Here is a 442,280-nt window from a genome sequence, read left to right as displayed (position 1 = left end):
AACCCGGCCCGGCCGGGGGGGGGGGGTCGACTCGGCTGGTGCTCAGGCCGGTTGAGCCGGTTTAGGCCCAGACTACAGGGCCGCGATCTTGTCGCGCTGTTCGACCAGCACCCGGCGGGCGGCCTGGTACTCCTCGAGCTTGCCACGCTCCTTGTCGATGACGGCGGCCGGGGCCTTGGCCACGAAGCCTTCGTTGGCGAGCTTCTTCTCGACGCCGCCGATCAACTTGTCCTGCTTGTCGATCTCCTTGCCCAGGCGGGCGAGCTCGGCGTCCTTGTCGATCAGGTCCGCCATCGGCACCAGTACTTCCATGTCGCCGACCAGCTGGGTGGCGGACAGCGGCGCCGTGCTGGCGTCATCGAGCCACTCGATGGACGACAGCTTGGCCAGCTTGGACAGGAACAGGCGGTTGGCGCTCAGGCGCGCCTGGTCGGCCTCGCTGCCCTTGGTCAGCAGGGCGTCGAGCGGCTTGCCCGGGGCGATGTTCATCTCGGCGCGGATGTTGCGCACCGCCACGATCACCCCCTTGAGCCATTCGATGTCACGGATCGCGTCCTGGTCGATCAACGCCTCGTCCGCCAGCGGCCAGGCCTTGGCCATCAGCGAATCGTTGTCCCCTTCCAGGGTGCCGGCGAGCGGCGCCACGCGCTGCCAGATCTCCTCGGAGATGTACGGCATCATCGGATGGGCCAGGCGCAGGATGGCTTCCAGCACCCGCACCAGGGTGCGCCGGGTGCCGCGCTTGGCGGCCTCGCTGGCGCCTTCGTCCCACAGTACCGGCTTGGACAGCTCCAGATACCAGTCGCAGTACTCGTTCCAGACGAAGTCGTAAAGCGCCTGGGAGGCGTGGTCGAAGCGGAACTCCTCCATCGCACGAGTGACCAGATCCACCGTCTGCTGCAGGCGGGCCTCGATCCAGCGGTCGGCCAGCGACAGCTCGACCTCGCCGCCTTCGCGGCCGCAGTCCTCGTTCTCGGCGTTCATCAAGACGTAGCGAGAGGCGTTCCACAGCTTGTTGCAGAAGTTGCGGTAGCCGTCCAGCCGGCCCATGTCGAACTTGATGTCGCGACCGGTGGTGGCCTGGGACAGGAAGGTGTAGCGCAGGGCGTCGGTGCCGTGGGCCTCGATGCCGTCGGGGAACTCCGAACGGGTCGCCTTGGCGATGGCCTTGGCCTTCTGCGGCTGCATCATGTTGCCGGTGCGCTTGTCGACCAGCGCCTCCAGATCGATGCCGTCGATCAGGTCGATGGGGTCGAGCACGTTGCCCTTGGACTTGGACATCTTCTGGCCCTGGCCGTCACGCACCAGGCCGTGGACGTAGACCGTCTTGAACGGCACCTCGTCGGTGAACTTGAGGGTCAGCATGATCATCCGCGCGACCCAGAAGAAGATGATGTCAAAGCCGGTCACCAGCACGCTGCTGGGATGGAAGGTCTTGAGCTCTTCGGTCTGCTCGGGCCAGCCGAGGGTGCCGAAGGTCCACAGCCCGGAGCTGAACCAGGTGTCGAGTACGTCCTCGTCCTGGGTCAGGGCGACGTCGCCTGCGATGCCGTGCTTTTCGCGGGCCTCGGCTTCGGTGCGCGCCACATAGACGTTGCCCTCCTGGTCATACCAGGCAGGGATACGGTGGCCCCACCACAGCTGGCGCGAGATGCACCAGTCCTGCAGGTCGCGCATCCACGAGAAGTACATGTTCTCGTAATTCTTGGGCACGAACTGGATGTCGCCGTTTTCCACCGCCTCGATGGCCGGCTTGGCCAGTGTTTCCACCGCCACGAACCATTGATCGGTCAGCAGCGGCTCGATCACGTCACCGGAACGATCGCCGTAGGGCAGGGTGTTGTTGACCGTCTCGGTCTTCTCGAGCAGGCCTTTGGCCTCCATGTCGGCGACGATGGCCTTGCGGGCGGCAAAGCGGTCGAGGCCGGCGTAGGCCGCAGGCAGGCTATTGTCGATGTCGGTCAGCGGACGGCCCTGGATGTCGAAGGCTTCGGCGGCTTCGAGGATATGGGCGGTCTTCGAGAAGACATTGATCAGCGGAAGATCAGCGCGCTTGCCGACTTCATAGTCGTTGAAGTCGTGGGCCGGGGTGATCTTCACGCAGCCCGAGCCCTTGTCCATGTCGGCGTGCTCATCGGCGACGATGGGGATGCGACGGCCGACCAGCGGCAGCTCGACGAACTTGCCGACCAGCGAGGCGTAGCGCTCGTCGTCGGGATTGACCGCCACGGCGCTGTCGCCGAGCAGGGTCTCGGGGCGGGTGGTGGCGACCACCAGATGGTCGAGGCCGGCGTCGGTGGTGACACCGTCGGCCAACGGATAGCGGAAGTGCCAGAACTGACCCTGCTGGTCGCGATTCTCGACCTCGAGATCGGAGATGGCGGTGTTCAGCGTCGGGTCCCAGTTGACCAGGCGCTTGCCGCGATACACCAGATCCTCTTCGTACAGGCGGACGAAGACCTCCTGCACCGCCTTGTAGAAGCCCTCATCCATGGTGAAGCGCTCGCGGCTCCAGTCGAGGCTTGCGCCCATGCGACGGAGCTGGCGGGTGATATGGCCGCCGGACTCACGCTTCCATTCCCACACCTTGTCGATGAAGGCCTCGCGCCCCAGGTCGTGGCGCGTCTTGCCTTCCTCGGCGGCGACCTTGCGCTCCACCAGCATCTGGGTGGCGATGCCGGCGTGGTCGGTGCCCACCTGCCACAGGGTGTTGCGACCCTGCATCCGCCGCCAGCGGATCAGGGTGTCCATGATGGTGTCCTGGAAGGCGTGACCCATGTGCAGGCTGCCGGTGACGTTGGGCGGCGGAATCATGATGGCGAAGGGGTCGCCCTTGCCCGAGGGCGCGAACCGTCCGTCGTTTTCCCAGCGCTCGTACCAGCGGGCTTCGATGCTTTCAGGTTGGTAGGTCTTGTCCATGGGGTACTCTTGCTAGCGGAGCCCGGGGCATGCCAGGCACGAGACAGGGGCTCGCGCATGGCGCTGGGCTTGGAGTTCGACAGCCGGCGCTCGGGCTCGCAAGCATCCCGCCGAAGAGCGGTTGCGCGAGTGAGGCCTGCGAAAAATGGGCTCGATTATACCCTGATCCGACGCGGGGCGTCAGGGGGCGCCAGGGACGATTCTGAAGGTTGGTGGCTGGCTCAGAGCTAACGCCCGGATAGCTCGTTTTCGATGGTCACGAGGTGTGTCAGCAAGGCGGGAATATCGTCTGTCACGATACTCCAGATGGTATCGGGATCGATGCCAAGGTAGGCGTGAATCAAACGGTTCCGAGTTGCGATAATCATGCGCCAGGGAATGTCGGAATAGTGAGCACGTACCTCTGCGGGTATGTGCGTGGCAGCTTCACCGATCAGTTCAAGGTTTCTCAGTGTGGCATCGAAGACGAGCTCTTGAGCGGTGAAGGTGGCCCTATCAAGTCCTTGGGTGTACTTCAGGACCTTCTCCGTGAACCCGCGCATATCGCTCAGATAGAAGCGCCATTCTCGATGTGGGGTGCGGTCAGACACTGAGGGCCTCGCGTTCGACAACAGGGCGCAATTCCGAGCGCAGGGCCTTGTCAGTCACAAGGTCGACGGGCTTGCCGGTCAGGTCCTCCAGATAGAACTGCAGACCGAAATAACGCGCTGAGGTGGCCGGGCCGTCGAACCGAACCAGAAGGTCGATATCACTGTGCTCGTCTTCCTGGCCACGCGCGACTGAGCCAAAGATGGCCAGTTCCTCGACGCCGAAAGTCTTGGCAAGGGTTGGCATATGGGCTCTGAGGAGCCTCAGCAGCGCTTGCTTGTCCACTGCGCGCCTCCTGGGACAGGGCAGCATGTCAGCCTATTTGTCCTGTGCAGAGTTTCGAACGACACCTGATCGATACCGAGCCGGTCGGTCCTGTCTGTAGGGTATCAGATTGTACGAAAATCCACCGGTGTGGCGAGCGTGGGGCTTGTCTGAAAATTGCCTGCGCTCGTCGAGTTTTCGGACTAGGCCCAGGCCCGGCTCTGCGTGCCTACCCCTGACCCTTGAGGTGGTGCGGTGTGACCGGGTAGCCGCGCTGCTTGTAGGTCTTCCAGCACTCGCGCTTGACCGTCAGCACGTCCTGGTGCTGGTTGATGATCTCGGCCACCCGCTCGAAGCGAGAAAACCACTCGGGGATTTCCGGCGACAGGTTGAGCATCGCCTGGGGCGGCGGGTCGAGGCTTTGCGGCGGGCCCTGCCAGCCGATGGTGACGGCAACTGGCCTCGCTTCTTGCTGGGTTGATTCTGTAGCGCCGGCCGCTCTTGCATCGGCCCCGCCCCCAGCCTCGAGCGCATGGGGGACGAAGGCGTCGGGACGAAAGTCCCACAGACGCTGGTCGAGCTCACGGGCCATGGCTTCGTCTTCGGCGTACAGGTAGAGCCGGTAGCCCTTGCGGGCGATGGTCTCGGTCAGCCGACAGGCGAAGGCGAGGCGGGCCTCGAGGGTGGTGTCCGGCAGGATGTAGAAGTCGATCTTGGTCATGCGCTCTGACTTGATGGCTGAACGAAGGCCGCCCGGGGGCGGCCTTTTAGTAGGGAAGGAGCCGGATCAGGCAAGACGGGTCAGCCAGCCATGGGTGTCTTCGACACGGCCGTACTGGATGTCGAGCAGACGCTTGCGCAGTCGACTGGCCAGCTCGTTGCCCTCGGGGTGCTCGATCACGCCGTCCTCGCTGACCAGTCGCCCGATGGGGGTGATGACCGCGGCGGTACCGCAGGCAAAGACCTCGGTGATCTCGCCGGAGGCCACGCCATCGCGCCACTCGTCGATGCTAATGGGGCGCTCTTCCGGGGTCAGGCCTTCATCCTTGGCCAATTCGAGCATGGAATCCCGGGTCACCCCCTCGAGGATGGTGCCGGTCAGGCGCGGGGTGACCAGACGGCCGTCACGGGTGACGAAGAACAGGTTCATGCCGCCGAGTTCCTCGATCCAGGTGTTTTCCACGGCGTCGAGGAAGGCCACCTGGTCGCAGCCGTGGTCGGCGGCTTCCTTCTGGGCCAGCAGCGAGGCGGCGTAGTTGCCGCCGCACTTGGCGTAGCCGGTGCCGCCGGGGGCGGCGCGGTTGTAGTTCGACGACAGCCAGATCGATACCGGCTTGACCCCACCCTTGAAGTAGGCCGCCACCGGCGAGGCGATGACGTAGAAGTCCACCTCCTTGGACGGGCGCACGCCAAGGAAGGCCTCGGAGGCGATCATGAAGGGGCGCAGGTAGAGACTGGATTCCTCGGCTGCGCTTGCCGGCGTCGGCACCCAGTCGATGTCCTGGGCGACCAGCGCCTTGACCGCGCCGATGAAGTCCTCGTCGGACAGTTCCGGCAGGGCCAGGCGACGGGCGCTGGCGCGAAAGCGCGCGGCGTTCTTTTCCGGGCGGAAGGTCCAGACGCTGCCGTCGGCGTGGCGGTAGGCCTTCATGCCCTCGAAGATTTCCTGGGCGTAGTGCAGCACCGAGGCGGCCGGGTCCAGTGACAGCGGGCCGTAGGGACGTACCTGATGGCCGTGGAAGCCGGCGTCCTCGGTCCAGCGGATGTGGGCCATGTGGTCGGTGAAGTGACGACCGAAGCCCGGGTTCTCGAGAATGGTGTTACGGATGCTCGCGTCGGTGGCGTTGGCGTTGGGCTCGAGCGAGAAGCCTTGGATGGACACGGGTCGTTCTCCAGAATCGTATCGCGCCGCAAGGGCTCTGCGGCGACAGCGGATCGAGGTCGAGTCAGGGGGCTCGACCGGGATGGGGTGGGCAGGCATCGCGCCTGCCGATGGAATCAGAATGACACAGGCTCGCCCTTTCGGGAAAGCCTGTGGGTCGGGAAAGCCTGTAGGACGGGGATGCCCGCCGGGGCGGGTGCCGACGTCTGTCGGCACCCGCGCGGACTGCGGACTTGCCGGGTCAGTCCTGGTCGGTGTTGACCACCTCTGCCTCGCGGTCGAGCAGGTAGCGGGTCAGCAGGCCCACTGGGCGGCCTGTGGCACCCTTGGCGCTGCCGCTGTTCCATGCAGTGCCGGCCACGTCCAGGTGCGCCCAGGGGAAGTCGGTGGCGAAGCGCGACAGGAAGCAGCCGGCGGTGATGGTGCCCGCCGGGCGCCCGCCGATGTTGGCCAGGTCGGCGAAGTTGGAGTCCAGCTGTTCCTGGTACTCGTCCCACAGCGGCAGATGCCAGGCGCGATCCCAGGCGGTTTCGCCGGCGTCGAGAAGGTCCAGCGCCAGGTCGTCGTCGTTGGACATCAGGCCGGTGGCGTGGTGGCCAAGCGCAATGATGGCGGCACCGGTGAGGGTGGCGATGTCGACGACGCTGGCCGGCTCGAAGCGCTCGGCGTAGGTCAGGGCGTCACACAGCACCAGGCGGCCCTCGGCGTCGGTGTTGAGCACTTCCACCGACAGCCCCTTCAGCGTCTTGATGATGTCGCCAGGCTTGGTCGCGCGACCGCTGGGCATGTTCTCGGCGGCGGCGACGATGGCGACCAGGTTGATCTTCGGCTTGATCGCCAGGATCGAGGCTACCGCGCCGAACACGCTGGCGGCGCCGCACATGTCGAACTTCATCTCGTCCATGCCGGCACCGGGCTTGAGCGAGATGCCGCCGGTGTCGAAGGTGATGCCCTTGCCGACGAGCACGTGGGGCGACTCGTTTTCGTCTTCCGCGCCTTGATAGCGCATCACGATCAGCCGCGACGGCTCGTCGCTGCCATGACCGACCGACAACAGTGAGTGCGCGCCGAGCTCCTCGAGGGCTGCCTCGTCGAGGATCTCGGTGGTCAGGGCGCCATCGGATTCGCTGGCCAGGCGCTCGGCCTCGCTGGCGAGGTAGCGCGGCGTGCAGACGTTGCCCGGCAGGTTGCCGAGCTGGCGGGCCAGGTTGATGCCCTGGCCCACGGCGGCACCCTGGCGGGCGCCTTCGCTGGCCGCGTTCTGGTCTTCGCCCTCACTGAGCAGGATCGACACCGTCTTGAGGCTGGGAGCCGGGCCACTCTCCTTCTTGAAGTCGGTGAAGCGGTAGCTGGCGCGAAGCGCGCTCTCGGCGATCTTGTGGGCCTTCCAGCCGGCGTCGCGATCCTCGACGGGCACGTCGGTGAGGGCTACCGAGACTTCGTCCACGGTCAGCTGACCGAGGCTCGCGAAGGCGGCGTCCACGGCCTTGCAGAAGGCACCTTCGTTGCACTTGTCGCGCTCGCCGAAGCCGACCAGCAGCAGGCGGTCGGCGCACAGCCCAGGCGCAAAGGGCACCAGCTGGACGTTGCCGAGCTTGGCGTTGAAATCGCCACGCTCGATCAACTGTCCGATCAGACGCTCGCTGGCGTCGTCGAGCTTGGCGGCGGCAGGAGTAAGTTCACCGTCCTTGAACACCGGGATGACCAGGCAAGCGGTCTCGATCTTGACCGGGTTGGCCGTCTTTACAGGGAATTCCATGCTGACTCCACAAGACAAGTGTGGGGGGATTCTGGATAATGCCGGCACGATGCCGAGTCCATCCAGTGTACCCAAGGCCCCCGGGGTTTGCATGATCACCGTGGCCGCAGCGATCGATCGGGTAGAGACATCGATCAGGGACCTATACTGGATCAGGGACGACCGGTGAGGACGACCGAGAGCAGGAGCGCGCATTGATCATATTCCGTTACCTCACCCGCGAGATTCTGCTGACCATGTCGGCGGTGGCCGGGGTGCTGCTGCTGGTGATCATGGGCAGTCGGTTTATCCGCTATTTTGCCAACGCCGCCGAAGGCGAGATCCCGGCGAACATCCTCGGCTCGCTGATGCTCTATCACATGCCGGGCTTTCTCGAGCTGATCCTGCCGCTGGCGTTCTTTCTCGGAATTCTGCTGGCCTATGGCCAGCTCTACCTCAACAGCGAGATCACCGTGCTGGTGGCATGCGGCACCAGCCCCAACCGCTTGCTGACGGTCAGCCTGGTGCCCGCCGCCCTGGTGGCGCTGCTGGTCGGGATATTCAGCCTGTGGCTGACCCCCGCCGGTGCCCTGCACAACGAACTGGTGCTGGAAGAACAGCGCAGCAAGCTCGACTTCTCGGCGCTGGCGCCAGGGCGTTTTCAGGAGTTCGGCAGCGGGCGTATCGCCTATGCCAGTGACGTGTCCGAGGACGGCGAGCGCATGCAGGAGGTGTTCATCAGCGAACGCCAGAAGCGCAGTGATGGCTCCCCCGAGAGCGTGGTGACCCGGGCGACCCAGGGCTACCAGTCGGTGGATCCGGACACCGGCAGTCGCTATCTGGTGCTGGAAGACGGTGAACGCTATAGCGCAGAGGCCGGTCGCGCCGACGCCGAGCGGCTCGAGTTCGGTACCTACGCCGTGCGTCTGGCGCGGGCGGTGGAGGCGGTCGAGACCGACTCGGCGGAGTTTGCCACCACCACGACCCTGCTGAATGACGCTTCGCCCGAGGCCAGGGCCCAGTTGCAGTGGCGGCTCGGCGCTCCCCTGATGGTGTTCGTGCTGACCCTGCTGGCCCAGCCGCTGTCCCGGGTCAATCCACGCCAGGGCCGCTTTGCCAAGCTGTTGCCGGCGATCTTTCTGTACGTGGCCTACCTGAGTCTGCTGCTGGCGGCCATGGACGCCATCGGCAGCGGCAGCCTGCCAGCCGTCATCGGCATGTGGCCGATCCACGCAGGCTTCCTGATCCTCGGCCTGGGACTGGCCTTCAATGCCCAACGCAAGGGAATGAGCGGATGATTCTCGATCGCCTGGACGGCTACATCGCCCGCAACGTCCTCGCTGCCATTCTGGTAGTGCAGGTGGTGCTGCTGGGCCTGGACCTGATCATCACCTATATCGATGACCTCGGAGACATCGAAGGCGGCTATGGTGCCTTCGAGGTCTTCCTGTTTCTGTGCATGCGCCTGCCCTGGCGCTTTTATCAATATGCCCCGGTAGGCGTGTTGATCGGCGCCCTGATCGGACTCGGCAGCATGGCTTCCAACAACGAGCTGACGGTGATGCGGGCGGCGGGACGGTCGCTGGCGCGCATCGTCTGGGGGGTGATGAAGCCGATCATCCTGGTGGTGGTGATCGTGCTGACGGTGGCTGAGTTCGTCAGCCCCAGAACCGAGCAGTTCGCCCACGCCTGGAAGGTGCAGCAGATGCAGGGCGAGGGCGCGGTAGTCACCGAGCGCGGTGGCTGGCAGCGTGAGGGCGACGACTTCTATCGCTTCGGTGCGATTCGCGCCGACGACACCGTGCTGGATCTGACCCGCTACGAATTCGACGGCCACCGGCTGGAGTCGGTCACCACTGCCAGGCGTGCGGTGTGGCAGGGCGACTTCTGGGAGTTGCAGCAGGTCGAGACGACCCGCTTTACCGGTGACCGCACCGAGGTCGACAAGGTGGCTAGCCTGCGCTGGGACACCAGCCTGTCGCCGACTCAGCTGTCGCGTCTGCTGCGCGACGTGGAGACCCAGGCACCGAGCGAGCTGTGGGCCTACGCCAGCTATCTGGACGAGCAGGGCCTGGAGGCCACCCAGCCGCTTCTGTACTTCTGGCAGAAGATGCTGATGCCCCTGACCATGGCCTCGCTGGTATTGGTAGCGGCGTCCTTCGTGTTCGGCCCGCTGCGCACCGTGGCCGCCGGGACGAGGGTGTTCTACGGCGTTATCACCGGGCTGGTGTTCAAGTACCTCCAGGATCTGCTGGCACCGGCCTCCACGGTATTCGGCTTTTCGCCGGCTTGGGCGGTGCTGGCCCCCACACTCGTGTGCGCCCTGCTGGGACTTCACCTATTGAGGCGGTCGGGGTGAAGGGCGGCATGCCTGGCGCCGGCTTGGGCACTCTCGATCGCCCCGGCCCCAACGTTAGTGTGCGCCTTGCTGGGACTTCACCTATTGAGGCGGTCGGGGTGAAGGGCGGCATGCCTGGCGCCGGCTTGGGCACTCTCGATCGCCCCGGCGCCAACGTTAGTATGCGCCTTGCCGAGACTTCACCTGCTGAGCAAACCCAATGACACGACGCTTTCCCCATCTCGATGATGTCTGGCCCGCGGGGTTGGGCCGGCGCCTGGGCGCCATGTTCTACGACAGCTTTCTGTTGCTGGCCATCTGGATCGCGATTACCACCTTGCACGTGCTGGTGGTGCGCAAGCTGCTGGGCCTGGCCCCGGAAGAGGTGGGGGCAGGCGTTTGGCAGGTGCTCAGCCTGCGACTGCTGCTGGTGGTCGCGGCCTTTGCCTTTTTTGCATTCTTCTGGCGCCGCGGGGGCATGACCCTGGGGATGCAGGCCTGGCGCCTGCGCGTCCAGACCCTCGACGGCGGGCCCATCAGCCTGCGTCAGACCATGCTGCGCTTCGCCGTTGGAGCGTTTTCCTTCGTGCCGCTGGGGCTGGGCCACTGGTGGGTGCTGTTCGACGCGGAACGGCGCAGCTGGGCGGATCTGGCATCCGGCACTCAGGTGGTAGTGCTGCCGAAGGCGGCGAAGCGCTAGCCCTGCAACGAGCGCTTACGCGAGACTCCTGAACAGGGCAGCTTACCCCTCAGCCCGACTCGGGCGTCTGCCATCGAACCTTCACCCTCTGCAGCGCCCGGCCGACGTTCTCCCTGAGATGCTGCTCGGCCCCTCCCCATCCAGCCTGCACGAGTCGCTCCCCGCTGTTTCGTTCCTGGTTTTGTGGATGCTGTCGATTGCCTGTCGGCAGGGGCAGCGCTTGAGCTGAGTCATGTAAATTCAAATCTTTAGCTAAAGTAAATACGAATTACTCTTGAAAAGGTTGCGTGTCGCTATGGGAATCATTTACATTGGCTATAGTGATTCAGGAGAGATGGCGATGTACGTATGCCTGTGCAAAGGGGTCAGTGACCGACAGATTCGTCAGAGCGTCGATGACGGCGCGCGTAGCTGGCGTCAGGTTCAGCGTGAGACCGGTTGTGGCACCCAGTGCGGCAAATGTGCCTGTGTGGGCAAGCAGATCACCCGTGACGCCATCCAGGAAGCGTCGAGTCTGGAAGTCGAAGCGCTGGCCTATGCGGTATAGCCCTGGTCGTCGATACGCTCTTGCGCTACTTCCTTTGCGGTAGTCTTTTGAATTAGCAATCGATATCGTTGTAGTTGCGGTTTTCAAGATTCTGATTTTATTGAGTTTTTTCATGGATGCCCTATACTGCTTCTTGACGGGAGCTGGTAGGGCATTGCTTGTCGTGCCAGTGTGTCTGTAGCCCCGCGTCTGTTGCCCTGTGAAGGCGGGCGAGGCCAAGGAGAGACGTCGCCTCTGCGGCGTCCGATGCAAGACGGTTCGATCAACGACGACTGGCCACGGCCGGTCGGCAATCACCGGCAAGCACATGTCCGGCAAGCACATGTCCGGCAAGCACATGTCCGGCAAGCATTGAGGAGTTTTCCATGAAAGGCGATCCCAAGGTCATCGAGCATCTCAACAAGGTGCTGGGCAACGAGTTGGTGGCCATCAATCAGTACTTCCTGCACGCCAAGATGTACAAGGACTGGGGCCTGGCCCGGCTGGCCAAGTGGGAGTACGACGAGTCCATCGAAGAGATGAAGCACGCCGACATTCTGATCGAGCGCATCCTCTTTCTCGAAGGCATCCCCAACCTGCAGGACCTCGGCAAGCTGCATATCGGCGAGGACACCCGCGAGATGCTCGAGGCCGACCTGGCCGCGGAGCATACCGGGCGTGACGACCTGATCGAAGCCATCACCTACTGCGAGCAGGTGCGGGACTACGTCAGCCGTGACCTGTTCCAGAAGATCCTCGACGACGAGGAAGAGCACATCGACATCATCGAGACCGAGCTGGGTCTGATGGACAAGGTCGGCTTGCAGGCGTATCTGCAGACGCAAATGCAAAAGGCCGGCGGCGAAGAGTGATTCAGCGCTGGCGCATTGCATCGACAGCGCCCAGGCAAGCAAAAGGGGAAGCCAGCGGCTTCCCCTTTTTGCGTCTGCGTGTTCCGTTGCCTGCGTGCTGGCCAGGGCGTGTGGACTTGTGTCGCCGGGCTGGCGCTGTTGGACCAGCGTTATCGAACTGGCAGCGTCGGACCGACGACATGGATCCGGGCGCCGTCAGGGCCTGCTAGGCGCTGTCGGAAAAGTCGACGAGCGATGGTTTGACAAGGCAAAAATCGGTGAGAAAGCGCAGTTTACGGGGTATAAATGAGCATTTTGACCGGGCTGGCGCACCAGCCGATTTTTAACGCCGTATTACCGAGCGCAAGCAGTTTTCAGACAAGCCCTAGAACGCCTTCTCGAGGGCAAAGCGCGGAGTGGTGACACCTTCGACGTCGACGCTCTCGCAGAACATCTCAAGCGGGCGCACCCACAGGCCGTAGTCCCCGTAGAGCGCGCGGTACACCACCAGGGCCTCTTCGCTTTCGCTGTGGTGGGCGACGCCGGTCACCTCGTAGAGCGGGCCCTTGTAGTGGCGATAGATGCCGGGCACCGGGAGGGGGGATTGCGGGGTTGTCATGGTCGTTTCCTTGTCTGGCTCATTTTACCCGGGTCAGTCTGGCCAGCGCCCGCGAGGCGGCGACAAAGCCGAAGCTGCCGGTGACAAAGGTGGCGGCGCCGAAGCCGCTCTCGCAGTCCAGGCGCGTGGACTCGCCGGCACCAGGCTTGGTGTGGCAGACCTCACCGTCCTGGCCGGGGTAGACCAGCTGCTCGTCGGAGTAGACGCACTCGACGCTGAAGCGGCGCTTGGGGTTGCGCGAAAAGCCATGGTCGCGGCGCAGGCGCGAGCGCACCTTGGCAAGCAGGGGGTCATGCTCCGTGCGGGTCAGGTCGGCCACCTTGATCCGGGTGGGGTCGGTCTGGCCGCCGGCGGCACCGGTGACCGTCAGCGGCAGCTTGCGGCGCTTGCACCAGGCGATCAGTGCGGCCTTGGCCACCACGCTGTCGATGGCGTCGATCAGATGATCGGCGTCCTCAGGAATGCGTTCGGCGAGATTGGTCGGGGTGGCGAAGGCGACATCGGCGACGACCTCGATGCCGGGGTGGATGGCCCGGCAGCGCTCGGCCAGCACTTCCACCTTGGGCCGCCCGATGGTGCCGTCGAGGGCGTGAAGCTGACGATTGACGTTGGATACGCAGACGTCGTCGAGGTCGATCAGGGTCAGCTTGCCGACGCCGCTTCTGGCCAGCGCCTCCACCGCCCAGCTGCCGACACCGCCGACCCCGACCACCACCACGTGGGCTTGCGCCAGACGGGCGCTGGCGGTGGTGCCGTAGAGACGGCGAATACCACCAAAGCGCAGGTCATAGTCGTTGTCGCTGGGGTCAGTGCTCATCAGGAATCTCGCTGGGTCGTTGCGGTCACGTTGGCGTTGGTGGTGCTGACTGGCCGGGGCAGGTGGGCGCGCCAGCCGAAACGGTCGAACAGCCGCGTCATGCAGGCGTCCAGTGGGCAGCACAGCGCCATCGGGGTGTGATGGCGAGGGTGCTCGAACTCGAGCGAGGTCGCCGCCAGCAGCAGCCGATCGCAGTCCAGGCTGTCGCGAAAGAAGCGGTTGTGATTGCCCTTGCCGTGCTTGGCGTCACCGATAATCGGGTAGCCGATGCCGGACAGATGACGGCGTATCTGGTGGCGCCGGCCGGTCAGCGGGCGGGCTTCCATCAGCGAGTAGCGAACCTGAGGGTAGCGGTCGATACGTACCGGCAGCTCCACGCTGTCGAGTCGGCGCACCTCGGTGATCGCGGGCATCGCCGGCATCTCGGCCTTGGGCCGGCTACCGTCTTCCTCGCGCAGTGCCCGGTCGATGCGCTCGGTCTCGGGGCCGATGCCGCGCACCACCGCCAGGTAACGCTTGGTCACCTGGCGCTCGGTGAAGGCCTCGGCCAGCCGCCGGGCCATGTCCGAGGACAGCGCGAACACCATGACCCCCGAGGTAGGCCGGTCGAGCCGGTGCACCGGGTAGACCCGCTGGCCCAACTGGTCGCGCAGGCGCTGCAGCAGGAATTCGCGCTCGCCACGGGCCAGCGCGCTGCGATGCACCAGCAGCCCTGACGGCTTGTGCACCGCCACCAGATCGTCGTCCTGGTAGAGAATGGGCAAGGGCAGGGACATCGCGGCGATACCTATGGCGTGAATGCGGGCTCGAGGCGCGCTATTGTCGCCATGTTGCGGCGATCTGTCATCCGGATTGCGACGACTCCGTGAGTCGAGGGGCATCTCTGGCTACGGCTTTGGTCTATGATGAGCGCCGACAATCGGTGAGAGAGCAGGCTATGACCCGAGGGATAGGGATGCTGCGCTGGTGCAGGGACTGGGCACCGGTCCTCAAGGTACTGTCGGTACTTTGGCTGGTGCTGGCGCTGTTCATGCTGCTGCCCTGGGGGGTACTGGTATGGGAAGGCGACGCCGACGCGCCGGCCTTCGCTCGTTCCCTGCTGGTGGTGCTGGCCACGGTGCTGATGTGCTGGTGGCTGACCTGGCGGATACCGGTGGCGCTCAAGACCCAGCAGATGTTCGTGCTGACCACCCTGAGCTGGGTCAGTATCAGCGGTTTTGCCAGCCTGCCGCTGGTGCTTGGCGCGCCCCATCTGTCGCTGACCAATGCGGTGTTCGAGTCGGTCTCGGCGATCACCACCACCGGCTCCACCATCCTCACCGATATCGACCAGCTGTCCGATGGTCTCAAGCTGTGGCGGGGTTTGATGCAGTGGCTCGGCGGCATCGGCATCATCGTCATGGGCATCGCCATCCTGCCGTTTCTCAAGGTCGGCGGCATGCGCCTTTTTCAGACCGAATCCTCGGACTGGTCGGACAAGGTGATGCCGCGCACCGGCGGCATCGCCAAGGCTACGCTCGGCATCTACGCCCTGGGCACCCTGGTGGCGATCCTGGCCTACGGTATCGGCGGCATGGCACCGGTGGACGCGGTGGTGCACGCCATGAGCTCGGTATCCACCGGCGGCTTCGCCAACTCGGATGCCTCCTTCGGGGCCTACGCCGACCAGCCGCATCTGTTGTGGATGGGCACCTTCTTCATGCTGCTTGGCGCCTTGCCCTTCGTGCTCTACATCCGCTTTCTGCGCGGCTCGCCGCTGGCCTTGTGGCGCGACGAGCAGGTCCGTGGGCTGGTGTGGCTACTGGTGGTGGTGACGCTGATCCTCAGCCTCTATCGGGTATGGCGAGGCGAGGCGATGTTCGATGCCCTGACTCACACCGCCTTCAACGTGGTCTCGGTGGTGACCACCACCGGCTACGCCAGCGACGACTACAGCCAGTGGGGCCCGTTCGCCGCCATGGCGTTCTTCTATCTGACCTTTGTCGGTGGCTGCAGTGGTTCGACCAGCGGAGGCATGAAGATCTTTCGCTTCCAGGTGGCGATCAAGATGCTGCTGAGCCAGCTGCGCTTCTTGATCCACACCCATGGGGTCTTCGTCTCTCGCTACAACGGTGCGCCGCTGTCCGATGAGATCAGCCGGGGCGTGGTGGCCTTCTCCTTCTTCTTCTTTCTGACCATCGCCGGCCTCGCCCTGGCCCTCTCCATGCTGGGCCTCGATCTGGTCACGGCACTGACCGGGGCGGCCACGGCGGTGGCCAACGTCGGGCCAGGACTTGGCGATATCATCGGCCCAGCCGGCAACTTTTCCACCCTGCCCGACGCCGCCAAGTGGCTGTTGTGTGTGGGCATGCTGATGGGCCGCCTGGAAATCCTGACCGTGCTGGTACTGTTGACCCCGATGTTCTGGCGCAAATAGGTCTTTGGCGGCGGTGGGGGAGGTGATCGATGGCGTAGTGTGCCGGGTTGGACAGACGGCTTGGCGGCTGCCATGTTGCACGGCAACATGACAGTCGACATTGGTCGTCTCGCCGAAGGTGGCGGCGGCGGTCATTCTGAGCTGACGCCCGTCGGGAGCCCCGTGATGAAACTGTCCCCTGCCTATCGCATCGCCGCCACCATCCTGCATGGATTCGACGAGTACCGCTCGCGCTTCAAGCAGATCACCCTGGACGCCAATCGACGCTTTCGCGACGCCGCCTGGCGCGAGGCCCAGCAGGCCTCGGCGGAGCGGATCAACCTCTATCAGGAGAAGGTCGACGAGACCCTGGGGCGCCTGCAGCGCACCTTTGACGAGGACATCCTGACCCACTGCGAGTGCTGGCGTGAGGCCAAGGGGCACTATGTCGAGCTGATCGGTCAGCGACTCGACTACGAGCTGGCCGAGACCTACTTCAATTCGCTGTTCTGCTCGATCTTTCATCACCGCCACATCCGCGATGACTGGATGTTCGTCAACTCCTCCAGGGACGCCGCGTCACACCACTCGGGCATCGAGCTGTGCCGACACATCGCGGTGGAGGGGGACTGGTCAAGGGCCATCGCCGAGGCGCTGGAGGGGGCCGAACTGGGCATGGAGTTCATCGACCTGGGCCACTGCGGACATCTGGCGCGTGACTTTCTGGTCGAGCACCTGCCGCAAGGGCTGGCGGACGGCACGGACACCGAAATCGAACTGCTGAAGAGCGTCTTCTACCGCAACAAGGGCGCCTACCTGGTCGGCCGCATCCACCGCGATGGCGAGCAGGTGCCGCTGGTGCTGCCGGTGCTCCACGAGGAGGGCAAGGGGCTGCACCTGGATACGGTGCTGATCGAGCCCGACGAGGTGTCGATCATCTTCTCCTTCACCCGGGTCTACTTCCAGGTCGATGCCACCGTGCCCCGTGAGTTCGTGGCCTACCTGCACATGCTGATGCCGGACAAGCCGATCAGCGAACTCTACGCTGCCATCGGCTTCTTCAAGCACGGCAAGACCGAGTTCTTCCGCGCCCTGAACCAGCAGATCGCGCGGCGCGAGGACAAGTTCATCATCGCCCCCGGGGTGCGCGGCATGGTGATGGCGGTGTTCGTGCTGCCGTCACACCGCACCGTGTTCAAGATCATCAAGGACCGCTTCGACCCGTCCAAGGCGATGAGTCGCGACAACGTGCGCGAGAAGTACGGCCTGGTCAAGCGCCATGACCGGGTCGGCCGGATGGCCGATACCCAGGAGTTTTCCTACCTGGTGTCGCGCAAGGACCACTTCGATCCCGAATGCCTGGAACATCTGCTGGAAGTGGCGCCGAGCAACGTCTACCTGAAGGACGACAAGGTCATCATCAAGCACTGCTACACCGAGCGCATGATGACCCCGCTGAATCTGTATCTGGAACAGTGCGACGAGACCGAGACCCGTGCGGTGCTCAAGGACTACGGCAACGCCATCAAGCAGATGGCGGCGGCCAACATCTTCCCCGGCGACATGCTGCTGAAGAACTTCGGGGTGACCCGCCACGGGCGGGTGATCTTCTACGACTACGACGAGGTGAGCTATCTCACCGAGTGCAACTTCCGGCATATCCCGGAGCCCCTCTACCCCGAGCAGGAGCTGGCCGACGAACCCTGGTACTCGGTGGGACCCAATGATATTTTCCCCGAGGAATTCGGGCCCTTCCTGTTCGCCAATGTGCAGTTGCGCAAGCTGTTCTTCGAACTGCATCCGGAGCTTTTCGATGCCGACTACTGGAAGAGCCTGCAGGCGGCGATCACCGACGGTCAGGTGATCGATGTCTACCCTTATCGCAACAAGCAGCGCTTCGCCTCGGACCCCGGGGGCCTGACCTACTGAGTCCGTGGCGGCGCTGATTCAGACTCTCAAAGCTGTGGAGCGAGTTCATGTCCAAGGCCCCCCACCTGGTGGTGCTGACCGGCGCCGGCATCAGCGCCGAGAGCGGAATCCAGACCTTCCGTGCCGCCGATGGCCTGTGGGCGGATCATCCCATCGAGGACGTCGCCACCCCCGAGGGCTGGGCACGAGACCCGCAGCGCGTGCTGAGCTTCTATGACGCCCGTCGGGACCAGGTGCGTGGTGCACGTCCCAACGCCGCCCACCGGGCATTGGCCAACCTCGAGGCGCGTGGCTTCGAGGTCAGCATCGTCACCCAGAACATCGACGATCTGCACGAGCGAGCGGGCTCCCGTCGGGTGCTGCACCTGCATGGCGAGATCATGATGGCGCGCTCCTCGGTGGACGAACGCATGCGCTATCCGCTGGGGCGTCGCAATATCGCCATGGGCGACGTCTGTGACCGTGGCAGCCAGCTGCGCCCGGACGTGGTCTGGTTTGGCGAGGCGGTGCCGGCCTATCAGGACGCCTGCGAGATCGTCGCCGAGGCGGACCTGTTGCTGGTGGTCGGCACTTCGCTGGCGGTGATGCCGGCGGCGGCCCTGATCAACGAACTGCCCTTCGATGCCGACTGCGTGCTGGTGGACCCCGACGAATCGCTCAGGGTGCCTGCTGGCGTTGCCCGGCTGGTGATGCCGGCAGGTGAGGGCGTGCCCGCCCTGACCCGTCACTGGCAGCGTGAAGGTCGACTGTTCATGCCGCAATTGGCCTAGGCCCGGGCGATGGTGGCGCCGTCGAGCGGGTTTTCTAGAGAGCCGTCGGTACGGCGACCTGAGCCGCTGCCAGGAGCGCCAACCTTTCGCGTGGCTTGCCTGACGCAGGCAATGGGGCGTGGTAGATTGGGCGCCCTTTGCCGCAGCCTGCATCCCGCCCATGTGTGACTCTCGTTTCGCCGATTCCGCCCCCTCCCAGCAAGACGCCCGCTCCGAAGATTCCGGCTCGGCTCAGGAAGCTTCAACCACCGAGGAGGCGTCCGCCGATCGTCATCCGGGTGAGCCGAGCGCTGTCGGGGATCCGCACCTCGGCGAGAGCCCGAGCCTCGACAGGGACCCTGCCACCGGTCATCCGCGTCCCCCGCGACGAGAGTTCAAGGCGCGCGGCAGTTTCGTCACCCGTTGCGCCGGCTGCAATCTGCCCGAACTCAACTGCCTGTGCCCCTATCAGGCCAAGGCCGACTCTCGGGTACAGGTGTGGCTGATCACCCATCCGCTGGAGCACCACAAGCCGACCAACACCGGCCGTCTGATCGCCGACGTGCTGGCGCCCACCCGAGTCTTCACCTGGTATCGCACCACGCCCGATGAACAGCTGCTGGCGCTCCTGGCCGACGAGCGTTACGCCCCCTTCGTGGTATTCCCCGACGACCAGCCCGACTACGCTGACCGCGTGGTCGAGGTGGAGGCGGTCCGGCGAGTCCCCCGGGAGCGTATCCCGGTGCTGATCCTACTCGACGGCACATGGCGTCAGGCGCGGCGGATCTTTCGCAAGAGCCCCTACCTGGAACGCCTGCCGGTACTGCCGTTGAGAACCGATCGACTGACGCGTTATCGGTTGCGCAAGCCCGCTTCCCAGGCGCATCTGTGCACCGCCGAGGTGGCCGCCGAGCTATTGCGTCAGAGCGGCGAGGAAGACGCCGCTTCGGTGCTCGACGATTACTTCGACGTCTTCAACGACAGCTACGCCGCCAGTCGGCGCTACCACAAGATCGAGACGCCAAGCCCGGCCATGCGCAGGTTGGCCGCCCGGCGAGGGTGAGAGGGCGTGGTCAGGCATCGAGGCGAGGCGACGACAACGCCAGGATCGGTGTCGGTATACGCATAACTATGCCGTATTGAGCGGGTTTTTTCGGACCTGTCGGTATAGAACTACATTCCCTATCCACGACTGCTGGCTTGTGGTGTCGCGAATATCCTAGTTCGCCCGGGCTTTTTCTGGGAGACGCTCTTCTTTTGACACAGTTTCGTCAATCTGTGCGGCTTGGCGCACGAGGAGCGTTATGGATTTTCGTAGGCGTTTTCACCCCTGCCGACCTCTCCCGGGAGATCGCTGTCCATCGCTGGCGGTGGATGGTGATGCCGCATTTTCCGTGGCGACGCTGGAGCGTCGCTTGGAAAAGGACCGTACCCGGGTCGTCCACAGTGCCAGCCTGCGTCGATTGCAGCTGCTGCCCCAGCAGGGCGCGGTGCTGGCTCACGCAAGCCAGAGGCGCCTGCTGTCGGCCTCGCTGGAGCGGCAGCAGATGGGGCGCCGGATCGTGCAGATGGTCTATCGCAAGCTGGGCAAGCGGGCGGGTGACTGTGGCCTCGATGGTCTGGAAGACGCCTTCATCTGTCTGGTCGAGGTGGGCAGCCTGCTGCGTGATATCGGTCGACCTCCCTTTGGTCAGGCCGGAGAACTTGCGCTTTGCGGTTGGTTCGACAGCCATATGTCGGCCCTGGGAGGCCGCCAGCTGCCGCTGGCCAAGGACGATATCCAGGGCGCGGCCCTGCTCAACGAGCTGTGTCGTTTCGACGCCCAGGCCCAGGCGCTCCGCACCATCGGCAAGCAGGAGGGGATCTCGCTGACCCATGTCCAGGGCGCGGTGCTGCTGGGTGAGCAGGCGGTGTGGCGCGAAGTGGGCGACGATGGCCGTGGCCGCCAGGGCTACTGCTATCGTGCCGAGAGCGACCAGGAGACGGCCATGCGTGGTGTCCTGGGGCTGGGCCAGGATCATCGCCATCCGGCCAGCTATGTAGTGGATGCCGCCGAGGTCATTGCACGGACCCTGTCTCGTCTGGAGGCGGTGGTGGAGCGGGGGTTGATCGACCCGACGTCCCTGGTGGCATCGCTCAAACAGGCCTACATAGAGGGGCTGGCCCGCCAGGGAGAGCCCTGGGCGAGTCTGGAGGAGCGGCGCTTCTCGCGCCACGGAGTAGTACGCCGCTGGAGCCTCGGTGGCATGCTGGACTGGGCGCTGCGCCGCTATGAGCGGGACAACGTCGAGGAACTGGGGCGCTTCTTTCACTACCTGCGACTGGCGCTGGGGCGCACCCTGGTCAATCACGCCGCCGATGCCTTCGTGGCCCACCTGGAGAACATCCGGGAGGGACAGCCTCAGTTGAGGCTGCTGAGCGCGGAGGTCGGCTGTCGCGCTCTGCTCGAGGCCTTCGACAGCCTGGCCACCCGGGTCGAATATCGGGATCCGGAGCTGGAACGGCTGGAGCTCGAGGGCTACCGCACCTTATGTGGACTGCTCGATGCCGCCCTGCCGGCGTTGCGCCTGCCGGAAGCGGCCTTCGTGCGACTGCTGGACGAGGGCCATGGCGCCTCGCCGCGGCTGACGCTGTGGGTGAAGCGGTTGCCGCCCGGCGTGCTCAGGGTGTACCGCCAGGCCATGGCGCAGCCCTGGGAAGGGGCGAGCCGCGAGGTCTGGGAGGCCTACCATCGTGGACGCCTCGTGCATGACTGGATCTGCAGCATGACCGAATCATCGGCGCTGGAAGAGTACAGTCGCCTGCGTGTAGCCGGTCGTTCGCTGGCCTGACGGTCTGGAACTGTTGCACCACTACCGGCCCGCCCAGCGTTGAAACGATGGGCCAGGGATGGCGTAGAGTTTCTGTCGACGATTCTGCACAGGCGAAGTCCCATGAGGCTGGCGACGGGTGGTCGGCGAAGCATCTCGTTGATGGCGGTGCTGGCACTGTTGCTGGTACTGATGTCGCTGGTTTCTGGCTGCGTGCCGGTGATCAGTGAGCGCTGGGCGCGCCAGCCATTGCTGGGGCAGGTCATCGACGCCCGTACCGGGGCCCCACTGGCGGGGGCCAGGGTCTCGGCCGAGGCCTTTGCCGAGGCCGCCGATGTGACCGACAGCAACGGGCGGTTCGGCATTCCGGGACATTCGTATATCGGTGGGCAGTTGTTGATGGCAGCAAGCGGGCTCCGTCCTCAGTGCTGGAAGATCGAGCGCGACGGCTACCGGACGCTGTGGATCGAGGTGATGGAGATGGTCCCGGATACGCTGCGCCAGCCGATCACGGTGAACCTGCCCATGTTGGCGTTCGATGCCGAGGCGCCCGCTGGACGCTCTGCCGAGACGATGGTCAAGGAAAAGAGCCCCGGGGATCAGGTCGGCAATCACGTCGCCAAAGAGGCGATTTCCCGCGCGATACAACGCGACAATTACCGGTGGCGCCTGGCGGAAGGCAACGACTGTGGCGCAGCGCCGCCGCCCGGCTAACGATCGATGAGATCGCCGTTCGCTGCCAGCGCGCGTGCATCCACTTCCCTGATACTCGAACAGCCGCACATGGCGAGGCCCTGATCCAGCTCCCGGCGCAGGATCGACAGGCAGCGCTCGACGCCGGCTTCGCCCGCGTCGGCCAGTCCGTACAGATAGGGACGGCCGATATGCACGGCGTCGGCGCCCAGGGCCAGCGCCCGAAGGATGTCCAGGCCGCTGCGAATCCCTCCATCCAGATGCACCTCGAGACGCTCGCCCACCGCCGCCGCCACCTCGGGAAGCGCCGCGATGGTGGCCCTGGCGGCGTCCAGTTGGCGCCCCCCGTGATTCGACACCACCACGGCGTCGGCCCCCTGCTCGGCGGCCTGGCGCGCCGAGTCTGCGTCCAGTACACCCTTGACGACCAGCGCGCCTGGCCAGCGGGCGCGGACCCAGCCCAGATCACTCCACCCCAGTGAGGGATCGAGCTGGTCGTCGAGCCAACTGGCGAGTGAGGCGATGCCGTCCGGGGCCGAGAGCGCTCCGTCCAGATTGCCCAGGGCGAAACGACGGCTGCGCAGGTGGCGCCACCACCAGCCGGGGTGACGGCCCAGCCCCCAGGCGAGCTTGAGGGCGGTGGCCGGATCGGGCCTGACGCCGTGGCCGAGTCCCCGGTGGTGATCGGCCAGCAGCGGCATATCGATGGTCAGCACCAGCACACGGCAGCCGAGACTCAGGGCGTCGTCCATCAGTCGCTCGCTGAGGGCGCGATCCTTGAACACGAACAGCTGAAACCAGGGTGGGCGCGGGCAGTCCCTGGCGATATGCGCAAGGGGGGCGTTGGACAGGGTGGCGGCGGTGTAGGGGACCCCGGCTCGCGCAGCGGCGCGTGCGGCCAGGCGTTCCCCGTCGGCCCAGGCCAGGCCGCCCAGGGCCACCGGCGAGAGCACCAGCGGCAGCGCGATATCTTCGCCCAGAATGCGAGTACCGAGGGTGCGCCGGCTGACGTCGGCCAGGCGCGGTGCCAGCGCCACTCGTGACATGGCCTGGAGGTTGGCGGCCAGCGCCTGCTCGGCGCCCGAGCCTCCTTCGATATAGTCGAAGACCAGCCGTGGGAGTCGCCGTCTCGCGCCTTGGCGAAGCGCCTCGATGGTGCTGCGGGTCATGGGGCCGACTCCGTTCAGCAGGCTGTTCCTTTGAGCATAGTCTAAGCGGGCTTCGGAGCCGGTTTCGATGGCGGGCTGGCGTGGACCCGGAGCGGGTTCGCGTTGATGGTAGGGGGCGGCAAAACGACACCGCCGCCCGAGGGGGCGGCGGCGCGAGGGTGCCGAACGAGGCGGCCGGGCTAGCCGAACAGACTGTCGGCGATACGAAAACCGGCGATCCAGGTGCCGGCGGCGGAGCCCAGGGTCGCCGTCAGAAACACCAGCAGGGTGCGCGAGACACGGTTCTTCCACCAGCCCTTCACCTGGGTAACGTCGTGACGCAGGGTGGAGAAGTCGCGCACCTTGGGCTTGCGCATGGCCAGTTCCACCCCGGCGGCGACGAAGCCCGCACCGATGGTCGGATTGAGCGAGGTCAACGGGGCGGCGAACACCGTGGCGATCACCGTGACCGGGTGGGCCAGGGCCAACAGGGTGGCGCCTCCTGACAGCACGCCGTTGATCACGAACCATTCCGCCACCAGCTGCCAGCCGAGCTCGGTGTTGCGCGAAAAGCCGATGGCGAAGCCGGTCAGTACCAGGGCAGTGATCAGCCAGGGCAGCATCTTCCACACCTTCGACGGCGGCCGGGTGGCCTCCAGCGCGGCGATTTCCTCGGCCGGGTCCTCGGCAGGCGGGCCTTCCAGATGCTCGGCCATGCCCTTGAGGTGGCCGGCGCCGATCACCACCAGCACCCGCTTGAACTTGCCAGGTGGGCACTGCTGGGCCAGGCGCATCACCATGTAGCGATCGCGCTCGCTGATCAAGGGGGTGAACAGCGACTGCGACTCGGCAGCGAATTCGCTGAAGGTGGATTCCAGCACGTCGCCCTGTTTTAGCCGCTCGACCTCCTCGGCGGAGACTTCCTGGCGCGACAGCACGCTGCCGAGCAGGCCCGACAGCAGGCTAAAGCGCTGCCACCAGGGCACGTTCTGGTAGATCCGCTTGAGCGTCAGGCCCACGTCCCGGTCGATCAGCAGCAGCGGAAGCTCGTGGCGCTGACTGGCCTCCAGGGCGGCGCGCATCTCGGCACCGGGCTCGATGCCGGACTGCTCGGCGATGCGCTGCTGGAAGGCGCCGAGGGCCAGGTTGGCGGCGACCATGCCGGCCTTGCCCTGACGAAAGATCTGGAACAGGTCCTGGTCACCCAGGGCGTCGGGATTGGCCAGGTTGCTGTGGCGGGCGTCGCACAGCTCGATGGCGACGGCGTCGAAGTCGCCGGAATCGATCAGGTCGCGCACCTCGTCGGCGCTCTCGGCGCTGACGTGGGCGGTGCCCAGCAGGGTAAAGGTGGTGTCGCCGACGCGGAGGTCACGTCGGGGGCCGCCTCGGGTCTCGGGCCGCTCGGCCAGCGCAATGTCGTCGATCTCGCTCATGGGGCTCGGGGCCTTGAGAATGTGAAGGATCGATTATCCATGAACGAGGAGGGCAGGCCAAACCCTGGCCTGCCCTCGAGCTGACATTGTCCGGCGTTCAGTCCTGATAGGCGCCAGCGGAATAGGTCAGTTCGTAGCTGTGGGAGTAGATCTCGAGGATGTTGCCGAACGGATCTTCCATGTAGATCATCCGGTAGGGCTTCTCGCCGGGATAGTACTCGCGCACCTTGGGCATGCGCTTCTTGCCGCCGGCGGCGACGATGCGCTCGGCCAGGCCCTCGACGTCGGGATCCTGGACGCAGAAGTGGAACACGCCGGTCTTCCAGTACTCGAAGTTGTTCTCCGGGTCCTCGTGGTTGGCGAACTCGAACAGCTCCACGCCTACCCGGTCACCGGTGGACAGGTGGGCGATACGGAAACTGCCCCAGCCAGGGCCGAAGACGTCGGTGCACATCTCGCCGATGGCGGAGTCGTCTTCCTCGATGGTGGTCGGCGCCATGATCTGGTACCAGCCCAGCACCTGGGTGTAGAACGCCACCGCGGCCTCCACGTCCGGCACCGAGATGCCGATATGGGAGAAGCTGCGGGGATAACTGTTTGGAGAGTTGCTTGAAGAGTTGGCGGGAGCGTCGTGGTTGGCGTTTGCCAAGTCGTCTTGCTGGCTCATGGAGTGTCACCTCTGGATGCAGGAATGATGAGCACAGTCTGGGCCGGGATCGCTATAATGAAAATCGACGCTACGTTATGGTGATGATAATAGATGCTTATGGCAAATCCGCTCTGGCTACGCTCGTTTCAGGCGTTGGTGGAGCAGGGCAACTTTACCCGCGCCGCCGAGCGCCTCGATTTGACCCAGGCGGCGGTCAGCCAGCATATCCAGCGCCTGGAGGCCGAGCTGGGACTGTTGTTCATTCGCCGGCCTCGGCGGCTCGAGCTGACCCCGGCCGGCCACGCCCTGCTGGACTATCTGAACGAACGTGAACGGGTCGATCAGCGCCTCACCCAGCGCCTGGCCGGTGATCTGGACGATCATGGCGAGATCAGCCTGATGACGCCAGGGAGCATCGGGCTTGCGATCTACCCGCGTCTGCTGGCGTTGCAGAAGCGCGCGCCGGGGCTGGCGATTCGCCATCGCTTCGGTCCGACGCGAGAGATCGTCGAGGCCGTCATCGACGGCAAGGTGGAGATGGGGCTGGTGGGCGAGCGTCCCGACGACGCCAGTCTGACGGTCAGCGAGTTTGCCACCGAGGCGCTGGAACTGGTGGTACCGGCCAACACCCGTGTCGAGACATTCGATGAGCTGATGGCGCTGGGCTTTATCGACCATCCGGACGGCAAGGCCCTGGCGACCCGTCTGCTCAGTCGGCGCTTTCCGGGCTCGCCGGGCTACGCTCGCTGGCCGCGCAGCGGCTTCACCAATCAGATTGGCCTGATCCTGGCGCCGGTGGCCCAGGGGCTGGGCTTCAGCGTGTTGCCACGCTTTGCCCGGGAGGCCTTCGAGGACCAGCACGCCATCCGTGTGGTCGAGGGCGCTCCCGAGGTCAGCGATACCCTCTACCTGATCCAGCGCGCCGAGTGGCCACTGTCGGCCCGGGCACAGCGGGCGCTTTCGGTGATGCGAGAGGCGGTGGCGGGTGCCGACACCGCCCTCTAGCGAAGGGCTACGGCAAAGGAAAGGGCGCCAGGATCGGTCCTATTTGCGCCAGAAGGCCGGGGTAAACAACACCAGAACGGTAAAGATCTCCAGGCGCCCCATCAGCATCGCCATCACCAGGATCCACTTGGCCATGGTCGGCATGTCACCGTAGTGCAGACTGGCCTCGCCCAGCGCCGGCCCCAGATTGTTGAGCGCCGAACCCACCGTGGACCAGGCGGTGACCTGGTCGACCCCGGTGGCCATCACCCCCACCAGCATCAGGAAGAACAGCAGCACATAGGCCGAGAAGAAGCCCCACACCGCCTGGGCGATGCCATCGGGTACGCTGACCTTGCCGATCTTGACCGCGATCACCGCGTTGGGGTGGATCAGACGCATGATCTCGCGCATGCCCTGCTTGATGATCAGGATGATGCGGATGACCTTCATGCCGCCGCCGGTGGAGCCGGAGCTGGCGCCGACGAAGGCGGCGATGAACAGCAAAAGCGGCAGCGCGCCGGGCCAGGCGGAGAAGTCGGCCACCGAAAAGCCGGCGGTGGTGGCCACCGAGACCACCTCGAAGACGCCGTGGCGAAGTCCCACGGTGGTCTCTTCGGTACCGGTCAGCCACAGCACCACCACGGTGATGCTGGCCAGCCCCGTCAGGTACAGCAACAGAAAGCGCGCCTCGGAGTCTTCCCAGTAGTGGCCGATGCGGCGTTCGCGCCAGGCCAGGAAGTGCAGGCTGAAACTGAGTGCGGAGATCAGCATGAAGACGATGCAGATGGCCTCGATCACCGCGCTGTCGAAGTAGCCGATACTGGCGTCGTGGGTCGAGAAGCCGCCGATGGCCACGGTGGAGAAACTGTGGCCCAGGGCGTCGAACCAGTCCATCCCGGCGGCCATGTAGGCCAGCATGCACACCACCGTCAGGGTGGCGTAGATGTACCACAGCGCCTTGGCGGTCTCGGTGATCCGCGGCGTCAGCTTGGAATCCTTGAGCGGCCCGGGGATCTCGGTGCGGTACAGCGCCATGCCGCCGACCCCCAGGGTCGGCAGGATCGCCACCGCCAGCACCACGATGCCCATGCCACCGAGCCACTGCAGCTGCTGACGGTAGTAGAGGATCGCCTCGGGCAGGAAGTCGATGCCGGTGATTACCGTGGCGCCGGTGGTGGTCAGCCCCGAAAACGACTCGAACACCGCGTCGGTGAACGACAGTGCGGTGCTGCCGGTGAGCATCAGCGGCAGCGAACCGAACAGCCCCAGCACCGTCCAGAACATGGCGGCGATCAAAAAGCCGTCGCGGGTGCGCAATTCCCGCCGGGCACGACGATTGGGCAGGAACATCAGCGCGCCGGTCAGCACGGTGATGGCGATGGCGATCAGAAAGGCGTCCCAGGTGCCGTCGCCGAACAACAGCGAGATGGCGATGGGCGGCACCATGGTCAGGCTGAACATCATCAGCAGCAGCCCGAGAATGCGCAGGATCATCCTCAGGCTCATGGCGTCCTGCCTCCTGGCTGACAGCAACAGGCGGGGGACATGTCGGGACGGGTCGTCGTCTCAAGCCCGGTCGGCATCGGACTCATGCGGCGGCTCTCCTTGGTATGGCGGCAGGGGCGAGGGGCGCGCCCATCAGAAAAAGGTCAATCCGACCTGGAACAGGCGTTCGACGTCACGGATCTTGCGCTTGTCGACGACGAACAGGATGACGTGGTCACCGCTCTCCACCACCACGTCGTCGTGGGCGATCAGCACTTCCTTGCCGCGCACCACCGCGCCAATGGTGGAGCCACCGGGCAGGTCGATGTCGCCGATGGCACGACCGACCACCCGGGAGGACTGGCTGTCGCCGTGGGCGATGGCCTCGATGGCCTCGGCGGCGCCGCGGCGCAGCGAGTGGACGTTGACGATGTCACCGCGGCGCACATGGGTCAGCAGGCTGCCGATGGTGGCCTGCTGGGGCGAGATGGCGATGTCGATCTCGCCGCCCTGGACCAGATCCACGTAGGCGGCGTTGTTGATCAGGGTGAGCACCTTCTTGGCACCCATGCGCTTGGCCAGCATCGACGACATGATGTTGACCTCGTCGTCGTTGGTCAGCGCGCAGAAGATGTCGCAGTCCTCGATGTTCTCCTCTTCCAGCAGGCGTTTGCTGGTCGCGCTGCCGTGCAGTACCACGGTGCGGTCGAGGCGTTCGGAGAGCTGGGTGCAGCGCTCGAGGCTGTGCTCGATCATCTTGACCTGGTGGCTGTGCTCGAGGTGTTCGGCCAGGCGCTCGCCGATGTTGCCGCCGCCGGCGATCACCACCCGGCGGAAGTCGCGATCCAGTCGCCTCAGCTCGCTCATCACCGCGCGGATATCGCGCCGGGCGGCGATGAAGAAGACCTCGTCGTCGGCCTCGATCACGGTGTCGCCACGCGGAATGATCGGACGGTTGCGCCGGTAGATGGCGGCCACCCGGGTGTCGACGCTGGGCATGTGACGGCGCAGGAAGCCGAGCTCCTGGCCGACCAGCGGACCGCCGTAGAAGGCCTTGACCGCCACCAGCTGGACCAGTCCACCGGCAAATTCCAGCACCTGCAGGGCGCCGGGGTGCTCGATCAACCGGCGAATATGGTCGGTGACCACCTGCTCGGGGCTGATCAGCACGTCGATGGGCACCGCCTCGTGGGCGAACAGTCCCTTGCGCGCCAGGTAGGCGGTGGCGCGCACTCGGGCAATCTTGGTCGGGGTACGAAACAGGGTATGGGCGACCTGACAGGCGATCATGTTGACCTCGTCGGAGTTGGTCACCGCGATCAGCATGTCGGCGTCTTCGCAGCCGGCCTGGCGTAGCACCATGGGGTAGGAGGCCGCCCCGGAGACGGTGCGGATGTCGAGCCGAGTATGCAACTCGCGCAGGCGCTCACCGTCGGTGTCCACCACCGTGATGTCGTTCTCCTCGCGGGCCAGGTGCTCCGCCAGGGTGCCGCCAACCTGGCCGGCGCCGAGAATGATGATCTTCATCGTCGTCGTGTCCGAAGAGGGGTTCAGAGCCTATGGTGCGTCGCAGCATTGAGCCAGCATACCCGAGCTCTGAACAGTACAACAGGGCGGGAGAGTCCCGCCCTGTGCTGAAAGGAAACACCGCAGGACTCGTGCAATGCAAGTCCCGTGGGTCTCCGGGTCGAATCAGCCTCGGAGGTCAGTCGAGGGTGAAGCCGACCTTGACCGTGACCTGCCAGTGGGCCACCCGGCCATTCTCGATATGGCCGCGGGTATCGGTCACCTCGAACCAGCGAAGGTCATGCACGGTTTCCGAGGCCTTGGTGATGGCCCGCTGCACCGCATCTTCGATGCTGGTTTCCGAGGAACCGGTCAACTCGATCTGCTTGTAGACGTGTTGGCTCATACAGACTCCCTGTTGGAGAAGCATAGGTCACGGGCGGCCAGGCCGACGTCCTGGTCGGACTAGCGGCCCGCCTTCACCAGTCTGGCATAGAAGAAGCCGTCATGGCTGTCGACCTTCGGTAACAGTTGGCGTCCGGCCCCGGAAACCTGGCCCCAGGCGATGCCGTCGGGCATCTGCTCGCTGGCGTCCGGGGTGCGCGCGAGAAAGTCGCGGATCTGGTCGCGATTCTCTTCCGGCAGCACCGAGCAGGTGGCGTAGAGCAAGGTGCCGCCGGGCTTGAGCAGCGGCCACAGATTGTCGAGCAACGCGCGCTGCAGCTGGGCAAGCTGGGCAATGTCGCTGGGCCGACGCAGGCGCTTGATGTCGGGATGACGGCGGATGACGCCACTGCCGGAGCAGGGGGCGTCGAGCAGGATGGCGTCGAACGGGGTGCCGTCCCACCAGTCACGCTCGGTGGCGTCGCCCTGGGCCAGGGTCGCCGACAGGCCCAGACGAGTCAGGGTGTCTTCCACCCGTGCCAGGCGCGCGGCATCGGAGTCGATGGCGTGCAGGTCGACGTCGAACAGCTCGAGCAGGTGAGCGGTCTTGCCACCGGGGGCGCAGCAGGCGTCGAGCACCCGTGCACCTGGCCGCGGTGCCACCACCGGGCCAAGCAGTACCGCGGCCAGTTGGGCGGCCTCGTCCTGGACGCTGACGTGGCCCTGGGCGAAGCCGGGCAGGGCCTCCACGTCGCGGGCGGTTTCCAGCACCAGCCCGTCCGGGGCGTGGGCGCATAGCCTTGCGGAGATGCCGGCACCGTCGAGGATATCCAGGTACTGCTCGCGGTCGTTGTGGCGACGATTGACCCTCAGGGTCATCGGTCCGGGCTGGTTGTTGGCCTCGCAGATCGCTTGCCAGTCATCGGGCCAGGCCTGACGCAGCGACTTGAGCCACCAGCGTGGGTGCAACAGCGCCACCGCCGGGTCACGGTCGACTTCGGCTTCCAGCGTCGACGACTCGCGCTGCAGCCGGCGCAGACAGCCGTTGAGTACCCGGGTGGCCCAGGCCTTGCCGAGCAGTCGCGCGGCACCGGCGGTCTCGCCTACCGCCGCGTGGGCCGGGATGCGCAGGTACAGGAGTTGATAGGCGCCCAGCAGCAGCAGCGCCTGGATGTCGGCATCGCGACTCTTGAACGGTTTCTCGAGCAGCTGGGCGGCCAGTGCCTCGAGCCGTGGCAGGGTGCGGCAGACGCCGAAGCACATGGCCTTGAACAGGGCTCGGTCGCGGGCCACCACCTGATGGTCGTCCAGGGTGGCCAGTGAGCCCTTGCCGGTGATCACCGGCACCAGCGCCTTGGCCGCGGCGGCGCGGACACAGTCACCCATGTCGCGTCGGGCGTTGGCGTGACGACGGCCATGATGGGGTGGCTTGCGATCGCGTGGGGGTTGAGAATCGCTCATGCGGAGGTCTCCGGGAAAGGACGTCCCAGCAGCGCGCCCTGGGGAAAGCGTTCGGCCCTGGCGCGCAACAGCTCGGATACCGCGAGCGCCTTGCCGCCGGGCAGCTGGGCCCGGGTGATGCGAAGGCGCTCGCGGCCCTCGGCGCCACAGGCCACCAGCAGCTCGGTGTCGGCGCGGGTGATGGTGCCGGGCGACTCTGGTGCGCCGTCATCGGCCGGCTCGGCCAGGTGGATACGCAGGCGCTCATCGCCCAGCGCGCACCAGGTCACCGGCCAGGGATTGAAGGCGCGCACCCGGGCGGCCAGGGTCGCGGCGGGCTGGGCGAAGTCCAGCTCGGCCTCGGCCTTGCTGAGCTTGGAGGCGTAGGTGACGCCCTGTTCGGGCTGCGGCGTGGCGGCAAGCTCACCGTCGGCGAGTCGGTCGAGGGCCTCGACCATGGCCTTGCCACCGATCTCGGCCAGGCGATCGTGCAACTCGCCGCCGGTGGTGGTGGGCAGGATCTCGGTGCGCCGGATGATCAGCATGTCGCCGGTATCGAGTCCCTCGTCCATCTGCATGATGGTGACGCCGCTTTCGTCATCGCCGGCCTCGATCGCCCGCTGAATCGGCGCTGCACCGCGCCAGCGTGGCAGCAGCGAGGCGTGGACGTTGAGGCAGCCCAGGCGCGGTGCCTCGAGTACCGGCAGCGGCAGGATCAGGCCGTAGGCCACCACCACCATGACGTCGGCGTCCAGCGCCGCCAAGGCGCGCTGTTCGGCTTCGTCCCTGAGCCGCTCGGGCTGGTACACCGGCAGGCCGTGCTCCAGCGCCAGCGACTTGACCGGGCTTGGCGTCAGCTTGCGGCCGCGTCCGGCGGGGCGATCGGGTTGGGTATAGACGGCAATCACCTGGTGGTGACTGGCCAGCAGCGCCGAGAGACTCTCGGCGGCGAAGTCGGGCGTGCCAGCGAAGATCACGCGCAGCGATCGGGTCATGTTCAGGGCCTTGGCCGAAGAATGCGGGGACAATAGTAACGGAGACGGGCGAAACGACGAAGACCGACAACGTGATTCACGTTGTCGGTCTTCGTCGTAGGCGGTTGCGGGGCCGAGGCAATGGCTATTTCTGGGCCGAGATGGCGGCGGCCTGAGGGCTGCGCAGCGGCTCAGGCGCCCTGCATCTGGCGATGGCGCTTTTGCATCTTCTTCATCACCCGGTCACGCTTGAGCGGTGACAGGTAGTCGACGAACAGCACGCCCTCTAGGTGGTCGAGCTCATGCTGGATGCAGTGGGCCAGCAGTCCGTCGGCTTCGAGCTCGTAGGGCTCGCCGTCGCGTCCCTGAGCCTTCAGCTTTACCCGCAGCGCGCGCGGCACCTCGGCGTAGTACTCGGGGATCGACAGGCAGCCTTCCTGCATCGGTTCCCGTTCGTCCCCCAGCGGGGTGACCTCGGGGTTGATCAGCACCAGCGGGGTGGACTGATCTTCGCTGACGTCGATCACGATGACTCGGTGATGCACGTCCACCTGGGTGGCGGCGAGGCCGATACCCGGTGCGGCGTACATGGTCTCCAGCATGTCATCGACCAGCTGGCGGACCTCGTCATCGACGTTTTCGACGGGCACTGCCTTGTTGCGCAGCCGCTCGTCGGGAAACTCGAGAATGGGGAGTCTGGCCATGCTGTGGTACCACCGTTATTCGTTCGGTTCGTGTTGCCCATTCTAGGACGACGCCGGGGGTGACCATAGTCGTTGGCGCCAATGAGCGTGATAGGTCGCTACTATAACATGCCAGAATCGCCGTCGCGCACCGCCTGGAGCCGAGACGGCGAAGACCGCCAAGGCGTATCGCGCCTGCCTGCCTATACTGCCGGCACTCGGCCAGGGAGGGCTCTGTCATGGAACTTGGCTTCGCACGCTGGATGGCGTTGAACGCACTGCCTCAGGTGGGCCCACGACGGTTGGCTCGCCTGCGCCAGTTAAACCCTGACTGGCCCGGTGGCTGGCTGGCCCGGCTGCCACCCGGGGCCGCGGCGGAACTGCGCTTGTGGCTGGATCATCCCAGGCGCAGCCCGCTGACGGCGTTGATCGAGCAGGCCGAGGCGTGGCTGGCCGGCGACGGCAGCAAAGAGCGCAGCGCTGCCAATGGAGGCCGCCTCCATGAGCGGGCCGAGGCACGCCATCTGCTGCATCCCGATCATCCGCGCTGGCCGGCCCTGCTCGACCAGATCCCGGACCCGCCGGTGCTGCTGTGGGCGCTTGGCGATCTCGATGCCCTGGTACCGCCGAGGCTTGCTCTGGTGGGGTCGCGGCGGCCCACCCGCGAAGGCTTGGTCAATGCGCGCAGTTTTGCGGTGGCGCTGGCGGAGGCCGGCTGGTGTCTGGTCAGCGGCATGGCGCTCGGCATCGACGGTGCCGCCCAGGCGGCGGCGCTGGATCTTGGGGGGCGCAGTATCGCGGTGCTGGCCGGCGGCGTCGATGTGGTCTATCCCGGCCAGCACGGCGCCCTGTATCGGCGCCTGCGCGACGACGGTGGCCTGCTGCTGGCGGAGTCTCCCCCTGGCGTGCGGCCTCGCTCGGGGGATTTTCCTCGACGCAACCGCATCGTCACCGGGCTGTCCTGCGGTGTGCTGGTGGTGGAGGCCGCCGAACACAGTGGCTCGCTGGTCAGTGCCCGCCTGGCCGGTGAGCAGGGCCGCGAGGTATTGGCGCTACCTGGCTCCATCCACTCGCCCCAGGCCAGGGGCTGCCTGCGGCTGATCCGCGAGGGCGCTGCCCTGGTCAGACACCCCGACGACCTGTTCGAGGAACTGGCGTGCTGGGGGCCGCGACGCGCGATCCCACAGAACATTGCGGCTGGTGCCGCCGATGATCCTGTAGATAGCCATATAGATCGCCATGTAGATGGTCCTGTAGATAGCTCTGTCGATAATCCTGTCGATAGTCCTCTAGACAGCGCCTCCGAGCGCACCGGGGCAAGGCCCGCGCCTTCCCCCGGTCGCAAGCTGCTCGATCTGCTGAGCGCCACCCCGTTGGCGGTGGACGATCTGGTGGGGCTGGCGGGATGCGATGTGGCCGCCTGCCAGCGTGAACTGACGCTGCTCGAGATCGCAGGACAGGCCGGGCTGGTGGCCGGCGGGTGGGTGCGTCTGGATGGTGGCGGGAGCTAGCGGATCGATGACGAGGCCCGGCCGAACAGGGTGCCAATGGCCGTGGGGAAACGGGCGGATCGCCTACATTGGCGGCGACAGCGGCGTGCGACGCAAGTCACGACGCCGTGCTAGCATGGCGCAACGATACTCCCTACCCTGATCTTTCGATTCGGTACCGATTCAGATAACGACCCCATGAGTGATTCCGATTCCTCCCTCGTGCCCGTCGTCGACGCCCTGCGTCGTGGCGGTGTCATTGCCTATCCTACCGAGGCCGTCTGGGGCCTGGGCTGCGATCCCGACAACGAAGAGGCGCTGACCCGGCTGTTACGCCTGAAGCGCCGTGACCCGGCCAAGGGGGTGATCCTGATCGCCGCCACCATCGAGCAGTTTGCTCCCTGGCTCGAAGGATTGCCGGCCGACCTTCATGCGCCTCTTGTCGCCAGCTGGCCGGGCCCCAACACCTGGCTGGTGCCGGACAATGGCCGCACCCCGTCGCTGGTGCGAGGCTGCCACGACAAGGTGGCGCTGAGGGTCAGTGATCATCCCGGTGTACAGGCGCTGTGTCGTGCCTTCGGCGGTCCGCTGGTGTCCACCTCGGCCAACCGGGCAGGCGAAGCGCCGGCCATGAGCGAAGCGGACATTCGGCGAATCTTCGGCAACGAGCTGGACGCGGTCGTGCCGGGAGCGCTGGGCGGCAATCCTCGCCCCAGCACCATCCGTGACCTGCTAAGCCGCGAGACCCTGCGCCACTGACATGGCTCTCGGCACGGCCCTGGGCGCACCTTTTTACGCATCGCTTTTACTCATCGCTTTTTAGTCAACAACAGGAGCAGACGTGTCCGAGCCCAATCTCGAAGAGGTCAAACGCTACCTGCTGGAATTGCAGGATCGCCTGTGCGAGGCCCTGGCCGAGGCCGACGGCGAAGGGCGCTTCCATGAAGACGACTGGGTACGTGAGGAAGGCGGTGGCGGCCGTTCCCGGGTCATCGAGGAAGGCGCGCTGTTCGAAAAGGGCGGGGTCAATTTCTCCCACGTTCACGGCGCGACCCTGCCTCCGGCGGCCACCGCAGCACGCCCGGAACTCGCCGGGCGCGGCTTTCAGGCGGTGGGGGTGTCCTGGGTGCTGCATCCGCGTAATCCCCACGTACCCACCAGCCACGGCAATGTGCGCTTCTTTATCGCCAGTGCCGAGGGCGAGGCACCGGTATGGTGGTTTGGCGGTGGCTTTGACCTGACGCCCTACTACCCCCAGTTTGAAGACGCCTGTCACTGGCACCGGGTGGCCCATGACCTGTGCCAGCCGTTCGGTGACGACGTCTACGACCGCTACAAGCGCTGGTGCGACGACTACTTTTTCCTCAAGCACCGAGGCGAGACCCGTGGTGTCGGTGGGCTGTTCTTCGATGACCTCAACGAGGGGGGGTTCGACCGCTGCTTCGCGTTTCAGCGCGCGGTAGGGGATGGCTTCCTGAACGCCTATCTGCCCATCGTGGAACGACGTCGCGATACCTCCTGGGGCGAGCGCGAACGTGAATTCCAGCTGTATCGGCGAGGTCGCTACGTAGAATTCAACCTGGTCTGGGACCGTGGCACCCTGTTTGGCCTGCAGAGCGGCGGTCGCACCGAGTCCATCCTGATGTCGATGCCGCCGCTGGCCCGCTGGCAGTACGACTACCGGCCGCAACCCGGCTCTCCCGAGGCGGCGCTGGATGCCTATCTGGTGCCCCGGGACTGGCTTGGTGAAGAGGCCTCGAGCCAAGCGCGATGACCGTCAGCGGTCACAATGCGGCATACGACAACGTCAAGAGCGAGGTTAACCGTCCGATGAACGATCGCTACTGTGTGTTCGGCAATCCGGTGGGGCATTCGAAATCGCCGGCGATCCACAACACCTTTGCCGAGCAGACCGGTGAATCGCTGGAATACACCGCCATCGAGGCGCCACTGGAGGACTTCGTCGGTGCCTGGCGCGCCTTCGTTGCCGAGGGCGGGCGAGGCGCCAGCGTCACGGTGCCATTCAAGGAAGACGCCTATCGACTGTGCGACAGCCTGAGCGAGCAGGCGCAGCGGGCCGGGGCGGTCAATACCCTGACGCTCAAGGCCGATGGCAGCGTCGAGGGCCACAATACCGATGGTACTGGTCTGGTCGCCGACCTGGAGCGTCAGGGAGTGAGGCTCGAAGGTGCGCGTATTCTGGTATTGGGTGCCGGAGGCGCGGTGCGCGGCGCGCTGGAGACGCTGCTGTCGCGACGTCCCGCCTCGCTGCGGCTGGCCAACCGTACCGCCGCCAAGGCCGAGGCGCTGGCGCGGGATTTCGCCGACCTGGGCCCCATCCAGGGCGGTGGCTATGACGCCGCTGACGAGCGCTATGACCTGGTCATCAACGGCACCAGCGCAAGCCTTGCCGGTGACCTGCCGCCGCTGCCTGAGGATCTCTTCAACGAGGGGGCTGTCGCCTACGACATGATGTACGGCGCCGAGCCGACGGTGTTTCTGGCCTGGTCGGCCGAGCGAGGGGCGAGCACCAGCGATGGTCTCGGCATGCTGGTGGAACAGGCGGCGGCGGCCTTTGAACGCTGGCGTGGCGTCACGCCGGATACCGGCCCGCTGCACCGCAGGCTGCGAGCAGAGCTCGACGCCGGCTGAAGCCGCTTTCGCGGACACATCGGCAGCAACGACAACGGCGCCCCTGGCTCATCGCCATGGGGCGCCGTTGTCGTTGGGCGTCGATGTCGTTGGGCGTCGATGTCGTCGGTCAGGAGCCGTCAGCCCCTGGTCGTCAGCCAGCAGCCACGCGCCGCGATTCAGCCGCGTCGACGGTAGAGTCCCAGCATGCACAGCCCCAGCCCGACCACCGACACCAGCAGGCCGCCGTTGACCAGCCAGGGGCTGCGAACGATCCAGGGGACGAAGGGCGACGGCGTGTCGCCACAGTGGCCGGCCAGGTAGTTCCAGTGGCCCTGGTCGACCAGTTCGCACTGGCGGATATCGCCGAGTTCCACAAAGAACAGGGTCAACAACACCACAATGGGCACGACGAGCAGGATCAGGCCGAGCCTGGTGGAGGTGAGTTTCATGGCACCAACGAAGCGTGGAAGTGACGGGAGCCGAGGCCTCCAGGAATAGAGGCCGCGGCGATAGATGCCCCCTTGTCAGTAGCCTGGGGACAGGCTGCAGGGCAGGGGCTGTTCTGGTTCAGGGCGCCTTGCAGCTGGGCGTCAGGCCACGGGCCTGGGCTTGCTCGTAGCGTGCCATGGCGTCGTTCATGCCCGCCTCGAGCCCGGCGATACGGTTGCCGTGTGCCGGGTGGGTGGACATCCACTCCGGCGGCTGGCCGCCGCCGGCGGCGCTCATGTTCTGCCACAGCTGGACGCTGGCGCGGGGATCGAAGCCGGCGTCGGCCATCAGCTGCAGGCCGATGGTGTCGGCCTCGCTCTCGTGACTGCGCGAGAACGGCAGCAGGATGCCGTACTGGGCGCCCATGCCCATGGCCGCCATCAGCTGGTCGCTGCCGGTGACACCCTGGGAGCCGAGGGCGGTACCGACCACCGACATGCCAAGCTGGGTCGCGCTTTCGGTGGAGGCGCGCTCGTTGGCGTGATGGGCCAGCACGTGGCCGATCTCGTGGCCGATGACGGTGGCCAGCTGGTCCTGGTTGGTGGCGACGTCGAGCAGGCCGGTGTTGACCCCCACGTAGCCGCCCGGCAGGGCAAAGGCGTTGGCGTCCTCGGACTCGAACACCTTGACCTGCCAGTTCTGGTTGCGCTGGTCTTGCGGCAGCGCCTGGACCACGTTGCGGGTCACGCACTGCACGTACTCGAGCTGGCGCCCGCTCACGGTGGGCAGCTCCTGCTGGTACTGGTCGAAGGCCTGGGCGCCCATCTGGCTGAGCTGCTGTTCGTCCAGCAACAGCATCTGGGAGCGACCAGTGGGTGAGGTGGAACAGGCAGCAACGGTAACCATCAGGGCGCAGGCGCCCACGGCCTTCATCCAGCGCATGGGGGGTCTCCTTGTCATGATCCGCCGGGGTCGAGCCCGAGCGTGTAGAATCGGTGGCAACTGGCCTCAAGATACCCGGACTGCTGGAAGGGTCAACCGCAAAGGTAGTGCACGGCCGGTCGCTAACCAGCGACAGACCCTGACCGGCGGCCATCATTTGTTACAAGGACACCTGCCCCGATGGACACTCAACTCGCCCAGCGTCTGCTGGCCCTTCTCGATCGCGTCGAACCCTGGCTGCCCGAGCCCCGCCCTGCGGTGGACTGGCGTCGTGACGTCGCTGCGCTGTGGCAGCGCCACGCCCTCGGCGGGCAACTGGTGCCGGTGCCGCCTCGGGATGCCCTGAGCCTGGACGACCTGGTCGGGGTGGAGCGCCAGAAGCGCGAGCTGCTGGCCAATACGCGGGCCTTTCTGCGTGGCCTGCCGGCGAATCACGCGCTGCTGTGGGGCTCTCGTGGCAGCGGCAAGTCGTCGATGGTGCGCGCGCTGCTCAATACCCTGGCCGATGAAGGCCTGCGGCTGATCCAGGTGGACCGCCACGACCTGGCCGGACTGCCGCTGCTGGTGGAGCAGTTGCGTCACGAACCGGCGCGCTTCGTGGTGTACTGCGATGATCTGTCCTTCGAAGGCTCCGACGACGCCTACAAGGCGCTCAAGAGTGTCCTCGACGGCACCCTGACCGGCCCCCCGGAAAACGTGTTGATCTACGCCACCTCCAACCGGCGCCACCTGATGCCGGAGCATATGAGCGACAACCAGCAGAGCCACCTGACGCCGGACGGCGAGGAGCTGCACCACGGCGACGCGGTGGAGGAGAAGATCTCGCTGTCCGACCGCTTCGGATTGTGGCTGGCGTTTCATCCGTTCAACCGGGAGACCTATCTCGATACCTGTCGCCACTGGGTCGAGCGCCTGGGCCAGCCGCAGGACTGGGATGACGAAGCGCCGGTGGCGGCCACCCGCTTTGCCACCATGAGAGGTGGACGCAGCGGCCGCTGTGCCTACCAGTTTGCGCTGGACTGGGTAGGGGCTCGTCGCCTGGCAGAGCAAGCCTGAGGCGCTGCCGCAGGCTTGCAGGCCAGGCTCAGCAGCGAGCGAGGCATGGTCTCGACATCCGGCAGCATGCGTGCACGAAAACGCCCGGTTCCTCTGGCGAGGGACCGGGCGTTTCGTTGTCGTTCAACACCAGGGGCGAAAGAGCGGCGAGTGACGCCGGTGACGCTTAGCGGCGGCTCTTGCGCGCCTCCTTGGTGCGCCCCAGTTCGCGCTTCTTGGCCTTTTCCTTGTCGGAGGCTTCGGCCAGTCGGTCGTAGGGGTTCTTGCCGGAGCGGAACTCGAAGCGCATCGGCGTGCCTCGGACCTTGAGCACCTTGCGGAAGGTGTTGGTCAGGTAGCGCTTGTAGGCTTCGGGCAGCTTGTCGGTCTGGTTGCCGTGGACCACGATGATCGGCGGGTTGCTGCCGCCCTGGTGGGCCATGCGCAGCTTGATCCGGCGGCCGTGGACCATCGGCGGCTGGTGCTGCTCGACGGCGTCCTGCAGCAGCGTGGTCAGACGGTTGGTCGACCAGTGGCTGTTGGCGGAGGCGAAGGCGCGCTCCAGCGACGGGTACAGGTCGCCCACGGCGGTGCCGTGCAAGGCCGAGATGAAGTGCAGCTCGGCGTAGTCGGCGAAGCCCAGACGGCGCTTGATCTCGGCGCGCATCTTGTCCTTGGCCTCGCTTTCCAGGCCGTCCCACTTGTTGACCGCCAGTACCAGCGCGCGGCCCGAGGTCAGCACATAGTCGAGCAGGTGCAGATCCTGCTCCACCAGGCCGGTGCGGGCATCGAGCACCATGATCGCGACGTGGCACTCCTTGATCGCGTCCAGGGTCTTGATGATCGAGAACTTCTCGGCCACCTCGGTGACGTTCTTGCGCCGCCGGACGCCGGCGGTATCGACCAGTACGTAGGGCTTGCCACGACGCTCGAAGGGGATCTCGATGGCGTCGCGGGTGGTGCCGGCTTCATCGAATACCACCACCCGGTCCTCGCCCAGCAGGCGGTTGACCAGGGTCGACTTGCCCACGTTGGGACGACCGATGACACCGATGCGGATACCCTTGCTGCCGGTGTCCGCGGGGATGTCCATGTCGCGCTCGGGGAACGGCGAGAGCACCTCGTCGATCAGCGCGGTGACATTGCGGCCGTGGGCCGCTGCGATGGGCCGGGGATCGCCGAGACCGAGCTGCCAGAAGTCGGCCATGGCCGAGTGTTCCTCGAGGCCGTCGGTCTTGTTGACCACCAGCCAGGTCTTCTTCTGGTTGACCCGCAGGTGGTTGGCGATGGCCTCGTCGGCGACATTGAGGCCGGCACGCGCGTCCACCAGGAACAGCACGATGTCGGCTTCGTCGATGGCCTGCAGCGACTGTTCGGCCATGGCCGCGTCGATGCCTTCCTCGTCACCGCTGATGCCGCCGGTGTCGATGACGGTGTAGGCCTTGTTGCCGAGCATACCGTTGCCGTACTTGCGATCCCGGGTGAGGCCGGGGAAATCGGCCACCAAGGCGTCGCGAGAGCGGGTCAGGCGGTTGAACAGGGTCGACTTGCCCACATTGGGCCTGCCGACCAGTGCGATCACGGGGGTCATGGGCGGATGTCCAGAGCCTCCAGGCTTCCGTCATTGGCCAGGGCGTACACGCGCTTGCCGTCGGTGAGAGGGCGCACGCTGATGCCTGAGCCGTCAATATGGGTGCGGCCGACCAGGCGTCCGCTGCTGGCGTCGATAAAGTGCACATAGCCTTCGGCGTCGCCGAGCACGATGCGGCCGTCGGCGAAGGCCGGGGCGGTCACCGAGCGACCGTAGAGGTCCTCCAGGCGCCACAGCTCGTTGCCGCTGTTGGCGTCGAAGGCGATCAGGCGGCTGGCCTCGTCGACCACGTAAAGCGTCTCGCCCACCAGCACCGGGGTGTGGTAGCTGGACAACGGCGTCGACCACAGGGTCTCGCCGCTCTGGGCGTTGAGCGCCACCAGGCGACCATTGAAGCTGGTCACGAACAGGCGGCCGTCCGGAGTCAGCACCGGCTGGCCGGCCAGGTCGACCAGACGGTCGATGTCATTCATGCCGGTGGCCACGGCGATGGTGCGCTCGGAGATCTGCTGGCCCGAGCGGTTGTCGATGATCGACAGACGGCCGTTGGCAAAGCCGGCGAAGGTCACCTGATCGATGGCGGTGGGGGTGCCGGTGCTGCGCAGGGTCAGCGACGGCATATTGGCGCTGAACACCCACTGGCGATCACCGGACAGGCGATCCAAGGCGGTCACGGTGCCGTCCACCGCCTGCACGATCAACAGCTGGGTGGTCGGCTGGGGCGCGGCCAGCACTTCGCTGGGCACACGGGTACGCCACTTGACCCGGCCATTGCGCTGGTCGAGGGCGACCACCTCGCCGTTGCGGGTGGCGAGGAACAGATCGCCGTCCACTGCGGTGATACCGCTGGAGATCGGTGAATCCAGTTCGGCTTCCCATTGGGTGTCGCCGTTGGCGGTGTTGAACGCCTCGACCATGCCTTCCTCGTCGGCGGCGAACAGGGTGGAACCGGCCAGGGCAGGTTCGATGGGGTAGGTGGCCTCACCCAGGCCTGCGCCCACGCCTTCGCTCCAGCGGGTTTCGACCCGGGTGGACTCGGCGAAGTCCTTGAGCTCCTTGGGCGGATACTGGGGCTCGGACTTGCTGGCGCAGCCGGTCAGCAGGGCGGTCAGGGTGACGGCGGTCGCCAGGGCGATCCGGGTTCGGTTAAACGGGGTCTTCATAGGGTGGCCTCCTGATCACCGAGGTCGTCGAGCTTGAGCGAGATACCGTAGAGCGGCTGACCGCTTTCTTCGGCCAGTGACTGGGCGCTCTGCCAGGCCTCGGCGGCCTGGTCGTGCTGGCCGGTGGCGTGGTAGATGTCGCCGCGCACGTTGTCGCGCTGGGCGGCCAGGGCCTCGGGGATGTCACCGTCGAGGGTGGCAAGGGCGGTCTCGTGGTTGCCCTCGGCGCTCTGCAGGCGCGCCAGGCGCAGGCGGGCGAGGCCGGTCAGGTAACCATCGTCGCTGCCCTCGATGAGGGTCTCCAGCGACTCGCGGGCGCCCTCGACATCGCCTGCGTCGACCTCCAGGCGGGCCTCGAGCAGCAGCGCAAGCTCGCTGTACAGGGTGCCGTCGTGGTCTTCCTGCAGGGTGTCGACCAGCCCCTGGGCCTGGGCCAGGGCCCCGTCGTCGAGGCTGTCGCGGCTGGCCAGGTCAAGAAGCTGCTGGTAGCTGCTGGAGGCGGCCACGGCCTGCCCCTGCTGGTAGTCCTGCCAGGCGTTCCAGCCGAACACGCCAGCGGCGGCCAGTACCGCACCGGCGAGCAGCGAGGTGCCGTTTTCCTTCCACCAGCGCTTGATCGCCTCAAGCTGTTCTTCTTCGGTTCTCAGCTCCGCCACGGGCGGTCTCCTTCTAATGGTCGTGCCGTCACTCGGACAGCAGGCTCGTCAGGGTGGTGGCCAAGGACGCTTGCTCGACCACGCGTTGTTCGCGGTCGTCACGCAGGAACTTGATCGCCACCTGGCCGTTTTCACGTTCGTTTTCGCCGATCAGCAGGGCGAGGCGGGCACCGCTGCGATCGGCCTTCTTGATGCGGCTCTTGAAGCTGCCGCCGCCACAGTGCAATTGCACGCCAAGGGCCGGCAGTTCATCGCGCAGGCGCTCGGCCAGGGCCATGGCGTCGCCGTCGGTGGTGGCATCCATGCCCAGCACGTAGGCGTCGAGCGGGGCGCGGGCCTCCTGCGGCACGATGTCCAGGGTCTCGAGCAGCAGGATCAGACGCTCGATGCCCATGGCGAAGCCCACCGCCGGGGTCGGTTTGCCGCCGAGCTGCTCGACCAGGCCGTCGTAGCGTCCGCCGGCGCACACGGTGCCTTGGCTGCCGAGAGCGTCGGTGGTCCACTCGAACACGGTGCGGCAGTAGTAGTCGAGACCGCGCACCAGGCGCGGGTTGATCACGTAGTCGATGCCGGCGGCGTCGAGGCGCGCGGTCAGCGCCTCGAAGTGCTCGCGGGACTCCTGATCCAGGTGATCCATCAGCTGGGGCGCCTGGCTCAGCATCTCGGCCATGGCCGGATTCTTCGAGTCGAGGATACGCAGCGGGTTGCTGGTCAGGCGGCGCAGCGAGTCCTCGTCGAGGACCTCGCGGTGCTGCTCGAAGTAGGCCACCAGGGTGTCGCGGTAGGCCGCGCGCGCCTCATTGGAGCCCAGCGAATTGAGCTCCAGGGTGACGTGATCAAACAGGCCGAGCTGCTTCCACAGACGCGCCGACAGCAGGATGACTTCGGCGTCGATGTCCGGGCCTTCCAGGCCGTAGGTCTCGACCCCGACCTGATGGAACTGACGGTAGCGGCCCTTCTGCGGGCGCTCGTGGCGGAACATCGGGCCGGTGTACCACAGCCGCTGGGTCTGGTTGTACAGAAGGCCATGTTCCATCGCCGCGCGAACCGCGCTGGCGGTGCCCTCGGGGCGCAGGGTCAGGCTGTCGCCGTTGCGGTCCTCGAAGGTGTACATCTCCTTCTCGACGATGTCGGTGACCTCGCCGATCGAGCGGGCGAACAGGGCCGTCTGCTCGACGATAGGGGTACGGATCTCGTTGTAGCCGTAGCGCTTCATCAGCGCCTGAACCTGGGACTCGAAGTACTGCCACACCGGCGAGGCGTCGGGCAACAGGTCATTCATGCCACGGATGGCCTGGATCTTCTTGCTCAAAACTTGCTCCTTGGTCTCGCCGTAGTCACGGCCCTCGCCCGGCCTGCCGCCGGGCGAGAGCGTTACAGGCGAGCGATGACGTCGCGTTCTGTCGCTTCCTTCTCGGCGACCTTCTGGCGAATCAGCGCCTCGAGATCGTCGACCAGGTGGTCATTGCGCAGTTTGCTGGCGGGCTTGCCGTCGATGTAGACGAGGTTGGCCGGGGTGCCGCCGGTCAGACCCAGGTCGGCTTCCTTGGCCTCGCCGGGGCCGTTGACCACGCAGCCGATGACGGCCACGTCCAGCGGCGTCATCACATCCTCGAGGCGCTCTTCGAGGGCGTTCATGGTGCTGATGACGTCGAAGTTCTGACGCGAACAGCTTGGGCAGGCGATGAAGTTGATACCCTTGGCCCGCAGGCGCAGGCTCTTGAGCATGTCAAAGCCGACCTTGACCTCTTCGACCGGATCCGCTGCCAGCGATACCCGGATGGTGTCGCCGATACCGTCCATCAGCAGCATGCCAAGGCCGATGGAGGACTTGACGGTGCCCGAACGCAGACCGCCTGCCTCGGTGATACCCAGGTGCAGCGGCTGCTCGATGCGTGAGGCCAGGTCACGGTAGGCGGCCACCGCCATGAACACGTCGGAGGCCTTGACGCTGACCTTGAAGTCGGGAAAGTCGAGGCGATCCAGGTGATCGATATGGCGCATCGCCGATTCGACCAGGGCCGCCGGCGTCGGTTCCCCGTACTTCTTCTGCAGGTCCTTCTCCAGCGAGCCGGCGTTGACGCCGATACGGATCGGGATACCGTTGTCACGGGCGGCGGAGACCACCGCCTGGACGCGGTCTTCACGGCCGATATTGCCGGGGTTGATGCGCAGGCAGTCGACGCCGAGCTCAGCCACGCGCAGGGCGATGCGGTAGTCGAAGTGGATGTCGGCCACCAGCGGCACCTGGGTGCCCTGCTTGATGCGACCGAAGGCCTCGGCGGCGTCCATGGTCGGCACCGAGACGCGCACGATATCGGCGCCGGCCTGTTCGAGGGCACGAATCTGGCCAAGGGTGGCCTCGACGTCCAGGGTGTCGGTGTTGGTCATGCTCTGCACCGAGATGGGAGCGTCGCCCCCGACCGGTACCGAACCGACATGAATTTGGCGTGACTGGCGTCTTTTGATCGGTGAGTGCGAATGCATGGCGATCAATCACTCTCCCAGGGTAAAGCGGGCGACATTGTTTCTGCCGGCACGCTGTTGCAGGTCGACGGTTTCTCCGCCCCACAACAACTCCACGCCGGTGGCGTTGCCGACAGTCATGCGGAAGGGCGGCTCGCCCTCCACGGTGGCTTCGGTGCCCGGTGACTGCAGGCCGACGAAGACACGGGTATTGGTGCTGTCGAAGATCTCGGTCCAGGACTGCTCGTTGAAGGTCAGCTTGAGGATACGACGGCTGTCGGCAGCCGGCGCGGCCTCGGCGGCGCCCTCATCCTCGGTGCCCTGTGCATCGTCGGCGCTAGCTGTCTGCTCGGCGCTGGCGTCGTCGGCACTCACGCTTGCAGCCTGGTCGGTGCTGTCGTTGGCGCTGTCGTCAGCGGGCTCGCTGGCTTCGGCGGCAGCCGCTTCGGTGGCCGCCACGGTGCTCGGCGTCGAGGCGCCAGGCTCGGCGCCGGCGCTTTCTGCAGCGCTGTCGGCGGAGGCCTGCTCGCCATCGACCAGTCCCATCTCGCTGTCCTCGGCGGGCAGCGGGGGCAGGTTGTCGTCGCCCTCGGTGCCCTCGTCGCTGACCGCGGCGTTGCCGTCGATGGTGTCCACCGAGACCGGGCCGTTGTCGCTGACCTCGGGCGGCTCGCTGCCACCACGGCTCTGCCACCACATCAGGGTCAGCCCGATCAGGCCGGCGATGACCACCAGGGTCATCAGCCGAAACAGCCAGGCGCCCAGGCGCGAGGGGGGCTTGTTGATGTACACCGGGGTGACCTTGCGCTCGACTTCCTCGTTGCCCATGCGCGCTTCATACAGCGCCATCACCCGGCCGACATCGACGCCGAGCAACTGGGCGTAGCTGCGCAGGTAGCCGCGTCGGTAGGTCACCACCGGCACTTCATCGTAGTTGTCGATCTCCAGCCCCTCGATCACGGCGGGACGGAGGTTGAGGGCTGCCCCGACTTCCTCGCGGGTCAGCCCCTGGCTCTCTCGTTCATGGCACAGCAAGGCGCCGGGAGAGGCGTCCCCGGAGGGCGTTTTGGACAAGGAGACCTCGGAGTCGGTGTACTGACTGTCGCTCATGGCTGAGCTTCCTTCATCGTGTAAACAGTGATCAAAGCGCGCGTGAAGGCTGGTCGGGTTCGGCCGATGTCCGGGCGCCGGTGTCGGCGTCTCCCAGGCTAGCGGCAAGCTGCCTGGCGGCGGTGGTCCATCCCGCCTGGCTCACGAAGCGATCCAGCTGTGATCGGGCGCGCATAAGGTTGCCCTGTGCGTATTCCAGTTCGGCGAGGGTCAAGTGGCTCGCGGGCAGGCTCGAGTCGATGCGTTGGGATCGCTCCAGCGCCGCCCTGGCCGTCTCGACCTCGCCGAGTTCCCACCGGCAGCGTCCCAGGTTGGCAAACAGCTGGGCCCGGTGGGCATAGTGTATATCGTGACTGGCCTGTTCAAGCTGCTCGCAGGCCTCACCGGTTTGCCCCCGATCATACAGGAAGGCGGCGTAATTGTTGCGTGCCCGGGTGAAGTTCGGGTCTTCATCGAGGGCGCGTCGAAAGAACTCGTCCGCCAGCGCCGCTTCCCCCTGGCGTTGGTGAATCAGTGCCAGGGCCTGCAGCGCGGCGGCGTCATCGGGATCGAGCGAGACGGCGCGATCGAGTGCCGCCGTGGCGCGGGGAAGGTTGCCCTGGCGCAGGTAGGCTTCGCCGAGGTTGCGATAGGCGACGGCGGGGGACTCGTCGGACTGGGGCACGGCGACGGCGCAGCCGGCAAGCGTCAGCGTCAGGGGGAGCGCGATGGCCAGTCCGATGACCCGGCCGCGCAGGCCGGCGCTTGAGCTGTCTGCCTGGCACGTCATGGCGTTGTCGAACTCCCGCTGCTTGGCCGTGGCGGGAAGGCGTCTGGCGACACCCGCCCGTGGGCAGGAAAAGGCCCGAATATCAAAGCGCCGTGCCGGAATGAAGTCAAGACGGCAGGGTCAGTCGGCGTCAATCTGGATCGACTGAATGTAGCGTTCGTGACGACGCGTACGATCCTTGACCCGTCCTACCAGCTGGCCGCAGGCGGCGTCGATGTCATCGCCCCGGGTCGACCGGATCGGCGCGGTATGACCCAGTTCGTAGAGCCAGCGCTGGAAGCGCATCACCTGATTGCGGGAGGGCTTCTCGTAGCCGGAATGGGGGAAGGGGTTGAAGGGGATCAGGTTGATCTTGCAGGGCAGTTCCTTCAACAGCTCCGCCAGTTCACGGGCATGCTCCTGCTGGTCGTTGACGTCCTTGATCACCGTGTATTCGATGGTGACCTGGCGGGTGTCGTCGCACTTGGCCAGATAACGGTGGCAGGCGTCCAGCAGTGAGCGGATGTTGTACTTGCGGTTGAGCGGTACCAGTTCGCTGCGCAGCGCATCATTGGCGGCGTGCAGCGAGATCGCCAGGCTGACGTCGAGTTCGTCGCCCAGGCGGTCGAGCATCGGTACCACCCCGGAGGTGGACAGGGTGACACGGCGTTTCGACAGGCCGTAACCCTGATCGTCGAGCATCAGCTTCATCGCCGGCACGACGTTGTCGTAGTTCATCAAGGGTTCGCCCATGCCCATCATCACCACGTTGGTGACCGGACGATTGGCGCTGTCCTTGCGTGAGCCGCCACTGTTGGAGGCGACCCATACCTGGCCGATGATCTCGGCGCTGGTGAGGTTACGCTGAAAGCCTTGCTTGCCGGTGGAGCAGAAACTGCAGTCCAGCGAGCAGCCGACCTGGGATGACACACACAGGGTGCGGCGCTTGCCGTTGTCGGCGGGGATAAGCACGGTTTCGACGTAGCTGCCGTCCTCGACCTCCACTACCCACTTGCGCGTCCCGTCCTTGGAGGCGCCTTCATAGACGACCTTGGGACCGCGTACCTCGGCGGTTTCCTCGAGGCGTGCGCGCAGCGCCTTGGACAGGTTGGTCATGGCGGCGAAATCGTCGACGCCTTCGTGGTGAATCCATTTCATCACCTGGGCGGCACGGAACTTCTTCTCACCGATGGAGAGGAAGAAGGCTTCCATCTCTTCTCGGGTCATGCCGAGCAGGTTGACGCGTTGGGGAGCAGCGGTGGTGGTCATGGCAGGTTCAGCGGGTCGGTGGGCAGAAAGGAGCGAACGGATGCCAGGGGCATCCGTTCACCGATGGGGCCGCAATCACGAGGGTCGGACCCCGACGCCCTTAGCGCGGGCAGATCTCGTCTGCGCCGAAGAAGTAGCTCACTTCGCGCTCGGCGGACTCGGGGGAGTCGGAGCCGTGGACGGCATTGGCGTCGATGGAGGAGGCGAAGTCGGCGCGGATGGTGCCGGCGTCGGCTTCCTTCGGGTTGGTGGCGCCCATCAGCTCGCGGTTCTTGGCGATGGCGTTGTCACCTTCCAGCACCTGCACCACGACCGGACCAGAGGTCATGAAGGACACCAGGTCGCCGAAGAAGGGGCGTTCCTTGTGCTCGGCGTAGAAGCCTTCGGCCTGCTCCTGGGACAGGTGAACCATCTTGGCGGCGACGACCTTCAGTTCGGCCTTCTCGAAGCGCGTGATGATCTCGCCGATGACATTCTTGGCGACGGCGTCGGGCTTGATGATGGACAGAGTGCGCTCTGTAGCCATGAAACTCTCCAGTAGTTGGGCCCAGGAAGTGGGCATGGATGCCAGGTAGATGGCGTCGCGCCGCCCCGGGGACCGGGGCGGCGCGACGCGGGAAAACGAAGCGATGCGGCGTGTTGCGCCGAAGAGCGCAGATTATAGCGTCCTCGTGGCGCCTTGAACACAATTGTTCGTCGCTGCGCCGGCGAGTTCTGCCGCGATCACGGCGAATTCAGACGGTAAAGCTCTCGCCGCAGCCGCACTCGTCCTTGACGTTGGGATTGTTGAAACGGAAGAACCGGTTCAGCCCCTCGTTGACGTAGTCGACCTCGCTGCCGTCTAGCATCTCGAGCGCTTCCGGGGCGACATAGACCCGAGCGTCGTGTTCCTCGAACAGGGCATCGTCGGCCTGGACGTCGTCGGCGAAGTCGAGGACGTAGCTGTAGCCGGAGCAGCCGCTGGGCTTGACCGAGACCCGCAGTCCAAGCCCCTGGCCTCGCTCGTCGAGCACGCGGCGGATCTGGTCGGCCGCGGCGGGGGTGATCTTCAGGTGTGCCATATCATTCTCCTGGGTCGGGTGCTGCCGCCTGGGCGGCAGTCACCGAAACTGTCTCTGTCGTGCGCTGCCCGTCGAAGGGTGATGTTCTCAAGGCATGGCGCGGGGCTCAGGCCTCACGGCATGGCGCGCTGGCGCAGGCCAATCAGCGCGGTGCGCAGGGCCTGGCCTGCGCGGTCGATGTCGTCTTCGCTGGTGAAGCGTCCGATGCTCAGGCGCAGCGAGGCCAGCGCCAGGCGGCGCGGCACCCCGATGCCCTGGAGCACGTAGGACGGTTCGACGCTGGCCGAGTTGCACGCCGACCCGGTCGACAGGGCGATGTCGCGCAGCGCCATCAGCAGCGACTCGCCGTCGACGCCCTCGAAGCCGAGGTTGATGATGTTGGGCACCGAGGCCTCGAGGCGGGTGTTGCAGTGCACGCCGTCGAGATCGGCGATGGCCTCGAGCAGGCGATCCCGCAGGCTCTGGATACGTGCCTGATCGGCCTCGCCTTCGTTCGCCGCCAGCGCGAAGGCCTCGCCCATGCCGGCGATCTGGTGGGTCGCCAGGGTGCCGGAACGCATGCTGCGTTCGTGGCCGCCGCCGTGGATCAGCGCCTCGAGACGAAGATCGGGGCTACGCCGCACATAGAGCGCGCCGATGCCCTTGGGGCCATAGGCCTTGTGGCCGGACAGCGACATCATGTCGACCTTGCTTCGCCCCACGTCGAGGTCGATGCGGCCCACCGCCTGGGCCGCGTCGACGTGGATCATGGCGCCGTGGTCATGGGCCACCTCGGCCAGGGCGGCGATGTCATTGATGGTGCCGAGTTCGTTGTTCACCGCCATCAGCGATACCAGCACGGTGTCGGGGCGCATGGCCTCGGCCAGCTGGCCAGGGCTGACGCTTCCGTCGGCCTGGGGCGTCAGCCAGGTGACGTCAAAGCCCTCTCGCTCTGCCGCCTTGGCGGTATCGATGACCGCCTTGTGCTCGATGATGGAGGTGACCAGGTGGCGGCCCTTGTCGCGGTTGGCCCTGAGGAAGCCGGTAATGGCCAGATTGTCCGCCTCGGTGGCGCCGCTGGTCCAGACGATCTCTCGCGGGTCGGCATTGATCAGGTCGGCGACCTGGCGCCGGCCGTTTTCCACCGCCTGCTCGGCCAGCCAGCCGGGCATATGGCTGCGCGACGCCGGGTTGGCGAAGGTGCCCTCGAGGGTCAGATGCCGACTCATGACCTCGGCGACACGGGGGTCGACCGGGGTGGTAGCGGCGTAGTCGAGATAGACGGGTGAAGTCATGGCGATGTCATCGTTGGCGGGCAGAGGGGCGAAAGTCTAGCTCAGGGCGCCGAGGTCACAATGTCGTCGTTGTGCTGGCGACGGCGCTGACGCCCGGCGATCTCGGCGATCTCCTGGCGCTCGGCCAGCTCGCCCAGGGTGACGCCGTCGAGGAAGTCCTGGATGCGCTCGGACAGCTCGAACCACAGGTGATGGGTCAGGCAGGTGTCGCCCTTCTGGCAGTCGGACAGACCGCCACAGCGGGTGGTGTCCACCGACTCCTTGACCGCATCGATGACCCGGGCCACCGAGATGGACGCTGCCGGCTCCGCCAGCAGGTAGCCACCGCCTGGCCCGCGCACGCTGTCGACCAGGCCGGCGCGCCGCAGGCGGGCGAACAGCTGCTCGAGGTAGGACAGCGAGATCTGCTGACGCCGGGCGATGTCGGCCAGGCAGATCGGGCCCTGGTCGGCGTTGACCGCCATGTCGAGCATGGCGGTGACAGCGTAGCGTCCCTTGGTGGTCAGGCGCATGGGGCGAACCCTCGACGCCGACATGGGTCGGCGGTCCGGAAAGTGTGGGCGTGGTCGGTAGCCGACGACGCTTGGATCAAAGCGATATTATGGGAAAGACCGAGTGTCGTGGTCAACTATTGGCGCCGTGCCGTCGTCGCCTCGTCTTCCCGCTCGGCCCCGTGCTCGGCGTCATTGGCCGTCTCGCTGCCGCCGGCACTGTCCTTGTCGGTGGTGCCTGGGTCGGAGGTGCCTTGGTCGGAGGTGCCTTGGTCGGAGGTGCCTGGCCCGACGTCTTCATTGCCGCTGGCGCTTTCGTTGCCTGTGGCGGTGTCGGAGCCCAGGATATCGGCGTTGGCGTCACGCCCGATCACCGGCGCACAGGCGCGGTCGACGTCTTCCAGTATCTCGGCGAAGTCCTCGTCGCGAATTTCCGGCATCTGACCGTCGCGGTAGCTGTGGTCCAGTTGCCTCAGGGTCTTGCACATGCCGCTGATGCGTTCATCCACCGCGTGCATATGGTCGAGCATGGCCTGCATCGACTTGGCCACCGGGTCGGGCATGTCCTGGCTCATGCCGTAGGCGTCGAAGCCGAATTTCTGGCACATCGCCTCGCGACGGGCCGGGTCGACCTCGAGGCCCGGGTCGCTGTCCGGGTCGCGGCGCTGGACGATCTTGCCGGGGATGCCGACCACGGTGGCGCCGGCCGGGACTTCCTTGGTGACCACCGCGTTGGAGCCGACCTTGGCGCCAGCACCGACGGTGAAGGGGCCGAGAATCTTGGCGCCGGCGCCGACGATCACGCCGTCCTCCAGGGTCGGGTGACGCTTGCCCTTGTTCCAGCTGGTGCCGCCCAGGGTCACGCCCTGGTAGAGGGTGACATCGTCGCCGACGATGGTGGTCTCGCCGATCACCACTCCCATGCCGTGGTCGATGAAGAAGCGCCGGCCGATGGTGGCGCCGGGGTGAATCTCGATGCCGGTGAACCAGCGGCCCAGCGTCGACAGGGTGCGCGCGATCCATTTGAGATTGCGCTTCCACAGCTGGTGGGAGATCCGGTGCAGCAGCAATGCGTGAAGGCCAGGATAGTTGGTCAGGACTTCAAGAAAGTTGCGCGCCGCCGGATCCCTGGCAAATACGCTGTTGATGTCTTCGCGTAGGCGTTGAAACATGCGGCGGTCCCTGAGTCGGTCAAGAGAATCATAGTGGGGGCTGGTGGTGGGCCATTCAAGCCTGCCACCTGTCGAGTCAGTGATCTGGTTAAGCTCAGCGGCTCGAAGGTGGACGCCGTGTCGCTCCAGAGCCGCCGGCCTGGCGCTGATCCTGCTGTTGGTTCTGCTGTTGGTTCTGTTGTCGGTTCGGGCTAGTCCTGGGCCGGCTTCTGGCCCGGATGCGTGTCATGTTCTCGCTGTAATTCCGGCTCGCTACCCCGGGCGCCCAGCGCCTGGCCGCCTGCGGCCTTCTCGGTGGCGCTGAGGATGCCACGCAGGATGTTGAGCTCCATGCGTTCGGGGCGCGAGCGCAGGGTCACTCGGCGCAGCCTGGCCATCAATTGGCGAGGCTTCGCCGGGTCGTGGAAGCCGATGGTGATCAGCGCGCGTTCCAGATGAGCGAAATAGTGCTCCAGCTCCTCGTGGCTGGCCAGTGGCTGCGCTTCTTCCTCTTCGTCCTGTGCCGGGCCTGGCTGGGTCTGGGCATGGGTCTGGGTCTGGGTCTGGGTCTGGGCCTGGGCCAGCCAGGCAAGGCGGCATTCGTAGGCCAGCACCTGCACCGCCGCGGCCAGGTTCAGCGAGCTGAAGTCGGGATTGGTGGGGATGTGGACGTGGGCGTGGCAGCGTTGCAGTTCGGCGTTGGACAGGCCGCTGTCCTCGCGGCCGAAGACCAGCGCGATGCGGGCCTCGGGCGTGGCCAGCTCGGCGGGCAGACGCTCGCCCAGCTCACGCGGGGTGATCATCGGCCAGGGCAAGGTGCGCGAGCGCGCGCTGGCTCCCACCACCAGGGTGCAGTCGGTGACCGCCTGCTCGAGGCTGTCGACCACCCGAGCGTCGTGGACCAGGGCATCTGCCCCGGAGGCGCGGGACACACTGTCGGCGGTGATGACCTCGCAGCGTGGTGCGACCAGGGCCAGATCGGCGAGTCCCATATTGTGCATGGCGCGGGCGGTGGCGCCGATATTGCCGGGGTGGCTGGTGCCGATGAGAACGATGCGAATGCGCTCGAGCATGGAAGATCCTGTAACGACGCGGCGGGTTGATGCGGTGGTTGGTGCAGTGGTCTATTCAATGACCGATGCGGTGACGTCTTCGGTCACCGATGCAATGGCGCTGATGGCGGACCGGTCGGCAGCGCCAGGGGCGCCAGTCTAGCATGGGTAGATGCGCGCTGGGGCGAAGTGCGTGGCATTCATGCCCGTGGTCTGCTAGGATTCGCGCCGAGTCAGTTACCCACGTCGACTCCGTTCTTTAACACCACCGACTCCCAAGGCCCGATCATGCATCCGATGGTCCAGTACGCCCTGCGCGCTGCCCGCAGCGCCGGCGAACAGTTTCTGCGCATTCGCGAACGAATCGAGAATGCCCACGACGAGCACAACCTCGACCGTCTACTCGAGGACACCGCTCGCAACGCCGAATCCCTGATTACCCGCCAGCTGACCCGCGGTTATCCCCAGCACGGGGTCGTCGGTCGCTACACGCCCCACCGTGCCGGTGAAGGCGAAGGCGCGGATATCCTGTGGCGCATCGAACCCTTCCACGGTTACTCGAACCTGAGTGTGGCGTCCCCTGAGTTCGCCCTGTCCGTGGTATGTCTGATCAAGGGCCGTCCGGAGCACGCGGTGGTGATCTGCCCCTTCAGCGATGACGAATACCTTGCCAGCCGTGGCCGTGGCGCCCAGCTCAATGGCAAGCGTCTGCGTGTGTCCAAGATCAAGAGCGCCGCTGGCGCCCGCCTGTCGCTGGGGCTTCCCGATACCTACCTGCGCTCGCGTTTTCTGCCGACCTACCTGACCCTGGTGCAGCAGCTCGGCCCCCAGGCCGAACAGCTTCAAGCCAGCGCCTGTGGCCTGCTCGACATGGCCCGTCTGGCCGCCGGTCGTGCCGACGCCGCCTTCGTGCTGGGAGTCGAGGAGCAGGACCTAGACATCGGTTCGCTGCTGCTCAAGGAGTCCGGTGCCCTGATCGGCACACCGGATGGCCAGCCCTCGGTGCGTATCGAAGGCGCCCTGATGGCCGCCAACCCGCGCCTGTTCAAGGCGCTGATCAAGCAGCTTGCGCCCCACGTGCACACGGCGCCCAGTCAGCCCGAAGAGGACTGATTCGGCACCGCTCGCGCGAGCGAGCGGTGATCGTGACGCCGTCACAGCAACGCCCCCGCGTCCTGGCCGCGGGGGCGTTGTCGTCTGTGGTGCCGGCCGTTGGTCGCCGCCATGGCGCGGGCTAGGCCAGCGCCTTGGTCAGCGAGAACACGAAGCCGGAAAACTCCGCTCGCTGCATGTCCAGGTGGTGAAACATCACATCCGCCGCCGCTCCCTCACGCTTGTCGGCGATGGCCGAGACGATTTCGAGATGCTCCTCGGCCGACATGCTGCGCATGCCGGCGATGCGGTGGATGTGCCCGCGATAGGGCTCGATCTTGCGTCGGATGTCGGTGATCTGGCCGGCCAGGGTCTCGTTGGCGGCCAGGCGATAGATCGCTTCGTGGAACGCCCTGTTGGCGCTGGTGTAACGTTCGGCGGTGATTGCCGCGGTGTCGATGGTTTCCTGGGCCGCCTGCAGCAATGGGGGAATGTCATCGGCGGTGCTCTGGCGCGCGGCGAGCCTGGCGGCGGAGGACTCCAGCAGCGCCAGCATCTCGAACATGTCGAGAATATCCTTGAGCGAATTGCGCCGGACGAAGGCGCCCTGGTTGGCCCGGTGTTCGACCAGGCCCTCGGAGGTGAGCATCCGAATGACCTCGCGGACGGGAGTACGAGAGACCGCGAACTCGGCGGCCAGGTCGCGCTCGTTCAGCCGGTGTCCCGGCGGATAGCTGCCCCGCAGGATGCGATCCTCAAGCTGCTGGCGAATGTGTTCGGTAGTCCTGGTGGGCGATGCCATCGAGCGGTCCCTGCAGTAGACACGTGGACGGAGGGCGGCACCCGGACGTCGTCTTGCCGGATGCCGCGGTCGAGATTACTGGAGATAGCTGCGGTAGACCTCCACCAGCGCACCGGCGGACTCGCCGAACTCCTCGATATACGCCGACAGGTACTTGTCGCGAAGGCTGTCGGCAAGCGCCAGATCCTCCTCGCTGAAGGTGTACACCGTCTCGGCCTGTTCATCGACCGCCTGGCGAAGACGTTCGGACTCCTCGGTGAAGTTGGCGCTCGACCACTCGATGGTGGCCTCGACCGCCCGATGGAGTTCGTCGCGAGCGTCCTGGCTCAGTCCATTGTACTTGCGCAGGTTCATGATGAGCGGATAGGGCGTGCGCACCATCGAGCTCGCAAGCACTACTGGGGCGACCTCGGAGAGCCCGAGATTGACGTAGGAGGAATCGGTGGTGATCACACCATCGACGCCGCCGGTCTGAAGCTGCAGAAACTGCTCGGCGGCACTCATGAACACCACGGTGGCGCCAAGGTCTTCGAGCGCCGGGTCGGTGTAGCCGCCCACGCCACGGATCTTGCGACCTTCGAGTTGGTCCAGACCGTCGATTGACTCGGCCAGGAACAGCGTGGTCTGCCCGGAGGAGTTGATGAACCCCAGCAGCTTGACCTGGGAGGCGGCAAAGGCTTCGCCCAGCGGTTCGAGCACGCGCGGGTCGTTGGCGAAGGCCAGCACGTCGGCGTCGTCCAGGGAGTCGGGCGGAAACGGCACGGTGAAGATCTTCATCATGCCCACGGTACCCACCACGTAGCCGCCGAACAGGCTGTACAGATCTACGGTGCCGCGTGCCGTGCCCATCAGACCGTCGCGTCCCTTGACCAGGGATTCCGAGGGGAAGACATCGATTTCGAGCAGTGTCGGGTCGAGCTGGTCGGCCAGGTATTGGGTGGTACGCCCGCGGAAGTCCTCGGCGGGAAAGTAGTGGCCCAGACGCAGGGTTTCCGCGGCCTGGGTCGTCGTCGTGGTGAGCAGTCCGGCGACCAGGGCCGTCGTCAGGGCGATGGCCAGGGTAGGGGACGGGGTGGCGGACGCGGATGCAATGAAGCGACGGCGGGAGAGGGAGTATTTCATCTTGTTGTCCTCTTGAGGAAGGTCCGGCGGAGCTCGGACGTAAGCTCGGTCGCAAGGGGCGGGACATCACTGGGTCAGCGACCGGTGACCAGTTCGGGAAATGCGCACAGGATGACGATGGATACGACGTAGAGGGCGATGAACGGCAGGGCGCCGCGCACCACCTGACTGATCCGGATGCCCTCGACACAGTCCCTGACCACGTAGAGGCACAGGCCGATGGGGGGGGTGATCACCGCGAAGCACATGTTGACCATCACCACCACGCCAAACCAGACGGGGTCGAAGCCGTAGGCGAGGATCGCAGGAAAGACGATGGGCACGGCGATGATGACCAACGAGATGGCATCGAGCAGGGTGCCGAGAACGAACAGCATCAGCATGACCAGCAGGAAGAAGGTCCAGGCGCCGAGTTCGGCCTCCACCACCACTCTGGCAAGCTGCTGGGGTAGCTGGGCGTTGCTCAGCGCATAGCTGAACAGCATCGCCGAGGCCAGGATGGCGAGCAGCATGCAACTGGTGCGGGTGGCCTTGATCAGCGCCGTGGTCAGGCTCTTTCGCGTCAGGCCCCTGCGCCCGAGGGCAATGATCAGTGCGCCGCCGACGCCAATGGCGGCCGCTTCGGTAGGGGTGGCGATACCGTGATAGATGCTGCCGATGACCACCACGATCAGGGCGATGACCGGGCCGGCCTGGAGCAGTGACCTGATCCAGCCCAGATCGGCGGCAAAACCGATCGTCGGCGCCCGTTTGCCTGACAGGCCCTGGACGACGCAGACGTAAGAGGCGAACAGCGCGGTGATCACCAGCCCCGGCACAATGGCGTGGGAAAACAGCTCGGCGATCGAGGTTTCGGTGACCACGCCATACATGATCAGCGGCAGGCTCGGAGGAATGATCATGCCGAGCCCCGAACTGGCGGCGACGGTGCCGGTGGCCATTTCGGGACTGTAGTGGCGCTTGAGCATCTCCGGGATGGCGACGCTGCCGATGACTGCCGCGACGCCGACGGCGGTGCCGCTGACCGCACCGAAGATCGCGCCGGCGACGATGGCACTGATGGCGATGCCGCCGGGCAGGCGTCCCAGCCACTTGTCGACGCTTTCGAACAGGTCGCGGCCCACCCCGGAAACGTTGACGATCTCGCTCATCAGCACGAACAGCGGTATGGCCACCAGCACGAACTCCGAGGTAGTGCCCCAGATGATGTCGGACATGGCCAGGCTGGCGGCCAGGCCACCCTGGTAGATGATGCCCACCAGGGCCGCGAGCCCCAGGGCGAAGGCCACGGGGACGCCAAGGATCAACAGAATGGCCAGACTCAGGGCGACGCTGAAAATCATCATGGCGTGGGTCCGTCCTCGTCGGTGGCGGGCGCCTTGAAGTGCGCCAGCTTCTGGTGGATCTGAGCGATCAGTTCCAGCACAAAGATCGCGGAGCCCGCCGGCATCAGCGCCTGGGGCAGATACAGCGGTACCGCCAGGGTGGTCGAGGACCGCCAGTTGAGCTGATAGGACAGGAGAGCGAGTTCCAGGGTGGCCCAGAAGGCGAAGGCCGCGAACACCAGGGTGCAGCCGTCGACGACCAGCCCCAGACGGTTCTGGGCGGCGATCGACAGCCGTCCCTCCAGCAGCGACATGCGGGCATGACCGCCTTCCCGATAGACCCGGGCGATGGCCATGAACAGGATGCCGGAGACCAGATAGCCCGAGACCTCGGTGACCCAGACGGTGGGAGCCCCCAGCAGGTATCGACTGATGACCTCCCAGATGATCGAAGCGACCAGGAACACCATGATCAGCAGGGCGGCGAAAAAGCCGGCATCGCCCAGGGTGCGGCACAGCCGGAGGAAGGGATTCATGAGGCACCTTCGGCCGAGCGGCCAAGGTAGAGGGTTCGATGGGTGTCCCTGAGCTCGGCCTTGATCACCTTGCCCATGGTGTTGCGTGGCAGGTCGTCGGCCACCAGTACCCGCTTGGGAACCTTGTAGGCGGCCAGTACATCGCGCAGACGGCGGCGAATGGCATCTTCGTCCGGGGTGACGTCATTGGCGGCAACCACCACGGCGGTCACCGCTTCGCCGAAGTCGGCGTGGGGCAGCCCGATCACCGCGGATTCGCTGACCTCCTCCATGGCGTCCAGCAGCGCTTCGACCTCGCCCGGGTAGACGTTGTAGCCCCCGCTGATGATCACATCCTTGCTGCGACCAACGATGGTCAGGTAGCCATCCTCATCGATACGGCCGTTGTCGCCGGTGCGAAACCAGCCGTCAGGGGTGAACTCCTGGCGGGTCTTCTGTGGCTGCCGCCAGTAGCCCTTCATCACGGCAGGGCCTTTGATCTGGAGGTGTCCGACGTTGCCGCTGGCGAGCGGGGTGTCGTGGTCATCGGTGATCCTGAGTCTGACGCCCTCGATGGGGAGGCCCACCGAGCCGAGGCGCCGTTCGCCCACTACCGGGTTGGAGCTGATGATGGTGGCCTCGGTCATGCCGTAGCGCTCCAGGATGGTGTGCCCGGTCAAGGCGTGAAAGCGCCGGGCGGTGGCCTCGCTCAGGGGCGCGGAGCCCGAGACGAAAAGACGCATCCCCGAGGTGGCCGCGGCGCTGAGATCAGGGTGCTCCAGCAGCCGGCTGTAGTAGGTAGGGACGCCCATCATCACCGTGGCTTCGGGCAGCAGGTGAACCACGGTATCGGCATCGAAGCGCGGCAGCAGGTGCATGCGACTGCCGGACAGCAGCACGCAGTGGGTGGCGATGACCAGGCCGTGGGCATGAAACAGCGGCAGGGCGTGGATCAGCACGTCGCTTGAGCCGAACTCCCAGAGTCGGGTCAGCGCCCTGGCATTGCTGGCCAGGTTGGCGTGGGTGAGCATCGCCCCCTTGGGGCTGCCGGTGGTGCCGGAGGTGTAGAGAATCAGGGCGACGTCGTCGCCTCGACGAGGCTCGATACGGTGGCGCTCGGCCTGCTCCGACACGAGTGTCATCAAACTGCCCGAGCCGTCCGCCTCCAGGGTGAGCCGCTGGATACCGGGGTGGCGGTTCAAGGCTTCTTCGTTGGCGGCCATGCACGCGCAGGAGGCGATATAGAGCACCGGCGCGGCGTCACTCAGAAAATAGGCGATCTCGGTGGCGGTATAGGCGGTATTGAGTGGCAGATGGATGGCGCCCTGACGCAACACCGCCAGGTACAGCAGCAAGGCTTGCGGGGACTTGTCGACCTGGGCGGCGACGCGATCCCCCGGCCTGACACCGAGCGCTGTCAGGGCACGGGCCAGGCGGGCACTCTGGGTCATGGCGTCGGCGTAGGACAGGGTGGTGGAAGGCTCGCTGGAGGCTCTGTTGGAAGCCCCGCTGGTGGCTCTGTTGGAAGCCCCGCTGGTGGCCCTGTTGAATGGCGCTGTGGTCAGCAGGGGTCCATGCCCCACCCGCTCGGCGACATCCTGAAACATCCGAAAGACGTTGCGGCAGCTGGCCTCAGTGTTCATCCCAGGCCTCCAGGGTGTCGATGATGCCAAGCGCGTGGAGGTGTTCGGCGCTGGCTTGTGGATGATCGCCTCTAGGCGTGATCAGCGCGGCCACCCGTGAGGGCAGGCTGCGAACGCGTCCTCTGGCGGTGAGTCTCACCTGGCTTGCGCAGGCGGCGAGGGCGAGATAGATGCCACCCGAGAGTTCACCATCGATCACCAGCTCAACGGCGGCACCCGAGCGCACTCGGTACTCGATGGTGCTGGCCAGACGCACCAGCGCCAGGCTCTGTAGCCTGGCTTCATCGATGGCCCTCAGGCTGTGGCAGCTCCACTGGCAGCGCAGTATCAGCGAAAGCCCAGCGGGGAGGCGCTGGATTGCCTGAGCAAGGTCTGCAAGATCCCGATGATCCGGCGGGGCGCTTCCGTGGCAGGTGATCCAAGCGTGCTGCTCCTGCTGCGACCGGCTTACCCGAGCTGACGGCAAGGTGGCGACGGATTCAGTAGCGGAACCGCCATTGAGCTCGATTCGACGTGACGAGGCGAGCCACCTGGCGATGTCGTTGCGCAGCGCTGTCGGTATCCCGCTGGTGGCATGGCCGGCGGGATCGCGCCTGAGTCGGGACACCGCCGAGATGACGGCGTCCACTCGGTGCTGGTGGAGATTGCGGGCATACAGCAGGCGAGGTCCGCTCATCGCCAGACGGTTGGCTGGCGTGTAGAGACGCTGGTCGGCGCACATGGCCACCAGGCTGGCACCGCCGAAGGTATTGTGCCCCAGCACCGCCAGGACCCCGGGGATGCGCTGGCGTCCGACCAGCAGGTCTCCTATCAGGGCACGCAAGTCGCCCTGTACCGCCACGCCTTCGTCGACCTTGGCACCGGCGGAGTCGATCAGCATCATCAGCGGCAGGCGATGTTCGCTGGCCGTGGCGATGGCCTGGCGAAAGATCGCGGTTTCCCGCTTGCCGATGGCGCCTCTCGCACGCTCCGGTAGGGTGGTAACGGCGACCAGGCGAGTCCCTTCAAGCTCGATCACGGCGCTCTGTGCTGCGGCCGGGGAGAGCGGATCCGACAGCGGAGTCTGGGGGGCGATGTCCTGAAGCAGATGAGAGGTCATGGTGTACGTCGCCTTCGGCATGCCTGGTGGGTTGTCTGGTATGCCATTTAAGGCTAGATGGCATGCCCTGGTGCGCCATACCTCCCAGGAGGTAGCGGTTATTCGGCCGCTGGAGGGGGCGATTCATGGCGGTTGGACGGGGGCGTCGGATGGCCGCTGTGGAGAGCCGGTGCGGCTTTGGCCCCGCCAACGACGACGCCCCCGCGGCCTGGCCGCGGGGGCGTCATTCGTTGTTGGTGCAGTGAGTTCGGTGTGACCCTGGTCAGGGCGCCAGCGCGGCCACCACCTCTTCGACCTGGAGGCGGGTGCTGTCCAGGCCCTGGCCGGCCAGATACCAGAGTCGCGGCGAGCCGACGGCGATCGCCAGATCGTCACCGACGGCCTGCGTCAGCGCCTCGACATCGAGAGGCGTCTGGCCGATGGCGGCGCTGCGGTCCACCACCCACACCAGGTCGGGCTGGGTGGCGGCGATCTGCGCCGGCGTCAGCGGCGTGAAGGTACGCTCACCACGCGTCACGCTCTCGACGTTCTCGGGAAGTTCAGGCGAGGCCAGTCCCATCAGGTCATGCACGACGGCGTTGTGCTGGACGATAAGCTTTCCGTCGTTGTGGACGACCACCAGTACCTTCGGCGTCCCGTTGATCTCGGCCAACTGCTGATCGAGCGCCTGGCGCAGGTCCGCAAGCGCCTGCTCACCCGCTTGCTGTGCATCGAACAGCGCAGCCAGATCGTCGACCCGATGTTCGAGCTGGTCCCAGGCGTCCTCGCCCTCGGTCGCCACGGCGTAGACAGGGGCAAGAGCTTCCAGATTTTCGCGTTCGGCTTCCAGGCGCCCGCTGATCAGGATGGCGTCGGGTGACAGCGACTCAAGGACTTCCATGTCGGCGACCTTGAGGGTGCCCACGTCGGTGAAAGCGTCGTCGGCATAGTCGGACAGATAGTCGGGAAGCGTTGCCTGGGCGACACCGGCGATACGCTCGCGCTGCGCCAGGTTGTCGAGGATGTCCAGGGCCGCGTAGTCGAGGGCGGCGACCCTTTCCGGCACCGGTTGCGCCCAGGCCTGGGCAGTGACGCTGAGCAGGGTGGCGATGGCGAGAGGCTTGTACATGCTTTCTCCATTGATAATCATTTTCAATGGAGATGTTATCGCAAATGCTCGGGCAAAGGGGGAGCGTCGCCGTGCTACGTTGCGTTGCGTACTGGCGAACGCTCCCTGGCGCTGGGTTCAGGAACCCTGGCTGGCCGGGTCGCCGGAGTCTGTCTTGGCTGACCTGCCTTGTCGACGCTGGGTCCAGCGCTGCTTGGCGTACTTGCGCATATTGGTGACGTTGTCGGTCTCGTCGACGATATCCTGGCCGAGTACCGTCTCGATCACATCCTCCATGGTGATCAGGCCCACCCAGGTGCCATGGTCGTCATACACCACCGCCAGATGCTGACGATCCCTGAGCATCATGGTGAAGACGTGCTCGACGCTGTCGTCGGCCTGTACCGAGGGGGCGTCCTGCATGATCTCCTTCATGTCCACGGATTCATCCGCCTGGTAGGCGTCGGCCTTGTGCACATAGCCGATGGCCTGTTCGCCACCGTCCATCACCGGAAAGCGGGTGAACGGCGAGCGCACCAGTTCCTGTTCGAACTGGGCCACGGTCATCGATGGGCGCACCGTGACGCACACGGTTCTTGGCGTCATCACCTTGCTGATCTTGATCTCGTGAAGGTTGAGGATGTTGGTGATGGTTCTGGCTTCGTCCTGGTCCAGTGCCTTCTCGTCCAGGCCGATACGTGCCAGCGCCTTGATCTCGCCACGCATGTCGGTGTCGGCGGCATTGCCGCCGATGCGCTGGGTGATCTGTTCGGACATCCAGATGAATGGCTTGAGGAGCAGGATCAGGGTGTTGAGGATGGGCGGCAGCCAGGGCGACAGCTGGCGCCAGAAGGTGGCGCCGATGGTCTTGGGAATGATCTCCGAGAGGATCAGGATGGCCAGCGTCATCACCGCCGAGGCGACGCCCAGCCAGGCCTCGCCGAAGACCACCGCGACCTGGGCGCCGACGCCGGTGGCGCCAACGGTGTGGGCGATGGTGTTGAGCGTCAGGATAGCCGCCAGCGGGCGATCGATATCTCGCTTGAGGGCGTTCAGCTTCTTGTGCAGCGGCTCGTTGGTCTCCTGGACCTGGGCGATATAGCTCGGTGTCAGCGACAGGATGGCCGCTTCCAGTACCGAACACAGGAAGGAGGCGCCGATGGACAGTACGGCAAAGGCGATCAGCAGGAACATGCGGCCTCGTCACGTTTTAATGGGGTGGATGACAAGCATGAAAGGGGGCGCTGGCCAGGGCAAGTGACGGCGGGCATTTTCTGGAAGGAAACGACCTATCTCGCGTTGCTGCATGGTTTTCGAAGTGAACTGAGAGGCCGCCGACAGCGGTGCCGGCTCGCCGTGATCGTGCACCGACCTCGGAAAGCAAGAGGCCCCGCCGCGGATGATCCACGACGGGGCCTCGAGGGGCAGTTGCGGTGATATCAGGGCAGCTGCTCTTCCTCGGCGTCTTCCTTCTTCTCCGGGATCAGGTCGCGGCGCTGAAGCTTGAGCTGGATCAGCAGGGCCGCCGCCACGTAGATCGACGAGAAGGTACCCACGCCGATACCGATCAGCAGGGCCACCGAGAAGTTGTGGATCATGTCGCCACCGAGCCAGGCCAGCGCCAGCAGTACCAGCAGGGTGGTGCCGGAGGTCGCCAGGGTGCGGGACAGGGTCTGGTTGATCGCCTCGTTGAAGATCGCCGGCATGTCGTCGATACGCGACTTGCGGATATTCTCGCGGATACGGTCATAGACCACGATGGTGTCGTTGAGCGAGTAGCCGATCACCGCCAGCACGGCGGCCAGCACCGTCAGGTCGAACTCCATCTGGAACAGCGAGAAGGCGCCGACCACGATGATCACGTCATGGACCAGTGCCAGCAGTGCGCCGATGGCGAACTTGTACTGGAAGCGGAAGGCCACGTAGAGCATGACCACGCCGAGGGCGACGAGCATGCCGAGACCGCTCTGGTCACGCAGTTGACCGCCGACCTGGGCACCGACGAATTCGGCACGCACCAGGTCCACCTGGGCGCCGCCCTGGGCCAGCAGGCCCACGACCTGGTCGCCGACGTTGGCCTCGAAGGTCTGCTGCAGACGAATCAGCACCTCATTGGCGGCGCCGAAGGTCTGTACCGAGATGTCATTGAAGCCGGCTCCCTCGAGGGCGCCGCGCACGCTGTCCAGCGCCGGGGCGGTGGCGTAGCGGACTTCGACCAGGGTGCCGCCGGTGAAGTCGAGGCCCAGGGCCAGGCCCTGCACCACCAGCGACACCAGTGAGACCAGGATCAGGATCGCCGATATGGCAAAGGCGATCTTGCGCTGGCCCATGAAGTCGAGATTCAGGTTGGTGAGGCGTTTCATACCCTCTCCCCGTTGTGTGCAAGTGGACATGGGCTTAGATCCATAGCTTCTTCACCGGCTTGCCGCCGTAGATCAGATTGACCATGGCACGGGTCACCAGCAGGGCGGTGAACATCGAGGTCAGGATGCCCAGCGACAGGGTGACGGCGAAGCCCTTGACCGGGCCGGTACCGATGGAGAACAGGATCAATGCCACCAGCAGGGTGGTGATGTTGGCGTCGACGATGGAGCTGAAGGCGCGCTCGTAGCCGGCGTGGATCGCCTGCTGCACCGACAGTCCTGTGCGCAGCTCCTCACGAATACGCTCGAAGATCAGCACGTTGGCATCGACCGCCATGCCCAGCGTCAATACGATACCGGCGATACCAGGCAGCGTCAGGGTGGCGCCGAGCATCGACATGGCGGCGACCAGCAGGGTCAGGTTCAACGCCAGGGCGATGTTGGCGATGACGCCGAACACCTTGTAGCGGATCAACATGAACAGCACGACCAGCAGCAGGCCGATCTGTACCGAGAGCATGCCGCGCTCGATATTGTCGGCGCCGAGGCTCGGGCCGATGGTGCGTTCCTGGGCGAAGTAGATCGGTGCCGCCAGAGAACCGGAGCGCAGCAGCAGTGCCAGCTCGCCGGCTTCGGTGGGCGATTCCAGCCCGGTGATGCGGAAGCTGTTGCCCAGCGCGCTCTGGATGGTGGCCAGGCTGATGATGCCGCGTTCGGTGTAGGGATCACGCACGGTTACCTGCTCACCGTCCTCCATCACCGTACGGTCACGGGTCTTGTGCTCGATGAACACCACCGCCATGTTGCGACCGATGTTGGTGCGAGTGGCGCGGTTCATCAGGGTGCCGCCGGTGCCGTCCAGGTTGATGTTGACCTGGGGGCGACCGTTCTCGTCGAAGCCGCGGCTGGCGCTGGACACGCTGTCGCCGGTGATGATGACGTCGCGCATCAGGTCGGCGGTGCGTCCGGGCTCGTTGCGGAAGGACAGCGCCTCGGTCTCGTTGGACGGGGTGTCGGTGCGCGCCTCCAGGCGGAACTCCAGGTTGGCGGTGGCGCCGACGATACGCTTGGCGGCGGCGGTGTCCTGCACGCCGGGCAGCTCGACCACGATGCGATCCGGGCCCTGGCGCTGTACCAGCGGTTCGGCCACGCCGAGCTCGTTGACGCGGTTGCGCAGGGTGGTCAGGTTCTGGTTGATCGCGTAGTCCTGGATCTCGTCCACGGACGCGTCGGTCAGGGTCATCGCCAGGCTGGCGCCGCGTTCACGCTCGACGTCCTGGTACTGGAAGTCGGGGAACTCGCGGCGAATCAGCGTCTCGGCAGCGTCGCGGTCCTCGGCGTTCATGAAGTCCAGCGAGATGGTGCGGCCGTCGATCTCGGTGTTGCGGTAGCGGATGCGTTCTTCACGCAGGGTCTCGCGCATGGCGCTGGCGTTGACCTCGAGACGCTGATTGACCGCCGCTTCCATGTCCACTTCCAAAAGGAAGTGCACACCGCCACGCAGGTCCAGACCAAGGGTCATGGGCGAGGCCGCCAGCGAAGACAGCCACTCGGGGGTGGACTCTGCCAGGTTCAGCGCGACCACATAGTCATCGCCGAGCTGCTGGGCGATCAGGTCACGGGCGGGAATCTGGTCCTCGGCGTCGTTCAGCCGGATCAGCAGGCTGTTGGGCTCCTGTTCCACCGTCTTGACGTCGATGTCCGCCTCGGCCAGGGCCTGTTCGAGGCTCTGCTGCTGGGACTGGCTGAAACTCAGCTCGCCACGATCACTGCTGATCTGGACCGCTGGGTCTTCGGGAAACAGATTGGGAAGGGAGTAGACCAGGCCGACAAGAAGTACCACCAGGATCAGCAGGTACTTCCATAAAGGGTAACGATTGAGCATCGGGGCTCTGCCCTCAGGTTGCTGACAAATAAGGGAAAGCCGGGGGCGCTCGAGAGGTGCTCCGGGGACTTTCCAAAGCGAAGGGTGCGGCTGCCTCGCCAACGCGCGACAGCCGACCGATCGGCTCCCCCCGCGTCAGCATGGGGCCCCCTTCGGCGCACAGGGCCGAAGGGGAATGACACCAATCAGATGGACTTGATAGTGCCCTTGGGCAGCACGGCGGCCACGGCGTTCTTCTGCACGCTGACTTCGGTGCCTTCGCTGATTTCCATGGCGAGGAACTCGCTGTCGTCGCTGACCCGGGTGATGCGGCCCATCAGACCACCGCCGATGACGATCTCGTCACCCTTGGACAGGCCAGCGATCAGCTGCTTGTGCTGCTTGGCGCGCTTGGCCTGGGGACGCCACAGCAGGAAGTAGAAGATCAGCACGAAGCCGACCAGCATCACGATTTGGGCGATACCACCACCGGCGGCAGCGCCAGCATCCTGGGCCAGGGCCGGGGAGATGAAGAAGTCCAACATGTACGACGGTCTCCTGAAGTCGTGGGGAAAAGGGAGTCAGACGGCCGGCGGCTGCCGACCGGGTCATCAATTCGGGGCGGGGGGAACCGGCAGGCCACGCCTGGCATAGAACCCTTCCACGAAGTCAGCCAATGTACCCGCTTCGATAGCACCGCGCAAACCGGCCATGACACGCTGATAGTGACGCAGATTATGGATCGTGTTGAGCATCGATCCGAGCATCTCGCCGCAGCGGTCCAGGTGGTGCAGATAGCCCCGCGAGAAGTTCTGACAGGTGTAGCAGTCACAGTCATCTTCCAGCGGGCGGGTGTCGTGACGATGCTTGGCGTTGCGGATCTTGACCGTGCCCTCGGCGGTGAACAGGTGGCCGTTGCGGGCGTTGCGGGTGGGCATCACACAGTCGAACATGTCGACCCCGCGGCGTACCCCTTCGACCAGATCCTCGGGCTTGCCGACGCCCATCAGATAGCGCGGCTTGTCCGCCGGCATCCACTCGGGCAGATAGTCGAGCACCTTGATCATCTCTTCCTTGGGCTCGCCCACCGACAGCCCGCCGATGGCGTAGCCATCGAAGCCGATGTCGCCGAGGCCCTTGAGCGAAGCCTCACGCAGATCCGGGTACATGCCGCCCTGGATAATGCCGAACAGCGCCGACGGTGAGTCGCCGTGGGCATCGCGGGAGCGCTGGGCCCAGCGCAGCGACATCTCCATCGAACGGCGCGCCTCGTCGTGGGTCGCGGGGTAAGGGGTGCACTCGTCGAAGATCATGACGATGTCGGAGCCCAGCGAGCGCTGCACCGCCATCGACTCTTCCGGTCCCATGAACACCTTGGAGCCGTCCACCGGCGAGCGGAAGTGCACGCCCTGCTCGGTGATCTTGCGCGTCTCGCCCAGCGAGAACACCTGGAAGCCGCCGGAGTCGGTGAGGATCGGCTTGTGCCACTGGGCGAAGTCGTGCAGGTCGCCGTGGGCCTCGATGACCTCGGTGCCGGGGCGCAGCCACAGGTGAAAGGTGTTGCCGAGGATGATCTCGGCGCCGATCTCTTCCACCGAGGCCGGGGTCATGCCCTTGACCGTGCCGTAGGTGCCCACCGGCATGAAGGTCGGGGTCTCGATAGTGCCGCGGGGAAAGGTGATGCGACCTCGGCGGGCCCGGCCGTCCTCGGCCAGCTTGTCGAAGCGCATGAAGCATTGCTCGCGCATGGGTCTCTCCGTGCCCCTTGGGGGCGTTGATTCGAGCCTGACGACGGTGGACCGCTCGGCCGAGCAGCCACCGCCTGGCAAATAGGGTCAGCGTGCCGGCGTCAGCAGCATGGCGTCGCCGTAGCTGAAGAAGGCGTAGCGTTCCTTTACCGCCTCGCGGTAAGCCTTCATCACGGTGTCGTAGCCGGAGAAGGAAGACACCAGCATCAGCAGGGTCGATTCCGGCAGATGGAAGTTGGTGATCAGGGCGTCCACGCAGCGCCACTCGTAGCCCGGGTAGATAAAGATGTCGGTGTCGCCGGAGAAGGGCGCGATCTCGCCCGACTGGCTGGCGGTCTCCAGGCAGCGCACGCTGGTGGTGCCGACGGCGATGACCTTGTTGCCGCGAGCCTTGGCCGCGCGCACCTGGGCGCAGGCCTGGTCACCCACCTCGATCCATTCGCTGTGCATGTGGTGCTCCTGGATATTGTCGACGCGCACCGGCTGGAAGGTACCGGCGCCCACGTGCAGGGTCACGTAGGCGGACTCGACGCCTCGCTCGGCCAGCCGCTCGAGCAGCGGCTCGTCGAAGTGCAGACCGGCGGTCGGCGCGGCCACCGCCCCGTCGCGGCGGGCGTAGACGGTCTGGTAGCGCTCGCGGTCGGACAGCTCGTCGTCCCGGGTGATATACGGCGGCAGCGGCATATGGCCGTGGCGCTCCAGCAGCGCGATCATCGGAGTATCGCCGAGAAAGCGCAGCTCGAACAGGGCGTCGCGGCGGCCTTCGACCACTGCCTGGATGCCGCCCTCGAAGTGAAGCTCGGTGCCGGGCTTGGGTGACTTGCTCGAACGCAGATGGACCAGCCCCCGATGGGCGTCCAGCGGCCGTTCGAGCAGCATTTCCACCTTGCCGCCGCTGGCCTTGTGGCCGTGCAGGCGGGCGGGGATCACGCGGGTGTCGTTGAACACCAGCAGGTCGCCGGGCTCGAGCAACTGCTCAAGGTCCGGAAAGCGGCGGTGGTCGAGGTGTCCGCTGGCGCCGTCGACGCACAGCAGGCGGCAGTCGCTGCGAACGTCGGACGGGTAACGGGCGATCAGCTCTTCAGGGAGCTCGAAATGAAAGTCGGCGCGCTGCATGGGAATTCGCAAGTCGTCAGGCGGGATGAAGGATGCCAAAGGCGCACAAGGATACCGTTTCCTGACCGCCACGTCAGGAAACGGCGTCGATCTTCTGTCACGACCACGCCATGGGCGTCAGCCCGTGTCGGCCATCCGCGAAGTGAGCAGCGCAGTCGGGTCGACGACCAGGGGCCATCGGGGTGGCTACCACAGCAGCAGGATCAGACCGTAGGCCATCAGCGTCACCACCACTGTACTGATCAGGTTGAGGGCAAAGCCGGCACGAATCATCGACTGGATCTTCATGTGACCGGTGCCGAAGACGATGGCGTTGGGCGGTGTGGCCACCGGCATCATGAAGGCGCAGCTGGCGGCGATGGCGGCCGGCACGGTGATCAGCATCACCGGCAGATCCAGCGACAGCGCCAGGGCGCCGAGCAGCGGCAGGAAGGCCGCCGCGGTGGCGGTGTTGGATGTCACCTCGGTGAGGAAGATGATGACCAGCACCACGCCGCCGATGATCGCCAGCACCGGCAGGGCACCGAGGATCGACAGCTGGTTGGCGATCCACTCGGCCAGCCCCGACTTGCTGATTGCGCCGGCCAGCGCCAGGCCGCCGCCGAACAGCAGAAGGATGCCCCAGGGCAGCTTCACCGCGTCTTCCCACACCATCAGCGCCTCGCCGGAACGACGGCCGGAAGGAATCAGGAACAGCGCCATGCCGGCGACGATGGCGATGGTGGTGTCGGACAACCAGGAGGCGCCCATGTCATTGAGCAGCGGGCGCAGGATCCACAGCGCCGCCGCGGCCAGAAACAGCAGGCCGACACGGCGTTCGGCGGCACTCATCGGGCCCATCTCGGCGAGCTGGTCCTTGATCAGGTTGTCGCTTTCACCCTTGCCGACCTTCAGCGAGAAGCCGCCGCGGGACAGCCACCACCAGGTCAGCGACATCATCACCACACTGATCGGTACCCCGACCAGCATCCACTGGGCGAAGCCCAGGTCGATGCCGCGGTCATCGGCCAGATAGCCGGCCAGCAGGGCGTTGGGCGGCGTGCCGATCAGGGTCGCCACACCACCGATGCTGGCCGAATAGGCGATGCCCAGCAGCAGCGCGGTGGCAAAGCGGCGCAGCTCATCAGGGTCGGAATCCTCGAGCAGGCTCAGCACAGAGATGCCGATGGGCAGCATCATGATCGAGGTGGCGGTGTTGGACACCCACATGCTGAGAAAGCCGGTGGCGATCATGAACCCGGCGATCTGGCGCTTGGGCTCGCTGCCGACGACCTTCAGCACGTGCAGGGCGATACGCTTGTGCAGGTTCCAGGTCTGCATCGCGATACCGAGCAGGAAGCCGCCGAGGAACAGATAGATGATCGGGTTGGCGTAGCTGGCCGCGACTTCCTTGATGCTGCCGATGCCCACCGCCGGAGCCAGCACCAGGGGGATCAGCGAGGTCACCGGGATCGGGATCGCCTCGGTGGACCACCAGCTGGCCATCAGCAGTGCCATGCCGACGCAGCCCCAGGCGGCCTGGGACATGTCGCCGGGCGGGGGCAGCACCAGGGTGGCGATCAACAACAGCGGACCCAGCACCAGCCCGATGCGGCTGGCGATGGACGGATGGGGAACGGCTTCATTGCGAGTGTCAGCCATGGGCGACTCCATTCTGGGCTGGACGCGGGTCTCGTTGACCAGGGGCTTGGTTGACCTGGGGCAGGCGGAGCGCAGTCTACCAAGGTCTAACCCGAGCGGGCGAGCGTCAAGACATGGAGGAATGACCCACCTGCCGCCAGGGTGCCGAAACCGACGGCCGGTGGGGCTTTGGCTGACAACGGCCGAGGCCGATCCCAGGTCGGTGCTCGGCCGGATGCGGTGGGTGCCGCGCCCGACAGGGGCGGGAGTCGCCCCGACAACGGCGCCATCGGCCCCGACAGGCGCCACCGAGCGGCTCAGGGGAATTGACCTCTGGCGCCACCCACGTATAATCCTCGCCCGTTGCCGGTGTGGCGGAATTGGTAGACGCAGCGGATTCAAAATCCGCCGGGTGCAAGCCCTTGTCGGTTCGAGTCCGACCGCCGGTACCACTTGAAAAACAGTCGCTTACGAGCGGCTGTTTGTGTTTCTACCCTCCCTCTTTCTAGTGCGTGGTCGCAGTTTGGTCGCAGAAGGCCCCGCTCAAGCTCGGCAGGCGGGAGCCGATATCGTCCAGACCCGCATCGAAAATGTGCGAGTAGCGGCTGGTGACGATCAGGCTGGAATGCCCAAGCAGATCGCGCACCGTGGTCATGCTCTCGCCGGCCTGGGCCAGCATGCTGGCATAGCTGTGGCGCAAGTCGTGAAAGCGCAGATCGGGCCGTCCCACGGATTGGCGAGCATGTTCCCACACCGTTCGCAGCCGATGATAGGTCGTAGCGAACGGTAGCTCCTCCAGCCATGCTCGGGCATCCTTCGGCACCGGCACCACCCTGGCCTTGCCGCTCTTCGTCTGGTCTGGTCGCAGCAGAATGCGACCACCTTGGACGTTCTGAGGGTCCAGAGCCAGCAGTTCGCCCTGGCGGAGCCCGGTGAGCGCCGCCAGGGCGATCACCCGCTTCTCGACAATCGAGTGATCGGGAATGGCTTGCAGAAGCTGACTCACCTGCTCGATGGTCAGGTACACATGCCGTTCGTTCTTCGGCATCTTCTTTCTGATCTTGTCGCCCAAGGGACGATCCAGCCATCCCCATTCCCGATAGGCAAGGTTCAGCACCCGCTTGACCACCTGCAGATGATTGTTGATGGTGCTCTGAGCACGTCCTTGCTTGCGGAGGTCGCGGGCCATCTCGCGGGCCTTGTCGACGCTGTCCATGCCGAGCAGTACCCGGTCGCCCATGTAGCGAGCCACAGGGCGGATAGCCTTCGCCTGACTGGCCACGTCGTACTCGTCGATCCATCGCTCGAGCCCCTCGATAAAGGTGCGCCGCGGTTGGCGCCCCATAGCCTCACCCTGGAAAGCCGCTTCGTTCAGCTCTGCCTGGCGCTTCGCTGCGTACTCGCGCGCCTGGCGCTCCCCCTCTCGATTCCCCGCAAACGTTCGTTGATATCGGTGACCGTGGTACGTTTCTGTGACCACCCACCGGTTCCTTTTTTCCCTGTATCTGACTGTGATTCCCATGTGTCGCGTACCTCAGGCTGAGGGCCGCGCTTGCAGCTCTCAGCGTACCTCTCCACTGCGCTCCGCTCAAAGCGAACAGCTGTGCCGATCTGGACGAAGCCGATGCGGTGCTTGTTGCCGTACACCCAGCTCGGGCTCATGCCCAGCCATTCAGCGACCTGATCCGGGCGCAGTAACCCTTTAGTCATACGTGCCCCCTCACTAGGTTGCTCAATGGGCTGTTGCTGTCGACGGCAAAGCCATGGGATTGGCTATCTTGGCCGCATCACGCGGGCAATTGTGGACGGCGAATTTCCCAGAATTTGACGTCACACTCTCCCCACCATGACTCCCCACCGTGACCACCGGGGATGACGGGGCTTGGAAAGCCCTGCGTGTGCTGCCAGCGGTGGAGCGTGCTTATTGAGCTGCCGTACCTCCGGTAGAGCTGGCGTGTATTGACGTATGCTTCGGCTCTCATGGTGAGTCTCCTGACTCCAGGTGTTGCCACAAAAGGTATCTATCGGATACTATTGAGACATCATAGAGGGCTTTGCGGAGGAGTCAAGCGGCATGTACGAGACGACGAGATTGGCCATCGGGCTTCGTATGGCGAGGGCAGCGGTGCAACTGACGCAGAATGCGTTGGCGGCCGAGCTAGGGGTTACAAAAATTGTTGTCGCGCGCAATGAAAAGCCCGACATGGCTATGCGTGCAGACACCCTCGTCAGGTTGATCTACGTCTTGCGGCAAAGGGGAGTAGAGCTGGATGTATTTAGCACGCTTGATAGCGTAAGGCTCTATATGACAGGGGGAGAGCTTGATGCAGCGGCCATGCGAATTTCTCGCGCAGCACTTAGCATGAACCAGCAAGGCTTTGCTGACTGCATCGGGTTGACTAAAGCCATCGTCACCCGCGGTGAAAGGCCGGGAGTCACCATGCGTTCAGATACATGGCATACCTTCAAGGTGAAAGTGAAGGAGCTAGGCATAGTGGTTGATTGGGTGCCAATGGTTGCTGACCTTACTGTTGTAGTGAATAGGCCAGCAATTGAAAGGATCGAAGCTATACAGCAAGGTAGCCTGCTTCCAGGTGAGCCAGGAAAGGAACTTATACCTACAAGCTTGGAAGATAAGATCAAAAGTAAAAACTGGCAGGAAAAGCATCGAATAAAATAATTATGGGCTTGTAGGTTTGTTTGGTGCGTGATTTTAGTTGGTCGATATGGTCCATCTTCCGGGACTGAAAGATCTGATGATTGCACAAGGAGCTCTTTGCTCGAGCTTAAGTATCGCAGGCTAGCATGGTTAGCCTATGTTGTTATGAGGGGGGGCTGTGGATAGAAATAATGGTGTTTATTCTTACACCTCTGAGATAGGTGGGTGCAGGGCTACCTCGTCTACTAGGCAAAGGCTAACTGAGGGTCAAGTACATGAAGTAACAGGAGCTACAGGTCAGGTTAGCTGTGCCCAGCTTCAGCCACAAGGTAGCCAACTTCCTCGACGCAATCGCAAGGATCGCAAGGTAGAAGCGATCTATGGGTTGCTGCGGGAATATTTTTATAAAGGTATCACGCCACGAGGCACCTCATTATTAGTCAACCGTGAAACATTGCAATCTACTCCTTTAGAGGCGAAACAGCTGGTGAGTACCGTTCAGAGCATTGCATATCACGCTTCTGGACTTGCAGTTAATAAAGGTGATATAGAGCAAGCGCTTGGGGTTATCGAGGGTGATGCACCAGAAGTTCAAAACCTGCGTGCAACTATAGGGCTGACGGTATGTGGTGACCAGGGCCAGGTATTCTTGTTAACACCTGTTGGCGTTATTGAAATCCAGCCAAGCGGTGGATACTTTCGCCCCGACAATATCGCCGGGGCGATAGGGTATGTTCGTTTGAAAAACGGTAAGCCTCCGTGCTATCAGGCAGTTTTTGGGGAAGTGCAACTCCAGCCATTGCTGTGGATTTTGGGCCAGCTAAATGTGCCTAATGATAGCCGATTATTGGTGGCCGCTTGGCTTGTAACTAGCCTTCATCCGGAGGCCGATAATGTACTGCTGGAGATCGTTGGGGAGCGGCGTAGTGGTAAAAGCTCTTTGCAAACTATTTTGAAGCATTTGATTGATCCAAGCTTTGAGTATTTGGTGGTGGACACACCCACTACCTCTAGGCAAGTCGATGTGCTTGGAAGGCGAGATAACGTTATTAGCTTAGATAAGGTCGATGGTCTGAGCCAAAAAGTTCAGAGTGCGCTCCTGACACTGCTCGAGGGTAAATTAACTGATATTAGTACGTCAAAGAAGGAGAGGGATACAAATGTCATGCTTTCTCATCCGGTTTTGTTGAACAGTGCTGAAAGTGTTGTCACTTGGTCCGATTTGGCAGATCGCAGTGTCCTTGTTCAGCTACCTCGAATCGAAAATATTAAAGAGAATTACTTTAATCAAGTGAGTCACCACGTGAATTTCGCTTTTGCAAGCTTGGTGAAGTTGTTGGGGTACGTTCATAGCCGCTGGAAATCTATCAACCCGACATCATGCCCAGCTGGTATGATTGATTTTTACCGCATTGGCATTAGTGTGGCTGAAGCCCTTGGTTCCAGTGCCGAAGATTTTGATTATCAGGTTCAGGCGAGCATGAAACGCCGGTTTGCATTAGAGCTCTCTGAGCATCCTGTCGCCGTTGCTGTGAGGGACTTGCTAGGCGCTTCCGGCGAGGACTGCCTAGATATACCCGTAGGGCAGTTTCTTGTTAGGCTGAATGACTACCGTCCTGATCACACTGAGGATAAGGATTGGCCGCGTAGCCCTCGTCATTTGGGAGCTAAACTGGATAGCTGTGGTGCCCTGATGGAAGCGCATGGTGTGCGCGTAGGCCCGCCCGTGCGAAAGGGTAAGCATGGAGTTTTTCATCGCAGGATCGAGAAATGCCCCTCGCAGCTATACCACCAGTGGAACGCTACTCCCGTGAGTAGTATCTAGCAGGATACAGGCGTGATGCGCGCCTGTAGGCAGGATGTCTGGATGTCTTGAATTATTTTTCGCCATAATAACCATGTTTTTGCGCTATTCAGTGGCGTTTCCTCGGCATGTCATCCAGTTGTCTTGTTCCGGTGCATGTCCACCCACCGGCGGATTAGCGTCGTGCCCGGTGCTTTCGGCATTCGCCGGAACTGAAGCCATTCTTCCAATGTTCGATGCGGCACACCAACCTCCTTAGCCATTTGGGCTTGAGTGATCCCTCGCAGCTTTCGCAAGGCAGCAGCATCACGGATTAGTCGGCGCTTTGGTTCATTCTGCTCCATGGCGGCTAGCCGTGCATGATCAGGGTCTAATGATTCCGGCTGGTAGACCTGTGATTGGGTATGAGGTGGCGTGTTTGAACCACCAGTATTGCTTATCGACGCGGTAGGGTGTTGCCAAGGGTATCGTGTCATGAGGGCTCTCCTGCATATCAAAAGGAAAGGCCCGTCAAAGCGGGCCTATACAAGGGATATGTGTCTTATTTCTGGCTCGTCATCAGGCCGTGGTGCCTTTCACCAAAATGCTTGGTATGAGCTTTACAGAGATAGCTGCTACGTCGGAAGGCGTCGGGTAGTAGGTGATAGTCTAGGCTGGGTTCAAGATAATATTGCCTTACACCTTTGCGATTAAAGCCGAACTGAACCCCATCCACAGCTTCCTCGTCGGTCGTCTTCAAAGCACTGGCCCATGCGCCTACTATCAACCAGAACGGGTTGTCTTCTTCTGACTCCATGGCGCCAATGTGGCGAAAGGCATGACCATTGAGTAGAAGCATGACGTGATAGTGAAGCCCTTGGTTCTTATCTCCAATTTCACGGGCGATGATGTAGCGAACTGGGCACTTGTGTGGGCTACGTTTACGGTGAAGGTTAGCTTTAATCTTGGCTTCTAACGAATCTAGGAAAAGGCGAATCACGCCGTTTCCACCTGCATTTTGAGGAAGAGGGACTTGCGCTGGTACCTTTAGATCAAAGCGTACTACTAGAACCTTGCTATGTGCATGCAATGCATTATCAAATACCTTATAAGCTCGGTCGAGATAACTTGTGATCAAAGGCCCGTCCTTGGTGAGCACGGGTAGCGTGACATTTTCTTTTGGAGAGTATTCCTGGCTGTAATGCAGAATGTGATTGCGGTTTTGTTTTAGGCGCTTCGGTTGTTTCAGAAGCTTGGGCTGTTTCATGAAGTTGGCTCCGTTAACTGTAAGAAGCGAGTCTCGTTGACTCGCCAGTATTGCCACGTGCAGGGGAGCAGCTAAGGAACGACGGTAAGTGCTATCAATAACCAATATGTGCGCTTGCTTCACGCTCTACTCGGTCAGCTATTTGAGCATTGATGCGGATAACGGTTGGCGTTACGACAGGGTTGGTGTTTTAGCACCACCCAGTCTCACTAGTGTGCTCAATGATGGTGTTATAAATACACCATTGAATAATCTCATCCAGTAGCTCTAAAGCAGTAGGTATATATTAACGTTTACCTAATTATCGATATCCGGTTATGCTTCGGTACCGCTGACACTTTTATCGATTATGTTAAGCGCTGCCTAGCGTTTTTTGTCCCATTAGTGCTCCCGCAAAAAATGAACTCGTGGCATCAGATAACTAGGCCGTGTAAAGAATTACATCACCCCATTCTAGCTACTCCGGCGTTTGCCGTCGCAGGCCTTATTTCCCCACTTTTTTACGTTGCTGCCGTATACATACTATGTACACACCGCGCGTCACGTTCTCATTAGATTGAAAAAAATCTCAACCACACACTACCTCCATGAAACCCCAGACGATTGGGTTATCAATCATCATCATGGAGGTACTCCCATGCCCACATGCTGTCCAAGCTGTGGCTCTCATCACGTCATCACTCGACATCATGGCCGCAAGGTATGCGGCATTACCGGAGCTGCTGCCGGTACGGCGTCAGGATCGGCAGGAGCGCTCAGTGGTGCCAAGACCGGTGCCCTCGTAGGGGCGATGGCCGGCCCTGTTGGTATCACCATTGGCAGCCTCACCGGCGCCGTCCTGGGCGGCCTGATTGGCTGTGCCGCTGGCGGCGTCACCGGGGCACGCCTCGGTGCGCAGCTTGACGACAAGATGCTCGACAACCATCAGTGCCGCGATTGCGGCCACACCTTCCGCCCCGAGGCGGACTGACCTCGTTCTCAACCCTTTCTCTCAATCCTCACGAGCATGGCCCGCTGCCCTTGGGTGGCGGGCTGCTATGCCGTGATCTCGACAATCAAGGAGCAATACTCATGGCACATCAGATCGAACAGATGGCTTACGTCGGCGACACCCCCTGGCACGGACTGGGGCAGCAGCTGTCACGCCATCAGCCGCTGGAGGTGTGGCGGCAACAGGCCGGCATGGACTGGCACATTGACGAATCCCCGGTACGCTTCATCGCCGATGGCGCGGGGCACCTGGGCAGCATCCACTCTTTCCCGGAGCAGAAGGTGCTCTACCGCTCGGATACCCGGGCACCGCTGTCGGTGGTCTCCCAGCGCTACAAGGTGGTGCAGCCCGAGGAGGTGCTGGAGTTCTACCGGGATCTCACGGAATACGCTGGCTACGAATTGGAGACGGCCGGCGTGCTCAAGGGTGGTCGCAAGTTCTGGGCGTTGGCGAAAAGTGGTCTGGGCGGGGCCTTGAAGGGCCAGGACCAGGTCAACGACTACCTGCTGCTGGCCACGTCCTGCGATGGCTCCCTGGCCACCGTCGCCACCCCGACGTCAGTGCGCGTGGTCTGCAACAACACCCTGACCATTGCGGTGGACGGCACCTCTCAGGGTGTGAAGGTGCCGCACAGCACCGAATTCCGTCCTCAGCTGGTCAAACAGCAGCTGGGGATCTCCGTGTCGCAGTGGGACGACTTCATGTATCGCCTGAAGACCCTGGCCGAGCGCAAGGTCAGCCAGGAAGAAGCGAGGACCTACTTTCAGTCGGTGATCTGCAACGCCGAGGCCCCGCTGGAGGATCCGTCCAAGCTGCCCAACGTCCGCGCCCTCAATCGCGTCCAGAAGCTCTACCAGGGCGATGGACGCGGCTCTCAGCTGTGCACCGCGCAAGGCACCGCCTGGGGCCTGCTCAACGCGGTCACCGAGTACGTGGACCACGAGAAGCGCGCTCGCAGCAACGACTACCGCATGGACTCCGCGTGGTTCGGCCAGGGCGCCGGTCTCAAGGACAAGGCGCTGGAATCCGCTCTTGAGCTGGTGGCCTGAACGGCGTCCTGCGTCCTCCCACCCCCGTCTTTCCCTCACCACGGCATAGCGCCCGGCCCATCAAAGGCCGGGCGTTTTTGTTTATGGAGGTACCGATGCAACCACCCATGACATTCGAGATCTGCCATGCCCTGACCCAGCTGACGCGTCAGCTGCTGGAGGCCGGCGAGCAATCGATCGAAACCCACGTGCTGGCCAAGGGCCAGGTCTATCGCGTGGCCCTGTCCCTGGAGCCGGTCCCGACCGAGGAGCTCCCTGACGTCATCCAACGCTATCGATAACGGAGGCCATCATGGCAACCCCCATTCATCCCAAGACCGCCGATCAGGCACCGGTCGCCCACGCCACCCAGGACAGCACCGCGATCATCCAGGTGATCGAGCGGGCGGCCCTCAATCCCGAGGTCGACATCGACAAGATGGAACGCCTGCTGCAGATGCAGGAGCGGGTGCTCGACCGCCAGGCGCTGATGGCCTACAGCGCCGCCATGGCGGCCATGCAGACCGAACTGCCGAGCATCGCCGAGCGTGGCAAGACCAACAACGGGCACTACGCCACCCTGGAGGACATCGTCGATACCGTGCGGCCGATCATGAAGAAGCACGGCTTCGCGGTGAGTTTTCGGATCCAGACCCAGGAGCGCGGCATCCAGGTCACCGGCGTGCTGATGCACCAGGACGGCCACCGCGAGGAGACCAGCATGCTACTGCCGGCCGACACCAGCGGCAGCAAGAACGCAGTGCAGGCCTTCGGTTCCTCGACCAGCTACGGCAAGCGCTACGTGCTCTGCGCCCTGCTCAACATCACCACCCGCGGACAGGACGACAACGGCCATGCCGCCGCCCCGGTGAAACTCGTCACACCTTTCCAGGCGGGACAGATCCGGCAGCTGATAGTCGCCTGTCCACAGGCCACTCAGGAGTGGTTCGTCGGCAAGTACGGCGAGCCCGAGCAGGTGCCACGCAGCGACTTCGACAGGCTACGCGCCTCTCTGCAAAAGCGAGCACTGACCAACCGCCAACGTCACTGACCGGTCAGCGAGGGGGCAACCCCTCGCCGCCTATGCCGCCTCATCGAGAAGGAGATCGTCATGCAGATCCTGACACTGGAACAGGGCACGCCCGAGTGGCATGCCGCCCGCCTCGGCATCATCACCATGTCCGAGCTGAAGACACTGCTGGTCAAGGGCAAGGGGCCGGACGGCTTCGGTGCCGGCGCTTTGAGCTATATGCACCAGCTGATCGGCGAGCGCATCACCGGTGAGCCGTCCGATGCCTTCCCGGGTAATGCTCACACTCATCGTGGCCACGAACTGGAGCCGGTAGCCCGCGAGCTCTACCACGAGGCCACCGGCCTGCCCCGACTGGAGCAGGTCGGCATCATCCTCAACCACGGAGTGGGCTACTCACCGGATTGCCTGGTGGACAGCAACGGCCTGGTGGAGATCAAGACCAAGCTACCCAAGTACCAGATCGAGCTGCTGCTCGAGGGAGAGCTGCCCCAGGAGCATGTCGCCCAGTGCCAGGGCGGCCTGTGGGTCAGTGAGCGAGAGTGGATCGACTTCGTCAGCTACTGGCCGGGGATGCCGCTGTTCGTGAAGCGTGCCTACCGGGACGAAGCGATGATCCGCACCATCGCCGAGCGCGTCGCGGCGTTCTACGAAGAACTGGAGCGCCGCATGGCGCTGGTAATGGCCGCCTGAGGAGAACGATCATGAACCACCGCAAGCTCAAGGCCGGTGAAGTCGCCGGTACCTATGACATCACCACGCCGATCACCGAGGCCGAGTTGGTCAGCAGCGCCCAGGCCTTCGCCAGACGGCTTCTGGCCCGAGGCCGTAAACTCACCCGGCCGGACCTGGTGTTCGACTACCTGCAGGTGCTCTTCCAGGGCTACGAGCACGAGGTGTTCAGTGCCCTGTTCCTCGACACCCAGCATCGCCTCATCCACTTCGAGACGCTGTTCCGAGGCACCATCGACTCGGCCAGCGTCTACCCGAGGGAAGTGGTCAAGCGTGCCCTGACGCATAACGCCGCGGCGGTGATCTTCGTTCACAACCACCCCTCGGGTGACCCCGAGCCCAGGGACGCCGACCGGCGCATCCCCCAGCGCCTGAAGGAAGCGCTGGGCCTGGTGGAGATCCGCGTCGTCGACCACATCGTGGTCGGGAGCGAGGGATGCCAGTCCTTTGCGGAGCTCGGGTACATCTAGGCGTTATCCAGCTTTACGGCCTACAACCCGGTGCTGCCCTCAAGGGCAGCACCGGTATCTCAAGCCATCTTTTTTGTTTCGAGAGCTGCTTCCAGGAAACCGGCGACCGGCTGTTCCGCGGTGGTAACGAGTTCTATGGTGGAGTCAGCAAGTACTGGTTAAGTCAGCCAGAACTATCTGCCAAGGGCAACCAGAAGATGACAACGGAGATACCTCTACAACATTGTCAATCCTCTACTGATTGAACTACGTGATAGTTGCCCCCATAATCGACGCCAACGTAACCAGAGGAGTCAGCCCATGTCATTTCTCAATACCTATCTTCAGAAAGAACAGCAGCTCAAGCAGCTTCAGGAAGAGCTGAAGAAGATGGAGAACGATGAGCGCCTCAAGACCGAGCTGGACTTCAAGAACCATCTCGAGAATCTGATGCGCGAATTCGACAAGTCCGCCGCCGAGGTCATCAAGCTGCTGGATCCAACCCAGAGCACCAGCAAAAGCTCTAGCGGCAACACTGGCTCAGGTCGCGCCAAGCGCAAGCTGAAGATCTATAAGAACCCCAACACCGGTGAAGTCGTCGAAACCCGTGGCGGAAACCAGAAAACGCTGAAGGCATGGAAGGATGAGCACGGTGCGGAAACAGTCGAGGGCTGGTTGGTGAGGACAGAAGACTAACCAGCTTATGTCCTGCCTTCCAAAAAAGTGGCAGGCAGGGCAGCTTTCGGCCCGAAGCAGATGTTCATAACATACTGATATAACGCCTAATATCACCGGTCATGAAACCGGAGCGACCCGGCGCTATACCTCAGGCGAGATCTGGAGCAGACGCTCAAACGCTACGCTTGGCTGTACAATCACCACATCCCTCAGAAGGCGCTGCATCATCAATCACCGATTGCAGCGATGAAGGAATGGCAGGCCAAGCGGCCGGAGTTATTCACCAAGTGGGTAGTCAATCACACGGGACCCGACAGTCGAGCGTAGCGAAAACGTCGTTCTGCTCGGCCCACCGGGCGTGGGAAAGACCCACCTCGCCGTGGCATTAGCCGTGAAAGCCGCCGAAGCCGGTCACCGCGTGCTGTTCATGACCCTGGACCGGCTGCTCAGCACCCTGGTGCGAGCACGGCAGGAGAACCGTCTCGACCGGCAACTTCAGCAGCTGACCTACCCGAAGGTGCAGGTCCTGGACGAGATCGGCTACCTGCCGATGACGCGAGAGGAAGCCAGCCTGTTCTTCCGGCTGATCAATCGGCGCTACGAGCGAGCCAGTACCATCGTGACCTCGAACAAGTCGTTCATGGACTGGGGCGAGATCTTCGGTGACCAAGTCATCGCCACCGCGATCCTAGACCGGCTGCTCCACCATTCCACCACGCTGAACATCAAAGGCGAGAGTTACCGACTGAAGGACAAGCGACGAGCCAGCCTGGTGGCCACACCCACCAAAAAAGTACGCGCTATCACACGGCCTTGAAACTGTACCGATGAAAGAACACTGATAAAAATAGAACAATCTGAATTGATGAACTGGAGGTGCGCAGGCGACTGCATGGCCGCCGCCCTATAAAATGGCCTTGTTGAGCGTTTCTTGCGCTCCTTGAAGTAGAAGTGGGATTTGCTTTGTGGCTTCGAGTATCTGGAAAATCTTGGGTCGTTATTGACTTCTTGAAATGGTTCTATAATCCAGGATGTCGATATCTGGCTCTCGGTTATATAGCTATTTAAGCTCCTCCGGCACTAGCCGGGAAAGGTGTGAAAAGTCAGAGGGGGTTACACTGCCAAAATCATTATTAAAAAATGGATGGTGGGGTATTATTATATTGCTTTCTGATTGTGGTGAGGAGGTGATTGGCCATTTCCTCACCACAAAGTTTCTCACTATTGAGCTATGCCGTAAATGGTGCTTAAGCATATCCCAACAAAGCTGCTAAAAGTTCCAAAAACTATCCAAAGGTTAAAAAATTCATCTTTTCGAATGAGTAAGTATGAGATTAAAAGGGAGAATAATGGTGTTGTGGCTGCTAGGGGGGCTACGATCACTAAGTTTCCACTTTTTAAAGCTAGAATGAGGAGGATTGGCCCAAAGCTGGAAAGAATCCCAGCAATTGTCAATATGTTTAAATCTTTTCGGTCGCAAGCCCTAAATATGTTTTTGTTTTTTGGGAGTATGAATAGTGAGGCAATGAGCCAGGAAGTAATAGTTGTTATCGCTGCTGCGATGATTGGATCAGTGTCCGAAGTAACGCCTGCTTTCCTAAGTGCAATAGAGGATCCATACGAGACTGATGCGGCTAACGGGTAAATAAGAGATATGTTTACTATCCTCGTGCTTGCCACGCTGCTAGAAACAGAGGAGCTTTGCAAACCAATTATAATGCTACCAGTAAGTACAAGGAAGGCTCCTGCCAGACCTAGGAGGGTTGTTTCTTCACCCATAAATAATAGTGCTAGCATTATTGAAATAAGTGGGTGCGTTAGGGTTAGCGGGGTTGTGATGTTTGCACCTAATTTTGCCATTCCTAAGAATTGGAAAAATCGTCCTAGAAGAGGAGCGAATATTCCCGCGAGGATGAAGTGCCACCAGTCCAAAATTTGAAATCCATGGAAGTCGATCCTCAATAATCCCCAAAACCCTAATACAAGAGTGTTTATGCTTAAGGTCAACCATAAAGCTGCAGTGGAAGATGTGTTCTTAGTTCCTGCTTTAACCAATACAAAAGTTAAGGCAAACATAAGGGAGGATAGAAGTGAATATGTTACAGATAGCGTGGTCCCGCTGAACATGGAAAAGCTTTCCTTTAGTTGTACGATTTGATTGCTGTATCAATGCGGACATTATGCTGATGCTGCTTAGGGTGTGAAGGTTTAAATGGATGTAGACATCGCTTTGCAGTCGCTAATTCGCAAAAGGTTGCAAGTGGTAAATAGCTTCTGGGGATGTTTGTAAGCATCTTCGAGTTAAGTCCACTCCCCATCACTGCTAACGTTTTTCGCCAGAGCTCTTTGACGACTATGCTCTACAAGAAAGGACCCAGTAATGCAAGGTGCAGCAATATCAACCGAGCTGACAGCTATCTGGACCCCTAAAGAGTTCAGGCTGTGACGCTGCGCCAGGATCCATGTGGCAGCTGGCCTGCAGTGTTCCACCCAGTTTGACGATAGTGGGCTAGCTAGCGCATGCCCCTTTCACGCTATCCCGCCTGCTCAAGTGCTTGAGTCGATACAGATACCATGCGGGTAAATATCTCCGACTGAAAGATGACACGAGTAGCTGCTTGAGGTCGTCAGCGGAGACGGAACTTACCACCTTTGGGAGTAGCGCGCTACTGACCAGGCCGCTCAAAGAAGTGGTGTATTCTGCGATTGATGCAGAAGGCGTCGGCGCCATCCTTGATTGATTCCGCTTCGCTGAAAAGTGGTGGCCCCGATCTTGCCAATAATCGTCTGCACCAACCAGGAGATCAGTTGGGCCCGACGGACTCGGGGGTTGATCATCCCAATTGCACTGTGGGGCGGTGCCGGTTGGGCTCCATCTCTGTGAACTTGTACACCTACCGTAGCATGCCATGTCTGACTGTCGCCAAGGTGGTTACGAAGTCGGCCGCAATCAGGCCAGAGCCTGCTGCAAGTACACGAAGCCTGCATAGCGGTACGGCATCAGTGGTATTGATGACATGTATGAGCGATCAGTACAGGTAGCTATCCCCTTCACGCGTTGCTTTATCCGTCCCTCTGTCGCGCTGGCAACAATGGTTAGGCAAGCCTGCGGTGCCTTTATATTGCTTTTTTAGAATTAATTTTCTCTTTTAAATTAGACGATAGTCTAATTTTTGGCCGACATGCGTGCCATGTTCTGCCCTCGGTAACCACTTATCCGACATGATGAAGGCCACTGGGTGTTCTTTCTATCTATCTGAATTAAAGGCATAAATTCTCATTGCCAGGCAGGTTCTTATGCGACATCGTCGCCCACTAGGGGCCGCGAGAGGAAATCCTTTGTGCGACTTTAGTAGGTTTGACTCCTTCACGGGAGGCGTTATCTTAGGTCTGTAAGTTAGGTATCTAAGTAAATGCGTCGCCACCCAATGGTGACCTGGGACCCTCCCAACAAGAAGGAGACCGTGAGCTATGTTGACCCCGGAAGATAATGAACTGCTGTGCCGTGTCGAAGGCGAGGCCCCGATGGGGGAGATCATGCGTCGTCACTGGCTTCCTGCCTGCCTCTCTGAAGAAATCTTGGAACCGGACGGGGATCCGGTGCGGGTGAGGCTGCTGGGCGAAGACCTGGTTGCCTTCCGCGATACCGACGGCCGAGTGGGTGTGCTGGACGAGATGTGTCCCCACCGCCGGGCGTCGCTGGTGTTGGGCCGTAATGAGGAATGTGGGCTGCGCTGCCTCTATCACGGCTGGAAGATGGACGTCGACGGTAACGTGCTCGAGATGTCATCCGAGCCGCCGGAGTCGAAGATGACCGAGAAGGTCAAGCACAAGGCCTATCCTACCCATGAGGCGGCGGGTTTTGTCTGGGTCTATATGGGCCCTCCCGACGAGCAGCCGGAGTTCACGGCCCCGGTGTTCCAGCCGACACCCGATACCAAGGTGTCCATCTCCAAGGTCATCATCGACTGCAATTGGGCCCAGATCCTCGAAGGGGCCATCGACTCGGCGCACTCGTCCAGCCTGCACTCCACCGACATGGTGCCAGCGCGGACCACTGGCGCCGAAGCCACGGATACGCTGTGGCTGCGTCCCTCCACGGACAAGGCGCCACGCCTACAGGTCCAGAAGACGCGCTTCGGCTTCCGCTACGCGGCGATTCGTCGGCCGATCAAGGATGCCAAGACGCACGACTACGTGCGTACCACGTTGTTCATCGCCCCTTATACCGTGCAGATTCCACCGAACAACCAATACGACATCGCCATTCTGCACGTGCCGATCGACGACACCCACACCGCCTTTCATTTCATCGCCTGGGGCGACCCCGCCACCACGCCGGATACGGAGTCCTGGCGCAAGTTCCTGGGTACGCAGATCGGTCTCGATGTCGATAAGAGCTTCCGTAAGTTCCGCACCCGCGAGAACAACTACTGGCAGGATCGGCGGATAATGCAGCTGGGCACGAGCTTTACCGGCATTAAGGGGATCCCCAACCAGGACATCGCCATGTGGGAAACCATGGGGCCGATCGCCGATCGCACCCATGACCGACTGGGCGCGAGCGACCTGGCGATCGTCGAGTTCCGTCGCCAGATGCTCCAGGCGGCCAAGACCATGCAACAGGGTGGGACAGCCATCGGTGCCGAAGAGCCACGCATTCCGCATTACAAGCTTAAATCCTTCCAGGGCGTTGTGACTAAGGAAACCGACTGGCGTGAGCTGGGCACGGCCCCGGAAGAGGCAGAGTATTACGTAGAAGAATGAGTTCATGACACCCGCTCAGCGGTACGGCCATAACTCGCGTGGGAGGCGTGCTCGCCTCCCAGCATGGCGACTCTCTGATCACAACACAGGAACCCTGATGAACAAGCTCGAACTTTCCATTGCGGTGGGTAATTATGACCGCATGCGCCCCCTGATCGACGGCGAGGTACAGATCGATGGCGTGAACCCGGTGTTCATGCTGCATGATCCGGAGGAAATCTTCTTTCGAGCCTTCCGGCATGCCGACTTCGACATCACCGAGCTGTCACTGAGCAGCTATACGGTGAAGACGGCGGCGGAGAATTGCCCCTATATCGGAGTGCCAGTGTTCCCCTCGCGCGCCTTCCGACATACCTCGATCTATGTGCGTACCGATCGCGGTATCGAAACGCCCGCCGATCTGCGCGGCAAGCGCATCGGCGTGCCCGAGTATCAATTGACCGCCAACGTGTGGGCACGGTTGTTTCTCGAAGAGGACCACGGCCTCAAGCCAAGTGATGTGACCTGGATGCGCGGCGGCTACGAGGAGCCTGGCCGGGTCGAGAAGATCAACCTTGATCTGCCCGATGGGGTGCGCGTGGAGAACATACCCGAAGGGGAAACCCTCTCCGGCATGCTGGCCGCAGGCGAACTGGATGCGGTGATGGGGCCACGCGCACCTTCCTGTTTCGAGCAGGGGCATCCTCACGTGGGTTATCTCTACGCTGACCCGCAGCAAGCGGCATCGGATTGGTACCGCCGCACCGGACTCTTTCCAATCATGCACCTGTTGGGTATCCGCAAGACACTCGTCGAACGACACCCCTGGTTGCCGTTCTCGGTCTACAAGGCCTTCGAGCAGTCAAAGGCACGTGCTTTAGCAAAACTCAGCGACACCTCGGCCACCAAAGTGACCCTGCCATTCGTCGAGGATCAGCTGCGGGCCGCGCGCCAGCTCATGGGGGATGACTTCTGGTCCTATGGTTTCGCCCCCAACCGCAAGACCCTGGAGCGCTTTCTCCGGCAACATCACACAGAGGGATTGTCTCGGCGGCTGCTGGAGCCCGAGGAACTCTTCCATCCCGCCACTCTGGAGAGCTTCAAGATCTGATCGACCTCGGCACGGGAAGACCGATGCCTGATAACGACAATAGAACGTCTGATAACAATCAATGACGACTTCAGACTACAAGGTGAAATAATGAAATTATCCATCAAGAAAACCCTGATGACTGCGGCCCTTGTCCTCCCCGGCCTGATGATGAACGTCGCCGCTGCTCAGAGCTATAACCTGACGGTCGCCGGCGCCTCGCCGGGTGGACTCTGGTCGCTGCTCGGTGCCGGCCTGGATAGCGCCATGAAGGCCGAGTTCCCCGGTTCGACCGTCACCTATCAAACCTCCGGTGGTGGACTCGCCAACGTGGCCGTCCTCCAACGCAATGACGCCAGTCTCGCCATCATCGAGGATGCTGTTCTGCAGCGGGCTCGAGAGGGTGAGGCACCATTCCGTGAACCGACCGACGATATCCGCGTGCTCGCCAACCTCTATACCTGGGCGCCAATGCAGCCGGTCATGCGAGAAGCGTTTGCCGAAGAGTACGACATCGATAGCTTCGCTGACATTGGCGAGGTCAAGCCACCTATCACCATTGCCATCAACAAGCGGGGGAATATCGCCTCCAGCGTGGCCGAGACCATGCTCGAAACCATTGGGGCGAGTCCCGAGGAGGTCAAGCGTTGGGGCGGCGACATCATCTACGCAGCCTCCGGCGAGCAGGCGAACCTGATCCAGGACCGTCGTGCCGACATGATCCTCAACAGCCTGTTCGTCGGTCATAGCTCGCTCATGCAGGCCGGGACAAGCGTCGATCTTACCCTGTTGCCGCTGCCCGAGGAGATCGTACAGGCGGTCACCGCGAGTACGGGCACCACGCCCTTCGTCATCCCTGGTGGCGCCTATGAGTGGGCCCCCAATGACGTCCCCACGGTCTCGATCAGCGCCACCCTGGCAGTGCGCAGCGATATGGACGAACAGCAGGCCTATGATCTGACCAAGGCCATCTACGAAAACTACGAGAAGATCGCCGGCGTGCATCCTGCCATGAAGACCCTGTCGCCCGAGATCATGGCCTCCGTGGAAGTCACCCCCTATCACGACGGCGCCGCACGCTACCTGAAAGAAGCGGGCCTTCGTTAATCGAGTGAGTCGGCATCAATGCCGAGGAGGTATCGATGAATCAGTTCCTTTCGATCCTGACGGGGACCGGCTCCAAGCGACAGTTGACAGGCATGCTGGGCATGGCAGTGCATGGATGCGCTGCCCTGGTGGCACTGGCGGTCATCTACACCACGACGATCGTGTACGTCGATCTCTACGTCATGATGGTGGTGTTCCTGTCTGCCATGCTGGCCCTGCTGTTCATAAACGTCAGCCCCGGCCCTCGGGGACGCGAGGACCGTCCAGGTCTGATCGACTGGTGCCTGGTGCTGGCCAGCATCGCCGTAGGTGTGTATTTCTTGCTGGAAAGTCAGCGAATCGCCGAACGCATCACGCTGCTGTTCCCGCTGGAAACGCCGGACCTGGTCGCGGCCAGCGTGCTGCTGGCGCTGACCATCGAGGCGACGCGGCGAACCGTGGGCTTCGGCCTGACCAGCGTGGTCCTGGTGTTCGTGGTCTACAACCTGTGGGGGCATGGCCTGCCGGGGGCGCTCGGATTTCGGGAAGTCAGCTATAACCACTTCCTGGATATCATGATGTTCACCTCGGATGGCTTGTTCGGCGTGCCGCTGCGTGTCGCCGCGACCTATGCCTTCCTGTTCGTGATGTTCGGGACCTTCCTGTCCAAGGCGGGCGGTGCCGAGTTCTTCTACAACTTGTCGTCGTCGCTCGCCGGGCGTCGCACCGGTGGACCGGCGAAGATCGCCGTGATCTCATCCGGCCTGTACGGCACCATGTCGGGTAGCCCGACTTCCGATGTGGTCACGACGGGGTCCGTCACCATCCCCATCATGCAGCGTCTGGGCTACAGCAAGCCGCTGTCCGGCAGCGTCGAGGTGGCGGCTTCCGCCGGGGGCAGCCTCTTGCCGCCGGTGATGGGCTCGGCAGCGTTCATCATGGCGGAATACACCGGCATCGAATACCGGGATATCGCCATCGCCGGCATCGTTCCTGCCCTGCTGTATTACCTATGCGTCTACGCCCAGGTGCACCTGCGCTCCCAGAAGCTGGGCCTGCGTGGCCTGTCCAAGGAGGAAACTCCCCCGCTGAAGAAGACCCTCAAGAACGGCGGCCTGTTCATTGTGCCCCTGGTGGCACTGTCAGGCGCACTGCTGATGGGTTATTCACCGACCTTCGTGGCGGCCATCGCTACAGCGGTGGTACTGATGGTGGCGATGGTGCATCCTTCGACCCGCATGGGTCCCCGAGCGATCTGGGATGCCTTGGCTGTAACAACGCTACGCATGGTATCGGTGGTAGCGGCCTGCGCCGCGGCCGGGTTGGTGATCGGCGGCATCTCCATGACCGGTCTGGGCGGCAAGTTCGCCGACCTGGTCTACTTGATGGCCGGGGACAGCGCCTTCCTGGCGCTGGTCATCTCCGCCGTATTGGCAATCATCCTAGGAATGGGCATGCCTACACCGTCGGCCTTCATCCTCGCCGCCGTACTCGTGGGGCCTACGCTGCTCTCGATGGACTTCAGCGTACTGCAGACCAATATGTTTATCCTCTACTTCGCCGTGCTCTCGGCAATGACCCCGCCGGTGGCGGTCGCGGCATTCGCGGCTTCGGCCATCGCCGATGCTAGCCCGCTGAAGATCGCCGTTGGCGCTGTCAGGCTGGCTATCACCGCCTTCATCGTGCCGTTCGCGTTCGTTTACGGCGAGGGCCTGCTGATGGTCGGCAGCTGGGAGGCGATCACCGTCTCCTGTGTCACGGCGGTAGTGGGGGTGCTGCTGTTGAGTATCGCCGTGGAGGGCTTCTGGCGTCAGCGCCTGGCTAGACTCCCGAGGCTTGGCTTCGGTCTGGCAGGGCTGCTCTTTATCACTCCCAGTTGGTGGGCCGTGGTCGCGGCCATGCTGGTGGGCACCCTGGCGATCATCGCCACCCCGCACCTGCGGCTGCATGGGCACAAGGAACCGGCATGACGGTGTCGCCAACCGGCCGCTAACTGTCAGGTCCCGGATGATTAATTACACGCTTGGTGAATAGCTCAGGACGCCTGTTCTGCCAGTCTTTCATCGCTGAAATGGGGGCTTGGTGCTTCAATGCCTTCTGCGGGATGTGATGATTGTACAGCCAGCAGTATCGTTTTAGCGTTTGCTCCAGGTCTTCTCCGGAGACATAGCGACGCGTCGCCAAGACGTCACTGATACGGCCATTGAAGCGTTCGACCATTCCGTTGGTTTGAGGGTGGCCCGGTCGAATCAGGCGGTGCTCCACGTGGTGCTCTGCACATGCCTGGTCAAACGGATGCTGTCCGGTGGGCTTGCGCTCTCCACCAGAGGTGAAGCGATCCGTGAAGCTCTTGCCATTGTCCGTCAGCACCTTTTGGACCTTGAACGGGGCCTTCTCAACGACCCGATGGAAAAACGCTTCAGCATCGCTTGCCGCCTGGCTGGAGCGCAGCTCCAGATAGACCCAGCGCGTAGCTCGGTCGATGGCAACGTACAGATAGCGGCGCTGCGTCTCATCAGGCATCTGCGGCAGATATTTGATATCGATATGGAGGTAGCCCGGTTCGTAGTCTCGAAAGGGCTTGGGCGTTTCCTTCTTGCCCTCCTGATCCCTCTTAGCCAATTGGGCCAAGGTGGGCACCTGGCGGCGTTTCAACATCCGGTGGAGCGCCGCTCTGGATAGCGTGGGATGCAAGAACTCCCGGGCGACGACGAGCAGGTCGTCGAGCCCGAGACGAAGGAATTCGCGTGCCGCAATCAGCACCTCTTCCTGCTCGTGGTTGAGCGTTGCCTTGAGGTTGTGACGGGTGTGGGGGCGATCATAGACGTCATCGCGGTGCCGCCACCGACGTATCGTCATGTCACTGACACCAAAACGCTCCGCCAGCGCCGTATCGGTAATGTGAGCAGGAGCCGCCTGGATCTCAGCGCGAATCTTCGGGGTTGTAGTGGCTTGCTTATGAAGCTTGATCTCCATGGCAATGCTCCTGGATGAACTGACGGAGAAGCCCTCGGGCGGCTATCAAAGGATAGCTCCTTTTGGTCAATTGAACATCCGAGACACCACAGCTAACCCACAAACCGCGTCACCCCTGCCGAAGAGCAGGGCAGGTTGGCCCCGGTATCGCGTCTTGCGGTGCCGGGGTCGCTGCCGCTGGTGACGCCACTCGAACCATGAAGACCAAAGGCACGAACATGTATCGAATCGACAGCCAAGCACTCAGCGAGGCGATTACCCGTAATGTCACAATGGCACTGGAGGAAGATGTCGGCAACGGCGATATCACTGCGCAACTGGTCGCACCGAACTGTCAGGGAGAAGCCCGCATCACGGCCAAGGAAGGCGCTACCCTGTGCGGCGTCGCCTGGGTCGATGAGGTCTTCCGTCAGCTTGATCCGGCCGTACGGATCAAGTGGCACGTGGCCGATGGTGACCGAGTCGAGCCCGGCCAGATGCTCTGCCGTCTGACGGGCAACGCCCGCTCGCTGCTCAGCGGAGAACGCAGCGCGCTCAACTTCCTCCAGTTGCTCTCGGGCACCGCTACTCGCAGCCGGCACTATGCCGACCTGGTCGAAGGCACCGCGGTGAGGTTGCTGGACACGCGCAAGACCCTACCGGGGCTGCGCCTGGCACAGAAGTATGCGGTCGCCTGTGGAGGCTGCCACAGCCACCGGATGGGACTGTATGACGCCTACCTGATCAAGGAGAACCACATCGCCGCCTGCGGCGGCATCGCCCCGGCGATCGAGGCGGCGCGACGCCTAGCTCCCGGCAAGCCCATCGAAGTGGAAGTGGAAACCCTCGACGAACTCCGGCAGACGCTCGAGGGGCTCCCCGACATGATCATGCTGGATAATTTCAGCCTCGAGGACATGCGTGAGGCCGTGTCGCGGACCGCTGGTCGGTCCAAGCTCGAGGCCTCGGGAGGCGTCACGGAAGCCACCCTGAGCGATATCGCTGCCGCCGGGGTCGATTTCATTTCATTGGGGACCCTGACCAAGGACGTGGCGGCGATCGATCTCTCGATGCGCCTTTCGCTGAGGCAATAGTGCCAGGCCGACCCTGGGAGACGGTTGAAGCATGGGGGAGGTAAGAGGGCGGCCGGCGTCAGCGTCGGCGCGATCAGCTCGAGGAGCGTGAAATCGAGTAGGAAGGAGGGCTTTCCCTCGTCCTCTTACACGCCGTCTGTTCCATTCGATATATAGCAGTTCATAACCAACGAGTAAGCTATCTTGCCGTTTACAATGCCGCGATCAGGCCTCGTTAATTGAATCATTTCCTCGGCGGGGATTGATTCATGGGCGAGGTCCCAGCATTCCACCACGCTCCTCGCCTACTTCTCACTGATTCCCACGCCCGAAATGCATCCAGGCTTAGCCCCAAGGGTTTCCGGCTCTGGGTCGCTGGCCATAGTGCGGCCGCTCGGTTGGACGTTGACGGTCCTCTTGCAGTAGGGGGCCAGGGAGATATCGTTTCATCCATGATGAGTGGTCTTCTTGAATCGTGACCTAGCCGGGAAAAATACATTCTAAAAGCGAAAGCCACTCGCCAGTCATTTGTTATGGTCTGCTGTAAAAGAGAGAAGCACAGTTATTCCTAGGCTGGTGATAGTGGGTATTTGAAGTCACTGTCTTTTTCTATTGTCCACAAGTTTAGGAGCAGTCCGGTTGCTCAATAAACTACCATGGGATATTTCCCTCGTTATTAGCGAAGAACCCTGTTGGACCTTGCTCATCAATTAAAGCAAGTTTTATTGCATATCTTGCACTTTTATCAGCATTCCTTTCCTGGTGAGAAGTGGTTGAAGTGGCGGTAAATTCAGGGCAATAAGAATTAACTTTTATGCCGTGATTTGACAAAGATTTCGACTGGCTCAAAGTAAGGGAATTTAAGGCTGCTTTCGAAGCTTGATAAAATGGAAAGTTGAGGTTGTAGAACTCCCACGAGGGATCGCTTCTTAAAGTGAAAGAGGCCAATATAGATGAAATGTTTACAATTCTCGCGCAGCTAGACTTGATAAGCAAGGGAGTCATTTTCTCTACTAGAAGCGCTGCGCCCAAAACGTTTACATCAAAAGTGTATTGATATTTTTCCCATATGCCCATCTCGCTATCGTTGTCCATGGAAAACTCGGCATTGTTTATAAGAGCATCCAATCGCCCAAATTTTTTTTCAATAAGCTCTCTAAGTTCTATAACACTCCTCTCATTCTTGACATCCAGCTGAACCGGCTCTATCAATTCACTTTTACAATCATAAAATGCTTCTTTTCCATTTCCTAAATCACAACAACCAGCCAAAACATGAACTCCTTCTTTGGCTAGCCCTTTTGTTATAGACAACCCTAAACCACGGTTTGCTCCGCTTACCAAGGCTATTCTATGCATTTCCATAATTTCCTCCATTGCTAATATTAACTCAAGGATCGGTTCTTTTCAGTATGGCTCACAAAAGGATGAGTTGTTGTATACAGTAATACCTCAACCTAGCTTGAGGTCAAGGCTTGGAAATGAATCGCTTCAAGGTGTGAATATGCTTTATTCATCGGGGTTTGTAACCGACGGAAAGGTTTTGATGTTTAGTCCCGGTGTCCGTCAAGGTAGCTGGTGCCCTTAATATGAATATGGTGATTCTTATTCGAATTAGCTATAAGAACCTGCTCTACTGCCGCACCGTCCTTGCAGCCTGACGGTGGGCAAGCCGCTGAATGGTCATGCATCGACAGATTTTCGCCAGGGCGTTCAGTGTGAGCGGCTCTTGATTAAGCAAGGCACCACACGCCATGCTTGGCACATCCAACAAGACGAGGCCCCGCCGGAGAGGCCTCGTTGTTCCGATTATCGGGGCAGTGGTGCGCTGTCGGGTAATCAGCCGAAGTTCTGGGCCACGAAATCCCAGTTGAGGATGTTCCAGACGTTTTCAAGGTACGTGGGACGGGCGTTGCGATAGTCGATGTAGTAGGCGTGCTCCCAAACATCGATGGTCAACAGCGGTATCTGGCCGTGGGCGATGGGGGTGTCGGCATTACTGGTGTTGACGATGTCAACGCCGCCGTCATCGGTTTTGATCAACCAGGTCCATCCGGAACCGAAGTTACCGGCGGCCTGAGCATTGAAGGTCTCCTTGAACTTGTCGAAGGAGCCAAACTTGGCGTTGATGGCTGCGGCCAGGGCACCTTTCGGCTCGCCGCCACCGTTGGGCGACAGGCAGTGCCAGTAGAAGGTGTGGTTCCAGACCTGAGCCGCTTGGTTGAACAGGCCCCCGGAGGAGGACTTGACAATTTCTTCCAGCGACTTGTTGGCGTCGTCGGTCCCGTCGGTCAGCTCGTTGAGCTTGTTGATATACGCCTGGTGGTGCTTGCCGTAGTGATACTCCAAGGTTTCGGTGGAGATGTGCGGCTCCAGCGCGTTTTTCTCGTACGGCAGAGCGGGAAGCTCGAATGCCATAGTTAACTCCTTTCGCTAATATAAACTTAAAGATCGGTTTTTACTGTATAGCTCCCAAAAGCATGAGCTGTCGAATACTGTAAAACCTCAACCTAGCTTGAGGTCAAGGCTTGGAAATGAGCACGCCTCAAGATGGGAAAATGCCGTATTCATCAGGGCCTGGTCAGGGCAAGAGGTTCGAATGCCATGGTTTACTTATTCTCTCCGATGGGTGCAGCATCAGGGGCCGGTCGGACCTGTCCTTCCAACCTCTTCGGTCCAACTAGCCTGACAGTGGGGGAGTGTGAAGGTCAGTGGCAAGCCATGGCGATCGCAGACAAGATGGATTTTGGTGGTCAAGTCGTCCTGGCTACGGCCCAGCGCATAATCTACTGGTTCGTTCGTGCCCCTTTTCGCCACCGCCGGAGGCGGCGCTGGTGGCGCGAACGGCCGTTGAGTCAATCATCCAGGTGTTTAGGTCTATCAGGCCATCCTTACGTAACTTGAGATGGAGGCGCATCAGCGGCGCCAATGCCCACTCGTACCAGCGTTCGCCCTTGCTGCCGGTACCGGCCGACAGGAGGTGCCAGTCCTGCTCCGGTAGAGCGCACGCGATGTCATCGACTCGGGTCGTGCGGAAACTTTTCCACCATGGGGGGCCTTGCACGCCACCTCCAGAACAAAGGGTTGCTTCCACTGCTCGAGCAAGAAACTTAGGTTCCGGTTGCTGCCATACCCACTGCCAGCGGTTACCCAGGCGGCCTAAACGCCATGACCCAAGGCGCGCTCCAGCATGCGGCGGGCCAGTTCCAGTTTGCTGGCAAACGTAACCTCATCGGGAATGCCGGCACGCTGACAGCGCTCACGGCCTTCGATCCAGGATTGGGGCACGTACAGGCGCGATTCAGCTGATATTGGACCCCATCAGGGGAGACATCGCTCAACCATTCCGCCAGTTGCTAGCTATTCTTGCGCTTACAGGAGCCGCGCAACCCGTTGATGTACCCCATGGCACATGCTCGGGTTTTCGAACGGGGAAACAGCGGTTCAAGTCGCTCGACGAGGTCATCGACGTAATCGACGATGACGGTGTCTGGCGTCTGCATCGCGCATCCCCCAAAAAGCGCTAGGGAAAAGTGAGGTACAGTACAGTCATTCCTGGATTCACAGGTACGGCTGTAGTACTAATAGGGAGATCAAATATCCTTTCTGGGGCGATGAGGCGACTCCGGCGGGGTGTAGTGTTTACTTGATTATCGGTTGTGAGTGGATTTGTTAAGCTTCCCTTTCAAGTATCCTGGCTCCAGGGCCTTCAGTGCTGAGGTTATCGCCCGGATTTCTTAGCGGGCACTCTTTTAGAGACAAGCAGCCACAGCCAATGCAGCTATCTAGCTCATCGCGCAAGCGCTGCAGGTTCTTGATTCTTTCATCAAGGTCATTCCGCCATTGAGCGGCAATCGCTCTCCAATCTTTTGCAGTCAGCCTTTTTCCAGGCTTATAGGGACCAAGTGCTTCGTATACCTCCACGAGAGATATGCCAGTACGCTGTGCAACTTTTATGACGGCTAGGTAGCGTAAAACATCAGAGGAGTAACGCCGATGATTGCTAGCAGAACGGCTGCAGTTAATCAGGCCCTTAGACTCATAATAATGAATTGTGGATACCGGCAAACCACTGCGTCGAGAAATTTCTCCAATGCTCAAGTTTGGGATGTGAGTGCTTTTTTTATTCATAGAGCCTGACTCCAGAAAAAACATGCACTGCCATGTAAGCACCTGTTTCTTTTGGTTTGTTGTGCAGAAATAAAATGGGAGATCTTCAGCTTCTTTTAGATTCTAACTAGTTTGGCAGTGAGAGCCTTACTATTTAACTAACGGATCCCGATACCAAGTCCGTAAGGGGCTCCCACCACACAGTAACTCCGAGACACCACCCTCGGCAATAGCGTTAGTCTGGCGCACAAGGAAACGACCGGTGTCACGGGCACCGGTCGCCATCTCAGCTTGTGCTTGTGGCGCGCGCCTGACGCGCACGCTGTTTCCATAACTGCCAGGGCCTCTCCACCTGGCCCTCGGTGGTCTCCATCGCTGACCTGGCCTCGCCGGCGGTGAGGTATTCGACGGGGCCGAGGCGCAGGGCATCGGCCTGCAGGCGCGCATTCACTTCGACATAGATGGCCCGATAGACTGCTTGCTTGAGCGTGGCCGCCGTCACGGTGGCGCCGTGACCGCGCATGAGCACGACGTTGTTCTCCCCTAGGGAGTCGGCCAGGGAGGCACCGAGGGCGCGATCACGGATCAGCAGGTCTGTGGCCGTACCGGCCACATCGCGGATCTCGAAGATTGGTGCGCCGTCTCCCAGGAAGCCGCTCATGTGGCACATCGGGCGCAAGGGGGTCGACTTGACGGCACTGAAGGGCACCACCGAAGGGGAATGGCTGTGTACCACTGCCATTACATCGGGACGGAGTCGATAGATCTCGCCATGAATGAAGCGCTCGAGGTACACCTTCCGCCCCTCGGCATCGACGGGCGTACCATCGAGCTCGAAGGTCAGGATGTCGTCGCGGGTAACCAGGCCCGGCGCCATGTTGCGGGCCAGAAGAAAGCGTTCGGGATCGTCCGGGTGGCGGATGCTGACATGGCCGAAGGCATCGAGCACACCCTCGTCGAAAAGGATGTGGTTGGCATCCACCAAGTCGTCAAGGAGTGCCTGCTTGTCTTGAACCGCCGGTGTTGAATCGTGGTAAGTCATCGCCTGTCCTGTCTTGGGATCGTTGTCAGGCAACCAGCCCGTCCGGTCATTCGTTGGCGTCGGCCAGGTTGCGGATGATCGTGAGCAAGGTGCGCCGAGTCGCCCGTAGGTCGTCGTCATCGACGCCTTGTACGGCGATGTCGTTGACCTCTTCGGCCCGGGGCACCAAGGTCTCCTTCAGGTCGCGCCCCTTCTGCGTCAAGTAGATGTGGATGTTCTTGCGGTTGCCGTTCAAATGCCGCCGTTCGATCAGGCCGTTGGCCTCCATGGCTTTCAGGGCGGTGAAGGTAGTCGGCTCCATCAGCCCGGCCTGTTCGCTGAGTTCCCGCTGCGTCAGTCCTTCGCTGACCCACAGGATGCGCAGGAACGACCAATGGCCGAAGCTGACCGAGTGCTCGGCCAGTCGTAACTGGAGGCTCTTGGTCAGGACGCGCCCGGCGTCCCGCACCAGGTGGGCCAGGCGGTCGTCCGGCACATCTTCCCGCCAGTGACGCAGGATCGAGTGAGTTTCCGGAGTGTTGCTGCGTGTCATGGTGATATCCTTTCATTCGCCCTGAACGAAGATCCAATTATAACCGACCGATCTAGGGCAGACTTACCTGATGGGACAGCGCAACATCCTTCTCCGTGGTGGCGGAGTCGAGCATGGCCAGACACACTTCCATGGTGGCCATGCCCCAGGCACCGGAGTGAATAGGTGGGCGGTCGTGACGGACGGCAACGATCAGTTCGTCGAGGACCTCTCGTCGCGGTATCGTCGGCGCGGGGAGGGGCTCAAGGTAATGTCGATCGTTGGCATAGACCTCCACGCCCTGAGGCGTGGGACGCAGGTCGGCACCGTCACAGGACACCACCACGAAGCCGAAGTGATTATGGGAGATGCCTGCCAGGCTGCTGGTGGACAACGACAGGCCGGCACCGTAGGTGCGGGCGTTTTTGAGCCGAGCTTCCTCTTCGGCACCGCGAAGCCCTGCCAGGGCGGCGCGGGCCTGGCCGTAGCGTCGCGGATCGCGGGGCTGTCCCAGCTCTCCCGTCCAACCACAGAGTTCGTCGCTATCGAAATGGGCGTATCCGCTATAGGTCATGTTGGCGAAGACGCCATCGTCGAAGGTCAGCAAGGCACTATAGGCCCCTTCGGTGGGGCGGGCCGCGTCCCAACGACCGGTGGCGGCGCGCACGCTCGCGACGCGACCACCGCCGAGTAGGCGCACGATATCGACCTGGTGGGCGGCCTGGCTGAACACCACGCCGCCGCCTTGCGCCGTGTCCAGCTCCTCGGGGCGACGCGGGCGATAGAGGAAGTCGGTGAAGTTCAGGGCACTGATCATGCGCACCCCGCCGAACGCCTGGCTGTCGATCAGTTTCCGGGTGTGCAGATAGGGCACATCGAAGCTATGGCTGTGGCCGACGATCAGCCAGCGTCCGGCATGGGACATGGCATCGATCATCGCCTGGCAGTCCGCGAGGGAAAGTGCCATGGGCTTTTCGACCAGCACATGTTTGCCGTGTCGTGCGGCCAGTTCAACGTGCTCACGGTGATACTGGTGGGGTGTGGCGATATACACCGCCTCCACCTCGGGATCGGCACATAGCTCGGCCACCTCGGCATAGGCATTAGCGGAGAAATCGGCGGTGAATTGCTGACGCGCTTCTTCGCGCGGGTCGGCTGCCGCCACTAAACGTATGCCGGGATGGGCCGCGAGGGTGGGCAGCAACAGCATGAAGCCGCGGCCCAGCCCCGCGATGCCGAGTCTCAAGGGGGATTCTGACATGGTGCGTCCTCCGGGAGCAGGGCCGGCTCACTCCGGCAGGTCGATCACCAGTTCCTTCGAACAGGCACGCGAGACGCAGACCATGATGTGGTCGACTCGCTCGGCCTCGGACAGCACGAGATCGCGATGGTCCGCTTTGCCCTCGATCAGCGTCGAACGACAGGAGCCGCAGGTGCCGCTTTCGCAGGAGTAGGGCACATGGTGGCCGTTGACCCGTAATGCCTCGAGGATCGACACGCCAGCCGGTACCGGGATCGCTTCGCCGGTCTTGTGTAGACGCACGGTGAACGGCGTGTCGTTTTCTGCCGAGGCATGCTTCTGGGCGCCGAAGTCTTCGAAGTGGACGCTGGAGGATGACCAGTGGCCGGTCATGTCACGCACCGCCTCCATCAGGCCTCGCGGGCCACAGCAGTAGATGTGAGCGCCCTTGGATTGTTCCAGCACCGGCCAGAGATCGAAGGAGTCGTCCGGGTCGCCGTGGTCATGGTGGATCACAACCTTGCCGCGGAATTCGGGACCGCTGAGCTCCTCGAGGAAGGCGGTCTGCTCCGGCTCTCGGGTCAGATAGTAGAGCTTGAACGGCTTGCCGCCGGTGGTGCGCAGGTGGTGGATCATCGACAGGATCGGGGTGATGCCGATACCGCCGGCGATGAACACGTAGCGTGCCGGGTTGCCTTTCAGCTCGAAGTCGTTGACGGGGGCCGACACCTGCAGGCGATCCCCCACGCGGGTGTCATCCACCAGGCTCTTCGAGCCCCCGGTGCCCGCCTCCTCACGTTTGACCGCGATCACGTAGCGATCGCGTTCTTCGGGGTCGTTGCACAGGGAGTAGCGCCGTACCTGGCCATTCGGCACCTCCACGTGGAGGTGGGCGCCGGGCGTGAACTCAGGGAGTTCGTCGCCCTCCGGGTGAGTGAATTCGAGACGGTAGATTCCGTCGGCGATGGCATCCAGCGCGGAGACCTCGAGGTCGGTCATGGGCATTGCTTCGTCAGTGGTCGTCACGGGGATCTCCCTGTTGTTGTGGTGGTGGTGCGAATATGCTTTTATATCTAAGTATTTTCTCAAAGGGAATGCAAGGCACGAGACTGCGACTTTAGTCGCGTGACGGTGAATCGGCTCCAGAAGGGCGGTCATGCATCGATAAGCTTTGTATAAGGTTTTCTTGATATCTCAATGTAGCATCCGGCGCAGCGTGGGAATCGAATCATTCACATGTCGCTGGGCGCGTTGCCCCCAAGCGGTCGTGTGCTTGGGGTAGTGCAAATTCCTGAAATGGGGTCTTTTTTGGCTTTTGGCAGGTCGTCGTGAAAGTGGTAGTTCTGTGGGACAGCCATGATAGAGAAACAACGGTAGTTCCAGATAAGCTGATATTTGCCAAAATGTCAGCTTCCGGACGCCGCGTGGCATGGAAGCTACCGCCAGGTCTCCTGTTTTGGAAAGGCTTCATAACCTTCCTGGAACCGGATCCCAGTGCCTTTAGCTTGCAGTGGCTGTGGATTGCCCCAGGGCTCGTAGTCTATTCCTGGTCTTCAGGCGCAGCATGGCCGCGACACCCTCTGGGCTCTGCATCGCTTCCACACGCAACTGAGTGTGGAGAACCTTGTATCCAAGTTGCTGCATGAGTGCACACTCCTGGTGAGATCACGGAGGTGGACAATTCTCCGTGTCGCCTGGGGGGCTGTTTTCGATGTCGCCTGACAGCGGAGGGAAGAGCTACGCTCCAAGACCGGTTAGCGACGACATCCTTGGCCGCTATGGCTGGCAATCCAGGGTGGTGTCCTCAAATCAAAGGTAGTGTTGTGGTAGGAAACAAGGGTAAGTAGGTTCTCCAGTTCTAGAGAAGGAATCGTTATATGTGCCAGCATACTTCGTCGCAGGACTCGCCTCCATCCAAAACCCGGCGGGGATTGCCACCACGTTATGCCCCCCTGGTTTTTGCCTTCTATATGTCCGCCTTGATGGCACTGATAATGTGTCTGGTGATCACGGCGGTGACGGAGGGCATGGGGCCTGAGTACCTGACGACAGTGGCCAGGGCCTATGTCCGCGCCATGCCGGTGGCGTTTGTCGGGGTGCTGGCAGTCAGGCCACTAGTGAACCGGCTGGTGAGATGGACGATCACCGATTATAAGTCTAGCTGAGTCGTCCTAACCCGCCCGCAGCCCTTTCTTTAGGCTCTTCGTCGCTGGGTGTGGAATTCGATCCCCTGAGCTGTGCCAGGATATGACCTCCACATGTAAAGGAGGTTCTACATAGACGGTCCCCAGATTCTGACTCTCGGCCTGGGGCTTGATGCGCCCTGGGTTCTCAAGGCCCGGCATCTGGATACCTCCGTGTCAGCCCTCCGCCTGGACCTCTATGTCGAGGCCGAGCGGGGCAGCCTCTGCCCCTGCCCGGAGTGCGGCAAGGCCTGCCCGGCCCATGACTTCGACGACAAGACCTGGCGGCATCTGAACTTCTTCCAGCATCACTGCTACCTGCATGCGCGCGTCCCGCGCATGGCGTCAAGGGTATCGAGGTGCCTTGGGCACGGCCCAGCAGCGACTTCACCATGTTGTTCGAGCAGGCTGCCATGTCGCTGATCCAGGTGAACCGTACCGGGATTCCCGGAGGCTCCAAACCTTGAGAGGATGGAGCCATGAACACTTCCAAGCGATATGCCCCTGAGGTCCGTCAACGGGCCGTCCGCATGGTCTTCGACCATGAAGCCGATTACCCCTCTCAGTGGGCCGCCATCGGTGCCATTGTTCCCAAGATCGGCTGTACACCGGAGACGCTGCGTAGCTGGGTCCGTCAGGCTGAACGTGATACAGGACGTCGGGAAGGCGCGACCACTACTGAACGCGAGTGGATCAAGGTGTTGGAGCGTGAGAACCGCGAGTTGAAGCAGGCCAACGAGATCCTGCGCAAGGCCTCTGCGTATTTTGCCCAGGCGGAGCTCGACCGCCGCGGCAAGTAATGATCGAGTTCATCGATGATCACCGGGAGTCGTACGGGGTCGAGCCGATCTGCCGTGTCCTGCCGATCGCCCCGTCGACCTACTACGAGCACAAAGCCCGTGACGCCCAGCCTGATCGCGCGCCACCCCGCATCCAGCGTGATCGCTGGTTGAGCGCCGAGATCCAGCGCGTCTGGGACGAGAACTTCTGTGTCTATGGCATCCGCAAGGTCTGGCGCCAATTGCATTGAGAAGCGATCCCCACGGCTCGTTGCACCGTCGAGCGTATCCGGCCGGTGAACACACCTTCCGTTGAGCTCCGACTTCGATGACGGTAGGTGTCCACCTATTGCTTAGTGGACACCTACGATGAGTGAGTTAAGCGTACTGGAGGCGCCTCGAAAGCGCCGCCGCTTTACAGCCGAGTTCAAGGCCAGGATCGTCGAAGCGTGCCAACAACCCGGTGCCTCAGTGGCCGGCATCGCGTTGGAGCATGCCCTGAACGCCAATCTGGTCCATAAGTGGATCCGTGAGGCTCGGCGGTCGGCGCCGGTGAAGGATACCCCGGCATTTGTCCCGGTTCCGATGGCCAGAACCGCCACACCAGCGGCGGGCCAGCATCGGGAAGCCGAGCGTATTCGCCTTTCACTGCCGAGTCCCCAAGGCACGGTGACCATCGAATGGCCAGTGTCCGATGCTCAGGGCTGTCGGGCGCTGCTTCGGGACCTGCTGTCGTGATCCGTATCGACGAGATCTGGCTGGCCACCGAGCCGTTGGACATGCGCGCCGGCCCCGACACGGCGCTGGCCCGGGTGGTGAAGGTGTTCGGCACCGCCCGCCCACACTGTGCCTATCTGTTCGCCAACCGGCGCGGCAACCGCATGAAGGTGCTGATCCACGATGGCCTGGGGGTCTGGCTGTGCGCGCGCCGTCTCAATCAAGGCAAGTTCCACTGGGCCGGTAACTGGCACGGCGACCGGGTGGAACTGTCGTCGGAGCAAGTGGCGGCACTGGTCCAGGGCCTGCCCTGGCAGCGCATCGGCCCGGCGGGGGCCATTTCGGTGGTGTAAGCCTCGTCGGCACAGAAGGCGAACCCTGGCCATTCGATGATCCGCGCATCCCCTTGCTGCCGGTGGACTGGCATAATCGCCGGATGAACATGCCACCCGACCTGTCCCAGCTCTCACCCGATCAGCTCCGCCACCTGGCGGCAACGCTGATGTCGCAGGTGGAGGAAAAGGATCGGGCGCTGGCACAAAGCCAGGAAACGCTACGCCACACCGAGCAGGTCAACCAGAAGCTGACCTTTGAGCTGGCGCTGCTCAAGCGCCACGCCTTCGGCAAGCGCAGCGAACAGCTCAACGTCCTGCAGATCAGCCTCCTGGACGAGGTGGTGGATGCCGACATCGCCGCCATCGAGGCCGAGCTGGAAGCACTCGCTACCCCGGCGACGGTGCCCGCCACCAAGCAAAAGCCCAAACGCCAGCCCCTGCCCGACGACCTGCCGCGTGTCGAGATCCGACACGAGCCCGACAGCGAGCACTGCACGTGCGGCTGCCAGCGGCGCCGCATTGGCGAGGAAATCAGCGAGAAGCTCGACTACACGCCGGGCGTGTTTACCGTCGAGCGGCATATCCGCGGCAAGTGGGTCTGCGATGCGTGCGAGACACTGATTCAGGCACCGATGCCGGTCCATGTGATCGACAAGGGCATCCCCACCTCGGGGTTACTGGCTCAGGTGATGATCGCCAAGTACGCCGACCATCAGCCGCTCTACCGCCAATCACAGATATTTGCCCGCGCCGGCGTGGAGATACCCCGCTCCACTCTGGCGGAATGGATCGGCATCTGCGGGGTGCGGCTGCAGCCACTCGTTGATGCCCTGCGCGAGACCCTGCTCACCGAACCGATACTGCATGCCGATGAAACGCCGGTACCGATGCTGGCTCCGGGCAAGAAAAAGACCCATAAGGCCTACCTTTGGGCCTATGCCACTACGCCCTACGCCGCGCTGAAGGCGGTGATCTACGACTTCGCGCCCGGGCGCGGCGGCCAGCATGCCCGGGACTTCCTCGATGAGTGGAAAGGCAAGCTGATCTGCGACGACTACGGCGGCTACAAACAGAGCTTTGCCAACGGCGTGACCGAAATCGGCTGCATGGCTCATGCGCGACGCAAGTTCGTCGACCTGCATGTGGCCGGCAAGAGCCAGATTGCCGAGCAGGCCATCGAGCTCATCGGCCAGCTCTACCAGGTGGAGCGCGAGGCCCAGTCGCTGAGTGGTGAAGAACGCCAGCGGCGACGCGACACCCGAGCGAGGCCCATTGCCGACGCCTTACATCGCTGGATGCTGGCTCATCGCGAGAAGGTGCCGAACGGCTCGGCGACGGCCAAGGCACTGGATTACAGCCTAAAACGCTGGACGGCGCTGACGCGCTATCTCGATGACGGCAGACTGCCGATCGACAACAACCGGGTGGAGAACCTGATCCGCCCCTGGGCGCTGGGCCGTTCGAACTGGCTATTTGCCGGCTCACTGCGCAGCGGCCAGCGCGCCGCCACCATCATGAGCCTGATCCAGACTGCCAAGCTGAATGGCCATGAACCGCATGCCTACCTGAAAGACGTGCTGGCTCGGCTGCCGACCCAGAAGGCCAGCCAGATCCACGAACTCTTGCCGCAGCACTGGAAGCCGGCAGACTGATCACTGAAAGAGGGTGATGCCCGGGCGCTTACCGTCGAGCGCCTGATGCGTCGGATGGGGCTGCGAGGCGTGGTGAGAGGCAAACCGGTCCGTACGACCGTGCCAGATCCCAACAAGGCCTCTGGCGGATCTGGTGCGCCGGCAGTTTCAGCCGGCTCAGCCGAATGCGCTGTGGGTGTCGGACTTTACCTATGTCGCCACCTGGCAGGGGGTCGTCTATGTCGCCTTCGTCATCGATGCCTTTGCCCGCCGGATCATCTGCTGGCGAGTGTCCCGCTCACCCCGCACCGACATGGTGCTCGATGCGCTGGAGCAGGCACTTCATGAGCGGCCTCAGCGACCTGGCAGCGACTTGATCCACCATAGCGATAGGGCCGTTCAACTTAGGTTCAAGGGGTCGTCGCAACACTGGCTTATGATGCCAAGGATAATAGTTCTTTGAGAGCTTCAGCAGGTGTTTTCCAGTCCAGTGTTTTTCGGGGTCTGCTGTTGAGGGTATTCGCAACAGCGTCAAGCTCATGCTCGGAATACCTGCTGATGTCGGTCCCCTTAGGGAAGTATTGGCGCAGCAGACCATTAGTGTTCTCGTTGGTCCCACGCTGCCAGGGACTGTGGGGGTCACAGAAGTAGATCGCCAGGCCAGTATCAATCCGTAGCTGCGCATGTTGAGCCAGTTCCGCGCCTTGGTCCCAGGTCAGCGATCTGCGCAGTTGTTCGGGCAGCATCGCGATCTTGGTGGCAATGGCATCGGGAACAGCCTCGGCCCCGTGACCGGCCAATGCTGGCCCGTTCTTGGTTCTGGCACCGGATCCATGATCAGGCATGGGCGGCAAGTGCAGCAGCAACGTGAACCGGGTCGAGCGTTCAACGAGGGTGCCGATCGCCGAGCTGTTCAGTCCGATGATCAGGTCGCCCTCCCAGTGGCCGGGGACGGCACGGTCGGCAACCTCCGCCGGGCGCTGGCTGATCATGACCTCGGGTGAGATAAAGTGTTTGCCTCGTTGCCGACTCCTCGCACGAGGCACTCGCAACGCCCGGCCAGTTCGCAGGCACGCGGACAGCTCACGACGCAGTGCGCCTCTGCCTTGAATGTAGAGGGCTTGATAGATCGCCTCGTGAGAGATCCTCATCGTCTCATCATCCGGAAAGTCGACGTGCAATCGCCGGCTGATCTGCTCGGGGCTCCAACTGGTTCCCCATCGTCGATCGGCTCGGCGACCATGTCGCCGCCCCCTCCAGGGGACATTGGGGCCGGGAATGTGCCTACCCTCAGCATCGGTCACCACTCCGGCGAGGCGTGATTGCATGTACGCCTGAAGCCGGTCGCTCTTGACGAGCTTGGCAACCTTGGGCCGTTTGGCGGCCCGCTCCGCTTTCCACTGCGCGACCGTGGCCCGATAGTCCAGCATCCACCCCCGGTGGCAGCATTACGGCGCAACTCGCGCGAGACAGTCGAGGGCGACCGCCCCAGACAGCGAGCGATCTCGCGAACCCCATGCCCCTGGGCCCGCAACAGCGCCAGTTCCTCGCGCTCTGCGAACGACAAATAACGCCCTGAGTGCGGCGCCAAGTTGGCCGGTGCCATTCCTCCCGCTTCGAGGAACCACCGCGGTCCCACCGGCTGCGATACACCACACGCCAACGCTGCGTCCTCACTCGATAGTTCCTCTGCAATGCGCTTCCAGAACGCGCGCTTCGCATCCCGCTGGTTGACGCCCGGTCGGCCAGGCGAACGCATCGGTGCTCGCCCCGTCTGTTCAGCGCCCCAGCCGCGTGATCGTCCCATCCAACACCTCCAAAATCGAGATGTTGCGACGACCGGTTGAATCCGCCCAATATGTCTCGATTCGATACACAGAGCGCTTGGAGGACGCCGTTATCGCACCGTCTGTTGGGAGTGTCGGCGACTCATATGACAACGCGCTGGCCGAGACAGTAATCGGTTTATTCAAGACGGAGGTGATCCGCCGAAGCGGGCCATGGCGGCACTTGGAGGCCGTTGAGTTCGCCACCCTGGAGTGGGTCGACTGGTTCAACCATCGACGGCTCCTGGAGCCGATCGGCAACATGCCGCCGGCCGAGCGAGAAGCGCTGTATTATGAGCAACAGGGTCAGGCCAAGAAGGTGGCCTGACTCAAACCAACGGGTCTTCGAGAAAACCGGTACGGTTCACCGTTGTATGCGCGCAGTTTTTCCGACAGGACCTAAATACGCATGTGAATAAGGCGGATACTTAAGCTTTTAAGCCTAAAAGATAGCCAATAGGGTATTTTTAGGTATCAATTTATCTATTTGATCATATCTTAAAGCTCGTCCATTACTAGGTGAATCAGGTAAGCGAGGAGAATGGTATGCAGCGTGTCTGTGAATCCGAACGCATGCTGATCGATGGAGAACTGGTCGAGAGTGTCAGCGGCCAATGGCTTATGTCCGTCGATCCGGCGACTGAGGAGCCCATCGGTCGGGTGCCCGCGGCGACGTCGGAAGACGTCGATCTCGCTGTCCGGGCCGCCGAGCGCGCCTGGCCAGCATGGGCAGGCTTGACGCCGATGGCACGTGCCGACGCCATGCATCGGTTTGCTGATGCCATCGCCGAGCGAGCCGACGAGATCCTACGTATCGAAGTCAGTGACACCGGCAATACAATCCGCCCCATGCGGCAAATCGATGTTCCAACCGCTGTGGAAAGTTTGCGCTATTATGCCGGCCTGGCACCGGATTTGCGCGGCGACAGCATTCCGGCAACCTCTGGGAATCTCCACTTCACAGTCCACGAACCGTATGGGGTGGTCGTCCGGATCGCTCCGTTCAATCATCCGGTGATGTTTGCAGTAGCCCGCACTGCCGCGGCGCTCGCTGCCGGCAATGCAGTGATCGTCAAGCCGCCCGAGACATCTCCGCTGTCCGCCACTGTTCTGGCCGAGATCGCCCGCGATACCCTACCGCCCGGTGTCTTCAACATCGTGACTGGCGAGGGGCCTGAAGTGGGCAACGCACTCGTTCGTCACCCGACCGTCAAGCGTATCGCCTTCATCGGCTCCCCCGAGACGGGGCGTGCCATACAGCGATCAGCGGCCGAATCCGGGGTCAAGCACGTGAGCCTGGAACTGGGCGGTAAGAACCCCATGATCGTATTCCCCGACTGTGATCCCGAGCGGATCGCCGATGCCGCCGTCTTCGGTATGAATTTCTCCTGGCAGGGGCAATCCTGCGGCTCGTTGAGCCGGTTGCTGTTGCACGAGGACATTCATGACCGTGTGCTCGATGCGGTCGTCGAACGCGTCGCCGCGTTGCGTCTGGGTGACCCATTGAGTGAGTCGACGGATGTCGGGCCAGTCAATTCGGCGGGGCATCGACAGCGCATCCTGTCGCATTGTGCCAACGCCGACAACGATGGCGCCCGACGGCTGACGGGGGGCGGGCTGCCCGACGAGGAGTTGTTCCGAAAGGGGTACTGGGTGGCGCCTACGGTCTACGCAGGAGTCACGCCTGACATGCGGCTCTGGCAGCAGGAAGTGTTTGGTCCAGTAATGGCGATAGCGAGCTGGCGCGACTTCGACGAGGCCGTCGCCATGGCCAATGCCACCGAGTACGGCCTGACCGCCGCCGTCTGGACGCACGACATCGATGCGGCTCTCAAGATGGCGCAGCGCGTTCGCTCGGGACACATCTGGATCAATGGATCGAGCATGCACTTCCTGGGCGTGCCGTTCGGTGGCATGAAGTCCAGCGGGGTGGGCCGCGAGGAAGGTCGCGAAGAACTGTTCAGCTACACCGAAACCAAGACAATCAACATTATGCTTTCATGAAGAAGTCAGAGGAAATCATGCATCACGCAATTAGCGACAACGCTACCTGCTGGGGGTCGGATGCTATCGCCGAAACCCTCCAAGCACTTGATCTTAACTACATTGCCATCAATCCCGGTGCCAGTTACCGTGGACTGCACGATAGCCTGGTCAACATGACACACGACGATCCACGGCTTTTGCTGTGCGTGCACGAGGAATCGGCTGTCGCCATTGCGCACGGCTACGCCAAGATCACCGGTCGGGCCATGGGGGTCGCGCTGCATGCCAATGTTGGCCTCATGCACGGCACGATGGCTATCTATAACGCTTGGTGCGATCGCGTGCCGATGGTGGTGCTGGGGGCTACCGGGCCGGTTGACGCCAGTCGCAGGCGTTCCTGGATCGACTGGATTCATACTTCCCAGGATCAGGGCGCCTTGATTCGTGATTTCGTGAAATGGGACGACCAGCCCGGCGGCCTGTCAGCGACCCTGCACTCACTGATCGAGGCCACGGCCAGGGCGAACACCGCGCCGTGCGGCCCCACTTACGTGAATATCGATACCTCGATCCAGGAAGCGCCGCTGGAGACAGCCACACCCGACCTCGACATTGCCCGTCGCGGTGCGCCGATGTCGGGGGCGCCGGCGCCGTCCCTTATGAGTGAAGCGCTCCAGTTGCTGACCGAGGCCCGCCGCGTCGTCTTCTTGATGGGGCGTCTGTCACGCAGCGACGTGGACTGGCAGCGACGCATCGCCCTGGTCGAGCGACTGGGCGCTGTCGTGGTCACCGATTTCAAGACCGGCGCCACCTTCCCCAGTTCTCATCGCGCCAATGTCGGGCGGGCAGGTTACTTCCCCGATACCGAGGCAAAAGCTGCGATCGCCGATGCCGACGTGATCGTGAACCTCGATTGGATCGATTTCGGTGGCACGCTACGTGCCGTGTTCGGCGATGGGCCAGTGCCGGCGAAGATCATCTCTGCCACGCTAGATCAGCACAGTAGCCGAGGGTGGGTGAAGGACGGTGGTGCCCCCGCCCCGGCCGATATTAGCTTTCTCAACGCACCGGATCAGGTCGTCGCGGCCGTGCACGAGGCCCTCGGCAACCCGCCATCGGATCCCCTGCCCGCGTGTCCGGAACCCGCTCGGGTGACGGAAGAGCCGATGACACCGCAGGACATCGCGGCATTGCTGCGCGATGGGATCGGCAATCGACCCAGTTGCTTGATCCGTGCGCCGCTCAGCTGGACCGGCGAGGACTGGCCGGTCGATCACCCACTGGGCACGCTGGGCTATGACGGTGGTGGCGGGGTTGGCTCGGGGCCGGGTATGGCCGTAGGTGCCGCACTTGCATTACGCGATGCCGAGTCCCCGTTGCTCCCCTTGGCGGTACTAGGCGATGGCGACTTTCTGATGAGTGCCTCGGCCTTGTGGACGGCAGTCAACCAGAAAGTGCCTCTGCTGGTCGTGATCATCAACAATCGCTCCTTCTATAACGACGAGGTACATCAAGAGGCGATCGCTAAGGCCAGAGGGCGCCCGGTGGAGAACAAGCGGGTCGGAATCGTCATGGATGAGCCCGATATTGACATCAGTGCCATTGCTCAAGGATTCGGTGTAACCAGTTACGGTTTGTTGCGTTCGCCCGAGACGGTTCGGTCGGCGTTGACCGATGCTATCGGCGTGGTCAGAGATGGCGGCGTGGCGCTACTGGAAATCGAAGCGGCCAAGGGATATGCACCCTCCATGGTCCAATCAATGCGCTAGCTGTTCTGCTCGCGAAGCGAGCGGGTAATCTCCTCGATCATCGTGCTCTGAAACCGGTTAAGGTTCTTGTTCTTGCGACGTATTAGATAAAGCGGAACCCGTAGGTCCATGCCTGGTGTATCGATACGCCGCAGGCTGCCTGATACCAGTTCGTCATGAATCGAGGAGTGGAAGAGGAAGGCAACGCCTACGCCAGTGCGGACCGCTCGCTTGATAGCCTCGGGATGGCCGAATTCCATCAGAATACGACGACGGGACACTCCATACTCCATCAGCAAGTATTCTTCGATATCACGTCGAGGTGTCCCCAATTGAGCTGTGATGTATGCGAGATCGTTCAACGAGGTGCTTGCCGCCTGGACCGCAAAGTGGTCTGCGGCGGCCAAGATTAAGCGTTCGTCGCGGACGTGCTCAATCTCAAGGTCATTGATCTCATGTCGAGGATCGAGAATCGTAAAAGCGAAATCGCACTCTCCTTGGCGAACGGCGTCGGTGACTGATAACGAGGTCATGACTCGTACAGAAATTTCGCCACGAGGATATCTCTGGTGGATCGATGCGATGATGCCGGGCAGGACATAAGAACCTAGGGTCATTGATGCGCCGACGCTGACCTTGCCGGACACGCCTCGTTGCGTATCGGCGATCTCTCGTTCCAGTTCGCGAGTACGCACCACGACGTCAAGGGCCCACCCATAAACGCGCTGCCCCTCCTCGGTCAACTCGATGCGACGACCGCTACGCGCGGTCAAAGTCACGCCAAGCTTGTCGGAGAGGGACTTGAGGTGGGTCGATACCACAGGTTGGGCGATATTGAGATGCACGGCTGCCAGGGAGACGCTCTTGAGCTCAGCCACGGCACAGAAAACCTCGAGCTTGTGAATGGAGAGCTGTGAAATAACAGATCGCATGGCGTAATCTATACCTTTTAGAGTATGAGGATGCCCGTAAATATATATTAGTTTTCACATAGGAGCACAATTAGCCTTAAGGAGGGAGGCTCGGAATATACAGGCAAAGTGGCTGGATTGTCCTGCTGAGGCTTTTCTTACAATGAACTCAGCATCATCAGATTTGATATTTCAAAAATCCAAAGTTAGCAATAAAGGAGTGGTCTAGGAAAAGAAGATTTAACTGATGCTTGGGCAGTCATAGTCCATGGATGGGGCGATCGGTATGCCGCTGCCGAGAAATTGGACGTCATTCGAGTGCCGAGTCTGAAGTTTGAAAGGCGTTGCTGTGGTGTGCTGCCTCATGAGCGTCTATCAAAAAACAGCCATATGACAGGCCAGCACGACAAGACATGTCTGTGGCTAATGACATTAAACAACAAGATAGGCGAGGAGTTTCGTCATGAAGTTTTCTAAAATGAGCTTTCTTGTATGCTGTGTAGGTCTACTGATTTCTAACGTCGCAGTGGCGCAGACACTAGGTATCGGGGCCGGTCGACAAGGATCGCAGAATTATGCCGTCAATGCTGGACTAGCGAAGTTTCTAAGCGAGGTAACTGAATTGGACGTGCGTGTCCAGGCCTACGGTGGATCAGGACAATCGATGCCGTTGATCGATACCGGACGGTTAGATATCCAGTTGATCCCTAGTCCTGACGTTATGGCTGCATTTCAGGGAGTCTCGCCCTTCGACGGTCGCGCTCTGAAGAACTTGCGTGTAATAACCTCACTAAATTCCTCGGCTTATGGCTTCATGGTCCGGAAGGACTCGGAGTATGAATCCGTATCTGACCTTAAGGGGCATAGCCTCACCTATGGTTATACAGCGCAGCCAACCCTCCGGCTGCAAGTCGATGGGATTCTTGCTGCTGGTGGACTTTCCATCGATGACCTTCAAGCACATATGGTGCCTTCAGTCCCTAACGGGGTCGATGATTTCATTTCAGGCAATGTCGACGCGGCATTCTTTTCTTTGGGAGGCGGTAAATCTCGCGAAGCCGATGCTACCGTAGGTATCCGCTGGCTAGCACTCGATGATACGCCTGAAGCCGAGGCGGCAATGCAAGAATTCGTACCGACATCCTACATCAAAATGGTCGAGCCGGCGGAAGACAATGTCGGAGTTGATAAACCGACACCCATGATGAGCTATGACTATGCTCTAGTCGCAGGAAAAAGTGTGCCTGAAGATGTTGTTCAAACCATTGTCGAGGCCATGCATAAAAATCCGGACAAGGTGCGCAATATCTACAAAACGTTTTCACAGTTTTCCCCTGAGGAAATGGTGCCTTCTTTTTCGGGGCTGACCCTACAACAAGGGGCCGAAACCTACTACATCGAGTCCGGACTCATGGAGTAACCCATGCAGGAAAACAACGGGGAAGAGAAACGTTACTGGGGGCAGGCAGCCGTCGTGTTAATGAGATGGTGTCTCGGTGTGTTGATCGTGGTATTGCCGGTGGGTTACGCCGGCAATGTATACCAAGCTCTGGGAGTTTCCCTTTATGATGTGCAAATCCTGGCAATGGTGCTTACCTGTGCATTAGCGTCGGGGTTCGTTCTAATGGCAGAGCAGGCCAGAAATCGCTTAATCGTCTTTTTGATGGTCGTCTGTGCCATCGTCACCTTGGGGGTTGGTGGGTATATTGCTCTCTACTACCCTGCCGTCTCGATGGAAGCTCCCTTTATGCCTGGCTGGCTCATCGTGTTGAGTGGTGTTGTGTTCGCAGCGATGATGCTTAACCTCCCCAAATCTGCAGGGGTGGGGATTATGGCAGTAGTATTGCTATTTATGGGCTATGGATTGTTCGGTCATCTCGTCCCTGGAGAATTGCAAAGCCGTCCGACATCACTGTCAGAGCTTTTAGTGTATCTTGCTATTGATGCCAACGGCATGCTCGGTACCGCCCTCAAAGTGGCAGTAGTTGTGGTCGTTCCCTATATGTTGTTTGGAAAACTCTTGGCTCGCTGCGGGGCTGCCGATTTCTTCAATGATGTTGCTCTTGCCGGTATGGGCCGCTTTCGTGGTGGTCCCGCAAAGGTGGCTATCACCGCATCTGGACTTTTTGGTTCCATATCAGGGAGTGCGGTCGGTAACGTTGTGGGAACCGGAGTCGTGACCATCCCTATGATGAAGCGAGCCGGTTTTCCGTCTACCTATGCCGGTGCCGTCGAGGCGGTTGCCTCGACGGGTGGGCAATTGGTTCCACCCGTAATGGGCGCCGCAGCCTTTATAATGGCGGATCTCATCGGAATCGACTACTCCGATGTCATGCTTGCGGCATTGCCTTCAGCTTTTCTCTACTATCTTGCCATCTTCATCAACGTCGACTTGCAGGCTGCCAAGCACGGCATTCGTTCCATTGAACGAGCGGAGATTCCATCTGGATGGCAATCTCTACGTCAAGGTTGGCACTTTCTTCTCCCTTTTGTAGTGCTATTCTATACGTTATTTACGCTCAACATGCGTCCCGAGAGGGCTGCCGTCCTTTCCATCCTGACATTGCTGGTCGTGAGCCTGGTTTTTGGCTATCGAGGCAAACGCATCAGCTTACGTGACATCATTTTTGTAGTTTCGTCAGCCGGAAGTGCAGCGGCTAACCTTGTTATTGTCTGTGCGGCCGCGGGTATGATCATTGGCGTGCTGAATCTCTCAGGACTGGCCTTCAACCTTACACTACACATCATTAATGCCAGCGGTGGAAATGTCGTAATCTTGGCTTTTATCACGGCCTTGATAAGTGTAATTCTCGGTATGGGGATGCCTACAGTCGGGGTTTACATCTTGCTCGCCACACTAGTCGCTCCTGCGCTTGTTGAATTCGGCATTCCGATTATAGCAGCCCATCTCTTCGTCTTCTATTTCGGCTTGCTATCAATGGTAACGCCGCCAGTGGCGCTGGCCGCATTCGCGGCAGCCAATATCGCAAATACAAAGGCGTGGTCAACTAGCGCGTCTGCCATGCGCCTCGCTTGGCCAGCATATGTGGTGCCATTTCTCTTTCTGTTTGCGCCTTCACTGATTCTTGAAGGAAGTCCAATAGGTGTACTTTGGGCATTGGCTTCGGCAACCCTCGGTATTTATATGGTGACTTCGGGTATCGTTGGTTACATGAGAGGTAGCCGAGGTACTGCATTCCGAGGTGCATTGATCTTGGGTGGTATCTTGGCACTGATTCCTGCCGGCCTCTTCTCGTTTGGGTTTTACTCCGATATCGCCGGGCTAATGATATTTCTCGCTTGCTGGTTCTCGGCAAGAATGTCAAAGTTACATGAGGGCGTGCTGCCATAAGATGCTATTTAGTCGGGGCCGGGCAGAGCAACTGCCCGGTCTATCCGACTGATAACTTTTGGGGGATTTCGATTGGCCCAATCATTCCTATGTGTAAATAGGCCAGGTAATGCCTGGGGGCTACGGTGTGAAAGGATGACACCTAGGTACATGACGCGATGGAACGAGTTGGTCAGTGTGAAATCGTGAAATTCAATGTTCCGTCTGTATACCGTATGGGCGGTCTCAATGACCAAGTGCAAAACGTGAGCCATCAGGTACGATGTTGCACTTGGGAACGTAAACTGGCATATATGGTATTATAAACTGGTCTTACCCTTGATTTGAAAAGCTTCTGCACTGGGGCAGAAAGTTCGCGCTTCTGGGGCCGAGGCTCCTGCTCGCATAGACTTCCAACAGGTACCTACTACCGAACAGTTATTGCATATTTCTTCCAAGGTTTCAAACTCAGGAGAATCTCCGGTTGAAAAGTCACTCTTCGAAACCCCAAACCGGCTCATCATTGCTGGCATCAGAGTATTGGCCGGTATCAACCCCCCGTAGTTTCCATTATTCATACGCCTAGCTACTTCACTCTCGAATTTATCTTCAAGTGAGAAATTTACATCCTGGATTATCTTCTGGTAAGCTTCGGGAGATTCATCCTGTATGTCGAGAAGCAGTTTCGAAAGGTGGTTCTTGTAGAAAAATTCCGAAACCTTGTGCATGCTTCTCACCAAATTCTTTTCAATACGGATATTCATTATCTCATCCTCGAAGTAGGTCAATCCACGTTAAGGTTAGGTGCATACTGAAATATGATTCTATATCTAAGTATCTTAGGGGGGTATGGGATATTTTCATTGACCCAGATCATTTTTATCCTACAAAATTCGTCTGCTAGATGCTGAGTGTGTTACCAGATCAGTGCCCTCAAGCTTGAGAACTGGCCGCGTAATCTGCTGATTCTATTGTTTTTTCTTTCAGTGCTTGTGCTCCCCTTATGGCATCTTTGTAGTTACACCTGCCAGAGCTGTAATGACCCCCTGGTTTCTGCACACCCTACGCCGCTAATGCTGGGTTGATCTTGCCCAGCAACTGATCTTACCCAGCATTGGTGGACACCAGTCTAAGCGATCTTTCGGGCCTCAAAGGCCTCTGGGCTGATCATCCCGATTGCACTGTGCCGCCGCTGCCGGTTGTAGTCCAATTCAATGTACTCGAACACCTGTCGTCGCATCGCCTCACGGGTCTCGAATCGCTCGCCGTGGATGGCTTCGACCTTGAGACTGTGGAAGAAGCTCTCAGCGCAGGCATTGTCGTAACAGTTGCCTTTGGCGCTCATGCTGCACTGGAGGTCGTGACGCGTCAGCAGCGACTGGTACAGCGTCGAGCAATACTGGCTCCCACGATCCGAGTTGACGATCACGCCCTTGGGCATCTTCCGGCTCCACAGGGCCATTTTCAGTGCATCGCCGACCAGGTCAGCGGTCATGCGCTCGCTCATCGCCCAGCCGATCACCTTGCGTGAGTACAGGTCGACCAGCACGGCCAGGTAGAGCCAGCCTTCACCGGTCGCCAGGTAGGTGATGTCGCCGACCCATTTCTGATTCGGTGCCGTAGCGGTGAAGTCCTGCTCCAGCAGGTTTGGTGCGACTGGCAGGCCATGCCGTGAATTCGTGGTGGCTTTGAACTTGCGAGCGGCTTTTGCGCGCAGGTTCTGCCGACGGAGGCTGGCGGCCACGGTATTGCGGCAGATTGCTACGCCAGCATTGTTCAGGTCATGGGTCAGCCTGGGGGCGCCTGAGCGCCCCTTCCCCTTCTCGAAGGCCTGAGCCACACGCTGATCGGTGATCGCTTGTCGGCAGCGGCGGGGAGACGGCCCACCACCACGTTGTCGCCAAGCGTAGTAGCCGCTGCGGGCAACGCCGAGAAACGCGCACATCCGTTGAACGCTGAATGCCTGACGATGCTGCTGGATGAAGGCGTACTTCACTTCAGGCTCTTCGCGAAGTACACCGCGGCTTTTTTTGCGATTTCAAGCTCTTCCGACTGCTCAGCCAGCTGACGCTTGAGGCGCGCGTTCTCTTCAGCCAAGGCCTGCTCGCGGGCCGAAGCACTTTGCTGCTGCTGGGCCTTGGCTCGCCACTGGTAGAACTGGCTGGGCTGAAGCCCCAGCTCACGAGCGGCGGCACTGGTACCAACACGATCAGCAAGTGCCAGGGCCTCATCCTTGTAGGCCTGGGTGTAACGGGTACGGGTCTTCTTCATCGATGCTGCTTGCCTTGCCATAGGGTCACCTCGTTCAGTGTACTGCCTTAACGGGGTGTCCACTGTTCGTGGGCAAGATCATGATCTGACCACCCTGGCAGTAGCCGCACTGCGCCACGTCCAGGTCCAGCCAGGCCTGCTGGACCCGCCGGCCGGTGGCGTCCTCGGCCAGCGCCTCGATGGTGGTGATCTCGCGCCCCTGGGCGGCGGAGATCGGGGTGATGCAGGAACGCGTGGCCTGGCCGTCCAGGTGCACCGTGCAGGCGCCGCACAGGCCCTGGCCGCAGCCGAACTTGGTGCCGGGCAGGTTGACCACGTCGCGCAGCGCCCAGAGCAGCGGCATCCGCTCCGGTACGTCCACGTCATGCTGTTAGCCGTTGATCGTCAGGGTGGGCATCACTCTCTCCTGGAGCTTTTTTTCGGTTCGGGGGGCACGACCGGCGGATCGGGCGTCACTCGGCGCGTGACTCGAAGATCTCCTTGGCGACCGGCAGGGTCGAGAATACGTTGGGCCAGCCGGCATAGAACGCCAGCTGGGTCAGCAGCTCCGAGGCCTCGCCGCGGGTCAGGCCATTGTCCATGGCGCGATTGAGATGGAAGCCGACCTGCTCGATCTTGCCGGCGGCGATCAGGGCGCTGACCGTGACCAGGCTGCGGTCGCGCGGGCTCAAGGCCGGGCGCAGCCAGAGGTCGCGGAAGAGCACGTCGGTGGTGTACTGGAGCACGCCGTCGGAGGAGCCGCCGTAGGTGGCCTCGACGCTCGCCTCGCGGGCCTGCTCGGCCTCCTCGTCGAGCGGCAGCAGCTCGGGGTCGGCGTCGGGTAGCTGATCTTCGCCGATCCCGCGCTCGGCGAAGACGTCCTGGACGATGGCGACCGCCGACATGGCATTGCCCCAGCCGGTGTAGAAGGCCAAATGGGTGATGGTCTCGGAGATCACCGCCGGGTCGACGCCGTTGTCGAGGGCCCGCTCGACCTGGGCCCGCATCTCGACGCGGTGGTTGCGCGCGATCACGGCCGCCAGGGTGGCGACGCTGCGGTCCCGGGGCGAGAGTCCCTCGCGAGCCCAGACCTCACCCAGCACCAGGTCCTCCTGGTAGGCGGCAAGCGCCGGAGAGACGGCGGCAATCTCCTCGGTGCCGGGCACGTCCGAGGAGGGGGCGGGGTCGTCAGCCAGGGCAGGCAGGGCCGCTGCCGTCGACATGGCGAGTGTCAGCAATGAAGCGGATGCGAGTTTCATCGTCGTCTCCTGGTCATGAGGGGGCTCGGTCCTCGAGGCAATACGTGCCGAACCGCCGTTCACGGTGGCAACGGGTGAGCTAGGGAACAAGCCTGCCGAACAGGATGCTGTTATGAAGGAGGTTCATGAATGACGGCGTCAGGAGCGATGTTTCAAGGCGTCCACGATGACCCCGAAGGCCAGGGACGACTGCCGGCGATGGGGGTAGTAGAGGAAGTAGCCGGGAAACGGCGGGCTCCAGTCCTCCAGTACCGCCACCAGCTCGCCGCTATCGAGGTGGGGGCGCACCAGGTCCTCCGGCACGTAACCGAGACCGTACCCGGCGAGGGCGGCCCGCACCACCGGATAGATGGTGTTGAAGGTGAACTGGCCGTCCACCCGCACCTTCAGCTCGCGCTCCGCCTTCTCGAACTCCCAGGCGTAGAGGCCGCCATGGGTGGAGAGGCGCAGGTTGATGCAGTCGTGGTCGGTCAGGTCCTGGGGGACCCGCGGCCTCTCCCGCCCCTCGAAGTAGGCGGGCGAGCCGACCACCAGCATGCGAAAGTCCGGGCCGACCCGCACGGCGATCATGCCCTCGGAGACCTGCTCGCCCAGCCGCACGCCGGCATCGAACTTCTCGGCCACGATATCGGTGAGGCTGTAGTCGGTGACGACCTCCACCTTGAGCTCGGGGTAAGCCTTCAATACCGGCGCCAGCTTCGGCCAGATCACGGCGTCGGCGGCATGATCGGTGGCGGTGATGCGGATCGTCCCGGCCGGCCGGTCGCGCATCTCGACCAGCGCCTCTAGCTCCTCCTCGATCTGCGAGAAGTGGGGCGCGATCCGCTCGAGGACGCGCTCCCCTTCCGCCGTCGGCGTTACCTTGCGCGTGGTGCGCGTCAGCAGGCGAACGCCGAGTCGGCTCTCGAGCCCGCGCACGGCGTGACTCAACGCCGACTGCGAGACGCCGATCTGCGCCGCGGCGCGGGTAAAGCTGCCGACCCGGGCGACGACGACGAAGGACATCAGGTCGGTGACGTTCTCCCTCAGCATTGATGAGCCTCTCTCATAATTGTTTTTCGATTGTAGCAACTTATCAGCCGCGAGCAGGGTGCTACCGTCTGATGAAGCATCTTGATGGGAGACCTTCATGAAGATCGGGATACTCGGCGCCGGCCTGATGGGCGCCAAGCTCGGCACCCTCTGGGCCTGGGCCGGCCACGACGTGACGTTCAGCTACTCGCGCCGCCCGGAGAGGCTGGAACGCCTCGCTCGGGACGCGGGGGCACGAGCGGGCACGCCCGCCGAGGCCATCGACGGGGCCGACGCCGTGCTGCTGGCCGTGCACTGGTCGAGGATCGACGATGTGCTGGGGCAGGCCGGCGACCTGGCCGACCGGGTGGTCGTCAACTGCTGCGTGCCCCTCGATCTCGACAACCGGGACCTGGTGCTGGGCACCACCACCTCGGGAGCGGAGGCGCTGGCGCGGCGGCTGCCCCGGGCGCGATTCGTCTCGGCCTTCAATACCTGTCCCAGCGAAGCCCTGTTTGAGGTCTTCGCCGCGCGGGAAGCCGTCTCGCTGCGCCCCCAGCTGCTCTATTACGGCGACGATGCCGGGGCCAAGTCGGTGGCCCGCCGGCTGATCCGTGACGTCGGCTATGAGCCCCTTGACGCCGGTCCGTTGCACACGGCTCGTTTCGTCGAGCCCTTCGCCATGGTGACCGCCGAACTCGCCTACGCGCAGCCCGGTGGACCGGCCCTCGTCTATCGCTTCGAACGGCTCGGAGGAGAGGCAGACTCATGAACCAATTTCATAACTTCTAGTCGCCCACCCCCGTTTATCGATAAGCGGGTGCCCACTATCTTGATAGGCACACCATCTTTTCTGGTATCCGCTCTGTTCCGCTGCTCTTTCCACCACCCCGGCCTCCCCGGTCCCCTGGCAGGTTGCGCGTCGCGAGAGCAGGTATCACGGAGCCGGTATCGCATTGCGAGAGGAGTTCACCATGAAGATCACCCGCGCAGGCAGCCAAGCGTCCCAACCAGGGCCGGAGGCGTACTTCACCGGCACCGTGCGAATCGATCCGCTGTTTTCGGCCGAGGCGCCCGGGACCGCCTCCGGCGCCGCCGTGACCTTCGAGCCGGGGGCGCGCACCGCCTGGCACACGCATCCCGCCGGTCAGACCCTGATCGTGACCCAGGGGGTGGGGCGCGTGCAGCGCGAAGGCGGCCTGGTCGAGGAGATTCGCCCCGGGGACGTTATTTGGTTCGCGGCCAACGAGAGGCACTGGCACGGGGCGGCACCGGAGGTCGCCATGACGCACATCGCCATCCAGGAAGCCGTCGACGGCTCGGTGGTGACCTGGCAGGAGAAGGTCAGCGACCGGGACTATGCCGGCTGACCCGGGAGAGACGCCATGCGCCCCAGCATCACCTGCCACATGATCACCTCCCTCGACGGCCGTCTGCATCCACAGCGCTGGGGCGACCCGGCGGACGGCCGGATCGATGAGCTCGTGGCGCGCCACTACGAGGCGGCGGCGAGCCGGCTGAAGGCCGAAGGCTGGATCGTCGGGCGCCGGACCATGGCGGAATTCGTCACCGAGCACGCCGAGGCGGAACGGCTCGAGGCGCCGCGCTCGCGCCCCCCGCACCTGGCGGCGCGCGCCGGCCGTGATCTCTGCGTGGCGATCGATCCCGCTGGCCGACTGCGCTTTGAGGCCGATCACGTCGAGGGCGACCACGTGGTGGTGATCCTCTCGGAGCGGGTCGCGGAGCGACGGCTCACCCGGCTGCGCGAGGCCGGCGTGACCTATCTCTTCGCCGGGCCGGACGGCGACGACCTCGCCCCGGCGCTGGCCACGCTCGGCGAGGCCTTCGGCGTCGAGCACCTGCTGCTCGAAGGCGGCGGGGTCACAAACGGCGCCTTCCTGGCGGCGGGGCTCATCGATGCGCTGAGCATCCTGGTCTGCCCGGCCCTGGATGGCCTCGCCGGCGAGCCCTCCATCTTCGACCACACGGGTCCGCCGGGCAGCCGCCCCGCGGCGGGACAGCGCCTTCACCTGCGCGCCTGCGAGACCCTGCCCGGCGGCGTGGCCTGGCTGCGCCATGACATCGAACGAGAGGCCCCCTCGGCGTAGCCCCTACCGGGCTTTTGCCGCGCCTCGGCTATCCCCCCACCGATTCCGGCAGCCCCGAGGCTTGCCGCTTACCCCACTCGAGGAGAGTTCGCATGATCCGATTCAGCGCTATCGCCTTGACCGCTGCCTTGGTGTCGACCGGCGCCGTCGCCCAGAGCATGGAGGTCATCAAGAATGGCACCCGTGAGGGCTTCATGGGCCCCGACGACAAGTTCACCGGCACCGCCTATATCGAGCCAGTCTTTTCCAACGAGGCGCCGTTCGTCGTCAACGGCGGCAAGGTGACCTTCCTGCCGGGGGCGCGCTCCAACTGGCACACCCATCCCGCCGGGCAGGTGCTGGTGGTGACCGACGGCGCCGGTTGGGTGCAAGAAGAGGGCGAGGAGAAGCGGCTCATGGAGCCGGGCGACGTGGTGTGGTGCCCGCCGGAGGTCAAGCACTGGCACGGCGCCACCGCGACCACCGCGGTCACCCACATGGCGATCCAGCAGTTCAAGGACGGCGAAAACGTCGTCTGGATGGAACCGGTCACCGACGAGCAGTACGCCGGCGACGCGCCGTGATCGCGCTGGCCGTGGCCATCGCTCGTGATTGATGAGCCGTAATCATGAGTGCTTGCAAATTGTCCGGGCTAATCGTGCTGGCGAGCCCGGCGTACCATCCTCTCCATCACTTACTTCGGGAGAGCACGCATGAGTCATGATTTCACGAGCAAGGTCGCACTGGTCACCGGCGCCGCGTCCGGCATGGGGCTGGCCACGGCCAGGGCCTTCGCCGAGGCCGGCGCGATGGTGGCGCTCGCCGACGTGAATGGCGATGCCGTTCGGGCCGCCGCCGACGAGCTGGCCACCAACGGCGCCCAGACCCTGGCCATCACCTGCGACGTGACCGATGAGGCCTCGGTGAAGGCCATGGTCGAGCAGACGGTCGAGGCCTTCGGCGCGCTGGATGCCGCCTTCAACAACGCCGGCGTGCAGTCGATCGCCACCGAGACCGCGGACCTCGAGAGCGAGGAGTTCGATCGCGTCAACGGCATCAACCTGCGCGGCGTGTGGCTGTGCATGAAGTACGAGCTGCGCCAGATGCGCGAGCAGTGCAGCGGCGCCATCGTCAACTGCTCCTCGCTCGGCGGCTTCGTCGGCGTGCCGGGCCGCGGCGCCTACCATGCCGCCAAGCATGGCGTGCACGGCCTGACCAAGACCGCGGCGCTCGAGTATGCCGCCCAGGGCATCCGCATCAACGCCGTCTGCCCCGGCATCATCGATACGCCGATGGTCGCCGGCATGAAGGAGCAGGAGACCGAGGCCATGGATATCCTGATGGAGCAGGTCCCGGCCCGTCGCCTGGGGACCGCCGAGGAGATCGCCGACCCGGTGCTGTGGCTGTGCGGCCCCGGCTCGACCTTTGTGATGGGCCACGCCCTGGCCGTCGACGGCGGCTACACGGTGCGCTGATCCCATGCGGCGCCAGGCCCTCAAGGCCGCCATGGCCGTCGTCACCCTCGCCTGCGTGGCGAAAGCCTTAGCCGACGGCGCCCCGTCAACGGAGATTCTCATGAAGATACAGATCGTCCTGGAAGGCCAGACGCTCGCGGCGACCCTCGAGGACACCCCGGCCGCCCGGGCCTTTGCGGACATGCTGCCGCTGGAACTGAGCCTCGAGGACTTTCACGCCATTGAGAAGGTTGCGGACCTTCCCGGCCCGCTACCGACGGAGAGTGAGCCCGAGGGCATCGACCCCGAGGTCGGCGATATCACCCTCTACGCCCCTTGGGGAAACCTGGCGATCTTCTATCGCGACTTCGGCTACGCGCGGGGCCTGGTTCGCCTGGGGAGGATCGACGGCAGCACGGCGGCGCTGGAAGCCAAGGGCCCGCTGCCGGCCCGGATCGAACGCATGGACGCCGCGCAGTGACCCCGACGAGCGTCGGGTGACCCTTCAACACTGAACAAGCAACATTCAACAGAACACACAGAGGCAAATGACATGATCGACAACGTCAAAGGCAAGGTAATCGTCATCACGGGCGCCAGCAGCGGCAACGGCGAGGCGGCGGCGCGCCACCTCGCCGAGCGGGGCGCCGTCGTCGTCCTAGGCGCGCGCCGCCAGGAGCGCATCGATGCGCTGGCTAAGGAACTCACCGAGGCAGGCCACCAGGCCCTGGCGGTGGCCACCGACGTCACCGACAAGGCGCAGGTCACCCGGCTGATCGATGCCGCAGTCGAGAACTTCGGCAAGGTGGATGTGCTGCTGAACAATGCCGGCCTGATGCCGCTCGCTCCCCTCGAACAGCTCAAGATCGACGAGTGGGAGCAGATGATCGATGTCAACTTGAAGGGCACGCTGTATGGCATCGCGGCGGCGCTTCCCCACATGAAGCAGCAGCAGTCCGGGCACATCATCAACGTGTCGTCTGTCTACGGTCACAAGATGGGGCCCGACGCGACCGTCTACTGCGCGACCAAGTTCGGTGTTCGCGCCCTCTCCGAAGGGCTTCGCCAGGAAGTGAAGCCCTACAACATCCGCACCACCGTCATCTCGCCCGGCGCGGTGGCAACGGAGCTTCTGGATCATATCAGCGATCAGGAGATCCAGACGCAGACCAAGGACTTCGTCAGCCAAATCGCGATTCCGGCGGACAGCTTCGCGCGCATGGTCGCCTTCGCGATCAACGAGCCCGAGGATGTCGACGTCAACGAGATCCTGTTTCGCCCCACCGCTCAGCCGATCTGATCCCGCCTCGAGCCGTTCGAACGGTGAACGCCTGTTAACCGACCGTCAGGGCTGCGGGACATCCCCGCAGCCCTGATTGCATCCGCTGTTTCGTCGGAGCGTTGCCCATCAGGAAATGTCGAAATGAAAAAGAAGTTTAGGAAGATGGTAACGGTGATCGGCACTCTCGCCGGTGTACTGCTGCTGGGAGGGTGGGCTTATCTTCAGCACCCCAAGTTCGGCGAGCTGCCCGAGGGTAACGCTCTCGCCACGATCAAGCGCTCTCCCAACTACGTGGACGGTGCCTTCCGCAACCTGGTGGATACCCCGATGTTCACCCAGAACCGCAGCTTCCTGTCAGTACTCGTCGAGAACCTCCGTGCGAGCAATGAGGGGCTGACGCCGGAGGACGCCATTCCTTCAGTAAAGACGGACTTGCAGGCGCTGAATGTTGACCAGGATCTGGTGATCTGGCTGGGGCATTCCTCCTATTACGTGCAGCTGGGTGGCAAGCGGATCCTGATCGACCCGGTTTTCAGCGAGGATGCCGCGCCCGTCCCCTTCGCCAATCGTGCCTTTGCCGGCACCAACCCCTACAGCGCCGAGGATATACCGTCCATCGACTACCTGTTGATCACCCATGATCACTGGGATCACCTGGACTATCCCAGCATCACGGCGTTGAAATCCAAGGTCGGTAACGTGGTGACGGGTCTGGGAGTAGGCGCCTATTTCGAGCAGTGGGGGTATGACCCCGAGAACGTCCACCAGCACGACTGGAACGACACCCTGGAACTGGACGACGAGCTGACGTTGCATGTCTTGGCCGCGCGGCATTACTCAGGGCGCATGCTGCAGCGCAATCAGACCCTGTGGGTCGGTTTCGCTCTGGAAACCCCCGAGCGACGGCTCCTATTTAGTGGTGATAGCGGCTATGGGCCCCACTTTGCCGAGATCGGGCAACGCTTCGACGGCTTCGATCTGGTGGCATTGGACCATGGCCAGTACGATTCGCGCTGGGCCTATATCCACATGACGCCCGAGGAGGCCGCGCAAGCGGCGGAAGAGCTCAGGGCCGCGGCACTGCTGCCCGCCCATGTTGGCAAGTTCGCGCTCGCCCGGCACACCTGGCAGGAACCCTTCGAGCGCATTGCGGCGGCCAGCCAAGGACGTGAGTATCGACTGGTCACTCCGCTCATCGGCGAGCCGCTGCAGCTGGCGGGCGATGCCTTGCCGGTTGTTTCCCATTGGTGGGAATAGCCACTGAGGCGGCTGTGTGTAACCGCGCGCCGAACTTGGCACAGCCTAGCGCTCGCTTTAGCATCAGCCGGCAATGGCTATCAATCACACACCACCGCCTAGCGGAAACTTTGGCATAAGCTCGCGCTGGATAAATGCACCACGGAGAGCTAGGTGTGTAAACCCACCAGGTTGTTCACGGAAAGGCCCAGCCGGCTAACCGGAGGGTGGTAATCCAGACTGGCATGCGGCCGATGCCAGTTGTACTGATGGAGCCAGGCGGGCAGGTGCCTGCCACGCTCTGCCGAACTGGCGTATGACCGGGCGTAGGCCCACTCACGTAGCGCCGTCTGGATGAATCGTTCCGCCTTGCCGTTGGTGCGCGGGCTATATGGCTTGGTCCGGCGGTGTTTCAGCCTCAGCCGCCGGCACAGGCGCTGGAAGCGCCGGGACCGGTAGCAGGCGCCATTGTCGGTGAGCACCCGGATGAAGCGGATGCCCAGGCTGGCGTAGTAGCGCATGGCCTGAAGCAGGGCCAGGCAGGCGCTCCAACTCGTCTCGTCCGGGTGAACGCTGCTGAAGGCCAATCGCGTGTGGTCGTCGATGGCGACATGAACGTACTCCCACCCCGCGCCACGCGTGTTCTGCTGGCGATCGCCGGTCACGCGATGTCCCGGTCGCTCGAAGCGTCCCAGCTTTTTGATGTCCAGATGCAGGAGATCCCCGGGGGCGTCGTGTTCGTAGCGGTTGTCGGGCCTGGCCGGTGACAGGACAGCCAACCGGTTCAGCCCCTTGCGCTTGAGAATGCGCGCCACCGTGCTGTGGCCGATGCCCAGTGTCTCGGCGATCTGACGATAGGTCTGGCGCTGCTGACGACGTTCGATGATCTGCTCCACAGTAGCCGCGCCTGTCGCGAAGGGGCTTCGGGCAGGGCGTGACGTACGGTCCTTGAGACCGGCGCGACCCTCCTCGCGGAAACGACGCACCCACTTGTAAACCGTTCTCACACTGACGCCCTGGGCTTGCGCTACTTCTCTGGGCCGAAGCCCTTCATCGATCACGCGAGCGGCCAGCAGGGCTCGACCATGCGGAGTGAGACGGGCATTCTTATGGGTGTTCATCCGGGCCTCCTGGAGCGATTGGTTGGTTCGCATCTCCAGTCTTCCGGGTAGGCTCCGGATGAACAACCTACCGAGAGATCACAGCTAGGTCTGAGACTTTGCAGAATCCGTTTCACGGGCCTTCCTCTCCAGAGATACCCGTACAACCTTGGGGCGATCGCTGAAGACGTGGTAAACCCCCACATACAAATGGTCAGCGTGCTCGAGCGATTCTCGAAGGTGTTCTTCCTTCACCATCCCGGTCCAGAGCTCGCCTGGCGCTAGCTTGCTAGGCAAGCGACCTGGGTCGGGATGAGGGAAGAGCGTGGTGGTGACGGACTTTCTTCTAAGCAGTCTATCTAACCGCCCTTGATAGCTGTGGCTAAACAGGTGGGTGATCGTGGTGGGCAGAGAGCCAGCATTCGCAATGCTGACCAGCGCCCAAGGTTCCTCCTCCAATTCAGCATCTGGACCAACTACTTGCATGCCCGGAGAGACCTTGATGCGTAGGATCGGCCCTTCCTTGAGGTACTTGAAAACCTGCCAGCCGAACGACGCCACGCCCGTAATGGCGCCAACTATCGCTATTGCGCTTGTCCCTGCTGCCATATCGCTCTCCTGAATGCTCCGCAGTGCCTGCCCATCCTACCGAACGGACCACCCGTTAACGGCTGATAACGCCCCCATGCGGCGTCGCTGCTGGTCGGCTGCATGGTCAGCGATCAGCCGGTCGGCGAGGTCCAGGGCGCGCTTCAGGAAGGCGAGGTCCTGTTGGAAGGTCTCCTTTCCGCCTTCACCGGTATAGAGGATCCCGCCGGGGATCACATCTTGGATGACACTTTCAACGAGCTGGTAGAGCTGGACAATGCGAGATGCCTCCTCGGGCTCCAGCAGGCCGAGCTTGTCGACGTTGGCGTTGAAGACCTTGAAGTAGTCGCTGGGCACTTTCACTGACAGGTCCGGAAGCCCTCCTTCCGCGCCCGCTTGAAGGTCCTCCAGGTATCCGCGTGATCGCATGAGTTCGCTCATGGCGGATATCTCGGCGATCAGAGAGGCACGAAGGGTCCTGTATTGGCGGATCTCCCTGCGGCGCTCCAGCAGCGCGGCGGGGATGAACGCTGCGAGAAAGCCTACAGTGCCGGTGATGATCGCAGGCAGTGCCACTACCCACAGCGAGCCGCTGTCCTCCACGGTGGCCTTCAGCTCGGTCATCTTGGTGAGTAGTTGAGTCGCAAGATCCTGTTCCACCTGGTGCCCCCCTTGCTCATTGCATGACGGCCCCATCCTAACGAAAACGGCCGGGGGTTAACCGGCCGGAATGGGCAGGTTGAGAGACGCCACCCCCTCCGACCACTCCACAGCTTCGAGCTCCGTTCGGTCCTCGGCGGCCAGAGCAGTCTGGGCGTTGAGCTCGCCTTCGCAGGCGATCAGCTCGCTGCGGCGGTTGGCGATGTCGAGCAGCGCCTGGCGGACGTCGGCGACGGGGAGGTCGGCGTGGAACTGGCTATCGCTGTCCTTCCAGCGTGCGAATGCGGTCTGGCCGGTGGTGGCGGCGAGGTTCAGGGCTCCATCAGCGCTTGCCGGTTGCTGGGATCGCCGGCGTAGGTGATGCCCGCCTACCCCGACGCCTTGCGCCCGGACTCGAGGGCATCGCGCTTGCGGGCGGCGAGTTGCTCCAGAAGCTCCAGCGGTTTGCTGAAGGCCTGGCCGTTCTGATGATCCCTTGGTTGTAGATCCACTGTGAAAATGGCCGGCGACACCGCCGTCACTTTTGCAGCGGACGCTCGTCCGCTGCAGTGGTATTGCGCAATGTGGTCGCAGTTTGGTCGCAGATTGAGGCGAATCAACGTGTTGTGTGTAACTAATGTAAGAGTGCAAGTGGTTGATTTATCGACAAGTGCCTGTTGCAAGCGCGGCCTGGAGTTGTCGAAAAACGGATTCAAAATCCGCCGCTGGAAACAGTGTGTCGGTTCGAGTCCGACCACCGGCACCATTCCCAATGCAGTTCGTGTATTCCCTCCTTACGCTCGTTTTCCCCTATCTGCAGTTCCCTAGGCGCTAGCGACTCGAGATAGGCCAGAGCAGTACCTTCGATGGGCAACCAGAGAGACCGTTCAAGCTCGGGTCAGCAGATCATGAGGGTCGGTGTTGTCACGATCCGACCATCGTCCACGCAAAAGGTAGCGAGCCTGGAAACAGGCCCAGTACCCATTCTGGCGCTTGTCTCGCCTGATCCATGTTTTGTCAGCCGGTTCGATAAATCGACCGCCTAATCCGCTCAAGACCTTCAGGACGCTCAAGCCTGACTCTAAGGCATGCACCGAACGCATCTCGGTAGGCAGCGGTGACAATGCGTGCCGATGTTGTATGCCAGACTGGTGGTCTTTTCTTCGCCTATTTGCCTCCTTTTTCCTCGGTGTTTGTAGGTGATAGTCCTTCCTTGTATCCCCCATGCTCCTAGGGTGCCGCCGAACAATACGGCTAGGCTGAAAGTTGATTCAGGCCTTATGACAACAAGATGAAAGGGTGGGCCCATGCTCAATAAAACGTTGCTTGCGTTGTCGGTTGCCGGCGCCAGTCTTGGTGTTTGTGCCGATACCACCGTGATTCATGATGCCAACGGCTACGGTTTCGATGCCAATCGCCAGTTGGTGAGCTTTACCACCCTTGTCGTCGAGGATGGCAAGGTGGTGGCACGAGGCGATGAGCAACTGCTATCGGAGTATCCTGAACCACAGGCAACGATCGATGCGGGTGGCCGCACGCTGTTGCCTGGCCTGATCGACGCCCACGGACATCTGATGGGGCTCGGCTATAGCCTGCTCGAGGTCGAGCTGCGTGGCCTGGCGTCGGCCGAGCAGAGCGCGAATGCAGTCGCCGACTTCGCCGCGGCAAATCCTGATCTGGAATGGATACGCGGCAGGGGATGGAATCAGGTGCTGTGGGACGGCAAGGCATTTCCCACCGCGCTAGTGCTCGATGAAGTGATTGCCGATCGCCCCGTGGTGCTGAGTCGAGTGGATGGGCATGCGATCTGGGTCAACAGCAAGGCCATGGAAATGGCAGGCGTGGATGGCGAGACCCAGGCACCGGAAGGGGGCGAGATCATTCGTGATGATGCCGGCACACCGACCGGCGTTTTCATCGACAATGCAGAGCTGCTTATCACCGACAAGATTCCCCCGCGCAGTGCACAGGAAATGGCCAAGGCCTTCGATACCGCCGTGGCACATCTGCAGGAACTTGGCATCACCGGAATGCACGATGCCGGCGCCAGCGCCGCTGAGCTTGAGATGTACCACTCCAGGGCCGATGCAGGTGAGTTGGGGGTGCGCATCTATCCGATGGTGTCATCAAGCGACCCGAAGCTTGACGAGATTCTCGCGCAGGGCATCCACGACGACCCCGAAGACTGGCTGGATATTCGCAGCGTCAAGATCTATGCAGATGGCGCCCTCGGCAGTAGAGGCGCGGCGCTGCTGGCGCCCTACAGTGATCGACCCGATTCCAGCGGACTGATGATCCAGAATCAGGATGCCCTGCAGGCGCTGGTCGATCAGGTCAGCAGCCAGGGATTCCAGGCCAATATGCACGCGATAGGCGACCGCGCCAATCGTGTCGCTCTGGACGTCTATGCGCGTAGTCTGGAGCAGGATCCCCAGCGGCGTGAGCTTCGCCATCGCATCGAGCATGCGCAGGTGGTGAGCGTTGATGATATACCGCGATTTACGGAACTTGGCGTCATTCCCTCGATGCAGCCCACCCATGCGACCAGTGACAAGAACATGGCCGGTGACCGGCTAGGCCAGGAGCGTCTTGCCGGTGCCTACGCCTGGCGCTTTTTCATGGACAGTGGTAGCCGTATCGCCGCGGGTTCCGACTTTCCGGTCGAGCCAGCCAACCCCTTTTACGGCCTGCACGCCGCCGTGACTCGGGAAGACCGCGACGACCAGCCCGAAGGAGGCTGGCTACCCGGGCAGAAGCTCACCGTGGCCGAAGCCCTGCGCGGCTTTACCGTCGATGCGGCCTACGCGGCGCACCAGGAGGGTAGCCTGGGTGGCTTGATGCCGGGGCAGTGGGCGGATTTCGTACTGGTGGATACCGATATCCTGCGTGCCGATCCGGCTGAGCTCTGGCAAACCCGGGTGAGTGAAACCTGGATTGCCGGAGAGCGAGTATTTGTGCGGGACCAATAGGCCGAAAGGCGCCCCGCAAGGCATGGAGCAAGGCCGATATGCTTTGTTTGCGGCGAAGGGGGGGCGCCGGTTTACTCGTTCACGATGGCTCGATTTCAGCCTGACTCAGGGCGGTGATGGCGGTCTCGGCCAGGCCTGCCAGCGATGAAATGTCCAGCAGCGAAGAGTGGTGATACTCGGCTAGGCCAGGCTGGGTCCGCCAGTAGCGGGAGTCCTGTCCATCGATCTCCCACCCTGGCGGAATGTCGTGAATATCCCGCGGTTCGATGCTGAACGCGGCCACCAGCCCTTCGCCCTGATGCCAGCTCAGCAAGGTGGTCAGTGGCTGGCCGTTGTCGCGGTTGATGAAGCACCGAAACAACCCTTGGGTCCAGACGTTCTGGGGGCTCGGTTGCTGTTCTGGGGGGAGTTCTCCGATGGAGAGCTCGCGCCAGATGGTGCCCTTGATCAATGGCTTCCAGATGCGCTTCGACGCCTTCAGCAGGACTTCTAGATAATCGTTGCGGATCTGATGCGCCAGAATCAGCGTATTGCAGTGGTTGATGAGTTCGTCCCACTGCATGCCGACCGCCAGGTGCTCCAGCTCATGGGCGAGCAGGGCGTCCACGGCGTGTCGTGTGGAAGGGTGCTGCAGGTAGTCGTGAAGCGGGTCGGACAGTTTCAGGTCATGGCGAGAGGTTTTCATATCGGTCCCTGCTGGGAAGAGGGACGGAATGCCGCCTCTTGCCCCCGAAAGGCGATGCGACGGCGTCCATGCCGTCGGTGACTTGTCACTCGACCAATCCTTGGTCGGCAGGATCAGAATAGCCCCCTTGGACGGCTGTGCCTTTGATCAGGATCAGGTGGCCATGAGCATGGTTGTGCGATAGCGCTACTTTGCTGTTTTTTGGGCACAACTGGTCCAGTGTTGCGGAAAAAACTGTGGCCAGCTCTTCGCTTCAGCGCACCCTGGTCGTGCGTGAAGCGCGGGGCGATGCTCGTGCGCCGGCTTTACAAGGGTTCGAGGCTCATCCATGTTGCCATTCTGAATCCACCGTCGGGCAGGAGGCTCATCATGAAGAAGCTGATCAACGATCCCAGAGGCAGCGTTCGCGAGATGCTGGAAGGCATGGTGGCCCTTCATCCTGGGCTTGCGCTGATGGATGAAGAAAACGTGGTCATCGACGCTAGCTTGCCTGAAGACCCTGAGCGTCGGCCGGTGGCGGTGATATCCGGCGGCGGCAGCGGACACGAGCCTGCCCACGCTGGCTACGTCGGGCGCGGCATGTTGACGGCCGCCGTGGCGGGAGACGTTTTTACCTCACCGAGCGTCGATGCCGTGCTGGCGGCGATCCTTGCCTGCGCCGGTCCACGTGGGGCCCTGCTGGTGGTAAAGAACTATACCGGGGATCGTCTCAACTTCCGCCTTGCCGCTGAACTGGCAAGGGTCCGGGGGATTCCAGTGGAGGTGGTGATGGTCGCCGATGACGTGGCGCTGCGCGATTCACTACCCCGGGAGCAGAGTCGTGGTGTGGCCGGTACGGTACTGGTGCACAAGATCGCCGGTGCCGCTGTGGCCCGTGGTCTACCCCTCGAGGAGGTCGCCGCGCTGGCTCGGGGAGCGGCCGAATCGGTGGCGACCATGGGCATTTCCTTGGGGGCCTGCACGGTGCCGGCGGTCGGCCGGCCGGGGTTCGAACTCGGTGATGACGAGATCGAGTTCGGCTTGGGCATCCATGGCGAGAAAGGGGTTCGCAAGTCGGCCATGCTGCCGGCGGATACCATCGTCGATAGCATGCTGGAATCTCTGAGCCAGGCGTTGTCGGTGAAGGGGTGTCGCCTGGGTGTGCTGGTCAATGGTCTCGGCGGCACACCGCCGATGGAGCTTGCCATCGTGGCGCGACGGGCCTTGACCAGGCTGCGTGAGCTGGGGGCCGAGCCGGTGCTGGGGTGGTGCGGCAACTTCATGACGGCGTTGGAAATGCCGGGGTGCTCGCTGTCGTTGATGGTGCTCGACGAAGCCCGCGAGGACTTGCTCACGTCGCCGACCGAGGTACGCATCTGGCCAGGCAGTGCCGAAGTGGCAGCAGAGGTGAAGAGTGTGACTGCCAGCGTGCTTGATGAGCCGCAGCCAGGCGCCGACGAGGCTGGACCACCCTGCGAGCGACTTCAGCGAGCGGTGGCGGCGGTGGCGAGCGCCATGGTGGCCAGCGAGGAACGCTTGACCGAGCTCGACAGTGCCGCTGGCGACGGCGACCTGGGGGCCAGCATGGTGCGCGCGGCCCAGGCGCTGCGCAAGCTGCCGGACAGCGCTTTTGGTTCGCCTGCCGACTGCCTGGCCAGAGCCGGGGAGGCCCTGAGGCGAGCGATTGGAGGAAGCTCAGGTCCCTTCTACGCCTTTGCCCTGCTGCGTGCGTCGCAGGCATTGCCGAGCGAAGGGGAGGTCGCGGCACAGGATTGGGCAAGAGCGCTCAAGGCCGCCGGCGACGCTATCGCCGAGATCGGAGGTGCTGCTCCTGGGGATCGCACCATGCTGGATGCTCTGATGCCGGCCAGCCAGGCCTTCGAGGCCGCGCTGGCAGAGGGACTGGACGGATCTCAGGCCTTTGCTCGGGCGGTCGAGGCGGCCTGGCGCGGCGTCGAGGCTTCGGCCCACATGCATCCACGCTTTGGTCGCGCGGCCTACCTCGGCGATCGGGTGATGGGCGTGCCCGACGGTGGCGCCGAGGCGGTGGCAAAATGGCTCGAGGCCATCGACCGCTCCTGCGGCCAGCGTTAGAGCACGATCGGTTCGACTCAGGCTGAGAAAGGCAGAACCGTTGGCCAAGCTTAGAGCGCCACCAGCACCACCCAGGCGGTCGATAGGGTGAAGAGATAGCCCAGCAGCGCCATCAGGCCGTCTCGCGCCAGCAGGGCCAGGCCGAACATGGTCTGAGCCGCGCCGGCGAGCGTGGCACTGAATGGAATCAGCTCCATCGGTGGGGTGGCGAGCGCAATGGCCAGACAGGCCAGGCCGATGGGGTAACGGGCGATCTGACCGGTGAATACAGTCAGCCTCGGTTTCAACAACCGATCGATCCAGGCGGCCGGCTTGCGCAGCCAGCCGATGGTTCGCTCGACCTTGTCGGTCTCCACCTCACGCCGCGCCAGCCAGGCCGGAAGCCAGACGCTCTTTTTTCCGGCCAGCAGTTGTGCTGCAGCAAGCACGACTAGCAGCGCCATCATGGTGGGCACACCGGGGATATCACCGATCAGCGGAGTGAGCGTGACCAGGCCTGCGACCAGCAGGATGGGGGCAAAGCTGCGCCTGCCGACGGCGTTGATGACCTCAGCCAGACTCAGGCAGCGCTTGTCCTGGCTGGCGGCCTGTAGTTGGTCGAGCAGTTCGGTCAAGGATTCTGGAGAGGACTCTGAAGCGGTGGAACTCGTCGGCATGGGGCCTCGGGCGTGGGTAAAGCGACGTAGTATGGGGTCTGGAAAAGCCGCCTGTCCATGCCGTGAACCCAGCGCGCTCGTCGACTCCGGAGGCAGGCGGCGGTGTAGAGGCAGACTTGCCAGGCCTGTCACATCGGTCGTCAACTGCGTCCGCGCTTGTCGATGCGACGGCGACAGAACGGTGTCCAGGCAAGGGGCGAGGCGGGTGCGAGTTTAATATAAGTAGTTTCTTATTTTTAGAAGTTGTCGTATGCTGAAACTGATACGAGTCCTTCCCTATATCGGGGAGGGCTTTTTTTGTTGCCAGGCCTGATTCTCGATCGTTGTCTTCGACGCAGGCCGACGTTTAGCAGTGAGGTGCCAAGGATGTCGTTGAGACTTGCCAACCGTCTTGATGCGGAGCGTTTACAGCGCCTGATCGATGAAGCCTGCGGAACCGAACGGGCTGCCGCCGACCTGCTGGAAGAGCGACTGGAGCGTGCCGAGATTCGCGACCCGGACGAGATGCCCGATGACGTGGTCAGCATGAACAGCAAGGTTGTGCTCAGGGACGTCGACACGGACCGACTTCTGACGCGCACGCTGGTCTATCCTCATTCGCTGGCGACGACCGAAGATGGTCTATCGGTGATGGCGCCGCTGGGCGCCGAGCTGTTGACCCGTCGGGTCGGGGAAGAGTGGACGACCCAGGTGGCATTGGGCAAGCCAGGGCGCTGGCGGGTGGAAGAGATACTGTGGCAGCCGGAGCGAGAGCGTCAGTTTCATCGCTAGGGCTTGTCTGAAAAGTGCCTGCGCTCGGTAATACGGCGTTAAAAATCGGCTGGTGCGCCAGCCCGGTCAAAATGCTCATTTACACCCCGTAAACTGCGCTTTCTCACCGATTTTTGCCTTGTCTAACCTTCGCTCGTCGACTTTTCGGACAGCGCCTAGGCTTGTCTGAATCGCTGGGCTTGTCTAATGGGCTTGTTTAATAAGCGCCTTCGTTCGTCGACTTTTCGCTCATCGACTTCTCGCTCAAGGCCTGGCGAGCAGCGCAGCCGCAGCCTTTGGCATCGCCTGGATGAGCAAAGGAGGAGGGAGATGGGCCGATTCACTCACCGGTTCTCAGGGTGTGTCCTCGGGCTGGGGCTTTTCCTCGCGGCCACAGGCATTGCCGTGGCCGATATTGTCGTACGTTTCTCCGGGACCCAGGGCATTCCCTTCACCGCTCAGTGGGAGTGGACGGGCCCAGGGCAGGAGCACAGGAGCGGGACCTGGGCGGGACGGGCGCCTCGGGTAGAGCGCCTGCCTGACGGAAGGTTCAGCATGACCGTCATCCAGCAGGCGTCCGGGGGCCGGCTGGAGGTGCTGGTCACCGGGCGTGGCAATCGTTCTTCCTCGTCCAGCAGTGGTGCCGGGGCGACGATGTTGTTCTCGTTGCAGTGAGCCTGGCCGCAAGGCCATGTCGTGCTCGGTTCAGCGAGGCTCGAGCTCCCGGGGCAGACGGCTGCGATGTGAATTCTTGGTCATGGGGGGCGGGATGCCCAGGTGCTTGCGCGCCCAGTGTGCGGCCTCGGCGCGGTGATGCACCTTGATCTTCTTGAAGATGTTGTACAGGTGAGACTTGACCGTATGCTCACTCAGGAACAGTTGGGTGGCGATATCCTGGTTGGACGCGCCGTTGCCGATGAAGCCGAGAATTTCCAGCTCCCGCTGGGTCAGGCCGGCGACGGGACGGTAGGTGTTGAACTGCTGTCGTCGGAAATATTCGAACATCTGCTGAAGCAGCGGACGCGACATCCACAGGGCGCCATCGAGGAGTTGGATGATTCCCTTGCAGATATTGTCCAGTTCGTCGCGGCGATAGAAGATGCCCTGAAGGTGCAATGACGCCAACAATTCAGCGGCTTGTTCCTGGTTGGCCAGGTTGAACGCCGCCAGCAGAATGTCGGGAAACTGTGCCTTGAGCTCGTGGCAGCGATGCATGTCGCTGTGTGATAGCTGATCGGCGTCCAGTAGCCACAGTTGCACACCAGGAGGTGAGTTCGACAGTTCCGCTTCCAGGCCGGACACCGCCTCCGGGGCAAGAGGACTGACCTGGCAGTCGAGTACCTGACTCAGGTGATGGGTGAACAACTGCGACTGCACGTTGGGGTGCGTGATCAGCCGGACGATCGGACCTTCCTGAAGGGCAGACATCGTCCCCTCCCTGTTCCCATGCGATGATTGATCGTTATCGTTTTTTGGTGATGCCGATTTAGTATCGTTATCGATACTAATATGCTTGTAAATGACCATTGGGCGTGAACTTTGTCATTTCCGAAGAATGGTTTTTTTGATTCAGGCCGCAAAGGATGGCCGCTGAGCGCCGTGGGTCGTAGGTGTCAGCACGCTGAACTGTGCGCCATTCGTCGTCTAGTCCATCGGAATTCTCACGAGGGAGTGTGATGCCGCTGTCATTGTGGATGTCTCTGGCCGCCATCTGTGCCATGGGGGCCATGTCTCCTGGTCCAAGTCTGGCCCTGGTGCTTCGTCATACCCTGGGAGGGGGGCGCAGCTCCGGGGTGGTGGCGGCTATCGCCCATGCGCTGGGCGTCGGCCTCTACGCCTTGCTGACCGTGTGGGGACTGGGGGAGGTGATCGAACGCCATCCCTCCGCCTTTCGCGTGATCACGATCGGTGGGGCACTGTATCTGGCCTGGCTTGGCATAAAGGCGCTGAGGGCCGGGCGTGGCGGAGCGCTGGGCGCCCGACCCACCGCCGCCAGTCACCGCGTCGCTGCGAGAGAAGGGCTGTTGGTTGCCCTGGGTAATCCCAAGCTGATCCTGTTCTTCGTCGCGCTGCTCAGTCAGTTTGTCAGTCCCGAAATGTCCTCGATCGAGCGTGCCATCATTGTGCTGACGGCGATGCTGATCGACGGTGGCTGGTACGTCATCGTGGCGTTGGGGCTGTCGCACTCCCGCGTGCTGCCCTGGCTCCAGGCTCGCGCCCACTGGATCAATCGCATCAGCGGGGTGCTGCTGCTGGGGCTGGCGCTGAGGGTGCTGGCGGGATAAGGCCGCCGTCGGCTGCGAGCATTTCGTGGCCGAGGCTGCTGGCGATGTCGGTTCATGCTGGCGCCGAGCGATGGAGGATGGCGTCCAGCGGACTTGCCGTCGGCAACACGCCATAGGCCGGGCTCGGGTGCTGGCCCAGGCGGGTGCGGCAGAAGGTATCCGCCACCTCGTGGGGCGCGTGCTGGACCAGCAGCGCTGCCTGGGTGCACTGGGCCAGCCACTGGGTCAGCCAGCGGGCCCTGGGCACCAGGTCTTCGCGGGTCTTCGGCTGAGGCAGCAGGGCCAAGGCGCGATCCAGATCCGGATGTCCACCTCGGGCATGCTCGAACAGCTGATACAGGGCCGCCATGGCCTCGGGGTGTCGCGCCATGACCCGCAGCACGTCGAGGCAGATCACGTTGCCGGACCCTTCCCAGATGGAATTGACCGGCGCTTCGCGGTAGAGCCGCGCCAGCGGTGCTTCCTCGACGTAGCCGATGCCACCGAGGCACTCCATGGCCTCTGCCATGAAGCCGGGGGCGCGCTTGTTGTGCCAGTACTTGGCCAGGCTCGGCAGCAGTCGGGCCAGGGCGCGCTCCTGCTCATCCCCGCGGCTGGCGCCGTCGAAGGCCTGAGCGGTGCGCAGCATCAGCGCCACGCCGGCCTCCACCTCCAGCGCCAGATCCGCCAGTACCGCTCGCATCACCGGCTGCTCGGCCAAGGGCGCCCCGAAGGCATGACGCTGACAGGTATGCTGCCAGGCCTCGCGCCAGGCCTGGCGCATCATGCCCACCGGGGCGCTGGCGGCGTCGAGACGGGTCTGCTGAACCATTTCCAGGATGGTGGCGATGCCGCGTCCAGGGGCGCCGAGCGGGTGGGCCCAGGCCCCCCGATATTCGATCTCGGCGGAGCCATTGGCGCGATTGCCGCACTTGTCCTTCAGTCGCTGAATCTCGATGGCGTTGCGCTCGTCATCAGGGGCGAAGCGAGGCACCAGGAAGCAGCTGAGGCCTTCGTCTCGCTGAGCCAGGGTCAGGAAGGCGTCGGACATGGGGGCGCTCATGAACCACTTGTGTCCGTACAGGCGCCAGCCGTCCTCGCCATGTTCGGCTCGGGTGGTGTTGGTGCGCACATCGCTGCCACCCTGCTTCTCGGTCATCGCCATGCCGAAGGTCAGGGCGTGCTTGTCGCTCGCCGGTAGGGCCCTGGAATCGTAGTCCTCGACGAGCAGTCGAGAGGTCCACCAATCCGGCAGCGAGCGTTCTCGACGCAGCACCGGGTAGGCGGCATGGGTCATGGTCACCGGGCAGCAGATGCCAGTTTCGGCCTGGGTCAGCAGATAGAGTCCCGCCACGTGCGCCTGATGACCGCCGCGCCCCTCCTCCGTCCAGGCCATGGTATGGACGCCACGGGTGGTAGCCAGGCGCATCAGGGCGTGGTAGGCCGGGTGGTAATCGACGGCGTCGAGCCGGCGACCGTGACGATCGAAAAGTCGCAATGAGGGTGGGTGACGGTTGGCCTCGTCACCCAGTCGCTGGGTCTCCGCACGACCGACATCCTGGCCCAGCAGGGACAGTCGGCAACTCACCCAGGCCGGCGCCAGATGGGCCAGCCAGAACTGAAGCACGGCGTCGTCGGCGAAGGCGTCGAAGGGAAGAGAGTACGGCTGATTGTCGACCCGGTGGCTCGCCAGGCACTCTCGCGGAGCTTGGTCATGCATGGCCCTGTCCTGATGACGAAAGACCTGATATTCAGCATGGTGTGCTGTGCCCCTCGGGTCAAACGAGAGGGATGACGCAACGGGACGGGATGGGTAGTCTTGGGGCTTTCTCGGTGGAGCCCTTCGATGTGCCCTGTTTCCTCTTTCGACTCGGCTCCCACGGCCTCTGGCGTGACGAATGCTGGCGAGGCGTCCCCTGACAACCAGCGTGAGGCGCCCGCAGCGGTGATCGCCCGGGAGCGTGTGCAGGTGGTGGATGCCCGCAATCGTCCCTGTGGCAGCGCCTGGCGCGCAGAAATGCGCCGCTATCGGTTCTGGCACCGCGCCACCTACATCGTGGTACGCAATCGCCGTGGTGAACTGTGTGTGCAGCATCGAACGCTGACCAAGGAAGCCTTTCCCGGTGGACTGGATCTGGCGGCGGGAGGCGTGGTCGGCGCCGGGGAGGCGGTCCACGTCTCGGCACGTCGTGAGCTGGCCGAGGAGCTCGGTATCCGCGCAGTAGCGCTGCGCCATTGCCTGGAGTTTCGCTACGATGAGGACGGGTATCGCATCTTCGGCAGCGTCTACTGCGTAGAGTGGGACGGCCCCTTGTCGCTGCAGGCCGAGGAGGTCGCCAGTGTGGCCTGGATGTCACCGCGTCGAGCCCTCGAGCTCGCCGGCGTGACGCCGGATACGCGGCTGGCCCTCGAGTTGCTGCTCGAGCGCGAGGGGGACAACTGAATGCCGCTTTGCCGTCAGGGCGTTGCGACTGGCGCAATGACGTCTGGCATGTCATCGTGAAGACAGTAAGCGCGAGTTCATCCCATGACCCTGCATGATGTCGAGTGCCGCACCCATAGCGGCGAGCCCTTCAACCTCCGCGCCCTGCGTGGCCAGGTGCTGCTCGTGGTGAACGTGGCGAGCAAGTGTGGCTTCACCCCTCAGCTGGCGGAGCTGGAGGCGCTCTATCGTGAACACCGCGAGCGCGGCTTCACCGTGCTCGGGTTCCCCTGCAATCAGTTCGCACGGCAGTCGCCGGAGTCCGCCGAGCAGTTCTGCGCTTTCGGTGAGCGTGAGTTCGGTGTCACCTTTCCCTTGATGGAAAAGGTCGAGGTCAATGGCGCCAAGGCCCATCCGCTGTTCAAACGCCTGAAGGCCGAAGCCCCAGGATGGATGGGAACACGCGCCATCAAGTGGAACTTCACCAAGTTTCTGGTCGCCCGAGATGGCCGTGTGCTCAAGCGCTATGGGCCTCGCGATGGGGGCGACGCCATGATGCTGGACCTCGAGCGGGCACTGGACGAATCCTGACCTCTTTGGCGCTCAGCGTATGTCTCCTCCGCGCGCCACCACCAGCCGTTCCACCAGTTCGTTGTAGCGATGGCGCACCATCATGGTGGTCAGGCCCGAGAACAGCGCCCAGAACTTGCGTCGCCAGCCCTTGAGGCGAAGGTTGTGGGCGACCAGACGGCGCATCAATTGGTGGTCATCGAACTTGCGCCACTCACCGGCGACCGACATCTGCTGACGCGACAATACCGGCGCCAGCTCGATCCGAAAGACCCATTCCAGGTCCTTGAGGGCGATGCCGTCGCGCTCGATCACCTCGACCATCCGCGCATAGTCGGACTCTCTGGGCTCGCGTTCGAGCCACATGGGCGCCAGGGCAAGCCACAGCTCGCCGCGTTCATCGACCAGGGTCTGTGCATCCATCGGGCGGTCTCCTCAAGCGGTGGGCAGCATCCTGCCCGACCCCGTGCCGGTGGGCAAGAGAGCGACGCGATCGCCAGCAGAGCCGGACAGGGCCCTGGTGTGTTCAGGCGCAATGCGCGGCAAGGAAAAGCGCGGGAAGTCAGGGGCATGTGCACAAAGGCGGACAGGGCGGCGCTGTGCCGCTAGAATATCGCGACCACGCTCTACACATTGGATGGCTCTCCCTCGGGAGCCGCGAGTAACGAAGAGGTCTGTCGTGATCATCAAGCCCAAGGTACGCGGATTCATCTGCACCACCACCCATCCCGTCGGTTGCGAGAAGAACGTCCTCGAGCAGATCGAGGCGACCCGTGTGCGCGGCCTCGATGCATCCAAAGGGCCCAAGAAGGTGCTGGTCATCGGCGCCTCCAGTGGCTACGGTCTGGCCGCGCGCGTCACCGCGGCCTTCGGCTACGGCGCCGATACCCTGGGGGTGTTCTTCGAGAAGCCGGGCAGCGAGAAGAAGCCGGGCACGGCGGGCTGGTACAACTCTGCCGCCTTCGACAAGTTCGCCAAGCAAGAAGGGCTCTACAGCAAGTCCATCAATGGCGATGCCTTCTCCCACGAGGCGCGTGACAAGGCGATCGAGCTGATCAAGGCCGACATGGGCCAGATCGATCTGGTGGTCTACTCGCTGGCTTCCCCGGTGCGCAAGCTGCCCGATTCCGGCGAGCTCAAGCGCTCTTGCCTGAAGCCCATCGGCGAGACCTATCGTGCTACCGCCATCGATACCAACAAGGACACCATCATCGAAGCCCAGGTGGAGCCGGCGACCGAGCAGGAGATCGCCGACACCATCGACGTCATGGGTGGCCAGGATTGGGAACTGTGGATGGAGGCGCTGTCCGAGGCCGGCGTGCTGGCACCCGGCGCTCGCAGTGTGGCGTTCAGCTACATCGGTACCGAGATCACCTGGCCGATCTACTGGCACGGCGCCCTTGGCAAGGCCAAGGAAGACCTGGACCGGGCAGCCTCCGCCATCGATGACTCGCTCAAGCAGAGCGGTGGCGGCGCCAACGTGGCGGTGCTGAAGTCCGTGGTGACCCAGGCCAGTGCGGCGATTCCGGTCATGCCGCTGTACATCGCCATGGTGTACCGCGTGATGAAGGAGCAGGGTCTGCACGAAGGCACCATCGATCAGCTCAATCGTCTGTTCGGCGAGCGCCTCTACGGCGGCGAGGCGACCACCGATGACGTCGGGCGCCTGCGGCTGGATGACTGGGAGTTGCGTGACGATGTCCAGCAGGCGTGCAAGGACCTGTGGCCCCAGGTGACCAGCGACAACCTGTTCGACATCACCGACTACGCCGGCTACAAGCACGAATTCCTGAAGCTGTTTGGCTTTGAGCGCGATGACGTCGACTACGACGCCGACGTTGATCCTGTCGCCGAGTTCGACGTGGTGCAGCTGTAAACCAGAGGACTGCCGTTCGGCGATGAAGGAGGCCGCGACCGAGAGGTCGCGGCCTCCTTCGATGTGAAGCCCGCAGACCGTGGGTGTCGACCTGGTGTAGTCCATGCGCAACGGACATGGGCGCTGAATCTCGCAGATCAGTGGCGTAATATATGCCTCGCGCACACTCCTCGAGACCCCCCATGCCACACACCGTCAGCACAACACGTTCGCCGGATTTGCTTCGACAGGTCGGGGTCGTGGTCATGCCGGGGTTTTCGCTGCTGGCGCACGCCTGTGCCACCGAACCGCTGCACGTGGCCAACTTGCTGCACGGGCGGACCCTGTATCGATTGACCAGCTACGCCAGCGGCGGCGACGCGGTGACCAGCGCCTCCCAGCAGACGGTGTTGCCACGCGCCGCGCTGGGGGAGGCGGAGTCGCAACCCGACATGGTGCTGGTGTGTGGTCCGGCCAAGCTGCCGGGGGGCATTCCTGATGACCTGGCCGCCTGGCTCAGGCGACTGGCGGCGTCCGGGGTGGTGCTTGGCGGTATCGGCGGTGGCACCGAAGCCCTGGCCCGGCTGGGCCTGCTGGATGGCTACCAGGCAACGCTACCCTGGCAGCGTTTCGAGGCCTTCGCGGCGGCCCATCCCAGGGTGCGCCTGTCACAGCAGCTGTTCGAGATCGACCGTGACCGGATCACCTGCGGTGGGGGGACCGCCGCCATGGACATGATGATCACCCTGGTGGAAAGCCACCACGGCTCAGGCCTTGCCACTCGTATCTCCGAGTACTTCGTGATGGAGCGCATCCGCATGGGGGACGAGCCCCAGCAGATCCCCCTGCGTTCACGCCTGGCCCATGCGCCAGACAGCCTGGTCGAGGCGGTCCAGCTGATGGAGGCCAACATCGAGGAGCCGCTGTCTACCCATGAACTTGCCGAGCACCTGGGGATCTCTCGCCGTCAGTTGGAGCGGCTGTTCAAGAAGTACCTGAAGTCGGTGCCGAGCCGCTACTATCTGGACCTGCGCCTGCAGAAGGCCCGTCGAATGTTGCGCGATACCGACCAGCCCGCGGGCGAGATCGCCCTGCAGACCGGCTTTTCTTCTGCCGCCCACTTTTCCACGGCCTATCGCAACCACTTCGGCATGACCCCGAGAGAAGAGCGACTGGGCTGACGTTCGACGCCTTCTTTATCCGCTATGTCTTCAGGCCTTGATGAGCGACGCTTGTCGGAATGGTCTGGTCCTGAGGGTAACGGCTGCTGTCTTCACCGTGCTTCTCCCCTCCGTCGCGTTTCAGCTTCTCGCTCCGACCCTCTCGCTTCGCCCCTGCTCACCCCCGCATTTCTAGCCCCGTCTGTACTCGTCCCGTCTGCACGCGCTCCACTCGCCTCGTCTGCACTCGTCCCGTCTGCACTCGCTCCTCTCTCGCTCCTCTCTCGCTCCTTTCTCCCTGGCTTGCGTCGTCCTATCGTTTCGCCTCTTGTTATCTCTACCGTTCACTGCCCGATGTGCCTACCCGCTAGCAATTGGCGTATTTCCTTCTTTTGCGTCGCCGAGTGCATAGACCGGCACAGCATTGGCACGTAAGGAATCTCCAATAAATGCTACATAGATACCGTAACTCCTGGAGCCGTTATGGCTTGTCCGCTGGCTGAGGTCAGGCAACGGCCAAGCAAATGGCTCTGCTTTCGTCCCGGGAATGTCGATGGGCGTGTCGATAGCGGCCCGGGACGAAAAAAAATGAAGAAGGCGTGTAAGAAAGTCGCAGGTAACACCTACCAACCACCATGAACAACAGACGAGTTGCTCGGAAGCCTGCCGCTAGTGAGGTCGGAATTCTGTGCATATTCGAATGAAACGTGAATGAAACGGTAGCAGCAAAGTGGAGGTGTCAGGATGCCATCCACGCAAACTAAAAAAGTGAAGACGGAGAGTTAGACATGAACCACACCACCATTTCTCGACTGGGTTTCTATGTGGCCCTGTACGGCGTCGTCGCCATTCTTTTCTGGATCGGCTTTTTCAAGTATCACCCCGATGAAGCTGCAGCGATCCAGGGCATTGTGGCCAGTTCGCCACTGATGGCCTGGCTCTATGATGTCGCCAGTGTCAATCAGGTATCGGCTGCGATCGGAACCGCCGAGATTATCGTCGGCCTGCTGGTAGCCGCCTATCCCATCTCGAAAAAAGCCGGCCTGGTGGGTGGTGCCTTGGCAAGCGTGATCTTTCTGACAACGACCAGCTTCCTGTTGACCACGCCGGGTGTACTGCACGTCAGCAGCCTGTCCGGTGACACCCTGGCGTTCCCGTCCCTGTTCGGAGGCTTCCTGGCCAAGGATCTGGTACTGCTTGGCGCATCGCTGGTGATCACCGGCTCAGCCTGGCAGGCAGTGAGTGCAGAGCGCAGTGCACAGCATGCCAAGGACGACGCTCTGGTTGCTGATGCTGCATAGAAATGAAAGGGCTTTTCGGTCTCGGGAGTGTGGCTTTCCCGGGCTGGAAAGCCCGCTCCGCGCCTGGTCCCTTTGTGAAGGGGCGCTGGTGGAGGACATGGCTACCAAGGTGTGTGGGCGCAAGAGTCCGTGTCGGCGCTCTTTTCTAATCAAGAAGTTTGGGTGAATTAAATCAGCAGCTTAAACGAATATTGTGCCTGAATGATTAGATGGACATATTTGCAATTGCCAATATGAGGGATGCCGATTAGATTTGATGTTGCCGGGTAACAAAACGTTACGACGAGAGTCGGAAAGACGGAAAGTGGTTAGACCGAAGATAGAAGTAGAGGGCAGAGTGTCGGCGCGTCCAGGAAGATGATCCCAAGGGATGCTCGATAACGCACAAAATATCAGAACGATTCAACGTCGAAACACTATCGACGACTCCAAGGAGAGTGACATGAAAACCAAAATGATCTTTGCCGCAGTGATGGCCTCCATGTTTGCCGCTGGCAGTGTCTATGCCATGGACTCCGACACCCTGCAAAAGCGCATGCAGGAAATCGAAGAGCGCAGCACCGAAGCCTCTGAAGAGCAGAAGGTCGAGGCCCTGGAGCAGGAAGTGGCTGAGCTCAAGGACCTGCTGCAAATGACCGTAGAGAGCCTGGAAGAGTCCCAGTAACACAAGCTGGAGAAAGACACGCTGGAACGCTGACGTAAAGGGCGCTCGCTCTGCAACCCGAGAGGATCGCCCTGGCAGCGCATGAACTAGCCAAAAGGACATGCAAGCGTGAAGGGAAATGTCGGTAAGGTGATAGAAAAGGCGTGCTCATCTTGATGACTCCCTTATCTACAGCGGCAGGGACGCCGTCTTGCCTTGCGGGTTTGAAGCGCTCTTTGGGTTGGTTGTGACAAGACGTTGGGCATCAATACGCTGGCGGTTTCCGCTGGGTAGATGCCGCCAGCCAAAAGCGCTAGTGGTCAAACCAATGTTCGGACTGTGCAAGTCTGGTCATGCAGAGCAAGCGTCGGTTGCGTGCTGAAATGGTGCCCTTTAGATTGATCTTGTCGATTTGTGAACAGTGTTTTTCGAACGGATATCGATGCCTGTTCGCCGACACGTGGACGTTCATGGACCGAGCGCCTCAAGGACTTGAGTCGAAGGTTTGGCTCACTGGCCGCAGGGACGCGGTCTTGCAGAGCGATTGAAGCGTGACATTGGATGTCCGGCGGAAGAGCTCGGGAGTGGTCGTCGAAGCGCCTACCTGTCGGTGGCCGTGACGCACCTTGGCTTTCACTAACGTTGGTTGATTACCGCTTCCTGCCACCACCCGGCAGCGCCATCCAGGGGCGGCGGTCAGGACAAGTGGTCGAAGGATGTTCGACGAAAACGAGGAGAGAGACATGAAAACCAAGATGTTGGCAACTGCAGCGCTGGTCTCGATGATGGCCGTCGGCTCAGCCTTCGCCATGGATTCCGATACCTTGCAGAAAAACATGCAGCGGATCCAGGAGAATGCCGAAAGCGCAGAGCGCCAGGCCAAGATTGCAGCCCTCGAGCAGGAGGTTGCAGAGCTGAAGGAACTGCTGCGCGAGACCATCGCGGCGTTCCAGGAAGCGAATATGTAAGTCGTCAGCAAAGACGGCAGCAGTGTTGTCGCGTTTCGCGACCGCTACGTGAAAGGCTCACTCAGGTGGGCCTTTTTAGCGTTTGAAGGATGCTGCGTTCGAATGCCCCTGCGTTCATGACATGCTCAACCGTGGCTACGCTGCTGCGGTCTGCTGGTATCCAGCACTCGTCCATTGATGGGAGAAAGGTCAGGGCAGCCGATACCGATTCCTATGCTGGTGCCGATGGACGGAACCCTCGACAGTAACGTCATGTCCGAATCTGCCCCCTTCAGGGCCGGCCCTGTACTGCGCATCGCTGCTGCGGGGCACTAGGCGCTGTCCGAAAAGTCGACGAGCGAAGGTTAGACAAGGCAAAAATCGGTGAGAAAGCGCAGTTTACGGGGTGTAAATGAGCATGTTGATCCGATTTTTAACGCCGTATTACCGAGCGCAGGCACTTTTCAGACAAGCCCTAGTCTGCAATCTCCCCCCTTTGCTGGAGATTGGACATGACCACAGCACTTCTCGTCATCGATGTTCAGGCCTCGTTTCTCGCGCGCCCCTCCTGGGATGCCACTCGACTCGGTGATTGGCCGGAAGCTCAGCGCTCCTTGATCGATCTGGCACGCGAGGCAGGCATGTTGATGGTGCGAATCATCCATACGGAGCCGGGAAGCCAGGGCGCATTTGATCCCGACAATGGGTTGACCCGAGCCATGGAGGGCTTCGAAGACCCCGCTGATGTGACCTTTTACAAGACCGCCCACAACGCCTTCACCGATACAGGGCTGGACCGCTGGCTACGCGGTCGAGGGGTGTCTCGGCTATGGATCAGCGGTATTCGCACCGAGCAGTGCTGCGAGACCACCACCAGGGTGGCCTCCGATCTGGGATACGCAGTGGACTTCGTCAGTGAAGCGACCCTGACCTTTGCCATGCAGCGGGGAGAGCGAACCTTCAGCGCCAGCGACATCCGCGAGACATCGCCGAGCGGGTGGGGGTGAGCGACGAACGTCAGCTGCGCCGGCTGTGGAAGCGCTTTGAAGCCGACACGCCTGCCCGGTGGCGCCGCCAGCATCGCCAGTGGACGCAGGCTCAGCCGGACTGATGTTCAGTAGGCCCAGGTTCTGCTGGTCGAGGCTCGGCGTGGTCGGCCTTGGCGGCGATCAACGCACGAAACAATGAGCCCATCATCACCGGAGTGTCCTGTTCGATGACAAACACAGCCTGGTCCAGCAATGGCCGGGCCTGGCGAGTGATATCGGTGGCGATGGCGGATGTCAGCAGATTGAGTCCCCTGCGCACCAGTCCCGAGGGACGCTCGTCGCTCTGGAACTTGTCCATCACGCATAGCTGGCCGTCGCCTTTGAGGACGCGATGGGCCTCGGCGAGCCCCTTTGCCGGATCCGGCATCACCGCCAGGATCAGGTGCATCACCACCACATCGAAGCTGTTGTCGGCGTAGTCCAGCCGCTCGGCGTCCATGGTTCTGGCCTCGACGTCGATGCCAAGCCGACAGGCGCGATCCTTGAGACGCTTGACCATCGCCGGGCACAGGTCGCTGGCGTGGATTTCCATGTCTCGCGGTAGCCACGGCAGGTCAAGGCCGGTGCCGGCCCCCACCAGCAGTACCTTCATCCCCGACTGCCAGCACACCTGATTCAGAGCGCGCCGCCGCGCCCTGGCAAAGGTGCGTTGGGCCACCGCGTCGTAGATGGGGGCATAAAGCGAATAGCGCCAGCGGTTCCAGACGGTGGTGTTGAGCATGGCGGAGCCCCTGGAGGTGGTAGTGATCGGGTCAGGTCCTGCGGGAGTCTTCAGCCTAGACGAAGCCTGGGTAGGCGTCATGACGATGGTGCAAGGGCAGGGCGCAAGGACAGAGCTTTGTGAAAAAGCGGGTCCCATTGCTGAAAGCCGTGGAGCGAGGGCGTCCCTATACTCGAAGCATCGATCCATTTCATGCTTTGCAGTAGCGCGCAAGCTGCGCGCTCCCGTCCGACGACGGGCAACGCCAACCACAGCGGAGATCCCCGATGAGCCATACCCCGAGCCGTGCCGACTTCGACCAGTACATGGTGCCCAACTACGCTCCTCAGAAGGTCATCCCGGTGCGCGGCGAAGGCAGCCGTCTGTGGGATCAGGAAGGCCGCGAGTACATAGACTTCGCCGGCGGCATCGCGGTGAACTCGCTGGGTCACTGCCACCCGGTCCTGGTCGAGGCCCTCAAGGCCCAGGCCGACAAGCTGTGGCACCTGTCCAACGTCTACACCAACGAGCCGGCACTGGAGCTGGCCCGGGAGCTGACCGAGCGTACCTTCGCCGACAAGGTCTATCTGTGCTCTTCCGGTGGCGAGGCCAACGAGGCCGCGCTGAAGCTGGCGCGTCGTTGGGCCCATGATAAGCACGGGGCCCACAAGGACAAGATCATTTCCTTCCGTCAGTCCTTCCATGGTCGCACCCTGTTCACCGTCAGCGTGGGTGGCCAGCCCAAGTACTCCCAGGGCTTCGGGCCGGTGCCCGGAGGCGTGCTCCACGCCGAGTTCAACAACCTGGACAGCGTGCGCGAACTGGTCGGCGACGACACCTGCGCCATCATGGTCGAGCCGATGCAGGGCGAGGGCGGCATCGTGCCGGCCACGCCCGAGTTCCTCCAGGGCCTGCGTGACCTGTGCGACGAGCACGACGCCCTGCTGGTGTTCGACGAGGTGCAGACCGGCGTGGGCCGCTCCGGCTCGCTGTACGCCTACATGGACTACGGCATCACCCCGGACATCCTGACCAGCGCCAAGAGCCTGGGCGGTGGTTTCCCGGTGGGCGCCATGTTGACCACCGATCGCGTCGCCCCGGTGCTGGTGCTGGGCACCCACGGTTCTACCTACGGCGGCAACGCCCTGGCCTCGGCGGTTGCATTGGCGGCGATTCGTCATATCGACACGCCGGAAGTGCTCGGTGGCGTCGCCAAGCGTCACGACCTGTTCCGCGAGCACCTGGAAGCGATCAACCGCAAGCACGGTGTGTTCAAGGAAATTCGTGGCATGGGACTGCTGATCGGTGCCGAGATGGCCCCCGAGTATGAAGGTCGCGCCAAGGACATCCTGCCGCTGGCCATCGAGGAAGGTCTGATGGCGCTGATCGCCGGCCCCAACGTGCTGCGCATGGCGCCGTCGCTGGTGATTCCCGAGGCCGACATCGTCGAGGGACTCGAGCGTCTCGAACGCGCCATCGCACGGATGGTTAGCGCGTCGTGAAAGGTGCCGATCAACATGAGCTGACGGGAGGGCATCCGATGCTGGCCGTTCGCCCTGTGCGGCTAGGTGACCTGCCGGCGCTGGAGCGCCTGGCGGGTTCCGCCCAGCCACGTTTGACCAACCTGCCGGCCCACCGTGATCGCCTGGAAGAGCGCATCGCGCGCTCCCAGCGGGCGTTTGCCAGTGAGGCCGAGGTGCCCGGCGACGAGCACTACACCTTCGTGCTCGAGGATCGCGAGCGGGGTGAGGTGGTCGGTACGGCGACCATCCGCGCCCTGGCCGGGGCCAACGAGGCGTACTACACCTATCGCCAGGAAACCCTGATCCACGCCTCGCAGCAGCTCAATGTTCGCCGTGAGGTGCCGACCCTGGCGCTGTCCCATGAGGTCTCGGACGCCAGCCTGCTGTGCGCGCTGTCGCTGGATCCGCGGTACAAGGGCACCAGCGCCGAGAGCCTGCTGCGCCGCGCCCGGCTGATGTTCATCGCCCAGTACCCCGAGCGCTTCGCCGAGGTGCTGGCGATGGCCTTCCCGGGGTATCTGGACGACGACGGCGAGTCGCCGTTCTGGAACAGTGTCGGTCGCCACTTCTTTGTGCGCGATTACCACGAGATCAACTACATCGCAGGCGTGCGCTCGAAGAGCTTCATCGCCGAGGTGATGCCGCAGTTCCCGCTGTACCTGGCGCTGCTGACGCCCAAGGCGCGGGCGGCCATCGGGCGCGAGCACCCGGCCCACGAGGCGGCGCTGGAGGAGATGCTGGCCGAGGGCTTCCTGCGCTCGCGCCACGTCGACCTGTTCGACGCAGGCCCGGTGATCAAGGGTGACCGCATGCGGCTCGAGTCCTTCCGTCGCGCCGCCTGGCACCCGGTACGCATCCGCCCCGAGCACGCTCTACCCGACGCCGAGCCTGCGATGGTCGCCAACCAGCGCCTGGACGGCTTCTGCTGCACGGTGGCGCGCTACGCGCTGTCGCCCACCGGCCAGCTGATGCTGTCGCCGGCCCACGCCGAACTGCTGGGCGTGGAAGAAGGACGTGCGGTGCTGGCGGCACCGCTGGGGCTGAGCGATGACGGGCTCGACCCGGGCTACGATGAGGGAGAGCTGTAATGCGCATGCGACCGATCATGGAAGGGGACCTGGACGAACTCCAGGCGCTGGCCCGGGAGACCGGGGTCGGCTTCACCTCCCTTCCCGACAACCGCGAGTTTCTGGCGGACAAGATCGCCTCCGCGACGAGCGCGTTCAACGAGCAGACCCCGGTGGACCAGCGTCTCTACTTCTTCGTGCTGGAAGACGAGGAGAGCGGGCATCTGGCCGGCTGCTGCGCCATCGAAGGGCAGGTCGGGCGTGAAGTGCCGTTCTATCACTACCGCGTGGGCACCCTGGCGCACTCGTCCAAGCAGCTCGACCTGCATCGCACCGTCGATACGCTGTTTCTGAGCTCGGATCACACCGGCGACGCCGAGGTCGCCTCGCTGTTCCTGCGCCCGGAGTTCCGGGGTGCCGATCGCCGCCATCAGCGCAACGGCGCGCTGTTGTCGATGATGCGTTGGCTGTTCATGGCCGAATTTCGCGATCGTTTTCCCGAGAAGGTGCTGGCCGAGATGCGCGGACGCTTCGACGAGAACGGGCGCAGCGCCTTCTGGGACTGCCTGGGGGCCAACTTCTTCCCCATGGACTTCAACGAGGCGGATCGGCTGACCGGCCTTGGCCAGAAGAGCTTTATCGGCGAGCTGATGCCCAAGTTCCCGATCTATACGCCGTTTCTCTCGGAGCAGGCGCGTGCCTGCATCGGTCAGGTCCACGAGCACACCCGCCCGGCCCTGGCCATGCTCAAGAAGCAGGGGCTGCGCTGGGAAGGCTATATCGACATCTTCGACGGCGGTCCCACGGTCGAGGCCTACATCGACGACGTCAAGGGCGTGCGCTTGTCGCGACACGTGCGTGTCGAGGTCGACCCCAACGCCGACAGCGCCGAGCGGCCCCAGTGGCTGGCGGCGACCACCCGCATGGCCGACTTCCGTGCCGCCTGGGTCGGGCGCGGTCCCGACGCCGACGGCGTGCTGGTGCTCAATGACAACGAGGCGCGCAGGCTGGAGGTCGCCTCCGGCGACACCCTGCGCGTGCTGAATTCCGACGAGGAGGCGTGATGCAACCCACACAACAATTGCTTATCGATGGACAGTGGATGTCCGGCGACGCCGAGGCCTTCACCAAGCTCGACCCGATCACCGGCGCCGAGCTGTGGCAGGGCAAGGCCGCCAGCGACGAGCAGGTCGCCCAGGCCGTTGCCAGCGCACGCAAGGCTTTTCCCGACTGGGCATTGACCTCGCTTGACGAGCGTGAAGCCCTGGTCGAGCGCTTCCGAGGCGTGCTTGAAAGCCACCGCGAGGACCTGGCGGCGAGCATCGCCCACGAGACCGGCAAGCCGCTGTGGGAAGCACGCACCGAGGTCGGCGCCATGATCGGCAAGGTGGCGCTGTCCATCCGTGCCCGTGAGGAGCGCACCGGCGAGCGCGAGCGTGACCTGGGCGACGCCCGGGCGGTACTGCGCCATCGCCCCCATGGCGTGATGGCGGTATTCGGTCCCTACAACTTCCCCGGCCATCTGCCCAACGGGCATATCGTGCCGGCGCTGCTGGCCGGCAATACCGTGGTGTTCAAGCCCAGCGAGCAGACCCCGCTGACCGCCGATCTGACCCTGCAGTGCTGGCTCGAGGCCGGCTTGCCGGCGGGCGTCATCAACCTGGTACAGGGCGCGGCACAGGTCGGCCAGGCGCTGTCCGCCGATGCCGGTATCGATGGCCTCCTGTTCACCGGCAGCGCCAAGGTCGGTGGCCTTCTGCACAAGCAGTTCGCCGGCCAGATGGGCAAGGTGCTGGCGCTGGAACTCGGCGGCAACAACCCGCTGGTGGTCAAGGACGTGCCGGATGAGGACGCCGCGGTGCTGACCATCCTGCAGTCGGCTTTTCTGTCCGGGGGCCAGCGTTGCACCTGCGCCCGCCGCCTGATCGTGCCCGAGGGCGAGGCCGGTGATCGCCTGATCGACGCCCTGAGCGGTGCCATCGAGCGCCTGCGCGTGGCCGAGCCCTTTGCCGAGGAGGCGCCGTTCTACGGTGGTCTGGTCAGCGTCGAGGCGGCCGAGGGGCTGCTCGCCGCTCAGGCAGACCTGGAGGCTCGCGGTGGCAAGGTGCTGTCGCGCATGCGCCAGGTCGAGCCGGGCACCAGCCTGCTGACACCGGGACTCGTCGATGTGACCGGGGTCGAGGTGCCGGACGAGGAACACTTCGGGCCGCTGCTCAAGGTCTACCGCTACCAGAGCTGGGACGACGCCATCGCACTCGCCAATGACACCCGCTATGGCCTGTCCGCCGGGCTGATCGGTGGTGAGCGGGCCGATTGGGACGACTTCCTGCTGCGCATCCGCGCCGGTATCGTCAACTGGAACCGCCAGACCACCGGCGCCTCCGGTGACGCGCCCTTCGGCGGCGTCGGCGACAGCGGCAACCATCGCCCCAGCGCGTATTACGCTGCTGACTACTGCGCCTACCCGGTCGCCTCCGTCGAGAGCGAAGCCCTCAACCTGCCCGAAAAGCTGCCGCCGGGGGTGAGCCTGTGATGACGCTATCAGCAGCTAACTTCGTCGACGCGACAACGCGCCCAGCGCGCTCTTTATCTGGCACAGCAGACTACTGCGCCTACCCGGTCGCCTCGGTGGAGAGCGAAGCCCTGAATCTGCCCGAAAAGCTGCCGCCGGGGGTGAGTCTGTGAGCGATATGAGCCAGCGGGACGTGGTCGAGGTCAACTTCGACGGCCTGGTGGGGCCGACCCACAACTACTCGGGGCTGGCCCACGGCAACGTGGCGTCGATGTCCCACGGTGGCCTGGTGTCCAACCCCCGCGAGGCGGCGCTGCAGGGCCTGGCCAAGATGAAGGCGCTGAAGGACGCAGGCTACGTGCAGGGCGTGCTGCCGCCGCAGCAGCGCCCTGACCTGGGGGCGCTGCGCTCGCTGGGCTTTGCCGGCGACAACGGTCAGGTGCTGGCCCAGGCCGCCAGCCAGGCGCCGCAACTGCTGCGCGCGGTGTGCTCCGCTTCCAGCATGTGGACGGCCAACGCCGGCACCGTGACGCCGAGCCTGGATGCCGCTGACGGTCGAGTGCACTTCACCCCGGCCAACCTGCAGTCGAGCTTCCACCGCTTTCTGGAGCCGGAGACCACCGGTCGGGTGCTGGCGGCGATCTTCGCCGATCCCGCCCACTTCGCCCATCACCCGGTGCTGCCGGCGACCCCGGCGTTCTCCGATGAAGGCGCGGCCAACCACACCCGGCTGTGCGGCGAGCACGGCGAGCCAGGGGTGCACCTGTTCGTCTACGGACGTCAGGCCTTCGGTGGTGACGGCGTCGAGCCGCGTCGCTTTCCGGCCCGCCAGACCCTGGAGGCCAGCCAGGCCATCGCCCGCCAGCATGGGCTCGCTGAGCATCAAGTGGTCTACGCCCAGCAGCACCCGGATGCCATCGATGCCGGGGTCTTCCACAACGACGTCATCGCCGTGGGCAACGGCCCGGTGCTGCTCTACCACGAGCTGGCCTTCCGAGACGAAGAGGCCACCTTCGATGCACTGCGCGAGAAGATGTCGACGCCGCTGATTCCGGTGAGGGTCCCGCTTGAGGCGGTCAGCCTCGAGGACGCGGTGGCCTCCTACCTGTTCAACTCCCAGCTTCTGTCCAATGACGACGGCAGCATGACCCTGGTGGTGCCGGGGGAGTGTCAGGAGCGTGAGGCGGTGTGGCGGTGCATCCAGGATCACCTACTGGCCGGCAACAACCCGATCGGCGAGGTGGTGGTCAAGGACGTCAAGCAGAGCATGCGCAACGGCGGTGGTCCGGCCTGCCTGAGGCTCAGGGTGGTGCTGAGCCAGGCCGAGCGCGAGGCGCTGTCCGGCCGGGTGCTGCTCGACGACGCCCTCTACGCTGACCTGGTCGCTTGGGTCGAGCGTCACTACCGCGAACGTCTGGCACCGGAAGACCTGGCCGATCCCAGGCTCGCCGAGGAGACATTGGCGGCGCTGGACGAGCTGACGTCCCTCCTCGCGCTGGGCCCTGTGTACCCCTTCCAGGGAGCTGGCAACTGAGCCGCGATGGGCTCAAATGAGCACGCGTATCCTGGTTGCTGTTTGTCGATTCGACCCCACCCTCCCCGGTGGGGTTTTTTATTGAGCGAGAGCGCCAGGTGGGCCTTGGTGCAGCGCTTCTGCCCAGGGCATGTAACGCAGCGAAAAGACCGCGTCCGGATGGCAGTCGTTGCCGCGTTGGCGTGGGGTCGCCGGGCTTGCCTGGAAGTCGGATTCGGTCGCGCTGGTGCGGGCGAAGGCTTCGCGGACGACGCCGATGCGACAGCTCAGGGCGTCGCGGTAGGCCTGGCGCATGGGCGGATCCAGGTTGCGGGCGCCTTCGTCGTCCTGCCACCACACCTGCCAGCCGCTTTCGGTGATGTTCTCGGCCCAGGCCGCGTAGACCCCTGGCGTCACGAAGCCTCCGCTGAACATGCTCAGGTGCAGCGGGCCCGTCAGTTGTTGGCTGGCGCTGGCCAACTGGCGCGTCAGTTCCTGGCGTACGCCGGGTTCACGAAACAGCCAGTCATCGAGTTCTTCCGGCAGGTACCAGCCCACCGGCGTCAGTGGCCATTGGCGCTGGATCTGCTGCTGTCGCGCGTGCGCCTTGGCCAACTGTTGATACCAGTAGTGACGGAAGCGGGCGTTGTCGGGGAGGGTTTCGTAGTACTCGGGGTCCTGATAGAGACCGATAATCAGCTCGAGTCCCTGGCGTTCGGCATCGACCAGGGCGTTGGCCAGCCAGCCATCGGCGCCACCGAAGGTCTCTTCGCCGTACTGGGTCCACTGCACGATCAAGGTGTGGACGCCGTTCTCGCGGGTACGCCGCCACAGCGTCTGCCACTGCTGTCGGCTGAGCGAGGCGTCGCGATTCTGAGGCTGGTAGAACAGGGTTTCGCTACGGTAGGCCTCGGCGGCTCTTGTCAGGAGGCTGTCGTCGGCGGCAGCGACCGTCCCCACGGGCATGGCAAGGACCACCGTCAGGGTCAGTGGCGCGATAATGCCAGCGAATGGGACTGGCACCGCGGTGCCTTTGAGGTGCCCGGCCACAAGAATGCTTGAGTTCATCACAGGCTCAGCTCCAGATGGATCATCCAGCCGTCGCGTTCCTGGTAGAGGTTGCCCCCCAGGGATTGCTGGTACTCGGTGGAGACGCTCAGCTTGCGGCGAAAGGCGTTGTAGTGATCCTCGTCGTACCACAACTCCCAGCGCAGTCCTGCGGCGAGGCGTACATCCTCGTCCCAGCCGGTGGTGTCGTGGCTGGTGGCCTGGAAACTGGCGTAGGGCATCAGCGTCTGGGCCGAAGGGGTCGGCAGCTTGAAGGTGCGGCCCTGGCGGTAGCGGCCGAACAGCTGTACATCGCCACGTTGGGTCCACCAGGCGGCGTCGAGATAGAGCGAGCGCTCATTCCACTGCTCCTGGCTTACGCGCCATTCGCTGCTGTGATCGCCCTGATCCAGAAAGGAGCCGGTGGCCCTCAGCAGCAGATTGTAGTCGGTGTGCTCGCCATCGTTTTTCTGGGACTCGGCGAACATCTCGGCGTACAGGTTCAGGTTGTGACGGGCCAACGGCTTGGCCCGCAGTCCCAGGCCCAGGGAGCGTCCTCGCCCGTAGTCGTCACGATCATCGCCGCCGATGATGACCCTCATATAGCCGGCCAGCTCCCGCCCCTGGTGGATCGGGTCGTGGCCAAGCGCGTGGTCCCATTGAACCACCTGGGTGTTGATATCGTGGCCGCTATCTTCGTCGTTATCGTGGTTCGATGAGTCACTGCGTATCCCCGGCGTCGGGCTGGTTGGCGACCAGCTGCTGGTCAGCGTGATCCGGTCGCGCCGCGTCAGTGTCTCGTGGGTCCTTCGCAGCCGGTAGCGGCGCTCGGCCATGGCCTCGAGGCTGTCCTCGCCTACCGCCAGGTCGAAGGGCTGCAGGTCGATGGCGTCCTCGATGCGGGTCATGGAGCGGGCGTTGTCGCCAATGCTGCTGTAGAGGTTCCCCAGGGTGGCGGCGCTGACGTAATCCTCGGGATAGGCCTGGCGGGCGCGCTCGAGCAGCGCAATGGCCTCTGACCGAGCACCTGCTTCCTCCGTTGCAGCGAGCGTCAGTCCCAGCTCCCGGGCAAGCCTTGGCGAGCCCGGCGAGGCCGCCTGGGCCTGGGTCAGCCAGCGGCGTGCGAGGGTCGGGTCTCCGGCCTGGCGGGCCACTTGGCTCGCGCCTTCCAGGATGGCGGCGTCGGTCTTGGGCTTTCCGCCGGCGGCTGCCACTGCGCCTCTGGCCAGTGCCACGGCGCCGGCGTCGTCGTGGCGGGCCAAGGCGATGCGTGCGCCGAGCAGCCTCGCCTCAGGACTATCGCTATCCTCGGGCCACCAGCGCCAGGCGCCCTCGGTGTCGCCACTTGCCAGGGCACTGCGCGCGCCGGCCAGGCGGTCTGTCTGGTCGAGTTTGCCGTCGCTGGCGCCGTCGCGTTCGAACGCTCGCCACTGACGCCAGGCGGCGTCGGGGTCGCCGGCGGCAAACAGCGCGAACGCCAGGCGTTTGCGGGCCTGGATCTCTGGCTGCGTCATTGCAGCGGTCCCCGCGCCAGCTTCTGGCTGGCGCGGGCTGAGCTGTGTGAGCGCCCTCTGGAAATAGGCGGCGGCCTGGGCGGGCCTGTCTTGCGAGCAGATCCCGAGGGCCGCCCAGGGTGGCGTGCTGGCGTCGGCCACGCTGCGAACGACGGTGCAACGATCGTGGCGGGCAAGCTGTTCGAGCAGGTTGGTGCGCTCGGTATCGGCCAGTCGGGGCTGGCGTACCAGCGCCTCCAGCGTCGCGTCGGTGACGCCGGCATTGTCGTCGGCGTAAAGCTGGGCCAGTCGCGCCAGTGAGGTCGCCGATAGCCGCTCGGGGGCAAGCTTGAAGGCTTGCTCCAGCAGTCGCCGGGCCGCCTGGGGCCGCTGTGATGCCAGATACAGATAGCTTGCCTGCTCAAGCGAGCCGGAATCGCCGGTCAGATGATAGTGCTGCTGCCATAGCTCGGCGGCCTCGGGGCGTCCCAGCCGCTGGGTCAACTCGGCGCGCTCGCGCAGGATCGCCGGCGTCTGTGGCTGACGTGTCAGCAGGCGCAGCGCCTTGTCATCCAGCCCGTCGGCGCGATAGCGATCCAGCAGCACCCGATCGCGTCGCTGGTGCCAGGCCTCCGGCAGTTCCGTGGTTTCCAGCAGTTCGAGGGCATCGAGACGATCGGCGAGTATCAGCCAGCTTTGCGGATCTTCCTTCGCGTCGCACTCGGTGAAGGTGCTCAAGGCCTCGGGGTCGCCATGATCGCTGAGCCAGCTCACCAGCGTCAGGCAATCCGTGTCCTGGCGGCTGGCCATCTGGCGGACCCTGTCGGTGTCGCCCACTGCCAGCGAGGTCTGCAGCAGCTTGCGGGTGTCGCTGGCGTCCAGCTGATCCGACTGCTCCAGGGTGGCCAGCCAGCGCTGGGCGATCCCGGAGTAGCCCAGGGCGATGGCGCGATCGGCGCCTGCGCGCAGCACGAAATGGCGGACGTCGCCCTCGGGAAGCCTGGCGATCAAGGCATTGATGCCGCGTGCATCATCGGTCTGAATCATGGCGATCGACAGGCGTCGCCAGTCGTCGTCGTTCAGCGTATCTTCCATGGCGTGGGGCACCAGCGCATCGATCACGCCGTTCCAGTCCTGGATTTGCTCGGCCAGGGCGGCACGGTAGCGGTCCCGTGCCAGGGCGTCCTGCCGGGCGGGCACCGTAGCAAGCCATTCCAGTGCTGCCCGGGCGCCGCGGGTTGCGCGCAAATAGTTGGCCTGGGCGCTCCACAGGGCCTCCCGGGCGCTGCCCGACGTTTCGCTGAGCCATAGCGTCAACTCGCCCTCGCTGGCGTGGCCATCGGCGATCCAGGCCTGGCGCAGGGCATTGATCTGGACCGCCGCCACGTTGGCGTCCAGCGCCCCCAGCGCCGCCATGGCGCCATCCAGATTGCCCTGCTTCGCCAGTGCCTGGGCCAGCAGGCGATAGGCCTCGACGTTCTCGGGCACCTGACTGATCAGGTGCTCCATCAGCTGCTGGACTTGCGCCCAGTCGCGTTGTTCTGCTGCCCGGTAGGCCTTGTCGAGATAAGGGTAGCTGTGAAACTCCTCGAACTGGCTCAGCCCCCAGGCCGGTGGCTGAGCCAGCAGCTGAGCCAGCGACACGGCGATCAGCAGCGATATCGCCCTGGCCTTCATACCGCCACATCCTCGAGACTGCGGGCCGCCTGTCGGCGGTGGTCCGCCTGGAGCGCGAGTGCTCGCTCAAGGTCGTTCGATTCGATCATCCCGCGCGCGACAAGGAAGTCGCCCAGACGACCCTGTTCAGGATCGAAGTCGATCATCGCCTGGCCGAACAGGGCGGGTGTGATAAGCCCTTGCTCCAGCAACAGTTCTCCGAGCAGGTACTGGTGAGCGCAGTAACCATCGAGGCGTGCGGCGTCGGCGTCTGCATCCAGCTCAAGCAGCCGGTCCCGGTCGACGTCGCCAAGCTCTCCCAGGTACCAGTGGCGCAGGCCAAGGGTGACGCGTCCGAGCGGGACCAGACGCTGCTCGACAGGACGCTTGATGCGACGGCCAATGGCGCCGATGGCGACCGGACTCAAGGCGATCTCGGTGGCGATGATCAGGCTGTCGCCGCTCTCGCCGATGGGCAGCGTGGCGTAGCGCAGGGCGACATGCCGGGGCAGGGCGTCGATCAGCGCGGGCGACAGCACCAGCGGATGGATCTCGACGCTGGCGATGCCCCGCCGTCTGGCTTCAAGCCTGGCCAGCGTCGCACCGGACACCAGGTCTCGTGCAATCAGCTCCCTGGGTAGCCGACGTGCTCCGACTTCAACACCTATGCGCTCGATATCGCTCGCGGTGACAACGCCATCCTCGATCAACAGGGCTTCGAGAGAGACTTGCACGGCGTCGTCGAGCTGGGGGAAGTCGTGGGTGGTCTTGTCCCAGGCGAAGGTGCGGTGACGCGCCCGGGTGAAGAACAGCTTCCAGGCCCGCACGTTGGCCAGAAAGTTGACCAGATTGCTCCACAGCATGCGTGGAAAGGACAGCAGGCCCTGGCGCCAGCCGTAGTAGATCTTGACGAAGTAGAAGCGCTGGAAGGCCCTGTTGACCAGCAGCAGACCATTGATGGTGAGCAGGGTCTCCAGCAGCCAGCCACCGAGGATCGACTGGAAGTGCCAGGCCTGTGGCGACAGCACGGCGTACAGCCAAAGCCCTGCCAAGATCAGCATCAGCAGGGTGGCGACCAGCGCCAGGGGGTAGGCCACCAGGCCACGACGGTCGCGCCACAGAAAGTAGTTGAGACGCCAGTTGGTGCGGCTCCAGCCTAGATGCTGATAACCCTGGAAGACGATACCGGTGATCCAGCGGGACTTCTGCCGAACCACCGCGCCCAGCGCCGTGGGGAAGTGCTCGCGCACACAGATCACCTTGCTGTCACGCATCGACAGGCCGTGGGCGTGTTCGCGCCGAGGCGACAGCTCGTCGCGCTCGACGCTGTAGCGCACGAAGACACAGGAAAGCCCGCTTTCGTGCAGGCGAAAGCCGATATCGTAGTCTTCGGTCAAACTCCAGATGTCGAAGGTGATGCCGTCATTGAGCTCTCTCAAGTGGGCCAGCGCACGACGACTGAAGCAGGTGCCGACCCCGGCGCTGGGCACCTGGCCGCACATGGCCTCGCGAATCAGCACGTCCTTGCCGTGGTACTCGGAGAACTCGTCGATGTAGTGGCCGCCGGAGAGCTGATACCAGCGTGGTCGGAAGGGGTAGACCGGGACCTGGATCAGGTCCTTGTCCGGCAGCAGATAGTTGTAAAGCCTAAGCTCCATCGGCGAGATGACATCCTCGGCGTCGTGCAGGATGCAGCCGGCAAACTCGATCCCGGCGGCCTTCTCGAAGCGCGCGATGGCCTCGATGATGTTGTTCAGGCAGTCGGCCTTGCTGGTCGGGCCGGGGCGTACCGTGACCACCTTGTGCACGTTGCTGAAGCTCTGGCAGACCGCATCTACCTCGGCCTGGGTCTCGGGGTCGTTAGGGTAGGTGCCGACGAAGATCTGATAGTTCTCGTAGTCCATGGTGCTGGCCATCAGCTGGGCCATCTGGCCGACCACGCCGACTTCCTGCCAGGCCGGCACCATGACCGCCAGCGGTTTCTCCCGGGCCTGATAGAGACGCTCCTCGTTGGCCCTGGGGTTATCGCGATAGATCGACCAGTAGCGCCAGCTCCGCCGGGTCCAGTAGACCAGGTCGAGAAACAGATCATCGATGCCCATGGCCAGCATCAGCAGGCATAGCCCAATGGCGACGTACTTCAGGGCGAACAGCACATGGATGGTGGCGTCGACCAGCCACAGTGACAGCTCGGGGGATAACTCAGGCATCGCCGGCCTCGAGTGTCTCGACGGCGCGGACAAGCCAATCGTCAAGGTCTTCGATGATCTGCCTGGCGGCGTCGCCACTACCGTAGGGATTGGGGATCGCGGCCATGCGCTGGCGCGCCTTCTCATCGTCGAGCAGGCGCGCCGAGGCGGCCACGATGGCGTCGCTGTCACTGCCGGTGAGGATGACGGTACCGGCGCTCAGCGCATCGCTGCGCTCGGTGTGCTCGCGCATCACCAGCACCGGCACACCGAGGGCGGGAGCCTCCTCCTGGATGCCGCCGGAGTCGGTGAGGATCAGACAGGCGCGGCCCATCAGCCAGACGAAGTCACGGTAGTCCTGGGGGGGCACCAGCAGCACGTTGGGGATGCCCGCCAGGGCGTGTTCGACGACGTCCTTGATCGCCGGGTTGAGATGGACCGGGTAGACCAGGTCGACGTCGGGGTAGCGAGCGGCGAGTGCGGCGATGGCGGTGCAGATGGTACGGATGCCATCGCCGTGGTTTTCCCTGCGGTGGCCGGTGATCAGCACCAGCCTGGCGTCGTCGCGCAGCGCGGCAAGCGGTGAGGGGGCTGCCGGGCGATAGCCTTGGCGGTCGAGGCGGTCTTTCATCCAGGCCAGGGCGTCGATGACGGTATTGCCGGTCACCAGGATGGAGTCCGGCGCTACCTGCTCACGCAGCAGGTTGTGACGCGCCGACGCGGTGGGGGCGTAGTGGCGCTGGGCGATACGCGCCACCATGCTGCGGTACGCCTCCTCCGGCCAGGGCGACGCGATATTGCCGGTGCGCAGCCCGGCTTCCACGTGAGCCACCGGGACCCGCCGGTGGAAGGCCGCGAGGCTCGCGGCAAAGCAGGTAGCGGTATCACCATGGACCATCACCAGGTCGGGGGCCACCCGTGACATGTCCTGGTCGAGTGCCTGGATCATGGCCTGCATCAGACCGTTGAGGGTCTGCGCTGGTCTCATCACCGCCAGATTGCTGTCCGGCGTGAGGTCGAACAGCGACAGGGCCTGGAACAGCATCTCGTCGTGCTGGCCGCTGGCACACAGATGCAGTGACAGTGCCGGGCATGCCTGTATGGCCTGGGCGACCGGGGCCATCTTGATCGCCTCGGGACGGGTTCCAACAACGAGCATGACGACAGGCATGAGACGTCCCATGGGAGCGGAGTAAAGTATTCTTTGATTATCTCAGCATACTTCGGTGCGAACCGGGCGTTATCGCGGTGATCTAGGTCAACAAAAGGATATTTTTTGCCGAAAGCGGCGAGAGGGCGACACCTCGTAAGGGAGAGGCGGAGCGACTCTTGGGAGAGAGGGCGGCGGCGAGCGTGGAGAGAGGGCGGCGGCGAGCTTGGGGAGAGAGGGCGGCGGCGAGCTTGGGGAGAGAGGGCGGCGGCGAGCTTGGGGAGAGAGGGTGGCGGCGAGCCTGGAGAGAGGGCGGCGGCGAGCGTGGAGAGAGAGCAGCGGCGGGAATCCAATCCCGGGACGACCCAGCCAGCAAGTCAGCCGGTTTTGCAATGCACAAGGAAGTCGAGCACCTTGTGCTCGCTCATCTCGCAAGGCTTCAGTTGCCACCCACGAGCGGTCAGGTAGCCGTTGAGACTGACCATATCGTTGCCGCCCAACTCCCGGGCGAACACCTTGAGCGAGCGCCCTCGATTGAAGGTGCGTCGGGTCATGGCGTAGCGGCGTCCCCGGTAGTGCACCTCGCTGTACCCCTCGGGCACAGCTTCGAGCAAGAGCGCCAGGTCGTCGGGCGTCAGCTTGTCGGCTGTCAGGTCGTCAGCAGCGGGATCTGAAGCTGGCTGCGGCCTGGCATCGGGCAAGTCTGGTTGGGCCTTTGATGCTGCCGGCTTTCCAGTGGATGCTTGCGACATGGCATAGACCTCCGGGGCAATTGCTGCGGCGGCGAAGAGGCCGAGCGGTTATGCTGAGTCTACCCAAGTTTTCCCAGGCCAAGGAGGGATGCCCTGTGGCTGGAAGTAGTCTGTTAACCCTGATCGACGACATCGCCACCCTGCTCGACGATGTCTCGGTGATGACCAAGGTGGCGGCCAAGAAGACCGCCGGTGTTCTCGGCGACGATCTGGCGCTCAACGCCCAGCAGGTCACCGGCGTGGCGGCGGATCGCGAGCTGCCGGTGGTGTGGGCGGTGGCCAAGGGGTCGCTGTTCAACAAGTGTTTCCTGATTCCCGGCGCGCTGTTGATCAGCGCCTTCGTGCCCTGGCTGGTGACGGTACTGCTGATGCTTGGCGGGGCCTTTCTGTGCTTCGAGGGCGCCGAAAAGCTGGCCCACAAGTTCCTGCACAAGGAAGACGCCGAGCAGGAGCGCCAGGCGCGACTGGCGGCGCTGGCCGACGGCGAAACCGACATGAAGGCCTTTGAACGCGACAAGATCAAGGGCGCCATCCGTACCGACTTCATTCTCTCGGCGGAGATCATTGTCATCGCGCTGGGCACCGTCAGCGCCGCCCCCCTGAGCCAGCAGATCGCGGTGCTGGTAGCTATCGGCCTGCTGATCACCGTGGGTGTCTACGGCCTGGTGGCGGGGCTGGTCAAGCTCGACGACCTGGGGCTCTACCTGACGCAGAAGGACGGCGGCCTGGCACAGGCCCTGGGCCGAGGACTGCTCAAGGGCGCACCGCTGTTGATGAAGGGGCTGTCGATCTTCGGCACCCTGGCGATGTTCCTGGTCGGCGGCGGCATTCTTGCCCACGGCATCCCGGTGGTCGGGCACTGGATCGAGGGGCTGGCCGAGACCGAGGTAGCCCTTCCCGGCCTCGACGCCATCATGCACGGGCTGGTGCCAATGCTGGGGAACGGCCTGTTCGGCCTGGCCGTGGGTGCTGCCCTGGTGGCCGTCTGGACCGGCGTCCAGCGGCTTCGGGGCAAGGGCCACTGATCGCGGATAGGTAGACAGGGGCGGAGCGTGCTCCTGGCATCAAGCAAGAAGGGCGACCCGAGGGTCGCCCTTCTTGCTTGATAGCCGATGGCCCTTTCCTGTCTTTACTGATGCGGGGCCTAGCCGGTAGCGCGTCGGCGTGCCGCGACCAGGGTACGCAGGGCGTCCACCGTCAGGAATATCACCAGGCTTACCCCCATTACCGGCATCGCCAGTCCCAGCAGCAGCGCCACCAGCGAAATGAGCGCCAGCACCGACAGCGGCAATTCCAGCAGGGCCTGCCACAGCGTCTGGCTGTCGCGGGTCAGGGCACGGCGGCGCCACCACATGGCGTAGCCCCAGCCGACCATGGTCATGATGCCGATGCCCAGCGTGGCCAGCAGCAGTTGGTTGGGCAGGCCGAAGAGGATGCCCATATGGCCGTCGATGCCCCAGCGGGTGAGCTTGGCCGCAGGCGGGTAGTCGTTGAAGCTCACCTGATCCAGCACCTGGAAGCTTTGCGGATGGATCGCCACCTCGTCCACCTGGGACGGCCAGCTACGGTCGATCTCGCGCACCTTCCAGGCCTGATTGTCGCCGGGCACCAGCAACTCGATCTTGCCGGCGTCGAGGCCTGCCTCACGGGCCTGGCGTTCGACCGCGTCGAAGGCCTCAAGCGACCCCGATACGGTCGGGTGAGCGCCGGGCATGGCGTGGTCGGCGTGTGCGTCGTAGGCGACGTCGTGGGCCTGAAGCGACTGGGACACCCGAGGCGTCCCCCAGCCCGCGGCCTTGAGCATGGTGAAGAAGTTGTCGCCGGCGTACTTCGACCAGGTCATGCCGGTGGCCGACAGGGCCAGCAGGCCGACCAGCAGGAACAGCCCCAGCAGACTGTGGCGTCGGCGGGTGCGCAAGCGACGGGCGGTGCGGGTCTGCTTGCCGGGCTGCACTCGGGGCGAGGGGGTGACCGCCCAGATGGCCAGTCCGCCGAGGGCGGCGAGCCACATCCAGGAAGCGGCCAACTCGCTGTAGAGGCGGCCGGGATCGCCCTGCATCAGGCTGCGGTGGATCTGGTCGATGATCCGGCGTAGCGGCAGTACCCCACTGGTACCGTAGACAGTCATGTCGCCACGGATTTCGAGGCTTTGCGGGTCGACAAAGATCGCCCGGTGTTCGCCGGCATCAAGGCTTGGGTCTGCGAACATCACCCGGGTGGTGGCGCCGGGTTCGGGGGCCGGGCGCACGGCGCTGGGCAGGGCGGAATCATCGAGATAGTCCTGGGCCGCTGCAATCTGGCGTGACAATGGCCGGGCTAAGGTCGCGGAAGCGCTGTCCGAACCGGTGGTCAGCGCGTCCCGGTACAGTGCCTGCTCCAGTGCCGGGGTCAGCGCATAGAGCGTGCCGGTGAGGGCGGCGAAGAAGATGAAGGGGCCAACCAGCAGGCCGATATAGAAATGCAGTCGTATCACCAGCGTCTTCAGCGCCGGCGCAACGGGTTTCGCGTGCGTCGTCATGGTCATTCTCTTGGAGGCGGAGTTGCCGACGGCGATGCCGTTCGGTGGCTCTGGAGGCGGTGGCCTCGATGGATCACGACAATGACGCGGGAGGGGCGCGGGGAGTCGGACGCTGGAAGCGCCCGCTGACAACGGGGGGAATGCCTGCAGCACAACGTGCCGGCGGGGCCCGCGGCGCCAGGCTAACCAATACCAGCAACAGCAGGGCCAGCCACGGCACCTGGGCAAACAGTACGCAGTAGCCACAGGCGGCCAGGTGATGATGCCCGGCGTCACCGACCGCCCCCTCGGCGGCAGGCTCAAACGTGCCGTGCCCCTCGACCTTGCCGACCGCCCCCTCGGCGGAAGGCTCAAACGTGCTGTGCCCCTCGACCTTGCCGACCGCCCCCTCGGCGGAAGGCTCAAACGTGCCGTGCCCCTCTACTTCCGCGGCGCTCGGCGTGGGATCATGCTGGGCATGGCCTTGTCCGGTGCCTTGAGCCAGGCCTTGGTGGTGACCATGTCCATGGTGGTGTTGTCGACCGGCCTCGTCCTCCATCGCCAGGCGCTGGACCTGGCTGATCAGTGGGCCCACGAACAGCATCAGCATGGCCAGCACCGCCAGCAGGCAGACCCGGCGCTGACGGCGGGGTCGGGAGCTCAAGAGACGAGCGGCTGAGGGCATGAAAGAGGCAACCTTAGCGATCGGGAATATGCAGACGGGTCACTATAGTGCAGCGCCTGGCGTTTGCCCACGGTGGAGGCATGCTCTTCCGAGGGACCTGTGCCGGCGGCAATAGGGGCACACGGGTCGATACCACCAGCCAGGGATCTATCGATGAGTGACGGCTACAAAGAGGGCGAAGGGACCGGTGACAGGATCGGCGGCGGGATCGATGAAGCAAGCGGTGAAGGCCTGCAACCGCATCCTGGGCCGGACCGAGAGGCGCCATCGCTTGGCAGTCAACGGCTGGATCGGCCGCTCCATGGGCCGTTGAACCAGTCTCGATGTCAGCCGTTGTCGCTGCGCTATCAGGCGCTGCTGGAGGAGGGACATCTGGTTGCCGATGCCGCCCAGGCCCGGGCGGTCGAGGCGCTGGACGCTTTGCAGCAGGAGCTCGCTGGCGGCGTGACGAGCCGGGGCCTGTACCTCTGGGGGCCGGTGGGTCGTGGCAAGACCTGGCTGATGGATCTGTTCGTCGAATGCAGTCCGGTGACGGTGCGTCGTTGGCACTTTCATCACTTCATGCGCTGGGTGCACCAGCGTCAGTTTTACTGGCGCGGACAGCCCGACCCGCTGGCAAGGCTCGCCGAGGAGCTTTCCGCCGAGGTCGGGGTGCTGTGTCTCGATGAGGTGTTCGTCGAGGACATCGCCGACGCCATGCTGCTGGGCGGGCTGATGCAGCACCTGTTCGCCAGACGCCTGACGCTGGTGGCTACCTCGAACCAGCCGCCGGCCGAGCTCTATCGCGATGGCTTCAATCGCGAGCGTTTCCTGCCGGCCATCGCCGCCATGCAGGCCCATCTTCAGGTGCTCGAACTGGATGGCGGTCAGGATCATCGCCGCCATCCCGGCGACGTTCACCAGCGCTATTTTGTGCGTAGGGCCGGCGACCCCGGCATTCTGTCCGAGCAGTTTGTTCGGCTGAGCGGCAGGGCGGCGACGCCCCGAACACTGGCGCTTGGTGGCCGCAAGCTGGAGGCCAGAGGCCTCGAAGGCCAGGTACTCTGGTGCGACTTCGCGGCCCTGTGCGAGGCGCCGCTGGCGGCGCTCGACTTTATCGCGCTATGTGATCGCTTCGATACGCTGTTGCTGGGGGAGGTGCCGTGCCTGGCTTCCAGGCCTGATGAGGATGACAGCGACGGCAGAGCCGCGCCGGATCGGCAACCGGGCGCCCCGCGTCCCATCGCTCGTGGCACAGAAGACGCCAGTGAGCGGGTGGCCGCCGGTGATCGCGTACTGCCGCCGCTGGGGGCCAGGGACGACAGCGTGCGTCGCTTTATTGCCCTGGTCGACGAATGCTACGACCGCCGGGTACCGCTGGTGATCGAGGCGTCGGTGGCGATGGAGGAGCTTTATCCCGATGGCTATCTGGCGTTTGCCTTCCGGCGCACTCTGAGCCGGCTTGGCGAAATGCAGCTGGCGCGCTTCGGGCAGCGCCGGTTGCCTTGATCCTTGCGGCGTCAGCCTGGGCGAGGCCGCGATCGGCAGGCGCCGTCGAAAAGTGTCGGCAGGGACAATAACGCTCACAAGTGAACGGCAATAGACGGAAGTGGACAGCAATGGACGAAAATCGACAGATGAACGGGATCACCATCGAGCGCTTGAGCGCCGCTTCGCAACAGCTTGACCAGGTCGCCGACTGGACCTTTGACGCCTGGGGGCACCTGCATCCGGAGGCCGACATCGACGGCTGGCGCCAGGCGGTGGCTCAGATGTGCGGTCCGGCCGGGGTGCCCTCGGTGTTCGTGGCGATGAAGGAGGGACAGCCCCTGGGCACGGCGAGCCTGTCGCCGGATGACATGAGTATTCGCCGGGAACTGTCACCGTGGCTCGCCTCGGTCTACGTGCCGCCCGAACAACGCGGTCAGGGGCTCGCCTCCGCGCTGGTACGACGGGTGGAGCGGGAGGCCCGCGACCACGGCATCGAGTGGCTTCACCTCTACACGCCGGATCAGCAGTCACTGTATCGCCGGTTGGGATGGGAAGAACTCGAAGAGCTCGACTATCTGGGTGAGCGGGTCACCATCATGCGGCGGCGGCTGATTGATGGGTGAAGTGAAAAGGTCGGTCGGAGGATGGACTGTGCTCAAACAGTCTTTTACGGAAGTTATCTGATTGAATTGTTTATAAAAAACGAAGGTGTGTGGTGGGGTGGGCTAGCCGCTGGGTTTGCCGCAGGCTAGCCTTCGTCAGGAGTATGCCATCTACCTTTATGAGATCGACTGACCCGGAGATCATGCCATGGACAAGCACACCATCGAAGGCAAGTGGAAGGAACTGAGCGGTGCCGCCAAGGAAAAGTGGGGAGAACTCACCGACGACGAGATTCAGCAGGCCGAAGGCAACAAGGAAAAGCTGATCGGCATCATCCAGCAGAAGTTTGGCCTGGCCAGAGAAGAGGTGGAGAAGGAGTTTGACAAGCTCAAGGGTCGGCTCGATCAGTAGCGGCGAGTGCCGCGGGCTCTGTCGCCCGTGCGGGCAGGCAACGTCTTGTACCAGCGGGGAGTCATCGTGACTCCCCGTTGTTCGTTGTGGGTCAGGTCTGGTGTCCTCAGGTGCTCTCACCTTCCAGCAGGGCGAAGCCGACGTCGATCTGGCGTTCGGGGTCACGGCCCTCCAGACGGTCGATGATCTGCGAGGCGGCGAGCCGGCCGATGGCCTCGCGGGGGGAGGAGATGGTGGTCAGACGCGGCATCAGCGAGCGGCCGAAGGGCAGCCCGGTAAACCCGGCGATGGCGATGTCGTTGGGCACTCGCAGGCCCTGGCGCTGTGCGCCCAGCAGGGCGCCGCTGGCCATCACATCGTCGACGAAGTGGATCGCCTCGACGCCCGGGTGGTGGCGACGGACCTCGTCCAGCGCCGTGGCGCCAAGGTCGAAGTGGCTGTCCTGGTGCCACTCCATCAGCGGGGCCGCAAGTCCGGCCTTCTCGAGCCTGGTGCGGTGGCCGGCGTAGCGCTGGGCGGCGCGATAGTTGGACTCGAGCCGGGTGCCGGCGAAGACGATATGACGGTAGCCCCGAGCGATCAGATGATCGGCCATGGCGGCGCCTGCCTTTTCGTGGTCCATGCCGACGTTCATGTCCAGCGCCGGGCCCAGTTCCATGATTTCCACCAGCGGTCGAGGAAAACGTTCCAGCAGCGCGCTTAGCCCCGGCTGGTGGCGCAGGCCGGTGGTCACCAGGGCGGTGGGGGACCAGCCGAGAAAGGTGCGGATCAGCTCTTCTTCGCGCTGCATGCTGTAGTCGGTGTTGCCCAGCAGCATCTGGTAGCCGTGCTGGTCGAACTGTGCCTGCAGCCCCTGGATGACCTCGACGAACACCACATTGGACAGCGACGGCACGATCACCGGGATGAAGCGCGAGCTGGCCGAGGCCAGGCTACCGGCCACCATATTGGGCACATAGCCAACCTTGGCGATCGCCGCTTCAACCTTGTTGCGGGTGGTCTCGCGTACGCTGTCCGGGCGGTGAATCGCCCGAGACACGGTGATCGAGGAAACTCCAGCCTCACGGGCGACGTCGTCAAGCGTCGGGTTGTCCAGGCCCTTGCGGCGGCGGCGATCACCGCCCTGGGTCTCGTTCATCGGACTCTCCTTGATCGATGGCATCAGAGGGACGCCTGCCTTCCATGGTATGCCGAATGGGGCGCGCTGGCTCGCTCGTTCCCAGGCTGTCCCTGCGTCGCAGGTCAGTGGGGACATGGCCCAGCGCCTCGGCCTCGAGCGGCTGATGCCGAGCGCTTCATGCAGGGCAGCTTGGATCAAGCGCTGCACGCCTCGGGGCACCCATGGTCCCGACACCGGGACCCCTGCGGTAGTTAGACATTGGTCGATGTCTATCGCTTTCCTGCTTGTGCAGCAAGGGACTCTGGACTAAAAATGTTAGCGCTAACATTTTACAGGGCAGCAGCGGTGATCTTCACCCATCACCGCCGACCGGATTTCCTATCGTCCTGTTATCGGTATTGGTCGCTGGCCTTCGATGTGCCGGGTACAGATACCGCCTCCCTGCTCCTTCCGCAGATGAAGTCGAAGCAGGCCATACTCTTGTTTGTCGGCCCTGACGGCCTCGTTACCGGAGAGCAGCATGAGCGAATCATCCACGACATCCGCCGGATCCCCTGTCTGTGGCGTGGTGGGACTTGGCGCCATGGGCATGGGTATCGCCCGAAGCCTTCTGCGTGGCGGCCTTGAGGTGATCGGTTGCGACGTTTCCAGCGCCTCCCGTCAGGCCTTCGAGGAAGCCGGTGGCGAGGCGGTGGCGTCGGCCCGTGAGCTGGCGCCGCGCTGTGACGTGGTGCTGCTGGTGGTCGTCAACGCCGATCAGGTCGAGGCGGTGCTGTTTGGAGAAGATGGCCTGGCAGCGACGCTTGCGTCGGGCAGCCTGGTGATCCAGTGCGCCACCGTGGCGCCGAGTTTCGCCGAATCCCTGGGACGCCGACTGGCAGAGGCTGGGCTGATGATGCTCGACGCCCCGATCAGCGGCGGGGCGGCCAAGGCGGCCAGCGGAGAGCTGTCGGTGATGGCCTCCGGGAGTGCCGAGGCCTTCGCCCTGGCCGAGGCACCGCTTGGTGCCATGGCGGCCACGGTCCACCGGCTGGGTGACACGCCGGGGCCCGGCTCCAGCGTCAAGCTGGTCAATCAGCACCTGGCCGGGGTGCATATCGCCGCCGCCGCCGAGGCCATGGCGCTGGGCCTGAAGATGGGCATCGACGGTCGCGCGCTGTACCGGGTGATTACCCAGTCGGCGGGCAATTCGTGGATGTTCGAGAACCGGGTGCCGCACATTCTGGACGGCGACTATCACCCGCTGTCGGCCGTGGACATCTTCGTCAAGGACCTCAACATCGTCCACGACACCGGCCGCGAACTGCGCCTGTCGATGCCAGTGGCGGCCAGCGCCCTGCAGCAGTTTACCGCCGCCAGCGGCATGGGGCTGGGACGCGAAGACGACGCCGCGGTGGTCAAGGTCTACGCCGCCACCGCAGGGATCGCACTGCCCGCGGCCAATGACGACGACGCCGGATAAGGCCGCGTCGCAGCCGTGTTCCTCCCCTTTATTCACCGTATTTGACGAGGACTGACCATGACTCTGGTACTCGGCGCCATCGCCGATGATTTCACCGGCGCCACCGACCTGGCCAACAATCTGGTGCGCTCCGGCATGCGCACCGTGCAGATGCTCGGTGTGCCCACCGGCAAGCCGCTTCCGGAAGGTGTCGACGCCGTGGTCGTCGCGCTCAAGTCGCGTACCTGCCCGGTGGAGGAGGCGCTGGCCGACAGCCTGGCGGCGCTGGACTGGCTGACCGAACAGGGCGCACGGCAGGTCTTCTTCAAGTACTGCTCGACGTTTGATTCCACCGCCGAGGGCAATATCGGCCCGGTGGCCGATGCCCTGCTCGAGCGTCTGGGCGGCGATCAGACGGTGATGGTGCCGGCCTTTCCGACCACCGGACGCACGGTCTATCAGGGTCACCTGTTCGTCGGCGATCGTCTGCTCAACGACAGCGGCATGCAGGATCACCCGCTCAATCCGATGACCGACGCCGATCTGGTGCGGGTGCTGGGCGCGCAGACGTCGCATGCGGTGGGGCTTCTGTCCCACTCGGTGATCCGCCAGGGCGCCGAGGCCTGTGCCAGCCACCTCGACCGCCTGGGAGGTGACAAGGTCCGCCACGTCATCTGTGACACCCTGGATGACGCCGACCTTGAGGTGCTGGCTGCGGCCTGCGTCGAGCTGCCCCTGGTCACCGGCGGCTCGGGCCTTGGCCAGGCGCTGCCCGCCGAGTATCGGCGCAAGGGCTGGCTTGAGGCGGTCGACGACGCGGCTCGGCTGGCCTCGGCCCAGGGGCAGGCCCTGGTGCTTTCCGGTAGCTGCTCGCGGGCGACCCTGGCCCAGGTCGAGCACTTCCTCGAGCGCCATCCGGGGATCGCCCTGGACCCGCTGGCGCTGGCCGAGGGTGACGCGCCCATCGCCGAAGCGCTGGACTTCGTGCGTCGCCACTATCGTGACTCGCCGGATGAACCGGTGCTGGTCTACGCCTCGGCTGCACCCGAGCGGGTCAAGGCCGCCCAGCAGCGCCTGGGTGTGGCCAAGGCGGGTGAGCTGGTCGAGCGGGCCCTGGCGACCCTGGCCGCCACCCTGGTGGACGAAGGTGTCGGCAGGTTGCTGGTGGCCGGCGGCGAGACCTCCGGTGCGGTGGTCTCGGCGCTGTCGCTGGACCAGTTGCATATCGGCGGGCAGATCGATGCCGGGGTGCCCTGGACCCAGGCCCGCGTGGGCGGGTCGACCCTGTCGCTGGCGCTCAAGTCCGGCAACTTCGGCGGCGTCGATATCTTCAGCCGCGGCTTTAAGGTGCTCAAGGAGATGAGCCAATGAGTGCACGTGACGTCAATCGTCTGCGCGAGCAGATCGCCACCTATGGCAAGTCATTGTTCGACCGCGGCCTGACCATGGGCTCCAGCGGTAATATCAGTGTGCGTCTGGACGACGGCGGCTGGTTGATGACCCCGACCAACGCCTGCCTGGGACGACTCGATCCGGCCAGCATCTCGACGTTGTCGGCGACGGGGGAATGGCTCGATGGCGACAAGCCGACCAAGGAAAGTTTCCTGCATATGGCGATGTACGCCGAGCGGCCCCAGTCCGAGGCCATCGTCCACCTGCACTCGACCCACTCGGTGGCGGTATCCTGCCTGCCGGATGTGGACCACCACGACTGCATTCCGCCGCTGACCGCCTACTACGTGATGCGCGTCGGCCGCCTGCCGCTGGTGCCCTACCACGTGCCGGGGGACCCTAGCCTTGGCGACGCGGTACGTGGGCTCGCTGGCAAGCACAGCGCGGTGCTGCTGGCCAACCACGGCCCGGTGGTGGCGGGCAAGTCGCTGGAGGCAGCGGTCTACGCCACCGAAGAGCTCGAGGAGACCGCCAAGCTGTTCCTGCTGCTGCGCGGCCAGAATCCTCGTGGGTTGACCCCAGAACAGGTAGAGGAACTCGAAGCACGCTTCCCCCGCGACTGAACCGGGGCTATTGGCGTCGGCAATGCCTCGATACTGGGCCCCCGACGCGAGGCCCGCACGACAATGACAATCAGGAGAGCGAGATGCCCCGCCTGGCCGCCAACCTCAGCATGATGTTCACCGAGCACGACTTTCTCGACCGCTTTGGCGCCGCCGCCAAGGCGGGCTTTACCGGCGTCGAGTACCTCTTCCCCTACGACTTCGAGGCGCACGAGCTGCGTGAGCGGCTCGACCAACATGGGCTGACGCAGGTGCTGTTCAACCTGCCTCCCGGCGACTGGGAGGCCGGCGAGCGAGGCCTTGCCAGCCTGCCGGGGCGCGAGGGGGAGTTCCGCGAGGGGCTCGAGCGTGCGCTCGACTACGCCGCGGCGCTCGACTGTCCGCGCCTGCATGCCATGGCGGGGCTGCTGCCGCAAGGCGCCAGCGAGGCCACCCGAGAGGCTCATCTGGCCACCTACGTCGACAACCTTTCCCATGCCGCCGAGGCCTGTGGCCGGGCCGGGCGTACCCTGTTGATCGAGCCGATCAACGGCCGCGACATGCCGGGCTTCCTGTTGCAGCGCCAGGAGCTTGCCAGGGAAGTAATCCAGCGCGTCGGCTCGCCCCACCTCCGGCTGCAGTTCGACCTGTACCACTGCCAGATCGTCCAGGGCGACCTGATCCGTACCCTGGAAGCCCAGTTCGACGTGGTGGGACACGTGCAGCTCGCCGGGGTCCCGGAGCGCCATGAGCCGGACCAGGGCGAGGTGAACTTTGGCCCGGTGCTCGAGCGTCTCGACGCCCTTGGCTATGACGGCTGGGTCGGCTGTGAATACCGCCCCGCAGGCGACACCGTAGATGGCCTGGGCTGGGCGCGCGCCCATGGTGTCGTTGCCAAATAACTCGCCGCCGAAGGAGGAGGGCTTCCATGCATGTCTTGATGACTGGTGCCTCTGGTGTATCGCTGGGGCAGCGCCCGGCGTGGGCCATCGTCCCTAAAGGAGGAGAACACCCATGCATATCTTGATTACTGGTGCAGCCGGCTTCCTTGGCCAACGTCTGGTTCAGGCGCTGCTGGCCAAGGGCGAGGTCAACGGCCAGCCGCTTTCGCGCCTGACCCTGGTCGACCAGAGCACGCCGCCCCACCCGCATGACGCGGGCCAGGTGGCGGTGACGTCCACCGCTCGGGACCTCACCGAAGAGGGAGCCTGGGACGCCCTGCTGGATGGCGCCCCGGACGTGATCTACCACCTGGCGGCGGTGGTCAGCTCCGCCGCCGAGGCCGATCTGGAGCTGGGGCTTGCGGTCAACTTCGACGCCACCCGAGCGCTGCTCGACGGCTGTCGCCAGCGCGGCCTGGCCACGACCCGGGTGATCATGGCCAGCTCGGTGGCGGTGTACGGCGGCGAGTTGCCCGAGGTGCTCGACGACATGACCGCGCTGCGGCCCCAGAGCTCCTACGGCAGCCAGAAGGCCATGTGCGAGTTGCTGATCAACGACTACAGCCGACGCGGCCTGGTCGACGGTCTGGTGCTGCGCCTGCCGACCATCGTCATTCGTCCAGGCCGGCCCAACGCTGCGGCCTCGAGTTTTGCCTCCAGTATCCTGCGTGAGCCCTTGAACGGCGAGGCCGCGGTGTGCCCGGTGCCCACCGAGCTCGAATTGTTCGTGATGTCGCCTGGCAAGGTGGTTCAGGCGCTGGTCCACGGCGCCGAAGTCGCCGCCGATGCCCTGGGTGACTTCCGCGCCTTCATGCTGCCGGGCATCAGCGTAAGCGTGGCGGCAATGCTCGACGCGCTGGAGCGTCAGGGTGGCGCTCAGGCGCGGGAGCTGGTGAGTTTCGAGCCGGATGAGCGTATCCGCGCCATCGTCGAGAGCTGGCCTGGGCGTTTTCGTACCGCCAAGGCCGAGGCCCTTGGCTTTGTCGGTGACAGCGACTTCGATGCCATCGTCGAGGCCTTTGTCGAGGATCAGGCGACGGGCTAGCGGTGGGGAATCGGGGCTGAAGGCGGTTGCTTAGGGTCTGGCGCGGGTGCTTGGCGAGAGCCCTTAGCGAGGGTGCTTAGCGTGGGTCCTGGGGGGTATCCAGGTCGCGCACCACGCCGGGATCATCGACGTCGATCTCGAGCAGTGCCTGGCGGTGGCGGTGCAGTAACGCTCGGGCGCCGTCCTGGCCGTGAAGCTGAGTCATCTCGGGCCAGAAGTCGCAGCCAACGATCACCGGGTGGCCGGGTTGGCCGTGAAAGCGCGGCCTGACCAGTCGGTCGGCCCTGGCGCTGGCGGCAAGCCGGCGGCAAGTCGGTGCCGAGATCCAGGCCATGTCGCCGAGCCATACCGCCGCTGCGGTGAGCTCAGTACGTTGCTGCTTGCGTTGCTGAAGCAGCCAGCGAAAGGCCGCCGACAGGCTGTCGCCGAGGGCGTCGCTGGGACGTTCAAGCGACAGCAGCTCGAGGTTGGCAGACGGTGCAAGGTCCCAGTCGGCGAGGCTCTCGCCCGGCCCCAGCACCACCAGCCGCCGAGGGGTCAGCTCGGCCGCCGCCGCAAGGCTTGCCGCCAGCAGCCGGCGACCATCCTTGAGGCGTGCATGGCGCTTGTCCGCAGCGCCGAAGCGCCGTGAACGCCCCGCCGCCGCTACTACACAGATCAGCGGGGTGGCGTGGGACGGATGGCGGCCATCCTCACAAGAGGGGGTTGAAGCAGGAGTGCCCGACTGGCCGCTAGAGCGCATGGCGGTCCTTGCCCCGGCGTACCCGAACGATATCGGCCATCACCGCCAGGGCGATCTCCGCCGGGGTCTTGCTGCCCAGGTTCAAGCCGATCGGCATATGGATACGCGCGATCTCGTCAGCGTTCAGGTCACCGCTGCGGGATAGCCGCTCGGCCCGCGCCCGGGACGTCTGCAGCGATCCCATCACCCCGATATAGAACGCCTCGGAGCGTACCGCCTCGATCATCGCCAGATCATCGATGCGCGGGTCGTGGGTCAGTGCTACCACCGCCGTGGCAGCATGGCAGCCGCCTTCGGCGATAAAGCGGGACGGTAGGGTCGCCACTTTCTCGATGTTGCCGGAGGCGGCCCCGAGTTCATCGATAAAGGACTCCAGCATGCCTTCCCGAGGGTCGCAGACGATCACCTCGAAGCCGAGCCCCACGGCGAACTGGGCGCAGGCGACGGCCACCGGCGAGACCCCGGCAAGCAGCAGTCGGGCGGCCGGGCCGACGCGCAGTTGCGCACTGGCCTCACCATTCCCATCGACCAGAACGACGCGATCACCCAGGCCATCGTCCTGAGTGAGCGAGAGCGTGCCGGTGTCCAGGTCTACCCGGCGAATCAGCGGCTTGCGTCCTTCCAGCGCCGCCTCCAGGGCCGAGAAGTGCGCCAGTGCCGCCTGGTCGGGGGCGAAGCGTTCGACCAGCACATCGAGCACGCCGCCGCAGGGAAGGCTGGGCGCCGGGTAGTCGACGCCATCGCCGGCGCCGTAGCGCACCCGCCTGACCGGCGTATCGAAATCACCCTGCCCAAGGCGCTCAAGAAAGTCCTCCTCGACGCAGCCGCCGGACAGCGAGCCAACGTGATCACCGTCACGGGTGGCAGCCAGCCAGGCGCCGGGTTCGCGTGGCGAGGAGCCATAGGTGGACAGCACCGTGGCCAGCCACAGGGTGCGCCCGTCGCGCAGCCAGGCGAGGGCACGTCGCACCACCCTAAGATCCAGATGTTGCATGGTCAGCGTGTCCTGTGTGTGACGAGCGCCACGCGATCAGCGTGGCGCTCGGGTGGCGGGTCAGGCCCCCAGTGCGGCCTTGAGCGCCTCCGGCCGCATCGGCAGGTCGCGCAGGCGCACGCCGGTGGCGTGAGCGATGGCGTTGGCGATGGCCGGTGCCACCACGCAGGTGCCAGGTTCGCCTAAGCCGACCGGGGTGTGGTCGTTATCGACGAACTCAAGGTCCAGCTCCGGCACCTGATGCATGCGCAGCGGCGTATAGCTGTTCAGGTTGAGGTCCGCAGGCTGGCCTTCGGCGTACTCGGTGCCTTCGTGCAGGGCCATCGACAGACCCCACAGCAGCGAGCCTTCCAACTGGGCCATGGCACCGTCGGGATGGGCCAGGGTGCCGGCGTCCACCACCGAGGTCAGCTTCTCGACGGTCACCTCGCCGCTGGCACGGTCCACCTTGACACGGGCGACACAGGCCACCCAGGTCGGCATATGGCGTTCCTGGCCGAAGCTCAGTGCCACGCCGAGACCAGTGTCCTCGGGCAGGGCGTCGCGCTCGTTCCAGCCGGCCTTGTCGAGGGTGCGTTCGAGCACTGTCTTGAGGCGCTCGGCGCCGCCGACGCTGTTGGGCGCCTCGCCGGCGTTGCGTCCTTCGGCCTTGAGCAGGTTCCGGCGGAACTCGGCAGGGTCCTGGTCGGCGGCCAGTGCCAGTTCGTCGATATGGCTCTCCACCGCCCAGGTGGTCCAGCCTGGCCCCACCGCACGCAGATAGCCGGGAACGAAGGCCTCGTGGGCCTTGTGGTTCTGCTGGGCCCACACCCGCTGGGCGCCCAGTGCGTACCAGTGGTCGGCACCACTGATGGCAAAGGAATCGATCTTGCCGCCACCTTCGACGAATTCGCCGAGAAAGCCGGGTGCGATATCGGCGGTGGGCCAGCCGGCGGCGGCGGCGTGTTCGCTGGCCTGGATGGCGCCGTCGGCTGCCAGGGCCGAGCGCAGCCGCTGCACCGAGGGTGAGCGCACGCAATCCATGCGACTGTCATCGGGGCGGGTAAAGACCATCTTGACCGGGGCACCCACGGCCTTGGCGGCCAGCGCCGCAGGCACGGCATAGTCGCCATAGAGACGGCGTCCGAAGCCGCCGCCCAGATAGTACTGGTGGAAGGTCACCTGGCTCTCGTCGACTTCCAGCGCCTTGGCCACCAGGGGCACCGCCACGGACTGCTGCTGGTTGCCGCAGTGGACGTGCCAGTGGCCGTCGCGCTCGACCACGGTGGCGTTGACCGGCTCGAGCTGGAAGTGCAGCACGCTGGACGTGGTGTAGGTGGCATCGATCAGCGACACGTCCTCGGCGGACGCGGCCTGCTCGAGGGTGGACGTCACCTCGCCGATATCGACGAACAGGGCGCTGTTGTCACGGCTCGGTGACTGGGTCAGACGGCGGCCTTCATCGAGAATGTCGGCCTCGGTGATCGAGATGCCTGAGCCGTTTTCCCATTCAATCTTCAGTGCATCGGTGGCGCGCATGGCGGCGGAAAAGTTGTCGGCGATCACCGCCAGCCAGCCCTGGCACAGGCCCGAGGGGTCCTCCAGACGGATGGTCTGGCGATAGCCGGCGATGGACTGGGCCGCGCTGTCATCGATGGAGGTGGCGCGGGAGCCGAAACGGGTAGGCGGCAGCACCGGGCGGGCGTAGAGCATCCCATCGACCTTGGCGTCGATGCCGAAGACGGCCTCGCCGGTGGTCTTGGCGGGGATGTCCTGGGCTCGGCCGGAGGTGCCCAGCACGCGGCGCTCGGAGGCCGGCTTGAGCTCGATGGCTTCAAGCTCTTCGGCGCTGTAGCTGCGCGACAGGGTGCCGCTGGCAACGATCTCGCCGTAGCCGATACGCTTGTCGCCGCTGATGACCTGACCGTCTCGGGCCTGGCAGTCGGCGGCGTCGACCTCGAGCAGGCGCGAACCTGCTTCGATCAGCGCCTGGCGTCCGGCGGCGCCGGCACGGGACAGCGGCAGGAAGCTGTGGTTCACCGACCAGCTACCCCCGGTGATCATGTAACCCCACTTGGGGTCGCTGTCGACGTATTCGATGGCGATCGTCGCCGGGTCGACCTCGAGTTCCTCGGCCACCAGGCGGGCCAGGCTGGTGCCCACGTGCTGGCCCATCTCGGCCTTGGTGCAGTGCAGGGTGACGTGACCCTGGGCGTCGATGGCGTACCACAGGGTCGGCTCGAAGCGACCCTTGGCCAGGGCCTCGCTGGCCGCGTCGGCGGCGCCGAAGGCCATGCCGGGCAGGCCAAAGGCGAGCACTGCGCTGGCGCCCAGGGTGCCGATCAGAAAGCCGCGGCGGCTAAGACCGGGGCCAGCTTGGCGATCGGCTGGGGACGTATCGCTGCGGACTGCACAAGCGCCCCGATGGGCCGCCAGGGTGTCATCAAACCGGCTCATGGCGGGGCTCCTCGGCGCTGGTACGGGTTTCGCTGCGGGCAGCAGTAGCGGAGGCGGGGTCGAAGGTCTCGACGCCGCCCTGCTGAAGCGAGGAGGCGCGTTTCACCGCGCGATGGATGCGCACGTAGGCCATGCAGCGGCACAGGTTGCCGCTCATGCCCTGGGTGATCTCGTCATCGCTGGGGGAAGGCTTGCGCTTGAGCAGATCGGCCGCCTGCATGATCTGGCCGGATTGGCAGTAACCGCACTGGGGCACCTGCTCTTCTCGCCAGGCCTGTTGCAGCGGGTGGTTGCCGTCGGCGTCGAGGCCTTCGATGGTGGTGATCTCGGCACCTTCGGCGGCGGCCAGCGGCAGCACGCAGCTACGCGTGGCAGAGCCGTTGAAGTGGATGGTGCAGGCGCCGCACTGGGCGATGCCGCAGCCGAACTTGGTGCCGGTCAGGCCCAGGGTATCGCGCAGTACCCACAGCAGTGGGGTCTGGGGATCCACCTCGACGCTCACCGCTTCGCCGTTCAGGGTGAAGCTGGTCATGGGGGCTGGTTCCTCGCTGGTTTCATTGCGTAGCTTCAGGGTCCGTTGGTGCTTCTGATTTTTCTTGTATGCGTCCCTTTTACCCGTTCTTGAGGCAACAGGGGACGCGAGGACGGTCGGGATGCCGTAACTGGCACACCATCTGCCTCTTAATAAGCGATGTCGCGATACTATAGACCAGTCGACTAGTGGGCAACGTTGAATACGGGAACGGGCGAAATGCGTGGATGGCGGTTACCGCAAAGGCGCCGGGGGCGTCTGGCGTCTCTCGTGGTGAGGGCTGCTTCTCGACATGGAGTTCAGGGCGTCAGTGAATCTAGCTCTCGCTGAGACGTCCATGGAGTGCGTCGCCCTTGAGCATTTCGGGATTCAGGCGAATGCCCAGCCCGGGCTCGCCACTGACGCGGATCATGCCGTCCTCGATCGGCGGCAGGCCCTCGACGCAGTCGGCGTACCAGCCGTAGTAGAAGGCCCGGGTGAATTCCTGCTCGGCGACGTTGGCAAGCGCCATGGCCAGGTGGGTGGAGACCGCCAGCGTCACCGGGCCGGAGCAGTCATGGAAGGCGATGGGGCGGCCCTCGGCTTCGGCCAGGGCGGCGGCCTTGCGGGCGAAGCTGACGCCGCCGCCCCAGGTCACATCGATGATCGGGGTGTGGATACGTCCGCGATGCAGCAGGTCGCGAATCTGCCCCAGGCCGCCGAGGGTCTCGCCGCCGGCCAGGGGGACGCAGGTGTCGGCCAGCTCGCCGAGCTGGTCGAAGCGATCCATCCACAGTGGGTCCTCGATCCAGTCCGGGTCGATGGGGGCCAGCGCCTGGCAGATGGTGCGCGCCGCCGGCAGACTCCAGAGCCCGTGCAGTTCCGCCTTCAGGCGCATGCGATCGCCGTGGACACGACGGATCTCCTCGAACGGCCACAGCGCACGATTGAGATCGGCGGGCGAGATGGACATGCCGTGGCGGGCGCCTTCGGCGAAGTCGAAGGGCCAGATCTTCATGGCGGATATGCCCATCTCGAGGAGTTCTGCGGCGAGCTCTGCCGGACGCTCGAGAAAGGCGTCCAGGTCCTCGTAGCGGGGAGACGCCCCGTCATCCCCCGAGCCACCCTTGATGCCGAAGTTGTCCGGGCGTACCTCGGCGGACTTGGACACATAGTCGGGGCCGGCGCAGGTGTTGTAGAGCGGCACCCGCGCTCGGGTGGCGCCACCGAGCAGGTCATGCAGCGGCAGGCCGGCACGCTGACCGGCAAGGTCCCACAGGGCCACGTCGATGGCGGACAGCGCGCGGGTCTCGGCACTGGTGCCGCCAAAGCCCACGTAGGGTTGCATCTTGCGATGCAGCGCCTCGATGCGGGAGGCATCCTCGCCCAGCAGCAGCGGGGCGAGGCGGCCATGAACATCGGCGTCGATGGCGTCGGTGCCGAACCAGCTCTCGCCCAGGCCCACCAGGCCGTCCTCGGTGTGGACGCGCACCCAAATCAGCGACGGACGAGCCGCCGGCCGCAGGGTTTCGATACGCTGGATCTTCATGCTGGTCTCCGCAAGGTTCAGTGTTTCGCTACCGTTGATCGGCCCCGTTCGTCATCGCCGCGTACCGCCACCGTTCATCACTGTTGTGCATCTTCAATGGCCACCCTTGCTGACGTTGCTTGATCCGCTCAGGCAGCTTGCGGGTGGCCGCCGTCAAATGACGTGTGACGCAAGTATCATGGCTGCTTTGACTGTGATTCGCCGAGCAGACTGACCAATTCCGGGACCAGTCTTTCACCGTGGCCGGCATCGACGATGTCCTGGTAGAGCCGGGTGATCGCCTGGCTGAGCTGGCGCGAGGCGCCGAGGTCTTCGGACATGCTTTGATAGTAGCCCACGTCCTTGAGCGAGTTGGACAGGCTGAAGCGGAAGCCTGAAGGGTCGGCGTCGGTCAGGAAGGGACGCAGGCGTTCGAGCACCACGCCGCCGCCGCCACCGTTGCCCAGCACCTCGAGCAGCACGGCGTCGTCGATGCCGGCACGGCGGGAGGCGGCGCTGGCCTCGGCCAGGACGGCGGTGAAGCCCAGCGAGACGAAGTTATGCAATAGCTTCAGGGTGTGGCCGGCGCCCACCGGGCCGCCGTGGGTGATGTGCTCGGCGAAGGCGCCAAACAGCGGCTTGAGCTCGTCAAACAGCGCCTGATCGGCACCGACGATCAGGTTGAGGCGGCCCTCGGCGGCCTCCTTCGGGGTGCGGGTCATGGCGGCGTCGACGAAACGGCCACCGGCCTCGCGCACCCTGGCGTCGATGGCCTGGGTGGAGCTGGGGATGGCGGTGGAGCAGTCAACCACGATCTGGCCTGGCTTGAGCCCCTCCAGCACGCCGCCTTCGTCGAACAGCACGCTTTCCACCTGGGGAGTGCCGGTGACGCACAGGATCACCAGATCGGCGGTCTCGGCGACCTCGCGGGCGCTGGTCAGAGCGCTTGCCCCTTTGTCGATCAGGTCGTCGCTGGGCTGATTGCCGGGGTGATCGAGAAAGCTCAGGCGATGGTCCGCGCGCAGCAGGCTGGTGGCGATCCCGTGGCCCATCAGGCCGACGCCGATCAGGCCGACGTGAAGCGAGGTGGTCATGTCCCTTTCCTTGTGGTGGTGGTAGTGGTGATGATGGTGGTTGGTGCTTGATAGTCCTGGGTGACGGCCTAGAGGAGGGCCGGCACCTTTCGTGCCAGGCCCAGACGTTTCCAGCGACGTCTAGCCGTGATGAATCGCAATGGTCTTGATGCGGGTATAGCTCCTGAGCCCTTCAAAGCCCTTTTCGCGGCCGTGGCCGGAGCGGCCGACGCCGCCGAAGGGCAGCTCGATACCACCGGCGGCGCCGTAGTTGTTGACGAACACCTGGCCCGAACGGATCGCCTTGGCCAGACGCAGTTGGCGGCCGCCGTCGGTGGTCCATACGCCCGCGCACAGACCGAAGTCGGTGGCGTTGGCCAGGCGTGCGGCCTCGGCCTCGTCGCCGAAGGCCTGGACCACCAGTACCGGCCCGAACAGCTCCTCGCGGCTGACGCCGTGGCCTTGCGGCACCTGGGTCAACAGGTGGGGGACCACGAAGTGGCCGTCCCGGGGGGCGTCGTCGGCCAGGCGTCCACGGGCGGCGATGTGGATACCGTCATCCTGTGCCGCCTGGATCAGCGTCATCACCTTGTCGCGCTGGCGTTCATTGATCAGCGGTCCGCAGTCCGGGTCGTTCTCGCCGACGTCACAGGTCAACCGCGCGAAACGCTCGCTCAGTGCCGCCACCACCTCGTCGTGGATGCTCTGCTCCACCAACAGACGGCTGCCGGCGGAGCAGGTTTGGCCGGCGTTCTGGATGATCCCGCGTACCACGGCGTCCAGGGCGCGTTCACGGTCGGCGTCGGCGAACAGCAGCTGGGGCGACTTGCCGCCGAGTTCCATGGTCACCGGCACGTGGTGCACCGCCGCCGCCTGAGTCACCAGGGTGCCGGTCTCCGGCGAGCCGGTGAACGACAGATGGTCGATGCCGGGGTGGGCGGCCAGGGCGGCGCCGGCTTCACGGCCGAGGCCAGGCACCAGGTTGAGCGCGCCTTCCGGCAGCCCGCAGTCGACGGCCAGCTGGGCCAGGCGCAGCACGCTCAGACAGGCGTCCTCGGCGGGCTTGAGCACGCAGGTGTTGCCGGCGGCCAGCGCCGCCGCCACGCAGCGTCCGAAGATCTGGGCCGGGTAGTTCCAGGGGATGATCTGGGCGCACACGCCCCAGGGCTCGCGCAGGGTCATCACCGCATAGTCGGGATCGAAGGGGATGGTCTCGCCGTGGAGCTTGTCGGCGGCGCCGGCGTAGAAGCGGAAGTAGCGCGCGCAGGCGGCGATGTCGCCCCGGGCCTGGCTGATCGGCTTGCCGGTGTCGGCGCACTCGAGGGCGGCCAGGGTCTCCCTGTCGGCGTCGATGGCCTGACTGAAGGCATACAGCCATTCACTGCGCGCCCGCGCCGAGAACGTCGACCACTGGCCAAGCTCGCCTGTGAAGGCTGCCCGGGCGGCGGCCACCGCAGCATCGACGTCGGCTGCGCTGGACGCGGCGATACGGGCGATGACTTCGCCGCTGGCCGGGCGCAGCACCTCGAGGGTGTCGGCGGTATCGACCCAGTGACCGCCGATCAGGGCGCCGGTGGGTGGAGTGAGGGGGAGGGCGTGCATGCTGTCGACTCCTGAGAAGGGGCGGAAGATGGGGTGGGCCCCGGCGCGGCCGGGGCAGTGATCGGTATCAGTAGAGCAGATCGACCAGGCCCAGCGAGATCCAGGGCATGTAGGTGATCGCCATCAGGCAGGCCAGGACCACCAGCACGAAGCGCGCAAGCCAAGGGATCAGCTCGTCGATGGACAGCTTGGCCACGGCGCAGGCGGCGAACAGATTGACCCCCAGCGGAGGGGTGAACATGCCGAGCGCCAGGTTGACCACCACGATCAGGCCGAAGTGCACCGGGTCGATGCCGTACTGCACGGCGATGGGGGTGAAGATCGGGGCCAGCACCAGGATCGCCGCCGAGGTCTCGACGAACATGCCGATCACCAGCAGCATCACGTTCACCGCCAGCAGGAAGCTGACCGGGCTCTCGAACACCTGGGTGACCCAGGCGGCAACCTCGCCGGGCAGCCCCGAGCGGCTGATCAGGAAGCTGAACAGCGCCGCCGCCGAGATGATCAGCATCACCGTGGCGGTGGAAATCACGCTCTGGCGCAGGATCGGCACCAGCTCCGACAGCGGCAGCTCGCGGTAGACCAGACCGCCGACGATCAGTGCGTAGAACACCGCCACCGCCGAGGCCTCGGTAGGGGTGAAGACCCCGCCATAGATGCCGCCGATGACCACCACCGGCATCAGCAGAGCGGCCCAGGCACGACGCATTGAGGTGGTGAAGGCGGCGCGATCCTCGCGGTCGCGCAGGCCGTAGCCGCGCAGCTTGCAGAAGATGTACAGAAACAGCAGCAGCGCCGAGCCGATCAACAACCCCGGACCGATACCGGCAATGAACAGGCGCCCGATCGAGGTGTCGGTGCTGACGCCGTAGAGGATCAAGGGGATGGAGGGCGGGATCAGTACGCCGAGCTCCGCCGAGGAGGCCTGGATCGAGGCCGCCAGCGGACGCGGGTAGTCGTGGGCCACCATCGCCGGAATCAGGATGGAGCCGATGGCGAAGGTGGTGGCCACGCTCGAGCCGGAAACCGCGGCGAACATCATGCAGGTCAGCACGCAGGTCATGGCGAGCCCGCCCTGGAGCCCGCCGACGATGGACTTGGCCAGGTCCACCAGGCGCTGGGAGATGCCGCCGGCGGCCATCAGGTTGCCGGCCAGGATAAAGAAGGGGATCGCCATCAGCGGGAAGTTGTCGATGCCGACGAACATCTGCTGGGGCACCATCAGCAGCGGAAAACGGGTGAAGAACTCGATACCGATCACCGACGCCAGCAGGATCGACACGGCGATCGGCACGCCCAGGGCGAACAGGATGATCAGCGATAGTCCGATAGCGGCGTTCATGGCTGCTTCCTCCCTTCGGTACCGGACGAGGTGCCTGTGTCAGGACCAGGTCTGGATTCGGGTTCAGGCACGTGTGCGGGGGCCTCGGCATCGACCACGCCGATGGTCTCGCGTCCGGTCAGCTGGGCGATCAGTCGAGTGATCACCGATAGCAGCGAAAAGGCGGCGCCGATCGGAATGGCGGCGTAGATCCAGGCGATCGAGATGCCGACGCCGGAGAGCATCTGGTTCTGCACGCGCAGCGTCATCTGATAGCCGTAGATCACCAGGATCGCCAGGACGATCATGCAGCAGGTGGCGATCAGTATCTCCAGCGCCTTGAGGGCGGAGGCCGGCACCAGCTTGTAGATCACTTCGACGGCCATCATGTAGCCGCCGCGAAAGGTCGCCGCGGCGCCCAGAAAGACGCACCAGATCATGGTGGAGCGGGCCATCACCTCCGACCAGGTGGAGGGGGCGTCGAACACGAACCGGGTCAGCACCTGGTAGAAGCCAAGGCTTACCGAGGCGATCAACATCAGCACCGCTGCGTAGAGGGCGACCTGGGAGATGGCCCGCTCGAGACGGAAGAACAGATCCAGCATGGGGCTTTCCTCATCGCGGGTAAGGCCCGAGGACGGGTCAGGCTTGACCGCCCAAGCGCTCGCCAACGGCAGGTAGCGAGCGCTCGGGCGGGAAGGTCAGTCGAGGATCGGTGGACGATCAGCTGCCGCAGTCGCTGGAGCGAATGCGATCGAGCATCTCCGAGCCGTACTCGTCGGTGTAGACCGAGTAGGAGGGCTCGACGGCGGCCTGGAACTGGGACTTGTCGATGTCATCGACCACGGTCATGCCCTTGGCCTTGAGTTCCTCGACGCCTTCGGTCTCGAGTCTCGACACCATCGCTCGCGTGGCCTCGGCGCCGGCCTGGGCGGCCTCCATGAACCAGCCCTTCTGCTCATCGGACAGGCCGTCCCAGAGGATCGGCGAGGCCAGCATGATGGCCGGAGAATAGACGTGGCCGGTCAGCGACAGGCGATCCTGGACCTCCCACAGATTGCCGGTGAGGATCACCGAGATGGGGTTTTCCTGGCCGTCCACGGTGCCCTGCTGCAGCGCGGTAAACAGCTCCGGGAAGGCCATCGGTGTCGGATGCACGCCCATCTCGTTGAACGCCGCCATGTGCATCTCGTTTTCCATGGTGCGGATCTTGAGACCCTGGGCATCTTCGGGGGTCTCGATGTCACGCTGGCTGTTGGTCATGTGGCGGAAGCCGTTCTCGGTCCAGGCAAGACCCACCAGATCGTGCTCGCCGATCTTGTCGAGCAGGTCCTGGCCGACCTCGCCATCCAGCACGCAGCGGGCGTGGTCGTAGTCCTTGAACAGAAACGGCAGGTCGAGCACGTAGGTCTCGGGGACGAAGTTGCCCAGCGGCCCGGTGGAGGTGACAACGGCGTCGATGGTGCCGATCTGCAGGCCTTCGATCATGGCGCGCTCGCCGCCCAGCGCACCGGAGGGCTGCTCGTTGACCGTGAATTCGCCGTCGGACAGCTCCTCCAGGGTCGCCTTGAAGGCATCGATACCCTCGGAGTAGTGAGAGCTGTCCGAGGTGGTGTGGCCGACGGTGATGGTCTGGGCGGCAGCCGCTGGCAGGGCAAACCCGGCCAGTGCCACAGCCAGCAGGCAGGGCTTGAGGTGAAAGGCGGGGCGGCGTGTTGCGTGGCGTACAGTCGTCGTCATTGTTGTTTCCTCTTTGCGGGATGACGCTTGGGTGTGGCCGTGCCCGGTGGCACGGCCGGATCAGTGCTCGTGGTCGGCCAGGGCTCGTCCTCGCCTTAGCCGCTCGAAGTAGTCGTCGCCACCGATCTGACCGCCCTTGAAGGCGATCTCTAGATCCTGGTAGCGCGGGTCGTCGCTGTGGGCCTGGCACAGCGGCGAACCCGGGGTGTCCGGCAGCGGCATCTTGACCGTCAGGGCATGGATGTTCAGGGCGGTGATGGCATGGCTCGAGGTGTCGCCGCCGGCCACGCACACCCGGGTCAGCCCCTGATCGTCCACCAGCGCCTTGAGCATCTCGCCGAGGGCCTTGCCCAGACTGTGGCGGCTGGATTCGGTGGCCAGGCTGTCGTCGTGGCTGTCGGGTCCCATGGCGGTGTGCAGGATGACGCTGCGGCCACTGCTCAGGGCATCCAGTGCCTTGAGGATGGCGGTAGCCATGGCCTCGTTGCGATGGGCGGGGATGGCCAGGCTGCGGGCGTCGAGCTCGATGCGCTGAAAACCGGCGTGTTCGACCGCCCAGTGAATCTGGCGTGCGGTGGTGCTGGAGACGCTGCCGGAGACCACCGCGATGCGCTCGACCGAACGGGGCGGAGTGAAGTCCTCGCCACCTTCCACCAGCCCCAGGCGTTGCCACTCGGCGAGCAGGGCATACTCGACACCGGACGAGCCGACCACGAAGCCGCCCTTGCCGCCTTGTTGCTGCGGGCGAGTGCGCCAGAGTTGATGACCCACCGCCTGTTGATGGGTGGGTTCGAGCACGTCGAACAGCACCGCCGGATGCTCGGCGAGGGCGTGATCCACGCGTTCGTCGATATCCGGCAGGGCCAGGCCGGGCACATCGATCAGGCCGACCGGCAGAGTGGTCTGGGCGGCCAGGTGGCGGCGCAGGTCCGCCTCGTGCATGGGGGTGACCGGGTGGCGCGACATCACGGGGTGTCGATCGATGCGGTAGATCTGATCCTGATAGGCGGCGTAGAGCTCGCCGAAGACGGTGTAGCGGCGCATCTGCGGCACCCCCACCACCAGTGGGATCGGTGTCTCGCCGAAGACGCCGCGCGCGACCTCCATGGCACAACCGATGCTGCCGACCTCGGGGCTGCTGTCGAAGGTGGAGCAGGTCTTGTAGTGGGTCAGCGCTGCGCCCTGTTCGGCCAGCCACTGGAAGGAACGCTTGAGCTCGCGGCGCATCCAGTCATTGGACTCGCTGCGGCTGGTGCCGGCCAGACCCAGGGCACGACAGTGGTCGAAGCGGGCGCGCTGCTCGGCGCTGGGGCGAGCGGTGAACAGCACACTGGGGACGCCCTGGCAGGCCAGGGCCTCGAGCGCGTCGGTGGAGCCGGTCAGGTCGTCGCCGTAGTAGCTCAGCAGCAGGTCGTTCATGGGCAGAAGGTCTCCAGAGCCTGGGCCAATTCGCCATGGTCACGGGCGTGGTCGGACAGCGAGATGCCGCGTGCAGCGGCGTCGTAGGCCTGGCGCAGGCTTCTGACGCCGGCGGCGATACCTCCAGGGTGGGCCATGATGCCGCCGCCTGCGGTGACGATCATGTCGCTGCTGCCCCCCATGGCGCGACAGGTGTCGATGGCCTGGCAGGCGGTCTGATTGGAAGAGAACACCGGCATCACGGTGTGGGCGGGTCCCGGCGGCTCGAACAGCGGCGTCAGGCAGGCCCGGGCGCTGGCGGCGACGCTGTCGTCGGATTCCGAAAACTTGTTGGCCAGACCATTGACGTGAAGGTGATCGACGCCGGCCAGGCGCCAGAAGGTCTGCCAGGCGGCGAAGTCCATGCCCAGCAGCGGCTCCCGGCTGAACATGCCCCAGCCGGCGCGGTGGCCGTGGATGGGCAGCTCACAGTGGCGCCGCAGATGACTGACGCCGGCCAGACCCACCGCGTTCAGGGCGACCATCACACAGCTGCCGCCGGCGGCCAGCACGTGGTCGTGGTGCCGGCGCATCTCGTCGATCTCGCCGGTGATGTTGAAGGCCACCATGACCTTGCGTCCGGTGCGCTGCTGATGTTCGAGCACCAGCGGCATGATCGCGTCGACCCGCTCGGTGAACGGGCAGTGCGGGCCGTTGGCCTGGAGTTCATCGTCCTTGATGAAGTCGATGCCGCCATCCAGCAGTTCCTTCACCACCTCGGCGGTGGCATCGGGTGAGAGCCCGACGCTGGGCTTGATGATGGTGCCGATCAGGGGACCCTGGTCGACGCCGCTGAGGCGGCGGGTACCGTCGATGCCGAACTGGGGCCCGGGGCAGGCCTCGGCAAAGGCGTGGGGCAGGCTGACGTCGAGCAGCCTGAGCCCGGAGAATTCCTTGAGTTCATACAGATTGCCGGCGAGGGTGGCCATCAGCGTGCTCAACGACGGACCGAGGTTCTCAAGGGGCCAGGACAAACGCACCCGGGCACGCTGGTAGCGGGTGCCGGGCGGCTGGGGCCGGGTCGGCATGGGCAGCGAGGGCGCGTCGACGCTGTCGAGCAATTCGATGGACTCGACCCTGGCCGCATGACGCTTTCGAAAGTCATCGGTTTCCGCGGCCAGGCGGGTGAAGGTGCCGCAGGATTGCTCCCCGGCCATCACCTGGCAGGCCTGCTCCACCTCGAAGGGGGTCTCGATCAGGTAGCTGGCTTCGATTCGGTTCATGCCTGGCCTCTTGATACTCGCGATGGCGCTGTCGTCAGACTCTGTGGAGAGCGTGGCCCCTCAGGTGATGCGCTGAATGCTGTCGGCGATGGCGTCCGGCTCGAACACCCGCTTCCAGTCATCGCGCATCAGCATCGGCTTGCCGTTCTCGATCGCCTTGTTGCAGGCATCCGAGAAAGCGCCGGGCTGTTCATCGAAGATCACCGCACCGAGGATGTTGAGATGGCCAAGCAGAAAGTCCCTGGCGCACTCATGGCTGACGCCTCGATCCACGACTTCGTCCATCGCTTCACGCATCACCGATAACAGTGTGGCACATACTGTTTCCGACAGACCGGGTTCCAGCAGCGCCATCTGTTCAACGCTGACGCGATGGCTGCGCCCGACGGGGGCATAGATGGTCCTGGCCACGGCCTCGCCCAGGGCGAAATGGCGCTCGTCCCCCTGCATCAGGGCGCTGACGATATGCTGGGTGGCGTGGCTGCCGCCGAAATAGTCGCGCTTGGCCTCGAGGGTGGTCTCGTCGTTGAAGATCGGCGGGTGACACGGGTGGGTGACGAAGTAGACCAGGTCGTCACGTTCGGGCAGATGGCCGGCGAAGGGGGCGGCGGCGTCCAGGCAGACCACCATGGTGCCGGCTTCGATCGACGGTGACAGCTCGGCGGCAATCTTCTGGATCAGGGTGTCGGGAACGGCCAGGATGACCACATCCGCGCCGGCCACCGCCTGCTCGGCGCTGTCGACGCACTCGATGTCGAGTTCGTCGCGAAGCCGTTGGCGGCCCTGTTCGCTGACCTCGACGTGACGCACGTCGAAGTCCGAAGTCTTGAGATTGCGGGAGAGGCGGGCGCCCATCTTGCCGCCGGCACCGATCAAGGCAATGGTCGTCATGGCCAGGTAACCTGTGTAAAAAAGTGGAAGAGGCAAGCTTTGCTGCAACTGGTATGATGACAATATAAGTGGCCGAGGCTGTCAAACACGACCTTGGTCGAGTGTCATGTTCCAGACCCGCTGGCATGGGTATGCTGCGGGGCCTGGCGCCGCGAGGTAGAGGCCATGAGCGACTCGTTGAAAATTTCTCGCCGCAAACTGTCCGACGAGGTGTTCGATCGGCTTTATCAGCAACTGCTGAACGGCGACTATGCGCCGGGGGACAGCCTGCCCTCTGAGCGGGAATTGATGGATACCTTCGGGGTCGGCCGGCCGGCCATCCGCGAAGCGATGCAGGCGCTGGAGCGACTGGGGCTGGTGTCGATCCACCACGGGCAGCGGCCCAAGGTGCTGACGCCCAGTGCCGACGGCATGCTGGCCCAGATAGAACTGACCGCGATGCACCTGCTGTCGACCGAACCCGCCTCGCTCGAACACCTCAAGGAGGCGCGGCTATTCTTCGAGGTGGGCATGGTGGCGCGGGCGGCGCGGCAGGTGGGCGCCAAGGATCTGGCGCGCCTCGAGGCGCTGGTGGAGCGCCAGCGGGTGGCGCTGAACAAGGACATCGATGCCTTTATCGCGGCGGACATGGGGTTTCATGTTGCCATCGCCGAGACCACCGGCAACCCTATCTTCATCGCGGTCAGTCGGGCGATGTTCGAGTGGCTGGCCAGGTTCCATACCTCGCTGATCCACTGGAAAGGCAGCGAGCATGTGACGCTGGAGGAGCACGAGCGCATCCTGGCGGCGTTGAAGAACGGCGACGAAGGCGCCGCCATTCGCGAGATGACGCGTCATCTGGAAAGGGCGCGTTCGGTGTACGCTCCCAGTTGAGGGCGCATTGATCCCCGCTTTTGACGCTCGCCCCGGACGGGGGACACTTATCGAGAAGGAACGGGACCTTGGATAGTGATCTGGTCTACGCCCTGGACATGGCGGGGACGGTGGTCTTCGCCCTGTCGGGCATCTTGCTGGCGTGCCGCTCACGCATGGATCCCATCGGCATGCTGGTGCTGGCGGCGGTGACCGCCGTCGGAGGAGGGACCTTGCGTGATCTGGTGCTGGGTGTCGCCCCGGTGTTCTGGATCCGCGATCCGACCTATCTTTGGGTGATTCTGGCCACGGTGCTGTGCGCGCTGGTCGGATTTCACTATATCCACCGCCTCAATCGGGTGGTGCTGCCGGTGGCCGACGCCTTCGGTCTGGCGCTGTTCGTGATCATCGGTGCCAACAAGGCGATGCTGCTGGGGACCTCGGGGGTCGTGGCGGTGTTGATGGGGCTGTTTACCGGGGTGGCCGGTGGCATGATCCGTGACGTGCTGGCAAGGCGCGTGCCGATGGTGCTGTGTCGTGAGGTCTACGCCACCGCCGCCATCGCCGGCGGTGTGGTCTTCGTGGCATTGGCAAGCCTCGGCGCCCCCAGGCTTGGCATTCTGCTGTCGCTTGTCACCACCCTGGGGCTGCGGCTCGCGGCAATCCGCTGGCAGCTGGCGCTGCCGGTGCTGGCCTGGGTGGTGATCGAGCCATCTCCAGGCCAGTCGGCGTCGAGTCGGGCGGCGGAGCCCGCTGCCCCGGCGTCGATGCCGGCCGATGGCAATGACACACCGCTGACATCGGCCCGCGAGACGGCATCGTCCGCCGACGTCGCGCGTCCCAAGATGCGGGTGAGGATGGTCTCCCGAAGCAAGGCCGCCCGCCTGTGGCCCGAGGATGAGGACGTCGACTGAGCCCTCGATTGACGGTTTTCTTCCTCGATGCTCGAGCATCGCCGTCTGCAACTCTGTGCTGGGATCTCTGCGATCGATGCCAGGCGATTGCCTCTGGCGCGGGCAGGCGGGAGGCATCTATCTTGCGGGTGTGACGCCCATCCTCGGGCGTTGCTCGCCGGCAGGAGAGATGGCATGGACAGTGCAGTTTGTCGCTTGTGGAAGAGGTCGCGAGCTGCGGCTGTGCTTATGGTGCTGCTGCTGGCGTCGGGGTTGGCCGTATCGGTGGGTGCTCACAGCGTCTCGGCCGGCGCTGGCAGCGAGTCGGCGCTCAGTGTCAGGACTGCCTGTGCTGACTGCGCACGCGCCGCCGCCGAGATCCGTGCCGTCTACGAAACCTCCTTCGACCTTCTTCCCGCCGACAAGCAGCGCCACTACGCCCAGCGGCTGTGGCGGGTGACCGGTGACCCTGCCTACCTATGCGCCAATCATGCCTACGGCCGACGTCTGCTCGATCAGCTCGCGCGAGACGCCTTCACCGTCGCGGACAGTGACCGGCTTCGCCAGCGCAATCGCGAGTTGCTGGCGGCCTACCCCGAGACCAGCCCCAAGCAGCGTCGGCGCAAGGCCATGCTGTCGGAACATGTTGACATGATGCTGCCTCGGGGCATCCTGTTTCGGCTGGCCCAGGCCCGCTACCACGGCTTGCTTGGACAACTTTCCGAGGCTGACCGGCGCTCGCTTGAACAGGCCGTGGGCGCAGTGGATTGGCGGGCCTTTCTAACCGACCCCGAGGTGGTGTCGGTGTATGCCGCCCAGGTGGCCAACCAGGCCGCCTTCCTGGCCCAGCTGGGGATCGTGGATCTGCGTGGCGAACTCGCCCGGGCCTTTCGTGACCGTTATCCACCCGGACGGATCGAGGAGCTGTCACCGGCGGAATATCGCAACTGGGTCTACGGCCTGACCCACTTCATCATCGCCGCGAGCCACTACTACCAGCGGATGCTGTCCGACGGCGAGCTCGATTGGGCGGTGGCGGCGTTGCTCGGCCAGGGAGAGGCGTTGTTGCAGGTCAAGGCCGATATCATCGCCGAGGTGGCGCTGTCGCTGCAGTTGGCAGGGCAGGCCGATCATCCGCTGGTGGCGGTGCTGCATGAAGCGCTGCTGGCACGACGGGATCCGCAGTCGGGCATCCTGCCCGCTACCGACGGCGGGTTCGATCTGGGCGAAGGTGAGCATCGCAATGTGCTGGCGATCATGACGCTGGGGTGGGACGGGCGGTTGTATTCAGGGCCCCGGCTGGTCCTCAAGGACATCTCCGAGGAGCGTGACTGCCGACTGCCTGGGCGGTCCCTGGCTACGTCGCCAGAGGACTGAGTTGGAGGCCGGGTCGGAAGTCCGCTCAAGGGTCGGGGCGAGAGGCCAGACACTCGACCGACGCCTCGCTATACCCGGCAGCTCGACGTCGAGCGCCACAGGCTCCCCAGTCCGTCGAGGTGGTCCCGGGTGGCGGGCAACTGGGCCCCCAGTGACTCGTGCAGACGAAGGTAAAGCGGCGTCAGCAGCGGATTGCGTTCGCGCTCGGCGCATTCGTTGTCGATGTAGTAGGCACGCCGGGTACCGCAGTAGTGGATGGTGTCGCTCACCGGCTGGAAACGAAAGCCGGACAGGGTCAACAGCCGCGCCAGGGGAGGCTCCATCAGGGCGTAGAGGTGTCGCCGTGCGGTCAGGCCGGCAAGGGCGTGGGCGCTCAAGAACAGGCCGGTGACGATCAACGGAAATGCCTGGCGTTCCTCCGGAGGAAACTGTACCGGCAGCGTTTCTTCGCCCTTGCTTGGGGCCCGGAAAAGCCGCGAGATCGCCAGGCGAGAAATTTCGGCGATCTGGCGCCCGTCGTGCTGTCGCGGATGTAGCGAAGGCGCCGTGAAGACGCTGCGGGTGGCGTTCATCACCGGCAGGTCATCCGGACGATCGACGGGGGGAAATACCAGCCGCACGCAGCCCGCCGCGAGACCGCTTGAGCGATGTTCGACCAGGCAGTGGATGGCCTGTTCATCGAAGTCATCATGCTCCTGTTGCTTGTCACTGTCGCCTGGCAGGGCGTATTGAAGCTCACGTAGAAAGACGTCATGGCGCAGCGAATAGACCCGCTCCCTGTCCGCGACCGTCTTTACCAGGATCACCCGGAACTGTTCGGCGAACTGCTCCAGCAGGCGCTGTTGCCGGGATGGCCTCTCGGTGTCTGCTGCTGGCATGGGGGATCACCTCCGTGTTGTTATAGCCGGGCCGTAAAGGTCCGGCGGGCGTCCGGCTCCCTGCTCCGGTACACCCTGTCTATGATAATACCCATTCAATATGCACTAGTTTACCGAATCGATGTCGATCACTGGATCGAAGGCGAAGACCTCTTTGAAGGGCACAGGACGGCCAAGGTGATACCCCTGGCCATAGGTGATGTTGTAGGACGACAGCAGCGGAATCAGCGCCTCCTGGTCGACGAACTCCGCCACGGCCTGTTTGCCGAAGCCGGTGGCGATGTCCGACACCGCCTTGACGATGACGCGGCTGTCGGGATTGGTCGCCAGGCTGCGGATGAAGGAGCCATCGATCTTGATATAGTCCACCGGCAACTGGCCCAGATAGTGGAAACTCGAGAAACCGACGCCGAAGTCGTCCAGCGCGGTCCGACAGCCTAGATCACGTACGCTCTGCAGCACCCCGCGGGCGGTGGAGAAGTCGGTGACGGCGGCGGTCTCGGTAACTTCCAGCACCAGATGATGGGGATCGGCCTGACTGACCGTCAGCAGGTTGGCCAGGTACTGCTTCAGCCCTTCGTCGTGGAGCGACTGTCCCGACAGGTTGACCGCCAGGCTGATGCCCTCGAGCCTCGCCAGGGCATGCACGCAGTGATGCAGCACCCAGCGATCGATGGCCACGATCTGGCCTGAATGTTCGGCCACCGGGATGAAGCGTGCCGGTGATATCAGGCTGCCATCGTCGTCGCGCATGCGCAGCAGCACCTCGTAGTGGCGGATCGAGCGATCCTCCAGCCGCACGATGGGCTGCACCATCAGCACGAAGTCACCCTCCACCAGGGCTCGGCGAATACGGTCGACCCAGTAGACACGCTCGTTGAGCTCATCCCGGGCGTTTTCCAGAGTGGCCAGCAGGTGCCAGCGTTGCAGGTTGCTGGCCTTGGCCTTGTACATGGCCACGTCGGCGCTGGCCATCAGGTCGGCGGGGGTGGCGCCCTCGGTGGGGAAGGGGACGATACCGATGCTCGCAGTGACCCGGTGGCGACGTCCTTCGGCGACGAACCCGAGGCTCTCGAACAACTGGTTGAGGTGCTGGGCGACGCGGATCGCGTGGTCGTCGTCGACCCCAGGCAGCAGCAGGGCGAACTCGTCGCCGCCGAGGCGCGAGATGACCCCTCGGTGGGCGTACTCCTGCTGCAGCAGGCGGGCCACGGTATGCAGCATGCGATCCCCGGCATGATGGCCGCTGAGCTCGTTGACCTCCTTGAACTGGTCAAGGTCCAGCAGCATGACCACACCCTGCTCGTCACGGGCCAGGGCCTTGCGCAGCGACTCCAGGAAGAAGCGACGATTGTAGAGCTCGGTCAGCGGATCGCGCTCGGCGAGCCAGGTCAGTCTGGCCTCGGCGGCTTTGCGCTCGGTGATATCAAGTCCCACCGATATGCGTGCCAGGGAGGCTTTGGCACCGCTCTTCAGCGGGCTGTGGTACCAGATGATGGTGCGTGGCTCCCCATCGGGAAGGGTCAGGGTGCGTTCTTCCTGATGCACGGGCTGACTGGGCTCGCTGTCCCCCGGGCCTGCGCCGAAGATGTCGTCGAAACGACGCCCCAGCAGTTCCTGGGAGGGGCAGCCGAGCTGGTCCTTGAGGTAGTCGTTGACCATGTCGATGCGCCCCTCTTCGTCCAGCGTGAGGATATGCACCTGGGCGGTATCGATCAGATTGCTGACAAAGTCCCGCTCCCTGGCCAATTCATCGATACGACGTGCCAGCTCATCCCCCCGCTGAGCCACCTGGCGCTGCAGGCGCTCGAGCTTGTCGGCCAGCGTCAGGGTGCTGGATTCCAGCACGTCGATCTCGTCTGGCAGGCGACGTGGCGCCAGCGGCAAGGCTTCGCGCGCCTGGGAAAAGCCACCACTGGCCAGCGGCGGCAGCACCGAGGCCACCCGGCGCAGTCGAGCCATGGGACGCAGCAGGATCGCCAGCAGCAGGAGTTCGGCAGACAGCCAGCCAAACAGACTGGCCATCATCTGGGTCCGGGTATCCAGCTGGATGGCATGGATCTGGGTGGTGATGTCCGAGATCAGCACGAAATAGGCGGGTGCACGAGCCCCGGAGGACGAGGTCAGCGGGACGGCGGAAAGCTCCAGATGACGTCCCTGCTGCTCCAGGCGCAGGGGTTCCTGCGCCAATGCCTCGAGGGAACCTTTTCGGCTTGCCTGGTGCAGCAGCGGCAGGCTCTGTGAGGCGTTGGTCACCGCCTGTACCCGTCCCTTCCAGCCGTCCAGTCGACGTGGTTCAAAGGCGGCTTCGGTGGCGCTGGTATCGACGCTGATCAGGGCGACCTCGCTGGTGGATATCTCGCGAGTCTGGCGGGCGACGTCCGCCAACGAGCGAGACAGCAGCAGGGTGCCTGCGCTGCCGCCGTCGGCCAGTATCGGGACCACGGCATACTGGCGGCACTCGGGAGAGCACTCGAGCGGCGACAGGGGGAGCTCCCGGGACATGACGCTTTCCACCCAGCGACGATAATGAGGCGGCGGCGACTGGCCTGGTTCGAGCCCCAGCGACATGACCGCACGGGTGCGATCATCGTAGACCAGCATCTGTTCGATACCCGCCTCCAGCTGGAGCGAGGGCCACAGTGAGGCCAACGCAGGGGACAGCGCCTCGGGCGGTGACGGCGGGGCCCCCTGCTCCAGCGCAGGGCCCAGGTCGGGCGAGGCCGCGATCAGTCCCGCCAGCTGCTGCAACCCTTTTTCCGAACGGCGGATGGCGAACTCGAGCTCACGCTGCTGGCGCTCGATCTGCTCCTGGCGCGTGGCGGTGAACTGACGTGTCAGGTTGGTGTGAGACAGGTAGGTGAACAGCACTGCCAACGCCACCAGCAAAAGGCTGGTGAGGGTGACCACTCGCCATGTGAGGCCCAGGCGAAGGCGCTCGGGGCGTGACGGGCTGGTAACCGGCATCAGAACCTCAACGAGAGCTGGAAGAGCCACATGTTCCAACGTCGCTCGGTGTCTTCAGGATCTGGATTATCCTGAACCGGCAGCCAGGCGGTCCCGTCCACATAGTGATATTCGCCCGCCAGCATGACCCGTGAATGGGGCTGCCATTGCAGACCGAAGGTCCAGTCATTGGCGTACTGGGAGTGGGCCGGACCACGGCCTTCGCGTTCGTAGTCGGTGCCGTTGCGGTCGTCGCGGTCGTTGACCAGGCTGTCGTAGCGGACCAGCCAGCGCCAGTCGTCGAGGAAGCGCCGGCGATATTGCACGTACCAGCTTTCACCCTGGTTCTCGTTGTCCTCGAAGGCGTCGAAGCCGGTGAGGCTGACGTCGCGCAGCGCGTACTCCGCGGTCAGGCTCCACAGCTCGGCGTTGTATTGAGCAGAGAAGATCCACGGCTGGAAATCGAGCTTGCCGTCTCCGGGAAAGGCACCGGGGGAATCGTAGTCGGCCTTGACCGAAGCCGCGCTGACGGCAAATACCATGCGACCGCCGTCGTGTTCGTAGCGCACCTGGCCTACCGCCGAGGTGTCGGCGTCGAAGGAGCCGGGCAACACATCGAGCCCCAGCACCTCTTCCACATCGTCATCCACCTGCGCCTGGCCGACACCCAGCTGGGCATGGATCACTCCGTTGTCGATGCGCTCTTCGTGGTAGAGGCTGACGCCGTCGGCAGACAGCCCCAGGGAACGGGTGCGGTCGAAATAGATCGACTGTGGCAGCAGAATGCTGGGGCGGGTAAAGGCCACGTCCCGGGTCTGGTTGTAGAAGCCGAAGGGGTTCTTGAAGCGCCCGACCTGAATACCGAAGGTGCGATCGCGGTCGGACAGCATCTGCCAGTCGACGATACCGTAGTCGAGTTCCACCGAACCGTTGTCGACCTCGCCGGCGCGCCGGCTCAGGGCCTGGGCGGCCAGCAGCAGGTTCTCGGTGGGTCGGATGGAGGCGTTGATGCCGAGCTCCGTGTAGTCCCAGCTGCCGCCACTATCGCTGCTGTCGCCGAACATGTTGTTGTCGTCGGTGATCACCAGCGCCTGGCTCAGAAAACCGTGCACCTGGAAGGTGTCCAGGGGGGACGCCTGTGCGGTGGACACCAGCAGCAGCGGCACCAGCAGCGAAGGCGCCAGCAGCCCCAGGCGGCAACCCACCGACCTAATCCCTGGCAATGGCTTGGACGCGCTCATCCAGATACTCCCTTTCGATGTAGCCGATGGCTCCGGGGGTGGTGGCCACCGTGTCGATCATGTCTTGCTGACTGCGCACACGATGTGGCGCCTGCCCGGTACCCGAAAAGACGATGCGGTCCCACGCCAGCTGCAACTGGTGAGGATAGACAGACAGCCATTCCTTGACGAAGGTGGCGTGGACGGGGTCATCACTGGCCAGGACGTACACCTCCGCGCCTTGCCCGCTGGGCCAGGTGCGCAGGCGCATGGCAAAGATCGCCCGCAAGGTATCGCGGTCGAGCTCGCTCAGGGCAAGGCCAGGATGAGAAATGACCACCACCTCGTCTGCGGTCTTTCCCCACGCAGCCGTGCTGGCCAGCCCTCCGGAGATCAGGACCGTCCAGATGCAGAACAGGAGGCGAAGAGATAACCGACGCATCAACGCAGCCTCTCTGCAGCCTCGATGGAGGACAATCGCCACCTGGAGAGTGGCATCCACTGTGTCATAGTGCTCCGGATTCCCTGCATGGCTTCCTTGCGACGTCGCATTTCTTGGGCTTGGCCGCAGAAAAACGCTCTTTATAGGTAGATAGCCAGATGTCGTTACGCATCAAATGCGCCCAGCTTGTGCATTAACAAGCTTATCCTAAGGTGAGTCACTGTGGGGGAAAAGAGAGGTAGTAAAGAGTTTATGCCACCAACGCAAGGCGATGTGGTGCTTGCGAAGGTGGCATGGCAGAGAGAGGGACGGCCGGGATTCAGCCCTGAATGGCGAAGCTGGCCTGGTTCAACCACAGGTGCGCCGCGACGCTGGCGGCGTAGCCCAGCGCGATCACCGGGGCCCAGCGCAGGTGGCCCATGAAGGTGTAATAGCCGCGTGCCTGGCCCATCAGCGCGACGCCAGCAGCGGAACCGATCGACAGCAGGCTACCACCGACGCCAGCGGTCAGGGTGATCAACAGCCAGTGGCCGTGGGACATCTCTGGCTCCATGGTCAGTACCGCGAACATCACCGGAATGTTGTCGACCACCGCCGAAATGACACCGAGCGCGATATTGGCCCAGGTCGCGTCCCACTGGTTGTACATCACGTCAGACAGCAGTCCGAGATAGCCCATGAAGCCAAGACCGCCAACGCACATGACGACACCATAGAAGAACAGCAGGGTGTCCCACTCAGCCCGGGCGACCCGGTTGAACACATCGAAGGGGACCACGCTGCCGAGTTGCTCGAGCTTCTTCCAGTCGCCCTTCTGGGTATAGACGGTGCGCTTGCGGTCCAGCGACTTGGGCAGGCTCTTGCGCAGATAGAAGCCAAAGAACTGCAGATAGCCCAGTCCGGTCATCATGCCAAGCACCGGCGGCAGGTGCAGCAGGGTGTGGCAGGCAACGGCGGTGGCCACCGTGAGCAGGAACAGGACGATGATGCGGCGTGCCCCACGCTTGAGCTCCACCGTCTCCTCGAGGCTGTCCGGGGTGCGATTGTGGATGAAGAAGCTCATCACCACCGCCGGGACCACAAAGTTGATCAGCGAGGGAATCAGCAGTTCGAAGAACTCCTGAAATTCGATCAGGCCGGCCTGCCAGACCATCAGGGTGGTGATGTCGCCGAAGGGGCTGAAGGCGCCACCTGCGTTGGCTGCGACCACGATGTTGATACAGCAGAGATTGATGAAGCGCTTGTCACCTTCGGCCACCTTGGTCACCACCGCACACATCAGCAACGCCGTGGTCAGGTTGTCGGCGATCGGCGAGATGACGAAGGCAAGGCCGCCGGTGAGCCAGAACAGGGTGCGGTAGCTGAAGCCTTTCTGGACCATCCAGGAACGCAGGCCATCGAAGATCCGGCGCTCGTCCATGGCGTTGATGTAGGTCATCGCTACCAGCAGGAACAGCATCAGCTCGGAGAATTCCAGCAGCGTCATATGGAAGGCATGCTCGGCCTCATCCGGCATACCGGATTGCACGTAGGTCCAGCCGATCAGCGCCCAGATAAGGCCTGCCGCCACCAGCACGGGCTTGGACTTGCGCATGTGCAGCTTTTCTTCCGCCATCACCAGGGCGTAGGCCAGCACGAAGATGGCCACCGCCAGAAAGCCGGCGAAGGAGCCGGTGAGGTCGAGTTCTCCGGTCACCGCCTGGCTGGCTCCCGCCAGGGTGAGCCCCATCAACAGCAGAGCGGCGAGGACGAGCCAGCGACCCGGTCGTCGTATCCTCTTGTTGTCATAATTATGCATGACGATGTCATCCTGAAAGTGAATGAGAAAGGGAGAAATCGACGTCGAGACTACCACAGCGTTTTGCACTGCAATATGCTGCCAAAGGCGCGCTGGAATGCACCTTTGGTAGGAGTAGTGAGGCCCTGTCCGGTTGTCGGGGCAAGAATCTGTGCTAGTTGATGCCGGCGGTGCTCATCTCGGCAGGTTCTGTGGCATCATGCTCGCCTGGAGAGCCTCCGGGAGCTCCATCTTCAGTTTCAGCCAGGCGCCTGTTCCATGTTTCTTGATGACTACCACTCCTGCGTCGATGATCGCATCGTGATTTCCGCTGACCAGGCGAGCCGCTTCGCCAAGTGCATAGCCGGCGACTTCAACCCCATTCACACACCGGGCGCACGGCGGTTCTGCGTACCGGGCGACCTGTTGTTCGCTCTGGTGCTGAAGCGTTTCGGACTGTCGCCGCACATGAACTTTCGCTTTCTCGCCATGGTGGGGGCGGATCGGGCGCTCAGTTTTCGCGAGGAAGGCGACCGGGTGATACGGGTGCTGGACGATGACGGCAAGTGCTATCTGGAGGTCGAACGGCGCGGAGAGGTGACCTTCGACGAGAGCGTCGTCGAAGCCTTCACGCGCTGCTACGTGGCGTTTTCGGGAAAGAACTTTCCTCACTACATGAAGCCGCTGATGGAAGACTGCGGTGTCATGTTCAATCCCAAGCGGCCGCTGGTGATCTACGACAGCATGGGCTTTTCGCTGACGCGACTGGATGCGCTGGAGCCGGCGTTACGGCTGCTGGATTCCCGCCTGGAGGTCATCGGCAAGCGCGGTGACGTGCACCTCGAGTTCGCCATCGACGCCGCTGGAGAAAGTATCGGTCATGGTGGCAAGAAGCTGGTGGTCAGTGGCCTGTGTCCCTATGACGCCGAGGCCATGGACGACATCGTCGACCAGTTCTACCAGTTGAAGCGGGATCACGCCGGCACTCCCTGCTGAGTCCGGGCCGGACCTGACGGCCGGCTGCTGGTATCGCCGGCGTCGGGAGCGACACCTTCTTCATGGGCAGGCACCCTTCGTACCCGCCAAGCCCTAGGCGCTGTCCGAAAAGTCGACGAGCGAAGGTTAGACAAGGCAAAAATCGGTGAGAAAGCGCAGTTTACGGGGTGTAAATGAGCATTTTGACCGGGCTGGCGCACCAGCCGATTTTTAACGCCGTATTACCGAGCGCAGGCACTTTTCAGACAAGCCCTAGCCCAGCAGCCCCCTGACCAGCCCCAACGCCAGAAACGCCAGCACCAGTGCCCACACCGGCAGCCGCTTCAGCAGCACGAATCCTGCCACTACGATCGCCACGTCGAGGGTCGAGATGATGGCGCTTTGCCACACCGGATCGATGAAGGCGGCCCCCAGCAGCCCGACCACGGCGGCGTTGGCGCCGCTCATGGCTGCCCTCAGGCGAGGGCGACGGCCGAGCCGTTGCCAGGCCGGTAACAGCCCGATCACCAGCAGGGCCCCGGGAAGGAAGATGGCGACCAGCGCCAGGGCGCCCGCCCACACGCCGCCGGCAACGCTGCCCAGATAGGCGGCGAAGGTGAACAGCGGTCCTGGAACAGCCTGGGCGGCGCCGTAGCCAGCCGTAAACTCCTGAATCGAGACCAGCCCGCGGCCGACCACCTCTGCGTCCAGCAGCGGCAACACCACATGGCCCCCGCCAAACACCAGTGCGCCGGCGCGATAGAAGCCGTCGGCCAGCGTCGTCCAGGCGTTGGGCGAGAGCCAGTGCAGCAGGGGCAGCCCTCCCAGCAGCAGCGCGAACAGCACCAGGGCAACGGGACTCGCCCAGGACGCCAGCGATGGTGCCGGCACGCCAGCGTCGTCGGTCGACGTTGACGTCGCGCCTTCCAGCAGCAGGAGACCTGCCAGGGCTCCCAGCACGATGACCGCCACCTGGGCGCCGATGCCGCCGACGACCAGCATGATGGCAAGCGCCACCAGCGCCATCCCGGCACGGGGAAGATCCGGGCAGAGGCTGCGGGCCATGCCGGTCAGGGCCTGGGCGACGACCACCACGGCGACCAGCTTGAGCGAGTGGATCAGCGCTTCGCCAAGGGCGCCGTCCATGGCACCGGCACCATAGGCGAAGGCCATCATCGCCAGTGCCGAGGGCAGGGTGAAGGCGAGCCAGGCCAGCAGGGCGCCGACTAGGCCGCCGCGGATCAGTCCGATGGCAAGCCCCACCTGGCTGCTGGCCGGGCCGGGAAGAAATTGGCACAGCGCCACCAGTTCGGCGTAGGCGGATTCGCTCAGCCAGGCTCGGCGCTTGACGAAGACCTGATGGAAGTACCCCAGATGAGCGACCGGACCGCCGAAGGACGTCAGCCCGAGGCCAAGGAAGGTCAGAAAGATATCCAGGTGGCGTCGCGGCTGTTGTCGGACGGGTTGCTGCGATTGTTGAGGGCTGTGTTCCATGACGTCACCGCGAAAAGTGGCAGTCCAGTCTGGCACCTCGAGGTGACAGTGAAATGAAAGGAGATAACGGAAGGCAGGTGGCATGGACAGGGGGCGTCATGCCCCCTCTCTGTCTGCGCTCTGTCTCCACCCTATCTCAACTCAATCTCCACTCTATCCCCAGTCTGGCCGACTGGCCCTTCGGCCAGGGCCCCATCCCGCCAGTGAGCCAGCGCAGTCACTTTTCAGACAAGCCTCGGGCTTTGACCGAAACGTCGACGAGCGAAGGTTAGACAAGGCAAAAATCGGTGAGAAAGCGCAGTTTACGGGGTGTAAATGAGCATTTTGACCGGGCTGGCGAACCAGCCGATTTTTAACGCCGTATTACCAAGCTCAGGCACTTTTCAGGCAAGCCTTAGCGCAGGTAGAGGCGGCCCTGTTCATACAGACTGCGGCAGTCGCTGGCGTCGTGGAAGCGATCGGCTTCGATATTGCCGCTGGCAACGCCGGGGCCGGCGAAGCGAGGATCATCGCACTCACCGTCGTGGCTCCACTGGCTGCCGTCGTCGCCCCACTCGATCTCGCCACCGACGTAGCTGCTCGATGCGCTGGCAGAGGCGCCGGCCGACGCTGCGCTGCTGGTGGACAGCGACTCGGATACCACCAGGGTCGCGGGTGCCAGCTGGCCGCTGCCATCGTAGCTGCCGACCCAGACGTTGTAGTTGCCGCTGGGGGGCGAGGTCAGTACCACCGCGGGATCGGTGCCGTCGGCGTCATCGCTGCAGTGCCAGATGCCGCTGGCGTCGTAGACCACCAGGGTGGTATCGCTGGCTGAGGTGGCGGCGATCTTCAGCGGATAGCTGCCGGCGGTGTAGTTGATATCCACATCCGGAGCCTCGGCGTTGACGAAGCCGGCGCAGTCGGCGCTGACCACACTGGCCCGGGTATTGCCGCCGGCCATCACGTCGAGGGTCTGGGGATCCGGCTGGAAGCCGGCGCTCAGGGTCAGGGTGGAATAGACCGGAGCGGCGGTCCAGTCGAGCTGCTGGGCCACGGCAGGCTTGCTGGTGGACATGCCGGCGCAGGCGGTGGTCAGCAGAGGAAGCGCCAGAATGAGGGAGGTACGTGCGAAGGGGGGCATCGGATGTCCTTGGATGAGCGTTGGATGGCGACGGGGCGAATGAGACACCAGGTCAGTCGAACGAGGGGGCAGTCGAATGGACGGACGACATGACAAGAGCGACGCCCGAATTTCAGCGCACGCCCGGTCCTTAGCATAAAAAACCTGGATATCGGATACCACTTAATAAGCACTCACTAGCTCTGGGCGATAGTGCTGTGCTGAATCGGCGCATCAGGCTGAATCAGCAAAAAGTACGCTGAAAGTGTGTTCTACAGGCGTGGTACTGTGATTCATGGAAATTTGAGAGCAGGCGATGGCGTCGGGGGTTCTTCGTAATGGGCCCGCGCAGGGCATCCGGGAATCCGGTTCGGTCTTCGCCAGCACTCGACGAGACCGTCATCTTCCCGACACGCAGAGGATGCTGCCGATGGATACCCCCCGTACGGAGCGAATCTCGATCTACCCCTTGACCACCCGCGTAAGAGTGGACGTCGAAGGCCAGGTCCTGGCCGACACCCTGCACGCGCTGGAACTCACCGAACCGGGCTACCCGCCACGTCTCTACCTGCCTCGCAGCGACGTCGACATGAGTCGTCTGGTAGAAAGCGACACCCGGACCCACTGCCCGTTCAAGGGTGACGCTCGCTACTTCCATGTGGAGGTCAACGGCCGCCGTTACGAAGATTCGGTGTGGAGCTACGAACAACCCCTCGATGGCGTCCAGGCGATCCGCGCCCACCTGGTATTCGATCCCAGGGTCGCGACCGCCAGCGTCGAATCCTGAAGAGGGGCCGCTTGGCGATAGAGAGCCCTGTCAGGCGGTCAGGCTGCCAGAAACTGGTCAGCACAGTTCCAGCGGCACTTCCTGGGCCTCGAAGGCCAGCAGCCATTGCTTGCGCCCCATGCCACCTGCATAACCGGTCAGACTGCCATCACTGCCGATGACCCGGTGGCAGGGCACCACGATGGCGATGGGATTACGTCCATTGGCCGCGCCCACCGCCCGGTGGGCTCCCTTGCGGCCGAGTCCTTCGGCGATCTGGGCGTAGCTTCGGGTCTCGCCGAAGGGGATCTCCGACAGCGCCTTCCACACCTGACGCTGGAAGTCGGTGCCATGGGGATCCAGCGGCAGCGAGAAGCTCTGGCGTCGCCCCTGAAAGTAGTCATCAAGCTGTTCGCGGCAGGCGCGAGTGTGCTCCGAGGGGCGAGTCGTGATGGTCTCGGCCCGGCCGACGTCGATAAAGTCGAGTCGGGCGACGCCGCCAGCGGTAGCGGCGATGACGATGGCTCCCAGAGCGTCGACCTCGGGCGGATGGTAGACCTCGAGTCCAGCGAAGGCGTCGAGACAGGCGATGGGATCAAGGGTCGTTGTCATGGTCATGACTCCAGAGTTGCAGCAGCAGATAGCTGCGCCAGGGGCGGGCCTTGTCAATGTCGATGCCGATGTCGCTGTCGCCCCCAGCCAATGAAGGGGGGGACAGGACGCGTCGAATCACGGCGTCACCGGCGAGCCAGACATCGGGGTCGCTTTCGCCCCTTAGACGGGCGTAGCCGGCGGTCCAGGGGCCGATGCCGAGAATGTCCTCCCAGTGCGGAGGCTTGCGCTCGTCACCTGCCACCGCCTCGGCCAGGCGTCGAAGCGTCTGGCGTCGGCTGTCGGGCATGCCGAGAAAGGCAAGCGGCGAGCCTGCCAGCGACGCCGTGCTCGGAAAGTGGCAGCCACCGTCCGGGGTCCTCTCGCCGAGGGCATCGACCAGCGTCTGGGTCAGGGCGCGCGCCTGGACGAGGCTGACCTGCTGGCCGAGTACGGCGCGAACGGCAGCCTCGAAGGGTGACCATAGCCCAGGCAGGCGCAGGCCTTCCACCAGTGGCAGACCGGGAGCCGCGTCGCGCAGGGTCGCGTCGATCAATGAGGGGGTAGCGTCCAGGTCGAGCATGCGCCGAATATTGGCGATGACGCCGGTCACCTGATTCAGATCGTCGATGACCAGTTCGACACGAAAGCCATGGCGTTCGGGCTGATGGAAGGCGGTGAAGTGCCCACGGGCGCTACGCCAGCGGAAACGTCGGCCGTAGTGATCGTCGCCGACCCACTCGAGACCGCGGATCGCTCGGCGAGCGAAGAAGTCGCGCAGCGTGGCGAAGGCGTAAGGGGGACGATAGCCGAGGGTCAGGCTCAGGCACTGGCCGAGCCCCTGCCCTGTGTCCTTGCGCGTGCTGGTGCTCGACACGCGCCGGCGAATATCACGGGGGCTGAGTCCGATGCGCTCGCGGAACACCTCGTTGAAGCGTCGTACGCTGCCGAAGCCGCTGGCCAGCGCGACCTCGCCGATGGTCAGGCTCGATTCATGCAGCAACTGTTTGGCGAACAGACAGCGACGATGCTGCGCATAGCCCGATGGCGTAATGCCCAGGTGGCGCTGAAACAGCCCTCGTAGATGGCGAGCTCCGATACCGAGCCGTGCGGCCAGGGCCTCGACCGAGTCACCATCCAGCGCGCCCTGGTCGATCAGCGCAAGCGCTCGCTTGAGGGTGGTGTCACTACCTTGCCAGGCAGGCGAGCCCGGGGCGCTGTCGGGACGACAGCGCAGACACGGTCGGTAACCCGCCTGGAGCGCGCCCAGCGCACTTTCGTAGTAGCGCACGTTGTCTTCCCGCGGCAGTCGCGCCGGACAGATGGGCCGACAGAAGATACCGGTGGTCAGCACCGCCACGAAGAAGCGACCGTCGAAGCGTGGGTCCCGACTGAGCCGGGCTCGTCGCAGCGTCGCGAGATCAAGCGTCATGGGGTGGGATGCGCGGGCGCCAGGTGCATTCCCCGGTGCGCCTGACGCGTGGCCCGGGGCGCCTGGCTGGCGGGTGGCGTTCAGGTTGGTGGACGGCGCAGGCATGTCCCTCTCCCAGACGGTATGCTTGAGGACAAGTCTATCGCGTCCTTGTCCCCACAATGGCGGAAATCGGCACTCACTGGAAGATCGTTGTCCCCCCCGCACAGGAGAACCGCATGTCGCTACCCTTGACTCGCCACAATCGTCCGCGTCAGGTGCTTGACGCCATCGAGGCAGCCAATACCGGTCTCAGGGAAGACGACCGGCAGGCCAAGTTCGACAAGATCGCGGCCTCGCCCTACGCCTTCTTTCGAGGCACCAATCATCTGTACTGGGCCGATGTCTGGCATGACTGGCGCTTTTCGCTCTACGGCGGTCAGGTCGACACCCAGACCTGGTTGCAGGGTGACGCCCACGCATTCAACTTCGGCGCCTATGGCCACCACGATGACCACGTGCGCTACGGCATGGACGATTTCGACGACTCGCTGATCGGTGACTATCAGTATGATCTCTGGCGCCTGGCCATCAGTCTGGTGCTGGACGCCCACGACAATCAGGGTCTTTCGCCCAAGGCGCTGCGCCGTGGTCTCAAGCACCTGGTGCTGGCCTACCATCGGGAGCTTGCCGACCATCGCCGAGGCGAGACCCCAGGGTACGTCAATGTGGAGAGCGCCAAGGGGCCGCTCAAGCCGTTCATGCAAAAGGTCGAGCGCAAGAAGAGTCGGGCCAAGATGCTCGACAAGTGGACCCGGCTCGACGATGACGGCCGCCGGCTCGAGCGTGAGGGCAAGCTGTCCAACCTGCCTGCCCACCTGGACAGCCAGTTGCGCAAGGCCATCAACGAGGAGTATCGCGATACCCTGAAAGGCGAGCGCAGCGAGTCCGAGGACGAGCACTTTCGCATCAAGGACACCGCGCGGCGTCTGGATGCGGGCACCGGTTCACTGGGACTGGACCGTTTCTACGTGCTGATCGAGGGTGGCAAGGACCACGAGCATGACGATGTCATTCTCGACGTCAAGGAGCAGCCGGGGCCGGCCGGACTGGTGCTGATGAGCGAGGCCGGCAAGCGCGCCTGGAAGGCGACCTTCCCGCATGAGGGCATTCGCCATGCCGCCGCTTTCCACGCCATCGCCGAACACCCGGATATCTACCTGGGCTGGCTGCACCTGGGCGACAAGGTGTTCTCGGTGCGCGAGCGCTCGCCCTACAAGGAAGACTTTCCTACCCACAAGCTGAAGGGCGGCAAGGACTATCGCCAGCTGGTAAAGCAGTGGGGTGGCATCCTCGCCCGCGAGCACCTGCGCGGCGCCGCTGCGCTGACGCCGGACGATCCGGGCCGTTTTGCCCGGGCGGTGGGCCGGCGGGTCGACGGTCACCTCGATCAGGTGGTCGAGATGGTGACCACCCTGGCGCACAGCTACGCGCGTTGTGTGGCCCAGGACCATCAGACCTTTGTGCAGTCACGCAAGGATCGGCAGTGATGCCTGGCCTGGCTCAGGTCTGCTCGCCCGGCTCCAGCGGCTCGCGGGTGGGGCCTCGATAGACCCGCGCCAGGGTCCGCGTCATCAGCTTGCGTGACAGACCCGGCACCAGGCGCATGCCAAGGGTGGCCAGGCGTGCCTGGCGGGTCGGCACGATCAGGTAGTCACCCTTTTGCAGTCCCGTGAGGGTATCGTCGGCGATGGCGTCCAGGCTGGCCTTGGGGATGGACAGGGTCTGGGCGCGATTTTCCGGCGTCCGGCCCTGCTCAAGGGTGTCGACCATGGGCGAGTCGAACTCGCCGGGGCACACCAGCTGTACACGGATGCCCTGGGGCGCGAGCTCGTAGTAGAGCGACTCGGTCAGCCCCACCAGGGCGTGCTTGCTGGCGCAGTAGGGGGTGTAGCCGAAGACCCCGGTCAAGCCCGCCACCGAGGCAATATTGATCAGCCAGGCCGCGGGGGCATTGCCCTTGTGCCCGTGCTGGCGCCCGCCCTGGGCCGCCAGAAACGGCAGCGCCGCCCGAGTGGCGTTGAGCGGGCCGAAGTAGTTGACCTCCATGACCTCGCGAAAGTCCCGCTGGGTCAGTGTCTCGAAGTAACCCTCGCGCATTACCCCGGCGCAGTTGATCAGACCGTCGATGGCGCCGCTTTCGGCGGCGATGGCGGCCATGGCCTCCTGCGTCGCGGTTTCATCGGTGACGTCCGCCACCCGACAGTCGACCACCGCCGCCGGCGACTCGCCTCGCAGCGTCTCGAGCGCGGCAAGCAGGCGCTGTTCGTTGCGGGCCACCAGGGTGACCCGCGCGCCCTCGCGTACCAGCCGCTGTGCCAGCGCCAGGCCCAGACCCGAGGAACCTCCGGTGATGACGAAGTGACGATGTTCGAACATGGTGGCTCTCCAGCCGCCAGCCTGTCATGGCAGTCTGACAAGCGTGGCCTCTTGTGGATGGTGGTGGTCGACGGTGTGCCAAACGCTCTCGGTGATCAGGATGCCTGTCGCCAGCGACAGGGAATCGGGAAGGCCTCGAGGCGGGCCTTGAGAGAGGAGAGATCGACATCGCCCGGCACCCTGATCTCCGCCACCAGGCCGAGGGTCGCATCCTGGCATGCCGTGATGCGTGCCACCCCGGGCCCCAGTTCGGCGTCGGCGATCTCGCCATAGACCCGGGTGACCGCGTCCTGTCGCAGGGCCGGCTTGAACACCTTGCCCACCGCCGTCAGCGGGATGCTGTCGAGGATCCAGATGTTCTTGGGGATGGCGGCCTTCTCGGCCAGGTGGGCCTGACAGTGGCTGAGCAGGTCGTCCTCGTTGACCTGGCGATTGGGCTGCAGGCTGACGTAGGCCACCGGCAGTTCGCCGACTCGGTCGCAGGGCTTGCCCACGGCGGCGGCCATCTGCACCGCGGGGTGGCGGTAGAGCGCGTCTTCGATCATCTGTGGATCGATGTTGTGCCCCCCGCGGATGATCAGATCCTTGGCGCGCCCGGTGATCCACAAATAGCCGTCGGCATCCTGGCGGGCCAGGTCGCCGGTGTTGAACCAGCCATCCTCGACCCAGATGTCGCGGTTCTGTTCGGGCCTGGAGTAACCGTCGAAGACGTTGGGTCCGCGGATCAACAGCGTCCCGATCTCGTTGACTGCACAGTCGTGCAGGTAGCGGCCCTGGTCGTCGAGGGCGACCACCCGGGCACCGGTATAGGGCAGCGCCAGGCCCACCGATCCGGTGCGACGCTCGCCTGCGAGCGGGTTGGCCATGCTGCCGCAGGTGCCCTCGGTCATGCCGAAGCCCTCGATCAGCGAGATGCCGGTCAGTTCTTCGAAGTGGCCGTGGACCGCCCGGGGCAGGGGGGCGCCGCCGCTCAATGCACTTTCGAGGCTCGATACCTCGGCGTCACCGAAGGGCACCTCGAGCAGGCGAGAGAAGATCGCCGGCACCGCACTGAAGAAGCTGACCCGGTGGCGCTCCACCAGCGACCAGAAGTTGTCGACCAGGCCGGGGCTGCGGAAGCCGCCCGGGGTGGCCAGCAGAATCTCGGCGCCGATCATCAGCGGCACCAGGCCGGTGATCAGTACGGCGTTGACGTGAAACAGCGGCAGGCCACAGAGGATCACCGCGTCCTCCCGGTGGCGAAACAGCATCTGCATCATCGCCGCGTTGGCCACCTCGTTGGCGTGGCTATGGGGTGCCAGCTTGGGCAACCCGGTGGTGCCCCCGGTGTGGAACAGCGAGGCGCGCTCCTCGGGGTGGATCTTACGTTCATTGATGAGCCGATCGGCGGGGGCCCGATCGAGGCAACGGTCGAAGTCCTCGCACCAGTCGGCGGCGTCGGGTAGCGGCAGACGTTCGCGCAGAGCGCGGGCTTCGTCATCGCCGAGAAAGCGCGCAGCATCGACGTACAGCACCTTTTCAAGGCTCGGTACCTGGTCCTTGATGGCTACCACCTTGTCCCAGATGTCGCTGCCCGGGAAGGGTGCCAGCGCCACCAGCACCCGGGTGCCGGCGGCGTTCATGATGCCGGCGATATGCTCAGGCTCCAGCATCGGGTTGATCGGGTTGACCACGCCGGCCGCTTCGCCGCCCCACAGGGTGAAGTGGGTCTGGGGCAGGCTCGGCAGCAGAAAGGACACCACGTCGTCGGCGTCCACGCCGAGGCGGTGAAAGGCATTGGCCGCCTGCACGACACGGGCAAGAAACTCGGCGTAGGTGTAGCGCTGCCCCTGCTGCTGGGTCGTGGCGTCCATCACGAAGCGCAGCGCGGTGGCGTCGGGTCGGCGCCTGGCGCTGATCTGAATCAGCTCGAGGGTGCTGTCGGGCAGCTCCAGCGAGGCCCACGGGGTCGCCTCGATGACCTCGATGTCGTTTCGATCGCGAATCGCCGGAAAACGACTAATTCGCTCGAGGTAGGAGGGCAGGGGCGAGGCTGCGGCGGAAGCGGTGTCGATGGTCATCTTGGTTTCTCGAGGCGTCGCGGCGTCAGGACCAGGCGCGACAGCAGCAATCGTAAGTGTTGTTGTTGAACGTGCTAGCGGACCAGCCACTGCATCAGCTTGAGGACCTTGTGGGTGGTGCTGGTGTAGGGCGGTATCAACAGTTTCATGCTGTCGAAGGGGCCCTGACGGTAGACCGGGCGCATCTTGGAGAAGGTGATGAAGCCGTCGCGGCCGTGGTAGTGACCCATGCCGCTGTCACCCACACCACCGAACGGCAGGTCATGCTGGCCCACGTGCAAGAGGGCATGGTTGACCGAGACGCCGCCCGACTGGATACGCTCGATGTAAAGGTCCACCAGCGCCCTGTCCTGGGAGAACGGATACAGCGCCAGCGGACGAGGACGTGCGTTGATGTAGTCGATGACTTCTTCCGGCTGGCGGTAGGTCTTGACCGGTAGCAGCGGACCGAAGATTTCGCGCTGCATGATCTCCATGTCATCGGTCACGTCCAGCACCAGGTGCGGGGCGAACTTGCGTGTCTCAGGGTTGCTTTGCTGTTGCGACAGGGGAATCACCCGCGCGCCCTTGGCCCTGGCGTCCTCCAGGGTCGCCTCGAGCCGGGCGAAGGAGGCGTCGTCGATGATCGAGGTGTAGTCGGGACTAGAGAGGTCGGGGTAGCGGTGTCCGACGATGCCCTTGGCGGCGTCGACCAGGGCATCCACGCTCCCTTCCGGGAGAAACAGGTAGTCCACCGTGGTACAGATCTGGCCGGCGTTGAGCAGCTTGACGAACAGGATTCGCCGAGCGGCCTCGGCCAGGGAGAAGTCCGGGGCGATGATTGCCGGCGCCTTGCCGCCCAGTTCCAGGGTGACCGGGGTCAGGTTGTCGGCGGCGTTGGCCATGACCTTGCGCCCGGTGGCGGTGGACCCGGTGAACACCAGATGGTCGAAGGGCAGGCGGGTGAAGTGAGGCCCCAGCTCGCCGTCGTCGGCGAAGAACTTGAGCTTTTCCTCGGGAAAGTAGTCGGGGCTTAGGTCGATCAGCAGCTGGGCCAGTCGGGGAGAACGATCCGACATCTTGACCAGCGCCCGGTTGCCGGCGGCGAAGATGCCGATCAAGGGGGCGAGGCTCAGGTTCAGCGGAAAGTTCCAGGGCACCAGCACGCCGACGACGCCCAGCGGTTGCGGGATGACGCTGTTGCGTGCACCGAAGTAGAGGCTGTGGTCGACCCGGCGGCGCTGGGGCTTCATCCACGACTTCAGGTGCTTGATGGCGTCCTTTATATCGCCGAGCACCACCACGAACTCGCAGAACAGGGTCTCCTCGCGGGAGCGATTGCCGAAGTCGTCGCTGATCGCCTGGACGAACGCCTCCTGGTGGTCCTTGAGCATGTTGGCCAGGGCCTTGAGGTGGCCGATGCGCTCCCGGTAGCTTGGCACCGGCGCCGCCAGATAGGCGCTTCGCTGCTGGTGGAAGGACTGCTCAAGCTGATCGAGGGTGCGGGGATCGGGTGACATCAGGGGGGCATTCATGCGTCGACTCCAGAGGTCGCGGTGGTCGTTGTGGCGGCGTCGCTGGCAATCAGGCCATGCAGGTCGCCGTGGCCGTCCAGCGCCGAGCAGGAGCCCGGCAGGGGCTTGGAAAAGTGGACGCGCGACACCTCGGCGGCCCGTCCTTCATCGAACACAGGCTCCTCGGCCCAGGCGTACTCCGCCAGGGCGAGGATGGTCAGCGAAGGGTTCACCCCCAGGTTGCCGGGAATCAGCGAGCCATCGATGACCCTCAGATTGTGGTAGCCGAAGGCGCGACCGCGATCATCGACGACGCCATCCTCGGCGCTGGTGCCGATGGCGACGCCGCCCATCAGGTGGGCGGTGCTGGGGGCGCCGGAGAGCACTTCGGTGGCCACGTTGCCGGCCTCGCCGCCACCGGCGGCCTCGACGAAGTGACGCGCCGCCTCGTGTGCGATGGGGAAGTAGTTCGACAGCGCCCGGTCATCCTTGTCCTGGTATACCGACCAGCCGGGCTTGAACATGGTGTACCAGGGGCGCTGGCTCTTCAGGTGGACGTAGGTGTCCCTGGTCTGCATCACCAGAAAGATGATCGAGTGTTTCGACTTGCCCACCGGGTTGAGCATCCGCAACGTGGTCAGCGGCTGGCGCAGGATATTGATCAGCATGCTGACCGAGCGCGGCACCTGACCATGGGTATCGGTCAGCGGCACGGCGCTCTGCAGCGCGAAGGTGGCGTCGCCGTAGCGGGGGAAGCGGTTGATCTCGATACGGGTCTCGTCGTCGGGATCGAACATCGAGGTGATGGTCGGGCCGTGGCAGATTTCCTGGGGCTGGCCGCTGGCGTCGGCGAACCTGGCGGTGTTGACGATCAGCGTCTCGGAGTTGGTGCGGACCTCTCGTCCCAGGCGCGATGACAGCCGGGGCAGGGTCTGGTCCTGGTCCCTGGCCTTGAGCAGCAGCGGGATGGTGCCGAATACGCCGGCGGACAGCACCAGGCCCCGGCAGCGCAGCCGGTAGGGTTTCTTGGCGAACCAGGCGGTGGAGGACTGCACCGTGATCTCGTAGCCGGCGCTGCCGTCGCGCTGTCCCTTGGCATCGGGCAGCGCCTCGATGCGCGTGACCTCACTCTCGGCGCGTATTTCCACGCCGTTGCGTTCGGCAAACCACAGGTAGTTCTTGACCAGAGTATTCTTGGCGTTGTGGCGACAGCCCATGGTGCAGCCGCCACAGTATTGACAGCTGTTGCGCTCGGGGCCGTCGCCGTCGAAGTAGGGGTCGCCTCGCTTGGCGCCGCTGGCGTCGTCGGGGTCCTCGGGAAACAGCACCCCGGTATTGACCCTCTGGTAGGTGTGTTCGCGGCCCATGCGCCTTGCGGTTTCCTGCAGCGCTTCGTCGGCGGCGTTCTCGTAGTGGCTCTTGGTGACACCGAGCATGCGCTGGGCCAGGCCGTAGAAGGGCGCCAGGCGTTGCTTCCAGTCGCCATGGACCCGGGTCCAGGACTCGGCGGCAAAGACCTCGTCCTTGGGGATCAGGTGCACATTGGCGTAGACCAGCGAGCCGCCGCCGACGCCGACGCCGTGCAGGGCGGTGATCTTACGGGTCAGGCTGATCTGCAGATTGCCGGTCAGACCGAGCCTGGGGGCCCACAGGAATTTTTTCAGGTTCCAGGAGTTGTCCGAAAATTCCTCGTCCTTCCAGCGCCGGCCCTTCTCCAGCATCAGCACGCGATGGCCCTTTTCCGAGAGCCTCAGCGCGCTCACCGAGCCACCGAAGCCGGTGCCGATGATGATCTGGTCATAGTCGAAACGGTCGTCTTGGCTGGACGTCATGGACTGGCCCCTCACGCTGTCGTTGTTGTCTACACCGAGCATAGTGAAGGCAGGGCCGGGCGGATTGACCGAAGGCGCGCGCTATTTGACAGATCGCGCAATATCGAGCGTTTCGGTCTTATGCTTTCGTCGCCATTGGGCGGGACTCTCGCCCATGATCCGCTTGAAGCTGCGGGTCAGGGCGCTCAATTGGCTGTAGCCAAGCAGGTCGGCGATCTCGGTCAGGCTCAGTTGGGTGTCGAGCATGTAGACCCGAGCGCTGCGCATGCGCACGCGATCGAGCAACTGCTGGAAGCTCAGGCCGCGCTTGAGCAGGCGGTCCTGGAGGGTACGTGGTGGTACGTCCAGGGCCTGGGCCACGGCCTCCAGGCTGACCTGATCGAGCGGCAGCAGGTTGGTGATGATCCACTCCACCTTGCTTTCGATGTCGTCCCAGCGATGACGGTGCATCAAGGAGTTGATCAGGTGCCGCAGGGCCGGACTGCCTCCGGCGATGGCGTGGTCGAGACAGCTGCGGTCGAACACCAGGGTGTTCTCGGGATGATTGAAGCGCAGCGCCGAGTGCAGTTGCTGGGTGTAGGGTTCGAGGTCTCGTGGCTCCTCGCCGCACAGGTAGACGGCGCGTAGCTTGATCGGCTCGCCGTAGAGAAAGGTGAGGATGTTGTAGGCGCCCATCAAGGTATTGTCGTTGTGCTGGCGCGATGGGGCACTGCGCCCGGGCACACGATAGGTGAAGTGGTAGTAGGCCTGGTCATCGCGCTCCTCGAGACGCACATCGAGTCCTTGCACGTGGCGGCCGATTTCCTCGGCCACGGTGACCATCGCCTCGCGCAGGGTGGCGCACTGCTGGATCAGCAGGCCCACCATGCCCAGCATCGAGATATTCTGGTAGCGCCCCAGCAGCAGGCCGAAGTGGCGACAGCCGCTCATCTGGGCACCCAGTTCGAGCAGGTCGATCTTGGTGGCCACCGGAATCAGGCGGTCCGGCCGGTCGAGGTAGTCCGGCGGCAACGACAGTCGTGCCAGCGCCTGGTCGGCATCGACACCCTGCTCGTCGAGCAGGGTACGGTAGCCGGTCAGGGCCGCGGCACGCACCATGGGCTGCATGGGGGTATCTCCGGGACAGGGTGTGATCAGTATATCGCTCTGTGCGCGGGGCCGCGCTTGGTCAAAAGATATAGATGCCAGGCCTCTAATATGCCGAAGCGGGAGGTGCTGGAATACGCCGGCGGCGCCCCGCAGGGCGCCCCCGATGATGGAGCGAATGTCGAGCTGCGCCGAAAAGGCGTCCCGGACTCAGCGATAGGTGTCCTTGAAGCGATCGCGCAGCTGATTCTTCTGCACCTTGCCCATGGTATTGCGCGGCAGGCTGTCGACGAAGAATACCCGCTTGGGCTGCTTGTAGCGGGCCAGCTTGTCGCTCAGCGCGGCGATGACGTCGGCCTCCTCTGGCGAGGCGCCTTCGGCGGGCACCACCACCGCGGTCACCCCTTCGCCCAGGTCCGGGTGGGGCAGGCCGATGACCGCAGATTCGACGACGCCGTCCATCTCGTCGATATGCCCCTCGACCTCCTTGGGGTAGACGTTGTAGCCGCCGGAGATCACCAGGTCCTTGTCGCGTCCGACGATCTGCACATAGCCCCGCTCATCGATCTGGGCCAGGTCGCCGGTGATGAAGAAGCCGTCTTCCAGCAATTCCTCGGCGGTCTTCTCGGGCATCCGCCAGTAGCCCTGGAACACATTGGGGCCACGCACCTCGAGCATGCCGATCTCGCCCTGGGGCAGCGGCGTATGGTCACCACCCTCACGGTCGGTGATGCGTACCTCGACGCCGGGCAGCGGCATGCCCACGGTGCCGGCGATGCGATCACCGTCGTAGGGGTTGGAGGTGTTCATGTTGGTTTCGGTCATGCCGTAGCGCTCGAGGATGGCGTGGCCGGTGGCGGCCTCGAAGGCCTCGTGGGTCTCCGCCGTCAGCGGCGCCGACCCCGAGGTGAACAGGCGCATGCGGGCGGTGGCCTCGCGGGTCAGACGGGGATCCTTGAGCAGCCGGGTGTAGAAGGTCGGCACCCCCATCATGGTGGTGCCTTCGGTCATTTCCTCGAAGATCACGTCCGGGTCGAACTTCGCCAGGAAGCGCATGCTGGCGCCGGCCATCAGGATCACGTTGCAGGCCACGAACAGCCCATGGGTATGGAAGATCGGCAGGGCATGGATCAGCCGGTCGTGCTCGTCGAAGCGCCAGGCCTCGACCAGCGACTCGGCGTTGGAGCCAAGGTTGCGATGGCTCAGCATGGCGCCCTTGGAGCGGCCGGTGGTGCCGGAGGTGTAGAGGATCGCGGCCAGGTCATCCGGCCCGCGCTCGAGCATCTCGATGACCGGTGTGGCCGCCTCGGCGGCCTCCATCAGGCTACCGTCGGCGGCGGTGCCCAGGGATTCGACTCGGGCGCCACCGCAGGAGGCAGCGACCTCGCGGGCGGCCGTGAGTGAATCCGGGCGGCAGACGAACAGGGCGGGTTCGGCGTCACCGAGGAAGTAGCGAATCTCCTCGCTGGTGTAGCCGGTATTGAGCGGCAGGTAGACCCCGCCGACCTTGAGGCTCGCCAGGTACAGAAGGATCGCCTCGGGGCTCTTGTCGACCTGGACGGCGACCCGGTCACCGGGCCCCACGCCGAGCGCGACCAGTGCCCCGGCGAGCTTGGCCACCGCTTCCAGCGCATCGCTGTAGCGGTAGTCACGGCCTTCGCGGGTGGTGATGAAGGGCGCGTCGCCACGCTCGGTCATGCGCTTTTCAAAGGTGGCAAAGAGGTTGTGATTCATGTGACGGGATCTCCCTTCAAGTGCTTGCGGGCGCGACGACGCTGGTCCCTGACCTGAGACGAGCAGGCCACCTTGCCTTCGGTGGTGTAGCGCTCATGGTTGCCTTCGATGTCGTCGAGCACGTAGAGATAGTTGACCATCAGTGAGCCGAACTGTGACAGCCCCCGGCGAGAGGTATCACCGAGCCAGTTGATGCGGTGCAGTTCGGCGCCATTGCCGAGATGGAAGCGGGCGACGGTATTCAGCGGCAGATTGCGCGCGTTGCGCTCCTTGGTGAGGTAGTGAGCGGCCAGCGGCTTGATCACCTCACCCAGGGCCTTGCTGCGCTCGGGGTCCTCGAGCCAGTCGTCCTGATCGAGCTCGGCCAGCAGGGCGCGGGTGTCGTCGTCGAGGCGACCGCGTTGGTCCTGGCGCTCGGCGTCCAGCCAGGCGCGAAAGCCGGGTACCGGTGACAGGGTGACGAAGTTCTTCAGCCGCGGCAGTTCCGACTTCAGCTCCTTGACCACCTGTTTGATCAGGAAGTTGCCGAAGGAGATGCCGCGCAGGCCGACCTGGCAGTTGCTGATGCCGAAGAAGGCCGCACTGTCGGCGTCTTCGGCCTCGATGGCCTCGTGGTTGGCGTCCAGGATCGGCTGGATGCGCTCGGGCATGCCCCTGGTCAGGGCCACCTCCACGAAGATCAGCGGCTCGTCGCCGATGGCCGGGTGAAAGAAGGCGAAGCAGCGCCGGTCCCGGGCGTCGAGGCGCCTGCGCAGGTCGTTCCAGTCGCAGATCTCGTGCACCGCCTCGTAGCGGATGATCTTCTCCAGCACCGCCGCCGGGGTGTTCCAGTCGATCCGCTTGAGCACCAGAAAGCCACGATTGAACCAGGACGCGAACAGGTGGGCGAAGTCGGCATCGAGCGCCTCCAGCGCCGGGAAGGCCTTGAGCCGGGGCAGCAGGTCCTCGCGCATGCGCACCAGCTCATAGGTGCCGCCGGCGGTCAGGTTGAGCCGGCGCAACAGCTCCTGGCGCTGCGGTTCGCAGGCCTCGAACAGTCGCTGCAGGTCGACATTGCCGCGACTGTCCCGGTAGCACTCGTAGGCGCCGTCGACGGCCTCGGGATCGGCACTGAACTGCTCGGTCAGGCACTGGAAGAAGCGCGTCTTCTCGTCTTCATCGAGGCAGCTGTAGCCGTCCAGGGCCTGGCCGGCCAGGGCGATGCTGGAGGCCTCGCCATCGCTTTCCAGAAGCTTGCGACAGGCGTCGATCACCTGGGTATGTTCCAGCGGCGGGCCATCGCCCCGGCGTCTGAGCAAGGCGTCACGCTGGGTGATACTGGAGAACAGTTCCTGCAGAAAGCTGAAGTTCATCGGGGACATCTCCTCGGGGCTGGGCCAGGTGGGAGCGGGCCTGGTGGCCCGCTGGTCACACGCGTCGGCGTCGGGATCATCCGGCGCTCTCCATGATCAGGTCCGGCAGCCAGGTGGCGATGCCCGGGAAGAAGCACAGCAGCACGATGCCGAGCACCATGCACAGGGCGTAGGGTAGGCTGCCGAGCAGGATGTCCTTGAGCGCGATATCCGGTGCGATCCCCTTGATGATGAACAGGTTAAGGCCCACCGGTGGGGTGATCAGGCCGATCTCCAGGTTGATGGTCAGGATCACCGCGAACCAGTAAGGATCGAAGTTGGCCGCCAGAATGATCGGCAGCAGGATCGGCGCGGTCATCACGATCACCGCCACCGGCGGCAGGAAGAAACCGGCCACCAGCAAGAAGACGTTGATGATCCCCATCAGTACCCAGCGATTGACCTCCAGTGCCGCGATCGCCTCGGCCACCGTCTGGGTGATGAACAGCGACGACAGGGCGTAGGCGAAGATCTCGGCGCAGGCGATGATCAGCATGATCATCACGCTCTCGCGCAGAGCGTCGCGCATGATGGTGGTCAGCGGTTTCACCTGCCACATGCGATAGACCACGATGGCCAGGGCCAGACACAGGAAGGCCCCGGCACCGGCCGCCTCCGAGGGCGTGGCGACACCGCCGTAGAGAGCGAACAGGATACCGCTGACCACCACCAGGAAGGGCAGCACCCGCACCAGCGCCTTCATGTTGGTCTCGACGTTCCTGGCGACGGTGTCCTTGAGCTCGCGGGCGGCATCGGCGACGGGGCTGGGGGTGTCATAGCCACCGGCCAGCTTGCAGGCGATCAGCGTCCAGGCCATGAACAACAGCGCCAGCATGATGCCGGGCAGGGCGCCGGCGATGAACAGCCGTCCGATCGAGGTCTCGGTGGAAATGCCATAGACGATCATGGTGACCGAGGGCGGAATCAGGATGCCCAGGGTGCCGCCGGCGGCGATGCAGCCAGCCGCCACGCCGTCGGGATAGCCGCGCTTGCGCATCTCGGGGATACCCAGCTTGCCGATGGCGGCGCTGGTGGCAGGCGACGAGCCGGACAGGGCGGCGAAGATCGAGCAGGCGCCGATATTGGAAATGGCCAGTCCCCCCGGCACCTTGCCGAGCCACAGGTCCAGCGAACGGTAGAGGTCGCGGCCGGTGGGGGAGGAAGCCACGGCAGCGCCCATCAGGATGAACATCGGAATCGCGACGAAGCCGAACGACGCCAGGCTGCCGAAGAAGGTCTCGCCGAAGTAGGTCAGCTCGCTGACGCCCCGGTCCATCACCAGGGCGGCGAGGGACACGCCGCCGAGGGCAAAGGCGATGGGCGTGCCGATGGCCATCAGCACGAACAGGGCGGTAACGATAAGGATGCCACTGGTAACCGGATCCATCAGCGTGCTCCTCCCAGAATTTCCGCCAGGTACTGCAGCGCCAGCAGGGTCGAGCCCAGCGCCAGCGGCACCAGCGCTGGCCACAGCGGCGGATTCCACACCGTGCCGGTGGTCCAGCCGCCGTGGTAGGCCTCCAGCAGGTAGAGCCAGGAGCCGTAGGCCAGGGCGATGCAGAAGGCCAGGCCGCACAGCGAGGCGATCAGGTTCATGGCGCACTTGATGCCGCCCTTGAGCGCATCGGGCAGCACCGTGACCGCCACCTGGCCGCCGGTCAGCAGCACATAGGGGGCGCCCAGCAGCATCGCGCCGGTGATCGAGAAGATCGCGAATTCGGTCTGCCAGGTGGTGCTTTCACCGAGCAGGTAGCGCACGAAGATCATGTGGCAGACGGCCAGCACCCCTGCAAAGAGGGCGGCGCCGGCCACCACTGCCATAGCGATGGATAGCCGGTCCATCAGCCGACAGAAAGCGCCCACCGGGCCGGAGGCATGTCGCCGGGAACCGGGGGCTGCGGGTGCAGAGACGTGGGGGGGAGAGTGGGACGGTGTGTGTGACATGGAGCCTCCGAGGTGACACGACAGCGACGAACGACGAGGCGCGGCCAGCGGCCGCGCCCACCTCGGTCTATTCCACCGCCAGGGCGGCGTCGATCAGTGCCTGGCCGTTGTCGACGTTCTCGGCAAAGCTCTTGTAGGCGCTCTCTTTCGCTACCTCGAGCCAGGCGTCGTAGTCTTCCTGGGACATCTGGACCACTTCGACGCCGTTTTCCTCGAACACTTCCACCATGGTCTGGTCGAGCTGGGCGGCCTGCTCGGCGAAGTACGCCTCGGCCTTCTCGCCAGCGTCGATCAGTGCCTGCTGCTGCTCCTCGTTGAGCCCGTTCCAGCTCTGTTCGGAGATCAGGATCGGCTCGTACATGAACCACAGGGCGTTCTCGCCCGGCGCCGTCAGGCAGCTGACCTGCTCGTAGATGCGATAGGAGACGAAGGAACCCGACGAGGTGTTGGCGCCGTCGAGCACGCCGGTCTGCATGGCGGTGTAGATCTCCGACGAGGGCATCGAGGCGATGGAGGCGCCGGCGGTGGCCAGCATCTCGTCGAACGCCGGGCCAGCCGCGCGCATGGTCTGTCCCTGCACCGTGTCGGGCGAGGTGATGCACTGCTGGTTGGAGGCAAAACCGCCGGCCAGCCAGGCGTCGGCCAGTACCCGGGCGCCGGCGTCCTCGATCACCTGCTTGATCATGTCCATGAACTCGGAGTCGTTGAGGCGCTGGGCACGCTCGTGATTGCGCACCAGACCCGGCATCAGGGTGGCCGAGAACTCGGGGTGGCGACCGCTGGCGTAGTCCAGCGGCAGCGAGGTCATGTCCAGGCGGCCGCGTACCAGCGCGCCCCACTGCTCCTTGGCCTTGAACAGCGACTGACCGGGATAGACCTGCAGGGCCAGGTCGACGCCGGCGGCTTCGACCTCCTTGGCCATCAACTGGACCATTTCGTCGCGCACGTCGCCCTGGCCACCGGGAAACTGGTGGGACACGCGCAGGGTGGTCTCGGCGCTGGCAATGGACGCGCTGGCGGTGGCGATGGCGGCGACGGCGAGAGTGAGAGCTTGGCGTTTCATGGTGACTCCTCGAGGCGTTGTTGTTGTGATGATTGTTGTAGTGGGTGTTGTAGCGAGCGTGATGATTCGTGTTGTGGTGGTGGGATAAACGCGCCGAGGTCGGCGCGGGAGATGGAGGTCAAACATTTTTTATCTGCTATGATGTATACATCAATAGCCAGCATGTATATTGCTGTCAATTCGTAGGGCTTAGACCATGGTGGAGTGAGGGCGCCGAGGGGTCAGTCGCATCAGGACAGGATATGCTGGAACGATTCGAGTTCAGCCAAGGGACAGCCAGGGGACAGCCATATGAGCAAGAAGCCCTCCAACGCCCAGCGTCTGCGGGACTCTCTCGAGGACGACATCATCAATGGTCGGCGCACGCCGGGTGAGCGACTGGACCCCGAAGAGCTGTGCCGGACCTACCAGGTATCGCGTACCCCGGTGCGCGAGGCCATCCAGCAGCTGGTGGCCAGTGGCCTGGTGACCGTCTACCCCAAGAAGGGCACCTTTGTCGCCAGGCTAGGGCTCGAGCGACTGATCGAGATGTTCGAGGTGATGGCCGAACTCGAGGGCATGTGCGGTCGACTGGCGGCGCGGAGAATCTCAGCCGATGAACTCAAGGCCTTGCGCGACGCCTTCGAAGGATGTCGCCGCGCCGGCGAGACCGGTGACAGCGACGACTACTACTACGAGAACGAAGCCTTCCACAGCGTCATCTATCAGGCCAGCCACAACGCCTTCCTGGCCGAAGAGGCCCAGACCCTCAAGCAGCGGCTCAAGCCCTATCGACGCCTGCAATTGCAGGTGCGTTCACGCATGCAGAGCTCGCTCGATGAACACCGTGAGGTGCTCCAGGCGATCGAAGCCGGTGACGCCGAGAGCGCCGAGCGCATCCTGCGTGACCACGTGCTGATCCAGGGCGAGCGCTTCAGCGACTTTGTCTCCAGCGTGCGCAAGCTGGAGGAGGGTGGGGGCGAGGCGCGACGCGCCACTGCCTCGAACTAGTCGGGCCCTGCCGTACCGGGATGGTGGTGTCGCAAGCAATGTCGCTTGACGACCACCACAGGCAGGGCCGAGGGTAGTCGGCATCCCACTTGCCAGCCTGAGGTAGCAGCCCATGTTTCCTGCCTTTTCCGGGCGCTATGCGTCCCTGCCCGATCGTATGCGCGCCGAGATGGCACCCACCCCTGTGGCGGCGCCGCGTCTGCTGGCCTTCAATCGTCCGCTGGCCGAGGCGCTGGGTTTCGACCTTGACGCCTTCGACGCGACCCGTGCCGCCGAGGTGCTCGGTGGCAACGCCGTGCCCGACGGAGCGACGCCGATCGCCGCGGCCTACGCAGGGCATCAGTTCGGCAACTTCGTGCCACAGCTCGGCGATGGTCGGGCGATCCTGCTGGGCGAGCTAGCCCATCGAGACGGCGGCCTGCGTGAGGTCCAGCTAAAGGGCGCCGGACGCACGCCCTTTTCCCGCGGCGGTGATGGTCGCGCGCCGATCGGACCGGTGCTGCGCGAGTATCTGGTGTCAGAAGCCATGGCCGCACTGGGGGTGCCCACCACCCGGGCGCTGGCGGCGGTGGCCAGCGGCGAGCAGGTGGTGCGCCAGATGGTAGAGCCCGGGGCGGTACTGACCCGGGTAGCCTCGAGCCATGTGCGGGTCGGCACCTTTCAGTATTTTGCCGCCCGCCGTGACAGCGAGGCGCTGTCGCTGCTGGTGGACTTCTGCATCGAGCGACACTACCCCGAGCTGGCCGACTTGCCCGAGGCCGAGCGCGCGCTGGGGCTGGTCGAGGCGGTGGTCGAGCGCCAGGCCAGCCTGGTCGCCCAGTGGAAGGGGCTCGGCTTTATTCATGGGGTAATGAACACCGACAACTGCGCGATCTCGGGGGAGACCATCGACTATGGTCCCTGCGCCTTTATGGACGCCTTCCACCCGCACAGGGTATTCAGCTCCATCGATGAGCGCGGCCGCTACGCCTGGGACAACCAGCCGGCCATCGCCCAGTGGAACCTGGCGCGCCTGGCCGAGACGCTGCTGCCGCTGATCAGTGACGATCAGGAGCGAGCGGTGGCGCTGGCCACCGAGGCCATCGAAGCCTTCGCCGAGTGCCATGACGCCGCCTGGACGGCGGTGCTGCGTGCCAAGCTGGGGCTCGGGGCTGAAGACTCGCAAGGCCAGCCGGAAAGCCGCTCGACCGATGGTCAGGGGGGCCAGGTGGCAGGCGAGGACCTGGCCCTGGGCGAGGACTTCCTCAAGGCCATGGAAGAGGGCAACGCCGACTTCACCCTGAGCTTTGCCCATCTGCCCCGGGCGCTGGCCGGCGATGAGACAGCGCTTGCCGAGGGCTTCGAGCGCAGTGGCAGGCTCGAGGCCTGGCTACCGCGCTGGCGCGAGCGTCTGGCCCGTGAAGGCGTCGCCGACGAGGTCGTCGGCGCGCGCCTGGCGGCGGCCAACCCCCAGGCGATACCGCGCAATCATCTGGTCGAGAAGGCCATTCGCGCCGCCATCGATGACGACGACCTGAGCGTATTCGAGACGCTGCTCGCCGCCGTGACCCGGCCCTACCAGACCCCGGACGATACCAGCCTGCTGGCCCCGCCCGGGCGCGACGAGCGAGTGCTCAGAACCTTCTGCGGTACCTGAGGGGCCCCACCGGCGCCGCGGCCGCCGGTGGGCTGCTTGCCAGCAGGGCTTACGCCGACAGAATTTTCGCCAGCACGGCTCGCGCCGGCTACTGCGGTGCCTGGCTGGCCTGCAGGGTGCGCGTCAGCAGTGCCCGCAGGGCGGCCGGGCGCACCGGCTTGAGCAGCAGCTGGTAGCCGCCGCGGCGGACCTCTTCGGCCACCTCCTCGGTGCGGTCGGCGGTGATCACGATGCCGGGCACCGCGCCGGTCAGGCGCTCGCCCAGGGCGTCCAGCGCCATCAGGCCGGTGACCTCGTTGTCCAGGTGATAGTCGGCGAGGATGGCGTCGGGGTCGTCGTCCAGATGGCGCAGCACCGACTTGGCGCCACCGATGGAGGTGGCGGTGAACACCTCGCAGCCCCAGCCCGACAGCATCGCCTTCATGCCCTCGAGGATCAGCGACTCGTTGTCGATACACAGGATGCGCTTGCCGTCGAGCTTGCTGGCGACCTTGCGCGCAGGCCGGGAGTCGGTGTCCTCGGCCGGGGCCCTGGCCTCGACCCTGGGCACGCTGACCGAGAATACCGTGCCCACGCCGACCCAGGAGCGCACCCGGATGGGGTGGTCGAGCACCCGGCTCATGCGGTCGGCGATGGACAGGCCGAGGCCCAGTCCCTTCTCGCTTTCCTTGTGGCGCGAGGCCTGATCCAGGCGACGAAACTCCTGGAAGATCTCGGCCTGCTTGGCCTCGGGGATGCCGGGGCCGCTGTCCCATACCTCGATCAGCAGGCGCTCACCGCGCCGGCGAATGCCCAGCAGCACCCGGCCCTCCTGGGTGTAACGGATGGCGTTGGACAGGAAGTTCTGGATGATTCGGCGCAGCATCTGGCTGTCGCTGTCCACCCACAGGGCCGACCCCACCACCTTGAGGTCCAGGCCGCGGTCTTCGGCCATCACCGCAAACTGGGCCTGCAGCGGGCGCAGGATGTCCGTCAGCGCAAAATGGCTGCGTCTGGGGGTCAGCGCGCCGGCGTCCAGCTTGGAGATATCCAGCAGGGTGCCGAGCAGCTCTTCGGCGGACTGCAGTGAGCTGTCGATATGGCCGATGGTGCGCTTCATGTCCTCGGCGCCCATGTCCTGGGACAGCGCCGAGGTAAACAGCCGCGCCGCGTTGAGTGGCTGCAGCAGGTCATGGCTGGCTGCGGCCAGGAAGCGCGTCTTGGAGGCGTTGGCGTCCTCGGCCACCTGCTTGGCCTGGCGCAGGGCCTGCTCGGCTTCGGCGCGCACTCGGTTCTCCTGGCGCAGCGCGGCGTTGGCTTCGGACAGGGCCAGGGTGCGCGAGCGTACCCGCTCCTCCAGGGTCTCGTTGGTTTCCTTGAGGGCGATCTCGGCCCTCCGGCGCTCGGTAATGTCCTGGTAGAGCGCGAAGAAGCCGAGGATCGCGCCGCTGTCGCCGAAGTGCGGAGTATAGGTCACCAGCATGTAGCGCAGGCCTTCGTTGGTGATCTCGAGCGAGACCTCGAAGCTGACCCTTTCGCCACTCAGGGTGCGCTGAATCCAGGGAATGCGCTCCTCGGCCATGGTCTCCGGAATCACCTGGGTCACCTTCTTGCCGATGACCTCGTTGCGGTTGATGCTGAAGGCCTGCTCGTAGGCACGGTTGGTAAAGAGGTAGCGACACTCCCGGTCGAAGTAGGCGATCAACGCGGGCACGTTGTCGGTATAGATGCGGATATTGTTTTCCGAGCGGATCAGCGCTTCTTCGGTGCGTTTCTGCTGGGTGATGTCCTGATAGGTGTAGACGAAGCCGCCACCGGGCATGGGGTTGCCCTGGACCTCCAGCACGCTGCCGTCCTGGCGATATCGCACGTAGCGGTGGGGCTGGCCCTCGCGGATGTTGTCGAGCAGCAATTCCACGTGCTCTTCCGGGTCGCCGGGGCCGTACTCGCCGTTATGGGCGTTGTAGCGGAAGATGCGGTCGATCGGGGCGCCGACACGGATCAGGTGGTCAGGGAAGCGGAACAGCTCCAGATAGCGCTGGTTCCACACCACCAGGCGCAGGTTCTGATCCACCACGCTGATGCCCTGGTTGATGTTCTCGATGGTGGCCTGGAGCAGGGCGCGATTGAACTCCAGCACTTGGGAGGCCTCATCGACGATGGAGATGACGTCGGAGATGCCGATGCCACGCCCCTGCAGCGCCGAGTTGACGACGATCCGCGCTGACGAGGCGCCCAGCACCGAGGCCAGAAAGCGCTCGGTGAACTGGATCACGTCGATGGACGCTCGGGCACTGTCTTCCAGCGCCTTGCCGTTGCGCCGGGCGTAGTCCGAGAAGGCGCGGTCGACCTGGCCGGCGCTGAGAAAGCGCTGGCACAGCACCTTCAGGTCGCCCACCGTGGTAGCCCCGGTCCAGGGGCGATTGACCGAGGTCTGGCGGGTCTCGACGCTGTCGACGAACAGCGACGCCTGAATCCGTTCCACCACCCGCTGAGGGGTTACCTGGGAGACAAAGATGTAGGCCACCAGGTTGACCCCCAGCGACAGCATCACGCCGTGGGTAAAGCTGTCACCCACGTGCAGGCCGAACAGCGAGGTCGGTGACAGCCAGGCGATCCCCAGCGGCCCGCCCTGGAGCCAGCCGGCGGGCAATACACCGGCGTTGATCATCGCTGGCAACAGCAGGGTGTAGGCCCAGATGGCGAAGCCCGCGTTCATGCCGACGATGACCCCCAGGCGATTGCCGCGCTTCCAGTAGAGCCCGCCGATCAGCGCCGGGGCGAACTGGGCGGCGGCGGCGAAGGACAGCATGCCGATGGAGGCCAGCGAGGTGAATTCGCCGATCAGCTGATAGAAGCCATAGGCCATGGCCAGGATCACGGCGATGGTAATGCGCCGTGCTCGCAGGACCAGGCGCCCGTAGTCGCGGGCCTTAGTGTCGAACCAGCGCATGCGGAACAGCGCCGGGATGACGATCTCGTTGGAGATCATGATCGAGACCGCCACGGCGGCGACGATGACCATGCCGGTGGCGGCGGAGAAGCCGCCGATAAAGGTCAGCAGGGCCAGCCAGCTCTGGTTGGCGGCCATCGGCAGCGACAGCACATAGGTATCGGGTGATACGTCGGTGCCGGCGAAGATGGTCAGGCCGGCGGCGGCCAGCGGCAACACGAAGAAGGCGAACAGCACCAGGTACAGCGGGAACATCCAGCGCGCGCGGGCGGCGTCGTCGCGGTGGGTGTTCTCCACCACGGTGACGTGAAACTGACGCGGCAGACACAGGATCGCCAGCATGGCCAGCAGGGTCTGGGCCCAGAAGCTCTGGCCGAAGTCCTGCTGGGCCAGTTGCCGCTGCAGCTGCAGGTGGGTGTCGGCCCGGGTCATCAGGTCCTGCAGGCCATCGAACATGCCCCAGGTGACGTAGGCGCCGAGGATCAGGAAGGCCACCAGCTTGACCAGCGACTCGAAGGCCACCGCGTGGATCAGGCCCTCGTGGTGCTCGGTGGCGTCGGTATGGCGGGTACCGAACAGGATGGCGAAGATCGCCATGACGATGGCCACATAGAAGGCGGTGTCACCGAACAGCGGCGCCTGGGTGATGTCGGAGGCGTCGGTGAGCACGGCAAAGGACGTGGACACTGCCTTCAACTGCAGGGCGATGTAGGGCAGGGTGCCGATCAGCGCGACCAGGCTGGCGAAGGCCGCCAGAGACTGGGTCTTGCCGTAGCGAGAGGCGATGAAGTCGGCGATCGAGGTGACGTTCTGGTGCTTGGCGACCCGCACCATCTTGGCCAGTACTGGCCAGAACAATAGAAGCGTCAGTACCGGACCGACGAAGATGCTGGCGAACGACCAGCCGGAGGTCGCCGCCTGGCCCACGGCGCCGTGGAAGGTCCAGGAGGTGCAGTAGATCGCCAGCGCCAGGCTGTAGACCAGCGGGCGACGATGGCTGGCCCCCAGGTGGCGTGCACGACGATCGCCGCGCCAGGCGATGGCGAACAGCACGGCGATGTAGAGCAGTGAAACAGCGATCAATAGCCAACCGGCAAACATGGGCACCTCCTCGACGTCAGCGGCCATTCTAGGGCATTGGCGGCCTGCTCGGCAGGGGCGCAGCGTGGTTGACTCGATTCGGGCGCCTGAAGCGCGAAGCATTGACGGAATTTTGCGCCATCAAGGGAAAGGCATTGCCTGGTCTCAAGGCCTTGAATCGCGACTAAGGTGGATTGCACCTTTGTAGTGATAGACCATCGGCTAATATTCCAGGAGTGTTTATAAGCTGCTGAAATATTTGATGTAATGGTTTTCTTGGTGCGGTGCATTTATGCTTTTCGACTAAAGTTATCGTTCCAGGAAAGACCATTTTGTCTAGTCTGCTTCTCGAGCCTTTGTGTCGTCTTTGCGGCGGCATTTGGCGATCAAACCACTTCTTGAGGGTAGCCTTATGCTAGACAAGAGCGCACAGGCCTACTGGAAACGAAACATACGAACCATCCTCGGCTGTCTGGCCGTATGGTTCATCGTCTCCTATGGCTTCGGCATTCTGCTGGTGGATGTACTCAACAATATCCAGTTCTTTGGCTTCAAGCTCGGCTTCTGGTTTGCACAGCAGGGATCCATCTATACCTTTATCGTGCTGATCATTTTCTATGCCTGGAAGATGAACAAGCTCGATGAAGAGTACGACGTCCACGAACAGTGACACCCGCAAAATAACGTCAATGAACGGGAATTGATTCCATGGATGTACAACTACTTACCTATATATTTGTAGGGGCGTCCTTCGCGCTCTACATCGGTATCGCGATCTGGTCGCGTGCCGGGTCTACCAAGGATTTCTACGTCGCCGGCGGCGGCGTCCACCCTGCCGCCAATGGCATGGCTACCGCAGCAGACTGGATGTCGGCGGCTTCCTTCATCTCCATGGCGGGTCTTATCGCCTATCTGGGTTACGACGCCTCGGTCTACCTGATGGGCTGGACCGGTGGTTACGTCATGCTGGCCATGCTGCTGGCGCCTTACCTGCGCAAGTTCGGCAAGTTCACGGTGCCGGACTTTATCGGTGACCGTTACTACTCGAATATCGCCCGTACCGTGGCGGTCATCTGCGTTATTTTCGTGTCCTTTACCTATGTCGCCGGTCAGATGCGCGGCGTCGGTATCGTCTTCGCCCGTTTCCTCGAAGTCGAGGTCAATCTGGGCGTGGTCATCGGCATGGTCATCGTGTTCTTCTACGCGGTGCTCGGTGGCATGAAGGGCATCACCTACACCCAGGTGGCCCAGTACTGCGTGTTGATCACCGCCTTCATCGTGCCGGCGGTGTTCCTGTCGATCATGATGACCGGCCACGTGCTGCCGCAGACCGGGCTCGGTGCCACCTTCGTCGATGCCGCCGGCAACGACAGCGGCCAGTACATTCTCGATCGTCTCGACGGTCTGCTGACGGATCTGGGCATCACGCCCTACACCGACGGCAGCCAGCCGATGATCAACGTGTTCTTTATCACCGCCGCCCTGATGTGCGGTACCGCGGGTCTGCCCCACGTCATCGTGCGCTTCTTCACCGTGCCGCGGGTGCGTGACGCCCGGGTCAGCGCCGGCTGGGCGCTGGTGTTCATCGCACTGCTCTACACCACCGCTCCGGCGGTCGGCGTGTTCGCCCGCACCAATATCATCGAGACGGTACACGAGACCAGCTACGAAGAGGCACCAGCCTGGTTCAAGAGCTGGGAAGGCGTGGGCCTGATCGGCTGGCTCGACAAGAACGACGACGGTCGGGTGCAGATGGGGCCGGGCGCGCCGTTCGAGGGCAAGCCGACCTTCGAAAGCGGCCCGCTGGAAGAGGAAACTCCTGGCGAGCACGGGCAGCGGGTGGTGACCAATACGCCTACCGACAGCCCCAACGAGGTCTACATCGACCGTGACATCATCGTGCTGGCCAATCCCGAGATCGGCGGCCTGCCGGCCTGGGTGATCGCCTTGATGGCCGCCGGTGGCGTGGCCGCGGCGCTGTCCACCGCAGCCGGTCTGTTGCTGGTGATCTCGGCGGCGGTGTCCCACGACCTGATCAAGAAGCAGATCAATCCCAACCTCAGCGAGAAGGGGGAGCTGCTGGCGGCGCGTAGTGCTGCTGCGGTGGCGGTGGTGGTAGCCGGCTACTTCGGCATCAACCCGCCGGGCTTCGTGGCCCAGGTGGTGGCCTTTGCCTTCGGTCTTGCTGCCTCGTCCTTCTTCCCGGCGATCCTGCTTGGCATCTTCGACAAGCGCATGAACCGCGAAGGGGCCATCGTCGGCATGGTGCTGGGTCTGAGCTTCACCTTCATCTACATCGTCTACACCAAGTTCATCAACACCGATCCTTCGATCTGGTGGTTCGGCATCTCGCCGGAGGGTATCGGTACCCTCGGCATGATCCTCCACTTCATCGTGGCCTTCGTGGTCTCGCGGGCAACCGCGGCACCGCCGGAGCACATCCAGGAACTGGTGGAGAACGTGCGTGTGCCGAGAGGCGCGGGTGAGGCCCACGCTCACTAGAGCGGGCTATCAGGCAGGGGCGTCGGCCCACCATCCGTCGCCCCCTGCCAGACGACAACACTCCCCGACCCCGGCCTCGCCGGGGTCGGTCATGGAGCAGACATGATCGACATCGACTTCACTCATCCACCGTTTTCATTGCTCGACGAGGCCGAGCGCGAGCGGGTCTTGGGCGGGCTGGATATCGCCTACTACGGGCGGGATGACGTGATCCTCGATGCAGGGCAGTCCGGCGAGTTCGTCTTTGTGATCCACAAGGGCGAAGTCGCCGAACTAGACCCGGCCGAGGGCCCCGCCGGGGGGCGCATCGGCCACTACACCGGGGGCGATCTGTTCGGTGCCATCAGCGTGATCAACGGCCAGAGCCGTTACCGCTTCGTCGCCGAAGAAGAAAGCCTGTGTTATCTGATGCCGCACACCTTGTTTCTGTCGCTGTGCGAGAACAACGCCGCCTTCTCGGACTACTTTCACCAGCGCCTGATCAGCAAGACGCGCTTGCTCGCCGAACGTCGCGCCGAGGGCGGGGTCACCCTGGCCGGATTCATGCTCGCCCGGGTGAACGAGTGCATGCGTGAACCGCTCAAGGTCGGCTCGACGACATGCATTCGCGACGCCGTGCTGACCCTCAAGGACAAGGGCGCCGACAGCCTGCTGGTCGAGACGCCCGATGGTCCTGGCATGCTGACCAAGACCGACCTGCTCGAGGCCCTGGTGCTGGAGGGGTGCGACGGTAATGCCGAGGTCGGTGGCATCGCTCATCTGTCGCTGGTGACGGTGAACGAAAGCCAGTACCTGTTCGAGGCACTGATCGAGATGACCCGCCACAAGGTGGCCAGGGTGGTGGTGCTTCAGGGCCAGCGGCTGATCGGTGTCGTGGAGCTGACCGATGTGCTCAGCTTCTTTTCCAGCCGCAGCTACGTGGTCAGCCTGCAGGTCGAGCAGGCGACGACCCTGGCCTCGCTCAGCGAAGCAAGTCAGCGTGCGCCGGAGCTGGTCGAGGCGCTGATGGCCCAGGGGGTACGCATGCGCTTCGCCATGGGCATGCTGTCGGCGCTCAATGGGCGCATCATCAGCAAGGCCTGGCACTTCTCGATGCCGGCCCCTCAGCGCGAGCGCGCCTGTCTGCTGGTGCTCGGCAGCGAAGGGCGCGGCGAGCAGATCCTGAAGACCGACCAGGACAATGCGCTGATCCTGGCCGATGACCAGCAGTGGGACGAGCTCAGCGCAGATACCGCGCGGTTCACCAGCGTGCTCGACGATCTGGGCTATCCGCGCTGCCCGGGCAACATCATGGTCTCCAACCCCCAGTGGGTCGGCACCCTTGCGCAGTGGCGCGCGCGCATTCGTCGCTGGGTCAGCGAACCCGACGGAGAAAGCCTGATGCGTCTGGCAGTGCTTGCCGACGCCTCGGGGGTGGCCGGTGACTTTGCCCTGGTGGACCGACTCCACGACGTGCTGATCGAAGAAACACGGGGCAATGAACTGTTGCTGACCCATCTGGCGAGGGGGGTGTTGCGGTTCTCGACGCCCTTGACCCTGTTTGGAACGCTGAAGAAGCCCGAGCACGGCGTCGACATCAAGAAGGGCGGCATTTTTCCGATCGTCCATGGTGTTCGCACCATGGCGCTGGAGTGCGGGCTGCGCGAGACCTCGACCCACGACCGGCTGGCGGCGCTGGCGTCACTCGGTCGCATCGAGCGAGTGGTGGCGGAGGATCTCGGCGAGGCGTTGTCGCTGTTCTGTGAGCTGCGGCTTCGGGCGCAGCTGGCCTACCGGCGCGACGATGCCCGGGCCACGGACGCCCCGGACAGGGTGGTGGTGCAGTCGCTCAATTCGCTGGAGCGGGACTTGCTGCGCGAGGCGCTGCACCTGGTCAAGGAGTTCAAGGCCAGCCTGTCCCACCGCTATCACCTGGAGTATGCATGAGTGTCGAGGCAGCCCCCCAGGGCAAGCTGCCTTGGCGTCAATGGTTTCGCTTGGGAGAGTACCCGATGCTGAGAGCGATCAGGCGTGTGGCCGACAGGCGTCGGCAGGCCGATGGCGATTTCGCCTGGCTGTTCAATCCCTATACCGGCGATGAGCTGGTGTCCCTGGACTGCGAAACCACCGGTCTGGATACCCGTCATGCGGAGCTGGTGTCCATCGCTGCGGTACGCATTCGTGACGATCGCGTCTTGACCAGCGAGTCGCTGGACCTGCGGCTCGCGCGTCCTGCCAGCCTGAGTGGAGACTCCATCTGCATCCATCGCCTGCGAGGGGTCGACCTGGAAGGCGGCCTCGAGGTGCGCGAGGCCTTGACGACGCTGCTGGAATTTATCGGCAATCGCCCATTGGTCGGCTGGTGTATCGACTTCGACCTGGCCATGCTGGATCGCTACCTGAAGGCGGAGTTTGGCTTCTCGCTGCCCAACGCCACCATCGACGTGGCCCAGCAGTACCGCAAGCGGCTGCGCCGAAGTCACCCGGAAATCGAGGTGCAGCCGACCTTTGAACAATTGGCAGAGCGACTGGGAGTCCCGATCATGGGACGCCATACGGCCCTGGGCGACGCCGTCACCACGGCGCTGATGCATCTGCGCCTGGAGAGCGGGGCACTCACGGCGCCATCGCGCTGACCCGGTGCCGTCATCCGCGCTGACCCGTTGCCGTCATCCGCGCTGACCCGTTGCCGTCATCCGCGCTGACCCGGTGCCGCCCGCACCGGCAACCATTCACCTGCAAGGAGATCCTGTCATGAGTCTGCACGCCATGTTGACCCTTCTCGAGCCCACGCTGCTGGCGCTGGGCCTGGTCTCGGTGCTGGTGGCCTACCTCCAGTACTATCGCCGTACCCGGGACCTGTGGGGCATGGTCAAGTTCTGGGAGAAGCGCCTGACCCTGACCGTACGCGAGTTTGGCTGGCAACGTGCCGGCATCCTGCTGCTGTTGCTGGGCGTGGTGGTGCGCTATCTGCTGGCGCTGAACGTCGTCTAGGCCCCGGCTGACAGGCACTTGCGTTCTTCGGCTTGCCAGACCAGACCAGGCCACGACGCGCAAGGGCGCCACTACGGCGGTGTCGTCCTTGGCGGTTTCCGATGTGCTGCCGACGAAAAGCCTCTCCCGTATTGTCCTCGCCGGGGTAAGCGGTCGCTGACCTCTTCGCCACTAAAGCGTCCGGATGGTAGACTGGCGCCTCTTTCATTTTCAGCCGTGATGTCCCGCTCCCATGTCGCCACAGTCCGCCTCCGCCACCCTGTTCGATCCCCGTACCCCCGAGGATGACCATCTCTCGATCGATGCCGGTGTCAGCCCGGCCGACCCTGCTGCGGATGGCGATCAGACGGAAGCCCAAGTTCAGGCCAAGGCACGGCGTGAGTTCAACAAGCTGCAGAAGCGCCTGCGCCGCCAGGCCGGTAACGCCATCATCGACTACGGCATGATCCAGGAAGGCGACAAGATCATGGTGTGTCTGTCTGGTGGCAAGGACAGCTACACCATGCTCGAGATCCTGCGCAGCCTTCAGCGCAACGCGCCGGTCAACTTCTCGCTGGTGGCGGTGAATCTGGATCAGAAGCAGCCGGGCTTTCCGGAGCATGTGCTGCCGAACTATCTGGACAGTATCGGCGTGGACTACCACATCCTCGAGCGCGACACCTATTCGGTGGTGAAGGAGAAGACGCCGGAGGGCAAGACCACCTGCGCGCTCTGCTCACGCCTGCGGCGCGGCTCGCTCTATGGCTTCGCCGAGGAGATCGGGGCGACCAAGATCGCCCTGGGCCACCACCGCGAGGACATTCTCGAGACGCTGTTTCTGAACATGTTCTTCGGTGGCAGCCTCAAGGCGATGCCGCCCAAGCTGCTCTCCGACGACGGCAAGAACATCATCATCCGCCCGCTGGCGTACTGCCGCGAGGCCGATATCCAGGCCTACAGCGAGGCGATGGAGTTCCCGATCATCCCGTGCAACCTGTGTGGTTCCCAGCCCAACCTGCAGCGCCAGGTGGTCAAGGAGATGCTGGCCGAGTGGGAGGTCAAGCATCCCGGGCGCCTCGAGAGCATGTTCAAGGCGGTGACCAATGTGGCGCCGTCGCAGCTGGCGGATCGGCAACTGTTCGACTTCGAGGGGCTGGAGGCCGTACAGGCCGAACGCCAGGCCCGGCGCATCGACGTGGTGGATGCCGGCTGATCTCGCCAACAGCGAATGTGCAGGACGCCATGACAGCAAAAGAGGCCGCATCTCCGGATGCGGCCTCTTTCTTGTCACACGCCATCTATTACGCTTTGCTTTCCAGATCCTGGGTACCGGGCGCTGCTGGCCAAGCCCGGCACACTGCCGCCAGGCCCGCTCAGGTAACTTCGGTGTCGGCCAGGGTCGACAGCGCGGTCAGGTCGAGGATATTGACCTCACGTCCCGATACCGCCACCAGATCCTGCTGCTGGAAACGCCCGAGGATACGGCTGACCGTTTCCACCGCCAGCCCCAGGTGATTGCCGATGTCGGCGCGGGACATGGACAGGCGGAAGCTGAACGGTGAATAGCCGCGGCGGCGGAAGCGGTCCGACAGGCCGAGGAAGAAGCAGGCCAGGCGCTGATCGGCGGTCTTGCGTGACAGCAGCTGCATCATCCGGCGGTCCTCTCGCAGCTCCTTGCTCAGGGTGCGAAACAGCTGGGCACGCAGCTCCGGTAGGGTCTGGGTCAGCGCATCGAGGCGGTCGAAGGGAATCTCGCACACCGTGGTGGTCTCCAGCGCCACCACGCTGCCGGGATAGCGGCCGTCGTCGATGCCATCCAGACCAACCAGTTCACTGGGCAGGAAGAAGTTGGTCAACTGAGCTTCGCCGCTGCCTTCGGTGGTGATCTGCTTGAGACTCCCCGATCGGACCGCGAAGACGCTGGTGAAGCGATCTCCCTGCTCGACCAATCGTGTGCCTTTCTTGATCGGCGGGTGACGACGGATGATGGAATCGAAGCGCTCGAGGTCGGCGGTCTCCAGCGACAGCGGAAGGCACAAGGAACTCAGGCTGCAGGACTCACAGCGAGTCTCATGCAGCATGGGACGCCGCCGATCTTGGGCCGTAGGACTCATTCGCAGCTCCTGTGGATCTGGGATCGATATTGACTGGGCCATGGGGAGAACAGACGTCGCCCGTACAGCACGTTGATGGCACTATTCTACACCCTCAGATCAGCTAAAAGTGGCGTCTACCTCTTTAGGATTAATAACTTAGAGGTAGGATGCGTCATTGATGCAGCCCAGTCCAAAGTTGCCAGACGGCAAAGGCGATGATCATGGCTGCGGCGGCGAGGCGTGTTGCCCGATGCGCCAGCAGGGCCTGCATTTGTCTGGCGGCGAGGCCCGTCACCACCAGCGCCGGAAGCGTGCCAAGACCGAAGCTCGCCATCAGCAGTGCGCCCTCGAGGGGCTCGGCCCGTGCCAGGCTCCAGGCCAGCATCGAGTACACCAGGCCACAGGGCAGCCAGCCCCAGATGGCGCCCAGCGCCACCGCCTGGGGCAGACGCACCACCGGCAACAGGCGTCTGCCTGCGGGTTCCAGGTACCTCCAGAGGTGACGTCCCAGTGCCTCGACGTGACGCAGGCCTTTCCATAGATCGGCAATGTAAAGCGCCATCAGGATCAACATCAGGCTGGCGACGATCTGCATCAGGCCACGCAGGGTCGGCGAAAGGCCGATCACCGAACCCAGGGTGGCAACCAGAGCGCCCGCCACACAGTAGCTGGTGATACGACCTACATTGTAGCCAAGCACCAGAGAGCCCACCCGCCAAGGTTGACGCATGCTGGGGGGGATGGCAAAGGTCAGAGCGCTCATGATGCCGCCGCACATGCCAATACAGTGTGCACCACCAAGCAGACCAAACACGAAGGCCGCCATCATGGGAGGCAGCTCCAGGCCGGTAGGGTTCACTCAGGCCCTCTGGACGATGGATCACGATCGGATGTCTGCGCAGGCGTTTCGGACGAGGAAGCGCCGTCATCGACACTGCGAGTGTCGTCCTCATCCTCGAACAGGATGCGATAGGCGGGGCCCTCGAGGTCCTCGAACTGGTCGTTGCGCACCGCCCAGAAGAAGGCCCAGACCGCCAGGCCCAGCAGGATCAACGACAAGGGTATCAACAGGTAAAGGATGCTCATGGGCCGGGGCTTGCGGTGACGGGTGAAGGCGTCGCGGTCGGCCTGGTGCGTCCACGCCGCAGACGCAGGGCATTAGCGATGACCAGCAACGAGCTGAGTGACATGCCGATGGCGGCAAGCCAAGGGGGCACGAAGCCCAGCGCCGCTGCGGGTAGCGCCACGACATTGTAGAGCACTGACCAGGACAGATTCTGGCGAATGATTCGACGGGTCTGGCGGGCCACCTCGATGGCTTGGACGATACCCGTGAGCGGTTCGCCCAGCAATACCAGATCGGCGCGGGTGCGGGTGAGGTCGCTGGCCCCGGCCATGGCGATGGCGAGGTCGGCGCCGGCCAGTACCGGCACGTCATTGATGCCATCACCGACCATGGCCACCTTTTCGCCCTGTGCCTGTCGCGCCTTCAAGTGCCCGAGCTTGTCCTCGGGGGAGGCCTCGCCACGCCACTGATCGACGCCCAGCGTGCGGGCAAGCTGGCCAACGTTGACGGCGCGGTCGCCCGACAGGATCTCGATGGCAAGCCCCCGCTGGGCGAGGGCGGCGAGGGTCTCGGCGGCGTCGTCACGGGGCTGATCGTCGAGCTTGAACCAGGCCTGGGGCTTGCCTTCGCTGGCCAGCAGCAACCAAAGTCCTGCGCCAGGGAGCTCAGGAACGGGTTGGCCCAGGCAGGCAAAATGCGGCTGGCCCAGTCGCCAGCGCCGGCCGTCGATCACGCCTTCCACGCCCTGACCCGGGTGATTGCGCAGTTCGCTGGCCTGGCAGCTGGCGTCGCGCCAGGCAGCGAAGGCGCGGGCGATGGGGTGCTCCGAGCCGGTTTCCAGTGCCGCCGCCAGGGCCAGATGCCGGCGCTTGGTGGCAGGGTCCATCTCGCCATTGTTGGCGCTTCCTTCGTCGTCGCTCAGCGGCCGGTGTTCGGCGAGTTGCATGCGCCCCCGGGTCAGGGTACCGGTCTTGTCGAAGACGACGCGATCGAGGCCGGCCAGGGTCTCCAGCGCATCGGCTCGCGTCACCAGTACCCCGGCACGTCTCAGCCGGCCGTGGGCCACGGTCAGGGCGGTGGGGGTCGCCAGCGCCAGGGCGCAGGGGCAGGTCACCACCAGGACCGACAGGGTGATCCACAGGCTGCGGCTAGGGTCGATCAGGCTCCAGACCAGCGCCACCAGGGCGGTGATGACCAGCAGGTTCAACACGAAGCGATGGGCCACCTGCTCGGCCAGGCGGGCGATACGTGGACGATGGGCGAAGGCACGGTCGGTGAGATCGAGAATGCCGGCGGCGCGGGTGTCGTCGCCGACGCGGGTGACCATCACTTCGATCGGGCTGTCCATGCACAGGGTACCTGCGTGCACGGTATCTCCCTGGCGACGCAGGCGGGGCAGCGATTCGCCGGTCAGCAGCGACTCGTCGATCTGGGCAAGGCCCGAGGTCAGGTTGCCGTCCGCGGGAATCTGGGCGCCGGGACTGACCCGAACCCGGTCACCCGGGACCAGCCGACTGGCGGGGATGACGCGTTCATCGCCATGCTCGTCGAGGCGCACCGCAGCACTCGGCAGGGCACTGGCCAGGGCATTGCCGCTACGGCCGTAGTGAGTACGGGCGCGAGACTCCAGGTAGCGTCCGAACAGCAGGAAGAAGGTGAACATGCTGACCGAGTCGAAGTAGCGGTCACCGGAGTCGCTCACGACCGACCAGGTGCTGGCGATAAAGGCCCCACCGATGGCCAGGGCCACCGGCACATCCATGCCCAGCACGCGGGTTCGCAGATCACGCAGGGCGCCGACGAAGAAGGGTTGGGCCGAGTACAGTACCACCGGAGTGGTCAGCGCCAGCGATAGCCAGGCAAACAGACGCTCGAACTCGGTGCTGAGATCACCGCCGTCGACGTAGTGCGGGATGGAAAACATCAGCACCTGCATCATGCCGACTGCCGCCACGATCAGGCGCCTTATCATCTGGCGCGACTGTTGCTTGAGCCGCTGCTGGGCCTGGTCCGGCTCGTAGGGCTGGGAGGGATAGCCAATGGCGGCCATCTCGGCCAGCAGGCGCGACAGCGACAGGCGTTCGGGATCCCAGCGCACCTGAAGGCGGTGCTGGGAAAGATTGACAGCGCAGCTCTCCAGGCCGTCGAGGGCATTCAGGCGGTGTTCGATCAGCCAGGCGCAGGCGGCGCAGGTGATGCCATCCACCGCCAGGGTCGCTACCTTGGTGTCGCCATCCTGACGCACGAAACGATCCTGCAGGCCCGGATCGTCGAATACCTGATAGCGGGCCTCGTCGGCGGGTGTCGGCGATGGGCGCTCCGGCAGGGCGGTGCGAAAGCGATAGTAGCTGTCCAGGCCGCCGCCGACGATGGCCTGGGCCACCGCCTCGCAGCCCGGGCAGCACAGCGGATGGCGCTGGCCATCCAGGGTGATCGACCAGGGTGCTGTGGCCTCCACCGGGGCGCCACAGTGGTAGCACGAGGCCGCCATCAGAGTCCCGGTGTCAGGCGCACGGAGGTCTCCCGCGGGAACTCTGCCTCGCCGGTCAGGCGCCATTCAGGCTGCTGTCCTGACGCGCCTTCTGCGTGGGGCTGCAGCTGAAGGTACCAGCGATAGCGCAGATTGCGCTCGAGGGTGCCGACATAGTGGCCTTCACGGGTGTGGGTCAGCACCAGTGCCCGGTCGCGGGCGCCATCGGTGGGGAACTTCAGCGCCAGATCCAGCCGCTGGGGGCGTTCGTCGCCATCGAGTGTTACCACCACGTCGCCGGTGGTGGCGTCGATGCGCAGCTCGGCCGCCAGCCCCAGCGCCTCGGCACGTTGCTGCTTTTCGAGCTGGACGTTGATGGCCAGACCTTCCTTGTAGTAATCGTCCGGCACCGAACCGTCGAAGTAGCGGATCGAGAAGGCCAGGTAGACCATGCTGAAGGTGACCGACGACAGCAGCAGGGCGATCAGGAACCAGGGCCAGAACTGCTTGTACCAGGGCGGCACCTGGGGATCGGACAGGGACATCAGGGGGTAACTCCTATAAATCGGCTTTCACGTTCGATGGCCACGGACGGATCGTCCTCGGCGAGGACGCGAACGCTGATATCGGCACTGCGTTGTTCCATCTGATCAGGATTCACGCTCAAGGTCATCACCAGTTGGCGGGACTGGTTGGCGGGAACCTCGATGGCGGTGGTGTCGCTCTCGAGACCTTCGATGCCGGCTACCTCGATCACGTAGCGATGAGGGCGGTTGTCGAGGTTACGCACGGTCATGGCGTAGGAGTTGGCGATGCGTCCATCGGTCAGTGTCTGGTAGAGCCGTGCGCGATCGCGCTCCACATCCACATCCAGCGGTGTGCGGTCGGCGATGGTCCAGACGAACAGGCCGATCATCACCACCAGGGCGACCAGATAGCCGATCAGTCGAGGCCTCAACAGGTGGGTCTTGTTGCCGTCGAGGGCGTGCTCGGTGGTGTAACGCACCAGGCCACGGGGGTAGCCCATCTTGTCCATGACGCTGTCGCAGGCGTCGATGCAGGCGGCGCAGGTGATGCACTGGTACTGCAGACCGTCGCGGATATCGATGCCGGTCGGGCAGACCTGAACACAGAGGTCGCAGTCGATGCAGTGGCCAAGGCCCTGCTCTGCCGGGTCGGCGTTGCGCTTGCGCGGGCCGCGAGGCTCCCCGCGGTGGTAGTCGTAGGACACGATCAGGGTGTCGCGATCGAACATCACCGACTGGAAGCGGGCGTAGGGGCACATGTACAGGCAGACCTGCTCGCGCAGCCAGCCGGCGTTCAGGTAGGTGAAGACGATAAAGAAGCCGACCCAGAAATAGGACCAGCCGCTGGCCGAGAGGGTGGCAAGATCCAGCACCAGGCCACCGATCGGGGTGAAGTAGCCGACGAAGGTGATGCCGGTGGCCGCCGAGATGATCAGCCAGATGGCGTGCTTGGCGCTCTTGCGCCAGGCCTTGTCGGCGTCCCAGGAGCGCTTGTCGAGCTTGATGCGACGATTGCGCGGCCCCTCGATGCGGTGCTCGACCCAGATGAACAGGAAGGTCCAGACGCTCTGGGGGCAGGTGTAACCGCACCAGACACGGCCGGCAAAGACGGTGATGAAGAACAGGCCGAAGGCGCAGATGATCAAAAGCCAGGACAGCAGCACGAATTCCTGGGGGTAGAAGGTGGCGGCGAAGATATGAAATTCGCGCCCCGGCAGATCAAACCAGACCGCCGGTCGATCACCCCAGGGAATCCAGGGCAGCAGCAGAAAACCGAGCATCAGCGCCCAGTTGGCGACCCGACGAACACGCTGGAACACGCCTTTGATCTCGCGTACGTAGATGTGCCGGCGGCTCTCGTACATGCTCTGGCTGTCGGGGGAATGGTGCGACACCGCAGGGTCGGTGACGTCGTGGGCAGGGATCTTGTCGCTCATGGCAGACTCACATCGCGTCGATGGGGCCGAAGCCCCAGTCTAGCGATTGACGGGTAGGTGGGTGGCGAGTGCGGCCAAGCGCCGCACTCGCCGCGGGAGCGATCCCGCTGGGGTCACTACTGACTCTGGTCCTGATTCTGGCTCAGACCATAGACATAGGCGGCGACCAGGTGGACCCGCTCCTCGCCGATGTAGGCGGCCTGCGCCGGCATATGGCCGTTGCGGCCGTTGCGCAGCGTCTGACGCACGGAGTCGGCCAGGCTCTGGCCCGGTGCCTGGTACAGCCAGCTGTCGTCGGTCAGATTGGGCGCGCCCAGCGCCTGGTTGCCGGTACCGTCAGGCATATGGCAGGCGGCACACACCGAGGTGAAGACGGCGCCGCCTTTTTCGGCACGTTCGGCGTCCTCGGCCTGGCCGGACAGCGACAGCACATGCTGGGTCAGGTTCTCGATATTGTCCGCGCCGAGCTGCTGCCATGACGGCATCAGGCCATTGCGTCCGTTGTTGATGGTGGTGACGATGTGCTCGGGCTCGCCGCCGTAGAGCCAGTCGTCGTCGGTCAGATTGGGGAAGCCGTAGCCGCCCTTGGCGTTGGAGCCGTGGCAGATGGCGCAGTTGTTGAGGAAGATGCGCTCGGCCACCTGCATGGCGTCACCGTCCTGGGCGAGTTCCGGGATGGGTACCTGCTGGTACTTCTCGAAGATCGGTGCAAAGCGCTCTTCGGCCTGGGCGACCTCTTCCTCCCACTGACCTTCCTGGCTCCAGCCCAGCACACCGGCGAAGTTGCCGAGGCCCGGATACAGCACCAGATAGCCCAGGGAAAAGATCACCGTGGCAACGTAGAGCTGAAACCACCAGCGAGGCAGCGGGTTGTCGTATTCGTCGATACCGTCGGCGGTGTGGCCGGTTGTCTCGACGGTACCGTCGGCGTCAGGGCGCTTGTCGGTCTTGCGGTTGGCCCACAGAAGCCAGAACGCAAAGCCGATGGTGCCGAGCGTGATGACGATGATCCAGGCACTCCAGAAGCCTGAGAGGGCATCACCCCAAAGCGTATTCATGTGTTCTTCTCTCCCCTGTCCTCTCGGGAATCGGCCTGTCGCTCGGCCGTGCGGTCACGATTCGGTTGTTCGTCGTCGTCGGCGAACGGCAGCTGCGCCGCCTGATCGAACTCGCGCTTGCGGCGGCTCGAGTAGGCCCAGGCCACCAGGCCCAGGAAGGCGATCAGCAGGATGCCGGTCAAGATGCCGCGAAAGGTTCCGATATCCATGGTTACGGGCTCTTCGCCGAGCTGGGCAACACCGTGCCAAGCTGCTGCAGGTAGGCGACCAGGGCGGTGATTTCACGCTCACCGCGGACCTCGCTGGTGGCGTTGGCGATCTGCTCGTCGGTGTAAGGCACGCCCAGTTTCTGAAGGGTGCGCATCTTGGCCGGGGTGTCCTCGCCGTCCAGGGTGTTCTCGAACAGCCAGGGGTAGGCCGGCATCACCGATTCGGGCACCACGTCCCGCGGGTTGTAGAGGTGGGCACGATGCCAGTCGTCACTGTAGCGACCGCCGACGCGGGCCAGGTCCGGGCCGGTGCGCTTGGACCCCCACAGGAAGTTGTGCTCGTAGACGGATTCACCGGCCACACTGTAGTGGCCATAGCGCTCGGTCTCGGCACGGAAGGGGCGAATCATCTGCGAATGACATCCGACGCAGCCTTCGCGGCGATAGATGTCCCGGCCTTCCAGTTCCAGTGCGGACAGCGGCTCGAGGCCCTCGACCGGCTCCGTGGTCTGCTTCTGGAAGAACAGCGGTACGATCTCGGCCAGGCCACCGAAGCTGATCACCACCAGCACCAGCACCGCCATCAAACCGACGTTCTTTTCTATGATCTCGTGTTTCATGTCAGTCTCGGTCCTTCGTTGACTCAGGCGGTCTGGGGCAGGGGCGCGCCGCGCTTGGCGGAACCCTTGACGGTCATGGCCACGTTGACGGCCATGATCAGCATGCCGGTCACCCAGAAAAGGCCACCGATCAGGCGCACGATGTAGCCGGGGCCGCTGGCCTCGACGGTCTCGACGAAGGTGTACATCAAGGTGCCGTCTTCGTTGATGGCGCGCCACATCAGGCCCTGCAGGATGCCGTTGACCCACATCGCGGCGATGTACAGCACGGTGCCGATGGTGGCCAGCCAGAAGTGCACCGCCACCAGCTTGACGGAGTACATCTCGGTGTGACCGAACAGGCGTGGAATCAGGTGGTACATCGAGCCGATGGTGATCATCGCGACCCAGCCGAGGGCGCCGGCGTGGACGTGACCGATGGTCCAGTCGGTGTAGTGGGACAGGGCGTTGACGGTCTTCACCGCCATCATCGGGCCTTCGAAGGTCGACATGCCGTAGAACGACAACGCGACGACGAGAAAGCGCAGGGTCGGGTCGGTTCGCAGCTTATGCCAGGCCCCGGAGAGGGTCATCATGCCGTTGATCATGCCGCCCCAGGAGGGCGCCAGCAGAATGATCGACATCACCATGCCCAGCGACTGCGCCCAGTTCGGCAGGGCGGTGTAGTGCAGGTGGTGGGGGCCGGCCCACATGTAGACCATGATCAGCGCCCAGAAGTGGACGATGGACAGGCGGTAGGAGTAGACCGGGCGCTCGGCTTGCTTGGGCACAAAGTAATACATCATGCCGAGGAAGCCGGCGGTCAGGAAGAAGCCTACCGCGTTGTGGCCGTACCACCACTGCACCATGGCGTCGATGGCGCCGGAGTAGATGGAGATGGAGTAGGTGGCGGTGACCGGAAGGGCCGCGCTGTTGACGATGTGCAGTACGGCAACGGTCAGGATGAAGGCGGCGAAGAACCAGTTGGCCACGTAGATGTGGGAGGTCTTGCGGACCTTGATGGTGCCGAGGAAGACGGCTGCGTAGGTCACCCACACCACCGCGAGCAGAATGTCGATGGGCCATTCCAGCTCGGCGTATTCCTTGACCTCGGTGAGGCCCAGCGGCAGGGTGACGACCGCGCACAGGATGACCGCCTGGTAGCCCCAGAAGGTAAAGGCGGCCAGCTTGTCGCTGATCAGCCTCACCTGGCAGGTGCGCTGGACGACGTAGTAGGACGTCGCGAACAGGGCGGAGCCGCCGAAGGCGAAGATGACCGCATTGGTATGCAGCGGGCGAAGCCGACCGAAGCTTGTCCAGGGCAAGCCAAGGTTGAGTTCCGGCCAGACCAGTTGGGCGGCGAGAATCACACCGAGGGTCATGCCCACGATGCCCCACACCACCGTCATGATCGCGAACTGCCGGACCACCTTGTAGTTGTAGGTCGGATGTTCAAATGCTGTGCTCATGATCAGTTTCCCATCGATCGCGTAAAGGGGACGATCCCCCGGCCATAGTGCCTGCCCGGCAATTGCCTCAGAATGATGCAGATCAACAACCACTCAGAATTCTAGCCCAGCCTGGCAGTGAGAAGAACTTAGCCTCTGGTGGCAGTGAACTTTGGAAACTTGGCCGTGTCACAACTCGTTTTACCCGACGCTTTTACTCAGGAATTCAGCCAGGCACTCGCCGCCGGGCACCGTGGCGAGTGGCAGGTGCCCGACCTGGCGCCGGTGATCCTGGAGGGACCACCTTGCCGAGACGTGTTGTTGCTGGCGCATGGGGCCGGTGCCGGACACGATTCACCCTTTTTGCTTGAATGGCGCGCGGCGCTGGCCCGGGCCGGCGTACAGACGCTGTCATTCGAGTTTGCCTATCTGCGCGAGATGCGTGCGGCGGGGCGTCGGCGGCCGCCGCCCAGGGTGGCTCGGCTGGTGGAGGAAATGCGCCTCTGGCGTGACGTTTTGTCGCAGATGGTGCCAGGGGCGCTGTGGCTCGGCGGCAAGTCCATGGGCGGGCGGGTGGCCAGTCTGCTGGCCGCCGAGGACGGTGCACCGGGGCTGGTGCTGGCTGGCTACCCCTTTCATCCCGTGGGCAAGCCCGAGCGCCTGCGGCTGGATCACTGGCCGTCGCTGGCTTGCCCTCTGGTGGTGCTGCAGGGTACCCGGGACCCTTTCGGTACTCGAGACGAGGTGGCGGGCTATGAGTTGCCGGCGCATGCGCGTCTTGAATGGCTCGAGGATGGTGACCACGACTGGTCGCCGCGGCGCTTGAGTGGACTGTCGCGTCAGGACCTGATGGCTAAGGCGGCGCGCGCTACCGCGGACGCCATGGGCAAGTCGTGAGCGCTTCTTTCTGCAAGGGTGGATATCACGGCGCTGTGGCGCCAGCCCTTGCGCCGTCTGGCTTTCGGCCCAAGTCGATGAATGCACGGGCAAAAGTCGGGACAAAAAAAACGAGAAAGATGCGTGGAGCGCGTTGACATCCCACGGATGTTCTGTAGAATGCAGCGCCACGTGACCAGGGGTGGTTAGCTCAGCTGGGAGAGCACCAGCCTTACAAGCTGGGGGTCACAGGTTCGAACCCTGTACCACCCACCATCATGAAAATGATGGATGGACACGTAGAGTAGAGAGCGCTGGACCGGTAGTTCAGTTGGTTAGAATGCCGGCCTGTCACGCCGGAGGTCGCGGGTTCGAGTCCCGTCCGGTCCGCCAGCGTCTCTTCTCGAATTGGTCATCATTGCGGACCGGTAGTTCAGTTGGTTAGAATGCCGGCCTGTCACGCCGGAGGTCGCGGGTTCGAGTCCCGTCCGGTCCGCCACGATGACAAGCCAAAGACGACGTCTTCAGGAAACTCGAGACATCGCACCGTGTGAAATAACGTGGGTGATTAGCTCAGTTGGTTAGAGCACCAGCCTCACATGCTGGGGGTCACTGGTTCGAATCCGGTATCACCCACCACGCGGACCGGTAGTTCAGTTGGTTAGAATGCCGGCCTGTCACGCCGGAGGTCGCGGGTTCGAGTCCCGTCCGGTCCGCCAGTTTCACTCGATCCAGTTCGCTGGAAAAGTCCGGTCCTGTTACCGGCGCTTATTTCGGAAGGCCCCGCTGCTACGCAGCGGGGCCTTTTTCGTGTGCGTCAGGTCAGCGGTGGTGGGCGAGGGTTGCCTGGAGGGCTATGCAGAGAGCTGTTCCAGGAGGGCGATTCCTGGGGCTATTTTAGGAGCTCTTTCAAGAGCTAGCCCCGGAGCTGGCCGGAAAGAAACCTTTGCCCGACGATGCGTTTTACGCGCATTTTCATCGTGGGGGGTGGCAGAGGGTGGGCTGCTATCATACAGTTGTTTGAAATTGGTCGATGAGTGGCGCCAATTGTGTGAGCGCGCCATCCGACACCGCCAACAACAACGCGCAGCCTGTGCTGCGAAGGACCGCCCCGTGACCGCCTATCCCCAGCTCTTCACTCCCTTGCGCCTGGGCCATCTGAGCCTGCCCAATCGTGTGCTGATGGGCTCCATGCATACCAACCTGGAAGAAGCACCGCGCGGCTTCGAGCGTCTGGCCGCCTTCTACGCCGAGCGTGCCCGCGAGGGAGTGGCGCTGATTGTGACCGGCGGCATCGCCCCCAACGCCGAAGGCGCCGTCTTCCAGGGGGCCTCGCAGTTGACCAGCGAGGACCAGCTCGAGGGACACCGTCAGGTCGTCGAGGCGGTGCACGCCGAGGGCGGACGCATCTGCATGCAGATCCTGCACGCTGGGCGCTACGCCTACTCGCCGGAGCTGGTGGCGCCGTCGGCGATCCAGGCGCCGATCAACCCCTTTACCCCGCGTGAGCTCACTGACGAAGATGTGGAGCGGCAGATCAACGACTACGTGCGCTGCGCGCGCCTGGCCCAGCAGGCCGGCTACGATGGCGTCGAGATCATGGGCTCCGAGGGCTACCTGATCAATCAGTTCATCTGTCGGCGCACCAATCAGCGCCAGGATCGCTGGGGCGGCGACTTCGACAATCGCTGTCGCTTTGCGCTGGAGATCCTGCGCCGGGTACGTGCGGCGGTGGGGGATCGTTTTCTGCTGATCTACCGGCTGTCGATGATCGACCTGGTGGAGGACGGCAGCACCCATGACGAGGTCATCGCCCTGGGGCGGGCGGTGGAAGCCGCCGGTGCCGACGTCATCAACACCGGCATCGGCTGGCACGAGGCCAGGGTGCCGACCATCGTCACCAGTGTGCCGCGGGCGGCCTTTACCGAGGTGTCCCGGCGCATGCGACAGGCGGTGACGATTCCGCTGATCACCACCAACCGCATCAACATGCCCGAGGTGGCCGAACGGGTGCTCGCCGAGGGCCACGCCGACATGGTCTCCATGGCCCGGCCTTTGCTGGCCGACCCCGCCTGGGTGGCCAAGGCTCGTGGCGACAGAGCAGACGAGATCAACACCTGCATCGCCTGCAACCAGGCCTGCCTCGACCACACCTTCCAGGGCAAGCTGACCTCGTGCCTGGTCAACCCTCGCGCCTGTCACGAGACCGAGCTGTCGCTAGAGACGGCCGCCACGCCGCAGAGGGTGGCGGTGGTAGGGGGCGGTCCTGCCGGACTCGCTACCGCCGTCAGTGCCGCCGAGCGGGGCCACAGGGTCACCCTGTTCGAGCGCCAGGCCAGTCTGGGTGGGCAGTTCAACTTTGCCCGTCGGATCCCCGGCAAGGAGGAGTTCGACGAGACGCTGCGCTACTTCCGGGTCATGCTCGACAAGACCGGTGTCGACGTCAGGCTGTCCTGTGAGGCAACGCTGGCCGACCTCGAGGGCTTTGATCATGTGGTGCTGGCCACCGGCGTCCGTCCCCGCCAGCTTCAGTTGCCCGGTGCCGATCATCCAAGTGTGCTGAGCTACGCAGAGGCAATCGAGTCACCCGGCCGGGTCGGGCGGCGGGTCGCCATCATCGGCGCCGGCGGTATCGGCTTTGACGTGGCGGAGCTACTGACCCACGTCGCCCCGGGTGACGACCCCCTGGCCGAGTGGTGTGACGAGTGGGGCGTGGATCTCGCAGTGAGCGCGCCGGGAGGGCTCAAGCCCGCACAGCGTCCCGAGTCACCGCGGGAGGTCTTTCTGCTGCAGCGCAAGAGCTCCAAGCCCGGCAAGGGGCTCGGCACTACCTCTGGCTGGGTGCATCGGGCCTCGCTGCGCCATCGGGGAGTCCAGGCGATACCTGGCTGCGAGTATCAGCGTATCGACGACCAGGGCCTGCATCTGAGCGTTGACGGCGAGGAGCGCACCCTGGCCGTGGACAGTGTGGTGGTGTGTGCCGGGCAGGAGTCGGTGCGTGAGCTGGTAGCGCCACTTGAGGCCGCCGGCGTTCGGGTGTCGATCATCGGTGGGGCGGACAAGGCAGCGGAGCTGGACGCCAAGCGCGCCATCGATCAGGGCGTGCGTCTGGCGGCGTCACTGTAGGATTGTCGACAATAAAATATGCAGATTCGGTAATCCTCAGGAGGTGCGCTGTCGTGCCTCATGAGGACCGGGCAGGTGGCGTCCGGCGCTGGCTTCCCGGCCGTCGGCTACCTCGGCTTTGGTGCCTCTTGACCCTCTTAGGTCGAATTACGTCTGGACAATGAAACGCTTCTGCTGGCATGAGTTCTTATAGGTAAGGACGTTCAGCGTTGAAGATCCGAGCATCGTCATTGGCTAATGCTGTTCTACGCTGAGAGTACCCCCTCGACAAGGGCGATGGCAGGCAAGGGTGGGTGACGTCGTCCAGATCGAGTCCCGGGCATCACAGGAGGCATCGATGAGCATCTTCGACCATGTGCAGAACCGCTTCGCTCGCGTCCAGCAGGAAGAAATGTCCCTGCAGGAATATCTGGAACTCTGCCGTCAAGACCCTTCCGTCTACGCCAGTGCGCCAGAGCGCATGCTGGAGGCCATCGGTGAACCGGAGGTGATCGACACCGCCAAGGACCCGAGGCTGGCGCGGATCTTTTCCAACAAGGTGATACGCCGCTACCCGGCGTTCAGTGAATTCCATGGCATGGAGGAGGCCATCGAGCAGATCGTGGCCTACTTCCGCCACGCCGCTCAGGGCCTGGAAGAGAAAAAGCAGATTCTCTACCTGCTGGGGCCGGTGGGTGGCGGCAAGTCGTCTCTGGCCGAGCGGCTCAAGCTGTTGATGGAAAAAGTGCCGTTCTACGCCATCAAGGGTTCTCCGGTGCACGAGTCCCCGCTTGGCCTGTTCTCGCCGGAAGAGGACGGCGAGCTGCTCGAGAAGGAGTACGGTATTCCCGGTCGCCACCTGCGCAGCGTGATGTCGCCCTGGGCAGCCAAGCGACTCAAGGAGTCCGGTGGTGACATCTCTCAGTTCCGGGTGGTGCGGCTGTATCCCTCACGGCTCAATCAGATCGCCATCTCCAAGACCGAGCCTGGCGACGAGAACAACCAGGACATCTCCTCGCTGGTGGGCAAGGTGGACATCCGCCAGCTCGAGCTTTATTCCCAGGATGATCCGGACGCCTACAGCTTCTCCGGTGGCTTGTGTCGGGCCAACCAGGGTCTGATGGAGTTCGTCGAGATGTTCAAGGCGCCGATCAAGGTGCTGCATCCGCTGCTGACCGCCACCCAGGAAGGCAACTACAACCCCACCGAGGGCATGGGCGCGATCCCCTTCGATGGCGTCGTGCTGGCCCACTCCAACGAGAGCGAGTGGCAGGCGTTCCGCAACAATCGCAACAACGAGGCCTTCCTCGACCGTGTCTACATCGTCAAGGTGCCTTACTGCCTGCGGGTCTCCGAAGAGATCAACATCTACAAGAAGCTGCTCGAGCACTCCTCGCTCAATCAGGCTCCCTGCGCGCCGGATACCCTGCGCATGCTGGCCCAGTTCTCGGTGCTGTCGCGGCTCAAGGAGCCGGAGAACTCAAGCGTCTACTCCAAGATGCGGGTCTATGACGGCGAGAACCTGAAGGACACCGATCCCAAGGCCAAGTCGATCCAGGAGTATCGCGACAGCGCCGGGGTGGACGAGGGCATGGACGGGTTGTCCACACGCTTCGCCTTCAAGATCCTGTCGAAGGTATTCAACTTCGACAACCATGAGGTGGCGGCCAATCCGGTGCACCTGCTGTATGTGCTGGAGCAGCGTCTGGAGCAGGAGCAGTTGCCCAAGGAAACCTTCGAGCGTTATCTGCGCTACATCAAGGAGTACCTGGCGCCGCGCTACGTCGACTTCATCGGCAAGGAGATCCAGACCGCCTACCTGGAGTCCTACTCCGAGTACGGTCAGAACATCTTCGACCGCTACGTCACCTACGCCGACTTCTGGATCCAGGATCAGGAGTACCGGGATCCCGAGACCGGCGAGCTGTTCGATCGCCAGTCGCTCAATGACGAGCTGGAAAAGATCGAGAAGCCGGCGGGCATCTCCAATCCCAAGGACTTCCGCCACGAGGTGGTCAACTTCGTGCTCAGGGCGCGTGCCCAGAACAACGGCATGAATCCGGGCTGGCAGTCCTACGAGAAGCTGCGTGGTGTGATCGAGCACAAGATGTTCGCCAACACCGAGGAGCTGCTGCCGGTGATTTCCTTCAACGCCAAGGCATCCTCTGCCGACATCAAGAAACACGAGGACTTCGTGGCGCGGATGAAGGATCGAGGCTACACCGAGAAGCAGGTGCGCCTGCTGTCGGAGTGGTACCTGAGGGTGCGCAAGTCGCAGTAGCCGTGAAGGCACCGGGAGCGTCCCGGTGCCTGCCACCCTTGTCGACTGCGCCCAGGAGGTCCCATGACCTACTTCATCGATCGCCGAGCCAACGCCAAGAACAAGAGCGCGGTCAACCGCCAGCGCTTTCTTGACCGTTATCGGACCCATATCAAGCGCTCCGTGGAGGAGGCGGTGAATCGCCGTTCCATCACCGACATGGAGCGCGGCGAGAAGGTCTCGATCCCGAGCCGTGATATCTCCGAGCCGGTATTCCAGCACGGCAGCGGGGGGCGTCGCTCCATCGTCGCGCCGGGCAATCGCGAATTTCAGGAAGGGGATCGCCTGCGCCGTCCGGACGGTGGCGGCGGTGGTGGCGATGGCAGCGGCGAAGGCGGCGCTTCCAATCAGGGTGAGGGCATGGACGAGTTCGCCTTCACCCTGACGCGGGAGGAATTTCTCGAGTTTGTCTTCGACGGCCTGGAGTTGCCCCACCTGGAGCGCAAGCCGCTGGTCGACGTCGAGGAGGTGCGGCCGGTGCGCGCCGGGGTGTCCCGGGACGGGGTGCCGGCGAGGATCAACATCGTGCGCTCCATGCGCGAGGCCCAGGCCCGACGTATCGCCATGCGGGCGCCCATTCGTCGGGCCCTGCGCGAGGCTCAGGAGGCACTGGAGGTCGAGGAGCGCAAGGATCCGGTGCTCCGAAACCCCGCTCGCATACAGGAGCTCAAGGACGAGATCGAGCGCCTGGAGCGGCGCCTGGAGGCGGTGCCCTTCATCGACACCTACGATCTTCGCTACAACCACCTGATCAACCAGCCCCAGCCATCGAGCAAGGCGGTGATGTTCTGCGTGATGGACGTCTCCGGGTCGATGACCCAGGCCCACAAGGACATCGCCAAGCGCTTCTTCCTGCTGCTGTACCTGTTTCTCGAGCGCAGCTACGAGCGGGTCGAGCTGGTCTTTGTCAGGCATCATACCGCCGCCAAGGAGGTCGACGAGGAGGAGTTCTTCTACTCCAGGGAGACCGGCGGCACCATCGTCTCCAGCGCCTTGACCCTGGTCGACGAGATCATCGACAAGCGCTACCCGCCGGGTCAGTGGAATCTGTACGTGGCCCAGGCCTCGGATGGCGACAACTGGGACGATGATTCGGTGAACTGTCGCGAGCTCCTGACCAAGTCACTGATGGGGCGCCTGCAGTACTTCACCTACGTGGAGATCACGCCCCACGCCCACCAGGCCCTGTGGGAAGAGTACGAGCGGGTGGAGGCGGCCTATCCTGACCGTTTCGCCATGCGTCAGATCGTCGAGCCGGGGGATATCTATCCGGTGTTCCGTGCCTTGTTCAAGCGTCGCGCCGAGAGTTGACCCCTCGGTCGACTCGACAGCCGACCGGGGCCTTGCGGCCCCTGAACAAGCGCTACGCAACTCCGGGCGATGATAGAGCCCCGGAGAGGAGGGGAGCTCCATGACCACCTTGACCAAGCGCCACGCCAAGCCCATCGCCACCGGCTCCGACTGGAGCTTTGACGATCTCACCGAGTTCGAGGCCGAGATCGCGCGACTGGCAGACGAGTACCGGCTCGATACCTACCCCAACCAGATCGAGATCATCACCACCGAGCAGATGATGGACGCCTACGCCAGCGTCGGCATGCCGGTGGGCTATCACCACTGGTCCTTCGGCAAGCAGTTCCTGGCGGTGGAGCAGGCCTATCGGCGTGGTCAGATGGGGCTGGCCTACGAACTGGTGATCAATTCAGATCCCTGCATCGCCTACCTGATGGAAGAGAACACCCTGATGATGCAGGTGCTGGTCATGGCGCACGCCTGCTATGGCCACAACTCCTTCTTCAAGGGCAACTATCTGTTTCGGACCTGGACCGACGCCTCCTCGATCGTCGACTACCTGGTGTTCGCCCGCAAGTACATCAGCCAGTGCGAAGAGCGCCACGGTGTTCAGGCGGTGGAGCAGCTGCTCGACGCCTGTCACGCCCTGCAGAATTATGGCGTCGACCGCTACAAGCGTCCGTCCCCGGTATCTCCCGAAGAGGAGGCTCGCCGTCAGCAGGAGCGCGAAGACTACCTGCAGACCCAGGTCAACACCCTGTGGCGCACCATTCCGACCGGTGATGTGGGCAGCATCGCAGAGCCCATGGCGTCCGAGGACGATCCGCTGGGGCTGCGAGGTGGCGGGCGTTATCCGCCGGAGCCCCAGGAAAACCTGCTGTACTTCATCGAGAAGAACGCTCCGCTGCTGGCGCCCTGGCAACGCGAGGTGGTGCGTATCGTGCGCAAGCTGGCCCAGTACTTCTACCCCCAGCGCCAGACCCAGGTGATGAACGAGGGCTGGGCGACCTTCTGGCACTACACCCTGATGAATCGTTTGTTCGACGAGGGCGCGGTGGACGAAGGGCTGATCCTCGAGTTCCTGCAGTCGCATACCGCCGTGGTCAGTCAGCCGGCCTTCGATAGCCCCTACTACAACGGCATCAACCCCTACGCCCTGGGGTTCGCCATCTTCACCGACCTGAAGCGTATCTGTGAGGCGCCCAATGACGAGGACCGCGAGTGGTTCCCCGACATCGCCGGCAGTGACTGGCGCGAGACGTTGAACTTTGCCATGCGCAACTTCAAGGACGAGTCCTTCATTCAGCAGTTTCTCTCGCCCAAGGTGATCCGCGATCTGAAGCTGTTCCAGATCGTCGACGATGACCAGGAGGAGACCCTGGAGGTCGGCGCCATCCATGATGAGCGAGGCTACCGGCGGGTGCGCGAGGCGCTGTCCACGCAGTATGCGCTGTCGCTGCGTGAGCCCAATATTCAGGTCTATGAGGCGGATATCCGTGGTGATCGTTCGCTGACGCTGCGCCACGTGCAGGATCAGCGGCGACCGCTGGCACGCAGTGTCTATCCGGTGATCCGTCATCTGCATCAACTGTGGGGCTTTCCGGTCAAGCTGGAGTCCTGGGACGGCGATGAGGTGGTGCGTCGCTATCAGTGGCCGCTGCCGGACAGCGAAGAAGGCGCTTGAGACTCGGCAAGAGCGGCAAACGACAACACCCCGGGCCATCGGCCCGGGGTGTTGTCGTTCTGGTGTGGCTCAGGGGCGCGCTCTTTTCAGCCTACCCCTGGTAGATCCGACGCTGGGTCAGCCAGACGTCAAGGCTTGGCGGTCCAGGACTGGCACCACCCGCCCGGCTCCACGCTGTTCTGCGGGAACAGCTGGCAGCCTTCGGTCTCGGCGTTGAAGAACATGCAGTTGGCGCAGGTCTCTCCCTCTTCGTAGGCGGCGTTGCCACTGGCGTCGCTGGCGTTCTCGACGTAGCCGAGCGCTTTGGCCTGGGCGTTGTCGGTATCCAGGCGCGGCAGGCTCTGGGCCAGGGCGGTGCGGGACAGTACGCCAGCGCCCAGAGGCAGGGCGGCGATGCCCAGCAGACTGTGGCGCAGGAAGTCACGGCGGCTGTGCTTGGCCATGGTGGGGCTCCTCGTTGTGGCTCGATCGATAGTGATCGAAGTCGATAGTCGAACGGTCTTGGTTGGGTCCTTTTCTGCTGGACCGATGTTATCGAGTGTGCCCGGTGAGCCTGGGCGACCTCGTGCGCTCTAGGCGGCGCTGAACATTCAGATTAGCTAAGCCTTTGAGTCTTGGCGAATCCTCGCTACTCCGCTGCGGCAATCCGCCACGCAGGTGGTGCCCGTCGGGTGGTGCTGCCCGTGCCGCGCCGGCGCTGATATACTGCGCCGCGAGCACACCACATCTTGCCGTCTGTGCCGTGGGCTTGGTTGGCCAGGCGAAGACGGACATCGAAGGAGGGCGACCATGCAGAATGCAGTGATCCTGATCAATGCCGAAAAGGGCCAGGTCAAGGCGGTGGCGGAGCGCCTCGCCGAGGTCGACGGCATCAGCGAGGTGTACTCCACCTGTGGTCGCTACGACCTGGTGGCGATCGCGCGCACCCGTGATTTCGAGAGCCTGGCCGAACTCGTCACCGGTCGCCTGAACGCGGTGGAGGGGATCGCCGACACCGAGACCCTCAATGCCATGCAGGTGCACTCCCGTCACGACCTGGAGACCATGTTCTCGCTGGGGTGGTAGCAAGATCGCGTCGGCGGCCCGGTGACTGCGCCGGGCCGGCGCAACGCCGCTCGTTCGACGCGCCGGCGACCAGCACCTCTTCACCATCTCGTGACTCTTTGCATCAAGGAAGCGTGTGGACCTTTCACTCGATCGCCTGATACCCCGCCCCCGAAACCTCCTTGTCTCGCTGGTGCTGGTCGCCGCGGGTGCCTTTCTGTGGCACAGCACAGAGCAGGGCTACCGTGATCGCATGAGCTGGATGGGGGTAACCGAGTGGGCCGAGCCCGGCGTCTTGTCCTTCACCCGCGTCATGCGTAACGATGGCTATCTGCTGGGATGGTCGGATGTCCGCGTCGGTGCGCTGTGGGTCAGCTATGAGCTACGCCAGAGCGGGGATCGACAGATCGGGCCGCGACCCGGTTTCCGCCAGGACTGGCGCACGCTGTGGCCTGTCAGCACCTCTAGCTACTCGGGCAGTGGTTACGACCGTGGCCACCTGGCCCCGAACTACGCCATGGCCAAGGTGTGGGGAGAGGACGCCCAGGACGACAGCTTTCTGATGAGCAACATGATGCCGCAGAAGCCCGCGCTCAATCGGCAGCTGTGGCAGCGCCTGGAGGAGGTGGTGATGGACCACTTTCTGCCGCGCTTCGGCCGGCTGCAGGTGATCACCGGCCCGATCTACGCCGAGACACGAATCACCGATCTCGAGATCGATCGTCTACTCGATCGCGTCGGCTTCGTCGAGGTGCCGGTGGCGTTCTACAAGATCGTGGTGGTGCCGGGCGATACGCCGCTGGCGGTGGCGTTTATCATGCCCCAGGACGTGCGTGGCGACGAGTCGCTCAAGCAGTTTCTGTTCAGCATCGACGAGGTAGAAGCAAAGACCGGGCTGAATTTCCTGCCGAGGCTGCCGGCGAGCCAGGAAGCCGACTGGGAGTCGGTCGCGGGGGTCGGCGACTGGGCATTGTCCCAGGTGGCTGAGTTGCCCTCGCGATTTGATTAGGGGAGACGTCGCGGGTAGGGCAATACCGTCGGGTCGGCTGTTGCTGTTCTGCTGCGTCAGGAGGGGGCGCAGAGGGATAGTGCAAGAGGAAGGTGAGGTAGAGGGATATCCGGGAGCGGTGCAGATTTCAGGCACAAAAAAACCGCGACGAGGCGCGGGTTCTTGTCGATCCGATGTGGATCCGTTGTCTGCATGACGATGGTGCCCAGGAGAGGACTTGAACCTCCACGTCCATAAGGACACTAGCACCTGAAGCTAGCGCGTCTACCAATTCCGCCACCTGGGCATGTCATACGATTCTCTTGTCAATCCTGCATCAGTCTGTCGTGTTCGTCGACCCTGACGAGTCGATGGTGCCCAGGAGAGGACTTGAACCTCCACGTCCATAAGGACACTAGCACCTGAAGCTAGCGCGTCTACCAATTCCGCCACCTGGGCGAACACGTGCTGCTTGACTGACAAAGAGCGTGACGACTTGCATCGTCGTGATCCCGAAGGATCGTTGGTGCCCAGAAGAGGACTTGAACCTCCACGTCCATAAGGACACTAGCACCTGAAGCTAGCGCGTCTACCAATTCCGCCATCTGGGCAAGTGGCGCGTATGTTACCGAATCATCTGAATAATGCAAGCGTCTCGATAAGGAATCGCGCGATTTTTTTTGCCGTTGTGACCATCGCCTGAATGGGCCCTCGGCGGGCGGCGGGTCTATCCACGGGCGCTTATGGTTGGGTCAAGGCCGCGCCAGCGCTATACTGCGCGCATGTTACGACAAATTTTCGACAAGACCGCACGCTCGCGCCCGGGAGTCGGCGCTCACCTGCCGTCCTCGACCCTGCCAAGGATGCCTTTCGCATGACCCATTGGACGCTCGACGCCGACGAACACGCTCTCCGCGAAGCCCACAAGTACGACAACCCCGCCCCGTCCCGCGAATACCTGCTCAAGCGGCTCGAGGAAATCGGGGCGCCGGTGACCCATGAGGCCATGAGTGATCAGCTGGGTCTCGATGATGAGGAGCTGCGCGAGGCGGTGCGTCGCCGCCTGTCCGCCATGGAGCGGGACGGCCAGGTGCTGCGCAACCGTCGCAACGCCTATGCGCTGATCGACAAGCTCGATCTGATCAAGGGCAAGGTGCTGGGGCATCGGGACGGTTTCGGCTTTCTATTGCGCGACGACGGCAAGAAGCCTGATCTGGTGATCCCCCCGCGACAGATGCGCCGGGTGTTTCACGGTGACCACGTGCTGGTGCGCATCAGCGGACGCGATCGCAGGGGCCGTGACGAGGCCACGGTGGTGGACGTCATCGCGCGCAACACCCAGACCATCGTCGGTGTGTATCGCGAGAATACTCCCGAGTTCGGGGTACTGATCCCCGAGAACAATCGGATCACCCAAGAGGTGATCATCCCGCACAGCGCCTGTGGTGGCGCCCAGGACGGCCAGGTCATCTCGGCACGCATCGTCAAGCAGCCCGAGACCAGGGTGCAGCCGGTGGGTGAGGTCATCGAGGTGCTGGGAGAGCGTATGGATCCCGGTATGGAGATCGACATCGCGCTGAGAAGCTACGAGATCCCGTCCGAGTTTCCGCCGGATGTCACCGACCAGATCGCCAGCATGTCCGCCGAGGTCGCCGAGGAGGACAAGCTCCACCGCATCGACCTGCGTGACAAGCCGCTGGTCACCATCGATGACGAGACCGCCAAGGACTTCGACGACGCGGTGTGCGCCTACAAGACGCGTTCGGGCAGCTGGAAGCTTCTGGTGGCCATCGCCGACGTGTCGCACTACGTGCGTCCCGGCAGCCCGCTCGATCAGGAGGCCATCGCCCGCGGCAACTCGGTGTACTTCCCGGGGCAGGTGGTACCGATGCTGCCGGAGCTGCTGTCCAATGGGCTGTGCTCGCTGAACCCGGACGTCGATCGTCTGGCGCTGGTGTGCGAGCTCAACATCTCCAAGACCGGAGCCATCAGCCGTTATCGCTTCTACGAGGCGGTGTTCCGTTCCCATGCCCGGCTGACCTACAACAAGGTGGCGGCGATCCTTCAGGACGAGGGGGAGGAAGGCGAGGCCCTGCGCCAGGAGTACAAGTCGCTGGTGCCGTCGCTGAAGAACCTGCACAGCCTCTACCAGTTGCTGCGAGAAGCGCGCACCGAACGGGGTGCCATCGACTTCGAGACCACCGAGACCGCCATCGTCTTCAACGACGAGCGCAAGATCGAGAAGATCGTGCCGCGCTCGCGCAACGACGCCCACAAGATCATCGAGGAGTGCATGCTGGCGGCCAACGTTGCCACCGCGCGCTTCCTCGACAAGCACGACCTGCCGGCGCTGTACCGTATCCACGAGCGTCCGTCGCCGGAGCGCCTGGACAAGCTGCGGCTGTTCCTCAACGAGATCGGCATGTCACTCGGCGGTGGTGATGAGCCGACGCCCCAGGACTACCGTGACCTGGCCGAGGCGATCAAGGGTCGCGACGATGCCGACATCATTCAGACGGTGATGCTGCGCTCGATGAGTCAGGCGGTGTATTCGCCCCACAACGAGGGCCACTTTGGCCTGGCCTACCCGGCCTACGCCCACTTTACCTCGCCGATTCGTCGCTATCCCGATCTGCTGGTGCACCGCGCCATTCGTTCGGTGATCCGCGGACCGCGCCAGACCAACACCGTGCTGCGCGCCGAGGGCGCGCCGGTGGAGCCGCCGACCAAGTGGTGTCCCTATACCTTCGAGCAGATGCTCGAACTTGGCGAGCACTGCTCGATGACCGAGCGTCGTGCCGACGACGCCACCCGTGACGTCGAGGGCTGGCTCAAGTGCGAGTTCATGTCCGACAAGCTCGGCGAGGTCTACGACGGTACCATCGCCTCGGTCACCCAGTTTGGTATCTTCGTGCGCCTCGACGCGTTCTATGTCGAGGGACTGGTCCACGTCACCTCCTTGCCGTCGGACTACTACCACTACGAGCCCGAGAAGCATCGTCTCAAGGGCGAGCGTACCGGCACCAGCTATCGTCTGGGCGATGGGGTCACCGTTCAGGTGGCTCGGGTCGACCTCGACGAGCGCAAGATCGACTTCGAGATGGCCGACGACAAGCCGCGCCCTCGTCGGGCACCGCGCAAGCGTCGCGACGCAGGCACCCAGAGTCAGGGCAAAGGCCAGGGCAAGGGGCGTGGCGGCAGGTCGGCCCAGGGCGATACCAAGCGCCGTGCCGACGGCCCCTCCGGGGTCGGCGAACAGGACGCCCCGAAGAAGAAGGGCGGACGTCGGCGCCGCGGTCCGCGGCGTGGCAACAAGGGATGAACACCCGCGTGATGATTGATCAGGAGGCCGCCCGTGGCCAAGCATGATTCAAGACGCCGTCGCCACGGCCAGAGCCAGTCCCAGACGCATGACCAGGCGCGTACTCAGGCGCGTGGCAAGGGACGTGGTCAGCATGGTCCGGCAGTGCCGAACGGCCTCGACAGTGTGTTCGGCGTTCACGCCGTCCGGGCGCTGCTGGAGCGTGGCGAATCACCCAGGGAGCTGTGGGTGCAGGAGGGCGACGCCGGGCGTCGTCTGAGTGAGCTGGTCGATACCGCGCGCAGTCGCGGCGCCAGGCTCAGGAGCGTGCCCCGTGAAGAGCTCGACGGCCTTTCCCAGGGTGCCTCCCATCAGGGTATCGTGGCGTTCTGCCCGCCACTGGCGCCGGAGGGCGAGGAGTCCCTGTGGCACAAGCTCAAGGCCTGGCCGCTGGAGACGCCGCCGCTGTTGCTGATCCTCGATGGTGTCACCGACGTTCACAACTTCGGCGCCTGTCTACGCAGTGCCGACGCCGCCGGGGTGCACGGCGTGATCGTGCCCAAGGACAAGTCGGCACCGCTCAACGCCACCGTGCGCAAGGTGGCCTGCGGTGCCGCCGAGAGCGTGCCGGTCTATCAGGTGACCAACCTGGCCCGCGCCATGGCGCGACTGAAGGAAGAAGGGGTGTGGATCACCGGTACCGCCGGCGAGGCCGATGCCAGCGTCTTCGCTGCCGACTTCACCGGGCCCATGGCGCTGGTGATGGGAGCCGAGGGCAAGGGCATGCGTCGGTTGACCCGGGAGGCCTGCGACACCCTGGTCAAGTTGCCCATGGCGGGCACCGTCTCGAGTCTCAATGTGTCGGTGGCCACTGGCGTCTGTCTGTTCGAGGTGGTGCGCCAGCGCGAGCTCAAGGCCCGCGGGTGATGGTGTCGCCCCGGCATCGGCTTGCAACCCTGGTCACAACTCCGTAGAATCTGGGCGCCCGTGCGTTCTGCGCGGGACAGGTTAATTGTTATTCACTCCTTGCTTCCCCCGGCGCCGAGACGACTCAGGCCCCTGCGGAAGCTGCCAAACCGAAAGGAGAATCCATGCGTCACTACGAGATCGTCTTCATGGTCCACCCGGACCAGAGTGAGCAGGTTCCGGCCATGGTCGAGCGCTACACCAGCATCGTCACCGAGAACGCCGGTACTGTTCACCGTCTCGAGGATTGGGGCCGCCGTCACCTGGCCTACCCGATCAACAAGATCCACAAGGCTCACTACGTGCTGATGAACGTCGAGTGCAGCGGCGAGACCCTCGAGGAAATCGAGAACATCTTCCGTTTCAACGACGCCATCATTCGCAGCCTGGTGGTGCGCTGCAAGGAAGCCATCACCGAAGCGTCTCCGATGATGAAGCCGGTGGAAGAGAAGCGTGCCCGTCGCGAAGAAAAGCCGCGCACCGCTGAATCCGCCTGAGCCGCGCATCACTAGCTCTGCAACGCACGTATAAGGAGTCTTTCCATGGCACGCTTTTTCCGTCGCCGCAAGTTTTGCCGTTTCACCGCTGAAGGCGTGAAGCAGATCGACTACAAGGATCTGGACACGCTCAAGGCCTACATCACCGAGACCGGCAAGATCGTTCCCAGCCGCATCACCGGTACCAAGGCCCGTTACCAGCGCCAGCTGTCCACCGCGATCAAGCGCGCACGCTACCTGGCCCTGCTGCCTTACACCGACAGCCACCAGTAAGTCGTCGCCGATGCTGCCCGTCGCCCGTTGGTCGATGAAAGGCATGCCCCAGGCGGCGCTGGTCGCGTTGGTGGCGTCTGCGGTGCCCTGGCTGTTCTGGTTCGGGGCGGCGATTGCCGCTCTGGTGACCTTGCGCAAGGGCATGGCACCGGCGATGCCGGTGATCGCCGCCGCGGCGGTACCGGCAGGCTGGTGGTGGACCCAGGGAGATCCGATCCCTCTGGCGACCACCCTGCTGGCGCTGTTGATGGCCATCGTGCTGCGCTCCCGCATGCGCTGGGGCGAGGCGCTGATCCTGGGGTCGCTGGCCGGCGCTGCGATGATCCAGTTGGGGGTGTTCCTGCCCAAGGCAGACACCGCCCTGATGCTGGAGCAGCTGCGCCAGAGTTCCTCCGAGGTGGCGGCCATGCTCGACGAGCTGGCTGCCCAGGGGCTAGACGCCAGTCGGCTGGCCGAGCTGGTCATCAGCGGTGTCACCGGTCTGGTGGTGATGCTCGCTGCGGTGGCCTGTCTGGCCCTGGCACGCAGCTGGCAGGCGGGGCTCTACAACCCGGGAGGTTTCCGGGAAGAGTTCCACGCCCTGCGGCTCACCCCGAGGGAGCTGATCCTGTTGGTGGTGCTGGTGATCGCCGGCACCCTGCTGGGTCTCCCCGGGATCGGCATGCTGGCCTGGATTCCGCTGCTGATGGCAGGCATCGGCCTGACACATGGTGTAGTTGGACGTAAGGGAATGAACGGGTTGTGGCTGGTCGCGTTCTATCTGCTGCTGATCACCACCTGGCCCATGATTCTCATCGTGCTGGTTGTGGCCCTGATCGATACCTTCGCGGACTTCCGCGGGCGTCTGGGTCACAGCAACTGACATAGAGGTTTACGAGATGGAAGTCATTCTGCTCGACAACATTGGCAAGCTGGGCGGTCTCGGTGACAAGGTCACCGTCAAGCCTGGTTACGGCCGCAACTACCTGGTGCCCTACGGTCTCGCCGTACCGGCCACCAAGGACAACATCGCTGCCTTTGAAGCCCAGCGTGCCGAGCTCGAAGCTCAGGCCGCCGAGCGCAAGGCCGAAGCCGAAGCTCGCGCCGAGCAGCTCAACGACATCGAGCTGTCTCTGGTCGCCAAGTCTGGCGACGAAGGCAAGCTGTTCGGTTCCATCGGTCCGCGTGACCTGGCCGAGGCGATCTCCAGCGCCGGTATCGACGTCGCCAAGAGCGAAGTCCGCATGCCGGAAGGCCCGATCCGCCAGACCGGCGAATACGACATCGTGCTGCACCTGCATGCCGACGTCGACGCCACCGTGCGCGTGGTGGTGGTGGCCGAGTAAGGTCGTCTCCCACGGCAGTGGCAAGGGCGCGGGAGTCACATCCCGCGCCCTTTTTTGTGGCTCGCGATCGCCCGCACGGGTGATCGTGCGACGGACCCGGCTTCGGGTAGACTAAGGCTTGTCTGGAGAGTGGCTGCGCTCGTCGACTTTTCGGACACAGCCTGGATCCAGTGGCATGGCGCCGTGAACAACAGCGAAGAGACAAGCGCATGAGTGACGTCCAGACCATCGATCGTGAAGCCGCGGCGCTGAAGGTTCCGCCGCACTCGGTGGAGGCCGAGCAGTCGGTGCTGGGTGGCCTGATGCTCGACAATCAGGCCTGGGACAATATCGCCGACCGGCTGGTGGCCGACGACTTCTATCGCTACGAGCATCGCCTGGTGTTCAACGCCATGGTGGCGCTGGCCGAGTCGAGCCGTCCGCTGGACGTGGTGACCCTGTCCGAGGCCCTGGAGGGGCGCGACCAGCTCGACACCGTGGGCGGGCTCGCCTACCTGGCGGAGCTGGCCCGCAACACTCCCTCGGCCAGCAATATCCGCGCCTATGGCGACATCGTGCGCGAACGCGCCACCCTGAGAAAGCTGATCCAGGCGGCCAACCAGATCGCCGACGGCGCCTTCAGCCCCAATGGGCGTCCTGCCGATGAGCTGGTCAACGAGGCCGAGCGGCTGGTGTTCCAGATCAGCGAGGATCGCCCCAAGGCCGGCGGCCCCATCGGCATGAGCGAACTGCTGACCAAGGCCGTCGATCGCATCGACGAGCTGTTCAACATGAAAGGCGAGATGACCGGCCTGTCGACCGGCTTTCGCGATCTCGATGACATGACCTCCGGGCTGCAGCCCTCCGACCTGGTGATCGTCGCCGGCCGCCCGTCCATGGGCAAGACCACCTTCGCCATGAACCTGGTGGAGCACGCGGTGGTGTCCAGCGACAAGCCGGTGATGGTGTTCTCCATGGAGATGCCGGCGGACTCGATCATGCTGCGCATGCTGTCGTCACTCGGGCGTATCGACCAGACCCGAGTGCGCTCCGGTCAGCTCGAGGACGAGGACTGGCCGAGGTTGACCTCGGCGGTCAACCTGCTCAAGGACAAGCAACTGTTCATCGATGACACCGCTGCGCTGTCGCCCAACGAGATGCGCTCACGGGTGCGTCGCGTGGTGCGCGAGCACGGCAACCTGGCGATGATCATGATCGACTACCTGCAGTTGATGCAGGTGCCGGGGTTCGGTGACAACCGTACCGGCGAGATTTCGGAGATCTCGCGCTCGCTCAAGGGGCTTGCCAAGGAGTTCGGCTGCCCGGTGATTGCGCTGTCGCAGCTCAACCGCTCGCTGGAGCAGCGCCCCAACAAGCGTCCGGTGATGTCGGACCTGCGTGAATCCGGGGCCATCGAGCAGGACGCCGACCTGATCGGTTTCGTCTATCGTGATGAGGTCTACAACCCGGATAATCCCGACAACAAGGGGCTCGCCGAATTCATCATCGGCAAGCAACGTAATGGTCCCATCGGGACGGTGCACATGGCCTTTATCGGCAAGTACACCCGCTTCGAGGATCTGGCGCCGGACAGCTACGGTGATACCTTCGGCGAATAAACGTGCTTGAGCCTGACCGACGGGCTCGTATAATGCCGCCCCTTGCGATTTCGACAGACACAGTGAAGGAGACCTGACATGGCAGGCGGATTTCGACGCGGCAATCGCCGTCGCGCGCCCAAGCTGGAAGCCCGTGGTGAGTTGACCTCGGTGGAACGGGAAGGCCCGTTCAAGGAATGGCTCGGCATGCCCGATCTGTATCGCTATCACCTGGTAGTGGACGGCGTGGACTACAGCTACCAGACAGAAGACTCCGAGCTGCCGGTGCAGATCGGCGACAAGGTGGTGTTTCGCTACAAGGAGACCAAGGCCGGCAATTGGGTCGACCGCAACTCCCTCGGCAAGGCCATCGATCCCTCCGACTACCAGTAGTCTCACCGCCGGATCCGTCGCCCGCGAGCATTCGTGTCGCGGGCCTTCGTTTTCTCTCCTTCAAGCCCTCCACTTCCCCCCGCAAAGGCGCTGCCTGCCGCTGAAGACCCCCTTTTCTCCGCCGCGATCATGGAGGTCGTTTAACTCGCTGTGCGCGCGAAACGGCCAATATGTATCCAGATCAGAGAAATTCTTCACACCGTCACGGGAATGTCACCCGAAGGGCCCAGGCTGTGCCATGATCAGAGAGTCACATGCGCGGCACAGGGAAATGAAACGAGCGTCATGGTCTGCCGAAACATCATCGGCACGCTCGTCGCCGTAGTGTCGTCACATAAGGAGGGCGGGGGCCACAGAACCCCCGTCGCGACAGGATGAAAAGAGGCGAAAGATACGATGGAAATTAATGATCTCAAGGCCTTTGTCGGCCGCCACGACAACTTCGAGATTCGCGTGATCGGCCATGCCGGCAGCCGTTTTTACCAGGTCGAACTGGAAGACGTGGAAGGTGCCCGCAAGATGCTCTGCCGCCGCGGCAAGCCGGTGTTGTTCCGCTCGCTGGACGACGTCTACCTGGAGCTCAAGCGTGCCGGTATCCACCGCGCCTACCTGGTCCAGCACGTGGCCCACGACGAGGTGATCGGTCGCGAGGCCCACTATGCCGAACCGCTGGCCTCACGTATGCCCCTGGTGTTTTGAGTGACATCGTTCCACACCACCCTGGTGCTGGAACCCTCTCGACGGCAGTCTCGCCGTCTCTGCCTTGCCACTGATGTACCCACGTTCACCGCACAAGTCCCTGGCGCAAGCTGCCAGGGCCCTTGGCGGTGTCGACCTGCCTTATCGCTTCCTTTGATGCCCTGTTAGCCAGGGGCGCAGTCGGGCGAAGCCCAGATAGCCGATGTCCAGCAGTCCACGCAAACCGGGTACGCTGCTTAGCTGCACCCAACGGCGATGACCCAGCGTCGCGTACAATGCGCGAGTGGCATCCATGCCGATGAACCAGCGACCTGTGGCGTCGCGCAGGTGCAGCTTGCCCAGCATGTCATCGAAGCGCTGGCCCCAGGCCTCGGCGCAAAAATCGTCGTCGCGGATATCGATAAAGTGGATCAGCCGGCTGCGCGGATGCCGCCTCAGCCAGGCGATCTCCTTGCGGCATAGTGGGCACTGACCATCATGAAACAGCGCAAGCGGTGTGGCGAGTGTCTCGAACCGATTCATGGATTCGCTCCCTGAGGTCGATAGCCGTCGCGGTGGGGACCCTGACCGTAGCTCGGTTCGCATGCCAGGTTGTCGAGAAAGGACGTGGCCTGGCGGCGCATGGCGCTGCGCTTGTCATCGCTCATGCGGCGCAGCGAGCCATAGATCAGCTTCATGCGAGGATTGCTCGCCAGGGTGTCGGCGTGACGTTCGAGAAAGTCCCAGTAGAGGCTGTTGAAGGGACAGGCGTCTTCGCCCAGGGTCTTTTTCACGTCATAGCGACAGTGGCGGCAATGGTCCGACATCCGATCGATGTACTTGCCTGACGCACAGTAGGGCTTCGAGCCCATCAGTCCACCGTCGGCGTGCAACACCATGCCAAGCGTATTGGGCAATTCGACCCATTCGCAGGCGTCGGCGTAGACCGCCAGGTACCAGTCGCACAGGGCCTCGGGGCTGACGTCGCACAGCAGAGCAAAGTTGCCGGTCACCATCAGACGCTGGATATGGTGCGCGTAGGCGTTGTCCCGGGTCATGCCAATCGCGCGGGATAGACAGCGCATGTCGGTGTCACCGCTCCAGTAGAAGTGGGGTAGACCCCTGCGGGCCTGCAAGGCGTTATAGCCCTTGTAGTCCGGCATACGGGTCCAGTAGATGCCCCTGACGTACTCTCGCCAGCCGAGGATCTGGCGGATAAAACCTTCCACCGCATTGATCGGTGCATGCCCCTCGAGATAAGCGGTTTCGGCGGCCTCGCAGACTTCTCTCGGGCTGAGCAGGCCAAGGTTCATGGGAGCGGACAGGCGCGAGTGGAAGAGAAAGGGATCGCTGTCGCTGATGGCGTCCTGGACGTCACCGAAGCTCGGCAGCAGGTGATCGATGAAGTGTCTGAGATCGACCAGCGCCTGGCGTCGGGTGACCGGCCAGTGGAAGCCATCCAGACGACCGAAGTGTTCATCGAAGTGTTCCTCCACCAGTGTCAGCACCTCACGGGTCATGTCGTCGACGGTGTGGCGGGGAGGCTTGGGCAGCGTGTAGTGCTGGGGCAGGGGCCGTCGGTTGTCCTTGTCGAAGTTCCACTGGCCGCCCATGGGTTCATCGCCCTCCATCAGCAGGCCGGTGCGGCGACGCATCAGTCGATAGAAGCACTCCATGCGAGGCTGCCGGCGATGGGACAACCAGTCGCCGAATTCACCAGGCGTGCAGTAGAAGCGGTCGTCCTCGACCCATTGCCAGGGTATCCCGCCCTGGCGGCGCTCCATGGCATCCAGCAGGCGCCATTCGCCGGGCCTTGTGGTGACAACCCGCGAACAGTCGTAGGCTTGCGCGAGGCGTTCCGCCTCCGCCAGCAGGCCATGGGCGTTGTCCGGATCATCGAGGGCGCTGTAGTGGACGCGATAGCCCTTGTCGCGAAGCGTGGCGGCGAAGTGGCGCATGGCCGACAGCATCATGGCGATCTTCTGAGGGTGATGCGGCACGTAGCGGCCTTCCTCGGCGACCTCGCACAGCGCGACGACGTCGTTGTCGCCAGCGGTCTGCAAGAGTCCGAGGTCCAGGCTCAACTGGTCGCCGGTGATCAAGATCAAGGATCTGGACATGGGTTCACCAAAGATTGTACAAATCCTCTTCATAGTAACACTTCATTCGAGCCTGATACCCACCGGTGATAGGCTTTGTGCATTCGCTACCAAGAGGAAGTCACCTTCATGGATCAGTCCGTTCCCCCCTCAGTGGTGGAGGCCCATCGCCCGGAGCAGGCGCCGGTCGACCACCCCGCCGTCGCACGTGAAAAGATCGGCGTGCTGGTCGCCAACCTGGGTACGCCGGACGATACCGACTACTGGTCCATGCGCCGCTATCTCAGCGAATTTCTGTCGGACCAGCGGGTGGTCGACTATCCGCGCTGGCTCTGGCAGCCGCTGCTGCAGTTGATCATCCTGAGTCGCCGGCCATTTGCCTCCGGGGCGGCCTATCGCAGCATCTGGAACACCGACAAGGACGAGAGTCCATTGCTGACCATCACCAGAAGCCAGAGCGAGAAGCTGTCGACGCGGCTGCGCGCTGAGCTGGGGGACTCGATCGAGGTCAGCTTCGGCATGCGCTACGGCAATCCTTCCACCGACAAGGCGCTCAAGGAGCTGGAGGAGAAGGGATGTCGGCGTATCCTGTTCTTCCCGCTGTACCCCCAGTACGGCTCACCCACCACCGCCACCGCCTGCGATCAGTTCTTCCGTCAGCTGATGAAGCGCAAGTGGCAGCCATCGGTGCGAACGGTGCCGGCCTACTTCGACGAGCCGGGCTACATCGAGGCCCTGGCCGCCTCGGTCAGCGAACGCCTGGAGAACGAGACGCACCAGCCTTCGGTGGTGGTGGCGTCCTATCACGGCGTACCCAAGCGCTTTCTGGAGGAAGGCGACCCCTACTACTGTCAGTGCAGGAAGACCACGCGGCTGCTGCGCGAACGGCTGGGGCACGCCGAGGACGAAGTGGTCACCGCCTTCCAGTCCAAGTTCGGGCCTGAAGAATGGGTGGGCCCCGCCACCGTCGACAAGGTGGCGGAGCTGGCGCGTCAGGGGCACAAGAGTATCGCCGTACTGTCCCCCGCCTTCAGCGCTGACTGCGTGGAGACCCTGGAAGAGATCGAGGAAGAGATCCGCGACGCCTTCATGGAGGCCGGCGGCGAGCACTTCATCTACATTCCGTGTCTCAACGATCGCGACGACCATATCGCGGTGCTGGCCAATATCGTCAAGCGCGAACTGGGCGGCTGGATCTGATCGCTCGGCCTTACGCGCCACGATAGCCAGACACAGAACGGGCAGCCCATGGGCTGCCCGTTTCGTATCCAGCTTGCATGAAGCTAGGCTTTTAGTCTCGGTCGGGGTGGGGCACCGGCTTATCCCCAACCTCCTCCTCACGGAATTCGAGCGGCTTGCCGCGGGTCTTGTCCAGATACTTGAGGCGCTGGTGCAGGCCAGTCTTGGCCAGCATGTGGGCGCTTACCGGGGCGGTGATGAACAGGAACAGGGTGATCAGCATCTCCTGCAGGTGGGTGCCTTCCTGGGTGGCGCTGAAGTACACCATGGAGCCGGACAGGATGCAGCCCATGCCCAGGGTGGTGGCCTTGGTCGGGCCGTGCAGACGCATGTAGAAGTCCCGCAGGTGGGCCATGCCCAGCGAGCCGATGAAGGCAAACAGCCCGCCGGCGATCAGCAGCACCGAGATCAGCCCCTCGAGAATGACGTAGAACATGGAATTCTCCCGAAGTTACTCGATGATATCGCCGCGCAGCAGATACTTGCAGACGGCAATGGTGCTGATGAAGCCGAGCAGCGCGATCAGCAGCGCGGCTTCGAAGTAGGTCTTGGAGTTGAGCCACACTCCCATCAGGATGATCAGGGCGATGGAGTTCACGTACATGGTATCCAGCGCCAGGATCCTGTCGGGCATGTCCGGGCCCACGGTCAGGCGAAACAGGTTCAGCAGCAGCGCCAGGCAGACCAGCGCCAAACTGATGGTCAAGGCGGTGTCTAGCATTCGAAGATCTCCTTCAGCGGCTGCTCGTAGCGTTCGCGGATGGTCCGGATCAGGGTCTGTTCATCACGCACGTCCAGAGCGTGGATCAGCAGCGTCTTGCCGTCCATGCGCAGGTTGGCCGACACCGTTCCTGGGGTCAGGGTGATGGTGCTGGCCAGCAGGGTGATGGTGAATCGCTCCTCGAGCATCAGCGGATACTCGACGAAGTGGGGCCGAGTGCGGCGCCAGGGATTGATGATGATCCAGGCCACCTGCATGTTGGCCACCACGATGTCACCGATCACCCGGAAGAAGAAGCGCACCAGTTTCCAGGGCTTCTTTACACCGGGCTGCATGTCCCAGAAGGGGTAGGTCAGCCAGGGGATGAGCACGGCCAGAAAGCCGCCAAGCAGCAGGTGACCGACCGAGACCGTGTTGACCAGCAACAGCCACACGACCAGCAGCAGCAGGCTGAGCAGCGGTGTCGGCAGTAGTGAGCGAGTGCGTCGGTTCATTGGGCGTCTCCCTGATCGATCAGAACGGCCTGAATCATCGGTTGCGGGTCGCTCAACTGTTCTGCCGTGGCCTCGGTGTAGCCGGCCAGGGGGCCGGCCAGGATCACCAGCAACGGCGACGATGCCAGCAGCCAGCCGGTGCCCGCCCACTGCCAGGGGGACAGCGAATCGCCGTCATCGCTGGCCTGGCTGCGCCAGAACAGGGTGGACCCTGCCCGCGACAGCGCCACAATGGCGCACAGGCCGGTGGCCAGCAGCAGAGGCCAGAACCAGAGACGTTGGGCGCTGTCGCCGGCGTTCATCAGCATGACCTTGCCCAGCGCCCCGGACAGCGGGGGCAGGCCTGCCACCGCCATGGACCCGATCAGGAACATCAGGCCCAGCGCCGTGGCGTTGCGCGGTATCCGGCCGCGCACCAGGCGGGTACCGGCCTTGCCACGCTGGACGCCGATCATGTCCGCCAGCAGGAACAGCCCGCCGGTGACCAGGGTGGTGTGCACCAGATAGAACAGGAGGCCCGACACCGCCTCGGGGGAGCGCATGCCGACGCCGGCGAGCAGGGTGCCCACCGACACCAGTACCAGATAGGCCACCAGCAGACGCAGGTCGCGGGCGGCCAGCACGCCGACACCGGCAATCGCCAGGGTGCCGAGCGAAAGCCACCACACCCAGCTCTGCTCAAGCGCCTCCAGGGGGCCTGCCTGGTCGCCGAAGATCAGCCAGTAGACCCGCAGGATGGCGTAGACGCCGATCTTGGTCATCACCGCAAACAGGGCGGCCACCGGCGGCGGCGCGCTGGCGTAGGCGCGCGGGAGCCAGAAATACAGTGGCAGTACCGCCGCCTTGAGGCCAAATACCACCAGCAGCAGCAGAGCGCCGGCGACGACCATGCCCTGACGCTCTCCCGGCAGCTGACTCACCGCCTGGGCCATGTCCGCCATGTTGAGGGTGCCGGTGGCCCCGTACAGCAGACCCACGGCGAACAGGAACAGCGCCGATCCGGCCAGGTTGAGGATGGCGTAGTGGACCGCCGACTGGATGCGCACCTTGCCACCACCGTGGACCAGCAGGGCGTAGGAGGCCAGCAGCAGCACCTCGAAGAACACGAACAGGTTGAACAGGTCGCCGGTCAGGAAGGCGCCGTTGATTCCCATCAGCTGCAGCTGGAACAGGCCGTGGAAGTTGCTGCCCTTCTCGTCGTCGCCGCCGCAGGCGAACAGCACCGCACCAACCGCCAGCATCGAGGTCACGAACAGCATCAGCGCCGATAGCCGGTCCAGCACCATGATGATGCCGAAGGGCGGCTGCCAGTTGCCCAGGGCGTAGTACTGGATCTCGCCGCTGGCCGCCTGGCGCAGCAGCATCACGCTGATCACCAGTAGCGCCAGGGTGGTGGCAAGGCCGAGACCACGCTTGAGCGTGGCATTGCCGAACCGGGTCAGCAGCAGCGCCACCGCTGCTGCCAGCGGCAGCACGATGGGCATCACGATCAGGTGGGACATCAGCGTCGCTCCTCCTTGTCCTCGGCCTTGCGCCCGTCCACGTGGTCATTGCCCATGTCGCCCCGTGCACGCATCGCCAGGATCACCGCGAAGGCGGTCATGGCGAAGCCAATGACGATGGCGGTCAGCACCAGCGCCTGGGGCAGCGGATCGCTGTAGTCGCTCTTGCCGTCGATGATGGCGGAACCACCGGTGGTCAGTCCGCCCATGGAGAACAGAAAGAGGTTGGTGGCGTAGGAGAGCAGCGTCAGACCGACCACCACTGGGAAGGTTCGGCCGCGCAGCATCAGATACAGGCCACTGGCGGCGAGCACGCCGGTCGTTATGGCATAGAGCATTTCCATGTCACACGGTCTCCTTGCCGTCGGGGGTGGGGTCGTCGGTGCGGTGCAGGCCGCGTTCCGTCGCGTCATGGTCTTCCTTGGCCGGACGGTGGGGGGTGGTCACCTTGCCCAGGTTGGCCAGGATCATCAGGGTCGCACCGACCACCGCCAGATAGACACCGAGATCGAACAGCATCGCGGTGGCCAGTTCGATATCGCCGATCAGCGGGATATGGAAATGGCCGAAAGACGAGGTCAGGAAGGGTGCGCCGAACAGCCAGCTGCCGAAGCCGGTCAGGGCGGCGACACCGACGCCGAGGATCGCCACCGGCTGGTAGGGGAAGTCGAGACGCTTCTGGGTCCAGGCAACGCCCCGGGCCATGTACACCAGGATCAATCCCACCGCGGTGATCAGGCCGGCGATAAAGCCGCCACCGGGCTGGTTGTGGCCGCGCAGGAAGATGAACACCGACACCAGCAGTGCCAGCGGCAGTACCGTCTGGGAGATGGTGGTCAGAATCATCGGGTAGCGATCCGGCGCCCAGATGCGCCCCTCGCTGTCGCTGTGAGGCATGAACAGGCGCAGACGGTTGAGCAGCTTGAAGATGGCGAGACCGGCGATCGCCAGCACCGTGATCTCGCCCAGGGTGTCGAAGCCACGGAAGTCGACCAGGATGACATTGACCACATTGTGGCCGCCGCCACCGGGCACGCTGTTGTCGAGGAAGAAGTCCGAGATGCTTTCGGTGTCGCGGGTCAGCACGGTGTAGTTGAGTCCGGCGATCACCCCGCCCAGACCGGTACACAGCACCAGGTCGCGCAGCGCCCGCGCCGGGGTGGATTCCCGAGGGGTCTTCTGGGGCAGGAAGAACAGCGCCAGCATCAGCAGGATCATGGTGACCACCTCGACCGATAGCTGGGTCAACGCCAGGTCCGGTGCCGAGAAGCGGGCAAAGGTCAGCGATACCAGCAGGCCCACCACCGACAGCATCAGCAGCGAGATCAGACGATGGCGATGAGTAATGGCGGTGCCAATGCCGGTGAACACCAGCAGCAGGGCGCCGACCAGCAGCACGCCGTCCACCGGTTGGTTGCCCTTGGCCCCGGTCAGGGTATCCATCTGGGCCAGACCGATGGCGCCGACCACCAGGGAGGCGGTCAGCAGCAGGGTCATGAAGCGCTGCAGCGAGGCGTTGTCGACGCATTCGGTGATGCGCTCGGCGCGATCGCCGATGCACTGGATGACACCCTCGAAGATACGGCTGGCATCACGCGGCGGGAAGTCCCGCACGAACTGGCGAATCTTGCGATGCAGGATATAGGTGATGACGCCGGCGACCAGGGCCACGGCGCTCATCGCCAGCGGCAGGTTGAAGCCGTGCCACAGGGCCAGGTGGAACTCCAGCGGCTCGAGCAGCACCGCCTCGACCGCAGGCGCCATCAGCCAGGTGGCCATCAGCGCCGGGAACAGGCCGACCAGGATACACAGCACCGCCAACAGCTCCGCCGGAGCCCGCATCAGATGGGGCGGCTCGTGCGGCGTCTTGGGCGGCGCGTGGCGCGGAGGGGAGAAGAACACCGCGTGGACCAGCCGCGCGGAGTAGGCCACCGACAGCACGCCGCCAATGGTGGCCAGTACCGGCAGCACCAGGCTGAGGCCGCCGAAGGCGTGGGTCTCGAGGGCCTCGGTGAAGAACATTTCCTTGGAGATGAAGCCATTGAACAGCGGCACGCCCGCCATGGCGGCGCCGGTGATGCTCATCACCACGCAGGTGACCGGCATCGCCTTGGCCAGTTTGCCCAGCCGGGCCAGGTCGCGGGTGCCGGCCTCATGGTCGATGATCCCCGAACACATGAACAGTGCGGCCTTGAAGGTGGCGTGGTTGAGGATATGAAACAGCGCCGCCAGCACCGCCATGGGACTGCCGATGCCCAGCAGTACGGTGATCAGGCCCAGATGGCTGACGGTGGAGAACGCCAGGATACCCTTGAGATCCGCCTTGATCAGAGCAAACCAGGCGGCATACACCATGGTGACGATACCGATCACGGTCACGATGGCCGACCACAGCTCGCTGCCGGCGATGGCGGGATGCAGGCGCGCCATCAGGAAGATCCCCGCCTTGACCATGGTGGCGGAGTGCAGGTACGCAGACACCGGAGTCGGTGCCGCCATGGCATGGGGAAGCCAGAAGTGGAACGGGAACTGGGCGGACTTGGCGAAGGCGCCGAGCAGCACCAGGACCAGCATCAGCGGGTAGCGCGGGTCGGCCAGGATCGTCTCGCCGCTTTCCAGCACCACCTGCATGTCGAGACTGCCGACGATATCGCCCAGCAGCAGAAAGCCCGCCAGCAGGGCGAGGCCACCGGCGCCGGTGACCGTCATCGCCATGCGCGCGCCCTTGCGCGCCTCCGAGCGGTGTGACCAGAAACCGATCAGCAGGAAGGATGACAGGCTGGTCAACTCCCAGAAGAACCACAGCACCAGCAGGTTGTCGGCCATGGCGATGCCCACCATGGAGGCCATGAACAGGATCAGGTAGGCGTAGAAGCGGGCGTAGTTCTCGCTGGCGTCCAGATAGTAGTGGGCGTACAGGATGATCAGCAGGCCGATGCCCAGGATCAGCACATTGAACAGCAGTGACAGGCCATCGAGGCGAAAGGCCAGGTCCAGCCCCAGTTGGGGCACCCAGCTCAGGGAGACCCGAGGGATATCCCCGGCACCCAGGGCGGGTAGCTGGGCCAGGGTCATGGCCAGGGCTATGGCGGGAAGGACCGCCGTGGCAAGGGTGCAAAGAGGGCGGCCTCTAGATCCGGTCAATGCGGGGACCAGCACACCGAGAAGGGGGAGCAAGGGAATCCATAGCAAAGTCATCTGTCGGTCATCCTGCCTGTCCTTGAACGTGGTGAGCGCCGCGATGGTCTGAAAACACGAGCCCTCACAATGCCTTGGCCTACCGCCAGGGGTGTTGATCAGCTCACCCTGAAGCGCCGACCCACTTTACCCGAAAGATGGACGGATCGCTGCCCCGTGCGGATTCAACGTGATAGTCGTCGGCGCTCTAAAAGTTGTACATGTGGTGTACAAGGCCTATATATTATCGCTATGCAGTAGGGCAATGCCTCCGTCGGTAGCGCACGATCTGTGCCCACGGGGCGCGTGCCGCGAATCCTCAGGCCTGTCGGGAGCGTGACATGGAAACAGAGCTGGTGTGGTTGCGTGGGGAACTGCGGCTGGCCGACAACCCCTTGCTGGACGTCGCGCCCTCGGTCAGCGAGCGCCTGGTGGTGTTCGTGATCGACGAGGCACTGCTTGATGGCACATCGGCAGACGGCGTGGCCGGTATCGGCGCTCGTCGGCTGCGCTTTCTGTGGCAGTGTCTCAAGGAGTTGCGTGGGGCGCTGTTGAAGAAGGGTAGCGACCTGCTGGTGGCGGTGGACGAGCCGGTATCTCTGGTCGCCCGGATGGCCGAGCAGTATCAGGTGACACGGGTGGTGGTCAGCGAGGCAGCAGGCGGGGACGACCAGCTTGAGCGACTGGCACGCTGCCTGCCAAGGCAGTGTCGACTGGAGCGTCGTGGTACGGGCACGCTGTGGACGTCGCAGACGTTGCCGATGACGTTGGATGAGGTACCGGCAAGCTGGTCGGCTTTCCGGCGTCGTCTCGGCGAGGCGTCTCCTCGAAGTCACAGCCGTCCGGCCCCGGCGACGCAGCCGGCGTGGCCGGAGCGAGCGCCGCGCGGACTGCCCTCGTTGCAGCGATTGTCAGGCGAAGCGGACGCCTTGAACGACGCGCCCGACAGCGCCGGGCTTGCCTTTGTCGGCGGTGAAGCGCCCGCCTGGCAGCGTCTCGACGACGTCGTGTGGGAGTCCGATTTGCTGGCGACCTATCAGCAGACGCGCAATGGTTTGATCGGCGCTGGCTTTTCGTCCCGTCTATCGCCCTGGCTGGCGCTTGGCTGTGTGTCGGCGACCCAGGTCCTCGAAGCACTGCGAGAATGGGAAGACCGGCGGGGCGCCAACGCATCATCTCGCCACTTCTATCACGAGCTGTTATGGCGCGAGTACTTCCACTGGGCGGCACGCCAGGAAGGCAAAGCGCTGTTCGGCGATCCCCCATCATCGCCGGGGCAGGCATTCGAGTGCTGGCGCCTGGGCGCTACCGGGCAGCCGCTGATCGATGCAGCCATGCGTGAGTTGACGGTCAGCGGCTGGCTCTCCAATCGAGCGCGTCAGCTCGTCGCCAGCTACCTGGTGCACGATCTCGGGGAGGACTGGCGCCACGGCGCCGCCTGGTTCGAACGCTGCCTGATCGACCATGACGTCGCCAGCAACTGGGGCAATTGGAAGTACATCGCAGGTGCGGGCCGCAACGCCAAGCCCAGGATCTTCGATATCGACGAACAGACCCGGCGCTACGACCCCGATGAACGCTATGTCCGCCACTGGAAGGAGGTGAGCTTGCTGCCGTCTTCCTACGAGGCACTGGGGCATTGAGGCACTGGGGCATTGAGGCACCGGTGTATGGAAGGACGAGCGATGTCCTGTTCACCACGACATTCGATCTCCCGTATGAGGTCTCTTGCCCCTGTGGGTGGCTCTCACCTTGGTGGTAGTGGTGCCACTTCTTGCGATGCTCTGGTGTCCTGACTGGCTGGTATGACAGCGGGTCCTGGGTCATCATGCCCGCATATTGATCGCCAAGGATTGCTTCATCATGCTGACTCGACTGTTACCCGCCCTTCTTGTGGTGACCCTGGCCGGTTGCCAGAGTACCTCCGCCGCCCCCTCCGGCGATGCCGCGGCGGCTACCAATGCCAGTGCTGGTGCAAGCGTCACCGCCAGCGCCAGTGGCGAAGCGTCTGGGCAGGCGGCCCCTGCCGCCGCTGCAGCCGAGCCCCAGAGCTTCGATCAGTGGCTGGCCGGCTTTCGTGATCAGGCGCGTGCAGAAGGCATCAGCGAAGCGACCCTGGCGCGCGCGCTGGATGGCCTGCGCTACCGTCCCCGGGTGATCGAACTCGACGGCTCCCAGCCGGAGTTCGTGCGCCCGATCTGGCAATACCTGGATACCGCGGTCTCCAACGCCAGGGTGACCCAGGGTCGTGACAAGCTCGCCGCCAATCGCTCCGCGGCCGACCGCGCCGAGGCCGACTACGGTGTGCCCGCCGAGGTCCTTACCGCCATCTGGGGTATCGAGAGCAACTACGGCCAGAACTTCGGTGACTTCTCGACCCTGGAGGCACTGGCGACCCTGGCCTATGACGGTCGGCGCCGAGACTTTGCACGCGGTGAACTGATGGCAGCGCTCGAGATCATCGACGCCGGCGATATCACGCCGCAGCGCATGAAGGGTTCCTGGGCGGGGGCGATGGGCCACACCCAGTTCATTCCTTCCAGTTTCGTGGCCTACGCCAAGGATGGAGACGGCGACGGTCGCCGTGATATCTGGGCGAGTATCCCCGACGTCATGGCGTCCACCGCCAACTACCTGGACCGTGCCGGTTGGCGTCAGGGCGAGCCCTGGGGTGTCGAGGTGCAACTGCCGTCCGGGTTCGACTACGCCCAGACCGAGCTCGATACCCGCAAGAGCGCTTCGGCCTGGGCCGGCCTGGGTGTGAGCCCGCTGGGCGGTGGCGATCTGCCGGCCTTCGATGAGGCGTCGGTGATCACTCCGGCCGGCGCGCGTGGTCCTGCCTTCCTGGTGGGACCGAACTTCCGCGCCATCCTGCGCTACAACAACGCCACCAGCTACGCCCTGGCGGTGGCCTCGCTGAGCGACCGTATCGCCGGGCGCGCCGGCATCGAGGGTGGCTGGCCGCGTGACGAGCAACCGCTCTCTCGTACTCAGGTGAAGACGCTGCAGTCGCGGCTTCAGGCGCTTGGCTACGAGGTGGGAACCCCGGACGGCATCATGGGTCCCAATACCCGGGCAGGGCTGCGCGCCTGGCAGCGCGACCAGGGGCTGGTGCCCGACGGCTTCGCCACGCTCAACCTGCTCGAACGCCTGAGCCACTGAGCGATCAATCAGCCCTGAAAACATCAAGGCGGCCCCTGACTCAGGGGCCTGACGTATCGGCGTCCGGCGGGACGCCCTCCACATGGAAATGGCACGATGACTCTCTGGAATCGATGGCTGTCGGGCCCCGCCCGACTGATGGCGCTGGCGGCGCTTCCCCTTTGCATGGCACCGGCCGGCGGCGCCCTGGCCGATGACGGCCCTGACGTCTTTGGCTGGGTCGAGATGGCGACCCTGGAGCCCTGGGACGTCGAAGTGAAGGCAAAGCTGGACAGCGGCGCGCTGACGTCTTCGCTGGATGCCCGGGATATCGAGCGCTTCGACAAGGAAGGCGAACCCTGGGTGCGTTTCGCCCTCGAACTCGAGGACGAGGAGACCGGCGAGACCTTCAAGAAGCAGCTCGAACGCCCGCTCTATCGCGACATGACGGTGCGCGGGGCCGGCGGTCGCGATGAGCGCCTGGTAGTGTTGATGGAGGTGTGCATGGGGGACACCATCCACGAGGAGCAGTTCAGCCTGCGCAACCGGGAAGAGATGAACTACCCGATGCTGCTGGGGCGCCGTACCATCGGTGAGCTCGGGCTGCTGGACGTGCGCGAGACCTTCATGATCGAGCCGAGCTGCGACGAGAACTCTCCGGTCATCGAGCATGAGGGAGAGGGCGAGTACGGCACCAACAAGGATGACGGTGCCGATGACGAGGACAGCGAGAGCTGATACGTCGATGGCACCGCTGGTGTGGTCTACAGGGTTGGCCTAGAAGAGCCTGGACAGTAGCGCGGTCACCGCGGTTTCCACCCGCAGGATGCGCTCGCCCAGGTGGATGCCCTCGCAGCCTGCCGCCAGCATCTGTTCCACCTCCCATTCGATGAAGCCGCCCTCGGGGCCGACCAGCAGGGTCACGGGCTCGGTCAGGCCTCGAGGGCAGGCATTCGCCATCCCGGGGTGCGCCAACAGGCCCCGCCGTCCTTCCAGCAGGGACGGCAGACGGTCCTCGACGAAGGGCCGAAAGCCCCGCGCCGTGTCCACCACCGGCAGCGTGGTATCGCGGGCCTGCTCCAGGCCAAGCACCAGGTGCTGGTGGATCTTGGCAGGATCGAGCTCGGGGGATTGCCAGTAGCTCTTCTCCACCCTGCGGCTATGCAGCAACGTGATGCGCTTCACCCCCAGCGCGGTGGCATGCTCTATGCTTCTTGCCAGCATGCGTGGGCGAGGCAGCGCCAGCACCAGGTGCACCGGCAGCGCCGCGGGCGGTGGCTGATCGAGCCCGGAAACGTCGAAGCAGGCCTCATCGTCGGTCAGCGACACGAGCTGACCGCGGCCCAGCGGGCCGTTCTCCAGCCCCAGGGTCATCACGTCGCCCTGTCGCGCGCGGTGGACCTGGCGCAGGTGGGCCAGGCGCCGGGGGTCGCGGACCCGTGCCAACCCGGCGTCATCGACGTCGTTCCGGGTGAGAAGTATCAGATTCATGGAACCTCGAATACCGGTTTGTCTTGCAAGGGCCGTGTCGCGGTGCAAAATGGATGCGAACGAAGCCGAGGATCTGCAGCTGCAGTCCCGGAGCTTCCCACGAACAAAGGAGCAGCGCCGTGCGCGTGATTCGCAAGTATGCCAATCGCCGGCTCTATGATACCGAACAGAGCCGCTATGTAACGCTCGAGGATCTACGAAGCCTGATTCTCGAGGAAGTGCCTTTCCGTGTGGAAGATGCCAAGAGTGGCGAGGACCTGACGCGTACCATTCTGCTGTCGATCATCATCGAGCAGGAGCAGGCCGACAGCGACGCCGAGGTGTTCTCCAATGACTTGCTGCAACAGCTGATTCGGGTGTACGCCATGTCTCAGCCGCTGCCCCTGGCGCGCTACCTGGAGCAAGGCACCCGGCTGATGATGGAGCAGCAGAAGAAGATGCAGGATCAGTGGCAGCAAGCCATGCGGCATTCGCCGATGGAGCTGATGCGCGAGCTGGCCGAGGAAAACATGCGTTTCTGGCAGAACACCATCAGCCAGGGCGGAACCAGCCAGGGCGGAACCAGCCAGGGCGGGTCCACCAAGGATGACGACGAGCGTTCCTCCTGACCCTCCCACGCCCGGCTCTGATGGACTGAGGCCAGGAGGGCGAGTGCGGGCTTTTTCTGCCATAATGCCGCCTCATTTGGTACTCGAAAGGTAGTTGAGCGGATGAAGGTCCTGATCATCGGCGGCGGTGGCCGCGAACATGCCCTGGCCTGGAAGGTCGCCCAGTCGTCCAGCGTCTCCTCGGTCTTCGTGGCGCCAGGCAATGCCGGCACCGCACGAGAGACGGGACTGACCAACGTCGATATCGCGGTATCCGACCTCGACGGGCTGGTGGACTTTGCCCGGCGCGAGAGCGTCGGCCTGACCATCGTGGGCCCCGAGGCGCCGCTGGTCGAGGGAGTGGTGGATCGTTTTCGTGACGCCGGGCTCGCGATCTTCGGCCCGACCCAGGGCGCTGCCCAACTCGAGGGATCCAAGTCCTTTACCAAGGACTTTCTGGCTCGCCACGCCATTCCCACCGCTGACTACAGCACCTTCACCGCCGTGGAACCGGCGCTGGCCTATCTGCGGGACAAGGGCGCTCCCATCGTCATCAAGGCCGACGGCCTGGCGGCGGGCAAGGGCGTCATCGTGGCCATGACCGAGGCCGAGGCCGAGGCGGCGGTTCGCGACATGCTCGAAGACAACGCCTTCGGTGATGCCGGTGCTCGTGTCGTGATCGAGGAATTCCTCGAAGGTGAGGAAGCCAGCTTTATCGTCATGGTGGATGGCGAGTCCATCGTGCCCATGGCCACCAGCCAGGACCACAAGCGGGTGGGCGAGGGCGACACCGGCCCCAACACCGGCGGCATGGGCGCCTATTCGCCGGCACCGGTGGTCACCGACAGCGTCTACCAGCGCATCATGGACGAGGTGATTCGCCCCACGGTGCGTGGCATGGCCGACGAAGGGCATCCCTATACCGGCTTCCTCTACGCCGGGCTGATGATCACCGACGCGGGTGAACCCAAGGTGATCGAGTACAACTGCCGCTTCGGCGACCCCGAGACCCAGCCGATCATGATGCGTCTGCAGAGCGATCTGGCCGAGCTGTGTCTGGCCGGCGCCGAGGGTCGCCTGTCCGGTCACGATTGCCGCTGGGATCCGCGTCCGGCCATCGGTGTGGTGATGGCCGCCGAAGGCTATCCCGGCAGCTACCGCAAGGGCGACGTGATCAGCGGAGGCGACAGTGCCGAGGCCCTGGGCGTCAAGGTCTTCCACGCCGGCACCGCGGAAAAGGATGGCCAGGTGGTCACCTCCGGCGGACGAGTGTTGTGCGTGACCGCCCTCGGTCAGGATCTTGGCGAGGCTCGGGAGCTGGCCTACCGCGGGGTCAAGACGGTGAGTTTCGAAGGCGCCTTCTGGCGTTCGGACATCGCCCACCGTGCCATGGCCCGGCAGTCCTGATCGTCGGGTACCGGTCTGGCTTGCCCCATGGTACTGACCAACAATAATCAGCAAGGAGCGAGCATGGAACGCGTCAAACTGGAGTTTCCCGAGCAGGCGATCGTCCACCGTCATGGTTTGACGGTGCGCGTGACCGACATGAACTACGGGCATCATCTGGGCCATGACGCCGTGATTTCGCTGTTGCACGAGGCCAGGGCGGCCGCCCTGGCCCATCTCGGGCTTCACGAAGGTGACATGGGAGGCTATCCCAGTGTCGCCGCCGACCTGGCGGTGCAGTATCAGGCCGAGTCTCGTTGGCCGGACGCCCTGACGGTCGAGACCGCCATCCCCGAACCGGCGCGCAAGGCCATCACGGTCTACCATCGCATGCGTCGCGACAGCGATCAGCGGATAGTGGCGACCGCCAGGCTCAACCTGATGGTGGTCGACCCCCAGGCAGGGCGTGCGGTGGCGGTGCCCGAAGCGGTACGTGACGCCCTGGCGAGGGCTGGCTGATGTCGAGGGAGTATCCAGTCATCGCGGTCACCGGTTCGTCCGGTGCCGGCACCACTACGGTCAAGCGTACCTTCGAGCGCATGTTCGCCCGGGAAGACGTCCATGCCGCCTTCGTCGATGGTGACGCCTTCCATCGCTACACCCGCCAGGAGATGGCGCGGATCTTTCGCGAGGAGCCCGAGCGCAAGGATGAGCTGTCCCACTTTGCGGTGGAGGCCAACCTGCTCGATCGCCTGGAGACCTTGTTCCAGGAGTACGGTGACAGCGGCGCCGGGACCTTCCGGCACTATATCCACGCCGAAGACAAGAAGATGATCGAGGCCGGCTACCAGGTCGGCACTTTCACCGAATGGCAGCCGCTGCCCACCGGTACCGACCTGCTGTTCTACGAGGGTCTGCACGGTGGGCTGGTCACCAGTGAGGTGGACATCGCCCGCCACGTCGATCTGCTGGTGGGCGTCGCCCCGACCATGAACCTCGAATGGATCCAGAAGATCGACCGCGACATGCATGCCCGCGGCTACACCCAGGAAGCGGTCATCGACACCATCCTGGGGCGCATGGATGACTACGTGCGCTACATCCTGCCGCAGTTCTCGCGTACCCACATCAACTTTCAGCGGGTGCCCACGGTCGATACCTCGAACCCCTTCGAGGTCCAGGATATTCCCACCGATGCCGAGTCCTTCGTGGTGATCCGGTTCCGCGATCCGTCCACCGTGGATTTTCCCTACCTGCTGGCGATGATTCAGGACGCCTTCATGAGTCGCCCCCACACCCTGGTGGTGCCCGGCTCTCGTCTATCCTTGGCGATGGAGCTGATCCTCGGTCCGCTGGTGCGTCATCTGCTGGCCCAACGACGTTTTCGTTGAGCCGCCGCGCCGTTGATGCCGGCTTCGTCTGACTAGCGAGTCGGGATCGACGGCACCGGAGCTGGTGTGGCGAAGCGTTTTGCGCCGGCGACGCACACCAAGACCGCGGCACAGGTGGCGAGCATCGCCACGCTGATCGACTCGTTCAGCCACCAGGCCGCCAGGCCAAGCCCGAGAAACGGCTGCAGCAACTGTAGCTGACCCACCGCGGCCACCCCACCGAGCGACAGGCCGCGATACCAGAAGATGAAGCCAATCAGCATGCTGAACAGCGATACATAGCCCAGCGACCACCAGGCGGCGCTGCCGATACCCTGCAGGGACGGCGGTTGCGATGCGACCGCCAGAGGCAGCATCAACGGCAGGGCCAGGGTCAGCGCCCAGCAGATCACCCGCCAGCCTTGCAGCCGTCGTGATAGTCGCGCGCCCTCGGCGTAGCCGAGCCCGCAGACGGTCACGGCGGCCAGCATCAACAGATCGCCGGTCAAGGAGGCGCTGCCAGGCTGGCCGAGCGCGAAGCCTGCGACCAGCGCAGCACCGCTCAACGAGCAGGCCCAGAACGCCGGGCGGGGCCTGTCGCCGGTACGCAGCACCCCGAACAGCGCGGTGGCCATCGGCAGCAGGCCGATATAGACCAGCGAGTGCGCTGCGCTGACGTGCTCCAGCGCCATGGCGGTCAGCAGTGGAAACCCCACCACCACGCAGGCGGCAACCAGCCCCAGCGATGCAAGCTCATCGGTCCGCGGCCGGCGTCCCTTCAGGCGCACCAGCAATACCACCGCCACCAGTCCCGCCAGGCTGGCCCTGGCAAAGGTCAGAAACAGCGGATCGAAGGCCCCCACCGCCACCCGGGTGGCGGGCAATGAACCGCTGAAGATGGTCATGCCGAGGGCGCCATCCATTCCCGTCGCGGCGCCGGCTTTTTCGTCGGTGATCGCTTGCCGCCGCTGTCCCTGGCGGAGCTGGCGCCCCGTCTCGAGCGCGAAGTGGACCCGCTGTGGCTGACCCGCCAGGCGCTCGAGAGCGACCATTACCGGCTGAGGCCAGGCTGTGGCTGGCTGCCGGCAGAGTGGATGCCCCACGAGGAGATTCGCCGTGGGCTGAGGCAGTTGGCGAGGCGTTCCGGCGCTGTTGCCAGCCTGACCGACTATGCGTCGCCCCAGGGCCTGCACGCACTGCGTCAGGTGCTGGCGCATCGCCTCACCGAGCGGGGTGTCGAGGCGGCGCCGTCCCAGATCCTGCTGACCGAGTCCGGCACCCAGGCCATCGATCTGTTGTGTCGGTTTCTGCTCGAGCGGGGCGACCGCGTGCTGGTCGATGACCCCTGCTATTTCAACTTTCATGCCCTGCTGCGTGCCCACCGGGTCAAGGTGGTGGGGGTGCCCTTCAGCCCTGCGGGGCCGGACCTATCGCGCCTTGCCGAGGCCCTCGAGCAGCATCGTCCGCGGCTCTATATCACCAACTCGGGGCTGCATAATCCAACCGGTGCCAGCCTGTCACTGGCGGTGGCCCACCGCGTGCTGCGCCTGGCCGAGCGTCACGACCTGCTGATCATCGAGGACGACATCTTCGCCGACTTCGAGCACCAGGCGTCACCGCGCCTGGCGGCGCTGGACGGGCTCGAGCGGGTAATCCAGGTGGGCAGCTTCTCCAAGACCCTGTCGGCCTCGGTGCGCTGTGGCTATATCGCCATCCGCCCCGAGTGGTTCGAGGAGCTGGTCGACCTGAAGCTGGCGACCTCCTTTGGCGCCAGCGCGCTGTCGGCAGAGCTGGTGTTCCAGCTGGTCAGGGAAGGCGCCTATCGACGTCACCTCAACGTGCTCAGGACGCGCCTGGCAGACGCCATGGGACAGGTCATGCCGCGACTGCGCTCGGCGGGCCTGGAGCCCTGGGTGGAGCCCAGTGCGGGGCTCTTTCTGTGGACGCGACTGCCCGCGGGGCTCTGCGCCAAGGACGTGGCCAGAGCGGCGTTGGACGAGGATCTGGTACTGGCGCCTGGGGAGGTGTTCAGCCCGGAAACGGCGAACAGTCACTACCTGCGCTTCAATGTGGCGCAGTCGCTGGATGATGACGTCTTCAGGGCGCTGGACCGGGCCATGGAGCGGGCGGCCAAGGATCGGGTGGCCAAGGAACGGACGGCCAGGGATCGGGACTGACGCTATCGTGGTGAAACGTCAGTCCCGCCCACCCGTCAAGCAGGCGGCTCTAGTGGCCAGGAGGCGCCTGCTTGACGGGTGCGTCCTTGGCGGCGCCAGAGCCGACAAAGCGCTGGGCCATGGGCTGGGCGCTGACGCCGTGCAGCACCACCGAGATCATGACCGTCAACACCACGCAGGCGAGGATCTCGTCGCTGCCGGGGATCGGGTACTGGTCGTAGATCAGCAGTGCGAACAGGATGCTGGCCAACCCCCGAGGTCCGAACCAGCCGAGGAAGGTCTTTTCATAGGCGGACAAGCCGAGTCCGGTGAGCGATATCCAGATCGGAATCATGCGAATCACCGACAGGTACATCAGCGCCAGAGCAACGGTCTTCCAGGACGCATGCGAGAGGGCCAGCGGCACCATTACCGCACCGAAGATCAGGAAGGTGGCGATGGTCAAGAGCTGGCCCTCGCTCTCCATGAACTCCTCGATGAAGGTGGTGTCATGGCGTAGCTGGTTGCCGAAGGTCAGGCCGCCGAGGAACACCGCGATAAAGCCGTTGCCGCCGACGGTTTCGGCGACCAGATAGATCAGGAAGGCCAGCGCCAGAAACAGGATGCCCTGATAGATGACGGTGACGTAGCCGCGGTCGATGGCGGCGTCGAGCAGGCGGGCAAAGCCCCAGCCGAACAGCACCCCGACCAGCGGCCCGAGGGTCAGTTGCAGCAGGGCGAAGGTCCAGAGGTTGTTCGGGGCGTCGGCGACCTCGGTGCCGGTGGCCGCCACCGCCAGCAGTGCCGAGGCAAGAATCACGGGTACAGCCAGACCATCATTGAGCCCACTTTCGACGTTGATCGACTGGCGGATACGTTCCGGCACGCTGGGGCTCGATACCACCGCCTGGCCCAAGGCCGCGTCGGTCGGGGTAAGAATCGCCGCCACCAGCATGGCGGTGCCCCAGGCTGCTTCCGGCGAGACCCACTTGGCCATCAGCGTGCCCAGCAAGACCGTCAGGGGCATGCCGATCAACAGCATGCGCAGCGGAATCGCCAGGTTCTGGCGCAGAGACTTCAGCTTGACCACCGAGGCATCGGCGAACAGCACGATGATCAGGGTGATCTCGGCGATCACCTGGGTCAGCTCCTGCTGCATGTCCATGGGCACCAGGTCCGGCGTCAGCGCGCCCAGCCCCATCCCCGCGGCCATGAACACCATGGGCAGACTGATCAGCGAGGCCGAGATGCGCCGCGACAGCAGGGCAAAGGCGATGATGATCAGAAGGATCAGCAGCAGGGCGGTGTGATGCATGGCAGGCGACACTCCGAAAATGCATGGGAGCTACGGTTGTACCATAGCCGCAATGGCTTGGGGGGGCAGGCGAGCGCGATGACCAGAGGTGCATAACTGGCGGTTTGGGAACGTTGCTCATGGGGCCTGGGTCAGTGATCGGGCGAGTCAGGGGACTGACAGCAGCCCTGTTGGCGGGTAATCTCGAAGACACCGTTTTTTCAGTGTGCCCCGGAGCCTGCCATGGATTGCCTGTTCTGCAAGATCATCAACCGCGAGATTCCCGCCGATATCGTCTACGAGGACGATCAGGTGCTGGCCTTCAACGATATCGATCCCAAGGCCCCGACCCATATGCTGGTCATCCCCAAGAAGCATATTGCCACCCTCAACGACATCACCGAGGAAGACCAGGCACTGGTGGGGCGCCTGCCGCTGACCGCCTCGCGTCTGGCCAAGGACCTCGGGTTTGCCGAAGACGGCTTCAGGGTGGTGATGAATTGCAATGAAGACGGCGGCCAGACGGTCTATCATATTCACATGCACGTGATGGGCGGTCGTCGCTTCACATGGCCGGCTGGCTAGCCGGCGCGCGACGGAGTCTCTTCCGGCAGTTCAAGCGCTCGACGCATCCGTGCATTCTCCGGCGTCGCCTGGTGTCCCCCAGGCGGCGCCGATCGCTTTTGGTGTGTGTTGAGCGTCGAGGCGTCGCCGCCCTCAACATGAAGAACCGGCGCCGATCGGTTTTTGTTTCTAGGCGCCGCCGAGGGGCTGGTGCCCCATTTGAAAAGCCGGCGCCGATCGGTTTTTTCGATGTGTTGAGCGTCGAGGCGTCGCCGCCCTCAACATGAAGAGCCGGCGCTTGAGTGCCGCCGACGCTTGCGTAGAATAATCCCTTGATGCGAACGTTCATCGTTTCGCCCATGTTCGCTGGCTCACTTAGTCGTACAAGGATCGCGCCATGTCCCGCTCTCTCAGCCCCGCCGATCGGGCCATCCATCAGTTCGACAATGTATTGCGCACCCTGGTGCCGGGGGCGGCGCGGGCATCACGGCCGACGCCCGCGGTCGATACGATCCAGGACGGCGAGATGAGCCCGGATGAGCGCCATCACGCGGCCGGCCTGATGCGCATCAACCACACCGGCGAGGTATGCGCCCAGGCGCTGTACCAGGGCCAGGGCCTGACCGCCAAATTGCCGGAGGTGCGCGGCCAGATGGAGGAAGCCGCCCAGGAAGAGATCGATCACCTTGCCTGGTGCGAGGACCGGCTCAGGGAGTTGAATGCGCCGACCAGTCGACTCAATCCGCTGTTCTATGCGGCGTCCTTCGGCATGGGGGCGCTGGCGGGGGCGGTTGGCGATCGTGTCAGCCTGGGCTTTGTCGCCGCCACCGAGGAGCAGGTTGGCAAGCATCTGGACGAGCACCTCGAGACCTTGCCCGAAGGGGACAAGCGCTCCCGGGCGGTGCTCAGGCAGATGGCCATCGACGAGGCCCACCACGCCCAGCAGGCGCTGGAGGCTGGTGGCGCCAGGTTCCCTGGCCCGGTCAAGGCCGGCATGACGCTGATGTCCAGGGTGATGACCAAGAGCGTCTACCGCATCTGATCCTGTGCCGGTGGCCAGCGCCTGATGCTGCGATGGCCTCGCCCTCACGCAAAAGCCCCTGCCGATCGGCAGGGGCTTTTGCGTGAGGGTGGCTGTCGATCCGAGGCGCTCGCTGCTGCGCGGCGCTCGAAGCGGCCTCAGGATTCGACGATGGTGTAGGAATGGGTGACCTCGACGCCGCCCTTGGCCAGCATGATGGAGGCGCTGCAGTACTTGTCGGCGGAGAGTTCCACCGCGCGCTGGACCTGCTTTTCCTTGAGCCCCTTGCCGGTGACGGTGAAGTGCACGTGGATCTTGGTAAACACCGACGGCACGCTGTCGGCGCGTTCGGCCTCGATGTCGGCGACGCAGTCTTCCACCGGGGCGCGGGACTTCTCGAGGATCTCCAGCACGTCGAAGGAGGTGCAGGCGCCCATGCCCATCAGCAGCATCTCCATCGGGCGCGGCCCGGTGTTGCGGCCACCGTGATCGGGGGGGCCGTCGATGACCACGGCGTGGCCACTACCGGATTCGGCCACGAACTGACGGCCGTCGGTCCATTTGACGCTGGCTTTCATGGGGATTCCTTCTTTTTCTGCGATAGTGATGTCGATGTTTTTTGATGCGGTCTGCAGGATGCGGTCTGCAGGATGCAGCCGGACTCAATCAGCGTTCGCCAGGAGTGCCGCCGAGTCTGTGATTCAACGCCTCGAGGCGCTCGGGCGTACCCACGTCGACCCAGTCTCCCCGATGGTGGGTGCCGGCGACGAGGTCGCGGGCCATGGCCTCGCGAAGCAGTGGAGCGACAGGATAGCAGGGAGCGGGCAGGTCATTCACCAGACGCGGGTCGATCAGCGCTATCCCCGAGTAGGTAAACTTTGGCGAGCCGTCGCTCGAAACTCTGCCGCCGGCCGCCAGGTGGAAGTCGCCGTCCGGGTTGTGGACGGGGTTGTCGACCAGCACCAGATGGGCCAGATCGCCCTCCAGAGAGGGCAGGGCGCTGGGGTCGATGTCGCAGAAGGCATCGGCGCTGACCAGCACGAAGGGCTCCTCGCCGAGCAGTGGGCGAGCCTTGGCGATACCGCCGGCGGTCTCCAGCGGCTCGTCCTCGCGACTGTAGGCAATCGATACCCCGTAGCGTTCACCGTCGCCCAGAGTCTCGATAATCTGGTCGGCACGGTAGCTGACGTTGATCACCACCTGTTCGATACCGCAGCCGGCCAGGCGCCTGAGGTGGTGGCCAATCAGCGGTTCGCCGGCCACCGGCAACAGGGGTTTGGGGCAGTGGTCGGTCAGCGGCCGCATGCGTTTGCCGAGACCGGCGGCCAGGATCATGGCTTTCATGGGCGCACCTCTGCGACACGGGCTTCGATCAGCGGGCGCAGGCTGTCTTCGACCCAGGCGCTGAAGTCGGCGTGTCCCGCGAGGCCCTCCAGCCCCTCGAGGCTGTCCTGAAGATGGGCAAGAAAGTGAGGTAGACGCGCCAGGTAGCCGTCGCGCTGGTCGCGCAGGGTCAGGCGACAGAAGATGCCGAGCACCTTGAGCGCACGCTGGGCAGCCATGGCATTGACCCAGCGCAGGAAACTGTCGCTATCCACCGAGTCGGACAGGCGCCCGTCGGCTATCGCGCGCTGGCGGAAAGCCTCGCTCCAGGCAGCCCGGGTGGCCGCATCGAAGCGCCGATAGCGCCCGTGCAACAGTGAGATCAGGTCATAGGTGATGGGGCCTGCCAGGGCGTCCTGGAAGTCGATCAACCACAGTTCGGCGGCGTGACGCATCAGGTTCATGGCGTCGAAGTCGCGGTGCACGGCGACCACCGGCTGGGCCAGCGCCTGTTCGATCAGCGCCTGGCGCAGCGCTGGCCAGCCGGGAGGCTGGCCATCCAACTCCAGCCACTGGCCGAGGCACCAGTCGGGGAACAGGTCCAGTTCCCGGGCCAGCGTTTCGGCGTCGTAGGGCGGCAGGCTATCGCTCGGAGCCTTCCGCTGAAGCTCCTCGAGCAGCGAGATGGCGGCGTCGAAATGGGCGTGGGTGGTGGCCTCGTCGGCACCGTCGAGGGCCAGGTGCAGCGGCTCGTCGCCGAGGTCCTCAAGCTCCACGAAGCCCTGGTCGGCGTCCACGGCATAGACCCGGGGTACCGGCAGGCTGGCTGCGTGCCAGTCACGGGCGATGGCGACGAAGGGGCCGACGTCCTCCTGGGGGGGCGGGGCGTCCATCAGCATGCGGGTCTCCCCACTTTCCAGGGTGAGGCGGTAGTAACGCCTGAAGCTGGCGTCGCCGGCGGCCAGCACGAGATCGCTCGAGCCCTCGATGGACGGGTGCTGTGCCTGTGCCCAAAGGCGCAGTTGCTCGAGTCGGCGGGGGCTTTCAGCCTGGGACATCGGGGGGAAAACTCCTGGTGGCGGCAGGGCGAAGGATGCCAATGTCGGTTGACGCTCCGTTGGCCTCACCGCATGCTGTGCATGGATCAAGGGCGGCCGTGGCGCGAATCTCGTTGGAACAGATCGGCGTTACAGGTCGGCCGCGGCCTGTATAATACCGATTCACCCCGTCGAGGACAGCGTGCAACATGGCCAAGCGATACGCATGGACGGCCCTGGCGGGCCTCGCCACCACCAGTCTGGTGTCGTCCCCCCTGTGGGCGGCCCCACCTGAACCCCTGCCGGCAAGCCAGATGGATTGGCAGCCCTGGGGCGATGACCGTCCCGCCGGGACGGTGTGCCGAGGCTACTACGTTCAGCCCGAATACCGCCTTCCTGCGCCGGCCATCGATGGCCAGGTCAACAGCGAATCCAACACCGCCAACTACGGCACCGATGGTGACACCGTGCTCGACGGTGAAGTGGTGCTGCGCAAGGGCGATACCCAGCTCGAAGCAACCCGGGTGCAGGTGCCACCGGAGCGTGACCTGGCCAACGCCAGTGGTCCCCTGACCCTGCGCGACAAGGGCCTGCTGGTACGCGGCGACAGCGCCGAGGTTTCCCTGAACAGTGACCAGGCCACCATCGATTCGGCCCACTACGTGGCCCACGAGTCGCGCCTGCGCGGCGACGCCATCCAGCTCGAGCGAGTCAGTGACAACGTCTTCCGCCTGCGCGAGGCCAGCTTCACCACCTGTGAGCCCGGCGACAGCACCTGGCGCCTGATCGGCAACGATATTCTGCTGGATCGCAACAAAGGCTATGGTACCGCCAAGCACGCCCGTCTGGAGCTGGGCGATGTGCCGGTGTTCTACTGGCCCTGGGTGCGCTTTCCCATCGATGAACGCCGTCAGACGGGCTTCCTGTGGCCGACCATCGGCGTCTCCGACGGTGGTGTCGACTACGCACAGCCCTTCTATCTGAACCTGGCGCCCAACTATGACGCTACCATCACCCCGCGCTGGATCGACGACAGCGGGTTATTGATGGGGGCGGAGTTCCGCTATCTGTTTCCCACCGATCAGGGCACCCTGGAAGGCGCCTACATCGGCGACGACAAGTCCGCCGGGGATGACGACTCCACCACCGAACTCGAGAACGGCGACGAGCGCTGGTACTTCGACTACAGCCACTACGGGCGCTTCAGCTCGCGCGTGCCTTACCGGCTGCGCTACGGCGCCGCCAGCGACGGCCGCTACTTCGATGACTTCGGGCGTACCTTTGGTGAGACGGACACCAGCAACATGGCGCGTCTGGCCCAGATCGACTACCTCGGCGACACCTGGAACCTCCAGGCCAAGGCCCAGGGCTATCAGCTGCTGGACGATCCGGTAGACGAAGGCGACAAGCCCTTCTACCGGCTGCCAAGCCTGACCGCCAACGGCCGCTGGTCACAGGACCTCGGTTTCTATCAGGAGTGGAACTCCAACGCGACCTACTTCTGGCGGGATATCGAGGGCGACGAGAACGGCTTCTACGACTACGAGGATACCCAGCGCCGCATCCCGTTGAGGGAAGACGTCAAGGGCGCCCGCCTGGATCTGGCGCCGGCGGTGGGCTACCGCTTCGAGCCGAGCTGGGGCTTCTTCGAGCCCCGCGTGGCGCTGCAGCACACACGCTACGACCTCGACTATGACGATCGCATCACCGACAACAGCGAGAGTCCGACGCTGACCGCGCCGGTCACCACCATCGACGCCGGGCTGATCTTCGAGCGCGACTTTGCCTTTGGCGGCGACGACTGGCGCCAGACCCTCGAGCCACGCCTGAATTATGCCTACGTACCGGAACGCGACCAGAGCGACTTCCCCGACTTCGACACCGAAGAGCTGTCGTTCTCCTGGAACCAGCTGTGGTCACCGTACCGCTTCTCCGGTGGCGATCGTCTGGGTGACCTGAATCGTCTGTCCTACGGCGTGGAAAGCCGCTTCCTCGAAGACCAGAGCGGCCGCGAGCGCCTCTCCATCGGGGTCGGTCAGGCGGCCTACTTCGAGGACCGCAATATCGACATGGCCGGTGACCCCGAGACGCTGCCGGGGGATGAGACGTCATTCGACTACTACGACGCCACCCGCGATCGTTCGCCCTGGGTAACCCGCCTCAACTGGCAGATCACCGACAACTGGAGCACCCGTTGGCAGTGGCTTTACGACGACGAGGAAAGTCGCACCGAGAGCACCGGCCTTGGCGTGCAGTACCGTGCCGACGCCGGTCACGTGCTCAACCTGGGTTACCGCTGGGAGCTTGAAGGCTTCGACAACGCCGACGATGACGACGACGTTCGCAACTACAACCGCGAAGAGTACGACATGTCCTTCGCCTACAAGGCCACGGATCGTTTCGACGTCATCGGCCGGGTGCTCTACGACAACACCAACGACCGTGCCCTCGACCAGATGGCGGGTGTGCAGTGGAACGACTGCTGTTATGGTGTGCAGGTCGTGTGGCGCGAGTGGATCGAAGACGAGGACACCGCCAACAACCTCGAAGACGACACCACAGATCGCGGGCTCTTCCTGCGCTTTGTGCTCAAGGGCTTCGGTGGCTTCGGTGGCGAGGCGGACACCTACTTCCAGTCTGCGGTGCCCGGTTACCGTCCCGGCCTGAACTAAATACCCTGGCGTATCCCCAACGGCGAGCACGCGACGTGCTCGCCGCATCGAATCTGAGTGAACGAGGAAGCATGACTATGCGTAGCCGACCCCTTGCCGCCCTGGCGATGGCCGCCTGTCTGGCACTGACCACCGTGGCGGCCCACGCCCAGGACGGTTACCGCCAGCCGCTGGATCGGATCGTCGCCGTGGTCAACGAGGACGCCATCATGGCCTCCCAGCTCGATGACCGCGTAGAGCAGGCCATGGCCAGACTGCGCGCAAGCGACATGGACACTCCTCCGGAGCAGGCCCTGCGTGAGCAGATTCTGGACCGCATGATCGTCGAGGAGATCGAGGTGCAGATGGCCGAGCGCATGAACCTGAGCGTCGACGATACCGAGCTCAATCGTCAGGTGCGCGCCGTGGCCAACCAGAACGGTGTGAGCCTGGAGCAGTTCGCCGATCGGCTCGAGTCCCAGGGCATGAGCCTGTCCCAGGTGCGTGATCAGATCCGTCGCGAGATGCTGATCATGAAGGTCCAGCAGGCCCAGGTGTCCAGCCGGATCAACATCTCCGAGTCCGAGGTCGAGCGCTATCTGCAGCAGGAGGGCGTCGGCACCAGCCGCGAGGAGGCGCGCCAGGCGATCTTCCAGCGCAAGGCCGGCGATGAACTCGAGAAGTGGGTTCAGGAAATTCGCGGCGAGGCCTTCGTCGAGAAGCGCCTGAACCAGGGCTGATGTCGCAGCGGATGAAGGCACCGATCGTGGTGACCACCGGCGAACCCGCCGGTATCGGTCCAGAGCTTGCCCTGATGCTGGCTGCGCGCCACGCCACCGACTGGGTCGCCATTGGCGACCCAGAGCTGTTGAGGGCTCGCGCCCAGGCGCTCGGACTGGATGTCGAGGTGGTGATAGCGGCACCGGGCGAGGCGCACCCGGGGCCGCGCCGGCAGCGTCTGGCGGTGTGGCCGGTCGCGCTCAAGGAGGCCAGCGAGCCTGGCGTGCTGTCGACAGCCAACGCCGACTATGTGCTCGAGACTCTGGATATGGCGGTGGCCCAGTGCCTGGCCGGCAAGGCCTCGGCGATGGTCACGGCGCCGCTGCACAAGGGGGTGATCCGCGACGCGGGGCACCACCACTTCACCGGCCATACCGAGTACCTGCGCGATGCCTGCGGGGTCGAGGAGGTGGTCATGATGCTGGCCACCGACAGCGCCCTGCACGGGCGCGTCGTCTCGGCCGACGCCACCACTGATCCATTGCGTTCGATACCGCTGCGGGTGGCCCTGGCGACCACCCACCTGCCGCTGCGCGAGGTGGCCGATGCGCTGTCTCAAAAGGGGCTCGAGCGAGTGCTGCGTATACTGGCTCGGGACCTGACAGACTTCTTTGGCGTTGTCTCTCCGCGGATCGCCGTGTGCGGTCTGAACCCCCACGCCGGCGAGGATGGGCATCTCGGGCGCGAAGAGATCGAGATCATCACCCCGGTGCTCGAACGGCTACGTGAAGAAGGACTGGCCCTTGACGGGCCGCTGCCGGCGGATACCCTTTTCACCCCGCGCCATCTCGACGGCGTCGACGCGGTGCTGGCGATGTATCATGACCAGGGTCTGCCGGTGCTCAAGTACTCGGGATTCGGCCAGGCCGCCAACATCACATTAGGGCTGCCGCTGGCACGGACCTCGGTGGACCACGGCACCGCCCTGGACCTGGCCGGGCATGGCACCGCCAGTCCCGATAGCCTGGCGGTGGCGATTGCCCTCGCCGAGGATATGGGCAGCCGGGTGGCCGAGCGCTGAAGGTCCGTCACCCCAACCCTCGTTTTGCAAAGGATTCAAGCATGTCATCCCGCCCCACGGCGCACCGGGCCCGCAAGCGCTTCGGTCAGAACTTCTTGCGTGATCCCGGCGTCATCTCGCGCATCGTGCGTTCCATCGGGGCGCGCCCCGGCGACCGTATGGTCGAGATCGGCCCTGGCCAGGGGGCGCTGACCGAACCACTGCTCGATGCCACCGACGGTGATCTGGAGGTCATCGAGCTGGACCGGGACCTGATTCCGGGGCTGCGGGTGCAATTCTTCAATCACCCGAACTTCGTCATCCACGAAGGCGACGCCCTCAAGATGGACTTCGTTGCGCTACGCGGCGAGGGCCAGCCACTCCGGGTCGTCGGCAACCTTCCCTACAACATCTCGACCCCGCTGATCTCGCACTTGCTCAAGGCCGGCGACGCCATCCAGGACATGCACTTCATGCTGCAGAAGGAGGTGGTGGATCGTCTTGCGGCGCCACCGGGCGGAGGTGATCGTGGGCGGCTGTCGGTGCTGGCGCAGTACTTCTGCGACGTCGATTCGCTGTTCGTGGTACCGCCGGAGGCCTTCGTGCCGCGTCCCAAGGTGGACTCGGCCATCGTCAGGCTGACCCCGCGTGAGCGACCCCAGGGGCGGGCCAAGGACGAGACGTTGCTGTTCGACGTGGTGCGCGAGGCCTTCGGTCAGCGGCGCAAGACGCTGCGCAACAATCTCAAGGGACGCATCGACGGTGACGCCCTCGAGGCCCTCGGTATCGATCCGAGCCGGCGGCCCCAGACGCTGGAGGTGGAAGAGTTCGTGTCCATCGCCAACGCCTTGAGTGCAGAGGAGAACCCGTCATGAGCGAGATGCCCGACGTAAGGGTCGATGTGGAGCCCGCCTATCGTGAAGATGAATCTTCGCCGATGGAGAACCGCTTCGTGTTCAGCTACACGGTGACGGTGCACAATCATTCGCCGGGGAATATCCAGTTGATGGCGCGTTTCTGGAAGATCACCCAGACCAGCGGGCAGGTCCAGGAGGTTCGCGGCAAGGGGGTGGTCGGCAAGCAGCCGATGATAGGTCCCGGTCAGACCTTCCAGTACACCAGTCGTGCCATTCTCGACGGGCCGGTAGGGTTCATGGAAGGGGCCTATACCTGCGTGGACACCGCCAGCCAGCGTCCCTTCGAAGTGCCGATCACGGTGTTTCGCCTGGCCACACCCAACCAGATTCACTGATCTGGCGCATCGAACGACCTTCAAGAGCCCCGAGATCCTATGAAACGCTACGCTATCGGTGACCTTCAAGGCTGTCACGAGGAATTCATCGCCCTGCTCGAGGCGCTCGACTTCGATCCACGTCGGGATCAGTTGTGGCTGGCCGGAGATCTGGTCAACCGCGGGCCGGGGTCGCTGGCCTGCCTGCGCGAAGTGATGGCGCTGGGGGAGGCGGCCAGGGTGGTGCTAGGCAACCACGACCTGCATTTGCTGGCGGTCGCGCGAGGTGGCGCCGCGACCAAGCGCAAGGACACCATCGACGATATTCTAGAGGCCGAGGATCGCGAGACCCTGCTCGACTGGCTCCAGGCCAGGCCGCTGCTGGTGCGCGATGGCAATACCCTGATGACCCACGCCGGCCTGCCGCCCCAGTGGGGGCTGGATCAGGCCGAGTCGCTGGCCGGTGAGGTCGAGTGGATGCTGACCGGCGAGCGTGCCGGCGATTTTCTCACGCGCATGTACGGCAATCGTCCGCGCCGCTTCAAGCCGCACCAGGAAGGGGTCGACCGCCTGCGGGCCATCGTCAATACCCTGACCCGTATGCGCTTCATCGACGCCGAGGGGCGCCTGGATTTTGACGCCAAGGAAGGCCTGGACAGCGCGCCGGACGGCTTCGCTCCCTGGTTTCAGTACCCTCGCCAGGATGATCCCTGGCTGCTGTTCGGCCACTGGGCCGCGCTCAACGGCGAGGCCAGCGGCAGTCGGGTTCGCGCCGAGGCGCTGGATACCGGCTGCGTCTGGGGCGGCAGTCTGACCGCGCTGGACCTGGACAGCGGCGAGCGCATCAGCGTGCCCAGTCGGCAGTTTGCGTAACGCCGCAGGCCACTCGCCGATACCCGCTTCCCCGTGCCCGACCCTTCCCTTTATCAAGGAGTCCATATGACGTCCGCCGCCTTCGAACATCTGGATATCGAGCGCCTGAGCCAGTGGCTCGATGAGCAAGGCGAGCTGTGTCTCGTCGATATTCGCGATCCCGGCAGCTACGCCCAGGGCCACATTCCCGGCAGCCGCCATCTGGACAACCACAGCGTAGGGCCGTTGGTCGAGCAAACGCCGAAGGATAGGCCCCTGGTAGTGGTGTGCTATCACGGCCATTCCAGCCAGCAGGCGGCAAGCTGGCTCAGCGCCCAGGGCTTCGAGCGTGTCTACAGCCTCGATGGTGGTTTTTCCGAGTGGCAGCATCGCCTGCCCGAACGGGTGAGCCGGACGGCGTCATGACCCGGGATCGCGAGCAGCGCCAGGGCGACGAGCCTTGTGCGGGGCTGGAGGTCTATCGGGTGGGGGGCGCGGTACGCGACGCTCTACTTGGCTGGCCGGTGAAGGACACCGACTGGGTGGTGGTCGGCGCCACCCCCGAGGCCATGCGCCAGCGTGGTTTTCGCCCGGTGGGGCGCGACTTTCCGGTATTTCTGCACCCCGAGACCCACGAAGAGTACGCCCTGGCGCGGACCGAGCGAAAGTCCGGTCACGGCTATACCGGCTTTGTGGTGCACGCCAGCCCCGAGGTGACCCTGGAGGAAGACCTGGCCCGTCGCGATCTGACCATCAACGCCATGGCCGAGTCGCTCGACGGCGCACTGGTGGATCCCTTCGATGGCCGTCGAGACCTCGATGATCGACTGCTGCGCCACGTCAGCCCGGCCTTCGTCGAGGATCCCTTGAGGGTGCTGCGTACCGCCCGCTTTCTGGCCCGTTATGCAGGCCTTGGCTTTCGCATCGCCGAACCGACCCAGGCGCTGATGCGCCAACTGGCCGACAGCGGTGAGCTCGACCATCTGGTGGCCGAGCGGGTCTGGGTGGAGACCGAGAAAGCGCTCGGCGAGCCCGAGCCGCGGCATTACTTCGATGCCCTGGCCGCCTGCGGTGCACTTGAGCGGCTGATGCCGGCGCTGAACGAGGCGGGCGGTGATGCCCTGGAGCGCGCGCTTGTGCGGATGACGAGATTGCCCGAGGCGTTGTCCGGTTCGCCCTGTTGGCGCTGGGGGCGCCTGGTGGAGGCGCTGAGTGCGCCCGCACGCAAGGCCCTGGAGGAACGCCTCAAGCTACCCAACGACTATCGTGACGCCGGGCATCAGTTGGCGTCGACCCGGCAGCTGGCGTCGTCGCTTGCTCAGGACGGTGATCGCTCGGCGCCGTCGATCGCCATGGACTGGCTCGATGGCATCGACGCCTGGCGCCGCGGTGAGCGGGTGGCGCCGCTGCTGGCGGTGCTGGCACTTAGGCGTCCCGGGGACGCCGAGCGCTTGGCGCTGGGCTATCGTACGGCGCTGGCGCTCTCGCCCAGAGACCTGCTCGATGAGGGCTTCAAGGGTGCGGCGCTGGGTCAGGAGTTACGACACAGGCGGCTTGCCGTCCTGGAAGACGCCTGGCGCTAGCGGGCTTGCGCTGCTATTTCTCAAATGCCCCCTCGAGTGCCGCGCGTGAAGGCAGCGCCCGATCCCCCCAGTGGAACTCGATGGGCCACAACGGCTGGTCGTCCGCGTCGAAGGCCTGCCAGATCTCCTGATAGCAGCGCCCGTCGAGGGGGTGGCGGTGCTCCGGCAGCAGCTCGGCCATGGGCCAGAGCACGAAGGCGTGGTGCAGGATTTCGCCTCGCGGCAGGCTGACGCCGTCGATGTCGCCTACCTGCTCGCCGACGGTGAGGATGTCCACGTCGAGGGTGCGAGGGCTGAACTTGGGGCTGTCCTTGCGTCGACCATTGGCGGCCTCGAGCCGTTTGCACCAGGCCTGCAGTTCGCCAACGGACCAGTCGCTGTAGAGGGCGACCACCAGGTTGTAGAAGTTGCGACCGTCTTCGAAGCCGACCGGCTTGCTTTCGTAGACCCGCGAGATGGCAAGCTCGCCAAAGGTCTCCGACAGGGCGTCCAGGCAGACGCGAATATGCTGGTCGCGCTCGATATTGCTGCCAAGACTCAGGGTTACCAGCGCCATCAGTGGCCCCCGGGGCGCTGACCGCGCTCGATGCTGACGCCTACGGCGCGGGCGTTGGCCACCGCCCCGGGCTTGCGCAGGGTCATCTTCAGCCAGGGTACGCCGAACTCCTCCTGCAATAGTTCCGCCAGCCGCTCGGCAAAGGTTTCCACCAACTCGAAGCTGTGTTCTTCGGCGAAGACCCCGATGCGACGGCTGATGGCGTCATAGTCGAGGGTCTGGCTCAGGTCATCGTCTTGCGCTGCAGCGCGGATGTCGGTGGCCAGCACCAGGTCCAGCGTCAGGCGCTGGGTGATGCTGCGCTCCCAGTCATAGACGCCGATGACGGTATCCAGTTCAAGGCCTTCGATCAGTACCTGATCCATCGGTGATCCCCGGTGATTGTCCTCCCGGCCGCTAAGCAAGAACCGGGAAAAGCAGGTGTGACAAGGCGCCCGATTGTACTTGAGCCGCCCCCCGGGAAACAGGCCGCGGGTGACTCGCGAGTGCTCGTACTGGCAAACTACGACGGAATGCCCTTGAGTGTGGCATCTTTCGCCAGCACCGGTTGCGTCAGGCCAGGAGTCGCCATGGGTTCATCGTTGGAAGTGATACTGCCCTTGACCGCTCTTGCCTACCTGAGCGGCACCTGGCTGGGCGCCATCAGCGTCTGCCGCTGGGCCGGGCGCCCGGATCCGCGGCTCAGCGGCTCCTGCAATCCCGGCTTCTCCAATGTGCTTCGCCAGCACGGCGTGCCGCTGGCGCTGGCGACGCTGGCGATCGACGCCCTGAAAAGCTGGCCGGTGCTGCTGCTCGGCCTGTGGATCGAACTGCCGCCCTGGGGGCTAGGCCTGGTGGGGCTCGGTGTGCTGCTGGGTCATTGCTACCCGGCGTGGTATCGCTTCCGTGGTGGCAAGGCGGTGGCCAGCGCCTTCGGCGTGATGCTGTTGTTGACCCCTGGGGTAGCCTTGGTCAGCGCCGTGATCTGGGCGCTGCTTGCCTGGTGGGCGCACACCGCGGCGGTGGCCTCACTGACCAGCGCCACCCTGGCCCCGCTGCTGAGTCTGTGGCTGGCGCCGGACTTTGTCTGGGTGGTGCTGGTATTCGCCGGTCTTGTGGTGGCCCGCCACGCCATCAATATCGGCCGACTGCGCCAGGGCAAGGAGCCCCACCTGTAAAGCGACCGGCTCGATGGGGCAGGCAGGGCTGCTGGGCGTATAGAGAGCGCAATCATGGCCCTTTCTTGGCCCTTTCTTCTTGCTAGTCGACTACGGCGCGCTGAGTTGATCCATCGGCCAGCGCGGCACCGCCTTCATCTGACCCACGATATCCTTTTCTCCTGCGATCAAACGCTGGGCTCCCGCATAAGCGATCATGGCCCCGTTGTCGGTGCAGAAGCGGCCGCGAGGGTAGTAGGCGCGAGCCCCCTGTTTTCGCGTCGCTTCTTCCAGCTTGGCGCGCAGGCGCACATTGGCACTGACACCGCCGGCCACCACCAGGCGGGTGAGCCCGGTCTGCTTGAGGGCCCGACGGCACTTGATCGCCAGGGTGTCGGCGACGGCTTCCTCGAAGGCCCTGGCGACGTCGGCGCGGGCCTGGTCGTCGAGCTGGCCAGCCTGTTCTAACTGACGAATGGCGGTCAGGGTGTGGGTCTTGAGCCCCGAAAAGCTGAAGTCGAGACCCGGGCGATCGGTCATCGGCCGGGGGAAGCGGAAGCGGCCCGGGTCGCCGCTCTCGGCCAGGGCAGCTACCCGTGGGCCGCCGGGGTAGTCGAGGTCGAGCATCTTGGCAGCCTTGTCGAAGGCTTCGCCGGCGGCATCGTCCACCGATTCGCCCAGCAGCTGATAGCACCCGATGCCGTCAACCTGGACCAGCTGGGTGTGGCCGCCCGAGACCAGCAATGCCACGAAGGGAAAGGCCGGAGGCTCGTCCTCGAGCATGGGAGCGAGCAGGTGTCCTTCCATATGATGAACGCCGAGCACCGGAATGCCGAGTGCGCGGGCCATGCCGTGGGCGGTGCTGGCGCCGACCATCAGCGCGCCGACCAGCCCGGGGCCTGCCGTGTAGGCGATGGCGTCCAGCTGGGTGCGTTCGAGCTGTGCTCCAGAGAGCACCTGGTCGATCAGCGGCAGCAGGCGCCGGGTATGGTCGCGAGAGGCGAGTTCCGGCACCACACCGCCGTAGTCCGCGTGCATCGCCACCTGGCTATGCAACGCATCGGCCAGCAAGCCGCGGTCGGTGTCGTAAAGGGCGACGCCGGTCTCGTCGCAGGAGGTTTCGATGCCTAGTACGCGCATGGATCGGGCTCGGGAAACGGTGAAAGGGGGGAGTATTCTACGCCGATTTGGCTTCCGCTGCATAAGCGACGGGCTCCCTTTCGGCGGCCGCGGCGCGCCTTGTGGCAGGCAAGCAGCGCTGGCGGCGGGTGCAGATTGAAGGGTGAGCGAGACGAAAGCATTTGCAAGAAAGCGGGATGGTCACTAAAATACTGTCCGCTGCAAGACTGGGTCGTGCATCCAGGGCTCGCTTCCCCCGTCTCTGTTCCGTTTCAGGTCATGCCCGCAGGGTTCCTGCGCTGAGCTGTTGTCAGCTCAAGGGTTGGCCGGACAAGGAGTGGTGCGGGGTATTGGCCTTGAAGGTGTGCGTACAAACCGAACTCAAGTTACCCAAGGTAGGTGAGTGCTTAATGCCTTCTGTCAAAGTACGTGATAACGAGCCGTTTGACGTCGCTCTGCGTCGCTTCAAGCGTTCCTGTGAAAAAGCCGGCGTTCTGTCCGAGGTTCGTCGTCGTGAGCAGTACGAGAAGCCGACTGCCGAGCGCAAGCGCAAGGCTGCTGCCGCTGTCAAGCGTCACGCCAAGAAGCTCCAGCGCGAGCGCAAGCGTTTCGAACGGCTCTATTGATCCGTACTTGAGTCGAGCGCGGTCCGCCGCCCTCGGTTCAGGAGGACGCCAAGCGGCCGCCATTGAGGTGGCCGCTTGTTTTTCTGACGTTTGTCGCCGACTTCCCGCTTCGCTTCTCTTGCTCCTGCTAGTGCATTGTCTAGCGCGTTTCAGTCTGGACTAGCGCGCTTCAGTCGAGAGGGCTCCTGTCGAGCAGAATATGGCCGGTCAGATTCCCCAGCGTTTCATCGATGATCTCCTTGCCCGCGTCGACGTGGTCGAAGTGGTGGGAGAGCGCGTCAAGCTGAAAAAGGCCGGGCGCAACCATTCCGGTCTGTGCCCCTTCCACCAGGAAAAGAGCCCGTCTTTCACGGTCAGTGCGGACAAGCAGTTCTATCACTGCTTCGGCTGCGGCGCCCACGGCAACGCCCTGCGCTTTCTGATGGAGTACGACAAGCTGCGGTTTCCCGAAGCGGTGGAGCAGCTGGCCTCGCGGATGGGAATGGAAGTGCCGAGGGAAGGAGCGGACGATCCTCGCGCCCAGGCCCGCGAGAAGAAGCGCAAGGAAGGCGTCAACCTGCTGGAAATGTCGGCCAGCTATTTTCGCGAGCGGCTCAAGATGCCGGAAGGCAAGGCGGCGCGCGAATACCTCGAGGGTCGAGGGCTGTCCGATGAGGTGCGCGAGACCTTCGGCATCGGTTACGCGCCGGCCCAGTGGGAGGCGCTGAAGCGACACCTGGGCAGCCAGGGCGTCGATGAGTCGGTGCAGATCGAGTACGGCCTGCTGGTGCATCACGAGGACAGTGGCCGCAGCTACGACCGCTTCCGCGACCGGGTGGTCTTTCCGATCCGCGATATTCGCGGCAGGACGCTTGGCTTCGGCGGCCGAGTGATGGGCGACGCCAAGCCCAAGTATTTGAACTCGCCCGAGACGCCGGTGTTCCACAAGGGGCGCGAGCTCTACGGCCTCTATGAGGCACGTCAGGCCAATCATCGCCTGGAACGCCTGCTGATCGTCGAGGGCTACATGGACGTGGTGGCGCTGGCCCAGTTCGGCATCCGCAACGCGGTGGCGACGCTTGGCACCGCCACCACCGCCGATCACCTGCGTCGGCTGTTCCGTCTGGTCAGCGAAGTAGTGTTCTGCTTCGACGGCGACAAGGCGGGACGTCAGGCGGCGGCGCGGGCGCTGGAAACGGTGCTGCCGGAGATGATCGATGGTCGCCAGGCACGCTTCCTGTTCCTGCCGGAGGGAGAGGATCCCGACTCCCTGGTGCGCAAGGAGGGAACCGAGGCTTTCGAGGATCGGGTGACCTGCGCAAGCCCTCTGTCGGAGTTTCTGTTCGAGCACGCCGCCCAGGGGCGCGATCTGGCCCAGCTTGAATCGCGAGAGCGCTACGCCAGTCAGGTGCTGGCTGCGATCGAGAAGCTGCCCCAGGGGGTGCTCAAGTCGCTGATGCTGACCGAGCTCTCACGTCGCACCGGGGTCGAGCAGTCGCGCTTCGAGGCGCTGCTGGCGCCGGCGCCCGAGGACAACGACTTCGCGCCGGTCGATGAGTTTTTCGAACCCGTCGTCGAGGACGGCGAGCCGGCTCCACGGCCGCGCCGTTCCGGGGGCGCCCTTGGCCTGATGGCGCGAACCCTGCAATTGCTGGTTCACGAGCCCAGGCTGGTGGAGCGCTTGCCCGAATCGCTGGACTGGTGCGGGGGGCAGGACGAGGACGCCCGGCTGTGCCGGGAGGTCATTACCTTGCTGCGCGCTGGCGGCTACTCAAGCGCTCAGGTGCTGCTGATGCACTTCCACGGTAGCGAGGACGGTGAGCGGCTGGCGGCGCTGGCGCGACGGGAGTTGTTGATCCCGGTGGCAGCCAGGGCAGCGGAGCTCGATGGTCTGGTGAGCTATTTTCAGAGAGCCAGTCAGACTCCGTCCCGGCAGGAAGAGATCGACGCCTTGCTGAGGCGGCAACAGTCCGGCGAGCGGTTGTCGAGTGAAGAACGCGGGCGCTTGATGGAGTTGCTGGCGGCGGGCCGCTAGGTCGCTTGCGGGAGGGCGCGAGCGCTGTCACGACGGCAGGTTCGGCTACCACCAATGGTAAGAACCTGTGAGCGTTCGACGACAAATATGAGGTATGGATGCGGGTAGGGTTGAATTTTGTCCTACCATCACCATCTAAGGGATACGGCGCTGACAAGTGGCGCAACCAGATAAACTAACACACCTGAGACATCGCGCAAACACTCCAGACTGGCAGAAGTGGCCCCAAAACCGCTATACTGTCCGGCTTACCGAGTTTCTCCACCTTAGCGCTTCAGGTGCTTCATTCTTCTTCGTCGAGATAGGGTTTCTATGGCTGGAAATGCGCAGCAGCAGTCACGTCTGAAGGAGTTGATCGCGCGCGGCAAGGAACAGGGCTTCCTGACCTATGCCGAGGTCAACGACCACCTTCCCGAAGATATCGCCGACCCCGACCAGGTGGAAGATATCATCGGCATGATCAATGACATGGGTATTAACGTAGTCGAGGAAGCTCCCGACGAAGATACCCTGATGATGTCGGATCACTCAACCGATGAATCCGCGGCTGAAGAGGCAGTGGCGGCCCTGGCCGCGGTGGAAAGCGATGTCGGTCGCACCACGGACCCGGTGCGCATGTACATGCGCGAGATGGGCACCGTCGAGCTGTTGACTCGTGAAGGCGAGATCGAGATCGCCAAGCGCATCGAAGAAGGCACCCGTGAAGTCATGTCGGCGCTGGCCTATGTGCCGGGTGCCGTCGAGTCGATCCTCGATGCCTACGATGCCACCCAGGACGAGGAAGCGCCGGGACGTCTCTCTGACCTGTTTTCCGGCTTCATCGACCCCGACGAAGGCATCCCCGGCGTGGCCGAGGCAGAAGTGCCCGAGGTAGACGAGCAGGCTGCCAGCGACGACGACGAAGACGGCGAGGAAGAAGAGGACGACTCCGGTGGTGGCCCGGATCCGGAAGAGGCCCGTGCGCGTTTCGGGCAGATTCGCGAGCAGAGCCAGGCCGCCAACGCCGCCATCGAGACCCACGGTCGTCAGTCCCGTGAGGCTCAGGAAGAGCTGGCACGTCTGGCCGAGCTGTTCTCTCCGATCAAGCTGGTGCCCAAGCACTTCGAACGTCTGGTCGGACAGGTCCGCATCAGCGTCGAGCAGGTGCGTGCCCAGGAAAAGACGGTGATGCAGCTCCTGGTTAAGCAGGCCAAGGTGCCGCGCAAGGCCTTTATCAAGGCCTTCCCGAGCAACGAGTCCCGGCTCGACTGGCTCGACGACTTCATGGCCGACAACGCCCGCTACGCCGATCGTCTCGCGCCGCTCAAGGCCGATGTTCAGCGTGCCCAGCGCAAGATCGCCTTCGAGGAGGAGATGATCCAGCTGCCGGTGAGCGAGGTGAAGGAGGTCAATCGTCGCCTGTCCATCGGTGAGGCCAAGGCTCGCCGTGCCAAGAAGGAGATGGTCGAGGCCAACCTGCGTCTGGTCATCTCCATCGCCAAGAAGTACACCAATCGCGGCCTGCAGTTCCTCGACCTGATCCAGGAAGGCAACATCGGCCTGATGAAGGCGGTGGACAAGTTCGAATATCGTCGCGGCTACAAGTTCTCGACCTACGCCACCTGGTGGATTCGTCAGGCGATCACGCGTTCCATCGCCGACCAGGCGCGCACCATCCGTATTCCGGTGCACATGATCGAGACCATCAACAAGCTCAACCGCGTTTCGCGGCAGATGCTGCAGGAGATGGGTCGCGAGCCGACGCCTGAAGAACTGGGCGAGCGTCTCGAGATGCCGGAAGACAAGGTGCGCAAGGTGCTCAAGATCGCCAAGGAGCCGATCTCCATGGAGACGCCGATCGGTGACGACGACGATTCGCACCTGGGTGACTTCATCGAAGACTCCACCATGGTGCTGCCGATCGACTCGGCCACCGGCGAGGGTCTTGTCGAAGCCACGCGCAACGTGCTCGGTGGCCTGACCGCCCGCGAAGCCAAGGTGCTGCGGATGCGCTTCGGTATCGACATGAACACCGACCACACCCTCGAGGAGGTCGGCAAGCAGTTTGACGTGACCCGCGAGCGTATCCGTCAGATCGAGGCCAAGGCGCTGCGCAAGTTGCGCCATCCGACCCGCTCCGAACCGCTGCGCTCCTTCCTCGACGAGTAACGCCTGTCTCGACCGAGCAGGGCTTGTTTCGACAGCGAAGCAGTAGGGTGAGCACAGGACGCCCGTGGCGAAAGCCACGGGCGTTTTTTCATGTCATCGAATCAGGGTGAAGCGCTGCCGCACGCGAGCGTTTCCGGCGAGCGAAGGCTGAAAGCGACAACGCCCGCGGTGATGGCCGCGGGCGTTGTCGTGTCACGACGCTGTGGTGGTCGCGAGCTATTGGCTTCTGGCCTGGCGCCGGCGGATCCACAGCACCAGTTCGACCATGGCGAACATCAGCAGGGTGTACCCGAACAGTTCCGTGACCTCTTCGGCGGCGTCCTTGAATACCCTGACGTAGCGTTCGGCGAGCAGGGCCTCCCACATCTCGCTGCGGCCGTAGAGCCGCGAGAAGGCAAAGGTGCAAAGGAAGCCTGCGGCAAACAGGCCGAAGGCGAAGCTTTCGACGAACTCCTCGAACTCGCGCACGAAGGCGTGACGCTGGCGCAGCACGCTATACAGAATGGGCAGCAGCAGCAGGGTCACCAGGGTCTGCCAGGCGCCGTCGAAGACGTAGGCGTCGAGAAAGGCGTCCTGCTCGCGAATCAGGGCGGCGCCGAGCAGACCGAACATCAATAGCGTCACCCGTGGCAGGCCGCCCAGCACCTGGCGGGCGTAGATCAGCAAGAGGCAGCTGATCAGCAGCCACAGTGTCTGCATGCTCTCGGTAAAGCCGACTTCGCTGAAGCGAATCTTTTCGGGCAGGCCGGTCTCCCACAGCACGCCCTGCATCATCGCGCCGATGATCAGGATATAGAGCAAGGCTCTGGCGCAGGTCGCGCGAAAGCTGATGGCAGGCGTGATGGAAGGGGGGGTATTGAGCATCCCTCTCAATCTCCAGAAAAGGGGTGTATCTGGGCGTGATTATACCCGTCGAGCCGGGGGAGTGTCTGGGAATCCCAAAGGATTCTTCGCCAGTCTTCGCCATATGCTTATACAGCATAGGCAAGGCGCAAGACAGGTGCCCGATGGCTTGGTCAGGGCCGCTCGTCCAGGCACGGGGGTTAGTGGTTAGTGCTGCGGCCGGCCTCTTCCACCAGCCAGTCGTGCACGGCCTTGACCCGGCGATCGTCGGTAGCGCCTGCGGCGTGGACGATGCCGTACTGCTTGCCACTGTCGACGCGGGCGCGGAAGGGGGCGATCAGGGCGCCGCTCTTCAACTCGCTGGTGATCAGTGTTTCCCGGGCGATCGCCACGCCCATGCCGGCGATGGCGGCCTCCATGGTGAGGTGATTGCGGTTGAAGGTGTAGCCACGCTCCAGATTGATCGAAGGGGCGCCGATGGCGGACAGGTAGTGGCGCCACTCGCCATACTCCTGGCTGCCGCGCCAGGCGGTGATGTCATGCAGCAGCGGGTACCAGGCCAGGTCTTCGGGACGTCTGAGCGGTGGGCGGCCCTTCAGCAGGCCGGGTGAACAGACCGGGAAGATGCGTTCCTGCATCAGCGGGGTGATGGCAAGTCCCGGATAGTGGCCGTCGTTGAGGTCGAGCGCGAGGTCAAAGTCGCCGTCACGCAACGAGATGTTGCTGTCCTCGGCGGTGATATGCAGTTCGATATCGGGAAACCTGGCCTGCAGACGCGGCAGGCGGGGCATCAGCCACTTGTTGAGGAAGGAGGGCACCGAGCGCAGGCGGATCACCCCACTCATTACCCCGCTGCGCAGGCGACTCACCTCGAGTCCCACCGCCTGGTAGGCGTCGTCCACCACGGCGGCCAGGCGCTTGCCTTCTTCGGTCAGCTCCAGGCGACGGGGCAGGCGTCGGAACAGCTTGAAGCCCAGCCGGTCCTCCAGTTGCTTGATCTGCTGGCTGACGGCGCCGGTGGTGACGTGCAGTTCCTCCGCCGCTCGAGTGAAGGACAGGTGGCGGGCGCTGACGGCGAACCCCTTCAGCCAGGCGTGGGTCTGGGCGTTGAGCAGTCGACTCATTGCGATGTGTTCCGACAAGAGGTCATAGTCTGGCCGTGGTATGGCGGTGGTTTAGGTATGGTTTAGCTGAGCTATAGTGAAGGCAAGATATTCTGCCTTGTCCATCGAAGCGATGGCAGCCAGCATAACGATATCCCGGAGGAACGACAGCCCTCGCTTTAGCGAAATTGACCTCGCAGGTCTCGGACCTCCGCCCCTCATGCCCCACACTTCGCGTCATTCGTACAAGAGGCAGCGCCATGGCTATCAGCGTATTCGACCTGTTCAAGATCGGGATCGGGCCGTCCAGCTCCCACACCGTGGGGCCGATGAAGGCCGCCTACGACTTCGTCGAGGCGCTGCGGTCGCAGGACCTGCTGGAGCGCGTCGCGGGGATCGAGATTCACCTCTACGGTTCGCTGTCGGCCACCGGCAAGGGCCACGCCACCGATCGCGCCTGCGTGATGGGACTGATGGGTGAGCGTCCAGACCGCATCGATCCGGCCGTTGTTGGCCCCTGCATCGAAGAGCTGCTCGAGAGCCAGACCCTGTTGCTTGGTGGTCAGGTGGCGGTGCCTTTCCTGTGGGCCAGAGACCTTAAGTGGCACGAGGAGAGCCTGCCCTATCACCCCAACGCCATGACGCTGGTGGCCAAGGGGCACAGCGAGGAGGTCAAGCGCGAGACCTACTACTCGGTCGGAGGTGGCTTCGTCGTCGACGAGGCCCAGGCCCGGGACGGAGCGCTGGATTCCGACACCACCCCCTTGCCTTACGACTTCAACAGCGGCGCGGAACTGATGGCGCTGTGTCGTCTGCATGGCATGAGCATCAGCGAGCTGATGCTGGAAAACGAGAAGGCCTGGCGCAGCGAAGCCGAGGTGCGCTCCGGTCTGTGGGATATCTGGCAAGCCATGCAGGCCTGCGTCAACCGTGGTGTCGAGGGGGAAGGGGTGTTGCCTGGCGGGCTCAACGTCAAGCGTCGCGCCGCGTCACTGTATCGCCGTCTCGAGGCGATGGGCGATGACGCGGGGCTGATCGCCACGACGTTTTCGGCGATGGACTGGGTCAACGTCTACGCCCTGGCGGTCAACGAGGAAAATGCCGCCGGTGGGCGCATGGTCACCGCGCCCACCAATGGCGCCGCGGGGATCATTCCCGCCGTGCTGCACTACTACATGAAGTTTCAGCCCGGTGCCTGTGAGAAGGACGTGGTCAACTTCCTGCTGACCGCCGGCGCCGTCGGCATCCTGTGCAAGAAGAATGCCTCCATCTCCGGCGCCGAGGTGGGCTGTCAGGGTGAGGTGGGATCGGCCTGCGCCATGGCCGCGGCCGGACTCGCCGAAGTCATGGGGGCCAGCGTTCCCCAGGTCGAGAACGCCGCCGAGATTGGCCTCGAACACAACCTGGGGCTGACCTGCGATCCGGTCGGAGGCCTGGTCCAGGTGCCCTGCATCGAGCGCAATGCGATTGCCTCGGTCAAGGCCATCAACGCCGCCCTGATGGCCTGTCGCGGTGATGGTGAGCACTTCATCTCGCTGGATAAGGCCATCCGCACCATGCGCGACACCGGCGCCGACATGCAGGAGAAGTACAAGGAAACCTCCAAGGGGGGGCTCGCCGTCAACGCCATCGAGTGCTGAGCAGGACGCGGGCGCTGGTCGTGGTGGCTGACCAGTCGCTCGACGAGGACCGAACCATTGGAGCCTCTTCTTTCAGGCCCCCGTCGCGCCAGCGCGACGGGGGCCTTGTGCTTTTCAGGGGGAAAACCTCGCGGGGCCAAGGTGTTGCCGGTTTGTCGTAAGCAACCTATTGAAATGCGGAGAATACATCTTTGGTCTTGTTCAACGCTTGGCCAATTGCGTCGGGCCTTTGACTCTTCTAGCTTACGTAAACGTAAAGTAGAGCGTCGCCATCGCGGCATCGAACAACCATAACAACCTCAAGCCAGGGACCCCGGTCCCGCAGAGGACGCCACATGACCCAGCAGTACGTGCTAGAGACCCGTGGCCTGACCAAGTCGTTTCGTGGCTTCACCGCCGTGGACGGCGTGGATCTCAAGATCACGGAAGGGCACATCCACGCCCTGATTGGCCCCAACGGCGCCGGCAAGACCACGGTCTTCAATCTGCTCACCAAGTTTCTTCCGCCGACCCGCGGCGAGATCCTCTATCGCGGCAAGCCGATCACCCGCATGCGGGCCAACGAGATCGCGCGGCTGGGGCTGGTGCGTTCGTTCCAGATATCCGCCGTGTTCGCCCACATGACCGCGCTCGAGAACGTGCGTGTGGCCCTGCAGCGCAAGCTCGGCACCTCCTTCCACTTCTGGAAGTCAGAGCGCTCGCTGGAGCCACTCAACCAGCGTGCCATGGAACTGCTCGAGCAGGTGGGACTGGCCGACGTCGCCGATGTCCTCACCGTGGAGTTGCCCTACGGACGCAAGCGTGCGCTGGAGGTGGCCACCACCCTGGCGCTGGAGCCCACCGTGATGCTGCTCGACGAGCCCACCCAGGGCATGGGAGCCGAGGACGTCGACCGTATCGTCGAGCTGATTCGGCGGGTTTCTGCCGGGCGTACCGTGTTGATGGTCGAGCACAATCTGAGCGTCGTCAGTCGTCTTTGTGATCGCATCACCGTGCTGGCCCGGGGCTCGGTACTGGCCGAAGGCGACTATGCCAGCGTCTCGGCCGATCCGGCGGTGCGTGAAGCCTACATGGGCAGTGAAGCCAGCGTCGGTGAGGAGGCCAGCGCATGAACCAGACTCTCGACACGCCAACTGCTTCACCGGCGGTCGGCGCCCACGGCGACGAAGCGCTCAGTCTAGCGGACGTCAACGCCTTCTACGGCGAGTCGCATATCCTGCACGGCGTGGAGCTGCGCGTGAAGCGGGGAGAGCTGGTGACCCTGCTGGGGCGCAACGGTGCCGGACGCAGCACCACCCTGAAGACCATCATGAACATGGTCGGTTCGCGCAGTGGCTCGATCAAGATCAACGGCCAGGAGACCCTGGCCATGAAGCCTCATCACATCCCGCGTCTGGGGGTCGGCTACTGCCCCGAGGAGCGTGGCATCTTCGCCAGTCTCGACGTCGAGGAGAACCTGCTGCTGCCGCCCACCGTGCGCTCGGGCGGAATGAGCCTGGATGACATCTACGCCATGTTCCCCAATCTCTACGAGCGGCGTCGCAGTCAGGGGACGCGGCTGTCCGGCGGCGAGCAGCAAATGCTGGCGATGGCCCGCATCCTGCGTACCGGGGCCGAGATCCTGCTGCTCGACGAGATCACCGAGGGGTTGGCACCGGTCATCAACCAGAAGCTCGCCGAGGTGCTGATTACCCTCAAGTCTCGGGGCATGACCATCGTGCTGGTGGAGCAGAACTTCCGCTTCGCCGCGCCCCTGGCCGATCGCCACTTCGTGATGGAACACGGTCGCATCATCGAGACCATCGAGGCGCGTGATCTGGATGCTCGTCGTGAGCACCTCAACAGCCTGCTCGGGGTCTAGTGTCCATGGCCGCTGTCTTCCAGGCTTTAGATAACCTTTGCATCGACCACAAGATGTCCGGCAGTAGCCGTTCAACAACCACTTTCTAAACAACAACCTATTCAACAACAACAAGGGCCGCTGGCCCCAGGAGCCTCCCATGACCAAGGTACACGCTTCCTCCCCCCGTCTTGCCCGCCGCCACCTGGCCCTGGCGGTCGCCGCCGCCACCGGCCTGGGCCTGGCATCGTCGGCCATGGCGCAGGACGCCATCAGCGATGGCGAGGTGCGTATCGGCTATCTGGCCGACATGTCCGGCACCTACCGTGACCTGGCCGGCCCCGGCGGCCTCGAAGCGCTGAAGATGGCGGTGGAGGACTTCGGCGGCGAAGTCGCCGGTGCCCCCATCGAGGTGTTCAGCGCCGACGATCGCAACAGCGCCGACGTGGGCGCCAACACCGTGCGCGGCTGGGTCGACCAGCAGAACGTCGACCTGGTGGCCGGCATGGTCGCCTCCTCGGTGTCCATCGCCGTGACCAAGGTGCTGGAGGAGGCCGGCGGTCTGGCCATCATTTCCGGCTCGGCGGCCTCGAGCATCACCAACGAACACTGCACCCCGAACCATATCCACTACGTCTATGACACCTATCCGCTGGCCAACGGTACCGCCAAGGCGGTGGTCGAGCAGGGCGGCGACAGCTGGTTCATGCTCACCGCCGACTACGCCTTCGGTCATGCCCTCGAGAGCGACGTGGAGAAGGTGGTCACCGACAACGGTGGCACGATCATCGATCGCGTTCGCCATCCGTTCCCGACCAGCGACTTCTCCTCCTACATCCTTCAGGCCCAGGGCTCCGGCGCCAAGATCGTCGGTCTGGCCAACGCCGGCTCCGACACCGTCAACGCGATCAAGACGGCCAGCCAGTTTGGCCTGACCCAGAGTGGCCAGCAGCTGGCCGGCCTGCTGATCTTCCTCAACGACGTCCATGCCATGGGCCTGGAGACGACTCAGGGCTTATTGTTGACCACCGGCTGGTACTGGGACATGGATGACGAGTCCCGCGAGTGGGCCGAGCGCTACTTCGAGCGGGTGGGCAAGATGCCGACCATGGTTCAGGCCGGCATCTACTCCAGCACCACCCAGTACCTGAAGGCGCTGGAAGAAGCCGGCACCGACGATCCTGCCACCGTCAGGGCCAAGCTGGGCGAGGCGCCGATCAACGACTTCTTCGCTCGCAATGGCCAGATTCGCGAGGATGGCCGCATGGTGCATGACATGTACCTGGCCGAGGTGAAGGCTCCCGCCGACTCCGAGGGCGAGTGGGACCTTTACGAGATCCAGGCCACGATTCCGGCCGAAGAGGCCTACCGTCCGCTGTCCGAGAGTTCCTGCAAGCTCGTCAACTGAGCCGCCCGCGCTCGATCTACGCCGGGGTCACCAGGGTGGTGCCCCGGCCTGATGCTCAAGGGAAATCATCATGACCATGATATTCGGCGTACCGCTGGCGGTGTTCATGGGCCAGCTGATGCTGGGGCTGATCAACGGCGCCTTCTATGCGCTGCTCAGCCTGGGGCTGGCGGTCATCTTCGGTCTGCTGAAGATCGTCAATTTCGCCCACGGCGCCCAGTACATGCTGGGTGCCTTTGCTGCACTGCTCGGGGCTCAGTACCTGGGCATCAACTACTGGCTGGCGCTGTTGCTGGTGCCGCTGGTGGTCGGCGCCTTCGGTGCTCTGCTCGAGCGTCTGGTGCTGCGGCGCATTGCCCATCTGGATCACCTCTATGGGCTGCTGCTGACCTTCGGCCTGGCGCTGATCTTCGAGGGTAGCCTGATCAACCTGTTCGGCGTGTCCGGGGCCAGCTACCCGATTCCCGAGGCGTTGAGCGGCGGCATCAAGCTGCCCTTCATGTTCCTGCCGACCTATCGCGGCTGGGTGCTGGTGGCGGCCCTGGTGGTATGCCTGGGCACCTGGTTCATCATCGAGCGCACCCGGCTTGGCGCCTACCTGCGGGCGGGCACCGAGAACCCCGCCTTGATGCAGGCCTTCGGCGTCAACGTGCCGCTGCTGGTCACCTTGACCTATGGCTTCGGGGTGGCCCTGGCGGCCTTCGCCGGGGTACTCGCCGCGCCCTTGTACCCGGTGTCACCGACCATGGGCTCGAGTCTGTTGATCGTGGTCTTCGCGGTGGTGGTGATCGGCGGCATGGGCTCGATCCTCGGTGCCATCCTGACCGGTCTTGCCATGGGGCTGATCGAGGGGCTGACCAAGGTGTACTACCCGGAGGCAGCCAACACCGTAATCTTCCTGGTGATGATCATGGTGCTGATGCTGAGGCCCGCCGGGCTGTTTGGAAAGGAGGCCTGAGATGTCCACAACCACTACTTCGCCGACACCGACTCAGACCCGGGCCCGCGCCGCGCGCCGACGCCAGGGCATGCTGATGATCGTGTTGCTGGCCATCGCCCTGGTCGCGCCGCTGTTTGCCTACCCGGTGTTCCTGATGAAGGTGCTGTGCTTCGCGCTGTTCGCCTGTGCCTTCAACCTGCTGCTGGGCTTCGCCGGGCTGCTGTCCTTCGGCCATGCCGCCTTTCTCGCCACCGGGGGCTACGTCACCGGCTTTCTGCTGTCGAGTTATCCGGGCCTGACGCCAGAACTCGGGATCGTCGTCGGCACCCTGGCGGCGGTGATCCTCGGCACCCTGTTCGGGGCGCTGGCGATTCGCCGTCAGGGCATCTACTTCGCCATGGTGACCCTGGCGCTGGCCCAGATGATGTTCTTCTTCTACATCCAGGCGCCCTTCACCGGGGGCGAGGATGGCCTGCACGGTGTGCCGCGGGGCAAGCTGCTGGGGCTGATCGACCTGTCCGACAACCTGGCGATGTACTACGTGGTGCTGGCGATCTTCGTGATCGGCTTCGCCATCATCCAGCGCACCGTGCACTCGCCCTTCGGTCAGGTGCTCAAGGCCATCCGCGAGAACGAGCCACGGGCGGTGTCACTGGGCTACAACGTCGACGCCTACAAGCTGGTGGCCTTCGTCATCTCGGCGGGACTTGCTGGCCTTGCCGGCGCGACCAAGACGGTGGTGTTCCAGCTTGCCTCGCTCACCGATGCCCACTGGCACATGTCCGGCGAGGTCATCCTGATGACCCTGGTCGGTGGTGTCGGCACCCTGTTCGGCCCGCTGGTCGGCGCTGGCCTGGTGGTCAGCCTGCAGACTCAGCTGGCGCAGTCGCCGCTGGGCAACTGGGTCAGTGTCATCCTGGGGTCCATCTTCGTGCTCTGCGTGCTGAGCTTTCGCAGCGGTATTGTCGGCGAGATCCAGAACATGGTGCGCAAGAACTTCAAGTAGTCATCCCTCCTCCGGTGTCCTTGACGCAATGCCCGGCCTTCAGGTCGGGCATTGTTGTTACCGGCATGTCTGCAGTGCTGCGGCCTTCCTGTTCTGGTGTCCCTGCACGGGTCTTGCCTGACCTGTAATACCTGACGTTGGTGTCTTCCCGGTTCATTTCCCTTCCGTGGTGGATGGGTGTGTGCGTTTATTCGGCAAGTTCCGGTTGATAAGTGACCAAGTTTTGCCATGTGAATTTCTGGCGATATTGGCACAGAGTTTGTTGTGGTGTTTTTTGTAGGATTTTGCCGTCTAACTATGACCGGTCCTGCAAAAAAATGGGTTTTTGCATAAGGTGACTTTAAGGCTGAACTTTGGGGGTTTTCTTAAACTATTGAAAGGACAGGGGGCTTTCGGTTTTTTACGGTGTTTGGTTTATTGTGGATGTTAGTTTTACCCCCTTATTTTTCAAACATAAGTACTTGTTGATAGGATATTTCTTACAAATTATTGGTCGTATGCCTACACCAAAAAGGTTTTATTTTGTGCGCCGCATCATTGGGGAGATGGTAGGATTCCTGACGTTGGCGTCATAATACTTACATAATTGCTAATGTGATTGTCGGTGAAGGTTGGTGTTAAACCACTTTGCTGTTTCATCATTGTATTGGTGGTTGGCAGTCAAACCATGATGGATGTCAGCTTTATTCACATTTTCGTGTGTTGATATGCCAAGGACCGAGGCGGAATTTTCGGGACAAGTACGTTTAAGTGGGTTGAAGGCTCCTCGCAGGGAGGCCGCACATCGTTATGCAAGAAGAAAAAACAGCAGTTCTATGCAATGTCGTGAATCTGCCGGTAGGTGTCCGACCTTGCATTGTCTCACGTTATCGCCTTTTCGGGGCGGTAGTGCCCGTGCTTCTGATTGCCTTGATCAGTGGGTGTTCGTCGTCTGACGTGATGGAGTCCAGTCCGCAGGAGGTGGTCGTCACCGAGCGCTTTGTCGGTGAGCTTCCCTGCATGGGATGTCGCCTGGTACGGGCGGATATCACGCTCAAGAGGGACGAAGAGAGCGGGCAGCCTGATGGCTTCTTCATGCACCGGACCCGAGTCGATGCGGCGGAGGGCAATGTGTCTTCGACGCTGTGGGGCGACTGGCGTCAGGAGCACCGGGATGATGCCACCTACTACTGCCTCGAAGCCCGCCCGCAAGAGATCACGTTTCAGCTGAGCGAAGAGGGCGATCGTCTCCTCTGGGTGCCACCGGATTCTGCCGGCGATGGCGATGAGCTGGTCGGCTTCGTCCTGCGTCAGGCAGAGCCACTGTTGTAGCTATTGGCCTCGCTACGAGCTGGACGTTCTGTCGATCCGTCCTGGCCTTTTTCGGTCAAGGGCAACGGCCTCTCGGCGTTGGAAACTATGCAGACTTTCAGACGAGCCAGGATGGGTGAGTCTTTCAAGCGGAGGAAGCCAGGTGGCGGATCCATCTTTTGATCTCGACGGGTTTATCAGGCTGAGAAAGCAGACCCGCGTCGTCGGCGACCTGCTCCAGGAACAGGCCACGGACTATCTGGCGACCCTGGCGCTGTTGATTCGGCCGCAGCGTATTTTCGGCGAATACCTGCTGGGCGCGCCAAAAGGTAATGGTCGCGATGCGCAGCATGCGTTCAAGGACTTCAAGGCGCTGTTCGAGGCGACGGCGGGGGCACAGCCGTTTCGCCTGATCCAGGAGCTGGAAGTCCCGCTGGATATTCTGAGCTCGACGCCACAGCTCTATCCGTACGAATACGACGTGACTCTGGAAGGCCGTGCCAGGCCGGTGAGAGTGACCAGTCCGGTCAAGTGGGTGGTGGGATACAGAGGGTTCGAGCTGCAGCGATTTCGCCAGATCATCAAGGACCCCAATCGCAGCACGGCGGAGCTTTTCAGGTTCGTGGCGCACTACCTGATGCTGTTTTTCTGCCTTAACCGTGAGCCCGGACTGGGACGACTGCTGCTCGGGCTTCGCTTCCCCGTCAGCTTTGAACGGCTGTCAGATTTCGGCGATATGCCGTTTTGCGTGATAGGTGCGCCGGTAGCGTCTCATCTGCCCGCCCACAGCATGATTCTGCGAAGTACCGAAGTCGCCGGCAACAACTCCTTCGAGGAGTTGGTCGAGCTGGGTGATATCGAAGCGATAGAAGACGGCATCAAGGAGCGCCTGTTGAAGGCGGTAGCAGCGATCTGAGCCCGACATCAGTTTATCAAACGCACATTCGAGGAAGTCGACGCCATGGCGGAAAAGGACAGTACACAGCACAAGCTGGGCCGTATTCGTGCCCCGCGCGTACACATCACCTATGACGTGGAGATCGGTGACAGCCAGGAACAGAAGGAGCTTCCCTTCGTTGCGGGTGTCATCGGTGACTACACCGGCAACCCACTGAGCCCTCCGCCGAAACTCAAGGACCGCAAGTTCGTTGCCATCGATCGTGACAACTTCGACAGCGTGCTCAAGGGCTTCAAGCCGCGGCTCGGCGGTCTCAACCTACAAGCGCAACACTATTGGAGTGCCGGAGATCCGGGCACTGACTTCTGGAGAACCTCCGCGTATACCTCCAGAGGCGTCTTGGCGTTCAACGTCTCTCTAGGCCTGGTATTGAGTGAGTCTGCGATCTCATCGAGCTCCTCCTGGGTGTAGGTCGATAGGTCTGTTCCTTTGGACAGATACTGTCGAAGCAGACCATTGGTATTCTCGTTAGACCCACGTTGCCACGGGCTGTGTGGATCGGCGAAGTAGATGGCTGTCCCGGTACGTTGGGTTATTTCGGCATGCTTGACCATCTCGCTCCCTTGGTCGTAGGTCATCGACAGCCGTAGTGAGCGTGGAACACGGTTCAATTTGTCACTAAAGCCGACCATCGCATCCGTCGCGGTCGTACCGTCCATTTTCACCAGGATGACGAAGCGTGTCGTGCGCTCAACCAACGTGCCTACGGCAGAACGGTTGCTGGCCCCCATGATGAGGTCGCCTTCCCAATGCCCGGGCATCAACCGATCTTCGATCTCAGGCGGCCGGAGATGAATACTGACCAAGTCAGGAATTTGGCGGCGACGATCCTTGCCACGACTGCGTGGACGCCGCTTTCCCTTCCCCTGCCGAAGGCAAGCAATGAGCTCTTTTTTCAGCGAGCCTCGGGGCATCACATAGAGCGCGTTGTAGATGGCCTCGTGGGAGACCTGACGTGTAGGGTCATTTGGATACATGCGCTTCAGTGTGATGGCTATCTGCCTAGGAGACCAGTACTTGCGCAACAGGTAGGTCACCAGATCGAAGAGAGGCGTACCAAGGCGCAACTTAGATTGTCGTCGTGCTCGATGTCGCGTCAGCGTGGCCCTGAAACCCGCCAGACTGGCGTCATAGCCAGCATGAGAAGGTACCGCATGCCGAGCCAGTTCTCGAGAAATCGTGCTGGCAGCTCTCCCAAGGAACTTGGCGATGGAGCGTATCGAGTGACCTTCACGCATCAGCATGATGGTGGCACGTTCTTCAGCAGTAAGGTGGTGGTAGCAATGAGTCATAGCGATAGCGTACCTGATCGATCAGGTGTTGCACTTGCTCATTGAGACCGCCTACCTGAGTGGCCGGCCGATATCGCTTCACAGTGTCATGCGCCTAAAAATGATCCCTATGCCAAGACTGGAGAGGATAATACCCCCTTTACTTTTTCGAAGGGACATGGCCAATCATCTGTTTCTGTATGGGTAGTTTGATTTCGATTTCCATCATTACATGGGCGGCTTACACCTATGCAGGTATGATTATGGCGTTATTTTAGTGTTCTTCGTCGCAGGGTTTGGAGTTTTAACTCCCTTTGGTTAGAGAGGGCTGATGCAGCTTCTGAGTGCAACATCGTCAATGCGTTGATGACGGAGCTTCATGGTACTGCGCCATCAGTTCGCTCATCGTTTCAATGGGGCACTTGAAATCCAAGCGCTTTCGCGGATGCATGTTCAGTTCAAGCGCGATTTCATCTAGTTCTTGCTGGCTATAGACCGATGGGTCCGTTCCCTTGGGCAGATATTGCCGGAAGCCTATTGATATTTTCGTTGGCACCTCTCTGCCACGGGCTATGCGGGTCACAGAAATAGATGGCAACACCGATATTCTGAGTAATCTGGGCATGCTTTATCATCTAGCGTCCCTGGTCATACGTCATGCTCTTCCGTGCAGCCAATGGCATTCGGTTCAGCGCAGCGCTAGAGCCTTCCACGGCAGCGGTGGCGGTTGCGGTTGCATCGTTCCTCCTCGCCAGAATCAGGTAACCGCTTTTCAATTCGACGAGGGTGCCGACAGCCGATGCATTGCCCTTGCCTTTGAGTGGGCGGACGTGCTGGTTTAGCAGAAATTCCTGCTGAAGTGTCAGATAATAATGGGTGCTATACGATTCATTTTGACGAGTCATATAGTAATCTTTACGTTGGTGAATCGATTTTGGTGCGAGTCTCGGTGCGTAATGTTGATATTCCGTGGAGTAGTTCTGAGAATTTCATAGTAAGGTTTTAAATAATGCAAAAAATTCTTTCGTTTGTGTTTTTTGTTTTTATATCTGCATGTGATAATAAAGAGACAAGTGGTACTGAGAGGTTAGCGCTTGGAGAGTCTGCATTCATAGTGAACAATGATAGTGGCCCATTTTCGATGGCACCTTTTTTAAAAGATATTGATTTGTCAGACATTATAGAAAAACATCAAGGAGGCGATGCTAAGTCAGAATATTTTTTAGGTGTCTCTTTGATGTATGGGTATGATGTTGGGATGAATAAAGAGGAAGGCGTTAGGATTTTAGAGTCAGCGTGGAAAGGTGGTGTCGTAGATGCTGGTTATGATTTATATGAGGCTTATTATTATGGAGGCGGTGCTTCGGTCGATTTTGTAAAAGCTCTTTATTATCTTATAGTCTCTGCTGAAAATGGTTATATTAACTCCCAGAGAGAAATCGCCTTTGCTTATATGTGGTGTCTCGGATGTTCAATTGACCAAAAGGAGCTATCCTTTGATAGCCGCCCGAGGGCTTCTCCGTCAGTTCATCCAGGAGCATTGCCATGGAGATCAAGCTTCATAAGCAAGCCACTACAACCCCGAAGATTCGCGCTGAGATCCAGGCGGCTCCTGCTCACATTACCGATACGGCGCTGGCGGAGCGTTTTGGTGTCAGTGACATGACGATACGTCGGTGGCGGCACCGCGATGACGTCTATGATCGCCCCCACACCCGTCACAACCTCAAGGCAACGCTCAACCACGAGCAGGAAGAGGTGCTGATTGCGGCACGCGAATTCCTTCGTCTCGGGCTCGACGACCTGCTCGTCGTCGCCCGGGAGTTCTTGCATCCCACGCTATCCAGAGCGGCGCTCCACCGGATGTTGAAACGCCGCCAGGTGCCCACCTTGGCCCAATTGGCTAAGAGGGATCAGGAGGGCAAGAAGGAAACGCCCAAGCCCTTTCGAGACTACGAACCGGGCTACCTCCATATCGATATCAAATATCTGCCGCAGATGCCTGATGAGACGCAGCGCCGCTATCTGTACGTTGCCATCGACCGAGCTACGCGCTGGGTCTATCTGGAGCTGCGCTCCAGCCAGGCGGCAAGCGATGCTGAAGCGTTTTTCCATCGGGTCGTTGAGAAGGCCCCGTTCAAGGTCCAAAAGGTGCTGACGGACAATGGCAAGAGCTTCACGGATCGCTTCACCTCTGGTGGAGAGCGCAAGCCCACCGGACAGCATCCGTTTGACCAGGCATGTGCAGAGCACCACGTGGAGCACCGCCTGATTCGACCGGGCCACCCTCAAACCAACGGAATGGTCGAACGCTTCAATGGCCGTATCAGTGACGTCTTGGCGACGCGTCGCTATGTCTCCGGAGAAGACCTGGAGCAAACGCTAAAACGATACTGCTGGCTGTACAATCATCACATCCCGCAGAAGGCATTGAAGCACCAAGCCCCCATTTCAGCGATGAAAGACTGGCAGAACAGGCGTCCTGAGCTATTCACCAAGCGTGTAATTAATCATCCGGGACCTGACACTTATAAAGGGAAAATGCCAGTTGATCTGGTGGAAGTTGATTATGAGGCGGCTCTTAGATGGTTTATCGAAGCGGCTAATGGTGGTGATAAGATTTCTGCTTCTAATGTTGCTCAAATGTTTTATGATGGTGATGGTGTTTCTCAAGACGAAGAAAAGGTCTTTGAATGGATGTCTAAAATCGAAGGGCTTCCATATGGTAATCCGATGGATGGCTTTTCTGGCTTGGCAAAAGTCTACGAAGAAGGGATAGGTACGGATATCGACCTCGTCCAAGCCTATAAATATTACGACCTTCTCTCACCTGGCAGCGCCCCCGATAAAGCCCGCCTTGAAGAACAAATGACCCCCGAGCAGATCCGTGAGGCCATCCGCCTTTCTCGGGAGTGGCAGGAAGAACATAATATCTTTGTGCCCAGCTACTACGGCCTCGAGTATCAGGAGGATGGGTCTTTTCAATAGTCACAGATGGCAGGCAATAGGAGGCAAGCCTTTTGGTGACCAGATGTCGAAGGCCCTCGATACGAAAGCGTATCGAGGGCCTTTTTGTCGCTGGGGTTAGTCGGATGGCGCTGGCTCGTCGGTGCCTCGCCTGTCGCGATATCGCGGTGGCAGGCGCTCTGCGAGGTGTTCGGCGAGGTAGTCGATGACCACGCGGACCTTGGGGGAGCGGTGGCGGTGGTGCGGGGTGACGGCCCAGACGCCGGTATCGCTGTGGCGGTAGGTGTCGAGCACCGAGACAAGTTCGCCACGGGCCAGATGGTGCTCGACGTAGTAGTCGGGAAGCTGACCCAGGCCCACGCCCTTCAGCACGGCGTCGAGCAGGGCCGGGCCGGAGTTGCCCTGCCAGGGGCCCTTGATCGCCACTTCCCGGGGAATGCCGTCGACGGCGAAGCGCCAGCGATCACGTGAGCCATGCAGGCAGCGGTGGTGCTTCAGTTCGGACAGGGCGTGGGGCTGCGAGTAGCGCTGGAAGTAGTCGGGGGAGCCCACCACGTACTCGCGTCTATCGGCCAGGCGGCGGGCGATCATGGTGCTGTCCTCCAGCGTGCCCATGCGGATGCCGATATCGAAGCCCTCCTCGATCAGGTCCACCTGGCGGTTGGTGAAGTGCAGGCGCACGCCGAGCTGAGGGTATTGGATCAGCAGGTCGTTGATCAGAGGCGCCACGTAGCGCTCGCCAAAGGTGGTGGCGCAGGTCAGCGCCAGCTCGCCCCTGGGGTGAGCCTCGAAGTCCTTGACCACGGCGTCGGCCTCGCGAAAGCCGTCGACCAGCGCCTCGCACTGCTGATAGTAGAGCCGACCGGCCTCGGTCAGGCTTATCTGGCGGGTGGTGCGATACAGAAGCGGCGTATCGAGCCGGCTTTCCAGGGCGGCCACCTGTCGGCTGACGTGGGAGCTGGATACACCCAGGCGTCGGGCGGCGGCGGCAAAGGACTTCAGGCGTACCACTTCGATAAAGGCTTCAATGCCGGCCCAGGGATGCATGGCGCTCTCCATTGTTGCGAGACAGCAACAATGTTATGCCGAATGCGTGCTTTATCCCAGTCCGTAGCGAGGTCTAGACTGTGGTCATCATCCACCGGGTCAGGATGACCCGTGCCCCTTACGTCAGTACGCCAGGCTTGGTCGTTCATGCCTGGCGTGCAACCCCCGATCCGAGGAGATTGCCATGAAGTCTCGCGCCGCCATTGCCCTTGAAGCCGGCAAGCCGCTTACCCTGACCGAAATCGATGTCGAAGGCCCCAAGGCCGGCGAGGTGCTGGTCAGGGTGGTCGCCACCAGTGTCTGTCACACCGACGCCTATACCCTGTCCGGAGCAGACCCGGAGGGGCTGTTTCCTTCGGTACTGGGTCACGAGGGAGCCGGTGTGGTCGAAGAAGTGGGGGAGGGCGTCACCAGCCTGAAGCCCGGCGACCACGTCATCCCGCTGTACACGGCCGAGTGTGGCGAGTGCAAGTTCTGCCGTTCGGGCAAGACCAATCTGTGCAGCTCGGTCCGTGCCACCCAGGGCAAGGGCCAGATGCCTGACGGCACCACACGCTTCTCGCTGGATGGCAAGCCGCTCTATCACTATATGGGCACTTCCACCTTCAGCGAGTACACCGTGGTGCCAGAGGTTTCGCTGGCCAAGGTGTCCAAGGAAGCGCCGCTGGACAAGATCTGTCTGCTCGGCTGCGGGGTGACCACCGGGATCGGCGCGGTGATGAACACCGCCAAGGTCGAGCCGGGTGCCACCGTGGCGGTGTTCGGTCTCGGTGCCATCGGCCTTGCGGTAATCCAGGGTGCGGTGATGGCCAAGGCCGGTCGTATCATCGCCATCGACGTGAATCCGGACAAGTTCGAGCTGGCCAAGCAGTTTGGCGCCACCGACTTCGTCAATCCGAAGGACTACAGCGATTCCATCCAGCAGGTGATCGTCGACCTGACCGACGGCGGCGTCGACTACTCCTTCGAGTGCATCGGCAACGTCAACGTCATGCGGTCGGCGCTGGAGTGCTGTCACAAGGGTTGGGGCGAGTCGATCGTCATCGGTGTCGCCGGCGCCGGCGAAGAGATCTCCACCCGGCCTTTCCAGCTGGTGACCGGTCGGGTATGGAAGGGCTCCGCCTTCGGTGGCGTCAAGGGCCGTAGCCAGCTGCCGGGCTACGTCGAGCAGTACATGAAGGGCGAGCTGAACATCGACGACTTCATTACCCACAACATGGAGTTCGAGAAGATCAACGAGGCCTTCGACCTGCTTCACGCCGGCGAGAGCATCCGCACCGTACTGCATTACTGAGCCGGTAGCATCGAGACGGCGCTGATGAGGCCACGCCCGCCTGTCCCAAGCGATGGGCCAGGCGGGCGCCGATTGGCGGTGAGTCGATTGCTGGCGCAGTATTGATGCCAGCTCGCCCCACCGCCAGACGGCCGCGTCGTCCGCCAGAACGCACCGCGTCGTTTTATCCGCCCCGGACCTCGGGGCTTCATCGTTGAGGGGAAGTCGCCATGTCCATGAGCGAACATCTGGAACTGGTCAGCGCCAATCGCAGCTTCGGCGGCTGGCACAAGCGCTATCGTCACCACTCGCGGGCGCTGGACTGCGAGATGACCTTCGCCATCTATCTGCCGCCCCAGGCCGAGACGGAGAAGGTGCCGCTGCTGTGGTGGCTGTCGGGGCTGACCTGCACCGACGAGAACTTCATGCAGAAGGCCGGTGCCCATCGGCTGGCGGCGGAGCTGGGCATCGCCATCCTCTGCCCCGACACCAGTCCCCGGGGGACCGACCTGCCGGGTGAGCACGACAGCTACGATCTGGGTTCCGGGGCGGGCTTCTACGTCAACGCCACCCAGGAGCCGTGGAAGGCCCACTACCGGATGTATGACTACGTCACCGAAGAGCTGCCTTCGGTGGTTCGTCAGCACTTCCCGCTCAACGGTCGCGAGTCCATCAGTGGTCACTCCATGGGAGGCCACGGTGCCTTGATTCTGGCGCTGCGCAAGCCGGGGCACTACCGCTCGGTGTCGGCGTTCTCGCCGATCGTCAATCCGACCCAGTGCCCCTGGGGGCGCAAGGCGTTCTCGGCCTATCTGGGCGAGGATTCCAGCAAGTGGACCCAGTACGACGCCTGTGAGCTGGTGGCCCGTGGCGCCTCACGTCAGCCGTTGTTCATCGACCAGGGCGACGCCGATGACTTCCTCGATGAGCAGTTGTGTCCAGAGCGACTGGAGGCGGTCTGTGCCGAGCGCGATCACCCGCTGATCCTGCGTCGCCAGCCCGGCTACGACCACAGCTACTTCTTCATCGCGACCTTTATCGAGGATCACCTGCGCTACCACGCCGAGAAGCTCTACGCCAAGCGCTGAGCGAGACTTCTCGCCAGCCTGCAGTACCCTCCAAGGTATCCACCACGGCCCCCGATCATCGGGGGCCGTGGTGTTTCTGGGCTTATTTTTTTGCCCGGGATTTCTGCGGCCTGAACTTCCGGACCATGGAGTGGGGGAAGAGAGTGCTGGGTGTTGGCGTGTCCGGGCAGGGGGTGGGCGTGCGCTGGCTGGCGAGCCAAAGGCGGCGTCCCGGCAAGGCATCAACGGGTCGCCTGGAGAGATAGCCCTGTCGTGAATGGGGAAATATGGCCGATCCTTTGCCTTGTCAGGTGACAGATGCGACCTCGTCATAGTCACCTGCGACATCATTGTCGGAGACGACTGGTCAAGCGGCAGCCGATAGCGATTATTGTGATGCCGAGACTCAGTCGCCAGGCGTAAAGTCGTCGGAGAAAAGCACGGACGCTCCTGCCTGCGATACCCGTAGCGACGCTGGCAACGTCGAGGGTGTCGACACCATGCGCGAGTCCTGTTCCGTTTACGACGTCGCGATAACAACAAATGGACGTGACGGTACCTCGTGGCTTGCGACGAGGAGGCCGACGCTGTGGAGAAGATGACCATGACCCTGCCTAGCCGGCCCGAGGGGCCACAGACCGTAGGTTTTCTGCTGCTCGAGCATTTCACCCTGATCTCGCTGGCCTCGGCCATCGAGCCGCTGCGCATGGCCAACCAGTTATCGGGCCAGGAACTCTATCGCTGGTTCACCCTGAGCCTGGATGGTGCGCCGCTTCAGGCCAGCGACGGCCTGACCGTGACGCCGGACTCGTCGATCACGGTGCCGCTGTCGCTGGACATGGTCGTGGTCTGCGGCGGCGTGGCGCCGACCCGCCATGTGCACCAGGGCCACGTAAGCTGGCTGAAGGCCCAGGCACGCCACCTCAAGCGATTTGGCTCGGTGTGTACCGGCGCCTGGGCGCTGGCCCGGGCCGGGCTGCTCGAGGGTTATGAGGTCAGCACCCATTGGGAGTGCCAGGCAGCGCTGCAGGAGGCCTACCCGGGCATCGGCCTGACGTCGAAACTTTTCGCCATGGACCGGGACCGTTTCACCTGCTCCGGCGGCACCGCGCCGCTGGACATGATGCTGACGCTGATCGGGCGTGACCATGGGCGCGAGCTGGCGGCGGGCATTTCCGACATGTTCGTGTGCGACCGGGTGCGTGGTGAGCAGGACCAGCAGCGGGTGCCGCTCAAGCATATGCTCGGCACCACCCAGCCGCGACTGCAGGAGATCGTCGCGCTGATGGAGAACAACCTTGAAGAGCCCATCGACCTGGACGAACTGGCCCGCTACGTCAGCCTGTCGCGGCGCCAGCTGGAACGGCTGTTCCAGCGCAACCTGCACTGCTCGCCGTCGCGCTATTACATGCGCCTGCGGCTCAATCGCGCCCGTCAGCTGTTGAAGCAGACCTCGATGTCGATCATCGATATCGCCGCCGCCTGTGGCTTCGTCTCCACCCCGCACTTCTCCAAGTGCTACCGCGAGTGCTTCGGCCTGCCGCCGCGGGAGGAGCGACTGGGCTGGAGCGCCTTCTCGCCGGTGGTGGCCGGTAGCACCGTATCCCCGCTGCTGGCGGCGGCCCCTGACGAACCGGTGTCCCGGGCGCTGTCGGCGTTGGAAGAAGCCCGCGGGGAGCCGACCTACGGCAGCTTCAAGGTGTTGCCCAAGTAGCGAAGGGCGTGTTGAACAATGCGCCTTCGCTGGCTGAATTTGCTGGACGAGGCCTGGGACCAGGCTTCGGCATGCCTGGACGCCAGATATCGGCAGGAGAGCCTTTGGCCACACCGGTAAAATGCTGACAGCGGCGATTGCCCGCCCCACCCAAGGCCTTGATATACTCCCCGGATCGATTCCAACCGAGCCCGATGCATGCGCAACTGGTGGCGCCCTCTCAGCCGACTTCTGCTACGCGCCACCCTTGCCTTTGCGCTGGGGTCAGTGGTGCTGGTGCTGGTGTTTCGCGTGGTGCCGGTGTTCGGCTCCATGGTGATGCTGGAGCGCGAGGTCTCGTCCTGGTTCTCCGGCGAGCCGCTGGACATCCAGCAGCGCTGGCGTCCCTGGGATGAGCTATCCGACAACGCCAAGCTGGCGGTAATCGCGGCGGAAGACCAGCGCTTCCCCGACCATCATGGCTTCGACCTGGTGGAGTTGAAGCGTGCCATCGAGTCCGCGATGAATGGTGGCTCGCTGCGCGGGGCCAGCACCATTACCCAGCAGACCGCCAAGAATCTGTTTCTGTGGACCGGGCGGGACTATGTGCGCAAGGTGTTCGAGGCCTGGTTCGCCACCCTGATGGAACTGCTGTGGCCCAAGGAGCGCATCCTCGAGGTCTATCTCAATATCGTCGAATTCGACCGGGGGGTCTTTGGCCTGGAGGCCGCCAGTCGCCACTACTTTGGCGTCGGTGCCGATCAGTTGAGCGCCGCCCAGGCGGCCCGCCTGGCGGCGGTGCTGCCCAACCCGCGAGAGCGCAGCGCCTCGCACCCGGGGCCGCGCACCGCCCGTCATGCCGCCTGGATTCAGCGACAGATGAATAACCTGGGCCTTGGCTACCTGGAGAAGCTGTAGCCGGCAGGCGTCGCAGTCCTTGATCCTTTGGGTTCTGTCCACTCGCTTCTTTTTCCCTTCGCCCCTTCACTTCTGGCACGCCTTCCCTCGGTCTCGACGCTCGTCGTTTCGCTTCTTTCCTTTGCCCACGGGTGCCTTTTGTCGCTGCCGGAACGGCGGTGACGCTTTTGGAATTCTCGTCGTCGCAATCAGGCGTCGTGGCCCCCCGGGGCGGCGCTATCCTGCCCGCACAACGCCAGCGTTTGCCGCTGGCGCTCTCCCTGAAGCGGGTAAGGACAACAGCGATGAACTCCCCTCTGACGCAAACCGAAACTGGTGCCATCGACGCCCGGGCGCTTCACCGCGAGGCCACGGTGATCGACGGTCTGATCATCGCCAAGTGGAGCCGTGAACTCCTCGAGGACATGCGCCGTGGTGGGCTGTCGGCGGCCAACTGCACCGTGTCGGTGTGGGAGGGGTTCCAGGCCACGGTGGACAATATCGTGGCCACCAACGCGCTGATGGAAGAGTGCAGCGACCTGGTGCTGCCGGTGCGCACCACCGCAGACATCCGGCGTGCCAAGCAGCAAGACAAGACCGGCATCATCTTCGGCTTTCAGAATGCCCATGCTTTTGAAGACCAGATCGGCTACGTCGAGATCTTCAAGAAGCTCGGCGTCGGTATCGTCCAGCTCTGCTACAACACCCAGAACCTGGTGGGCACCGGCTGCTACGAGCGCGACGGTGGCCTGTCCGGCTTCGGTCGCGAGATCGTCGCCGAGATGAACCGGGTCGGGGTGATGTGTGACCTGTCTCACGTTGGCGCCAACACCTCGCGCGAAGTGATCCTCGAGTCGTCCAGGCCGGTCTGTTATTCCCACTGCCTGCCCTCCGGGCTCAAGGAACATCCGCGCAACAAGTCCGACGAGGAGCTCAAGTTTATCGCCGACCACGGCGGCTTCGTCGGCGTGACCATGTTCACCCCCTTCCTGCGGGCCGGGGTCAACGCCACCATCGACGACTACGTCGAGGCCATCGTCTACGTGATGAACATCGTCGGCGAAGACGCCATCGGTATCGGCACCGACTTCACCCAGGGCCACGACCAGGCCTTCTTCGAGTGGCTGACCCACGACAAGGGCTACGCCCGTCGCCTGACCTCCTTTGGCGAGATCATCAACCCCAAGGGGATTCGCACCATCGGCGAGTTCGGCAACCTCACCGAAGCGCTGCTGCGCCACGGCCTCAGCGAGGCCCAGGTGCGCAAGATCATGGGCGAGAACTGGGTACGGGTGCTGGCCGATGTCTGGGGCGAATAGCACACAACCACCACAACAATACCGCCTGCCAAGGAGTCGACCGTGACCAAGATGGCGCCTGAACTGCCCATAGAGGTGGACGTCGAGACCGGTGTCTGGACCTCCGATGCCCTGCCGATGCTGTATGTGCCGCGACACTTCTTTATCAACAACCATATCGCCGTGGAGCAGGCGCTGGGCGTCGAGGCCTACGCCGAGATTCTCTACCACGCCGGCTACAAGAGCGCCTGGCACTGGTGCGAGAAGGAGGCCGAGTTGCACGGTCTGGTCGGCGAGGCGGTGTTCGAGCACTACATGACGCGTCTGTCCCAGCGAGGCTGGGGCCGCTTCATCACCGAGGCCATCGACCTGGAGGCGGGGACCGCCCGGGTGCGACTGGAACACAGCGCCTTCGTCTACCAGCTGGGCAAGGTTGGCTACCGGGTCGAGTACATGTTCACCGGCTGGTTCGCCGGTGCCATGGACCAGATTCTGGCGGCCTCGGGGTCGGCGCTGCGTACCCGTGCCGAGCAGACCCAGAGCGCCGCCGAGCCAGGCTGCGAGGTAGGCCGCTTCGAGGTCCAGCCGCTCGCCACCGTGCCTCGCTGAGCTGCGCTATCTCGTCGATTCGGTGCGCCGCCCTGGTGTTCCTGTCAGGTGACGCTGTTCGGCGAACCCGATCGGCGACCCTAATCAGCAACCCCGGTCGGCGAGCTCAGCCAGCAACCCCCGTCGGCGAGCCCAGCCAGCGGCTCCCGTCAGCGACCCCAGTCAGCGACCACCGCAGGCCAAGCGTCTTTCGTGGTTCCACCTTCGTCCGGGCAGAGGAGTTTCCCCATGGCCTTTGACGCGATCTTCGAGCCGATCACCATCGGCAGTCAGACCATTCGCAATCGTGTGGTCAGCACCGCCCACGCCGAGGTCCACGCCACCGACGGTGGCATGACCACGGAGCGCTACGTGCGCTACTACGAGGAGAAGGCCAAGGGCGGCTGCGGGCTATGCATCTGCGGCGGCTCCTCGGTGGTCTCCATCGACAGCCCCCAGGCCTGGTGGAGTTCGGTGAACCTGTCCACCGACCGCATCATCCCGCACTTTCAGAATCTGGCCGAGGCGGTACACCGTCACGGCGGCAAGATCATGATCCAGATTACCCATATGGGGCGTCGTTCGCGCTGGGATGGCCACGACTGGCCAACCCTGGTGTCACCCTCGGGCATCCGCGAGCCGGTCCACCGCTCCACCTGCAAGACCATCGAGGAGGAGGAAATCTGGCGCATCGTCGGTGACTTCGCCCAGGCCGCTCGCCGGGCCAAGGAGGGCGGTCTCGATGGGGTCGAGCTGTCCGCCGTGCACCAGCACCTGATCGACCAGTTCTGGAGCCCCCGCGTCAACAAGCGCGAGGACGCCTGGGGCGGCACCTTCGAGGGCCGCATGCGCTTTGGCCTGGAGGTGCTCAAGGCGGTGCGTGCCGAGGTCGGCGACGACTTCGTGGTGGGCATGCGCATCTGCGGCGACGAGTTCCACCCCGATGGCCTGACCCACGACGACATGAAGGCCATCGCCGCCTACTACGACGCCACCGGCAAGGTGGACTTCTTCGGCGTGGTCGGCTCCGGCTGTGACACCCACAACTCCCTGGCCAACGTCATTCCCAACATGTCCTATCCGCCGGAGCCCTTCCTGCACCTGGCCGCGGGTATCAAGGAAGTGGTCAGCGTGCCGGTGATCCACGCCCAGAACATCAAGGACCCGACCCAGGCCAACCGCATCCTCGAAGGCGGCTACGTCGACCTGGTGGGGATGACCCGGGCGCATATCGCCGACCCCCACCTGATCGCCAAGATCAAGATGGGCCAGGTCGACCAGATCCGTCAGTGCGTCGGCGCCAACTACTGCATCGATCGCCAGTACCAGGGCCTCGACGTGCTGTGCATCCAGAACGCGGCGACATCGCGGGAGTATATGGGCCTGCCGCATGTCATCAGCCAGAGCGAAGGCCCGAGGCGTCGCGCGGTGGTGGTGGGTGGCGGTCCCGGTGGCATGGAGGCCGCCCGGGTGCTGGCCGAGCGCGGCCATGAGGTGACCCTGTTCGAGGCCGAGGACAGCCTGGGCGGCCAGATCACCCTGGCGGCTAGGGCCCCGAGTCGCGACCAGATCGCCGGGATTACCCGCTGGTATCAGCTCGAACTTGCCCGGCTCAAGGTGGACCTGCGCCTGGGCACCCGGGCCGATGTACCCACCATCGATGACCTGAGGCCCGACCTGGTGGTGCTGGCCACCGGCGGACGGCCGTTTCTCGACCAGTACGCCGACTGGGGCTTCGACCCTGACCCGGAAAAGAGCCTGGTTGTCAGCACCTGGGACATCCTCTCGGGCAAGGTGGCACCGGGCCAGAACGTGCTGGTGTTCGATTCCATCTGCGAGTTCTCCGGGGTATCCGCCGCCGACTTTCTGGCCGACAAGGGCGCCCGGGTCGAGATCGTCACCGACGACATCAAGCCCGGGGCCGCGGTGGGGGGCACCACCTTCCCCACCTACTACCGCAGCCTGTACGAGAAGGAGGTCATCATGACCTCGGACCTGATGCTGCACGAGGTCTACCGCGAGGGGGCGTCGCTGGTGGCGGTGCTCGAGAACGAGTACAGCGGGGTGCAGGAGGAGCGCGTGGTCGACCAGATCGTGGTGGAGAACGGCGTGCGCCCGGACGAGCGGCTCTACCTCGAGATGAAGGAGGCCTCGCTCAATCGCGGTCAGGTCGATCTGGAAGCGCTCTACGCGGCCAGGCCGCAGCCCTGCCTGGCGCACCTGGACGCAGAAGGTGGCAGCGCTGGAGATCGCAGCGCCGGTTTCGTGCTGTTCCGACTGGGCGACGGGGTGGCGCCGCGCAATGTGCACGCCGCGATCTATGACGCCCTGCGTCTGTGCAAGGACGTTTGAGCGAGCCACGAGGGCGGCCCAGTCGCCGCCCGCCTGACCCTCGTCGAGAGGAGATAGAAGATGCCCGCAACCGTTCTTCCTGACCTGCTGGCCGTGCTGGTGCTGGCCGTGCTGACACTGACCCTGGTGGGTGGGGCCAGACGCTTCACCCTGTGGCGACGCGGGCGGCCCTCGCCGGTGCCCTGGTTGGCGGGCCTGGCGGCGATGCCACGACGCTATCTGGTGGATCTGCACCACGTGGTGGCCCGGGACAAGGCCTTCGCCCACACCCACGTGGCCACTGCCGGGGGTTTCGTCGCCGCTGCGCTGCTGATGCTGCTGGTGTTGCTGGTGCCGATGCCGTCAGGGCTAAGGCTCGGCCTGACCGGCCTGATGCTGGCCGCCAGCGTGCTGATGCTGGTCGGTGCCAGGCTGGTCGCCAGGCGTCGGCGCTCGCCGCCGGCGCGGCTGTCGCGTGGCCCCTGGATGCGCCTGCCCAGGAGCCTCACGGTTTTCTCGGCAAGCCTTGCCGGCGTTGCACTGGTCGGCCTGCTGTCCTCGCTGCTGCCGCCAGGCTGGCTCGGCGGCATCCTCGGCTGGGCGCTTGCCGGCGTGTTGCTGGTGGGACTCGCGCTGGGACTCGCCGAGATGATGCTGGGCATGACCTGGGGCGGGCCGATGAAGCACGCCTTCGCCGGTGCGCTGCACCTGGCTTGGCATCGCCGGGCAGAGCGCTTTTCCACGCGCTCAAGCGAGCGCGAGGGACGCACGCCGCGCTCCACCGGGCTCAAGGCGCTCGATCTGGACGACCCCGAGGTGCCGCTGGGGGTGGCGTGTCCCGAGGACTTCACCTGGAACCAGCGCCTGGGCTTCGATGCCTGCGTGCAGTGCGGGCGCTGCGAGGCGGTGTGCCCGGCCTTCGCCGCCGGCCAGCCGCTCAATCCCAAGAAGCTGATCCAGGATATGGTCCGGGGCATGACCGGCGCCAGCGCCGACAGCTACCACGGTTCGCCCTATCCCGGCCGGCCGCTCACTCAAGATAGAGGTCAAGACAAGTCTCAGAACCAGGGCCGGCCGGGAGGACCCATCGTCGTCGAGGCGGGCGGCGCCTTGCTCGATGCCGATACCCTGTGGTCCTGCACCACCTGCCGGGCCTGCGTGGAAGAGTGCCCGATGATGATCGAGCACGTGGACGCCATCGTCGACCTGCGCCGTCACCTGACCCTGGAGCGCGGCAAGACCCCGGGCAAGGGCGCGGCGGTGCTCGACAATCTGATCGCCACCGACAATCCCGGCGGCTTTGCCCCCGGGTCACGCATGCACTGGGCGGCCGACCTGGAACTTCCGCTGATGCGCGACTACGGCCAGGTGGATGTGCTGCTGTGGCTGGGCGATGGCGCCTTCGACATGCGTAACCAGCGCACTCTGCGTGCCCTGGTCAAGATCCTGCGGGCGGCGTCGGTGGACTTTGCCGTGCTTGGTAACGAGGAGCGCGATAGCGGCGACGTGGCGCGCCGGCTGGGAGACGAGGCGACCTTTCAGCGTCTGGCCAGGGCCAACGTGGCGACGCTTTCACACTATCGCTTTCAGACCATCGTCACCTGCGACCCCCACAGCTTCCACGTGCTTGGCAACGAGTACGGCGCCTTCGGCGGCGACTACCGGGTGCGCCACCACAGCACCTTTATCCAGGAATTGATCGCCGACGGACGGCTCACGCTCGAGTCCCGTCAGCGTGGCCGTGTCACCTACCATGACCCTTGCTATCTGGGGCGCTACAACGGCGAATACGAGGCGCCGCGCCAGGTGCTGGCGGCGCTCGGCATCGAGCTATCCGAGATGCAGCGCTCCGGTTTCCGTTCACGCTGCTGCGGTGGCGGTGGCGGCGCCCCGATCACCGACGTACCTGGCGAGCGGCGGATTCCCGACATGCGCATGGCCGACGTGGCCGAGACCGGCGCCGAGCTGGTGGCGGTGGGCTGCCCCCAGTGCACCGCCATGCTCGAAGGGGTGGTCGATGCCACCGCCCAGGTGCGCGATATCGCCGAGCTGGTGGCCGAGGCACTGATCGAGCCGCCGGCCGGCAAGCGGCTGGCGCACAAGGGGCAGACGAATAAGGGGCAGGCGAATAAGGGACAGGCGCCCACGAGGAGCCCTGCCAGCGATATCGATCAAGGCGTGGCGCAGGACGTAGAGGAGCTGAGCCAATGAGCGCGTCCGACGAAGCGATGCGGGGCAGTGCCCCTGGGCAGACGGCTCGGCGGCGTCGCGATCCCCGGCAAGAGTGGATCGCCCGCAACCGCTTGCATCCGCAGCATCAGGCGGTGCTGGCCACGTTGGAGGGCGCCACCACGCCACCGGCGTGGATGGGCCCCCAGGGACGGTTGCGCCGGAACCCGCACGCGGTGGGCTTTATTGGCCCCAACGGTCTCAAGCGCATCGACCGCAGCGGAGCCCAGGCGGGAGCCACCGCGTCGCCTGCAGTTCGCGCCCAGGCCACGCATGTTGAGTCCGCCCACGACCGGCGCCGCGCGGTGACGCTGGAAGCCCCGGCGGGCTGGATCGCGGTGGTCCCGGATACCGCCACCGGCAGGCTGACCGAGCACGATCGCGATCTGTTCGGCCTGGCCCGTCGACTGGCCGATAGCGGTTCGCAGCCAGAAGGAGCTGAACTGGCCGTGGTGGCCATCCTGTTTGGGGATTCGCCGCCACCCGCGCTGGAGCAGGCGCTGGGCGAGGCCGGGGCCGACCGGGTGGTCTGCCTGGCCGTGGCGGAGGGTTATGCCCCCGAGGCACGCCTGGCGGCCTGTACCCGAGTGGAGGAGGCGCTGGCCCCGCGCTATTGGCTGTTCCCGGATACCGCCCTGGATGGCGGCGATCTGGGGCGCAGGCTGGCGGTACGGCTGGGCGAGCGGCCCGCCTGTGGAGTGTGGCGGGTCGAGGCGGATGGCGGGCTCGATGCCGGCGGGTCGTGTGTCTGTCGTACCGGCTCCGGTCGCGAGGACCAGCCTCGTCCGCTGCCGCGCATCCTGATGGCGCTGGCCGAGTGCGCCGAGCCGGTGGTCGAGACCCGCCATGAGGCGAGAGCGATGGTCCTGGAGCCACCGTGCGCACCCCAAGCACCCCTAGCAAGGGTCGAGGATCTTGGGGCGGTGGCGGTGGACCCTGCCGAAATCGCCCTGCACGAGGCGCCCTTTATCCTGTCCGGCGGCAATGGCGTTGGCGACTGGCCCGGCTTTCATCGGGCCGCCCTGGCGCTGGGGGCCAGCGAAGGCGCCTCCCGGGTGGCGGTGGACGACGGCCATATGCCACGCCATCGCCAGGTGGGCGCTACCGGCACCTTCGTCAGCGCCCGGGTCTACCTGGCAGTGGGGATCAGCGGGGCTATCCAGCATCTGCAGGGTATCCAGCGCTGCGACAAGGTCATCGCCGTCAACCGCGACGCCGGTTGCGATATGGTCAAGCGGGCCGATCTGTCGGTGATTGGCGATGGCGACGAGATCCTCGCCGAGCTGGTACGTCTGGTCGAGGCCGGGGCAGGTGGTAAAGGTGGTGAAAGCGATGGTGGCGCTGGGCGTGGACGAGTGCCTGGCGATGCCAGCGAGGCCGGGAAAGCGCAAACGTCCCCACAGGAGGCCCTGAATGTTGCCTGAATCTTCCTCCACGCGTTGCGAGGCCGAGGCCGGGGCGAAAGCCAAAGCCAAAGCCAAAGCCAATGTCAGCGCCAACGCCAACGCCTCAAGCGCCGATGCTGGCAATTCGAAAGTCGGCGCCATTACCTCGCTTCGCCTGGATGTGCTTTTGTCGGTGGGACGACATCGCCTGACCGGTCGCGCCCAGCGTGCCGATGGCGACGCCCGGGCGCTGGAAATGGCGCTGTCTCTGAAACAGGCGCTATCACTGAGAGAGGCGTTAGTGGCTGAGAAGACGCCCCCTCCCGAGGTGGAGTTGATTCCCTGGCACCTGGGGCCGGAACACGCCGACACCGAAGCCGCGCTGCGCGGTTATCTGGGCATGGGCCTGGACGCCATTCGCTGGATTCAGGCACCGGCGGCGGCGGACGCCATGGCGCCACTTCGGGCATCGCTGGCATTGCCAGCGGCACGGGACGTCCGCAACAGCCAGGCGCGCCTGGCGCTGTGCGGGATGCGTGCCGAGCAGGGCGAGGGTACCGGTATGCTGCCCATGGCGCTGGCCGAGCAACTTGGCTGGGCCTGGGTGCCCGGTGTGGTCGCCATCGAGCGTATCGAGACGATCGAGCGTTGCGAGGGGGACGAGGAGGCGGGTGGCAAGGAGAACGCGCAGCCTCGGGCCATCGTGCTACAGGCGCTGCCGCAGGGGCAGCGACGCCGACTGGCGGTGACCCTGCCGGCGATCCTGGGGGTGGACAGCGCCGCGCCAGCCGCGCGCCAGAGCGCCTTTGGTCCGGCCCGGCGTGGTCAGCTGCGTCTGGTCGAGTCAGGCGAAGAGCTGGTGCTGGACCCGGCGGTGGAGCAGTGGCCGCTTACCCCGGCCCGGGCACGTCCCAAGCGGCTCAAGATCGTTACCGCTACCAACGCCCGGGATCGCTTCAAGGCCGCCGCCGCCAAGGCCGAAAAGAGTGGCGGTCGGGTGCTCGAGAACGTCTCGGCCGCAGAGGGAGCCGCCGCCATCCTGTCGATGCTCGAGGCGGAAGGCGTCTTGTCGACCGATGGGGCCCGCAACGATCAGCCGGAGGATCCACAAGGCAATGGACGCTGACGTCAAGCGGTGCCAGCATCGAGACATGGGCTGCCAGTGACAGCGCGGGTCGCTCTGGCTCAGGCCGCGTCGCTGCCTTACATGGACATAACTAGAGTCAAGCAATGACCGTTGAATCCGATACCACCGTGACCTCCGGCGCCAGCCGACCCCGGCGCACCCGGGCGACCCTCAAGGGGCGCCAGACCGATCCGGACATCCTCGAATCGCTGCGCAAGCTGCTGGGCGATGAACGCAAGCATCCCGAGCTGCGACGGCGGGATCTGTTGATCGAGCACCTGCACGCCATCCAGGACGCCAACGGTCATCTGGCGCTTGCCTGGCTGAGGGCGCTTGCGAGCTACATGACGCTGCCGATGGCGGCGGTCTACGAGACGGCGAGTTTCTATGCCCACTTCGATGTGGTGCATGACGGCGAGGCGCCGCCTCCCGCGCTGACGGTGCGCGTGTGCGACTCGCTGTCCTGCGAGCTTGCCGGGGCCGAGCGTCTGGCCGAGGCGCTGTCAGGCGGCCTCGACCCCGAACAGGTGCGCGTCACCCGCGCCCCCTGCATGGGGCGCTGCGATCTGGCGCCGGTGGTCGAGGTGGGCCATCACCACCTGGGCCACGCCACCCCGCAGGCGGTGGAGGTGCTGGTGGAAACCGGCAAGACCCATCCCGAGGCGGTGCTGTGGCAGCGCCTTGATGAGTATCGCCGAGAGGGCGGCTACGAGCTGCTGCGCGGCTGCCGGGAAGGTCAGGTGACGGTCGATGCGCTGACCTCGATGCTTGAGCGCGCGGGCCTGCGGGGTCTTGGCGGCGCGGGTTTCCCGACCCATCGCAAGTGGCAGAGCGTTCGCGCCGAGCCTGGGCCTCGCTGGTGCGCGGTCAACGCCGACGAGGGTGAACCGGGGACCTTCAAGGATCGCTACTACCTGGAGCGCGCGCCCCACCAGATGCTGGAAGGCGCCCTGGTGGCCTGCTGGGCGGTCGAGGCAGAAGGCGTCTATATCTACCTGCGCGACGAGTATCCCGGCGTCCACCGGGTGCTGAGCGAGGCCATCGAGGAGCTTGAAGACGCCGGTATCGCAAAGCCAGGCCAGCTTATCCTCAGGCGTGGCGCCGGGGCCTACATCTGCGGCGAAGAGTCGGCGATGATCGAGTCGCTGGAGGGCAAGCCCGGCAAGCCCAGGCATCGTCCGCCGCTGGTCGCCCATAAGGGCCTGTTTGGCCGGCCAACCCTGGTCAACAACGTCGAGACCCTGTACTGGATACCGGTATTGTGGCGCGAGGGCGTGGCCATGTACGCCGGTCAGGGCCGACGTGAGCGCAGCGGCCTTCGCAGTTTCTCGCTGTCCGGGCGGGTACGGCGGCCTGGCGTCTATCTGGCGCCCGCCGGTATCAGCCTGCGCGAACTGGTCGACGAGTACGGCGGCGGCATGGCGCCGGGCCATCGGTTGGCCGGCTATCTACCGGGGGGCGCCTCCGGCGGTATCCTGCCTGCCGCCAAGGCGGATATCGCACTGGACTTCGACACCCTCCAGGCCGAGGGCTGCTTTATCGGCTCGGCGGCGGTGATCGTGCTGTCCGACCAGGACGACCTGCGTGCGGTGGCCACCAACCTGCTGGCCTTTTTCGCCGATGAATCCTGCGGTCAGTGCACCCCCTGTCGGGTCGGCAGCGAGAAGATGCTGAGCCTGCTCGAGCGCGATCGATGGGTGGTGGAGGACCTGGAGCGGTTGTCCCGGGTGATGCAGGACGCCTCGATCTGCGGCCTGGGGCAGGCGGCGCCGAATCCGGTGCTGAGTCTGCTGCGCCACTTCCGCGATGATCTGGGGCGCCACGACATCATCGTCACCGATACCGCCGAGGGAGCATGCTGATGACCGGATCCCGGAACGCTTTTGTCTCCCACGTCGCTGATGATTCGACGCTTGAGTCCTTCACGCTGACGCTGGATGGTGTCGAAGTGAGAGCCTGGCCCGGCGAGACCCTGTGGCAGGTGGCCAAGCGTGCCGGGGAGACCATACCGCACCTGTGCTTCAAGGACGCCAGCGGCTACCGCGCCGACGGCAACTGCCGTGCCTGCATGGTGGAGATCGAAGGCGAGCGGGTGCTCGCCGCCAGCTGCCTGAGGGAGGCGCGCCCCGAGATGGTGGTCAGAAGCCAGTCGTCCGAGCGCGCCCGGGTCGCCCGCGAGGGCGTGCTGGAGCTGCTGCTCAGCGATCAGCCGCCGCGCGACGATAGCCCGGACCGTGCAAGCCAGCTGTGGCAGATGGCCGATCACCTGGCGGTGGACGCCACCCGCGCCCGCGCACGCTATCCCAGGCGCAGGCCCGACGTCGTGCGTCATGCGCCCGGCGCTCGCCTTCCCGGCCAGTGCCCGCCGATCGCAGACGATGCGAGCGGGGGGCGCCGTGCTTCCGCGACAGCAGGCCACGACACCAGCCATCCGGCGATGACGGTCAATCTGGACGCCTGTATCCACTGCACCCTGTGCGTGCGCGCCTGTCGTGAGGTGCAGGTCAATGACGTCATCGGCATGGCCCATCGCGGCGCCGCCAGCAAGGTGGTGTTCGACCTCGATGACGTTATGGGCCAGAGCAGCTGCGTGGGTTGCGGCGAGTGCATCCAGGCCTGTCCCACCGGCGCCCTGTCGCCGACCAGCCTGATCGATGCCCAGGGCCGCGGCAACAGCGACAGCGCCGAGCGCAAGGTGGACTCGGTGTGTCCCTACTGCGGCGTCGGCTGCCAGTTGACCTACCACGTCAAGGATGACGCCATCCTCTACGTGGAAGGCCGCGACGGCCCGGCCAACCAGGGACGGCTGTGCGTCAAGGGACGCTTCGGCTTCGACTACGGCCGTCACCCGTCGCGGCTGACCCGGCCGCTGGTGCGGCGCGAGGGCGTGCCCAAGGGTATGGATGAGGGCTTCGATCCCGCCCGGCCACTGACCCATTTTCGTGAGGCCGACTGGGACGAGGCGCTGGCGCTGGCCGCCGGGGGCCTGACCCGGCTCAAGGCCGACCACGGTCCCAGGGCGCTGGCAGGCTTCGGCAGTGCCAAGTGCTCCAACGAGGAGGCCTGGCTGTTCCAGAAGCTGGTACGCACCGGCTTCGGCTCCAACAACGTCGACCACTGCACCCGGCTGTGTCACGCAAGCTCGGTGGCGGCGCTGATGGAATGCATCGGCTCCGGTGCGGTGACCGCCTCCTTCATGCAGGCGCTGAACGCCGACGTGGTGATCCTCACCGGCTGCAATCCGGCGGTCAATCATCCGGTGGCGGCGACCTTCTTCAAACAGGCGGCCAAGGGTGGCACCCGGTTCATCATCATCGACCCACGGGGCCAGGCCATGGGCGCCTATGCCCATCGGGTACTGCGCTTCACCCCGGGGGCCGACGTCTCGCTGTTCAACGCCATGCTGAACGTCATCATCGACGAGCAGCTCTTCGATGAGGCCTATATCCGTGAGCACACCGAGGGCTTCGAGCGGCTCAAGGCATCGGTGCGCGATCAGACGCCGGAGTCGGTGGCCATGGCCTGTGGCGTGCCCGCCGACGAGATCCGCGCAGCGGCGCGGGAATACGCCAACGCCGAACGGGCGATGATCTTCTGGGGCATGGGGATCTCCCAGCATACCCACGGCACCGACAATGCCCGCTGCCTGATCTCGATGGCGCTGGCCTGTGGTCACACCGGGCGCCCCGGCACCGGCCTGCATCCGCTGCGTGGCCAGAACAATGTCCAGGGGGCCTCCGACGCCGGCCTGATCCCGATGGTGCTGCCGGACTACCAGCCGGTGTCCGACGCCCAGGTGAGGGCCTCCTTCGAGGAACTCTGGGGCAACGCTGGCACAAGCAGCGACGGCAGCGGCGACGCCCTGGATCCCGAGCCGGGACTCACCGTGGTCGAGATCATGGACGCCATCCACGCCGGCACCATCCGCGGCATGTACATTCTGGGCGAGAACCCGGCCATGTCGGACCCGGACCTGACCCACGCCCGTGGGGCGCTGGCAAGCCTCGAACATCTGGTGGTGCAGGACCTGTTCGTCACCGAGACGGCGCAGTTCGCCGACGTCATCCTGCCGGCCTCGAGCTGGCCGGAAAAGGACGGTACCGTGACCAACACCAACCGTCAGGTGCAGCTAGGGCGCCAGGCGCTGCCGCTGCCCGGTGATGCGCGGCCGGACTGGTGGATCATCCAGGAGATGGCGCGGCGCTTCGGTCTCGACTGGGACTATGGCCACCCGCGCGAGGTCTACGCCGAGATGCAGAAGGGGATGGCCTCGCTGAACCATATCGACTGGGAGCGACTCGAGCGCGAAGGCGCGGTCACCTATCCCTGCCTGGCGGAAGGGGCGCCGGGCGAAGACGTGGTGTTCTCCGAGGCCTTCCCCACGGCGAGCGGCAAGGCGCGTTTCTCGCCGGCGTTGCCGCTGCCGCCCGATGAACCCATAGACCGCGACTACCCGACGGTGCTGTCCACCGGACGCCAGCTTGAGCATTGGCACACCGGGTCGATGACCCGCCGGGCCCAGGTGCTCGACGACCTGGAGCCCGAGGCGGTGGCCAGCCTGTCGGCGGGGGAGCTCACCCGGCTGGGCGTGCAACCGGGAGAGCGGGTGACCATCACCACCCGGCGTGGCGCCATCACACTGGTGGCGCGGCTCGACGACGGCATGCCCGACGGCATGGTGTTCGTGCCCTTCTGCTATGTTGAGGCGGCGGTCAATCTGCTGACCAATCCGGCGCTGGACCCCTACGGCAAGATTCCGGAGTTCAAGTATGCCGCCTGTCGCTTGAGTCGCGCCGAGCCGGCCCAGGTCACCTAATCTGAACGTAAGACACAGCAACAAGGAGTCACCCACCATGATGATTGCCGAGCTGATCGACGGTCGTGACTTTCGTGATCGGCTGTTGGCGCTGGGAGTGCGCCTGCCCGAGGATGCCTGCCCCGAGACCTGCGCCAGGATGGCCCGGCTCAAGGCACGTGAGGTCGGCCTGCCCGGCCTTGCGGCGCTGGTGCGCGAATTGATGGACAAGCAGGAGGTGCTGTTGCCGTCGGTCCAACAGGCCATCCAGGCCCACCTGCTGGGGCTCGATGATAATGGCGAATCCAGGGCAGCAGGGAAGGGCCTAGCCTAGGGCGCCGTCTATGGTGCCGTCTATGGCTCAGCCTGGGGCGCAGGCCGGACCGCCGGCTTGCAGCCGCTCAGTCGCAAGGCGAAGATGGCGTTTCTTCGCCAGCGGCGGCAGGTGGCCCCATGATTCTGAGCGCTGAGCTCGCACAGCAGATCATCGACAAGACCCAGGATATTCTCGACGCCAACATCAACGTGATGGACGCGCGCGGAGTGATCATCGCCAGCGGTGATCACTCGCGTCTGGGTACCCTGCATGATGGCGCAATGCTGGCGCTTCAGCGTGGCAATGGACTCGAGATATCCGAGCATGACGTCGATGCCTTCAAGGGGGCGCGACCGGGCATCAATCTGCTGCTTCAGTGCGCCGGCGAGACCGTGGGAGTGCTCGGTATCACCGGTCCGCCATCGCAGGTACGTCAGGCGGCGCGGCTGGTCAAGGTGACCGCCGAGATGCTGGTCGAACAGGCCGACATGCTGAGTCAGCTTGAGTGGGCCAAGCGCCACCGGGAAGGTTTTATCCTGTCATGGGTCAACGCTGAGCTTTCTTCCGAGCAACTTCATGACTGGGCCGAGCGACTGGGGATCGACGTCGCCTGTCAGCGACTGGCGGTACTGATCGAGCTGGACAGAGGATCGCCCAGCGCAGACCTGGACGCCATGCAGCGACTGATGGAGCTTCTGGCCCGTGACAGCCTGGTCACCCAGGTCTCACCCCATCGCGTTCTGGTGCTCCAGCCTGTGGTGGATCAGGCTGGACAGCGCAGGCAGGGCGCACACCCAGGCCCCGACGGGACTATCGAAGCCCTGCTGGCGCGACTGGCACGCCACGATATTCACGGGGCCAAGGTCGCCGTCGGGCGCGCCTTCGATGCACCCGGCCACCTCCACCTGTCCTACGAGAGCGCTCGGCAGGTACTGGCGATCGGCAAGCGCCAGTTTCCCGAGCGAATGACCTATCACTACGACGAGCTGCGCCTTCCGGTGCTGTTGTCGCCACTGAACGATGGCTGGCAAGGCGAGCAGTTGCGCGAGGCGGTCGAGCGCATTCGTGGCGCCGACAGCCATGGGCGCCTGCTCAAGACCCTGGCGATGCTGATCGAGCACGAGGGCAACCTGAGTCGCTGCGCCGATGCCCTGCATGTCCATCGCAACACCCTGCGCTATCGGCTGGATCGCATCCAAGAGATTACCGGTATTTCTCCCCATCGCTTCACCGGCCTGGTGGAGCTTTTCCTGGGTCTGGAGCTGTCGTCCGGCGACGGCGCTCATTGAAACCCACAGGCTGATCTTTCTCGCGGGTGGCGAGCGGCGGCTTGCGAGCTGTCGCTTGCGAGGTAGTGCCTAGATGCTGTCCGTCATCATGTCGCAGGGGGCATCGGGCCTGCTGGTGTGTCTGCAGGTAGGGTGGTGGTTGCCACAAAGTCTGCCGTCAGGACTTGCCCGCGATAAGAATGTGAAGCCACGGCGCTTAGCTTGTGGCTTTTTTCTTACATTAAATTACGAATTAGTTACCGAGAGTCGTAGCGACATTTTGTGCAGGATAATTAGCAGGGAGACAAATCTGTGCAGCTTTCCCCTGAGGCGGGCTGATCTAAGGCGTTCGCCCAGGAGGCTTGCGCCGCCCATCTGGACGCTCCTTCATCACAGAGGCCGGCCGATGAGTGACTGGAAGTCCGAGGAAGAGCGGAGTCTGGGCTTTCCGCCACTGCTGCTGGTGGTGCTGACCTTCGGGGCCCTGATGGCCCTGCATACCCTGTTCGCCTCCTCCTCGTCCTCATTGTTCCTGTTCGATCTTCTGACTTTCAGCCGTTCGGGCGCGGTGGCGTCGTTGCTGGCGACGCTCGGTATTCTGGCGCTGGTTATCGGCTGTGATCGTGTCAGGCGGCTGGCCTCGTTGGCGCTGCTGGGGTACAGCCTGGGACAAGGGCTATGGCTGCTTGATCAAGTCAATCGTCAGGTGAGCCTCGAGGCGCTGCCGGCAATGTCGTTGCTGCTGATGCTGCTGTTCGCCTTCTGTCTGTGGCACGGTCGAGGCGTCGGGCGCAGGCGCTACGCGGCCTTGGGAATCGTGTGCATGGTGGCTGGTGCGCTGGGATTTTCGATCCTTTGGACGACGGAGGATGCCCCTCGTTGGCGCCTTGTACTGTTCGAGTCTCGACCGCTTGGCACCGTCATGGTGTTTACCTACGGAGTCATCTTCTGGCTGGTCGCCCGCCAGCGCAGCTTGAGCTTGCGACGGCTGGCGCCCAGGGTGATCAAGGTCGGGCTTATCGGCACCAGTCTCAGCATGCTGGTGGGCTTTGGGGGCTACCACCTCTATTCGCTCGATCTGAAACAGGATCTGAGCACGCAGCTGGATGCCTTGAGTGAGCGCATCGCCAATTGGGAAGAACGCTACCGCCTGGGCTGGAGCGAATGGAGCCTTCCGCTGACCCAGGCAGGAGGGTCGCCGGAACCCACCGGTCCCGCAGCCCGGGGAGAGGTGCCTGCCTACGTCTGGTGGCAGGACAAGGGCGCATTGCGCTGGAACCCCGCTGACGGTGGTGGGGCGACGTCTCGACTCGAAGAAATGCTGGCGTTGCACGAGGTTCGAAGTTGGCTCGAACAGCGTCAGAACGAGGCCATGCGCTGGTGGATTCCGGGCAAAGGCGCGGCGCTGCTGGAGGTCAACAGCTTCGGTGCTGCGGGCCCCCGGCTGGTCGTACTGGTCGACACGACGCTGTGGCTTGAGCATATGAGTGAAGGACTGACGGCGAACCTGTCGCTGTCGGGGCTCCGCCCAGCAGAAGCGTTGGATCATGCTGCCCGCGAGGTCTGGGTCGAGCGCGGCAGGCTGGCCGGCGTGATGCGAGACGATATTGCCCTGGCTGGCGGCACGCTGCTGCGGGTTCAGGCATCGAAGCCGCTGTCGCTCAAGTGGGTGCTATTGCCTGCGCTGTTGCTGGCGTTGGGCCTTTTTGTCACCTATCAACTGATGACCTGGATTGCGCTGGCGCGATTGCGTAGAGAGCAGGCGATTTCGCTGGCGACGCGTGAACAGGAGTTTCATTCCCTGTTCGGACTGCACCCCGTGCCGATGCTGCAGGTTCGACGTTCGGGCCTGATCGGTGCGCTCAACGACTCTGCCACGGAAGCTCTGGGTGACCGCGCAGGGGAGGCTATCGCTCGACCCTTCACCGAGGTAGCCAGTCGACTGCTGGGATGCGGTGATGCGCCCGATGAATTGATGAAGCACTTCGACAATGTCATGACCGGGCGACAGCGGTCCGTGGTGTTCGAGTGCTCGATCGCGGATTCTACCTTCAGGATACGCCTGCAGCAGGTCCGGGTGAGGGCGGCCTGTGTGGGCCTTTTCGCCAGTTTCGCCGACATCAGTCTGCGTCAGAAGGAGCAAGCCAGGCTGTCGATCATGGAGCACTGCCTCAGGGAGAGCAGCAATGGGGTCGTGATCTTCGACGCCCAGTCCAGGGGCTGCCCCGTGATGTATGCCAACGCTGCTTTGTGCCGCATGCTGGATGCTTCGGCATCCTCGGTGACCGGACTGCTGGCGAGTGAGCTTGCCAGGACCATGTGTCTGGACCCGGTGACCGAAGCCGAGATCTGTCACTGGATGAAGACCCAGCAGCCGGGCTCGGTCACTGCGCTGGCCAGCCAGGGAGGAGGAGGCGGTCGCTGGTACGACCTGACGCTCTCGCCGGTGCATGCGCTCCGCGAAGGGGTAAGTCACTACATCGGCATCGTCGATGACGTCAGTCAGCGCAAGGTTCAGGAAGAGATGCTGGCCCACCAGGCCACCCACGACGCCCTGACTGGTCTGCCCAATCGCACCCTGCTGGCCGACCGACTGGAGCACGACGTAGCCCTGGCGACACGTCATCGGCAGGGGCTGGCGGTGCTGTTCATCGATCTGGATGCGTTCAAGCCGATCAACGATAGCCTGGGGCATGAGGTCGGTGATCGCGTGCTGATACAGGTCGCCAAACGCCTGAGCCGAGGGCAGCGACGCTCGGATACCCTGGCGCGTCTGGGCGGGGACGAATTCGTGCTGGTGCTGGTGGATATCGGTGGCAAGGACAAGGCCATCGCGGTGGCCGAGCGTCTGCTGAACCAGTTGCGTGAACCCTGCCGCGTCGACGGCTTCCAGCTGCAGATATCCGCGAGTATCGGGATCGCCTTGCTGGACACCGGGACCACCCTGTCGCCACAACGGCTGATCCAGCAGGCCGATCTGGCCATGTACCAGGCCAAGCAACGCGGGCGAAACCAGTATCAGTTGTTCACACGCACCCTCGACGGTGTCCCCGGGCGTCATGTGACCCTGCGCAACGCGCTGCGTATTGCCATGGAACAGCAGCGTCTGCAGTTGTTCTATCAGCCCCAGGTGGATGGCGAGGGCAGGATCACCGGTCTGGAGGCATTGATACGCTGGTCCCATCCCGAATTCGGCTGGGTCTCACCGTCGGAGTTCATTCCACTGGCCGAAGAAACCGGCCAGATCATCGATCTGGGGCGCTGGGTGATGCGCAGGGCCTGCTACGACGCCAAGCGCCTGTGGCGAAGTGGACTCAAGCCGGGGCGGGTGGCGGTGAACCTGTCACCGCTGGAATTTCATCGCATGGATTTTCTATCGAGCGTGTGCCAGACGCTGGATCAGACCCACCTGCATGCCGAGTGTCTGGAGCTGGAAATCACCGAAGGCATGTTGCTGGATGACCAGGAACGCGTGGCTCGTACACTGGGGGCCCTGGCGGCCCGCGGGGTCACCACGGCGATCGATGACTTCGGAAAGGGATACTCGAGCTTCGATTACCTCAAGTCCCTGCCCATCGACAAGATCAAGATCGATCGTGGTTTTGTCGCCCAGTGCCTGGACAGTGAACGAGATATCGCGGTCTGTCGCAGCGTGATCACCCTGGCCCAGGAGTTGGGCCTCGAGGCGCTGGCAGAAGGGGTCGAGACACCGCATCAATGTGCCGCCCTGAAGGACCTGGGCTGCACCACCTTCCAGGGCTATCTGTTCTCTCGACCGGTGCCTTTCCGGGAGCTTGCCGGCCTGCTGCGTCGCCCCCATCTGGCGCCGCAGCAGGAGGTCCCGATGGATCGGCAGGACTTGATTGGGGCGGAAGCGCGCCGACGCTGAGCGACCGCGGAGTCCTGAAATCCGCCCTGGTGTCGTCTTGAAGACGACACCAGGGCTGGCTTCAGGGCAAGCGATGACGGCAGGCTGTTTCAGAAGGCTATGTCAGCGGGCTATGTCAACAGGCTATGTCAGCAGGTCGAGACACCAGGCCGTGACAGAGAGACACCCAGGGGGCCGCAATGTCGACGAGCGCAGGGGCTTTTCCGCCAGCGCCTAGCCGCTGGCCAGGCTCAATGCTGGGCTGCTGCCCAGATTGGCTGCCAAGGTGGTGCGGTACCAGTCGATAAAGTCGATCACCCCGTATTCGTAGGTGGGGGAGTAGGGGCCGGGGCGATAGGCCAGGGAGTTGATGCCTCGCTGGTTCTCTTCGGCAAGCCTTCGGTCCTGGGCGTTGGTGGCGTCCCATACCCGGCTCAGGTTCTCGACGTCGTAGTCGACACCCTCCACCGCATCCTTGTGGACCAGCCATTTGGTGGTGACCTGAGTGCGCTGGGGACCCAGCGGCAACACCCGGAACACCGCGGCGTGGTCGCCGACAAAGTGATTCCAGCTATTGGGCAGATGCAGGATGCGCAGGGAGCCCATGTCCTCGATGCCCTGATGGGTCAGCGGCCGGCGACAGGCGGCCCTTCCGTCCATGGTCATGGACACGGTGCCCTCGACCAGCGGGGTGCGGGTCAGGCGATTGCGCTTGCCTCCCGCCCAGCTCATCTTCCAGGGGATGCCGAGGCCGTCCCACTCCTGCTGCTTGCGTGCTACCAGACTGCGGTATTCCGGCGTGGCACGGGGGTCCTCGGTGTCGTCAAACTCGTAGAGCGACTTGATCAGCTCCGGGTGAGAGCCGTTGCAGTGGTAGCACTCGCGGTTGTTCTCGAGCACCAGCTTCCAGTTGGCTTGCTCCTCGATGGTGGTGGTCACGGCCACCTTGAGGTTGGCCATGTCGTAGAAGCTCAGGTAGCTGTCGAAGATGGCCTTGAGGTCGCTCACGTCCGGCGGATTCTCGGCGAGGCTGACGAACAGGTAGCCGCCGGCTTCGGTCAGCGCGACCGGGGCGAGTCCGTAGTCCTCGAGTCGAAAGTCCTCGCCCATCTCGGTGCCGGCGAACAGCAGGCGTCCGTCCAGCTCGTAGGTCCACTGATGGTAGGGGCACACCAGCTTGGCCAGCTTGCCCTTTTCGGTGGAGCACAGGCGAGATCCGCGATGGCGGCAGGTGTTGTGGAAGGCGTGAATGGCGTCGCCATCGCCGCGCACGATGACCACCGGATTATGGCCGATGTCGAGGGTGATGAAGTTGCCCTTGGCGGGAATCTCGCAGCTCATGCCGGCGAAGATCCACTCGCGCTCGAAGATGGTCTGCATGTCGAGCTGGAACAGTCGTTCATCGTTGTAGAACGGCTGCGGCAACGAGAAGCCGAAGGGGTGATGTGACATCGTCTCCAGGGCGAAACGACGGGCGTCCCCCAGGGGATCCTCCAGATTGAGATGGGCGATGGGCTCCATGGTGCACTCCTCGTGATGCGATAGATGCGGTGTCGATGGGCGCGGTGGCCCATGGCAAGGGGCGCCGCTATGGATCAGGGGAAAGCATTAGCGGCGCTATCGGCTGGCGTGCGTCGCGGTTGTCATGCTGCGCAGTCTGGGGCAAGGGGGATGACCCTGGGTATCTGGCGGCGACACCAGATGATGCCGTTGCGACCTCTTTGTCGCTGCAGCGAGCGTGGCCGGAGGATTCGAGTATGCTGATGTCGCGATCAGACAAGTGGCGCGCGAGGAGCGAGGGGCAGAATGCGCTCAATGACCAGGCCTCGAACGAGGTTCGGGGCCTGGATGAACCGCCGACTGTCTGCGAGCGAAACCGCCATGGTGACGAATTTTCTCAATCCGGTGACCACCCAGACCTGGGCCAATGGCCGCCACGTCGTGCGCTGCGTCAAGGTCATCCAGGAGACCTGGGACGTCCGAACCTTCTGCTTCATGGCCGAGCAGCCGGTGATGTTCTTCTTCAAGCCGGGGCAGTTCGTCACTCTGGAGCTCGAGGTCGACGGTGAGTGCGTCTTCCGCTCCTATACCATCGCCAGTTCACCTTCCATCCCCTACAGCTTCTCGATCACCGTCAAGCGGGTGCCGGGGGGGCGCGTCTCCAACTGGCTGCATGACCAGATGGACGTGGGCCACGAACTGGCGGTGCACGGTCCGGTGGGGGACTTCAACTGCATCGACCACACCGCCGACAAGGTGCTGATGCTCTCCGGCGGTGTCGGCATCACGCCGCTGATGTCGATGACCCGCTGGTTCTTCGATACCAATGCGGCGGTGGACCTGGCCTTTATCCACTGCGCCAGGACCCCCAGGGACATCATCTTTCACCGTGAGCTTGAGCATATCTTCTCGCGGATTCCCGAGTTCCGGCTGAATATCGTGTGTGAACGGGACAACGAGCTGAACCAGGCCTGGTCGGGTTTCCGCGGCTTCCTGTCGGAGCCCATGCTGGAGCTGATGGCGCCTGATTTTCTGGATCGAGAGGTCTTCTGCTGCGGGCCCACGCCCTTCATGTCGGCGGTCAGGCGTCTGTTGACCCAGCGTGGCTTCGACATGAGTCGCTACCACGAGGAATCCTTCGGTGCCACGCCGGTCGACGTCCAGGAAGACGTCCACGAGCTGGCGGAGCAGGCCGAGGCGGAGGCCGAGGAGCTTGTGGCGGCCGACATGCACTGTGTCGAATTCGCCTCGGCGGGCAAGAGCGTGCGCATCCAGCCGGGCGAGACCGTGCACGCTGCGGCCTCAAAGCTCGGACTGCATATTCCCAAGGCCTGCGGCATGGGCATCTGCGGCACCTGCCGGGTGCCGCTGGTCGCCGGTGAGGTGGACATGGAACACAACGGTGGCATCACCGACGAGGACGTGGCCGAGGGCTTCATCCTGTCCTGCTGCAGTCGACCCAGGGGTAACGTCACGGTGGACTGGTAGCGGCGGTGGCTCCCGGCGGAGGAGGGTCGTGGGCCACCCAGCGCGGCAGTGGTGTAACCGTCCGGTGCAGGTGACTCTGTATGGCGTTGATAAATAGGAGGGCCGTGAGAAATTCGGTTAGGCTGGAGTCTGATTTTTGCTGGTATTTGGACGCCATGCCATCCTCGCCCCTGCACCCGCTCCATCCATCACGGCCATCGCCGGCACCATCGTCAGCACAGCAAGGGCACGCCGATGTCTCTGGCGGCGAGCCGCTCACGCCGGCGCTGTCGGTGGGCTTTGTGTTGCTGTCGCGCTTTACCTTGCTGCCCTTTGCTGCCTTCGTCGACTGCCTGCGGCTGGCGTCCGACGAGGGCGATCGCAGTCGTCAGCTACGTTGCCGCTGGCGCTTTCTGTCAGAGGATGGCGCCGAGGTTGCGTCGAGCTGTGGTGCGGTGATCTCGCCCTGCGAGCCGATAGGGGGGCGTCATGGGCAGCCTTTCTGTGATCCCCGCCAGTTCGACTACCTGGTGGTTATCGGCGGGGTGCTGGGGGAAGGCGAGGAAGCTGATAGCCCTGAGCGAACGAGCCCTGAACGACGGGCTCTCGAGCGAAACCGCCCCGATCGAGATGGCGGCACCCTCGACTATCTGCGCCATGCGGCAGCGCTGGGCGTGCCGCTGGTGGGGGTGTGCACCGGGGTCTACTCGCTGATCCAGGCCGGTGTGATGGAGGGGCGGCGTTGCTGCGTCAGCTGGTACCACCACCTGGATCTGACCCGGCGTTTTCCCGCCGTCAGCGCGGTGCCCGACCGCCTCTATGTCGACGATGGCGACCGCTTGACCTGTGCCGGTGGTGCTGCGGCGGCGGACCTGGCCGCCTATCTGGTGGAGCGCCACCTGGGACGCGCCTGGGCACGCAAGAGCCTGCATATCATGCTGCTGGACGGCCACCGAAGCGGCGACCACTCCCAGCCCCAGCCGGTGGTCTTCGATCGCATCGAGGACCGCATCGTGCGTCGTGCCGTGGCAATTCTCGAGCAGCATCTGGGCGAGCCGCTGTCGGTGGATGAGCTGGCGACGCGCGCCGGCGCCTCGCGTCGGGGGCTCGAGCGCAAGTTTCGCCAGGCCTTCGGTGTCGGCCCGCAGAAGTTCGCCCGTGACCTGCGCCTGCGCTACGGTCTGTGGCTTCTGTACTTCACCGACCATAGCGTCACCGAGATCGGCGAGCGCTGTGGTTTCGCCGACACCGCCCACTTTTCCCGCCACTTCCGCAGCGCCTTCGGACAGTCGCCCTCACGTCTGCGTCGCGATCCCGTCGGTCGCGAGGAGGCCGGCGTCGACCCCTTCTTTCTGCATGTCGGTGCACGCCTGGGGCATCGCTGAGCGCCCCCCGCTGGCGCAATTGCCCCTGATATTGCTCCTGATAGTGCCGCTGATAGCTCCCCTGATCGTGCCGCTGGCAACGTCATCCAAGCGCTCGTCCACGGCGCTCGGCTCATGCCTGCGTCCAACAAAGCTGTCGCATTTGTTCAAGTTTTGAAGGAGCCGCTCGGCTTCAATGACCTTATCCCGCCGGGCACCTGCGCTCGTCTGGGCCGGGCTTTGCCCGTATTGGCCCGTCTGGGCCTATCTGGGCCCGTCTGGGCCTATCTGGGCCCATCTGGGCCCATCTGGGCCGGTCTGGGCCCATCTGGGCCCATCTGGGCCGGTCTGGGCCGGTCTGGGCCGGTCCGGGCAGCGTCGATGTCCCTGACGGCGACGCCGATGTCGTTTCCAGAATGTCGGCGCCGGGATAGCGGCTTACCTTGGAGGCGGGGGACTGCCCGTCTTCGTCAGCCATCACAACGACAACATCGACCAGGCGAAAGCGGCCGCGAAGAGGCGCTTCGCCATTACCGGAGATACCCCATGCCAAGCGCTCATCTGTCCAGCTCGTCACTGTCCAGGTTCGATCCGCAGATCGCCGAGGCCATCGCCGACGAGGTCGTTCGCCAGCAGGATCATGTGGAGCTGATCGCCTCCGAGAACTACGCAAGTCCGGCGGTGATGGAGGCACAGGGCACCCAGCTGACCAACAAGTACGCCGAGGGCTATCCCGGCAAGCGCTACTATGGCGGCTGCGAGCACGTCGACGTGGTAGAGCGTCTGGCCATCGAGCGGGCCTGCGCGCTGTTCAGCGCCGACTACGCCAACGTGCAGCCCCACAGCGGCGCCCAGGCCAATGCCGCCGCCTTCATGGCGCTGGTGTCCCCCGGCGATACCGTGCTCGGCATGAGTCTGGCTCACGGCGGCCACCTGACCCATGGTGCGGCACCGAACTTCTCCGGCAAGCACTACCACGCGGTGCAGTATGGTCTGGACGAGGCCACCGGCCAGATCGACTACGCCGAGGTCGAGCGTCTGGCCAGGGAGCATCGCCCCAAGTTGATCGTCGCCGGCTTCTCGGCCTACTCCCAGGTGGTCGACTGGCGCCGCTTTCGCGCCATCGCCGACAGCGTCGGCGCCTGGCTGCTGGTGGACATGGCCCACGTCGCCGGTCTGGTGGCGGCCGGGCTCTATCCAAGCCCGCTGCCCCACGCCCACGTGGTCACTACCACCACCCACAAGACCCTGCGCGGGCCGCGCGGTGGCCTGATCCTGTCCGCCAGCGGTGACGAGGCGCTGTACAAGAAGCTCAACGGCGCGGTCTTCCCCGGCCAGCAGGGCGGCCCCCTGATGCATGTCATCGCGGCCAAGGCGGTGGCCTTCCGCGAGGCCATGAACCAGGACTTCGTGCGCTACCAGGAGCGGGTCATCGTCAATGCCAAGGCCATGGCCGGGACCTTTCTCGAGCGCGGCTACGACGTGGTCTCCGGCGGCACCGAAGACCATCTGTTTCTGGTCTCGCTGATTCGCCAGGGGATCACCGGCAAGGACGCCGACGCAGCCCTGGGTCGCTCGCACATCACCGTCAACAAGAACGCGGTACCGGGAGACCCGCAGAGCCCCTTCGTCACCTCGGGCCTGCGCATCGGGACCCCGGCGGTGACCACCCGCGGCTTCGATGCCGAAGAGTGCGAGCGGCTTGCCGGCTGGATCTGCGATGTGCTGGACGTGCTGGCCCGTGGCGAGAACACCGCCGCCATCGAGGCCGACGTACGCCAGCGGGTCGGCGAGCTGTGCGCGCGCCACCCGGTCTATCCGACCCCTCGGCAAGCCGCTGCCGAGCCGGCCTGATCGGCATGATGCCCCCCCGGCGGTCGTGACGCACCAGCGACCGCCCAGGCACTTTTCAGACACGCTCTAGCCCAGAGTTTTGAGGGACACCCTATGCAACGCTACTCCGGATTCGCGCTGGCCCGCCACGCCCTGAGTCACCACGAGAACTGGCAGCGCCAGTGGCGCAACCCGACCCCCAAGGCCGCCTACGACGTGATCATCGTCGGTGGTGGCGGCCACGGCCTGGCCACCGCCTACTACCTGGCCAAGGAATTTGGCGTGCGCAATGTCGCGGTGATCGAGAAGGGCTGGCTGGGCGGCGGCAACACCGCCCGCAACACCACCATCGTGCGTTCCAACTATCTGTGGGATGAGGCCGCCGCGCTCTATGAGCACTCGATGAAGCTGTGGGAAGGGCTGTCCCGGGATCTCAACTACAACGTGATGTTCTCCCAGCGTGGCGTGCTCAATCTTGGCCATACCCTGCAGGACATGCGCGACATCCAGCGCAGGGTCAACGCCAACCGGCTCAACGGCATCGACGGTGAGGTGCTCGACGCCAGGGGCGTGCAGGAGATCGTGCCGATCCTCGACTGCTCGAAGAACGCGCGCTACCCGGTGATGGGGGCCTCCTGGCAGCCCCGCGCCGGGGTCGCCCGCCACGACGCCGTGGCCTGGGGCTACGCCCGAGGTGCCGATGCCCTCGGCGTCGACATCCTGCAGCAGACCGAGGTGACCGGGTTCAAGATCCGTGACGGCCGCATCCTTGGGGTGCACACCAATCGCGGCGATATCGAGGCTCGCACCGTGGGCTGCGTGACCGCCGGCAACTCCGGGGTGATGGCCTCGCTGGCGGGGCTGCGCCTGCCGCTGGAGAGCCACCCGCTGCAGGCGCTGGTGTCAGAGCCGCTCAAGCCGGTGCTCGATACCGTGGTGATGTCCAACCACGTGCACGGCTATATCAGCCAGTCCGACAAGGGCGACCTGGTCATCGGCGCGGGCATCGACGGCTACAACGGCTACGGCCAGCGTGGCAGCTACGCCACCGTCGAGCACACCCTGCAGGCCATCGTCGAGATGTTCCCGATCTTCTCGCGGGTGCGCATGAACCGGCAGTGGGGCGGCATCGTCGATACCTGCCCGGACGCCTGTCCGATCCTGTCGAAGACCCGGATCGAGGGGCTCTACTTCAACTGCGGCTGGGGCACCGGTGGCTTCAAGGCGACCCCCGGTTCCGGGCATGTGTTCGCGGCGAGCCTGGCCAAGGGCGAGATGCATCCGCTGGCTGCCCCCTTCTCGATCGACCGCTTCCACAGCGGCGCGCTGATCGACGAACACGGCGCCGCCGGTGTCGCCCACTGATTCAGGAGGTTTCCATGTTCCATATCCATTGTCCCTACTGCGACGAGTGGCGCGAGGAAGAGGAGTTTCATCCCAGGGGTCAGGCGCACATCGCACGCCCCGAGGATCCGGCCGGCTGTTCCGACGAGCAGTGGGGCGACTACCTGTTCTTCCGCGATAACCCCCGCGGCATCCACCACGAGCTGTGGGTCCACGCGGTGGGCTGTCGCAAGTTCTTCAACGTGACGCGCCACACCCAGAGCTACGAAATCCTCGAGACCTATCGCATCGGCGAGCGACCGCGCTTTACCCGGGACAACCCCGACGGGGTGGTGGCGTCCGCGCCTGAGTCCCTTGACGACAGCTATATCGCCACCGCCGCCCAGGAGGTTCGCGCATGAGCCAGCCCAATCGCCTCGACACAGGGGGACTGATCGACCGCAGCACACCCCTGCGCTTTACCTTCAATGGCAAGGAGTACACCGGCTTTCACGGGGACACCCTGGCCTCGGCGCTGCTGGCCAACGGGGTGGACGTGGTCAATCGCAGCTTCAAGTACTCGCGTCCCCGCGGCGTCGTCGCCGCCGGTGCCGAGGAGCCCAATGCGGTGGTCCAGCTCGGCCAGGCCGAAGCCGAGCAGGTGCCCAATGTGCGCGCCACCCAGCAGGCCCTGTTCGAGGGGCTGACGGCACGTTCCACCAACGGCTGGCCCAACGTCCAGCGCGACCTGATGGGGACCATCGGCAAGCTTGGCGGCAAGCTGATGCCCCCCGGCTTCTACTACAAGACCTTCATGGCGCCGGCCTCGCTGTGGATGACCTACGAGCGCTATATCCGCAAGAGCGCGGGGCTGGGGCGCAGCCCGCTGGAGCACGACCCGGATATCTACGACCACATCAATCGCCACTGCGAGGTGCTGGTGATCGGGGCAGGGCCTGCGGGACTGGCTGCCGCCCTGGCCGCCTCGCGCAGCGGCGCCCGGGTGATCCTGTGCGACGAGCAGGAGCTCTTTGGCGGCTCGCTGCTGGACGGGCAGGACTTGCTGGACGATCGTCCGGCGTGGCAATGGGTCGAGGAGGTGCTCGAGGAGCTTGCCGCCAACCCCGAGGTGACGCTGCTGCCGCGTACCACCGCCAACGGCTACCACGACCACAACTTCGTCACCCTGCACGAGCGGCGCAGCGAGCACCTGGCCCACTGCGCGCCTCGAGTGGAGGGACGGCGTCAGTCGCGCTCGCGCCTGCATCGGGTGCGCGCCGCGCGCGTCGTGCTGGCCACTGGGGCCCATGAGCGTCCGCTGGTCTACGCCGGCAATGACGTGCCGGGCAATCTGCTGTGCTCGGCGGTGTCCACCTACATCCGCCGTTACGGTGTGGTGCCGGGCAAGCGGCTGGTGGTCTCCACCGGCAACGACGACGGCTACCGTGCCGCGCTCGACTGGCTGGATGCCGGGCGTGAGGTGGTGGCGGTGGCCGACGCCCGCCCCGCACCCGACGGTGAACTGGTCGAGATCGCCCGGGCTCGCGGTATTCGCATCCTGCCGGGCTCTGCCGTGGTCGAGGCCAGGGGCGAGCAGCGGGTCACCTCAGCGCGGGTCGCCGCCATCGATATCGACGCCTTTCGCGTTACCGGCGCCAGCGAGACGCTCGACTGCGACACGCTGGCCAGTTCCGGTGGATTCAGTCCGGTGATTCACCTGGCCTCCCATACCGGAACGCGGCCGAGCTGGCGCGACGACCTGATCGCCTTCGTGCCCAACCTGCCCAGGGGCATGTTGGCGGCCGGTGCAGCCGGCGGCACCTTTGGCCTGGCCGAGGTGCTGGCGGAAGGTCGCGACGCCGGCCTCGAGGCGGCGAGCCAGGCCGGCTTCGAGGGTGCCGAGCTTATACTGCCGGCGGTAGCGTCGCGGCGAGACGGTGCGGCGGTGGCGCTGTTCCAGGTGCCCCACGAAAAGCCGACCCTGCGGGCGCCCAAGCAGTTCGTCGACCTGCAGAACGACGTCACCGCCGCCGGGATCGAGCTTGCCACCCGGGAAGGCTTCGAGTCCATTGAGCACGTCAAGCGCTACACCGCCATGGGCTTCGGTACCGATCAGGGCAAGCTTGGCAATATCAACGGCATGGCCATCGCCGCGCGCTGCCTGGGGCGCTCGATTCCCGAGGTCGGCACCACCGTGTTCCGGCCCAACTATACCCCGGTCACCTTCGGAGCCATCGTCGGTCGCCACTGCGGTGCGTTGTTCGATCCCGAGCGCTACAGCGCGCTGCACCAGTGGCACGTCGGGCAGGGCGCCGAGTTCGAGGACGTGGGCCAGTGGAAGCGGCCCTGGTACTTCCCCAGGACCGTCAACGGCAAGCGCGAGACCCTGCACGAGGCGGTGATGCGCGAGTGCCGCGCGGTGCGCGAAGGCGTCGGCATCCTCGACGCTTCGACCCTGGGCAAGATCGATATCCAGGGGCCGGACGCCCGCGAGTTTCTCGGCCGCATCTACACCAACAAGTGGGCCAAGCTGGGCGTGGGTAAGGTGCGCTACGGCTTGATGTGCAAGGACGACGGCATGGTCATGGATGACGGCACCACCAGTTGTCTGGCCGAGGATCACTTCCTGATGACCACCACCACCGGTGGCGCCGCGGGAGTGCTCGAGTGGCTGGAGCTGTGGCACCAGACCGAGTGGCCGGAGCTCGACGTGAGCTTTACCTCGGTCACCGACCACTGGGCCACCATGACCGTCACCGGCCCCAGGGCGCGGGAGCTGATGAGCGAGCTTACCGAGGGCATCGATCTGGATCGCGAGGCGTTTCGCTTCATGGACTGGCGTGAGGGCAAGGTGGCCGGGGTGCCGGCACGGGTGTTCCGGATCTCCTTCACCGGCGAGCTGGCCTACGAGATCAACGTCCAGGCCCACGCTGCCATGCACGTGTGGAAGGCGCTGTTCGCCCACGGCGAGAAGTACGACCTGACACCCTACGGGACCGAGACCATGCACGTGCTGCGTGCCGAGAAGGGCTTCATCATCGCAGGTCAGGACACCGACGGTTCGGTGACCCCGGAGGATCTGGGCATGCAGTGGGCGGTAGGCTACGACAAGCCGTTCTCCTGGGTGGGCCAGCGGGCGCTGACCCGCAGCGACACCGCGCGCCAGGACCGCAAGCAGCTGGTGGGGCTGAAACCCAGGGATCCGTCGGTGGTGCTGGAGGAGGGCGCCCAGATCGTGCTCGACCCTGACCATCCGATTCCCATGCCGATGGTCGGCCACGTGACCTCGAGCTACTACAGCCCGACGCTGGAAACCGGCTTCGCCCTGGCGGTGGTCAAGGGTGGCCACCAGCGGATGGGCGAGACCGTCTACCTACCCTGTGTCGACGGCAAGGTCCACGAGGCCGAGATCGTTTCCACCATCTTCCTTGACCCCAAGGGGGAGCGCCAGAATGTCTGAAGCTATAGAACGTGCCCGTACCTTTGATGCCTTTCCGGACGAAGGCATCCCCCTGGAGTCACCGCTGGCCTGGTCGTTTCAGCATGTCGGCTGCCCGGCGCCCGGCACCCACTCGCGGGTAATGATGCGCGAACGCCAGCACGACCATCTGATCCTGCGCGGTGGTGCCATCGTGCTCGACGAGGCGGTGCGCGCGGTGCTGGGGCTGTCGTTGCCGGCGCGTCCGCTGGAACTCAGTCAGGGAGATAGGGCTTCGCTGCAGTGGCTAAGTCCCGACGAGTGGCTTGCCGTGCTGCCCCAGGGTGACGCCTTCCGCGTGGAGACGGCGCTGCGCAGCGCCCTGGGCGACGCCAGCGTGGCCTTCTCCGACGTTAGCGCCGGTCAGACGGTGATCGAGCTGACCGGTGATGACCAGGCCATGCGCGAGCTGTTGATGAAGTCGGTGGTCTACGACGTTCACCCGCGCCACTTTGCGGTGGGCAAGGGGGTGACCACGGTGCTGGCCAAGACTAGCGTCATCCTGCGTCGCCCCGACGAGCGACGCTGGGAGCTGGTGGTGCGGCGCAGTTTCGCCGACTACGTTTATCGTTGGTTGCTCGATGCCGGTGAGGAGTTCGCCATCGGCGTCGAGCGTGACGTCACCGCCGGGGAGACGACATGACGATCAGCGTGAGCGCCGTGCGCACGACCCATTGGATCCTGACCGCCCAGTGCCCCAGTCGTCTTGGCACCGTGGACGTGGTCACCCGCTTTCTGCGCGAGCAGGGCTGCTACATCACCGAGCAGCAGTCCTTTGACGACAGCAGCTCCTGTCGTTTCTTCATCCGCACCGAGTTTCGCCCTCCCGAGGAGGGCGAGCTCGATGCAGGCGCCTTCGAGGCGGCCTTTGCCGAGCGCGCGGCGCCGTTCTCCATGGCATTCGAGCTGACCTCACCAGAGCGCCTCACACCGGTGGTGATCATGGTTTCCAAGGCGGATCACTGCCTCAATGACCTGCTCTATCGCTATCGTACCGGCCAGCTTCCGGTGGCCATCAAGGCGGTGGTGTCCAACCACCCCGATCTGGCGCCGCTGGCCGAGTGGCACGGGCTGCCTTATCACCATCTGCCGATCAGCGCCGAGACCAAGGCCGAGCAGGAGGCCCAGGTATGGCGGATCGTCGAGGACAGTGGCGCAGAGCTGGTGATCCTGGCGCGCTACATGCAGGTGCTGTCGAGCGAGATGAGCGAACGCCTGGCCGGTCGAGCGATCAATATCCATCACTCGCTGCTGCCCGGCTTCAAGGGCGCCAAGCCCTACCACCAGGCCTTCGAGAAGGGCGTCAAGCTGGTCGGGGCGACCGCCCATTACATCAACGATGACCTGGACGAAGGCCCGATCATCACCCAGGGGGTGGAGCCGGTCACCCACGCCGATACCGCCGAGGACCTGGTGGCCCGGGGGCGTGACATCGAGTGCATCACCCTGGCCCGGGCGGTCACCCTGCACCTGCAGCGTCGGGTGTTTCTCAACGGCTCGCGCACGGTGGTCTTCCAGCGCTGACGTCAGGGACAGACAGGCGGCGACGACGAGGCGCTGAACTCCATCTTGCTGAACCAGGCGGTGGCGTCGCCTCCGGCGTTGTCGCCATCGCTCATCAGCGCCAGGCCATCGACGCCGTCGGGGCTCGCGCCGAACAGTCGACGGTAGTCGGCGGCCACGTCGCGCACCTCGCCGACCCACTGACCAGCCTTGGCACCTCCGCTTTGCAGCGCCAGCAGGACGGCACGATCGGTAAAGGCGTTGGGCCAGCTGGTGCCTGCCGGCTGATTCGATGACCACACATAGTTGACCGACTCCACCTGCCAGGGCAGAAGGCCGGTGCGTCTGGCCACGTAGACCCGGGCGGGATAGTCGTCGCCACTCTCTGTGCGTTCGTCGACCCCGGAATAGACCCCGGATACCTGCCAGCACCAGCGCAGGTAGGGCGTCTCGCCGAGGTCGATGTCGCGCTCCAGATAGCGGGCCGAGGCCTGCCCCCGGGAGCGCGCTTCGAGCACGCTGACGCCATCGTGCTCGACCAGTCGGTAGGCCGTTTCGCCGGCGAAGGATTTGGTTGGCCAGTCGAGCATGGCGCGCGGGCTGAAGGTCTGGGCCTGGGCGCAGGAGGCCATCAGGACCGCAGCCGAGACAAGGGCGCAGGTCAGGGTACGCGGCGGTGGGGCAGCGAGGTGGCGAAGGGGAAGAATCCGGGCCATGCAGGCTCCTGTCGTCGGCAATCGGGGAAGCGGCTGAAACGACGTGAACGATATGAACGATATGAACCCTCAGGTGCAAATCGTGTGGGCGACCATCGCCTGTGCGCACATCGTGTAGCTGCAGTTGTGCGCACTATGCCCAGTCGCGTCGGCTATGGGTGCTGGGTCGTCGCCCCGGCGTTGAACCTTACACAGCGTCAACCCGGATTGTGAGAGATTTCCCCTTGTGGTGGTCGGGGACCGGCGACCATGCTGTAGGCACATTGACCTGGAAAGGAAGCTCCATCATGAAGCAGTGCTATCGCAAGATGTTCACCCTGTGCCTGGGCAGCGTGCTGGCGGGATCGATGGCGACCATGGCCTGGGCGCAGGGCGAGGTCGAGGTGAGCGACAGCGGTATCGCCAGTCTGACGTCGACCGATAGCCTGGAGGCGGTGGAATCTCGCTTCAAGGAGGGGCTGGAAAAACGGGGAATGGGACTGATGGCAAGCATGGACCACCAGGCCAACGCCGCCGGGGTGGAGCTGGAATTGCCAGCGACACGCACCTACATCTTCGGCAAGCCCGAGGTGGGCACTCGACTGATGCAGTGCGAGGGTAGTGTCGCGCTGGATCTTCCCCAGAAGATGCTGGTTCGCCAGCAGGAAGATCACCTGGTGATCGAGTGGAACGACCCTCATTACCTGGTGGAGCGCCACGGCCTGCAGGACTGCGAGCTGCCCGTGGACAAGATCGCCGAGGCCCTGACCGGGCTGGCGCGGGAGGCAGCGGGCCAGCAATGATGGCCTGGTCTTGCCCAGGCATCTCCCGAGCCTTGCTCACCGGGTCCGGCTCGGGACCTCTTTACCGGGGATCTGGCACGCAATCGCTTGAGGCTGACTCAGGTGGGGGGTAACTGGCGCCCCGTCGGCGGGCTGCCTTGGTGGCCCGCCAGGGGGAGGCAGAATGGTGGGTCGACCAGCGAGATGCTTCCCTCGAGGTAGGGCAGTCGAGGTAGGGCAGTCGAGGTCCTTGCGCCAAGTCCGTCAGCCGAGTCCTTCAGTTCTGGCGACGGGTCTCCGCCTCGGCCATCGCTTCCTTTACCTTCAGCAGGTCCTGATCACTGGCGACGTTGTCGGTAGTCGCGCCAGGGGACGTACCGTCCTGGGGTTTATCAATTGTGCCGTTATAGGCATTGCCGACCCGGTGCAGCATGCTGAACTGCTTTTCGCAGTTGCGACAGGCCGAGCACAACATCAAGTGAAACCGCAGCGAAATACGCTCCCTGGCCGTCAGGGGGGCATCCAACTGCTTTGACATCAGCCGCGTAGCGGCCTTGCACATCATCATGCCGCGTCCTCCTTCCATCCCTTTTCAATGCAAGCGCGAAGCTTGAGGCGAGCCCGATGCAGGATCACCCAAGCGTTGTTTTCCTTGATGCCCACTTCCTTACAAATATCGTCGGTGGAAAGGCCCATCAATTCGCGCAGGGAGAAAACGCGAGCCACGTTTTCTGGAAGACTCAGCATACAAGCGTCGAATACTTTCCAGAAATTTTCGTTCTCGAACGCTTGCTCCGGGGTGCTCCATGCCTGGGGCTTGGCATCGGCGGCCCAGTGCCCATCCTGTTGAAACATGCGGTCGATGGCGTCGTCGCTGTGCTCTTCATCGAAGGGCTCCCAGCGACCATGACGCTTCTGCTGGCGCATCTGGTCGAGCAGCTTGTACTTGAGGATGCCGAATACCCAGGTTTCGTAGCCGGAGCGCCCCGAAAAGCTGTCGTTCTTCTCGATGGCGGCGATCATGGCTTCCTGCACGGCGTCCTCGGCGGCGGCATGATCGCGCAGGTGCATGCGGGCGAAGGACACCAGGCGGGGGCGCACGGCGGCGAGTTTCTTGTGGCGGTCGGTGAGCGTTTCTTGGGTCACGGCAGAATCTCCAGGGCGAGGGCTTCCATGTCGGCGAGGCGAGCCAGGTCCTGGGGCGTATCCAGGTCCCATACGGTCGTTGGACACTCCAGCGTCCACAAAAGCTCCGCAAGACGTGTGCGCGTCTGGGACATGACGCTGGACGTGCCCCAGTCGATTCCTCGGAAGAGACGGGGATCGGGGCGACGAACTCCAACCAGAGCATAGCCGCCGTCCTCGGCCGGAAGAAAGACGCTATCTGCGTCTTTAAGCCGTTTATGACAAGTTTTTAGTAATGTCTTATCCAATATCGGGCAATCTGTGCCGATTAGAAGGCTCGGGCCACCTGCCGAGCACAGCGCCGCGTGCATGCGTACCCCCAGGTCGCCTTCAGGCTGTGGTCTCAGCGTCACGCCGAACCGCTGACGGATATCGACAAAGCACGGATGGTCGTGCTCAAGCGCCGTCCACAGCGTGATGTTGCGCGCGGACGTCGTCTCCAGCGCCGTCTTCAGGGTGTACTCGATCAGTCTGTGCTGGAGACGAGCAGCGCCTTCGGCGCCGAGGGCGGGAATCATCCGCGTCTTGGCCTGGCCGGGGATCGACGCCTTGGCCAGGATGGCCAGCTTCAGGCCATCCTCGTGGTGAACACGGTGCTGATCGCCGAGCCCCTGGCCGCACGCCTGGCTATGCGACTGGCTATTCGCCAGATCCGGGCTGGCTGCCATCCCGTCGCTATCGTGGTCAGCGCACATGGCGATACTCCTCGGCCAGGCGAACGGGATCGGCCCCTCGCCAATAGCGAAAGCGCAGTCGCCACATCAGCAATATCGTCGTCAGCACGCCGCCCTGCTCCCAGCGGCGACCGTCGGTGAGCACCTTGAAGCCAAGGCAGGCGGGAGGCGACAGCCGCTTGAGGCGCTTGGACACTTCGATGTCTTCCATCAATGGCTGGTCGGGAAAGCCACCGACGGCGTCGAAGGCGCTGCGACGCATGAACATCGCCTGATCGCCGGTGGCGATGCCGGTCAGGCGTGAGCGCAGGTTCATGCAGGCGGCGATCAATGATAACCAGCGTGAGCGGCCCAGGATGCGCACGTCGAAGCGCCCCCAGTGGCGTTTCTCCAGCGCCTTCAGTATCGCCGGCATGGCCGCCGTGGGCAGTCGAGTGTCGGCGTGCAGAAACAGCAAGGACGGCGCACTCGCCGCAGCGGCGCCCTGGTTCATCTGGCGCGCCCTTCCGCGGGGGGCATCGATGACCCGGTCGGCCAGGGGACGGGCAAGCGCCCGGGTATCGTCGTCGCTTCCGCCATCGACGACGATCACCTCGACGCCCTGCTGGCGCCACTCGGATAGCCGCTCAAGACCCGCGACGATGGTCGCTGCCTCATCGAGGACGGGAATGACCACACACAGACGTGGGGCGACGACTTCGGACCCTGGTTCAGCGAGATGCACGGCGGGCACCCTGCCAGGCGGCCCCGGCGGGGGCTTCGGTGGCGGCCGCCAGTTCGACGATCGGGCCCGCCGCTGCCTCGGCATCTGCCCTGTCGTGGGTGACCAACAGCGCCGGAAGACGATGGTCGCGGATGCGCTGGAAGACCAGGTCACGCATCTCCTGGCGGAGCGCGGCGTCGAGCTTGGAGAAGGGCTCGTCCAGCAGCATCGCCTGGGGACGCGACAGCAGGGTGCGCATCAGCGCGACGCGAGCGCGCTGGCCGCCGGACAGCGTTGCCGGATCACGCTCACCGAATCCGGCAAGACCGATATCCGCCAGGGCCTCTTCGATGGCCTCGCGGCGCTCGCGTCGGCTGGCAGACGACGGCATGCCGAAGGCCAGGTTGCCGGCGACGCTGAGGTGGGGAAACAGCAGCGCATCCTGGAACAGCAGACCGAGTCGGCGGGCCGAGGCTGGTAGGTCGGTGACTCGCCTGTCACCGAGGCGGACCTCGCCCTGGGCGTCAAAGGCGGGGGCGAGAAAGCCCGCAGCGTAGGCCAGCAGGGTGGACTTGCCGACACCGGAAGGCCCCATGACGCTGACCACCTCGCCGGGGGCGACCTGAGCATTCAGTGATACCAGGGGGGCACCGTCCAGCGAGATCACGACCCGATCGAAGACCAGTGCGCCCGTCGGGTTCGCTGGAGACGTGGGGGGAAGGTGGCATCGTGTGTCTGGTGTCTGTGACATGGTGGGCTCGGATGGCGTTGAGGCGGTTCAGGTCAGCAGGGCGCGTCGGTGGCGATGCAATACGCGCGGCAAGCCGATGGCGAGGGCGAAGCCGAGTGCCGGCAAGAGTAGCTGGGCCAGGGCATAGACCGCCGTCAGGCGACGATCCCCGCCGGAGGCAAGCGATACCGCCTCGGTGGTCAGGGTGGTCAGGCGTCCGGCCCCCAGCAGCAGCGTCGGCAGATACTGGCCGACGCTGACGGCGACCCCCACCGCGGCGGCGGTGGCGATAGGGGCCAGCAGCAGCGGCAGGCGAACGCGTACAAAGGCGGCGGCCGGGCCATGGCCGAGACCTGCGGCGACCTGGGCCCAGCGGGGGTCAAGCCGCCGGTAGCTCTCGGCCAGTGACAGAAAGACGTAGGGCAGCACGAACAGGCAGTGTCCCAGTACCACCACCATGAAGCCCGGTGCCACCGATAGCTGCGCCTGAAGTTGCACCAGACCGTAGAGAAAGGCGACCGGTGGCACCAGCAGCGGCAGGTAGAGCACCAGGGTGGCGCTCGCTCCCACGCTGCGGTGATTGAGCGCTTCGCTCTCGAGACAGCCGATCACCAGGATGGTCGCGAGAGCGGTGGCGGCCAGCGCCAGCCATAGGGTGTCGAGGGCGGCCGGCAGTAGGCCTGGCAGCGCACGACCCCAGTTGGCCAGGGTCAGGGGCGTGGGCCAGGCCGAGGGAAAGGGCCAGAAGGCCGCCAGCGACCACAGCGTCAGCCCCAGCAGACTGGCACCGAGCAGGGTGACGCTGAGCCAGGTCAGACCGCCGCCCAGCAGGCTGCCGAGGCGTTGACCGCTGTTGCGTCGGCCGTCGGTCAGGCGTGGCGTGGCGCACCAGCGTACGGCCTGTTCCAGGCACCACCAGCAGGCCAGTGCCAGCAGCGTGATGCCGAGCTGGCTCAGCGCTGCGGCGGAGGCCATGAAGCGCATCGACAGGTCGGGATCGCCAAGCCAGCGGACCACGCTGACCGCCAGGGTCGGTGGGGTGGACGGCCCCAGGATCATGGCCACATCGACATTGGACGAGGCAAAGGCGATGACCGCATAGACCGGTAGCCGAATCAGCGGGTACAGGCTCGGCAGTACCGCCTTGAGAAAGGCGGTCACCGGCGAATAACCCAGCGACAGTGCCAGGTGCCGACGATCGTCGGCCTGGCACTGAGGCAGCGCCGATAGACTCATCAGCAGCAGAAAGGGGACTTCCTTGACCACCAGTCCGGCGATCAGCGCAAGGCCAAAGGGATCACTGGGAAACAGGTAGTCAGGAGGCGTGGCGTGACCGCTCAAGGCCGGGGAGACCAGGCGCATGGCCAGGCCCGAGGGCGCCAGCAGAAAGGCCAGACCGATGGCGGCGGCGGCGTGGGGCACCGCCAGGAGCGGCGACAGCAGGCGCTTGAGCCAGACAAAGGCGGCGCTGTCGGCGAAGGCACCGAGAAACAGCACCACGATGGTCAGGGCCAGAGCGGTGCTGATCAGGCCAGTGGTGAAGCTGAGCACCAGCATCTCGAAAAGCCCGGGGGTGTTCGCCAGGCTCACCCAGGGCGCCAGGCTCAGCTGCTCTCCACCGAGCACCGGCAGCCAGCCGAAGGCCGGCGCCGCAGCGCCTGCCAGGCCGGCCACCACCGGGGCCACCAGCAGCAGTACCGTCAGCGCCGGCGCCAGCCCCACCAGGCGGGAGAAGGTCGAGGTATCAGCGGCTGCCATAGCGCTCGAGCCAGGCCGCCTCTACCGCTTCCATCCAGCTCGGGTGCGGCTCGGGCAGGGTCTGTTGCAGGGCCTGTGGCGCCAGTCGCGCTGGCTGGTCATCCATGGGCGTCAATGCCTGACGCTCGGCCTCATTCAGGCGCGCGAGATCGAGCACGCTGGGGTCGCCCCAGACGTCCAGGCGCTGCTTGCGAGCCTGGGCCTCGGGCGAGAGCAGGAAGTTGGCGGTGACCATGGCGCCGGCCTGGTGGCTGGCGTTGAACGGGATGGTGACAAAGTGAACGTTGCCGATGGTCCCGCCGTCGAGCACATAGCTGCGAATCGAGGGAGGCAGTTGGTAGTTGTTGACCGCAGCGGCAGGCTCGGCGGGGTTGAAGGTAAAGGCCAGCGACAGTTCGCCGTCACCCATCAGGCTTCTGAGCGCAGGCCCTGAAGCGGGGAAGTCCCGCCCCTGGCGCCACAGATGGGGGTGCAGGGCGTCGAGATAGTCCCACAGCGGTGCCATGGCCGCTTCGGCGTCGGCTTCGCCGACGGGGCGGGCAAGCACCGCCGGGTCGTCGATCAGTGCGATAAGCGCCTGCTTGAGAAAGGTGGAACCGTGGAAGTCCGGGACCAGTGGGTAGGTGAAGCGCCCAGGATGCTGCTCGGTCCAGTCGAGCAGGGCGGCCATGCTGGTCGGCGGCGCCTCGACACGCTCGCTGTCGTAGTAGAAGGTCAGCTGGGCCTTGCCCCAGGGTGACTCGAAACCCTCGGTGGGCACGGTGAAGTCGGTGGTCATCTCGGGATTGGCGTCCGGCGAGGTCAGCGCGAAGTTCGGCAGGCGCTGGGCAAAGGGCCCGAGCAGCAGATCATTGGCCTTCATCGCGGCGAAGTTCTCGCCGTTGATCCAGATCAGGTCGATGGCGCCCTCGTCGAGGTTGCCGGCGGACTTCTCGGCCAGGACGCGGGAGACCGCAGCGGCGGTGTCGTCGAGCTTGACGTGGACCAGGTCGATGTCGTGGCGCTGTTCGAGCTCGCCGGCGACCCAGTCGAGATAACCATTGACGTTGGGGTCACCGCCCCAGGCGTTGAAGTAGACCGTCTGCCCCCTGGCCTGCTGCTCGATCTCCTGCCACGGCTGGTTCAGCGGCGTGGATGTATCCTGGGCCCAGGCGGGCGAGCCGAGCCCCAGGGCAGCCAGGGCGGTGAGGACGAAGGCGCCACCGGGAAGCCAGGTCAAGCGGAGGTCGGTAAACGGGCGTCTACAGGAAAAAGGCGTGGTCATGGTCGCGTCCTTGTGACGATGGATAGGCAGGGTTGGATAGAGCCGGACAGGCTTGGACAGCGCCGGGCAGGCTTGGACAGCGCCGGGAGCGTCATCCGGCACGGGCGAGTTCCTCGAGTTCGTCGGCGACACGCCTGATGATGGGGGCCGAGAGGTAGTGATCGACGCGGTCGGCCACATGGGTGATCAAGGCCTGGTCGCTTAGCTGTGCCGACCAGTCTTCACCACTGTGCTGCCTGTCGACCTGGCGGCGCTGCTGGGCACGCCATTTGGCACACCAGGTCAGCGACCATAGCCACATGGCGCGACGACAGGTGATCAGCGTCGACCAGTCGCTGTGATGGCCGTCTTCGGCCATCAGTTCCTGCCAGCGCCGATACAGCGCCACCAGATCCTCGACGAACAGCACCGCGCGGCTGTTGAGGTCCCAGGTGGTGGAGGTGTAAAGGCTCAGGTGGGCCAGGTCGAAGCCGGGTAGCGAATAGCGGCACTTTTCCAGATCCACCAGTACGGCGCATCCGTGAGGCGTGATCAGAAAGTTGCCGGGGTGAGCATCGAAGCTGATCAGGCGAATCTCGTCGTCGGCGATGCGAAGTCGCTCGGGGAGCTGTGCCAGTGCCTGTTCGATCAGGGCCGTGCTGGTGCGAGATAGCCCGGCCCTGGGGAGAAAGCGGGCCTGGGTGGCGATCTCGTCGAGCATCTCTCGCCAGGGATCCACCGGTGAGGCCAGGGGGGCGCGTTGATCGGGCAGCGGCAACCGGTGCAGGCTGGCCAGGGCCGAGGTCAGGGCCGGCAGGTCCGAGGGCAGGCTGGCGGGACGGCCATCGATAGCCTCCACCACCAGCGCGCCTCTGGGCAGCAGGTCGTCGCAGGGCAGCCAGTCATCGAGTCTGGGTGTATGACCACTGGCCTGGGCGCGATCGAAGCAGGCGACCTGATAGGCCAGGTTGGACGCCGCGTCCAGCCCCATCTGGCTCTGCTTGGGCAACCGCGCCAGCCAGCCGCCCTTGTCACTGCCGCCGGCCAGGCGCACATGCCAGTGGGCCAGGCCGGTATCGGCCAGCGGTTCCAGTCGATGCCCGGACAGAGGCCACCCATGGCGCGCGAGACTATGCTCGAGCGCTATCAGCGGCGGGCCCGGCGATGGGCTCTCCGTTCGCGATGACGGTGGCGTCGAGGCGCATCGCTCCATGTCGCGTTCCTTGGACGTAGTCAGCTGAGTCGGCAGGGGGCAACGATCCTTACACATTTTTTTCAGAAGATGCCACCGGGCGGACTTGGCCGAATCGAGACTGGGGTGGCGACAAGGCGGCGACAAGGCGGCGACAAGGCGGCGACAAGGCAAAGACAGGCTGGGTAGCAGCGTCGCCTTGCTCAGGTGGTTCTGGTAAACTGCGCCCCTTCCCGTGTCTCCACTACATCATGACAGCGCCAGGCTAACGCCTCCCGGTGCGCTGCTGTCGTGGAGAAACGGTCGGCCCTGGGCCGCTTGTCGCGATATCTCACAACCACTCCCCTTGGACCGCCTCATGATGCGATCGATCAAGCAAGACTGGTTTTCCAATATTAGGGGCGACGTGCTGTCCGGCATCGTCGTGGCCCTGGCGTTGATTCCGGAGGCCATCGCCTTCTCCATCATCGCAGGAGTCGATCCCAAGATTGGCCTCTACGCCTCCTTCTCCATGGCGGTGATCATCGCCTTCGCCGGTGGTCGGCCGGGGATGATCTCTGCCGCCACCGGCGCCATGGCACTGTTGATGGTGACCTTGGTCAAGGAGCACGGACTTCAATATCTGCTGGCCGCGACCCTGCTGACCGGGGTACTGCAGATCATCGCCGGCTATCTGCGCCTGGCCGACCTGATGCGTTTCGTCTCGCGCTCGGTGGTGACCGGCTTCGTCAACGCCCTGGCGATCCTGATCTTCATGGCCCAGCTGCCCGAGCTGACCAACGTCACCTGGCACGTCTACGCGATGACCGCGGCGGGTCTCGGCATCATCTATCTGTTCCCCTACGTGCCCAGGATCGGCAAGCTGCTGCCGTCCCCGCTGGTGTGCATCCTGGTGCTGACCGGCGTCTACCTGGCGACCGGCATGGACATCCGCACCGTCGGTGACATGGGCGAGCTGCCCGATACCCTGCCGATGTTCCTGTGGCCCGACGTGCCGCTGAATCTCGAGACCCTCGGCATCATCTTCCCCTATGCGGTCATGCTGACCGTGGTCGGTCTGCTCGAATCGATGATGACCGCCACCATCGTCGACGATCTGACCGATACCTCCAGCGACAAGAACCGCGAGTGCAAGGGCCAGGGTCTGGCCAACATCGGTACCGGTCTGCTCGGCGGCATGGCGGGCTGCGCGATGATTGGCCAGTCGGTGATCAACATCAAGTCCGGCGGGCGTGGACGCCTGTCTACCCTGCTGGCGGGGGTCTTCCTGCTGCTGATGGTGGTGTTCCTGTCGGACTGGGTCTCGCGCATCCCCATGGCGGCGCTGGTGGCGGTGATGATCATGGTGTCCATCGGTACCTTCAGCTGGAGTTCGCTGCGCGACCTCAAGAAGCACCCGATGTCCACCAATGTGGTGATGATCGCCACCGTGGCGGTAGTGGTGTGGACCCACAACCTGGCGATCGGTGTGTTCGTCGGTGTGCTGATCGCCGCGCTCAACTTCGCCAACAAGGTCGGCAACTTCCTGTACATCGCCAGTGACGAGCTGGAACAGCAAGAGGAGCTTGGCAAGGGACGGCGCTACCGCGTGGTCGGCCAGGTGTTCTTCGCCTCGTCTCAGCGTTTCTCCGCCGCCTTCGACTTCAAGGAAAGCGTCGAGAAGGTGGTCATCGACCTGTCACGTGCCCACTTCTGGGACATCACCGCGGTCCAGGCGCTGGACATGGTGGTGATCAAGTTCCGCCGTGAGGGCACCGACGTCGAGCTGATCGGGCTCAACGAGGCCAGCGCCACCATCGTCGATCGCTACGCCATCCACGATAACCCGGCGGCGGTGGAAAAGCTGATGGGTGGTCACTGAGGCAGGCGCCGAAGATGTGACGGGTGTGTGCCAGTTGGTGTAGAACTGGAGGTAACACCCGGATCGGGCTAGACAACAGGTCTGAGGGTCGCGCCCCGCTCGGGCGCGACGACAAGGCCACAATCGATGGAACGCGACGTCTGAGGACGCGCGTTCGCCCCCAACGCCAGGCAGGACGATTTCATGACAGAACAGGTGATGGCCGCCATCGACGGGTCCCAGTTTTCCGAAGGGGTCTGCGACTCTGCCGCCTGGGCCAGTCAGGCCCTCGATGCGCCGCTGACGTTTCTTCACGTGGTGGATAACCACCCCCAGACCGCCGAGGCCGATCTGTCCGGTAACCTGGGACTCGGCGCCAGGGAGCACCTGCTCGAGGAGCTGGCCAGTCTCGATGAGCGGCGGGCCAAGGTCGCCCAGGAGCATGGCCGCCTGATGCTCAAGGCGGCCAAGGATCGCGCCAGCGCCAGTGGTGTTGATGACCTGCATTGCCGACAGCGCAACGGCACCCTGGTGGAGACACTACTGGAGCTGGAAGACGAGATCCGCCTGCTGGTGATCGGCAAGCGGGGCGAGAGCGCCCAGCAGGCCAGCGAGCACCTGGGCTCGAATCTCGAGCGGGTGGTCCGCGGTCTGCATCGGCCGATTCTGATGGTGCCGGAGAGCTTCACGCCGCCGACCCGGGTGATGATCGCCTTCGATGGCAGCAAGACCACCCGCAAGGGCGTCGAGCTGCTGGCCAGGAGCCCGCTGTTCAAGGGGATCGCCTGTCACGTGGTGATGGTCGGTGCCGATACCGGTGATAACCGCACCCAGCTGGAGTGGGCGCTGGACAGCCTCAAGGGCGCCGGTCACGAGGCCCAGGGCGAGATTCGCGCCGGAGAGGTCGAGGAGACCCTGCGCGCCTACCAGAAGGACCACGCCATCGAGATGGTGGTGATGGGAGCCTATGGCCACTCGCGGATTCGTCATCTGCTGGTGGGCAGCACCACCACCAGTGTGCTCAGGCGCACCTCGCTGCCGGTGCTGCTGCTGCGCTGACGAGGCTTAGCCGACACGACATCGACCCGCCGCCGAATCCTGTTCGGCGGCGGGTCGTTTTTTATGCGTCTATGCGTCGTCGACGCGTTCCTGCTGCTGCGTCACCGGTTCGCGACCTTTGCCCTTCATCCTGCATAGCAGCCACTCCAGCGAGAGACAGCCGCCGCCGCGCAGGATCAGGGTGGCGAGGCTCGCCGCCCAGAGTCCGTGGGTGACCCAGGCCTCGGGATAGACGAAGGTCTGGATCACCAGGGTCATGATCAACAGCCCGAAGGCCGCCAGTCGTGTGGCAAGCCCCGCCCACAGCAGCAGCGACAACGAGAACTCGGCGAGTGTTGCCAGGTAGGCGGCCAGCACCGGTGAAATCAACGGCAGGGCGTATTCGTGCTCGAACAGGAAGAAGGTGCTGTCGGCGATACCGAACCCCTCCACCTTGGTCAGCGCCGACAGAAAGAACACGGCGCCGAGTACCAGGCGCATCAACGCCAGCACCAGATCCAGCGAACGACGTTCGAGCCAGGGGCAGAGTCGCCCATAGTAAGTGTCCAGCAGATTTGTCATCGGTGTCATGGGGTGCCTCGTAGCAAAGTGGGGGCGGCGTCCAGTACCGCGAGCGCGCCATGGCCGACCAGGGTGCCCAGGGCGTGGCCGAGCGCATCCTCTGCCACGCCGCGGTCGGCCAGTTCGCTCAGCGCCTGGGACAGCGAGGTCGGTGTGTCCAGCAAGCCGTACAACGCTGCGCTTGCCGCATCGAGTGGCCTAAGCCTGACCTGGCGACCCGAGCGGATCACCAGCCAGTGGCCGGCGCCTCGCTCGCCCAGGGGGGCGCCACCCTCTCCGCGCTCCAGCGCCTGCCACAGGGCTTCGACGTCATGTTGGCAACGGATGGTCCGGCTGGCCGGACGGGCCTGGACGAGCCGCTGGTCATCAAGGACGGCGCCGATATCGGACGCCTCCAGCGGCGCTGTCTCGGCGGCGTGACTGACCTGAAGCCGGGCGTGCTCGAGTCGCGCGATATCGGCAACGAACTGATAGGGCGCAAGCGCCGGTGCGCGCGCCAGAGCGTCGGCAAAGCCCTGGCCATAGCGGCTGAGTCGAGGGTCCTGCGGGGGGCTTGTGGCCACGAAACTCGCGGCCTCGGCGCTGAAGCAGCCCTCGCCCAGCAGGGTCAGGGTATGGGGAAAGGCTTCCTTCAGGGCCTCGATCAGGCTTGAGCGAATATTGTTGCGGTAGACGTCGAGCCCGGCCTTGTGGCCGAGCTGTGGTGGCGTCGCCTGGGGGCGATGCATGGCATCGATAAAGCTACGCTGCCAATCTAGCAGGCCGCTCATGGCGCTCTCCCTGTGTCTCGCACCGAGGCGCTGGCTGCCAGGGCGGTGCTCGCATCGGCGCCGGGGCCATGGGCAGCATGCTGATGCTGGCGTGCCAGGTCGACCTCCTGCATCCAGCGCTCTAGCGTCGGCACCCGGTTGTCCCACTCGATCAAAGTGGGCAGGCCGGGACGCCGGGCGAGCACCTGGCGGTAGCGCTGCCACACCGGCTCACTGACGGCACTGCCATGGTCGTCGATGTACAGCTCGCCGGCGGCATCGAGGCTGTGGCCGGCCAGGTGCCATTCGCCGACGGCGGCCCAGGGCACCTCGTCCAGATAGGCATCCAGGTCGCGTCCCAGATTGGCGGCGCTGATATAGGCGTTGTTGACGTCGAACAAGAGCCCACAGCCGGTCGTGTCCACCAGCCGCTGGAGGAACTCGGTCTCGCTGAAGCGATTGTCGAGGCTGACGTAGAGGCTCGGGTTCTCCACCAGCAGGCGGCGGCCGAGACGGTCCTGGGTGCGTGCGATATTGTCGCCGAGAACGCGCAGCGATTCCTCGGTCAGCGGCACCGGCAGCAGGTCGTTGTAGCTGTGGCCATCAAGACGGCTCCAGGCCAGGTGCTCGGAGACCAGCGCGGGGTTCAGGTGATCGACCAGGCGTGCAAGACGCTCCAGGTGGGCCGGGTCGATGCCCTCGGCACTACCCAGCGACAGGCCGACGCCGTGGACCGAGAGCGGGTAGCAGCGTTCCAGTTCATCGAGTCGATCCTGAAGGGGCCCGCCGGCGTTCATGTAGTTCTCGGCGTGTAGTTCGAGAAAGTCCGGGGCCTGGGGCACGTGAGCCGACTGGGCCGAGTGAGCCAGATGGACCAGCGCCTGCATATGCTGAAACTTGAGGCCGATACCGACCGCATTGGCCGCCATTGGCTGTGGCGCTGGCAAGGACGCCGAGACGGGCGTCTCGAGCGACTCGCGTGGATGGCTGGATGACAGGGAAGAGGGCATGGGCGATTCGCTATGGCTTGAGGCTTGGCGTGTGAACGTCACGGGAAGGCCGTAGCCTCCCCGTGGCGCCAGTGCTCTGGCTCAGGGGCGCTCGACCTCGCTCAGGCTGCCATTGCCGTGGGGCGTTTCGATATCGGTACAGGTGCCTTCCGGGACCAGGGTCCAGGCGTTGCCCTGGTAGTCGACGGTAGAGGTGCCGGCGCAGGTGGTGCCTGGCCCTGCCTTGCAGTCGTTCTCTCCGGCCAGGGCGACGCCGTAACACTTTTCCATGTCGCCATCGGCGGCCTGGACGGTGGCGATGGCGCCGGCTTGCGCCAGGGCGGTGGACAGCACGGCGGCCATCATGACGGAACGTTTCATTTGCAAACCCTCATATAAACGGTTGGGCGACAGCAGGACTGTCGTGACTATGTCGCCGGGGTGAGGGATACCTGACATCGCAAAAGAGGCAAAAGCGCGACAACAGACTATCTGGCGCAGGGAGAAGTTGGCTATATTGGGCGGCTGTCTAACGTTGCAGAGAAGACACTGGTGAAGAGGTGGTCGAATCGGCTGTCTTTTCGAGATTTTTTAGAAATACCGACTTTTTTGGAGAGAGCGATGAGCATTCAGCGTCACGACACCAAGACCCGCATGAGCCGCGCCGTCATCCACCACGGTGTTGCCTACCTGTGTGGTCAGGTCGCCGGACCGGACGCCCGTCAGGGGGATATCACCGCCCAGACCACCAGCATGCTGGAGCGTGTCGATGAGCTGCTGGCCGAGGTGGGCAGCGACCGCGAGCATCTGCTGAGCGCCACCATCTACCTGCAGAACGGCGAGGACTTTGCCGCCATGAACGCGGTATGGGACGCCTGGGTGCCGGAAGGCCACGCCCCCGCCCGTACCTGCGTGTGCGCGCCGATGCCGGCCAAGGAGCTGAAGGTCGAGATCACCGTCACCGCCGCCGTCAAGGGCCTGTAACAGAGCCCCAGTGACATAGCCGTTGACATAGCCGTCCGCTCGAACGACAACGCCGGCCCCGTGGCCGGCGTTGTCGTTTGTGTTGTTTTTGAGGCATTGGTCCTGGCGTCAGGGTGCGCCGGATAAAACGCCTGTGCCGCCCTTGAAGACGTCTTGTCTTCAGCGCAGGCAGGGATCTGCCCTTCAGCGCAGGCAGGGGTCTTCCATAGGTGGCTCACAAGGCCTCAGACGGCGGGCCAGGGCGTCGACGGCGATATTGAGCAGGGCGGTGATCACCAGCAGGGCGAAGGCCACGTCGAACATCAAGGTCTGGAAGGCGTCATCGATATTGTCGCCGAGGGTGGCGACCCCGAGCATGCCGAGCAGGGCGCTTTCGCGCAGGATCACCTCGGCGCGGTAGTAGACCAGTGCCAGCATGCCCGGGTACAGCCGCGGCAACAGCTCGTAGGCCAGCCGCCCCGAGGCCGGGAGTCCCGGCATGCCGGGCTCGATGGCCTGGGCGTGGCGACATACCAGAAAGGCGATCAGGGCGCCGTTATGCAGCGCCAGGGCCAGCCAGGCCGGCAGCAGCGATGGCCCCAGCAGCAACAGGAAGACGAAGGCCAGCATCAGCTCCGGGGTCGAACGCAGAAAGATCAGCACACCCTGGCCGATGCCCTGGCTGACGCGATTGCCGAAGTGGCGCGAGGCCAGGGGCCACAGCACCAGAGCGAGCAGCAGGGCGCCGACGGTGCCGAGCAGCCCCAGCAGCAGGGTATTGGCCACCGCGCCGACGAGGTCGGGCAGTCCGGCCAGCCAGCGGAGCACACCGCCGATGTCGCCCTCAAGCAAAGCGCGGGGCCAGATGTCTACGCTGACGAAGCGCCATAACAGGCCTGGGTCGATCTCGGGCCAGGGACCCAGCAACCACACGCTGGCCAGCCCCAGCGGCAGCAGCAGGCGCCGATGGGCCCACCAGGGCAGGGTGGCGATCAGCAGGTAAAAGGCCCACAGCAGGGCACCGGCCTCGAAGTAGCGGCCCTCGCGAAAGGCGCTCTCGAGCTGGTAGCCCAGCGTCGGCAGACCGACAAAACCCAGCAGCACGCTGCTTCTGAGCGCGCACTCGAAGCGGTAGCGGGTGTAGGCGGCCAGTTGGGCGAAGGCCTGGGGCAGCTCGGTATAGGCCAGCCGGGCAAGGCGCCCGGCACCCTCGGGCAGCGCCGCCTGGGGCGCCTGGGGCGTCTGCTCGAGGATCTCGGCGTAGACCTTGGCGAAGATGCCGGCGTAGGGGATCGCCAGGGCCGCCAGGGCGGTCAGCGCGGACAACCCGAACACCTGCAGGAACAGCAGCGCCCAGAACAGCTCATGTACCGCCCGCACCGCGGCACTGGCCGCGCGCACCAGGCGTGAGCGGGCGTAGACCAGCGCCAGGGGCAGCCCCAGCACCACGCCGGCCAGGGTGCCCCAGAAGGCCACCGCGATGGTAAGGCCGATGGCCTGCAGGGGCGTCTCGATGGCGCCGAAGTCAGGCAGCGCCAGGCCCATTGCCATGCGTCCGAGTTCGCCCCAGGGATCGCGGCTCAACACTTCGAGGTCGGCCAGCGGAATCGCCAGGACAGCCAGCACCACCAGCCACAGGCTGTGGCGTGCCAGGCGGGCACCGATACCGTCGCCGGCCAACAGGCCTGGGCGTGTCGCTTGCGCGGCGCTCACGGTCGTGCCTGCTCCTCGCCGGGCTGGTGCGAGGCGTGGCGAGCGCTGGCCTCGGCCGGCGAATCGCTGTTGTCGTCGCGAGCAGGGCTGGGAGCAGCGGGAGAAGAGGCCGTGCGTGACGCACTGGGGTAGAGCGCGTCGAGATCATCGAGGCTTAGATCTTGGCTGGGCGCGTCGAGCACCACGCGACCGCCGGCCAGCCCCCAGACGCGATCGAAGTGGCTCAGCGCCAGCTCGCGCTGGTGCAGCGCCATCACCGTGGCAGCGTGCTGGGCATCGATTCGATCGAGCAGCGCCATGGCCTGGTGGGGGTCGACGCTGGCGACCGGCTCGTCACCGAGAAAGACCTGGCGACGCTGATAGAGTGCACGGGCGATGGCGACTCGCTGGCGCTGGCCACCCGACAGCCGACCTACCGGGCGCCTGATGGCGCCTTCGAGCCCTAGTTCAGCGCACAGACTTGAGACATCTTCCCAGGCCTGGCGCAGCGGCCTGACCAGGTTCCACAGGTTGACCAGCGCCGAGTGGCGCTCCAGCCTGCCCATGTAGACGTTATGGTAGACCGATAGCTGAGGCACCAGGCCGTGGTACTGGGGACACCAGGCGGCGTGGCGGCCAAGACGGCGGCGCAGTTCCGCCAGCAGGGTGGACTTGCCGACGCCGCTTTCCCCGAGCAGGGCGACGCGCTCGCCGGGCGCAAGGCGAAGGTGGACGTCATGCAGCACCCTGTGGTCGGCGTGGCCCAGGTCGACCCCGTCGAGGATCAGTGTCGGGAAGTCACCGTGGCCGTTGTCCCGGCCGCCGGTGACCTGACGTTGGCCATCGTCCATCAGCGCAGCAGGCCGAGGCTCTCGGCGACCGTCTCGATGGGGGCGTACATGCTGTTGTCGGCGGGAATGAAGCCGGAACGCGGGAAGCTCTCCAGCAGTTCGGGATCTTCCATCTCGAGCAGTGCCTGGCGAACCCTGTCGGTAAAGCCTTCGCCGAAGGCCTCATCGGCGTCGCCGCGCAGGGTCCACTGGTAGTCCGGGTAGCTTGGGGTAGACCAGATCACGCTGACCTTGTCGGTGTCGACATCGCCATTTTCCAGCGCCGCGTCCCATACCTTGAAGTTGACCGCGCCCAGCTCGTAGGTGCCGGCCTCGACCAGGGCGATGGTGCGTGAGTGATCACCGGAGAAGCCGACCCGTGAGAACAGCTCTTCCGGCGCGGCGTCGAAGCGCTCGCGCAGGTAGTGCTCCGGCATCAGGCGACCGGAAGTGGAGGTCTTGGCGCCAAAGGTGAAGGTCTTGCCCTCGATCTCTTCGGGCAGCTGGTCGGCGGCCTCGAGTCCGGTGCTGGAGTGGGCGATGAAATAGCTCTCGAAGGCCGCATCCTCGACGCCCTGGGCCAGCGCCTGGGAACCGGGCACCAGACGACGGGCCTGGACACCGGACAGACCGCCGAACCAGGCCAGCTGAACCTGGTCGTTGCGGAAGGCGGTGACCGCCGCACCGTAGGACTTCACCGGCACGTACTCGACCTCGACCTCGAGCGTCTCGGACAGATAGTCGGCCACCCGCGAGAAGCGCTCCACCAGACGCGATTCGTCCTCGTCGGGGATGGCGGTGAAGCGGAAGGTCTCGGTCTGCTCGGCCAGCGTCGGCAGGCTGAACAGCCCCAGGCTCAAGACGGTCAGAACGGAGGTCAGGGATGGCAGTGATCGCATGAGGCTTCCTGGCAATGGTGTGGATGGCGGCGTGCGGACAGGGACGCAAGACAGGCCGCTATTGTTGTGCCAATACGCTAAGGAGGCAAGCCGAGGAGCGGGCCTGACGTTGTTGTCACTCGTCGACGCTGTACCTTGTGCTGCGCAGGCTGTCCTTGATCTTCTTGAGGTGGTGCAGGAAGTCCTCGCCGCGACGCAGGGTGACGCCGGTGGCCAGCACGTCGATCAGCGCAAGCTGTACCATGCGTGAGGTCATCGGCATGTAGTGGTCGGTGTCTTCGGGCGCGCTGACCGCAAGGGTTTCGGTGCACTGGCGCGACAAAGGTGAGTCCGGCGCGGTGATACCGAGCACCACGGCACCGTTTTCACGGGCCAGGGCGGCGATGTCGACCAGTTCCCGGGTGCGCCCGGTATAGGACAGTACCACCACCACGTCGCCGGTGTGGCAGGCCGAGGCGACCATGCGTTGCATCAGTACGTCGATGTAGGCGCTGACCGGCAGGTTGAAGCGAAAGAACTTGTGCTGGGCGTCCTGGGCCACCGCGCCGGAGGCACCGAGTCCGAAGAAGTGGATCTGCTTGGCCTGGATCAGGTAGTCGACCATGCGCTCGATGCGCTCGGGAGCGACCTCCCGACTGGCGAGGTCCAGCGCCGCGATGGTGGCGCCGAAGATTTTGCCGCTGTAGGCCTCGGCACCGTCATCGGGTTCCACCGCCTGGCTGACATAGGGGGTGCCGCCGGCCAGGCTCTGGGCCAGCTGGATCTTGAAGTCGGGATAGCCCTTGGCCTCGAAATTTCGGCAGAAGCGATTGACGGTGGGTTCGCTGACCGAGGCAGCTTGAGCCAAACTGGCGATACTCATGCCGGTTGCGGCGGCGGGGTCGGCCAGAATGACGTCGGCGACCTTGCGCTCGGAGCGGTTGAGCTCGTCGAGGCGGGTGCGAATGCGTTCGATAAGGTCGTGGCGAACCATGGTCGAGGTCGGCTCCGTGACGAAAGGCGCGGGCAACTGCGCGGTGGTGCGCGGGCAGCGGCGCATTTATTGGGGTACCCGAGACAATTCTCTCTGGGGATGTGGTGATTTAACTACGTATTGGCGGCTATCCTAGCGCTCCACCGATCTACATCCAACGTATAAGCGCGCCAGCGGGATATTTTGTGTAAGTTTACAAAATATTTTTCAATCTGGCCGTCGAAAGTTGACCATTTTTTTGTAAACTTAGATACCCTGACGGTAAGCAGGACACATCTCGCTCGATAGCCTTCTGCGATATCCAGGGGTCTACCACCAAACGAGGACGGTTATGACACGACACACCCGATCCGGTGACGCCGAGCGTACCGACATCGATCTGGCGTTGTTCGGCGCCCTGGGCGACCTGTCTCGCCGCAAGCTGTTCCCGGCGCTCTACCAGCTGGACCGCGAGGGACTCTTGCATGACGACACCCGGCTTCTTGGCCTGGCGCGTCAGGACATCGACCAGGAGGCCTTCCGCGAGCGCATCCATGGCGCCTTGAAGGAATACGTCAAGTCGAGCGAGCTCGATGACAAGGTGGTCGCCCGTTTCCTCGATCGCCTGTCCTTCCTGTCGGTGGACTTCACCACGGTGGAAGGCTATGGCGCCATCGCAGAGTGGCGTGAGCAGGGCGGTCAACAGCGCCCGTTGGTGGTCTATCTGGCGGTGGGGGCGAGCCTGTATGGCGATATCTGCCGCCACCTCGAGGCCAGTGGCAGCCTGGACGAGCAAAGCCGCGTGGTGGTGGAGAAGCCGATCGGCTACGACCTGGAGTCGTCGCGGGAGGTCAACGATGCGGTGGGGGCGGTGTTCCCCGAGTCACGGGTCTATCGTATCGACCACTACCTGGGCAAGGAGACGGTGCAGAACCTGATCGCGCTGCGCTTTGCCAATCCGCTGTTCGGAACCCAGTGGAACCAGAACCATATTTCCCACGTGGAGATCACGGTGGCCGAGAAGGTCGGCATCGAGGGCCGCTGGGGCTACTTCGACGAGGCTGGCCAGCTCAGGGACATGGTCCAGAACCACCTGCTGCAGCTGGTCTGCCTGATCGCCATGGACCCGCCGGCCAACCTCGACGCCGACGCCATCCGCGACGAGAAGGTCAAGGTGCTCAAGGCGCTCAAGCCGTTCACCGACGACATGATCGGACGTGACGTGGTGCGCGGGCAGTACACCGCCGGCACCAGCGATGGCAACAGCGTGCCCGGCTATCTCGAGGAAGAAGGCGCCAATACCCGCAGCCATACCGAGACCTTCGTGGCGATGAAGACCGAGGTGTCCAACTGGCGCTGGGCCGGCGTGCCCTTCTACCTGCGTACTGGCAAGCGCATGCCCGAGAAGCTGTCACAGATCGTGATCCACTTTCGTCAGCAGCCGCACTATATCTTCGACCCGGATCAGCGGGCGCTGGCCGCCAACAAGCTGATCATCCGGCTGCAGCCGGAGGAAGGTATCCGCCTCGAGGTGCTGACCAAGGACAGTGGTCTCGACAAGGGCATGCGCCTGCGCCGTGGCCCGCTGCACCTGGACTTCAACAGCGCCTTCCCCAAGGCACGTATCCCCGACGCCTACGAGCGTCTGCTGCTCGAAGTCATGAAGGGTCAGCAGTACCTGTTCGTTCGCCGTGACGAGGTCGAGCATGCCTGGCACTGGTGCGACGAGCTGATCGCTACCTGGCAGGATCGTGACGAGCCGCCGCGCCGCTATCCGGCAGGCTCCTGGGGACCGGTGGCCTCCATCGCCATGATCACCCAGGACGGACGCAGCTGGTACGAGGACTACTGACATGAGCAGCGAGCAACTTTCTCCGTCCCCCCGCGAGCAACTGGCGCACCAGTTGGCGCAGACCGTGGCCACGGCGCTGCGCGAGGATCTGTCGTCCCAGGATCGCGCCCTGCTGATCGTGTCCGGCGGCTCCACCCCGGTGCCGTTCTTCGAGGCACTGTCCCAGGAAACACTGCCCTGGGATCGGGTCGACGTGACCCTGGCCGACGAGCGCTGGGTCGCTGCCGAGGCCGACGATTCCAACGCCCGGCTGGTCAGGAAGCACCTGCTGATCAACCGGGCCGAGGCAGCCACCTTTGTCCCGCTCACCACCGAACACGATACCCCCGAGGAAGGCACCGACGAGGTCGCCCAGCGACTGATGGGCCTGTCCTGGCCGGCATCGGTAGTGATCCTGGGGATGGGCGGCGATGGCCATACCGCCTCACTTTTTCCTGACAGTCGCGAACTGGACCTGGCACTGAGCACCGATGCCCATGTGGTGGCGGTGCGCACACCGAGCCAGCCCCAGGCGCGCATTACCCTGAGCGCCGAGCGCCTGCACCATGCCCGCCGCCATTACCTGCACCTGACCGGTGACGACAAGCGCGCCGTGCTGGGAAGCGCCATGGCCGGTGACAACGTACGTGAACTGCCCATTCGTGCCTTTCTTAGCTGCCCGCTGGCCGTCTACTGGGCGCCCTGATTTCCTGGAGCCACGCTCATGACCATTGAAAAACAGCTTCCGTCTACCCGCACCACCGAGCTCGACAGCATCTGCCTGAAGGCCGAGGTGATCCCGGTGATCGTCATCGATCGCATCGAGGACGCCGTGCCCATGGGCCGCGCCCTGGTCGAAGGTGGTCTCAGCGTGCTCGAGGTGACCCTGCGCACCGACTGCGCGATCGAGGCCATCGCCCGGCTGAAGAAGGAGCTGCCCCAGGCCAGCATCGCCGCCGGTACCGTGCTGACACCTGCCCAGTATCGTCAGGTCGAGCAGGCCGGTGCCGACTTCGTGGTGACCCCGGGCGCCACCGAGGCGCTTTACCGTTACGGCGTCGAGAGCCCGGTGCCGATGTTGCCGGGGGTGGCCACCATCTCCGAGCTGATGACCGGCTGGCAGTACGGCTATCGTCGCTTCAAGTTCTTCCCGGCCGAAGCCAGCGGTGGCGTCAAGGCGCTCAAGGCCTTCGCCGGCCCCATCGGCGAGGCTCGCTTCTGCCCCACCGGCGGCATCAACCTGGGCAACGCCTCCGAGTACCTGGCGCTGCCTAACGTCATGTGCGTGGGCGGCTCCTGGCTGACCCCGAAGTCGCTGGTCGACGCCGGTGACTGGGACGCCATCCGCGCCCTGGCCAAGGAAGCCGCGGACCGTTTCCATCACTGAAGCCATCACCGAATGCTCGATGACGAAGCGGCGCTGGCCGCTTCGTCGTGACACCTGAGCTCTCTGCACCGGAAGGGCGTCATGCCTATCCATGTGCTCTCTCGACAGCTGGTGCTGTCCTTGATCCGGCCTCTGGCCGGATTTTTTTTATCCGCCGCCATGGGATGATGGTTGCCTGAGCGAGCGGAGAAAAACCTATGAAACTGTTGATACTGGGCGCGACGGGGTTGGTGGGTAGTGAGGTGCTGCGCCAGGCATTGGCCCATCCCGACGTCACCGAGGTGCGGGCACCGGTGCGCCGACCGCTGACGCTGGCGCACCCAAGGCTAGCCGCCCCGGTCGTCGATTTCGCCGATCTGGAGTCACTGCGACCGGACAAGACTGGACGAGGTGATGCACCGGCGCCGGCGGGGAATGACGAGTGGTGGAAGGCGGATGGCGTGATCTGCGCACTGGGTACCACCCTCAAGGCCGCCGGCTCGCGAGAGGCCTTTCGACGTGTGGATCTCGAGTTGCCGCTGTGGTTTGCCCGCCACGCCAGAGCCGCCGGTGCCGCGCGTTTTGCCTTGAACTCGGCACTGGGCGCCGATCGCGGCTCACGCTTCTTCTATTCCCGGGTCAAGGGCGAACTGGAAGCCGCAATGACCAAACTCGACTACCCGAGCCTGACTCTGGTCAGGCCGGGCCTGATCGACGGCGAGCGCGCCGAGGTGCGCCACGCCGAGCGCCTGGGGCTCGCGCTTTCTCGCGGTCTGCGTCCGCTGCTGCCACGCCAGTGGCGTCCCAGTCCGGTGGCCCGCATCGCCGAGGCGCTGGTGCAGGGCGCCATCAGCGCGCCTGCCGGAAGGCATCTGGTGGAGGCCAGGGACCTGGCCTGACCCAAGCCGTCAACGCAGTGATGGAATAGGCCGTCAATGAACCTAGGATTGCTTTACCGCGTGCTTGGACTACCAGGATTGCGCTTTCTGCTTCTGGTGGTGGGGTACAGCGTCGGTCATGAGATCGCCGATGTCCTGGGCAGGGAGTACCGGGGTGGTGTGTCCTGGGGGATGACCCTGGGCTACTACTCGTGGGGGGTTGTGTTGCTGTCGCTGGTCGAAGGAGTCGTGGTGTACCGCTGGTCGCGGCGCTGGGTCAGGCTCGAGTGGTTGGCGGCAACGATCACCGCGGCCATCGTGCTGACCTTCACGGGGATCCTGACTGGACACTCGGGCGCATGGGCGCACCCTTATCGTCTGGCCTGGTTCCAGGGCTGCGCGGTGGCTGCCATCTTTCTGCCGCTGATCGTCCACAGGCTGGTCAATCGCTGGCGCCATGCCAGGGCGGGGAGGCGATAAGCCCTGGCATGGCGGCGGGGGACTTTCGGGTCACCCGAGGTTGTCGTGATGTCAGCTGTCGATCACGTCTTCGCGGCGCGGCAGGGCCGCGTAGGCGCCGGGGCGCGTCACCGCGTGGGCGCCGCAGCGACAGGCCAGGGTCAGGGCGCGTTCGAGGAAGGCCTCGTCGTGCTGCCAGTTGGGGCGCTGCCAGTCGTGGTCGGCCAGCGCCGCTAGCAGACCGCCGATAAAGGCATCGCCACCGGCGGTGGTATCGACCGCCTTGACCGGCGGCGGTGTCATGCGCTTGACGCCCTGGGTGGTGTGGGCGGCGACCGCACCGGGACCATCGGTGATCACGATCAGGCGAGCACCGGCGGCCAGGCGTTCGGCCAGCCAGTCGTCACGCGGGTGGTCACCCCGCAGGGCGTCGAGTTCATCGGTGGACAGCTTGATCAGGTCGGCCTGGTCGAGCAGGCGGGTGACCAGGCCGACGTCGATGCTGTGCTCGGGCCAGAGGTTGTGACGCAGGTTGGCATCGACGCTGACCAGACAGCCTGCCCGGGAGGCCATCTCGGTGATCGCCAGGGAGGTAGCGGCGATGGCATCGTCCGTAAGGCTGTTGCTGCACAGGTGGACGATGGCGGGCTCGCTGAACACCCCATGGGGCAGATGCTCGGTGCGATACAACAGGTCGGCGGCGGGAGGACGATAGAAGTCGAAGGTGCGCTCGCCGTCTGCGTCGCGGGAGACGAAGGCAAGGGCGGTGCGGGCCTCGCGGGTGCGCGACACGCCGGAGACGTCGACGCCGTGGTGCTCGAGCTCACGGGCCAGGAAGTCGCCGAAGTGGTCGTCGCCCAGCATGCCGAGAAAGCGACTGGTCAGACCCAGTCGCGCACAGGCCACGGCCACGTTGGCCGGCGCGCCACCGGCGTAGGGGGTGAAGGTCTCTGGTCCCTCGGCGGCATCACCGAGATGGCTGGAGAGCATATCGACCAGGGCTTCACCAAAGGCGATCACGGGGGTCATGGCGGGATTCCTCGTCGATCAGTGGTTGTCGGCCAGCGACAGGGTGGTGCCGAGCATATGCTGGGCGCCGGGTACCAGCCACACCGGATCGAGGCGGGTGTTGGCGGACTCGACGCACAGAAAACGGCGGGCGGCGTCCAGCGGGGTGTCCGGGTTGGGTGTCTCGCCGGGATTCCACACCACCACCGAGTCGCTGTTCTGGCGAGCCACTCGCAGGCGGCGCTGGCCGTCATCGAGCACCACCTCGGCGTTGGAATGATAGATGCGATCGACGCCTTCACGGACCCCGAGCTCACCCACCTGCTCGCTCTCGGCGAAGCCCTTGAGCTTGTCCAGGTAGCGGGCCCCGACGAGGCCTTCGACGCGGCAGGCGAAGACCTGATCCACCGCCAGATAGCTGTGCAGGGCGGCGGTCATCTTCACCGGCGTCTCGCCCAGGTGCTCGGTGATTAGCTCCACGTGCAGACGCTGGGCGTTGGCCTGGACCACCGCACGGGGATGCAACTGGCTGTGCAGGCGCTGTGGCAGTGACAGGTGCACCTCGACGCCGTCTTCGTGCTCGTCCACCGCGTCCAGTTGCCAGTCGGCCTTGCGCGCCGGGCCGTGCATCGGGCCGGAGCGGTCGGGGGACTCGTCGGCGGTGTTCTCGTCGGCGAACCACGGCCAGCACAGGGGGATGCCGCCACGAATCGCACCCGGCACGTCCTGGGGCGTTGGGGTCACCCACAGCCAGCCAGCGGGCACCAGCGGATCATCCGCACCGCTATCGACGGTGGCTTTGGCGGGAGAAGCGCCTGCGGCTCGCGTGGGGTCGGACGCAGGTTGAAAGTGAAGCACCTGGGCGCCCTGCAACGAGATCGCCAGCTGGCCCCAGCTCTCGTTGGCCACCCAGATGTCGCGGCCGGCCCAGTGGATGTGCCCCTGGCCCTCTACCTCGTCGATACGTGTCTTGAGCGTTGCCGGAATCATTCGACCTCCTCGTTGTGGAGCGCCTCGGCGGCGCCCAGCAGCCCCGTCCACGGGGCCGTGACCACCTGGATGGAGATGGCTTCGTTGTAAGGGCGCATCCTTCCCTTGTTGCAGAAGGCGCTGAGAAACCCACTGTGAGGCAGCCAGTCGATCAGCCGTGGCACGATGCCACCACACAGGTAGACGCCGCCTCTCGCACCCAGGGTCAGCGCAGCGTCGCCCGCCACGTCGCCGAGGATCTTGAGAAAGCGCAGAATGGTATCACGCCCCAGCGGGTCGCCGCGGTTGGCGGCCTCGGTGACCTGAGCCGGCGTGCTGGCGCTGGCCTCCAGACCATCGATCTCGGCCAGTACCCGATAAAGGTCCAGCAGTCCCTGGCCGCACAGGATGCGTTCCACACTGACGCGGCCATAGCGACGGTGGAGGCGTCGATAGATCTCGAGCTCCTGTTCGTCGGTGGGCGCGAAGCTGGCATGGCCACCCTCGTTGGGCAGTGGCACCCAGGCGCGCCGTGCCGGGAAGAGGCCAGCCATGCCGAGGCCAGTGCCCGGTCCGATGACCAGTCGAGCGGCGTGCCCTTCGGCCTCGCCGGTCTGGATGCTGACCAGATCATGCGAATCGACGTGGGGGACGCCGAGCGCCTGAGCCATGAAGTCGTTGATGACCTTGAAGTCATCCAGGGCAAGGTCACGCTTGACCTCGCCCTTCAGAAAGCTCCAGTGATTGTTGGACATGCTGACCCGTTCAGCGTGCACCGGACAGGCGAACGCCAGGCACGCCTCCCGCGGGGCCTTCTCGCCGCTGGCGCCCACCCGCTCGAGGTAGTCACGGGCAGCTTCCACCACGCCGGGATAGCCGGCACAGGGCAGGGTCAGGATGTCGTGGGGGGCAGTCTTGCCCGGCGACACCAGCGCGAAGCGTGCGTTGGTGCCGCCGATGTCCCCGATCAGCGCTTGGCGTGTCATGGGCGAACTCAGGCGTCCTCGTCGTGGATCTGTCCCTGCTGGCGCTCGAGGTCGTCGGCCTCGAAGCCACCGAAGACGCCGGCGCCTTCCTCGGCGCCCATGGCCAGGTGACGGTAGCCGCCGAACAGCTCGCGACCCAGACCCACATGGTAGTGATCCAGTTCGGCCACGCGCTTGGGACGATCCCGCCATTCGGCGTCGCTGAGCACGACAGACAGCTCGCCCTTGTCGGCGTCCAGGCGCACCACATCGCCATCACGCAGCCTGGCCAGCGGGCCACCGTCCAGCGCCTCCGGGGTCATGTGGATGGCCGCAGGTACCTTGCCCGAGGCACCGGACATGCGCCCGTCGGTGACCAGGGCAACCTTGTAGCCGCGATCCTGCAGGACGCCCAGGTAGGGGGTCAGCTTGTGCAGTTCGGGCATGCCATTGGCCTTGGGGCCCTGGAAGCGCACCACCACGATGACGTCACGGTCGAGATCGCCGGCGTCGAAGGCGGCCTTGAGGTCGTTCTGTTCCTCGAAGATCTTGATCGGCGCCTCGACGACCCGGTGCTGAGCCTCTACCGCCGACACCTTGATGACGCCACGGCCGAGATTGCCCTCGAGCACGTTGAGGCCACCGGTGGCGGCAAAGGCGTTGGATACCGGGCGCAGCACGTCCGGGTCGAGGCTTTCCAGGGGGCCTTCGCGCCACACCAGCTTGCCATCCTCGAGGAAGGGCTCCTGGGTGTAGGCGGTCAGGTCGGTGCCGAATATCGTCGGGATGTCGCCGTGGATCAGGCCCGCACCGAGCAGCTCCCGGATCAACAGGCTCATGCCGCCGGCGGCCTGGAAGTGGTTGATATCGGCCTGGCCGTTGGGATAGACCCGGGTCAGGCTGGGCACCGCGGAGGACAGCTCCGAGAAGTCATCCCAGTTGATGGTGATACCCGCCGCCGCGGCCATGGCCACCAGGTGCATGGTGTGGTTGGTGGAGCCGCCGGAGGCCAAGAGGCCGACCATGGCGTTGACGATGGCACGCTCGTCGATCTGGCGATAGAACGGACGGTAGTCGCCGCCGGGCTCGGTATTACGGATCGTCTGTTCGGTGGCGAAGCGAGTCAGCGCTTCGCGCATGTCGGTACCGGGGTTGACGAAGGAAGCGCCCGGCAGGTGCAGCCCCATGAACTCCATCATCAGCTGGTTGGAGTTGGCGGTGCCGTAGAAGGTGCAGGTACCGGGGCTGTGGTAGCTCTCGGACTCGGCTTCCAGCAGCTCGTCACGGCCGACCTTGCCCTCGGCGAACAGCTGACGGACGCGGGCCTTTTCCTTGTTGGGCAGGCCGCTGGGCATGGGCCCGGCCGGGATGAAGGTAGTCGGCAGGTGGCCGAAGCGCGCCGCGCCGATGAACAAGCCCGGCACGATCTTGTCGCACACGCCAAGATAGAGGGCGGCGTCGAACATGTTGTGCGACAGGCCCACGGCGGTGGCCATGGCGATGACGTCGCGGGAGAACAGCGACAGCTCCATGCCCGGCTGGCCCTGGGTGACGCCGTCGCACATGGCCGGCACACCGCCGGCGAACTGGGCGGTAGAGCCCATCTGACGGGCGCTTTCGCGAATCACCTCGGGAAAGGTCTCGAACGGCTGGTGCGCTGACAGCATGTCGTTGTACGACGAGATGATGCCAAGGTTGGCGCTATTCATCAGCTTGAGCTGATTCTTGTCCTCGCTGCCGCACGCGGCAAAGCCGTGGGCGAGGTTGCCGCAGGACAGTTCGGAGCGATGGACGCCGCGACGATGCTGGGCCTCCATGCGCTCTTCGTAGAGGGCGCGCCTTTGCCGGGAGCGCTCACGGATGCGCTCGGTGACGCGGGCGACGGTGGGATCGAGCGAAGAAGCTTGCTGGCTAGCCATGGTCAACCTCAGACGTGTTGATGCGGGTCAGGTACGTAACTTTACCAAATAAAAAGCCAATTTCCTCCCCCTTGACCGAGTGCTTTGGTCGAATATGTAGTTTTTTTACAGGGAGTGGCCGGTGGTCGCCGCCTTCGACGATCTCGGCGACGAGCACCTCCAAAGTCTGGCACTCTGTGGCTGAATCGCAAAGCGCAAGGAGTGGGTTGTGACGCCATCATCCCCGCAGCAAGAACAGGGCGGCCACGCCGAGGAAGGTCTTTCGGTCAAGTGCCTGGAGGCTGTCGCCGAGGTGCCGGCCGAGCACTGGAACGCCCTGGTGGACCCGGACCATCCCTTTGCCCGTCACGAATTTCTCGATGCACTGGAGGCCACCGGTGCGGTGGGGGAGGGCACCGGTTGGCAGCCTCGACATCTGACGCTGTGGCGAGGGGCGCGACTGGTAGGCCTGCTGCCGTACTACCTCAAGGAGCACTCCTGGGGCGAGTACGTGTTCGACTGGAGCTGGGCGGATGCCTGGGAGCGTGCCGGGGGGCGCTACTACCCCAAGGCGGTGAGCGCGATCCCCTTCACCCCGGCGCCAGGCCCGCGCCTGGCACTGGCAGAAGGTGAAGACGAGCAGACCGTCATGGCCATGCTGGCGAGCCAGTGGCAAGACGACCCCGGGCTATCGGGCTGGCATCTGCTGTTTGCCGAGGACTCGGAGGTGGCCGCCTGGCGACAGGCCTGTCCGGGCCTGATCGCCCGAAGCGGCGTGCAGTTTCAATGGCGAGACGAGGGCTTTGGCGACTTCGAGGGATTCCTGGCGGCGATGACCTCGAAACGGCGCAAGGAAGTAAGACGCGAGCGTCGCCGTGTCGCCGACCAGGGCATCGAACTGCGGCGCCTCGAGGGCAGCGAGATCGACGAAGCGGCGATCCGCCACTTCTTTCGCTGCTATCGCATCACCTATCTTGAAAGAGGTGCGACAGGATATCTAAGCGAGGTATTTTTTCAGCGGCTTCGCCGTCTTATGCCGGAAAACCTTGTGCTTGTTCAAGCTTTTGTCGAAGGCCGCCCGGTGGCCGCCGCGCTCTGCCTTCAGGGAACCCGAACCCTCTACGGTCGCTACTGGGGCAGCGAGGTGCTGGCTGACTGTTTGCACTTCGAGGCCTGCTACTACCAGGGTATCGAGCACTGCCTGGCGCGAGGCCTCGACTGCTTTGACCCCGGTACCCAGGGTGAGCACAAGGTGTCTCGGGGCTTTGTCCCCCGCCGGCTGACGTCCTTGCATCATGTCAATGATCCCCGCCTCAACGATGCGGTAGCGCGATTTTGTCAAGAGGAAGCCCGACAGCTCGAACTGTATGTGGCGGCGGCCCACCGTGGACTACCGTTTCGAGGTAGAGCGTAATACGGTGCTATGATTCAACCGATACTCATGTGAGATAACGATTACATTACGCAGGCGCAGATAGATCGAGGGCGGTCGGGTTCGTCGTCGCGTTGGCGCGACAGTCCGATCGTTGCTGGTGTCTGCGGGCGGTTGGGTTCAGGGGACAGGCGATGGACGTCAAGCAACGTTGCAGTTGGTGGATCGGCGACCCCGGTGGTCGTGCCGGCCACCTGCTGGAGGGATTGCAGTCGAGTGGCTGGCAGATGCATCCGCTGGTGTCGCCGCTGTCGGATTGCCGCTTGCAGCCTGATGACCCTTGCCGGGTCGGCATCATGGTACTGGAGGACCTGTCCTGTCAGGACCTGCGCCATCTGGAACCGCTGATCCTGAAAAGCGAAAGGCCCTGGATCGCGGTCGGCACCTCGGATCAGTGTGACGATCCCGAGATGCGTCGCATCATGGCCCACCTGAGCCACTCGCTGGTGTCGCCCCAGGTGGATCTGCTACGCCTGTCGATCCTGATGGAGCACGCTGCGGAACTGTCGATGCTGCAGCAGCGCGACCGTGAAGAACAGCGCATGTCGGCCGCCGCCGAAGACAGCGAGTACGAGTTTGTCGGTACGACGCCGGTGATGTGGAACCTGTTCAAGACCATCCGCAAGGTGGCGGTGGTCGATGCTCCGGTGTTCATCAGCGGGGAGTCCGGTACCGGCAAGGAGCTGACGGCTCAGGCCATCCACGAGCGCTCCACGCGTTCACGCCAGCCCTTTCACGCCATCAACTGCGGCGCCCTGCCCGAGCATTTGATTCAGTCAGAGCTGTTCGGCCACGAGAAGGGCGCCTTCACCGGTGCCTCGCAACGCAAGATCGGTCGTATCGAGGCGGCCGACGGTGGCACCCTGTTTCTCGACGAGATTGGCGACCTGCCGCTGGAGCTTCAGGTCAACCTGCTGCGCTTTCTGGAGATGCGCTGTATCCAGCGCGTCGGTGGGCTCGAGGATATTCCGGTGGACGTGCGTATCGTCGCCGCGACCCACGTCAATCTCGAGCTGGCGGTGAAGGAGGGACGCTTTCGGGAGGATCTCTATCACCGACTCAATGTGCTCCAGGTGCAGGTACCTGCCTTGCGCGAGCACTCGGAAGATATCGAGATCCTGGCGCGTTTCTTCTTCGAGCGCTTCTCCTGCGAGAAGGCCTCCTGTCTGAAAGGCTTTTCCCGAGAGGCGCTGTCGGTGATGCAGCGCTACCATTGGCCCGGCAACGTCCGCGAGCTGATCAATCGGGTTCGTCGGGCCATGGTGATGTGCGAAAACCGTCTGATCCAGCCCGAGGACCTCGGCATCGAACGGCGTGGCTTGAACCGCCACCAGATAACGCTTGAAGAGGTTCGCGAGGAAGCCGAGCGTGATGCGCTGCTCTCGGCGCTGGGGCGCAACAAGTACCGGGTCAACGCCGCCGCCAAGGAACTTGGCGTCTCCCGGGTGACCATCTATCGGTTGCTCGACAAGCACGGTATTTCACGTACGCCTCCCCAGGAGGCCGCCTTCTCCTGACGGCCTAGGCGCTGTCCGAAAAGTCGACGAGCGAAGGTTAGACAAGGCAAAAATCGGTGAGAAAGCGCAGTTTACGGGGTGTAAATGAGCATTTTGATCCGATTTTTAACGCCGTATTACCGAGCGCAGGCACTTTTCAGACAAGCCCTAGTGCCATCGATTCTGTTCGGGCGATGTACAAGAGGCGTTATCGGCACGTCTCTCCTCGCAGCGCTCTCCTCTCTCTATATGACCTCTCGGCTATATGAGCTCTCGGCAAACCACTCTTTGATAGCCCCGCTGCAAGCGGGGCTTTTTGCATCCAGGTTCCCGCGCTCTGGTAACCGTGTCCTTCTATCCCCCTGGTATCTGCGTCCTTCTACTTCCCTGGTATCTGCGCTCTGACATCCGGATCCGATTATCGACGTTGAGAGATCGCGGCAAGATGTCGACGCTATGCGGACGAAGCTGATGCTTCGTACTCCCGAAAAATGGGCCTGGCGCAAAAGTGTTGCTTTGTTGAAACATTGGCCAGAAGGACAGTGTTGAAGTGGTAAATGTCTAAAAAATACCTTTTATATCAGTATATTGCTTGTTGATGGGTCAGGTTTAACTGTGCTCAATCATGCGATTTCTGACATTTCTCCCCCATCCGTACAAGGTGCCGGCTTCCCTCGTAACGCGAATGTCGTCCTTGAACACACCCTGCCACATTTTTTTGCTGTTTCTTCTGAAACCCCCGCCTCACGGGCCCTTCAGCACGATAGTGCGGGCCTGACAGCGTCGCTTTTCGGGGTGGATAGCGCCGCTGGCCCCTGAGCTGTACCAGTAACGGTACTTTCTTGAAAAGCAGCTTAAAAACAAAGGTTTGCTTGTGCTTTGTGCCGTATTTGCGGCGTGGCTGAAGAGGCATTGTTTCATCGGCTTAACACTCCTTGTTTCGCACAAAAATAAAAATGCATAGAAATCAATAGATTACAAGTTGGCACGGCGATTGCTCTGTTCTTTGTGCAGGAGAAGCACTGCAACGGGAACAGGACCCGAGGAGACGCCGACATGAACCAGACGATCGCAAACAGCCGGACTCTTGTCCTTGGCGCGTCCATCGCGATCGGTGTGGCGCTGGCCGCCACCGGATCCATGTCGGCCCGTTCGGACACCGCGATGCTCGACGAGCAGCAGGTGTTCGGCGCTCCCGGGGATCAGCACCTCGTCAATGACGGGGCGCTGGACACAATTCGAGGCCGCTTCGTGCCGGAGCAGGGAATCGACGCCGACGGCGTCATCCTCTGGGACGAGCGGCCGGGACGAGGCGCCGGAGGCGGGGGCGATGACAGCAGCCATCGCGCAGCCAACGGGCTGAACAACCGTCAGAGCGCCAACGTCACTACGCAACGGGACTGGTGATCACCATGGGACACCTGAAGCACAGAGAAGGGCAAGGGGGAAGCGGGAACGCCGTGACGTGCCAGTGGCGTCTGGCCCTGGCCGCAGCGGTAGTGGCGGTGGGCCTGGTCGGTGTGGGGACCGACCAGAGCCTCGGCGCCGATCTTCGCCCTGGCGTCCAGCCGGGGGAGATCATCATGCTGCGAGAGGTCGAGACTGCGCCATTCGGCTACGTCAATCGCGACAGCGGACCGATTCGGGCACGGGCCGACCTGATGCACAGCAGCAACATGGCACGCAGCGCCACCGGCAGCGTTCACACCCGCATGGGTGGGGTCTCCGCGATCATGCTCGATGACACCCGGGCGGCCAGTATCTCCGCTGGGGTCGGCCGCGGCATGGGGCAGATGCACCGTGCCCTGGGTACCGGCGCCAACCTCGGCACCGGTCCCGTGGGCAGCAGCAATCGGGTAGCGACCTCGGTCGGCGGCGGATCGGCAGCCGGTGGCAGCGTGATCGGGGCTACCTCGGGCATCGCCAATACCGTGAGCGGTGCGCTGGCGCCCCTGACCGGCGGGAGGCGCTGATCATGCGGATCTTCAAGCCTTCATGCGTGCCGGTACGGCTGACCCGCAGCCTGGTGCTCACCGCCGCCTTCGGGCTGGTGATGGTGAGCCCGGACCCGGCCCAGGGTCAGGACCTGAGCGGCCTGCGCAGCAGCAGCGTGATCAGCGGTCAGGCGCTCAGCGGTGTCAGTGGTGTCGCGGCGGCCAACCAGGCCGCGGGCAATCAGAATCTGCAGTCCAACAGCGGCGCCCTGGCCATCGGTGACGGCGCCACCATCAACAATCGTCTGGTGCAGCAGGTACGCATCGACGAACGACTCGCCGGCATGGAAGTGGGCACCGCCATCAGGGAGGGCGCCTTTGGCGGCGCCTCCGGGTGGATGTCCGTCAACCAGGCGGCGGGGATAGGCAACCTTCAGAGCAATAGCTTCGGCATGGCTCTGGGGAGCACGGTCAGCGGCCTGAGCGACGACAGTCTGCAACAGGTGCTGGCACCAAGGCAGGGGCTGAATGGGGCAGGCGGCAATGGCTCCGACAGCGCCATCCGAAATCTCGAGATCGAGGAAAGTACCTTCGGAGGCGCCAGAGGAGTGATTCAGGTCAACCAGTCAGCCGGCACGGGGAACGCCACTCGCAACAGCTTCAGCTATCGCTTCAACCAATAAAGCTAATGCTGAAAGCAACGAGTGACGTCAATAAAAGCAGTGAAAAGACAGTACGGTTCATTCAGGAGAACGATCATGAAAACTTTTGAAAAAGCGCCGCTCGCTCTGGCCATCTCTGCACTTCTGGTCGCACCGGCGGCAATGGCCAACGACTTTGAAACCAATTCAAGCATCGACTCAGAGGCCACGAACGGCATCGATGTCCATATCTTCAACGACTCCCACAACTACAAGTACGTGGGTGCGCTGGGCGGGGCGCTATTCCTGGACGACAACTATTCCGGCGCTACCGTGGACAGCAAGCAGCTCTCCAACAACAACGATGCCACGCAAACCCTGACCACCAATGACGCTACCCTGGGCGGCAATGCCCTGCAGGGTGCTTCGGGCAACATCGGTGCCAACGTGGCCGCGGGTGACAACAACCAGCAGGCCAACGACGCTGCACTGTCGTCTTCCGACGCGGCTACCGTGTTCGGCCAGGCGGCCTCGTTCTCCTTCCAGTCCGCCTCCAACAACATGACTGACATCAACGGCAGCCCGAACACTGCCCTGATGGGCGGCAATGCCCTGCGCGACGCCAGCGGCAACATTGGCGTCAACGTCGCGGCCGGTGTCGGCAATGCCCAGCACAACAGCCTGGCGGCATCCGTCAACACCGCCAGCGGCAGCGCCGATGCCACCACCGGTGGCGTCCAGGCCAGCTATGGCAACACCACCACCAGCAATGGTCAGGTCGTGACGCTGACCGATACCTCTGCGTTTGTTGCAGGTGTGGCCTTGGGTGGCTCATACGAAGGCGGCGGTAGCGGCACCTACGGTGGCAACTGGGAGCAGACCAACGACGTCTACCCGGAAATCTGGCAGGGCGGCGACAGCCATCCCGGTGGCGAGTCCCTGTGGGGCCATGCTGACTTCGACGATCAGGGACCGGACGGCAACGACGGCCGCTTCGAAGGTAGCGAAGGCGGTGAGCTTGGCTTTACCGAGAGTGGCACCATCGCCCTGGGTGGTATCGCCGTTGGCGGCAGCGTCAACACCACTCAGATGCTGGTCTATCAGGAAAATGCCGCGACCCTGGGTGGCAATGCCCTGCGCGGCGCCAACGGCAACATCGGCGTCAACATCGCCTCTGGCTCCGGCAACCAGCAGCGCAACTCGCTGTCGATTGCCTCCAGCATGGCTGGCGTCGAGAACTGAGACCAGGCTCCGCTGCACGAATTCCCCGGCCCATCTGGGCCGGGGATTTTTCCAACAAGACACGACCGCCAAAGCTCACCAAGAAGCTGGCCAATACGACACTCACCATCTGGATACGGGGGACAGGTCATGACACTGCCACGCTGGCCGCTGGCCGCGGCACTGGCCATCGGCCTCGCACTACCGCTCGGCGATACCCAGGCTGCCACCATTCGCCTGGGAGGGATCGTGCCGGGGACGGTGATCAACAAGGACGTCCAGTCCATCCGTGAGCGTCGCTACGAGAATCTGGTCGAGCAGCGCACCGACTTTTCCTGTGGTGCCGCTTCGCTGGCCACCCTGCTCAAGTACGCCTACCAACGTCCCGACACCACCGAGCACGACGTGCTGGCGGGGATGCTGGAGGTAGCCGACCTGGAGCTGGTACAGCAGCAGGGCTTCTCCCTGCTGGATCTGAAGAACTATGTCGAGACCCTGGGCCTACGCGGGCGCGGCTATGAAGTCGACGCCGAGACCCTGGATGACGTCTCGATTCCGGTGATCGTCCTACTGGACCTCAACGGCTACAAACACTTCGTGGTCATGAAGAAGGCCAGCGCAGATCGCGTCTATATCGGTGATCCGGCGTTGGGCAACCGGGTGATGTCCCGGGACGAATTCATGGCCGCCTGGAACAATATCATCTTCGCGGTGGTGGGCGACGGCTTCGATCGCTATACCGCCTTGCTCGATCCGCGCCAGCCTTTGACGGCGCATCGAATGAAGGACGTGTTTTCGCCCGTCTCACGCGAGCAGATGATCGACTTCGGTTTCCGTCACGCTGAACTGTTCTGATAACGATAACGCTCTTTCGGCAAGGCTCAGCGGCGAGCAGGAAGGCGCCGTCGATCAGGGGGCAACACCATGATGGGACATGACAGGGGACCAGGGCTGAAATGCTGGGCAATGCTGTTGGCATTGTCGTTGGCTCTGGGCGCACCGGCAGCGTTGGCTGCCACCACCGACTTTGACCGCTTCGAGGGTTTCAGCGAGGCGCGTCAGCTATCCGACAGTGAACTGGGACAACAGCGCGGGCGCTTCGCCGATAAGGGGCGCCTGATGTTTTTCGGGGTGCAGATGGTCAGCGAATGGCGCACCGCGGCGGGGGATCATCTATCTGCCGGGGCGCAGATGCTGGGTGATCTGAGTCGAGGCCAACCTACGGTGAGCTTCCAGCCCACCATTACCGTGGTGGAGAGCGCCGCGGGTCTGGCAAGTCTTGGCAACGGTGCAACGATAGTCGATCGGGGCACCGCCAACGCCTCCGGCGTGGTGCAGTCGATCCAGGCGGGGGGGGACTTCAACGTCGCCGCCAATGACCTGGTCATCGATGTCATGGACGCCTCGAGCTTCGGTGGAGTGAGCCCGGACACCAGCGGCAATCTGACCCGCTCCATCGCCGGCAGTACCATCGCGGTATCCGCCGTCGGCAACAATATGAGCGTATCCGTGGATATTCCGGGTATGGGCAGCATCAGTCAGGCCATCGTGCCCGGCGGCGGGCTGAATCAGGCGATCCAGCTGTCCAGCAACCTGCAGCAGGTGCGCAACCTGACCCGGCTGCAGCTGTATATGGGTAACCAGGCCGGGGTAGGGGACAGGTCGGTACCCGGCATGCTCAGTGGCATCAAGTCTGCAGCGGCGCTGCGTTGACAGTTATGGAGCAATTGACCGCCGTAAACGCACAATCTGACTACACTTTACCAGGAGTGTCGGGGGACTCTGCTGGAAGGGGAGCAGAAGGGCGCAGTAGACGCTCGACAAGAAGTACAAACGATTTCATTCGGGGACAAGGAGATCGACGTGAATATCGTCATCAACAGGACGCTCTGCCCGCCGTTGGCGGGCCTTTTACTGGCCGGTGCTGCGGCGCCTGCCCTTGCACAACAGACCGTCGGAGCCGAACAGCAAGAAGCGCTGGAATCCCAGGAGGCCTCGCGCAGCGTGCAGGATATTTTCCGCGAGGAGCACGCGCTGTTTTCCGATCGCCTGACCATCGAACCCGGGATCACCTACACCTACTCGGATCGGGATAGCCTGGCACTACGCGGCTTTCTGGCACTGGACGCCATCTTTCTCGGCGAGCTGAATCTCGACAATGTCGAGACCCACATTACCACCCTGGATATCAATACCCGTTATGGCCTGACCGATCGGCTGGAAGCCAGCATCAATGTGCCCTTCGTCTATCGCACCACCACCATCCAGTCCATCGGTGGTGAGTTCTCCACAGAACGCAATGTGGAGGATGACGTCGATGAAGCCGGGCTAGGTGATATCTCGGCGAGCCTGTCCTACCGGCTGCTGCCGGAGACCGTGGAGAGGCCCGACGTGGTGGTCAGTCTGGGGGTGCGTGCGCCCACCGGCAAGGACCCCTACGGCATCGAAATCGAGCAATCCGATACCGCCGGTAACCTGTCGGTTCCCAAGGAATTGCCCACCGGCAACGGCGTCTGGGGCGTGACTGCCGGGGTGTCGGTACTCAAGACTCTGGACCCGGCCATCGTCTTCGCCAACCTGGGCTACACCTACAATATCGAGGAAGATTTCGACGATATTTCGGCGGGTGAGGGTGATCAGCGCGCCGATGTGGATCTGGGTGACAGCATCAGCGCAGGCTTCGGTACCGCCTTTGCCTTGAATGAGCGGCTGAGTCTGGCGTTGTCCTACTCCCACGAATATATCCGCAAGACCGAGATTACCCCGGAAGGTGGCAACGAGACCGAGGTTATCGGCAGTGACGCCACTATCGGGGTGTTCAATATCGGTGGCACCTACGCCATGACCGATTCCACCTCGGTGGTCACCAACCTGGGCATCGGCATGACCGATGACGCCTCGGATATCAGCCTGACCTTCCGTATGCCGTTCCAGCTATAGAGCGGTTGGCATTTAACCAGCGCAAGAACGCTCGCCAGTGAGTCGGCCGACCCTCGGGGTCGGCCGATTGCGTTGGTGCCTCTGGTCTTGATGCGCTCTCCTGGCCATCGTGACATGGGCCGACCCGCGACTCGCCCCCGACCGGGCGGCGATGGCATACTAGGCGCCGAATCGAATGTCGACGGTACCTGCATGCTCAAGACCTTGGCGATAGTGCTGCTGGCACTGCTCGCCCTGCTTCAGTATCGACTGTGGCTGGGCCAGGGCGGTGTCATGGAAATGAATGAAGTCAGCGGGCGGGTGGCGGCGCTGGAGGCGGAAAACCAGCCCCTGCGCGATCGCAATGCTCGCCTTAGCGCCGAGGTGGTGGACCTCAAGACCGGTCTCGATGCCATCGAGGAACGCGCTCGCAGCGATGTGGGCATGGTGCGCACCGACGAGCAGTTCTTCTGGGTGCCCGGGGTCGAGACCGACGTCGCCCCGGTGGCCCAACCGACACCGGGATCTGCCCAGGGGGCCAGTGAATGAGCCGACTGTGGCTGATCGTGCCGGCGGCGGGCGTCGGCAAGCGGGTCGGCGGGACCTGCCCCAAGCAGTATCTCGAAGTGGCGGGGCGACCGGTGCTGGCGCATACCCTGGCGCGGCTGCATCAGAGCTTTCCCGAGGCGCGGCTGTGCCTGTGCCTGGCGCCCGATGACGACTGGTTCGACCCGGCGCTGGTCCCCTTTACCGACTGGCAGCGGGTGGCCGGCGGCGCCGAGCGCGTGCACAGCGTGGTCAATGCCCTGGCGGCGGTCGCCGCCCAAGGCGCCCCCGATGACCTGGTGCTGGTGCACGACGTGGCGCGCCCCTGTGTCAGCGCCGATGACCTGTCACGGCTCTACAACGCTGCCCTCGCGAGCCCTGACGGGGCGCTGCTGGCCTCGCCGGTGGCGGATACCATCAAGCGTGACGATGGCCAGGGGGCGGTGGCGAACACCGAGGACCGACGGGGTCTGTGGCAGGCCCAGACGCCCCAGGCATTTCGCTTTGCTCTGCTTCAGGAAGCTCTGGCCCGGGCGCTGGCGCCGGACGGCATCGGCGTCGGCCGGATCACCGACGAGGCGTCGGCGGTGGAGGCCCTGGGCCGCGCGCCCCGACTGGTCGCCGGTCGCCGCGACAATATCAAGATCACCCACCCCGAGGACCTGCGCCTGGCCGAGTTGATCCTGGCCGGCGACGCGGTGCTCCGGGATCTGCACGAGAGTTCATGAACATGCTGCTGCCCCTGCGCATAGGCCACGGCTTCGACGTCCATCGCTTCGGCGAGGGTGACCACCTGATGATCGGGGGCGTGCGACTGCCCTTCGATCGGGGGTTCGTGGCGCACTCCGATGGCGACGTTCTGTTGCATGCCATCAGTGATGCGCTGCTGGGCGCCTGCGCCCTCGGTGATATCGGTCACCTGTTTCCGGATACCGACCCTGAGTGGAAGGGCGCCGACAGTCGCGACCTGCTGCGGCGGGTGGTGGCACGGGTGGCGCAGGCCGGCTACCGGGTGGCCAACCTGGACGCCACCCTGATGGCCCAGGCGCCGAAGATGGCACCGCATCTCGGTGCCATGCGCGACGCCCTGGCCGAGGACCTGGGCATCGACAGGGGCGCCATCAACGTCAAGGCCACCACGACAGAGCGTCTCGGCTTCACCGGGCGTGGCGAGGGCATCGCCGCCGAGGCGGTGGTGCTGATGGCGGCCATTGACAATGATGCCACCAGCGCCGCCGGGGACACTGGCGCCAGTGTCACGAGGGCCGAATCGACATGAGCGATGCCATCGTCTGGCCCCCGGACTGGCCGCGCTATCTGGACGAGCGTTTCGGCGCCCCGATGGCTGGGCGTTACCGGGAAACCCCCGAGGATTTCCAGGTCGAGGAGGACCTTGGGTTCGCTCCTGAGGGCCAGGGCGAGCACCTGTGGCTGTGGATCGCCAAGCGTGACACCACCACCGCCAGGGTCGCCTCGACCCTGGCCCACCTGTGTCAGGTGAGTCGCCGCGACGTCGGTTATGCCGGCATGAAGGACCGCACGGCGGTAACGCGTCAGTGGTTCTCGGTGCATCTTGCGGGGCGTGAGGCGCCGCAAGATCTCGACGCACGACTGGCGGCGGAGGGCTATGTGGTCGAGGCCGCCAGCCGTCATCCGCGCAAGCTCAAGCGTGGGGTCCATCGCGGCAACCGCTTTCGTCTGAAGCTGACCGGCGAGGTGGCTCGGGACCCTGGGCTCGAACAGCGCTTCGAGGCCTTGGTGAGCGACGGGGTGCCCAACTATTTCGGGCCCCAGCGGTTCGGTCACGAGGGGCGCAACCTGAGCAAGGCCTGTGCGGTGCTCGAGCGCGGCTGGCGCAAGCGTGATGACCGCGAGGGCATGCTGTTGTCCGCCGCTCGCAGCTACCTGTTCAACGCCCAGTTGGCCGAGCGTCTGCGCAGGGGCTGCTGGCGAGAGGTGCTGGCCGGCGATGTGATGATGCTGGAAGGTACCCACAGCCTGTTCGACGTGGAAAGCCCCGATGACGCCTTGAAGGCGCGCCTCGAGCAAGGCGACATCCATCCCGCCGGGGTACTCTGGGGGACCGGTGGCAGTCGCGCCCGGGAGCGAGCCGAGGCGCTGGAGCAAGACGTCCTGGCCGAGGCGCCGGCGCTTTGCGCCGGACTCGAGAAGGCCAGGGTCAAGGCGTCCCGACGGGCGTTGAGAGTCATGCCCACCGAGGCCCGTCTATGGCGTCAGGGCGACGCGGTGTGGCTCGAGTTCCGCTTGCCCGCCGGGGCCTTTGCCACCGCCGTGCTGCGTGAGCTGATGGATCACCCCACCTTGAGCTTTCGCAACGCGCCGTCCGTCGACGAGCCTTTAGTGAAGGAGCCTGTGGCCAGGCAGCCTGGGGAAGAGCAACCAGTGGCCGAGCAACACCAGGGAGATACACCATGAGGAGACTGCTGCTATCCAACGACGACGGTGTCAATGCGCCTGGCTTGAAGGCCTTGCATGACGCCCTCAGCCCCTATGCCAAGCTCAGGGTGGTCGCCCCCGATCGTGATCGCAGCGGTGCCAGCAACTCCCTTACCCTGTCGCGTCCGCTGTCGCTCAGCCCCATGGACAGCGGCTTCTACAGCGTCGACGGTACCCCCGCCGACTGTGTCTATCTTGGCGTCAACGGCGTCTGGGACGAGACGCCGGATCTGGTGATCTCGGGTATCAACCATGGCGGCAACCTGGGCGACGACGTGCTTTACTCGGGCACCGTGGCGGCGGCCATGGAAGGGCGCAATCTGGGCATGACGGCCATCGCCGTGTCACTGGTCGGGCACCGCTACTTCGAGACCGCTGGCCGGGTGGCGGCGAGCCTGGTGGGGGCGCTGGAGCAGCTTTCGCTGCCGCCGCGCAGCCTGCTCAACGTCAATGTGCCGGATGTGCCGTGGGAAGAGCTACGCGGCTTTCGCGTCACTCGCATGGGCTATCGTGGCCCCGCCGAACGCCCCATCGAGACGCGCGATCCCCGTGGACGGTTGCGCTACTGGATCGCCCCGGTGGGGGAAAATGCCGACGATGCGCCGGACACGGACTTCGCCGCGGTGGCTGAGGGTTACGTCTCCATCACCCCGCTGCAGACCGATCTGACCCGACACGCCGCACGCGATGATGTGCAGGACTGGCTTGATGCGCTCACCTGATCTCAGAGGCGTCGGCATGACGTCCCAGCGAACCCGGGACCGCATGGTCAGCCGCATGCGCGAGCAGGGCATTCGCTCGTCTCGCGTGCTCGAGGTGATGGCGCGGGAACCTCGCCACCTGTTCCTTGACGAGGCCCTGGCGCATCGTGCCTACGAAGATACCGCGCTGCCGATCGGCCATGGCCAGACCCTATCGCAGCCCTGGATCGTCGGACGCATGAGCGAGCTGATCCTCGAGCAGGCGCCCGAGCGAGTGCTGGAGGTGGGCACCGGGTCAGGCTACCAGACGCTGATCCTGGCACGTCTGGTGACGGAACTCTGGTCGGTGGAGAGGATCAATGCTCTGCATCGTATCGCCGCCTCGCGCCTGCGCCTGTTGAAGACCTACAACGCGCGCTTGAGGCTGGCCGACGGCGGGCACGGGTGGCCCGAGGCCGCCCCCTTCGACGCCATCCTGCTGACCGCCTGTGCCAGCGAACTGCCCGAACCTCTGCTGTCCCAGCTGGTGGACGGTGGCGTGCTGATCGCGCCGCTGGAAGGGCACGATGGACGCCAGTGGCTGACCCGTGTACGGCGCGAGGGAGAGCGCTTTGAATTCGAACGGCTGGAGCCGGTACGCTTCGTGCCGTTACTTGAAGGAGTAATTCGTTGAAACATTCGCTAGGCCTCTACCTCCGGGGTGCGGGCATGGGGGCGGCGGATGCCGTCCCGGGAGTCTCCGGTGGCACCATTGCCTTCGTCACCGGCATCTACGAGGAGCTGATCCACACCATCAAGCGCTTCGGTCCCAGTGCCTTCGGGGCGCTGAAACAGGGTGGTGTCAGGGGGCTCGTTGCTCACCTGAACCTGCGCTTCCTGCTTCCGTTGATGGCCGGCATCCTGACCAGCCTGATCACCGTGGCTCACCTGGTGGTGTGGCTGCTGGATAGCCATCCGCTGCTGCTCAACGGCTTCTTCTTTGGCCTGGTGGCGGCGTCGGCGCTGGTGGTCGGCAAGCACCCGGCCGACTGGCGCTGGTGGCACATGCTGCCGCTGGCGCTGGGACTGGTGCTGGCCCAGGCGCTGCCGTCGCTGATGCCGCTGGTCAATGCCCTCGGCAGCCCCTCGCTGGTACTGGTCGTCGGTGGCGCCATCGCCATCAGCGCGATGCTGTTGCCCGGCGTCTCGGGCAGCTTTCTCTTGTTGAGCATGGGCCTCTACGACGTGGTGATGCAGGGGATCCGTGGTTTTGATGTGCCGCTGCTGGGGCTGTTTGCCCTGGGGTGCCTGGTTGGCCTTTTTACCTTTTCCCGTCTGCTGTCGTGGCTGCTGCGGCGTCATCACACCGCCACCCTGCAGCTGCTGGTCGGGTTCATTGTGGGCTCGCTGCCGATCCTCTGGCCCTGGCGGGAGCTGACGCGCTATCAGCTAGGCAGTGACGATCAAGTCATCCCGCTGGACTATCGCTATCTGGCCCCCTGGGATTATTCTGCGGTGACCGGAGAGGCCGCGCAGCTGGTGGGGGTGACGCTGCTCGCCATCCTCGGCATGCTGGTGGTCCTCATCGTTGCCAGGGTCGGCGCTTCGTCCGCCGCCCGCGAAGACGCCAACGCTAGCCGCTCGACGCGGTCAGCCGACAAGGAGACACCACACGATGCATAAGACTCTCGTCATCTCCAGCCTGGCGCTGGTCCTGGCCGGCTGTGTCAATCAGCAGGGCCCGAGCCAGCCGGTCCAGGTTCAGGACCTGTCGTCGGCCCGTGCCGCACAGGTGCCTGCGCAGTACACCGTCGAGTCCGGCGATACGCTGTACGGCATCGCCTGGCGCCACGATATGGACTTTCGCGAACTGGCCCGGATCAATAATATCCAGCCTCCCTACCGCATCGACGTCGGCCAGACGCTGAGCCTGTCGGCCAACGGTCAGGCCCCGTCCTCGGGCGCCGGCGGCCAGCAGGTGGCGGGCGCGCAGGCAGGCCAGGGCGCAGGGCAGGGCGGGGCGGTGGCGACCCCCCTGGGGCAGGGCAATCAGCCCGCTCAGCCTTCCTCCGAGGATCTCGAGTGGCTGTTGCCGGACGGCAGCACCGAGACCGTGAGCGCGAGTACCGAGCAGATCAGCGGTACCGCGGCCCAGGGCGCGGCCGCCGTGGCCGGTGTCAGCGCGACCGCTCCGGGACCGGTGTACGACTACGACACCCCCGGCGCCGATGGCAGCCTGAGCAGTCAGGATGAGGCCGAGCGCGCCCAGCGCGAAGCCGAGGAGTCGGTGGTGGCGGCCGCCGAGGAAGAGGCCAGGGCACAGCAACAACAGCAGACCGAGGCTAGCGATTCTGCACAGTCAGAAACCGTTGCCGCCAACGCTTCACAGGACAGCGGCAGCAGCAGCCAGGCCACGTCTTCCAGTGGCAGCGAAAGCGCTTCAAGCGGCGGATCCCGGACCTATACGCCGGTCGATGAGGTTCCCTGGCAGTGGCCGGCCGATGGCCAGATTGTCAGCCAGTTCGGTGAGAGTTCGAGCATCACCGCCGGCATTGATATCGGCGGTCAAAAGGGGCAACCTGTCAGAGCGGCGGGACCGGGCAAGGTGGTCTATGCGGGCAGCGGTGTGCGGGGCTACGGCAAGCTCATCCTGCTCAAGCATAACGATGAATACCTGAGTGCCTACGCCCACAACGACAGTCTCAAGGTCAGCGAGAACGATGTCGTCGAGGCAGGCCAGGTCATCGCCACCATGGGGGATTCCGACGCCGAGGACGTACGCCTGCATTTCGAGGTGCGCAAGGACGGCCAGCCGCAGGATCCGACGAAATATCTTCCTTCCCGTTGAGAAACGGCAGTTTCTCCAGGATGAGCGTCACACAATAATAATCTTTGGCGTTGATCGTAGTGGGTGACGACAACGCCGGGTCGCAACCACGGGGTAGCTATACGATGAGCATGCTTGAACGGGATCTTCAGGATGTGAATCTCGAAACGGTAGACGAGGCTGACGAGGACGCCGTCGAGGACGTGACGGACGAGGTCGAAGAGGTCGAGGAAGCCGAGGACGAGACTCAGGCGTTCGAGAAGGCGCTGGGTCGCGAGGATCGCTATGCGCGCCAGAGCCTCGACGCCACCCAGATCTACTTGAACGAGATCGGCTTCTCGCCATTGCTGACGCCGGAGGAAGAGGTCTATTTCGGCCGTCTGGCGCGCAAGGGCGACCCCCAGGGGCGGGCTCGGATGATCGAGTCCAACCTGCGCCTGGTGGTGAAGATCGCGCGCCGCTACCTCAATCGCGGCCTGACCCTGCTGGACCTGATCGAAGAGGGCAACCTCGGCCTGATTCGTGCGGTGGAGAAGTTCGATCCGGAGCGCGGCTTTCGCTTCTCGACCTACGCCACCTGGTGGATTCGCCAGACCATCGAGCGGGCGCTGATGAATCAGACCCGCACGATTCGCCTGCCGATCCACGTGGTCAAGGAACTCAACATCTACCTGCGCGCCGCCCGTGAGCTGACCCAGAAGCTCGATCACGAGGCCACCGCCGAAGAGATCGCCGAACATCTGGACAAGCCCGTCGAGACCGTCAAGAAGATGATGGGGCTCAACGAGCGGGTGTCTTCGGTCGACTACCCCATGGGCGGCGAGAGCGACAAGCCGTTGATCGAGACCCTCACCGACGACAACGAGCAGGGGCCCGAGTCGACGCTGGTCGATGGTGACGTCAAGGCCCACGTCAATCACTGGCTGGCCGAGCTTACCGAGAAACAGTGCGAGGTGGTGGTGCGACGCTTTGGCCTTCGTGGCCACGAGGCCGCGACCCTGGAGCAGGTCGGCGAGGAGATCGGCCTGACCCGCGAGCGGGTGCGCCAGATTCAGGTCGAGGCGCTCAAGAAGCTGCGCCGGATGCTCGACAAGCAGGGCCTGTCGCTGGACGCGATCTTCGAGTAGTCCCGTCAGCCTGGCGTGACCAGAGCGCTGTCGGCGGCGGTACCCGGCAAGCAGATGATATCAGCGCATGCTGGGGCGCTTGGATAGAGGCATGGTCCCGACCTTCAAGACTGATCCCGTGAGACGTATCCGTAAGCGCCAGGCCAAGCCTGGCGCTTTTTTAGTGGTTATGTCTGTGGGTCATCATGTTTATGGGGTAACCGACTATGTTGCAAGGAATTTATGGTTCTATATGCCATGAAATGACCATTTCTATCGAGCATAATATGGCGATATCGCTAGCCTCTGCCCACTGACCTCGGAGTCCCCATGTCTCGCCCCCTGATCGCCGATATCGACCTGGATGCCCTGCGCCACAACTACCGGCTTGCCGCGGGCCTGGCCCCAGGCAGCCTCAGCGTCGCGGTGCTCAAGGCGGACGCCTATGGCCATGGCGCCGTCGCCTGCGCCAGGGCCTTGTCCGGCGAGGCGCCGATGTTTGCGGTGGCAGCGATCGAGGAGGCGGTCGCCCTGCGCGAGGCCGGCATCGAGGAGCCCATCGTGCTGCTCGAGGGGATCTTCAGCGCCGATGAGCTGGCCCAGGTGGAGGCGCTTGGTCTGGGCATGGCGATTCACAGCGACTGGCAGCTCGAGGCCGCCCTGGCACGGCGCCCGGCCCGGCCCATCCCGGTGTGGCTGAAGGTGGACTCTGGCATGCATCGGCTGGGCTTCCCGCCCGAGCGGGCCGAAGCGGCCTGGCGGGCGCTCGAGGCGGCCCCCGAGTGTGTCTGTGATCTTCACCTGATGAGCCACTTCGCCACCGCCGACAGTACCGATGCTGGCTACTTTCAACGTCAGCGTGAGTGCATTGTGGCGCTGGCCGAGCGCCTCGACGCGCCCACCTGCCTGGCCAACTCGCCAAGTATTCTTGCCCAGTCCTCGGCCCACGGTGCCATCAACCGTCCGGGAGTGATGCTCTACGGGTCCGACCCACTGGAGGTCGCCAACAGCGCAAGCCAGCAGCTTGCACCGGTGATGAGCCTGCGCAGCGAGATCATCGCCGTGCGCGAGCTTCCCGCGGGGGAGCCGGTGGGCTACGGGGGGCGCTTCGTCACCTCTCGGCCCTCGCGTATCGGGGTGGTGGCCTGTGGCTACGGCGACGGCTATGACCGCCACGCGGTGGACGGCACTCCGGTGCTGGTCGACGGCAAGCGCACCCATGTGGCCGGCAAGGTGTCGATGGACATGATGACGGTGGACCTGAGCGAACTACCCGAGGCAGGCATCGGCAACGAGGTGGTGCTGTGGGGCCGCAGCCGTCACGGTGGCGTACTGTCGGTGGATGAAGTGGCCCGATTCTGCGACACCATCAGCTATACCCTGTTGACCGGGGTGCTGCCACGGGTGCCCAGGCGGTACAATGGCGCCGTTAGCGACTGACGGCCTGGCTCGTCGGTCGTCCTGATCGACCGACGAGGGATCGCATGTCCAAGGACACAACGACCGCGCCACGTTACTGGACCCAGCCACGCTACTGGCCGACCTACCTTGCCATCACCGCCATGCGCGCCAGCGCCTGGTTGCCTTGGCGCTGCAAGCTGGCGCTGGGCCGATTGATCGGACTGGCCGCCTGGCGTTTCGCCGGGCGTCGCCGTCATATCACCGAGACCAATATTCGCCTTTGCTTTCCCGAACTCGACCCGGCGGCCCAGGCCCGCCTGGTCAAGCAGAGCTTTCTGGCCAACGGCATCGGTATCTTCGAGACCGCCACCGGCTGGTGCCGGGATCCCGAACATCTGCGCCACCGGGTCACCTTCAAGGGCCAGGAGCATATGGCGAGGGTCCAGGCCGAAGGCAAGGGCGCGCTGATCATCGGCATCCACTTCTCCACCCTGGATCTCGGCGGCGCCCTGCACTCGCTGTTCTTTCCCGCCGACGTGGTCTATCGCCCCCACGACAATCCGGTGTTCGAGCGTTTCATGACCCGTGCCCGCAACGGCATCTTCGGTACCGCCATCGATCGTCATGACCTGCGTGGCGTGGTGCGACGGATCAAGGCCGGTCACCACGTCTGGTACAGTCCGGACCAGGACTTCGGTCGTGACGCCAGCGTGTTTGCGCCCTTCTTCGGAGTCGAGGCGGCGTCGATCAAGCTGACGGCCAAGATCGCCAAGATGACCGGCGCGCCGGTGATGCCGCTGATCTTTCACCGCAATCCCGACAATCGCACCTACAGCCTCGAATACCTGCCCGCCCTGGACAACTTCCCCAGCGGTGACGAGGTCGCCGACGCTGCCCGTATCAACGCGGTGATCGAGGCCGCGATTCGCCGCCATCCCGAGCAGTATCTGTGGATGCACCGGCGCTTCAAGACCCGCCCCAGGGGCGAGGCCAAGATCTACTGATGGACTGGCCTGGCGGGGCTTGCCGGCTTGGCCGTGGGCGCCCCGTCGGTCCAGGCGTCAACCGATCTGCTCGAGGCGCGCCGCCAGGCGTTCTCGCATGGGGGTCAGGTCGAGGCGGTGCGCGCCTCTTTCCAGTCGTTCCACGATAAAGGCCTGATCCATCGGGTCGCTGGCGCCGTCCGCCAGCGCCTGGCCGACCCGCTGAGCCATCCGCTGAATGCTGGGGAGCTGGTGTTCCCCGGCGAACAGTGACTGGGTCTTGAGCGACTTGAGCAAACCCAGCAGGGTGCTCTGGTCCTCGGCGCCGTAGGACAGGATCGGCACGAACAGGCGGTGCAGCAGGCTGTCGTAGCGTTCCACCGGCCAGGTCACACGGCGCTTGCCGTCACCGTCGACCATGGTGTTGGCCGGCTGCCACTTGAGGTAGCGGCACAGCAGATCGGTCATCCGGTGCAGGCACAGCCTGGCGGTGCCGGGGTCGTTGATCCCCGGTGACAGCGCCTTGATCGCCACCTCCATCATCTGGGTCAGTCCGTGGACGAAGTGCTCATCGATGGATTCACCGTCGAGATAGGTGAGGGTGGAGAGCACCTCGTCGCACCACTCCTCGTTGGGCGTGTCCTCGCACTCCAGGATAGCGATGGGCAGCCCCTCCACCACGTAGTCGCCGAAGCGAAACTGCAGATGCAGCACGCCACCGATGCGCTCGGCAAGCTCCGCCAGTCGCTCGAGGTTGGCGTTCTGCACATAGCCCGCCATGCGCGCATGGATCTCGTGACACTGGGCGCTCGGCGGTGCAGCCGAGGGCAGGTAGCGCCAATGGTCATCGGTTTCCTTGTCGTGCAGACGCTGCATGCTGGCCAGGGTGGTGTCATGGAGCCCGGAGATCACGGCGTCGATCTGGATCGACTGGGAGGCGTTGTGGATGAAATAGACGAACAGCGCCAGGCAGTGCAGCACCATGGCGCAGGCCAGATAGATGGCGAGCGAACGCCAGGCGGCTTCGCCGTCGTCGACCTCCGGCACGATCAATAGAATCAGGATGAACAGGATGGTGCCCAGGTAGTGGCCGAGCACCCACTGATTGGCGCGCTCCGATACCAGCCCGAATACCAGCTTGTGGGAAAAGTTGCCGCCGGCCTGGGACAGCACCGACATCACCATGGAAAAGCTGAACACCATCAGCGAGATCATGCCACCGAGCATCGCCGCCAGCAGTGACTGGGCGCTGCCCGGGGCGGTGAGACTGAGCTTCTGGATCACCTCCGGCAGCGAGGTGTCGCTGATCGGTGGGGCCAGCGCCAGCAGGCCGAGCAGACCGTAGACCAGGGCTGCCAGGGTCGGCAGGTAGGCGATGCTGGTATAAAAGGCGCGAATCAACCGCACCGGATGGAAGGTCAGCGATGACATGGCAGGGACCCTGTCAGGTAGCGGTGGATGGGATAGGTCGATGTCGACGACAAGATGCGTCGCATGTGGCTCTTATCGCTTCAAGCGTGCTGTCATGCAAGTACGCCGGTAAACGCTGGCGGCAGCGGAAAGACTGGAACTGCACAAACGACGACGCCACCGGCGTGGGCCGGTGGCGTCGTTGCAGTGCGCAGTGCTTGTCGTATCAGGCGTCGATACGCTTGTACTTCATCCGATGCGGCGTGTCGTCACCGACGCGCTTCTTGTGGTCGGCTTCGTACTCGGTGTAGTTGCCGGCGAAGAACTCGACGTGGGACTCGCCCTCGAAGGCCAGGATATGGGTCGCGATGCGGTCCAGGAACCAGCGATCGTGGGAGATCACCATGGCGCAGCCGGGGAAGGCCAGCAGAGCCTCTTCCAGCGCACGCAGGGTCTCGATATCCAGGTCGTTGGACGGTTCGTCGAGCAGCAGCACGTTGGCGCCCTGCTTCAGGGTCTGGGCCAGCTGCAGGCGGCCGCGCTCACCACCGGAGAGGTCCCTGAGGAACTTCTGCTGGTCATTGCCCTTGAAGTTGAAACGCCCGACGTAGGCCCGTGAGGAGACCTCGTAGCCGTTGATGTTGAGGATATCCTGTCCATCGGACACCGCTTCCCACACCGTCTGCTTGTCGTCGAGGGCGTCGCGCATCTGCTCGACGTAGGCGATGTCCACCGTCTCGCCGAGCACCACTTCGCCGGCGTCCGGCTTCTCGCTGCCCTGGATCAGCTTGAACAGGGTGGACTTGCCGGCACCGTTGCCGCCGACGATACCGACGATGGCGCCCTGGGGGATGGTGAAGCTCAGGTCTTCGTAGAGCAGCTTGTCGTCGAAGCGCTTGGACACCCCGTGGAATTCGATGACCTTGTCGCCCAGACGCGGACCCGGCGGAATGTAGATCTCGTTGGTCTCGTTGCGCTTCTGGAAGTCGCCGGACTGCATCTCCTCGAAGCGGTTGAGGCGCGCCTTGCTCTTGGCCTGACGGCCCTTGGCGTTGGAGCGAACCCACTCGAGCTCGTGCTTGATCGCCTTCTGACGCGAGGCCTCGGCCTTGGCTTCCTGCTCCAGGCGCTTCTCCTTGGCTTCCAGCCACTGGGAGTAGTTGCCTTCGAAGGGGATGCCCTGGCCGCGGTCGAGCTCGAGGATCCAGCCGGCCACGTTGTCGAGGAAGTAGCGGTCGTGGGTGATGGCCACCACGGTACCGGAATAGTCGTGGAGGAAGCGCTCGAGCCAGGCCACGGACTCGGCGTCCAGGTGGTTGGTCGGCTCGTCCAGCAGCAGCATGTCCGGGTTGGACAGCAGCAGGCGGCACAGCGCCACGCGGCGACGTTCGCCACCGGACAGGTGGCCGACATTGGCCTCCCAGGGCGGTAGCCGCAGTGCCTCGGCGGCGACTTCCAGCTTGCGCTCCAGGTTATGGGCGTCGGCGGCCTCGATCAGGTTCTCGAGCTTGGCCTGTTCGGCGGCCAGCGCGTCGAAGTCGGCGTCCGGTTCGGCGTAGGCCGCATAGACGGCGTCCAGCTTGGCCTGGGCTTCCTTGATCTCGCCCAGTGCCTCCTCGACGGTCTCGCGCACGTTCTTGGTGTCGTCGAGCTCGGGCTCCTGGGGCAGATAGCCCACGTTGAGGCCCGGCATCGGCCGTGCCTCGCCTTCGATCTCGGTGTCCACGCCGGCCATGATCCGCAGAAGGGTGGACTTGCCGGCGCCGTTGAGACCGAGCACGCCGATCTTGGCCCCGGGGAAGAAGGACAGGGAGATGTCCTTGAGGATCTGCTTCTTGGGGGGCACGACCTTGCCCACCCGGTTCATGGTGTAGACGTATTGCGCCATGGGAACTCGCTAGTGTTGGGGAAACGATCACCACCGGCACTGACGGACGCCCTGGGCGTCGACAGCATAGCCAGACGTGGACGATGCCGCGTTTCCACTGGGGTTCGCGGAAAAAAAGCTGGTCACAGATGATAGAGCCGGAGGCGCACAAACGCCAGCCGTGTGGCGAGATCGAGGGGCGCCCCACGCAAGGTGAGGGGATTCGCCAGGCGAGAGCGAATGGCGGGGGCGATGCACCGACCGCCCCGGGAAAGACAGGTGGCGCTGGGTGCTATTCCTCTTCTTCTTCCTCTTCCTCGTCATAGCCCCAGTCGTCATCGATGGCCTGGCGCAGGCGACGTTCCTCGAGCAGGGCTTCCACTCGTCGGCGGGCGCGCAGGGTGTCAGCACGGTTGGAAGGACGACTGCGGGAATAGTCCTCGTCGTTGACCGCCTCCTGATCAGAGAGGTCGAGGTAGGCATCATCGAGAAGGGAATCACGGCTCATGTGAAATCTCCCATGGCCAGAGCGCCGAAGCGCGTCTTGTCACACCATGCTTCCGACGGCGGGAAGCGCCAACAGAATCCGAGGACTCTGTTGGCTATATAAGCGGGAATCGAGAAAAGTGCAAGAGGGAGGCGTGGACTGGCTCAGGCGCTGTCGGCGCCGTCACGCAGGCGATCGATCTCGGCCAGGTTGGCCACACGTTCGCTGACGTCCTTCTGGACGCCGATGAAGTAGACCAGCTCGTCACTTTCGTCCAACACCGGGGTCAGTGACAGCTCGTTGTAGAACAGGGTGCCGTCCTTCCTGTAGTTGCGCAGAACTTCGCGGCAGGGGCGCAACTCCTTCAAGGCCTTGCGCACGACGTCGAGGGCCGGCTGGTCGGTATCGTCGTTCTGCAGGAAGCGGCAGTCGCGGTAGAGGATCTCGTCCGCGCTGTAGCCGGTCAGGCGCTCGAAGCCCTGATTCACGTAGATCAGGATATGCTCGTCGCCTTCCTTCTCGGCCACCACGATCCCGTCTTCCGAGGCGTTGACGATGCGTTCGAGCAGTTCCGGGGCGATCATGTTCGGTCGTGTCATGGGACGTCCTGTTGCGGGCTTGGCGTTACACCCTTGTTGCCTGGTAATCAGGGGCCGGGGATTCAGGGGCCAGGATGTGCACCAAACCGGTAGTCTCTCGTAGACGGTTTGTGCGCAACCTCGGGATGTAATGATGGCTCTAATCGGCAAAATTTGATGCTAAGCATGGCCAGAGGGCGAGATTAAATCAATGGTCGGCTAAGGAAACGCTGCATAAATTGCTGCGCTCGACATCTCGACCGCCGGCGGTACTCAGGGTCCTCATTTAACCCATGTAAACTCGAATCCTTGCGTTCCGGCGGCAACCGACCTGTCATCGCTCGCGACATTTCTTCAGCGCTTCCTGTCGTCTTTGCTGTGGCGGTAGTGTGGAGCGGACGCTGAGGCTGCCCTGGCGTCACTCTACCTCCGGCAGGCGCAGCGCGCTGAGGGCGGCCAGGGCGGCGGTGGCGGCCAGCACCAGCAACAGCGGGCCGGCGCCGAGCCATTGCGCCAGAGCACCGATCACGGCGCCGACGATCAGCATCAGCACGCCAGTGATGGTGTTGGACAGGGCCACATAGAGGGCACGATTGTCGGCGCCGGCCATGTCGACGATGTAGGTCTTGCGACCGAGGCGAATGCCCGAGTGGACGATGACCAGCAGCGCGTAGACCAGGGCGTAGGGCCAGACACTTGCGCTCATCGACTCGGGCAACCAGGCCAGCGATGCCCCCAGCAGGCAGCACAGGGTGGTACCGATGGCACCGTCGCGCATCACCGTTTTGCTGGAGGCATCCGAACGCTTGCCCCAGATGGGGCTGGCGACCATGCCGGCGACCCCGGATACCACGATCAGAAGTCCCAGTCCGCCAAGTTCAGTACCGCCGTTGTCCTGGGCCATCAACGCGACATAGGGCAACGCCAGGGCGCTTGACAGCAGCAGGGCGCGGGTCAGATTGAAGTTACGAAAGGCGGCGTCGTCGCGCATCAGGGCGAGGCCGGTCTTGACCGAATCCCAGGCGTTGGCGCCGCCGTCGGTGGCGCCTTCCGCTTCTTCGATGGCGGCGGCGCACAGCGCATTGAGGGTCCATCCCAGCGCCGCCACGCCAAGCAGCACCGCCAGGGCGAGCTCGCCGGGGCGGTCGTCGAACAGCACCAGCACCGCACCGGCGGCCAGGGTCACGGCGCCCGCCACGCTGCCGCTCCAGCCCATCAGGGTCCCGCGACGTTGCTTGGAGATGGTCTTGCCGAGCACGTCCTTGGTGGCGATGGACGACAGCCCCCGGGCCAGCGACAGGGCGACCAGGGCCAGCAGTACCAGGCCGCCGCCAACACCGCCGGAACCGATCAGGGCAAGAACCGACAGCGCCGCGGCGGCCAGCGCCTGGAGCAATCCACCGACCATCCAGACGCCCTTGCGCCGGGGTTTCAGGCGGATAAAACCGGCCACGAACAGTTGGGGCAGCAGGGCGCCGGCCTCGCGAATCGGCACCAGCAGGCCGACCATCCAGGTCGGCGCGCCGATGGCACCCAGTAGCCAGGGCAGGACCAGACGAGCGCTGGAGAGCTCGTCGGCGAGCTTGTTGCCGAGCGACGCCAGCAGATGCAGGAAGAAGTTGCGCGGCTGCTCATCGCAGGCGCTGTCCGGGATGTCCTTGCACAGGCGACTGTCCTCGTCGCCGGTGAGCCACTCGTAAAGTCGCGTCTGGGTTTCGCCACTGGCCATGGAGGCTGTCCTGACTGTTATGATCGAGGTTTGAGGGAATACGGTGTACACGCTGCCTTGCAGCGCGTCGCCGGTGTTTCCACCTACGTGCTGGAACAGGGAGGCTGAACGTGGCACGCATTCGGATTATCTACTGTACGCAATGTCAGTGGCTCTTGCGTAGTGGCTGGTATGCCCAGGAGCTGCTCTCGACCTTCGGCGAGGATCTCGAGGAGGTGACGCTGGTGCCTTCCCACGGCGGACATTTCGAGATCCGGCTGGATGACGAGACGCTGTGGGAGCGCAAGCGAGATGGCGGCTTTCCCGACGTCAAGACGCTCAAGCAACGGGTCCGCGACGGCATCGCTCCCGAGCGCGATCTGGGCCATCTGGACCGTTGAATGTTGCCGATGGTCATCCTGTGTTGACGGTCTGAACGCGGGCTCGATGGCGTCATCCTGATTGACCGCGTCGCTGATTGGCGTGGCCATGGCCCGCTGCTCCTTGCCCTCATCCTTGTCCTCATCTTTACCCCAGGGAATGTCATGACAACTGATCGACAGGCCATGGCCTTCGGCCTTGGCGCCGTGGCGTTGTGGTCCACGGTGGCCACCGCCTTCAAGCTGGCGCTTGCCCATATGAGCCCGCTGGAGCTGATGTGGCTGGCGGCGCTGGTGTCCTGGGCGCTGATGAGCGTGCTGATGCTGCGGCGCGGACAGCTGCATCAGGCACTTCGTCGCGGCTGGCGCACCGCTGTGTGGGCCGGGCTGATGAACCCGGTGGCCTACTACCTTGTGCTGTTTGCGGCCTATGACCGGTTGCCCGGACAGGAGGCCATGGCGCTCAACTACACCTGGGCGCTGGCCATGGCGCTGCTGGCGGTGCCGATCCTCAAGCAGCGGTTGACGCCGATGGACGTGGTGGCCGGCCTGGTGGCCTACGCCGGGGTCTGGGTCATCGCCACCCGCGGCCAGGTTTTTGACGTGGCCTTCGCCGATCCTCTGGGCGTCGCACTGGCGCTGGTGTCGACGCTGATCTGGGCGTTGTACTGGCTGTTCAATGCCCGCGACCGGCGTCCTCCGCTGGTCGCCCAGTGGCAGAACTTCAGCGTCGGGGTGCCGGTGCTGACGCTGCTGATGGTGCTGGGGCCAGGCTTTCAGTGGCACGGCAGTGCCGCCCTGGGCGCGGGCATCTATGTCGGACTGTTCGAGATGGGCGTCGCTTTTGTGCTATGGCAGGCGGCGATGCAGCGGGTGTCGCGCACCGCCAAGGTCTCCAACCTGATCTTTCTGTCACCGCCGGTGTCGCTGATGCTGCTCTACCTGGTGGTGGGCGAGCCGATACTCCCCTCGACCCTGATCGGACTGGTGCTGATCCTGCTGGGGCTTGGGCTGCAGCAGTGGCAGAAGGCGCCGGCTCACGTCGAGCCATCCTCCTCGTAGGGGCCCGCGGAGCGCCTCAGGAGGCGCTCGCTTGCTCGCTGCGTTCTTTGCTGTCTTTCTGGCTGGAGGGTTGGGTCGACACCGCCTCGGTCCCCGGCGTCTCGGTCTCGTCCAGCAGGGGCGCAAGGCTCGGCCAGACGTTGTCGAGCAGCCTCGACTGGGCCTCGGCGGTGGGGTGGATGCCGTCGTCCTGCATCAGCTCCGGGTCCAGCGCCACGCCTTCGAGCAGGAAGGGTACCAGCGGCACCTCATGGGTGTCGGCCAGTTCACGAAAGACCCCGGTGAAGGCCTGACGGTAGGCGTCGCCGTAATTCGGGGGAATATCGATACCCAGCAGCAGCACCTGGGCGCCGGCGGCCTGGCTCTTTTCGATCATGCCTTCGAGGTTTGCCGACATCTGGCTCGGCGGAAGGCCCCTGAGTCCGTCATTGCCGCCCAGCTCCAGCAGAACGATGTCCGGGTCGTGCTGTCGGAGGAGTTCAGGGAGACGGGTGGCGCCCCCGCCGGTGGTTTCGCCGCTGATGCTGGCATTGACCACCTCGGCGCGGTGCGCCACTCGCTCGGCCAGCAACGCCACCCAGCCGGCGTCCCGTTCGATGCCGTAGGCGGCGCTCAAGCTGTCGCCCACCACCAGCAAGGTCGGCGGGGCTGTGTCAGACTGGGCCCAGACCGACCCCGGCACAAGGGCGGTCAAGACGCAGGCCATCATCAGCGTCTTCAGCATCCGCCTGGCGGGCGTTGCCCGGCGATCCTGCGCTCGTCTTCCTGACGTCGTGGCATCAGCAGCGCCGAAGCGCGAGGCTCCAGAAAAAAACCGCCGTGCCGCCCCAAACGTCCAAGTCCCAGGGAATGCCATCACCATGTCGCTGTCTCCTTCCGAGAATACCGTCCCGACCACCGTGCTGCGCGCGCGAGGCCTGTCCAAGCGGGTCGCCAGCGGAACGCGGGAACTGACCATCCTGCGCGAGCTTGAGCTCGACGTACAGTCCGGCGAGAGCGTCGCCATCCTCGGCCAGAGCGGTGCCGGCAAGTCGACCCTGCTGGCGCTGCTGGCCGGTCTCGATACGCCCAGTGCCGGCGAGCTTGCGATGTTCGGTACATCGCTTGCCGAGCTCGACGAGGACGGTCGCGCGGCGCTGAGAAACACCCGAGTGGGCTTCGTGTTTCAGAACTTCCAGTTGCTGCCGACCCTGACGGCGCTGGAAAACGTGCTGCTGCCGACCGAGCTGTCGACCCTTGCCAACCGTGAGGCCCGTGCCACCGACTGGCTCGGTCGAGTGGGGTTGGGCGAGCGCCTGGATCACCTGCCCAAGCAGCTGTCCGGCGGCGAACAGCAACGGGTGGCGCTGGCGCGGGCCTTTGTCACCGGCCCCGAGCTGGTGTTTGCCGATGAGCCGACCGGCAATCTCGACCCGGACACCGGGGAGCGCATCATTCAGACCCTGTTCGAGCTCAACCGTTCCGAGGGCACCACCCTGGTGCTGGTTACCCACGACCACGCTCTGGCGAGGCGCTGCGATCGGTGTCTGCGCCTGGCCGACGGCCAGCTCACCGAGGTGACATCCAAGCTTCCAGCCGAGGTGCCAGACGCCCAGCGGGAGGCCTCGGCATGAGTGAGCGAAGCGTCACGGCGAAGGGCCAATTGGGACGTCAGCTGGTGATGGCGGCGCGCTCTCTGCGGCGCGATCTTCGTGCGGGTGATGTACGCGCCTTGCTGGTGGCGCTGACCCTGGCGGTGGCCGCCTCGACCATGATGGGGTTCTTTCTCGACCGGCTGGAACGTGGTCTGACCCGTCAGGCCAGTCAGATGATGGGCGGCGATGTGGTGCTGGAGCAGTCCGATCCCTTCGCTCAGGAGATCCGGGAGCGTCTGGAAGGCGCCGGCATGCGCCTGAGCGACCAGGTCGATCTGGTCTCCATGGCCAGTCGCGATGGCGCCTTTCAGCCGGTCAGCATCAAGGCGGTGGATGAAGACTATCCACTCTACGGCGTGTCCCGGGTCGACCAGGGCGCCGGCGTCGAGGAGCTCGCCAGTGGCCCTGAGCCAGGCGAGGTGTGGCTGGCGCCGAGGCTCGAGACGCTGCTGGACATCGAACTCGGCGACAGTCTGACGCTGGGCAGGGGCGAGTTCCAGGTGACCGGCTGGATCGAGCGGGAGGCCGACCAGTCTGCCGGCTTCGGCAGCTTCAACCCGCGGGTGATGATGCACGTCGACGACGTCGAGGCAACCGGCCTGATCCAGCCCGGTTCGCGCATCGAGTTCGAGATCCTTGCCGCCGGCTCGCCCCAGGCGGTGGAGACGCTGTCGCCCTGGCTCGCCCGCCTGCGCGCCGACGGCGTCGAGGTACGTGACGTGCGCGAGGACCGGCCGCGGCTGGGCTCGGCGCTGGAGCGAGCCGAGACCTACCTGAGCCTGGCCGGTCTAGCCGCCGTGCTGCTGGCCGGGGTGGCGGTGGCCATGGCGACGCGGCGCTACGTCGATCGCCATCTGGATACCGCCGCGCTACTGCGCTGCTTCGGCGCGTCCCAGCGGGACCTGGCGCGTATCTTTACCTTCCAGCTGGCCGGTCTGGCGCTGGTGGCCTCGCTGATCGGCGCGCTTCTGGGGCTGGCGGGACAGGCGTTGCTGCTGGCCTTGATGCAGCGTTTTCTGCCGCTGGAGCTGCCGCCTCCCGGAGCCTTGCCGTTGTGGCTCGGCGTGCTGACGGCACTTGCCGTGCTGGCCGGCTTTGCAGGGCCGACCCTGCTGCGCTTGAAGCGGGTTAGCGCACTCAAGGTACTGCGCCGGGAGCTGGACCCCTTGCCCGCCTCCGGCTGGTCACTGCTGCTGGCGGCGGCGCTGGCCTTCGGTGCTCTGCTTTGGCTGTACTCCGGCAGCCTGGGGCTGGCGGCGGGGCTACTGGCCGGCGGCATGGTGGCGCTGGGCGTACTGTGGGGCCTGGCGGGCTTGATTCTCGATGGACTGTTGCGTCTGGCCGCGCGGCTGGAGGGGGGCGATCCCGCAGGTCTGCGTGGGTCGTTGCGTCTGGGCGCTCGGCAGTTGGCGCGCCGTCGCAACGCCAGCCTGGGGCAGATGCTGGCGTTTGCGGTGACCTTCTTCGCCATGACCATGATCGCCCTGGTGCGGGGCGATCTGTTGACCACCTGGCAGGCGCAGTTACCCGAGGACACACCCAATCACTTCGCGATCAATATCCAGCCCGGCGAGCGCGACGACTTCGAGCAGCGGCTCGAGGCCATCGCCGAGGCCAGCAGTGATCTCTACCCCATGGTCCGCGGGCGTATCACCGCGATCAACGGCCAGCCGCCGAGGCAGGCCGTGCCCCCCGAGGCGAGGGGAGAAAACGCCCTGCGCCGGGAGCTCAACCTGACCTGGCGGGCGGACCTGCCGAGCGGTAATCGTCTGGTGGCCGGCGAATGGTTTGCCTCGCGCGCCGAGGTCGGCGGCTGGCTCGACGAGGTGGACGCCCAGCCGTCCTCGGCGCCCGCAGGCGATGACGTCGCCGAGACGGCGCCGATCTCCATGGAACGAGAACTGGCAGAACGTCTGGGGCTGGCGCTGGGGGATCGTTTAAGTTTCACCATCGGCGCCGACACCCTGGTCGGTGAGATCACCAGTCTCCGCGACCTCGATTGGGACAGCTTCAAGCCCAACTTTTACGTGATCTTCCCGCCTGGTGTGCTGGAACGCTACGGCCATAGCTACATCACCGCCTTCTATCTGGAGCAGCAGCAGAAACGCGAACTGGGGAGCCTGGTCCAGGCCTTCCCGGGGGTGACGCTGCTCGACGTGGATGCCCTGCTGGGGCAGGTCCGTGAGGTGCTGGGGCACGTGACCCGGGCGGTGGAAGTGGTGCTGGCCTTCGTGCTGCTGGCCGGGGTCAGTGTGCTCTACGCCGCGTTGATCGCCAGTCAGCCGGTACGTGCCCACGAAAGCGGCTTGTTGCGCGTCTTTGGCGCAGGTTCCCGTCTGCTCGCGCGGGTGCAGTGGGCTGAATTTGCCGTTCTGGGACTGGCCAGCGGCCTGATGGCGGCGCTGCTGGCGGAGGTCGCCACGGCCGCGTTATATCTGCTGTGGCTGGATCTGCCGCCGCGGGTGCATCCCTGGGTCTGGCTGCTGGTCCCGACGCTCGGCGCTGTGGTACTGGGCCTGGTAGGGCATCTGTTGTCCCGTGGCATTCGGCGACAGGCGCCGGCGGCGAGCCTGGGGCTGCTGGGCGAGGCCTGAAAGGCGAATCATCATGAAAGGGCGGAGCGTCTCACGAAACGCGAAGCGCCTCATGCAAAGCGATGCGCCTTATGCAAAGCGAAGCGCCTTATGCAAAGCGATGCGCCTTATGAACAGGGAAGTGCGTCATGAAGGAGCGACGATGACCAGGACCAAGGTGGCAAAGGGAAAGAAGCGGGGCTCAACCAGCAACGCCTCTCGCAAGAACGCCTCCGGCAAGACCATGTCCGCCGAGGAGTGTCAGCGGTTTCGGCTGCTGTCGGCCCAGCTTGAATTGGCCCAGCGAGCGGATCGGGCAGTGGTAGTGCTGGTGGCCGGCCACGCCGCCACCGGCAAGGGCGAGCTGATCAACCTGCTCAACCACTGGCTGGAGAACCGGTTGACCGAGGTGCACGCCCTGGTGCCCGGCGACGAGGAGCGCCGACGACCTTACTGGTGGCGATTCTGGCGGCGTCTTCCGGGGCGTGGCCGGCTCGGGGTGTTCGTCCATGGCTGGGTCGGCGATGCGGTGCTGGCGCGGGCCTCCCGCGCCTTGGGCGAGGGCGCCTACAATGACCGCATCGAACAGATGCGTCAGTTCGAGGCGGAGCTTGCCGCCGACGGGGTTCGCCTGGTCAAGCTGTGGCTGCAGATCGATGCAGACACCCAGCGACAACGACTCGAGGCCTGGGCCGCCGACCCTGCCAGTCGCTGGCAGGTTACCGACGAAAAGTGGCGCCGCCACGCCCAGCATGGCCTGCTCGATGAGCTTGCCCGCGACCTGCGTGCGCGCACCCACTGTCGCCACAGTCCCTGGATCGAGCTCGACGCGAGCCCCGGCAACGACCTGCTGCCCCAGGTGGCCGAAGTCCTCGAGAAGGTCATGGCAAGCCCTGTCCCGGCCCTCGAGCGCCCCGAGACTCCCCCACTGAATGCCATCGCTCCCCCCCGGCTCGACGCCCTCGAGCATGACGACCCGCCCCCCCGACTCAAGAAACGCGACTACAGCGAGCGCCTGGCCGACGCCCAGGCCAGGCTGGCCCAGCTGGCGCGCAGTGCCGCGCGCCAGGGAGTGCCGTTGGTGGTGGTATTCGAGGGCCATGACGCTGCCGGCAAGGGCGGCGGCATCCATCGCCTGACCTCGGCAATGGATGCACGTCAGTACCGTGTGCATCAGATCGCTGCGCCCACCGAGGAGGAGCGCCTGCACCCGTGGCAGTGGCGCTTCTGGCATCGTCTGCCCCGCGATGGCCGGGTGGCGATCTTCGACCGCTCCTGGTATGGCCGGGTGCTGGTGGAACGGGTCGAAGGCCTCGCCGACGAGCGGGACTGGCGACGCGGCTTTGAAGAGATTCGCCAGTTCGAGGCGCGCCTGCTCGAGCACGGCACCGTGCTGGTCAAGCTGTTCCTGGCCATCGACAAGGACGAGCAGCTCGAGCGTTTCGAAGCCAGGGCCGAGACCCCTCACAAGCGGCACAAGCTCACCGACGAGGATTGGCGCAACCGCGAGCGCTGGGACGACTACCAGCAGGCCATCGACGAGATGTTCGCGGAAACACATGCCCCTGGCGGCGAGTGGGTGCTGATCGACGCCAACGACAAGCGTCGGGCGCGCCTGGCGGTGATCGAGGAGGTGAGTCGGCGGTTGTCGGCGCGCCTGCCGCTGGATTGAGTGACCGATGTCCTGTCAACACTGCTGAAGGCCTGTCGACGGGTTCGTTCAGGCGCTACAGTGAAGGCTGACACAACTGCCGTATCGGCAAAGATCGTTGGCGTTTGCCAGGTTCTATTTTCACACCGGAGGTGAAAGTTCATGAAGTGCCGTCTGTCTTCCCGCCACGCCGTCCCTTTCGTGGCGCTGCTTTCTCTGGGGGCGAGCGTCGCACAGGCCGACGCCGAACGTCTCGAGGCTGACCTGCGTGCGGCCCTGGAGCGCGAAGGTACCCTCGAGATCGGCGAGGTATCCGATGAGCTGCTCGGCAGCACCACCAGTGCCGAGAACCTGACCCTGACCGGCGACAACGGCGAACGCCTGACCATCGCGCGCTACCTGGTCGAGGGCGACTACGACGCACCGGAAGAAGTGGTGCTCGAGGACATCGAGCTGGTCGACCGGGGCGCCAGCATGCTGCTCGAGCGGCTGGTGTTCGAGGAGCCCGGCCAGCCGGTGCTCGATCTGCGTGATCTGCCCTGGGATGAAGACAACCCGCTGGCCGGGATTAGCCTGGAAGGACTGGTAATGGATCAGCGCCAGGGCAAGGTGGGGGCGGACCTTCCCTGGGGCGACTATCCCGGCCGCATCGAGATCCAGAGCCTGGGCGCCAGCGACGTCAGCGCCGATGCCATCGGCAGCCTGACCCTGACCGGGATGAGCGGCTCCAGCGACAACTTCGAGGAACTCGGGGCCGGAACCTTCTCGCTGCCGTCACTCAGTCTGACCGGCCTCAAGGGGCTTGCGAGCGACGCGCCCACGGTGGACGCCCTCGAGCTCGAGGACCTGGAGATTGCCACCGATCGGCTGGTGGCAAGCCTTGAGCATCTGGTGGCCGACGGCGACATGAACGACGGCGAGTACAGCGGGCGCATGGACAACCTGACGGTGGATCTGGCCAGGATGATCGAGCTGGCTCCGGTGGACGAGCGCACCCAGCTACGCCTGGTCAGCAACGTGCTGACCGATGGCTCCGGACAGCTCACCCTGGACGCCGACATGGACGGTACCTGGGAGGCCAACGGTGCCAATGGCCAGGTGGCCAGCCGTTTCGAGATGACCGCAGCCGATGCCTTCCGTCTCGGCTTCGATAGTGACCTGCCGGTAAACCTGCCCAAGGGCCAGGACCCTGCGGCCTACTTTGCCGGCCTCGAGGACTGGACCGAGCTGGACACCCAGGGCGGCGACGTCTCGCTCAGTCTCAGCGATCTGGGCGTGTTTGGGCGTATCGCGCCGGTGGTGGCGGCGACCCAGGGGGTGTCCGAAGACGCCCTGCTCGAACAGCTCAGGACCCAGTCCGAAGGCTTCGGCATCATGATGGGACCGCAGATCGGCGCGGTGCTCACGGGGCTGGTGCAGATGATGGCCGGCGAGGCCAGCGAGATGTCGATCGACCTCAGCCTGCCACCCAGCCGACAGCTCCAGAAGCTGGCCCAGGACCCGCTGGGGCTGCCCCAGGCGTTGTCCATGGAAGTCACGATGGACTAGGGCTTGGCGGAAAAGTGCCTGCGCTCGGTAATACGGCGTAAAAAATCGGATCAATATGCTCATTTACGCCCCGTAGTGGACCCGTAGTGGACCCGTATTGGAGTAGTGGCGGGCACTCTTTCAGGCCACGCTTCAGTCTGACTGAAGCCAAGATGAGAAATCATGCAGCAGCCCATGACGGTCTTTCATGTGAAAGCGGTCATGGGCTGCGCTATGATGGCGGCCCGCTTTTCGCGATTGCCCCTTGAATCCCCCGCTGCGAGGTTATGCCGCCGATGTTCAGCCGTGATATGCAGATTGCCGGTTTCGATGATGCCCTGTTCGATGCGATGCAGAAGGAAGTCGCCCGTCAGGAGGCTCACATCGAGCTGATCGCCTCCGAAAACTACGCCAGCCCCCGGGTGATGGAAGCCCAGGGTAGCCAGCTGACCAACAAGTACGCGGAAGGCTATCCCGGCAAGCGTTACTACGGTGGCTGCGAGTACGTCGACGTGGTCGAGCAGCTGGCCATCGACTATGCCAAGGAGCTGTTTGGCGCGAGCTACGCCAACGTCCAGCCGCACTCCGGCTCCCAGGCCAACGGCGCGGTCTTCCAGGCCCTGGTCAAGCCCGGTGACACCGTGCTGGGCATGAGCCTCGACGCCGGCGGTCACCTGACCCACGGCGCCCGCCCGAACTTTTCCGGCAAGCACTACAATGCCGTGCAGTACGGCATCGACGAGTCCGGCCGCATCGACTACGACGAGGTGGCCCGCCTGGCCCGCGAGCACCAGCCGAAGATGATCATCGCCGGTTTCTCCGCCTACTCGCAGATCATCGACTGGGCACGCTTCCGCGAGGTCGCCGACGAGGTGGGTGCCTTCCTGCTGGTGGACATGGCCCACGTGGCCGGCCTGGTTGCCGCCGGTGTCTACCCGAATCCGCTGCCCCACGCCCATGTGGTCACCACCACCACCCACAAGACCCTGCGCGGTCCGCGTGGTGGTCTGATCCTGTCCGCCGAGAACGACGCCGACATCGAGAAGAAGCTGCAGTCTGCGGTCTTCCCCGGCGGCCAGGGCGGCCCGCTCGAGCACGTCATCGCGGCCAAGGCGATCTGCTTCAAGGAGGCCATGGCGCCCGAGTTCAAGACCTACCAGCAGCAGGTGGTCAAGAACGCCCAGACCATGGCCAAGGTATTTATCGAGCGTGGCTACGACGTGGTCTCCGGCGGCACCGAGGATCACCTCTTCCTGCTGTCGCTGATCAAGCAGGGCCTGACCGGCAAGGACGCGGACGCGGCCTTGGGTCGTGCCCACATCACCGTCAACAAGAACGCCGTGCCCGGTGATCCGCAGAGCCCCTTCGTGACATCTGGCCTGCGTATCGGCACCCCGGCGGTCACCACCCGTGGTTTCGGCGAGAGCGAGTGCGGTGATCTGGCTGGCTGGATCTGCGACATCCTCGACGTCATGGCCAAGGGCGAGTCCACCGAGGCCATCGAGGCCGAGGTCAAGGCCAAGGTGGAAGAAGTCTGCGCCCGTCTGCCGGTCTACGGCTGAGTGCCCGGCGGGGTGACCCGTCCGCCTGAGGCCACCAAAGACACCCCCGAGAGCTCCGCTCTCGGGGGTGTCGTCGTTCTGGGGCTGTGTGCTTGCAGCGGGGCGTCGGCTGTCGATGCACCATTGTGGTGCCTTATCCTGCACCGGGCACGGCCGCGTCCGCCCCGGACCTGACGGGGCCTCGTTGCGCTGACGTCTACCTTCCCTTCATCTGCTTGTTTTCCCGTTGCTCTTCTCAGCGCTGGCGCAGCCCTTGCTTTGTATCTCGGTGAACCCTTTTGATGCGAAGGTCCCACCATGCACGCCAGCACGACCCCCCTAATCGGTGCCTTCGACGGGCCCAGGCTGCTGTTCACCGACCTGGATGGCTCGCTGCTCGACCACCATGACTACGGCTGGAAGCCCGCCGAGCCCTGGCTCGATGCCCTGCGTGAGGCCGGCGTCGCGGTGATCCCGGTGACCAGCAAGACCCGCAGTGAACTGCTCGGCCTGCGCCAGCAGCTCGGCCTTGCCGATCGCCCCTTTATCGCCGAGAACGGCGCGGTGATCGCGCTGCCCCCCAGCTGGTGTCACGCCCGACGCGAGGGACAGCCGGGCCCGGATGGCCTGGTGATCCGCACCATCGGGGTGGATATCGGGCTGATTCGTCGGCGGGTGGCGATCTGGCGTGAGCGGCTTTCCGCGCGCTTTCTGACCATGAGCGAGATGGCGCTGGAAGACGTGGTGGCCTTCACCGGTCTGGATGAACAGGAGGCTCGCCTGGCACGCCTGCGCGAGGGCAGCGAGCCGCTGTTGTGGGAAGACGACGAAGCGCTGCTGCAGCGCTTTCGCGAGGGCCTGGCCAGTGACGGCCTGCGCATGACGAGGGGCGGGCGCTTCTGGCACGTGCTCGGCGACACCGACAAGGGCCAGGCGGTGCAATGGCTGTGCGCCCGCTTCGAGGCGCTCAAGGGCCGACGCCCCGAGACCCTGTCGCTGGGCGATGGCCCCAACGATGTCGCCATGCTCGAGGCCACCGATGCGGCGGTGGTGATTCGTGCTCGCCATGGCCTCGACGTGTCCCCATGCCAGCCGCGCTTGTATCGCAGCGAGGCGCTGGGCCCCAGGGGCTGGGCCGAGGGGGTTGCGCACTTCTGGGGAGAGCAGGATGCGGCGGAGCCTTCCAGCAGCGCAGATGCCGGCGGCGCCGACGACAAGGATCATCACAAGCTGGGCGAGGAGGGTGAGGCATGAGCGATTTCCACCAGAACGGCATCATCACCGACTTTCACAACCTGACTCGGCGCAAGGTCGAAGACCTGGAGGCGGATCTGGAGCGCTTCGGCCGCCAGCGCCCGCTCGGGCTGATCCTGCCGTCATTGTACTCGGAGCTGGAAGGCCCGGCGCTGGACGCCATCGTCGAATCCCTCGCCCAGGCGAGCTATCTGTCGGAGATCGTGATCGGCCTCGATCGTGCCGACCGGGACCAGTTTCTGCGGGCACGCGAGTTCTTTTCGCGCCTGCCCCAGCACCATCGCATCCTGTGGAATGACGGCCCACGCCTGAGCGCGCTGGACGCGCAGCTGGCCGAGGAAGGCCTGGCGCCACAGCAGCCGGGCAAGGGCCGCAACGTGTGGTTCTGTGCGGGCTATGTGCAGGCCTCCGGGCGCACCGCCGCGGTGGGGCTGCATGACTGCGATATCCTGACCTACGACCGCGGCCTGCTGGCACGGCTGATGTATCCGGTGGCCCACCCACGCTTCAACTACGCCTTCTGCAAGGGCTACTACCCGCGTATCGCCGAGGGCAAGCTCAACGGCCGGGTCTCCCGGCTGATGGTGACCCCTCTGCTGCGGGCGCTGAAGATCATGCACGGGCCCTTGCCTTACCTGGACTACCTGGACAGCTATCGCTACCCGTTGTCGGGGGAGTTCTCGATGCGCACCGAGGTGCTGGACAACATCCGCATCCCCGCCGACTGGGGGCTGGAGATCGGAGTGCTGTCCGAGGTCCACCGAGACCACTCCACCAATCGGCTGTGTCAGGTGGATATCGCCGACGTCTACGACCACAAGCATCAACCGGTGTCCGCCGATGACGCGGCCACCGGGCTCAACCGCATGAGCCTGGATATCGCCAAGGCGCTCTATCGCAAGCTGGCCACCCAGGGCGTGGGCTTCTCGTCGGAAGGCTTTCGTACCCTCAAGGCCACCTACTATCGCCTGGCCCTCGATCTGATCGAGGCCTACGACCACGACGCCACCATGAACGGGTTGAGCCTGGACCGTCATGCCGAGGAGCAGGCGGTGGAGCTGTTTGCCGCCAATCTGATCGAGGCCGGTAACGCCTTTCTCGACAACCCCAGGGAGAAGCCCTTTATCCCAAGCTGGAACCGCGTGCGTGCGGCCTTGCCGGACCTGCCCGAACAACTTTATAGCGCGGTGGAGGCCGATAACGCGGGGGATGTCTAAGGCTTTGACGAAAAGTGTCTGCGCTCGGTAATACGGCGTTAAAAATCAGGTCAAAATGCTCATTTACACCACGTAAACTGCGCTTTCTCACCGATTTTTGCCTTGTCTAACCATCGCTCGTCGACTTTTCGTTTAAAGCCTAAATCGCGCTGGCACCAGGCCCCGCCCGGGGCCTGGTGCCAGCGCCTTGATGAACCCTGTCAGTCGGGCTCCGGCCCCATGATGGTATGGAACAGTTCTTCGCTGGGCAGGCCTTGGCTCATCTCGAGCTTGCCTTCGTTGCGATAGACGATGCCCGGGGTCGCCACCATGCCGAAGCTGCGAAACAGTTCATGGTTGCTCTGCAGGCGCTGCTCCAGGTCTCGGGGCAGTTGGCGCATGGGCTCAATCGGATCGCCGCTCTCATGGGCGCGGAGGGCGGCCTGCGGGTCATCGGCGGCCAGCATCGTGACCGCCTGGCGCGGACTCTCGGGGTCGAGGATGCCGACCATCACGTGGCGTAGCTGGACCTGGCCGCTTTCGACGAAGGGCCGGCTCTGCTGCCACAGGCGGGTGCAGTAGGGGCAGTTGGGATCGGTGAACACATAGACGATGCGCTCGGCGTCGGGATCGCCATCGGCGATCCAGGCGCTGTCCTCAAGGCTCTGCCAGGTGGTCTCGTCCTGGGGGCCGCGCACCAGGCGCTCCAGCGGCGCCTCCGACAGATTGTTGGCGTCGGCGTCGATCAGATTGCCGACGATGGCGTGCTCGCCATCCTCGGTGACGAAGATGGTCATCGGCTGTCCGCGATGGCTGGCGGCGAAGCCGCTGAGCCCACCCGGCGCGTCGAATTCACCGTGCACCTCAAGACCTTCCTCCTCCAGCGCCTCGATGGGGGCGGGGTGGTCCTCGGCCTCGACGCTGGACAGTGGCATCAGGCCGAAGGCCACCGCCGCCAGGGTCATGAAGGAACGCTGATGGCGGGGCAGGTCGGGGAGGCGGGGCAGTCGGGGGCGGCGGGGCATGTCGTTACTCTCCGGCATCTTGTAGGACGAATCCCGCGACAAGCGAGAATCACTCGCACTAGGACAGCAGCAAACGCCATCGGTTCGACCGCTGACGTCGCCGGGCAGTGAAAGCGCCAGGGCCGCGCTGTTGTGCGATACACCGAGCGCGCGGTGACTTATCTGTCGGTGCGCACCAGCCACAGTGAACGATAGGGGGCCAGGGTGTCGACGGGCCGCCAGGCGCCCCCTTCCAGCAGGTCCTGCCAGCCGGACTGGTCGAGGCCGTCCAGTACCAGTGGCTGAGGCCGATCGGTGACGTTGTGAATGGCCAACAGTCGACGGCCATCGTCCAGGGGGCCGCGCTGGATCGCCAGCAGCTCCGGTGGTGTGGGGATGACCGTCTGGGCCGCATCGGGGTGGAAGCAGGGTTCCCTGCGACGGATCTCGAGACGGCGGGTGAGGGCGAAGAACACCTCGCGGGTCGGCGTGTGACGGCTGTCCAGCAGAGGTTCCAGCTCCTGGCGGTCCCAGCGCTTGCGATTGATCGAACGCAGGCGCCCACTGCGTTCGACCCCGTCGTGGTCGTTCTGGGTGGCGGTCAGGCAGTGCAGGTAGACGCCGGGGATACCCTTCAGCACCAGCATCAGGTGCTGGCTCAACAGGAAGCGCTCGACCTGCCACGGGTCGGGGCCGCGCCGGGTCCCGCTCATGGCATCGAACCAGGTGATATTGAGCTCGTAGGGGCTGTCGCTGCCGTCGGCCTGCCGGCGCATGCTGACGAAGCCACCGAAGCGCTGCATCAAGGCGACCAGGGCGTCGATCTCGTGGCCTTCCAGCCAGCCTTCCAGCGGGCGCACGCCAATGCCATCGTGGCTGGCGGTGAAGTTCAGATAGCTGCAGCCGGCGGGGAGCTCGGGCAGGCTGTCGAGCCAGCGTGCCAGGGTGCCGGCCTCGCCACTGGTCAAGGTGTGCAGCAACAGAGGTGGCAGCGGGAACTGGTAGACCAGGTGGGCCTCGTCGGGCGGCGTATCCTGTCGCTCCAGGCCGAAGTAGCTGATGTTCTCGGCGTGGGGCACGTTGGTCTCGGTGATGATCAGGGTGCCGGGGGCGACGTGGTCGACCACCGCCCGCAACAGCCGCACCACCGCGTGGGTCTCGGGAAGGTGGATACAGCGGGTGCCGGGGCGTTTCCACAGGAAGGCGACGGCGTCCAGCCGGACGATGCGGGCGCCCTGCTGCAGGTAGAACAGCAGGATGCCGACGAATTCGATCAATACGTCGGGGTTGGCGAAGTTGAGGTCGATCTGGTCCTCGGAGAAGGTCGCCCACAGGTGGCGAACGCCACGGCGGGTGCTGACGGGGACCAGCAGCGGTGAGCTGCGCGGACGCACCACCTCGCTGAGATCGGTATCGGGGTCCATCTCGATGAAGTAGTCGCGCCCGGGCAGGTTGCCGCCGAGATAGTCGGCAAACCACAGTGATTCTCGCGAGACATGGTTGAGCACCAGGTCCACCATCAGATCATGGTGACTGGCCAGGCGCCGGATATCGCGCCAGTCGCCCAGTTTCGGGTCGACTTCGCGATAGTGGATCACCGAGAAGCCGTCGTCGCTGCTCCAGGGGAAGAAGGGCAGCACATGGACACCGCTGAAGACGGTCTTCAGGCGCTTGCTCAGGAACTCATCGAGTACCGCCAGGGGGGGCTTGTCGGCATCCAGCAGCGAGTCGCCATAGACGATCAGCCACTGGTCCTGCTCGCTCCACAGCGTCTGGCGTGCACCATGACGGTGCCTCAACCCGGCCCCCTGCGCTTCGATCATGCGCAGCAGACGGCGCAGGACCTCTTCGCTGCGTGCACCATAGAGAGGCGCGAGCAGCTCTGCGGCACGCTGGCGAAAGTCGTCGGGTTCCAGGGGGGAGAGGTGGCTTGCCATGGTGTCCTCCGCAGGCGTGGGGGCGCCTTGCCCCGTGAGCGCTCGCCATTTCATTGACGGCTAGAAAGAAAGTATCAAGCACAGGGCGTGCCAACTCAGCTGAAATCGCGGATGACCTGGGCCATTGCGCTGGGCGGGGCAGGCCTCAGCCGTTACACTATGGCGACATATTTTTCCTGCCGGACTGTCCGCTATGCATTGCCCCTTCTGTGGCGCCCAAGAGACCCGAGTGACTGACTCCCGGCTGGTCGCCGAAGGTGATCAGGTGCGCCGACGGCGGCAGTGTGCTGGCTGCGGTGAGCGCTTCACCACCTACGAGACCGCTGAACTTATCATGCCACGGATCATCAAGGCCGATGGCTCGCGGGAGGTGTTCGACGAGATCAAGCTGCGGGCCGGCATGCTGCGGGCGCTGGAAAAACGCCCGGTCAGCGCCGAGTCGATCGAGGCGGCGGTGGAACGTATCCGCCAGAACCTGCGCGCACGAGGCGAGCGCGAGGTCCAGGCGCGGGTGGTCGGTGAAGAGGTGATGAATGCCCTCAAGCGCCTCGATCAGGTGGCCTATATCCGCTTTGCCTCAGTCTATCGACGGTTTCAGGATATCGACGAATTTCGCGCCGAGATCGACCGCCTGGCCCAGGAGCCGAGTTTCTCGCCCGACACCGGGGAGAGCACATGAATCCGACGGACAGCACGGCAGGCCAGGATGAAGCCTGGATGGCCAGGGCATTGAAGCTGGCCGAACGCGGTCGCTACACCACCATGCCCAATCCGAGGGTCGGCTGCGTACTGGTCAAGCACGGCAAGCATCTGGCCGACGGCTACCATCAGCGCGCCGGGGAACCCCACGCCGAGGTCCATGCACTCGAGGCTGCCGGTGAGCACGCCCGAGGCGCCACCGCTTACGTGACGCTGGAACCCTGCTCCCACCAGGGGCGCACAGGGCCTTGCTGCGATGCCTTGATCAAGGCCGGTGTCGCCAGGGTAGTGGTAGCCATGCAGGATCCCAATCCTCAGGTGGCGGGACGCGGTATCGCACGACTGCGTGACGCCGGGGTCGAGGTAAGGCTCGGTTGCCTCGAGGCGGACGCCCAGGTATTGAACGCCGGCTTCGTGTCGCGCATGACCCGGGGGCGTCCACGGGTCAGCCTCAAGCTCGCCATGAGCCTCGACGGCCGTACCGCCATGGCCTCCGGCGAGTCCCAGTGGATCACCGGTGCCGAGGCTCGGCGTGACGTCCAGCGGCTGCGGGCTCAGAGCTGCGCCATCCTCACCGGGGTGGATTCGATCATCTTCGACAACTCGCGGCTGACGGTGCGTGCCGATCAGCTCGGGCTCGATGACGCCGAAGTCATCGCCCGACGCCAGCCGCTGAGGGTCGTGGTGGACTCGCGCCTGCGCATGCCGCTGGCCGCGGCCTGCCTGAGCGAGCCAGGGGAGACGCTGGTGGTCTGCGTCGAGGGCAGCGAATCCCCTCGCAGAGACGCGCTGACGCGCTCCGGCGCGCGGGTGCTGGAGATGCCAGCAGGCGACGACGGCCGCGTCGATCTTGGCGCGCTGCTCAAGTGGCTAGGTGACGAGGGCGGCTGCAACGAGCTGTTGGTGGAGACCGGCGCGACCCTGGCAGGTGCCTTGATGGATGCCTGTCTGGTGGACGAGTTGCGTCTTTACATGGCGCCGACCCTGCTCGGCTCCGGCGCGCGCGGGCTGATGGCGTTGTCGGGTATCGAACGCATGGCCGAGCAACGGCCTCTGGAAATTCTCGATATCCGCGCCCTCGGCAAGGACTGGCGCATTCTTGCGCGCCCGGCGCTGGCCGCCTGCACCGAGCACTGATTCGACGAAAGTCGCCGGGGGATCGCAGTAGCGGGGCTTCATATAAGCGGCGCCCAACGCGGAGTCGCAGTGTCCGATCTTGATATAAGCGGCGCCCGACGCCCTGTCAGGTCTTTGTCTTTGACTGGCGCCCGACGCCGCGCCACGGTACCCTGACGCGGTTTCTGGCCGCCGTCGCGAGTGGCCATTTTAGATCCAGGGAGCATACATGTCGCAGTCTTCCAGCGGGGGCCTGGCCCCTATTGCCGAACTCGTCGAGGATATCCGCCAGGGCCGCATGGTGATCCTGATGGACGACGAGGATCGGGAAAACGAAGGTGACATCATCATGGCCGCCGAGAAGGTCGAGGCCTGGCACATCAACTTCATGGCGGTTCACGCCCGTGGTCTGATCTGCATGCCGATGACCCGGGAGCGCTGCGAACAGCTCAAGCTGCCGCTGATGGTGCAGGACAACGGCTCCGGTTTCGGTACCAAGTTCACCCTGTCCATCGAGGCCGCCGAAGGGGTCAGCACCGGCATCTCCGCTGCTGACCGCGCGCGCACGGTGCAGGCCGCCTGCGCGCGCAATGCCAAGGCAGAAGACATCGTCCAGCCCGGCCACATCTTTCCGCTGATGGCCGAGCCCGGCGGCGTGCTCCGGCGCGCCGGCCACACCGAGGCGGCCTGCGATCTGGCCGCCCTGGCCGGTTGTGATCCCAGCGGTGTGATCTGTGAGGTCATGAACGACGATGGCAGCATGGCCCGACGTCCTGAGCTCGAGCGCTTCGCCGAGACCCACGGGATCAAGATGGGCACCATCGCCGACCTGATCCACTACCGGATCCACAACGAGCAGACGGTAGAAGAGGTCGAGCGACTGCCAGTGACCACCGCCTACGGTGAGCTGACCGCCCACGTCTTTCTCGACCGCACCCACAAGGTGCACCACCTGGCGCTGGTGAAGGGCTCGCCGAGTCCGGACAGCGTGACCACGGTGCGGGTGCATCTGGCCAACGAGATGCGTGACCTGATGTGCCTGGTCAAGGGCGAGGACGCCTCCTGGCGCGCCCACCAGGCGCTGGAAGAGGTGGCGCGGGCCGAGCAGGGTGTCTTCGTGCTGCTCGATGACATGCGTCCGCATCAGGACCTCAACGATATGCTGCAGGTGTTCCTGGAGCGCCGCCGCACCGCTCGCGGCAGCGAGTCCGACGGCGCCGGCAACTACCTGACCATCGGCACCGGCTCCCAGATCCTGCGCGAGCTCGGTGTCGGCAGGATGCGTCTGCTGAGCTCACCGTGGAAGTTCTCCGCGCTGTCGGGTTTCGATCTCGAGGTGGTGGACATCGTCTCGCCAGCTGATATCAGCGGTTGATTCACGCCGGGCGAGGCAGTAATGCTGGCGTCCGGTGTTTCGGTTTTTACCAGGGGACAGGCCCTTTGACAGGGTCACCCCGACTACCGGCCCCAGGCCGGTACATTCAGGAAGATTCAAGATGCAACCTATTTCCCAAGTCGAAGGCAGCTTCGTCGACGTCCAGGGCCGCTACGTGATCGTCGTGGGCCGCTTCAATCACCATGTGGTAGATAGCCTGGTCGAGGGCGCGGTGGACAGCCTGGTGCGCCACGGGGTGGACATGGAGATGATCGACATCGTCCACGTCCCGGGTGCCTGGGAACTGCCGCTGGCGGTCAAGCGTGTGCTCGCGGTGGCGCGTCCCGACGCCGTGGTCGCGCTCGGCGCGGTCATTCGCGGCGGTACCCCGCACTTCGAGCACGTGGCCGGCGAGTGCAATTCCGCGCTGTCGCGGCTACAGCTGGAGTTCGACACCCCGGTGGCCAACGGTGTGCTGACGGTCAACTCCATCGAGCAGGCCATCGAGCGGGCCGGCACCAAGGCCGGTAACAAGGGCGTCGAAGCCGCCATGGCCGCCATGGAGATGGTGTCGCTGCTGCGTCATTTTGGTGACGATGCCGAGGAGACCCCCGCATGAGCCGCGAACAGCGTGCGCCCAGCAAGGCCCAGCAGTCTCGCCGTGCGGCTCGCGAGCTGGCGGTGCAGGGACTTTATCAGTGGCAGATGACCGACAAGTCCATCACCGCGGTCGAGGCCGAATTTCGCAGCCAGGTGCCCGATGACGACCTGGAGGTGCACGAGAACTGGCTCAAGGTCATGGAAATCGCCGATCTGGCGCTGTTCCATGAGCTACTGCATAACGTCGCACGCTACCGCAAGGAGCTCGACGCCTCGATCTCGCCGCTGCTGGACCGCCGCCTCGAGGACATCGATCCGATCGAGCTGGCGATCCTGCGCCTTGGGGCCTACGAGCTGTCCAAGCGTCTGGAGGTCCCTTATCGGGCGGTGATCAACGAAGGGGTCGAGCTGGCCAAGTCCTTTGGCGCCACCGATGGCCACAAGTACATCAACAGCATTCTCGACAAGCTGGCCATCAAGCTCAGAAGCGCCGAGGTCAGTGCCCGTCGCCGCTGAAGGTCGCGCCTGATGTACGGAGAATTCGAACTCATCGAGCGCTGGCTGGCGCCCACGACGGGCGAGCCCGGCAAGGCCTCCGGCGTCTCGCTCGGGGTGGGTGATGACGCCTGCCTGATGCGCCCGTCGCCAGGGCACGAACTGGTCGTCAGCGTCGACACGTCGGTGGAAGGGCAGCATTTTCCCGAAGACGCACCGCCGCAGGCGCTGGGGCATCGCGCCCTGGCGGTGAGCCTGAGTGATCTGGCCGCCATGGGCGCGCAGCCGCGCTGGTGTCTGATGGCACTGACGTTGCCCGAGGTGGAAGAGCAGTGGGTGGCAAAGTTCGCCCAGGGCTTCCATGCTGTGTGCGACGAGGCGGACATGACCCTGGTCGGGGGCGACGTCACCCGGGGCCAGCGCGCCGTCAGCGTCACCGTGATGGGCGAGGTACCTGCGGGCGAGGCGCTGCGTCGCGACGGTGCCCGCGCCGGCGACGTGCTGGCGGTCACCGGTGCGCTGGGTGGCGGCGCCGGGGGACTGGCGGCCTGGTACGAGGGTCAGCGAGATCTCGAGTCACCGCTGCTTGCCCGCTACTTGTTGCCCCAGGCGCGCTGGCAGGCAGGTCTGGCGCTGCGGGGACTGGCCAGCGCGGCCATCGACGTCTCCGACGGCTTGCTTGCCGACCTTGGTCACCTGCTGAAAGCCAGCGGTGTCGGGGCGCGTCTTGACGCCGAAGCGCTGCCTCTGGCCGAAGGGCTCGTAGAGGCCCTCGGCACCGAGGCGGCCCGAGAGGCCGCCCTGACCGGCGGCGACGACTACGAGCTGGTCGTGGCGCTGCCGTCGGCGGCGTTCGATCGGGCCCGCCTGGCACTGGCAGAACTGGGGCTCGCCTTCGTTGCCATCGGCCAGGTCACCGCGTCGCCGGGGATACAAGGGGTGAATGCCTCTTCGCTGCCGGGGTGGCAACATTTCCACGGAGGGACATCGTGAACAAAGCACCGGCTAGCGTGTGGCGTCGACCGACCCATTTTCTTGCCTTCGGGCTGGGCAGCGGGGCGGCGCCCTTTGCCCCGGGGACCTTCGGGACCCTGGCGGCCATTCCCTTCTACTGGCTGTTGTCCGAGCTGACCCTGGGCTGGTACCTGGTGATGATCGCCATCACCTTCGTCTGGGGTGTCTGGCTGTGCGACAAGACGTCCCGGGACCTCGGCGTGCACGACCACTCCGGTATCGTCTGGGACGAGTTTGTCGGCTACTGGCTGACCATGGCGGCGGTGCCCTTTTCGTGGGAAGCGGCGCTGTGGGGCTTCGTTGTCTTTCGTGTATTCGACGTGATCAAGCCCTGGCCCATTCGCTGGGCCGATCGTCGCGTCGCCGGCGGCTTCGGCATCATGGTCGATGATGTCATGGCCGGCGTTTACTCCTGGTGCACCATGCACCTGTGGTTCTGGCTACACTGAACAGCGTATCGTCACGCCGACGGGGGCAGGGAGGCTCCTCTCGGCAGAGAGGGCAAGGAATGCGCAAGGAACGATGGATCGTACCGGTGGTGGTGGTGCTGGCGCTGGCCTGGGCGGTGGCCCAGTATCTCGCCAGTCTGCTGTTCGAGCGCGAACTGGAGAGGGCGCTTGCCGATCTCGAGGCGCGCGGTGACCTGCGAATCTCGCGCGACGACGTGGAGCAGGGCTGGCTGCGTTCCTCCGGCGTGTTGCATGTGGCTCCCCTGATCGGTCACGCCTGGCATCTTGCGATTCCCTACGAGGCACGCCACGGCGTACTCGATACCAGCGTCTTTGGCCGGCTCGACGTACACGTCGGCGACGCCGACCGGCGCCTGTTCGGTGATGCCATGCCGGCAAGCCCGCCCCGCTGGGAAGCTCACTACCGCACCCTGGGGGGCACCCTGCAGGGGGAGTTGCGGCTGGCACCATTTCTCATCAGTCAGTCTCCGTCCGGTGAAGCGCCTCGCTCGCTGCAATTCTCCGGTGGACGTATCGCCTTTGACGGAGTCTATGGCGACTGGCGCACCCAGGTGCTGCTGGAGGCGATCGAGTTGCGCGATGGAGACGCGGTGCTGGAAATCGGCCCGCTCCATCACGAAAGCCGTTACGCCTATACCCCCGGGGCCCTGCACTTCACCCAGCAGGACAAGCTGACCCTGGACGCCGTCAGTCTGCGTCACCCTCAGGTCAACCTGGATGGCACCGAACTGGTGCTCGAGGCCCGCACCCTGCTGGATGACAGCGAGCTGAGGCTGCAGAGCACCTTGACCATCGGTGAGGTGCGCTCCGGCGACGACATGCTGGTGGACGGCGAGGTCAGTCTGGAGCTGTCTCGCATCAACGCCGAGGCGCTGCGTTCGGTGGTGGCCCTGGCGCGTCACAAGACCGCGCTAGGCACCGTCTCGCTCGAGGACGCCGAGGCCTACTCGGCGATGGATCGCGCCCTGGCCCAGTTGCTCAAGGACTCTCCGCGTCTGGATCTGAAGGACGTGGATCTCGACAGCCCCATGCTGGGACTGAGTCTCAAGGGCGAGGGCGTGCTGGTGCTGGACCCCCGAGACCTTGCGTCGCTGAGCCTGCTGTCGCTGGATCGCCCCGAGATGCGCGAGCGCTTTCGCCAGCGCCTGGACGGAGACTTCGAATGGCGTGATCCGCCGGCCGTGGTCGCGCTGTGGCTGGGGTTGCCGCTGGATACCTCGATGCTGGGCATCGACGTGGTCAAGGGGCGACTGCGGATCAACGGACGTCCGGTACCACCGCTCCTGGGTGGTTGAGCGGACTCCGCTCACACCGTCAGAAGAGCCACCAGATTCCTGTCCCCTGAGTCCCTCCCGGCTGGGCCCGACAGCGTCCCCGATGGCGTCACTCTGCTGCTATCCTCCTGTCACGCCTTGAACTTGGTCGTGGTCGCCCGCATTGCTGATACCCAGACGGGCAAGACGCCCCCTACTTCAGGATGAGGACACCATGAGCGATGATCGCGATCCCCGGTCCGACGATCTGGACTGGATTCCCATGAGTGGCGACGCCGAAGACGGAACCGCGGACGGCCTGGCCGATGGCGAGCAGGTCCAGGGCCATGCGGTGATTCCTGCCAGCGCCTCGCTGCCGGAACGGCTTTACCTGTTGCCGATTCACAATCGTCCCTTCTTTCCCGCCCAGGTGCAGCCGCTGGTGATCAACCGCGAACGCTGGTCCGAGACCATCGAGCGGGTCGCCAATACGCCCCATGACACCGTCGGTCTCGCCTTCGTCGGAGAGGCCGGTGTCGAGGAGCTGTCCCACGAGGACTTTCCGACCATCGGCACCGCGGTCAAGGCCCACAAGCTGCAGGGCGAGGACAACCAGATCCAGTTCATCGCCCAGGGCGTGCGACGCTTCAAGATCGAGCGCTGGCTGTCGCGCACCCCGCCGTTTCTGGTCGAGGTGTCCTACCCTCGTGAGCCGGTGGACGCGGAGGAAGACGAGACCCGCGCCTACGCCATGGCGCTGATCAACGGCATCAAGGAACTGTTGCCGATCAATCCGCTGTACGGCGAGGAACTCAAGCACTACCTCAATCGCTTCAGTCCCCACGAGCCGGGCCCGTTGACCGACTTCGCCGCCGCCATCACCTCCGCCCAGGGGCAGGAGCTGCAGGACGTGCTCGCCACGCTGCCGGTGGTGCCGCGGATGCAGAAGGTGCTGCCGCTGCTGCGCAAGGAGATCGAGGTGGCGCAGCTGCAGAGCGAGATCAGCGAGCAGGTCAACGCCCAGATGCAGGAGCGTCAGCGCGAATTCTTCCTGCGCGAGCAGCTCAAGGTGATCCAGCGTGAGCTGGGCATCTCCAAGGACGACCGTGAAAACGACGTCGACACCTTCCGCGCGCGCCTCGAGGGCCGCGAGGTGCCCGAGCGGGTGCAGGAACGCATCGACGACGAGCTGGCCAAGCTGTCGGTGCTCGAGACCGGTTCGCCCGAATATGGCACCACCCGCAACTATCTGGACTGGCTGACGGCCATGCCCTGGGGCCAGCGCAGCCAGGACCAGCTGGACCTGGCCCACGCCAGACAGGTACTCGACCGCGACCATGACGGACTCACCGACGTCAAGGAGCGGATCGTCGAGTTCCTCGCCGAGGGCACCTTCAAGGGTGACGTGGGGGGCTCCATCGTGCTGCTGGTGGGACCACCAGGTGTCGGCAAGACCTCCATCGGTCGCTCCATCGCCGAGGCGCTCGGCCGTGAGTTCTATCGCTTCTCGGTGGGTGGCATGCGCGACGAGGCCGAGATCAAGGGCCACCGGCGCACCTACGTCGGCGCCATGCCCGGCAAGCTGGTCCAGGCGCTCAAGGAGGTCGAGGTCGAGAACCCGGTGATCATGCTCGACGAGATCGACAAGATGGGCCAGTCCTTCCAGGGTGATCCGGCCTCGGCCTTGCTCGAGGTGCTGGACCCGGAGCAGAACGTCGACTTCCTCGACCACTACCTGGACGTGCGTCTGGATCTGTCCAAGGTGCTGTTCGTGTGCACCGCCAATACCCTGGATTCCATCCCGCCGGCGTTGCTCGACCGTATGGAGCAGATTCGCCTGTCGGGCTATATCGCCGAAGAGAAGCAGGCCATCGCCAGGAACCACCTCTGGCCCAAGCTGCTCAAGCGCGACAATATCCCCAAAAAGCGTATCAATCTGACCGCCGCAGCCCTGCGCCAGGTGGTCGAGGGCTACGCCAGGGAGGCCGGTGTCAGGCAACTGGAGAAACAGCTGCACCGGATCGTGCGCAAGGCCGCCGTCAAGCTTCTGGAAAACGACCAGGCGACGGTCAAGGTCTCGCTCAAGAACCTCGAGGAATTCCTCGGTGCCCCGCTGTTCCGCAAGGAAAAGGTGATGAAAGGGCAGGGCGTGGTCACCGGCCTGGCCTGGACCTCCATGGGCGGTGCCACCCTGTCCATCGAGGCCGGCAAGGTGCACGGGCTGGATCGCGGCTTCAAGCTAACAGGCCAATTGGGCGACGTGATGAAGGAGTCGGCCAACATCGCCTACAGCTATGTTCAGGGGCACCTGACCGAGTACGGCGCCGATGCCGGCTTCTTCGATGCCTCCTTTGTTCACCTGCACGTGCCGGAAGGCGCCACCCCCAAGGATGGCCCCTCGGCGGGGGTGACCATGACCACGGCGCTGCTGTCACTGGCGCGTCATCAGTCCATCGAGCGCAACCTGGCGATGACCGGGGAGCTGACGCTGACCGGACAGGTGCTGCCGGTGGGCGGGATCCGCGAGAAGGTCATCGCCGCGCGCCGCAGCGATATCTTCGAGGTGATCCTGCCCGAGGCCAATCGGCGCGATTATGACGAACTGCCGGAGTACCTCAAGGACGGCATGACCGTGCATTTCGCCAATCGCTATAAGGACGTCGCCAAGGTGGTATTTGGCTAACGACGGCACTTCGGCGCATTTCGCCGACCGCTCTCGTCGGCCACTGCAGGGATGTCGCCAAGGTGGTGTTCGCCTAACGGCAATATGACGGTGCATTTCGCCGACAGTGAGCCGTCAAGCCGTTCCGGATCGGGCCCGAGGCCGCATGACGCGGTTCTCGGGCCCGTGGCGTGATGGCCTGTGCAAGGCTAGTCAGTGCCGTCTGTGCGTGACAGAATCGACAGTCTGGACACGCGACACCGCCCGGTTGCCTTCTGCATCACGGGTGGACGAAAAATGACGAGGATTCCATGCCTGAGTATCGCTCCCGTACCACCACCGCCGGTCGCAACATGGCCGGCGCTCGCGCCCTGTGGCGCGCCACCGGCATGAAGGATGGCGACTTCCAGAAGCCGATCATCGCGGTGGCGAACTCCTTCACCCAGTTCGTGCCGGGCCACGTTCACCTGAAGGACATGGGCCAGCTGGTCGCCCGTGAAATCGAAAAGGCCGGCGGTGTGGCCAAGGAATTCAACACCATCGCCGTGGACGACGGTATCGCCATGGGCCACGACGGTATGCTCTATTCGCTGCCGAGCCGCGATCTGATCGCCGACAGCGTGGAGTACATGGTCAACGCCCACTGCGCCGACGCTCTGGTGTGCATCTCCAACTGCGACAAGATCACGCCTGGAATGTTGATGGCCGCCATGCGCCTCAACGTGCCGGTGATCTTCGTCTCCGGCGGCCCCATGGAAGCCGGCAAGACCAAGCTGCTGGATCACGGCCTGGACCTGGTGGACGCCATGGTCATGGCCGCCGACGATTCGGTGGACGAGGAAACCCTGAACGAGGTCGAGCGCAGCGCCTGCCCCACCTGTGGCAGCTGCTCCGGCATGTTCACTGCCAACTCCATGAACTGCCTGACCGAGGCGCTGGGTCTGGCGTTGCCGGGCAACGGCACGGTGCTGGCCACCCACGCCGATCGCCGCCGCCTGTTCGAGACGGCGGGCGAGCGCATCGTCGAGCTGGCCAGGCGCTACTACGAAGGTGACGAAGCGCACCTGCTGCCCCGTGCCATCGGCTCCAAGGCGGCGTTCAAGAACGCCATGACCCTGGATATCGCCATGGGCGGCTCCACCAACACCATCCTGCACCTGCTGGCCGCCGCCCAGGAGGCAGGCGTCGACTTCAACATGATGGACATCGACCGGCTGAGCCGCGAAGTCCCTCAGCTGTGTAAGGTGGCGCCCAATACCCAGAAGTATCACATCGAGGACGTGCACCGGGCCGGCGGCATCATGGCGATCCTCGGCGAGCTGGATCGCGCCGGAGTGCTGGATACCTCGGTGCCCACGGTCTACGGCGACAGCCTCAAGCTGGCCCTCGACGAGTGGGACATCATGCGCAATCCGTCGGCGGAGGTGGTCAACTTCTTCAAGGCCGGCCCCGGTGGTATCCCGACCCAGACGGCGTTTTCCCAGAGCGCCCGCTGGCCGAGCCTGGACGGTGACCGCGCCACCGGTTGTATCCGCGACTACGAACACGCCTTCTCCAAGGAGGGCGGGCTCGCCGTGCTGAAGGGCAACATCGCCGAGAACGGCTGTGTGGTGAAGACCGCCGGCGTCGACGACAGCATCCTGGTGTTCGAAGGGCCGGCCCACGTGGTCGAGTCTCAGGATCAGGCGGTGGAACATATCCTTGGCGACAAGGTGAAGGAAGGCGACGTGGTGGTGATCCGCTACGAAGGCCCCAAGGGCGGCCCGGGCATGCAGGAGATGCTCTACCCGACGTCCTATCTCAAGTCCAAGGGGCTGGGCAAGGGCTGCGCCCTGCTCACCGACGGACGCTTTTCCGGCGGCACCTCAGGGCTGTCGATCGGCCACGTCTCGCCGGAGGCTGCCGCCGGCGGCGCCATCGCTCTGGTGGAAAGCGGCGACCGTATCCGTATCGATATCCCCGCTCGGACCATCAATGTCCTGCTGGACGACGCCGAGCTTGCCGAGCGCCGCCAGCGCCAGCAGGAGCGCGGCAAGGATGCCTGGAAGCCGAGCATTCAGCGTCTGCGCAAGGTGACTCCCGCGCTGAAGGCCTATGCCTTGTTGGCCACCTCGGCAGACATGGGCGCGGTGCGCGATCTGGAAAAGCTTGACGACTAGTATCTGCGCTTTTTAGCACAGAGTAGCTCGATGAAGGCCGGCATACGCCGGCCTTCATCGTTGATGGCGTCCGGCGCTCAGGCGACACCATGGGCAAAAAGAGCGACCGATCAGCTCACTGAATCAGCTTGCGTGTACGCCGGAACTCGATAATTTCCGGGGATTTGGTCATTCTGACGTGACAGGGGATCGACAGATCAAAGAAGCCCTCGACAAGATGGGCGAGATGCAGGCACGGGGACCGCTATGAAAACACAGACTCTCAATGTGGGCCTGGTGGGTTACGGCATGGCTGCCAAGACCTTCCATGCCCCCTTGATCCAGGCCGCGCCAGGGCTCGAGCTGACCTCGGTGGTCAGCTCCGACGCCGACAAGGTCTTGCGTGACCTTCCGGACGTGACGGTGCACGCCAAGCTCAACGAGCTGCTCGAGGTGCGCCACGTTGACCTGATCGTGATTGCCACGCCCAACGAGCAGCACTATGCCATGGCCAAGGCGGCCCTTGCGGCAGGCAAGCACGTGGTGGTGGACAAGCCGATCACGGTGTCGGCCTCGGAGGCGCGTCAGCTCCGCGCCCAGGCGGACCGCTCGGAATTGCTGCTCAGCGTGTTTCACAATCGTCGCTGGGACTGCGACTTCCTGACGGTGCGCAAGCTTCTGGAGCAGGGCCGGCTGGGGCGAGTGACGTCCTTCACCTCGCGATTCGATCGCTATCGACCGGCGGTGAACAACCGCTGGCGAGAGCAGCACAAGCCCGGTGGCGGCATCTGGTACGACCTCGGCCCGCATCTGCTCGATCAGGCCATAGAGCTGTTCGGCATGCCTCGGGCAATTCTGCTGGAACTGGCCTCCGCCAGAGACGGCGCCGAGGTAGATGACGACTTTCTGGCGCTGCTCGAGTACGACCGCCTCAGGGTGACCCTGCAGGCCAGTTCGCTGGTAGCCGAGCCCAGCCCGCGCTTCGTGGTGCACGGCACCGAGGGCAGCTATTCGATCTACGGGCTCGACCCCCAGGAAGGCTGGCTCAAGCAGGGACTGATGCCGAGTGAAGACTGGGGCGTCGACGATGCGCCGGGACAACTGACCCTCAACCGAGGCAGCGTCGAGGAGCCGGACCTGGTCACCGAAGAGTGGTTGTCGGAACCGGGCAATTATCCCGCCTTTTACACTGCCGTCGCCCAGACCCTGCTGCATGGCGACCCGCCGCCGGTGTCCGGCGAGCAGGCGGTGGACGTGATGACCTTGCTGGAAGCGGGGCTCGACAGCTACCGCCAGGGGCGCTGGGTGCGCCTGAAGGAAGGCAACAGCAACCTCCGCCGGCTGCATGCCCGTCGCTGAGGCGAATCAGCCAGGCATGACAAGAGGGCCTTGGCCAAGGAAATTCGACCAGGGCACGTTGACCAGGGGGCCGTCGGGGCCCCCTGGTCGTATTGGCAAGGTGGGTCTTGCCAGAGCGAGTCTTACCAAAGTGAGGTATCGGCCTGCTCGCCCTTGAGCTTGTCCCGGGCGATGTACAGCGCGGCGATGGCGCGGGCCTCGTGGAAGTCCTCCCGGGCGAGCAGGGCGGTTATGCTGTCCAGCGCATGGGTCTCCACCACCAGCGGCTCCGGCTCATCGCCCTCCAGGCGCTTGGGGTAGAGGTCGCTCGCCAGCATGACCTGCATACGCTGGCGCATATAGTTGGGCGACAGGGATAGCTCGACCAGCGGTTCGATACGCCGGGCGCCCACACCACACTCTTCCATCAGCTCGCGGTTGGCGGCGGTGACGATGTCCTCGCCGGGGTCCACGACGCCCTTGGGCAGGGTCAGCACATAGTCCTCGAAACCGGCGGCGTACTCTCGGATGAGCAGCACAT

General features: G+C 64.2%; 390 protein-coding genes, 10 tRNA genes, 12 pseudogenes and 1 other annotated feature (1 of these 413 only partly in view). Of the genes and pseudogenes, 224 read left to right on the top strand and 188 right to left on the bottom strand.

Translation table 11 applies throughout. The features are described from left to right. Nucleotides 1-72: 72 nt before the first annotated feature. The 6 genes from NFI08_RS14940 to NFI08_RS14915 all read right to left on the bottom strand — a co-directional run bounded on the left by NFI08_RS14940 (nt 73) and on the right by NFI08_RS14915 (nt 7,412). A complete protein-coding gene (locus tag NFI08_RS14940) occupies nt 73-2,919 on the bottom strand; it encodes a valine--tRNA ligase (protein WP_349590298.1) in 2,847 nt (948 codons plus the stop codon). 227 nt (nt 2,920-3,146) lie between these two features. Next, nucleotides 3,147-3,509 (bottom strand): HepT-like ribonuclease domain-containing protein, encoded by a 363-nt coding sequence (locus NFI08_RS14935; protein ID WP_349590295.1) that lies wholly within the window; start codon nt 3,507-3,509, stop codon nt 3,147-3,149. Then, on the bottom strand, nt 3,502-3,792 hold the full coding sequence (locus NFI08_RS14930; RefSeq protein WP_349590292.1) for a nucleotidyltransferase family protein: 291 nt from the start codon (nt 3,790-3,792) through the stop codon (nt 3,502-3,504). The genes NFI08_RS14935 and NFI08_RS14930 overlap by 8 nt, the downstream gene beginning before the upstream one ends. 208 nt (nt 3,793-4,000) lie before the next feature. Further along, nucleotides 4,001-4,492: a DNA polymerase III subunit chi gene (locus NFI08_RS14925; RefSeq protein ID WP_349590289.1), complete on the bottom strand. Its 492-nt coding sequence runs from the start codon at nt 4,490-4,492 to the stop codon at nt 4,001-4,003. Nucleotides 4,493-4,558: 66 nt separating this feature from the next. Continuing rightward, entirely contained in the window at nt 4,559-5,653 is a 1,095-nt protein-coding gene (locus NFI08_RS14920) for a branched-chain amino acid aminotransferase (RefSeq protein ID WP_287163275.1), read from the bottom strand. A 241-nt stretch (nt 5,654-5,894) separates the two neighbouring features. Continuing rightward, nucleotides 5,895-7,412, bottom strand: coding sequence for a leucyl aminopeptidase (locus NFI08_RS14915; protein WP_349590285.1), 1,518 nt, complete (start codon nt 7,410-7,412; stop codon nt 5,895-5,897). Nucleotides 7,413-7,606: 194 nt separating this feature from the next. On the opposite strand from NFI08_RS14915, the gene lptF reads away from it, so the two are divergent. The 5 genes from lptF to bfr all read left to right on the top strand — a co-directional run bounded on the left by lptF (nt 7,607) and on the right by bfr (nt 11,827). After that, a complete protein-coding gene (gene lptF / locus NFI08_RS14910; protein ID WP_222568259.1) occupies nt 7,607-8,689 on the top strand; it encodes an LPS export ABC transporter permease LptF in 1,083 nt (360 codons plus the stop codon). Further along, nucleotides 8,686-9,750, top strand: a complete 1,065-nt coding sequence (gene lptG, locus NFI08_RS14905; RefSeq protein WP_349590282.1) for an LPS export ABC transporter permease LptG — start codon at nt 8,686-8,688, stop codon at nt 9,748-9,750. Before lptF ends, lptG begins: the two co-directional genes overlap by 4 nt. 199 nt (nt 9,751-9,949) lie before the next feature. After that, nucleotides 9,950-10,429, top strand: coding sequence for an RDD family protein (locus NFI08_RS14900; protein WP_045994718.1), 480 nt, complete (start codon nt 9,950-9,952; stop codon nt 10,427-10,429). Nucleotides 10,430-10,769: 340 nt separating this feature from the next. Further along, complete coding sequence (locus NFI08_RS14895) at nt 10,770-10,976, top strand: (2Fe-2S)-binding protein (protein ID WP_045994717.1); 207 nt, start codon at nt 10,770-10,772, stop codon at nt 10,974-10,976. Between the two features lie 365 nt (nt 10,977-11,341). Continuing rightward, the gene (gene bfr, locus NFI08_RS14890; protein WP_045994716.1) at nt 11,342-11,827 is read left to right on the top strand and encodes a bacterioferritin; all 486 of its coding nucleotides are present in this window, start codon (nt 11,342-11,344) and stop codon (nt 11,825-11,827) included. Between the two features lie 364 nt (nt 11,828-12,191). On the opposite strand, the gene NFI08_RS14885 is transcribed toward bfr, so the two are convergent. The 3 genes from NFI08_RS14885 to NFI08_RS14875 are packed head-to-tail and all read right to left on the bottom strand — an operon-like array spanning nt 12,192 to nt 14,018. Further along, entirely contained in the window at nt 12,192-12,425 is a 234-nt protein-coding gene (locus NFI08_RS14885; RefSeq protein ID WP_045993070.1) for a DUF1653 domain-containing protein, read from the bottom strand. 19 nt (nt 12,426-12,444) lie between these two features. Then, nucleotides 12,445-13,242 carry a tRNA cyclic N6-threonylcarbamoyladenosine(37) synthase TcdA gene (gene tcdA, locus NFI08_RS14880; protein WP_045993071.1) on the bottom strand — a complete coding sequence of 266 codons (798 nt, stop codon included), beginning with the start codon at nt 13,240-13,242 and terminating at the stop codon, nt 12,445-12,447. Next, entirely contained in the window at nt 13,242-14,018 is a 777-nt protein-coding gene (locus NFI08_RS14875; RefSeq protein ID WP_349590275.1) for a pseudouridine synthase, read from the bottom strand. The genes tcdA and NFI08_RS14875 overlap by 1 nt, the downstream gene beginning before the upstream one ends. Nucleotides 14,019-14,179: 161 nt before the next feature. Here NFI08_RS14875 and NFI08_RS14870 point away from each other — a divergent pair, with 161 nt between their 5' ends. The 6 genes from NFI08_RS14870 (at nt 14,180) to NFI08_RS14845 (ending at nt 21,839) form a co-directional block, all read left to right on the top strand. After that, entirely contained in the window at nt 14,180-15,658 is a 1,479-nt protein-coding gene (locus NFI08_RS14870) for a TrkH family potassium uptake protein (RefSeq protein WP_349590272.1), read from the top strand. Between the two features lie 165 nt (nt 15,659-15,823). Beyond that, nucleotides 15,824-17,566, top strand: coding sequence for a bifunctional isocitrate dehydrogenase kinase/phosphatase (gene aceK, locus NFI08_RS14865; RefSeq protein ID WP_108131228.1), 1,743 nt, complete (start codon nt 15,824-15,826; stop codon nt 17,564-17,566). A 47-nt stretch (nt 17,567-17,613) separates the two neighbouring features. Then, nucleotides 17,614-18,336, top strand: coding sequence for an SIR2 family NAD-dependent protein deacylase (locus NFI08_RS14860; protein ID WP_108131229.1), 723 nt, complete (start codon nt 17,614-17,616; stop codon nt 18,334-18,336). A 160-nt stretch (nt 18,337-18,496) separates the two neighbouring features. After that, nucleotides 18,497-19,378 carry a tRNA-uridine aminocarboxypropyltransferase gene (locus tag NFI08_RS14855; protein ID WP_222568257.1) on the top strand — a complete coding sequence of 294 codons (882 nt, stop codon included), beginning with the start codon at nt 18,497-18,499 and terminating at the stop codon, nt 19,376-19,378. Nucleotides 19,379-19,619: 241 nt separating this feature from the next. Continuing rightward, complete coding sequence (locus NFI08_RS14850; RefSeq protein WP_349590267.1) at nt 19,620-21,146, top strand: hypothetical protein; 1,527 nt, start codon at nt 19,620-19,622, stop codon at nt 21,144-21,146. Between the two features lie 102 nt (nt 21,147-21,248). Next, a complete protein-coding gene (locus NFI08_RS14845) occupies nt 21,249-21,839 on the top strand; it encodes a carboxypeptidase-like regulatory domain-containing protein (RefSeq protein ID WP_349590264.1) in 591 nt (196 codons plus the stop codon). Here the strand turns inward: NFI08_RS14845 and NFI08_RS14840 are convergent. From NFI08_RS14840 to NFI08_RS14830, 3 genes are all read right to left on the bottom strand, one after another. Further along, on the bottom strand, nt 21,836-22,987 hold the full coding sequence (locus NFI08_RS14840) for an alpha-hydroxy acid oxidase (protein WP_349590261.1): 1,152 nt from the start codon (nt 22,985-22,987) through the stop codon (nt 21,836-21,838). The genes NFI08_RS14845 and NFI08_RS14840 overlap by 4 nt on opposite strands. A gap of 179 nt (nt 22,988-23,166) precedes the next feature. Next, nucleotides 23,167-24,399 (bottom strand): TraB/GumN family protein, encoded by a 1,233-nt coding sequence (locus NFI08_RS14835; protein ID WP_045995236.1) that lies wholly within the window; start codon nt 24,397-24,399, stop codon nt 23,167-23,169. A gap of 97 nt (nt 24,400-24,496) precedes the next feature. Further along, on the bottom strand, nt 24,497-25,066 hold the full coding sequence (locus tag NFI08_RS14830; protein ID WP_348815302.1) for a lactoylglutathione lyase family protein: 570 nt from the start codon (nt 25,064-25,066) through the stop codon (nt 24,497-24,499). A 99-nt stretch (nt 25,067-25,165) separates the two neighbouring features. Between NFI08_RS14830 and NFI08_RS14825 the strand changes: the two genes are divergently transcribed. Next, nucleotides 25,166-26,053, top strand: coding sequence for a LysR family transcriptional regulator (locus NFI08_RS14825; RefSeq protein ID WP_213228227.1), 888 nt, complete (start codon nt 25,166-25,168; stop codon nt 26,051-26,053). A 39-nt stretch (nt 26,054-26,092) separates the two neighbouring features. Here the strand turns inward: NFI08_RS14825 and NFI08_RS14820 are convergent, their stop codons facing one another. The 6 genes from NFI08_RS14820 to def all read right to left on the bottom strand — a co-directional run bounded on the left by NFI08_RS14820 (nt 26,093) and on the right by def (nt 32,528). Next, entirely contained in the window at nt 26,093-27,541 is a 1,449-nt protein-coding gene (locus tag NFI08_RS14820) for a TrkH family potassium uptake protein (protein WP_253555265.1), read from the bottom strand. Nucleotides 27,542-27,673: 132 nt separating this feature from the next. After that, nucleotides 27,674-29,047 carry a Trk system potassium transporter TrkA gene (gene trkA / locus NFI08_RS14815; RefSeq protein ID WP_045995220.1) on the bottom strand — a complete coding sequence of 458 codons (1,374 nt, stop codon included), beginning with the start codon at nt 29,045-29,047 and terminating at the stop codon, nt 27,674-27,676. A 178-nt stretch (nt 29,048-29,225) separates the two neighbouring features. Next, complete coding sequence (locus NFI08_RS14810) at nt 29,226-29,432, bottom strand: dodecin (protein WP_045995219.1); 207 nt, start codon at nt 29,430-29,432, stop codon at nt 29,226-29,228. 59 nt (nt 29,433-29,491) lie between these two features. After that, nucleotides 29,492-30,796 carry a 16S rRNA (cytosine(967)-C(5))-methyltransferase RsmB gene (gene rsmB, locus NFI08_RS14805; protein ID WP_045995222.1) on the bottom strand — a complete coding sequence of 435 codons (1,305 nt, stop codon included), beginning with the start codon at nt 30,794-30,796 and terminating at the stop codon, nt 29,492-29,494. A 71-nt stretch (nt 30,797-30,867) separates the two neighbouring features. After that, complete coding sequence (fmt, locus tag NFI08_RS14800) at nt 30,868-31,845, bottom strand: methionyl-tRNA formyltransferase (RefSeq protein WP_349590254.1); 978 nt, start codon at nt 31,843-31,845, stop codon at nt 30,868-30,870. A gap of 170 nt (nt 31,846-32,015) precedes the next feature. After that, the gene (gene def / locus NFI08_RS14795; RefSeq protein WP_349590251.1) at nt 32,016-32,528 is read right to left on the bottom strand and encodes a peptide deformylase; all 513 of its coding nucleotides are present in this window, start codon (nt 32,526-32,528) and stop codon (nt 32,016-32,018) included. A gap of 218 nt (nt 32,529-32,746) precedes the next feature. Here def and dprA point away from each other — a divergent pair, with 218 nt between their 5' ends. The 4 genes from dprA (at nt 32,747) to aroE (ending at nt 36,649) form a co-directional block, all read left to right on the top strand. Then, the gene (gene dprA, locus NFI08_RS14790) at nt 32,747-34,018 is read left to right on the top strand and encodes a DNA-processing protein DprA (protein ID WP_349590248.1); all 1,272 of its coding nucleotides are present in this window, start codon (nt 32,747-32,749) and stop codon (nt 34,016-34,018) included. Between the two features lie 177 nt (nt 34,019-34,195). Next, nucleotides 34,196-34,756: an L-threonylcarbamoyladenylate synthase type 1 TsaC gene (gene tsaC / locus NFI08_RS14785; RefSeq protein ID WP_045992737.1), complete on the top strand. Its 561-nt coding sequence runs from the start codon at nt 34,196-34,198 to the stop codon at nt 34,754-34,756. A gap of 82 nt (nt 34,757-34,838) precedes the next feature. Next, nucleotides 34,839-35,771, top strand: coding sequence for an oxygen-dependent coproporphyrinogen oxidase (gene hemF / locus NFI08_RS14780; protein ID WP_349590244.1), 933 nt, complete (start codon nt 34,839-34,841; stop codon nt 35,769-35,771). Between the two features lie 56 nt (nt 35,772-35,827). Beyond that, complete coding sequence (aroE, locus tag NFI08_RS14775) at nt 35,828-36,649, top strand: shikimate dehydrogenase (RefSeq protein WP_349590241.1); 822 nt, start codon at nt 35,828-35,830, stop codon at nt 36,647-36,649. Nucleotides 36,650-36,807: 158 nt separating this feature from the next. Here the strand turns inward: aroE and NFI08_RS14770 are convergent, their stop codons facing one another. Further along, entirely contained in the window at nt 36,808-37,080 is a 273-nt protein-coding gene (locus NFI08_RS14770) for a hypothetical protein (RefSeq protein WP_045992739.1), read from the bottom strand. Nucleotides 37,081-37,198: 118 nt separating this feature from the next. Further along, complete coding sequence (locus NFI08_RS14765) at nt 37,199-38,002, bottom strand: M48 family metallopeptidase (protein ID WP_349590237.1); 804 nt, start codon at nt 38,000-38,002, stop codon at nt 37,199-37,201. Nucleotides 38,003-38,182: 180 nt separating this feature from the next. Between NFI08_RS14765 and NFI08_RS14760 the strand changes: the two genes are divergently transcribed. Beyond that, nucleotides 38,183-39,058: an ATP-binding protein gene (locus NFI08_RS14760; protein WP_045992741.1), complete on the top strand. Its 876-nt coding sequence runs from the start codon at nt 38,183-38,185 to the stop codon at nt 39,056-39,058. Nucleotides 39,059-39,224: 166 nt separating this feature from the next. On the opposite strand, the gene der is transcribed toward NFI08_RS14760, so the two are convergent. The 14 genes and pseudogenes from der to NFI08_RS14690 all read right to left on the bottom strand — a co-directional run bounded on the left by der (nt 39,225) and on the right by NFI08_RS14690 (nt 53,090). Continuing rightward, entirely contained in the window at nt 39,225-40,628 is a 1,404-nt protein-coding gene (gene der / locus NFI08_RS14755; protein WP_045992742.1) for a ribosome biogenesis GTPase Der, read from the bottom strand. After that, nucleotides 40,625-41,791, bottom strand: coding sequence for an outer membrane protein assembly factor BamB (gene bamB / locus NFI08_RS14750; RefSeq protein WP_349590233.1), 1,167 nt, complete (start codon nt 41,789-41,791; stop codon nt 40,625-40,627). The genes der and bamB overlap by 4 nt, the downstream gene beginning before the upstream one ends. Continuing rightward, the gene (locus tag NFI08_RS14745) at nt 41,788-42,447 is read right to left on the bottom strand and encodes a YfgM family protein (protein WP_045992744.1); all 660 of its coding nucleotides are present in this window, start codon (nt 42,445-42,447) and stop codon (nt 41,788-41,790) included. The genes bamB and NFI08_RS14745 overlap by 4 nt, the downstream gene beginning before the upstream one ends. A gap of 28 nt (nt 42,448-42,475) precedes the next feature. After that, a complete protein-coding gene (gene hisS, locus NFI08_RS14740) occupies nt 42,476-43,759 on the bottom strand; it encodes a histidine--tRNA ligase (RefSeq protein ID WP_274601852.1) in 1,284 nt (427 codons plus the stop codon). Nucleotides 43,760-43,821: 62 nt separating this feature from the next. Further along, complete coding sequence (ispG, locus tag NFI08_RS14735) at nt 43,822-44,934, bottom strand: flavodoxin-dependent (E)-4-hydroxy-3-methylbut-2-enyl-diphosphate synthase (protein WP_045992780.1); 1,113 nt, start codon at nt 44,932-44,934, stop codon at nt 43,822-43,824. Between the two features lie 9 nt (nt 44,935-44,943). Then, nucleotides 44,944-46,023 carry a RodZ domain-containing protein gene (locus NFI08_RS14730; protein WP_222515679.1) on the bottom strand — a complete coding sequence of 360 codons (1,080 nt, stop codon included), beginning with the start codon at nt 46,021-46,023 and terminating at the stop codon, nt 44,944-44,946. 31 nt (nt 46,024-46,054) lie between these two features. Next, entirely contained in the window at nt 46,055-46,792 is a 738-nt protein-coding gene (gene pilW, locus NFI08_RS14725; protein ID WP_349590228.1) for a type IV pilus biogenesis/stability protein PilW, read from the bottom strand. A 120-nt stretch (nt 46,793-46,912) separates the two neighbouring features. After that, a complete protein-coding gene (gene rlmN / locus NFI08_RS14720; protein WP_108131248.1) occupies nt 46,913-48,040 on the bottom strand; it encodes a dual-specificity RNA methyltransferase RlmN in 1,128 nt (375 codons plus the stop codon). 100 nt (nt 48,041-48,140) lie between these two features. Continuing rightward, nucleotides 48,141-48,566: a nucleoside-diphosphate kinase gene (gene ndk, locus NFI08_RS14715; RefSeq protein WP_045992747.1), complete on the bottom strand. Its 426-nt coding sequence runs from the start codon at nt 48,564-48,566 to the stop codon at nt 48,141-48,143. A 208-nt stretch (nt 48,567-48,774) separates the two neighbouring features. Next, complete coding sequence (locus NFI08_RS14710) at nt 48,775-49,101, bottom strand: HesB/IscA family protein (protein WP_045992748.1); 327 nt, start codon at nt 49,099-49,101, stop codon at nt 48,775-48,777. A gap of 113 nt (nt 49,102-49,214) precedes the next feature. Continuing rightward, nucleotides 49,215-50,375 (bottom strand): aminotransferase class V-fold PLP-dependent enzyme, encoded by a 1,161-nt coding sequence (locus tag NFI08_RS14705; protein ID WP_045992749.1) that lies wholly within the window; start codon nt 50,373-50,375, stop codon nt 49,215-49,217. 41 nt (nt 50,376-50,416) lie between these two features. After that, nucleotides 50,417-50,887, bottom strand: coding sequence for an Rrf2 family transcriptional regulator (locus NFI08_RS14700; RefSeq protein ID WP_045992750.1), 471 nt, complete (start codon nt 50,885-50,887; stop codon nt 50,417-50,419). A 353-nt stretch (nt 50,888-51,240) separates the two neighbouring features. Further along, nucleotides 51,241-52,038: pseudogene (gene cysE / locus NFI08_RS14695) on the bottom strand (serine O-acetyltransferase); the annotation flags it as partial. Between the two features lie 191 nt (nt 52,039-52,229). Then, nucleotides 52,230-53,090 carry an RNA methyltransferase gene (locus NFI08_RS14690; RefSeq protein ID WP_349590223.1) on the bottom strand — a complete coding sequence of 287 codons (861 nt, stop codon included), beginning with the start codon at nt 53,088-53,090 and terminating at the stop codon, nt 52,230-52,232. Between the two features lie 267 nt (nt 53,091-53,357). Here NFI08_RS14690 and NFI08_RS14685 point away from each other — a divergent pair, with 267 nt between their 5' ends. After that, nucleotides 53,358-54,182: an inositol monophosphatase family protein gene (locus tag NFI08_RS14685; protein ID WP_045992751.1), complete on the top strand. Its 825-nt coding sequence runs from the start codon at nt 53,358-53,360 to the stop codon at nt 54,180-54,182. Nucleotides 54,183-54,303: 121 nt separating this feature from the next. On the opposite strand, the gene NFI08_RS14680 is transcribed toward NFI08_RS14685, so the two are convergent. From NFI08_RS14680 to NFI08_RS14615, 14 genes are all read right to left on the bottom strand, one after another. Further along, nucleotides 54,304-54,963 (bottom strand): GntR family transcriptional regulator, encoded by a 660-nt coding sequence (locus tag NFI08_RS14680; RefSeq protein WP_045992752.1) that lies wholly within the window; start codon nt 54,961-54,963, stop codon nt 54,304-54,306. A gap of 75 nt (nt 54,964-55,038) precedes the next feature. Further along, entirely contained in the window at nt 55,039-56,085 is a 1,047-nt protein-coding gene (locus NFI08_RS14675; RefSeq protein ID WP_108448520.1) for a TRAP transporter substrate-binding protein, read from the bottom strand. A gap of 74 nt (nt 56,086-56,159) precedes the next feature. Next, on the bottom strand, nt 56,160-57,431 hold the full coding sequence (locus NFI08_RS14670; protein ID WP_349590218.1) for a TRAP transporter large permease: 1,272 nt from the start codon (nt 57,429-57,431) through the stop codon (nt 56,160-56,162). Further along, a complete protein-coding gene (locus tag NFI08_RS14665; protein WP_349590215.1) occupies nt 57,428-57,946 on the bottom strand; it encodes a TRAP transporter small permease subunit in 519 nt (172 codons plus the stop codon). Before NFI08_RS14665 ends, NFI08_RS14670 begins: the two co-directional genes overlap by 4 nt. Continuing rightward, on the bottom strand, nt 57,943-59,568 hold the full coding sequence (locus tag NFI08_RS14660; RefSeq protein ID WP_349590212.1) for an AMP-binding protein: 1,626 nt from the start codon (nt 59,566-59,568) through the stop codon (nt 57,943-57,945). The genes NFI08_RS14665 and NFI08_RS14660 overlap by 4 nt, the downstream gene beginning before the upstream one ends. Then, the gene (locus NFI08_RS14655) at nt 59,558-60,667 is read right to left on the bottom strand and encodes a hypothetical protein (RefSeq protein WP_349590209.1); all 1,110 of its coding nucleotides are present in this window, start codon (nt 60,665-60,667) and stop codon (nt 59,558-59,560) included. The genes NFI08_RS14660 and NFI08_RS14655 overlap by 11 nt, the downstream gene beginning before the upstream one ends. 262 nt (nt 60,668-60,929) lie before the next feature. After that, the gene (locus tag NFI08_RS14650) at nt 60,930-61,775 is read right to left on the bottom strand and encodes an ABC transporter substrate-binding protein (RefSeq protein ID WP_348815322.1); all 846 of its coding nucleotides are present in this window, start codon (nt 61,773-61,775) and stop codon (nt 60,930-60,932) included. Nucleotides 61,776-61,892: 117 nt separating this feature from the next. Further along, nucleotides 61,893-62,948, bottom strand: a complete 1,056-nt coding sequence (locus tag NFI08_RS14645) for a CNNM domain-containing protein (RefSeq protein ID WP_222515670.1) — start codon at nt 62,946-62,948, stop codon at nt 61,893-61,895. Nucleotides 62,949-63,193: 245 nt separating this feature from the next. Next, nucleotides 63,194-64,117: a protein translocase subunit SecF gene (gene secF, locus NFI08_RS14640; protein ID WP_349590205.1), complete on the bottom strand. Its 924-nt coding sequence runs from the start codon at nt 64,115-64,117 to the stop codon at nt 63,194-63,196. Between the two features lie 34 nt (nt 64,118-64,151). Beyond that, nucleotides 64,152-66,002, bottom strand: coding sequence for a protein translocase subunit SecD (gene secD / locus NFI08_RS14635; RefSeq protein WP_108131253.1), 1,851 nt, complete (start codon nt 66,000-66,002; stop codon nt 64,152-64,154). Nucleotides 66,003-66,187: 185 nt separating this feature from the next. After that, nucleotides 66,188-66,526: a preprotein translocase subunit YajC gene (yajC, locus tag NFI08_RS14630; RefSeq protein WP_045992761.1), complete on the bottom strand. Its 339-nt coding sequence runs from the start codon at nt 66,524-66,526 to the stop codon at nt 66,188-66,190. Nucleotides 66,527-66,592: 66 nt separating this feature from the next. Beyond that, on the bottom strand, nt 66,593-67,711 hold the full coding sequence (gene tgt / locus NFI08_RS14625; protein WP_441319075.1) for a tRNA guanosine(34) transglycosylase Tgt: 1,119 nt from the start codon (nt 67,709-67,711) through the stop codon (nt 66,593-66,595). Nucleotides 67,712-67,816: 105 nt separating this feature from the next. Next, a complete protein-coding gene (queA, locus tag NFI08_RS14620) occupies nt 67,817-68,845 on the bottom strand; it encodes a tRNA preQ1(34) S-adenosylmethionine ribosyltransferase-isomerase QueA (protein WP_124804912.1) in 1,029 nt (342 codons plus the stop codon). 186 nt (nt 68,846-69,031) lie between these two features. Continuing rightward, a complete protein-coding gene (locus NFI08_RS14615; RefSeq protein WP_045992764.1) occupies nt 69,032-70,486 on the bottom strand; it encodes an SLC13 family permease in 1,455 nt (484 codons plus the stop codon). A gap of 344 nt (nt 70,487-70,830) precedes the next feature. Between NFI08_RS14615 and NFI08_RS14610 the strand changes: the two genes are divergently transcribed. Beyond that, a tRNA-Leu gene (locus NFI08_RS14610) sits at nt 70,831-70,917 on the top strand. Nucleotides 70,918-70,970: 53 nt separating this feature from the next. Here NFI08_RS14610 and NFI08_RS14605 read toward each other — a convergent pair. Then, nucleotides 70,971-71,987, bottom strand: a complete 1,017-nt coding sequence (locus NFI08_RS14605) for a tyrosine-type recombinase/integrase (RefSeq protein WP_124804910.1) — start codon at nt 71,985-71,987, stop codon at nt 70,971-70,973. A gap of 44 nt (nt 71,988-72,031) precedes the next feature. Further along, nucleotides 72,032-72,175, bottom strand: a pseudogene (locus NFI08_RS22900) (helix-turn-helix domain-containing protein); the annotation flags it as partial. Nucleotides 72,176-72,539: 364 nt separating this feature from the next. Between NFI08_RS22900 and NFI08_RS14600 the strand changes: the two are divergent. Both NFI08_RS14600 and NFI08_RS14595 read left to right on the top strand, forming a co-directional pair. Continuing rightward, nucleotides 72,540-73,145 carry a hypothetical protein gene (locus NFI08_RS14600; RefSeq protein ID WP_124804908.1) on the top strand — a complete coding sequence of 202 codons (606 nt, stop codon included), beginning with the start codon at nt 72,540-72,542 and terminating at the stop codon, nt 73,143-73,145. A gap of 157 nt (nt 73,146-73,302) precedes the next feature. Continuing rightward, nucleotides 73,303-74,949: a hypothetical protein gene (locus NFI08_RS14595; protein WP_124804907.1), complete on the top strand. Its 1,647-nt coding sequence runs from the start codon at nt 73,303-73,305 to the stop codon at nt 74,947-74,949. A 110-nt stretch (nt 74,950-75,059) separates the two neighbouring features. On the opposite strand, the gene NFI08_RS22895 is transcribed toward NFI08_RS14595, so the two are convergent. From NFI08_RS22895 to NFI08_RS14585, 3 genes are all read right to left on the bottom strand, one after another. Further along, nucleotides 75,060-75,272, bottom strand: a complete 213-nt coding sequence (locus NFI08_RS22895) for a helix-turn-helix domain-containing protein (RefSeq protein WP_409360218.1) — start codon at nt 75,270-75,272, stop codon at nt 75,060-75,062. A gap of 197 nt (nt 75,273-75,469) precedes the next feature. Further along, nucleotides 75,470-76,174 (bottom strand): YagK/YfjJ domain-containing protein, encoded by a 705-nt coding sequence (locus tag NFI08_RS14590; RefSeq protein ID WP_124804906.1) that lies wholly within the window; start codon nt 76,172-76,174, stop codon nt 75,470-75,472. Between the two features lie 736 nt (nt 76,175-76,910). Further along, nucleotides 76,911-77,120 carry a hypothetical protein gene (locus tag NFI08_RS14585; RefSeq protein WP_349590194.1) on the bottom strand — a complete coding sequence of 70 codons (210 nt, stop codon included), beginning with the start codon at nt 77,118-77,120 and terminating at the stop codon, nt 76,911-76,913. A 125-nt stretch (nt 77,121-77,245) separates the two neighbouring features. Between NFI08_RS14585 and NFI08_RS14580 the strand changes: the two genes are divergently transcribed. The 8 genes and pseudogenes from NFI08_RS14580 to istB all read left to right on the top strand — a co-directional run. Continuing rightward, entirely contained in the window at nt 77,246-78,214 is a 969-nt protein-coding gene (locus NFI08_RS14580; protein WP_124804904.1) for a DUF932 domain-containing protein, read from the top strand. Between the two features lie 95 nt (nt 78,215-78,309). Next, nucleotides 78,310-78,495, top strand: coding sequence for a hypothetical protein (locus NFI08_RS14575; RefSeq protein WP_124804903.1), 186 nt, complete (start codon nt 78,310-78,312; stop codon nt 78,493-78,495). Between the two features lie 11 nt (nt 78,496-78,506). Continuing rightward, nucleotides 78,507-79,244, top strand: a complete 738-nt coding sequence (locus NFI08_RS14570; RefSeq protein WP_124804902.1) for an ERF family protein — start codon at nt 78,507-78,509, stop codon at nt 79,242-79,244. 60 nt (nt 79,245-79,304) lie between these two features. Further along, nucleotides 79,305-79,916, top strand: a complete 612-nt coding sequence (locus NFI08_RS14565; RefSeq protein WP_124804901.1) for a lambda exonuclease family protein — start codon at nt 79,305-79,307, stop codon at nt 79,914-79,916. An 11-nt stretch (nt 79,917-79,927) separates the two neighbouring features. Beyond that, nucleotides 79,928-80,425: a RadC family protein gene (gene radC / locus NFI08_RS14560; RefSeq protein ID WP_124804900.1), complete on the top strand. Its 498-nt coding sequence runs from the start codon at nt 79,928-79,930 to the stop codon at nt 80,423-80,425. A gap of 300 nt (nt 80,426-80,725) precedes the next feature. Beyond that, nucleotides 80,726-81,100 (top strand): histone-like nucleoid-structuring protein, MvaT/MvaU family, encoded by a 375-nt coding sequence (locus tag NFI08_RS14555; RefSeq protein WP_124805311.1) that lies wholly within the window; start codon nt 80,726-80,728, stop codon nt 81,098-81,100. 138 nt (nt 81,101-81,238) lie between these two features. Then, nucleotides 81,239-81,409: pseudogene (locus tag NFI08_RS14550) on the top strand (IS481 family transposase); the annotation flags it as partial. Beyond that, a pseudogene (istB, locus tag NFI08_RS14545) lies at nt 81,399-81,899 on the top strand (IS21-like element helper ATPase IstB); the annotation flags it as partial. The pseudogenes NFI08_RS14550 and istB, both read left to right, overlap by 11 nt. A gap of 404 nt (nt 81,900-82,303) precedes the next feature. Here istB and NFI08_RS14540 read toward each other — a convergent pair. Then, a complete protein-coding gene (locus NFI08_RS14540; protein WP_124805310.1) occupies nt 82,304-83,209 on the bottom strand; it encodes a DMT family transporter in 906 nt (301 codons plus the stop codon). A 1,344-nt stretch (nt 83,210-84,553) separates the two neighbouring features. Here NFI08_RS14540 and NFI08_RS14535 point away from each other — a divergent pair. The 4 genes from NFI08_RS14535 (at nt 84,554) to NFI08_RS14520 (ending at nt 89,974) form a co-directional block, all read left to right on the top strand. Further along, on the top strand, nt 84,554-85,849 hold the full coding sequence (locus tag NFI08_RS14535) for a Rieske 2Fe-2S domain-containing protein (protein WP_124805309.1): 1,296 nt from the start codon (nt 84,554-84,556) through the stop codon (nt 85,847-85,849). Nucleotides 85,850-85,946: 97 nt separating this feature from the next. Further along, nucleotides 85,947-86,939, top strand: a complete 993-nt coding sequence (locus NFI08_RS14530; RefSeq protein WP_124805308.1) for an ABC transporter substrate-binding protein — start codon at nt 85,947-85,949, stop codon at nt 86,937-86,939. Nucleotides 86,940-87,029: 90 nt separating this feature from the next. Then, nucleotides 87,030-88,025: a TAXI family TRAP transporter solute-binding subunit gene (locus tag NFI08_RS14525; protein WP_124805307.1), complete on the top strand. Its 996-nt coding sequence runs from the start codon at nt 87,030-87,032 to the stop codon at nt 88,023-88,025. A gap of 35 nt (nt 88,026-88,060) precedes the next feature. Beyond that, nucleotides 88,061-89,974: a TRAP transporter permease gene (locus tag NFI08_RS14520; protein WP_124805306.1), complete on the top strand. Its 1,914-nt coding sequence runs from the start codon at nt 88,061-88,063 to the stop codon at nt 89,972-89,974. Between the two features lie 19 nt (nt 89,975-89,993). On the opposite strand, the gene NFI08_RS14515 is transcribed toward NFI08_RS14520, so the two are convergent. After that, nucleotides 89,994-90,980, bottom strand: a complete 987-nt coding sequence (locus NFI08_RS14515) for an IS481 family transposase (protein WP_349590183.1) — start codon at nt 90,978-90,980, stop codon at nt 89,994-89,996. A gap of 218 nt (nt 90,981-91,198) precedes the next feature. Between NFI08_RS14515 and nadC the strand changes: the two genes are divergently transcribed. After that, nucleotides 91,199-92,053 (top strand): carboxylating nicotinate-nucleotide diphosphorylase, encoded by an 855-nt coding sequence (gene nadC, locus NFI08_RS14510; protein WP_124805305.1) that lies wholly within the window; start codon nt 91,199-91,201, stop codon nt 92,051-92,053. Between the two features lie 630 nt (nt 92,054-92,683). Here the strand turns inward: nadC and NFI08_RS14505 are convergent. From NFI08_RS14505 to NFI08_RS14465, 9 genes and pseudogenes are all read right to left on the bottom strand, one after another. Further along, nucleotides 92,684-93,397 carry an SDR family NAD(P)-dependent oxidoreductase gene (locus tag NFI08_RS14505; protein WP_124805304.1) on the bottom strand — a complete coding sequence of 238 codons (714 nt, stop codon included), beginning with the start codon at nt 93,395-93,397 and terminating at the stop codon, nt 92,684-92,686. A gap of 474 nt (nt 93,398-93,871) precedes the next feature. After that, nucleotides 93,872-94,450: a superoxide dismutase gene (locus NFI08_RS14500; RefSeq protein ID WP_124805303.1), complete on the bottom strand. Its 579-nt coding sequence runs from the start codon at nt 94,448-94,450 to the stop codon at nt 93,872-93,874. A 261-nt stretch (nt 94,451-94,711) separates the two neighbouring features. After that, a pseudogene (locus NFI08_RS14495) lies at nt 94,712-94,952 on the bottom strand (IS5/IS1182 family transposase); the annotation flags it as partial. Nucleotides 94,953-95,191: 239 nt separating this feature from the next. After that, complete coding sequence (locus tag NFI08_RS14490) at nt 95,192-95,320, bottom strand: transposase (RefSeq protein WP_185696495.1); 129 nt, start codon at nt 95,318-95,320, stop codon at nt 95,192-95,194. A gap of 384 nt (nt 95,321-95,704) precedes the next feature. Next, on the bottom strand, nt 95,705-96,163 hold the full coding sequence (gene soxR / locus NFI08_RS14485; protein ID WP_124805300.1) for a redox-sensitive transcriptional activator SoxR: 459 nt from the start codon (nt 96,161-96,163) through the stop codon (nt 95,705-95,707). Nucleotides 96,164-96,428: 265 nt separating this feature from the next. Beyond that, nucleotides 96,429-97,217, bottom strand: a complete 789-nt coding sequence (locus tag NFI08_RS14480) for a class II aldolase/adducin family protein (protein ID WP_349590177.1) — start codon at nt 97,215-97,217, stop codon at nt 96,429-96,431. 13 nt (nt 97,218-97,230) lie between these two features. Further along, nucleotides 97,231-97,716, bottom strand: a complete 486-nt coding sequence (locus NFI08_RS14475; RefSeq protein ID WP_124805298.1) for a MarR family winged helix-turn-helix transcriptional regulator — start codon at nt 97,714-97,716, stop codon at nt 97,231-97,233. Between the two features lie 52 nt (nt 97,717-97,768). Beyond that, nucleotides 97,769-98,956, bottom strand: a complete 1,188-nt coding sequence (locus tag NFI08_RS14470; RefSeq protein WP_124805297.1) for a Gfo/Idh/MocA family protein — start codon at nt 98,954-98,956, stop codon at nt 97,769-97,771. Nucleotides 98,957-98,983: 27 nt separating this feature from the next. Then, entirely contained in the window at nt 98,984-99,961 is a 978-nt protein-coding gene (locus NFI08_RS14465; protein ID WP_221621223.1) for a PDR/VanB family oxidoreductase, read from the bottom strand. 851 nt (nt 99,962-100,812) lie between these two features. Here NFI08_RS14465 and NFI08_RS14460 point away from each other — a divergent pair. The 7 genes and pseudogenes from NFI08_RS14460 to NFI08_RS14435 all read left to right on the top strand — a co-directional run. Beyond that, entirely contained in the window at nt 100,813-101,100 is a 288-nt protein-coding gene (locus tag NFI08_RS14460) for a DUF2798 domain-containing protein (protein ID WP_124805296.1), read from the top strand. A 192-nt stretch (nt 101,101-101,292) separates the two neighbouring features. Next, nucleotides 101,293-101,541 (top strand): transposase family protein, encoded by a 249-nt coding sequence (locus NFI08_RS22890; protein WP_185696494.1) that lies wholly within the window; start codon nt 101,293-101,295, stop codon nt 101,539-101,541. 56 nt (nt 101,542-101,597) lie between these two features. Further along, nucleotides 101,598-102,145 (top strand): annotated as a pseudogene (locus NFI08_RS14455) (transposase); the annotation flags it as partial. After that, nucleotides 101,876-101,992, top strand: a sequence feature (AL1L pseudoknot). It overlaps the preceding pseudogene by 117 nt. 121 nt (nt 102,146-102,266) lie before the next feature. Beyond that, nucleotides 102,267-102,635: an IS66-like element accessory protein TnpA gene (gene tnpA / locus NFI08_RS14450; RefSeq protein ID WP_124805332.1), complete on the top strand. Its 369-nt coding sequence runs from the start codon at nt 102,267-102,269 to the stop codon at nt 102,633-102,635. Further along, nucleotides 102,632-102,967: an IS66 family insertion sequence element accessory protein TnpB gene (tnpB, locus tag NFI08_RS14445; RefSeq protein WP_185696498.1), complete on the top strand. Its 336-nt coding sequence runs from the start codon at nt 102,632-102,634 to the stop codon at nt 102,965-102,967. The genes tnpA and tnpB overlap by 4 nt, the downstream gene beginning before the upstream one ends. Before the next feature lie 83 nt (nt 102,968-103,050). Further along, nucleotides 103,051-104,601, top strand: a complete 1,551-nt coding sequence (tnpC, locus tag NFI08_RS14440) for an IS66 family transposase (protein WP_124805330.1) — start codon at nt 103,051-103,053, stop codon at nt 104,599-104,601. A 30-nt stretch (nt 104,602-104,631) separates the two neighbouring features. Further along, a pseudogene (locus NFI08_RS14435) lies at nt 104,632-104,983 on the top strand (DDE-type integrase/transposase/recombinase); the annotation flags it as partial. A gap of 31 nt (nt 104,984-105,014) precedes the next feature. On the opposite strand, the pseudogene NFI08_RS14430 reads toward NFI08_RS14435, so the two are convergent. Further along, nucleotides 105,015-106,387 (bottom strand): annotated as a pseudogene (locus NFI08_RS14430) (IS30 family transposase). Nucleotides 106,388-106,431: 44 nt separating this feature from the next. On the opposite strand from NFI08_RS14430, the pseudogene NFI08_RS14425 reads away from it, so the two are divergent. From NFI08_RS14425 to NFI08_RS14415, 3 genes and pseudogenes are all read left to right on the top strand, one after another. Continuing rightward, nucleotides 106,432-106,734 (top strand): annotated as a pseudogene (locus NFI08_RS14425) (integrase core domain-containing protein); the annotation flags it as partial. Between the two features lie 218 nt (nt 106,735-106,952). Beyond that, on the top strand, nt 106,953-108,410 hold the full coding sequence (locus NFI08_RS14420) for an aldehyde dehydrogenase family protein (RefSeq protein WP_124805323.1): 1,458 nt from the start codon (nt 106,953-106,955) through the stop codon (nt 108,408-108,410). A gap of 17 nt (nt 108,411-108,427) precedes the next feature. Next, entirely contained in the window at nt 108,428-110,161 is a 1,734-nt protein-coding gene (locus NFI08_RS14415; RefSeq protein ID WP_185696496.1) for a thiamine pyrophosphate-binding protein, read from the top strand. Here NFI08_RS14415 and NFI08_RS14410 read toward each other — a convergent pair. Continuing rightward, nucleotides 110,158-111,072, bottom strand: a complete 915-nt coding sequence (locus NFI08_RS14410) for a LysR family transcriptional regulator (protein WP_124805325.1) — start codon at nt 111,070-111,072, stop codon at nt 110,158-110,160. The two genes, NFI08_RS14415 and NFI08_RS14410, sit on opposite strands and share 4 nt — an antisense overlap. 442 nt (nt 111,073-111,514) lie before the next feature. Here NFI08_RS14410 and NFI08_RS14405 point away from each other — a divergent pair, with 442 nt between their 5' ends. From NFI08_RS14405 to NFI08_RS22885, 3 genes are all read left to right on the top strand, one after another. Further along, nucleotides 111,515-112,471 (top strand): TAXI family TRAP transporter solute-binding subunit, encoded by a 957-nt coding sequence (locus NFI08_RS14405; RefSeq protein ID WP_124805326.1) that lies wholly within the window; start codon nt 111,515-111,517, stop codon nt 112,469-112,471. A 3-nt stretch (nt 112,472-112,474) separates the two neighbouring features. Then, the gene (locus tag NFI08_RS14400) at nt 112,475-114,403 is read left to right on the top strand and encodes a TRAP transporter permease (RefSeq protein ID WP_306169235.1); all 1,929 of its coding nucleotides are present in this window, start codon (nt 112,475-112,477) and stop codon (nt 114,401-114,403) included. Between the two features lie 72 nt (nt 114,404-114,475). Further along, the gene (locus tag NFI08_RS22885; RefSeq protein WP_185696372.1) at nt 114,476-114,592 is read left to right on the top strand and encodes a DUF4113 domain-containing protein; all 117 of its coding nucleotides are present in this window, start codon (nt 114,476-114,478) and stop codon (nt 114,590-114,592) included. A gap of 110 nt (nt 114,593-114,702) precedes the next feature. Here NFI08_RS22885 and NFI08_RS14395 read toward each other — a convergent pair whose 3' ends face one another. The 5 genes from NFI08_RS14395 to NFI08_RS14375 form a co-directional block, all read right to left on the bottom strand. After that, nucleotides 114,703-115,146: a hypothetical protein gene (locus tag NFI08_RS14395; protein WP_124802907.1), complete on the bottom strand. Its 444-nt coding sequence runs from the start codon at nt 115,144-115,146 to the stop codon at nt 114,703-114,705. Nucleotides 115,147-115,511: 365 nt separating this feature from the next. Beyond that, nucleotides 115,512-116,674, bottom strand: a protein-coding gene (locus NFI08_RS14390; RefSeq protein WP_124802905.1) for an IS3 family transposase whose coding sequence is annotated in 2 segments (ribosomal slippage) — nt 115,512-116,416 and nt 116,416-116,674 — 1,164 coding nt in all. Because the reading frame shifts where the segments join, the coding sequence is not laid out codon by codon here. Nucleotides 116,675-116,687: 13 nt separating this feature from the next. Next, the gene (locus NFI08_RS14385) at nt 116,688-117,014 is read right to left on the bottom strand and encodes a (2Fe-2S)-binding protein (protein ID WP_260425280.1); all 327 of its coding nucleotides are present in this window, start codon (nt 117,012-117,014) and stop codon (nt 116,688-116,690) included. A 91-nt stretch (nt 117,015-117,105) separates the two neighbouring features. Then, the gene (locus NFI08_RS14380) at nt 117,106-117,891 is read right to left on the bottom strand and encodes a carboxymuconolactone decarboxylase family protein (protein ID WP_124802903.1); all 786 of its coding nucleotides are present in this window, start codon (nt 117,889-117,891) and stop codon (nt 117,106-117,108) included. Nucleotides 117,892-118,029: 138 nt separating this feature from the next. Beyond that, nucleotides 118,030-118,923, bottom strand: coding sequence for a LysR family transcriptional regulator (locus tag NFI08_RS14375; RefSeq protein ID WP_124802901.1), 894 nt, complete (start codon nt 118,921-118,923; stop codon nt 118,030-118,032). 97 nt (nt 118,924-119,020) lie between these two features. On the opposite strand from NFI08_RS14375, the gene NFI08_RS14370 reads away from it, so the two are divergent. From NFI08_RS14370 to NFI08_RS14335, 8 genes are all read left to right on the top strand, one after another. Then, nucleotides 119,021-119,674, top strand: a complete 654-nt coding sequence (locus tag NFI08_RS14370) for an NADPH-dependent F420 reductase (protein ID WP_124802899.1) — start codon at nt 119,021-119,023, stop codon at nt 119,672-119,674. Nucleotides 119,675-119,876: 202 nt separating this feature from the next. Beyond that, nucleotides 119,877-120,272, top strand: a complete 396-nt coding sequence (locus NFI08_RS14365; RefSeq protein ID WP_124802897.1) for a (R)-mandelonitrile lyase — start codon at nt 119,877-119,879, stop codon at nt 120,270-120,272. A 15-nt stretch (nt 120,273-120,287) separates the two neighbouring features. Beyond that, complete coding sequence (locus NFI08_RS14360) at nt 120,288-121,010, top strand: RibD family protein (protein ID WP_349590163.1); 723 nt, start codon at nt 120,288-120,290, stop codon at nt 121,008-121,010. 92 nt (nt 121,011-121,102) lie between these two features. After that, a complete protein-coding gene (locus NFI08_RS14355) occupies nt 121,103-121,573 on the top strand; it encodes a (R)-mandelonitrile lyase (RefSeq protein WP_185696371.1) in 471 nt (156 codons plus the stop codon). Nucleotides 121,574-121,702: 129 nt separating this feature from the next. Next, nucleotides 121,703-122,464: an SDR family NAD(P)-dependent oxidoreductase gene (locus NFI08_RS14350; protein WP_124802893.1), complete on the top strand. Its 762-nt coding sequence runs from the start codon at nt 121,703-121,705 to the stop codon at nt 122,462-122,464. 100 nt (nt 122,465-122,564) lie between these two features. Beyond that, nucleotides 122,565-122,924, top strand: a complete 360-nt coding sequence (locus NFI08_RS14345) for a cyclophilin-like fold protein (RefSeq protein ID WP_124802891.1) — start codon at nt 122,565-122,567, stop codon at nt 122,922-122,924. A 72-nt stretch (nt 122,925-122,996) separates the two neighbouring features. Further along, nucleotides 122,997-123,743 (top strand): SDR family oxidoreductase, encoded by a 747-nt coding sequence (locus NFI08_RS14340; protein WP_124802889.1) that lies wholly within the window; start codon nt 122,997-122,999, stop codon nt 123,741-123,743. 123 nt (nt 123,744-123,866) lie between these two features. Continuing rightward, nucleotides 123,867-124,982 (top strand): MBL fold metallo-hydrolase, encoded by a 1,116-nt coding sequence (locus tag NFI08_RS14335; protein WP_124802887.1) that lies wholly within the window; start codon nt 123,867-123,869, stop codon nt 124,980-124,982. Between the two features lie 149 nt (nt 124,983-125,131). Here NFI08_RS14335 and NFI08_RS14330 read toward each other — a convergent pair whose 3' ends face one another. From NFI08_RS14330 to NFI08_RS14320, 3 genes are all read right to left on the bottom strand, one after another. Beyond that, nucleotides 125,132-126,082: an IS481 family transposase gene (locus tag NFI08_RS14330; protein WP_124802885.1), complete on the bottom strand. Its 951-nt coding sequence runs from the start codon at nt 126,080-126,082 to the stop codon at nt 125,132-125,134. Between the two features lie 84 nt (nt 126,083-126,166). Beyond that, nucleotides 126,167-126,670: a hypothetical protein gene (locus NFI08_RS14325; RefSeq protein ID WP_124802883.1), complete on the bottom strand. Its 504-nt coding sequence runs from the start codon at nt 126,668-126,670 to the stop codon at nt 126,167-126,169. Nucleotides 126,671-126,706: 36 nt separating this feature from the next. After that, nucleotides 126,707-127,309: a hypothetical protein gene (locus tag NFI08_RS14320; protein WP_124802881.1), complete on the bottom strand. Its 603-nt coding sequence runs from the start codon at nt 127,307-127,309 to the stop codon at nt 126,707-126,709. Nucleotides 127,310-127,960: 651 nt separating this feature from the next. Here NFI08_RS14320 and NFI08_RS14315 point away from each other — a divergent pair. Then, nucleotides 127,961-128,054: transfer RNA gene (locus NFI08_RS14315), tRNA-OTHER, on the top strand. Between the two features lie 541 nt (nt 128,055-128,595). Then, on the top strand, nt 128,596-130,257 hold the full coding sequence (locus NFI08_RS14310; protein WP_349590155.1) for an amidohydrolase: 1,662 nt from the start codon (nt 128,596-128,598) through the stop codon (nt 130,255-130,257). Nucleotides 130,258-130,336: 79 nt separating this feature from the next. Here the strand turns inward: NFI08_RS14310 and NFI08_RS14305 are convergent, their stop codons facing one another. Further along, a complete protein-coding gene (locus NFI08_RS14305) occupies nt 130,337-130,942 on the bottom strand; it encodes a hypothetical protein (RefSeq protein WP_349590152.1) in 606 nt (201 codons plus the stop codon). A gap of 369 nt (nt 130,943-131,311) precedes the next feature. On the opposite strand from NFI08_RS14305, the gene NFI08_RS14300 reads away from it, so the two are divergent. Beyond that, the gene (locus NFI08_RS14300; protein ID WP_349590150.1) at nt 131,312-133,015 is read left to right on the top strand and encodes a dihydroxyacetone kinase family protein; all 1,704 of its coding nucleotides are present in this window, start codon (nt 131,312-131,314) and stop codon (nt 133,013-133,015) included. Between the two features lie 50 nt (nt 133,016-133,065). Here the strand turns inward: NFI08_RS14300 and NFI08_RS14295 are convergent, their stop codons facing one another. Beyond that, nucleotides 133,066-133,671, bottom strand: a complete 606-nt coding sequence (locus tag NFI08_RS14295) for an exopolysaccharide biosynthesis protein (RefSeq protein ID WP_108448535.1) — start codon at nt 133,669-133,671, stop codon at nt 133,066-133,068. 366 nt (nt 133,672-134,037) lie between these two features. On the opposite strand from NFI08_RS14295, the gene NFI08_RS14290 reads away from it, so the two are divergent. Beyond that, entirely contained in the window at nt 134,038-134,442 is a 405-nt protein-coding gene (locus tag NFI08_RS14290; RefSeq protein ID WP_349590146.1) for a GreA/GreB family elongation factor, read from the top strand. A gap of 309 nt (nt 134,443-134,751) precedes the next feature. After that, a complete protein-coding gene (locus tag NFI08_RS14285) occupies nt 134,752-135,096 on the top strand; it encodes a hypothetical protein (RefSeq protein WP_349590143.1) in 345 nt (114 codons plus the stop codon). 30 nt (nt 135,097-135,126) lie between these two features. Here NFI08_RS14285 and NFI08_RS14280 read toward each other — a convergent pair whose 3' ends face one another. Further along, nucleotides 135,127-135,849, bottom strand: a complete 723-nt coding sequence (locus NFI08_RS14280; RefSeq protein WP_108131263.1) for a response regulator transcription factor — start codon at nt 135,847-135,849, stop codon at nt 135,127-135,129. 248 nt (nt 135,850-136,097) lie between these two features. Between NFI08_RS14280 and NFI08_RS14275 the strand changes: the two genes are divergently transcribed. Then, a complete protein-coding gene (locus NFI08_RS14275) occupies nt 136,098-136,706 on the top strand; it encodes a LysE family translocator (RefSeq protein ID WP_083970155.1) in 609 nt (202 codons plus the stop codon). Between the two features lie 52 nt (nt 136,707-136,758). Here NFI08_RS14275 and NFI08_RS14270 read toward each other — a convergent pair whose 3' ends face one another. Further along, nucleotides 136,759-138,405, bottom strand: a complete 1,647-nt coding sequence (locus NFI08_RS14270; RefSeq protein WP_348827583.1) for an acyl-CoA dehydrogenase family protein — start codon at nt 138,403-138,405, stop codon at nt 136,759-136,761. Nucleotides 138,406-138,576: 171 nt separating this feature from the next. Between NFI08_RS14270 and NFI08_RS14265 the strand changes: the two genes are divergently transcribed. After that, nucleotides 138,577-139,128, top strand: coding sequence for an NUDIX hydrolase (locus NFI08_RS14265; RefSeq protein WP_231498436.1), 552 nt, complete (start codon nt 138,577-138,579; stop codon nt 139,126-139,128). Nucleotides 139,129-139,212: 84 nt separating this feature from the next. Then, on the top strand, nt 139,213-139,698 hold the full coding sequence (locus tag NFI08_RS14260; protein ID WP_045990894.1) for a glutathione peroxidase: 486 nt from the start codon (nt 139,213-139,215) through the stop codon (nt 139,696-139,698). 12 nt (nt 139,699-139,710) lie between these two features. Here NFI08_RS14260 and NFI08_RS14255 read toward each other — a convergent pair whose 3' ends face one another. After that, nucleotides 139,711-140,100, bottom strand: a complete 390-nt coding sequence (locus NFI08_RS14255) for a DUF7079 family protein (RefSeq protein WP_108131267.1) — start codon at nt 140,098-140,100, stop codon at nt 139,711-139,713. Nucleotides 140,101-140,356: 256 nt separating this feature from the next. Between NFI08_RS14255 and fabV the strand changes: the two genes are divergently transcribed. The 6 genes from fabV (at nt 140,357) to NFI08_RS14225 (ending at nt 146,590) form a co-directional block, all read left to right on the top strand. Then, nucleotides 140,357-141,553, top strand: coding sequence for an enoyl-ACP reductase FabV (fabV, locus tag NFI08_RS14250; protein ID WP_349590136.1), 1,197 nt, complete (start codon nt 140,357-140,359; stop codon nt 141,551-141,553). Nucleotides 141,554-141,735: 182 nt separating this feature from the next. Beyond that, nucleotides 141,736-142,713 (top strand): GlxA family transcriptional regulator, encoded by a 978-nt coding sequence (locus tag NFI08_RS14245; protein WP_181248576.1) that lies wholly within the window; start codon nt 141,736-141,738, stop codon nt 142,711-142,713. Nucleotides 142,714-143,480: 767 nt separating this feature from the next. After that, nucleotides 143,481-143,993, top strand: coding sequence for a DUF417 family protein (locus NFI08_RS14240; RefSeq protein WP_108448003.1), 513 nt, complete (start codon nt 143,481-143,483; stop codon nt 143,991-143,993). A gap of 442 nt (nt 143,994-144,435) precedes the next feature. Then, a complete protein-coding gene (locus NFI08_RS14235) occupies nt 144,436-144,657 on the top strand; it encodes a hypothetical protein (RefSeq protein WP_045990898.1) in 222 nt (73 codons plus the stop codon). Nucleotides 144,658-145,379: 722 nt separating this feature from the next. Continuing rightward, nucleotides 145,380-145,604, top strand: a complete 225-nt coding sequence (locus NFI08_RS14230; RefSeq protein WP_124802861.1) for a hypothetical protein — start codon at nt 145,380-145,382, stop codon at nt 145,602-145,604. 491 nt (nt 145,605-146,095) lie between these two features. Next, nucleotides 146,096-146,590, top strand: coding sequence for a cysteine hydrolase family protein (locus NFI08_RS14225; protein WP_108448004.1), 495 nt, complete (start codon nt 146,096-146,098; stop codon nt 146,588-146,590). Between the two features lie 91 nt (nt 146,591-146,681). Here NFI08_RS14225 and NFI08_RS14220 read toward each other — a convergent pair whose 3' ends face one another. After that, a complete protein-coding gene (locus NFI08_RS14220; RefSeq protein WP_349590129.1) occupies nt 146,682-147,353 on the bottom strand; it encodes a class I SAM-dependent methyltransferase in 672 nt (223 codons plus the stop codon). 266 nt (nt 147,354-147,619) lie between these two features. Here NFI08_RS14220 and NFI08_RS14215 point away from each other — a divergent pair, with 266 nt between their 5' ends. The 5 genes from NFI08_RS14215 (at nt 147,620) to astB (ending at nt 153,968) form a co-directional block, all read left to right on the top strand. Then, nucleotides 147,620-148,834 (top strand): aspartate aminotransferase family protein, encoded by a 1,215-nt coding sequence (locus NFI08_RS14215; protein ID WP_108448006.1) that lies wholly within the window; start codon nt 147,620-147,622, stop codon nt 148,832-148,834. A gap of 38 nt (nt 148,835-148,872) precedes the next feature. Continuing rightward, complete coding sequence (locus NFI08_RS14210; protein ID WP_108131271.1) at nt 148,873-149,943, top strand: arginine N-succinyltransferase; 1,071 nt, start codon at nt 148,873-148,875, stop codon at nt 149,941-149,943. After that, nucleotides 149,943-150,986, top strand: coding sequence for an arginine N-succinyltransferase (astA, locus tag NFI08_RS14205; protein WP_045990904.1), 1,044 nt, complete (start codon nt 149,943-149,945; stop codon nt 150,984-150,986). Before NFI08_RS14210 ends, astA begins: the two co-directional genes overlap by 1 nt. Further along, entirely contained in the window at nt 150,986-152,455 is a 1,470-nt protein-coding gene (gene astD / locus NFI08_RS14200; RefSeq protein WP_253028918.1) for a succinylglutamate-semialdehyde dehydrogenase, read from the top strand. Before astA ends, astD begins: the two co-directional genes overlap by 1 nt. Nucleotides 152,456-152,612: 157 nt before the next feature. After that, a complete protein-coding gene (gene astB / locus NFI08_RS14195; RefSeq protein WP_286985762.1) occupies nt 152,613-153,968 on the top strand; it encodes an N-succinylarginine dihydrolase in 1,356 nt (451 codons plus the stop codon). Nucleotides 153,969-154,046: 78 nt separating this feature from the next. On the opposite strand, the gene NFI08_RS14190 is transcribed toward astB, so the two are convergent. The 5 genes from NFI08_RS14190 to NFI08_RS14170 all read right to left on the bottom strand — a co-directional run bounded on the left by NFI08_RS14190 (nt 154,047) and on the right by NFI08_RS14170 (nt 162,234). Further along, a complete protein-coding gene (locus NFI08_RS14190) occupies nt 154,047-154,970 on the bottom strand; it encodes a DUF4434 domain-containing protein (RefSeq protein WP_349590123.1) in 924 nt (307 codons plus the stop codon). 44 nt (nt 154,971-155,014) lie between these two features. Then, nucleotides 155,015-158,164, bottom strand: coding sequence for an NfrA family protein (locus NFI08_RS14185; protein WP_349590120.1), 3,150 nt, complete (start codon nt 158,162-158,164; stop codon nt 155,015-155,017). Beyond that, nucleotides 158,161-160,353: a glycosyl transferase family protein gene (locus NFI08_RS14180; RefSeq protein WP_349590117.1), complete on the bottom strand. Its 2,193-nt coding sequence runs from the start codon at nt 160,351-160,353 to the stop codon at nt 158,161-158,163. The genes NFI08_RS14185 and NFI08_RS14180 overlap by 4 nt, the downstream gene beginning before the upstream one ends. Next, nucleotides 160,346-161,491 carry a non-hydrolyzing UDP-N-acetylglucosamine 2-epimerase gene (gene wecB, locus NFI08_RS14175; protein ID WP_349590114.1) on the bottom strand — a complete coding sequence of 382 codons (1,146 nt, stop codon included), beginning with the start codon at nt 161,489-161,491 and terminating at the stop codon, nt 160,346-160,348. Before wecB ends, NFI08_RS14180 begins: the two co-directional genes overlap by 8 nt. A 368-nt stretch (nt 161,492-161,859) precedes the next feature. Further along, the gene (locus NFI08_RS14170) at nt 161,860-162,234 is read right to left on the bottom strand and encodes a hypothetical protein (RefSeq protein WP_349590111.1); all 375 of its coding nucleotides are present in this window, start codon (nt 162,232-162,234) and stop codon (nt 161,860-161,862) included. 95 nt (nt 162,235-162,329) lie between these two features. Here NFI08_RS14170 and NFI08_RS14165 point away from each other — a divergent pair, with 95 nt between their 5' ends. Then, nucleotides 162,330-163,259 carry a DUF808 domain-containing protein gene (locus NFI08_RS14165; RefSeq protein ID WP_108131280.1) on the top strand — a complete coding sequence of 310 codons (930 nt, stop codon included), beginning with the start codon at nt 162,330-162,332 and terminating at the stop codon, nt 163,257-163,259. 119 nt (nt 163,260-163,378) lie between these two features. Here the strand turns inward: NFI08_RS14165 and NFI08_RS14160 are convergent, their stop codons facing one another. After that, on the bottom strand, nt 163,379-164,752 hold the full coding sequence (locus tag NFI08_RS14160; protein ID WP_349590108.1) for a PepSY-associated TM helix domain-containing protein: 1,374 nt from the start codon (nt 164,750-164,752) through the stop codon (nt 163,379-163,381). A 73-nt stretch (nt 164,753-164,825) separates the two neighbouring features. Further along, a complete protein-coding gene (locus tag NFI08_RS14155; protein WP_349590105.1) occupies nt 164,826-165,416 on the bottom strand; it encodes a DUF2946 family protein in 591 nt (196 codons plus the stop codon). Nucleotides 165,417-165,569: 153 nt separating this feature from the next. On the opposite strand from NFI08_RS14155, the gene zapE reads away from it, so the two are divergent. The 3 genes from zapE (at nt 165,570) to NFI08_RS14140 (ending at nt 167,900) form a co-directional block, all read left to right on the top strand. Then, nucleotides 165,570-166,904 (top strand): cell division protein ZapE, encoded by a 1,335-nt coding sequence (gene zapE, locus NFI08_RS14150; protein WP_124802845.1) that lies wholly within the window; start codon nt 165,570-165,572, stop codon nt 166,902-166,904. Between the two features lie 110 nt (nt 166,905-167,014). Beyond that, nucleotides 167,015-167,509 (top strand): GNAT family N-acetyltransferase, encoded by a 495-nt coding sequence (locus tag NFI08_RS14145; protein ID WP_240184160.1) that lies wholly within the window; start codon nt 167,015-167,017, stop codon nt 167,507-167,509. A gap of 187 nt (nt 167,510-167,696) precedes the next feature. Next, nucleotides 167,697-167,900 carry a CsbD family protein gene (locus tag NFI08_RS14140; protein WP_045990910.1) on the top strand — a complete coding sequence of 68 codons (204 nt, stop codon included), beginning with the start codon at nt 167,697-167,699 and terminating at the stop codon, nt 167,898-167,900. A gap of 106 nt (nt 167,901-168,006) precedes the next feature. Here the strand turns inward: NFI08_RS14140 and NFI08_RS14135 are convergent, their stop codons facing one another. Continuing rightward, nucleotides 168,007-169,038 carry a LacI family DNA-binding transcriptional regulator gene (locus NFI08_RS14135; RefSeq protein WP_045990911.1) on the bottom strand — a complete coding sequence of 344 codons (1,032 nt, stop codon included), beginning with the start codon at nt 169,036-169,038 and terminating at the stop codon, nt 168,007-168,009. A 502-nt stretch (nt 169,039-169,540) separates the two neighbouring features. Here NFI08_RS14135 and ltnD point away from each other — a divergent pair. The 5 genes from ltnD to denD all read left to right on the top strand — a co-directional run bounded on the left by ltnD (nt 169,541) and on the right by denD (nt 174,441). After that, nucleotides 169,541-170,482 (top strand): L-threonate dehydrogenase, encoded by a 942-nt coding sequence (ltnD, locus tag NFI08_RS14130; protein WP_108448013.1) that lies wholly within the window; start codon nt 169,541-169,543, stop codon nt 170,480-170,482. A gap of 57 nt (nt 170,483-170,539) precedes the next feature. Then, entirely contained in the window at nt 170,540-171,832 is a 1,293-nt protein-coding gene (gene otnK / locus NFI08_RS14125) for a 3-oxo-tetronate kinase (protein ID WP_108131285.1), read from the top strand. Further along, nucleotides 171,829-172,476 carry a 3-oxo-tetronate 4-phosphate decarboxylase gene (gene otnC / locus NFI08_RS14120; RefSeq protein ID WP_045990915.1) on the top strand — a complete coding sequence of 216 codons (648 nt, stop codon included), beginning with the start codon at nt 171,829-171,831 and terminating at the stop codon, nt 172,474-172,476. The genes otnK and otnC overlap by 4 nt, the downstream gene beginning before the upstream one ends. An 83-nt stretch (nt 172,477-172,559) precedes the next feature. Then, on the top strand, nt 172,560-173,357 hold the full coding sequence (otnI, locus tag NFI08_RS14115; protein WP_108448015.1) for a 2-oxo-tetronate isomerase: 798 nt from the start codon (nt 172,560-172,562) through the stop codon (nt 173,355-173,357). 112 nt (nt 173,358-173,469) lie between these two features. Further along, nucleotides 173,470-174,441 carry a D-erythronate dehydrogenase gene (gene denD, locus NFI08_RS14110; RefSeq protein WP_349590097.1) on the top strand — a complete coding sequence of 324 codons (972 nt, stop codon included), beginning with the start codon at nt 173,470-173,472 and terminating at the stop codon, nt 174,439-174,441. 76 nt (nt 174,442-174,517) lie between these two features. Here denD and NFI08_RS14105 read toward each other — a convergent pair whose 3' ends face one another. From NFI08_RS14105 to NFI08_RS14045, 13 genes are all read right to left on the bottom strand, one after another. Then, entirely contained in the window at nt 174,518-175,183 is a 666-nt protein-coding gene (locus tag NFI08_RS14105; RefSeq protein WP_349590094.1) for a nucleotidyltransferase family protein, read from the bottom strand. Further along, nucleotides 175,173-176,177: an XdhC family protein gene (locus tag NFI08_RS14100; RefSeq protein WP_349590091.1), complete on the bottom strand. Its 1,005-nt coding sequence runs from the start codon at nt 176,175-176,177 to the stop codon at nt 175,173-175,175. The genes NFI08_RS14105 and NFI08_RS14100 overlap by 11 nt, the downstream gene beginning before the upstream one ends. Before the next feature lie 60 nt (nt 176,178-176,237). Further along, nucleotides 176,238-178,613: a xanthine dehydrogenase family protein molybdopterin-binding subunit gene (locus NFI08_RS14095; protein WP_349590088.1), complete on the bottom strand. Its 2,376-nt coding sequence runs from the start codon at nt 178,611-178,613 to the stop codon at nt 176,238-176,240. Continuing rightward, nucleotides 178,600-179,145 carry a (2Fe-2S)-binding protein gene (locus tag NFI08_RS14090; protein WP_045991771.1) on the bottom strand — a complete coding sequence of 182 codons (546 nt, stop codon included), beginning with the start codon at nt 179,143-179,145 and terminating at the stop codon, nt 178,600-178,602. Before NFI08_RS14090 ends, NFI08_RS14095 begins: the two co-directional genes overlap by 14 nt. Nucleotides 179,146-179,461: 316 nt before the next feature. Continuing rightward, on the bottom strand, nt 179,462-180,673 hold the full coding sequence (locus NFI08_RS14085; RefSeq protein WP_349590085.1) for a mandelate racemase/muconate lactonizing enzyme family protein: 1,212 nt from the start codon (nt 180,671-180,673) through the stop codon (nt 179,462-179,464). Between the two features lie 176 nt (nt 180,674-180,849). After that, entirely contained in the window at nt 180,850-181,746 is an 897-nt protein-coding gene (locus NFI08_RS14080; protein WP_108448021.1) for an NAD(P)-dependent oxidoreductase, read from the bottom strand. 120 nt (nt 181,747-181,866) lie between these two features. Beyond that, a complete protein-coding gene (locus NFI08_RS14075; RefSeq protein WP_349590081.1) occupies nt 181,867-183,327 on the bottom strand; it encodes an aldehyde dehydrogenase family protein in 1,461 nt (486 codons plus the stop codon). A 67-nt stretch (nt 183,328-183,394) separates the two neighbouring features. Then, complete coding sequence (locus tag NFI08_RS14070) at nt 183,395-184,669, bottom strand: TRAP transporter large permease (protein ID WP_045991767.1); 1,275 nt, start codon at nt 184,667-184,669, stop codon at nt 183,395-183,397. Then, the gene (locus tag NFI08_RS14065; RefSeq protein WP_349590078.1) at nt 184,666-185,253 is read right to left on the bottom strand and encodes a TRAP transporter small permease; all 588 of its coding nucleotides are present in this window, start codon (nt 185,251-185,253) and stop codon (nt 184,666-184,668) included. Before NFI08_RS14065 ends, NFI08_RS14070 begins: the two co-directional genes overlap by 4 nt. A gap of 118 nt (nt 185,254-185,371) precedes the next feature. Further along, entirely contained in the window at nt 185,372-186,388 is a 1,017-nt protein-coding gene (locus tag NFI08_RS14060; protein WP_045991765.1) for a TRAP transporter substrate-binding protein, read from the bottom strand. 60 nt (nt 186,389-186,448) lie between these two features. Then, on the bottom strand, nt 186,449-187,807 hold the full coding sequence (locus NFI08_RS14055) for a four-carbon acid sugar kinase family protein (RefSeq protein WP_261395054.1): 1,359 nt from the start codon (nt 187,805-187,807) through the stop codon (nt 186,449-186,451). After that, on the bottom strand, nt 187,804-189,069 hold the full coding sequence (locus NFI08_RS14050; RefSeq protein ID WP_349590074.1) for a ribulose-bisphosphate carboxylase large subunit family protein: 1,266 nt from the start codon (nt 189,067-189,069) through the stop codon (nt 187,804-187,806). Before NFI08_RS14050 ends, NFI08_RS14055 begins: the two co-directional genes overlap by 4 nt. A 60-nt stretch (nt 189,070-189,129) precedes the next feature. Further along, nucleotides 189,130-189,960 (bottom strand): phosphogluconate dehydrogenase C-terminal domain-containing protein, encoded by an 831-nt coding sequence (locus NFI08_RS14045; RefSeq protein ID WP_349590071.1) that lies wholly within the window; start codon nt 189,958-189,960, stop codon nt 189,130-189,132. Between the two features lie 165 nt (nt 189,961-190,125). On the opposite strand from NFI08_RS14045, the gene nanR reads away from it, so the two are divergent. The 3 genes from nanR to NFI08_RS14030 all read left to right on the top strand — a co-directional run bounded on the left by nanR (nt 190,126) and on the right by NFI08_RS14030 (nt 193,082). Next, a complete protein-coding gene (gene nanR / locus NFI08_RS14040; protein WP_045991761.1) occupies nt 190,126-190,833 on the top strand; it encodes a transcriptional regulator NanR in 708 nt (235 codons plus the stop codon). A 98-nt stretch (nt 190,834-190,931) separates the two neighbouring features. Next, nucleotides 190,932-191,726: a trimeric intracellular cation channel family protein gene (locus NFI08_RS14035; RefSeq protein ID WP_349590329.1), complete on the top strand. Its 795-nt coding sequence runs from the start codon at nt 190,932-190,934 to the stop codon at nt 191,724-191,726. Between the two features lie 228 nt (nt 191,727-191,954). Next, nucleotides 191,955-193,082, top strand: a complete 1,128-nt coding sequence (locus tag NFI08_RS14030) for a DUF3541 domain-containing protein (protein ID WP_349590326.1) — start codon at nt 191,955-191,957, stop codon at nt 193,080-193,082. 68 nt (nt 193,083-193,150) lie between these two features. On the opposite strand, the gene NFI08_RS14025 is transcribed toward NFI08_RS14030, so the two are convergent. From NFI08_RS14025 to nhaD, 5 genes are all read right to left on the bottom strand, one after another. Then, complete coding sequence (locus tag NFI08_RS14025) at nt 193,151-193,960, bottom strand: PEP-CTERM/exosortase system-associated acyltransferase (RefSeq protein ID WP_349590068.1); 810 nt, start codon at nt 193,958-193,960, stop codon at nt 193,151-193,153. A 105-nt stretch (nt 193,961-194,065) separates the two neighbouring features. Beyond that, on the bottom strand, nt 194,066-196,927 hold the full coding sequence (locus tag NFI08_RS14020) for a bifunctional diguanylate cyclase/phosphodiesterase (RefSeq protein ID WP_108448030.1): 2,862 nt from the start codon (nt 196,925-196,927) through the stop codon (nt 194,066-194,068). After that, entirely contained in the window at nt 196,927-198,147 is a 1,221-nt protein-coding gene (locus tag NFI08_RS14015) for a putative porin (protein WP_231498440.1), read from the bottom strand. Before NFI08_RS14015 ends, NFI08_RS14020 begins: the two co-directional genes overlap by 1 nt. Continuing rightward, complete coding sequence (locus NFI08_RS14010) at nt 198,116-198,568, bottom strand: type 2 periplasmic-binding domain-containing protein (RefSeq protein ID WP_204248922.1); 453 nt, start codon at nt 198,566-198,568, stop codon at nt 198,116-198,118. Before NFI08_RS14010 ends, NFI08_RS14015 begins: the two co-directional genes overlap by 32 nt. 319 nt (nt 198,569-198,887) lie before the next feature. Further along, nucleotides 198,888-200,366: a sodium:proton antiporter NhaD gene (gene nhaD, locus NFI08_RS14005; RefSeq protein WP_045991758.1), complete on the bottom strand. Its 1,479-nt coding sequence runs from the start codon at nt 200,364-200,366 to the stop codon at nt 198,888-198,890. Nucleotides 200,367-200,624: 258 nt separating this feature from the next. On the opposite strand from nhaD, the gene NFI08_RS14000 reads away from it, so the two are divergent. Then, a complete protein-coding gene (locus tag NFI08_RS14000; RefSeq protein ID WP_108448031.1) occupies nt 200,625-201,341 on the top strand; it encodes a DUF3581 family protein in 717 nt (238 codons plus the stop codon). Nucleotides 201,342-201,593: 252 nt separating this feature from the next. Here the strand turns inward: NFI08_RS14000 and chrA are convergent, their stop codons facing one another. Then, a complete protein-coding gene (chrA, locus tag NFI08_RS13995) occupies nt 201,594-202,814 on the bottom strand; it encodes a chromate efflux transporter (protein ID WP_349590062.1) in 1,221 nt (406 codons plus the stop codon). A 394-nt stretch (nt 202,815-203,208) separates the two neighbouring features. Continuing rightward, nucleotides 203,209-203,934, bottom strand: a complete 726-nt coding sequence (locus tag NFI08_RS13990; protein WP_253029022.1) for a hypothetical protein — start codon at nt 203,932-203,934, stop codon at nt 203,209-203,211. 409 nt (nt 203,935-204,343) lie between these two features. On the opposite strand from NFI08_RS13990, the gene NFI08_RS13985 reads away from it, so the two are divergent. Next, on the top strand, nt 204,344-204,700 hold the full coding sequence (locus tag NFI08_RS13985) for a DUF427 domain-containing protein (protein WP_045992174.1): 357 nt from the start codon (nt 204,344-204,346) through the stop codon (nt 204,698-204,700). Between the two features lie 57 nt (nt 204,701-204,757). Here the strand turns inward: NFI08_RS13985 and NFI08_RS13980 are convergent, their stop codons facing one another. Both NFI08_RS13980 and NFI08_RS13975 read right to left on the bottom strand, forming a co-directional pair. Beyond that, nucleotides 204,758-205,291, bottom strand: a complete 534-nt coding sequence (locus tag NFI08_RS13980) for a methylated-DNA--[protein]-cysteine S-methyltransferase (RefSeq protein ID WP_222515641.1) — start codon at nt 205,289-205,291, stop codon at nt 204,758-204,760. Then, nucleotides 205,275-206,807, bottom strand: coding sequence for a DNA-3-methyladenine glycosylase 2 family protein (locus NFI08_RS13975; RefSeq protein ID WP_349590057.1), 1,533 nt, complete (start codon nt 206,805-206,807; stop codon nt 205,275-205,277). Before NFI08_RS13975 ends, NFI08_RS13980 begins: the two co-directional genes overlap by 17 nt. Nucleotides 206,808-206,920: 113 nt before the next feature. Between NFI08_RS13975 and NFI08_RS13970 the strand changes: the two genes are divergently transcribed. Beyond that, a complete protein-coding gene (locus NFI08_RS13970; RefSeq protein ID WP_045992173.1) occupies nt 206,921-208,231 on the top strand; it encodes a DUF2252 domain-containing protein in 1,311 nt (436 codons plus the stop codon). Between the two features lie 13 nt (nt 208,232-208,244). Here NFI08_RS13970 and NFI08_RS13965 read toward each other — a convergent pair whose 3' ends face one another. From NFI08_RS13965 to NFI08_RS13920, 10 genes are all read right to left on the bottom strand, one after another. Next, nucleotides 208,245-209,120, bottom strand: coding sequence for an SDR family NAD(P)-dependent oxidoreductase (locus tag NFI08_RS13965; protein ID WP_287163173.1), 876 nt, complete (start codon nt 209,118-209,120; stop codon nt 208,245-208,247). A 95-nt stretch (nt 209,121-209,215) separates the two neighbouring features. Further along, nucleotides 209,216-211,180: an acyl-CoA synthetase gene (locus NFI08_RS13960; RefSeq protein ID WP_349590053.1), complete on the bottom strand. Its 1,965-nt coding sequence runs from the start codon at nt 211,178-211,180 to the stop codon at nt 209,216-209,218. A gap of 74 nt (nt 211,181-211,254) precedes the next feature. Continuing rightward, nucleotides 211,255-212,694, bottom strand: coding sequence for a coniferyl aldehyde dehydrogenase (locus tag NFI08_RS13955; protein WP_349590051.1), 1,440 nt, complete (start codon nt 212,692-212,694; stop codon nt 211,255-211,257). Next, entirely contained in the window at nt 212,691-214,505 is a 1,815-nt protein-coding gene (locus NFI08_RS13950) for an FAD-dependent oxidoreductase (protein WP_349590048.1), read from the bottom strand. The genes NFI08_RS13955 and NFI08_RS13950 overlap by 4 nt, the downstream gene beginning before the upstream one ends. A gap of 81 nt (nt 214,506-214,586) precedes the next feature. After that, entirely contained in the window at nt 214,587-215,612 is a 1,026-nt protein-coding gene (locus tag NFI08_RS13945; RefSeq protein ID WP_045992169.1) for an AraC family transcriptional regulator, read from the bottom strand. Between the two features lie 189 nt (nt 215,613-215,801). Then, on the bottom strand, nt 215,802-217,325 hold the full coding sequence (locus NFI08_RS13940; protein WP_349590045.1) for a malonate--CoA ligase: 1,524 nt from the start codon (nt 217,323-217,325) through the stop codon (nt 215,802-215,804). Continuing rightward, nucleotides 217,322-218,677: a malonyl-CoA decarboxylase gene (locus NFI08_RS13935; protein WP_253029016.1), complete on the bottom strand. Its 1,356-nt coding sequence runs from the start codon at nt 218,675-218,677 to the stop codon at nt 217,322-217,324. The genes NFI08_RS13940 and NFI08_RS13935 overlap by 4 nt, the downstream gene beginning before the upstream one ends. Nucleotides 218,678-218,753: 76 nt before the next feature. Then, on the bottom strand, nt 218,754-220,103 hold the full coding sequence (locus NFI08_RS13930) for a TRAP transporter large permease (protein WP_349590042.1): 1,350 nt from the start codon (nt 220,101-220,103) through the stop codon (nt 218,754-218,756). Next, on the bottom strand, nt 220,103-220,660 hold the full coding sequence (locus tag NFI08_RS13925; RefSeq protein ID WP_197037048.1) for a TRAP transporter small permease subunit: 558 nt from the start codon (nt 220,658-220,660) through the stop codon (nt 220,103-220,105). Before NFI08_RS13925 ends, NFI08_RS13930 begins: the two co-directional genes overlap by 1 nt. A 67-nt stretch (nt 220,661-220,727) precedes the next feature. Next, entirely contained in the window at nt 220,728-221,723 is a 996-nt protein-coding gene (locus tag NFI08_RS13920; RefSeq protein WP_108131311.1) for a TRAP transporter substrate-binding protein, read from the bottom strand. Between the two features lie 291 nt (nt 221,724-222,014). Here NFI08_RS13920 and NFI08_RS13915 point away from each other — a divergent pair, with 291 nt between their 5' ends. After that, entirely contained in the window at nt 222,015-222,713 is a 699-nt protein-coding gene (locus NFI08_RS13915; protein WP_213228123.1) for a GntR family transcriptional regulator, read from the top strand. A 112-nt stretch (nt 222,714-222,825) separates the two neighbouring features. Continuing rightward, nucleotides 222,826-224,349 (top strand): protein adenylyltransferase SelO, encoded by a 1,524-nt coding sequence (locus tag NFI08_RS13910; RefSeq protein WP_349590036.1) that lies wholly within the window; start codon nt 222,826-222,828, stop codon nt 224,347-224,349. A gap of 88 nt (nt 224,350-224,437) precedes the next feature. On the opposite strand, the gene NFI08_RS13905 is transcribed toward NFI08_RS13910, so the two are convergent. Beyond that, a complete protein-coding gene (locus NFI08_RS13905) occupies nt 224,438-228,382 on the bottom strand; it encodes a hybrid sensor histidine kinase/response regulator (RefSeq protein ID WP_349590033.1) in 3,945 nt (1,314 codons plus the stop codon). Between the two features lie 391 nt (nt 228,383-228,773). Between NFI08_RS13905 and NFI08_RS13900 the strand changes: the two genes are divergently transcribed. The 6 genes from NFI08_RS13900 to ttcA all read left to right on the top strand — a co-directional run bounded on the left by NFI08_RS13900 (nt 228,774) and on the right by ttcA (nt 235,028). Next, nucleotides 228,774-229,031, top strand: coding sequence for a DUF4212 domain-containing protein (locus NFI08_RS13900; protein ID WP_045992160.1), 258 nt, complete (start codon nt 228,774-228,776; stop codon nt 229,029-229,031). 38 nt (nt 229,032-229,069) lie between these two features. Continuing rightward, complete coding sequence (locus NFI08_RS13895) at nt 229,070-230,863, top strand: sodium:solute symporter family protein (RefSeq protein WP_045992159.1); 1,794 nt, start codon at nt 229,070-229,072, stop codon at nt 230,861-230,863. A gap of 102 nt (nt 230,864-230,965) precedes the next feature. After that, on the top strand, nt 230,966-232,789 hold the full coding sequence (locus tag NFI08_RS13890) for a DUF294 nucleotidyltransferase-like domain-containing protein (RefSeq protein WP_213228117.1): 1,824 nt from the start codon (nt 230,966-230,968) through the stop codon (nt 232,787-232,789). Beyond that, a complete protein-coding gene (locus NFI08_RS13885; RefSeq protein WP_308812406.1) occupies nt 232,786-233,478 on the top strand; it encodes a 3'-5' exonuclease in 693 nt (230 codons plus the stop codon). The genes NFI08_RS13890 and NFI08_RS13885 overlap by 4 nt, the downstream gene beginning before the upstream one ends. 118 nt (nt 233,479-233,596) lie before the next feature. Continuing rightward, nucleotides 233,597-233,836, top strand: a complete 240-nt coding sequence (locus NFI08_RS13880) for a hypothetical protein (RefSeq protein WP_239452527.1) — start codon at nt 233,597-233,599, stop codon at nt 233,834-233,836. Nucleotides 233,837-234,068: 232 nt separating this feature from the next. Beyond that, nucleotides 234,069-235,028: a tRNA 2-thiocytidine(32) synthetase TtcA gene (ttcA, locus tag NFI08_RS13875; protein ID WP_349590026.1), complete on the top strand. Its 960-nt coding sequence runs from the start codon at nt 234,069-234,071 to the stop codon at nt 235,026-235,028. Between the two features lie 160 nt (nt 235,029-235,188). On the opposite strand, the gene fnr is transcribed toward ttcA, so the two are convergent. The 10 genes from fnr to ccoN all read right to left on the bottom strand — a co-directional run bounded on the left by fnr (nt 235,189) and on the right by ccoN (nt 244,745). Then, nucleotides 235,189-235,929 (bottom strand): fumarate/nitrate reduction transcriptional regulator Fnr, encoded by a 741-nt coding sequence (gene fnr, locus NFI08_RS13870; RefSeq protein ID WP_045992157.1) that lies wholly within the window; start codon nt 235,927-235,929, stop codon nt 235,189-235,191. Nucleotides 235,930-236,083: 154 nt separating this feature from the next. Next, entirely contained in the window at nt 236,084-236,770 is a 687-nt protein-coding gene (locus NFI08_RS13865; protein WP_349590023.1) for a sulfite exporter TauE/SafE family protein, read from the bottom strand. Next, entirely contained in the window at nt 236,767-236,997 is a 231-nt protein-coding gene (ccoS, locus tag NFI08_RS13860; protein ID WP_349590020.1) for a cbb3-type cytochrome oxidase assembly protein CcoS, read from the bottom strand. The genes NFI08_RS13865 and ccoS overlap by 4 nt, the downstream gene beginning before the upstream one ends. Next, nucleotides 236,994-239,468, bottom strand: coding sequence for a heavy metal translocating P-type ATPase (locus NFI08_RS13855; protein WP_349590017.1), 2,475 nt, complete (start codon nt 239,466-239,468; stop codon nt 236,994-236,996). Before NFI08_RS13855 ends, ccoS begins: the two co-directional genes overlap by 4 nt. Beyond that, the gene (locus tag NFI08_RS13850) at nt 239,468-239,992 is read right to left on the bottom strand and encodes a FixH family protein (RefSeq protein WP_349590014.1); all 525 of its coding nucleotides are present in this window, start codon (nt 239,990-239,992) and stop codon (nt 239,468-239,470) included. The genes NFI08_RS13855 and NFI08_RS13850 overlap by 1 nt, the downstream gene beginning before the upstream one ends. After that, nucleotides 239,992-241,410, bottom strand: a complete 1,419-nt coding sequence (gene ccoG / locus NFI08_RS13845; RefSeq protein WP_239452526.1) for a cytochrome c oxidase accessory protein CcoG — start codon at nt 241,408-241,410, stop codon at nt 239,992-239,994. Before ccoG ends, NFI08_RS13850 begins: the two co-directional genes overlap by 1 nt. A gap of 116 nt (nt 241,411-241,526) precedes the next feature. Continuing rightward, on the bottom strand, nt 241,527-242,468 hold the full coding sequence (gene ccoP / locus NFI08_RS13840; RefSeq protein ID WP_045992152.1) for a cytochrome-c oxidase, cbb3-type subunit III: 942 nt from the start codon (nt 242,466-242,468) through the stop codon (nt 241,527-241,529). Then, nucleotides 242,465-242,677: a CcoQ/FixQ family Cbb3-type cytochrome c oxidase assembly chaperone gene (locus NFI08_RS13835; protein ID WP_045992151.1), complete on the bottom strand. Its 213-nt coding sequence runs from the start codon at nt 242,675-242,677 to the stop codon at nt 242,465-242,467. The genes ccoP and NFI08_RS13835 overlap by 4 nt, the downstream gene beginning before the upstream one ends. A gap of 2 nt (nt 242,678-242,679) precedes the next feature. After that, nucleotides 242,680-243,297 carry a cytochrome-c oxidase, cbb3-type subunit II gene (gene ccoO / locus NFI08_RS13830; RefSeq protein ID WP_108131320.1) on the bottom strand — a complete coding sequence of 206 codons (618 nt, stop codon included), beginning with the start codon at nt 243,295-243,297 and terminating at the stop codon, nt 242,680-242,682. Between the two features lie 23 nt (nt 243,298-243,320). Next, the gene (gene ccoN / locus NFI08_RS13825) at nt 243,321-244,745 is read right to left on the bottom strand and encodes a cytochrome-c oxidase, cbb3-type subunit I (protein WP_045992149.1); all 1,425 of its coding nucleotides are present in this window, start codon (nt 244,743-244,745) and stop codon (nt 243,321-243,323) included. 165 nt (nt 244,746-244,910) lie between these two features. On the opposite strand from ccoN, the gene NFI08_RS13820 reads away from it, so the two are divergent. The 10 genes from NFI08_RS13820 (at nt 244,911) to NFI08_RS13775 (ending at nt 254,002) form a co-directional block, all read left to right on the top strand. Further along, a complete protein-coding gene (locus NFI08_RS13820; RefSeq protein ID WP_124802784.1) occupies nt 244,911-245,621 on the top strand; it encodes an alpha/beta family hydrolase in 711 nt (236 codons plus the stop codon). 179 nt (nt 245,622-245,800) lie between these two features. Further along, nucleotides 245,801-245,876 (top strand) — tRNA-Val (locus NFI08_RS13815). Between the two features lie 40 nt (nt 245,877-245,916). After that, a tRNA-Asp gene (locus tag NFI08_RS13810) sits at nt 245,917-245,993 on the top strand. Nucleotides 245,994-246,022: 29 nt separating this feature from the next. After that, nucleotides 246,023-246,099, top strand: a tRNA-Asp gene (locus tag NFI08_RS13805). 63 nt (nt 246,100-246,162) lie between these two features. Continuing rightward, nucleotides 246,163-246,239, top strand: a tRNA-Val gene (locus tag NFI08_RS13800). A gap of 3 nt (nt 246,240-246,242) precedes the next feature. Next, nucleotides 246,243-246,319, top strand: a tRNA-Asp gene (locus tag NFI08_RS13795). 394 nt (nt 246,320-246,713) lie between these two features. Further along, the gene (locus NFI08_RS13790; protein WP_349590007.1) at nt 246,714-248,726 is read left to right on the top strand and encodes an FAD-dependent oxidoreductase; all 2,013 of its coding nucleotides are present in this window, start codon (nt 246,714-246,716) and stop codon (nt 248,724-248,726) included. A gap of 337 nt (nt 248,727-249,063) precedes the next feature. After that, the gene (locus NFI08_RS13785; RefSeq protein WP_108131323.1) at nt 249,064-250,986 is read left to right on the top strand and encodes a PrkA family serine protein kinase; all 1,923 of its coding nucleotides are present in this window, start codon (nt 249,064-249,066) and stop codon (nt 250,984-250,986) included. Nucleotides 250,987-251,049: 63 nt separating this feature from the next. Further along, nucleotides 251,050-252,336, top strand: a complete 1,287-nt coding sequence (locus tag NFI08_RS13780) for a YeaH/YhbH family protein (RefSeq protein WP_045992146.1) — start codon at nt 251,050-251,052, stop codon at nt 252,334-252,336. A 100-nt stretch (nt 252,337-252,436) separates the two neighbouring features. Beyond that, a complete protein-coding gene (locus NFI08_RS13775) occupies nt 252,437-254,002 on the top strand; it encodes a SpoVR family protein (protein WP_108131324.1) in 1,566 nt (521 codons plus the stop codon). Nucleotides 254,003-254,130: 128 nt separating this feature from the next. Here NFI08_RS13775 and NFI08_RS13770 read toward each other — a convergent pair whose 3' ends face one another. Then, nucleotides 254,131-254,445: a high-potential iron-sulfur protein gene (locus tag NFI08_RS13770; protein WP_045992144.1), complete on the bottom strand. Its 315-nt coding sequence runs from the start codon at nt 254,443-254,445 to the stop codon at nt 254,131-254,133. 346 nt (nt 254,446-254,791) lie between these two features. Here NFI08_RS13770 and NFI08_RS13765 point away from each other — a divergent pair, with 346 nt between their 5' ends. Both NFI08_RS13765 and NFI08_RS13760 read left to right on the top strand, forming a co-directional pair. Then, nucleotides 254,792-255,067 (top strand): Lrp/AsnC family transcriptional regulator, encoded by a 276-nt coding sequence (locus tag NFI08_RS13765; protein ID WP_045992143.1) that lies wholly within the window; start codon nt 254,792-254,794, stop codon nt 255,065-255,067. Nucleotides 255,068-255,182: 115 nt separating this feature from the next. Then, nucleotides 255,183-256,055 (top strand): DNA/RNA non-specific endonuclease, encoded by an 873-nt coding sequence (locus tag NFI08_RS13760; protein ID WP_240184163.1) that lies wholly within the window; start codon nt 255,183-255,185, stop codon nt 256,053-256,055. Nucleotides 256,056-256,254: 199 nt separating this feature from the next. Here the strand turns inward: NFI08_RS13760 and NFI08_RS13755 are convergent. The 3 genes from NFI08_RS13755 to NFI08_RS13745 form a co-directional block, all read right to left on the bottom strand. Then, nucleotides 256,255-256,341, bottom strand: a tRNA-Leu gene (locus NFI08_RS13755). A 65-nt stretch (nt 256,342-256,406) separates the two neighbouring features. After that, a tRNA-Leu gene (locus tag NFI08_RS13750) sits at nt 256,407-256,493 on the bottom strand. Between the two features lie 65 nt (nt 256,494-256,558). Continuing rightward, nucleotides 256,559-256,645, bottom strand: a tRNA-Leu gene (locus NFI08_RS13745). Nucleotides 256,646-256,908: 263 nt separating this feature from the next. Here NFI08_RS13745 and rnr point away from each other — a divergent pair. From rnr to NFI08_RS13700, 9 genes are all read left to right on the top strand, one after another. After that, on the top strand, nt 256,909-259,356 hold the full coding sequence (rnr, locus tag NFI08_RS13740) for a ribonuclease R (RefSeq protein ID WP_108448051.1): 2,448 nt from the start codon (nt 256,909-256,911) through the stop codon (nt 259,354-259,356). A gap of 165 nt (nt 259,357-259,521) precedes the next feature. Then, a complete protein-coding gene (gene rlmB, locus NFI08_RS13735) occupies nt 259,522-260,262 on the top strand; it encodes a 23S rRNA (guanosine(2251)-2'-O)-methyltransferase RlmB (protein ID WP_185696378.1) in 741 nt (246 codons plus the stop codon). A gap of 164 nt (nt 260,263-260,426) precedes the next feature. Beyond that, the gene (rpsF, locus tag NFI08_RS13730) at nt 260,427-260,798 is read left to right on the top strand and encodes a 30S ribosomal protein S6 (protein ID WP_045992140.1); all 372 of its coding nucleotides are present in this window, start codon (nt 260,427-260,429) and stop codon (nt 260,796-260,798) included. Nucleotides 260,799-260,843: 45 nt separating this feature from the next. Further along, nucleotides 260,844-261,071, top strand: a complete 228-nt coding sequence (gene rpsR, locus NFI08_RS13725) for a 30S ribosomal protein S18 (protein WP_016853668.1) — start codon at nt 260,844-260,846, stop codon at nt 261,069-261,071. A 10-nt stretch (nt 261,072-261,081) separates the two neighbouring features. Continuing rightward, nucleotides 261,082-261,933, top strand: a complete 852-nt coding sequence (locus tag NFI08_RS13720; protein ID WP_108131326.1) for a hypothetical protein — start codon at nt 261,082-261,084, stop codon at nt 261,931-261,933. Between the two features lie 16 nt (nt 261,934-261,949). Then, a complete protein-coding gene (gene rplI / locus NFI08_RS13715) occupies nt 261,950-262,396 on the top strand; it encodes a 50S ribosomal protein L9 (protein WP_045992138.1) in 447 nt (148 codons plus the stop codon). Nucleotides 262,397-262,605: 209 nt separating this feature from the next. Continuing rightward, a complete protein-coding gene (gene dnaB / locus NFI08_RS13710) occupies nt 262,606-263,994 on the top strand; it encodes a replicative DNA helicase (protein ID WP_045992137.1) in 1,389 nt (462 codons plus the stop codon). Nucleotides 263,995-264,072: 78 nt separating this feature from the next. Beyond that, entirely contained in the window at nt 264,073-264,366 is a 294-nt protein-coding gene (locus NFI08_RS13705) for a hypothetical protein (RefSeq protein ID WP_045992136.1), read from the top strand. A gap of 396 nt (nt 264,367-264,762) precedes the next feature. After that, nucleotides 264,763-265,065, top strand: a complete 303-nt coding sequence (locus NFI08_RS13700) for a DUF6482 family protein (RefSeq protein WP_045992135.1) — start codon at nt 264,763-264,765, stop codon at nt 265,063-265,065. A 141-nt stretch (nt 265,066-265,206) separates the two neighbouring features. Here NFI08_RS13700 and NFI08_RS13695 read toward each other — a convergent pair whose 3' ends face one another. Then, nucleotides 265,207-265,587 (bottom strand): thiol-disulfide oxidoreductase DCC family protein, encoded by a 381-nt coding sequence (locus tag NFI08_RS13695; RefSeq protein WP_108448052.1) that lies wholly within the window; start codon nt 265,585-265,587, stop codon nt 265,207-265,209. Continuing rightward, entirely contained in the window at nt 265,584-267,164 is a 1,581-nt protein-coding gene (locus NFI08_RS13690; protein ID WP_349589993.1) for a cryptochrome/photolyase family protein, read from the bottom strand. Before NFI08_RS13690 ends, NFI08_RS13695 begins: the two co-directional genes overlap by 4 nt. A gap of 108 nt (nt 267,165-267,272) precedes the next feature. Here NFI08_RS13690 and hemH point away from each other — a divergent pair, with 108 nt between their 5' ends. Beyond that, on the top strand, nt 267,273-268,343 hold the full coding sequence (gene hemH / locus NFI08_RS13685; RefSeq protein WP_349589990.1) for a ferrochelatase: 1,071 nt from the start codon (nt 267,273-267,275) through the stop codon (nt 268,341-268,343). Between the two features lie 91 nt (nt 268,344-268,434). Here hemH and NFI08_RS13680 read toward each other — a convergent pair whose 3' ends face one another. The 6 genes from NFI08_RS13680 to NFI08_RS13655 are packed head-to-tail and all read right to left on the bottom strand — an operon-like array spanning nt 268,435 to nt 274,297. After that, a complete protein-coding gene (locus NFI08_RS13680; protein WP_045992131.1) occupies nt 268,435-268,818 on the bottom strand; it encodes a Na+/H+ antiporter subunit G in 384 nt (127 codons plus the stop codon). Nucleotides 268,819-268,833: 15 nt separating this feature from the next. Then, nucleotides 268,834-269,103: a K+/H+ antiporter subunit F gene (locus NFI08_RS13675; RefSeq protein ID WP_045992130.1), complete on the bottom strand. Its 270-nt coding sequence runs from the start codon at nt 269,101-269,103 to the stop codon at nt 268,834-268,836. Next, a complete protein-coding gene (locus tag NFI08_RS13670; protein ID WP_108448055.1) occupies nt 269,097-269,597 on the bottom strand; it encodes a Na+/H+ antiporter subunit E in 501 nt (166 codons plus the stop codon). Before NFI08_RS13670 ends, NFI08_RS13675 begins: the two co-directional genes overlap by 7 nt. Beyond that, nucleotides 269,594-271,102: a monovalent cation/H+ antiporter subunit D gene (locus NFI08_RS13665; protein ID WP_286986090.1), complete on the bottom strand. Its 1,509-nt coding sequence runs from the start codon at nt 271,100-271,102 to the stop codon at nt 269,594-269,596. The genes NFI08_RS13670 and NFI08_RS13665 overlap by 4 nt, the downstream gene beginning before the upstream one ends. Continuing rightward, the gene (locus tag NFI08_RS13660; protein WP_045992127.1) at nt 271,099-271,443 is read right to left on the bottom strand and encodes a Na+/H+ antiporter subunit C; all 345 of its coding nucleotides are present in this window, start codon (nt 271,441-271,443) and stop codon (nt 271,099-271,101) included. The genes NFI08_RS13665 and NFI08_RS13660 overlap by 4 nt, the downstream gene beginning before the upstream one ends. Nucleotide 271,444: 1 nt before the next feature. Next, the gene (locus NFI08_RS13655; protein WP_045992126.1) at nt 271,445-274,297 is read right to left on the bottom strand and encodes a monovalent cation/H+ antiporter subunit A; all 2,853 of its coding nucleotides are present in this window, start codon (nt 274,295-274,297) and stop codon (nt 271,445-271,447) included. A gap of 320 nt (nt 274,298-274,617) precedes the next feature. On the opposite strand from NFI08_RS13655, the gene NFI08_RS13650 reads away from it, so the two are divergent. The 3 genes from NFI08_RS13650 (at nt 274,618) to rloA3 (ending at nt 278,155) form a co-directional block, all read left to right on the top strand. After that, the gene (locus NFI08_RS13650; RefSeq protein ID WP_286986017.1) at nt 274,618-275,919 is read left to right on the top strand and encodes a DASH family cryptochrome; all 1,302 of its coding nucleotides are present in this window, start codon (nt 274,618-274,620) and stop codon (nt 275,917-275,919) included. 220 nt (nt 275,920-276,139) lie between these two features. Continuing rightward, a complete protein-coding gene (locus NFI08_RS13645) occupies nt 276,140-277,438 on the top strand; it encodes a lytic murein transglycosylase (RefSeq protein ID WP_286986019.1) in 1,299 nt (432 codons plus the stop codon). A 138-nt stretch (nt 277,439-277,576) separates the two neighbouring features. Continuing rightward, entirely contained in the window at nt 277,577-278,155 is a 579-nt protein-coding gene (gene rloA3 / locus NFI08_RS13640) for a retropepsin-like aspartic peptidase RloA3 (protein ID WP_045992177.1), read from the top strand. Nucleotides 278,156-278,194: 39 nt separating this feature from the next. On the opposite strand, the gene NFI08_RS13635 is transcribed toward rloA3, so the two are convergent. Beyond that, on the bottom strand, nt 278,195-278,908 hold the full coding sequence (locus NFI08_RS13635; RefSeq protein WP_286986020.1) for a 16S rRNA (uracil(1498)-N(3))-methyltransferase: 714 nt from the start codon (nt 278,906-278,908) through the stop codon (nt 278,195-278,197). Nucleotides 278,909-279,027: 119 nt separating this feature from the next. On the opposite strand from NFI08_RS13635, the gene phaR reads away from it, so the two are divergent. The 4 genes from phaR (at nt 279,028) to NFI08_RS13615 (ending at nt 282,272) form a co-directional block, all read left to right on the top strand. After that, nucleotides 279,028-279,516, top strand: a complete 489-nt coding sequence (gene phaR, locus NFI08_RS13630) for a polyhydroxyalkanoate synthesis repressor PhaR (protein WP_286986022.1) — start codon at nt 279,028-279,030, stop codon at nt 279,514-279,516. Nucleotides 279,517-279,618: 102 nt separating this feature from the next. Then, nucleotides 279,619-280,902 carry a phosphoribosylamine--glycine ligase gene (gene purD / locus NFI08_RS13625; RefSeq protein ID WP_286986024.1) on the top strand — a complete coding sequence of 428 codons (1,284 nt, stop codon included), beginning with the start codon at nt 279,619-279,621 and terminating at the stop codon, nt 280,900-280,902. A gap of 63 nt (nt 280,903-280,965) precedes the next feature. Then, entirely contained in the window at nt 280,966-281,400 is a 435-nt protein-coding gene (locus NFI08_RS13620; protein WP_045992120.1) for an acyl-CoA thioesterase, read from the top strand. After that, on the top strand, nt 281,400-282,272 hold the full coding sequence (locus NFI08_RS13615) for a phosphoribulokinase (RefSeq protein WP_045992119.1): 873 nt from the start codon (nt 281,400-281,402) through the stop codon (nt 282,270-282,272). The genes NFI08_RS13620 and NFI08_RS13615 overlap by 1 nt, the downstream gene beginning before the upstream one ends. Nucleotides 282,273-282,304: 32 nt before the next feature. On the opposite strand, the gene NFI08_RS13610 is transcribed toward NFI08_RS13615, so the two are convergent. Further along, nucleotides 282,305-283,156 carry a DMT family transporter gene (locus NFI08_RS13610; RefSeq protein ID WP_349589979.1) on the bottom strand — a complete coding sequence of 284 codons (852 nt, stop codon included), beginning with the start codon at nt 283,154-283,156 and terminating at the stop codon, nt 282,305-282,307. A gap of 54 nt (nt 283,157-283,210) precedes the next feature. Between NFI08_RS13610 and NFI08_RS13605 the strand changes: the two genes are divergently transcribed. After that, complete coding sequence (locus tag NFI08_RS13605; RefSeq protein WP_349589976.1) at nt 283,211-284,428, top strand: aminotransferase-like domain-containing protein; 1,218 nt, start codon at nt 283,211-283,213, stop codon at nt 284,426-284,428. Between the two features lie 49 nt (nt 284,429-284,477). Here NFI08_RS13605 and NFI08_RS13600 read toward each other — a convergent pair whose 3' ends face one another. Further along, nucleotides 284,478-285,722: a cation:proton antiporter gene (locus tag NFI08_RS13600; protein WP_045992117.1), complete on the bottom strand. Its 1,245-nt coding sequence runs from the start codon at nt 285,720-285,722 to the stop codon at nt 284,478-284,480. Nucleotides 285,723-285,944: 222 nt separating this feature from the next. On the opposite strand from NFI08_RS13600, the gene NFI08_RS13595 reads away from it, so the two are divergent. Beyond that, nucleotides 285,945-286,286: a histidine triad nucleotide-binding protein gene (locus tag NFI08_RS13595; protein WP_045992116.1), complete on the top strand. Its 342-nt coding sequence runs from the start codon at nt 285,945-285,947 to the stop codon at nt 286,284-286,286. 376 nt (nt 286,287-286,662) lie between these two features. Beyond that, nucleotides 286,663-287,307, top strand: coding sequence for a 2-polyprenyl-3-methyl-6-methoxy-1,4-benzoquinone monooxygenase (gene coq7, locus NFI08_RS13590; RefSeq protein ID WP_286986032.1), 645 nt, complete (start codon nt 286,663-286,665; stop codon nt 287,305-287,307). Nucleotides 287,308-287,444: 137 nt separating this feature from the next. Here coq7 and NFI08_RS13585 read toward each other — a convergent pair whose 3' ends face one another. The 3 genes from NFI08_RS13585 to NFI08_RS13575 all read right to left on the bottom strand — a co-directional run bounded on the left by NFI08_RS13585 (nt 287,445) and on the right by NFI08_RS13575 (nt 289,667). Then, on the bottom strand, nt 287,445-287,864 hold the full coding sequence (locus tag NFI08_RS13585) for an OsmC family protein (RefSeq protein ID WP_108131335.1): 420 nt from the start codon (nt 287,862-287,864) through the stop codon (nt 287,445-287,447). Between the two features lie 88 nt (nt 287,865-287,952). After that, nucleotides 287,953-288,630, bottom strand: coding sequence for an N-acetylmuramate alpha-1-phosphate uridylyltransferase MurU (gene murU / locus NFI08_RS13580; protein ID WP_286986035.1), 678 nt, complete (start codon nt 288,628-288,630; stop codon nt 287,953-287,955). Further along, nucleotides 288,627-289,667 (bottom strand): aminoglycoside phosphotransferase family protein, encoded by a 1,041-nt coding sequence (locus NFI08_RS13575; RefSeq protein WP_349589970.1) that lies wholly within the window; start codon nt 289,665-289,667, stop codon nt 288,627-288,629. The genes murU and NFI08_RS13575 overlap by 4 nt, the downstream gene beginning before the upstream one ends. Nucleotides 289,668-289,855: 188 nt before the next feature. On the opposite strand from NFI08_RS13575, the gene NFI08_RS13570 reads away from it, so the two are divergent. From NFI08_RS13570 to NFI08_RS13535, 8 genes are all read left to right on the top strand, one after another. Further along, nucleotides 289,856-292,318 carry an LPS-assembly protein LptD gene (locus NFI08_RS13570; protein ID WP_108448067.1) on the top strand — a complete coding sequence of 821 codons (2,463 nt, stop codon included), beginning with the start codon at nt 289,856-289,858 and terminating at the stop codon, nt 292,316-292,318. A gap of 77 nt (nt 292,319-292,395) precedes the next feature. After that, nucleotides 292,396-293,037: a SurA N-terminal domain-containing protein gene (locus tag NFI08_RS13565; protein ID WP_108448068.1), complete on the top strand. Its 642-nt coding sequence runs from the start codon at nt 292,396-292,398 to the stop codon at nt 293,035-293,037. A gap of 11 nt (nt 293,038-293,048) precedes the next feature. After that, nucleotides 293,049-294,098: a 4-hydroxythreonine-4-phosphate dehydrogenase PdxA gene (gene pdxA / locus NFI08_RS13560; protein WP_108448185.1), complete on the top strand. Its 1,050-nt coding sequence runs from the start codon at nt 293,049-293,051 to the stop codon at nt 294,096-294,098. Nucleotides 294,099-294,139: 41 nt separating this feature from the next. Next, nucleotides 294,140-294,952 (top strand): 16S rRNA (adenine(1518)-N(6)/adenine(1519)-N(6))-dimethyltransferase RsmA, encoded by an 813-nt coding sequence (gene rsmA / locus NFI08_RS13555; RefSeq protein ID WP_108448069.1) that lies wholly within the window; start codon nt 294,140-294,142, stop codon nt 294,950-294,952. Further along, on the top strand, nt 294,949-295,329 hold the full coding sequence (apaG, locus tag NFI08_RS13550) for a Co2+/Mg2+ efflux facilitator ApaG/CorD (protein ID WP_045991851.1): 381 nt from the start codon (nt 294,949-294,951) through the stop codon (nt 295,327-295,329). Before rsmA ends, apaG begins: the two co-directional genes overlap by 4 nt. A 39-nt stretch (nt 295,330-295,368) precedes the next feature. Further along, complete coding sequence (locus NFI08_RS13545) at nt 295,369-296,181, top strand: symmetrical bis(5'-nucleosyl)-tetraphosphatase (RefSeq protein WP_108448070.1); 813 nt, start codon at nt 295,369-295,371, stop codon at nt 296,179-296,181. Nucleotides 296,182-296,247: 66 nt separating this feature from the next. Next, nucleotides 296,248-296,586, top strand: coding sequence for a thiosulfate sulfurtransferase GlpE (glpE, locus tag NFI08_RS13540; protein ID WP_108448071.1), 339 nt, complete (start codon nt 296,248-296,250; stop codon nt 296,584-296,586). Then, nucleotides 296,583-297,743, top strand: coding sequence for a tRNA nucleotidyltransferase/poly(A) polymerase-related protein (locus tag NFI08_RS13535; protein WP_108448072.1), 1,161 nt, complete (start codon nt 296,583-296,585; stop codon nt 297,741-297,743). The genes glpE and NFI08_RS13535 overlap by 4 nt, the downstream gene beginning before the upstream one ends. A gap of 13 nt (nt 297,744-297,756) precedes the next feature. Here the strand turns inward: NFI08_RS13535 and folK are convergent, their stop codons facing one another. Further along, nucleotides 297,757-298,299, bottom strand: coding sequence for a 2-amino-4-hydroxy-6-hydroxymethyldihydropteridine diphosphokinase (gene folK, locus NFI08_RS13530; RefSeq protein WP_286986043.1), 543 nt, complete (start codon nt 298,297-298,299; stop codon nt 297,757-297,759). Continuing rightward, nucleotides 298,299-298,664, bottom strand: a complete 366-nt coding sequence (gene folB, locus NFI08_RS13525; protein ID WP_045991856.1) for a dihydroneopterin aldolase — start codon at nt 298,662-298,664, stop codon at nt 298,299-298,301. Before folB ends, folK begins: the two co-directional genes overlap by 1 nt. A gap of 204 nt (nt 298,665-298,868) precedes the next feature. Here folB and NFI08_RS13520 point away from each other — a divergent pair, with 204 nt between their 5' ends. Next, complete coding sequence (locus tag NFI08_RS13520) at nt 298,869-299,456, top strand: glycerol-3-phosphate acyltransferase (protein WP_286986044.1); 588 nt, start codon at nt 298,869-298,871, stop codon at nt 299,454-299,456. Between the two features lie 90 nt (nt 299,457-299,546). Here the strand turns inward: NFI08_RS13520 and tsaD are convergent, their stop codons facing one another. Further along, nucleotides 299,547-300,575, bottom strand: a complete 1,029-nt coding sequence (gene tsaD, locus NFI08_RS13515) for a tRNA (adenosine(37)-N6)-threonylcarbamoyltransferase complex transferase subunit TsaD (protein WP_349589961.1) — start codon at nt 300,573-300,575, stop codon at nt 299,547-299,549. A 389-nt stretch (nt 300,576-300,964) separates the two neighbouring features. On the opposite strand from tsaD, the gene rpsU reads away from it, so the two are divergent. The 3 genes from rpsU to rpoD all read left to right on the top strand — a co-directional run bounded on the left by rpsU (nt 300,965) and on the right by rpoD (nt 305,342). Further along, nucleotides 300,965-301,180 (top strand): 30S ribosomal protein S21, encoded by a 216-nt coding sequence (gene rpsU / locus NFI08_RS13510; protein WP_013333229.1) that lies wholly within the window; start codon nt 300,965-300,967, stop codon nt 301,178-301,180. Nucleotides 301,181-301,379: 199 nt separating this feature from the next. Next, nucleotides 301,380-303,194, top strand: coding sequence for a DNA primase (gene dnaG, locus NFI08_RS13505; RefSeq protein WP_253555379.1), 1,815 nt, complete (start codon nt 301,380-301,382; stop codon nt 303,192-303,194). Nucleotides 303,195-303,506: 312 nt separating this feature from the next. Then, nucleotides 303,507-305,342 carry an RNA polymerase sigma factor RpoD gene (gene rpoD, locus NFI08_RS13500; protein ID WP_108131339.1) on the top strand — a complete coding sequence of 612 codons (1,836 nt, stop codon included), beginning with the start codon at nt 303,507-303,509 and terminating at the stop codon, nt 305,340-305,342. A 216-nt stretch (nt 305,343-305,558) separates the two neighbouring features. On the opposite strand, the gene NFI08_RS13495 is transcribed toward rpoD, so the two are convergent. Both NFI08_RS13495 and NFI08_RS13490 read right to left on the bottom strand, forming a co-directional pair. Next, the gene (locus NFI08_RS13495; protein ID WP_349589956.1) at nt 305,559-306,206 is read right to left on the bottom strand and encodes a hypothetical protein; all 648 of its coding nucleotides are present in this window, start codon (nt 306,204-306,206) and stop codon (nt 305,559-305,561) included. 179 nt (nt 306,207-306,385) lie between these two features. Then, entirely contained in the window at nt 306,386-307,309 is a 924-nt protein-coding gene (locus NFI08_RS13490; protein WP_108131341.1) for a LysR substrate-binding domain-containing protein, read from the bottom strand. Between the two features lie 239 nt (nt 307,310-307,548). Here NFI08_RS13490 and NFI08_RS13485 point away from each other — a divergent pair, with 239 nt between their 5' ends. From NFI08_RS13485 to NFI08_RS13445, 9 genes and pseudogenes are all read left to right on the top strand, one after another. Then, nucleotides 307,549-308,928 carry an L-serine ammonia-lyase gene (locus NFI08_RS13485; protein ID WP_124802748.1) on the top strand — a complete coding sequence of 460 codons (1,380 nt, stop codon included), beginning with the start codon at nt 307,549-307,551 and terminating at the stop codon, nt 308,926-308,928. 335 nt (nt 308,929-309,263) lie between these two features. Further along, on the top strand, nt 309,264-310,040 hold the full coding sequence (locus NFI08_RS13480) for an ABC transporter ATP-binding protein (RefSeq protein ID WP_124802746.1): 777 nt from the start codon (nt 309,264-309,266) through the stop codon (nt 310,038-310,040). Beyond that, nucleotides 310,037-310,789: an ABC transporter ATP-binding protein gene (locus tag NFI08_RS13475; protein ID WP_349589951.1), complete on the top strand. Its 753-nt coding sequence runs from the start codon at nt 310,037-310,039 to the stop codon at nt 310,787-310,789. The genes NFI08_RS13480 and NFI08_RS13475 overlap by 4 nt, the downstream gene beginning before the upstream one ends. A 139-nt stretch (nt 310,790-310,928) precedes the next feature. After that, nucleotides 310,929-312,176, top strand: coding sequence for an ABC transporter substrate-binding protein (locus NFI08_RS13470; RefSeq protein ID WP_108448079.1), 1,248 nt, complete (start codon nt 310,929-310,931; stop codon nt 312,174-312,176). A gap of 70 nt (nt 312,177-312,246) precedes the next feature. After that, the gene (locus NFI08_RS13465) at nt 312,247-313,134 is read left to right on the top strand and encodes a branched-chain amino acid ABC transporter permease (RefSeq protein WP_045991867.1); all 888 of its coding nucleotides are present in this window, start codon (nt 312,247-312,249) and stop codon (nt 313,132-313,134) included. A gap of 70 nt (nt 313,135-313,204) precedes the next feature. Next, nucleotides 313,205-314,122, top strand: coding sequence for a branched-chain amino acid ABC transporter permease (locus NFI08_RS13460; protein ID WP_371931873.1), 918 nt, complete (start codon nt 313,205-313,207; stop codon nt 314,120-314,122). Nucleotides 314,123-315,016: 894 nt separating this feature from the next. Further along, a complete protein-coding gene (locus tag NFI08_RS13455) occupies nt 315,017-315,433 on the top strand; it encodes a hypothetical protein (RefSeq protein ID WP_162816382.1) in 417 nt (138 codons plus the stop codon). 142 nt (nt 315,434-315,575) lie between these two features. Beyond that, complete coding sequence (locus NFI08_RS13450) at nt 315,576-316,328, top strand: hypothetical protein (protein ID WP_045991870.1); 753 nt, start codon at nt 315,576-315,578, stop codon at nt 316,326-316,328. A 45-nt stretch (nt 316,329-316,373) separates the two neighbouring features. Further along, nucleotides 316,374-316,604 (top strand): annotated as a pseudogene (locus NFI08_RS13445) (type VI secretion system contractile sheath small subunit); the annotation flags it as partial. Nucleotides 316,605-316,642: 38 nt separating this feature from the next. Here NFI08_RS13445 and NFI08_RS13440 read toward each other — a convergent pair. Then, nucleotides 316,643-317,662 (bottom strand): IS30 family transposase, encoded by a 1,020-nt coding sequence (locus NFI08_RS13440; protein WP_349589945.1) that lies wholly within the window; start codon nt 317,660-317,662, stop codon nt 316,643-316,645. A 334-nt stretch (nt 317,663-317,996) separates the two neighbouring features. After that, nucleotides 317,997-318,462 (bottom strand): annotated as a pseudogene (locus tag NFI08_RS13435) (IS30 family transposase); the annotation flags it as partial. Between the two features lie 188 nt (nt 318,463-318,650). Between NFI08_RS13435 and NFI08_RS13430 the strand changes: the two are divergent. Both NFI08_RS13430 and NFI08_RS13425 read left to right on the top strand, forming a co-directional pair. After that, on the top strand, nt 318,651-319,307 hold the full coding sequence (locus tag NFI08_RS13430; RefSeq protein WP_349589942.1) for a tetratricopeptide repeat protein: 657 nt from the start codon (nt 318,651-318,653) through the stop codon (nt 319,305-319,307). Beyond that, nucleotides 319,193-320,167, top strand: a pseudogene (locus NFI08_RS13425) (IS481 family transposase); the annotation flags it as partial. The gene NFI08_RS13430 and the pseudogene NFI08_RS13425, both read left to right, overlap by 115 nt. A 558-nt stretch (nt 320,168-320,725) precedes the next feature. Here the strand turns inward: NFI08_RS13425 and NFI08_RS13420 are convergent. Beyond that, nucleotides 320,726-321,655 (bottom strand): LysR family transcriptional regulator, encoded by a 930-nt coding sequence (locus tag NFI08_RS13420; protein WP_108448106.1) that lies wholly within the window; start codon nt 321,653-321,655, stop codon nt 320,726-320,728. Nucleotides 321,656-321,839: 184 nt separating this feature from the next. Between NFI08_RS13420 and NFI08_RS13415 the strand changes: the two genes are divergently transcribed. From NFI08_RS13415 to NFI08_RS13345, 15 genes are all read left to right on the top strand, one after another. After that, nucleotides 321,840-322,949, top strand: coding sequence for an S-(hydroxymethyl)glutathione dehydrogenase/class III alcohol dehydrogenase (locus tag NFI08_RS13415; protein WP_045994980.1), 1,110 nt, complete (start codon nt 321,840-321,842; stop codon nt 322,947-322,949). Nucleotides 322,950-323,158: 209 nt separating this feature from the next. Further along, nucleotides 323,159-324,016 carry an S-formylglutathione hydrolase gene (gene fghA / locus NFI08_RS13410; RefSeq protein ID WP_045994979.1) on the top strand — a complete coding sequence of 286 codons (858 nt, stop codon included), beginning with the start codon at nt 323,159-323,161 and terminating at the stop codon, nt 324,014-324,016. Nucleotides 324,017-324,593: 577 nt separating this feature from the next. Further along, a complete protein-coding gene (gene gbdR, locus NFI08_RS13405) occupies nt 324,594-325,709 on the top strand; it encodes a choline metabolism transcriptional regulator GbdR (protein ID WP_045994991.1) in 1,116 nt (371 codons plus the stop codon). 198 nt (nt 325,710-325,907) lie between these two features. Further along, nucleotides 325,908-326,606, top strand: coding sequence for a monofunctional biosynthetic peptidoglycan transglycosylase (gene mtgA, locus NFI08_RS13400; RefSeq protein ID WP_045994978.1), 699 nt, complete (start codon nt 325,908-325,910; stop codon nt 326,604-326,606). Nucleotides 326,607-326,890: 284 nt separating this feature from the next. Then, nucleotides 326,891-327,904, top strand: coding sequence for a dipeptidase (locus NFI08_RS13395; RefSeq protein WP_108448107.1), 1,014 nt, complete (start codon nt 326,891-326,893; stop codon nt 327,902-327,904). A 42-nt stretch (nt 327,905-327,946) separates the two neighbouring features. Further along, nucleotides 327,947-328,492, top strand: a complete 546-nt coding sequence (locus NFI08_RS13390; RefSeq protein ID WP_108448108.1) for a DUF5943 domain-containing protein — start codon at nt 327,947-327,949, stop codon at nt 328,490-328,492. 228 nt (nt 328,493-328,720) lie between these two features. Next, nucleotides 328,721-330,823 (top strand): NADH:flavin oxidoreductase, encoded by a 2,103-nt coding sequence (locus tag NFI08_RS13385; protein ID WP_108448109.1) that lies wholly within the window; start codon nt 328,721-328,723, stop codon nt 330,821-330,823. 60 nt (nt 330,824-330,883) lie between these two features. Then, the gene (locus NFI08_RS13380; RefSeq protein WP_349589935.1) at nt 330,884-333,013 is read left to right on the top strand and encodes a (Fe-S)-binding protein; all 2,130 of its coding nucleotides are present in this window, start codon (nt 330,884-330,886) and stop codon (nt 333,011-333,013) included. Beyond that, nucleotides 333,010-334,455: an electron transfer flavoprotein subunit alpha/FixB family protein gene (locus NFI08_RS13375; RefSeq protein WP_349589932.1), complete on the top strand. Its 1,446-nt coding sequence runs from the start codon at nt 333,010-333,012 to the stop codon at nt 334,453-334,455. Before NFI08_RS13380 ends, NFI08_RS13375 begins: the two co-directional genes overlap by 4 nt. Then, entirely contained in the window at nt 334,445-335,542 is a 1,098-nt protein-coding gene (locus tag NFI08_RS13370) for an electron transfer flavoprotein subunit beta (RefSeq protein WP_349589929.1), read from the top strand. The genes NFI08_RS13375 and NFI08_RS13370 overlap by 11 nt, the downstream gene beginning before the upstream one ends. A 104-nt stretch (nt 335,543-335,646) precedes the next feature. Further along, nucleotides 335,647-337,404 (top strand): NADH-ubiquinone oxidoreductase-F iron-sulfur binding region domain-containing protein, encoded by a 1,758-nt coding sequence (locus tag NFI08_RS13365; protein WP_286986094.1) that lies wholly within the window; start codon nt 335,647-335,649, stop codon nt 337,402-337,404. Then, entirely contained in the window at nt 337,404-340,358 is a 2,955-nt protein-coding gene (fdhF, locus tag NFI08_RS13360) for a formate dehydrogenase subunit alpha (RefSeq protein WP_349589926.1), read from the top strand. Before NFI08_RS13365 ends, fdhF begins: the two co-directional genes overlap by 1 nt. Nucleotides 340,359-340,395: 37 nt before the next feature. Then, the gene (locus NFI08_RS13355) at nt 340,396-340,671 is read left to right on the top strand and encodes a hypothetical protein (protein ID WP_108448191.1); all 276 of its coding nucleotides are present in this window, start codon (nt 340,396-340,398) and stop codon (nt 340,669-340,671) included. A 119-nt stretch (nt 340,672-340,790) separates the two neighbouring features. After that, complete coding sequence (locus tag NFI08_RS13350; protein WP_108448112.1) at nt 340,791-341,942, top strand: sugar diacid recognition domain-containing protein; 1,152 nt, start codon at nt 340,791-340,793, stop codon at nt 341,940-341,942. Between the two features lie 385 nt (nt 341,943-342,327). After that, nucleotides 342,328-345,810 carry a putative bifunctional diguanylate cyclase/phosphodiesterase gene (locus NFI08_RS13345; RefSeq protein WP_349589922.1) on the top strand — a complete coding sequence of 1,161 codons (3,483 nt, stop codon included), beginning with the start codon at nt 342,328-342,330 and terminating at the stop codon, nt 345,808-345,810. A gap of 213 nt (nt 345,811-346,023) precedes the next feature. Here the strand turns inward: NFI08_RS13345 and gbca are convergent, their stop codons facing one another. Then, nucleotides 346,024-347,310: a glycine betaine monooxygenase oxygenase subunit gene (gene gbca, locus NFI08_RS13340; protein ID WP_108448114.1), complete on the bottom strand. Its 1,287-nt coding sequence runs from the start codon at nt 347,308-347,310 to the stop codon at nt 346,024-346,026. A 360-nt stretch (nt 347,311-347,670) separates the two neighbouring features. On the opposite strand from gbca, the gene gbcB reads away from it, so the two are divergent. The 8 genes from gbcB (at nt 347,671) to purU (ending at nt 358,278) form a co-directional block, all read left to right on the top strand. Further along, nucleotides 347,671-348,777, top strand: coding sequence for a glycine betaine monooxygenase reductase subunit (gbcB, locus tag NFI08_RS13335; RefSeq protein WP_108448192.1), 1,107 nt, complete (start codon nt 347,671-347,673; stop codon nt 348,775-348,777). Nucleotides 348,778-348,932: 155 nt separating this feature from the next. Further along, complete coding sequence (locus NFI08_RS13330) at nt 348,933-350,141, top strand: GlxA family transcriptional regulator (RefSeq protein WP_349589919.1); 1,209 nt, start codon at nt 348,933-348,935, stop codon at nt 350,139-350,141. 525 nt (nt 350,142-350,666) lie between these two features. Further along, nucleotides 350,667-351,974: a serine hydroxymethyltransferase gene (gene glyA / locus NFI08_RS13325; RefSeq protein WP_108448116.1), complete on the top strand. Its 1,308-nt coding sequence runs from the start codon at nt 350,667-350,669 to the stop codon at nt 351,972-351,974. Between the two features lie 93 nt (nt 351,975-352,067). Beyond that, nucleotides 352,068-353,318 carry a sarcosine oxidase subunit beta family protein gene (locus tag NFI08_RS13320; protein WP_108448117.1) on the top strand — a complete coding sequence of 417 codons (1,251 nt, stop codon included), beginning with the start codon at nt 352,068-352,070 and terminating at the stop codon, nt 353,316-353,318. Between the two features lie 14 nt (nt 353,319-353,332). Continuing rightward, nucleotides 353,333-353,698 carry a sarcosine oxidase subunit delta gene (locus NFI08_RS13315; protein ID WP_108448118.1) on the top strand — a complete coding sequence of 122 codons (366 nt, stop codon included), beginning with the start codon at nt 353,333-353,335 and terminating at the stop codon, nt 353,696-353,698. After that, nucleotides 353,695-356,736 carry a sarcosine oxidase subunit alpha family protein gene (locus tag NFI08_RS13310; RefSeq protein WP_108448119.1) on the top strand — a complete coding sequence of 1,014 codons (3,042 nt, stop codon included), beginning with the start codon at nt 353,695-353,697 and terminating at the stop codon, nt 356,734-356,736. Before NFI08_RS13315 ends, NFI08_RS13310 begins: the two co-directional genes overlap by 4 nt. After that, on the top strand, nt 356,729-357,397 hold the full coding sequence (locus NFI08_RS13305) for a sarcosine oxidase subunit gamma (RefSeq protein WP_108448120.1): 669 nt from the start codon (nt 356,729-356,731) through the stop codon (nt 357,395-357,397). The genes NFI08_RS13310 and NFI08_RS13305 overlap by 8 nt, the downstream gene beginning before the upstream one ends. After that, nucleotides 357,394-358,278, top strand: a complete 885-nt coding sequence (gene purU / locus NFI08_RS13300; RefSeq protein ID WP_045991005.1) for a formyltetrahydrofolate deformylase — start codon at nt 357,394-357,396, stop codon at nt 358,276-358,278. Before NFI08_RS13305 ends, purU begins: the two co-directional genes overlap by 4 nt. A gap of 2 nt (nt 358,279-358,280) precedes the next feature. Here the strand turns inward: purU and NFI08_RS13295 are convergent, their stop codons facing one another. Continuing rightward, the gene (locus tag NFI08_RS13295) at nt 358,281-358,973 is read right to left on the bottom strand and encodes a DUF3047 domain-containing protein (protein ID WP_108131362.1); all 693 of its coding nucleotides are present in this window, start codon (nt 358,971-358,973) and stop codon (nt 358,281-358,283) included. A 287-nt stretch (nt 358,974-359,260) separates the two neighbouring features. Here NFI08_RS13295 and NFI08_RS13290 point away from each other — a divergent pair, with 287 nt between their 5' ends. Beyond that, a complete protein-coding gene (locus NFI08_RS13290) occupies nt 359,261-359,755 on the top strand; it encodes a DUF302 domain-containing protein (protein ID WP_240184168.1) in 495 nt (164 codons plus the stop codon). A 256-nt stretch (nt 359,756-360,011) separates the two neighbouring features. Here NFI08_RS13290 and NFI08_RS13285 read toward each other — a convergent pair whose 3' ends face one another. The 8 genes from NFI08_RS13285 to NFI08_RS13250 all read right to left on the bottom strand — a co-directional run bounded on the left by NFI08_RS13285 (nt 360,012) and on the right by NFI08_RS13250 (nt 367,240). After that, on the bottom strand, nt 360,012-360,302 hold the full coding sequence (locus NFI08_RS13285) for a zf-HC2 domain-containing protein (RefSeq protein ID WP_108131363.1): 291 nt from the start codon (nt 360,300-360,302) through the stop codon (nt 360,012-360,014). Next, the gene (locus tag NFI08_RS13280) at nt 360,299-360,952 is read right to left on the bottom strand and encodes a sigma-70 family RNA polymerase sigma factor (RefSeq protein ID WP_083970172.1); all 654 of its coding nucleotides are present in this window, start codon (nt 360,950-360,952) and stop codon (nt 360,299-360,301) included. Before NFI08_RS13280 ends, NFI08_RS13285 begins: the two co-directional genes overlap by 4 nt. After that, entirely contained in the window at nt 360,877-361,614 is a 738-nt protein-coding gene (locus NFI08_RS13275; protein WP_240184169.1) for a TIGR04282 family arsenosugar biosynthesis glycosyltransferase, read from the bottom strand. Before NFI08_RS13275 ends, NFI08_RS13280 begins: the two co-directional genes overlap by 76 nt. Then, entirely contained in the window at nt 361,604-362,317 is a 714-nt protein-coding gene (locus tag NFI08_RS13270; RefSeq protein WP_240184170.1) for a TIGR04283 family arsenosugar biosynthesis glycosyltransferase, read from the bottom strand. The genes NFI08_RS13275 and NFI08_RS13270 overlap by 11 nt, the downstream gene beginning before the upstream one ends. Then, complete coding sequence (locus NFI08_RS13265; RefSeq protein ID WP_108131365.1) at nt 362,304-363,047, bottom strand: ATP-binding cassette domain-containing protein; 744 nt, start codon at nt 363,045-363,047, stop codon at nt 362,304-362,306. The genes NFI08_RS13270 and NFI08_RS13265 overlap by 14 nt, the downstream gene beginning before the upstream one ends. A 27-nt stretch (nt 363,048-363,074) precedes the next feature. Continuing rightward, nucleotides 363,075-364,784 (bottom strand): ABC transporter permease, encoded by a 1,710-nt coding sequence (locus tag NFI08_RS13260; RefSeq protein WP_108448122.1) that lies wholly within the window; start codon nt 364,782-364,784, stop codon nt 363,075-363,077. Continuing rightward, on the bottom strand, nt 364,771-366,048 hold the full coding sequence (locus tag NFI08_RS13255) for an ABC transporter substrate-binding protein (protein WP_108448123.1): 1,278 nt from the start codon (nt 366,046-366,048) through the stop codon (nt 364,771-364,773). The genes NFI08_RS13260 and NFI08_RS13255 overlap by 14 nt, the downstream gene beginning before the upstream one ends. Nucleotides 366,049-366,139: 91 nt before the next feature. Beyond that, nucleotides 366,140-367,240 (bottom strand): aminoglycoside phosphotransferase family protein, encoded by a 1,101-nt coding sequence (locus NFI08_RS13250; RefSeq protein WP_240184171.1) that lies wholly within the window; start codon nt 367,238-367,240, stop codon nt 366,140-366,142. A 337-nt stretch (nt 367,241-367,577) separates the two neighbouring features. On the opposite strand from NFI08_RS13250, the gene NFI08_RS13245 reads away from it, so the two are divergent. After that, on the top strand, nt 367,578-369,080 hold the full coding sequence (locus NFI08_RS13245) for a SulP family inorganic anion transporter (RefSeq protein ID WP_045991010.1): 1,503 nt from the start codon (nt 367,578-367,580) through the stop codon (nt 369,078-369,080). A 183-nt stretch (nt 369,081-369,263) separates the two neighbouring features. After that, nucleotides 369,264-370,118 carry a universal stress protein gene (locus tag NFI08_RS13240; protein ID WP_108448124.1) on the top strand — a complete coding sequence of 285 codons (855 nt, stop codon included), beginning with the start codon at nt 369,264-369,266 and terminating at the stop codon, nt 370,116-370,118. 69 nt (nt 370,119-370,187) lie between these two features. On the opposite strand, the gene NFI08_RS13235 is transcribed toward NFI08_RS13240, so the two are convergent. From NFI08_RS13235 to NFI08_RS13220, 4 genes are all read right to left on the bottom strand, one after another. Next, nucleotides 370,188-370,688, bottom strand: coding sequence for a DoxX family protein (locus tag NFI08_RS13235; protein WP_108448125.1), 501 nt, complete (start codon nt 370,686-370,688; stop codon nt 370,188-370,190). Then, entirely contained in the window at nt 370,685-371,449 is a 765-nt protein-coding gene (locus tag NFI08_RS13230) for an HvfC/BufC N-terminal domain-containing protein (RefSeq protein WP_108448126.1), read from the bottom strand. Before NFI08_RS13230 ends, NFI08_RS13235 begins: the two co-directional genes overlap by 4 nt. Beyond that, nucleotides 371,446-372,438: an MNIO family bufferin maturase gene (gene bufB / locus NFI08_RS13225; RefSeq protein ID WP_240184172.1), complete on the bottom strand. Its 993-nt coding sequence runs from the start codon at nt 372,436-372,438 to the stop codon at nt 371,446-371,448. The genes NFI08_RS13230 and bufB overlap by 4 nt, the downstream gene beginning before the upstream one ends. A gap of 81 nt (nt 372,439-372,519) precedes the next feature. Next, nucleotides 372,520-372,798, bottom strand: coding sequence for a BufA1 family periplasmic bufferin-type metallophore (locus NFI08_RS13220; protein ID WP_045991014.1), 279 nt, complete (start codon nt 372,796-372,798; stop codon nt 372,520-372,522). A gap of 240 nt (nt 372,799-373,038) precedes the next feature. On the opposite strand from NFI08_RS13220, the gene NFI08_RS13215 reads away from it, so the two are divergent. Next, the gene (locus NFI08_RS13215; protein ID WP_045991015.1) at nt 373,039-373,401 is read left to right on the top strand and encodes a RidA family protein; all 363 of its coding nucleotides are present in this window, start codon (nt 373,039-373,041) and stop codon (nt 373,399-373,401) included. Between the two features lie 183 nt (nt 373,402-373,584). On the opposite strand, the gene NFI08_RS13210 is transcribed toward NFI08_RS13215, so the two are convergent. From NFI08_RS13210 to NFI08_RS13195, 4 genes are all read right to left on the bottom strand, one after another. Further along, complete coding sequence (locus NFI08_RS13210; protein ID WP_349589902.1) at nt 373,585-375,093, bottom strand: ABC transporter permease subunit; 1,509 nt, start codon at nt 375,091-375,093, stop codon at nt 373,585-373,587. Further along, nucleotides 375,090-375,923: an ATP-binding cassette domain-containing protein gene (locus NFI08_RS13205; protein WP_349589899.1), complete on the bottom strand. Its 834-nt coding sequence runs from the start codon at nt 375,921-375,923 to the stop codon at nt 375,090-375,092. The genes NFI08_RS13210 and NFI08_RS13205 overlap by 4 nt, the downstream gene beginning before the upstream one ends. After that, nucleotides 375,923-376,801: a putative selenate ABC transporter substrate-binding protein gene (locus tag NFI08_RS13200; protein ID WP_185696366.1), complete on the bottom strand. Its 879-nt coding sequence runs from the start codon at nt 376,799-376,801 to the stop codon at nt 375,923-375,925. The genes NFI08_RS13205 and NFI08_RS13200 overlap by 1 nt, the downstream gene beginning before the upstream one ends. Nucleotides 376,802-376,916: 115 nt before the next feature. Then, a complete protein-coding gene (locus tag NFI08_RS13195) occupies nt 376,917-377,774 on the bottom strand; it encodes a MurR/RpiR family transcriptional regulator (protein WP_045991062.1) in 858 nt (285 codons plus the stop codon). 331 nt (nt 377,775-378,105) lie between these two features. Between NFI08_RS13195 and zwf the strand changes: the two genes are divergently transcribed. The 5 genes from zwf to NFI08_RS13170 all read left to right on the top strand — a co-directional run bounded on the left by zwf (nt 378,106) and on the right by NFI08_RS13170 (nt 382,308). Then, nucleotides 378,106-379,605 carry a glucose-6-phosphate dehydrogenase gene (gene zwf, locus NFI08_RS13190; protein ID WP_349589895.1) on the top strand — a complete coding sequence of 500 codons (1,500 nt, stop codon included), beginning with the start codon at nt 378,106-378,108 and terminating at the stop codon, nt 379,603-379,605. Nucleotide 379,606: 1 nt separating this feature from the next. Continuing rightward, complete coding sequence (pgl, locus tag NFI08_RS13185) at nt 379,607-380,290, top strand: 6-phosphogluconolactonase (RefSeq protein ID WP_108448131.1); 684 nt, start codon at nt 379,607-379,609, stop codon at nt 380,288-380,290. Nucleotides 380,291-380,308: 18 nt separating this feature from the next. Further along, nucleotides 380,309-380,971, top strand: coding sequence for a bifunctional 4-hydroxy-2-oxoglutarate aldolase/2-dehydro-3-deoxy-phosphogluconate aldolase (locus NFI08_RS13180; RefSeq protein WP_045991018.1), 663 nt, complete (start codon nt 380,309-380,311; stop codon nt 380,969-380,971). A gap of 197 nt (nt 380,972-381,168) precedes the next feature. Further along, nucleotides 381,169-381,849 (top strand): Rossmann-fold NAD(P)-binding domain-containing protein, encoded by a 681-nt coding sequence (locus NFI08_RS13175; RefSeq protein WP_108448132.1) that lies wholly within the window; start codon nt 381,169-381,171, stop codon nt 381,847-381,849. A 36-nt stretch (nt 381,850-381,885) separates the two neighbouring features. Further along, on the top strand, nt 381,886-382,308 hold the full coding sequence (locus NFI08_RS13170; RefSeq protein WP_108448133.1) for a hypothetical protein: 423 nt from the start codon (nt 381,886-381,888) through the stop codon (nt 382,306-382,308). Nucleotides 382,309-382,359: 51 nt separating this feature from the next. On the opposite strand, the gene NFI08_RS13165 is transcribed toward NFI08_RS13170, so the two are convergent. Genes NFI08_RS13165 through edd form a run of 4 tightly spaced genes read right to left on the bottom strand, consistent with a single transcriptional unit; the run spans nt 382,360 to nt 387,148 of the window. Beyond that, nucleotides 382,360-383,316, bottom strand: coding sequence for a carbohydrate kinase family protein (locus NFI08_RS13165; RefSeq protein ID WP_108448134.1), 957 nt, complete (start codon nt 383,314-383,316; stop codon nt 382,360-382,362). A gap of 18 nt (nt 383,317-383,334) precedes the next feature. Further along, complete coding sequence (locus tag NFI08_RS13160; protein ID WP_108448135.1) at nt 383,335-384,285, bottom strand: D-hexose-6-phosphate mutarotase; 951 nt, start codon at nt 384,283-384,285, stop codon at nt 383,335-383,337. Then, entirely contained in the window at nt 384,282-385,250 is a 969-nt protein-coding gene (gene glk, locus NFI08_RS13155) for a glucokinase (protein ID WP_108448136.1), read from the bottom strand. Before glk ends, NFI08_RS13160 begins: the two co-directional genes overlap by 4 nt. 8 nt (nt 385,251-385,258) lie before the next feature. After that, on the bottom strand, nt 385,259-387,148 hold the full coding sequence (edd, locus tag NFI08_RS13150) for a phosphogluconate dehydratase (RefSeq protein ID WP_045991024.1): 1,890 nt from the start codon (nt 387,146-387,148) through the stop codon (nt 385,259-385,261). A 208-nt stretch (nt 387,149-387,356) separates the two neighbouring features. Between edd and NFI08_RS13145 the strand changes: the two genes are divergently transcribed. From NFI08_RS13145 to lpxL, 20 genes are all read left to right on the top strand, one after another. Continuing rightward, nucleotides 387,357-388,541, top strand: a complete 1,185-nt coding sequence (locus tag NFI08_RS13145) for a GNAT family N-acetyltransferase (RefSeq protein WP_502881083.1) — start codon at nt 387,357-387,359, stop codon at nt 388,539-388,541. A gap of 152 nt (nt 388,542-388,693) precedes the next feature. Further along, nucleotides 388,694-390,076 (top strand): sigma-54 interaction domain-containing protein, encoded by a 1,383-nt coding sequence (locus tag NFI08_RS13140; protein ID WP_231498460.1) that lies wholly within the window; start codon nt 388,694-388,696, stop codon nt 390,074-390,076. Between the two features lie 1,035 nt (nt 390,077-391,111). Continuing rightward, a complete protein-coding gene (locus tag NFI08_RS13135) occupies nt 391,112-391,462 on the top strand; it encodes a hypothetical protein (protein WP_286986110.1) in 351 nt (116 codons plus the stop codon). Nucleotides 391,463-391,515: 53 nt separating this feature from the next. Then, nucleotides 391,516-392,028, top strand: a complete 513-nt coding sequence (locus NFI08_RS13130; RefSeq protein ID WP_286986112.1) for a hypothetical protein — start codon at nt 391,516-391,518, stop codon at nt 392,026-392,028. A gap of 2 nt (nt 392,029-392,030) precedes the next feature. Beyond that, nucleotides 392,031-392,672, top strand: coding sequence for a FapB/FapC family functional amyloid domain-containing protein (locus NFI08_RS13125; RefSeq protein ID WP_286986113.1), 642 nt, complete (start codon nt 392,031-392,033; stop codon nt 392,670-392,672). Between the two features lie 75 nt (nt 392,673-392,747). After that, nucleotides 392,748-393,872 carry a FapB/FapC family functional amyloid domain-containing protein gene (locus tag NFI08_RS13120; protein WP_286986115.1) on the top strand — a complete coding sequence of 375 codons (1,125 nt, stop codon included), beginning with the start codon at nt 392,748-392,750 and terminating at the stop codon, nt 393,870-393,872. 129 nt (nt 393,873-394,001) lie between these two features. Continuing rightward, entirely contained in the window at nt 394,002-394,706 is a 705-nt protein-coding gene (locus NFI08_RS13115) for a C39 family peptidase (protein ID WP_286986117.1), read from the top strand. 69 nt (nt 394,707-394,775) lie between these two features. Next, nucleotides 394,776-395,564, top strand: coding sequence for a hypothetical protein (locus tag NFI08_RS13110; protein ID WP_349589883.1), 789 nt, complete (start codon nt 394,776-394,778; stop codon nt 395,562-395,564). 150 nt (nt 395,565-395,714) lie between these two features. Beyond that, entirely contained in the window at nt 395,715-396,791 is a 1,077-nt protein-coding gene (locus NFI08_RS13105; RefSeq protein ID WP_231498461.1) for a transporter, read from the top strand. A 192-nt stretch (nt 396,792-396,983) separates the two neighbouring features. After that, complete coding sequence (gene ftsB / locus NFI08_RS13100) at nt 396,984-397,319, top strand: cell division protein FtsB (RefSeq protein ID WP_045991030.1); 336 nt, start codon at nt 396,984-396,986, stop codon at nt 397,317-397,319. Further along, nucleotides 397,316-398,044 carry a 2-C-methyl-D-erythritol 4-phosphate cytidylyltransferase gene (ispD, locus tag NFI08_RS13095; protein ID WP_045991031.1) on the top strand — a complete coding sequence of 243 codons (729 nt, stop codon included), beginning with the start codon at nt 397,316-397,318 and terminating at the stop codon, nt 398,042-398,044. The genes ftsB and ispD overlap by 4 nt, the downstream gene beginning before the upstream one ends. A gap of 14 nt (nt 398,045-398,058) precedes the next feature. Continuing rightward, nucleotides 398,059-398,595 carry a 2-C-methyl-D-erythritol 2,4-cyclodiphosphate synthase gene (ispF, locus tag NFI08_RS13090; RefSeq protein ID WP_349590319.1) on the top strand — a complete coding sequence of 179 codons (537 nt, stop codon included), beginning with the start codon at nt 398,059-398,061 and terminating at the stop codon, nt 398,593-398,595. After that, nucleotides 398,592-399,752, top strand: coding sequence for a tRNA pseudouridine(13) synthase TruD (truD, locus tag NFI08_RS13085; RefSeq protein ID WP_349589878.1), 1,161 nt, complete (start codon nt 398,592-398,594; stop codon nt 399,750-399,752). The genes ispF and truD overlap by 4 nt, the downstream gene beginning before the upstream one ends. Then, nucleotides 399,749-400,495 carry a 5'/3'-nucleotidase SurE gene (gene surE, locus NFI08_RS13080; RefSeq protein ID WP_045991032.1) on the top strand — a complete coding sequence of 249 codons (747 nt, stop codon included), beginning with the start codon at nt 399,749-399,751 and terminating at the stop codon, nt 400,493-400,495. Before truD ends, surE begins: the two co-directional genes overlap by 4 nt. Then, the gene (locus NFI08_RS13075; RefSeq protein ID WP_045991033.1) at nt 400,482-401,147 is read left to right on the top strand and encodes a protein-L-isoaspartate(D-aspartate) O-methyltransferase; all 666 of its coding nucleotides are present in this window, start codon (nt 400,482-400,484) and stop codon (nt 401,145-401,147) included. Before surE ends, NFI08_RS13075 begins: the two co-directional genes overlap by 14 nt. A 35-nt stretch (nt 401,148-401,182) precedes the next feature. Continuing rightward, entirely contained in the window at nt 401,183-402,136 is a 954-nt protein-coding gene (locus NFI08_RS13070) for a DUF368 domain-containing protein (RefSeq protein ID WP_108448141.1), read from the top strand. Then, a complete protein-coding gene (locus NFI08_RS13065; RefSeq protein ID WP_349589874.1) occupies nt 402,129-403,301 on the top strand; it encodes a peptidoglycan DD-metalloendopeptidase family protein in 1,173 nt (390 codons plus the stop codon). Before NFI08_RS13070 ends, NFI08_RS13065 begins: the two co-directional genes overlap by 8 nt. 110 nt (nt 403,302-403,411) lie before the next feature. After that, nucleotides 403,412-404,407, top strand: a complete 996-nt coding sequence (gene rpoS / locus NFI08_RS13060; protein WP_045991069.1) for an RNA polymerase sigma factor RpoS — start codon at nt 403,412-403,414, stop codon at nt 404,405-404,407. A gap of 309 nt (nt 404,408-404,716) precedes the next feature. After that, nucleotides 404,717-405,826, top strand: coding sequence for an alanine racemase (gene alr / locus NFI08_RS13055; protein ID WP_349589871.1), 1,110 nt, complete (start codon nt 404,717-404,719; stop codon nt 405,824-405,826). A gap of 44 nt (nt 405,827-405,870) precedes the next feature. After that, nucleotides 405,871-406,791 (top strand): LpxL/LpxP family Kdo(2)-lipid IV(A) lauroyl/palmitoleoyl acyltransferase, encoded by a 921-nt coding sequence (lpxL, locus tag NFI08_RS13050; protein ID WP_108448144.1) that lies wholly within the window; start codon nt 405,871-405,873, stop codon nt 406,789-406,791. 57 nt (nt 406,792-406,848) lie between these two features. Here lpxL and NFI08_RS13045 read toward each other — a convergent pair whose 3' ends face one another. The 5 genes from NFI08_RS13045 to NFI08_RS13025 all read right to left on the bottom strand — a co-directional run bounded on the left by NFI08_RS13045 (nt 406,849) and on the right by NFI08_RS13025 (nt 412,841). Continuing rightward, nucleotides 406,849-408,201, bottom strand: a complete 1,353-nt coding sequence (locus NFI08_RS13045) for a DUF2254 domain-containing protein (protein WP_045991038.1) — start codon at nt 408,199-408,201, stop codon at nt 406,849-406,851. 205 nt (nt 408,202-408,406) lie between these two features. Then, the gene (gene ettA / locus NFI08_RS13040; protein ID WP_045991039.1) at nt 408,407-410,068 is read right to left on the bottom strand and encodes an energy-dependent translational throttle protein EttA; all 1,662 of its coding nucleotides are present in this window, start codon (nt 410,066-410,068) and stop codon (nt 408,407-408,409) included. Nucleotides 410,069-410,339: 271 nt separating this feature from the next. Further along, on the bottom strand, nt 410,340-410,555 hold the full coding sequence (locus tag NFI08_RS13035) for a PA3496 family putative envelope integrity protein (RefSeq protein ID WP_108131385.1): 216 nt from the start codon (nt 410,553-410,555) through the stop codon (nt 410,340-410,342). Nucleotides 410,556-410,698: 143 nt separating this feature from the next. Then, nucleotides 410,699-411,133, bottom strand: a complete 435-nt coding sequence (locus NFI08_RS13030) for a PAS sensor domain-containing protein (RefSeq protein ID WP_045991041.1) — start codon at nt 411,131-411,133, stop codon at nt 410,699-410,701. 397 nt (nt 411,134-411,530) lie between these two features. Beyond that, nucleotides 411,531-412,841 (bottom strand): MFS transporter, encoded by a 1,311-nt coding sequence (locus NFI08_RS13025; protein WP_045991042.1) that lies wholly within the window; start codon nt 412,839-412,841, stop codon nt 411,531-411,533. A gap of 110 nt (nt 412,842-412,951) precedes the next feature. Between NFI08_RS13025 and NFI08_RS13020 the strand changes: the two genes are divergently transcribed. Both NFI08_RS13020 and NFI08_RS13015 read left to right on the top strand, forming a co-directional pair. Then, a complete protein-coding gene (locus NFI08_RS13020; protein WP_045991043.1) occupies nt 412,952-413,221 on the top strand; it encodes an Rdx family protein in 270 nt (89 codons plus the stop codon). Nucleotides 413,222-413,365: 144 nt separating this feature from the next. Beyond that, nucleotides 413,366-414,262, top strand: a complete 897-nt coding sequence (locus NFI08_RS13015; RefSeq protein WP_045991044.1) for a DMT family transporter — start codon at nt 413,366-413,368, stop codon at nt 414,260-414,262. A gap of 16 nt (nt 414,263-414,278) precedes the next feature. Here NFI08_RS13015 and NFI08_RS13010 read toward each other — a convergent pair whose 3' ends face one another. Beyond that, nucleotides 414,279-414,986 (bottom strand): arylesterase, encoded by a 708-nt coding sequence (locus NFI08_RS13010; RefSeq protein WP_083970178.1) that lies wholly within the window; start codon nt 414,984-414,986, stop codon nt 414,279-414,281. A 136-nt stretch (nt 414,987-415,122) separates the two neighbouring features. On the opposite strand from NFI08_RS13010, the gene NFI08_RS13005 reads away from it, so the two are divergent. From NFI08_RS13005 to NFI08_RS12975, 7 genes are all read left to right on the top strand, one after another. Next, complete coding sequence (locus NFI08_RS13005) at nt 415,123-415,875, top strand: ABC transporter ATP-binding protein (protein WP_045991045.1); 753 nt, start codon at nt 415,123-415,125, stop codon at nt 415,873-415,875. Then, nucleotides 415,872-418,490, top strand: a complete 2,619-nt coding sequence (locus NFI08_RS13000) for an ABC transporter permease (protein WP_204248906.1) — start codon at nt 415,872-415,874, stop codon at nt 418,488-418,490. Before NFI08_RS13005 ends, NFI08_RS13000 begins: the two co-directional genes overlap by 4 nt. A 142-nt stretch (nt 418,491-418,632) precedes the next feature. Next, nucleotides 418,633-420,141 (top strand): hypothetical protein, encoded by a 1,509-nt coding sequence (locus NFI08_RS12995; RefSeq protein WP_052704200.1) that lies wholly within the window; start codon nt 418,633-418,635, stop codon nt 420,139-420,141. 141 nt (nt 420,142-420,282) lie between these two features. Continuing rightward, nucleotides 420,283-421,668, top strand: a complete 1,386-nt coding sequence (locus tag NFI08_RS12990) for a hypothetical protein (RefSeq protein ID WP_349589859.1) — start codon at nt 420,283-420,285, stop codon at nt 421,666-421,668. 275 nt (nt 421,669-421,943) lie between these two features. Beyond that, nucleotides 421,944-423,209, top strand: coding sequence for a serine hydroxymethyltransferase (gene glyA, locus NFI08_RS12985; protein WP_349589856.1), 1,266 nt, complete (start codon nt 421,944-421,946; stop codon nt 423,207-423,209). Nucleotides 423,210-423,506: 297 nt separating this feature from the next. Next, nucleotides 423,507-424,442, top strand: coding sequence for an HAD-IIB family hydrolase (locus NFI08_RS12980; RefSeq protein ID WP_349589853.1), 936 nt, complete (start codon nt 423,507-423,509; stop codon nt 424,440-424,442). Next, nucleotides 424,439-425,659, top strand: coding sequence for a glycosyltransferase family protein (locus NFI08_RS12975; protein ID WP_045991048.1), 1,221 nt, complete (start codon nt 424,439-424,441; stop codon nt 425,657-425,659). The genes NFI08_RS12980 and NFI08_RS12975 overlap by 4 nt, the downstream gene beginning before the upstream one ends. A gap of 200 nt (nt 425,660-425,859) precedes the next feature. Here the strand turns inward: NFI08_RS12975 and dsbG are convergent, their stop codons facing one another. After that, nucleotides 425,860-426,663, bottom strand: coding sequence for a thiol:disulfide interchange protein DsbG (gene dsbG / locus NFI08_RS12970; RefSeq protein WP_286986136.1), 804 nt, complete (start codon nt 426,661-426,663; stop codon nt 425,860-425,862). A gap of 158 nt (nt 426,664-426,821) precedes the next feature. Next, nucleotides 426,822-428,579, bottom strand: a complete 1,758-nt coding sequence (locus tag NFI08_RS12965) for a sugar phosphorylase (RefSeq protein ID WP_349589848.1) — start codon at nt 428,577-428,579, stop codon at nt 426,822-426,824. Nucleotides 428,580-428,772: 193 nt separating this feature from the next. Between NFI08_RS12965 and nrdR the strand changes: the two genes are divergently transcribed. The 11 genes from nrdR to NFI08_RS12910 all read left to right on the top strand — a co-directional run bounded on the left by nrdR (nt 428,773) and on the right by NFI08_RS12910 (nt 441,760). After that, entirely contained in the window at nt 428,773-429,258 is a 486-nt protein-coding gene (gene nrdR, locus NFI08_RS12960) for a transcriptional regulator NrdR (RefSeq protein ID WP_045993087.1), read from the top strand. Next, nucleotides 429,255-430,415 carry a bifunctional diaminohydroxyphosphoribosylaminopyrimidine deaminase/5-amino-6-(5-phosphoribosylamino)uracil reductase RibD gene (ribD, locus tag NFI08_RS12955; protein ID WP_349589844.1) on the top strand — a complete coding sequence of 387 codons (1,161 nt, stop codon included), beginning with the start codon at nt 429,255-429,257 and terminating at the stop codon, nt 430,413-430,415. Before nrdR ends, ribD begins: the two co-directional genes overlap by 4 nt. 208 nt (nt 430,416-430,623) lie before the next feature. Next, complete coding sequence (gene ribBA / locus NFI08_RS12950; protein ID WP_349589841.1) at nt 430,624-431,769, top strand: bifunctional 3,4-dihydroxy-2-butanone-4-phosphate synthase/GTP cyclohydrolase II; 1,146 nt, start codon at nt 430,624-430,626, stop codon at nt 431,767-431,769. Nucleotides 431,770-431,890: 121 nt separating this feature from the next. Next, on the top strand, nt 431,891-432,388 hold the full coding sequence (gene ribH / locus NFI08_RS12945; RefSeq protein WP_045993084.1) for a 6,7-dimethyl-8-ribityllumazine synthase: 498 nt from the start codon (nt 431,891-431,893) through the stop codon (nt 432,386-432,388). Further along, complete coding sequence (gene nusB, locus NFI08_RS12940) at nt 432,385-432,885, top strand: transcription antitermination factor NusB (protein WP_045993083.1); 501 nt, start codon at nt 432,385-432,387, stop codon at nt 432,883-432,885. The genes ribH and nusB overlap by 4 nt, the downstream gene beginning before the upstream one ends. Before the next feature lie 12 nt (nt 432,886-432,897). Continuing rightward, nucleotides 432,898-433,857, top strand: a complete 960-nt coding sequence (gene thiL / locus NFI08_RS12935) for a thiamine-phosphate kinase (protein ID WP_222568152.1) — start codon at nt 432,898-432,900, stop codon at nt 433,855-433,857. After that, entirely contained in the window at nt 433,854-434,327 is a 474-nt protein-coding gene (locus NFI08_RS12930) for a phosphatidylglycerophosphatase A family protein (RefSeq protein WP_045993081.1), read from the top strand. The genes thiL and NFI08_RS12930 overlap by 4 nt, the downstream gene beginning before the upstream one ends. A 59-nt stretch (nt 434,328-434,386) precedes the next feature. Then, the gene (locus NFI08_RS12925; protein ID WP_222568151.1) at nt 434,387-435,643 is read left to right on the top strand and encodes a DUF945 family protein; all 1,257 of its coding nucleotides are present in this window, start codon (nt 434,387-434,389) and stop codon (nt 435,641-435,643) included. 193 nt (nt 435,644-435,836) lie between these two features. Further along, a complete protein-coding gene (gene lon / locus NFI08_RS12920; protein WP_108448155.1) occupies nt 435,837-438,284 on the top strand; it encodes an endopeptidase La in 2,448 nt (815 codons plus the stop codon). A gap of 290 nt (nt 438,285-438,574) precedes the next feature. Then, entirely contained in the window at nt 438,575-440,422 is a 1,848-nt protein-coding gene (ilvD, locus tag NFI08_RS12915; RefSeq protein WP_286986152.1) for a dihydroxy-acid dehydratase, read from the top strand. 246 nt (nt 440,423-440,668) lie between these two features. Then, on the top strand, nt 440,669-441,760 hold the full coding sequence (locus NFI08_RS12910; RefSeq protein ID WP_349589834.1) for an oxidoreductase: 1,092 nt from the start codon (nt 440,669-440,671) through the stop codon (nt 441,758-441,760). A gap of 122 nt (nt 441,761-441,882) precedes the next feature. On the opposite strand, the gene nudE is transcribed toward NFI08_RS12910, so the two are convergent. Beyond that, nucleotides 441,883-442,280: the 3' portion of an ADP compounds hydrolase NudE gene (gene nudE / locus NFI08_RS12905; protein ID WP_045993076.1), read on the bottom strand. It continues 187 nt past the right edge of the window; 398 of the gene's 585 nt are visible here — the last part of the coding sequence; the start codon falls outside the window, past its right edge; the stop codon is at nt 441,883-441,885.

The sequence above is a fragment of the Halomonas sp. EF61 genome (assembly GCF_040147045.1).
In the GTDB taxonomy this organism is placed as follows: Bacteria; Pseudomonadota; Gammaproteobacteria; order Pseudomonadales; family Halomonadaceae; genus Halomonas; species Halomonas litopenaei.
This window is presented reverse-complemented; position numbering and strand designations above follow the sequence as displayed.

What these genes read in the sequence shown, in the direction of transcription:
- NFI08_RS14685 (WP_045992751.1), top strand. Translation starts at nt 53,358, where the DNA reads ATGCATCCGATGGTCCAGTACGCCCTGCGCGCTGCCCGCAGCGCCGGC.
- secD (WP_108131253.1), bottom strand. Translation starts at nt 66,002, where the DNA reads ATGCTCAATCGTTACCCTTTATGGAAGTACCTGCTGATCCTGGTGGTA.
- NFI08_RS13705 (WP_045992136.1), top strand. Translation starts at nt 264,073, where the DNA reads ATGGCAGGCGGATTTCGACGCGGCAATCGCCGTCGCGCGCCCAAGCTG.
- NFI08_RS13015 (WP_045991044.1), top strand. Translation starts at nt 413,366, where the DNA reads ATGACAACTGATCGACAGGCCATGGCCTTCGGCCTTGGCGCCGTGGCG.
- hemH (WP_349589990.1), top strand. Translation starts at nt 267,273, where the DNA reads ATGGATCAGTCCGTTCCCCCCTCAGTGGTGGAGGCCCATCGCCCGGAG.
- NFI08_RS13305 (WP_108448120.1), top strand. Translation starts at nt 356,729, where the DNA reads ATGTCTGAAGCTATAGAACGTGCCCGTACCTTTGATGCCTTTCCGGAC.
- alr (WP_349589871.1), top strand. Translation starts at nt 404,717, where the DNA reads ATGTCTCGCCCCCTGATCGCCGATATCGACCTGGATGCCCTGCGCCAC.
- NFI08_RS13600 (WP_045992117.1), bottom strand. Translation starts at nt 285,722, where the DNA reads ATGCATCACACCGCCCTGCTGCTGATCCTTCTGATCATCATCGCCTTT.
- NFI08_RS13365 (WP_286986094.1), top strand. Translation starts at nt 335,647, where the DNA reads ATGACCGTTGAATCCGATACCACCGTGACCTCCGGCGCCAGCCGACCC.
- NFI08_RS13025 (WP_045991042.1), bottom strand. Translation starts at nt 412,841, where the DNA reads ATGGCCAGTGGCGAAACCCAGACGCGACTTTACGAGTGGCTCACCGGC.
- otnC (WP_045990915.1), top strand. Translation starts at nt 171,829, where the DNA reads ATGAGTGCACGTGACGTCAATCGTCTGCGCGAGCAGATCGCCACCTAT.
- NFI08_RS14760 (WP_045992741.1), top strand. Translation starts at nt 38,183, where the DNA reads ATGGACACTCAACTCGCCCAGCGTCTGCTGGCCCTTCTCGATCGCGTC.
- NFI08_RS14145 (WP_240184160.1), top strand. Translation starts at nt 167,015, where the DNA reads ATGGACGAAAATCGACAGATGAACGGGATCACCATCGAGCGCTTGAGC.
- rpsU (WP_013333229.1), top strand. Translation starts at nt 300,965, where the DNA reads ATGCCTTCTGTCAAAGTACGTGATAACGAGCCGTTTGACGTCGCTCTG.
- NFI08_RS13045 (WP_045991038.1), bottom strand. Translation starts at nt 408,201, where the DNA reads ATGTCATCGCTGACCTTCCATCCGGTGCGGTTGATTCGCGCCTTTTAT.
- NFI08_RS13120 (WP_286986115.1), top strand. Translation starts at nt 392,748, where the DNA reads ATGAAAACTTTTGAAAAAGCGCCGCTCGCTCTGGCCATCTCTGCACTT.
- NFI08_RS13635 (WP_286986020.1), bottom strand. Translation starts at nt 278,908, where the DNA reads ATGAATCTGATACTTCTCACCCGGAACGACGTCGATGACGCCGGGTTG.
- queA (WP_124804912.1), bottom strand. Translation starts at nt 68,845, where the DNA reads ATGCAGCGCGCCGACTTTCATTTCGAGCTCCCTGAAGAGCTGATCGCC.
- glyA (WP_108448116.1), top strand. Translation starts at nt 350,667, where the DNA reads ATGCCAAGCGCTCATCTGTCCAGCTCGTCACTGTCCAGGTTCGATCCG.
- NFI08_RS14410 (WP_124805325.1), bottom strand. Translation starts at nt 111,072, where the DNA reads ATGCGATCTGTTATTTCACAGCTCTCCATTCACAAGCTCGAGGTTTTC.
- NFI08_RS13320 (WP_108448117.1), top strand. Translation starts at nt 352,068, where the DNA reads ATGCAACGCTACTCCGGATTCGCGCTGGCCCGCCACGCCCTGAGTCAC.
- fnr (WP_045992157.1), bottom strand. Translation starts at nt 235,929, where the DNA reads ATGAGTCCTACGGCCCAAGATCGGCGGCGTCCCATGCTGCATGAGACT.
- NFI08_RS13070 (WP_108448141.1), top strand. Translation starts at nt 401,183, where the DNA reads ATGGGGGCGGCGGATGCCGTCCCGGGAGTCTCCGGTGGCACCATTGCC.
- NFI08_RS13440 (WP_349589945.1), bottom strand. Translation starts at nt 317,662, where the DNA reads ATGACTCATTGCTACCACCACCTTACTGCTGAAGAACGTGCCACCATC.
- NFI08_RS13965 (WP_287163173.1), bottom strand. Translation starts at nt 209,120, where the DNA reads ATGTTCGAACATCGTCACTTCGTCATCACCGGAGGTTCCTCGGGTCTG.
- NFI08_RS12995 (WP_052704200.1), top strand. Translation starts at nt 418,633, where the DNA reads ATGACCAGGACCAAGGTGGCAAAGGGAAAGAAGCGGGGCTCAACCAGC.
- NFI08_RS14705 (WP_045992749.1), bottom strand. Translation starts at nt 50,375, where the DNA reads ATGACTTCACCCGTCTATCTCGACTACGCCGCTACCACCCCGGTCGAC.
- NFI08_RS14580 (WP_124804904.1), top strand. Translation starts at nt 77,246, where the DNA reads ATGGCACATCAGATCGAACAGATGGCTTACGTCGGCGACACCCCCTGG.
- nhaD (WP_045991758.1), bottom strand. Translation starts at nt 200,366, where the DNA reads ATGCATAATTATGACAACAAGAGGATACGACGACCGGGTCGCTGGCTC.
- NFI08_RS13535 (WP_108448072.1), top strand. Translation starts at nt 296,583, where the DNA reads ATGACCCGGGATCGCGAGCAGCGCCAGGGCGACGAGCCTTGTGCGGGG.
- NFI08_RS14845 (WP_349590264.1), top strand. Translation starts at nt 21,249, where the DNA reads ATGAGGCTGGCGACGGGTGGTCGGCGAAGCATCTCGTTGATGGCGGTG.
- NFI08_RS13985 (WP_045992174.1), top strand. Translation starts at nt 204,344, where the DNA reads ATGGATACCCCCCGTACGGAGCGAATCTCGATCTACCCCTTGACCACC.
- NFI08_RS13240 (WP_108448124.1), top strand. Translation starts at nt 369,264, where the DNA reads ATGACAGAACAGGTGATGGCCGCCATCGACGGGTCCCAGTTTTCCGAA.
- NFI08_RS13620 (WP_045992120.1), top strand. Translation starts at nt 280,966, where the DNA reads ATGGAACGCGTCAAACTGGAGTTTCCCGAGCAGGCGATCGTCCACCGT.
- NFI08_RS14380 (WP_124802903.1), bottom strand. Translation starts at nt 117,891, where the DNA reads ATGAAACTCGCATCCGCTTCATTGCTGACACTCGCCATGTCGACGGCA.
- NFI08_RS13935 (WP_253029016.1), bottom strand. Translation starts at nt 218,677, where the DNA reads ATGAACTTCAGCTTTCTGCAGGAACTGTTCTCCAGTATCACCCAGCGT.
- tsaD (WP_349589961.1), bottom strand. Translation starts at nt 300,575, where the DNA reads ATGCGCGTACTAGGCATCGAAACCTCCTGCGACGAGACCGGCGTCGCC.
- gbdR (WP_045994991.1), top strand. Translation starts at nt 324,594, where the DNA reads ATGACCATGACCCTGCCTAGCCGGCCCGAGGGGCCACAGACCGTAGGT.
- ettA (WP_045991039.1), bottom strand. Translation starts at nt 410,068, where the DNA reads ATGGCGCAATACGTCTACACCATGAACCGGGTGGGCAAGGTCGTGCCC.
- NFI08_RS14645 (WP_222515670.1), bottom strand. Translation starts at nt 62,948, where the DNA reads ATGTTCCTGCTGATCGCCTTTGCCGTACTGTCCATCGGCGCCTCCTTC.
- NFI08_RS13350 (WP_108448112.1), top strand. Translation starts at nt 340,791, where the DNA reads ATGATTCTGAGCGCTGAGCTCGCACAGCAGATCATCGACAAGACCCAG.
- NFI08_RS14330 (WP_124802885.1), bottom strand. Translation starts at nt 126,082, where the DNA reads ATGAACACCCATAAGAATGCCCGTCTCACTCCGCATGGTCGAGCCCTG.
- NFI08_RS13285 (WP_108131363.1), bottom strand. Translation starts at nt 360,302, where the DNA reads ATGATGATGTGCAAGGCCGCTACGCGGCTGATGTCAAAGCAGTTGGAT.
- NFI08_RS13690 (WP_349589993.1), bottom strand. Translation starts at nt 267,164, where the DNA reads ATGTCCAGATCCTTGATCTTGATCACCGGCGACCAGTTGAGCCTGGAC.
- pdxA (WP_108448185.1), top strand. Translation starts at nt 293,049, where the DNA reads ATGAAGGCACCGATCGTGGTGACCACCGGCGAACCCGCCGGTATCGGT.
- NFI08_RS13895 (WP_045992159.1), top strand. Translation starts at nt 229,070, where the DNA reads ATGGATGTACAACTACTTACCTATATATTTGTAGGGGCGTCCTTCGCG.
- NFI08_RS13490 (WP_108131341.1), bottom strand. Translation starts at nt 307,309, where the DNA reads ATGAGTCGACTGCTCAACGCCCAGACCCACGCCTGGCTGAAGGGGTTC.
- pgl (WP_108448131.1), top strand. Translation starts at nt 379,607, where the DNA reads ATGAGCAGCGAGCAACTTTCTCCGTCCCCCCGCGAGCAACTGGCGCAC.
- NFI08_RS14365 (WP_124802897.1), top strand. Translation starts at nt 119,877, where the DNA reads ATGAAGATCACCCGCGCAGGCAGCCAAGCGTCCCAACCAGGGCCGGAG.
- NFI08_RS14420 (WP_124805323.1), top strand. Translation starts at nt 106,953, where the DNA reads ATGCAGCGTGTCTGTGAATCCGAACGCATGCTGATCGATGGAGAACTG.
- NFI08_RS14295 (WP_108448535.1), bottom strand. Translation starts at nt 133,671, where the DNA reads ATGCCGACGAGTTCCACCGCTTCAGAGTCCTCTCCAGAATCCTTGACC.
- NFI08_RS13980 (WP_222515641.1), bottom strand. Translation starts at nt 205,291, where the DNA reads ATGACAACGACCCTTGATCCCATCGCCTGTCTCGACGCCTTCGCTGGA.
- NFI08_RS13315 (WP_108448118.1), top strand. Translation starts at nt 353,333, where the DNA reads ATGTTCCATATCCATTGTCCCTACTGCGACGAGTGGCGCGAGGAAGAG.
- folK (WP_286986043.1), bottom strand. Translation starts at nt 298,299, where the DNA reads ATGGCGCTGGTAACCCTGAGTCTTGGCAGCAATATCGAGCGCGACCAG.
- dnaB (WP_045992137.1), top strand. Translation starts at nt 262,606, where the DNA reads ATGAGTGACGTCCAGACCATCGATCGTGAAGCCGCGGCGCTGAAGGTT.
- NFI08_RS14940 (WP_349590298.1), bottom strand. Translation starts at nt 2,919, where the DNA reads ATGGACAAGACCTACCAACCTGAAAGCATCGAAGCCCGCTGGTACGAG.
- NFI08_RS14660 (WP_349590212.1), bottom strand. Translation starts at nt 59,568, where the DNA reads ATGAACACTGAGGCCAGCTGCCGCAACGTCTTTCGGATGTTTCAGGAT.
- NFI08_RS14530 (WP_124805308.1), top strand. Translation starts at nt 85,947, where the DNA reads ATGAACAAGCTCGAACTTTCCATTGCGGTGGGTAATTATGACCGCATG.
- ltnD (WP_108448013.1), top strand. Translation starts at nt 169,541, where the DNA reads ATGAGCGAATCATCCACGACATCCGCCGGATCCCCTGTCTGTGGCGTG.
- NFI08_RS13960 (WP_349590053.1), bottom strand. Translation starts at nt 211,180, where the DNA reads ATGACCATCGACACCGCTTCCGCCGCAGCCTCGCCCCTGCCCTCCTAC.
- ccoN (WP_045992149.1), bottom strand. Translation starts at nt 244,745, where the DNA reads ATGAGCACAGCATTTGAACATCCGACCTACAACTACAAGGTGGTCCGG.
- NFI08_RS13880 (WP_239452527.1), top strand. Translation starts at nt 233,597, where the DNA reads ATGAGTCTGCACGCCATGTTGACCCTTCTCGAGCCCACGCTGCTGGCG.
- NFI08_RS14260 (WP_045990894.1), top strand. Translation starts at nt 139,213, where the DNA reads ATGACCCTGCATGATGTCGAGTGCCGCACCCATAGCGGCGAGCCCTTC.
- trkA (WP_045995220.1), bottom strand. Translation starts at nt 29,047, where the DNA reads ATGAAGATCATCATTCTCGGCGCCGGCCAGGTTGGCGGCACCCTGGCG.
- NFI08_RS12990 (WP_349589859.1), top strand. Translation starts at nt 420,283, where the DNA reads ATGAAGTGCCGTCTGTCTTCCCGCCACGCCGTCCCTTTCGTGGCGCTG.
- NFI08_RS14080 (WP_108448021.1), bottom strand. Translation starts at nt 181,746, where the DNA reads ATGACCACCTCGCTTCACGTCGGCCTGATCGGCGTCGGCCTGATGGGC.
- NFI08_RS14650 (WP_348815322.1), bottom strand. Translation starts at nt 61,775, where the DNA reads ATGTACAAGCCTCTCGCCATCGCCACCCTGCTCAGCGTCACTGCCCAG.
- NFI08_RS13205 (WP_349589899.1), bottom strand. Translation starts at nt 375,923, where the DNA reads ATGGACGATGGCCAACGTCAGGTCACCGGCGGCCGGGACAACGGCCAC.
- apaG (WP_045991851.1), top strand. Translation starts at nt 294,949, where the DNA reads ATGAGCGAGATGCCCGACGTAAGGGTCGATGTGGAGCCCGCCTATCGT.
- NFI08_RS13170 (WP_108448133.1), top strand. Translation starts at nt 381,886, where the DNA reads ATGAACCTAGGATTGCTTTACCGCGTGCTTGGACTACCAGGATTGCGC.
- NFI08_RS13885 (WP_308812406.1), top strand. Translation starts at nt 232,786, where the DNA reads ATGAGTGTCGAGGCAGCCCCCCAGGGCAAGCTGCCTTGGCGTCAATGG.
- astA (WP_045990904.1), top strand. Translation starts at nt 149,943, where the DNA reads ATGCGCATGCGACCGATCATGGAAGGGGACCTGGACGAACTCCAGGCG.
- NFI08_RS14155 (WP_349590105.1), bottom strand. Translation starts at nt 165,416, where the DNA reads ATGCCCTCAGCCGCTCGTCTCTTGAGCTCCCGACCCCGCCGTCAGCGC.
- lptG (WP_349590282.1), top strand. Translation starts at nt 8,686, where the DNA reads ATGATTCTCGATCGCCTGGACGGCTACATCGCCCGCAACGTCCTCGCT.
- NFI08_RS13905 (WP_349590033.1), bottom strand. Translation starts at nt 228,382, where the DNA reads ATGTTTGCCGGTTGGCTATTGATCGCTGTTTCACTGCTCTACATCGCC.
- NFI08_RS13480 (WP_124802746.1), top strand. Translation starts at nt 309,264, where the DNA reads ATGACCCAGCAGTACGTGCTAGAGACCCGTGGCCTGACCAAGTCGTTT.
- NFI08_RS14475 (WP_124805298.1), bottom strand. Translation starts at nt 97,716, where the DNA reads ATGACACGCAGCAACACTCCGGAAACTCACTCGATCCTGCGTCACTGG.
- lon (WP_108448155.1), top strand. Translation starts at nt 435,837, where the DNA reads ATGAGCGATGATCGCGATCCCCGGTCCGACGATCTGGACTGGATTCCC.
- NFI08_RS14415 (WP_185696496.1), top strand. Translation starts at nt 108,428, where the DNA reads ATGCATCACGCAATTAGCGACAACGCTACCTGCTGGGGGTCGGATGCT.
- surE (WP_045991032.1), top strand. Translation starts at nt 399,749, where the DNA reads ATGAGGAGACTGCTGCTATCCAACGACGACGGTGTCAATGCGCCTGGC.
- NFI08_RS13475 (WP_349589951.1), top strand. Translation starts at nt 310,037, where the DNA reads ATGAACCAGACTCTCGACACGCCAACTGCTTCACCGGCGGTCGGCGCC.
- NFI08_RS12925 (WP_222568151.1), top strand. Translation starts at nt 434,387, where the DNA reads ATGCGCAAGGAACGATGGATCGTACCGGTGGTGGTGGTGCTGGCGCTG.
- NFI08_RS13785 (WP_108131323.1), top strand. Translation starts at nt 249,064, where the DNA reads ATGAGCATCTTCGACCATGTGCAGAACCGCTTCGCTCGCGTCCAGCAG.
- chrA (WP_349590062.1), bottom strand. Translation starts at nt 202,814, where the DNA reads ATGGAACACAGCCCTCAACAATCGCAGCAACCCGTCCGACAACAGCCG.
- lpxL (WP_108448144.1), top strand. Translation starts at nt 405,871, where the DNA reads ATGTCCAAGGACACAACGACCGCGCCACGTTACTGGACCCAGCCACGC.
- NFI08_RS13855 (WP_349590017.1), bottom strand. Translation starts at nt 239,468, where the DNA reads ATGGCGGCCTCGTGCTACCACTGTGGCGCCCCGGTGGAGGCCACAGCA.
- ndk (WP_045992747.1), bottom strand. Translation starts at nt 48,566, where the DNA reads ATGGCTACAGAGCGCACTCTGTCCATCATCAAGCCCGACGCCGTCGCC.
- NFI08_RS14590 (WP_124804906.1), bottom strand. Translation starts at nt 76,174, where the DNA reads ATGAAACAGCCCAAGCTTCTGAAACAACCGAAGCGCCTAAAACAAAAC.
- ttcA (WP_349590026.1), top strand. Translation starts at nt 234,069, where the DNA reads ATGTCGCCACAGTCCGCCTCCGCCACCCTGTTCGATCCCCGTACCCCC.
- NFI08_RS14290 (WP_349590146.1), top strand. Translation starts at nt 134,038, where the DNA reads ATGTCGTTGAGACTTGCCAACCGTCTTGATGCGGAGCGTTTACAGCGC.
- NFI08_RS14460 (WP_124805296.1), top strand. Translation starts at nt 100,813, where the DNA reads ATGTGCCAGCATACTTCGTCGCAGGACTCGCCTCCATCCAAAACCCGG.
- astB (WP_286985762.1), top strand. Translation starts at nt 152,613, where the DNA reads ATGAGCCAGCGGGACGTGGTCGAGGTCAACTTCGACGGCCTGGTGGGG.
- NFI08_RS14225 (WP_108448004.1), top strand. Translation starts at nt 146,096, where the DNA reads ATGACCACAGCACTTCTCGTCATCGATGTTCAGGCCTCGTTTCTCGCG.
- NFI08_RS14770 (WP_045992739.1), bottom strand. Translation starts at nt 37,080, where the DNA reads ATGAAACTCACCTCCACCAGGCTCGGCCTGATCCTGCTCGTCGTGCCC.
- NFI08_RS13330 (WP_349589919.1), top strand. Translation starts at nt 348,933, where the DNA reads ATGCCATCCTCGCCCCTGCACCCGCTCCATCCATCACGGCCATCGCCG.
- secF (WP_349590205.1), bottom strand. Translation starts at nt 64,117, where the DNA reads ATGAAACGCCTCACCAACCTGAATCTCGACTTCATGGGCCAGCGCAAG.
- NFI08_RS13615 (WP_045992119.1), top strand. Translation starts at nt 281,400, where the DNA reads ATGTCGAGGGAGTATCCAGTCATCGCGGTCACCGGTTCGTCCGGTGCC.
- rloA3 (WP_045992177.1), top strand. Translation starts at nt 277,577, where the DNA reads ATGGCGCTGGCGGCGCTTCCCCTTTGCATGGCACCGGCCGGCGGCGCC.
- astD (WP_253028918.1), top strand. Translation starts at nt 150,986, where the DNA reads ATGCAACCCACACAACAATTGCTTATCGATGGACAGTGGATGTCCGGC.
- NFI08_RS13005 (WP_045991045.1), top strand. Translation starts at nt 415,123, where the DNA reads ATGTCGCTGTCTCCTTCCGAGAATACCGTCCCGACCACCGTGCTGCGC.
- dnaG (WP_253555379.1), top strand. Translation starts at nt 301,380, where the DNA reads ATGGCCGGTCAGATTCCCCAGCGTTTCATCGATGATCTCCTTGCCCGC.
- radC (WP_124804900.1), top strand. Translation starts at nt 79,928, where the DNA reads ATGAACCACCGCAAGCTCAAGGCCGGTGAAGTCGCCGGTACCTATGAC.
- NFI08_RS14310 (WP_349590155.1), top strand. Translation starts at nt 128,596, where the DNA reads ATGCTCAATAAAACGTTGCTTGCGTTGTCGGTTGCCGGCGCCAGTCTT.
- ispD (WP_045991031.1), top strand. Translation starts at nt 397,316, where the DNA reads ATGAGCCGACTGTGGCTGATCGTGCCGGCGGCGGGCGTCGGCAAGCGG.
- NFI08_RS13175 (WP_108448132.1), top strand. Translation starts at nt 381,169, where the DNA reads ATGAAACTGTTGATACTGGGCGCGACGGGGTTGGTGGGTAGTGAGGTG.
- NFI08_RS13520 (WP_286986044.1), top strand. Translation starts at nt 298,869, where the DNA reads ATGGGTTCATCGTTGGAAGTGATACTGCCCTTGACCGCTCTTGCCTAC.
- yajC (WP_045992761.1), bottom strand. Translation starts at nt 66,526, where the DNA reads ATGTTGGACTTCTTCATCTCCCCGGCCCTGGCCCAGGATGCTGGCGCT.
- NFI08_RS13940 (WP_349590045.1), bottom strand. Translation starts at nt 217,325, where the DNA reads ATGAATCACAACCTCTTTGCCACCTTTGAAAAGCGCATGACCGAGCGT.
- tnpA (WP_124805332.1), top strand. Translation starts at nt 102,267, where the DNA reads ATGAGTGAGTTAAGCGTACTGGAGGCGCCTCGAAAGCGCCGCCGCTTT.
- tsaC (WP_045992737.1), top strand. Translation starts at nt 34,196, where the DNA reads ATGAGTGATTCCGATTCCTCCCTCGTGCCCGTCGTCGACGCCCTGCGT.
- NFI08_RS13180 (WP_045991018.1), top strand. Translation starts at nt 380,309, where the DNA reads ATGACCATTGAAAAACAGCTTCCGTCTACCCGCACCACCGAGCTCGAC.
- NFI08_RS14855 (WP_222568257.1), top strand. Translation starts at nt 18,497, where the DNA reads ATGTGTGACTCTCGTTTCGCCGATTCCGCCCCCTCCCAGCAAGACGCC.
- ispG (WP_045992780.1), bottom strand. Translation starts at nt 44,934, where the DNA reads ATGCATTCGCACTCACCGATCAAAAGACGCCAGTCACGCCAAATTCAT.
- NFI08_RS14345 (WP_124802891.1), top strand. Translation starts at nt 122,565, where the DNA reads ATGAAGATACAGATCGTCCTGGAAGGCCAGACGCTCGCGGCGACCCTC.
- tgt (WP_441319075.1), bottom strand. Translation starts at nt 67,711, where the DNA reads ATGCGCTTCGACAAGCTGGCCGAGGACGGCCGGGCCCGCCGAGGTCGC.
- NFI08_RS13485 (WP_124802748.1), top strand. Translation starts at nt 307,549, where the DNA reads ATGGCTATCAGCGTATTCGACCTGTTCAAGATCGGGATCGGGCCGTCC.
- NFI08_RS14085 (WP_349590085.1), bottom strand. Translation starts at nt 180,673, where the DNA reads ATGAAGATCCAGCGTATCGAAACCCTGCGGCCGGCGGCTCGTCCGTCG.
- NFI08_RS14015 (WP_231498440.1), bottom strand. Translation starts at nt 198,147, where the DNA reads ATGAGCGCGTCCAAGCCATTGCCAGGGATTAGGTCGGTGGGTTGCCGC.
- NFI08_RS13565 (WP_108448068.1), top strand. Translation starts at nt 292,396, where the DNA reads ATGCGTAGCCGACCCCTTGCCGCCCTGGCGATGGCCGCCTGTCTGGCA.
- NFI08_RS14405 (WP_124805326.1), top strand. Translation starts at nt 111,515, where the DNA reads ATGAAGTTTTCTAAAATGAGCTTTCTTGTATGCTGTGTAGGTCTACTG.
- fdhF (WP_349589926.1), top strand. Translation starts at nt 337,404, where the DNA reads ATGACCGGATCCCGGAACGCTTTTGTCTCCCACGTCGCTGATGATTCG.
- NFI08_RS13945 (WP_045992169.1), bottom strand. Translation starts at nt 215,612, where the DNA reads ATGCAGCCCATGGTGCGTGCCGCGGCCCTGACCGGCTACCGTACCCTG.
- NFI08_RS13670 (WP_108448055.1), bottom strand. Translation starts at nt 269,597, where the DNA reads ATGAACCGACGCACTCGCTCACTACTGCCGACACCGCTGCTCAGCCTG.
- NFI08_RS13930 (WP_349590042.1), bottom strand. Translation starts at nt 220,103, where the DNA reads ATGGATCCGGTTACCAGTGGCATCCTTATCGTTACCGCCCTGTTCGTG.
- NFI08_RS14555 (WP_124805311.1), top strand. Translation starts at nt 80,726, where the DNA reads ATGTCATTTCTCAATACCTATCTTCAGAAAGAACAGCAGCTCAAGCAG.
- ccoP (WP_045992152.1), bottom strand. Translation starts at nt 242,468, where the DNA reads ATGAATACGCTTTGGGGTGATGCCCTCTCAGGCTTCTGGAGTGCCTGG.
- NFI08_RS13465 (WP_045991867.1), top strand. Translation starts at nt 312,247, where the DNA reads ATGACCATGATATTCGGCGTACCGCTGGCGGTGTTCATGGGCCAGCTG.
- bamB (WP_349590233.1), bottom strand. Translation starts at nt 41,791, where the DNA reads ATGAAGACCCCGTTTAACCGAACCCGGATCGCCCTGGCGACCGCCGTC.
- NFI08_RS14255 (WP_108131267.1), bottom strand. Translation starts at nt 140,100, where the DNA reads ATGGATGCACAGACCCTGGTCGATGAACGCGGCGAGCTGTGGCTTGCC.
- NFI08_RS13495 (WP_349589956.1), bottom strand. Translation starts at nt 306,206, where the DNA reads ATGCTCAATACCCCCCCTTCCATCACGCCTGCCATCAGCTTTCGCGCG.
- ilvD (WP_286986152.1), top strand. Translation starts at nt 438,575, where the DNA reads ATGCCTGAGTATCGCTCCCGTACCACCACCGCCGGTCGCAACATGGCC.
- NFI08_RS14700 (WP_045992750.1), bottom strand. Translation starts at nt 50,887, where the DNA reads ATGCGCCTGACCACCAAGGGACGCTACGCTGTCACCGCCATGCTCGAC.
- NFI08_RS13950 (WP_349590048.1), bottom strand. Translation starts at nt 214,505, where the DNA reads ATGACGTCCAGCCAAGACGACCGTTTCGACTATGACCAGATCATCATC.
- NFI08_RS14400 (WP_306169235.1), top strand. Translation starts at nt 112,475, where the DNA reads ATGCAGGAAAACAACGGGGAAGAGAAACGTTACTGGGGGCAGGCAGCC.
- NFI08_RS14655 (WP_349590209.1), bottom strand. Translation starts at nt 60,667, where the DNA reads ATGACCTCTCATCTGCTTCAGGACATCGCCCCCCAGACTCCGCTGTCG.
- NFI08_RS13420 (WP_108448106.1), bottom strand. Translation starts at nt 321,655, where the DNA reads ATGCATCCCTGGGCCGGCATTGAAGCCTTTATCGAAGTGGTACGCCTG.
- NFI08_RS14825 (WP_213228227.1), top strand. Translation starts at nt 25,166, where the DNA reads ATGGCAAATCCGCTCTGGCTACGCTCGTTTCAGGCGTTGGTGGAGCAG.
- zapE (WP_124802845.1), top strand. Translation starts at nt 165,570, where the DNA reads ATGAGTGACGGCTACAAAGAGGGCGAAGGGACCGGTGACAGGATCGGC.
- fmt (WP_349590254.1), bottom strand. Translation starts at nt 31,845, where the DNA reads ATGACCCGATCGCTGCGCGTGATCTTCGCTGGCACGCCCGACTTCGCC.
- ribBA (WP_349589841.1), top strand. Translation starts at nt 430,624, where the DNA reads ATGTCGCAGTCTTCCAGCGGGGGCCTGGCCCCTATTGCCGAACTCGTC.
- fghA (WP_045994979.1), top strand. Translation starts at nt 323,159, where the DNA reads ATGTCCATGAGCGAACATCTGGAACTGGTCAGCGCCAATCGCAGCTTC.
- thiL (WP_222568152.1), top strand. Translation starts at nt 432,898, where the DNA reads ATGTACGGAGAATTCGAACTCATCGAGCGCTGGCTGGCGCCCACGACG.
- NFI08_RS14025 (WP_349590068.1), bottom strand. Translation starts at nt 193,960, where the DNA reads ATGCCAGCAGCAGACACCGAGAGGCCATCCCGGCAACAGCGCCTGCTG.
- NFI08_RS14065 (WP_349590078.1), bottom strand. Translation starts at nt 185,253, where the DNA reads ATGCTGGATCTGTTCTTCCGTCTCGAGCGGGCCATCTCCCAGGTCGCC.
- NFI08_RS13610 (WP_349589979.1), bottom strand. Translation starts at nt 283,156, where the DNA reads ATGACCATCTTCAGCGGTTCATTGCCCGCCACCCGGGTGGCGGTGGGG.
- NFI08_RS14045 (WP_349590071.1), bottom strand. Translation starts at nt 189,960, where the DNA reads ATGACGACCATTGCCTTGATCGGTGCCGGCGGCAAGATGGGCGCCCGC.
- NFI08_RS14060 (WP_045991765.1), bottom strand. Translation starts at nt 186,388, where the DNA reads ATGACGACGACTGTACGCCACGCAACACGCCGCCCCGCCTTTCACCTC.
- wecB (WP_349590114.1), bottom strand. Translation starts at nt 161,491, where the DNA reads ATGCTCGTTGTTGGAACCCGTCCCGAGGCGATCAAGATGGCCCCGGTC.
- NFI08_RS13835 (WP_045992151.1), bottom strand. Translation starts at nt 242,677, where the DNA reads ATGGATATCGGAACCTTTCGCGGCATCTTGACCGGCATCCTGCTGATC.
- otnK (WP_108131285.1), top strand. Translation starts at nt 170,540, where the DNA reads ATGACTCTGGTACTCGGCGCCATCGCCGATGATTTCACCGGCGCCACC.
- NFI08_RS14395 (WP_124802907.1), bottom strand. Translation starts at nt 115,146, where the DNA reads ATGAATATCCGTATTGAAAAGAATTTGGTGAGAAGCATGCACAAGGTT.
- NFI08_RS13470 (WP_108448079.1), top strand. Translation starts at nt 310,929, where the DNA reads ATGACCAAGGTACACGCTTCCTCCCCCCGTCTTGCCCGCCGCCACCTG.
- NFI08_RS13275 (WP_240184169.1), bottom strand. Translation starts at nt 361,614, where the DNA reads ATGTGCGCTGACCACGATAGCGACGGGATGGCAGCCAGCCCGGATCTG.
- NFI08_RS13165 (WP_108448134.1), bottom strand. Translation starts at nt 383,316, where the DNA reads ATGACCCCCGTGATCGCCTTTGGTGAAGCCCTGGTCGATATGCTCTCC.
- NFI08_RS13780 (WP_045992146.1), top strand. Translation starts at nt 251,050, where the DNA reads ATGACCTACTTCATCGATCGCCGAGCCAACGCCAAGAACAAGAGCGCG.
- ribD (WP_349589844.1), top strand. Translation starts at nt 429,255, where the DNA reads ATGAATCCGACGGACAGCACGGCAGGCCAGGATGAAGCCTGGATGGCC.
- NFI08_RS13260 (WP_108448122.1), bottom strand. Translation starts at nt 364,784, where the DNA reads ATGGCAGCCGCTGATACCTCGACCTTCTCCCGCCTGGTGGGGCTGGCG.
- NFI08_RS13250 (WP_240184171.1), bottom strand. Translation starts at nt 367,240, where the DNA reads ATGGAGCGATGCGCCTCGACGCCACCGTCATCGCGAACGGAGAGCCCA.
- NFI08_RS14680 (WP_045992752.1), bottom strand. Translation starts at nt 54,963, where the DNA reads ATGGCATCGCCCACCAGGACTACCGAACACATTCGCCAGCAGCTTGAG.
- NFI08_RS13310 (WP_108448119.1), top strand. Translation starts at nt 353,695, where the DNA reads ATGAGCCAGCCCAATCGCCTCGACACAGGGGGACTGATCGACCGCAGC.
- NFI08_RS13355 (WP_108448191.1), top strand. Translation starts at nt 340,396, where the DNA reads ATGATGATTGCCGAGCTGATCGACGGTCGTGACTTTCGTGATCGGCTG.
- NFI08_RS14765 (WP_349590237.1), bottom strand. Translation starts at nt 38,002, where the DNA reads ATGCGCTGGATGAAGGCCGTGGGCGCCTGCGCCCTGATGGTTACCGTT.
- NFI08_RS14505 (WP_124805304.1), bottom strand. Translation starts at nt 93,397, where the DNA reads ATGGAAATGCATAGAATAGCCTTGGTAAGCGGAGCAAACCGTGGTTTA.
- NFI08_RS13235 (WP_108448125.1), bottom strand. Translation starts at nt 370,688, where the DNA reads ATGACACCGATGACAAATCTGCTGGACACTTACTATGGGCGACTCTGC.
- NFI08_RS13135 (WP_286986110.1), top strand. Translation starts at nt 391,112, where the DNA reads ATGAACCAGACGATCGCAAACAGCCGGACTCTTGTCCTTGGCGCGTCC.
- NFI08_RS14185 (WP_349590120.1), bottom strand. Translation starts at nt 158,164, where the DNA reads ATGAAGGCCAGGGCGATATCGCTGCTGATCGCCGTGTCGCTGGCTCAG.
- NFI08_RS13010 (WP_083970178.1), bottom strand. Translation starts at nt 414,986, where the DNA reads ATGCTGAAGACGCTGATGATGGCCTGCGTCTTGACCGCCCTTGTGCCG.
- NFI08_RS14900 (WP_045994718.1), top strand. Translation starts at nt 9,950, where the DNA reads ATGACACGACGCTTTCCCCATCTCGATGATGTCTGGCCCGCGGGGTTG.
- NFI08_RS14515 (WP_349590183.1), bottom strand. Translation starts at nt 90,980, where the DNA reads ATGGAGATCAAGCTTCATAAGCAAGCCACTACAACCCCGAAGATTCGC.
- NFI08_RS13955 (WP_349590051.1), bottom strand. Translation starts at nt 212,694, where the DNA reads ATGAATGCCCCCCTGATGTCACCCGATCCCCGCACCCTCGATCAGCTT.
- NFI08_RS13595 (WP_045992116.1), top strand. Translation starts at nt 285,945, where the DNA reads ATGGATTGCCTGTTCTGCAAGATCATCAACCGCGAGATTCCCGCCGAT.
- dsbG (WP_286986136.1), bottom strand. Translation starts at nt 426,663, where the DNA reads ATGCCCCGCCGCCCCCGACTGCCCCGCCTCCCCGACCTGCCCCGCCAT.
- tnpC (WP_124805330.1), top strand. Translation starts at nt 103,051, where the DNA reads ATGAACATGCCACCCGACCTGTCCCAGCTCTCACCCGATCAGCTCCGC.
- NFI08_RS14210 (WP_108131271.1), top strand. Translation starts at nt 148,873, where the DNA reads ATGCTGGCCGTTCGCCCTGTGCGGCTAGGTGACCTGCCGGCGCTGGAG.
- NFI08_RS14525 (WP_124805307.1), top strand. Translation starts at nt 87,030, where the DNA reads ATGAAATTATCCATCAAGAAAACCCTGATGACTGCGGCCCTTGTCCTC.
- NFI08_RS14050 (WP_349590074.1), bottom strand. Translation starts at nt 189,069, where the DNA reads ATGAACCGAATCGAAGCCAGCTACCTGATCGAGACCCCCTTCGAGGTG.
- NFI08_RS14235 (WP_045990898.1), top strand. Translation starts at nt 144,436, where the DNA reads ATGAAAACCAAAATGATCTTTGCCGCAGTGATGGCCTCCATGTTTGCC.
- NFI08_RS13910 (WP_349590036.1), top strand. Translation starts at nt 222,826, where the DNA reads ATGTTTCCTGCCTTTTCCGGGCGCTATGCGTCCCTGCCCGATCGTATG.
- NFI08_RS14360 (WP_349590163.1), top strand. Translation starts at nt 120,288, where the DNA reads ATGCGCCCCAGCATCACCTGCCACATGATCACCTCCCTCGACGGCCGT.
- NFI08_RS14240 (WP_108448003.1), top strand. Translation starts at nt 143,481, where the DNA reads ATGAACCACACCACCATTTCTCGACTGGGTTTCTATGTGGCCCTGTAC.
- NFI08_RS13695 (WP_108448052.1), bottom strand. Translation starts at nt 265,587, where the DNA reads ATGAATCGGTTCGAGACACTCGCCACACCGCTTGCGCTGTTTCATGAT.
- NFI08_RS14030 (WP_349590326.1), top strand. Translation starts at nt 191,955, where the DNA reads ATGGTGCTGCTGCTGGCGTCGGGGTTGGCCGTATCGGTGGGTGCTCAC.
- NFI08_RS14850 (WP_349590267.1), top strand. Translation starts at nt 19,620, where the DNA reads ATGGATTTTCGTAGGCGTTTTCACCCCTGCCGACCTCTCCCGGGAGAT.
- NFI08_RS13660 (WP_045992127.1), bottom strand. Translation starts at nt 271,443, where the DNA reads ATGGAAATGCTCTATGCCATAACGACCGGCGTGCTCGCCGCCAGTGGC.
- NFI08_RS13460 (WP_371931873.1), top strand. Translation starts at nt 313,205, where the DNA reads ATGCTGATGATCGTGTTGCTGGCCATCGCCCTGGTCGCGCCGCTGTTT.
- NFI08_RS14180 (WP_349590117.1), bottom strand. Translation starts at nt 160,353, where the DNA reads ATGCCTGAGTTATCCCCCGAGCTGTCACTGTGGCTGGTCGACGCCACC.
- def (WP_349590251.1), bottom strand. Translation starts at nt 32,528, where the DNA reads ATGGCCAGACTCCCCATTCTCGAGTTTCCCGACGAGCGGCTGCGCAAC.
- zwf (WP_349589895.1), top strand. Translation starts at nt 378,106, where the DNA reads ATGACACGACACACCCGATCCGGTGACGCCGAGCGTACCGACATCGAT.
- NFI08_RS13650 (WP_286986017.1), top strand. Translation starts at nt 274,618, where the DNA reads ATGGAAACAGAGCTGGTGTGGTTGCGTGGGGAACTGCGGCTGGCCGAC.
- rpsF (WP_045992140.1), top strand. Translation starts at nt 260,427, where the DNA reads ATGCGTCACTACGAGATCGTCTTCATGGTCCACCCGGACCAGAGTGAG.
- murU (WP_286986035.1), bottom strand. Translation starts at nt 288,630, where the DNA reads ATGAAAGCCATGATCCTGGCCGCCGGTCTCGGCAAACGCATGCGGCCG.
- NFI08_RS14605 (WP_124804910.1), bottom strand. Translation starts at nt 71,987, where the DNA reads ATGGGAATCACAGTCAGATACAGGGAAAAAAGGAACCGGTGGGTGGTC.
- glyA (WP_349589856.1), top strand. Translation starts at nt 421,944, where the DNA reads ATGTTCAGCCGTGATATGCAGATTGCCGGTTTCGATGATGCCCTGTTC.
- NFI08_RS14160 (WP_349590108.1), bottom strand. Translation starts at nt 164,752, where the DNA reads ATGACGACGCACGCGAAACCCGTTGCGCCGGCGCTGAAGACGCTGGTG.
- NFI08_RS14000 (WP_108448031.1), top strand. Translation starts at nt 200,625, where the DNA reads ATGTTTCTTGATGACTACCACTCCTGCGTCGATGATCGCATCGTGATT.
- nadC (WP_124805305.1), top strand. Translation starts at nt 91,199, where the DNA reads ATGTATCGAATCGACAGCCAAGCACTCAGCGAGGCGATTACCCGTAAT.
- NFI08_RS14135 (WP_045990911.1), bottom strand. Translation starts at nt 169,038, where the DNA reads ATGAACGAGACCCAGGGCGGTGATCGCCGCCGCCGCAAGGGCCTGGAC.
- NFI08_RS13765 (WP_045992143.1), top strand. Translation starts at nt 254,792, where the DNA reads ATGCAGAATGCAGTGATCCTGATCAATGCCGAAAAGGGCCAGGTCAAG.
- NFI08_RS14020 (WP_108448030.1), bottom strand. Translation starts at nt 196,927, where the DNA reads ATGCCGGTTACCAGCCCGTCACGCCCCGAGCGCCTTCGCCTGGGCCTC.
- NFI08_RS14470 (WP_124805297.1), bottom strand. Translation starts at nt 98,956, where the DNA reads ATGTCAGAATCCCCCTTGAGACTCGGCATCGCGGGGCTGGGCCGCGGC.
- NFI08_RS13900 (WP_045992160.1), top strand. Translation starts at nt 228,774, where the DNA reads ATGCTAGACAAGAGCGCACAGGCCTACTGGAAACGAAACATACGAACC.
- der (WP_045992742.1), bottom strand. Translation starts at nt 40,628, where the DNA reads ATGACCCCCGTGATCGCACTGGTCGGCAGGCCCAATGTGGGCAAGTCG.
- NFI08_RS13290 (WP_240184168.1), top strand. Translation starts at nt 359,261, where the DNA reads ATGAAGCAGTGCTATCGCAAGATGTTCACCCTGTGCCTGGGCAGCGTG.
- NFI08_RS13915 (WP_213228123.1), top strand. Translation starts at nt 222,015, where the DNA reads ATGAGCAAGAAGCCCTCCAACGCCCAGCGTCTGCGGGACTCTCTCGAG.
- NFI08_RS13990 (WP_253029022.1), bottom strand. Translation starts at nt 203,934, where the DNA reads ATGCCCCCCTTCGCACGTACCTCCCTCATTCTGGCGCTTCCTCTGCTG.
- NFI08_RS13890 (WP_213228117.1), top strand. Translation starts at nt 230,966, where the DNA reads ATGATCGACATCGACTTCACTCATCCACCGTTTTCATTGCTCGACGAG.
- NFI08_RS13720 (WP_108131326.1), top strand. Translation starts at nt 261,082, where the DNA reads ATGCTGCCCGTCGCCCGTTGGTCGATGAAAGGCATGCCCCAGGCGGCG.
- NFI08_RS13265 (WP_108131365.1), bottom strand. Translation starts at nt 363,047, where the DNA reads ATGTCACAGACACCAGACACACGATGCCACCTTCCCCCCACGTCTCCA.
- NFI08_RS13125 (WP_286986113.1), top strand. Translation starts at nt 392,031, where the DNA reads ATGCGGATCTTCAAGCCTTCATGCGTGCCGGTACGGCTGACCCGCAGC.
- purD (WP_286986024.1), top strand. Translation starts at nt 279,619, where the DNA reads ATGAAGGTCCTGATCATCGGCGGCGGTGGCCGCGAACATGCCCTGGCC.
- rnr (WP_108448051.1), top strand. Translation starts at nt 256,909, where the DNA reads ATGACCCATTGGACGCTCGACGCCGACGAACACGCTCTCCGCGAAGCC.
- NFI08_RS14230 (WP_124802861.1), top strand. Translation starts at nt 145,380, where the DNA reads ATGAAAACCAAGATGTTGGCAACTGCAGCGCTGGTCTCGATGATGGCC.
- NFI08_RS13380 (WP_349589935.1), top strand. Translation starts at nt 330,884, where the DNA reads ATGCCCGCAACCGTTCTTCCTGACCTGCTGGCCGTGCTGGTGCTGGCC.
- NFI08_RS14925 (WP_349590289.1), bottom strand. Translation starts at nt 4,492, where the DNA reads ATGACCAAGATCGACTTCTACATCCTGCCGGACACCACCCTCGAGGCC.
- NFI08_RS13255 (WP_108448123.1), bottom strand. Translation starts at nt 366,048, where the DNA reads ATGACCACGCCTTTTTCCTGTAGACGCCCGTTTACCGACCTCCGCTTG.
- NFI08_RS14665 (WP_349590215.1), bottom strand. Translation starts at nt 57,946, where the DNA reads ATGAATCCCTTCCTCCGGCTGTGCCGCACCCTGGGCGATGCCGGCTTT.
- NFI08_RS14340 (WP_124802889.1), top strand. Translation starts at nt 122,997, where the DNA reads ATGATCGACAACGTCAAAGGCAAGGTAATCGTCATCACGGGCGCCAGC.
- folB (WP_045991856.1), bottom strand. Translation starts at nt 298,664, where the DNA reads ATGGATCAGGTACTGATCGAAGGCCTTGAACTGGATACCGTCATCGGC.
- NFI08_RS14325 (WP_124802883.1), bottom strand. Translation starts at nt 126,670, where the DNA reads ATGGCAGCAGGGACAAGCGCAATAGCGATAGTTGGCGCCATTACGGGC.
- nanR (WP_045991761.1), top strand. Translation starts at nt 190,126, where the DNA reads ATGAGCGACTCGTTGAAAATTTCTCGCCGCAAACTGTCCGACGAGGTG.
- NFI08_RS13395 (WP_108448107.1), top strand. Translation starts at nt 326,891, where the DNA reads ATGAACTCCCCTCTGACGCAAACCGAAACTGGTGCCATCGACGCCCGG.
- NFI08_RS14915 (WP_349590285.1), bottom strand. Translation starts at nt 7,412, where the DNA reads ATGGAATTCCCTGTAAAGACGGCCAACCCGGTCAAGATCGAGACCGCT.
- soxR (WP_124805300.1), bottom strand. Translation starts at nt 96,163, where the DNA reads ATGAATAAAAAAAGCACTCACATCCCAAACTTGAGCATTGGAGAAATT.
- NFI08_RS13850 (WP_349590014.1), bottom strand. Translation starts at nt 239,992, where the DNA reads ATGTCCCTGTCCGATCCCCAGGTGCCGCCCTGGTACAAGCAGTTCTGG.
- NFI08_RS14285 (WP_349590143.1), top strand. Translation starts at nt 134,752, where the DNA reads ATGGGCCGATTCACTCACCGGTTCTCAGGGTGTGTCCTCGGGCTGGGG.
- NFI08_RS13345 (WP_349589922.1), top strand. Translation starts at nt 342,328, where the DNA reads ATGAGTGACTGGAAGTCCGAGGAAGAGCGGAGTCTGGGCTTTCCGCCA.
- purU (WP_045991005.1), top strand. Translation starts at nt 357,394, where the DNA reads ATGACGATCAGCGTGAGCGCCGTGCGCACGACCCATTGGATCCTGACC.
- NFI08_RS14575 (WP_124804903.1), top strand. Translation starts at nt 78,310, where the DNA reads ATGCAACCACCCATGACATTCGAGATCTGCCATGCCCTGACCCAGCTG.
- NFI08_RS14375 (WP_124802901.1), bottom strand. Translation starts at nt 118,923, where the DNA reads ATGCTGAGGGAGAACGTCACCGACCTGATGTCCTTCGTCGTCGTCGCC.
- rpoD (WP_108131339.1), top strand. Translation starts at nt 303,507, where the DNA reads ATGGCTGGAAATGCGCAGCAGCAGTCACGTCTGAAGGAGTTGATCGCG.
- NFI08_RS14270 (WP_348827583.1), bottom strand. Translation starts at nt 138,405, where the DNA reads ATGCATGACCAAGCTCCGCGAGAGTGCCTGGCGAGCCACCGGGTCGAC.
- NFI08_RS13925 (WP_197037048.1), bottom strand. Translation starts at nt 220,660, where the DNA reads ATGTCACACACACCGTCCCACTCTCCCCCCCACGTCTCTGCACCCGCA.
- NFI08_RS14095 (WP_349590088.1), bottom strand. Translation starts at nt 178,613, where the DNA reads ATGAGCCGGTTTGATGACACCCTGGCGGCCCATCGGGGCGCTTGTGCA.
- NFI08_RS12975 (WP_045991048.1), top strand. Translation starts at nt 424,439, where the DNA reads ATGAGCGATTTCCACCAGAACGGCATCATCACCGACTTTCACAACCTG.
- rpsR (WP_016853668.1), top strand. Translation starts at nt 260,844, where the DNA reads ATGGCACGCTTTTTCCGTCGCCGCAAGTTTTGCCGTTTCACCGCTGAA.
- dprA (WP_349590248.1), top strand. Translation starts at nt 32,747, where the DNA reads ATGGAACTTGGCTTCGCACGCTGGATGGCGTTGAACGCACTGCCTCAG.
- NFI08_RS13245 (WP_045991010.1), top strand. Translation starts at nt 367,578, where the DNA reads ATGATGCGATCGATCAAGCAAGACTGGTTTTCCAATATTAGGGGCGAC.
- NFI08_RS14035 (WP_349590329.1), top strand. Translation starts at nt 190,932, where the DNA reads ATGGCGGGGACGGTGGTCTTCGCCCTGTCGGGCATCTTGCTGGCGTGC.
- NFI08_RS14070 (WP_045991767.1), bottom strand. Translation starts at nt 184,669, where the DNA reads ATGAACGCCGCTATCGGACTATCGCTGATCATCCTGTTCGCCCTGGGC.
- NFI08_RS14245 (WP_181248576.1), top strand. Translation starts at nt 141,736, where the DNA reads ATGCCACACACCGTCAGCACAACACGTTCGCCGGATTTGCTTCGACAG.
- NFI08_RS14280 (WP_108131263.1), bottom strand. Translation starts at nt 135,849, where the DNA reads ATGTCTGCCCTTCAGGAAGGTCCGATCGTCCGGCTGATCACGCACCCC.
- rlmN (WP_108131248.1), bottom strand. Translation starts at nt 48,040, where the DNA reads ATGACCACCACCGCTGCTCCCCAACGCGTCAACCTGCTCGGCATGACC.
- NFI08_RS13230 (WP_108448126.1), bottom strand. Translation starts at nt 371,449, where the DNA reads ATGAGCGGCCTGCTAGATTGGCAGCGTAGCTTTATCGATGCCATGCAT.
- NFI08_RS13775 (WP_108131324.1), top strand. Translation starts at nt 252,437, where the DNA reads ATGACCACCTTGACCAAGCGCCACGCCAAGCCCATCGCCACCGGCTCC.
- NFI08_RS14100 (WP_349590091.1), bottom strand. Translation starts at nt 176,177, where the DNA reads ATGCAACATCTGGATCTTAGGGTGGTGCGACGTGCCCTCGCCTGGCTG.
- NFI08_RS13585 (WP_108131335.1), bottom strand. Translation starts at nt 287,864, where the DNA reads ATGAAAGCCAGCGTCAAATGGACCGACGGCCGTCAGTTCGTGGCCGAA.
- NFI08_RS14520 (WP_124805306.1), top strand. Translation starts at nt 88,061, where the DNA reads ATGAATCAGTTCCTTTCGATCCTGACGGGGACCGGCTCCAAGCGACAG.
- NFI08_RS14540 (WP_124805310.1), bottom strand. Translation starts at nt 83,209, where the DNA reads ATGTTCAGCGGGACCACGCTATCTGTAACATATTCACTTCTATCCTCC.
- NFI08_RS13680 (WP_045992131.1), bottom strand. Translation starts at nt 268,818, where the DNA reads ATGTTCTACGTCATTCTCGAGGGGCTGATCTCGGTGCTGCTGATCGCC.
- aroE (WP_349590241.1), top strand. Translation starts at nt 35,828, where the DNA reads ATGAACGATCGCTACTGTGTGTTCGGCAATCCGGTGGGGCATTCGAAA.
- truD (WP_349589878.1), top strand. Translation starts at nt 398,592, where the DNA reads ATGAGCGATGCCATCGTCTGGCCCCCGGACTGGCCGCGCTATCTGGAC.
- NFI08_RS14885 (WP_045993070.1), bottom strand. Translation starts at nt 12,425, where the DNA reads ATGACAACCCCGCAATCCCCCCTCCCGGTGCCCGGCATCTATCGCCAC.
- NFI08_RS13655 (WP_045992126.1), bottom strand. Translation starts at nt 274,297, where the DNA reads ATGACTTTGCTATGGATTCCCTTGCTCCCCCTTCTCGGTGTGCTGGTC.
- nusB (WP_045993083.1), top strand. Translation starts at nt 432,385, where the DNA reads ATGAGCCGCGAACAGCGTGCGCCCAGCAAGGCCCAGCAGTCTCGCCGT.
- rplI (WP_045992138.1), top strand. Translation starts at nt 261,950, where the DNA reads ATGGAAGTCATTCTGCTCGACAACATTGGCAAGCTGGGCGGTCTCGGT.
- NFI08_RS13295 (WP_108131362.1), bottom strand. Translation starts at nt 358,973, where the DNA reads ATGGCCCGGATTCTTCCCCTTCGCCACCTCGCTGCCCCACCGCCGCGT.
- NFI08_RS14275 (WP_083970155.1), top strand. Translation starts at nt 136,098, where the DNA reads ATGCCGCTGTCATTGTGGATGTCTCTGGCCGCCATCTGTGCCATGGGG.
- rsmA (WP_108448069.1), top strand. Translation starts at nt 294,140, where the DNA reads ATGTCATCCCGCCCCACGGCGCACCGGGCCCGCAAGCGCTTCGGTCAG.
- NFI08_RS14820 (WP_253555265.1), bottom strand. Translation starts at nt 27,541, where the DNA reads ATGAGCCTGAGGATGATCCTGCGCATTCTCGGGCTGCTGCTGATGATG.
- NFI08_RS22895 (WP_409360218.1), bottom strand. Translation starts at nt 75,272, where the DNA reads ATGGAGCAGAATGAACCAAAGCGCCGACTAATCCGTGATGCTGCTGCC.
- NFI08_RS14860 (WP_108131229.1), top strand. Translation starts at nt 17,614, where the DNA reads ATGTCCAAGGCCCCCCACCTGGTGGTGCTGACCGGCGCCGGCATCAGC.
- NFI08_RS14300 (WP_349590150.1), top strand. Translation starts at nt 131,312, where the DNA reads ATGAAGAAGCTGATCAACGATCCCAGAGGCAGCGTTCGCGAGATGCTG.
- NFI08_RS13570 (WP_108448067.1), top strand. Translation starts at nt 289,856, where the DNA reads ATGGCCAAGCGATACGCATGGACGGCCCTGGCGGGCCTCGCCACCACC.
- NFI08_RS14215 (WP_108448006.1), top strand. Translation starts at nt 147,620, where the DNA reads ATGAGCCATACCCCGAGCCGTGCCGACTTCGACCAGTACATGGTGCCC.
- rsmB (WP_045995222.1), bottom strand. Translation starts at nt 30,796, where the DNA reads ATGGGTGACTGTGTCCGCGCCGCCGCGGCCAAGGCGCTGGTGCCGGTG.
- NFI08_RS14615 (WP_045992764.1), bottom strand. Translation starts at nt 70,486, where the DNA reads ATGGCTGACACTCGCAATGAAGCCGTTCCCCATCCGTCCATCGCCAGC.
- NFI08_RS13035 (WP_108131385.1), bottom strand. Translation starts at nt 410,555, where the DNA reads ATGAGCCGTGATTCCCTTCTCGATGATGCCTACCTCGACCTCTCTGAT.
- NFI08_RS14570 (WP_124804902.1), top strand. Translation starts at nt 78,507, where the DNA reads ATGGCAACCCCCATTCATCCCAAGACCGCCGATCAGGCACCGGTCGCC.
- NFI08_RS13385 (WP_108448109.1), top strand. Translation starts at nt 328,721, where the DNA reads ATGGCCTTTGACGCGATCTTCGAGCCGATCACCATCGGCAGTCAGACC.
- NFI08_RS13920 (WP_108131311.1), bottom strand. Translation starts at nt 221,723, where the DNA reads ATGAAACGCCAAGCTCTCACTCTCGCCGTCGCCGCCATCGCCACCGCC.
- NFI08_RS13280 (WP_083970172.1), bottom strand. Translation starts at nt 360,952, where the DNA reads ATGGGACCTGGATACGCCCCAGGACCTGGCTCGCCTCGCCGACATGGA.
- bufB (WP_240184172.1), bottom strand. Translation starts at nt 372,438, where the DNA reads ATGCCCTCTTCCCTGTCATCCAGCCATCCACGCGAGTCGCTCGAGACG.
- NFI08_RS13370 (WP_349589929.1), top strand. Translation starts at nt 334,445, where the DNA reads ATGTTGCCTGAATCTTCCTCCACGCGTTGCGAGGCCGAGGCCGGGGCG.
- NFI08_RS13065 (WP_349589874.1), top strand. Translation starts at nt 402,129, where the DNA reads ATGCATAAGACTCTCGTCATCTCCAGCCTGGCGCTGGTCCTGGCCGGC.
- NFI08_RS12965 (WP_349589848.1), bottom strand. Translation starts at nt 428,579, where the DNA reads ATGGCAAGCCACCTCTCCCCCCTGGAACCCGACGACTTTCGCCAGCGT.
- NFI08_RS14305 (WP_349590152.1), bottom strand. Translation starts at nt 130,942, where the DNA reads ATGAAAACCTCTCGCCATGACCTGAAACTGTCCGACCCGCTTCACGAC.
- NFI08_RS13000 (WP_204248906.1), top strand. Translation starts at nt 415,872, where the DNA reads ATGAGTGAGCGAAGCGTCACGGCGAAGGGCCAATTGGGACGTCAGCTG.
- coq7 (WP_286986032.1), top strand. Translation starts at nt 286,663, where the DNA reads ATGTCCCGCTCTCTCAGCCCCGCCGATCGGGCCATCCATCAGTTCGAC.
- pilW (WP_349590228.1), bottom strand. Translation starts at nt 46,792, where the DNA reads ATGACGTGCCAGGCAGACAGCTCAAGCGCCGGCCTGCGCGGCCGGGTC.
- NFI08_RS13645 (WP_286986019.1), top strand. Translation starts at nt 276,140, where the DNA reads ATGCTGACTCGACTGTTACCCGCCCTTCTTGTGGTGACCCTGGCCGGT.
- NFI08_RS14830 (WP_348815302.1), bottom strand. Translation starts at nt 25,066, where the DNA reads ATGAGCCAGCAAGACGACTTGGCAAACGCCAACCACGACGCTCCCGCC.
- NFI08_RS13030 (WP_045991041.1), bottom strand. Translation starts at nt 411,133, where the DNA reads ATGACACGACCGAACATGATCGCCCCGGAACTGCTCGAACGCATCGTC.
- NFI08_RS13975 (WP_349590057.1), bottom strand. Translation starts at nt 206,807, where the DNA reads ATGCCTGCGCCGTCCACCAACCTGAACGCCACCCGCCAGCCAGGCGCC.
- NFI08_RS14840 (WP_349590261.1), bottom strand. Translation starts at nt 22,987, where the DNA reads ATGACCCGCAGCACCATCGAGGCGCTTCGCCAAGGCGCGAGACGGCGA.
- NFI08_RS13700 (WP_045992135.1), top strand. Translation starts at nt 264,763, where the DNA reads ATGGAAATTAATGATCTCAAGGCCTTTGTCGGCCGCCACGACAACTTC.
- gbcB (WP_108448192.1), top strand. Translation starts at nt 347,671, where the DNA reads ATGGTGACGAATTTTCTCAATCCGGTGACCACCCAGACCTGGGCCAAT.
- NFI08_RS14350 (WP_124802893.1), top strand. Translation starts at nt 121,703, where the DNA reads ATGAGTCATGATTTCACGAGCAAGGTCGCACTGGTCACCGGCGCCGCG.
- ccoG (WP_239452526.1), bottom strand. Translation starts at nt 241,410, where the DNA reads ATGAGCGACAAGATCCCTGCCCACGACGTCACCGACCCTGCGGTGTCG.
- glk (WP_108448136.1), bottom strand. Translation starts at nt 385,250, where the DNA reads ATGACACGCCAAGCGCTGATCGGGGACATCGGCGGCACCAACGCACGC.
- NFI08_RS13220 (WP_045991014.1), bottom strand. Translation starts at nt 372,798, where the DNA reads ATGAAACGTTCCGTCATGATGGCCGCCGTGCTGTCCACCGCCCTGGCG.
- rpoS (WP_045991069.1), top strand. Translation starts at nt 403,412, where the DNA reads ATGCTTGAACGGGATCTTCAGGATGTGAATCTCGAAACGGTAGACGAG.
- NFI08_RS14600 (WP_124804908.1), top strand. Translation starts at nt 72,540, where the DNA reads ATGTACGAGACGACGAGATTGGCCATCGGGCTTCGTATGGCGAGGGCA.
- NFI08_RS13675 (WP_045992130.1), bottom strand. Translation starts at nt 269,103, where the DNA reads ATGCTAGACACCGCCTTGACCATCAGTTTGGCGCTGGTCTGCCTGGCG.
- NFI08_RS14675 (WP_108448520.1), bottom strand. Translation starts at nt 56,085, where the DNA reads ATGAAATACTCCCTCTCCCGCCGTCGCTTCATTGCATCCGCGTCCGCC.
- NFI08_RS13115 (WP_286986117.1), top strand. Translation starts at nt 394,002, where the DNA reads ATGACACTGCCACGCTGGCCGCTGGCCGCGGCACTGGCCATCGGCCTC.
- NFI08_RS14730 (WP_222515679.1), bottom strand. Translation starts at nt 46,023, where the DNA reads ATGAGCGACAGTCAGTACACCGACTCCGAGGTCTCCTTGTCCAAAACG.
- ccoS (WP_349590020.1), bottom strand. Translation starts at nt 236,997, where the DNA reads ATGAGCATCCTTTACCTGTTGATACCCTTGTCGTTGATCCTGCTGGGC.
- NFI08_RS14500 (WP_124805303.1), bottom strand. Translation starts at nt 94,450, where the DNA reads ATGGCATTCGAGCTTCCCGCTCTGCCGTACGAGAAAAACGCGCTGGAG.
- NFI08_RS14090 (WP_045991771.1), bottom strand. Translation starts at nt 179,145, where the DNA reads ATGACCAGCTTCACCCTGAACGGCGAAGCGGTGAGCGTCGAGGTGGAT.
- NFI08_RS13195 (WP_045991062.1), bottom strand. Translation starts at nt 377,774, where the DNA reads ATGGTTCGCCACGACCTTATCGAACGCATTCGCACCCGCCTCGACGAG.
- NFI08_RS14690 (WP_349590223.1), bottom strand. Translation starts at nt 53,090, where the DNA reads ATGCTCGAGCGCATTCGCATCGTTCTCATCGGCACCAGCCACCCCGGC.
- NFI08_RS14895 (WP_045994717.1), top strand. Translation starts at nt 10,770, where the DNA reads ATGTACGTATGCCTGTGCAAAGGGGTCAGTGACCGACAGATTCGTCAG.
- edd (WP_045991024.1), bottom strand. Translation starts at nt 387,148, where the DNA reads ATGGCTAGCCAGCAAGCTTCTTCGCTCGATCCCACCGTCGCCCGCGTC.
- NFI08_RS14010 (WP_204248922.1), bottom strand. Translation starts at nt 198,568, where the DNA reads ATGCGTCGGTTATCTCTTCGCCTCCTGTTCTGCATCTGGACGGTCCTG.
- NFI08_RS12910 (WP_349589834.1), top strand. Translation starts at nt 440,669, where the DNA reads ATGAAAACACAGACTCTCAATGTGGGCCTGGTGGGTTACGGCATGGCT.
- NFI08_RS14075 (WP_349590081.1), bottom strand. Translation starts at nt 183,327, where the DNA reads ATGCACGCCCTCCCCCTCACTCCACCCACCGGCGCCCTGATCGGCGGT.
- tcdA (WP_045993071.1), bottom strand. Translation starts at nt 13,242, where the DNA reads ATGAGCACTGACCCCAGCGACAACGACTATGACCTGCGCTTTGGTGGT.
- NFI08_RS14170 (WP_349590111.1), bottom strand. Translation starts at nt 162,234, where the DNA reads ATGTCGCAAGCATCCACTGGAAAGCCGGCAGCATCAAAGGCCCAACCA.
- NFI08_RS13160 (WP_108448135.1), bottom strand. Translation starts at nt 384,285, where the DNA reads ATGATTCCGGCAACGCTCAAGACACGTATCGACGAGGTAGAGGGCCAG.
- NFI08_RS14355 (WP_185696371.1), top strand. Translation starts at nt 121,103, where the DNA reads ATGATCCGATTCAGCGCTATCGCCTTGACCGCTGCCTTGGTGTCGACC.
- NFI08_RS14105 (WP_349590094.1), bottom strand. Translation starts at nt 175,183, where the DNA reads ATGCGCTCTAGCGGCCAGTCGGGCACTCCTGCTTCAACCCCCTCTTGT.
- denD (WP_349590097.1), top strand. Translation starts at nt 173,470, where the DNA reads ATGCATATCTTGATTACTGGTGCAGCCGGCTTCCTTGGCCAACGTCTG.
- NFI08_RS13375 (WP_349589932.1), top strand. Translation starts at nt 333,010, where the DNA reads ATGAGCGCGTCCGACGAAGCGATGCGGGGCAGTGCCCCTGGGCAGACG.
- NFI08_RS13110 (WP_349589883.1), top strand. Translation starts at nt 394,776, where the DNA reads ATGATGGGACATGACAGGGGACCAGGGCTGAAATGCTGGGCAATGCTG.
- NFI08_RS14810 (WP_045995219.1), bottom strand. Translation starts at nt 29,432, where the DNA reads ATGAGCCAACACGTCTACAAGCAGATCGAGTTGACCGGTTCCTCGGAA.
- mtgA (WP_045994978.1), top strand. Translation starts at nt 325,908, where the DNA reads ATGCGCAACTGGTGGCGCCCTCTCAGCCGACTTCTGCTACGCGCCACC.
- NFI08_RS13970 (WP_045992173.1), top strand. Translation starts at nt 206,921, where the DNA reads ATGTCGCTACCCTTGACTCGCCACAATCGTCCGCGTCAGGTGCTTGAC.
- NFI08_RS13200 (WP_185696366.1), bottom strand. Translation starts at nt 376,801, where the DNA reads ATGCGATCACTGCCATCCCTGACCTCCGTTCTGACCGTCTTGAGCCTG.
- ftsB (WP_045991030.1), top strand. Translation starts at nt 396,984, where the DNA reads ATGCTCAAGACCTTGGCGATAGTGCTGCTGGCACTGCTCGCCCTGCTT.
- NFI08_RS13430 (WP_349589942.1), top strand. Translation starts at nt 318,651, where the DNA reads ATGCAAAAAATTCTTTCGTTTGTGTTTTTTGTTTTTATATCTGCATGT.
- NFI08_RS13545 (WP_108448070.1), top strand. Translation starts at nt 295,369, where the DNA reads ATGAAACGCTACGCTATCGGTGACCTTCAAGGCTGTCACGAGGAATTC.
- NFI08_RS13575 (WP_349589970.1), bottom strand. Translation starts at nt 289,667, where the DNA reads ATGTCCCAGGCTGAAAGCCCCCGCCGACTCGAGCAACTGCGCCTTTGG.
- NFI08_RS14220 (WP_349590129.1), bottom strand. Translation starts at nt 147,353, where the DNA reads ATGCTCAACACCACCGTCTGGAACCGCTGGCGCTATTCGCTTTATGCC.
- NFI08_RS14710 (WP_045992748.1), bottom strand. Translation starts at nt 49,101, where the DNA reads ATGGCACACCTGAAGATCACCCCCGCCGCGGCCGACCAGATCCGCCGC.
- NFI08_RS14140 (WP_045990910.1), top strand. Translation starts at nt 167,697, where the DNA reads ATGGACAAGCACACCATCGAAGGCAAGTGGAAGGAACTGAGCGGTGCC.
- NFI08_RS13140 (WP_231498460.1), top strand. Translation starts at nt 388,694, where the DNA reads ATGGACGTCAAGCAACGTTGCAGTTGGTGGATCGGCGACCCCGGTGGT.
- NFI08_RS14870 (WP_349590272.1), top strand. Translation starts at nt 14,180, where the DNA reads ATGACCCGAGGGATAGGGATGCTGCGCTGGTGCAGGGACTGGGCACCG.
- otnI (WP_108448015.1), top strand. Translation starts at nt 172,560, where the DNA reads ATGCCCCGCCTGGCCGCCAACCTCAGCATGATGTTCACCGAGCACGAC.
- aceK (WP_108131228.1), top strand. Translation starts at nt 15,824, where the DNA reads ATGAAACTGTCCCCTGCCTATCGCATCGCCGCCACCATCCTGCATGGA.
- glpE (WP_108448071.1), top strand. Translation starts at nt 296,248, where the DNA reads ATGACGTCCGCCGCCTTCGAACATCTGGATATCGAGCGCCTGAGCCAG.
- ccoO (WP_108131320.1), bottom strand. Translation starts at nt 243,297, where the DNA reads ATGAAACACGAGATCATAGAAAAGAACGTCGGTTTGATGGCGGTGCTG.
- NFI08_RS12980 (WP_349589853.1), top strand. Translation starts at nt 423,507, where the DNA reads ATGCACGCCAGCACGACCCCCCTAATCGGTGCCTTCGACGGGCCCAGG.
- NFI08_RS13415 (WP_045994980.1), top strand. Translation starts at nt 321,840, where the DNA reads ATGAAGTCTCGCGCCGCCATTGCCCTTGAAGCCGGCAAGCCGCTTACC.
- NFI08_RS14335 (WP_124802887.1), top strand. Translation starts at nt 123,867, where the DNA reads ATGAAAAAGAAGTTTAGGAAGATGGTAACGGTGATCGGCACTCTCGCC.
- NFI08_RS14055 (WP_261395054.1), bottom strand. Translation starts at nt 187,807, where the DNA reads ATGAACGACCTGCTGCTGAGCTACTACGGCGACGACCTGACCGGCTCC.
- bfr (WP_045994716.1), top strand. Translation starts at nt 11,342, where the DNA reads ATGAAAGGCGATCCCAAGGTCATCGAGCATCTCAACAAGGTGCTGGGC.
- NFI08_RS13075 (WP_045991033.1), top strand. Translation starts at nt 400,482, where the DNA reads ATGCGCTCACCTGATCTCAGAGGCGTCGGCATGACGTCCCAGCGAACC.
- NFI08_RS13770 (WP_045992144.1), bottom strand. Translation starts at nt 254,445, where the DNA reads ATGGCCAAGCACAGCCGCCGTGACTTCCTGCGCCACAGTCTGCTGGGC.
- NFI08_RS14370 (WP_124802899.1), top strand. Translation starts at nt 119,021, where the DNA reads ATGAAGATCGGGATACTCGGCGCCGGCCTGATGGGCGCCAAGCTCGGC.
- gbca (WP_108448114.1), bottom strand. Translation starts at nt 347,310, where the DNA reads ATGGAGCCCATCGCCCATCTCAATCTGGAGGATCCCCTGGGGGACGCC.
- NFI08_RS14565 (WP_124804901.1), top strand. Translation starts at nt 79,305, where the DNA reads ATGCAGATCCTGACACTGGAACAGGGCACGCCCGAGTGGCATGCCGCC.
- NFI08_RS14835 (WP_045995236.1), bottom strand. Translation starts at nt 24,399, where the DNA reads ATGAGCGAGATCGACGACATTGCGCTGGCCGAGCGGCCCGAGACCCGA.
- NFI08_RS13215 (WP_045991015.1), top strand. Translation starts at nt 373,039, where the DNA reads ATGAGCATTCAGCGTCACGACACCAAGACCCGCATGAGCCGCGCCGTC.
- ribH (WP_045993084.1), top strand. Translation starts at nt 431,891, where the DNA reads ATGCAACCTATTTCCCAAGTCGAAGGCAGCTTCGTCGACGTCCAGGGC.
- NFI08_RS14535 (WP_124805309.1), top strand. Translation starts at nt 84,554, where the DNA reads ATGTTGACCCCGGAAGATAATGAACTGCTGTGCCGTGTCGAAGGCGAG.
- NFI08_RS14875 (WP_349590275.1), bottom strand. Translation starts at nt 14,018, where the DNA reads ATGTCCCTGCCCTTGCCCATTCTCTACCAGGACGACGATCTGGTGGCG.
- nrdR (WP_045993087.1), top strand. Translation starts at nt 428,773, where the DNA reads ATGCATTGCCCCTTCTGTGGCGCCCAAGAGACCCGAGTGACTGACTCC.
- NFI08_RS14670 (WP_349590218.1), bottom strand. Translation starts at nt 57,431, where the DNA reads ATGATGATTTTCAGCGTCGCCCTGAGTCTGGCCATTCTGTTGATCCTT.